Below are 348,143 nucleotides of genomic sequence, written 5' to 3' on the forward strand. Positions count from 1 at the left end.
AGCTGCGGCTCGGCATCACCACGGTCTTCGTCACGCACGACCAGGAGGAGGCGCTCAGCGTCTCCGACCGGATCGCGGTCATGAACGCCGGCCGGATCGATCAGATCGGAACCCCGGAGGAGCTCTACCTGCGCCCGGCGACGGCGCATGTCGCCGCGTTCGTCGGCCTGTCCAGCGTCGTGCGCGGGCTCGCCGACGGTGCGACGGTGCGGGTGTGGGGCGCCGAGATCCCGCTCCAGCTCCCGGCGACCGGCGAGGTCGATGTGCTGCTGCGCCCCGAGAACGTGCGGCTGGTCGAGCCCGTCGGCGCGGCCGTCACGGGGACGGTCGAGGAGAGCATGTTCCTCGGGAGCATGCGGCGCACGCTCGTGCGCACCGAGGACGGCCTGCTCGTGCGCGTGCAGCACGCGGCGCGGATCCACCCGCAGTACGGCGACCTCGTGGGACTCGAGGTCGACCCGGAGCCCGTGGCGGTGCGTCAGACGGCGTGAGGAGGGGCCTCAGCCCCCTCCGGGGGGCGCGAGACCCAGATGCGGGAACAGGGCGCCGAACGTCGCGAGCAGCCCCTCGGGGAGGGATCCGACGTGGTCCTCTCCCGGGATCGTGAACACCTGCGTCGCGAAGCCGGCCTGTTCCGTGATCTGCGCGGACAGCTGCACCTGCGCCGTGAAGAACGCGTCCTCGTCGCCCGCGGCGAACAGGGCCACGTGCCCGTCGAAGCGACCGGCGTTCTGCGCGGCCCTGGCGGCGGGCTTGGCCGCGTCATAGGCGCTCTGCTCCCCTTCGAACACCTGCTGCAGCACCTCGTCCGGGAACTCGGTGCCCTGATAGGACTCCCCCGCGATGCTCACGATGCCGCCCCACAGACCGGGATCCGCGACGCCCCAGTCCAGCGCGCATCCGCCGCCGTTCGAGAATCCCGCGATCGTCCACGCCTCCGGGCTCGGCTGCACCCGCAGGTGGCTGCGCGCCCAGGCGGGGATGTCCTTCGTGAAGTAGGTCTCCACACCGCCGTACGCGGCCGAGTCCACGCAGGCCGGGTTCCCGTCCTCGGAGCCGAGCTGGTCCGCCACGATCACGATCGGGGCGAGCCCGTGATGCGCGGCGGCCAGGTGGTCCATCGCGTCGGCGACGAACGAAGGATCCGGATCCCCCGGCTCCCCCATCATGAACACGACGAGCGGCAGCGCGGGCGGATCCGGCACGAGCGCCGCGGGGGGCCGGTAGAGCGAGGCGTCCCTCGGGACGAATCCGGCCGACGAGGGGATGCGCTCGTCCCCGGAGAGCCGGGTCACCGTGCCCTGCGACGGCTGGCCGGCGGGCGGCGTCCAGGTCTCGAAGAGCGGCATCGCGGAGCCTGCGGCCGTGGCGCGCGGCGCCCCGGGAGCCGGCGACCACGGCCGCCCGATCACCCCGAGCAGGACGGCCAGCGCCCCGGCCACGAGCAGGACGGCGAGCACCCCCGCGCGGCTCCTGACGCGCGTCGTCGAAGAAGACATCCCGCACTCGCCTCCTGACCCCGCGTGCCCCATCGTAACGACGACGGGGGCGGGGGTTCGTCGACGCACAGGAAACACATGACCGCGGTTCTCGACGCCCGATCGACCTCCCCGCTAGTTTGAGCCTGGGGGCGAGGGCCGCCCCCGCGGTTCCGGGAGGAGCACCATGGCAGGCAAGTTCGAACTCTACGAGGACAAGAGCGGCAAGTGGCGTTTCCGCCTCAAGGCCGGCAACGGCGAGATCATCGCCAGCGGCCAGAGCTATTCGTCGAAGTCCGGTGCGCTGAACGGGATCGACTCGATCCGCCGCAACGCCGCGGACGCCGAGGTCGTCGAGACCGAGGACTAGGTCGACACCGTCTGCCGGCTGAGCCGATCGCGGAGGCGTCGTCCCGAAGGGCGGCGCCTCCGTCGTGTCCCGCCGGGTCAGCCCGCCAGCGACCGGGCGAGGGCCATGTACTCCGCCGGCGAGGCGTTCGGCAGGTACGCGGGTCAGCCCGCCAGCGAGCGCGCCAGAGCCATGTACTCCGCCGGCGAGGCGTTCGGCAGGTACGCGCGTCCGATGGCGAGCCCGATCGCCGGAAGCTGGCCGTTGTCGGCGTAGAACAGGTGCATCGGGCGGTACTCGGGGTTGAACTTGCCCTTGTACCGCAGCAGCGAGGCGAAGCCGTACGCGGGCTCGAGCACCCGGCTCAGCCAGCCCAGCAGCCGGGTGATCCCGGGATCCGCATCGGCGTCGCCGTCCACGGTCTGCGCGAGCGGCGCCCCGGACAGGCTCATGACCTCGAGCCCCTGCTCCTTCATGTGCAGCGCCGCCGAGGCGATCGCGAACTCCATGACGCCCGGCATCGCGCCATCGGCACGACGCATGAAGTCCAGCGTGCGGCCGACCAGCTCCCCCTCGCGCCACACCGGCATCCAGCTCGTCACCGCCTGCAGCTCACCCTCGGGTCCGATCGCGAGCAGGATCTCGACGTCCGGATCCCGCAGCTCCTCCATACCGCCCAGGGTGAAGCGCATCTCCGGCAGCGCCTTCTCCGCGATCCACTGCTCGCTGAGGGCGTCCAGCTGGGCGACCAGGCCCGCGGGCAGCTGCTCCCACGTCGTCCACAGCGTCGTGAGCCCGTCCCGCTGCCCGCGGTTGTACGGCTGGCGCACCTTGGTCCACACCTTGCCGGTCAGCTCGAACCGCTCGAGCGGCACGACGGTCTCCTCGGCCACCGAGATGCTCTTCCATCCGAGGTCCCGGAACGCCGGCGCGAACTCCTCGTGCGTGCTGTAGAACACCGCGGTCCAGGCGTTCGCATCGCAGAAGTCCAGGAATCCGCGGATGGTCTTCGCCGTGTCGCCCGGCGTGCAGACCGGATCCCCCACCGCGATCGCGATGTCGTTCACGACCCGGTAGGCGACCGCACCGCGGCCGTCCGCCGTGAACCAGTGCTCGTTGCCCTCCCAGGTGCCCATGAATCCGAGCGTGCCGCCGTCGGTCGTGCGCAGCTGGGTGCGGAACCGCTCCGCATCGTCCGCGGCCTTGCGCGAGCGTCCCAGCAGCAGCGCCACCATGGCGATCGCGAAGATCAGCCAGAACAGTGCGCCCACATCCCGGTGCAGCGCGAGCGCGATTCCGGTGAGCGGCGTGTGGCCGCTCGGGCGGCCGATGATCGTGGGCAGGAACCGGCGAAGCGTGGTCAGCAGGGACGACCAGAACGACGGCGCATGCGAGACGGCCGACACCAGGATCATGTTGGTGGCGGTCAGCACGACGAACGCGATCCCGATCGTGAGCGAGAACCGCCGCACCGCACGGCGCGAGGCGCGCACCGCGAACCGGCGATGCGTGATCGCGAGCAGGATGCACATCCCGACCGGGACGAGGATCGCCAGCACCGAGAATCCGGGGAACTGCCGGTCGATCTCGATCACATCGGTCGGCTCCCGGAGCGAACGGGTCGCCACGCTGAGGCCGGTGAGCAGCGCCATCACGGCGTTCACGCCGATCGCGAGGAACCACGCGGCGCGGCGCCCCGAGCGCAGGCCCCACGCGGCGACCAGGCTGAGCAGCAGCGGGACGAGGCTCATCAGCACCACGCCGGTGCCTGCTGCCACCGCGGTGGTCACTCCGGCGACGCAGTGCGCGGACGCGTTGTTCTGCGAGCACGCATCCGTGATCCCGGAGATGTCGACGCCGCGCAGCCCCGCGACCACCGGGGCCAGCGGCCCGATGCCGACGCCGGTGAGGAGCACGATGAGCGGCCCGAGGCCGGTCACCGCGACCATGGCCGCGGTGAGCGTCCTGGTCTCGTGATAGGAGCTGCGGTACCAGGCGGGGCGCGGCCGGCCGCTGGTGAGGATCACACCGAGGACGAGACCGGCGAGCGCGGCCAGCAGCCGGTAGACGCTGTCCGCATCGCCGCCGTACAGCGTGTAGGTCACGAGCAGCGAGAGGCCGAGCAGGCGGATCCGGCGGCGGTACAGGGCGGGAGCGAACGCGCTGCCCGCCATGATCGCCCCCAGGATCCCGATCGAGGGGTCCAGCACGGCGCCACGGGCGTCGATGCGCGCCCACACCTGCCCCCACGACCAGGCCAGGGACTGTATTCCGAGGCCGAGCAGACCGCCGACCACGCCCGTCACGAGGAACGCGCTCACGACGCGCCAGGTCCCCATCAGGCGCTCCGCGTACGCGAGCAGCGTGACCGCCAGCACGGCCGAGAGGAGCAGACCGCCCCAGGAGTCCGGCACGAGCAGCGCCGTCAGCGGCGTCCACCACTCGCGCTCGCGTCCGAACGAGAGCGGGCTGAGCCCGATGCCGGCGGGGCGGTGCCCCCGGAGCGGGCCGAAGACCAGTCCCGTGGCCAGGAGCAGGAGGGCCAGCCCGATCGCGAACGGATGCCGGCGCGCATAGCGCCCCGCCCGGCGCGCCACCGCCAGGACCGCCGCCATCGCCCGCGACGAGGTCATCGGGACAGCCCCAGGCGCGGGTACAGCACCTCGAACGCCTTCTTCAGTCCGCCGAGCAGGCCCGGCCCGGTGTGGGTCGCGTTCGGCACGAGGTAGTACGTGGTGGTGAAGCCCGCCGCCTCCGCGAGGCTTGCCGACACGCGGTTCGCGGGGCCGTACTTCTTGTCGAGCGCTCCGGCCGCGAAGATCGCGTAGTGCCCGGCGTAGGCCCCCGGGTGCTCGGCGAGGATCGACTCCGGCTTGTTCGCGTCGAACGCCGCCTGGTCGCCCTTGAACACCTTCTCCACCGACTTGGGATCGCCGAAGCCCGACCAGGGCTCACCGGATGCGGTGGCGATGTTGCCCCAGATGCCGGGATGCCTGGCGCCGTAGATGAACGCGCACGCTCCGCCGTTCGAGTACCCGGCGATGGTCCAGTACTTCGGGTCCTGCAGCACCCGCAGATGCCCGCGGATCCAATCCGGGATGTCCTTGTTGAAGTACGTCTCGACCCCGCCGTAGGCGGCCGAGTCGACGCATCCGGGGTTCTGGTCCTGCGCACCGAGCTGGTCGGCGATGATCACGATGGGCGCGAGGCCGTCGTGCTTCGCGGCGAACTCGTTCATGACGTCCACCATCGGGTGCGGGTTCGGGTAGCCGGGCAGGCCCATCATGAAGACCACGACGGGGAGGGCCGGCGGGTCCTTCACGAGCGCGGCCGGGGGCAGGTAGACGGTCGCCTCGCGCGGCTTGAATCCGGCGGAGGACTTCAGGGCGTTCGCTCCCGAGAGCGCGCCGAACCGTCCGCGGGCGGGCATGTCGGCAGGCGGCGTCCAGGTGTCGACGAGGGGCTTCGAGGACGAGGGCTGATTCGTCAGCGGCGGCGCGAACTGGTCCAGCGCGCCGAGCGTGTTGATGCCGAGGATGTCGCCGAGGGTGCGATCCAGCGCGAAGGCCTGGTTGATCCCGATGCCCATCGAGAGCACCGAGGTGATCACGGTCAGGATCGCGACGACCTTGCGCCACCAGCGCGAATCCCACAGGCTCACGATCGCGAGCCCGATCAGTGCGAAGCCGCCGGAGGTCCACCACTTCACCGCATCCGGCATCGGCACGCCGAACAGGTCGGCGGCGTCGACGAACACCACGAGGAACCAGCCCACGAGCGCGCCGGCGACGACGGCGATCGCCGCGCGCACGATCCAGCGCCGCCGGAGCGGCCGGATCAGCAGCGCGACGAGGCCCGCCGCGGCGAGCCCCCAGACGATCCAGGGCACCGGTCCCTCGGCGAGGTCCAGCTCCAGCAACCATCGCGGCATGAAGGGCGTGCTCCGTTCCCGCCTCCGGACGGGGCGACGACCCATGGTAATCCGTGCCGCCTCGGTGGAACCGGTGGGCGCACCCCGATCAGGCTCGGAGAACGCTATGAGACGCGCCGGGGACTCGTAAGTCCCCGGCGCGTCTCATCGTTCCGGTGTCCGCGGCCTCAGGGGTATCCCTCAGGCGCGGGCGCCTCACAGCACGCGGGCGAGGAAGTCCTTCGTGCGCTGGTGCTGCGGGTTGGCGAGCACCTCGCGGGGGTCGCCCTCCTCGAGGATGTGCCCGCCGTCCATGAAGATCAGGCGGGAGCCGACCTCCCGGGCGAAGCCCATCTCGTGCGTGACCACCATCATCGTCATGCCCTCGTCGGCGAGCGTCCGCATCACCTGCAGCACCTCGCCCACGAGTTCGGGGTCGAGCGCCGAGGTGGGCTCGTCGAAGAGCATCATGTCGGGGTTCATGCAGAGCGACCGCGCGATGGCGACGCGCTGCTGCTGCCCGCCGGAGAGATGGCTGGGGTAGGCGTCTGCCTTGTGCGCCATGCCGACGCGCTCCAGCATCTCCTTGGCGACCTTCTCCGCCTCGACCTTGCCGCGCTTCTTGACCTGACGCTGAGCGATCGTCAGGTTGCCGAGCACGCTCATGTGCGGGAACAGGTTGAAGCTCTGGAACACCATGCCGATGCGCGCACGGACGCGGTCGATGTCGATGTCGGGATCCGTGATATCGATCCCCTCGACGACGATCTTCCCGCCCGTCGGCTCCTCAAGCATGTTGACCGAGCGCAGCAGCGTCGACTTGCCCGACCCCGAGGGGCCGATCACGCAGACGACCTCGCCGGCGTGCACCGTCAGGTCGATGCCCTTGAGCACCTCGTTGTCGCCGTAGTGCTTGACGAGGCCCTGGACGTCGATCGCCGGAGCGTTCAGATTGATCAGGTCGGTGCTCATCGTTCCCTCGCCATCCGGCGCTCGAGCCAGGCTGTCAGCCGCGTCAGCGGAATCGTCACGATCAGGTACAGCAGGGCCGCCATCACCATCGGCGTGGCGTTCGCGTAGGTGGACAGGCCGTTGCGGGCGTAGGTCGTCAGCTCGTAGGTGAGCGGGGTCGCCCCGATCACGAAGAACAGCGACGTGTCCTTCAGCAGCAGCACGAACTCGTTCGTGAGCGGCGGGATGATGATCCGGAAGCCCTGCGGCAGCACGATGAAGAACATGGTCCTCGTGGAGGACATGCCCAGCGACCGTGCGGCCTCCGTCTGCCCCTTCGGGACCGCCTGGATGCCGGCGCGGATCGTCTCCGCCATGTAGGCGGAGGACACCACGACGAGTCCCAGCGTCGCCGCCCCGACGGGGCCGCCGGGGACGCGCACGTTCATCGCGATCGGCAGCATGATCCCGAATCCGAAGATCGTGATCAGCGCGGGGATTCCGCGGAAGAACTCGATCCACGCGGTCGCCGCCCACCGGAACGGCGGGACGCTGCTGAGCTTCATGAGCGCGAGGATCACGGCGAGGATCAGACCGCCCGCGAACGACTCGATCGTGAACAGCAGCGTGTTCTTCAGTCCGACGGTGATGATGCCGGGGAGCAGCTTCATCGCGACCTCGGGGTTCGCGAACTGCTTCAGGACCGTCGGCCAGTCGGTGGCGATCGCGGCCCAGGCGATGAGCGCGATGATCACCGCGTAGACGGTGTAGTGATAGACCCGCGTGCGGGTCCGCTTCTTCAGAGCCATCTCAGTCGATCAGACCGACGTCACTTCGCGGTGAAGTACTTGTCGTAGATCGTCTTGTACTCCCCGTTGTCCTTGAGCGCCTTCAGCTGCGCGTTGATCGCCTCGCGCAGGGTCGCGTTCTTGCCCTTCGCGAACGCGAAACCGTACTCCTCGTTGGTCTTGTAGGTCTCGACGACCTTGTAGGACGGGTCGTCCTTCTCGTGCTGCAGGTTGACCGGAAGGTCCTGCAGGATCGCGTCGATCTGCCCGCCCTGAAGGGCCGGCCACAGCACGCCGTCATCGGAGAACTGCACCAGGTTCGCGCCCTTGGCGTGCTCCTTCGCGTAGTTCTCGCCCGTCGTGCCCTGCTGGACGCCGACGTTCTTGCCGCTCAGGCCGTTGATGTCCTTGATACCGGAAGAGGTCTTCACCAGCAGCGACTGCAGCGAGTCGTAGTAGCCGTCGGAGAAGTCGATGTTCTTCTTGCGGTCGTCGGTGATCGTCATGGCGGAGGCGCCCATGTCGCACTGGCCGGCGAGCAGCGCCGTGCCGGACTGCAGGGTATCGAAGTTCGTGACCTGGAACTGCGTCTTGAGGTCGAGCTTCTTCGCGATCGCGGTCAGCAGATCGACGTCGAAGCCGGTGTACTGGCCGGAGCCGGTCGACTCCTCGTACTCGAACGGCTTGTAGGGGATGTCGGAGCAGACCGTGAGGGTCCCGGCCGTGATGAGGCCGTAGTCCGTGCCTCCGCCGGCGCTCTCGGTGGGGGCGGAGCCCGCCCCGGTCGAGCAGCCGGCGAGGGCGAGGGCGGCGGTCGCCGCGAGGGCGAGTCCGAAGGCGATCTTCGAGCGACGTTGCATGTTCGACTCCTGTGTCGAGGACGCTGATGTCCTAGTGCGGGTTGCCCATTATCTTGACACGGTGCGGTTACCGCCGTGTAACGGCAGAAGGCTCACGGTTGTCTCGGTTCGGTATCGGCGCTCCCGCCGCCGCGGAATCCCGCGGTTCTGGCTCGCTCTCAGACCGGCAGAATGTCTGAGATCCGAGACGATGACTCCCGCACGTGCTCCGGAAAGGCCGATCCGCCGGTTCCGCCGGTGGCTCAGACCTCGAAATCGACGGCCGAGCGACCACCCGAGACCGAGCGCACGTAGCCCACGACCTCCTGATGCGCCGGGTGCACCTGATACGCGTCCAGGCCTGCGGCGTCGTCGAAGTCGGCGATCAGCGTCACGTCCCAGTTGCCCTCGATCGCGAGCGTGTTCACGCCCGTGGTGAGCGCACGGATCGACGGCACGACGCCGACGAGTCCCTCCAGCCGTGAGGCGACCCCGGCGGCGTGCTCGGTGCGCTCTGCCGGATCGGTCGCCGCCATCTTCCAGGTGACCACGTGTCGCACCGTCATCGCTCTTCTCCTCCTGTGGGATCTTCGCCTGCGGGATCTTCGTCTGCGGACGCGCCTGCCGCCGCGACGGCCGCTCCGACCTCGCCCGGACCCCCGGCCTTCTCCGCGAGGGCGTCGCGCAGCCGATCGGGTGAGATCCGCCAATGGCCGTGCAGTTCGCCGTCGATGAGGAGCACGGGGATCTTCTCCCAGTACTTCTCGTACAGCGCGGGGTCGTCGAGGATCGACAGCTCGGTGATCTCCATGTCCTCGGCGAGCGCATCCGGCAGCTCGGCGACGACGGCGTCGACCACGTCGGACGCCACCTCGCACAGGTGGCAGTCGGGCTTGCCGATCAGGGTCAGCGTGATCACGACGCGGGCGTCTCGATCGCGCGCCCCTCCGCGATCCACTCCGCAGTGCCGCCCTCGACGTTCGTGGCGTCGTAGCCGCGCGCCTCGAGCGCCTCGACGACGCGCGCCGAGCGCCCGCCGAGCTGGCAGATCACGTCGAACGCCCCGTCCGGGAGCTCGTGCAGCAGGTCCCCGATCTCGGACATCGGCAGGTTCACCGCTCCGGGCACGTGCCCCGAGGCGAACTCGCTCCTCTCGCGCACGTCGATGAGAGGCGTCTCGGTGCGCTCGGCCAGCTGGGCGACGGTGATCGTCTTCATGGATCCGATTCTTCCAGACGCCGGACTCCCGGGCGCGCCGCCCTGGAGCCTTCCGGGAAGCGCGAGGCCCCCGGAATGCACGAAGCGCCCCGGCGATCGAGAGATCGGGGGCGCTCAGTGACTTGCGCGCTCGGCGCAGCCGCTTACTTCTTGTTGCGGCGCTGGTGGCGAGTCTTGCGAAGCAGCTTGCGGTGCTTCTTCTTCGCCATGCGCTTGCGGCGCTTCTTGATGACAGAACCCACGGAAACCTCACTAAGTCAGGGGCTGGGCGTCGCACTCGGACGACGCCCGGGATCGGGGCATGGAAAAATGCCTCGGAACAGTCTAGCGCACGGCGCCGCCGGCGCTGACGCGCATACGGATCCGGCGCCCCGACACCGTCCCCGCGGCGCTCAGCCCGCGTCCGCGATCGGCTTCTGCAGCGCGGCGGTGACGGCGGATTCCGGGACGCGATAGCTGCGGCCGAAGCGGATCGCGGGCAGTTCGCCCGCGTGCACCAGCCGGTACACGGTCATCTTGGACACGCGCATGATCGCCGCCACTTCGGCGACGGTCAGGAACTTGACGTCCGGCAACTGCTCGGGCATCCCCATCTACCCCCTCACCCCTCGCGCGACCTGCACGACGGGATGCGATAACTGTAGGGGCTGCTGGCGACGCGTGTAAACCCATGTGAACGCTGTGACAGAGGATGCTCAGACCGTCGCGGACTTCGCCAAGCGCTCCGCGGCGTCCTTGCGCGCCTGGCGCTCGTTCTTCTGCGCCGCTCGCAGCGCCTTCTCCGCCTCGCGCACGCTCTTCGCCACCGCACGCACCCGCTTGTCGGCGGCGACCGCCGGATCCTCCGGCACGAACACCGGAGGGGTGCGGGGCTCCCGCGGCCCCGCGGCGGCGAGGCGGTCGATGTGGGCGGCGATGCCGTCCAGGACGCGCTCGATGCCGAAGACCATCGGATCCCGATCCCCGCCGAGAGCGCCCTCGTCGAGCGCGGCGCGCGCGTGCGGATACGCGTCCGGGTCGATCAGCGCCCGGAACAGCGCGGCCTCCTGGGCGCCGACCTGTTCGAGCGTCAGCCCGCTCGCCCTGGCGGCCTCCGCATAGCCGGCGGCCACCGTGCCGAACCACCGGGACTGCCCCATGATCGCGAGCATCGCGCCCATCCGGTCGTCCTGGTCGAGCGGGGTGTCGGCGAAGGCCGCGAGGTACGCATCCATCCACGCCGCGGTCCCCGGCGTGACCGGGGTGCCGCTGATCGGCAGGCTCAGCAGCCAGGGGTGCCGGAGGTACACGTCCAGATGCGCGCGGTACAGCCGCTCCGCCTCCTCCCGCCAGCCGCGTTCCGGCGCACCGGACTCGGGAAGCGGCGGGAGTCCTGAGGCCTCCTCCTGCATGAGCAGCAGGAGGTCGTCCTTCGCCGTGACATAGCGGTAGAGCGACATCGGCGTGAAGCCGAGCGTCTTCGCGACGGCCGCCATCGACACGGCACCGAGCCCTTCGCCGTCGGCGAGCGCGACCGCCGCTTCGACGATGCGCTCGACGCTCATCTCGCGCTTCGGCCCGCGCTGGGGGCTCGCCGCCATGCCCCATGCCAGCGCGATGCCGCGGGGCAGGTCGGGAAGGTCGGCGGGTTCGGACTCTTCGGTCATGACTCCAGGATAGGACTGTTTACTACGTAAACAGTGTGTTACTGTCATAAACAGTTTCACCTATACACAGAGCCGTCCGGACGGATTCGTCCGGACGGATTCATCCAGACGGATTCGTCCAGACGGATTCATCCAGACGGAGATCCATCCATACAGAAGGGAACGGCGATGACCACGGCCATCGAAGTCGCAGGACTCACCAAGCAGTACCGCGGCACCCCTGTCCTGCGCGGCGTCGACCTCACCGCCGAGCAGGGCGAGATCGTCGCCTTGCTCGGATCCAACGGCGCCGGCAAGACCACGACGATCTCGATCCTCACCACGCTGACCCGCACCGACGCCGGCACCGCGATCGTCGCGGGCTGCGATGTGCGCCGCGATCCCGAAGGCGTGCGGCAGCGGATCTCGCTCACCGGACAGTCGGCCGCGGTCGACGACGCGCTCACCGGCGTGGAGAACCTGGTGATGCTCGGCCGGCTCTCCGGCCTCTCCCCGCGCGCCGCCCGCCGCCGCGCGGACGAGCTGCTCGCGCAGTTCGCGCTCGCCGATGCGTCAGGACGCAAGGTCAAGACCTACTCCGGCGGCATGCGCCGCCGGCTCGACCTCGCCCTGAGCTTCGTCGTGACACCGCAGGTGCTCTTCCTCGACGAGCCCACCACGGGTGTGGATCCCCGCAGCCGCCTGGATCTCTGGGAGGTCATCCGGGGCCTCGCCGCCGCGGGCACCACGGTGTTCCTCACCACGCAGTACCTGGAGGAGGCCGACCAGCTCGCGGACCGCATCGCGGTGCTGCACCAGGGGCGCATCGTCCGCACCGGGACCGCGGCCGCGCTCAAGGCGCAATTCGGCAGCGACGTGCTCGTCGCCGAGGACGCGGACGGATCCTCGCTCGCGGAGATCGCGACGGACGGTTCGATCGACGGGATCCGCCGCGCGCTGGACGAGCTCGAGGCCGCCCATCCGTCGGCGCGCGTGCAGCTGCGCCGGCCCACGCTCGACGACGTCTTCCTCACCCTCACCGCGTCCGCCACCTCCACCTCCGCCTCCACCGCGACCGGCGACGCCGATCGCACGACCCTCCGGGAGTTCGCATGACCGCCCTGTCCCCCGCCCCCGCCCTCGCGCCGGTCGCGCCGGCCCCGTCGGGGATCCGCCCGCGCCTGCGCGGATTCGCCGCCGAGCGCGTGTTCGTCCGGCGCAGCCTCATCCTGTCGCTGCGCGACGGCGAGACCCTTTCGATGTCGATCATGCTGCCGGTCACGCTCATGCTGCTGTTCACCTTCGTGTTCGGCGGCGCGATCGAGAACGACGGCAGCTACGTCGACTACGTCGTGCCGGGGATCATCCTGCTCTGCGCCGGCTTCGGCGCCGCGTCGACCGCGACCTACGTCTCGCGCGACATGTCCACCGGGATCATCGACCGGATGCGCACGATGCCCCTGCGACCGGGATCCGTGCTCACCGGCCACGTCGTCGCGAGTCTCGCCCGCAACCTGGTCTCGACCGCGGTCGTGTTCGGCGTCGCGCTGCTGCTCGGCTTCCGCCCGAGCGCCGGCCCTCTGCAGTGGCTCGCCGCGTTCAGCGTGATCGCGGTCTACATCCTCGTGATCACGTACCTCTACGCCGCGATCGGACTCGCCGCAGGCAGCCCGGAGGCGGCCGCAGGGTACGGATTCATCCTCATGTTCGTGCCCTATCTGTCCAGCGCGTTCGTGCCGGTCCACACGATGCCGACCTGGCTGCAGTGGATCGCGGAGAACCAGCCGATCACGCCGATCATCGAGACCATCCGGGGCCTGCTCATGGGGACGCCCCTGCACGCCCAGCCTTTCTGGGCGCTGGGCTGGTGCGCGGTCATCCTCGCGATCTCGGTGCTGTGGGGCCGCTGGCTCTTCGGCCGGGCGCGGCGCTGAGACCCCGCAGGACCCCGGCACGCGGGTGCGGGCGGCGCTCAGCCCCGAGGCTCAGGCCCGGGCGATCAGGCCCCGAGGCTCAGGCCTGGAGGCTCAGGCCCCGAGGCGCTTGAGCGCCGTCTGCACCACGTGCTTCGCGCTCGCGGCGGCGCGGCCGACGACCTCGGCCGCATGCGCGGCGCCGTCAGGCAGCGGCGGAACCCCGATGACGCCGGAGATGTCCGGGGCGGAGTCCCCGTAGGCGTCGGCGAGGAACGGGACGAGCCAGTCGTCGACCTGTTCCAGAGGGGCCGCTTCGATGCTGTAGAAGCGGCGCTGACCGTCTTCGCGGACCGTGACCAGCTCGGCCTCGCGCAGCACCTTGAGGTGCTTGGAGACGGTGGGCTGGCTGATCCCCAGCTCGCTCACGATCTGCGTCACGCTCGTGCCGGCATCCCCCTCCTCGGACCGCTGGCGCAGGAGCTGAAGGATGTCCCGTCTCGTGCCGTCGGCGATCACGTCGAAGATGTCGGTCATGCCTTCACAGTAGCCGCGCCGGGGGCGGAGTACCATGACGAAGGCTTGGCGGACGGAGGATCGGAGGGGCTCGACCATGGCGCGCACCGCTGCCCCGCGATCCTTCTCGGAGGCCGTCCGCAGGACCGTCCGTCTCGGAAAGACGCTGACGACCTCCTCCCCCTCGCGTTTCGCGATCGTGGTGTTCTCGGCGCTCATCCTGATCACCACCGCCCTGCTGTCGCTGCCGATCGCGAGCGCGGATCGCACGGTGACGCCGCTCGCCGATGCGCTGTTCACCGCGGTGTCGACGATTTGCGTGACGGGCCTGTCGACGGTCGACATGGCGACGCACTGGTCGGGCTTCGGCCTCGGCGTGGTCTTCGTCGGCGTCAACATCGGCGGCCTCGGCGTGCTGACCCTCGCGAGCGTGATGGGCCTCGCGATCTCGAAGCGCCTGGGGCTGCGCGCCAAGCTCATCGCCGCGGGCGACACCAACCCCATGCGCGCGCACGGCGGACCCGTGAACGAGAGCCAGACCGTGCGCCTCGGCGAGGTCGGATCCCTGCTGCGCACGGTCGCGATCTCCGCGTTCGCGATCGAGGCCGGTCTCATCGTGCTGCTCTACCCGGCGCTGCTGACGGCGGGGGTGGATCCCGTCACCGCCCTCTGGGAGGCGCCGTTCTACGCGGCGATGGCGTTCACGAACACCGGCTTCACCCCGAACCCCGGAGGGCTCGCGCCGTTCGCGCAGAACTACTACGTGCTGAGCGTGCTCATGCTGGGCGTGTTCCTGGGCAGCCTCGGCTTCCCCGTCATCTACACGCTCGCCCGGCAGCGCTGGCACGTGCGCCGCTGGTCGCTGCACGCCAAGCTCACGGTGCTCACCACGATCGTGCTGTTCGTGGTCGGGGCGGCCGTGTTCCTCCTGCTCGAGTTCGACAATCCGAAGACCTTCGGATCCATGGACGCCGGCGACACGACGTTCCAGGCGTTCTTCCTCTCCGCCATGACCCGCTCGGGCGGCTTCAGCGTCGTGAACATGGGCGACCTCAACGGATCCTCGATGCTCGCCGCGTCCATGCTCATGTTCGTGGGCGGGGGCTCCGCCTCCACGGCCGGCGGCATCAAGGTCACCACGCTCGCGGTGCTCGCGCTGGCCGTGATCAGCGAGGCCAAGGGCCGCCCCGCCGTGCAGGCGTTCGGGCGCCGCATCCCCTCGGACGTGCAGCGCGTCGCGCTCAGCGTCGTCGCCTGGGGGGCGACGACCGTCGCGCTCTCCACGATCGCGATCAGCCAGCTCACGAAGTTCTCCGTCGACGAGGTGCTCTTCGACGTGGTCTCCGCCTTCGGCACCGTCGGGCTGTCGACCGGCGTCACCGAGAGACTCCCCGACTCGGCGACTTACATCCTCGCCGCGACGATCTTCATGGGGCGCGTCGGCACCGTCACGCTCGCCGCGGCCGTGGCCGCGACGAGCCGCACCCAGCTGTACTCGCTCCCGGTCGAGCGGCCGATCGTCGGCTGACCGAGCGCGGCGGCGGACAGAGGCACCTCGGCGGCGGGCAGTAAAGGCGGACAGTAAAGTGGGCGGCATGGTTGAAGTGCTGCGCAACGACGCCCCGGTGCTCGTGATCGGGCTGGGCCGCTTCGGCGCCGCCTGCGCCGGGGAGCTGGACCGCCTCGACCGCGAGGTGCTCGCGATCGACACCAACCTCGAGCTGGTGCAGAAGTGGTCGGAGCGGGTCACGCACGCCGCGCAGGCCGACACCCGCAACATCGACGCGCTCCGCCAGATCGGCGCCCAGGACTTCCAGGTCGCCGTCGTCGCCGTGGGCTCCTCGATCGAGGCGTCGGTGCTCATCACCGCGAACCTCGTCGACCTCAAGGTGCCGCAGATCTGGGCGAAGGCCGTGTCCCAGTCGCACGGCAAGATCCTCGCCCGCGTGGGCGCGAACCACGTGGTCTACCCCGAGCGCGAGGCCGGTGAGCGGGTCGCGCACCTCGTGAGCGGCCGAATGCTCGACTTCATCCGTTTCGACGACGACTTCGTGCTGGCCAAGATGTACCCGCCGAAGTTCATCCGCGGCGTGGGCCTGAACCAGTCCGGCGTGCGCAGCAAGTACAACGTGACCGTGGTGGGCGTGAAGAGCCCCGGCAAGCCGTTCCGCTACGCCGAGGCCGACACCGTCGTGACCAACCACGACCTCATCATCGTGTCCGGCACGAACAGCGACATCGAGCGCTTCTCCTCCCTCGACCGCTGACCCCGCCCCCTGCCCCGCCCCGCCCCCGCCCCCGCGGCGCCGATCTCTCCGCGAGACTCCATCTGGGCGACGAGACTGCGCGTCTGAACCGCAGTCTCGTCGCGGAGATGGAGTCTCGCGGTCAGGGATCGGGATGTCCGTCGCGCGGGGGATGCCGGGCGAGGGCGGGGCATGGTCGGATGGAGGCATGACCGACTCCACAGCGCCCTTCGCGGCCGCGCCGCCGGTGCTCTCGCTCCAGGGCCTTCGCAAGCAGTTCGGGCAGAAGGTCGCCGTCGACGACCTCTGGCTCGATGTCCCCGCCGGATCCATGCTCGGCCTGCTCGGCCCCAACGGCGCCGGCAAGACCACGACCCTCGCGATGACCACGGGCCTGCTGCGCCCCGACGCGGGGACCGCCCGGGTGCTCGGCGCGGACGTGTGGCAGGATCCGGCCGCGGCGAAGGGCCGCATGGGCGTGCTGCCGGACGGCGTGCGCATGCTCGACCGCCTGACCGGCGCCGAGCTGCTGCGGTACACCGGGCTGCTGCGCGGGATGACCGAGGCCGAGGTCGTCGGCCGCTCCGGCGAGCTGCTCGAGGCGCTGGGACTCGCCGACGCCGGCAGCACGCTGGTCGTGGACTACTCCGCCGGCATGCGCAAGAAGATCGGCCTCGCGTGCGCGCTCATCCACGCGCCGCGCCTGCTCATCCTGGACGAGCCGCTCGAGGCGGTCGACCCCGTCTCGGGCGAGACGATCCGGCAGATCCTGCGGGCGTTCGTCGCCGGCGGCGGCACGGTCGTGCTGTCCAGCCACGTCATGGAGCTCGTCGAGTCCCTATGCGACCGCGTCGCGATCGTCGCCGAGGGGCGCCTCCTCGCGAACGGCACCCTCGACGAGGTGCGCGCGGGCGAGAGCCTGCAGCAGCGCTTCCTGTCCCTGGTCGGCGCGCACGAGCTCGGATCGGAGACGCTCGCATGGTTGCGCTCCTCGTAAGCCTGCGCTGGCGCCAGCTCGGACACCAGCTCGGACGCAACCCGTGGATGATCGTGTCCCTGATCATCACGGGCATGATCGCCCTCGGCCTGCTGACGGCACTGGCCGCCGGCCTCGTGGCGCTGCGGATCGCTGCGCCCGATGCGGCCGTGCGCACGCTGGTCCTCGTCGGCGCCGGCATCGTGCTGGTGTGGTGGATCGGCTCGATCGTGGTGAGCGTCGACGACTCGCTCGCCCCGGAGCGCTTCGCCCTGCTGCCGGTCACCGCGCGATCGATGCTGCCGGGACTCGTCGTGGCGGGTGCCACCACGATCGGCGGCATCGGCACCACCGTGGCGCTGCTGCTCATGCTCGTCGGATGGTCGGTGAGCCCGCTCGCGCTCGTGGCCTCCGTGGTCCTGATCCCGCTCGCGCTCGCGACGTGCGTGCTCGGCGCCCGTGTGGTCAGCGGCGTGCTCGCCGGATGGCTGGCCGGACGACGGACGCGCGATCTCGTGATCACGCTCGGCGTCCTGCTCGTCGCCTGCTCCGGCCTGCTGATCAACGTGCTCGTGCGCGCCTTCTCGCGGCTGTCGGATCCCACGGCGGTCCTTCCCGCGATCGCCGACGCCGCGGGGTGGACGCCGCTCGGCGCCGTGTTCGGGGTCTCCGCCGCACTCGCCCAGGGCGATCTGCTCGCGGCGGGACTCCGGCTGCTCGTCGCGCTCGCCACCGCGGCAGCCCTGTGGTTCGCCGCACGCGGGCTGCTCGCCGCACGTCTGGTCGCCCCGATCCAGAGCCGCGGCGGCGGACGCGTGCGCTCCGGCGGCCTGCTCGATCGTGCCCTTCCCGCCACCGCGGTCGGCGCGATCGCGGCCCGTTCGCTGCGCTACGCCACACGCGACCCGCGCCAGGTGATCAACACCGTGATGATGCTCCTGCTGCCGGCCCTGCTGATCGGTGTCGCTCTGATGAACGGACGCGGCGAGAGCTCGCTCGCCCTCGGCCCCGGCACGATCCTCATCCCGGCGATCAACGCGCTGCTGATCGGCACGATCCTGCAGCTCGGGATCGCCTACGACAACGACGCGATCGCCCTGCACATCCACATCGGCGTGCCGGGGCGGGCGGACCGCGCCGGCCGTCTGCTCGGGTTCGGGATGATCGCGGTGCCGGTGACGATCGTGCTGTGCGTCGCGGCGAGCATCATCGCGGGCCGGATCGACCTCCTTCCGGCCAGCCTCGGCGCGGCCCTGGGCCTGGGGGCGGCGGCGGCCGGAATCGGCGCCTGGGTGGGCGCGTTCCTGCCCGGCCGCGCTCCCGCCCCCGAGGCGAACCCGTTCGGACGCGGATCTTCCGGCGGGGTGCAGTCGATGGTCGCGATGATGATCATCACGCCGCTCAGCCTCGTGATCGGAGGCCCTGCGTTCGGCCTCGCGATCGCCGCGATCTGGACACCGTGGCTCGGCTGGCTGAGCCTCGCACTGGGCGTGGTGTGCGGCGGGCTCGCCGTGTGGGGCGGCGCGGTGCTGGGCGGCCGGATCCTGGATCGGCGCTGGCCCGAGGTGCTCGCCGAGGTCGCCAGCGAGGCGTGAGGACGGCGGGCGCGGCGCTCCCCGGAGGGAGGGCGCCCGCCCGCGGCTCCTCGAGGGGTGCGCGCCCTCGGGTCAGACTCCGGCGGCGAGTTCGCGCGCGCGGGCGAGCGCGGCGTCGGTGGCGCGGGCGAACAGGCCGTCCAGGTCCGCGTCCTGCAGCACCGCGACGGCGCGCTCGGTCGTCCCCTTGGGGCTCGTCACGCGGCGGCGCAGTTCGGCCGGGTCCTCGCCCGACGCCTCCAGCAGCGCGGTCGCCCCGATGAAGGTCTGCTCGGCCATGAGGCGCGCCTCGGGCTCCGCGAAGCCCTTGCCGATCGCGGCCTTGGTGAACTCCTCGATGAGCAGGAAGACGTAGGCGGGACCGGATCCGGAGATCGTGGAGAGCGGGTCGATCTGCTCCTCCGCGACCTCGATCACGGATCCCACCGTCTCGAACAGCCGGCGGACGAGGGCGCGCTCCTCGTCGGTGACGTCCGCGGCCGCGGCGAGCCCGGTGACCGCACGGCCCACGGTCGCGGGGGTGTTCGGCATGGACCGGAGCACGCTCGTGCCCGCGGGCAGGTGCGCGGCGAACGTCGCCAGGGTGACGCCGGCCGCGATGCTCACGACGATCGCGTCCTCGCGCAGGTGCGGGGAGATCTCGTCGAGCAGATCCGGCACCATGGCGGGCTTGACGCCGATGACGACGATGCGCGCCCCGGCCGCCACGTCGTTGCCGTCGGGCTGCTGCTCGAGCGCGATCGAGCGCACCCCGGGCAGGCCCTCGAGCTCGGCGGCGCGCGCGGACGTGCGGTTGGTGGCCGTGATGCCGCCGTCGACCGGGATCGCGCTGGCGACGAGGCCGCGCAGGATCGCACCTCCCATCGAACCGGCACCGAGGAACGCGACAGAGGGGAGTGCATCGACCATGCGGCCATCCTACGAGCCCGGGCTCGCGGTGCGCCGGGATCCCGTGCGCGGGATCGGCGGCGATCGGCGCCTATCGGCGCCTCCGCGTGCGGATCGGCGCCGTCATCCGCGGCATCGCCCGACATAGACTCGTGGCATGAGTGCATCCGGTGGCGGCAAGGCGATCCTGGCGGCGTTCCTGGCGAACATGGGCATCGCGCTCGCGAAGCTCGTCGCCTGGCTGCTCTCCGGATCCGCGTCGATGCTCGCCGAGGCGATCCACTCGATCGCCGACTCCGGCAACCAGCTGCTGCTCATGCTCGGCGGCCGCAAGGCGCAGCGCCGAGCCGACCGGGAGCACCCCTTCGGCTACGGCCGCGAGCGCTTCGTGTACGCCTTCGTCGTCTCGATCATCCTGTTCTCGGTCGGCGGCCTGTTCGCGATCTACGAGGGCGTGCAGAAGCTCGTCGAACCGCACGAGATCGACAGGACGTGGTGGTGGCTGCCGCTCGCCGTGCTCGTGGTGTCGATCGTGCTCGAGTCCTTCTCGCTGCGGACCGCGATCAAGGAGAGCAACCACGTGCGCCCCCAGGGGCAGTCCTGGGTGTCGTTCATCCGCCGCGCGAAGGCGCCGGAACTCCCGGTCGTGCTGCTGGAGGACACCGGAGCTCTCACCGGGCTCCTGTTCGCACTGCTCGGCGTCGGCCTCACCCTGATCACCCACAACCCGGTCTTCGACGCCCTCGGCACGCTCATGATCGGCCTGCTGCTCGTGCTCATCGCGGTCGTGCTGGGCATCGAGACCAAGAGCCTGCTGGTCGGCGAGGGCGCGAACGAAGCCGACTACGACCGGATCGTCGACGCGATCCTGGCGGGCGACGAGGTCGAGAAGCTCATCCACATCAAGACCCTCTACCTCGGCCCCGACGAGCTGCTCGTCGCCGCGAAGATCGCGCTCACCTCGGACAAGACCGTCCGCGCGGCAGCGGACGACATCGACACGATCGAGATCCGGATCCGCGAGGCCGTGCCGGCAGCGCGGGTGATCTACCTCGAGCCCGACATCTACCGGCCGGCGCTGGATCCCACCCCGCCCACCGACACGTTCGTGCTCCGTTCGGCCGACTGACCGGCGCGGAACCGTGGTGGTCGACCCGCTCGCCGAGGCGCTCGCCGATCCCACGCTGTCCGCGGACGCGCGGCAGAAGCTGCAGAACGTCCAGGACGTGCTGCACGCCGACGCGCAGGCGCGCCTGATCTCGCTGTTCTTCGAGGGCGACGAACCCCGCGCGGCCGTGGCGTTCGGCGACTTCGACGCGGCCGAGCTGATCGTGGTCGTGCTGCACGGGATCGACACGGATCTCGGCGCCTTCCGGGGCTGGGCCGGCATCGCGCAGCGGCTGTGCGCCGACACGATCCGGGCCAGCGCGCTGCGCGGCGGATCCGTCCGCATCGCGACCGTGGCCTGGTTCGGCTACGACTCCGGAACCCACCTCTCCGCGCTCGCGAGCAAGCACGCGACCGTGGGGGCGGCACGGCTGGCGGGCGACCTGGTGCGCATGCGGCACAGGCACCCCGGAGCGCGCATCGCGGTGCTCGCCTATTCGTACTCGTCCACGCTCTTCGGCGAGCTCGTGCTCATGGACGGGGCGGGCCCGGTCTCGATGGCGTTCTCGATCGCCTCCGCCGGAATGACGCACATGGCCGCCGACGCCGTGGCGGAGGCGATCTCGAAGCACGCGTTCTCGTTCTACGCCACGGAGGCCTCGAGCGATGCGACCGCTCCCCTGGGGCGGCTCGGCGCGCATCCGGTCGACCCCCGCGACATCGCGGGCACGATCGTGTACGGCTCCGATGGAGGCCCCATCCCCGGCTCGGGCGGCGAGCACGGCGAGGCCACCGACGGGCACGCGTCGCAGACCGAGATCGACGAGCGCGGCGAGCGGCACCCTGGCTACTTCGATCCGCGCGCGCAGGCGTACCTGTTCGCGGTGCAGCGCCTGGCCCGGCTCGCGTCGCGGAGGCCGCAAGCCTGACGGGGCGGAGCCTGGGCCTGGGCCCGGTACGGGGTCGGGCGGGGGTCGGGCTGGTACGTGGGATGACTTCTCACAGGTTTGGGGCGTGATCCACCGTTTTGGGGCGCAGGAGAACACCCGAACGTGGCGGGACGCGCCCCAAAACCGGAGGATGCGCCCCGAACCGACCGTCCCCGACCAGGGCCGGAGCCGAGTGGGGGCCGACCCAGGGCCGGAGCCGAGTCGGGGCCGGAGCCGAGTCGGAGCCGAGTCGGGGCCGGGCGGATCCTGGGAGCCGGAGCTCGCGTCCCGGACCCCGGAGACGGATCAGCGGCGCTCGGCGAAGAACGCGCGCAGCTGCTCCACGGCGTCGTCCTCGCGGATGCCGCCGACCACCTCGGCACGGTAGGGCAGCCGACGGTCGCGCAGCACGTCGTAGCGGGACCCGGCCGCTCCTGCCTTGTCGTCCCAGGCGCCGAACACCACGCGCGCCACGCGGGACTGCAGGATCGCCCCCGCGCACATCACGCACGGCTCCATCGTGACGACGAGGGTGCAGCCGGTGAGGTTCCAGGATCCCTGCGCCGCGGCGGCCGCACGCAGAGCGACGATCTCGGCATGGCCGGTCGGATCCGCGGTCTCCTCGCGGTTGTTGCGCCCTTCCGCGAGGATCCGTCCGTCGGTACCGAGCACGACGGCGCCGACCGGGATCTCCTGCGCCGCGGCGGCCTCGGCGGCCAGGACGAGCGCGCGATCCATCGCCGTGTCGTCCGTGACGGGTCGTGCTGCGTCCACAGGTCCTCCCGACGGTCGAGCCTAGCCGGAGCGCCGCTCCCCGTCGTCCGGTCGCGGCTGGGCTGGTCCTCCTCGCCGGCACGACGCGGTGACGAGCACGACGCCGTGAAGGCCGGTCCCCTCACCTCGCGTCGCCCGCGCACGGCGGGCGCTCCCCTCCGCCGAGAATCCGCGCATCGCGCGCGGGCCCGGGCAAAGTACCCTGTACCTATGCGTGTGCACGTCGCCGACCACCCCCTCATCACCCACAAGCTGTCGGTGCTGCGCGATGCGCGCACTCCGTCGCCGGTGTTCCGCCAGCTCACCGAGGAGCTCGTGACGCTGCTCGCCTACGAGGCGACGCGCAACGTGCGGGTGAGCCCGATCGAGATCACCACCCCGGTCACCACGACCATGGGGGTCAAGATCTCCGAGCCGCGGCCGATCGTCGTCCCGATCCTGCGCGCCGGTCTCGGCATGCTCGAGGGTCTCGTCAAGCTGCTGCCGACGGCCGAGGTCGGCTTCCTCGGCATGGTCCGCGACGAGGAGACCTTCGAGCCGACGACCTATGCCGAGCGACTGCCGGACGATCTGAGCGGACGCCAGTGCTTCGCGATCGATCCGATGCTCGCGACCGGCGGATCCCTCGCCGCTGCGATCCAGTTCCTCTTCGACCGCGGTGCGGACGACGTGACCGCGATCTGCCTGCTCGGCACGCCCGAGGGCGTCGCGGCCATCGAGAGCCTCGTGGGCGACCGCAACGTCACCCTCGTGCTCGGTGCACTCGACGAGCGCCTGAACGAGAAGGGCTACATCGTGCCCGGCCTCGGCGACGCGGGAGACCGCCTGTACGGCACGGTCTGAAACAGGCACGGTCTGAGACACCCCGTTCTCGAGCAGACCCGGTCTAGACCTCGAGCACGTAGGAGCGGTCCTCGCCGTAGGCGGCGAAGCCGCAGCGCGCGAGGATCGGAGCCGAGGTCTCGACCCTGCCCTTGACGAGGGCGGTCGTCGCCCCGTGCTCATCCCCGATGCGCAGCCGCTCCGCGAGCACCGCGCGATACGCGCCCCTGCCCCGGAACTCCGGAAGCGTCGCCGCGCCCCATAACCGCAGGAAGCCGTCCACGAGGGTGCAGCCGCCCGTACTGACCGCCTGCCCGCCGACGCGGGCGAGCGCGCGGAACCCCGTCCCTGACGCGGCATCCGCGGTGACCTCGTCGAGCTGCTCCATCAACCCGTCCTCGTCGAGCGGCTGCTGCGCCCACACCGGCACGCTGATCGCATCCACATCGCGCACCTGCTCCAGCGTGCGCACGGTCTCGGCCGCGATGCCTTCCGGAACCGGGATCGGATCTCCGGGGATCGCCCGCGCGAAGACCGTCACGGTGTCGTCGTGCCCCGCGCCACGGCGGCGCAGCTCGTCCTCGACGTGCGGAGAGTCGGCCGCGCCGACCCAGAACACCAGCTTCCGCTCGCCCCACTCCCTGGTGCGAGCGATCGCGTGGTCCACGACTCCGGCCGCATCGAGCGAGGAGTCGATCACCGAGGCGCGCACGCCGCCTCCGAAGCGCGCGGGATAGCGCACCAGCTGCAGGTGCTCCCCCTCGGTCTCGCTGTCGCGCGGGAACCAGACCCACGACGCGGACGCCCGCAGGATCTCGGACTCAGAGTGCATCGGCACGCTCCCGTGCGTCGTTCACCCGTTCGGTGCTCGCGTCATCCTGATCCGCTGAAGACGGATCCGCCGCCTCGCGGTCGGCACCGACGAGGTGCGCGAAGGCGCTGAGCCGCGCAACGCCCTCCGGCGTCCACGGGAGGTCGTCGAGCAGGGCGGGCGAGTGCACGAGATAGGCGGCGACCTTGGCCCGCGAGATCGCCACGTTGAGTCGGTTCTGCAGCAGCAGGAACTCGGGTCCGCGCGGGGCGTCCCGCCCGCTCGAGGCGGCGAGCGACGTGATCGAGACCACCGCCTCCCTGCCCTGGAAGTTGTCGACCGTGCCGACCGCGACATCGCCGAGACCGGCCTCGGCGAGCGCGTCGAGGATCAGCTGCTTCTGCGCGTTGTACGGTGCGACGACGATGACGTCCGCCTGCTCGAGGGCTCGCGGCGGCGCCCCCTCCATGCCGTCGGTGTACTCCCGCCCGATCAGCGCGCGGACGATGCGGACGACCTCGGCGGCCTCCTCGGGCGACTGCGTGGCGTTGCCGCGATGCCGGATCGGCCGCACATGCAGCCCGGGCTCGACCCCGTCGATCACGCGCCGCTCCGTGCCGGGAGCCGAGGCGAGCGCGCCGGCGTAGGCGAGCTGCGAGACCGGGGCCGCGACCTCCGGGTGCATCCGCCAGGAGCGGGCGAGGAAGGCTCCGTGCGCGGGATCGATCACGGCCTTCTCGTGCATGACCCAGCCGAGCGCCGAGGTGTCGACCGGTTCGGGATGGGTGCCCTGGCTCACCTGCGGCAGCTGCTGCGGGTCGCCCAGGAGCAGCAGGCGCTGCGCCGAGACGGCGACCGCGATCGTGGAGGCGAGTGAGAACTGCCCCGCCTCGTCGATCACGAGCAGGTCGAGCTCGCCGCGCTGCACGCGCCGGGTGCTGGAGAAGTCCCAGGCGGTGCCGCCGACCACGCAGCCGCGGCCCGCGGAGGCCTGCTCCGCCAGGTACCCTGCCATCCCGTCCTTGCGGATCGCGGTGAACACGGGCTCCGGCCCCTGCGGATCCTTCGGCGCCTTCGCCACCTGTGCCGCCGGCACTCCGGCCGCGACCACCCGCTCGAGCAGGTTCTCCACGATCGCGTGCGACTGCGCCACCACGCCGATGCGGTATCCGTGCTCGTTCACCAGGCGGGCGATCACGTGCGAGGCGGTGTAGGTCTTGCCGGTTCCGGGAGGGCCCTGCACCGCGAGATAGCTGCGGTCGAGGTCGAGCACGCCTCGCACGATCGCATCTGCGGCGTCCGCGCTCCCCCCGGGGTGTCCGTCCGGCCCCGCCTCCAGGACCGGGAGCGGGCCGCCCGAGGCCGTGTGCGGCACGATCCGGCGCAGGACGTCGGTCGCCGGATCCCGCGGGAACGCCGGCGCCGCCGACAGGACGGATCCGGCCCACTCCTCGATCGCACCCTGCAGCGAGTTCACGCGGGGCGGTGCGGCCGGGGTGAGCGCGAGCGGCAGCTCGTCCCAGGTCTGGCCGCCCACCGAGCGCTCCCGGATCCGGTAACCGTCGTCAAGCACCTCGACGACCTCGACCTCGTGCGGCACATGGATCACGCGTGCCGGGAATTCACCGAAGAACGGTGCGGGGGCCTCGTACAGCGCGAACGGACTGCCGCCGACGTTCAGGGTGCTGCCGGGCGCGACCTCGCCGTGCAGGTCGACGAGCCGCGTGACCGCGCGGGCGCCCTCCTCCTGACCCCAGTCCTCGACGACGGCCGAGCGACCGGGGTCGATCCGCAGCACGTCGCGCGTGGACTCCCACAGGGTCACCGGCTCGCGCAGGCGCTGGAAGTGCGAGATCCAGAAGCTCTTCGCCTCGCGCGGGAAGTAGTCGATCGCGGCGGCGGCGACCCGGTAGGTCTGCCCGTCTCCGCCCTCGCCGTGCACGCGCTGTCCCTCGGCCTGGAGCGCGAGCGAGAGCGGCGCCGGCTCATAGGCGCGGGTCTCCGGCTCGTCCGGCGGCGCCGGCAGCACTCCCGCCTCGCGTGCGAGGCCCACGAGCCAGTTGCGCAGCCGCCGGGTGGAGACGCAGTCGTAACGGTTGTAGTCGGCGAGGTCGGCGAGGATCTCGTCCGCCTCGGCCGGGCGCCCCGCGGCGGCGAGCCCCCGCGCCTGCACGTACTGGACGATCGAGTCGTCGCCCTTCTGCACGTCGCTCGTGCGCACCTCCTCGCCCATGTAGAGCGGCTCGAGCTTCTTGATGGAGTACGACCGGGATCCGATCCGCACGGTCCGCAGCACGAGCGGGTACAGGTCGACGAAGACGCCCTCGCGGAGCAGGCGGTCGACCGCGGCCTCGCCCACGCCGTAGCGCTCCGCCATGTTCTGCAGGTGCGAGGTCTCGTAGGGGGCGTAGTGGTAGATGTGCAGGTCGGGGTGCGCCGCCCGCCGTGCGGCCACGAAGTCGAGGAAGTCGAGCAGCGCCTGCTTCTCGGCCGCGAAGTCGTGCGCCCACAGCGCGCTGTACTGCTCGGCGTCGTCGACCCAGCCGAACAGGTAGTCGAGCCCCCATCGCTTGTTCTCCTGGGGGTGCTCCTCGCCCGGCTCGGTGTAGAGCGGATCCCCCTCGAAGTCGAAGAACAGATCTCCGCGGCTGGGACGCGGCATCATGCCGATCGCGGCCGCGGAGACCACCTCGAACGGCGGCACCGGGTGCGCATCGGTCTCGCCCGCGGCGTCCGCGGCGGCTTCCGCGCCCATCGCCGCGAGCTGCAGCCGGGCCTGCGCGCGCAGCGCCTCGAACGTCTCCGCGCCCATGCCGTCCGGGGCATCCGCCGCGGCCGCGAGGTCGTCGATCGTGTGGATGCCCGCGGCGCGGAGCCGCGCACGCTGCACCGGGCGCATCCGCGCGACGAGCAGCAGGTCGCGGTGGGACACGACCTCGAGCTCGCACGTGGCGCACCGCCCGCAGGCGACGACCTGCAGGTCGCCGCGGTCGTCGCCCCAGGCGAGCGGAGTCCCGCCAGCGCCCTCGTCGATGCGGCGGTCGGCGATGAGTGCGCGCAGTCGCGCCCTGCGCACATGGAACAGCGGAAGCAGATCGCTCACCGCATGCGTCGACACGCTGCGGTCGCCGAGGATCAGATCCACCTCGTCGGAGCGCGGGATTTCGAGCCGATCGAGCTGGTCGACATATGCCGCCAGCTGCATGAGCGCCGTGACGCGCGCGGTGCGGGCGAGCTTGGAGTCCTGCACGCGCCAGCGGCCGTCGGGGTCGCGCAGGAGGAAGTCGGCGAATCCGACGAACTCGGGCGTGGAGAACGCGGCCTGATAGATCACGGTCGCATCGGACCGCAGCGCGCGCACCGTGTCGGCGACGACACCGGCGAGCGCCTCCGCGTCGGTCGACGACACCTTGGGCAGCTCGATCACGCCGGGCCCGCCGTCGACGGATCGCCCGTGCTTCGCCAGATAGTCGTCGAGCACCACGAGCTCATGCGCGTCGCCCATCGCCGCGGCGCGGGCGAGGGTGGCGTCCTCCGGGTCCTCGACCGGCTCGACCCGCCCGAGCTTGGCATCGACCGCGCGCGCCCAGGCGAACTCGCACTCGGCCGCGAGCTTCAGGTCTGTGGCGCTCCAGATCACGCGCTTCCGGTCGGATCCGGAGGGGGTGATCACGCGCACGACGGCTCCTGTCTTCGGGTGGCGGCCGATCAGGCCGTCGCTTCGACCCTAGACGGGACCGCCGACATCACGGATCGGGATCCGCCCGGCGCGACGCCGACGGATGTGCCGCCTGCACGATCCGGGCACGGATGCACGAGCGATCGCCCTGATGCGTCCTGCATCCGTGTCCGGACCCTGCATCCGTCACGCGCGCACGGGAGGCTCGACCGCGCTCAGCGCCACCAGGTGTCGTCGGGGGTGACCGGCTGGCGGCGCTTGTGCGCGGTGGCGAGATAGCGCGTCTCGATGCGTCGCGCCGCGTCCTCGTCCACAGGGCGGCCCTCGAGGAAGTCGTCGATCTGCTCGTAGGTGAGGCCGAGCTCGTCCTCGTCGGCGCGTCCCGGCGTGCCGTCGAGGAGGTCGGCCGTCGGCACCTTGTAGGCCAGGCGGTCCGGCGCCCCGAGCGCGAGCAGCAGCGCACGGCCCTGCCGCTTGGTGAGCCCGGCGAGCGGCGTGAGGTCCGCCGCGCCGTCGCCGAACTTCGTGAAGAACCCGGTCACCGCCTCGGCCGCGTGGTCCGTGCCGATCACGAGCATGCCGCGCTGACCGGCGATCGCGTACTGCGTGACCATGCGCAGACGCGCCTTGATGTTGCCGCGGTGGAAGTCGGCGACGTCCTCCAGGCCCGCCGCCTCCAGGTCGTTCTCGAGCCCGTCGACGCCGTGCTCGATGTTGACCTCGACGCCCTCGTCCGCGGCGATGAACGCCATCGCGGCGGTCGCGTCGTCGGCGTCGTGCTGCACCCGATAGGGCAGGCGCACGGCGATGAACGCCGCCTCGCCGCCCTCGGCGCGCACCTTCTCGACCGCGAGCTGCGCGAGGCGCCCGGCGAGCGTCGAGTCCTGTCCGCCCGAGATCCCCAGCACGTAGCCCTTGGCGCCCGTGTGCCGGAGGTAGTCGACGAGGAAGCCGATCCGGCGGTCGATCTCCGCGGCGGGGTCGATGTCGGGCCGCACCTCGAGGTCGGCGGCGATGTCCTGCTGCAGGGTCATGCTTCTCCTTCGGTCGTGGAACCAGTATGCGACGGCGACGTTTCGTGCGCGTGAACGCCGACGTCGCCCGGGCCGCGCCTGCGAGGATGGAGGCATGAGACTCCTCGTCGCCGCCCTCGCGTCCGAACTGCAGGCCTTCCCCGAGACGCTGGAGGGCTTCGACCGGCTCGTGACCGGCCCCGGCAAGCTCAAGGCCGCCTACGGCCTCACCCGGGCGCTGGATGCGGCCGCCTACGAGGAGGTCGTCGTCGTCGGCACCGCGGGCGGCGTGGATCCGGAGCTCCCGGGCGGCGTCTACGAGATCACGGCCGCGATCCAGCACGACGTGCAGGACCTGGACGGCGTGATCGGACAGCACGTCTCGCTGCCGCCCCGCGTCGCGACCGGCCGCGACGGCCTCGTGATCGCGACGGGCGACAGCTTCGTGGACGATGTCGCGGTGGTCGAGCGGATCCGCGGTCTCGGCGGGGTGCTCGTGGACATGGAGACCTACGCGTACGTCTGGGTCGCCGACCAGTTCGACGTGCCGATCCGGGTGCTGCGCGCGATCTCCGACACGGCGCAGGACGGCGCCACCACGATATGGGACGAGACCGTCGCCGCCTGCAGCGTGCAGCTCCGCGACCGCATCCACGACGAGTACGGGGTCTGATCGCGCACCGGGGAGAGTGACCCGTGGACATTTCAGTTAACGCTCGCTAATCTGAATCACGAGTCCCATCCTCACCCGATGGCCCTACCCGATGGAGGGTTCCGTGCCGCAGTCATCCGCGCCGAGCGCCGCAGCGCCGACCTACCGGGAGCTCGTCGACGAGCTGCGCGCACGCCGCGCGGAAGCCGCCCTGGGCGGGCCGGAGAAGTCCCGCCTGCGCCATACCGAGCGCGGCAAGCTCCTCGCCCGCGACCGGGTGGACCATCTGCTCGATGCCGGGAGCCCCTTCCTCGAGGTGGCGCCGCTCGCCGGCTACGGGCTGTACGGCGGTGACGCGCCCTCCGGCGGTGTCGTCGCGGGGATCGGGCTCGTGCACGGGCGGCACGTCATGGTGGTGGCGAACGACGCCACGGTCAAGGGCGGCACCTACTACCCGATCACGGTCAAGAAGCACCTGCGCGCACAGGAGATCGCCGCCGAGAACCGGCTGCCCTGCATCTACCTCGTCGACTCGGGCGGCGCGTTCCTGCCGATGCAGGACGAGGTGTTCCCCGATCGCGACCACTTCGGGCGGATCTTCTACAACCAGGCGAGGATGTCCCGCGACGGCATCCCGCAGATCGCCGCGGTCATGGGCTCGAGCACGGCCGGCGGCGCCTACGTCCCCGCGATGAGCGACGAGACCGTGATCGTGCGCAACCAGGGCACGATCTTCCTCGGCGGCCCTCCCCTCGTGAAGGCGGCGACCGGCGAGGTCGTCACCGCGGAGGATCTCGGCGGCGGCGAAGTGCACACCCGGGTCTCGGGCGTCGCCGACCACCTCGCCGAGAACGACGAGCATGCGCTGCAGATCGTGCGGGACATCGTCGCGACCCTGCCCCCGTCCCCGATGCTCGCTGATGCGGCCGCGGCGGTCGCGGATCCTCCCGTCGTGGATCTGCTCGACGTGGTCCCGGTCGAGCTGACCGTGCCCTATGACGCGCGCGAGATCATCCGCGGCATCGTCGACGGCGGCGCCTTCACCGAGTTCAAGCCGGAGTACGGCACGACCCTGGTGACCGCGTTCTCGCACATCCACGGCCACCGCGTCGGGATCATCGCGAACAACGGCGTGCTCTTCGGGGAGTCCGCGCTCAAGGGCGCGCACTTCATCCAGCTCTGCGAGCAGCGCGGCATCCCGCTGCTGTTCCTGCAGAACATCACCGGCTTCATGGTCGGCCGCGAGTACGAGGCGGGCGGCATCGCGAAGCACGGCGCGAAGATGGTGAACGCGGTCGCGACCGCGACCGTGCCCAAGCTCACGGTCGTCGTGGGCGGATCCTTCGGCGCCGGCACCTACTCGATGTGCGGGCGGGCGTACTCGCCGCGGTTCCTCTGGCTCTGGCCGGGCGCCCGTGTGTCGGTCATGGGCGGGCCGCAGGCGGCGTCGGTGCTGTCGACCGTGCGCCGCGATCAGATCGAGGCCGCGGGCGGATCCTGGTCGGCCGAGGAGGAGGCCGAGTTCCAGGCGCCGATCCGCGCCGCTTACGACGAGCAGGGCAGCCCCTACTACTCCACCGGCCGGCTGTGGGACGACGGGATCATCGAACCCGGTCAGACCCGCGACGTGCTGGGCCTCGCGCTCGACGTCGTGATGCGGGCCCCCTCGACCGACGCGCCCGCCACCCGCGGAGCGGCAGACCAGCGCCGATTCGGCGTCTTCCGGATGTGAGTGAGATGCGTCATACCGACCCCGTCGACCTGTTCGACACCGTCCTCATCGCCAACCGCGGCGAGATCGCCTGCCGCATCATCGCGACGCTGCGCCGGCTCGGGATCCGCTCGGTCGCCGTCTACAGCGACGCCGACGCCGGATCCCGCCACGTCGCCCTCGCGGACGTCGCCGTGCGGATCGGGCCCGCCCCCGCCGCGCAGAGCTACCTGAGCATCGACGCCGTGCTGGACGCCGCCCGCGCCACCGGCGCGCAGGCGATCCACCCCGGCTACGGCTTCCTCGCCGAGAACGCCGCGTTCGCACAGGCGTGCGCCGATGCCGGCATCGTGTTCATCGGGCCGACCGCGGACGCGATCCGCACGATGGGCGACAAGATCACGGCCAAGCTCGCGGTCGCCGAGCGCGACGTGCCCACGGTGCCCGGGATCGCACGCCCCGGTCTCAGCGATGCCGAGCTCATCGCCGCGGCGCCCGGCATCGGCTATCCGCTGCTCATCAAGCCCTCGGCGGGCGGCGGCGGCAAGGGCATGCACGTGGTCGAGGACGAGGCGCACCTCGCCGATGCGATCGCCGCGGCGCGGCGCGAGGCCGCCGCGAGCTTCGGCGACGACGCGCTGTTCCTGGAGCGCTACCTCACGACCCCCCGGCACATCGAGGTGCAGGTCCTCGCGGACGCGCACGGGCACGTCGTGCACCTCGGCGAGCGCGAGTGCTCGTTGCAGCGGCGGCACCAGAAGGTGATCGAGGAGGCGCCGTCCCCGCTGCTCGACGAGGCCACGCGCGCGGCGATCGGCGCCGCCGCCTGCGAGACCGCCCGGAGCGTCGACTACCGCGGCGCCGGCACGGTCGAGTTCATCGTCGAGGCCGCCCGGCCCGACGAGTTCTTCTTCATGGAGATGAACACGCGCCTGCAGGTCGAGCACCCCGTGACCGAGCAGGTCACCGGGCTCGACCTCGTGGAGCAGCAGTTGCTCATCGCCGCGGGCGCACCGCTCGGCTTCGCGCAGGACGACGTCGTGCTGCGCGGCCACAGCATCGAGGCCCGCGTGTACGCCGAGGATCCGGCCGCCGGCTTCCTGCCCACGGGCGGTCGGGTGCAGCGCGTGATCCACCCCGAGGGCGAGGGGATCAGGGTCGACACCGCGATCGCCGACGGCCTGGACGTCTCGATCGACTACGACCCGATGCTCGCGAAGATCATCGCGCACGGCGCGGATCGCGACGAGGCCCGCCGGCGCCTGCTGCGGGCGCTCGACGAGACAGCGGTGTTCGGCTTCCCGACGAACGTGGAGTTCGTGCGGGCGCTGCTCGAGCTGCCGGAGGTGGTCGCGGGCGACCTCGACACCGATCTCATCGCCCGCCGCTTCGACGACCTCGCGTTCGCGGAGGCCGATGACCGCGTGTTCGCGGAGGCGGCGCTGCTCCTCGAAGCCGCACACGAGTCCGAGGCTCCGACCCTCTCGAGCCCCTGGACCCGCCGCGACGGCTGGCGTCTCGGCGCTCCCGCCCCGCGCCGCCACGGGCTGGTCTGCGGCGGGCGCCGCGCCGAGGTGCTCATGACCGGATCCGGATCGGCCCTGACGGTCGCGGTCGACGGATCCGACCCCGTCGCCGCCGTGCTGCGCGCGGGCGGGCCCTCCGGACGCACTCTCACGATCGGCGGCACCACCCGCACGATCGCGGCGTGCGCGACCGGATCCGATCGGATCGCGCTCGCGCACGCCGGTGCGGTCTTCGAGATCGCCGTGGAGCGGGTCTCGCACGCCGCGGGAGGCGCCGCGGAGACCACGCCGCATCTGGACTCCCCCATGCCGGGGACGGTCGTGCTCGTGCACGCGTCCGAGGGCGCCAGGGTCGAGGAGGGCGACCCCGTCCTCGTCGTCGAGGCGATGAAGATGGAGCACGTGCTGCGCGCGGGCGTCGCCGGAACCGTCTCGCTGCACGCGGCGCAGGGCGACACCGTCGCGCGCGGGCAGACGCTGGCGACGATCGCCCCCGACGCGGGCGATGCGGCATCCGATGACGGGGCGTCCCCGGCGCCGCGCGAACCACAGGAGACGACGTGAGCGAGAAGCGCATCGAACAGCGGGGGCTCTACTTCGAGGAGTTCGAGGAGGGCGCGGTCTACCTGCACCGCCCAGGGCGCACGGTCACCGAGGCCGACAACGTGCTGTTCACCACTCTGACCATGAACACCCAGGCGCTGCACCTGGACGCGGCCTGGAGCGCGGGCACCGAGTTCGGCGAACGGCTCGTGAACAGCATGTTCACCCTGTCCACGCTCGTCGGGCTCTCGGTCGCCCAGCTCACGATGGGCACGATCGTGGCGAACCTCGGCTTCTCCGACGTCTCCTTCCCCGCCCCCGTGCGGATCGGGGACACCCTCTACGCCGAGACCCTGATCGTGTCGAAGCGGCTCTCGTCGTCGCGCCCGGGGCAGGGCATCGTGCAGTTCGCGCACACCGGGCGCAACCAGGACGGCGCGGTCGTCGCGCTCGCCACGCGATCGACGCTCATGCAGTGCCTCCCGGCCGGGGAGACCCGATGAGCGCCGGGATCCACGGCCCCGCGCTGCTGTTCTGCCCCGCGGATCGCGACGACCGGTACGCCAAGGCCCTCGCCGCCGCCGACACGGTGATCATCGACCTCGAGGACGCGGTCGCGCCGGACGACAAGCCCGCCGCCCGCGCCAAGGTCGCCGCCTCGGCCCTGGACCCGGAACGCACGATCGTGCGCGTGAACCCGGCGAGCACCCCGGACCACGCGCTCGACCTCGACGCCCTCACCGGCACCGCGTATCGCACCGCGATGCTCGCCAAGGCCGAGTCCGCCGCCGACCTCGACGCGCTGCACGCCGCAGGGCTGCAGGTGCTCGCGCTCTGCGAGACCGCACGCGGCGTCGTGCACGCCGAGGAGATCGCCGCGCATCCCGCGGCCATAGGACTCATGTGGGGGGCGGAGGATCTCGTCGCGAGCATGGCGGGGCGGTCGAGCCGGTTCACCGCGGGCGCTCATGCGGGCCGCTACCGCGACGTCGCGCGCCACGCGCGCTCCCGCGTGCTGCTCGCAGCCAAGGCCTTCGGGAAGGCGGCGATCGACTCCGTGCACCTCGACATCGCCGATGTCGATGGCCTGCGCGCCGAGGTGCTCGACGCCGCGGCCAGCGGCTTCGACGCGACCGCCTGCATCCACCCGAGCCAGGTCGCGGTGATCCGCGAGGGCTACGCCGCCACGCCCGAGGAGCGGGACTGGGCCGAGCGCGTGCTGGCCGAGGCCGAGCGGCAGGGCGGGGTGTTCCGGTTCGAGGGCCGCATGGTCGACGAGCCGGTGCTGCGCCAGGCGAGGGCGATCCTCGGGGGTTGACCGGGGCGCAGCCGGCCCGGCTGCCGACCGCGACGGATGCACGACCCGATCACGGCTGCACGACGGATCCTGCGTTCTCGTCGTGCATCTGTGACGGGGTCGTGCATCCGTCGCGAACGCCACGCCCGCGCTCAGTCCGCGGCGCCCTCCGCCGCCAGATGCCGCTCCGCCTCGGCCGCGAGCTCGCCGAGCACGAGCTCTCCGGTGTCGGCGTCGTAGTCGTACAGTTCCCCGTAGCGGCCCCAGTCGATCGCGATGTCGAGCTGCCGGCGGGCGTCCTCTGCGGTGTAGCCGCGCCGCAGCAGGTCGAGGAAGAAGTCGTCGCGCAGCGCGCCGTCGTCGCTGTTCTCGAGCGCCTTCACGATCGTCCGGATGAGCGGGACGCTCTGCACCGCCCGCGCCGCGAACAGCTCCTTGCTGGTCTGGATGTCCGCGGTCAGCCAGTCCCGCCCGCCGTCGCTGAGGAAGGCCTGGGCGCCCTCGACCTCGAGCAGCCCGAGCAACTGGGCGGCGTCCACGAGCGGCAGCAGATCGTCCACCTCGAAGGAGAGCTCGTCCGCGAGATCGGGCAGATCGGTCTGCCCGTTGTGGGCGTGCACGATCTCGATGAGGCCCGCGAGCCCGCCCACCGTGATGTCCGGCAGCGGGTGGCTGAGCGGGGTCGGCGCGGGCACCACCGACGACGTCGGCACGCGCTCGGTGTCGGTGAGCATCGCGTAGAGCGCATCGATCGTCGACTCGAAGGTGGGGCTGCGGCGATCGCGCGGCCTGGGCAGCAGGATCGGCACCTCGCCCTTCACATGCCCGGGGTTGGATCCCAGCACGAGCACCCGGTCGGCGAGCAGCACCGCCTCCTCGATGTTGTGCGTCACGATGCAGATGGCGGAGGTCGGGAACTCCGGCTGCGCCCAGAGCGACATGATCTCGCCCCGGAGGTTCTCCGCGGTCAGCACGTCGAGCGCGGAGAACGGCTCGTCCATCAGCAGGGCGTCCGGACGCAGCACCAGGGCGCGCGCGAAGCCCACGCGCTGCCGCATGCCGCCGGAGAGCTCGCGCGGGTATGCGGACTCGAATCCGTCCAGGCCGATCACGTCGATCGCGGCGAGCGCGCGCTCCCGGCGCTCCGCCGCGGGCACGCCGCGGGCCTCGAGCCCCAGCTCGACGTTGGCCTGCACCGTGAGCCACGGCATGAGCGCGAACGACTGGAACACCATCCCGACCCCGGGGTTCGCGCCCTCGAGCCGCTCGCCGCGGTAGCGCACCTCCCCCGTGGTCGGCGCGATGAGGCCGGCCATCGTGCGCAGCAGCGTCGACTTGCCGGATCCGGACTTGCCGAGCAGGGCGACGATCTCGCCCTTGCGCAGCGTGAGCGAGATCTCGGACAGGACGTTGAGCGTGGTGCCGTCGGCCGAGGGAAACGACTTCGTGACCCGGTCGATGTCGATGAGCGGCGCCCCGATCTCCAGCGGGGCGGACGTGCGGTCGGTCTTCTGTGCCATGGGGCACCTCCTCCGGGAGTCGGGGACAGCGTCAGGTCAGGGAGAATCGGGTCTCGGCGAGGCGGTAGAGCCGCCGCCAGAACAGGCGGTTGATGCCCACGACGAACAGCGTCATGACGATCACGCCGACGAACGTGCGGGCGAAGTCGCCCGCCGTGGTCGCGTTCGCGATGTAGGCGCCGAGGCCGGTCGCGGTGAGGGTGGTGTGCCCGTAGCTGACCACCTCGGAGACGATCGAGGCGTTCCAGGCGCCGCCGGCCGCGGTGATCCCGCCCGTCACCCAGGAGGCGAACACGGCGGGCAGGATCATCCTCCTCCATCGCAGCCAGCGGCTCACGCCGAGGTTCACCGACGCCTCCCGGAGATCCGCCGGGATCGCCGAGGCTCCCGCGATGACGTTGAACAGGATGTACCACTGCGCGCCGAGCGCCATCAGGAAGATGCCGCCGACGTCGAGGCTGACGCCGGTCTTGATGAGCAGGAGCGTGATGAACGGGAAGAGGAAGTTGGCGGGGAAGCTCGCGAGCACCTGCACGACGGGCTGCGCGAAGCGGGTGACGCGGGGGTTCATGCCGATCCAGACCCCGATCGGCACCCAGATGAGCGTGGCGACCACGATCAGCACGACGACGCGCGCGAACGTGACGAAGCCGAGCAGCAGCGCCTTGCCGAACTCGGCAAGGCCCACCGCGCCCTGGATGTAGAACAGCATCTCCACGACGCCCCACAGCACGAGGGCGCCGACGACGACGGCGAACACGACGTCGCCGGTGCGGCGCCGTCGCTCGTTCACGAGCAAGGGCCGATCGGCGAGCCCGAACGGGCGGGTGGCGGCGTCGAGCCCCCGCCCGACCGGGCGGAGCGCGACGCCCAGGTAGCGGGAGACGCCGGAGTGCCGCAGCACGTTGAGAGTGATGCTGCGCTGCACGACCGTGGCAGAGGTGTCCCCGATGCGGAACTTCTCGGCCCAGGCGGTCAGCGGCCGCCAGAACAGGGTGTTCACGCCGATCACCATGAGCACCATGACGCCGATCGCCAGGAGGATCGCCGGGATGTTCTGCTGAGCGGTCGCCGCCGCCACAAAGGATCCGATCCCCGGCAGCGCGTAGGTGTGGTTGTTGACCGAGATCACCTCGGACGCGACGAGGAAGAACCAGCCTCCGCCGAAGCTCATCATCCCGTTCCAGACCAGCGGGATCATGCCGCTCGGGACGTCCAGCTTCCAGAAGCGCTGCCATTTCGTGAGCCGCAGCAGGCGTGCGGCCTCGTCCAGCTCACGGGGCTGAGTGGTCAGCGAGCTGTAGAACGCGAACGTCATGTTCCAGGCCTGGCTCGTGAAGATCGCGAAGACCGAGGCGCACTCCAGCCCCAGCATCGACCCGGGGAAGAGCACGAGCCAGATCGACAGCGTCACCGAGAGGAAGGCGAGCACGGGCACCGACTGCAGGATGTCGAGCAGCGGGATGAGGATCTTCTCCGCGCGCCGGGAGCGCGCCGCCGCGGTCGCGTACACGAAGGTGAACAGCAGGGACGCCAGCAGCGCGACGAACATCCGCAGCAGCGACCGCGCCGCGTAGTACGGCAGGTTCGCCGGATCGGTCGACACGCTGGACGCCGCGTTCGACGGGTTGAACGGCGCGCCGACCCCCTCCGCGAGGCGGATGAGCAGGAACAGCAGCACCGCGAACCCGACGAGCACGATCGCGTCGGCCGCGAGGCGGGTGCGCGACCGTGCGCCGACGGACGTGTGTCCGGCGAAGGGACGGAGAGTCGTCATGGCGGGCTCCATGAGAAGAGCGCGACCGGCAGGTCAGCCGGGGAGCGCGTGCGGGAGGGGCGGGTGGGATCGATGGTCAGGATGACTCATCGTCATCACCTCCTCCGCTGTGCGCTCGTGCCCGATGCCGGACCATGTCGTACGATAGTCTCACTCAACTGCTTGCGCAAATGAATGGATGGTGAGTCGCTCGTGAACGAGCCGGACCGGATCATCGCCACCCCGGAGCGCCTCGGCGCGGCCGCCGGCACCTTCGATCTGCTCTCCGTCCCCGGACGCCTGCACATCGTCTGGCTGCTCGCCGCGGGCGAGAGCGACGTGACATCCCTCTCCGAGCGCACGGGCGCCACCATCCCCGCCACGAGCCAGCAGCTCGCCAAGCTGCGCGCCGCCGGCGTGGTCTCGGCCCGGCGCGAAGGCCGGCGACAGCTCTACCGCGTCGACGACCCGCACATCGTGACCCTCGTCGAGACCGTCTTCGAGCACATCGCCCCCGATGGCACGCTCGCACTGGAGTCCGACGAGCGCCGCCCGCCCCGCCGGCCCCGCTTCCAGCACGCCTGAGGATCGGCTGCTCTCTTCTCAATTTCCTCATTCATTTGCGCAACCAATTGAATGTTGATATCGTCGTCCTGACGCGATGACCCGTGCCTCTGCGGGGCGCGCCGAACAGCGCGACCGTCCGCACTCCCGCGGCAGGTCGCCCGCCGCATGAGCGTGCGAGACCAGGAACCGACCCGAAGGAGGTGACCGCCGTGCCTGACAGCGACAGTCGATTGACCCGCCCCGGCGGGACGGTCCTCCGCCGGCGCAGCCTGGTCGGAGACGTCGTGCCGGGATCCTCCGAAGTCCTCCCGTTCTTCGCGACGATCCGCCCTCCCCGCTGACCTGCGGGTGAGCCGGCGCCCTCCGTCGCGCCCTCACCGTTAGGCAGATCATGCGCGCATTCCGCGTCAACGACCAGGTGCTCACCCTTCCCGACCCCGCCCGCCCGCCGCGCCCCGCGACCAAGAAGCGCGGCGAAGCCACCGCGACCCTCAGCACAGCGCAGCAGCGCATCCTCGTGGACTCCGCGGCCCAGCCGGCCAAGATCACGCTGCGCGCCTTCTCCAGCGACATCGACGGCATCGACGAGCACGCGGTCGAGGAGCGCCGGGCACGCTACGGCAGCAACGAGGTGCGGCACGACAAGCCGGCCCCCGCGGTCGTCCAGCTGCTCAAGACGTTCCTGAACCCGTTCATCCTCATCCTGCTGTTCCTCTCCGCCGTCATGCTCTGCACGGACGTGATCTTCGCCGACCCCGCGGACGGCCCCGACTACACCGGCGTGAGCACGATCGGCGCGATGGTGCTGGTCAGCGTCCTACTGCGCTTCTGGCAGGAGTACCGCTCCTCGCGCGCCGCCGAGCAGCTCAAGGCGATGGTCCGCACGACCGCCGCCATCACCCGCCGCGTCGACGGCCGCCCCGTCACGGGCGAGCTGCCGATCGAGCAGATCGTGCGCGGCGATATCGTGCAGCTCGCGGCGGGCGACATGATCCCCGCCGACGTGCGGTTCCTGCGCACGAAGGACCTGCAGATCAACCAGTCGATGCTCACCGGCGAGGCGATGCCGGCGGAGAAGACCTTCGAGGCCGACAAGACCGCGACCGCGGCATCGATCGTCGATGCCGCCAACCTCGGCTTCATGGGCACGTCGGTCGTGTCCGGATCCGGCACGGCCGTCGTCATCGGCACCGGAAGGCTCAGCTACTTCGGCAGCATGTCCTCCGCGATCGTCGGCGCGCGCCCGGAGACCGCGTTCGATCAGGGCATCAAGAAGGTCACCTTCACCCTGATCAAGTTCATGCTCGTCATGGTGCCGGTCGTGTTCATCGTGAACGGCCTCACCAAGGACTGGACCAGCGCCTTCCTCTTCGGAGTGACGACCGCGGTCGGCCTGACCCCCGAGATGCTGCCGCTCGTCGTGACCGCGAACCTCGCCAAGGGCGCGAAGTTCATGGCGCGGCGCAAGGTCATCGTCAAGCGCCTCAACAGCATCCAGAACCTCGGCGCGATGGACGTGCTCGCGACCGACAAGACCGGGACGCTGACCGAGGACCGCATCGTGCTCGAGCAGCACCTGGACACCTCGGGCACCCGCTCCGAGAGCACGCTGCGGTATGCGGCCGCGAACGCGCACTTCCAGACCGGGCTGCGCAACCTGCTGGACGGCGCCGTGCTCACGGCGGCGGGGCCGGGGATGCTCGACGAGGTGCGCCGCGACTTCTCCCTCGTCGACGAGATGCCGTTCGACTTCGTGCGGCGCCGGATGTCCGTCGTGGTCAGCGACGGCTTCGCCCAGACGATCATCACGAAGGGCGCCGCCGAGGAACTGCTCGACCGCTGCACCAACGAGCTGCGGGACGGCGAGGAGACCGAGCTGACCGCGGCGCGCCGGATCGAGCTGGACGACCTCGTCGCCGCCCAGAACGAGCTCGGGATGCGGGTGCTCGCCGTCGCCGTGCGCTCGATCGCGCCGGATGAGAAGGGCCGGTTCCCCGACTACTCCGCCGAGGACGAGCACGACATGACGCTCGTGGGCTTCCTCAGCTTCCTGGATCCGCCCAAGGCGACCGCAGGGGCGGCGATCGCGAACCTGCGCCACCGCGGCGTCGAGGTGAAGGTCATCACCGGGGACAACCCGCTCGTCGCGGCGACCGTCTGCCGCGAGATCGGCATGGATCCGGGGCGGATCGTGCTCGGGCCGGAGATCGACGAGCTCTCGCTGCGCGAGCTCGGCGAGCTCGCCGACGAGACGACGGTGTTCGCGAAGACGAACCCGGCGCAGAAGGCGCGCATCGTCGAGGCGATGCGCGAGCACGGACACACCGTCGGGTTCATGGGCGACGGCATCAACGACGCCCCCGCCCTCCGCACCGCGGATGTCGGCATCTCGGTGGACACCGCCGTCGACATCGCGAAGGAGTCGGCCGACATCATCCTGCTGGAGAAGGACCTGAACGTGCTCGACGGCGGCGTCGTCGAGGGGCGGCGGACCTTCGTCAACACGATGAAGTACATCAAGATGACCGCGTCCTCGAACTTCGGCAACATGTTCTCGGTGCTCGTGGCCAGCGCGATGCTCCCGTTCCTGCCGATGATCCCGCTCGTCGTGCTGGTGCAGAACCTCGCCTACGACCTGTCCATGCTGACGCTGCCCTGGGACCGGGTCGACGAGCGCGACATCGAGCAGCCGCGCAAGTGGGAGACGAAGACGCTGTCCCGGTTCATGATCCTCATCGGACCGACCTCGTCGATCTTCGACATCACCACCTACCTGCTGATGTGGTTCGTCTTCCAGGCGAACAGCCCCGCGCACGCCGCGCTGTTCCAGTCCGGCTGGTTCATCGAGTCGATCATCTCGCAGACGCTGATCGTGCACCTGCTGCGCACCAAGCGCCTGCCGTTCGTCCAGTCCCGCGCGGGCCTTCCCGTGCTGCTCGCGACCGGCGCGGTCTGCGTGTTCGGCCTCGTGCTGCCGTTCACCGGATGGGGCCACGTGCTCGGCCTGGTCTCGCTGCCCTGGACCTACTTCCCGTGGCTGGTGCTGACGCTGGTCGCCTACTGCCTCGTCGTCCAGGTGGCCAAGAAGGCCTTCATCCGCCGCTTCGGCGCCTGGATCTGATCCCCGAGCGCGGTCGCGCTCGCTTCGTCCGGCCCTCCGGCGATCCGCTGCGGATCGTCCGGAGGGCCCCGCCCGTCAGGAGAATCCCATGATCGACACCCTCGACATCGCCCTCCGCCTGAGCGCAGGTCTCGCCTTCGGCGCGCTCATCGGGTTCGAGCGGCAGTGGCGCGCGCGCACCGCCGGCCTGCGCACGAACGCCCTCGTGAGCCTCGGCTCGGCCCTGTTCGTGATCATGGGCGCCTTCAGCTTCCATGGACCCGACGCCGACCCCACCCGTGTCGCCGCGCAGATCGTCTCCGGCATCGGCTTCCTCGGAGCCGGCGTGATCATGAAGCAGGGCGCGTCGATCTCGGGGCTCAACACCGCGGCCACCCTCTGGGCCTCGGCCGCGGTCGGTGCCCTCGCCGGAGGCGGCCTGGTCTGGATCGGCGCCGCGGGCACGGCGGCCGTGATCCTGGCGAACGTGCTGCTGCGCCCGGTCGGGCGAGTGCTCGACCGGCGCGGGGGCACGGCGGGCCGGGAGAAGAACACCGAGGTCGAGTACACCTTCGAGGTGCGCTGCGCGCGGGAGCACGAGGTCGATGTGCGCGCGGTCGTGTTCGACGCCGTGCACCGCCCGGAGCTCACGGTGCAGTCGGTCGCCGCCGCCGACCTGCCCGACGAGATCGTCGTGATCACGGCGATCGCGATCAGCCCCGAGCGCGACGACCACCAGATCGAGCTCGCGATCGCGGACGTCATCCGCACCCCCGAGGTGCTCGGGGTGCGGTGGACCGCCCAGGATCTCAGCCCGGTGGACTGAGCCGCCCCTCCTGGCGCGCCGCTCAGCCGATCAGCACGCGCCGTGCGGCGCCGGAGAGTATTCCGCGCTCATCCGCCGAGACGAGCTTCTCGGTGCTGTGCGCGGTCGAGTTCAGCAGGCCGAACACCGCGTGCATCGCCACCTGGAGATCGGCCGGCGGGATCTCGGGGCGCAGCCGCCCGACGACCTCGGCCCAGAGATCCAGATACTGCCGCTGGAGCTTGCGCACCTGGCGGTTGGGGGCCTTCGGGAGCGTGCCCAGCTCGCGATCCTGCACGCGGATGATGTCGCGGTGCGCGAGCGCGAAGGTGAGGTGGAAGTCGATGAGGTCGTCCAGCACGTCCAGATCCGAGGTGTGCGGCGCCGCGACGATCTCGGATCCGCCCCGCAGCAGGAACTCGCTCGTGCCGATGAGGATCTCCTCGAGCATCGCATCCTTGCTCGGGAAGTGCCGGTACAGGGCCGGCCCGCTGACCCCGACGGCGGTGCCGAGCTCGCCGATCGAGACGGCGTGGAACCCGCGATCCGCGAAGAGCCGGGCGGCGGCGTCGAGGAAGAGCTGCCTCGTCCGTGCCTTCCCCTGCGCCCTCGCGGTGGTCATCCCGTAAGGATAGCGATCCTGGACAGTCGAGTGAACGCGCGCTAACATCTATTTCAGTTACCGATCGTTCACTGAGGAGCTGATCTGCGTGTCCGAGACGATCCCGTCCGAACTCCCCGAGGAATACCGCGAGCTGTCCGCGACGGTGCGCGACTTCGCCGAGCAGGTGGTCGCCCCCGTGTCCGCGCAGCACGACCGCGAGCACAGCTTCCCCTACGAGGTCGTCGCGGGCATGGCGGAGCTGGGCCTGTTCGGCCTGCCCTTCCCCGAGGAGTACGGCGGGATGGGCGGCGACTACTTCGCGCTCTGCCTCGCGCTCGAGGAGCTCGCGAAGGTCGATCAGAGCGTCGCCATCACCCTCGAGGCCGGCGTCTCGCTCGGCGCCATGCCGATCTTCCGGTTCGGCACCGAGGAGCAGAAGCAGCGCTGGCTGCCCTCGCTCGCCGCCGGCACGAGGCTCGGCGGCTTCGGCCTCACCGAACCCGATGCGGGCAGCGACGCGGGCCGCACCCGCACGACCGCGCGCCTCGACGGAGGCGAGTGGGTGATCAACGGCTCGAAGCAGTTCATCACCAACTCCGGCACCGACATCACCGCCTTCGTGACCGTCACCGCGGTCACGGGCGAGACCGAGCGCGGCAAGGAGATCTCGACGATCATCGTGCCGTCGGGCACGCCGGGCTTCGCCGTCGCCCCGCCCTACGACAAGGTCGGCTGGAACGCCTCGGACACGCACGGGCTGTCCTTCGACGACGTGCGCGTGCCGGAGGGGAACCTCCTCGGCGAGCGCGGCCGCGGCTACGCGAACTTCCTGCGGATCCTGGACGAGGGGCGCATCGCGATCGCCGCCCTCGCGGTCGGGGCGGCGCAGGGCTGCGTCGACGACGCCGTGCGCTACGCGAAGGAGCGCCAGGCGTTCGGCACGCACATCGGCGGGCATCAGGCCATCGCTTTCAAGATCGCCCGGATGGAGGCCCGGGCGCAGGTCGCCCGTCGCGCCTACTACCACGCGGCCGCCCTCATGCTCGCGGGCAAGCCGTTCAAGCAGGAGGCGGCGATCGCGAAGCTCACCGCGAGCGATGCCGCGATGGACAACGCGCGCGACGCCACCCAGGTGTTCGGCGGCAACGGGTTCATGAACGAGTACCGCGTCGCCCGGCACTACCGCGACTCGAAGATCCTCGAGGTCGGCGAGGGCACGACCGAGGTGCAGCTCATGCTGATCGCCCGCAGCCTCGGGCTGTAGCCCCGGCTGCTCTTCTGCGCCCACGACTCTTTGCGACAAGATCTGCCCGAATTCGGGCAGATTCTTGTCGTTCACCGGATCGGATCCGCATACTCGTCTCATGACCGACGATGACCTGATCCAGCGGATCGTGGCATCGACCGGTCTGCCGGCGAGCGTCGCCGCGCGGGTCGTCGACGACGTCCTCGCCTGGTACGACGAGCCCGTCGAAGCCTTCGTGCGGCGCCGCCATGCCGAGCTCCAGCTCTACGGCACGCGCAACGCGCAGGCCTTCGCGCTCATCGCCGCGGAGCTGCACGGCCGTCGCGTCGCCGCCCCGGAGCTCTCCGAACGGCAGCTGCGCCGCATCGTCTACGGCTGAGCCCGCCCCTCCCCTGACTCCTGCCCCTTCCCCTACTCCTGAGGAGCCCCACCATGTGCGGAATCGTCGGATACATCGGCCACCAGGCCGCCGCCCCCGTCCTCGTCGAAGGCCTCACCCGCCTCGAATACCGCGGCTACGACTCGGCCGGCATCGCCGTGCTCGGGAGCAAGGGCACGACCTCGATCCGGAGGGTCGGCCGGGTGCGCGAGCTCGAGGCGGCGCTCCCGAAACGACTCACGGGCACGGTCGGGATCGGGCACACCCGCTGGGCGACGCACGGTCCCGCCCTCGAGCAGAACGCGCACCCCCAGCGCAGCCAGGACGGCCGGATCAGCGTCGTGCACAACGGCATCATCGACAATGCGGCGGCCCTGCGCGCCCAGCTCGCGCAGTCCGGCGTCGAGCTGCAGAGCGACACCGACACCGAGGTCATCGCGCACCTCATCGCCCAGTCCGATGCGGAGACCCTCGAGGAGGCCGTGCTCACGGCCCTCGCCCGGATCACCGGCACCTACGCCCTCGCCGTGCTGGACGAGCAGCACCCCGAGCGGATCGTCCTGGCCCGCAGCGGATCCCCGCTGATCATCGGCATCGGCGACAAGGAGATGCTGGTGGCCAGCGACGTGGCGGCCCTCGTGCGGCACACCGATCGGGTCGTGCATCTGAACGACGGCGAGCTGGCGACCGTGACCGCGACCGGCTTCCGCACCTTCGACCGCGGCAACAGCCCCACCAGCTCGGAGCCGGTCGAGATCAGCGTCGCAGCCGAGGACCTCGAGCTCAGCGGCTACCAGCACTACATGCTCAAGGAGATCCACGAGCAGCCCGAGGCTGCGGCGATGGTCCTGCGCGGCCGGCTCGACGAGCGGTTCGCCACGGCCCGCCTGGACGGGCTCGGACTGGACCCGCGGGAGCTGCGCAGCTTCCGCCGCATCAAGATCCTGGGCTGCGGATCCGCCTACTACGTCGGCCAGCTGGGCGCGCAGCTCATCGAGGATCTGGCCCGGATCCCGGCCGACGCCGAGGCCGCGTCCGAGTTCCGGTACCGCCAGCCCATCATCGAGTCGGACACGCTCTACGTCGCCGTGAGCCAGAGCGGCGAGACCGCCGACACGGCCTTCGCGGTCGAGGAGATCAAGCGCAAGGGCGGCCGCGTGATCGGTGTCGTCAACGTCGTCGGCTCGACCATCGCCCGCACGGTCGACGGCGGGATCTACCTGCACGCGGGTCCGGAGATCTCGGTCGCCTCGACCAAGGCGCTCACGAACATGGCGCTCTCCTTCGCCCTGCTCGCGCTGCACCTCGGGCGCCTGCACGACCTGTCCCACGCGGACGGCCAGCGGATCCTGCGCGGACTGCAGCGCATCCCCGGACAGATCCGGGAGATCCTCGAGGATGCGGACCCGATCGCGGCGGTCGCCGAGGACATCGCGAAGGCGCAGAGCGCGTTCTACATCGGGCGGGTGCGCGGGTTCCCGGTCGCACGCGAGGGCGCGCAGAAGCTCAAGGAGATCAGCTACATCCACGCCGAGGCCTACCAGACGAGCGAGCTCAAGCACGGCCCGCTCGCCCTGATCGACCCGCACATGCCGACGGTCGCGCTCGTCCCGGAGGACGAGCTGACCGACCGCAACCTCGCCGCAGCCGAGCAGATCCTGGCCCGCAAGGGCCCGCTGATCGCGATCACGCACGCCGGGGTCGATCTCGCGCATCTGGAGGCCCGGACGATCGTCGTGCCGAAGAACGAGCCGGAGCTGGATCCGATCCTGCTGACCATCCCGACCCAGCTGCTCGCCTACCAGGCGGCGGTCCGCCTCGGGCACGACGTGGACAAGCCCCGCAACCTCGCGAAGTCGGTGACGGTGGAGTGACCGGCTCTCGCGCCCGGCGGGCCTGACGGAGGGAGAATGGCAGCATGAGCAGCACTCCTCCCCTTGACGGCCCTTCCTCCGGCCGGGATGCGGTCATCGTCGCCGCCCGCCGCACCGCGGTCGGCATCGGCAAGCCGGAGCGCGGCGTCTTCAGCGGCGTGCACCCCGTCGACCTCTCCACGCACCCGATCCGGGCCGTGCTGGCCGACACGGGCGTGGATCCGGCTCTCGTCGACGACGTGCTGTGGGGTTGCGTGTCGCAGGTCGGCGAGCAGTCGTTCAACGTGGGACGCAACGCCGCCCTCGCCGCGGGTCTGCCCGAGCACGTGCCGGGGATGACGATCGACCGCCAGTGCGGCTCGTCGCAGCAGGCGATCCAGAGCGCCGCCGCCGCCATCATCGCCGGCTACGCCGACATCGTGGTCGCCGGCGGGGTCGAGGTCATGTCCCGCGTGCCGATGTTCTCGAGCATCGGTTCCGTCGACGGCATCGCACGGGATCCCTACGGCCCGCTCATGCACGAGCGCTTCCCGGATCTGGGCAACCAGGGCGTGGGCGCCGAGCTCATCGCGCGGAAGTGGGGTCTCACCCGCACCCAGCTGGACGAGTTCTCGGTGCGCTCGCACCAGAAGGCCGCCGCGGCGACCGCTGCCGGGCTGTTCGCGGACGAGATCGTCCCCGTGGAGACGGCCGCGGGCGTGGTCACGACCGATCAGGGCATCCGCGCGGACTCCACGGTCGAGCGCCTGGCGACCCTGCCGACGCCGTTCCTCGAGGGCGGCGTGGTGACGGCCGGCAGCGCGTCGCAGATCTCGGACGGCGCCGCCGCCGTGCTCATGATGACGAGCGCGCGCGCCACCGAGCTCGGGCTCACCCCGATCGCCCGCGTGCACAGCGTCGCGGTCGTCGGGTCGGATCCGATCCTCATGCTCACCGGGCCGATCCCCGCCACGGCGAAGGTGCTCGGCCGCGCCGGGCTCGGCATCGCCGACATCGGAGCCTTCGAGGTCAACGAGGCGTTCGCCCCGGTCGTGCTGGCGTGGCTCGCCGAGACCGGCGCGGATCCGGATCTCGTCAACCCGCGCGGCGGGGCGATCGCCCTCGGCCACCCCCTGGGCGGGTCCGGCGCGCGCCTGGCCACGACCCTGCTGCACCACATGCGGCAGAACGGGATCCGCTACGGCCTGCAGACGATGTGCGAGGGCGGCGGCATGGCCAACGCCGCGGTGTACGAACTGCTCTGACGACCGTTCCGGGCGTTCAGGCGTCGATCACGCTCGGGCCCTCCGGTGTCGCGCGCACGGTGATCTGGGCCGGGATCTGCTCCTGCATGGCCTCGACGTGGCTGATCACGCCGACCGTCCGCCCTCCGGCGCGCAGCTCGTCGAGCGTGCGCATCGCGACATCGAGCGTCTCGCCGTCGAGGGATCCGAATCCCTCGTCGATGAAGAGCGTGTCCAGCTGGATGCCGCCGGCGCGGGCCGTGACGACCTCGGCGAGCCCGAGCGCGAGCGCGAGCGAACCGAGGAACGTCTCGCCGCCGGAGAGCGATTGGGCGGGCCTGGTCTGCCCGGTGAACGCGTCGAACACGACGATGCCGAGGCCGGAGGCGGCTCCGCGCGCCGCCCGGGCGTCGCTGTGCTGCAGCTGGTAGCGACCCGAAGACATGTCCGCGAGACGCAGGTTCGCGGCGGCGACGATCTCCTCGAGCTCCGCCGCGAGCACGAAGGTCTCGAGGTTCATCCGGTAGGTGTTCGCGCCGCGCCCGGCGACCGTGTCGGCGAGGCGCTGCAGGGTCTCGTGCTCCTCGGCCGCGGCGGCGCCGCGCGCATGCTCCGCGATCGCGGACTCGAGGAGGGATCCGAGCTGCGCCGCGGTCACTCCCGCCCGGCTGGCCTCGTCCACGGCTCTCGTCCACGCCGCACGGGCAGCGGCTTCGGCGGCCTCGTGCGGGGCGAGGTCGATCGGCTCATCGGGCAGGGTGCGCAGCTCCAGGTCGAACAGGATCGCGCGTTCCTTCGTGCGCTCGGCGGCGTGCGCGGCGATCCGTTCCTCGAGCACGGCCTGGTCGGCGGGGCTGCGCAGGGCGGCTCCCGCGGCAGCCGCGTCGTCGAAGGGGGACGCGGCCAGGGCATCCTCCTGCTCGGCGAGCGCAGCGGACGCGGCGTCGGCGCGGGCATCACGCTCATCGAGAGCCTTGGCGAGGCTCTGCGCCGCGGCGATCCGCGCGGCCGCGTCGGCCACGCGCGCGGCCACCGTGGCGAACGCGCCGCGCGCCTCTGCGGCGGATTCCCGGGCGGAGGCGAGGGTCTGCCGGGCGAGCGCCAGACGCTCGCCCGCCTCGGCGTGACGCGCCGACAGCGCCGAGATCTCCTCCTCGAGCCCCTCGGCCGTCGCCCGCCGCTCGGCCAGACGCCGTTCGACATCGGCCGCGGCCGTCCGCGCCGCGATCGCGGATTCCTTCTCCGCGCCGGTGGCGGCGAGCTCCGCCGTCGCGGCCTCCATCGTGCGTCCGTCGGCACGCGCCGTCGCGGCGGCGAGGGCGGCGTCGACCGCGGCCAGGACGCTCGTGGCGAGGCGCACCTGCTCCGCGGAGCGCTCCCGTGCCGCGGTGGCCTCGGCGACGTCCTCCGCCGAGACCGGATCCGCGTGCGCGGCCGGCGCCGGATGCTCCGTGGATCCGCAGACGCTGCAGGCTTCGCCCGCGACCAGCGCCTCGGCGAGTTCACCGGCCATCCCGGCCTCGCGGCGGCGGCGCAGGTCCGCGGCGTGCGCGAACGCGGCCGCCGCCTCCTGCTCGCGGTCGGCCACGGTGCGCTCCGCCGCGGCTCTCTCCTCGGTCCGGGCGACGACCTCTTCCGCGCCCGCGAGCCGCGCGGCGGCCGCGGCCACGGCGGTCTCGAGATCGGCGGCACGATCGGCCCGACGGCGCAGGTCGTCGCGCTCCGTCGTCAGTGCCTCGATCGCCGCGGGCAGGGCGGCGCGCTCCTGTTCGCGCTCGGCGCGCTGCGCGGCCGCCGCCTCCGCCTCGGCCTGTGCGGAGGTGACCGCGCTCTCGTGGGCCGGGAGCTGCGCTTCGGCCGTCGCCGCCTGCTGCCAGGCGCCGCTGGACCGGGTGAGGTCGGAGGCCCGCGCTCGCAGCTGGTCCGCCGAGGTGGCCTCCCCGGTCCGGTCCTCGTCTGCGGCGACCTCCTGCCACCCCGCCTCGGCGCCGGCGACCGCCGCGGCGGCGGCCGTCGAGGCGGTCGCCGCGCGCTCGGCGGAGCTCAGCACATGGCGGAGGGCTTCGGCGGCCCTGGCATCGTCGAGCGCCCGGCGGTCGGCGGCGATCCGGTCGGCGGCGGCATCGAGGAGGGCGAGCGCGGCGCGGGCGCGATCCCGCTCGGCCTGAGCCTGGCGCTCCTCGCGCGCGGCCGCCAGAGCCGCGCTCGCGGCGCGGTGCCCCGCCTCCGCCTGGTCCCGTTCCTGAGCACGCTGCTCGTGGCGGTAGTCGGCGCGTGCCCCGGCCCGGCGCACGGCGTCCAGGCGTTCGTCGAGGGACCCCGCAGACTCCTCGGCCACCGACGAGTCGGCATCCGTCTTCCCCGGATCGGCGCCGTGCAGGGCGTTCTCGGTGACCAGCTTCTCCGCCTGCTCGACGCGGGCGACCACGGTCGCACGGTCCGCGCCCAGCGCCTGCTCCGAGGCCCGGCGGCGGTCGTCGAAGCGCGCCTGATAGTCCTCGAACCGGCCGGTGCCGAAGAGCCGGCGCAGCAGCGACTGCCGCTCCCTGCTGTCGGCGAGCAGGAACCGCGCGAAGCGCCCCTGAGCGAGCAGGATCACCTGCAGGAACTGCTGCAGGTTGAGCTGCAGGATCTCGTCCAGCGCCTGCGCGACGTCGACCTCGCGCGCGGCTCGGCCGATCCACTCGCCGCCGACGAGCTCCTCCAGCGCCACCGCCGAGGCCTGCTTCGTCAGGCCGCCCCCGCGCTTCGCGGGACGCTGGTACTCGGGCGATCGCGTCACCCGGTATCGCCCGGAGACGGTGCTGAACTCGACCACCACCTCGGTGGGATCCGCAGGCTCGCAATGGTCGCTGCGCAGGCGCTTCTCCCCGCCCTCATAGCGCGGCACGTTGCCGTAGAGCCCGAAGCAGACGGCGTCGAGGATGCTGGACTTGCCCGCGCCGGTGCGCCCGCCGATGAGGAAGACGCCGTCGTCCGCGAATGCGTCGAAGTCGATCCTCTGCCGCCTCAGGAACGGGCCGAAGCCCTCGATCTCGAGTCGATGCAGACGCACTAGACCAGCGCCTCCGCCAGGGTGCGCTCGTCGAGCACCTCGCGGATCAGCTCCTGCTCGCGCGGGGTCGCCCCCGCACCGTTGCGCACATGGGCGAGGAACGCGTCGATGCGCTCCTCATCCGTCGCCGCCATGCGAAGACGCTCGCTGTAGGAGCGCTCCTCCGCCGTCTCGATCCGCGCGGGCTCGTGCTGCACGAGTGCGCAGAACGGGTACTTCTCGCGCAGGCGGCGCATGGGCTCGGTCTGCGGGAGGTCGTCGGTGTAGACGGCGCACACCCAGTCGTCGACGTGTGCGGCCACGTTCTCGGCCGAGAGGATCTCATCGAAGGATCCGGTCAGCGTCACGAGCCGGCGCGGCACGGGGAGCTCCAGCCACTGCGCTTCGACCGTGCCGTCCGCGGCGAGGTCGACGAGCCAGGATCCCCGGGGCTTGTGCTGCTCGCCGAAGCTGTAGTGCAGAGGCGCGCCGGCGTACCGCACCCGCTCCGTGAGCGCCTGTCGTCCGTGGATGTGACCGAGCGCGACGTAGTCGGCGCCGTCGAACACGGACACCGGCACCATGTCGATGCCGCCCTGGCGGATCTCGCGCTCGAGGCCGGCCGTCGCGTCGACGCCGGCCGCGAAGCAGTGCGCGATCACGACCGAGCGGCCGGGGTGCTCGGCCATCCCCGCACGCACGAGTCCCATCGCGTGCGCGAGGGTCTGCGCCTGCGTGCGCAGCGGGCGTCCGTCGGCGTCGTCCCCCGCGTCGGCGTCCGTGGACGTCCGGAAGGCCGCGTGCTGCCGCACGATCGCGGGTTCGAGGTAGGGGATCCCGAAGAACCGCACGGGTCCGTCGGCGTCGTCGATCGTGATCGGCTCGCCGATCGTGCGCGGATCCGTCACGACGTGGATCCCGTCGCGCAGCAGTCGCGCCTGGAAGCCCAGCCGGGCCGCGGAGTCGTGGTTGCCGCTGGTCACGATCACCCTGGCGCCCGTCGCGTGCAGGGCGACGAGAGTGTCGGTGAGCAGCGTGTAGGCGGGAGCCGCAGGAGTCGCGGAGTCGAAGACGTCGCCCGCGACGACGACCACGTCGACGTGGTTCTCCCGCACCTGCGCGACCAGCGCGGCGAGCACCTCAGCGAGCGCCTCCAGGGTGGAGTGCCCGTGGAAGGTCCGGCCGATGTGCCAGTCCGAGGTGTGCAGGATCTTCATGCCCACCACGCTACGGACGGGGTCGGACATTCCTCCCGAGGCGTGCCGGAGATGCGGCCGGAGGGCGGATCCCCGGCCGAGGCCCTCCGCGCGTAACACGGCGTCATACGCGACGCCCGGAGCGATAGGACTCAGCGCACGCGGAGCAGATCGGCCCGTTCCGGGTGCGCGTCGAACCAGTCCGCCACATACCAGCAGACCGCGTCGATGCGCCGGTCCCCGCGCGCCGCGATGTCGTCGACCGCACCCGCCACGACGATCGCGGCATAGCCGGATCCGCGGAATGACGGGACCGTGAAGGCCCTGGTCAGCGCCATCGTGCGCCCGTCATCGTGGTAGTCGAGCACGCTCAGGAGCACGCCGTCGCGCGTCAGCGTGTAGCGCGACGCGTCGTCCTCGCGAGTCAGCACGAACCGGTCAGAGTCTGAGATGATCCCCACCGTTTCACGGTACGCCCGCATTGTTCGACCGGGTCCGTTTTGACACAGGAGGTCACCGTCGGTAATAATCGGCCCCATGACCACCAACGCACGCCCCTTGTCCGCCCAGGAGGCGAACGGGACGACCGGGATGATGATGCCCGGTTGCGTTGGCATGTGTTGCCGAATGTGTCGCTGAAGCCACAGAACTCTGTCTGACTCGCTCGTCGTGATCTTCGCGGGCTGAGTCTCCGGGCACCCATCCGCGTGCTCGTCCTCCGGCTCGCCGGTCACTTCGCAACACTCTCCGAGTCGCCGACCGACTCCTTCCTTCCAAGGACCCATCATCATGTCGAACACCGCCCTCCTCGAGCGTCCCGTCACCGTCTCCCCCGTCGCCGCGCCCCGTCTGCACGCGGTGCCGCGCACCCAGATCGACGCTCCGGCTCCGGCCGTCGACGCGCCGCCGGCCCGCTCGCCGCGCGGCTTCGCGCTGTACGTCGGCCTCGACGAGCTGAAGGCCGCCACCAACGGCGTGAGCCTGCCCCTGCTCGTCGACGCGCTGCGTCGCACGCTCGCCGAGCTCGCGCCCGACGCGGAGACCCACGCCACCGTCGCCCTCGCCCCGCAGGGCACCGGCGGCCGCGACCTCGACGTCGTGCGCCTCGCGCTGCACGAGCCCGGCGCGATCGCCCGTTCCAAGGCCGAGGCCGAGGAGCGCGAGCCCGAGGACGGCGGCGGAGTGGTCGTCGACATCTCCCGCAAGCGCGTGCTGATCGACGGCGACTCGGCCGCGTTCACGTACAAGGAGTTCGAGCTGCTGCAGTACCTCGTGCTGCGCGAGGGCTCCACGATCGAGCGCAGCGAGCTCGTCGGAGCGCTGTGGCAGACCTCCGACGAGGAGGCCCCCGGCGAGCGCACGATCGACGTGCACGTGCGCCGCCTGCGCGCCAAGCTCGGCCGTTACGAGGACATCGTCCGCACCGTCCGTGGTGTCGGCTACCGCTTCGACCGCCACGCCGACGTCGCGATCCGCTACGGCGTGGGCACGCCCTCCCCCGACCGCTTCTGAGGCCCGGCCGCTTCTGAGGTCCGGCGCGCACGGGTTACTGCCGACGACACGGGATCCTGCCGACCACACGGGATCCTGCCGACCACACGGGATCCTGCCGAGCGCACGGCCTGTTCACACGAAGATCCGGTGTACTCGACGACTTCCGGTGCACTCGACGACGGCGAACGGATCCGCAGAGCGCGCGGCCCCCGATCCTGACCCCGCCTGTCGGCGCGCGGATCTAGGGTGTTCCCATGACCCTCGCCGCGGATCCCGCCCCGCGCACCTGGCCGGTGCGCGAGAGCGCGTACCGCCCGCGCGGACCGCTCGATCTGCCGGCCACGCTCGGCGTCCTCGGCCGCGGCCCGCGCGACCCCACGTTCGTGCAGAACGGCCCCGTGCTCTGGCTGACCCTGCGCACCGCGGCGGGGATCGCGACGCTCGCGCTGCGCACCGGATCGGGTGAGGTCCGCGCGAGCACCTGGGGGCCCGGCGCCGACGCCGCCCTCGCTCTCGTCCCCGCGCTGTGCGGCGCTCTCGACGACCCCGACGGTTTCGACCCGTCCTCCCATCCCCTGCTCGCCGCGACCGCACAGCGGCGCCCCGGCATCCGCCTGACGCGCACCGGGGCGGTCTTCGACGCCCTCGCCGGCGTCGTCCTCGAGCAGAAGGTCACCGGCCTGCAGGCCTATGGCGCCTGGCGCTCCCTCGTCACGCGCTTCGGCGATCCCGCCCCCGGCCCCACCCCGCGCCCGATGGCCGTCGCCCCGGACGCCGCGGGCTGGCGACGCATCCCGTCCTGGGCCTGGCATCGGGCGGGCGTGGAGCCGCCGCAGTCCCGCGCGGTCGTGCACGCGGCCGGGCGCGCCGCGGGCATCGAGCGCGCCGTGCACGCCGCCCCGGACGGCCCGGCCCGCGACCGGGCGCTCACGAGTCTTCCCGGGATCGGATTGTGGACCTCCGCGGAGACCCGGATCCGCGCCCTCGGCGATCCCGACGCGGTGAGCGTCGGCGATTACCACCTGCCGCACGAGGTCGGCTTCGCCCTCACCGGTCACCGCACCGACGACGCCGGGATGCTCGAGCTGCTCGCCCCCTGGGCGGGGCATCGGCAGCGCGTGGTGCGCCTGATCCGGATGAGCGGCGCTCTCGAGCCCCGGCGCGGACCGCGTCTGGCCCCGGAGGACCACCGGAGGCGGTGAGCCCGCCTCACCCGGTCGGAGTCGCGCGGCGGAGCACCGAGGCCCTCATTCCTCCGAGCGAGCCCGCCGCCTGTCGAGCCCTCCCGCCTATCGAGCCCCGCGGTCTATCGACTCCTCCCGTCTATCGAGCCCTCCCGTCTATGCTGTTGAGCATGTGCTCCTCCTCCGGCGTCCTCTTCGGCGCCGATTACGCGATCCGCGACCGCCGCGCCTGACGGCGCGTCGACGATCACGCCCGCGCGCCGTCACTCCGGACCATCGCACCCGGAGGACAGCGGCCCTCCGCGACGCCTTGCGCTCGCATGCCCTCTTCCGGGTGCTCCCCCACATCCTCTGGAGCATCCATGCGCACCCGATCCGTCCACGGCGGCCGACACGAGCTCGGCCAGAACTTCCTCATCCACCGCCCCACGATTCGCGCGATCGTCGACCTGATCGCCGAGACCGAGGGACCGATCCTCGAGATCGGTCCCGGCGACGGCGCGCTGACTGTCCCGCTCTCGCGCCTCGGGCGCGCGGTGCGGGCCGTCGAGATCGACGAGCACCGGGCCGCCGCGCTGCGCTCCCGTCTGCCCGGTGTCGACGTCCGCGCCGCCGACGCCCTGCGGACGCCGTTCGATCGACCGGTGATCGTCGGGAACCTTCCCTTCCACCTGACCACGCCGCTCCTGCGCCGGCTGCTCTCATCCGGGACCTGGCGGCACGCGGTCCTGCTCACCCAGTGGGAGGTCGCGCGTAAGCGCGCTGCCGTGGGCGGGACCACGATGATGACGGCTCAGACTTCGCCGTGGTTCACGTTCGCGCTGCGCGGCAGGGTTCCGCGCAGCGCCTTCCGCCCTGCGCCCTCCGTCGACGGGGGCATCCTGGACATCCGCCGCCGGCCGGAGCCCCTGCTGCCGGCCTCGGAGCGCCGCCGTTACGAGGCGTTCGTGCACCATGCGTTCACGGATCCGGGAAGGGATCTGCGACGGGCGCTGAGGAACGGCCCCGCCGGCGATCGCGGACGCGTGGATCGTGCGCTCGCCGTCGCGGGCATCCCCCGCGACGCTCGCGCCAGGGATCTCGACGCCGCCCGGTGGGCATCGCTCTGGCGGGCGCTCGGGGCGAGCCGATGATCTGCTCAGTGCCAGACGGCGAGCGGGCCTTCGGGGCCGTCGATCACGGTGACGGGCGTCTCGAACACGTCGGTCAGCACATCGCCCCGCATGATGTCGGCCACCGGGCCGCACGCGACGACCTCGCCGTCCTTCATCGCGCAGATCCGGTCGGCGTACCGGGCAGCGAAGTTGATGTCGTGCAGCACCACGACGACGCTCTTGCCGAGTTCGTCCGAGATCCGCTGCAGGTGTCGCATCATGCGCACCGCGTGCTTCATGTCGAGGTTGTTGAGCGGCTCATCCAGCAGCACGGTGCCGGTGTCTTGTGCGAGCACCATCGCGACGTAGGCGCGCTGGCGCTGTCCGCCGGAGAGCTCGTCAAGGTAGCGCTTCTCCAGCTCGCCCAGCTCGAGGAAGTCGATCGCACGGCTCACGGCCTCCTCGTCCGCGCGCGTGAGCCGGCCGCGCGAGTGCGGGAAGCGGCCGAATCCGACGAGCTGGCGCACGGTCAGGCGCGTCACGAAGTGGTTCTCCTGGCGCAGGATCGACACGACCGTGGCGAGATCCTTCGACTTCGTGGTCCCGACGTCGAAGCCGGAGATCCGGATGGATCCCTGATCCATGTCGAGCAGCCGCCCGATCATGGTGAGCAGCGTCGACTTCCCGGCGCCGTTGGGGCCGATCAGGGCCGTCACGCCCCCGGCCGGGATCTCGAGGTCGACCGGCCCGATCGCCACCTCGGCGCTCTTCCCCGTCCGCTCCCCGTACCGCTTCCGCACCCCCGAGATCGAGATCCCCGCCCCGCCCGCATTCCCGCCCCCGGTCGCCCCCTCCCCTTGACCGCGAGACTTCATCTGGGCGACGAGACTGCGCTCCTCAACCGCAGTCTCGTCGCGGAGTTGGAGTCTCGCGGATCTGTCGATGGCGCTCATAGGCGTCCCTTCCTGAGCAGGACGAGCAGGAAGACGGATCCGCCGACCAGCTCGATGATGATGGAGACGGCGCCCTGCGCCGAGAAGAGGTGCTTCATCACGAAGTACGCCCCGCCGAGCACCGCGATCGCCGTGAGCACGGCGACGGGCAGCACGAGCCGATGGTCGTGCGTGTCGGCCAGCTGATAGGCGAGGGTCGCGACGAGGAAGCCGAGGAACGTCATCGGCCCGACCAGCGCGGTCGAGGTCGCCATGAGCACGGCCACGAGCAGCAGCACCCGCAGCTGCTCCCGCCGGTGGTCGACGCCGAGCGCGTTCGCCGCGTCGGGTCCGAGCGCCAGCACGTTCAGCCGGCGCGCGCGCAGGAGCAGGAGCGCCGATGCCACCAGGCACAGCGGGATCGCCAGCGGCAGGTAGGAGGCGTCGGCGTTCGCGACGCTGCCGAACAGGCGCGCGGCGAGCACATCGAACTCGCTCGGGGTGAGCAGCCGCTGCATGAAGGTGGACACCGCGCCGAGACCGCCGCCGATCACGATCCCGATCAGCAGCATCACGTGCATGCTGCCGCGTCGTCCGGACAGCAGCCAGCCGTAGAGCAGGACGGCGAATCCGGTCATCAGCACGATCTGCAGCGCGAACTGCGGCACGCCCTGCAGCGCGGTGACGCCGGCGGCCCCGAGCAGGAACACCGCCGTGGTCTGGATCGCCGTGTACAGCGACTCGAACCCCATGATCGACGGGGTCACGATGCGATTGTTCGCCGCGGTCTGGAAGGCGACGGTCGCGGCGGCCTGGGCGATCGCGACCACGAGGATCACCAGCACGCTCGTCACGCGCAGCTGCACGACCCGCCAGAAGCCGTCGGTGCCGAAAGGCACGGGATTGCCGTGCACCAGCAGCCCGATCAGCGCTGCAGCGGCGAGCACGGTCAGCACGACGACCACCAGGACGTACCGCCGCCGCGCCCGCGCCGTCGGGAACGCGCCGGACGTGCGCTCCGCCGCAGGCGCCGCCGGCGTCGAGGGCGCCGCGCTCGGGCTCAGCACCTCAGCCACGGGAACGCTGCCTCAGGATCAGCACGATGAACACCGCGGCTCCGACGAGGCCGAGAACGAGCGACACCGGCACCTCGAACGGCATGATGATCGTGCGCCCGATGAGGTCGCACGCCGTCACGAGGCCGACGCCGAGCAGGCACACCCACGGCAGGTTGCTGCGCAGGTCGTCGCCGCGGATCATCGACACCACGTTCGGCACGATGAGGCCCACGAACGGCAGGTTCCCGACGACCACGGTGACGACGCCCGTGGTCGCGGCGATGAGCACGGTTCCGAGCAGGACGACCCTGCCGTGGTTCAGGCCGGCGTTCGTGGCGATCTCCTCGCCGAGCCCCGCGATCGTGAACCGGTCCGCCACGATGAAGACGATCACCCCGACGATCGCGACGATCCAGAGCAGCTCGTACTGCCCGCGCAGCACCGAGGTGAAGCTCCCGGCGAACCACACGCCGAGCGTCTGCAGCGTGTTGGTCGCGAGGGCGAGGTAGGTCGAGACGGATCCGACCACCGCCCCCAGCATGATCCCCACGATCGGCACGATGAGCGAGGAGCGCAGCGACACCCGCCGCAGGAACGCGAAGAACACCAGCGTGCCGGCGAAGGCGCAGAGCACCGCCCCGAGCATCCGCAGCGGGATGCTCGGGTGCGGCACGAGCACCGAGACGGCCAGCAGTCCCAGCCCCGCCCACTCGGTCGTGCCGGTGGTGGTCGGCTCGACGAAACGGTTCTGCGTCAGCATCTGCATGACGAGACCGGCCATCGCCATCGAGGCGCCCGCGAGCACGAGCGCGGTCGTGCGCGGGATGCGCGTGATCGCGAACATCTCCGCGCCATCGGCGGATCCGGTCACGTCGTAGACGCCGACGAACAGCGACAGCACGAGGAGGCCGGCGACGATGAGGATGCCGACGAGCAGCGCGGGATCGAAGAGGCGCGCCCTGCCCCGGGCGGCGGCGGAGGCACTGCCCGGGGCGGGGCGGGTGAGCGGGGTGGTCATGACCTGAGGCGCCGGGGCGTCCGTCAGCTCTTCTTCGCGCTCTTCTCGAGGGCGTCGGCGAAGGAGTTCAGGAACGTCGTGTACGTCTGGATGCCCTCGTTGAGGTAGGTGTCGGTGGGCATGTAGACGACGTGCTTCTGCTGGATCGCGGAGACGGAGGCCAGCGCCTGGTTCTTCTCCAGGATGTCCGCGGCCTGCACGTAGGAGGGGTCGTCCTTCGCGAACACCGCGTCGCGGTCCATCACGAGGATCCAGGACGGGTTCGACGCGGCGATCGCCTCGACCGAGATGTCGTCGCCCTTGTGGTTGTCGTCGGCGCCCTCGACGGACAGCGCCGGCGTGAGGCCGAGGATGTCGAACACCGGGCCGAGCGTGCGGCCGACCTTCGGCGCGAGGTAGCCGATCTTGCCGCCGGACGTGGTGACGGCCATCACACCGGATCCGTCGTAGGCCTTCTTGGCGCGGTCCACCGCCTTGTCGAAGTCGTCGACGAGCTTCTTCGCCTCCTTCTCCTTGCCGAAGACCTTGCCGAGCACGGTGACCTGGCGCTTCAGCTCGGCGTCGAAGGGCTGCCCGTCGCGCGGGTCGAGCTCGAGGATCGTCGCATCGGGGACGAGGGCGGCGAGCTTGTCGTGGTGCTGGGTGAAGCGCTGCCCGTTGACGATGACGTCGGGCGCCACGGCGACGACCGCCTCGAGGTCGGGCTCCATGTGGGTGCCGAGGTCGACGATGCTCTTGTCCTTGACGTAGGAGACGGTCTCCGGCATGAGCGAGACGGCGGCGGCCTTGACCGGGATGCCCCAGTCGGCGAGCGTCTGGAAGGTGCGGTTGTCGGTCGCGACGACCGAGGCCGGAGGCGTGGAGATCGTGTGCTCGCCGTTGTTGTCCTCGACGGTCACGGTGCTGGCCTTCGCGCTCTCCGTGGGGGCTGCGGCGGGGCCGGAGGCGCAGCCGGCGAGGGCGACGACGGCGGCGAGGCCGAGCGCGGTGGCGGTGAGGATCCGAGGCACGGACATGGAGATGCTCCTGTTCTGCGGGATGTGCTGTGTGAATGACTCCGGTCAGAAAGGTTAGGTTTACCTAACTTCAATCTGGCGTCTCACACAGGTTAGCCTTACCTTATGAACAACGCGAAATCCGGCTTCACCCTGGCGCGACGCCCGCTCGAGCTGCGCTTCCGCACGCTGACCCTCGCCGCGCGCGAGTGGATCGCGCCCGATTTCGTGCGGGTGCGCCTCGCCGGATCCGACCTCGCCGGTTTCGATTCCCTGGGTGCGGACGACCACATGCGACTCTTCTTCGTCGACGGGCCGACCGACTCGGTCGAGGAGCTGCGCGCCGCGCCGAGCCGCGAGTACACCCCCCTCGCGTGGGGCGAGGACTGGCTCGACGTGGAATTCGCCGTGCACGGGGACGAGGGCGTCGCCGCCCGCTGGGCCGCGACCGCACCGCTCGGATCCGTCGTCGGCGTCGGGGGCCCGCGCGGCTCCCTCGTGCTGGAGGGTGAGCCGGACGGCTGGCTCCTCGCCGGCGACGAGACCGCGATCCCGGCGATCCGCCGCTTCGCCGCCCGCATCCCGGCCGGCGTCCCCGCCCGCATCGCGATCGAGGTGCGCGGGCCGGAGCACGAGCTGGCTCTCGATGCCCCCGTGCCGGTCGAGTGGATCCATCGCGGCGATGCTCCGGCCGGATCCGCTCTCGCCGAGTTCCTGGGTGCGCTCGGGGAAGCGGATCGACCGGGCGAGGCGCCTTTCGTCTTCGTCGCGGCCGAGTCGTCGATCGTGAAGCCGGGCCGCGCGGTGCTCGAGCGCTGGGGCGTCGACACGGCGCAGGCCGTCGTGAAGGGCTACTGGAAGCGCGGCGAGGCCGAGTACCACGCGCCGCACTGACCATGGGCGGCACGCCCCGGGGGTGAGTCCTGCTCCGGCTCAGCCCTCGTCCACGACGGCGGCGACGGCCTCGATCTCGACCAGCTGGTGGTCGTAACCGAGCACCGTGACGCCCATCAGCGTGCTCGGCACGTCGTGGTCTCCGAACGCGTCGCGCACCACGGCCCACGCGGCGCCCAGGTCCGGCTGACGGTCGGATGCGACGAGCACCCTGGTGCTGATCACGTCGGTCAACGCCGCTCCGGCCGCGGCGAGCGCCGTCTCGAGGTTCTCGATGCAGGCTGCGGCCTGGCCCGCGTAGTCGCCGACCGCGACCGTGGATCCGTCGGGGTTCAGCGGGCAGGCGCCGGCGAGGAAGATCAGCCGCGCATCCTTCGGCGCCGTGGCCGCGTAGGCGTACTGTGCGACGTCGGAGAGCTGCGCGGAGCGGATGAGGGTCACGGCAGTCATGCCCCCAGCCTGTCGCACTGCCGTCGGGTCGTCGGGCGGGGATTTCTCGGCGGATCGATCCGCACATCCACGCGTCGGGATCCGTTCTTCACAGATCACGTGATCGGCGGCCACCGCGCCCGGCGCCTCTGGCATGCTCGGACGAACGATGCGACGATGAGGACGTGGGATTCATGAACGACGCGCAGATCTGGACGATGATCGGGGCGTTCACCGCGCTCATGCTCGGGATGATGACCATCGTCTCCACGCTCTTCATCCGCGTCCTGCGCGCGGAGATCGGCGGGCTCCGATCCGAGGTGAACGGCCGGTTCGACGTCATGAACGCACGGATGGACGGCCTCGACCGGGATGTGCAGGCGCTCGTCAAGCGCACCTTCGGCCTCGACCGGGACTGAGCGACCGTCACTGATCAGCCGGGACTGATCGCGCCCCGCCGTCGGGCAGACTGGCTCCATGCCCCTTTTCGATCACCTCGGCCTCACGGTCGAAGACCTCGACCGTGCCTTCGCCCAGTGGAACCCGGTGCTCACGGCCCTGGGCTGCACGCCCGAGGACGGCGAGATGGAGGGCGGGATCGCGTGGTGGCGCGAGGATGACACCGAGCTGATCCTCTACCGCGCGCCGGAGCCGGGCGGCGAACCGCATCGGTACGGGCGGATCGGGTGGCAGCATCTCGCCTTCGCCGTGGACTCGCGCGCCGAGGTGGAGCGCCTGCACGCCATCGCGGTCGACGCCGGCTGGACGACGGTGCGGGATCCGAAGGTCTTCACACGCTTCTCCGATCGCTACTACGCCTCGTTCGTCGAGGACGACAACGGCATCCGGATCGAGTTCGTGCACAACCCTCCGCGCGACTCCATCGAGGGCTGACCCGGCCCGACGCCTGGCCTCGCGCTCGCCGAGCGCACGGCATCGCGACGAGCGCACCGGATCCGTGCGCGCACAGCCCGTGCGCTCGGCAACATCCCGTGCGCTCGGCAACATCCGGCGCACTCGGCGAGAACTCGCGACAGCACCTCGCGACCGCACCACGACCGCAGCTCGCGCTTTGTCCCCGGCATCCGCGATGCTGGGGACATGGCCACTCTCGATCACCTCGGCATCAGCGTCGACCACGTGCCCGGCGCCTCTGCGCAGTTCGATCCCGTGCTGAGCGCACTCGGCTACGTCCGCAGGCACGATGCTCCCGATCTCGCGTACTGGCGGCAGGACGGCCTGCCCGAGATCCTGCTCTACCCCGCGCGCGACAATGCGGACGGACCGCACGAGCACGGCCGGGTCGGCTGGCAGCATCTGGCCTTCGCCGTCGATTCGCGCGCCGAGGTCGACCGCGTGCACGACATCGCGCTCGATGCGGGCTGGACGGCCGTGCGCCCGCCGAAGGAGTACCCGCGCTTCAGCGATCGCTACTACGCCTCGTTCGTCGAGGACGACAATGGCATCAGGATCGAGATCGTGCACAACCCGCCGCGGGACTCGTCCCAGGGCTGAGCCTGCTCGACGATCCCGCCCTTGACGCACCCGCCCTGTGTCCCCTACGGTGGCAAAGTTGTGCCGATCGGCGCAGCAACAGCCGAGGAGACGAACGAATGACCGCGCTGCGGGCCTTCACCATCGCCACGGTCCCTGCCTTCCAGACGAAGCGCAGCGACCGCGACGAGTCGTACCCTCCGGCGCGCGCCGTGTGACAGCATCCGCTGTCCGCATGCCCCGCACCGTCAGGTCCGGGGCTTTTTCATGACCTTCCCGTGACCTGTGGCTGAGAACACACACGAAGGAAAGGACCCATGGAGAGGCTCTCCGCACGGCTGCTGTCGTGGGCGTCCCTGATCGACGAGAAGACGCTCGATCAGGCGCACACCACGGCCCGCATGCCATTCATCCATCCGCACCTGGCGCTCATGCCAGATGCCCACCTGGGCAAGGGGGCGACGGTCGGCTCGGTGATCCCGACGCTCGGTGCGATCATCCCCGCGGCCGTCGGCGTCGACATCGGCTGCGGCATGATCGCCGTCCGCACCCAGTACATGGTGGATGAGCTCGCGTCCCGCGACCTCGCCCCGCTGCGGCAGGCGATCGAACGCGCCGTTCCGCTGTCCGCAGGGCACCAGAACCGCAAGATCGTGGCCACGGCGGAGCCGCGGATCGCCGAGTTGGAGAATCTTGCCGAGAAGGCGGGCTTCGACCCCGCGGCGTACGCCGGCAACTGGCGGCTGCAGCTCGGCTCCCTGGGCTCGGGGAACCACTTCATCGAGGTGTCCGTCGACGAGCTCGACCGGGTGTGGCTGTTCCTGCACTCCGGATCCCGGGGGATCGGCAACCGGATCGCGATGCATCACATCGGCGTCGCCCAGAGGCTGGCGAAGCAGTGGTGGATCGAGCTCCCGGACCCGGATCTCGCCTACCTCGTCGAGGGCACGCCGGAGTTCGCCCGGTACATCCGGGAGCTGCGGTGGGCGCAGCACTTCGCCCTGCTCAACCGGGAGGAGATGATGGATCGGGTCGCGAGACAGGTCTCGGACTTCCTCGGCATCCCGGTGGACGAGCAGGAGCGGATCAACTGCCATCACAACTTCACCGAATCGGAGGAGCACTTCGGCAAGAGGGTGTGGGTCTCGCGGAAGGGGGCGATCCAGGCCGATCCCGGTCGGCCTGGACTCATCCCCGGCTCGATGGGCACCGCGTCCTACGTGGTCGAGGGGCTCGGCAACCGGCTGTCGCTGAACTCCTCGCCGCACGGCGCCGGACGGGAGTACTCCCGGACGAAGGCGCGGAGCATCTTCACCCACGAGCAGCTGCGGGCCGCGATGACGGGCATCGAGTTCCGCGACACCGACGCCTTCATCGATGAGATCCCGCAGGCGTACAAGCCGATCGACCGGGTCATGGCGGATGCCGCCGATCTGGTGCGGGTCAGGCACACGCTGCGGCAGCTCGTCAACGTGAAGGGCGCCTGATGCCGGCCGCGGCGACCTCGCACCTGCGGGGTCGCCGCGGCCTGTCCTGGTTGATCCGCGACACACCGTTGCCGATGTCGGAGGCCGAATACAGACTGATCCTGCGCACATCCCGCGCCTTCATCCTGAGCTCCGACGGAGGACGTCCATGACCACTCTCAACCCGTACATCTCCTTCCGCGACAACGCCCGCGAAGCCATGGAGTTCTACCAGCAGGCGCTCGGCGGCGACCTGCAGGTCATGACCTTCGGCGACATGCCGGGCATGGTCGAGGACGAGGCGGAGCAGCGCCTCGTCATGCACTCGATGCTCCGGACCCCCGACGGCCTCGTGCTGATGGGATCCGACACCCCGGCCCACATGGAGTACCAGGCGCCTCAGGGGGTCTCGGTCTCCCTGAGCGGCAGCGACGAGGACGCCCTCCGTGCGATCTGGGCCAAACTCGCCGACGGCGGGACGGTCACGATGCCGTTCGAGCAGGCACCTTGGGGCGACCTGTTCGGCATGTTCATCGACCGCTTCGGCGTCTCCTGGATGTTCTCCGGCGGCGACGAGCAGGGCTGATCCTCCGGCGCCCTCCTCACTCGGGCTCGACGGCAGCCCACTCGACCCCGTCGAGCCCGAGCTCTCCGGTCATGTCCCGCAGGAACCGGATGACGACCTCGCGCTCCTGCTCGCTCAGGCGCGCAGCGGAGTGGAACCGGCGTGCCTGCTGACGTCCCACGGTCTCCATCGCGGCCCGCTGCGTCTCCGGCGTGATCGTGATCGCGAGCGCCCGCCGGTCCGAAGGATGCGCGGCGCGCGTCACATGCCCCCCGCGCTCCAGCCGGTCGAGCAGCTTGGTGGTCGACGCGGTCGAGATGCCGAGGTGCTGCGAGATCCCGCCCGGCGTCGCGACGGCGCCGCGGTTCGCGCACACGATGAGGTAGTGCAGCGCGCGCATATCGGTCTCGTTGAGCCTCATGTACCGACGGGACGCCTCGGCGAGACGCTGCTCGGCGTCGCGCAATTCGCCGAGGGAGGCCATCAGCTCGCCGATCTGCCGGATCGCGCCCGCATCGACGCCGGCACGGTCGAGCAGCACGCCATCCGGGTCGCTCGCCTCGATGTCGTAGACGGCGCCCGCCTCGACGCCGTCCCGCGTCGGCGCCCCCGCTCGCGTCCCGAGCTCGTGCTCGTCCGCCTCGTCGCGCCGCTCCGCCATGCCGTCATGCTACACCTGGCATCTTTTCACGCCAGGATGATTACTTGCCAAGCTAGCTAATCCGATCTATCCTTCCGGAGACGGAAGGAACCCGATGACCGCCCCGCAGCATGTCGCACGCCCGCCCCGAGCCCGCCTCCTCCTGCGGATCCTCCTGCCGGCGCTGATCATCCTCGGCTGGCTGGTCGCGGCATCGCTCGGCGGGCCGCTGTTCGGCAAGGTGGACGAGGTCTCCTCGAACGACCGGACCGCGTACCTCCCCTCCTCCTCCGACTCCGCCCGCGTGCAGGAGCTGCAGACCCGCTTCGCCGGATCCGACGAGATCCCCGCGATCGTCGTCGCCGCCTCCGACGAGGCGCTCACGGACGCGCAGCGCACCGCGCTCTCCGACGCGGTCGCGGCCACGAAAGGCATCGAGGGCGTCGGCGAGGACGTCTCCCCCGCACTGCCCTCCGAAGACGGCAAGGCCGTGCAGGCGTTCGTGCCGATCCGCTCCGTCGCCGACCTCGGCGACGTCGTGTCCGAGATCAGGACTTCGCTCGAGAAGGCGGCACCCGAAGGCGTGCGCGTCTACATCACCGGCCCCGCCGGCTTCAGCGCCGACCTCGTGGCGGGCTTCGCGGGCATCGACGGGATCCTGCTCGGCGTCGCCCTGGCCGCCGTGTTCGTGATCCTCGTGCTCGTCTACCGCTCGCTGCTGCTGCCCGTCGTGGTGCTCCTGACGAGCCTGTTCGCGCTGTGCACCGCGCTCCTGCTGGTGTGGTGGCTCGCGAAATGGGGCGTTCTGCTGCTCAGCGGCCAGACCCAGGGGATCCTGTTCATCCTCGTGATCGGCGCCGCGACCGACTACGCGCTGCTGTTCGTCTCACGCTTCCGCGAGGCCCTGCGCATCGAGCAGGACCGCGCGAAGGCCGTGCTCGCCGCGTGGAAGGGGGCGTTCGAGCCGATCCTCGCCTCGGGCGGCACCGTGATCGCGGGACTCCTCTGCCTGCTGCTCAGCGACCTGAAGTCGAACAGCGCGCTGGGCCCGGTCGCCGCGATCGGGATCGTCTTCGCGATGCTGTCCGCGCTCACCCTGCTCCCCGCCCTCCTCATGGCGTTCGGGCGCGCGGCGTTCTGGCCGCGCCGCCCGGTCTACGCCCCCGAGGTCGTCGCGGCGGAGGGCGGGATGCCCGCGACCGGAGTATGGGCGCGCCTCGCCGCGCTGATCCGGCGTCGCTCCCGGGTGATCTGGATCGCGACGACCCTCGTCCTCGCCCTCGGAACGGTCGGGGTGCTGCAGCTCGACGCCTCCGGTGTGCCGCAGTCCGACCTCGTCCTCGGCTCCTCGCAGGCCCGTGACGGACAGAAGGTGCTGGGCGCGCACTTCCCGGGCGGATCCGGAAGCCCCGTCCAGGTCGTCGTCGCGCAGGACTCCCTGCAGAAGGCGGCCGATGTGCTACTCGCGGACAAGGGCGTCGACGGCGTCACCGTGACCGCGAAGGACTCGCCGAGCGGGGCGGCGCCCGTGACGGAGGACGGCGTACAGCCGGTCGGCCGGCCCGGCACTCCGGCTCCCGCTCCGACCGTGGTCGACGGGGACGTGATGCTCCAGGGGACCCTCACGGCCGCCGCCGACTCGACGACCGCGGAGGACACGGTGCGCCGCCTCCGCACATCGCTCGAGGGCACCGGCGCAGTGGTGGGCGGCGTCACCGCGACCGCGATCGACACCAATGACGCCTCCCTCCACGACCGTGCCCTGATCATCCCGGTGATCCTCGTCGTGATCATGCTGATCCTGATGATGCTGCTGCGCGCGATCGTCGCGCCCGTGCTGCTGATCCTGACGACCGTACTGTCCTTCGGCACCGCGATGGGCGTCTCCGCACTCGTCTTCAACGGGATCCTCCGCTTCCCCGGGGCGGATCCGGCCGTGCCGCTGTACGGCTTCGTCTTCCTCGTCGCGCTGGGGATCGACTACAACATCTTCCTCATGACGCGCGTGCGCGAGGAGAGCCGGCTCCACGGCACGCGCGAGGGCGTGCGACGGGGGCTCGCGATCACGGGCGGCGTCATCACCTCGGCGGGCCTCGTGCTCGCGACCACCTTCGCCGCACTCGCGGTGATCCCGATCCTCTTCCTCGCGCAGCTGGCCTTCATCGTCGCGTTCGGCGTGCTGCTGGACACGTTCGTGGTGCGCTCGCTGCTCGTGCCCGCCCTCGTGCACGATGTGGGTCGCGCCGTGTGGTGGCCGTCGAGACTGTCACGCGCGGAGCGCTGAGCGCCGCCGCAAATGTGAGAGCACCGCGTTTCGTCTCGGTCGGCTTCGCCGTCCTCGCTCAACGACCCCGGAACAGAGAGTCGGCTTCGCCGTCCTCGCTCAACGACCCCGGGGGGGGACGGGCGTCAGCCGATCGCGGGCTCCGTGGCGGCGGCGTGGCCGGCGCGATCCGTGAAGGCCTGCTTCGGCACGAAGAGCAGCAGCACCGCCGCGGCGAGCGCGGTCGCCCCGCACACGACCCACACCGTGACGTAGCCCGAGAAGGATCCGGCCGTGCCCTCGGCCGCGGTGGATCCGGCGACCGCGTGCATGAGCGCGATCCCGAACACGCAGGACGCGATCGCGCCGCCGACGGTCTTCACCGAGTTCGTGAGCCCGGTCGCGACACCGGTCTGGGTGTGCGGCGCCGCCGAGGCCGCCGCCGCCGGGAGCGCGGCGACGAGGGCGCCGGACCCGATCCCGACTATCACCATGTTCGTGATGACCTGCGCGTAGGCGGAGTGGAAGGGCAGGAACAGCAGGAATCCGATCCCCACGAGCACCGAGGCTCCGATGAGCGTGATCCGAGGAGTCGCGAACCGCGCGATCTGCGGATACCCGAGGGCTCCCGCGATCATCGCCACGAGGTAGACGCCGATGATCAGGGAGGTCGCGAACCCGGTGGTGCCGAGGCCGTAGCCGTAGACCGCCGGATCCGTGCGGGCGAAGGTCGACAGCGGGGCCTGCGCACCGAGCACGCTCACGCCGAACAGGCCGGCCGTCAGGAACACCGGGCCGAGCGCGGGGCTGCGGAACATCCGCACGTCGATGAGCGGATCCTGCTGTCGCAGCTCCCACAGCGCGAACGGCACGACGAGGAGCACGCCGAGGGCGATCACGATCCAGGACAGCGGGTTCGCGACGCCGCCGGGCAGGCGCAGCAGGCTCAGCCCGCCGGTGAGGCCGATGAGCGACAGCGAGATCAGCACGAGCCCGGTCGTGTCGAAGACGCCGCCGGTCTTCTCCGGCGACTCCTTCACCCCGAACAGGATCACGAAGAAGCAGGCGGCGATGAGCACCGCGGGGACGAGCAGCACCGCCGTGAGCGGCAGCACGTCCACGAGCGCGCCGCCGGCGAGAGCGCCGATGATCGCACCGCCCTCGAGGGCGGCGACCAGGATCCCGGCCGCCTTCGCGGTGATGGTCGAGCTGCCCTCGATGCGCCGGGCGCGCGACCAGATCAGGGCGATCTCGAGCGGCAGCCAGACCACGTAGAAGCCCATCATCGCCCAGGCCACGAGGAAGACGCCGAAGGTCGCGGTGAACGGCAGCACGAATGCGGCGACCGCGGTGATCGCGGTCGAGATCAGCAGCATGCGCTTGCGGCCGATCATGTCACCGAGCTTCGCGAAGGCCGGGACCACGAGCGCGGACAGCATGAGCTGCGCGCCCTCGAACCAGTTCACGTCGGCGTCGTGGATGCCGAGGTGCCGGGCGATGTCGCTCAGCATCGGCGTGTAGTAACCCTGCAGCACGCCGCTCGTGAACTCGACGAAGGCCAGGAATCCGACCACGGCGACCAGGGTGCCGAGGGTGGCGGTGCGCGTCATCGAGGCTCCTTCATGGGGTCCCGGGTGTCGGCGGGACGTGGTGCGACCGCGTCGGGATGCTCGACGATCGCAGCGGGTCAGCTCACTGTAGCCGCTCGATGAGCGTGCGGTGGAACCGCTCCCCGCGCTCGAGGGCCGCGATCTCGACGCTCTCGTCCACGCCGTGGATCGTGCCGCGCTGCGCGTTCGACATCTCGAGCGGGGCGAACCGGAATACCGCGGGCGCGAAGCGGTGGAAGTGCCGGGAATCGGTCGCCTGCATCGTCACGTACGGCACGGCCGGGGTCCCGGGGTGCGAGACGGCGAGCGCCTCCGCGAGGAGCGCGAACGGCGCCGTGTCCGTGGGCGACTCTGGCGAGGGATCGCTGCCCTCGAGCACCTCGACCGTCACGAGCGGATCCGCGATGCGCCGGCGCACGCGGGCGGTCGCGCTCCGCACCGTCTCGCCGAGCGCGATCCGCAGGTTCACGGTGGCCGAGGCCTGCGAGGGCAGCACGTTCGCGGCCGTGCCGCCGGACTGCATCGTGGGGGCGACGGTCGTGCGTACGAGCGCCGCCGCCTCGCCGCCGAGAGCCGCGAACACGCGCGCCGACACGGGCGGGAGCGCGCCGAGCGTGCGCAGCAGCAGGCGCGCGGGTCCGGAGGCGCCGCCGGACAGCTGGGTCAGCATGCGCGAGATCGCGCGCGGGGTGCGCGGGCGGAACGTGCCGGGGCCGAGCCGCTCGACGGCGCGCGCGATCCGGCGCACCGCGGTGAGCGGCGGCGGGGCCGAGGCGTGCCCGCCCTCGCCGCGTGCGGTGAGCTTCACCGTCATCACGCCCTTCTCGCCGACGCCGATCATGGCCGCGCGGCCCGGCACGAACGGCAGCGGCGCATCGACCACCGCGCCGCCCTCGTCCAGCACGAGCCAGGGCACGATCCCGCGCTCCTTCAGCACATCGGCGATCGCGATCGCGGCGGATCCGAACGTCTCCTCGTTGCCGCCGAAGGAGAGGTAGACGTCTCGGGCGGGCGTGAACTCCTCGGCGAGCAGCTTCTCGACCGCCTCCAGGATCACGATGAGCGGACCCTTGTCGTCCAGCGCGCCGCGACCGTAGACGGTTCCGTCCTCGATCACCCCCGCGAACGGCGGGTGCGTCCAGGCGTCGGACTCGTCGACCGGGACGACGTCATAGTGCGCCATGAGCACGAGCGGGCCGTCCGCCGCCTGCCGGCGCCCCGTCCACCGGAACAGGAGGCCGAAGTCGGTGTGGCGTTCGAGCGTCAGCTCGGCGTGCACGCGGGGGTAGAGCTCGGCGATGAGCGCGACGAACTCCTCGAAGGGCGCGGATCCGCGCTCGTCCAGCTCGGCGGACACGGTGGGCAGCTGGATCATCCGGGACAGGCGCTCGGCGATCCCGGGAACAGGAGCGTTCATCGTGGCCATGCTAACCGCGGCGGACGGCGACCGCGGTGAGCACGATCCCCCAGACCAGCTCGAACGCCATGACGGCGATCTGGTACCAGGCGGGCGCGGCACCAGGGGAGAGGAACTGCGTCCAGTCGCCGAGCCCGTGCAGGAACGCGAGCGCCCAGACGGATCCGATCAGCAGCCGGGCGCCGGCGAAGCACACGCCGAACGTCGCCGCGCTGAGCACCTGCCACCAGGTCTCGTCCCAGGTCTTGCCGAAGAACAGGCCGTTGCCGACGTGCCAGAGCCCGAACACCAGCGCCGTGGCGAAGACGCCGGCCCAGGGATGGCGGCGCATCACCGCGCCGAGCGCGAGTCCGCGCGCCGCGGTCTCCTCGGAGATCCCCACGGCGAGCATGCCCGCCGCTGTGCTGAGCATGATCCCCGCGGTGCCCGCGAGGCCCGGCACGCCGGTCTTCCCGATCCAGATGTAGGAGAGCTGGATCGCGAGCACCGGCACCAGCCAGCCGAACGCCTCGACGCGGCCCGCGCGCCAGCCGGCGAGGTCGCGGAGAGGCCGGCGTTCCCACCACCCCGCGCGCCGGAGCAGCAGGGCCACGGCCAGCGAGACCGCGAGGCTCAGCCCGTTGGTGAGCACGACGCCGAGATGCGGGAACCATCCCGGCTGCAGCGCGGGGATCGGGATCGACCCGAACCCGTACGTCGTGACCCACCACGCGAGCATCACGAGGGCGGCGCCGGTCCACGGCCGCCGACCGGTCGCGGGAGATGAGGTCACGGCCGCAACGCTACCGGGCCTGACGCCCGCCCCGCACCAGCTCTTAGGCTGGCTGCATGACCATTCCGCACCCGTCTTCCGCAGGATCCCGCCCGCAGGCCGTCATCAGCGGCGGAGGCACAGGCATCGGACTCGCCTCGGCCTCCCGCCTCGCGCGCGACGGCTTCGACCTCGTGCTCCTCGGACGCCGCGGAGCCGTCCTGCAGGAGGCGGCCGACCAGATCCGCACGCAGGCGCCGAACGCCCGGGTGCAGACGATCGTCGCGGATCTGCAGGATCCGGACGCGGTCGAGCGCGCGGCCCGCGAGATCGTCGGCACCGTCGACGTGCTGCTGAACAACGCGGGCGGGAACGTGCTGGACCGCGGCGAGGGCCTCGCCGGCATCGCCGCCAACTACGAGGCGAACATGCGCCTGAACGTGCTCACCGCGGTGCTGCTGACCGAGGCGCTGCTCCCCCGTATCGCACGACCGGGCGGCCGGATCATCTCGATCAGCTCGATCGCGGCGCTGCGCGGTGCGAACGGTTACGGCGCGGCGAAGGCCGCGATCCACGGCTGGATGATGGGTCTCGCGGCCGAGCTCGCCGCCGAGGGGGTGACGGTCAACGCCGTCGCGCCGGGGTATGTGCCCGACACCGGCTTCTGGGACGGACGGCGCACGCCCGACATCGTGGCTTCGCGGCTCGCGCAGGTGCCGATGAACCGCGCGGGAACGCCGGATGAGGTCGCCGGCGCCGTCTCCTACCTCGCCGGCTCCGAGGGCGGCTGGACCACGGGGCAGATCATCCAGGTCAACGGCGGCGCGCTCTTCGGCCGGGGCTGAGCCGGTCCGCGACCTCACCGCGCACTCGCGTCACGCCCGTCGCGTGTAGCGATGCTCCGGGCGACCGGTCGCGCCGTAGCGGAGCCGCACCTCGACCGACTCGCGTTCGGCGAGAGCCGCGAGGTGCCGCTGCGCGGTCGCCCGGGAGATCCCCACGCGCTCGCCGATCTCGGCGGCCGAGGCCTCGTCCTCGCCGAGCGCGGCGAGCACGGCCTGCTCGGTCGCGGACCGTGAGGGCGACGCCGCCTCACCGGAGCCGTGCAGGATCGCGAGCGCGCGATCGAGATCCCTCTGCGACAGCGCGCGATCACCCGAGAGCAGGTTGCGGAAGCGCGCGTACCGATCGAGGGCGCCGGCGAGCGCGCGCTGCTCGAACGGCTTGATCAGGAAGGAGTGCGCGCCCGCGCGCAGCGCACGGCGCACGGTGGCCGGGTCGTCCGCCGCGGAGACGACGATCGCGTCGACGTCCGCCTCGCGCACGAACCCGATCCCGTCGCCGTCGGGCAGGTAGACGTCAGCGAGGAGCAGGTCGGGCGAGAGATCGCGGATCGCCGCGCGAGCCTCCGCGATCGTGCGCACGGGCTCAAGTGCGACGAAGCCGGGGCGTCCGTCGACGACGCTCCGATGCAGCCGGCCGACCCGGAAGTCGTCGTCCAGCACGAGAGTGCGGATCGGATCCGTCATCTGCTCTCCTCTTCCTCGGGCCGCGTTCCCGCGGTCCCGTGCTCATCGTCGGAGCCCGCGCGACCGAGGGCGCCGGCGGGTCCGACCGCGCCGTCGATCCTGGCGGCGAAGACCGCGCCGTGCTCGTCGTCGCCGCGGTCGATGATCCACAGATCTCCGCCTCCGCGACGGGCGATCTCCCGCGACAGCGGCAGCCCCAGCCCGTGGCCGTGCACCGCGCCGGCGTCGTCGGGACCGCCGGTCGCCGTGCTCGCGCCGGCATCGAGGCTCGCCGCGGGCCCCGGTGCATCCGCCTCCTCGACGGGCGCCGCGTCGAGTCCCGCCCCCGAATCCGCGACCGTGACGACGAGGGCGTCGCCGTCGTCGAGCACCGCGACCTCGACCCAGCGCGGTGCGCCTCCGGCGACGGCCGCGGTCACGGCGTTGTCGACGAGGTTGCCGAGCACGGCCGCCACGTCCTCGGCGGCGATCACCGTGCCGAGCAGGTGCGTCTCCTCGGCGATCCGCAGCGTCACGCCGCGCTCGGACGCCTCGAGCGCCTTGGCCCCGAGGAACGACTGCAGGAACGGATCGTTCAGCCGCTCCCGGCCCGCCAGCGGGAAGTCGACGGATCCGCGCTGCATGAGCTCGGCGAGGAACTCCCTGGCGTCCCGCACGCGCTCGGCGTCGATGAGCCCTGCGGCGACGTGGATGCGGTTGGCGAACTCGTGGCGCTGCACGCGCAGCGCGACGGTCATGGTCCGCACGCTCTCCAGCCGCTCCGAGAGCGCGATGAGCTCGGTGCGATCGCGGATCACGGCCACGGTGCCGAGCGCGCGCCCTTCCCGCTCGACCGGTCGCGTGTCCAGGTAGAGGACCCGGTCGTCGAGCACGACCTCGGAGAGCTCCCGGTCTCCCGAGACGGCATCGCGCACCGCGTCGGGAAGACCGGCCCGTCCGAGCGGCCGCCCGACGAGGTCGCGCACCCCCAGCAGGCGCTCGGCGGCGGCGTTGCAGACCCGCACGACCCCGTCCTGATCGACCGCGAGCACACCGTCGTCCACCCCGTTCAGCACGGCGGTCTGGTTCTGCACGAGAGCGACCAGCTCCTCCGGCTGCACGCCGAGGGTGAGCCGCTCCCAGCGGCGGCGCAGCACGAGTGCGGCCACGCCCGCCAGCAGCAGCGACCCCGCCGCGGCGATGCCGATCACGACGAGCAGCGGGGGCAGGTCGTCGAAGACCCCCGCGCGGGCGAAGCCGACGCTGACCTCGCCGACCGGCGCACCGGACTCGCCTCGGACGGGCACCTTCGCCCGTGCCGAGTCCCCCAGCGTTCCGGTCTCCCATTCGACGACCTCGTGCCCGGCGAGCACGTCCTGATACGGCGTGCTCACCTCCTGTCCGAGACGACCCGGATCCGGATGGGCGAGCCGGATCCCGTGATCGTCGGTGATCACGACGAAGAGCGCTCCGGTGCGCGCGGCGATCGCGGTCGCCGTGCGCTGCAGCACGCCGGCCTGAAGGTCGTCCGCCGGCGGCGTGCCCGGCCCTGCGGAGGCGCGGGCGACCTCCGCGCGCACCTCCGGATCCTCCGCGAGCGTGCGGGCGATCCCCAGGGCGGAGGACTCGGCCTCGGCTCGGAGCTGCTGCACGGCCAGGACGAGGTAGACGCCGGTGCACAGCGCGACGACGAGGACGACCGTCGCGAGCTGAAGGAGGAGGGTCCGTGTCGCGAACCGCACCCGACCCGTCAGGGGCATCCATCCTCCTTGAGCAATATGCGCAGAAGTCACGCTACGCGCACAACGCGAGGAATGCGACTTACCCGGGCCCGGACGGTCGGCGCCCCTAATGTCGGCGAAGTCCGTCGATGACGACAGGCGGATGACGAAGGAGTCAGCTCATGCCCACGGTGCCCACCGGTCTGCTCGCCGCAGCCGAGGACAAGCCCTCGTACGACATCGCGTTCGCGCCGCCGGAGGGGGTCCTCGTGATCCTCGGCTTCGTGATGGTGCTCGTCTTCATGACGCTGATCATGACCAAGCGCCTCACCCCCATGGTCGCGCTGATCCTGGTCCCCACCGCGTTCGGCCTCTTCGCCGGCGCCGGACTGGGCCTCGGCGACATGATCCTCGACGCGATCGGGAAGATGGCGCCGACCGCGGCCCTGCTCATGTTCGCGATCATGTTCTTCGGCATCATGATCGACGTCGGCCTGTTTGACCCGCTGATCCGCCTGATCACCCGCGTGCTGGGCGACGATCCCGCCAAGGTCGTCGTCGGCACCGCCCTGCTCGCCGGCGCGGTGTCCCTGGACGGCGACGGATCCACGACGTTCATCATCACCACCTCGGCGATGCTGCCGATCTACCTGCGCCTGGGCATGAACCCCGTCGTGCTGACCTGCGTGGCCGGTCTCATGAACGGCACGCTCAACATCGTGCCATGGGGCGGCCCCACGGTGCGCGCCGCGACCGCGCTGAGCCTGCAGCCGACGGACGTGTTCGTGCCGATGCTGCCCTCGCTCGGGGTCGGTCTGCTCGTCGCGCTCGGCTTCGCGTGGATGCTCGGCCTGCAGGAGCGGCGCCGTCTGGGGGCGCTCGATGAGAGCCGGCTGACCGGCACCGCCGAGGGCGGCCTGCTGGCGGCGTTCCCCGCGGTCTTCCGCGGCGCCGACACCAAGCCCGGCGCTCGCGCCTCGCTGCGCACCGGCAACATCGTGACCGTCGCGCACGGTCACGGACCGGTCGCCGCCGCCGGGGTGGACCCTGCCGACACGGCGATGGCCGACACCATGCTCGACCCGAACCGTCCCACGCTGCGACCGCGGCTGATCTGGTTCAACCTCGCCCTCACGGTCGCCGTGATGGTGCTGCTCGTGATCGACATCATGCCGCTGCCGTACGTGTTCATGGTCGGCGCCGCGGTGGCCCTGCTCGTGAACTTCCGCAAGCTCAAGGACCAGGCCTCCGAGATCGTCGCGCACGCGCCGAGCATCGTCGGCGTCGTGTCCATGGTGATCGCCGCGGGCGTGCTCGTCGGCGTGCTGAGCGGCACCGGCATGGTCGACGCGATGGCGAACTGGATCACCACCGTGCTGCCGCCGCAGCTCGGCCCGTTCCTGGCGCCCATCACGGGCGTGCTGTCGATCCCGTTCACGTTCCTGATGTCGAACGACGCCTTCTACTTCGGCATCCTGCCGGTCCTGTCCGAGAGCGCCGCGCACTTCGGCATCGATCCGGTCGAGATGGCCCGTGCGTCCATCACCGGCCAGCCCGTCCATCTGCAGAGCCCCCTGGTCCCGGCGATCCTGCTCCTGGTCTCGCTCGCGAGCGTGAACCTCGGCGACCACCACCGCAAGGTGCTGTGGCGCGCACTCGTGGTCTCGCTCGTGATGCTCGCCGTCGGGATCCTGACCGGGGCGATCCCGTTCTTCGTCGCGCAATAGCGGGCGGGCCTGACGACCGATCGCGCCCTCAGGCCGCGGCGCGGGGTCCGACGGAGTCCGTCTCGACGAACATCACCCGGGGTGGCGGGGCGTCGGTGTGCTCGACGCCCGCGGGAGTGGTCCACACGATGACCCCGCCCGCCCGCTGCTCGGCGGTCCATCGCCAGCGCGGATCCACATCCGGGTGCTTGAGCGCGTGGTGGGTCTCGCAGAGGCACGCGAGGTTGCAGGGATCGGTCGGGCCGCCCCGGGCGTAGTCGTGGTTGTGGTCGATCTGGCATCGTCGGGCGGGCTGCCTACAGCCCGGGAACCGACAGGTGCGATCCCGGGCTCGAAGCCGTCGGCGCACCGCTTCCGAGACCCGGTACGGGCTGGTGCGGACGACCCTGCCCCGCGCGTCGAGCTCGAGACGCTCCCAGCTGAGCCCCGCGCCGGCGAGGCGGCGGGCGAGCTCCGGATCCATCGGGCCGCGCCCGTCGAGCTCCGCCATGCGGTCGTCCCGGCCGAGGAGCGTGGACTCCGCGACCGTGACCTGCACGGTGGCGCGGAGGGCCGCGACGATGTCGGCGTCGTCCGAGACGCGGCCGGTGAGCGCCTTCAGCAGGAAGCGGTCGAACCGCACCTGATCCAGCCGCCGCCCGTCTCCCGGCCGTCCTTCGCCGGTCCGCCCGTCGCCGGGCCGCCCTTCGTCGCCCCCGTCGCGGCTCGCCTGCTTGGCCGCGTCGAGGATCGTCCTCGCCTCCTGCGTGAGCAAGTCGTACGCCGCGTGGATGAGCGCCGCCGGCCCCGTCGCGCGCATCGTGGCCTGGCCCACGCCGTCGTCCGTCACCGTCACGACGCGATCGTCGTGGGCGCGGCGATGCGCCTCGGTCAGCGCGACCGGGGCGACCGCGGCGGCCACGGACTCGGCGAAGGACTTCGTCCGCGCCCTGGACTCGGCCGCGGCGAACGGCACCACCTGCGCTTCGTACTCCGCGAGCGCTGCGGAGTCGTCGTGGGGGATGTCGGCGGCGGCCTCGATGACGGCCTCGGCGTGGGCGAGGGACACGTCCCCCGCCTGCAGGGCGACGAGCGCGACCGGGAACCGCTCATGCAGGACATGACCCGTCGCGAGCATCTTCGCCGCGGCGTAGCGGGACAGGTGCAGGCCCGCCGCGAGCTCGCAGATCATCGAGCGCTCCGCCTGGTCGAATCCCGCCGATCCGGTCGGGACCTCGTCGAGCAGCAGCGCGACCCTCTCATGCGCGAGCGCGGCCTGTCGCGCCTGCAGCCGCGCGATCTCCCTCGCGAGATCCGCGCACTCCGCCACGATCTCCGCGCTGCGGCGGAGATGGTGATCGAGAGGCCTGTCCATACCCTCAAGTGTAGAACATATCTTCGAATGAGGGAAGGTTTATCCACAGGCCCGCATCTCCGCAGGACCGCTCAGAACAGTGCCGCCGGCAGCGCTCCCTCGTGCTCGAGCAGCCAGCGCTTCGTGAGGAGGCCCTCGCCGGGAGCCCCGCCGGAGTATCCGCCGAGTCCGTCGCTCGCGACCACGCGGTGGCAGGGCACGATGATCGGGATCGGGTTGGCCCCCATGATGGATCCGATCGCCCGCGCGGGCACGGCCGTGCCGCTGCGCTCCGCGAGCTCGCCGTAGGTCACGGTCTCGCCGTGGCCGACCGTGTCGTAGAGCGCGTGCAGCACCGCGCTCGTGACGTCGGACTGCGGACCGAGGTCGAAGGGCAGGTCGAAGCCCGACCGCTCCCCCGCGAAGTACGCGCCCAGCTGCGCAAGGGCCTCGGCGAGCAGCGGATCCCGCTCGGCGTCCTGCATCGTTCCCGGCACCGCGGTCCGCCCGCCGCGCGGCCAGGTCACCCGGGTGATCGCGACGCCGTCGCTGTGCACGGCGAGCACGCCCACCGGCGTGGCGATCGAGCCCGAAAAGGTCATGCCGCGATCGTACGCCGGGGGTCGGACACAAGGCCTCGCGTGCGCCGCAGGGTGGGACGATCCGCACGCCCCGCGACGATCGGCACACGGATCCGGTCAAGTCCTGTGCAGATCGACGCATCGTGTGCGGATCGTGGCACCGCCGTCACCCTTCGACGCGCCCCTGTCACACTTCGGCCTCCGGATCCGACATCCCTCATGAGAGCCGCATCTGCGCCCGCGAGACCGCGGGCCCGGCCACGGAAGGAACGACGATGACCAGGATCGACATGGCCCGCACCAACAAGCTCGGCTACGCCGCAGTGCTCGGAATGGAGGCGTACTCCCGCAAGAGCGTGGAGGCACGGCTCTATGAGCTCATCAAGCTGCGCGCCTCGATCCTGAACGGCTGCGGCTTCTGCGTCGACATGCACGCGACAGAGGGCGCCAAGCGCGGGATCCCGCAGCGCACACTGCACGCCGTCGGCGCATGGCAGCACGCGAAGGGCTTCTTCGACGAGCGGGAGCTCGCGGCGCTCGCGCTGACCGACGCCATCACGCAGCTCGGCCCCGAGACCGTGACCGACGAGATCTGGGACGCGGCGGCGCAGCACTTCGACGCGGGCGAGCTCGGTGCGATCGTGATGGCCATCTGCACGATCAACGTGTGGAACCGCATCGCGATCGCCACGGAGATGGCGCCGCCGATCGACGACAAGCACCCGATCGTCTGACCGGTGCCCGATCCCGGGCGGTACCGTGGGGCCATGACCCTCGTCTCGCCTGCCACTCGTGCGTGGCAGGCGGAGCGGGGGCGCCTCATCGGCATCGCCTACCGGATGCTCGGCGACTACGGCCACGCCGAGGACATCGTGTCGGAGGTCGCGATCGAGGCGCTGCAGCAGGAGCGCGCCGAACGTCCCGATCCCGACGGGTCGGGCGCGGACGGATACCCTGCCGCGAGTCAGGTGCGCTCCTGGCCCGCGTGGCTCACGACAGTTTGCGTGCGCCGCTCGATCGATCGCGTGCGCGCGCTCGCGGCGATGCGCGAGGACTACGTCGGCCCGTGGCTGCCGGAGCCCGTCGCCACCTCGCGCCTGCCCGAGGACGCGGTGGCCGACCGCGAGCTGCTCTCGCTCGCCCTGCTGCACATGGCCGAGCAGCTCGCGCCCGAGGCGCGGGCGGCCATCGTGCTGCACCGGGCGTTCGGGATGTCGGCCGTGGAGATCGCACCGATCCTGGAGAAGTCGCCCGCCGCCGTGCGGCAGCTCGTCTCCCGCGGCGAGCGCCGGCTGCGGCTCGCCGACGACCCCTCCGTCACGCGCGCGGCGGATCCGGCGGCGCTCGGCGCCCTGCTCGCCGCCGTCGAGCACGGCGACGTCTCCGGAGTGCTCGCCCTGCTCTCCGACGACGCGATCCTGTGGAACGACGGGGGCGGCAAGGTCAGCGCCGCGCGCAACCCGATCTTCGGCGCCGACCGTGTGCGGCGTTTCCTCGTGGGCGTGCTGCAGAAGGCGACCGCCGACCCCGCGCTGCCGTTCTCCGTACGGCGGCTCGACGTCAACGGAGAACCGGCGATCGCGTTCCTGCGCTCCGGCCGCACCGATGTGCTCGCCCTCGAGTTCGGCGCCGACGGGCTGATCCACGGGCTCCGTCAGGTGTGCAACCCGGACAAGCTCGCATACGTGCTCTGACCCGGGCACCCGGCGACGGCGACCGTCCACCGGTCGAGCCGACGCCACCATCCACAGCGCCTTCATCGGATCCGCCCATACCGTCTGGCTCGTGCCCGCAGACCGCGCCCGCCTCCGCCGCGCCGGCATCGTGCTGGAGATCATCACCCTGGCCTGGAACGTGGTCGGGGTCGTCCTGCTGGGACTCCTCGCCTACCGATCGTCATCCGTCGCACTGCTCGGGTTCGGCCTGGACAGCCTCATCGAGATCGGCGCCTCGACGGTGGTCATCTGGGAGCTGACCGGCGCGGATGAACAGCGTCAGCGCCTCGGCCTCCGCCTGATCGGCATCGCGTTCGGACTGCTCGCGGTCTACCTGCTCGCACAGGCGGTCGTCGCGCTCGCGTCCGGCCACCGCGCGATACCGCTGCAGGGCGGCATCTGGTGGACCGCGCTCACCGCCGTCGTCATGTTCATCCTGGCCTTCGGCAAGCATCGCGTCGGGCGCGCTCTGCGGGATCCGGTCCTGCTCACGGAGGGCAGGGTGACCCTGGTCGACGGGATCCTGGCCGCAGCGGTTCTGGCCGGCATCCTCCTGAACGCCCTGCTCGGCCTGTGGTGGGCGGATCCCGTCGCGGGCCTCGTGATCGTGGCCTACGCCGTCCGTGAGGCGGTGCACGCCCTGCGCGGATGAGCATCCGTTAGTATCTGCGTATGAGTGCAGATAAGCAGGCATGCGGATACTCGCCGGACAGCTCCTACGTCGAACTGGCCGTCGAAGTGTTCTCGATGCTCGCCGATGCGACCCGCGTGCGGATCGTGCTCGCGCTCGGCGAGGCCGGGGAGCTCTCCGTCAACCATCTCGCCGACATCGTCGACAAATCCCCCGCAGCCGTCTCCCAGCACCTCGCCAAACTGCGCCTCGCCCGCATCGTCTCGACCAGACAAGACGGTCAGCGCGTGTTCTACCGGCTCGAGAACGAGCACGCCTCCCGGCTCGTCGCCGACGCGATCTTCCAGGCCGAGCACTCGCTCGGCGGGACCCCCCGCCACCACCACGCCGACCAGGACGCGTGATGCACGACCACCCGCACGACCATCAAGGCCATCACCACGACCACGACCACGGCCATCACCACGGCCACGGCGACCAGGACCACACTCATCCCGCCGGCTTCCGAGGCGTGCTCCACGGCCTGTTCGTGCCGCACACGCATGATGCCGCGGATGCGATCGACGACGCCATGGAGGCCTCGAGCGCCGGCATCCGAGCGCTCAGGATCAGCCTGGTCATCCTGCTGGTCACCACCGTCCTGCAGGCGGTCGTGTTCTTCCTCAGCGGATCCGTCGCCCTGCTCGCCGACACTGTGCACAACTTCTCCGACGCGCTCACCGCGGTCCCGCTCTGGGTCGCCTTCCTGCTCGGACGCCGCGCCGCGACCCGCCGCTACACCTACGGGTTCGGGCGTGCCGAGGATCTCGCCGGACTGTTCATCGTGTTCGTCGTGCTGCTGTCCGCGATCGTCGCCGCCTGGCAGTCGATCGAGCGGATCCTGAACCCGCAGCCCCTCCACAACGTCGGCTGGGTGATCGTCGCGGGCGTGATCGGCTTCCTCGGCAACGAGGCCGTCGCGATCTACCGGATCCGCGTCGGCCGTCGCATCGGATCCGCGGCTCTCGTCGCCGACGGCGTGCACGCGCGCACCGACGGCTTCACCTCGCTCGCCGTCGTCCTGGGCGGGCTCGGGGTGCTGGCGGGATTCCCGCTGGCGGATCCGATCGTGGGTGCGCTCATCTCCGTCGCCATCTTCGTGCTCCTCATCGGCACCGTGCGCAGCATCGGCCGGCGGCTCCTCGACGGCGTCGAACCCGAGCTCGTGGAACGGGCCCGGCACGCGTTGGAGCACGTCGACGGAATCTCCGCGGTCGAGCGAGTGCGCTTGCGCTGGGTCGGTCACCGGCTGGAGGGCGATGCCGTCATCTCGACCAGCGGCGAGCCCGTCGCGATCGCCGCCGAGGCGGAGCGGAGCGTCCGCGCGCACGTGCGCAACCTCGACGGATTCCTCGTCGGGGTGCGCGCGGCGCCCTGACCGCCGGGCGGCCCCGCCCTCAGTCCAGGAGGTGCCGGGTGTACCGGCCCGGCTCGTCGAGGAACGACCGCCAGTGCCGTACGAGCTCCAGATCCTCCCAGACCGCCGGGCGGAGCCCCCACTCCCCGACCTCGAGGATCTTCGCCCCCGGAAGGGCGGCGAGAACCGGCGAGTGCGTCGCGCAGAGCACCTGCCCGCCGTCCTCCGCGATCCGGCGCAGCACGGCGATGAGACTCAGCGTCGACGAGAACGAGAGCGCCGCCTCCGGCTCGTCGAGGCAGTAGAAGCCAGGGTCCTGGAACCGGTCGCCGAGCAGCGCGAGGAAGGACTCGCCGTGACTCATCTCGTGGAAGGAGATGTCGGGCCGGCTGAGCGAGGGGTTCTCCTCGAGGTACGTGTAGAACGAGTGCATCGTCTCGGCGCGCAGGAAGAAGCCCCACCGGTTCGCGCCCACGCCGCGCTGGATGCGCAGCCATTCCGAGAGCGGCGACTCGGTCGGCCGCGTGCTGTGCCTGGCCTGGCGGGATCCGCCCTCCGGCGAGAGCCCGTAGGCGATCGCGACGCCCTCGACCAGCGTCGACTTGCCGCTGCCGTTCTCTCCGACGAGGAACGTCACGCCGGGATCCAGATCGAGTCCTTCCCGGAGCACCTGCGCGACCGCGGGGATGCTCAGCGGCCAGGTGCGTCCCGCAGCGGGGGCGTCGTCGGCGGGGTGCACCGCGACCACGGGCTGCTGCCGGCGTCGACGGCTGTTCGGGTCCCAGAACGGATCCATGACGCTCCCCTCGGCGATCGGCTTCCGACCATTGTGCCCGGCGGGACCGACAGAGCCCCGGCCCGACCGTCAGCGGTTCCCCAGACCGGGGCCGGAAGGATGGAGGCGTGAGCCAGGCGACGAGAGAACCGGTCCGCACGCGACGCGCGGCCCCCCGTCGCGGCGCCGTGATCGCGATCCTGCTGATCACCGCCGCGCTCACCGTGCTCGTCCTGCTCGGCGGGATCCCCGGCCTCATCGGGACGGGGATCGCCGTCGTCCTCCCCTGGCTCGGGTTCGTCCTGGTCTCGCTCGTGGTCGCCGCCCTGCTGATCCGGCCGCGCACGGCGTGGATCACCGCGGTGCCCCTCGTCGCCTGGACCATCGCGCTGTGGGGATTCCTCCCGGTGCCGTGGCAGGGCGACCCGTCCGCCGGGGATCACGGGCTGCTGATCGCGACGCAGAACGTCGAAGCGGGCTCCGGCACCGGAGCCGCGTCGGCGCGCACCCTCGCCGCCGACGGCGCGGGGATCCTCGCGTTCACGGAACTCGACGCCGACTCCGGATCGGCGATCGCGGACGAGCTCGCCGACTCCTACCCGCACACCTACCGCGTCGGCACCGTCGGGGTGTGGAGCCGCTACCCGATCCTCGATGAGGAGGCGCTCGATCTCGGGCTCGGCTGGAAGCGCGCGCTGCGCGTGGAGGTCGACGCCCCCGGCGGCGCCGTCAGCGTGTACGTCGTGCACGCGGCCTCGCTGCGCCCCGGCGCGCAGAGCGCCCGTGACGGCATGCTCTCGGCGCTGGGCGAGCGGATCCGCGGAGACCGCAGTCCTCGCGTGATCGCTCTCGGCGACTTCAACGCGGTGTCGACGGATCCCGCTCTCGCCCCGATCGCGGGAGCGCTGGGCGAAGTGCGCTTCGGCGGCGTCGGGCCCTCGTTCACCTGGCCCGCGTCCTTCCCCGCGGTGCGGATCGACCACGTGTTCCAGCGCGGCTACGCGACGTCCTCCGGACGGACGACCTCGGCCGGCGCGAGCGACCACCTCGCCGTCGTCGCCGCACTGGGCGGCTGACCCGCACGCCCCGGTCAGCCGACGACCATGAGGACCCGGGCGTCCTCGGCGACGATCCCGGGTCCTGAGGCGACCACGCTGTCGCCCGTCGTCGCGGGCGGCAGCACCAGCGCCTCCATCGCCGCTGCCGTGCTGCCGCCCGTGCTCACGCGCCCGGAGCGCACGACGACCGCGCGCACGCCCTCGGGCAGGACCGATGCCCCGTCCAGATCCGCGAAGACCAGCGCCGGGCGCGCCCGCGCGGTCACCGTGGACAGGACGAGGATCCGGCTCAGCTCCGCGGCGCGGAGCCGGGGCCGGCGCAGCTCCAGGAGCGGGTCGACATGACGCAGCACCCGCTCCTTGCGCAGCCCCACCGACGACCCGGGGCCGACATCGACCTGCGGACCCCCGATCCCGGCGAGCACATGAGTCGCCTCGTGCGCCAGGTGCAGGATGCCCACCGGGCCCCGCAGCTCGACCAGCTGCAGGGCCCAGTGCAGTTCGCCGTTCGCGCCGCGCCGTCCGCAGATCTCGCGCACGTGCCCGCCTCCCGCGGCGAGACCGCGCCTCGGCAGACTCCGCAGCTGCAGGAGCTCGGCCGGGGCGGTGCTCGCCGCGAGGGAGGCGGGGTTCATCGGCTCAGACCCGCGCGCCGATGAGGACATAGCCCTCTTCGCCGTGCACCACCGTGTCGAGCCCGGCGATCTCGTCCTCGTCCTTCACGCGGAACCCGATCACCTTCTCGACCAGGAAGCCGATCCCGAAGGCCAGCACGAACGAGTACACGAGCACCGAGAGCGCCGCGACCGCCTGCGCCGCGAGCTGCGCGAGGCTTCCGCTGTAGATCAGGCCCGTCGAGTTGGCGAAGATGCCCAGGTAGAGCGTGCCGACGATGCCTCCGATGAGGTGGATCCCGACGACGTCGAGCGAGTCGTCGAAGCCGAGCTTGTACTTCAGGTCGATCGCGAGCTGGCAGACCACACCCGCGACGATGCCCAGGACGACGGCCCAGATGGGCGTGAGCGCGGCGCACGCCGGGGTGATCGCGACGAGACCGGCCACGGCGCCGGAGGCGGCGCCGACCGAGGTGGGCTTGCCGTTGCGGATCTTCTCCATGACCAGCCAGCTGAGCAGCGCCGCCGCGGGGGCGGCGAGCGTGTTCACGAATGCGACCGAGGCGGTGCCGTCGGCGCCGAGCTCGGATCCGGCGTTGAAGCCGAACCAGCCGAACCAGAGCAGTCCGGCGCCGAGGAGCACGAACGGCGGGTTGTGCGGCACGTCGGCGCCCTTCTGGAAGCCGATGCGGCGGCCGAGCACCAGGGCGAGCGCGAGACCGGCCGCTCCCGCGTTGATGTGCACCGCGGTGCCGCCCGCGAAGTCGATCGCGCCGACGCCGAGCCAGTCCTGCAGGCCCTTGGTGATCCAGCCTCCGTAGGCGTAGCTGCCGTCCTTGTTCACTCCGAAGTTGAACACCCAGCTCGCGACCGGGAAGTAGACGACGGTCGCCCAGATCCCGGCGAAGATCATCCAGGATCCGAACTTCGCCCGGTCGGCGATCGCGCCGGAAACGAGGGCGACGGTGATGATCGCGAACGTCGCCTGGAACGCGACGAAGGCGAGCGGCGGGTACGCGGCCCCCTTGGGGACCTCGAGCAGGCTGTTCAACCCGATCGCCGACCAGTCGATCGTCCAGGGGGCGATGAGGCCCTTGCCTGTGGGGAACGCGATCGCGTAGCCGAAGACGACCCACAGCACGCCGATCAGGCCGATCGCGCCGAAGCTCATCATCATCATGCTGATCACGCTCTTGGCCTTGACGAGGCCGCCGTAGAAGAAGGCCAGGCCGGGTGTCATCAACAGCACGAGAGCCGCGCAGATCAAAACGAAGGCGGTGTTTCCCTGATCCATGAGGGTGCCGCTCCTCTCTGTCAGGACGCTCCTGCAGCGTCGGGTGAGGTCAGACTGTCACTCGTGCGTTTCGCCTCGACGCGCGCTGTGTTTCGTGTGCGTTTCGTCGCTCGCGCCCGGCGTGAACAAGCTGTGACGAAGACCCGTGGGCGCCTGGCAGGATGAGGCCATGCGCGCAGTGGTGTTCGATGCGGTCCGTGCTCAGCCCGAGGTCAGGGAGGTTCCGGAGCCCGCGCTCCCCGCCGACGGGGTGCTCGTCCAGGTCCGCGCCACGGGCCTGTGCCGGAGCGACTGGCACGCCTGGGCGGGGCACGACGACATCGCGTTCCCGCATGTGCCGGGGCACGAGCTCGCCGGGACCATCGCGGCCGTCGGGCCGCAGGTGACCCGCTGGCGGGTCGGCGATCGGGTGACCGTGCCGTTCGTCTGCGGCTGCGGACGCTGCGAGTGGTGCCTCTCCGGGAATGCGCAGGTCTGCCCCGACCAGCAGCAGCCGGGCTTCACGCACTGGGGATCCTTCGCCGAGGTCGTCGCCCTGCATGCGGCCGATGTGAACCTCGTCGCGCTCCCCGACGAGGTCGACTTCGCCACGGCGGCGAGTCTCGGCTGCCGCTTCGCGACGGCCTTCCGCGCGCTCGTCGGGCGCGCGCAGGTGCGCGAGGACGAGTGGGTCACGGTGGTCGGCGCCGGAGGCGTCGGTCTCAGCGCCGTCATGATCGCGAAGGCGCGGGGCGCCAGGGTGATCGCGGTGGACCGCAACCCGGAGGCGCTCGCGGTGGCGGAGGAGGTCGGCGCCGCGCACACGCTCCTCGCCGACGGGACCGACATCCCGGCCGCCGTCGCCGCGCTGACCGGCGGGGGCAGCCAGGTCTCCGTCGACGCGGTCGGCAGCGAGCAGACGCTCGCCGACGCGATCCTGGGACTGCGCCGCCGCGGTCGCCACGTGCAGATCGGCCTGCTCCCGCCCATCGACGGGCACCCCCGCGTGCCGATGGAACGGGTGATCGGCTGGGAGCTCGACCTGCTCGGAAGCCACGGGATGGCCGCCGCCGACTACCCCGCGATGATGGAGCTGATCGCCGAGGGGCGCCTGGAGCCGCAGCGCCTCATCGCGCGCACGATCGGGCTCGAGGAGGCGGCGGCGCTGCTGCCGGCTTTCGACCGCGCAACAGTGGCGGGCATGACCATGATCGATCCGCAGCGGGCCGGCTGAGGAAGGCCGGAGCCTCAGCCCCGCAGCCGGGCCGCGCGGGCGCGCAGGTAGTCGCGCTCCGGGATCGAGAGGGTCGCACGCGCCGCGTCGAGGTACGCCTCGATCGCCTCGGCCGTGCGCCCCGCGCGTTCCAGCAGATGCGCGCGCACGGACGCGATGCGGCGGCGGTCGCCGCGCACGCGCGGATCCGCGATCCCGTCGATCACGGCCAGCCCCGACTCCGGACCGTGCACCATCGCCTGTGCGACGGCGCGGTTGATGGTCGCGACGGGATTGCCGGTCTCGAGTTCGAGCAGGCGGTACAGGGCCAGGATCTGCGGCCAGTCCGTGGTCTCGGTGCTGGGCGCGTCGTCGTGCAGCGCCGCGATCGCGGCCTGGATCGCGTACGGGCCGTGCCGACCGGCGGCGAGCGCGGCGTCGAGGATCTCGGTCCCCTCGAGGATCCGATCACGATCCCACCGGGTGCGGTCCTGCTCGTCGAGCGGGATCAGCTCGCCACGGGCGCCGGTGCGCGCGACGCGGCGCGCGTCCGTGAGCAGCATGAGCGCGAGCAGCCCCGCGACCTCGACGTCGTCCGGGCGTTCGCGGTGGAGCATCCGGGCCAGGCGGATCGCCTCGTCGCTGAGCCGCACGTCGTTGACATCGGCGCCCTCGGTGGCGGTGTGCCCCTCCGTGAACATGACGTAGAGCACCGCGAGCACCGGATCCAGGCGGTCTTCAGGGCCCGAAGGCTCCGGGAAGACGGCCCCGGCGGCCCGGATCCGCGCTTTCGCCCGGCTGATCCGCTGCGCGATCGTCGCCTCGGGCAGCAGGTGCGCGCGGGCGATCTGCGCCGTCGACAGGCCGGCGACCGCGCGCAGCGTGAGCGCCACCTGCGCGGGCGTCGTGAGCGCGGGGTGACAGCACAGCCGGAGCACCTCGACGCTGTCGTCCGTGTGCGCGGCCCCGGCCTCGGCGAGGGGGCGCCAGGCATCCGCGTAGGCGTGCTCGCGCTCGCGGCGCTGATGCTCGCTGCGGATCCGGTCGATCATCCGGCGGCGGGCGACGGTCAGCAGCCAGCCCTTCGCATCTGCGGGGGCGCCCTCGGCCGGCCACTGCTGATGCGCGGCGAGGAGCGCCTCCTGCACCGCGTCCTCGCACAGGTCGAGCTGCGCGGCGCCGTAGCGGCGCAGCAGCGCGGCGAGGACCTGCGGCGCATTGCTGCGCCACAGGTCCTCGAAGCCGCGATCGGTCACACGTCGGTCCCGGCGGAGAACATCACCGGGCGGACCTCGAGCGCGAGACCGTCGATCGCCGCGTCCGGGATCTGCTGGGCGAGCTCGACCGCGCGCTCCTCGGACTCGACCTCGAGCAGGTAGTACCCGCCCATGAACTCCTTGGTCTCGGCGAACGGGCCGTCGACCACCTCGGGCGAACCGCTCGCGGCGCGCACGACCTTGGACTGGCTGGGGTCGGCGAGCGCGACCGTGCCGAGCATCTCTCCCGAGGCGGTGATCGTGTCGATGAAGGCCTGGTGCCCCTCGCCGATCGCCTGCATCTGCTCCGCGGTGAGCGCATCCAGCACGTCCTGCCGCACCTGCATGAGGATCATGTACTTCATGGCCGTTCTCCTTCGATTCGTCGGGGGACCCGATGTCCGCCTCGGCATGTGGTCGGAGCCGATGCTCAGTTCTCGACATCATTCTGCGCGCGATCCCCGCCGTCGGAGCGGACGGTCGCCCGACGCGTCGTGATCCGCCGCCGAGCACGCGCGCGGGACCGCCTTGTAGGCTCCAGGCCGAGCCCGATCTCTGCGGGAGGAAGGGGGGCGCGCACATGACGGATCCGCTCGATCTCGCCTACCCGTTCACGGGGTGGTGGCTGGTGCAGAACAGTCCGGCGAACCGTGTTCCGAGTCATGGCACTCCCGCGTTCGCCTCCTCGCAGGCGATCGACTTCGTTCCTGTTTCGGCGAGCGGTCGCACCGCCCGCATCGGGTTGCGGGCGCTCGTGGGGACCGAGCCGCCGGAGCGGTTTCCGGGCTTCGGCCGAGAACTCCTGGCCCCGGTCGACGGCGTCGTCCTCGCCGCGCACGGGAGCGAGATCGACCACGCCTCCTTCCGCGGCCTGCGCTCCCTCGGCTACGCGGCGACTCAGCGGCGGAGAGCTTCGGCCGGATGGAGGGCGCTCGCCGGCAATCATGTGCTGATCGAGACCCGCGGGACCGTCGTCGCCCTGTGCCATCTGCAGCAGGACAGCGTGCGGGTGCGGGCGGGACAGAGGGTTCGCGCCGGCGATCCGATCGCCCGATGCGGGAACTCCGGCAACAGCACCGAGCCGCACGTCCACATCCAGGCGAGCGAGGGCGCAGATTTCGGGAGCGCCGCTGCGGTGCCGATCACCTTCGGCGGCTCGCTGCCGGTCAACGGCCGGCTCGTCCACCTCTAGCGCCCTCGGGATTGCCGCGAAGGAGCCGCCCACACATCCGAATCAGGTCACCCTCAGCTGTATAGTCAGTACATGCTGACCATTGCCACCCGCGTGGACGTCATGAACCGGCTCGGCCGTGCGATGGCGGATCCGACCCGTTCCCGCATCCTGCTCGCACTGCTGGACGGGCCGGGGCACCCCGCGCAGTTGGCGCAGGACCTCGGGCTCACCCGCACCAACGTGTCCAACCACCTCGCCTGTCTGCGCGGGTGCGGGATCGTGACGGCCGAGCCCGAGGGCCGACGGACCCGGTACGAGATCGCCGACCCGCATCTCGCCGCCGCCCTGACCGCGCTGCTCGAGACCACGCTCGCGGTCGACGAGCAGGTGCCGTGCATCGATCCGGCCTGCCGCGTGCCGGGCTGCTGCGACCAGGGCTCGGCATCGTGACCGCCACCGCCACCGCCGATCGCACCCTGGTGCTGCGGCGTCGCATCCGGATCGTGGTGGCGATCACGATCACCTGGAACGTGATCGAGGCCGTCGTCGCGCTGCTCGCCGGCGGCGCCGCGTCCTCGGCGGCGCTGATCGGGTTCGGGCTCGACTCGGTGGTCGAGGTCCTCTCCGCCGCGGCGATCGCCTGGCAGTTCGCGGCTCCGGATCCGGAACGGCGCGAGCGGACCGCACTGCGCATCATCGCGATCTCGTTCTTCGGCCTGGCCGCCTATGTCGGCGTGGACGCCGTGCTCGCGCTGACCGGCCTCAGCGAGCCCGCGCACTCCCCCATCGGGATCGCGATCGCGGCGCTCAGCCTGCTCGTGATGCCGTTCCTGAGCTGGTTCGAGCGGCGCACGGGGCGCGAACTCGGATCTGCGTCCGCGATCGCCGACTCCCGGCAGACGCTGATCTGCACCTACCTCTCGGCCGCCGTCCTGGCCGGCCTGCTGCTGAACGGCCTGCTCGGCTGGGCGTGGGCCGACTCGGTCGCCGCGCTGGTGATCGCGGGCTTCGCCGTCCGCGAGGGCATCGAGGCCTGGCGCGGCGACGCCTGCACCGCGCCCGTGTCGGCGCTCACGGGAGAGCGGGAGCCGTCGCCCGAGGCGTGATCCGCTCAGCCGCGAGCGCCCTCCCAGCTCCACTCGGCCACCTCGGGGATGTCCTCGCCGTGCTCGCGCGTGTAGGCGCGGGCGCGCAGGCGGGCGTCCTGCAGGTCCTGCCGCAGGGACGCGCAGCGCTGGGCGAGCCCCGGCACGCGGTCGATCGCGTCGATCGCGAGCTGGTAGCGGTCGAGGTCGTTGAGCATGACCATGTCGAAGGGCGTGGTCGTCGTGCCGTTCTCCTTGTACCCGCGCACGTGCAGGTCGGCGTGCCCGTGCCGGCGGTAGGCGAGCCGGTGGATGAGCCAGGGATAACCGTGGTACGCGAAGATCACCGGCCGGTCCGCCGTGAAGATCGCGTCGTACTCCCGATCCGGAAGGCCGTGCGGATGCTCGCTCTCCGATTGCAGGCGCATCAGGTCCACCACGTTGACCACGCGCACGCGCAGCTCCGGCAGCGCGTTGCGCAGGATCTGCGCGGCGGCGAGGACCTCCAGCGTGGGGATGTCGCCCGCGGCGGCGAGCACGACATCGGGATCCTGCCCTGCGACCTCGGTGCCCGCCCACTCCAGGATCCCGAGCCCGCGCGTGCAGTGGTTCACGGCCTCGTCCATCGTGAGCCAGTTCGCGGCGGGCTGCTTCCCGGCGACGACGACGTTGACGTAGTCGGTCGAGCGCAGGCAGTGGTCGTAGGTGGACAGCAGCGTGTTGGCGTCGAACGGGAGGTACACCCGCACCACCTCGGCGCTCTTGTTCACGACGTGGTCGATGAATCCCGGATCCTGATGGCTGAACCCGTTGTGGTCCTGTCGCCAGACGTGACTCGTGAGCAGGTAGTTCAGGCTCGAGATCGGGCGCCGCCAGGGGATCCCCCTGGTGACCTTGAGCCACTTCGCGTGCTGGTTGAACATCGAGTCGACGATGTGGATGAACGCCTCGTAGCAGGTGAACAGACCGTGGCGTCCGGTGAGGAGATAGCCTTCGAGCCACCCCTGGCACTGATGCTCGCTGAGCATCTCCATGACCCGGCCGACCCGGGCCAGGTGATCGTCCGTGGGCAGGATCTGCGCGACCCACTGCTTGTCGGTGGCCTCGTAGACGGGAGGGGCGAGCCGGTTCGAGGCCGTCTCGTCGGGGCCGAAGATCCGGAACGTCGCGGGGTTGCGCCGGATCACCTCGGCGAGCCAGGTTCCGAGCACCCGCGTCGCCTCGGCGGTCGTCGATCCGGGCGCCGGCACGTCGACCGCGAAGTCGCGGAAGTCCGGCAGCGACAGCGGCGTGCGCAGCAGCCCGCCGTTCGCGACCGGGTTGGCGCTCATCCGCCGCTCCCCCTCCGGCACGATCCGGCCGATGAGCTCGACGGGCGCGCCCTGGGCGTCGAAGAGCTCCTCGGGGCGGTAGCGCCGCATCCAGTCCTCGAGGATCCGGAGGTGCTCCGGCGTGTCCCTCGCGTTCGCGAGCGGAACCTGGTGCGCGCGGTACGTGCCCTCCACGAGCACCCCGTCGACCTCGTGCGGGCCGGTCCACCCCTTGGGCGTGCGCAGGATGATCATGGGCCACTCCGGCGTCGCCGTCACGGGGTCGTCCGAGTGGTAGCGGCCGGCCCGCGCGTCGGCGCGGATCCGCGCGATCTCGTCGAACACCTCCTCGAGGAGCTCCGCGAACCGGCGGTGGATGCTCCGCGGATCCTCGTCGTCGAACCCTCCCGTGAACACGTAGGGCGCATAGCCGTACCCGCGGAAGAGCTCGACGAGGCGGCGCTCCGGGATGCGGGCGAGCACCGTCGGGTTCGCGATCTTGTAGCCGTTCAGATGCAGGATCGGCAGGACCGTGCCGTCCTGCACGGGATCCAGGAACTTGTTCGAGTGCCATCCCGTCGCCGCGGGTCCCGTCTCGGCCTCGCCGTCCCCGACCACGCACGTGACGACCAGGTCGGGGTTGTCGAATGCGGCGCCGAACGCATGGCTCAGCGAGTACCCCAGCTCCCCGCCCTCGTGGATGGAACCCGGCGTCTCCGGGGCGACATGGCTCGGGATCCCGCCGGGGAAGGAGAACTGGCGGAACAGCGCGCGCACCCCGCCCTCGTCCCGTGAGATCCGCGGGTAGACCTCGGAGTAGGTGCCGTCCAGGTAAGCGTTCGCGACCATGCCCGGTCCGCCATGGCCGGGGCCGGTGACGAAGATCGAGCTCAGCGCACGGTCGCGGAGCACCCGGTTCAGGTGGGCGTAGAGGAAGTTGAGCCCCGGCGTCGTGCCCCAGTGCCCGAGGAGGCGGGGCTTGACGTCCTCCGGCGCCAGGGGGCGACGCAGCAGCGGATCGTCGAGGAGGTAGATCTGTCCGGCGCTGAGGTAGTTCGCCGCGCGCCACCACGCGTCGATGCTCTCCAGGTCGGCATCGGGGACGCCGCCTCCCGTGGTCGGCGCGGGTGTCGTCGGGTGCATGTCGCTCGTGGTCACAACCGGGTCCTCTCACTGTCGTCGTGCCTGGTCCTGATTCCGTCCGCCGGGTCCTGCGCCGCGAACGAGCGCTCCGGCGTCAGCGGGCCGCGCAGCGCCCGCAGCGCATACAGGATGGTGGCGAGATCCACGAGCTCCTGCACGAGGGCGCCCACGACCGCGGGGATCACCCCGGTCATCGCGACGATCATGAGCGCGACGCTCAGCCCGATGCCGATCCAGATCGCGGTGAGGGCGACCCGCACGGTGTGCCGGCCGATCTCGACCGCGTGCGCGACTTTCGCGAGGGAGTCCACGAGGATGACGGCGTCGGCGGCTTCGCCGGCGGCCGTCGCGCCCTTCGCGCCCATCGCGATCCCCACATCCGCCGCGGCGAGCACCGGGGCGTCGTTCACGCCGTCGCCGACCATCATGAGCGGACGCGGGCTCAGGTCCCGGGCGAGCCGCACCTTGTCGTCGGGCAGGAGCTCGGCGTGCACCTCGGCGATGCCGACCTGCGCGGCGATCGGATCCGCGGTCGCCGCGGTGTCGCCGGTCAGCATCACGATCTGCCCCACGCCGTGGTCGCGGAGCCAGGCCACCACGCCCGGCGACTCCGGGCGCGGCGCGTCGGCCAGCACCAGGGCGCCGGCATGGCGTCCGTCGATCGCGACATAGGCCGCGGCCTGTCCTGCAGCGAGATCGGTGCGCGCGAACTCGGGCACGAGGGAGGCGACGTACGCGGGCTTTCCCACGACCACCGTACGGCCGCCGATGCGCGCCATCACGCCGTTGGTCGCGACCTCGCTCGCGTCCTCGGCCGTCTCTGCCACGAGCCCCCGGTCGCGTGCCGCCGCACGGATCCCCGCGGCGAGCGCGTGCGAGGAGTACTGCTCCGCCGACGCCGCGAGGCCCAGCACCTCCTCCGCGGTGAACCCGGCCGCGGGCCGGACGTCCACGAGCGCCGGCCGGCCGCGCGTGAGCGTGCCGGTCTTGTCGAACGCGGCGGAGCGCACGCGCGAGAGCGTCTCGATGACCGCTCCGCCCTTGAGCACGATCCCGTCCTTCGCCGACCGGGACAGGCCGCCGAGGAACGCGACGGGCGCGGCGATCAGCAGCGGGCAGGGCGTCGCCAGCACCAGCACCTCGGCGAACCGCACCGCCTCGCCGGAGAGCGCCCAGGCGAGACCGCCGAGCAGGAGCGACACCGCCGTGAACGGGATCGCGAACCGGTCGGCCAGCCGCACGACGGGCGCGCGCGAGTCCTGCGCCTGCCGCACGAGCGCGAGGATCTGCTGATACTGGCTGTCGGCGCTGCGCCGCAGGGCCCTCGCCCGCGCGATGTGGGTGCCGTTGACGGCCCCGGAGAGCACGGTCTCGCCCGCGGTGCGCGTCACGGGCAGGCTCTCACCGGTCAGCGAGGACTCGTCGAAGGAGACCTCCTCGGTCAGGAGCTCGCAGTCCACGGGAACGATCTCGGAAGGGCGGATCAGCAGCACGTCGCCGATCGCGACCTCGTCGACGGGCACGTCCCGGACGAGCTCGCCCTCCCCCTCCCCGTCGGTCGTCACGACGTGCGCGGTCTGCGGCGAGCGCTCGAGCAGCGCGGTCAGCTCCCGCTTCGCGCGGCGCGCCGCGAAGTCCTCGAGCGCCTCGCCCCCGGAGAGCATCAGCACGATGATGAGGGAGGCGACGTACTCTCCGACGGCGAGGGTCGCCACCATGGCGACGATCGCGAGCACGTCCAGCCCGAACCGGCCGCGCAGCATCTCCCGGATCATCTGGATGAGCGTGCCCAGCACGAAGCCGCCGACGACGATCGTCGCGATCCATCGGGCGATCAGGCCCTGGCCGGTCGCGCTCAGCACGAGGACCGCGACGAGCGTGAGGAGCGCCAGGGGGATCACGGGCTGTCGTCGCAACGCCTTCAGCACAGCCATGTCTCGATGTCTCCCTCTCCGACCGCGCGGGGATCTCACCCCTGGCTCCACCCTGCTCCGGCTCCGGGGAGGTTGCAAGCGACGTCGGCCGGAATTACTCGCCGGCGGGTGTGCGCAGCGCCCCCTCGAGCGCCCGCCGCGCGGCCTCCCCCACGGTCGGCGCGGTCACGAGGAAGATGCGCCGCTCGAACACGGCGTCCGCGATCTCCACCGTGGCCACGGCGTCGAGATGCGCGGGCAGCGCCAGCTCCGGCACCAGGGCGACGCCGAACTCGGCGGCGACGTAGGCCGCCACCACGGCGTAGTCGTCGCTGCGCATCGCGATCCGTGGGGTGAAACCCGCCTGCTCCGCGGCGCGGGCGAGGGCCGCATCGACCGGATCGGCCTCGGTCGCGCCCGCGATCCAGCCCTCGTCGCGGAGATCGGCGAGGGGCACGCCGGTGCGCCCGGCGAGGGGGTGCGCGGGCGGCACGATCACCGCGAGATGCTCCTGCCGGACCGGGATCATCCGGAAGCCCGGCGGCAGGATCGTCGGCCTGCCGGGGGCGTCGTAGACGATCGCGGCGTCGAGGCGGAGCCCCACGACCGCCGCCATCAGAGGATCGAGCTCGGCCTCGGAGACGAGCGGTTCGAAACCCGCCCCCTGCAGCGCGCGCACCACCTGCGGCAGCAGCCGCGCTCCGGCCGACGGGAACACCCCGATCGCGATCCGCCGCCGTCCGGAGTCGACCAGCTCACGGACCTCCTCGACGGCCCGCTCCGAACGGTCCAGGATCGCGACGGCGTGCGGGAGCATCGCCTCGCCGACCGCGGTGAGGCGGGTGCCCCCGGATCCGCTCGTGACCACGGCCGCCCCGAGCGCGCGCTCGAGGCCGCGGAGGTGGTGGGTGACCGTGGGCTGACTCCACTGCAGCGCGGTCGCCGCGCGCAGGACCGAGCCCTCGTCGGCCACCGTGCGCAGGGCCCTGAGCTGCCGCAGATCGAGCATCGTCGCTCCATAATGGGTATTGATCAATGAAGAATTGTCTTCATTCCTCATCGTATCCCCCCGCGCCAGAATCGATCCGTGACGACAACCACGCCCTACGCCGACGCCATCCGCCGATTCGCCGCACGCGACCTGCAGCGCCTCAACGTGCCGGGCCACAGCGCCGATCCTGCGGCGGCCCCGCTGCTCGCGGACTTCTTCGGCGACGACGTGCTGCGCTACGACGTGGAGCCGCTGCTGGACGGCATCGACAAGGGATCCGACAACCCGCTCGAGGAGGCGCGCGCAGCCGCCGCCCGCGCCTGGGGAGCGCGGCGCACCTGGTTCCTCACGAACGGCGCCTCCGAGGCGAACCGGATGACCGCGCTGGCCCTGGCCGCGTTCCGCACCCCGGACGAGATCGTGGTCGCGCAGCGGAGCGCCCACTCCAGCTTCTTCGACGGCATCATCCTGGGCGGGCTCGATCCCCGCTTCGTGCAGCCGACGATCGACGAGCACCACGGCATCAACCACGGCGTGACGCCCGCCGCGATGCGCGAGGCGCTCGAGAGCGCGGACGCGAAGGCGGCCTACATCATCAGCCCGAGCTACTTCGGCGCGGTCGCCGACGTCGAGGGCATCGCCGCGGTCTGCCACGAGGCGGGCGTGCCGCTGGTCGTGGACGCCGCCTGGGCCGCGCACTTCGGCTTCCACCCCGACCTGCCCGCCCACCCGATCGCGCTCGGCGCCGACCTCGTCGTGTCCTCGACGCACAAGATGGGCGGCAGCCTCACCCAGTCGGCCATGCTGCACCTGGCCGAGGGACCGTACGCGGAAGAGCTCGAGCCCCTCATCGACCGCGCCTTCATGTTCACCCAGTCCACGAGTGCGAGCTCCCTGCTGCTCGCCTCGCTCGATCTCGCCAGGGCGACGCTCGAGGACGGCCACGACCGCATCGCCGCCTCCCTCGTCGCGGCCGCCGCGCTGCGCGACGCCGTCCGCGCGACCGGGCGCTTCCCGATCGTGAGCGACGGCTTCGGCGCCTTCCCCGACATCGTGGACCATGACCCGCTGCGCGTCTCGATCGACGTCGGAGCCGCCGGGCTGCACGGGCACACCGTGCGCGAGGAGCTCCTGCGCACGGCCGGGATCATGACCGAGATCTCGACGGGATCCTGCATCGTCGCGTTCATCGGCCCCGGCACCACCCCCGATCCCGCCCGGTTCGTCGCGGCGCTCGAGGCGCTGCAGCCCGTCGGCGACCTCGCCGCGCGCGGCGACGCGGGCTCGATCGCGCTGCCGAAGACCGGCCCCGCCGTGATGCGCCCGCGCGACGCGGCGTTCGCGCACACCGAGATCGTCGCGGCCGGAGACGCGATCGGCCGCGTCTCCGCCGATTCGCTCGCCGCCTACCCGCCCGGGATCCCCAACGTGCTGCCCGGCGAGATCCTCACCGCCGAGACGATCGCGTTCCTGCGCGGGATCGCGGCGACGCCCGGCGGCTACGTCCGCGGTGCGGCGGACGCGCTCGTCGACGGCGTGCGCGTCGTCGTCGAGGCGCCGGAGCCGCGCACCCCGACTCGACCGAAGACCACGCGCATCGGATCCGCCGATGCACGCTCCCGAACCGGCCTGCGACGTGCACTGACGCCGTCGCCCGTGAAAGAACAGGCAACCGCATGACATCGATCGCCCAGCAGCTCCTCCGGCGCAAGCCCATCGCCCGGGAGGCAGGCGATTCCCCCTTGAGACGCACGATCGGTCTCTTCCCGCTCATGGCGATCGGCATCAGCTGCACGATCGGCACCGGGATCTTCTTCATCATGTCCCAGGCCGTGCCGCTCGCCGGCCCCGCCGTGGTGTGGTCCTTCGTGATCGCCGGCATCGTCGCCGGCCTCACCGCCCTCTGCTACGCGGAGCTCGCGGGAGCCGTCCCGGTCTCGGGATCCACCTACTCCTACGCGTACGCGACCCTCGGCGAGGGCATCGCGATGGTCGTCGGCGCCTGCCTGCTGCTGGAATACGCCGTCTCCGCCGGCGCGGTCGCGGTCGGCTGGTCGCAGTACGTGAACGAGCTCATCGGCAACCTGCTCGGCTGGCACCTGCCGGCCGCGCTGAGCAACGCCCCCGAAGAGGGCGGCATCGTCAACCTGCCCGCTGTGATCCTGGTCGCGCTCTGCGCCGTGCTGCTGGTGCGCGGCACCAAGGAGTCCGTCGTCACCAATGCCGTCATGGTGTGCATCAAGATCGGCGTGCTGCTCTTCTTCATCGCCGTCGGGATGACCGGATGGAACTCCGACCACTTCGCGAACTTCGCCCCGTACGGGATCGGCGGCATCGCGGCCGGTGCGGGAGTGATCTTCTTCTCCTTCGTGGGGCTCGACGCGGTCTCCACCGCGGGCGAGGAGGCGAAGAACCCCAAGCGCAACCTGCCGCTCGCCATCCTGCTGGCGCTCGTGGTCGTGATCGTGCTCTACGTCGGGGTCGCCCTGGTCTCGGTCGGCGCGCAGGCCCCGGGCAGGTTCGACGGTCAGGAGGCGGGGCTCTCCGAGATCCTCGCCCACGTCGTGGGCAGCCCGTGGCCGGGCACAGTGCTCGCGGCGGGTGCGGTGATCTCGATCTTCAGCGTCACGCTCGTCACCCTCTACGGTCAGACCAGGATCCTGTTCGCGATGTCGCGCGACGGCATGGTCCCGCCGGTCTTCGGGAAGGTCAGCGAGCGCACCCGCACGCCCATCCAGAACACGATCATCGTGTCGGCCGTCGTCGCCGTGCTCGCCGGCGTCATCCCGATCAACTTCCTCGCGGAGATGACCAGCATCGGCACGCTCGCCGCCTTCCTCGTCGTCTCGGTCGGCCTCATCATCCTGCGCCGCCGCGAGCCGGATCTGGAGCGCGGCTTCAAGGTCCCGCTGTACCCGATCACGCCGCTGCTCTCGATCGCGGGCTGCATCTGGATCATCACCCAGCTGCGGCCGGTCACGATCCTCGTGTTCGCGATCTGGGTCGCGGTGTTCCTCGGGTTCTACTTCTTCTACGGGCGCCGGCGCTCCGCACTGCAGCCCGGCAACGCCGCACCCGGCGCCGAGGTGCCGTTCACCTCGGTGGTGCGCCAGCCCGGTCCGCTGGAGCGGAGCGAGCGATGACGCTCCTCGTCGGACTCGACACCGCGCGTCGCTCCTCGTCGGTGCTGGCCCTCGCCGCCCAGCTCGCGAACTCGCTCGACACCGACCTCGTGGTCGCCGCGGTCGTCTCCTCCGCCTGGCCGCCCTCCCGCGCGAGCGTGGACCACGAGTGGCAGGCGCACAACCGCGAGGCCGCAGACCAGGTGCTCGATCACGCCGCGGGCGTGCTCGGCGGCGAGGTGACGGCGCGCTACCTCGTGCACGAGGCGGCCTCGGCCCGCCGGGGACTGCTCGAGCTCGCGGAGCAGGAGCGGCCCTACGCCCTCGTGCTCGGATCCGCGGTGCGCGGGGAGCCGGGGCGGATCGCGCTCGGCGCCGTGTCGGAGGCGCTGCTGCACGCCTCCCCCGCGCCCGTGGCGATCGCTCCGGTCGGCTACCGGGCGCGCGTGGACGCGCGGTTCGATCGCCTCACGGTCGCGTACGGCGGATCCGGGGAGGCGCAGGACCTCATCCCCGGCGCGGCGGCCGTCGCCGCGCTCGGCGGAGTGAGCCTGCGGATCGCCTCGTTCGCGGTCCGCCCCGACGCCGAGCTCGGAATCCTCGCCGGCGCGGGCGGCCGCGCCGAGGATCCGGTGCTCGTCGAGTGGGAGGGTCGGATCCGCGATCACGTGAGTACCGTGCTCGACGGGATCGCCGAACCGGCACCCGCCGTCGACGGGGTCACGGTGGGCGTCGGTCCTTCCTGGGCCGCGGCGATCGACGACGTCGGCTGGACCGACCGCGACCTGCTGATCGTCGGATCCAGCTCGCTCAACCCGCTCGCCCGGGTCTTCCTCGGCTCGCACGGCACGAAGATCGTGCGGAGCGCCGGCGTGCCGGTGCTCGTGGTGCCGCGCGCCGCCGCGTGGGGCTGAGTCCCCGACTGACCGCCCGTCGCCGCCCCCGCCGGCCCTCCGGCTCAGGCGTTCGGATCCGCTGCGCGGGCACGCGCCACGACGATGCCGCGCTGCGATGTCGCGAACCGCTTCAGCATCGCCCACAGCTCCGCGGCGTCGACGTCGGCGCCGAAGGCCTCCGCGCCGGGCTCGAGCATGATGCCGCTCGCGAGGTCGCCGGCGACCACGGGCTCGAACCCGAGGTCGTCGACCAGCCGGGCCACCCGCGCCACGTCGTCGGGGTCGTCCCCGGCGATCGCGATCGCCTTGCGGTCGGGTGCGCCGGCGGGCCGGGCCTCGTCCTCGAGATCCTGGTAGCCCATGTGGTTGAAGGCCTTCACGACCCGGGATCCGGCGAGGTGCCGCTGCACGGTCTCGCTCGTGGACGTGCGCGGATCGTCGAGGTCGCCACGGAGCCCGTCGCCCCACCAGTAGTTCATGGCGTCGATCACGAGCTTCCCCCGCAGCGACTCGGCCGGCAGGGACCCGTGCTTGCTGAGGGGCAGGGCCAGGAGCACGGCGTCGGACTCGCGGGCCAACGCCGCCACGTCGACCGCGGTCGCGCCGAGCGCCCGCACCGCACGCGCGATGCGGGCCGGATCCGAGGATCCGGCGACGAGCACGCGATAGCCGGCCGACACCGCGAGCCGGGCGAGCACGCTGCCGACCCGGCCGGCACCGATGATGCCGAGCGTCTCGATCCCGGAGGTCTCCGCCACGCCGCCATCGTATCCAGGGGGTTGCCGGCCCCTGAGCCCGTCGAAGAGCCCTGAGCTGTCGAAGGGCCCCGAGCCGGAGCCGCGTCAGCCGAGCCGCAGCTCCTCGGGCTCCAGCACGAGGTCGATCAGGGCGCCGCTGCGCAGCACCACCATCTCCATCCGGCGCCCGATCGCGCCCTCGACCATGACCCGCTGCAATCCGGTCGGATCGAAGACCGCGGTGCCGTCGATCGAGAGGACGATGTCGCCCGGTCGCGCCCCGGCGACCGCCGCAGGGCTTCCCGGGACGGTCGACATCACCTGCATCCCGGTCGGGGATCCGACCTTGGCGGCGGCGTCGGGCGTCAGCGCGACCTTCGCACCGGCCACCCCCAGCCAGGCCCGCCGCACGCGCCCGGCCGTTGCGAGCGTGTCGATGATCGACAGGGTCGTCGCGTTGATCGGCACCGCGAGACCGAGCCCGATGCCCGCCACGGCGGTGTTCACCCCGACCAGCCGGCCCGCGCTGTCGGCGAGCGCTCCCCCGCTGTTGCCGGGGTTCAGGGCGGCATCGGTCTGCACCACCTCGTCGATCACGCGCCCCGACGCGGTCGGCAGCGATCGACCGAGCGCCGAGACGATCCCCGCGGTCACGCTGCCGGCGAGACCCAGCGGATTCCCGAGCGCGACGACCAGCTGCCCGACCCTGAGCCGTGCGGCGTCGCCGAGCGGGACCGCATCGGGAACCGGTCCCTGCGCCCGCAGCACGGCCAGATCCGACAGCACATCGGATCCGACGACCTGCGCCTCGACGGAGGTCCCGTCGGTGAACGCGAGGCCGACCTCGCGCGCCCCCGCCACCACATGCGCGCTCGTCAGCAGCAGACCGGCCCGGAACACCGAGGCACTTCCGGCCCCGGCCCCGCCGTCGGTGCGGACGCTCACCGCGGCCACCGAGGGCAGCACCGTCTCCGCGACGCGCACGACCGTCGCCGAGTAGGCGTCGAGGGCTTCGCTGTCGTCCATGACCAGAGTCTCCGCCCAGCTCCACGGCCCGCGGGCGGAGTTCGCCCAGGGCTGACGGGTGCCGGCGGCTCAGCCCGCCGGCGCGGGATCGAGATCCAGGTGCCGACGCAGCGCGGCGGTGAGATCTTCGACCTCGTCGAGCTGGGCGGGCGTGAGGGCGTCGACGAAGAGCTCTCGCACGGCGCGCAGATGCGGGACGGATCCGGCGCGGAACGCGGAAGCCCCCGCATCCGTCGCGATCACGTCGATGCCGTGCACATCGTCGGTGCAGGCCTGCCGGCGGATCAGCCCGCGCTTCTCCATGCGCCCGAGATGATGCGAGAGCCGGCTGCGCTCCCACCCGATCAGTCCGGCGAGCTCCGAGGAGCGCACCGTGCGCCCTTCGGCCTCGGTCAGGGCGAGGAGCACCTGGTAGTCGCCGGACGACAGGTCCGATTCGCTCTGCAAGCGGCTCGCCAGGCGGGCGCGCAGCACCTCGGCGGTCTCGATGTAGTTCCGCCAGATGCGCAGCTGCTCCCGCGTCGGCGTGTGTCGGTGCCTGTCGTCGCTCATCTCGCTGCCCCTCGGTAGTCGGGAATTGACACGTCAAGCCTATTGTTGCAGAGTTGACACGTCAATCCGGAGGGACCGGTACGGCGGGAGAGGTCGTGATCGACATGGCAGGACTCGAGTTCGGACTGAACTCCTTCGGCGACGTCGCGACGGACGGCGGACGCGTGCTGTCGGACGCCGAGACGCTGCGCCTGATGGTCGAGGAGGCGCAGCTCGCCGAGTCGGTGGGCCTCGACGTCTTCAGCGTCGGTGAGCACTACCGCGAGGGCATGGTCGACTCGGCCACACCTGTGCTGCTCGCAGCGGCGGCGCAGGCGACGTCCACGATCCGGCTCGGCACCTCGGTGACGGTGCTGTCGACGCAGGATCCGGTGCGGCTGTACCAGCAGTTCGCGACGGTCGACGGGCTCTCCGGCGGACGCGCCCAGCTGGTGCTGGGCCGGGCGTCCGCGATCGAGTCGTTCCCGCTCTTCGGCTACGACATCGCCGACTACGAGGACATCTTCGAGGAGAAGCTCGATCTCTTCCTGCGCCTCATGCGGGAGGACCGCGTGACCTGGTCCGGCGCCTACCGCAGCCCGCTCGAGGCCGTCCGCCTCCATCCGCGCATGCCGGAGGGCGGCATCCCCGCCTGGATCGGGATCGGCGGGAGCCCGGACTCGGTGGTCCGCGCGGCCCGGCACGGGCTGCCGCTGATGATGGCGATCATCGGCGGACGACCGGAGCGCTTCGCCGGCCACGCGGAGCTGTACCTGCGGGCGCTGGCGCAGTTCGGACAGCCGGAGCTCCCGATCGCCCAGCACTCCCTCGGCTTCATCGCCGACACCGACGACGAGGCGAAGAACGTGCACTGGAAGCGCTGGCAGCCCGTCGTGAAGCAGGTGAGCGAAGAGCGCGGGTTCTACCCGCCGACCGCCGAACGCTACGCGGAGGAGGTCGGCACCGGCGCGCTCTACGTCGGATCCCCCGAGACCGTCGCCCGGAAGATCGCCGGGATCGTGCGGGCGAACCATCTGTCCCGATTCGACCTGAAGTACGACGTGCTGCACATGGATCGCGCGGCGCGCGCCCGCAGCATCCGCCTGTTCGGCGAGCAGGTGGCGCCGCGCGTCCGCGAACTGCTCGCGGACGACGCCGACGACTGGCGGCTCACGGGGCGCACCCCGGCGCAGATCGTCAAGGGCGGCAAGGCCGTCCACGCCTGAACCCGACCAACGGCATCCACATCGACATCGACATCCACATCGACATCCACGAGGAGAGAATCATGAGCGACTTCGAGGGCCTGGAGTTCGGCCTCGACACCTTCGGGGATCTGCCCCGCGACGACCGCGGCGAGATCACCACCTACGGCGCGGCGATCCGCGCGACCCTGGACGAGGCGATCCTCGCCGACGACATCGGCGTCGACGCCTTCGCGGTCGGCGAGCACCACCGGCCCGAGTTCGCGATCTCCACGCCGGAGACCGTGCTCGCGGGCATCGCCACGGCGACCGAGCGGATCCGGCTCGGATCCGGCGTGACCGTGCTTTCCTCGGACGACCCTGTGCGGGTGTTCCAGCGCTTCGCGACGGTCGATGCGCTCTCGCACGGCCGCGCCGAGGTGATCCTCGGGCGCGGATCGTTCACGGAGTCGTTCCCGCTGTTCGGCTACGACCTGAAGGACTACGACCTGCTCTTCGAGGAGAAGATCGACCTGTTCAGCCATCTTCTCGACGAGAAGCCGGTCACCTGGGAGGGCACCACGCGGGCCGCACTGCACGAGGCCGACGTGTTCCCGAAGACCGAGTCCGGTCGCCTGCGCACCTGGGTCGGCGTCGGCGGCACCCCGCAGTCGGTCCTGCGCACCGCCCAGTACGGATTCCGGCTCATGCTCGCGATCATCGGCGGAGCACCCGCCCGATTCGCGCCCTACGTGGACCTCTACCGCCGCGCGACCGCGCAGCTCGGCACCCCGGCGCTCCCGGTCGGGATGCACTCCCCCGGATTCATCGCCGACACCGACGAGGAGGCGAAGGAGCTCTTCTATCCCGGCTACAAGGTCATCCGCGACCGGATCGGGGCCCTCCGCGGATGGCCCCCGCTGCAGCGCCGCGAGTTCGAGGCGGACGTCGAGGGCGGATCGCTCTACGTCGGATCCGTCGAGACCGTCGCGCGCAAGATGGCCGCGGCGATCCGCACGCTCGACGTGGGACGCTTCGACCTCATCTACACCGCCGGCGGCGCGATGCGGGCGAGCGACCGGATGAAGACCGTCGAGCTCTACGGCACGAAGGTCGTCCCGATGGTCCGCGAACTGCTCGCCCAGGCGCCGGCGAGCGCGCCCAGGGCCGGCGCCGCGTTCGGGCTCTGAGAGGGAGGACATCATGGACGACAGCACCCGCACGATCGGAATACTCGGGGCCGGCAAGGTCGGCACCGTGCTGGCCCGGCTGGCTCTCGCGGCCGGCTACCGCGTGCTCATCTCCGGATCCGGGGACCCCGAGCGCATCGCCCTCACGATCGAGGTCCTCGCCCCCGGGGCCGAGGTGCGGCGGCCGGAGCACGTGGCCCGCGAGGCGGACCTCGTGATCCTGGCCCTGCCGCTCGGGAAGTATCGGCGCCTCCCCGTCGAGGGGCTGCGCGGCACCCTCGTGATCGACGCCATGAACTACTGGTGGGAGACGGACGGGATCCGCGACGACCTCGACGACCCCCGCTCCTCGACCAGTGAGATCGTGCAGGAGTTCCTCGCCGGATCCCGGGTCGTGAAGGCCCTGAACCACATGGGCTACCACGACCTCGAGGAGGAGGCGCGGCCCGCGGGATCCCCGGGACGCAAGGCGATCGCGATCGCCGGCGACCACGACGACGACCTCGCGCGCGTGGCGGAGTTCATCGACCGCCTCGGGTTCGACCCGGTCGTCACGGGAGCGCTCGCCACCGGCGCCGTGCTCCAGCCGGGCCATCCGACCTTCGGCGCCGATCTGCCCGCCGACGAGCTGCGCGCTCTCATCGACGCCGCGGCCGCGGAGCGCGCGCTGTCGACCCCCACTGCCTGAACCTCACCATCGCATTCGACAAGGAGCTAGTGACATGACCAAGATCGCCATCATCCTCGGGAGCACCCGCCCCGGCCGCAACGGCAAGCAGGTCGCCGACTGGGTGCTGCAGCAGGCCGCGCAGCGCGACGACGCCGAGTTCGAACTCGTCGACCTCGCCGACTACCCGCTCCCCCACCTCGACGAGCCGATGCCGCCCGCCATGGGCCGGTACCAGCACGACCACACCCGCGAATGGTCCGACAAGATCTCCGGGTTCGACGGCTACATCTTCGTCACACCCGAGTACAACCACTCCACCTCCGGCGTCCTCAAGAACGCGATCGACTACCTGCACACGGAGTGGAACAACAAGGCGGCCGCCTTCGTCGGATACGGCGGCGTGGGCGGAGCCCGCGCGATCGAGCACCTGCGCCTCGTGCTCGCAGAGCTGCAGGTCGCGACCGCGCGGCAGACGCTGACGCTCTCGCTCATGACGGAGTTCGAGAACTTCCAGACGTTCGCGCCCGGCGACTACCAGGCGGACTTCCTGAACACCCTGTTCGACCAGCTCATCACCTGGGCGAACGCCCTCGAGACCGTCCGCAACCCCGAGCTCGCCGAGCTCGCGGCCTGAGGCGAGTGGTCCTTCGCCCCAGCGGTCCCGGGGCCGGCCGAGACGGCCGGGGCGAAGGACCGGTGACATCGAGGAAGACACTCGCCGTTCGGAGTGTTGTGGTCGTCGACCGGCGCGTGCCGGTCCGACAGATGGCAGGAGCGATCATGGAGTTCCTTGTTGAGATGACGACCACGGTGCCTGAGGGCACCACCGAGGATCAGGTCGTGGAGATGCGACGCCGGGAGGCGGCGAACTCCGAGCGCCTCATCGCGGAGGGCACGCTGCTGCGTCTGTGGCGCCCGCCCCTTCGGGCCGGAGAATGGCGCACGTTCGGACTCTTCGCCGCGGCCGACGGCACCGCGCTGGATGCCGCCCTGGCGACCATGCCGCTGCGCATCTGGCGGGAGGACACCGTCACCGAGCTGTCGCCGCACCCCAACGATCCGAGCGGATCGGCCGCGACGGGAGCGGGTCCCGAGTACTTCGTCACCTTCACCGTCACGGCGCCGCCGGCGTCGGACGCCGAAGCGTTCGCCGCGGCGGAGGCGGGCGAGACGGTGAGCGCGCACGGCCATGCGCGCTCCGGAACCCTGCAGAGGCTGTGGCGGCTGCCCGCGGACGCCGAGACGGGGCGCGCGCTCGGCCTCTGGCGCGACGACGATCCCGCGCATCTTCAGAGGATCCTCGATGAGCTGCCGCTCACGCCCTGGATGAGCACCGAGGTGCTCCCCCTTTCGGCGCATCCGAGCGACCCGGCGGCGATTCTGATCTGAAGGCCGCTGCGGCGGCGCCGGGAGCCCCGCCACGCAGCGCCGGACGCCACGGCTACAGCTCCGCGGTGAGCCCTCCGTCGATCACGACGTCCGCACCCGTGGTGTTTCCGGCCACCAGATCGCTCGCGAGGAAGGCCACGAGAGCGGCGACCTCGTCCGGGCGCGTGAACCGACCGGTGACCATCGAGGCTTCTGCTCCGGCGACGATCTGCTCGCGGGCCGCGCCTGCCGCGGCGGAGACGGTGGCGGCCACGCCGCCGTCTCCGAGCCAGAGGTCGGTCGCGACCGGGCCGGGGCTGACCGTGTTCACCCGGATCCCGTCCCTGCCCACCTCTTTCGAGAGGGACTTGGAGAAGCTGACCAAGGCGGCCTTCGCGGCGCTGTAGTCGATGACGGCAGGATCGGGCAGCCGTGCGTTCACCGACGCCACGGTGACGACGGCGCCTCCTCCTGCCGTTCGCATCACGGGGAGCGCCGCCCGCGTCATCCGGATCGCCGTGAGCGCGTCGAGCTGGAACGTTCCGGTCCACTCCTCGTCGGTCACCGAGGCGAAGCCGCCCGTGCGGGGGTGCACGCCCCCGACGTTGTTCACGAGGACGCGCAGGCGGCCGAGCGCTTCCGCACGCGCGACGAGGTCCTCGGCGACCGACGGATCCGTGAGGTCGGCGGGGACCGCCACCACCGTGCCCGCCGCGGCGAGCGCGGCGAGTTCCGGCGTGACGGTGCGCGACGCGGCCAGCACTCTGGCGCCCTCCGCGACGAGCGTCCGGGTGACGGCGAGCCCGATCCCCCTCCCTGCGCCGGTGACGAGGGCGACGGTGCCGCCGAGACCGAGGTCCATGTCAGAGGCCCTGCGCCTCGAGCCAGGTCAGCACGGCGTCGGCGACGTCGCCCCAGCCGTGGTCGATCGTGAGCGAGTGCCCGCGCCCCTCGAACTGCTGGAGCTCCGTGATCGCCATCGAGTCGCGGTACTGCTTGAGCGTGGAGCGGGTGACGACATCGGGCACGGTGTGATCCGCGGTCCCGGAGATCAGCAGGAGCGGACCCCGCGGCTCGCGCCCGGTGTTCACCGCCGCCGGAGAGCGCATCACGAAGTTCGCGGCCGCGGCTTGGAACAGCGGGCGGGCCGGAGACGGGATGGTCCAGCGCTCGTACAGCGCATTCGACTCCTCGTCGTCCAGCGCGTTGCCGAACCCGTAGCGGAACTGCGCCGCGGTCAGGGACACGGCGCGGTGCAGGTTCGCCGGGTTGCCCAGCGCGGGGAACCCGGAACGCAGCTGGGCCAGCGGCAGGGGCAGCACGCCCTTGATCTGCGCCGGATCGATCGCGACCGCTCCGGCGCCGATGCCTTCGCCGAGCAGCTTCTCCGCGATGAGGCCGCCGAACGAGTGCCCGATCAGGATCGTGTCGTCGCCGAGCGCCGTCGCGACCTCGGCGAATCGTCCCGCCGCCTCGTCGATGCCGATGTCGGCGACGGCGTCCGGATCCGCACGGGCTTCGGCGACGGTTCCCGGCTCGTTCGGCCACCCCGGCGCGACGGGCTCGTAGCCTGCGGCGCGGAACTTCTCGATCCACGGTTCCCAGCTGCTCGCGTGCAGCCACAGGCCGTGGATGAAGACGACGGGACGGGCGTTCGCAGCCATGATCGCGCTCCTCGCACTCGGGTGATGAAGATCAGCACACACCCGTGCCCCGAGCGCCGTCCAAGACCTGTTCGCACCGGATCGATAACCGATCTTGCATCGCCGGCTCCGCTGCGCCACGCTTCGGGCAGGAGGTGCGATGGATCTCGACCTGCGGCTCGTCCGCTACTTCGTCGCGGTCGCCGACGAGCTGCATTTCGGCCGGGCCGCGGCCACCCTGCACATCAGCCAGCCCGCCCTCTCCAAGCAGCTGCGCAGGCTCGAGGATCAGCTCGGGTTCGCGCTCTTCCTGCGCGACAGCCGCCACGTGGCGCTCACGCCCGAAGGCGACCGGTTCCTGCGGGAGGCGCGCACCCTTCTCGCCCAGGTGACGCGCATGACGCACCCGCGGACGACCGGTGTGCGGATGGCGCACGTCTTCGGCCTCGACACGAGCCGCGCGATCTCGGACGCCTTCGCCGCCGAGTCCCCGGACGTGCCCGTGACCGAGCACTCGATCGACAGCGTGCGGCAGTTCTCCGCGCTCATGGCGGGGCTGCTCGATGTCGCGATCATCCGGCTCACCCCGGCGATGCGTGCCGAGCATCCGACCGGCTGGCGGCACCGTCTCATCCGCCTCGAGCCGTTCTGGCTCATCGGCCGCCGCGGCGATGAGGCCCCGCGGACGGCGTCCTTCCACGGACGTCCGGTGAAGGTCTTCGGGGATCCGCCTCGATCAGGGCTGTTCAATGCACACGGCGAGTACCTCGCGCTCCTGGAGGACCGCCTCGACACGGCCTTCCGCTGGCTGGGCAATCCCGGCACCTTCGAGCAGTGCGAGCCGCGGATGCTGCGCGCCACCGGATCCGAGTACCTGCTCGAGTTCGACTCCTACGCGCGCCGGTATCGCGACCTCGGCTACCCGGTGTCCGCTCCCCGCGAGATCCAGCCCGTCTACCCGTGGTCGCTGGTCTGGCGGGATGAGCCGCTGACCGCCGAGATCAGCGGCTTCCTCGACGCAGCGATCGCCACCTCGGAGCAGCGGACGTGGATGTCGCCCGCGCATGAGGCGCCGCTCTGGGCGCCGGAGCCGCACGGGGCGGGAGAGCTCCGCACGATCGGCGCGCAGGACTGACGCGGGCGACGGACGGCATCGGACGCGCGATCCACGGCGCCCGTATGCCGCGGGTTCAGCGGATCGGTCGCTCGATCCGCGCGCGTGCTTCGCGCTCGACGAGGACGGGCACGAAGTCGCGCACCCTCGCCCGCTCGAACGAGCGCTGCGCGTCTCGGACCGCGCCGTCGATCTCGATCTCCGCGGTCTGCGGGAACCTCGCCTGGAGGCGTTCGATGACGTCGGCGATCGCTTTGTCCTCGTCGGACGGTTCTCGGGTCATGGCGCCATCGTCGGCCCCCGTCCGCACCCCTGTCAAGAAGCCCCGGGCGGATCCACAGCGACTCCGCGGGGCCCATTGATCCGGGTCGTCCCCCTCAGCGGACGCTCTGGGCTCCGCTGAGGGGGACGACTCGGGTCTCAGGCGCCGCCGTAGAAGGGGTGCGTGAGGGTGTCGCGGGCGGCGACCTGGGCGGCGCGCACCTCCGCAGACAGGCCTGTCGCGGCCTCCGCCACGGCGGACGCCGCCGCCTCTCGGGAGGCGTGCTTGACCGCGGTCTCGTCGTCGCAGGCAGGGTCGATCCACAGGGACACGAAGACGAGCGTGTCCTGATCGCCGGAGATGGCCTCCGCGGCGACCGCATCGAGCACCCCCTGCGCGATTCCGACCTGCGCCGCCCCGAAGACCGCCGTCTCGACCATGCCGCCCTCCTCCGCGAACGACTTGGAGAGGATCACGGTCGGCGGGTTCACGGTGACGTACTGCTGCTGGCTCTCGCCGACGCACGCGAGGATCGGCGTGAAGCCCGGGCGCGGGGCGGTGAAGGCGGTGGTGATCGACGCCGCCGTCGGCGACCCCCGACGCGCCAGCAGCACGTTGACGTGGACGCCGTTCGGGGCGGATCCGCCCCAGCCCTGCGCGAAGCGCCCGTCGATGTCCTGGTTCATTCCTCGTTCCTCTCCTGATCGTCGATGTCCCCGATGTTCCCGACCGACCACCGGGACAGCTCCGCGACGCGCTCCCGGACGCCGCGGTGCCACGGACGCAGGCGGCGATAGGCGGCCTCGTCCTCGCCCGGCAGCGTGACACCGCCGGGGCGGACCATCGCCGCGATCGCGCTCGCCCAGTCCTGATGGATCCCGGCCCCGACGGCCGCGCAGATCGCGGCGCCGAGGCCGGCCGCATCGTCGACCCCGGCACGCCGCACGGGCAGCGCGAAGACGTCGGCGAGGATCTGCCGCATCGTGGCGGACTGCGCTCCGCCTCCCGTGACGATCAGCGCGCTCGGCGCCCGTCCCAGCTCGGCGGTCATGGCATCGACGTTGTCGGCCATGGCCAACGCGATCGCCTCCAGGATCGCCCGGTACACGTGCGCCCGTCCCTGCGGGCCGGAGAAGCCGAGGAGCGCCCCGCGTCGCCACGGCTCGTCGGACGGCGCGAGCCAGTCCAGCACCGCGGCGACGCCGTCGCTCCCCGCCGGGACAGCGGCCGCTTCGGCGTCCAGCAGCGCCTCCAGGTCGTACATGGACTCATCCGCGGATCCTTCGGGCTGCACGAGCCGGCGCAGCCAGCTGACCGTCCACATCCCTCGCCGCACGCCGTGGCTCTCGGCGAGATGCATCGCGGGCCGGGCGGCGAAGTTGGACCAGAAGGTCTCCCCGTGCTCCGACCCTGCGCCCGCTGTCATCGCGGCGATGTACGTGCCGAGCGACAGCAGCACGTCGCCCTCGTCGCCGGCGCCGGCGCCGAGCGCCTCCACCGCCTTGTCGTTCGAGGTCGCGAAGACCGGGACGCCCTCGGGCAGCCCGGTGAGCGCGGCCGCCGCGGCCGTCACGCGGCCGAGCTCCTCACCCGGATCCCTGAGGTCGAACAGCATCTCCCGGGGCATGCCCGTGGCCAGGTACGCCTCGGGGTCGTCCGACCAGCGCCAGCGGGCCGGATCGATCGGCCACACGCCCTGGAGGTTGCCGCTCGCGTCCGTGCGCTCGCCGGTCAGCCGGTGCGAGACGTAGCCGGACGACGACGTGATCCACCGCACATCGTTCGCGCCGGCGGCGTCCGCGTCGAAGGGGAGCCCGACGCGCTCGTCCATCCAGCTCAGCAGCGGCTCGGCGAGGGTCCCGTCCGCACGCAGGTAGGCGCGGCAGAACCGGATCGTGCAGAGCCCCACCCCGACGATGCGGGAACGGTCGCCGGAGAAGCGGCGCAGGGCGGTCGCGCACGCCGTCGCGATCGACTCCCACACGTCGTCGTCCGGATGCACGGCGCGCCCCGGCAGGCTCGTGTCGTAGGGGCGCAGCCCCACCCGGGCGGAGGCGTGCACCCGGCCGCCCTGATCGACCACGAGCACCTTGGTGCTCTGGGATCCGTTGTCGATGGCGACGAGGAACGAGTCCACGCGTCAGGCCTCCAGCGGGTAGATCGTCCCCGGGTTCATGATCCCGTTCGGATCGAGCACCGACTTCAGCCGCTCGAGCAGCACATAGGCGCTGCCGTGCTCCTGCCGGGTCCACGGCGTGCGGTACTTGCCGATGCCGTGGTGGTGCACCATCGATCCGCCCAGGCGCAGCGCCTCCTCGACGATGATGCCGTTGAGCGGCTCGTGGTACTCGGTGATCTCCTGCCGCGGCTCGCAGCGGATGTCGTAGTCGTACACGAAGTACAGGTTGGTGCCGGTCTGGTAGCTGTGCGAGGAGTGCGCGCCCAGCATCGTCAGATCGGCCGCCCGCGGGAACTCGGTGCGGATCCGGTCCATCACGGCCCGGTACAGCTCGTCCGTGCGCGACCAGTCCACCGAGACCTCGGTCGTGTAGCCGAGGTGCGGATTCTCCTGCATCTCCCGGCGCTCGCGGTCGATCGCGCTCTGATCCCAGTTGAGGTGGGCGAACCACTGCTCGATCAGGGCATCGTCCACTCGGACGTGGGGACGATCGGCGAAGACCTGCTCGATCGCCGTCGCCGTCGCGTCGGCGAGCGGCTTCGGCCCCTCGGCGACGAGCACGACGACGTTCTTCCCGTCGGAGAAGTGGCTGAAGTGCTGGCGGGCGTCCTCGGGCGAGTACACACGGCACACGGACGGGCGGTAGCCGCTCGTGATGAGCTCGCGCAGCGCATCCACGCCGGATCCGAAGTCGTCCAGGAGGAAGCCGAAGAACCTGTTGTTCTCCGGCTGGTACCGGAAGATCTTGATCGTCACCTCGGTGATCACTGCCAGCGCGCCCTCGTTGCCGACGACGATGTGCCGGATGTCCGGCCCCGCCGCGCGCCGCGGGACGTTCTTGATGCGGGTCACGGTGCCGTCCGCGAGCACCGCCTCGAGCCCGACGATCATGTCCTCGATCCCGCCGTACAGGGTGGAGAACTGGCCGATCGAGCGCGTCGCGGTGAGGCCGCCGTACTGCGCGAGCGGCTTGGACTGCGGGGAGTGGCCCGTGGTGAGGCCCTGGGCGCGCAGCTCGTCCTCGAGGCGCTGCAACGGCACGCCGCACTGCACGGTCGCCATCATGTCGACCGGGTTCACGTCGAGGATCGCGTCCATCCGGGAGCCGTCGAGCACGATCGAGTCCGCCACCACGGTCTCCAGTCCTCCCTCGGTCGCGGTGCGCCCGGTGCGCGGCACGACGGCGACGAGGTTGTCGTTCGCGAAGCGGAGGACGGAGGCCACCTCATCGGTGCTGCCGGGGTAGACGATCGCGGAGGGGAACGGTCCGTCGAAGATGCCGTGCGCGGCCGTGTACTTCTTGAACCGGTCGACGGAGGCGTCGCGGAGCGCCGCGGGGTCGGTGTCGATCCGGTCGGGGCCGAGGATGTCGGCGAGGCCTGCGACGATCTGGACGGTGCTCAGCGCGGAGCGGGATTCAGGCATTTCTCTCTCTCAGGGAAGGGGGTGAAGACGGAGGGGATCAGCGGACGAGGTAGCCGCCGTCGACCGTGAGCGTGTGCCCGTTGACGTAGTCGGAGGCGGGGCTGCAGAGGAACACGAGGGGTCCCATGAGCTCTGCAGGGTCGCCCCAGCGTCCGGCCGGGGTGTGGTCGATGATGCGCTGGTTGCTCGTGCCGTCGGCACGGGTGGACGCGGTGATCGCCGTCGCGAAATAGCCGGGTGCGAGCGCGTTCACCTGGATGCCGTGCTCGCCCAGCTCGTCGGCATAGGCCTTGGTGAGCCCGGCGATCCCGGCCTTGGTCGCGGCGTACGCGGGCGACTGACGTCCGCCGAGGAAGGAGAACAGCGACGCGATGTTCACGATCTTCCCCGATCCCTGCGGGATCATCACCCTGGCCGCCTCGTGCGCGAAGTCGAACGCGGCGGTCAGGTTGATCGCGACCATCGGATCCCACTTGCTGCGGTCGAAGGCGAGCACGTCGTCGAGCAGGCAGATGCCGGCGGAGTTGACGAGGATGTCGAGCCCGCCGAGCTGCTCGACGCACTCGTCCACGAGCCGCGCCGGCGCCCCTGGTGCCGTGATGTCGGCCTCCTCGAAGACGAAGCGCCGACCGTGAGCTGCGACGAGACGCTCCGTGGTGCCGTCGTCGGCGGTGAGCCCCGGGGCGAACACGTCCGCGCCGGCCGCGGCGAGCGCGACCGTGAACGCGCGCCCGAGCCCGGTGTTGCCGCCGGTCACGATGGCTCGCCGGCCTTCGAGCGAGAAGAAGGAGGGTGCGAAATCGGTGAGCTCCACCTCAGTCCTTTCCGATGGGATCGGCGATGCCGACGTAGCGGGTCTCCAGGTACTCGTCGATACCCTCGATGCCGCCCTCGCGGCCCAGACCGGACTGCTTGACGCCGCCGAACGGGGCCGCCGGGTTCGACACGACGCCGGCGTTGATGCCGAGCATGCCCGTCTCCAGCTCCTCGGCCAAGCGCAGGGCGCGGTTCAGGTCCTGCGTGTAGGCGAAGCACACGAGCCCGAACGGCGTCGCGTTGGCGAGCCGGATCGCGTGCTCCTCGTCGCGGAAGGTCGTGATCGGCGCCACCGGTCCGAAGATCTCCTCGTCCAGGATGCGCGCACCGGCCGGAACGTCGACGAGGACGGTCGGCTGGTAGAAGTAGCCGGGGCCGGGGATCGCGGATCCGCCGAGCGCGATGCGCGCGCCGTCCTGCACGGCGCCGTCGACGAGGGCGGCGATCTTGTCTCGGGTGCCGGCATCGACCATCGGGCCGATCGTGGAGGCCGGATCCGTCCCCCGCGCGGGATGGAACGCCGCCATGCGGGCGGTGAAGGCCGTGGCGAACTCCTCGGCGACGCTCTCGTGCACGAGGAAGCGGTTCGCCGCGACGCAGGCCTCTCCGCCGTTGCGCATCTTGGCCAGCACCGCGCCGTCGACCGCGGCGGGGATGTCGGCGTCCTCGAACACCAGGAACGGCGCGTTGCCGCCCAGCTCCATCGAGACGTTGAGCACCTGGTCGGCGGAGTCCGCGATGAGACGACGGCCCACCTCGGTGGAGCCGGTGAACGACAGCTTGCGCAACCGGTCGTCCTTGATGAGCGGACCGGTCACCGCCCCCGCGTGCGAGGTCGGGATCACGTTCAGCACTCCGGCAGGGAGCCCTGCCTCCTCGAACACCTGCGTCAGCAGGAGGGCGGTGAGCGGGGTGAGTGCCGCGGGCTTGAGCACCATCGTGCACCCTGCGGCGATCGCGGGCGCGATCTTGCGCGTGGCCATCGCGAGCGGGAAGTTCCAGGGCGTGATGAACAGGCACGGCCCCACCGGCCGCTTGACGACGAGGAGCCGGTTGATGCCGTCCGGCGCCGTGGCGTACCGGCCGGCGATGCGCGGCGCCTCCTCGGAGAACCAGCGCAGGAACTCGGCGCCGTAGGCGACCTCTCCGCGGGCCTCGGCGAGCGGTTTGCCCATCTCCAGGGTCATCGCGAGCGCGAACTCCTCGGCGCGGGCGGTGACCAGTTCGAACGCGCGGCGCAGGATCTCGGCGCGCTCACGGGGGGCGGTGCGCTGCCAGGCCCGCTGCGCGCGATCCGCGGCGGCGAGCGCGTCCTGCCCGTCCTGCGGTGTGGCGTCCGCGACCAGGGCGAGCACGTCCTCGGTCGCCGGATCCGTCACGGCGAAGGTCGCACCGTCCGACGCGTCCCGCCATCGTCCGTCGATGTACAGCCCGGTCGGCATCGCCGACAGCAGGTCGCTCTCGGCGATCATGCGGCCGCACCGCTCTCGATGTCGCCGACCGCGTCGAGCCGCAGCCGCGCGCCGAGCAGATCCTCGTACAGCTGGAAGGGCTGCATCTCGCCGGCGCGGTCCCCGTAGGTCGCCTTGGCGCGGCGGAAGATCTGGTCCACGAGGCCCGACAGCTCGACCGGCATGCCGACCGCTCGTGCGAGGTCGACCGAGAGCCCGAGGTCCTTGCACGCGAGCATCAGCGCGAAGCCCTCGTCGTAGTCGCCGTCCCGCAGGATCGACAGCACGTCGTTCTGCAGGAAGTTGCTGTTCGCGGGGCTCGCGATGAGCGCGTCGCGCAGCACGGCCAGATCCACCCCGGCCTTGACGCCCACGGAGAGCACCTCCGCGGTCGCGACCAGGTGGGAGAACCAGAGCTGGTTGATCATCAGCTTGACGGCGTATCCGGCGCCGTGCCCGCCCACGTGCAGGATCCGCTCCGGATCCCCCATCGCCTCGAAGACCGGCCGGAGGCGAGCGACGTCCTCGGCCTCGCCGCCGACGAAGATCTGCAGCATTCCGCGGGCGGCGCCCACCGACATCCCGCTCACCGGCGCATCGAGGATGCGCAGCCCCCGGGCGGAGGTCGCGGCGCGCACGGCGTCCGCGACCTCCGGCACCGAGGTGGACATGTCCACCCAGGTTCCGCCGTCCCTGATGCCCTCGAGGATGCCCCCGGGTCCCGAGACGACGTCGGAGACGTGTCGGGGGGTGGGCAGCATCGTGATGACGACATCGCTCGCGGCCGCGACCTCGGCGGCGCTGTCGGCCCACCGCGCTCCGCCTGCGATGAGTTCTTCCGCCGCCTCACGGCGGACGTCGTGGACGACGAGCGGGAATCCGGCTGCCTGCAGATTGCGGGTCATGCCGCCGCCCATGCTCCCGAGTCCGATGAATCCGACGGTCGGGCTTTCCTGAGTGGACATGGTTCCTTTCCTGAGTTCTTTGCTGCGGTGCGTTCCGTGCGGGATCAGGGCCTCAGATGAGGCCCTTGTCCTTCAGGAACTGCTTGGCCACGTCGGCGGGGTCCTCGCCGTCGACGTCGACCTTCGCGTTCAGCTCCTGCATCTGCTCGGTGGTCAGCAGCGGGGAGAGCTTGGCCATCACGTCGGCGATCTTCGGGTACTTCTGGAAGACGGCGTCCTGCATCGTGAAGGCGCCCTGGTACACCGGGAAGAACTGCTTGTCGTCCTTCATGACGGTGAGGTCGAGGGCCTTGATGCGCCCGTCGGTCTGGAACACCTCGCCGAAGTTGCAGTCGCTGCCCTTCTGGGTGGCGGTGTAGATCACGCCGGTGTCGAGGAGCTTGACGTTCGAGGCCGGCACGTCGATGCCGTACGCCTTCGCGAGCCCGGGCCAGCCGTCGTCGCGGGTGGAGAACTCGCTCTCGATGCAGAACGTCTGCTGGTCCTTGGGCAGCGCGGCCACGTCGCTCAGCGTCTTGACGCCCAGCTTCTTGGCCTCCGAGGAGCGCACCGCGAACGCGTAGGTGTTGTTCAGCGGAGCCGGATCCATCCACTTCACGCTGTTCTTCTTCAGATCGGCGTCGGCGACCGCGGAGAACTGCTCCTTCGGATCGGTGATGGGCTTGGTGTTGCCGAGGTACGTGATCCAGGCGGTTCCGGTGTACTCCCAATAGCCGAGGAACTGCTTGTCGATGAGTGCCTGACGCGTGTTCGCGGATCCGACCAGCTTGGTGTTCGTGGTCAGGTTCGCGCCGTGGGCGTTGAGCAGGTCGGTGGTGAGGTAGGCGAGGATGTACTGCTCCGAGAAGTCCTTCGACCCGATGACGCCGGTGAGGCCCTTGAGCTCGTCGCTCTTGCTGCCGCTGTCCGCGGCGCCGGCGCCGCCGGAACAGCCGGTGACGGCGAGCGCTCCGGTGATGAGCAGGGCGGCGGTCGCCGCGAGGTGGCGCTTCTTGAACATGGTTCTCCTTGAGGGTGCGGGATGCGTTTGCTGTGTGCGGGGGGCGGGCTGCGGGCTCGGGCGAGCTCACAGCCCCTTGGGACGGACGAGGTCTTCGACGACCCCGGCCAGCCAGTCGATGAGGACGGCGATGGCGGCGACCAGGACGGCGCCGGTGAGCAGCACCGGGTAGCGCTGCAGCTTCAGGCCGTTGACGATCATGTCGCCGAGGCCGCCGGCGTTGATGAAGGTTGCGACGGTCGCGGTGCCGACGGCGAACACGAGGGAGGTGCGCAGACCCGCGAGGATCGTCGGCGACGCGAGCGGCAGCTCGATCCGGCCGAGGATCTGGTTGCGCGTCATGCCCATTCCGCGCGCGGCCTCCTTGACGTCGTCGCCGACCTGCTCGAGGCCGACCATCGTGTTGCGGAGCACCGGAAGGAACGAGTAGGCGACGAGCGCCACCAGGGCCGTGGCGAAGCCGGTCTGCCAGACGATCGCGAGCAGGATCACGACGCCGACCGCGGGCGTCGCCTGGCCGATGTTGCCGAGGGTGAGGAAAAAGCCCCGCAGCCACCGCGAACGCACGCGGTAGACGAGTATCCCCGCGGGGATCGCCAGCACCGCGACGAGCAGCGAGGCCACGAAGGTGAGCAGCAGGTGCTCCTTGATGCGCGCCTCGATGTACGTGGGGTTGAGCGTGCGCTGCTCGATCGAGTCCAGCGGCAGGGTCGAGATCCACCAGAAGAGCAGCGATACCGCGACCACGACGATGACGGGTGCGGCCACGAGGCGCAGCACGGTCATCGTGCGTTCCCGCGTGCGGATGCTCTGCGCCGAGGGCAGGGCGATCGTCGCGGTCATGACGTCACCGGATTCGTCGACGCCACAGGGACGCTCGTGCCGAGCACCGCGGAGATCGCGGCATGGTCGAGGGCGCCCATCGTCGTGCCGTCCTGATCGGTCACCATGATGCGGGCGGCGCCCGAGAGCACGATGAGGTCGAGGGCGTCGCGCAGCGTGCCGGTCGCAGGGATCCGGGGGCCGTCCCCCGCTCCGACCACGGGGGCGAGCTTCGCATCGGTGACCGGCATCAGGGCCAGGCGCTTGATCGCCGCGCCCTGACCGATGAACGAGGACACGTAGTCGTTCGCGGGTGCCGCGAGGATGTTGGCCGGGGTGTCGAACTGCTCGATGCGGCTCCGGTCGCTGAGCACGGCGATCCGGTCGCCGAGCCGCACGGCCTCGTCGAAGTCGTGGGTGACGAAGATGATCGTCTTGCCGATCTCGGCCTGCAGCCGCAGGAACTCGGCCTGCAGCTTCTCCCGGGTGATCGGGTCGGTCGCGCCGAACGGCTCGTCCATGAGCATGACGGGCGGATCCGCGGCGAGCGCCCTGGCGACACCCGCACGCTGCTGCTGTCCGCCCGAGAGCTGGCGGGGGAAGCGGTTCGCGAAGGTCGCCGGATCCAGCTGCACGGTGCGCAGCAGTTCGTCGACGCGCTCGGCGATCCGGTCCTTCTTCCAGCCGAGCATCCGGGGCACGGTCGCGATGTTCTCCGCGATCGTGCGGTGCGGGAAGAGGCCGATCTGCTGGATCACGTAGCCGACGTGCCTGCGCAGCTCGTTGGGGTCCAGCGACAGGATGTCCTTGCCGTCGATGCGGATGCTGCCGGAGGTCGGCTCGATGAGGCGGTTGACCATCTTCATCGTGGTGGTCTTGCCGCAGCCGGACGGGCCGACGAACATGATGAGCTCGCCGGGCTCGATGCGCATCGAGAAGTCGTCGACGGCCGGCGAGGGCTGACCCGGGTAGTGCTTGGTGACGTGGTCGAGTTCGAGGGAGACGCCCGCGGACTGCGAGGAGATCGCACGGAAGAAGCCGGTGTTGGTGGGCGCGGCGGCGGAGTCAGACATCAGGCACGGAGTCCTTTCGAGGTGGTGGCGCGGGCCACGAAGATGAAGGCGGCGTCGATGAGGAGGGCGAGGATGATCGTCGCGACCGTCCCCGTCAGCGCGTAGTTGACCGCGTTGAAGGAGCCCATCGAGCTCAGCCCGGTGAAGATGTACTGTCCGAGGCCAGGACCTGCGACGTAGGCCGCGATCGCGGCGATGCCCACCGTCATCTGCGCGGACACCCGGACGCCGGTCATGATGACCGGCCAGGCGATCGGCAGCTGGGTCGTCACGAGGATGCGCGCACGTCCCATGCCCATCCCCCGCGCCGACTCCACGATCTGTGCGGGAACCTCGCGGAGGCCGACGACCGTGTTGCGGATGATCGGCAGCAGCGCGTAGAAGACGAGCGCCACGATGCTCGGACCCCAGCCGAGGCCCATGAGCGGCGAGAGCAGTGCGAGGACGGCGAGCGAGGGGATCGTGATCGCGATGCCGGCCGCGGTCAGCGCGGTGGCCCGGCCGATCGGACGATTCCACACGAGCGAGCCGATGAGGATGCCGATGACCAGCGCGATCGCCAGCGAGATGATCACGACGGCGAGGTGCTGCCCGGCAAGCTGCAGGATCTCGTCCCAGCGCTGCGCGAGGAATATGAGGAAGCGAGACCAGTTGAAGCTCGTGTCCATCGGCATCCTTTCTCTTCGTTGAGAGGTGTTGCCCGGGATCGGGTAGCCCCAAAGCTAGATCCAGCGATGACATGTTCACAAGCAGTGTTGTGCATATGTCAACTGACGATTAGAGTCGGCCCATGCCTCCGCAGTCCGCACCTCGCCGGAACTCCTCCGGCCTCGCCCGCGACATCGAGATCCTCGACCTGCTCGGCGGCGGCGAGGCCATGCGCGAGGGAGGCCTGGGCGTGCTGCGCGTCGCTCAGCTGACCGGGAGGGACAAGGCCGCCATCTCCCGTGCCCTGGCGACCCTGGCCGATGCCGCCCTCATCGAGCGGGACGACGCGACGCAGCTCTACCGGCTCGGCGGTCGCCTGTACGCGCTCGCGGCGCGCACGCTGGAGAGCCGCATGGTCGCGATCTGCCGCCCGTATCTGAAGCGGGTCGCGCAGTCGACCAGGGAGACCACGCACCTGTGCGTCCTGCGCGGGGGCAACGTCCTCACGATCATGAGCGAGCTCAGCCCGCACGAATTCCGCACGACGGGCTGGGAGGGCGTGACGACCGCCGCCTGGCGCACGCCGTCCGGCCGCGTCCTGCTGAGCGACTGGGATCGCTCGTCGCTCGAGCGCTGGTACGCCGAGCACGGTCACGACCTGCCGATCGTCGGGCCCGCGGATCCCCTCATGACCGAGGCCGGATTCTCCGTGCTGCCCACGCCTCCGGCGGACAAGGCGGTCATCACCGACTTCGACACCCTCCTCGAGGAGCTGTCGCGGATCCGCTCGCAGGGGTTCGCACTCCTCGACGAGGAGCTCGAGGGCGGCGTGGTCGGGGCCTCGGCCCCCGTCTTCGACCTCAACGGGCGCATCATCGCGGCGATCAACGTCAGCGCCCCGAAGATCCGGATGGGCGACCGCCTTCCGACCCTGGGACGGTACGTGGCCGAGGCGGCCGCCGCCCTCTCGGAGCAGCTGGGGGCTTCGCTGGGGGCCTCGCTGGACACGGCACCCGAGGTCTCTCGCCCGCGCTGATTCTGTCGCCGTCCACTTCCGGGTCGTCCCCGTGAGCGGACCCCAGGGCCTCCGCTCACGGGGACGACTCGGAAGTAGAGGGTTGCGGGGCGGCGCCAGCGGGAGGCGACGGGGCGGCGGGACCGGGGCGACCGGATCTGGTGCACGAGCGGGTCCGGGCATAGGTTCTTCTCGTGCCGTCCGCAGAAGCCCTCATCGCCTTCGCCCTCACGTCCCTGGTCCTGATCGCGGTCCCGGGGCCCAGCGTGCTGTTCGTCATCGGCCGCTCGCTCGCGTGGGGTCGCAGCGCGGGGCTCTGGAGCGTGCTGGGCAACGAGCTCGGCAGCCTCGTCCCGATCGGCGCGGTCGCGTTCGGCGTGGGAGCGATCGTCGCGCAGTCGGTGGCGCTCTTCACGGTCGTGAAGGTGCTCGGCGCGCTCTACCTCGCCTATCTCGGGATCCAGGCGATCCGCCACCGGCGCGACGGCATCGGAGACGACTCCGAGACGACCCCGCGACGGGTCTCCCCGTTCGTGGTGCTGCGGCAGGGGTTCATCGTCGGCGCGACCAACCCCAAGACCATCGTCTTCTTCGTCGCGGCGCTCCCTCAGTTCGTGGACTTCCACGCGGGTGCCGTGCCGGTGCAGATGATGGTCCTCGGCCTGGTCTTCACCGTCATCGCGTTCGCGTGCGACGCGACCTGGGCGCTCCTCGCCGGATCCGCCCGGGAGTGGTTCGCGAAGTCTCCGCGCCGGCTCGCCGCGGTCCGCGGCACCGGCGGCGGCATGATGATCGGCCTCGGCGGCGTGCTGCTGCTCGCCGACAACAAGGCCTGAGGCCCCTAGCCGCCCCGCACGTGGGACAGGATCCACGCCCCCATCGGGGCGGGGTCGTCCAGGATGCCCAGGTGCGTGACCCCTGGCACGATGGTGGCACTCACGTTGTCACCCCCGTGCGCCTCGGCGTAGGCGACGACGCGGTGCGCATCGAAGACCTCGTCATCGCCGCCGACCCAGACACCCACCGGCGTGCGGAGGCCTGCGAGCACCGCCGCACTGTCGTCGGCGTTCTGCGCGATCGCCATCGCGGCCGTGTACTGCGGGATCAGGCCGGCGCGGATCTGCGCCGGCGTGTACGCGAACGAGACCGCGGGCAGGTGGGCGCCGAGCAGCCCGTTCGTGAGGGTCGCCGCGATCAGCGGACGCTGGCAGATCGTCGCGAAGTTGGACGCGTCGTCCTGCCGCTCCGTCCCGGAATGGAGGCCGAAGTCCGGCGCGAGGAAGACATAGCCCGCGACCCGGCCGGGCAGCAGATGCGCGCTGTTGAGCACGACCCCCGCCCCCGCGGAGTGCCCGCCGAGGAATTCCGGGACCCCCGGTTGCCGGTCATGCACGAAGGCGACCGCCGAGGCCGTATCGCGCTCCAGCTGCGGGGTGCTGGGGGTGTCGCCGCGCGCCCCGCCCGAGGCCCCGTGTCCGCGGATGTCGAAGAGGTACACGGCGATGCCCTGCGTGCGCAGCTCCTCGCCGATCCCCAGATAGCCGGCGGCGCTGTTCGCTCCCGAGCCGTGATAGAAGAGCAGGCTCGCCCTCGGGTGCGCGGGGACGAACGCGTAATAGGCGAGCCGGGTCCCGTCCGACGCGGTGACGGTTCCCGTGGGCTCGGCACCGGGAAGGGCGGCGCTGCCGGTCGTATCCAGCCCGCTGCGGGCGGCGGGGCCGGGCAGAGCGCAGGGCGCGAGCGCCGCGGCGATCCCCGCCCCGCCGGCGAGCACGAGCACGCCCGCGACGAGACCGGCGGCGCCGATGCCGCCGATCGCGCGGCGCACGGCGCCCCGTCGGGAGGCTCCCGTCGTGCGGTCCGCCGCGGGCGGGACCCCGGTCTCCGACGGCGTGCGCGCCCATGCCCGTCCCGCGGGTCCGGCCACTCCCAGCAGGGCCGCCGCGGGGAGGAGGCACGCGAGGAGCACGAGCGGCGAGCCCACCGCGGCGGCCTGCAGGATCCGCGCGACGACCATCGCCGCGGACACCGCGCCCGCCGCGACGGGCAGCCACCGGCGGGGGCGCCGGAGCAGCACGACCAGGGCGAGGGCCGCGGCTCCCGGGACGATCAGCGGCCAGCCCGTGGCCTGCACCGCGGGACCGGCATCCGGGCCGAGCTCGATCACGCCGTTGACGACGCCGATCGCACCGCCGAGGAGATACAGCACCCGCGAGATCGTGATGCGGACGGGCCGGTGCGCGGCGCTCATCGTCCGCCGTCCAGCGCCGCGAGGACCCGCTCGCACCAGGCCAGCGCCGTCTGCGAGTATTCGACCCCGTAGTCGCGGACCAGCTCGGGCACGGCCCCTGCCGCGCTCCGCTCGTCCTCGCTCCAGGTCGAGGCCGGCGCGACGGACTCGACCTGCGCCAGGAAGGACGCGAAGTGCGCCATCCGCTCCTGCACCAGGGCGCGCGCGATGCCGGGATCCAGCCGGGCCGCGAACAGCAGCTTCACCAGGTTCTCGTCCCGGATCGCGATGGGCGGGGAGTCCTGTCGCAGCCACTCCTCGAGCGCCCGGCGCCCGGTCGGGGTGACCTGCCAGACGGTCCTGCCTCTCGGCCCCTCCTCGCCGTCCGCGGCGATCAGCCCGGCGTCGGCGAGGACCCGCAGCTGCGGATACAGCTGCCCGTCGCTGATCCCCCAGAACGGGTTCCGCGCCGCCGCCTGCCGGATCTCATAGCCGCTCCGGGCGTGCGAGGCGACGTAGCCGAGGATCGTGTGCGCGGTCGGCGTCAAGGTCTCCATGAAGCGATGATACCTCTTGCAGAGGTATCATCGTCCGCTGCGTGACATCCGGCTTCCGAGCTTCTCCCCCGTCACCGCACAACGCGTCGAGGAATGGGCTCCGAATCCTCCCTCAGCGCGCCGGGAGTCCGTTGACCGGCCGGTGAAGGCTCGACGAACGTTCCCGATCCCGGGACCGCTCGGCGGATCCGTTGGGCAGACTCCTCGCGGAGCCGCCGGAACCTCCGGCGCCCGAGGCGCCAGGGCGCCGGAACGGAGAACCATGAAGACCACGATGAAACGCGTCGCCGCCGCCGTGTTCAGCGCGGCGCTCGCCACGACGGGGGTCATCGCCGTCACGGCGCCCGCCGCCTCCGCCTCCGAAGGCCCGCAGCGGGCCAACGCGGGCAAGCACGTGCTCCTGCTCTCGGTGGACGGCCTGCACCAGGCCGACCTCGACCGCTACGTCAAGACCCACCCGCAGTCGGCGCTCGCGGCGCTCGTCGCGCACGGCACCAACTACACGAACGCGCAGACACCCGTCCCGTCCGACTCCTTCCCCGGCATGGTCGCCCAGGTCACGGGCGGCAATCCCGGTACGACCGGCGTCTACTACGACGACACCTGGAACCGCGCGCTGCTGCCGGCCGGCACCACGAACTGCCTGTCGGCGGCTCCCGGCGCCGAGGTATCCTACACCGAGGCCGCCGATCGCAACCAGAACGCGCTCGATGCCGGCCAGGGCCTGCCCGGACTGCCCGGCAGCATCCTGAGCCTCAGCGGCGACGCGAAGTCGCTCATGGACCCGGCCCGGCTCCCCGTGGATCCCGCGACCTGCACGCCCGTGTACCCGAACCAGTACCTCAAGGTGAACACGGTGTTCGAGGTCGCGAAGCAGGCGGGTCTCCGCACCGCCTGGTCCGACAAGCACCCCGCCTATCAGATGCTCTCCGGCCCCTCCGGATCCGGCGTCGACGACTACTTCACCCCGGAGATCAACTCGAGCGCATCGATCGCCGGCTTCGCAGGAGACTGGACGAAGGACAACGCCGCCACCCGCCAGTACGACGGGTACAAGGTCGAGGCGGTACTCAATGAGATCGCGGGCAAGGACCACTCCGGCACGCAGACGGTCGGCGAACCGGCGATCTTCGGCATGAACTTCCAGTCGGTGTCCACGGCGCAGAAGCTCCCCGCCTCGGACGGCCAGGCCGGCGGATACCTCCCCGGCGGCACCGTCCCCGGCACGCTGCTCTCCGGCGCGCTCGACTTCGTCGACGCCGAGGTGGGCAAGCTCACCGCTGCGATCGCGCAGAGCCCCGATGCCAAGAAGACCACGATCATCCTGTCGGCCAAGCACGGGCAGTCCCCGACGGATCCGGCCGCGCTCACGCGGGTGGACGACGCACCCGTCATCGACGGTCTCAACACCGCGTGGAAGGCCGCGGGTCACTCCGGCGACCTCGTGGCGTTCTCGACCGACGACGACGTCATGCAGCTCTGGTTCTCGGAGCACACGCAGGAGGCCGCCGACTTCGCGAAGAGCTATCTGCTCGCGCACTCCGCGGCCGGCAACGACGTCCAGGGCTCCAGCCTCACGGTCCCCGCGTCCGGCCTGGCCACGGTGTACGCGGGCTCGGAGGTCGCCGGCTTCTTCCGCACGTCAACGGCGGACGAGCGCATTCCAGACATCTTCGGCATCGTGCAGCACGGCGTCGTCTACACCGGCGGCAAGGGCAAGATCGCGGAGCACGGCGGCGGCGACCCGCAGGACAGGAACGTCCCGATCGTCGTCTCGCCCGGCGTGGGCGGCCACTCGGCGACGGTGTCCGACCAGGTCGAGACCACCCAGATCGCACCGACGATCCTGCGCGCCCTGGGCCTGAACGTGAACGACCTCCAGGCGGTGAAGAGCGAAGGCACGAAGGTGCTCCCGAAGAGCTGACGGACGCCCTGCTCTCGGATCCTTGTCCCGTCTTCGCCGACGCTCGCGCGCCGGCGAAGACGGGACGAGCCGCTCCCCTGGTTCGGCTCCGGACGTTCCGCGAACGGGTTCGCCCGGATATCGACCGTCTCAGCGCCGCAGGGCCGCGGGCCGAGGCAGGCCGAGATCCTCGATGAGGTCGCCGAGGGCGCGATCGAGCTCGGCACCCGCCTGCGCGATCTTGTTGACGCCGAAACCTCCGAGCCGGGCACTGGGCACCTCGAAGCTCAGCGTCGTGCCAGGGGTCTTCGACGTGTGCATCTCGATGCGCATGGGCGAGGCGAGCATCGTGCCCGGATCGTGGCGGAACAGCCGCGCGGCGATCCCGTGGTGCGCGATCAGCCACACCACGCTGCGGGCATCGCTGCCCGCGTGCTCCATGAGCGCGTCCGGTCGCGAGGTCCAGACCCGGACGAACCCGCTCGGCGACTCCCACTGCAGCCCGCGCACGAACCCGGCCCAGTCGCCGCCGCGCAGCTCCGCCAGCGCCTCCTCCTCGGAGAGCGCGGGAACCGCCTGTTCGAAGGTCGCAACCAGCGCATCGAACTGCGCGTTCGTCTCGAGCCGGATCCGTCGCCCCACGTGCTCGAAGACCGTCTCGTCCGCGTCGTAGCTCACCGGATCATCCTCTCGCAGCGACGGCGGCCCGGGGCCGATCGGCGTTTCACCCTTTGGGGTGAAGACGGTCACCCTGCGGGTGACTAGCGTGAGAGGCAGCAACAGGTCCCCGCGTTCTCCCGCTCCCGCGGGTGCGGGGTCACCGCGGAGAGAAGGGCAGGAACCGCCATGAGCGCGTCCGGCGACGCCCCGCACGAGAACGACGGCAGCCCCGGCACCGGGCTGCTGCGCGTCGCACTGGTGGACGACTACGAGGTCGTCGTGCGCGGCCTCGCCTCGATGCTGCGCTCCTACCAGGATGTGGTCCAGGTCGTCGAGCTGGACCTGAACAAGCCCGTGAGCGAGCCGGTCGACATCGCCCTGTGCGACACGTTCGGGTCCACCCAGGGAGACCGCGCCGACGTCCGGGAGCTGACCGCGAACCCTCAGGTCGATCGCGTGGTCGTCTACTCGTGGGCCCACGACCAGAGCTCGATCCGCGCCGCGATCGCGAACGGCGCCCACGGCTATGTCTACAAGGGGATCCCCGCGCGCCAACTGGTCACCGCGCTGCAGCAGATCCGCGGCGGTGGACCTCAGGTCTGGGTCGACACGCAGGGCCGGCCGCCGATCACGGCGGGCGACTGGCCGGGCCGCGAGGAAGGTCTCACGGTGCGCGAATCGGAGGTGCTCGCGCTCATCACGCAGGGCCTGTCGAATGCGGCGATCGCCGAGCGCACGCACCTCTCCCCCAACTCCGTCAAGACCTACATCCGCTCCGGATACCGCCGCATCGGCGTGAGGTCCCGCACGGAGGCCGTGCTGTGGGGCGTGGAGCACGGCTTCCGCCCCGACCGGCTCCGCGTGAGCGACCCGGAGATCCCCACGAGCTGAGCCAGAACCCACCCCTCCGCGACGACCGCGTCCTCGATCCCGTCGGGGCGCGTCCTCGCGCATCCGAACACTCGCGCTCATCGACAGGGATCCCCTGTGCCGACGCAGCGCACCGAACGAGAGAAGCAGTCATGGGCGCCCTTTTCTACGGCAGCTCCGAGCACCGGATAGAGATCGACGATGTGGCGCTCGCCCATCTCAAGGTCGTGATCGCGACGAAACTGCGTCGCAACGAGAGCTTCACCCTGTCCTGGCGTCACGACGAAGGGCAGCCGCGCGGCCGGTCGACGATCTGGCTGCACCCCTCCGTCCAACTGCGGTTCGAGTTCGACCGGCCCGAGCCGCCGTCACTGGATCCCGCCCGCATCCAGACCTACGCGAACTCCGCTAACACCTCCGGCGGGATCCTCATCCCGGACGAGCACATCCTCGGGTAGGGCGGTCGCCGAGGGGGTGGGTCTCAGCTCAGTACCGCGCGCATTCCGGACAGGGCCGCCGCGGTCTCGGCCGCGAGATCCAGCCGGTCCGGCATGGCGGCCCATTCGGCGCGCAGCCCCTTGAGGAGCGCGAGGATCCTCAGGGCGAGCTGCTCCGGGTCGACGTCGGCACGTCTCCCGTCGGGCAGAACGAGGCGCAGCTGCGCCGTGAGGCCGTCGAGTCCGATCCGCTGACTCTCCAGATACTCGTCGCGCAGAGGGTGGCCCTCGATCAGCATCTCGCCGGTCAGCATCGCCTGCAGCCGCACCAGCTTCGAGTCCTCCAGGGATGCCGCGACCCCCGCGGCCAACGCGTCGAACAGCTCCTCCAAGGAGGCGGGCTCCCCGAACGCCGCGACGAAGCGCTCCCCCCGGCCGAGCACGATCGCGCGATAGAGCGCCAGTTTGCTCGGGAAATGATGGAGCACGCCGGAGTCGGTGATGCCGGCCGCGCGGGCGATCGACGCGATCGAGGTGCCGGCGTAACCGAATCGGCCGAACTGGTCGATCGCGGCGGCCAGGACGACTTCGCGGCGCTCCTCACCCGCTCGGTTGCGCCGGGTGCGTGGCGCACGGCCCTCGCCGTTCCGCACCCCGGTTCCGCGGTCGGCCCGGCGAACGCGCACGCTGTCCCTGTCCTCGCTCATCGTCACCATTGTGCCTCGCACGAGCGACCGGACCGAGCGGATCCGTGCTCCTGGCACTATTTACTGAGTGTTCACCAGGTTTATCGGCGCGGTTCACGCCCGTGCTTTTGACTCTCCTCGGATGCGGTGCCCGTGCCGCCCGCCGAACGGCTCCGCCGACCCGAGAAGAGGAAGCCATGCCCGCCACGACCGCCCCGGCAGCCGGACGCGAACGAACGTCCATCCCGATGCGCTGGATCTATCTGATCGCGCTGATCGAGCTCCTCGTCGACGCGGTCGTGATCGCGCCGCTGGTCGTCTCGCTCTCCCTCAAGGTGCTCCAGCTGCAGCCTGCGCTGCCGACCGGAATGACCAAGGAGGGCGCGCTGGCCGCCGTCACCGCGGTCGGCGCGCTCGCCGCGCTGATCGTCACCCCGATGTTCGGGTACTGGTCCGACCGCACCAGGTCGAAGCACGGCCGTCGCCGCATCTGGGTCGTCGCCGGGGCGGCGCTGCTCGTGCCGACGAGTGCCGTGATGGCCTTCGCCGGCGATGTGTTCACGCTCATGGCGGGCTGGGCCCTCGTCACGATCGCCGCGAGCATGAGCCTCGCCGCGCTGTTCGGCTGGATCGCCGATCTCGTCCCCGATCATCAGCGCGCGAAGGCGTCCGGCATCTTCGGCGCCGGCAACATCGCCGGCCTCGTGCCGGCGCTCGTGATCGCGACCGCCTTCAAGAACGACCTGGTGCTCGCGTTCATGGTGATGCCGGTCGTCGCCGCCGTCGCGACCGTGATCATCGCGCGCTTCGTCCCGGACGCCTCGACGGCGGACTCCGCGGTGGCGCCGGCGAAGCTCAGCGGCGTCTTCACCTCCCTCGTGTTCAACCCGGCGAAGCATCGCCAGTTCGCGCTGGTGTGGCTGCAGCGCTTCCTCATCCAGTTCGGATACATGCTGTTCGGCACGTTCGGGCTGTACTACCTCATGGAGCGCCTGGGGATGGATGCCGGACGCGCGACGACGACCACGTCGATGGGCAGCCTGCTCACCGGGGTGCTCAGCATGATCGCCGCCTTCGCCTTCGGCTTCATCGCGGCGAAGCGCGCGAACTACACGCCGTTCGTCATCGTCGCGATCCTCGGCATCGCCATCGCCTGCTTCCTCAAGGCGTTCACCGGGGAGATCGGCTGGTTCTGGGTCGGGAGCGCGCTGAGCGGATTCGCGCTGGGTTGCTTCTACGCCGTGGACATGGCACTCGTGCTGCGCACCGTGCCCGCTGCCGAGAACGCGCGCTTCCTCGGCGTCTTCAACATCGCCAAGACCCTTCCGCAGTCGCTCGCTCCGGCGCTCGCCCCCACATTCCTGCTCATCGGCGGCAAGGATCCGGTCCACGGCGGCGAGAGCAACTACGCCGCACTGTTCACCGTGGCCGGAGTGTTCGTGCTGCTCTCGCTGCTGCCCCTGGCCTGGACGACCGCGCTGCGCCGCCCTGCCGCCGAAACCCTGACCACCGCCCCGGCCGACGCCGACGTGGCGCCTGAGACCCCTCTCCTGACGAACGGAACCGCACGATGACCTCTCCCCTCGCTTCTGACGCCGTCGAGCTCACTGCCCTCGCCGAGGCCGCGCGCCGGCCCGCACCGCTTCCCATCCCTGGCACCGCGAACTTCCGCGCCGCTGCGGCCGGCGCACCGGGCCTCCGCCCCGGGGTGCTCTACCGCGCCGACGCCCCTGCCCGGTTGGGCGACGAGGGTCGGGCATCGCTGGAGGCGCTCGGCATCGTGCGCCTGATCGATCTGCGCTCCGACGAGGAGGTCGCCGACGCTCCCGACGATGTCGCGGGAACCGAGATCACCGTGCACCGGATCCCGATCATGGCCGGATCCGTCCGCGACGCCGTCACGACGATCGCCGGCGGAGGCCTGCCCGATCTGCGCTCGCTCTACGTCATGATGCTGCGCGACGGCGGTCCGGCGTTCGGACGGGCGCTCGCGCTCCTCGCCGAGGACGGCGCCTCGGTCGTGCACTGCACGGCCGGCAAGGACCGAACCGGACTCACGATCGCACTCGCCCTGCTGGCCGTCGGCATCGACCTCGACACGGTGGTCGCGGACTACGCCCGCACGGAGGCCAACCTCGCCGGGGACTGGGTCGACACGATGGCCGCGAAGATCGCGCAGTACGGGCTCACGCTCGAGGGGAGTCTGCGCGAACTCGTCGCGGGGAGTCCCGCCGATGCGATCCGCGGCGCGCTCACCGAGGTGGTGCTGGCGGACGGATCCGCCGATGTCTATCTCGACGCCATCGGGGTGGATGCCGCCCTTCGCTCCCGCCTGCGCGACGCCCTGCGCGCGCGCTGATCCCGCACGACACGACGATTCGGAGACTTCCATGCAGATCGGTCAGCACCCCGCACCCGAGACCACCATCGTCCATCTCAGCGACACCCATCTGACGGCGGGCGCTGTCCCGCTGCACGGGTCCGTCGACGCCGACGCGAACCTCGCCGCCGCGCTGCGCCGCCTGCCGGCGGCCGGTATCGACGTCGATGCGATCGTCGTCACCGGCGACATCGCCGACACCGGCGATGAGGACGCCTACCGCCGCATCCGCGGCATGCTCGAGCCGGTCGCGGCCGAGCTCGGTGCGGAGCTCGTGTGGGTGATGGGCAACCACGACGAGCGCGCAGCCTTCCGTCGAGGGCTCCGCGATCAGGATGCCTCCGCGGATCCCGTGGACGAGGTTCTCGACCTCGCGGGCCTGCGCCTGATCGTCCTCGACTCCACCGTGCCGGGCCATCACCATGGCGAGATCACGGACGCGCAGCTGGACTGGCTGCGCGAGGTGCTGGCCACTCCCGCCCCGCGCGGCACGGTCATCGCGATGCACCACCCGCCGCTGCCGATGCCCCTCGGCTTCCTCGCGATGACTGAGCTGCGCGACCAGGATCCGCTCGCGCAGGTGCTCGCCGGCACCGATGTGCGCGCGATCCTCGCCGGGCATCTGCACTACGCCTCGCACAGCACGTTCGCCGGAATACCGGTCACGGCCGCGCCCGCCACCTGCTACACGGCCGACATCCTCGCCGAGGGCGGCGACATGCGCGGCGTCGACGGCGGGCAGGGCTTCGATCTCGTGCACGTGTACGCCGACCGGATCCTGCATTCCACGGTCCCGGTGGGCGGGCACCCCGCGATCTACGAGGTCAGCGCGGAGCAGCTGCGGTACTTCATGTCCCTGAGCCCGGAGCAGCAGCGGGAGCTCGCCGAGAGCCGCTGAGCCGCATGCGCCGAGCTCAGGCGGTCCGGGTCCTGCCGGATCTCAGCCGGCGAGCGACTGCGTCCCGAGCACGATCGCAAGCTGCAGGCGCTCGGCGTCGGCGGATCCGGGCTCGGCGGTGTAGACCATGATCCGAAGGTCGTCCTGGGCGACGACCAGCGTGTCGCAGTCCACGGTGATCGCTCCGACGGCGGGGTGGTCGATGATCTTGAGCCGGGACTGCTCCGCGCGCGGCGCCTCGGCCGCCGTACCCCAGAGCTCCTCGAAGCGCGGCGATGCGGCGCGCAGCTCCGCGACGAGACGGCGCAGTCCGTGATCGTCCGGATAGCGCCCCATCGTTCCCCGCAGGTCGGCGACGAGACGCCCGACGAGTTCATCGTGCTCCTGGGGAGTCTGCCGCGCCCGTGATGCCGGGCCTAAGAGGTTCCGCCAGACGGCGTTCCGCTCGTTCCCGCGCAGCGCGGAGGTCGGGCCCATGAGCGCGTCGTACGGCGCGTTCGCGATCACGAGGTTCCACGCCGCGTCGTACACGACGACGGGGATGCCCGAGAAGCGATCGAGCAGCCGCTGCACGCTCGGCGGGATCCGAGCCGATACGACGCCGCTGCCGGGGTGCCGCCCGCCCCGCGAGCCGGAACAGCTGCGTCCGCTCGCCGTCGTCGAGACGCAGCGCCCGAGCGAGCGCCTCCACCACCTGCTCCGAGGGCGCTGTGGCCCTCCCCTGTTCGAGCCGGGTCACATAGTCGACGGAGATCCCCGCGAGTGCCGCGAGCTCCTCCCTGCGCAATCCTGCGGCGCGACGCCGGCTGCCGTGCGGAACGCCGACCGCGTCGGGCGAGACGCGATCGCGCCATCGCCGCACCGCGCTGCCGAACTCCCAGGCCTCCATACCGTCCAGTCTGCCCGCGCAGGAGCTCGCCTGTCCTGGTACCCGCAGTCCTACGAAAAGCGGACGTCTCCCTCACCCGCCCGCGACGGAGGATCGTGGCGGTCATGACAACGACACTCATCACCGGGGCGAACAAGGGCCTCGGCAAGGAGACCGCACGCGCGCTCATCGCGGAGGGGCACACCGTCTGGCTGGGAGCCCGGGACGAGACGAGGGGCGCCGCCGCGGCGGAGGAACTGGGCGCCCGGTTCGTGCAGCTGGACGTGACCGACGACGCGTCCGTCGCCGCCGCGCTCGAGGCCATCCGCATCGCGGGCACGGGCCTGGACGTGCTCGTCAACAACGCCGGCATCGCCCATCGCGGCGAGGGCGCGGCCGAAGCACTCGACGGCCCGAGCGTGCTCCAGGTGCTGGACACGAACGTCGCCGGCGTGGTCCGGGTGACCGAGGCGGCGCTGCCACTGCTCGAGGAATCGTCGAACCCGGTGATCGTGAACGTGTCCAGCGCCCTCGGCTCGTTCTGGGCCACGCACGAGCCGACCAGACCCGCATCGCACTTCGTCTCCCTCGTCTACGGATCCAGCAAGGCGGCGGTGTCGATGCTGACGGTGCAGTACGCCAAGGCGCATCCGCGTGTGAGGGTCAACGCGGTCGAGCCGGGGATCACGGCGACGGAGCTCGGCGGCGGGGATCCGGGCAGTCATCCGGGACGCCCCGCCTCCGTGAGCGCGCAGATCGTGGCGAGGATGGCGACGATCGGTTCCGACGGACCCACCGGAACGTTCCAGGAGGACGACGGTGAACTCGGGTGGTAGCGCCACCAGAGAAGTACCTTATGAATCCGCCCAGACCGTGACCTGATCGTTGCATTCGTTACCCCGCCGTTATACAGTGATCGCACGGTGAAAGTTTTGCTGTTGCTCTCACCGCATGTGATTGCAGGACACTCTTGGTGCAAGGGACAAAGGCCGGTCGGGAGCCTCTCCGACCGGCCTTTACTGCGCGCAGCCCCATGTCCGCCCAGGCGGATATTCTGATGCGATGAGCGATCGGAAGCTGGCCCTGGCGGCCTGGGAGACCCTCTTCCGCGCCCAGCACGAGATCTTCACCGAGATGTCGACCGACTTCGACGGCGCCGATCTCTCGGCAGCGGAGTACGACGTGCTGCTCACGGTCACCCGCTGCGCGTCGCACACCGCGCGCCTGCGCGAGGTCACGGCCAACATGCTGATCAGCCAGCCCAGCGTCTCCCGTCTCGTCGACCGCATGGTCGCGCGCGGGCTGCTCGAGAAGTGCCCGGATCCGGAGGACGGACGCGGATCCCTCGTGCATGCGACCGAAGCCGGGACGCGCGCGTTCCGCCAGCTCGCCACCGCCCACGGCCGCTCGATCGCCGAGCGCATGTCGGCGCTGGATGACGAGGAGCTGCGTACGCTGACGGCTCTGACGGAGAAGCTGCGCGCGCGGTGACGCGCGGAGGACGCGGTCCCGTCTCCACAGGCATCGCGTCGAGAAAGTTCTCCACCGTTCTCGTAGATAGCTTCGAATGTCGCGGAAACCCGCGTAAAATCAAGGCATGACCGGACATCTCGACCCCCTGCACGAGGCGCTGACGCGTCTCGATGAGGTGTGGAGCGGGGCACACGAGGCGGGTGACCTCTCCCGCACGCAGCTCATGGCCGTGACGGAGGCGCTCGGCCTGCTGCACCGCCGGTCCGGGGCGATGCTCGCCGAGGTCGCCGCGTGCGTGGCGCACGAATCCCGCACCGAACTGGGCGCAGACTCGCTGGCGAAGGAGCAGGGGTTCCGCAACGCCGCGCAGCTCATCGCCACCACGACCGGTGCGACCACGGGCGATGCGACGCGGCTGGTCAAGGTCGGCGAGGCCACGGCGCCCCGCACCAACCTGCTCGGCGACCGCGTCCCGGCGAAGTACCCGGCCGCGCGGCAGGCACTCGCCTCGGGCGCGCTGAGCGCACCGGCCTTCGCCGTGATCCTCGCCCTGCTCGAGCGCGTACGCGTCAAGATCGGCGCCGCGCGGACCGCGGAGGCCGAGCGACTCCTCGTGGACAAGGCCGCCGGCCTGTCGCACGATGACGTGCGGCGGCTGGTCACGCGTGCCGAGGCCTGGCTGGATCCGGACGGGGTCGCCCCGCGCGAGCAGGAGCAGCGCGACCGCCAGTCCCTGTCGATCTTCGAGCGCGACGGGCGGATCCACCTCGACGGCGACTTCGATGCCGCTCATGGGGCGCCCATCGTCGCTGCGGTGAACGGGTACGTGTCGGCGTTGTTCGCCGCGCAGAAGAACCAGCTCGCGCCGGACTCCCCCGGCGCGGACCACCGCTCGGTCGCGGCGCTTCGCGCCGAGGCGCTCAGCGAGATCTGCGCGCATGCCCTCGGCTGCGAGAACGAGGCTCCCGCCCTGGCCGGCGCGACCGTGGTGGTGCGCGTCGACCTGAAGGACCTCACCGACGGCACCGGCTACGCGACGATCGACGGATCCGACCTCCCCCTCAGCATCGCCGCCACCCGGCAGCTCGCCGCGAGCGGCGGCGTCATCCCGTGCGTGCTCGGCACCGACCGAGAGATCCTCGACTACGGCCGGCGGCTGCGGTTCTTCACGACGGCACAGCGTCTCGCCCTCGCGGAACGCGACGGCGGCTGCGCGATGTGCGGACTCCCGCCGTCGATGACCCGGGCCCATCACATCCGCTGGTGGAAACGCGACGCAGGGCCGACGGACCTGGCGAACGGGATCCTGCTCTGCGAGAGCTGCCACCATCGCATCCACGACAACGACTGGGAGATCCGGATCGAGGGCGCGGGGAAGCACAGCAGGGTGTGGTTCATCCCACCCCCGCATGTCGACCCCGCGCGCACACCCCGTCTCGGCGGCAGAGCCCGATTCGACCTCGCCGCCTGAGGGCGGCCCGGTCCGTCCACAGGCCCACCCATACGCCTCACGGCGGGTTCATAGGTTCTGGCATAGTCGTTCGTGACGCCCTCACCGGGCGCGACCGGAGAACACAGGAGTGCATATGGACCCCGCCGCCCTCATCGGGTTGCTCATCATCATCGGGGCCGCGATCGTCGGCGTCGTCATCGTCCTGCTCGTCGTGCTGCTGCTCGCGCGCAGCTGGATCAAGGTCGCCCGCGCCGACGAGGCGCTCGTGATCTCGGGTCGCAAGCAGAAGGTGCAGCGCGCGACCCTGCTGCCCGACGGGTCCACGAGCTCCGAGATGTCCGAGTCCCCCGTGACCGTCATCGTGAACGGCAAGTCGCTCGTCAACCCGATCACGCAGCGTCACGAGATCATCTCCCTGCGCTCGCGCCAGGTGCTGCTGAACGCCGAGGCGCAGTCGCTCGACAGCGTCACGCTGAACGTCGACGGCGTCGCGATCGTGAAGATCGGATCCGACCCGCTCTTCGTGCGCCGCGCCGCCGAGCGCTTCGCCTCGCAGGACAAGGCCATCGAGCAGTTCACCACCGAGCAGCTCGAGGGCGCCCTGCGCGGCATCGTCGCGACGCTCTCGGTCGTCGAGCTCATGCGGGAGCGCAAGAAGTTCTCCGACCAGATCGCCGCCGACGTCTCGCAGGAGCTCGCCGAGCAGGGCCTGATCCTGGACTCGTTCCAGATCAAGGGCATCACCGACAAGGTCGGCTACATCCAGTCGCTCGGCGCCCCGGAGATCCAGGCGAAGCGCCAGGCCGCCGAGATCGCGCAGACCAACGCCGACCGCGCGATCAACCAGAAGTACATCGCCAACCAGGAGGCGAACCTCGTCGAGCAGACCGCTCTCGACACCAACACCGCGAACGCCGCCGCCGGCGTCGGACGAGCGCGCGCCGAGGCGGAGCAGGCCGAGCAGCTCGCCCGCGCGCAGGCCGAGCAGGCGGTCCTGCAGCAGCAGGCCGAGAACAAGCAGGCCCAGCTCGACGCCGACGTCAAGCGCGTCGCCGACGCCCAGCGGTACGAGGCCGAGACCCGCGCGCAGGCCGAGCTCTACACACGCGAGCGCTCCGCCGAGGCCGCCGCGATCGAGCAGGTCAAGCAGGCCGAGGCGTCCACGCGCATCGCCGAGCAGCAGGCGCAGTCCGACAAGGCCCGCGCCGACGGCGAGGCGGCCGCCGCGGTCGCCAAGGCCACGGGTGAGGCCACCTCGCTGCGCGCCCAGGCCGACGCGCAGGCCGAGGCCCGCCGCGTGCGCGCCACGGCCGAGGCCGACGCGATCCGCGCCGAGGGAGAGGCACGCGCCGCGGCCGTCGAGGCCGAGGCGAAGGCGATCGCGTCGAACCAGGAGGCGTTCCTGTCGCAGCGCGTGCTCGAGGTGCTGCCGTCGATCATGGCCGAGTTCGCCAAGGGCTATTCCACGATCGGGAACGTGTCGATCATCGGCGGATCCGGTGACGACGGCGCCTCGAGCGTCGTCGGCGGCGACAACGCCCGGGCACTGCGCAGCGTGTTCGACAGCGTGCACGCGGCCACCGGGCTCGACCTCGCCGGCATCATCCAGGGCCAGGCCATCGGCCGCGGCCTCGGTGCCGGCCTCGCCCAGTCCGAGAAGCACCAGCCGTCCGCACCGGCGGCCGAGACCGCCGCGCCCGCCGCGCGCGCCACGCGCGCCGCCGCGAAGGAAGCCGCCGACGCCATGGAGTAGTCCCACCCGACGGACGGCGCTCGGATCCTTCGGGATCCGGGCGCCGTCCGCGTTTCGCGGCAGACTGGACGGATGACCTCCGCGCCCTTCGACCTGCGTGCGATCGGCGCCTCGCTGTCCTTCGCCGCCGCGCTCGACGAGGTCGCCGCGGCGCTCGATGCGGGAACCGCGCTCGTCATCAGCGCGCCGCCCGGCACGGGCAAGACCACGCTGGTCCCTCCCCTGCTGGCCTCCCGCAGCCCGGGTCGCGTGATCGTCACCCAGCCGCGTCGCGTCGCGGCCCGCGCGGCCGCACGCCGGCTCGCGCAGCTCGACGGGTCCCCGCTCGGAACCAGGGCCGGCTTCACCGTCCGCGGCGAGCGCTCCGTCGGCCGCGACACCCGCGTCGAGTTCGTGACCGCGGGCGTGCTGCTGCGCCGTATGCTCGACGATCCCGGACTGGACGGCGTCGACGCCGTCGTGATCGACGAGGTGCACGAACGTGCCCTCGAGACCGACCTCCTGATCGGCCTCCTCGGCGAAGTGCGGGAGCTGCGCGACGATCTGACCCTCGTCGCGATGTCGGCCACGCTCGACGCCGCCCGGATCGCGTCCGTGATCGGCGGCCCTGACGCACCCGCGCCCGTCGTCGAGCACACGGTCCCCGCCCATCCGCTCACGGAACGCTGGGCGCCGAGCCCCGTCCCACGGCTGGATGAGCGCGGCGTCACCCGGGGCTTCCTCGACCACGTGGCGCGCACCACGGCCGACGCCGCCCTGGACCTGGTCCGCGGCGACCCCGCCGCCGACGTGCTCGTGTTCGCGCCGGGTGCGCGCGAGGTCGCGGAGATCGCACGCCGCCTCCGCGACCGCGCGCCGGGATTCGACGTCCGCGAACTGCACGGGCAGGTCCCGGCGGCGGAGCAGGACGCGGTGATCCGAGGCCGGCGCCCGTCCGAGACGCCGCGCCTCATCGTCACCACCTCGCTCGCCGAATCCTCGCTCACCGTGCCCGGCGTGCGGCTCGTGGTCGACAGCGGCCTGTCCCGGTTCCCGCAGCGCGACGCGGCGCGCGGCATGAGCGGGCTCGTGACGGCCGCCGCCGCGCGCTCCTCCGCCGTGCAGCGCGCCGGCCGCGCCACCCGGCAGGGACCCGGCACGGTCATCCGCTGCCTCGATGAGCGGACCTTCGCGGCGGCGCCCGCACGCCCCGCCCCCGAGATCGCGACGGCGGACCTCGCCGACGCCGCGCTGCTGCTGGCGTGCTGGGGCGCGCCCGGCGGTGCGGGACTGCGACTGATCGATCCGCTCCCCGCCGATGCCCTCGCCGAGGCGCAGTCCGTACTGCACGACCTCGGTGCGACGGACGCCGACGGACGCGTCACGGACGAGGGGCGCGCGCTCGCCCGGATCCCGGTCGATCCGCGCCTCGCCCGCGCCCTGATCGAGGGCAGCGCGTTCGTGGGCGCCGGGCTGGCCGCCGAGGTCGTCGCACTGCTCGGCGGCGACCTGCGCATGCCCGACGCCGACGTGGCGGCCGCGATCGTCGCGCTGCGCAACGGCCGCGGCCCCGACGCCCGCCGGTGGGCGCAGGAGGCGGAGCGGCTCCGGCGCTTCATCCCGCCGCAGCGCTCCGCTCCGGCCGCGGCCGCGGTCGAGGACGCAGGACTCGTGATCGCCCTCGCATTCCCCTCTCGCGTGGCCCGGCGGGTCGAGCGCACCGCAGACGGAGCGACGTTCCTGCTCGCGTCCGGCACCCGTGCCGGCGTGCGAGGGGCGCTCGCGGGCGCCGAATGGCTGGCCGTCGCCGACGTCGCACGCGCCTCGGGCCGGGTGGCGGAGGCCTCAGGGGCCGTCATCCGCGCCGCCGCGGCGATCACCGAGAAGCAGGCGGAGCGGGCCGCCGACCATCTCCTCACGGACCGCGTGGAGGCGGAGTTCGCCGGGTCCCGCGTCACCGCCCGACGCGAACGCAGGGTCGGCGCGATCGTGCGCTCCTCCGCGCCGGTCCGGCCGAACGCGGAAGAGGGCCGCGACGCCGTGCGTCGCGCTCTGCACGCGCAGGGGCTCGTAGTCTTCGCGTGGTCGGAGTCCGCGGATCAGCTGCGCCGCCGACTCGCGCTGCTGCATCGCGCGCTCGGATCCCCGTGGCCCGACATGTCCGACGCCGCCCTGACCGGGGCGCTCGACGACTGGCTCGGCCCCGAGATCGACGCGCTCGCGACCGGGACCCCGACGACGAGGATCGACCTCGGCCCTGCGCTGCGCCGGCTGCTGCCCTGGCCCGCAGCCGCGGAGTTCGAGTCCCTCGCGCCCGAACGCCTCGAGGTTCCGAGCGGCTCACGCGTCCGCATCGCCTATCCGGCGCACGACGATCCGGCCGCACGCCCGGTGGTGGCGGTGAAGCTCCAGGAGTGCTTCGGCTGGGCCGAGACACCGCACCTGGCCGGAGGGCGCGTGCCGGTGCTGTTCCATCTGCTCTCCCCCGCCGGGCGTCCGCTCGCCGTCACCGACGATCTGGCGTCGTTCTGGTCGGGCCCCTACGCCCAGGTGCGCGCCGAGATGCGCGGGCGCTATCCGAAGCACCCCTGGCCGGAGGATCCGTGGCGGGCCGCGCCGACCCGCCACACGAAGAACCGCGCCGCACGCGACGGCCGCGCTCTCGACTAGGACGTGCGCGCGGCGAAGCGCCGGCGCGCGGCGAGCCGTCCCCAGACGCTGACCACGGTGAACAGCGTGAGCAGTCCCGGCAACCACCATTTCGCCGTGTAGAGGATCCACGCGCCGGCGTCCCAGGGCGCGTGCTGGGAGAACGTGGGATCCACGGCCACTCCGACGGCATCCGGCTCGGTCCACATCGTGGTCGCGATCCACGTCCCGATGGTCAGACCGAGCAGCACGATCGTGAAGGGCGCCACCGCCGGGGAGAGCACGTCCCGAGCGGCACCTCGGCGATTCCACTTCCCATAAAGGGCGAGGAAGCCCATCGTCGCGAGGATGCCGACCGGCAGACCCAGGCCGCGGACCGCGACCGGGATCGTCGTGTCCCAGTTCCCGAACACGCTGTTGATGCTCATCACCCGGAACTGATCGAACACCGCCGCCGCCGCGAACCCCGCGAGCGCCGCCGCCGCGAGAGCGCAGAGCCCGAAGAGGACAGCGAGCGCCCTGGCCGATCCCCTGCCCCGATCGTCGCGGTCGTCGGTCGTTCTGGCCTGCAACGGATCGATCGGGCTCACCGTTCCAGCGTATCCGCGACCGGCCGAGCCTCCCTCCGCGTCAGGACGTGCGCCGGCGCAGTGTGAGCGGCGCGAGCACGAGGAACGCCACCGCGAAGCCCGCCACGATCAGCACCGGACGCCACAGGTCCCAATCGCCCGTGCCGGCGGTGACGGCCTGGATCGCATCGATCGCGTGGCTGAGCGGCAGCCAGTCCGAGATCGTGTAGAGCACGTCGGGCATCTTGTCCCGCGGCATGAACAGGCCGCCCAGGATGATCTGCGGGAACACCAGCACCGGCATGAACTGCACGGCCTGGAACTCGGTCTGCGCGAATGCGCTCGCGAGGAGTCCGAGCGAGGTGCCCAGCAGCGCGTCCACGACCGCGACGAGCCCGAGCTGCCAGAGCGGACCGTCGACGGTGAGCCCGCACACGTACACCGCGAACGCGACCGTGACGACGGCCTGCAGCACCGCCATGAGACCGAACGCGAGCGCGTAGCCCAGCACGAAGTCGGCCTTGCCGAGCGGGGTCGTCATGAGACGCTCGAGCGTGCCGGAGCGCCGCTCGCGCAGGGTCGTGATCGAGCTCACCAGGAACATCACGATGAAAGGGAAGAGTCCGAGGATCGCCCCGCCGAAGGTGTCAAACACGCCCTTCGTGTCGGTGAAGAGCCAGGCGAAGAGCCCGACCAGCAGGCTCGGCGCGACCACCATGAGCGCAATCGAGCGCGGGTCGTGCCGCAGCTGCGCGAGCACCCGGCCCGCGGTCGCGAACATCCGGCGCGGGTTCATGATGCCGCCGCCTCTCGCTGCTGCCGGCGGGTATGCGGGTGCGCGCCGCTCTCCGCGGCCTCGTCCCGCGCGATGAGCACGAGGAACGCCTGCTCGGGATCCGTCTTGCCCGTGTCCGCCAGCAGCTCGGCCGGCGTCGTGTCGGACACGATCCGCCCCTCCCGCATGAGCAGCAGCCGGTCGCAGCGAAGCGCCTCGTCCATCACGTGGCTGGAGACGACCATGGTCGTCCCGGCCTCCGCGATCCGCCGGAACAGATCCCACAGCTCGGAGCGCAGCACCGGGTCCAGCCCCACGGTCGGCTCGTCGAGCACCACGAGCTCGGGCGCCCCCAGCAGCGCGACCCCGAGCGACACCCGGTTCGCCTGCCCGCCGCTGAGTGCCGAGACCCGCTGCCCGGCGTAGGGCGCGAGCCCGACCTGCTCCATGACGCGGTCGGCGTCGGCATGGGCGACGCCGAGCACCGAGGCGAAGTAGCGCAGGTTCTGCCGCACGGTGAGGTCGGAGTACACGGCGGCGCCCTGTGTGCCGTACGCGACGCGGTGGCGCAGGGAGGCGGATCCGGCCTTCTCGCCCAGCACCGTGACCTCGCCGGAGCGGATCCGCTGCACGCCCACGATCGCGCGCATGAGCGTCGTCTTGCCGCAGCCGGACGGACCGAGCAGTCCCGTCACCTCACCACGCGGGATCGTCAGCGCGAGCCCGTCGAACACGTCGCGCCGACCGCGCCGCACGTGCAGCCCGTCGATCACCACCGCGTTATTCATCATGTGATGAATTATGGATCCGCGGGGTACGAGGGTCAAGGGCTCAAGGGTTCAAGGGTTCGAGGGCCGGAACCCCTACTCGAACAGGTAGCGCTGGATCGTCGGCCCGACGCGCGCGACGAGCTCGTCGATCGGCGCGTCGGCGATGGGCGGCAGCCGCGCCACGTACCGGGTCACGATGAGGCCGGCCACCTGAGAGGCGACGAGCGTGGCGCGCAGGGCCGCATCGGGGGTCTCGAGACGCGTCGTGATCCGTCCGATCAGCTCGCGGGACAGGAAGCCCACGAGCGGCGGCGCCATGACCTTGGATCCGAGAGCGACGCGGATCAGCGTCACGCCGCGCCGGCGCACATCGGGGCGCTCGAACGCCTCGAGCACGTACCGCATGACGCGTTCGCCGACCTCCTCGCGCGGTCCCTCCAGGATCGTGGGGACGTCGACGTCCGGCCGCAGCGGGATCCCGATGACCTCGGCGAAGAGGTCCGCCTTGGCGCCGAAGTAGTGGTGCACGAGCGCCGAATCGACGCCCGCGCGCGCGGCGATCGCCCGGATCGTGGCACCGTCGTAGCCGTTCTCGCCGAACTCGTGCTCCGCGGCGACGACGATCCGCTCCCGGGATCCGGACTCCCCCTTGGGGCGTCCGCGGCGACGCGTCGTGCTCATCTGCCCACCCTACGACCGGTGCCGGCAGCGCGGCGCCCCGAGCTCAGCACTCGATGACGTTGACCGCGAGGCCGCCCTCGCTCGTCTCCTTGTACTTGGTCGACATGTCGAGGCCGGTCTGCCGCATGGTCTCGACGACGGCGTCGAGAGAGACGTAGTGCTGGCCGTCGCCGCGCAGGGCGAGCCGTGCGGCGGTCACGGCCGTGGAGGCGGCGATCGCGTTGCGCTCGATGCACGGGATCTGCACGAGCCCGCCGATCGGGTCGCAGGTGAGCCCGAGGTGGTGCTCCATGGCGATCTCCGCGGCGTTCTCGATCTGCCGGTTCGTGCCGCCCATGACGGCGGTGAGCCCGCCCGCGGCCATCGCGCACGCGGACCCGACCTCGGCCTGGCAGCCGCCCTCGGCGCCGGAGATCGACGCGTTGGCCTTGAACAGGGATCCGAGCGCGGTCGCGGTGAGCAGGAACCGGCGGATGCCGCGGCGGCGGTTGGCCTCGGCGAGCGTGTCGGGGTCCTCGATCGCGCCGACGGCGACGAGCGACGCCTCGGCGCCGAACCCCATCAGCGCGCTGCCGACCAGCTCGCCGTAGGGGGTGACCGCGTTGCCGGCGCCGAGGCCGGAGTCGGCGAGGAACCGCCACCAGTACATCGCCACGGCGGGGAGGATCCCCGCGGCGCCGTTCGTGGGCGCGGTGACCACGCGTCCGCCCGCGGCGTTCTCCTCGTTCACGGCGAGCGCGAACGCGCCCAGCCACTCGCCGGGGACCGCGGGGTGCCCGTCGGACTCGACCTCGTCCAGCTGCGCGCGGATCGCACCGGCACGGCGCTTGACCTTGAGGATGCCGGGCAGCGTCCCCTCGGCGTGCAGGCCCGCGTCGACGCACGCGGCCATCGTGTTCCAGATCGCGTCGAGCCCCGCGGCGACCTCCTCCTCGCTGCGCAGCGCGGTCTCGTTGCGCCGGGCGAGCTCGGCGATCGTCAGCCCGTTCTCGTCGCACAGCTCGAGCAGCGAGGCGGCGTCCTTGTAGGCGAAGGGGAAGGCCGCCCTGTCCAGCGCCCGGCCGGACTCCTCGCCGTCACGGCGGATGAATCCGCCGCCGATCGAGTAGTACGTCTCCTGCGCGAGGTGGATCCCGTCGGCGTCGAGCGCCCGCAGCGTCATCGCGTTGGGGTGGCCGGGCAGGCGGGTGCGCGGCTCGAAGGTGATGTCGTCCTTCTCGAAGACGATGTCGTGGGTGCCGTTCAGCGCGAGCGGGGATCCATCGGTCCAGTCCGCCCAGGCGCGGCGCACGTCGGCGGGATCGCAGGTCTCGGGCGTGAGACCGCGCAGGCCCGCGACGACCGCATCGGGCGTGCCGTGGCCGAGCCCGGTCGCTCCGAGGGAGCCGTAGAGCGAGCACGTGACGCGCGCCACCTGCGCGAGCGTGCCGTCCGCGGCGAGCCGGGCGGCGAAGTCGACGCCGGCGCGCATCGGGCCCACGGTATGGGAGCTCGAAGGTCCTACACCGATGGAGAACAGATCGAAGGCCGAGACGTACGCAGTCACCCCTCCAGCGTAATCCGCCGGGCGGCGTCCGGATCCGTGCCGGGGCCCGCGACCGGCAGCGTCACCACGAAGGTCGCGCCGGGCCCTGGCGCCGTCGTGATCGTGCCGCCGTGGGCCTCGACCACGGCGCGGGCGATCGCCATGCCGAGGCCGGTGCCGCCGCCTTCGCGCGAGCGCGAGGTCTCGCCGCGGGCGAAGCGCTCGAACACGGTCTCGCGGACGGCTTCGGGGAGTCCGGGGCCGTCGTCCGAGACCGTGATCCGCACGGATCCTTCGACAGGCTCGGGGACCGCCGCGTCGCCGGTGCGCACCTCGTCCAGCCGCACGCGCACGGTCGTCCCCTCCGGCGTGTGCACGCGGGCGTTGCCGAGCAGGTTGTCGACCACGCGGCGCAGATCCCCGGCGTCGCCGCGGACGAGGGCCGCGTCCTCGCCGAGCTCCAGGATCCAGGTGTGATCGGGGCCCGCGAGCCGGGCCGCGAGCACGGCCTCGGCGAGCAACAGCCGCAGGTCGACCTCGTCCTGGGCGAGCGCGGGAAGGGCGTCGAGGCGCGCGAGCAGGAGCAGCTGATCGATGAGAGCGCCCATCCGCACCCCCTCGACGTCGATGAGCGCGGCGTTGCCGCGGATCTCGGTCTCCTCCGCCTCGGGGCGGTCCGAGAGCTGCGCATAGGCGCGGATCGTGGCGAGCGGGGTGCGCAGCTCGTGGCTGGCGTCGGCGACGAAGCGCCGCATGGTGGATTCGCTCGCCTCGCGCTGGGCGAGGGCGTTCTCGACGTGGTCGAGCATGTCGTTCAGGGCCGTGCCGACCTGGCCGACCTCGGCGGTCGAGGCGATGTCGCGGGCCTCGACCCGCTGGGCGAGCCGCACCTCCCCTCGGTCCAGGGGCACCGAGGTGACGGCCGCCGCGGTGTGCGCGACGCGGCGCAGCGGTCGCAGCGCGCGGCCCATCGCCAGCGCCGCGGCCGCGATCGCGAGCACGATGCAGGCGAGTCCGACCAGCGCGACCACGAGCGTCAGCCGCCCGGTCACGGCCGTGACGGAATCGAGCGGCAGCGCCGTGACCACGCCCACGCCGCTGGGCGTGGTGCGCCCGGCGACCCGGTAATCGCCGAGCGCGCCGCCGAGGTCTACGGTGACCGGTGCCGTGCGGTCCGCGGATCCGCGGGGAAGGCGGGCGGCGAGGAGCTTCTTCTGTGCGGCGGTGAGATCGTGCCGCACCCCGTCGGAGGCGATCCACCCTCCGAGCTCGAAGGTGCCGTCGCGGAAGATCGCGGTGATCGTGCCGGCCGACTGCCCGGGAGCGCCGACCACGTCGTTGCGGTTGGGGCGCACGGGCGGCGTCGGCGCCGGGGTGGATCCGGGACTCGTCGACGGCGTCGTCCCCGGCGTGGATCCGGGTCCGCGACCGCCGGCGATGTCGGCCCCGCGCGCCGCGGCGCCGTTCAGTCGCGCGTCGACCTGACTCAGCATGTAGTCGTGCAGCGAGAGCACCGCGACCACCCCGACGACGATGCTCACCGCCGCGACGAGGGCCGAGGCGATGAGCACGACCTGCAGGCGCAGGCTGCGCGATCGCCTCATGCGTCCGGCTCGGGATCCGCGACGCGCAGCACGTAGCCGACCAGCCGCACGGTCTCCAGGTTCAGCACGGACGAGCCGGCGAGCTTGCGGCGCAGGCTCGACACGTAGACCTCGACCAGGTTCGACTCGGTGCCGAAGTCGTAGCCCCAGACGGCCTCGAGGATCTGCGCCCGGCGCAGCACGCGCCCCGCGTTGTTCGCGAGCAGGAGCAGCAGCTCGAACTCGGTCGGGGTGAGCTCGAGCGGGGATCCGCCGAGCTCGGCCGTGGCCTCCGCCTTGTCCACCGCGAGGTCGCCGACCCGCAGCTGCGACTCGGCGGGCCGCGCGATCGCCGCGGCGGTGCGGGCCAGCACCCGCACCCTCGCCTGCAGCTCGGCGATCGCGAAGGGCTTCGTGAGATAGTCGTCGCCGCCCGCATGGAGACCCGCGATGCGGTCGTCGTGGCCGTCCAGCGCGGTGAGGAACAGCACCCGGATCTCCGGCCGGATCGCGCGGATCCGCTCGAGCGTGTCGAGACCGTCGATGTCGGGCATCATGATGTCGAGCACGACCACGTCGGGCTGGAACTCGCGCACCGCGATGAGGGCGCTGCGGCCCCGGTGCTCGACCCGCACCTCCCACCCGTCGGCGCGGAGGGATCCGCCCACGGCCGCGGCGAGCGCCTGCTCGTCGTCGACCACGAGCGCGCGGGCCGGCGAACCGTCTGCCCGCACGATCGGCGGCAGCCCGAGGGGCAGGGAGACCGCGCCGGAGGTCCCCGCCTCGTCGCCGTCCTGCGGCACCGCCTCTGCCATGTCCGTCCTCCCCCTGGCCCGCTCTGCGCGCCCGGATCCATGGTCGGGATCCCCCCGACGCAGCTCCTGTGAGGCAGCTATGCGACGGATGAGGATCCTCGATCGCCATGCACTCCGATCATGCCCCGTAGGCGACGGATCGGCGAGCGCGCCCGCGGAAGGTGTGGACGAGCACGACGGTGAGGGCGATGACAGCGGGGCCCCCACCCGCGAGCAGGAAGGTGATCTCGCCGCCGAGTGCATGCACCGCCCAGCCTGCGGCGAGCGCCCCCGCCGCCTGCATGCCGGTCATGCACACGACGTAGAGCGACACCACCCGCCCGCGGATCGCACCGTTGGCCGAGAGCTGGGTGAGCGAGTCGTTGCCGATCATGAACGCGGTCCGCATCAGCATCGACGCGACCAGTCCGACGACGAACAGTCCGGCGAAGGGCGCGAACCCGGAGCACGCCCAGACCAGCCCCGAGCCCGCGAGCAGCAGCGCGCTGTCACGGAGGCGCAACTGCCGCCGACGCGCCGCCAGCAGGCTGCCCAGCAGAGCACCGACCGCCGACGCCGTCTGGAACAGGGTGTAGCCGAGCGTGCCGAGGCCATAGCGCTCGTTCGCCGACCAGGCCATGAGGATCGACGCCGTGAGCGCGAAGAACGCGAGCGATGAGATCAGCAGCAGGGCGGTGCGGATCTCCGGCTTGCGCCGCACGTAGCGGATCGCCTCCCGTATCTGCCCCCGGCGCGCGGCGACCTTGATCGCCGGGTGCAGCCGGGAGCGCCGGATCCCCAGCAGCATCACGATGCCCGCGAGCGGCCCGATGGGCGCCGCCACGAGCGCCCATCCGGATCCGATGATCGCGACGAGACCGGCCGTGAGCAGGGCGCCGAGGATCCCGGCGAGCTGCTGCACGGCGGCGTTCAGGCTCATCGCGTTGGGCAGCGCGCGGGTGCCGACGACCTGCACGAGCAGCACTGCGCGGGCCGGCGCCTCGAACGCCGCGGCGACACCGAGCAGGAGCGAGGAGGCGACGATCAGCGGCACGCCGGCCGTGCCGAGGATCGCCGGCACGCCCAGGCAGAGTGCCGCCAGCACCACGACGAGCTGGGTCAGCACGACCGTCTGCCGCGGTGCGAAGCGGTCGCTGAGCACGCCTCCCCACGGTCCGAGAACGATGGACGGCAGCAGCTGCGAGGCGACGACCAGAGCGACGAGGCCGACGTCGCCGGTGAGCTCGATCATCAGCGAATCCGTGGCCAGCCGCGCCAGCCACCCCGCGGCGGAGGTCGCCGCGAGGCCGGCGAAGTAGAGCCGGAAGTTCGCCTCCCCCAGCGCCGCGAAGGTCGCGCGGAAGGTCGGTCGAGTCGCGAGCACCGGCAGCGGCTCGGTGATCGGATGATCCACGGCCGACACGGAAGACATGACCTCAACCGTACGGAGGATCGCCCGATCACTCACGATAATGATGGACATAACTGTTATCGGATGTGTGAATGAGCAGGATCCCCGGAGAGACCGGAGAGAGGAGCGATCGTGTACGAGCCGGATCTGCTGCGGTGCTTCGTCGCCGTGGCCGAGAATCGCAGCTTCTCCGAGGCAGGGAGACAGCTCGGGATCAGCCAGCCCACCGTCAGCCAGCGAGTACGCCGCCTCGAGGAGCAGACCGGCCGCGCACTCATCGCCCGGGACACCCACAGCGTCGCCCTCACCGACGGCGGCGAGGCGATGCTCGCGTTCGCACGCCGTGGCCTCGCCGTGCTCGATGAGGCGCAGGCGTACTTCTCCGGCCCGGCGGAACGCGCCACGGTGCGTTTCGGCACGGCTGACGACCTCGCCCTCACCCACCTGCCCGGAATCCTCCGCGATTTCCGTCGGAAGAACCCGCTCGTCGACGTCGAGATCACGGTCGGACAGTCCGCCGCACTGGTCCGACGCCTGCGGGCCGGCGCGCTCGATCTCGTCTACGTGCGGCAGGAGCCCGGGATCGCCGAGGGCCATGTGGTCCGGCGCGAGCAGCTGATCTGGAGCGCGCACCCGTCGCTGCGACTCGACCCGAACGACGTGGTCCCCCTGGTCACCTATCCCCGGCCGAGTCATTCTCGCGCCGCCGCGGTCGCCGCACTCGAATCCGCAGGAAGACGCTGGAAGGCGACCTGCACGGTCCGGGACATCACCGGGGTGCTCGCCGGTGTCCGCGCCGGCCTCGGCGTCGCCGTCTTCCCCGGCGGGATGATGCCACCCGATCTGGTCCGCGCGGACGCCACGCTCGGCCTCCCGCGGCTGGGCACTCTCGACTTCGCCCTCATCGACGACCCGGCGGCTCCGCGTGCGCCGATCGAGGCGCTGAGCACGGCGATCATCGACTCCCACACCAACGAGGCCCGCCAGCTCCCCGGCACGCGCCCGCGGGCCGATTGACGAACGGACCGGACGGGCTTCCCGCTATGCGGCCACGGTCTCGGCCTCGGCATCCGCCTGGACGTCCGCTTCGACCGCGAACGCGGCGTCCTCCCCGCGCCGGGCGGGGCTCGGGATGAACAGGGCCACGACCGCAGCCGTGATCGAGACGCCCGCGCCGATGATGAGGGCCGTGCGGAAGCCCGCTTCCGACGGCACGGCGACGTCGCCGAGGGGAATGGTCATCTGCGCGAGGATGACGCCGATGACCGCCGCTCCGATCGTCGTGCCGAGCGAGCGCATGAGGGTGTTGAAGCCGTTCGCCGCCGCCGTCTCGGAGCGGGGCACGGCGCCCATGATGATCGCGGGCATGGCGCCGTAGGCGAACGCGACGCCGCTGTTGATCACGAGGCTGGTGATGAGCAGCCCCCAGGTGCTGCTCATGCCGACGAGCCCCACGCCGTAGCCCGCGGCGAGGATCACCACGCCGACCACCAGGGTGAACTTGGGCCCTCGGGCGTCGATGAGGCGGCCCGCGACGGGCGACAACAGCAGCATCATGAGACCCGCGGGTGCCATCCAGAGTCCGGCGGCGAGGATCGACTGCCCGAGACCGTATCCGGTGGCCGCCGGAAGCTGCAGCACCTGCGGCATGACGAGCATGCTCGCGTACATCCCGAATCCCACGAAGATCGACGCGATGTTCGTCAGCAGCACCCGCGGGCGGACCGTCGTGCGCAGATCGACGAGCGGCTCCTTCGCGCGCGTCTCCCAGACGCCCCAGCCGACGAACGCCACCGCGGCGAGCGCGAGCAGCCCGATCGTCAGCGGCGATCCCCAGCCCCACTCCGCGCCCTTCGAGATCGCGAGGATGAACGAGACGAGGCCGAGTGCGAGGCCGAGCGCCCCCAGCCCGTCGAAGCGCTGCCCTGCCGCTCCGGCGGGCGTCGTCGGGACCACGATCCAGATCGCCGCCGCAGCGACCACGGTCACGGCGCTCCCGACCAGGAAGAGCACGCGCCAGTCGGCGAACTGGACGACGGCCGCCGACATCGGCAGCCCGATCGCTCCGCCGACGCCCAGGGTCGCGCTCACGGTCGCGATCGCGGAGGAGAGCCGCTCGCGGGGGACCACATCGCGCAGCAGCGCGATGCCGAGCGGCACCACGCCGGATCCGAGCCCCTGCAGTGCGCGCCCGACGATCATGATCTCGACCGTCGGGGCGACCGCGCAGACCACACCGCCGAGGATCAGCGGGACGGCGACGATCAGGATCATCCGCTTCTTGCCGAACAGGTCGCCCAGCCGGCCCGCGATCGGCACCGCGACGGCCGCCGCCAGCAGTGTCCCGGTGACGATCCACGCCGTGTCCGCCGCGGAGCTGTCGAAGATCGCCGGGAAGCGGGCGATCAGCGGGGTCACCATCGTCTGGGTGAGGGATGAGGCGATGCCGGCGAAGGCGAGGACGGCGACGATGCCCCTCGGTCGGGCGGGGGATGCGGACACGGACGACTCCCAACGATGTGTAACTTACATATGCATAATACACATCCCCGTTAAGATGTGGGTATGAGACGTCGCAGAATCGCCGACATCGAGTACGCGCAGATGCTCCTCAGCCGCTACACGATCGCTCAGCTGCGGCATGACGGAGGCCTCGACCGCAGCGCCTACGTCGTGCTGGCCCGCCTCGCCTCGGACGGCCCGCTCTCGATCGGAGAGCTCAGCGACCTGCTCCGCCTCGACACGTCGACCCTGCAGCGCCAGACGACGGCGGCCCTGCGCGTGGGACTCGTCGACCGCATCCCCGATCCCGACGGCGGCGCCGCCCGCAAGCTCACGCTCACCGACGAGGGCAGGGCTCGCCTCGACGCCACCCGCGAGCGCTCCCTCCACGCCCTCGAGAAGATCCTCGACGAGTGGACCGACGACGACATCGACCGGTTCGCCGACCTGCTCCACCGGTTCAACGACGCGATCGAGTCCTACGGTCCCGGTTCACCGAAGGACTGAGGCGACGGCCTTCGCGAGCCCGGCGATGTCCGCCGGGCCGTATCCGCAGCAGCCGCCGATGTAGCGCGCACCGGCATCCATCCATCCGTCGATCAGGGCGTGATCGACGGCGTGCACCCCGGACCAGGCCTTGGTGGCGCTGTCCCAGTGGCCGCCGCGGTTCGGGTACACGACGCCCGGAAGCCCCGTGACCTGCACCGAGGTCGAGATCGCGGCCCGCACGTCCGCCTGATCCGAGCAGTTGACCCCCGCTGCGATCAGCACGGACGAGTCGGCGAGGGCCGCGTAGGCGTCGGCGAGCGGCTGGCCGGCGCAGGTGGCCGTCCCGCGCACCGAGTAGCTGAACCAGGCCGGGATCCCGATCTCGTCGAGCAGGCCGACGAGGACGGCCGCCTCCTCGACGTCGGGGATCGTCTCGACGGCGAACAGGTCGGGTCCGGCTTCCGCGAGCAGCTCCAGCCGTGCCCGGTGGAAGTCCCGCAGCCGGGCCGCGGAGATCCCGTAGCCGCCGCGATACTCCGAGCCGTCGCCCAGCACCGCCCCGTAGGGGCCGACGGAGGCGGCGACCCGCAGCCCGGGACGGACGCTCTCGAGCTCGTCGCGCGCGTCGCGGGCGAGCCGCACACCGCGGCGGATCAGCGCACGCGCATGAGCCGCCTCGAATCCCGCCGCGAGGAACCCCTGCTCGCTGGCCTGGTACGTCGCGGTGGTCGCGACATCCGCTCCCGCCTCGAAGAAGTCCCGGTGCGCCTGCGCGATCCGCTCCGGCTCGTCCGCGAGCAGCCGCGCGGTCCACAGCGCGCCGTCCACCGCGATCCCCTGCTGCTCCAGCGCCGTCGACAGGCCGCCGTCCAGGATCGTGACGGAGGGCATCGGATCAGTGCCGTCCGCGTGCGTGTCCGTGATCGTCCCGGTCATCGCGCCCCTCCCGTCCGCCTCGATCCGGCGCCGGACGGACGGCGGCCGTCGAGTACGCTCGTGCCATGCCGACCGCCGACGATCTCGCCCCGGTCCGGAGCAGCATGGGCCGCGGCTTCGACGTCCTCTCCGCGCTCGCCGACCTCCTGCCCGGATCCCCCGCCGGCGCCACGGTCCAGGACGTCGCCCAGGCCCTCGGCCGCGAACGCTCGCAGGTCTCCCGCACGCTGTCCGCGCTCGCCGACCAGGGTCTCGTGGTGCGCGGCGACGACCAGCGCTACCGGCTCGGCTGGGGCTGGTATGCGGCGGCCCAGGACCTGACCGACCGCCGGATGCGCGCCACGGGCGTCGAGATCCTCGACGAGCTGGCGTCCTCGGTGGGCGAGGCGTGCTTCCTCGGCGTCCTCCAGGGCGACAGCACGCTCACGATCGTGGAGAGCATCCCGGCGGGATCCCGCATGATCGGATCCTGGCTCGGCCGCGCCTATCCCGCGTTCTGCAGCGACGCGGGTCAGGCCGTGCTGTGGGATGCGAGCGACGACGAGGTGCGCTCCGTGTTCGCCCGCACCTCCTTCACCAGCCCGGGTCCGAACGCCCCCGCGTCGGCGGACGACTTCCTCGATCGCCTGCGGAAGGCCAGGGAGCGCGGTTACGCGATCGTGGACCAGGAGGCCGAGCCCGGCCTCTACTCCGTGTCCGCGCCGGTCTGGGACTTCCGCGGCGAGGCCGCGGCCGCCGTCCAGATCGTCGGCGAGCGGCGGACGCTGCAGCCGCGCACCGCGGAGCTCGCGACGGCCTGCGTCGCGGCTGCGGACGCGCTTTCGGCCGCGCTCGGAGCGCCCGGCGACCGCCGGGGATCGCCCGGGACTCACTGATCGCTCGCGGATGCGCTGAGCCGGTCGCGGGCCTCGTGCAGGGCCGTCAGCGCCGCACGCGTGCGGCGGGAGCTCTGCGGGGCGCCGCTGACGGCGATCGATGCCACGATCCCGGAGCGCCCGAACACCGGCAGCGCGAACTCGGCCATGCCCTCTGCGTACTCGTCGGCGGCGGAGATCACTCCGACCGCCCTGTCGCGTTCGAGGAGCGCATGCACCCCTCCGGTCGTGCGCGCGGCCGCGGGTCCGCCCACACCGACGAACTGCACGTCCCGGAGCAGGTCGGCGAGCTGTTCCGAGGAGTGATCCCAGAGCAGCGCACGGCCGGCGCCGGTGCACCAGATCGGGGCGACGGTCCCGTATCGGGTGGACGCATCGGCGGCGCCGATGCCCGCCTCGGCGCGCAGCGCGAGCGCCGCCGCACCGTCGGCCGCGCAGACGCGCGCCGTCATCCGCAGCGTCGATGCCAGCGTTCGCAGCTCCTGTCGCGCGCCCTTCAGCCAGGGGGCGTCGAGGGCGGCCGCGATGCCGAAGTAGGCGTCGCCGGCGCGGAGCACGGCATCCTCGTCGCGGTGCAGGAAGCGCAGCGCGCGCAGCTCCTGGGTGAGGCGCGACACACGACTGCGCTCGATCCCGGTGGCGTCCGCGAGACGCGAGGCGTTGTATCCGGAGCGACCGGCCTGCTCCCGCGCGACGGCCGACCCGAGCAACGCGAGGCCCTGCGACAGCGAGGAGGGAGCCGACATCCTGCCTCCCCGGTTCCTGCGCCGATCTCCGGATACGACGGATCCGGGTCCGGCCAGCCTATCCGGCGCTTTCGCCATCATGATGCCCCCTGTCCCGCCCGTGCGCGCCGCGGGAGGAGTCGCCCCCAGGCGGTGTACAGATCGGCGGCGATCTGCCCCGACGCGGCTTCGAGGTCCTTCGCGAGGATCGCCTCACCGCCCTGTCCCCCGGCCAGGACGACCTCGTCTCCGATCCGGGCTTCGGGAACACGGCTGACGTCGAGCACGAGCGAGTTCATGGCGAGCTTGTCGACGGCGGGGACCCGGTGCCCCCGCACGAGCGCGTGCGCGCGCCCGCCGAGGACCCGGTGATAGCCGTCCGCGTACCCGAGCGGCACCACCGCGAGCCGTGCCGCGTGCGCGAGCCGATGGCCGCGGTCGTAGCCGACCGTGCTGCCGGCGGGGTAGGCGTTGATGGCGGCGATCCGGGAGAGCAGCCGCAGCGCGGGACGAAGCCCGGCCACCGGAGCCGCCGTGTCCCCGTACAGCGCCGCACCCACGCGCACGAGGTCGAATCTCGACGACGCGACCGTGAGCGCGGCGTACGAGGTCGCGCAGTGACGTTCGACGCCGGGCGGAGCGCCGAGCAGGCCGGCCGCCTCGGCGGACTGCTCGCGGAACGCCTCGGCTCCGGCGGCGACGTCCTCCTCGTCCTCGCACGGGAAGTGCGCGCAGACGCCGATCGGGCGCACCCCGGCGAGCCGGCCGATCCCGACGAGCTCCGCCGTGCCGTGCCCGGCACCGAGGTCGACGCCGTCACGGCTGAGTCCGGTCGAGTTCAGGGAGACGTGCACCGGGATCCTCCGACCCGCAGCACGCGCCGCCGCATCGATCTCCCGCGCGTGGGCGAGCCCGCCCGCCCACTCCTCGACCCCGGCGGAGGCGGCGTCCTCGACCTCGTCACGCAGCGCCGCGCGCAGCCGCAGGATGCGACCCCGGAATCCGAGCTCGCGGGCGCGGTGCGCCTCCTCGTTCGCGGTGACGCCGATCGTCGTGATGCCGGCGTTCATGAGGACTGGGAGGACGAGGTCGATGCCGTGTCCGTAGGCATCGGCCTTCACGACGCCGCACAACGGCGTCGCGGGACCGATCGCCTTCCGGACGACGACGACGTTGCGGGCGATCGCCTCGACGTCGACCTCGATCCATCCCGGTCCGGGGATCATCGCTTCTGGCCTGCGATCGGCTCCTCTGCGGCGGGATCCTCGGCGCTCTCGACCGGCGCCTCCTCCGAGACCTGGACCGCCGCCTTCGCTCCGCGTCGCCCGTAGCGCCACCAGAAGAACAGATAGCAGAGGCCGACGAACGGCAGCCCGAAGTAGAGCGCCGCGACCTGGTTGGGATCGAACGCGATCGCGATCACCGAGACGAGCAGCAGCACGAAGGCGACGATCGGCAGGATCGGGAAGAGGGGCGTCCGATAGGGCAGGGTCGACAGGTCGCCGCCCCGGCGCAGGAAGGCGCGGCGGTGGAAGAACTGCGACGCCACGATCGACATCCAGACCGCGACGACCGCGAAGCCCGCGATCGACACCAGCGCGAGGTACACAGTCTCCGCCGCGATGACGCTGGACAGCAGGGAGACGAGGCCGAGGGCCATGCTCACGCTGAGCGCGACGATCGGGATCCCGCGCCGGGTGAGCCGCGCGAAGGACCGCGGCGCGTGCCCCTCCTCCGCGAGCGAGAAGAGCATCCGCGCGCAGGAGAACAGCCCGCTGTTGCCGGCGGAGAGGAGCGCGGTGATGATGACGAAGTTCATGATGTCCGGCGCGAAGGGCACCCCGGCATACGCGAAGACGTCCACGAACGGGCTGCTGGTGACGGTCGCCTTGTCGTACGGCAGGATCGCCGCGATGACCGTGATCGACCCCACGAACAGCACCAGGAGTCGCAGCACGGTGGACCTCAGGGCGCGCGGGATGTTCCTGCCCGGATCCTTCGTCTCGCCGGCGGCCACCCCGATCAGCTCGGAGCCGCTGAACGCGTAGAAGACGGCGAGCGACGTCATCAGGACGCCGCCGACACCGCCGGGGAAGAGCCCGTGCGGGGTCTCGAAGTTGCTGAACAGCACGGCGCCAGGATGGGTGCTCGACAGCGGGGTGAACCCGAAAATCGCCGCCCCGCCGAGCACGATCAGAGCGACGATCGCGACGACCTTGATCAGGGAGAACCAGAACTCCGTCTCGCCGAAGACGCGCGCGGAGATCGCGTTGATGGTGAACAGCACCGCGGCGAAGACGAGGCACCAGACCCACACCGGAACCCCGGGGAACCAGCGCTGCATGAGGATGCCCGCGGCGGTGAACTCGGATCCGAGGGCCACCACCCAGCACAGCCAGTACAGCCAGGCGGTGGTGAAGCCGGTGGCCGGGCCGATGGAACGCGCGGCGTAGATGTGGAACGCGCCGGAGACCGGGTAGGCGGTCGCGAGTTCGCCGAGGCACGCCATCACCAGATAGACGACGAGCGCGCCGATGAGGTAGGCGATGATCGCGCCGAGCGGACCGGCCTGACTGATCGTGTATCCGGAGCTGAGGAACAGCCCCGATCCGATCACGCCGCCGAGGGCGATCATGATCAGATGCCGGGCGTCCATGGAGCGCTGCAGTCGGCGCAGCGGCACCTGGGTGGCGGTGGTGTGGGGCAGGGCGTTGGGCAGCGCCTTCTCCCCGGGAAGTGGGCTCATGATGTCTCGCATTCGAAGGGTATGAGGGGTGAGACGAACATCTGCGTGCTATATCACCACATCCATGTGCTGATGTTGCACGAAGTGTTTCCGGACATTACCGCGCCGGCGTCCGCGGGCACAACCGTTCGGGAAGCGCGCCGGCCGCTCGCGGCGGTTTCGGGCGAAACGTCATCGCGCCGGGCACAACGGCAGTCCCTCCGGGCGATCGGGCAGGCGCCCGCTGACATCACCCGCACCCAGGATGGATCGCGACCTGCCCACCCCTTCCGAGCATCGAAGGAGCACGACGTGAATCGTCATGACCTCGCCCTCATCGGCTTCGGCGGCGTGAACCGCGCCCTCGCCGAGATCATCCACGATCGCGCAGAGGAGCTCGCGGACGAGCTCGGCTTCGCATTGCGCGTCGTCGCGATCACCGATCTGCGCCTCGGCTCGCTCATGCAGTCCGAAGGCATCGACCTGGGCGCCGTGCTCCGCATGGCCGACGGCGCGACCTTCGCGGGGATGACGGGAGGTGTCGCGGTGCCGCAGAACGACTACGTGATCCGCAGCACGACGGCGGACATCGTCGTGGAGGCGACGTTCACCAATCCCGTGGACGGCGAGCCGGCGGTGTCGCACGTGCGCGCAGCCCTGGAGAGCGGCAAGAGCGTCACGACCACCAACAAGGGCCCGGTCGCACTCGCGGGGACCGCGCTCAACCGCGTCGCGGCGGATCGGGGCGTGCGATTCGAGTACGAGGGCTCCGTGATGAGCGGCACGCCCGTGCTCCGCTTCGCCTCCGATGCCCTGCCCGGCCTTCGGATCTCGGCCGTGCAGGGGATCCTGAACGGCACGAGCAACTACGTGCTCGGCCGGATGGAGACGGGCATGAGCCTCGCGGACGCCGTCGCCGAGGCGCAGGCGCTCGGCTACGCCGAGGCCGATCCGACGGCCGACATCGAGGGATCCGACGTGCAGCTCAAGGTCGTGATCCTCGCCAACGAGATCCTCGGCGCGGACCTCACGACGGCCGACGTCGAACGGCGCGGGATCTCCGGCATCACCTCCGCGGACATCGTCGCGGCGGCCGCCGACGGCAAGCGGTGGAAGCTGATCGGCACCGCCCGCCGGGACGAGTCGGGCGAGGTCGTCGCCACGGTCGAGCCCGTCGCGCTGCCCGCGACGCATCCGCTCGCCGGCATCGCGGGGCCGATGAACGCGGTGTGCTTCGACACGGACCTGCTCGGCACCGTGACCGTCTCCGGTCCCGGCGCGGGGCGGATGGAGACCGCGTACGCGCTCCTCTCCGACATCATCGCGATCGACGCGCACCAGCGCTCCCTCGCCGAGGCGAGCCGATGAGCGCGCCCGTCGTCGAGGATCCGCGCGACCTGGCGGAGCGGGCCGTGCTGACCGTGCACAGCCCGTTCGACGGCCGGGAGGTCGGATCCGTCCGGCAGAGCACTCCCGGCGACGTCGAACGCATCCTGGACCGGGCGCGCGCCGGCTTCGCGGTCTCGCGCGCGCTGACCCGCTTCACCCGGCACGAGGTCCTCGACCGGGCGGCCGTGCTGCTCCGCGAGCGTGCGGATGAGGCGGCGGCCCTCATCGTGGGCGAGGCGGGCAAGACGATCCGCCAGGCACGCAAGGAGGTGCGCCGCGCGGTGACCACGCTGTCCCTGTCCGCCGAGACGGCGCGGTCGCACGCGGGCGAGGTGATCCCCTTCGACGCCTTCGAGGGGTCCGCGGAGCGCCGCGGCTGGTTCACGCGGGAGCCGCTCGGCGTCATCGTCGCGATCACGCCCTACAACGACCCGCTCAACCTCGTCGCGCACAAGCTCGGCCCCGCGGTCGCCGCGGGGGACGCGATCATCCTGAAGCCCTCCCCGCTCGCCCCGCTCACCGCGGAGTTCCTCGTGGCCCTGCTCATCGAGGCCGGCCTGCCCGCCGAGGTCGTCACGACCGTCCACGGGGATCCGGCGCTCGCGCAGGCGCTCGTCGCCGCGCACGACGTCCGGCTGGTCTCGTTCACCGGCGGCTTCGCGACCGGCGAGGCCATCGCGCGCGGCGCAGGGCTCAAGCGGCTCGCGATGGAGCTCGGCGGCAACGCCCCCGTCCTCGTGTTCGCGGATGCGGACATCCCGGCGGCGGTCGAGGCCTGCGTCTCGGGCGCCTTCTGGGCCGCAGGCCAGAACTGCGTGGGAGCGCAGCGGATCCTGGTGCAGCGCGAGGTGCACGAGCGCTTCGTCGACGCGTTCGTCGCCCGCGCAGGAGGACTCGTCGCCGGCGATCCGGCCGACGAGCGCACCGACGTCGGCCCGATGATCACGGCGGAGGCCGCCGAGCGCGCGCAGCGACTCGTCGACGATGCGGTCGCCGCCGGAGCCCGGGTGCTCGCCGGGCACCGTCGCGAGGGCTCGGTGTACTGGCCGACCGTCCTCGACGCTGTGCCGCACTCCTGCGCGCTGTGGCAGGACGAGGCGTTCGCCCCGATCGTCGCGGTCGCCCCCTTCGACACCGAGGAGGAAGCCGTCGCCCTGGCCAACGAGACCGACTACGCGCTGCACGCCGGGCTCTTCACGGCGGATCTCGCCCGGGCGCTGCGCGTCTCCGCGCAGATCGAGGCGGGCGGCGTCATGATCAACGACTCTTCGGACTACCGCATCGACAGCATGCCGTTCGGGGGCGCGAAGCACGGCAGCATGGGCCGGGAGGGCGTGCGCTTCGCCTACGAGGAGCTGACCCAGCCCAAGGTGGTGTGCATCCGCACCTGACGGGGAGCGGCGCCGACGACCACCGGCGCCGCTCAGGGCCTGTCGATGACGCGCGTGAGCGAGAGCGAGGTCACCGTGTTCTCGACCCCGGGCAGGGCGGCGATCATCTCCCAGATCTCCCCGATCCGGTCCATGGTGTCCGCCCGCACGGTGACGAAGAGGTCGAACTCGCCGGAGAGGATGTCGCAGCGCACGACCTCTGGGATCCGCTCGAGCGCTGTCACGACATGCGCACCGCGCATGCGATCCGTCCGGTAGACCATCACGATCGCGGTCACCCGCCGGGCGGCCGCGGCCCCGCGGACCACCGTGTACCCCGCGATCACGCCGTCGCGCTCCATGCGCTCGATCCGCTGCTTCACCGCGTTGCGCGACAGATGCACCCGGGCCGCGAGTTCCACGAGCGCGACGCGGGCATCCGCCGTCAGCTCGGCCAGGATGCGGTGGTCCGTCCCATCCACGCTGCACCTACTTCATTGATGTGCAATATAGACAATTGCTGATGTTGATATCACACGTTAGCGTAGTGCCCACGCGATGACATCGCCATCACCCGACCTGAGGAGGACCGCCATGGCGGAACGCCCCGACCGCACGCGCCCCGGAACCCTGTCGGACGCGAGCCTCGCCGTCCATGCGGGCATCCACGTCGATTCGACCAAGGCGCTGCGCACCCCGCTCGTGATGGCCAACTCCTACCTCCTCCCGGAGGATCCGAGTGAGATCAGCTGGTCGGCGACGGCCTCCGGCCTCTACACGCGCAACACGGGCGTCAACCAGCAGGCGCTGCAGGACAAGCTCGCCGCACTCGAGGCCGGGGAGGACGCCGTCGCGCTCGCCTCCGGGGTCGCCGCACTGCACGCCGTGTTCTTCACGCACGTCCGCCTGGGCGACCACGTGGTCGTCAGCGACGTGACCTATGAGGCGACCTGGCGGCTCTGGACGGAGCTGCTGCCGCAGCGCTACGGCATCGAGGCGACCTTCGTCGACATCACCGACCACGACGCGGTGCGTGCGGCGATGCGCCCGAACACCCGCCTCGTCTGCGTGGAGGCGATCGCGAACCCGACGACCCAGGTGACCGACGTCGTCGCGATCGCGGAGATCGCCCACGACGCGGGCGCCATCCTCATGGTCGACTCCACCTACACGCCCCCGCCGTTCTACCGCCCCCTCCGCGACGGGGCTGACCTCGTCGTCCACTCCCTGACGAAGTACATCAACGGGCACGGGGACGCCATGGGCGGGGCCGTCATCGGGCGGCACGAGCTGATCGAGCCGATCAAGGCGGATGCGATGGTCGACGTCGGCGGGATCATCTCGCCGTTCAACGCGTGGCAGATCCAGCGCGGATCCGTCACCCTCCCGCTGCGGATGCGTCAGCACCTCGCGTCCGCGCAGGCGATCGCCGAGCTCCTCGCCGAAGACCCGCGCATCGCCTTCATCTTCTACCCCGGCCTGCCGTCGCATCCGCAGCACGAGCTCGCGGCCCGCCAGTTCGCCGGGGCCTTCGGCGGGATGATGGCCTTCGCCGTCGACGGCGGCCCCGACGTGCAGAACCGCTTCGTCGCGAACCTGCGCCTGATCACCTCGGGCTTCTCGCTCGGGCACGACGACTCCCTCATCGTGCACACGGGCACCGAGGGCGGGCGGGTGTCCACCTACCCCGAGCCGTTCCGAAGACTCGGCCACCTGCGTCTCTCGGTCGGCCTGGAGGACACCGACGACCTGCTCGCGGATCTGCGCGCGGCGCTGGACGCCACGTTCCGCTGAGGCGCCGCCGCCTCAGGGTGCGGTTCCGGCGCCTCGCCGTCCTCGGACGATTCGGCAATCCTACGGATGGCGACGGCACCCGCCGAGACCGCAGGCTGATGCGCATGACCGATCGCCCCCGCATCCTCTTCGTCCACGGCGCCTGGGTGGGCGCCTGGGAGTTCGCCGACGTCGTGGCTCAGCTGCGCGAGCGGGGCTGGGTGGTGGATGCGCTCGATCTGCCCTCGACGGGGTCGACCGCCGGGATCGAGGCCGACGCCGCCGCCGTCTCCGCCGCCCTCGACGCGAAGCCGGGCCCCGTGATCCTCGTCGGCCACTCCTACGGGGGCGTGCCGATCACGCAGGCGGGCGATCACCCGGCCGTGCGGCGCCTCGTCTTCGTGGCCGCGTTCGTCCTCGACGTCGGCGAGAGCGTGCAGAGCTCCCTCGGCGGTGCGCTGCCCGAGCTCTGGCACGTCGACGGCGGACAGGTCTTCCTGGGGTCGGATCGTGCGGAGCGCATCGCGATGGTGAGCGCCGATTTCCCGCCGGGAACCCCGCCCGAGGCCGCGGAGCAGCTGGCCGGCATGTTCCGCCCGCAGTCGCTCGCCTCGTTCCAGGGCGAGGTGAGCAGCGCTGCATGGCGGCGGAAGTCGACGACGTACGTGCTCACCGAGAACGACGTCCTCGTCCCGCCTCCCTTTCAGGAGCTCCTCGCGACCCGCGCCGAAGCCGAGATCGTGCGCGTGCCCACGGGCCACGCGCCCTTCCAGGAGGATCCAGCGGGCTTCGTCGCGGTGATCGAGGCGGTCGCGGCGACTCACGAATCTTGACAGGTGAACTTCCCGGCCGGGGTTCACATCCGCGTTTCCCCTCAGGCCCAGCTGCGCCGCTGGTAACGATGACGCGTCGTCCGCACATGGCCGCCAACCCACGCCTGACGGGCCGATCCGGTGGACGCACCCGACGGCGGATTTTACAGGGAACGCTGTGGTGCCGTCTGTAGGACGAAATGCGGACAGCGGGCCGCCGTCGCATACCAATACGTTTTGCCCATGAAACGTACTGTGCCACCAGGCTCTCGCAAGCGCTCGCTTCTCACCCTCCTTGCCATCGCACTCATTGCCACGGGCTCACTGCTCCCGGCGACTGCCGCATCGGCAACGACACCGCAACCAGGCGCTCAGCAGTTGGCGCAACAGATTCTCAGCTCTGGTCGTCTCTATGGCGAGGCGGAGCCGATGGCGCAGATCCAGGGATACGCGAACGGCACGGTCCTCTCCCACAACGGACTCGATTGCTCCATCGATAGCGCGATCCTCCTAGCACTTAAGAAGGTCGTCGTCGACCGAGGGTTCACACTCCGCGTATCGTCGCTGAATCGCTATTGCATTGGTGACACATCTGGAAGCAGCACGACCAGCTATCACTACAAAAACGGCGGCGGGCACGCGATCGATATCGACCAGGTCAACAACACTTGGTCTACCGGCAGCACCTCCCAAGACATCGCGCTTATCCAGGCGATGTTCGAAGTTCTGCCCGCACCTGCAGGGGTTGGTCAGGCTGGCTGCGGAAGCCGATCAGTGTCCCTTCCTGCGGGCTGGACCCAGTTCGCCGACACATGCAATCACAATCATTTCGAGTACCAGGGGTCTGGCACCGTTCCCCTTTCGACGATCTACTTCGACTTGAACGGCGACTCGAAGTCCGATCTCCTCGCCATCCGCAACGACGGCTATCTCGTCGAGTTCTTCGGCAACGGCGCGGGCGGAACCCAACTCACATACCCGACGGGACCGGGTTGGGACACGTCGGCGGCAATCGTCCACGGTGACTACAACTGCGACGGTGCCGGCGATCTCCTCCAGACCCGTGCTGGCGGGGGCCTGTACTTCTACGCCGGGAACTATGCAAGCGTCTTCACCCCGACGTATATCGGGGCTGGCTGGGACAGCTACAGCCTGCTGACTGGAGGCGTCGACTTCACCGGTGACGGTAATCCTGACCTCGTCGCGCGCGCGTCGAACGGGAACCTCTACGCGTATCCCGGCAACTGTGGGGGCAGCTTCGGCGCACCAATCCAGATCGGCACCGGGTGGAGCGCCATGACGGCCCTCGTCGCCGGCGACTTCAATGGCGACGGTCGCGGTGACCTCATCGCACGCAACGCCGCCGGTGAGCTCTGGGGCTACTACGGGACCCCCAACGGGCTCGGCCTCGTCCAGCAGATCGGGCAGAACTGGAACGGCTTCTCGACGATCACCGGCGGAGGCGACTACAACGGCGACGGCTATGCCGACATCATCGCTCGAAACGGTAGCAGCCAGACTCTGTGGCTGTACTCCGGTACAGGCTCCGGCGGCGTGAACGCCGGCATCCAAGTCGGCAACGGCTGGGGCGCGTACACGCTCATCAGCTGAGAGCCGCACACGGAGAATCGCCCTCGCCCTTCCGGAGAACCGCGCGGGCGATTCTCTCCGTGGGTTCAGCACGTCGTCGCGGCCGCTTCAACGCGGACGAACGAAGCCCCGACCAGCGGAAGATATTCTTCGCTGGCCGGGGCTTCTTACTGTCTCAACACAGTGTGCGCCTGGAGGGACTCGAACCCCCAACCTTCTGATCCGTAGTCAGATGCTCTATCCATTGAGCTACAGGCGCATCCGGTCTTTCACAAGACCGCCCGCTCTCGCGGGCCTCGTCAACAATACCCCAGAGGCGGCCCGGAACGCGAATCGAGAGCGCCGCAGGCGATACCGCCGGGCGTGGCGCGGGTCAGCGCAGCTGCCGCGCGGCGCGCTTCTCCTCGCGCTCCGCCGCCTTCGCGGCCGCCTTGCCGGCCTTCTCCGCGACCTTGTCGGCCTTCTCGCGGTTCTTGCGGCGCGCGCGCTGGTCGGAGGCGAGCGCCTGCAGGTCGACGAGTCGGAGCGCCTGCATGCGGGCCTCGCGCATGGTCGCGTAGTCGGGGTCCTCGTCCGGCCGCATCGCCTCGACCGTGAGGCGGCTCTGCAGGTTCCCGGCGACGTCACCCCAGGCGGCGGCGCGAGCGGCCTCGACGAGGAAGCGCAGCGTCTCGGCGTCCTCCGCCATCTCGCGCAGCCGGTCCGCGACCGCGGAGGACTGCTTCGCCCGGCGCTTGAGGTTGCGCACGTCGCGGTCGCGGTAGTCGTGCGTGCCGTGCGGGTCGGAGTAGCGCCCATGGGCGCGCTTGCGCAGCTTGGTGGCGAGCTCCGCCGCCTCCTCCGATTCCGCGGCGAGCGCGAGCAGCGCCTCCCGTGCGTCGTTCATGTACTTGGAGACGTCGAAGGATCCGCCCTGTGCGATCGTGCCCACGAGGATGTGGTTCTTGACGGTCAGACGGGCGGCGGACGTGGCGATCGCCACGCCCTCGGCGATGGCGTCCGCGCTCTTTCCCACTCCGACCTCCTCTGACATCGAGCGTACCGGTTCCCGTTCCGCAAGAGCAGGACCATGAGGCAGGATGGGACCAGCGTCTGCGCCCACCCGACGCATGCGATGAAGCGTGCGAGGGCGCAGCGGTAGGAGGAGCGTTGCCCGTTCTCGACGCATCAGGGCGAAGCAGTGCCATCACCGGCGCTGCCCACGGCATCGGCGCAGACACCGCGAGAGCGCTCGCGCGCCGCGGCGCGAACCTCGCGCTCATCGACCGCGACCGGGCAGGACTCGCCCTCGTCGCCGACGAGCTGCGCGCCACCGGTAGCACCGTGACGGTGCATCCGGTCGACCTCCGCGACGACGACGCCGTCGCCGCGGTCGGCGAGGAGGTCGAGGCCGCGCATCCCGAGCTGCAGACGCTGATCACGTGCGCGGGCTCCTCGATGCTCGGCTCCCTCGACCAGCTGACGATGGAGGAGATGCGCTGGCTGATGGACGTGAACCTCTGGGGCACGGTGTCCATCACCAAGGCACTGCTGCCCGCGCTGCGCCGCTCGCCCGCCGCCCACATCACGCACATCGCGAGCATCTACGCACTCGCCTCGCCCGGCGGTCGGATCCCCTACTCGATGACGAAGTTCGCGGTGCGCGCGTTCTCCGAGGCCCTCATGCACGAGGTCGAGGGATCCACGGTCACGGTCGGCGCGGTCTACCCCTCCGGTGTCCGCACGGGCATCATCCTGCACGGGCGCTACGCGTCCTCGATCGACCCCGGGGTCGCGGGGCGGGCCGCCGCCGCGCAGGCCGCGATGTACCACATGGAGCCGGCCGATGCCGCGGAGCGCATCGTGCGGGCCACCCTGCAGCGCCGGGCCCGCACCCTGGTCGGGCGGGAGACCCGCCTCGTCGACGCGCTCGTCCGGCTCGCCCCGGTGCGCTACTGGGGACCGATGCGGCGACCGCTGCGCGAGGCGATCGACACGACGACGCCGATGTCGCCGCGCTGACCCGTCACTCGCCGGCGACGGAGGCGTCCTCGCGGGCGCTCGTGTTGTCACGGGCGACGACGGCGCCCTCGCGCGCGACGGCCGCGCCCTCGCGCGCGGCCGCGGATCGCGCGCGGATCGCGGCCGTCTCGGCGTTGTACGCGGCGAGCTTGCGCAGGGCCGTCGCGGTGCCCGCACGCAGGTGCCGCTGCACGCGCAGGCGCAGGGTGGCCGTGTCGCGTGCGGCGAAGGACTCGAAGATACGGGCGTGGTCCTCCGCCATCGCGATCAGGTCGTCATGGTCCTTGAACAGCAGCAGCAGTCGGCCCCGCATCATGCCGAGGATCTCGTTGACGGTCGCGTTCTCGGCCAGCTCCGCCATGATCAGGTGGAACTCGGCACCCGCCGCGTGCGCCGCGGCCGCATCCCCGACGCCCGCCGCCGCGAACTCGCGCTCGAGCGTCGCCTCGACCTTCGCGATCCCGTCCGCCGTATGCCGGAGCGCCGCGATCTCGAAGACGAGCACCTCCAGCACGTCGCGCACCTGCGCGATGTCGCGCACATCGTCCTCGGTGAACTGACGCACCACGGCCCAGGACCGCGGACGTGCGGTGAGCATCCCCTCGGCGAGCAGCTGCCGGATCGCCTCGCGCACCGGAAGCCGGCTCACCGCGAGTTCGTCGGCGATGTCCCGCTCGATGAGGCGGTCACCGGATCGGCGTTCTCCGGACAGGATCGAGTCGCGCAGGAGCCGGACCACCCTGGCCGACTCGAGCTCCACGCTGCCCGCGTTCCCCATGGGGCCATTGTGGCACCGACGCGGCCGGCCGCAAGCGGTCGAACGGATCCGGGAACGGGACGGGGCCCGCCTTTCGCAGGCCCCGGGCCCCTTCACGACCGGATCGACACCCCGTGCTCCCCGAGCCAGTCGAGCACCTGCTGCGCCGCGTCCTGCACCGGCAGGGCCGCATCCACGACGAAGCCCGCCTCATCGGACCCGAGCGGCTCGAGCGTGTCGAGCTGGGACTCCAGGAGCGAGGCCGGCATGAAGTGCCCGAGCCTGCGGCCGAGGCGCTCGGCGAGGTCGTGCTGGGTGCCCTCGAGATGGACGAATTCCACGCCGGGGCGGGCCAGGATCTCACGGTAGCTGCGCCGCAGCGCCGAACAGGTCACGACGCCGGATTCGCCCGCATCCTGCTCCGCCACGATCCACTCCCGGATCAGCTCGAGCCACGGACAGCGGTCCTCGTCGGTGAGCGGGATCCCGGCCTCCATCTTCGCCACGTTCGCCGCGGGATGCAGGTCGTCCCCCTCCTGCAGCGCCCAGCCGAGGCGGCCCGCCAGGACTCCGGCCAGCGTGCTCTTGCCGGATCCGGAGACCCCCATCACCACGAGGATCGTCGGGGGAACCGTCTGCGTCGTCATCATCGTCTCCTCGCCCGATCAGCCCACGAACACGCCGATGATCATGACACCGGCGAGGCCCACGACGGAGATCAGGCACTCCATGATCGACCACGACTTGAGCGTCTGCGGGATGCTCAGGCCGAAGTACTCCTTGATGAGCCAGAACCCTGCGTCGTTCACGTGCGAGAGGAACACGGATCCGGCGCCGATCGCGAGGACCAGCAGGGCGGACCCGGCCGACGACAGGCCGAGGTCGTGCACGAGCGGCTGCAGGATGCCGGCGGCCGTGATGGTGGCGACCGTGGCGGATCCCGTGGCCACGCGGATCAGCACCGCGACGAGCCAGGCGAAGAACAGCACGATCGGCAGCGCCCCGCCGATGCCCGAAATGGCGTGCGCGATCACGGTGCCGATCGTGGAGTCCACGAGCACCTGCTTGAACCCGCCGCCGGCACCCACGATGAGCAGGATGCCCGCGATCGCGGGGAGCGACGACGACACCGAGGCGCCGACCTCCTTCGAGCTCATGCCGCCGCCGCGGCCGAGCACGACCATGCCCACGAGCACGGCAATGAGCAGCGCGATGACCGGCTTGCCGAGGAAGTCGATGATGCCCTTGACCGACGAGGTGTCGTTCGGGGCGACGATGTCGGCGATCGCCGAGAGCAGCATCAGGACGACCGGCAGCAGGATGCTGAACAGGGTGGTGCCGAAGCCCGGACGCCTGCGCGCCTGCACGGTCGCGGTCTCGCCGGGCTGCGCGGTGTCCTCGGCGGTCTGGAACAGCGCGGGCACGGGCACGTCGACCCAGCGGGCCGCGAGGCGGCCGAACAGGGGACCTGCGATGATCACGGTCGGGATCGCGACGAGGACGCCGAACGCGAGCGTGAGGCCGAGGTTCGCGCCGATCAGGCTGATCGCGGCGAGCGGACCCGGGTGCGGCGGCACCAGGCCGTGCATGGCGGAGAGTCCGGCGAGCGTCGGGATCGCGATCTTCATGAGGGAGACGCCGGAGCGGCGGGCGACCAGGATGATCACCGGCACGAGCAGCACGAGCCCGACCTCGAAGAACATCGGAAGGCCGATCAGCGCGCCCACGAGGCCCATGACCCAGGGCAGCGCCGCGGCGCTCGCCCGGGACACCAGGGTGTCCACGATCCGGTCTGCGCCGCCCGAGTCGGCGAGCAGCTTGCCGTAGATCGCGCCGAGGGCGATCAGCACGCCGACGCCGCCCGCGGTGGATCCGAAGCCGTTGGAGAAGCTCGTGACCGTCTGCGTGGCGGACATGCCCGCGACGAGGCCCGTGACGAGCGCCCCGATCAGGAGCGAGAGGAACGGATGCAGCTTGACCCAGGTGATCAGCACCACGATCGTCGCGATGCCGATGAGCGCCGCGAGGATCAGGGCCCATTCCGGGGCGGTCGTCGTGGGCGGGACGGGGTCGGCGGCCGAGAGGAGCGTTCCGGGAACGGCGGCGAGAAGGTTCGATGACATGGCCATGAGCTTCCTTGGTCTGGCGGAGAGATTTCGCCTCAGCGTAAGCGATAAGTAGGACTTAATCAAGCACAAACCTGCTATACGCAGATCTACAAGGACTACGACGCCGTTCTTGCCGGGCTATCGCCATAATGGGCTTCATGGCAGAAGGGACCCGCGAGGCGGCATCCGCGCAGCACCGCCGGCTGCTCGACACGATCGGCATGCGCATCGTGGAGGGCGAGCTCGCGCCGGGCGCCCGGCTGCTCACCGCCGACGTCGCCGCGGAGTACGGCGCCTCCCGCTCCGCGATGCGCGAGGTGGTGCGCGTGCTCGAGACCATGGGCATGGTCGAGGTGCGCCGCCGGGCCGGTGTCGAGGTGCTGCCCGCCGAGCGGTGGAGTCCGTACGCCCCCGAGGTGATCCGCTGGAGGTTGGACGGATCCGGCCGGCTCGGGGCGCTGCACGAGCTCAGCCAACTGCGCTCCGCGATCGAGCCACTCGCCGCCCGTCTCGCCGCAGCGCACGCCTCCCCCGAGCAGCGTGCCACGCTCGTCAAGGCCGTGCTCGGGATGGTCGAGCACGGCGACCGGGCCGACGAGTCCGTCTACCTGCAGCACGACATCGACTTCCACGCGGCGGTCCTGCGCGGCTCGGGCAACCCCTATCTGGCCGGTCTCACCGAGGTCGTCGCGGAGCTGCTGCACGGACGCACGGCCCACGCGCTCATGCCGCACCGCGCGGATGAGACCGCACTCCGACTGCATCAGGACGTCGCCGCCGCGATCACGGCGCGCGATCCCGAGACCGCGGCCGCCGCGATGGCCGCGATCGTGACCGAGGCCGACGACGCCTTGGAGGCGATGGCCGAGCCGGGCCCGGCCGCTGAGCCCGGGCCGGCCGCCGAACCGGGCCCGGTCACTGAGCCCGTCGAAGCGCCCGGCCGACCTTAACCGCGCTGATAGGCGCCGGACAGCCTCCCCCGAGCGCCCGGCACGCATAATCGAGCCATGGCCAACACGAGGATCGACGCGGGACGCGGGACGCACGCGCCCAGCGCGCTGCCTCGCCTGCTCGCCACCTCGGTGCGCGGGGTGCGCCGGGTGCGCCGCCCCGCGACGCCCACCGCGCCCTCCTTCGACCTCGCGTACGTGCGCAGCGGACCGCGCTCCACGCCGCCGATCGTCGTGATCCCCGGCGGCCCCGGGCTCGGATCCGTGCTCCCCTATCGGCGCTTCCGGCGCAGGGCCGCGGCCCTCGGGCTCGACGTCATCATGATGGAGCACCGCGGAGTCGGCCTCTCCCGGACCGACCTCGGGGGTCGCAGCCTGCCGCTCTCGGCGATGCGCATGGTCGACGTGATCGACGACCTCGCCGCCGTCCTGGAGCAGGAGGGCGTGTCCCGCGCGTACATCTCGGGATCCTCCTACGGCAGCTACGTCGCGGCGGCGTTCGGCGCCCGGCACCCCGAGCGGGTCGCGGGGATGCTGCTGGACTCCGCCCTGCAGTCCGTCGCGGACCGCGATGCCGAGCGCGCGATGATCCGCGGGCTTTTCCTCGACGGGGACACCAGGATCACGGCCTCGGTGCGGGAGCTGCTCGACGACGGATCGGATCCGCGCATCCTCCTCGGCGTCCTGCGGGCGGCCTATGAGCTGGGCGGAGAGGGACTGCTCGAGCCGCTGCTGCGCCAGCGCGTGCACGACGCGCGGCGCACGGATCGACACGGGCGCCCGCGTCACGACTCCCGCGCCCACGGGTCGGTGTGGTCGGCCCTGGAGGCGTACGTCGACAAGGCCGAGTCCGAGGCGCACGTACCGGGGTTCTACGAGTTCGATCTGGTCGGCGCGATCGCCTTCCGCGAACTCGGGTTCGGACCGGATCCCGACGGCTCCGCCCTCGATCCCTCGCTCACTTACGCGGCGGTCGCCGACCGGTTCCCCCGGTTCGCCGGCGAGCCGTTCGACCTGACGGCCGCGGCCGCCGGCTTCGACTGGCCCACCGTGCTGCTGACCGGCTCGCGCGACCTGCGCACGCCCGCCGCGGTGGCGCGCCGCGTGGCGGCGGCCGCGCCGGACACCGTGCTCGTCGAGATCGACAACGGGCACAGCGCTCTCGAGTCGCACCCGCTCGCGCTGCTGCATGCCCTGCAGCGGCTGAGCCGCGGGGAGCAGCGCCGGCTCTCCGCCGAGAGCGCGATGATGAACGCGCTCCCCCGTCGCGGGCTCGTGGCGGGTCTTCCCCGGCTGCTCACCACGGGCACGCGCTGGGAGGCGGCCCTACGGCCGTGAGCCGTACACGGCTGCGTCTCGGCCCGCCATCGCACGTCCCGCCCGGAATGGATCCCCGTTCCATTCGGTTGCATGGAACGTGACCTCCTCCCGTTCCGATCTCCTCGCCGCCGACACCGCGATGGGCGCCGTGACGCTGCTCGTCGCCGATCTCGACGCGATGACCGCGTACTACCGCGACGCGGTCGCACTGCGCGTGCTGTCCGCCGAGGGCGACCGCGTGGTGCTCGGCCGCGGCACGACGCCGGTGGTGATCCTGCGGCACAGCCCCGAGCTGAAGCACGCCGCGCCGCGCGCGGCCGGGCTGTTCCATACGGCGATCCTGTTCGAGACCCAGGCGGCCCTGGCCGCAGCGCTGCACTCCGTCGCGCGGCACGCTCCCGGGACCTTCACCGGCAGCGCGGATCACCTGGTCAGCCAGGCCTTCTACTTCACGGATCCCGAGGGCAACGGGGTCGAGCTGTACTGGGACCGCGATCGCACGCAGTGGAGCTGGACGCACGGCCGGATCGAGATGGACACCCTGTACCTGGATCCGAACGCGTTCCTCGGCGAGCACCTCACCGAGAGCGGCACGGAGGACCCCATGGTCGGCGGCGCGAGCGTCGGCCATGTGCACCTCTCGGTCGGCGATACGGCCTCGGCGCGCGAGTTCTACGTGCACCGGCTGGGATTCGAGACCACCGCGGAGCTCGGCGGATCCGCCCTGTTCGTGAGCGCCGGCGGCTATCACCACCACATGGCGATGAACACCTGGAACAGCGCGGGCGCGGGCCGGCGCTCCCCGGCGCTCGGCCTCGGTCGCGTCGACATCGTGCTGCCCGGGGCGGACGACCTCGGATCCGTCGCCGAGCGCATGGCGCATTTCGGCGTCGCCGTGCGCGACGACGGACGCTCACTCGCGTTCGAGGATCCCTGGGCCAACGCGATCCGCCTCACGACCGCCGCCTGAGCGCGGCGCGAGGCGTCGCACCGCGCTCCGTGTGGCGGATGGCTCAGCCGATCCGCACCGCGCTGATCGCACCATCGGGCCAGAACACCTCGACGAGCGCCTCGCCCGCGTCGGACACGACCGCGCGCGCCGAGGGCGCCGGGTCGGATCCGCGCCCCAGGCGGACCGCCGCGATCACGACATCGCCCTCCCCCACCGCGGCGAAATCGAGCCGCGGGATCGAGGCGACCTCGCCGATCGGCGCGACGCCGCTCTCGGTGCGCACCGAGACCGTCGCCGCCCCCGACAGCGTGCGGAGCTCGGAGCGCAGACCGTCCAGGTCGAGCACGATCGCCGCGTCCTCGCCCTCCGCGGTCGCCGCGGCGGCCCCGGTCAGCGGCCAGCCGCTCACGCGCACCGGCAGCGGCGTCGCGGCGACGCCGTCCCTCGGCAGCCGCCGGGTCGCGCGCACCTCCCACGATCCGCGGACGACGCTCGTGGTCGCGAGCAGCGGCCCGTCCGTCACGGCGCCCGTGCGTCCGGATCCGTGGTCGTAGGTCGGGGGGTCGATGCTCGAGTCCACCCAGTGCGCGTCGGCCGTCGAACTCGCGAACGCCGCGATGCCGTCGTCGCCGATCACGCCCCGGACGAAGCCCGTGCGGTGCGTGGACCGCCCCTCGGCGTCGAGCGCGCCCACCATGCTGTCCGCGGGATCGTCGATCGTCGCCCCGATGAGCGGCGGCAGCGTCGCGCTGGAGTAGCCGAACCGGGCGTACAGCGCCGAGTCGCCGATGCGGTCGCCCTCGAACGCGTGGTCCGCGCCGTGGTTGATCACGCGCACGATGCCGTCCGCCGCGGTGCCGCTGACGAGCCAGCCGGCCGGCCGGATCACCCGGCGCACATCGCCCTGCTCGATCGGCAGCGGCTCCTCCACCACGGTCCAGACCTCGTGGTCGGCCGGCAGCACGAGTCCGAGGAAGCCCTTCGACGCCCAGTACGGAGACCCGCCGCCCGAGTACGACTGCGCCATCGCGGGCCACTCGCCGAACAGACCCATCGTCAGCAGACCGCGTTCGTCGATCGCCCCGCGCTCGACGAACGCGCGGAGCTGACCCGAGGCCGCACGGCGCAGCAGGCCGAGCGGCTGCCTGGTGGCGCCGGTGACCGCGCCCATCCAGAGCGGCGCGGCCGTCGCGAACCGGTAGATGAGGCTGCGCCCCTGCAGCACGGGCATGCCGTCCGCGCCGGTGAGCGCCGCGTAGTCGTCGAGGAAGTCTGTCAGCCGAGCGCGGAACACCGGCGTGAGCGCTTCGGATCCGAACGCGGCGGATCCCTGCGATCCCGCCCAGAGCAGCGGGTACAGGTGCATCGCCCAGCCGCAGTAGTAGTCGTACGCACGCCAGGTGCCATCGGCCCACCAGCCGTCGGACTGGTAGTAGTCCTCGATGCGCGCGAGGTCGGCCGCGATCCGCGCGGGATCGTGCGGCCCGCCGACCGAGGCGAGGAAGGTCTCGACGGTGATCCGGAACCACAGCCAGTTGTTGTCGGGGTACCGGCCCGCCGGGTTCAGCGCCAGCCAGTCCACGATGCGCTGCTGCGCCGCGGCGTCGAGCGCGTCCCACAGCCACGGCCGGGTGAGCTGCAGCCCGAGGGCGATCGAGGCCGCCTCGACCTCGGCCTGCGCCTGTTCGGCGGGCAGGATCCACCGCTCCGGATTCGACGGGTCGGTGCCCGCGATGAGGCCGTCGCGGTACCAGTCCAGGAACCCGTGCGGATCCGCCCCGCGTTCACCGGTGAGGCGGAAGGCGAACAGCATGAACGAGCGCGCGAACCCCTCCAGCCCGTCGCTGTCCGCTCCGCTGCTGCTGGTCTGCCCTGGTAGGCGCACCTGGCTGCGGGTCGGAGTGAAGTACGGCCGCAGCGACAGCAGCAGGTGGTCGGCCACCGCGGCCCAGTGCGCCCGCGTCCATCCCGTGTGCGGCGAGAGCGTCCGGTCCTCCGGGGGCAGGATCAGGCGGGCGGGATCGGAAGCGGTCACGGGGTCTCCTTCACGAGAGGGGTCGACGGGGCGGGGCTCGGCTCGACGGGGTCCGCCGGGGCCGGGATGCTCGGGCGCAGCGAGGATTCGCGCACGTGCAGCTCGGGACTGAGCTTCACCCGGAATGCGGGGCGCCCGCTGCCGGCCTCGAGCCGGGCGATGAGCAGGTTCACGGCCTCGCGTCCGACGTGCTGCTTGGGCGGGCGGACGGCGGTGATCGCGGGGTCGCCGAACCGGGCGACGTCGTCGTCGTAGGCGACGATCGCGAGATCGTGCGGCACGCGGATCCCCCGGTCCAGCGCGTGCTGCTCGAGGGCGAGGGCCTGCGGATCCGGCAGCACGATGACCGCCGTGGTGGCCGTGTCGCGGATGACCCGCAGCGCATCGTCCATCGCCTGCTCGCGACCCGCGGTGTCGAAGCGGATCCCGTTGATGCTCGCGACGTCGGTCGGCAGCCCGAGGGTGCGCAGAGTGCTCTCCCAGCCGCGCCGGACGTAGCGGCCGGTGGGACGCTCGGTCTCGGTGATCAGGCCGATGCGCTCGTGCCCCTGCTCGTGCAGGTGCCGGACGGCGAGCGCGGCGCCCGCGGAGTGATCCGAGACGACCGAGTCCAGATGCGGCGCCGCGGCCGCGGCGCGCACCCGGCGCTCCGCGAGCACGACGGGCACAGGCAGGGCGTCGAGCCACTCCAGCATCTCGACCGCGTTCTCGCCGAAGGTGTCGGGGGCGACGATGAGCCCGTGCAGACCGGGGGTGTTCAGCAGCGCCTCGACCTGGCGGCGGTTGTCCCGCAGGTCGTACGTCGACGCGCGCAGCAGCAGCCGGGCGCGCAGCTGGGCGGCCTGTGCTCTCGCGCCGTGCACGATGGGCGGCCAGTAGTAGTCGAGCGAGGGCACGACCATCCCGATCGTGTAGCGCGTGACGGCCGGGTCGTGCCCGGCGAGCGCGGGGCTGAGGCCGGGTTCGAGGGCGCTGCGCAGCGTCGCGCCGCCGTGCACGCGAGTGACGAGCCCCTGCTGGGCGAGCGTGTTGATGTCGCGCCGGATCGTGAGCTCGCTCACACCGAGGCGGGTCGCGATCGCGGAGACGCTCACGGAGCCGTGCTCGCGGATCTCGTCCATGATCCGCTCCCGGCGCTGCACGGCGAACAGCGGATCCCGCCCGCTCATGACAGCTCCTCGATCACGGTCGCGAACCCGCCCGTGCGTCCCCCGACCTCGTAGACGAGGCGGGTCAGCCGCGGGCCCCACACCGCGACGAGCTCGGGATCGTCCAGCTCCCACACCTCGAGCGAGGGCGGCACCGGTGCGCTCCCGTCGTCCGCCGCGATGCGGATCCGCCGCCCGTCGGCCTCGACCTCGACCGCGTCGCCGGCGGGCGTGACCTCGCCCCCGGCGATGAGGTGGATCCGGTGCGCGCCGTCCTCCGTCAGCCGCCATCGGTCCATGACCTCGATGCGGTCCGCGCCTGCATCGGAGGCCCCGAACCGGAACGTGCGGCGCCAGGAGTCGCCCGCGGGGAGCGGGTAGGCGCCCGCCAGTTCCAGCTCGAACTCCGCGCTCCTCCCGGCCTCCGCATCGCGGTCCGACGGCCGGGCCGATCCCGGCTCTCCCTGCGGCGCGGCGATCACCCGTGCGGCGTACGCCGCCCCCTCGCCCTGCTCGAGACCGAACGGCGCCGGCGCGCTGTGCCAGCCGCTCTGCATCGCGCGGATCAGGTACCGCTCTGCGCCGAAGGTCTGCGCGGTGTAGGTGGGCTTGCCCACGTCGACGAGCAGCTGCCGGCCGCCCGCCGCGACGAGGAAGGATCCGAGGTCCTTGTGGTTGTGGTTCTCATCGTTCGTGCCGCCCTTCGCGGCGAGCGCGAGCCCTGTCGCGGATCCCGCCGCCGCGCGGCGCACCAGCACCTGGACCGACGGGAGCCAGACCGCCTCCGGAAGCGGTGCGGCCGCGGGGACGGCGTCGCGCCAGGCGACGTCGGCGAGCGCGCGCACCAGCCGCGGCAGCCCTCCCGCGGCCTCCGCGACGGGCGCGTCCGGCCTGCGCGCGGCCCGCGCCCACGCCGTCACTCTCGCATCTCGGGTGAAGCCGCCCCAGCGGAAGGGGAGCTGCCACGGCTCGTGGCCGCGCGAGCGCGCCCAGCCGTCGGCCACGTTCACGTACCAGGCGCCGCCGAGGTGCATGCGCATCGGGAACCGCAGGACCTCGGCGACGACGGGGATCCCGGTCGCATCGAGTCCGCCGCCGGTGACCGCGGCGACGGTGTCCAGCATCTCGAGCATGCGCCCGGCACCGTTCCACCAGTACGCGACGCCCTCGTCGATCGCGCCGTCCGCCGGCAGCTCCGCGACGTAGCGGTCGAGGCTGTCCAGGGCGCGCGCAAGGACGCGGGCGACCCGGTCGGCGTCATCGAGAAGCAGCACCGCCGCCAGGATCACGTTGCCGAGGATCCAGGGGTTCCAGTTGTTGACGTCCCGCCAGTAGCCGAGCCACCACAGGTCGTCCCTGGTTTCGAACGGGGTGAAGACGCGCATCTCGGCCTCGTGCCGGACGCGCTCGCGCAGACCAGGCCAGCTCTCGTCCCAGCGCGGTCCCAGGATGCGGTCCGCGACGGCCAGCTGCGCCACGATCTCACCCGCGACGAGGTCGAGATACGGGGAGGAGACGTCGGGCAGCACGAACCCGCGCCGGGCGTGCGCATCGTCGTGCGCGGGCAGCGACCAGGTGCTCTGCTCGCACAGCACCACGACACCGTCCGCCGCCTCGTCGATCCACGCCGGCTCCTCGGTCACGGCCGCGGCCACGACGGCCCTGGTCAGCCGCTCCTGCCGATCGGACAGCGCCCGCTCGTAGGTCGCGCGGTCGCCGTCGCGGACGTAGCGCGCGAACAGCGAGCCCAGCGCGTCCGGCCACGGGCGCCCGAGGTCGTCCGCAGCGGCCGCCAGGATCCGTTCGATCGTGATCGGATCCGCCTGCGTCCACGCGTCGCGGCGTTCGATCGAGGGGATCGCCACCCGGTCACGGAGAGTCTCGGGAGCAGCGCGGCCGACGGTCGCGCGCAGCGCATCCTCGCGCATCGCGGGGCCCCAGGCCGCGAACAGCGGCCCGCGGAATTCCGCGGCATCGACGGCCGCGCCGGGCGGAGGCACGGCGTGCGCGCTGACCCGGGAGAGGGCGTCCGCATCGGGGTTCCGCGTCATGGCTCAACCTTCGCTTGTGCTTGTATCTGTTCGACTCTGAATGTTTGGTTTCGTCTCGAACGAGTCCGAGTATCTACTGAGTTCAGCGACGACGCAATGCCCTGCTTCGTCGGGATCTGACGAAGGACGGGAACCCCCGGGAATGACCGCAACGACCACCCCCCACGCTCTCGTCGTGATGTCACGCGAAGTGTTCGAGCGCCAGTTCGACGACGCGCGCATCGCCCGGCTGCGCCGCATCGCGACCGTTGCGGAGCCGATCTTCACGGAGGATCTCGACGATCCCGCCCTGGCCGAGCGGCTGGCCTCGGTCGAGGTGCTCCTGACCGGCTGGGGCGCCCCTCGCCTCGACGCCGGGCGTCTGGACCGGATGCCGAACCTGCGCGCGATGCTGCACTGCGCGGGCTCCATCCGCCCGCAGGTGAGCGAGGAGTTCTGGCGCCGAGGGATCCGTGCCGCCTCGGTCGCCGAGGTGAACGCGCTGCCCGTCGCGGAGTTCACCCTCGCCGCGATCATCTTCGCGGGCAAGAAGGCGCCGTTCATCGCCGCCGACCCGGAGACGCGCCGGCAGAACGGTCTCAGGGCGGAGCGCTTCGGCGGGCTCGGGAATCTCGGCCTCACGATCGGCGTCGTCGGCTTCAGCCGGGTCGGCCGCCGCGTCGTCGACATCGTGCAGCAGCTCGAGGACGTCACGGTCCTCGTCGCGGATCCCTATGCGGATCCGTCCGAGATCGCCGCGGCCGGCGGCGTGCACACGACGCTCGAGGAGCTGCTGCCCCGGGTGGACGTGCTGTCGCTGCACGCGCCGGAGCTGCCGTCGACGCGGCACATGATCGGCACGGCGCAGCTCGCCGCGCTCCCGGATCACACGACCGTCATCAACACCGCCCGCGGCAGCGTGATCGACACGGCCGCGCTCGAGCGCGAATGCGCGAGCGGCCGCCTCAACGCGATCCTCGATGTCACGGATCCCGAGCCTCTGCCCGCGGATTCGCCGCTCTACCGCCTGCCGAACGTCATGATCACGCCGCACCTGGCGGGCTCCCTCGGCACCGAGCTGTACCGCATGACCGACGCCGCGCTCGATGAGCTCGAGCGCTTCGCCGCAGGCCTGCCCCTGCACGAGGAGGTCACCGTCGACGCCCTGCAGCTCAGCGCCTGAGCAGCTCCTCCCCTCCACCCGCACCACCCGATCCCCCCTCAGAAGGAGAACCTCGCATGAAGCGATCCCTCATCGCCGTCGGCACCGTCGCCGCGGCGGCGCTCGCCCTCGCCGGCTGCGCCGGCACGTCAGCCCCGGCCTCGTCCGCTTCGGGCGGCGGCAGCACGACGCTGCGCATCTCGGTGTGGAACTACGCGCAGACGCCCGAGTTCAAGGCCCTCTTCGATGCGTTCCACAAGGCCAACCCCGACATCACGATCGAACCGGTCGACATCCTCGCCGCGAACTACGAGGACAAGGTCACGACGATGCTCGCCGGCGGCGACACGACCGACATCATCACCGTCAAGAACCTCACCGACTTCGGCGGCTACGCGCAGAAGAAGCAGCTCGTCGGCGTGAACGACCTCGTCAAGGCGCTGCCCTCCGACAAGATCCCCGCGCTCGGCGAGTACAAGGCCGACGGCACCTACTACGCGGTCCCCTACCGCCAGGACTTCAGCGTGCTGTTCTACAACAAGCAGCTGCTCAAGGACGCCGGCATCGCCGAGCCTTCGGCGCTCACCTGGGACGAGTTCGCCGCGGACGCCAAGAAGCTCACGAAGGGCGACGGTGCGGACAAGGTCTACGGCGCGTACATCCACACCTGGAACTCGCTCGTGCAGGGCTACGCCTCCGCACAGCAGGACAAGGCCTTCGACAAGCCCGACTACTCCTGGATGAAGGACCAGTACGAGCTCACGGTCGGCATGCAGAAGGACGGGACGATCCTCGACTACGGCACCGCCAAGAGCCAGCAGGCCCAGTACAAGACGATCTTCGAGACCGGCAAGGCCGCGATGGTCCCGATGGGCACCTGGCTCATCTCGCCGCTGCTGGCCGACACGGCTGCGGGCACCACATCCGTGGACTGGGGCATCGCGCCGATCCCGCAGATCAAGAGCGGATCCAAGGTCACCACGATGGGCGGCCCGACGGGCTTCGGGATCAACAAGAACTCGAAGAACCAGGATGCGGCGAAGAAGTTCCTGTCCTTCGCCGCGGGCCCCGACGGCGCCAAGGCCGTCGCATCGATCGGCATCGTGCCGGCGTATCACAGCGACGAGATCACCACGCAGTACTTCGGCCTGAAGGGCATGCCGCAGGACGCGACCTCGAAGAAGGCGTTCACGCCCGACACGATCCGTCCCGACGGCGCGACCGGTCCTCTCGCCGCTCAGCTGCAGGGCGTCCTCGACCAGGAGCACCAGTTGATCATGACCGGCAGCAAGTCGGTCGACGACGGCATCTCCGAGATGGAGAGCCGCGTGACCTCCGAGGTCCTGAACCAGTAGCGCGACGGGGTCGTTGCGCGCCCTTCGTCTCGTCGCTGCGCTCCTCGCTCAGGGACCGCTGACCCACCGGTCCCTGAGCGAGCGCAGCGAGACGAAGGGCGCTCGACGCCACTGACCCCCCTCCCGGAATCGGAGCAGAGAGACACATGACCACCACCACGGACCGCCCGCCCGCAACGGTGCCGCGCACGGTCGCGAGCCGGCGGATGCGCCGGCGCAGCATCCTCGTCGGCTGGAGCTTCATCCTGCCGAACTTCCTCGGCTTCGCGCTGTTCACCCTCGTGCCGGTGCTCGCCGCATTCGTGCTGGCGTTCATGAACTGGGACGCCTACAACCCGCCCACGTTCGCCGGGATCAAGAACTTCGCCCGCCTGTTCGGGGACCAGAACTTCCACGTCGCGCTGGGCAACACGCTGCTCTACGCGATCGGTCACGTGCCGCTGACCCTCGTCTGCGCGCTGGGACTCGCGATCCTGCTCAACCAGAAGCTGCGCGGCATCGCGTTCTTCCGCGTCGCCATCTTCTTCCCCTACATCACCTCGCTCGTCGCGATCGCGATCGTGTGGAACATGCTCTTCGATCCGGTGAACGGGCCGATCAACCAGTTCCTGCACCTGCTGGGGATCGCGAACCCGCCGGGGTGGACCTCGAGCACCGGCTGGGCGCTGCCCGCGGTCATCATCACGAGCGTGTGGCGCGACATGGGCTACTACATGGTGCTGTTCCTCGCGGGCCTGCAGGCCATCCCGCAGGAGTACTACGAGGCCGCCGCGATGGACGGCGCCGGCCGGTGGCGCACGTTCTGGAACATCACCCTGCCGTCGCTGCGGCCCACCACGTTCCTCGTGCTCGTGCTGCTGAGCGTGTCGAGCTTCAAGGTGTTCGACCTCATCTTCGTGATGACCGGCGGCGGACCGGGACGCGCGACGCTCGTGCTCTCCCAGCTCATCTACCAGAACGGCATCCTGAACGGCCAGTTCGGCTATTCCTCGGCGATCTCGCTCGTGCTGTTCCTGATCGTCCTGCTCGTGACCGTCTTCCAGTTCCGGATCCAGCAGAGGAGGGAGCGCTGATGTCCGCTCTCGTATCCGACCTCGCCGAGGAGCTCGACGGCGGGCGCATGCCTCCCGCGCCTGTCCCTCGGCGCCGCACGAGGAGGAACCGCGCGCTGATCGGCCGCATCGGGATGTACGCGCTGCTCGTGGTCCTGCTGACCGTCGTGCTGCTGCCTTTCCTGTGGATGCTGTCCTCCTCGTTCAAGCACGACGACCAGGTGCTCACGGTGCCCGTGCAGTGGCTGCCGACCACCTTCGTGTGGAGCAACTACGCGCAGATCTGGACTCAGATCCCGATGGCCGGCTACCTCGCGAACTCCGCGTTCCTCGCGATCGTCATCACGATCCTGCAGGTGCTCACGGGCAGCTTCGCCGCCTACGGCTTCTCCAAGGTGCGCTTCCCCGGCCGTGACGCGCTGTTCCTCGCCTACATCGCGACGATCGCGGTGCCCTGGCAGGCCTACATGATCCCGCAGTACGTGATGATGCAGAAGGCGGGCCTGACGAACACGTTCACCGCGCTCATCCTGCTGCAGGCGTTCGGCGCGTTCGGGGTGTTCCTGATGCGGCAGTACTACCTGACCATCCCGGACGAGCTCAACGAGGCCGCCCGGATCGACGGCCTCAGCGACTACGGCATCTGGGCGCGGATCATCCTGCCGCTGTCGAAGCCCGCGCTCGCCTCGCTCGCCCTCCTCACGTTCGTGAACACCTGGAACGACTACATGGGACCGTTCATCTACCTCTCCAGCAACGAGCTGTGGACGGTGCAGATCGGGCTCAAGTCGTTCATCGGCCAGTACTCCGCGCAGTACGCGCTGATCATGACCGGATCCGTGATCTCGATCATCCCGATCCTCGTCATCTTCCTCGCGGGGCAGCGCTACTTCATCAGCGGCATCGCGACGAGCGGGATGAAGGGATGAGCGCCGTGTCCGACGAACGCGCCGCGGCGCCGCGGCGCGGCATCCTCCGCCTCCGCCAGGAGACCATGGAGTCGATGTTCGGGTACGCGTACGCGATCCTGATGACGGATCTGCTGCTCGTGCTCGCGAACCTGCCGCTCGCCGTGCTGCTTCTCGTCTCGCGCGACGCCCTGCAGGCGTGGCCGACCGTGCTGCTGTTCTCCCTCACGCTCGCGCCCTCGCTGGCGGGGGCCTTCGAGGTCTTCCGCCGCATGCGCGGCGAGGAGCCCCCGCGCCCGTTCGCCGCGTTCTGGCACGGGTATCGCAGCCGCGGCGCGACGGCCGCTCTGCTCGGCCTCGTCACGGCGCTCGTGATCGGCTTCGTCCTCTACGACGGCGCGATCCTGACCGGAACGGTCTGGGCGTCCCTGCTCGCGCCGACGTTCGCCGTGGTCGCCGCCTGGGCTCTGGTCGCGTGCACGTCCTCGCTCGCCGGCCTCGTGCTGTATCCGCAGGCGTCGGCGCGCGCGATCGTGAAGGCCGCGGTCTACCTGTCCGTCCGGCGCTGGTACTTCAGCGCGTTCGCGCTCGTACTGCTCGGGATCTCGGCGGCCGCGGTCATCGTGCAGCCCGTGCTCGGCGCGCTCGTGCCGGGACTCCTGCTGTACGTCGTGTTCGCGAACGCGGAGTTCTCGTTCCGCCGGGCGGTGGAGACAGAGGTCGCAGAGCGCTGATGTGCCAGTCTGGTGCGTGGATCCCGCATCGTCTCTGGAGAGTTCATGGCCCTTCCCGCCCCGCGTCCGATCGACCCCCACGCCGTTCCCGCACTGCGCTGGGGTGTGATCGGCACCGGCTGGATCGCGGGACGATTCACCGACGCCTTACACCGGCATACCGCGCAGCGCGTGACCGTCGTGGCCGCCCGCGATGCGGAGCGGACCGCGGCCTTCGCCGCCGCGCACGGCATCGAGACGGCGGTGACGGATCGCCGCGCCCTGCTCGACGCCGTCGATGCGGCCTACATCGCGGTGCCCCACAGCGCCCACGCCGCCCTCGCGCGGGAGGCGATCGCCGCCCGTCGGCACGTGCTGGTGGAGAAGCCGTTCGCGACCGGCGCCGCAGAGGCGCGCGAGGTGATCGACGCGGCACGTGCGGCGGGCGTGCTCGCGATGGAGGCGATGTGGACCCGCTACCTGCCGCAGAGCGAGGTGCTGCGCCGGCTCATCTCCGACGGCGATCTCGGCGAGATCCACCACGTCGCGGCCGACTTCGGATCGGTGGCGCCGTACGATCCGGCCGGCCGGATGTGGAATCCCTCGCTCGGGGGCGGCGCGCTGCTCGATCTCGGCGTGTATCCGATCTCCTTCGCCTCCTCGATCCTGGGAGCACCGGACCGGATCCAGGCTTCGGGGTCGATCACGCCGGACGGCATCGACCTGCGCGCCACCGCGCTGCTCGGCTACGCGCACGGAGCGGACGCCGTCGCATCGACATCGATGGTGTCCCGCACGGCCGAGCGCGCCGAGGTGATCGGCTCCGCGGCGCGCGTCGATGTGCTGCCGTCGTTCTTCGCTCCGACGGGACTGCGGGTGACGCGCCGGGTCGGCCGGCGCAACGAGGTGGAGGAGTGGATCGACGACACCTTCACCGAGCGCTACGACGGACTCGGCTATCAGGCGACGGCTCTCGCGCAGTACGTCGGCGACGGACGCACGGAGTCCCCGCTGCACCCGCTCGACGAGGTCGCCTCCGTGCTGGACGTGATCGACCGGATCCGCGCGCAGCTGACCGTCGTCGATCCGGCACGGTTCCGCGAGGTCTGACGCGAACCCGGCCTGGACGCGCGCGGCGAGGAGCGCATGCTGGGAGCATGACCGGATTCCAGACCACGCACGCGTTCAGCGGGTTCAGCGTCGACGACATCGACGCGGCCCGGACCTTCTACGAGACGCTCGGGTTGGAGGTCTCGACCAACCCGATGGGCTTCCTCGACATCCGCCTGCCGCAGGGCGGATCCATCCTCGTCTACGCGAAGCCGGATCACACGCCGGCGAGCTTCACGATCCTGAACTTCCCCGTCGACGACGTCGAGGCGGCGGTCGACGACCTCAACGCCCGCGGCGTCGTGACCAAGATCTACACGGATCCCGACTTCGGCACCGACGAGAAGGGCATCGCGCATGGCGCCCCCGGCCGTGGGCCCGACATCGCCTGGTTCACCGACCCGGCGGGCAACGTGTTGTCCGTGCTGGCCGCGGGCTGAGGAGGAGCGCGATGAAGCAGGCGACGCTCGGCGCGCTCTCCGTCGGCCGGATCGGCCTCGGCTGCATGGGGATGAGCGCGTTCTACTCCGGTGCGAACACCGATGACGCGGAGTCGATCCGCACGATCCATCGCGCGCTGGACCTCGGCGTCACGATGCTCGACACCGCCGAGATGTACGGCCCGCACACGAACGAGGTGCTCGTCGGGCGCGCGCTCGCGGGGCGGCGCGACGGCGTCGTGATCGCCACGAAGTTCGGCGTGCACGCCCGCGGCGAGGGCGGCCGGGTGCTCGACGGCACGGCCGAGAACGTGCGCCGGTCGGTCGAGGGCTCGCTGCAGCGGCTGGGCACCGACCGCATCGACCTCTACTACCAGCACCGGATGGATCCGGGAACGCCGATCGAGGAGACCGTCGGCGCCCTCGCGGAGCTCATCGACGAGGGGAAGATCCTGCACTACGGCCTGTCGGAGGCCGGGGAGGCCACGATCCGCCGCGCGCATGCGGTGCATCCGGTGACGGCGCTGGAGACCGAGTACTCGCTGTGGACCAGGGAGCCCGCGGAGCAGCTGCTGCCCGTGCTGCGCGAGCTCGGGATCGGTCTCGTGCCGTACTCGCCGCTCGGCCGCGGCTTCCTCACGGGCGCGATCCGGAAGGCCGAGGATCTGGACGCCGGCGACTTCCGGCTCAGCAACCCGCGCTTCGCCGGTGAGAACCTCGATGCGAACCTGCGGATCGTCGAGGCCGTGGAGAGGATCGCCGCCGATCTCGGGGCGACGCCGGCGCAGGTCGCGCTGGCCTGGGTGCTCGCGCAGGGCGAGGACATCGCGCCGATCCCCGGAACGAAGCGGGTGTCCCGCCTGGAGGAGAACGTCGGCGCGGATGCGCTCGCGCTCACCGCGGAGCAGCTCGAGGTCCTCGCGGCGCTCCCGCCGGCGGCGGGCGAGCGCTACGCGGACATGTCGAGCATCGGGCGCTGAGCCGTCGTCGGGCGGGCCGGCCTCCTGAGGGGGCCGGCCTGCGTCGCGACCGCGTGGCGCCGCGGCGGCTCAGCCGGCGAACCGGCGCTGCACCTCCGCGTACGGGAGGGCGCCGTCGAGGAAGCCGAGCGTGCCGGTGTCGAGCAGTTCGCGCCCTGCACGTTCGAGCGCGGTGAGCGCGGCGCGGGCGAGGCTGCCGCCGAGGCTCACCCGCTTCACGCCGAGGGCGAAGAGCTCGGGAGCCGGGATCACGTGCGAGGCGAGACCGGCGACGATGTTGAGCGGCGCCGGGATCTCCGCGGCCAGCCGCCGGATCGTGTCCTCGTCGTTCACGCCCGGCACGAAGACGCAATCCGCACCGGCCTCGACGAAGCGCTGCGCTCTGGCGACCGTCTCCGCGAAGGGATCCGCCACGCCGCCGAAGAAGTAGGCGTCCGTGCGGGCGTTCAGCACGAAGGTCCCGCGCGGCGCCGCGTCGCGTGCGGCGGCGATCCGCTCGGTCGCCTCGTCGATCCCGAAGAGGGCGCCCCCGTCCGTGTCCTCGAGGTTGCCGCCGACGGCGCCGATCCCGATCGCGCGCAGCACCGCGCGGGCGACGTCCTGCGGGTCGTCCCCGTACCCGGACTCGAGGTCGGCCGTGACCGGGACATCGACCGCCGCCACGATCGCCGCGACCTTCTCGAGCATCGTGTCGAGATCCAGCGCACCGCCGTCGGGCACGCCCAGCGACCAGGCGATCCCGGCGCTCGTCGTCGCGATCGCCGGGAAGCCGAGCTGCGCGAGTATTCGCGCGGATCCCGGATCCCACGCATTGGGGAGCACGAAGCCTGGGCCTTGGTGCAGGGCGAGGAAAGCGGATGCGCGGTCGTTCGACATGGGAGTTCAGCCCTCCGGATCCTCGCCGCGGTTCCATGCGATCTCGACGAGGCGGCGGAGCACGCCGAGGTCGATGTCGTCGAGTTTGCGCACATACACGCAGCCGCGTCCCTCGGTGTACTTCCCGAGGCTCGGCAGGAGAGCCCCGCCCTCGGGCAGATCCTTCAGGCCGTAGAGCGACAGCTGCGCCTTGCGGGGCGAGAACGCGACCCGGGGCCAGTCGCCCTCGCTGCTCGCACCGCGGTAGCGGTAGGTGCCGTAGCCGACCATCGTCGGCCCCCAGAGCACGGGCTCGGCGCCGGTCACCTCGCCGAAGAGCTCGGCGAGCGCGAGGCCGTCGAGCCGGCGGCGCTCGGGCGTCGCCGCGTCGAGGAAGGCGGGGACGTCCGCCGTCGTGGGCTGGGTCTTGATCTCGGCCATGCTGCCATCATCGCGCACAGCGCCGACACCGGACAGGGCCGGCGCCACGCGGGCAGTCGGGGAGGGTCAGGCGATCCAGGCCTCAGGCGATGCGGGCGAAGCGCGGGCCGCTGTACCCGTCGCGCTCGACGTGCTCCTCGAACATCGCGAGCGGCCGCGCCCAGTAGCTGTAGTCGTCGTAGAGCTTGCGGTAGAAGACCAGCTGCTCCTCGGTCTCGCTGTGGCGGCCCACGGCGCTGACCTCGTAGCGCGCGCCCTTGAAGTGCTGGTAGATACCAGGCTCGACTGCCATGACAGGGATGTCCTTCCCCCGAGGAGGCGCGGATCCGACAGCCTCAGAAAAGGCGTGTGGATCAGGGATTTCGTGGCGGAGACGGAGGGATTTGAACCCTCGGTCCCCTTGCGAGGACTCCACCTTAGCAGGGTGGTGCACTAGGCCTGACTATGCGACGTCTCCAGATGTCCGGCTCGCCGAACACCAGGGTCCATCCTAACGGGTCCGCAGGCACCGCGCGAACCAGGCGGATCCGCAGCCCGGAACGCGTGCCGGATCCATCGACGCCCCCTCGGAGCGCCGACGCCCCCTCGCAGGAGCGTCGCCACGAGGGGGCGTCGATACTGCGAGGGGGCGTCGAGACAGATGCGGGTTGCGTCAGCCGTTGTAGCCGTTGCCGTTGGAGCAGGTCTGCTGCGCCGCGGACTGGCCGGACACGTTCTTCGGCAGCTGGACCGGGCCCGAGGTCGCGCCGGGCGTCGGCGCCGCGGACGGATCCGTCGTCGCGGGGTCGGTCGTCGCGGGATCGGTCGGCGTCGGCGTCGCGGAGACGACGGCGTCGTCGCGCTGGCCGGCGACCTGGATCGCCTGGTTCGCGGCGAGCGCCGCCCAGAGCTGGTCCGCGCTGTCGGTGTCGGGGACGACCTTGTTCGGGTTGTCCGGATCCGTGAGCACCGGATAGTTCACGAAGTTGATCTGGTCCAGCGGCACGTCCTTCATCGCCAGGGCGATCTGCACGAGCAGGCTCGGACTGGTCAGGGTCGTACTGGGCGTGACGTTCGACATCACGGTGTTCGCGAGCTTGAGCAGCACTGCCGGGTTGCCGAGCACCTGACCCGAGACCATCTTGCGCGCGAGCGAGGACATGTACACCTGCTGGTTGCTGCCGCGGCCGAGGTCGCTGCCGTCGCCGACGCCGTGCCGGGTGCGCAGGAACTGGAGCGCCCAGTAGCCCTGCAGGGTGTGCGTGCCCGCAGGCAGCTCGAGGCCGGTGTCGGGGTCGCTCATGCCGTTCGCGATGCAGACGTCGACGCCGCCGATCGCGTCTGTGATCTTCATCACGCCGCCCCAGGTCACCTTGGCGGCGAACTGGATGTCGAGACCGGAGACCTTGCTGATCGTGCGGGCGACGCAGGCCAGACCGTTCTTCGGGCCGCCCGTCTCGAGCGTGACGTTGATCGGCTGCTTGGACATCTCACTGGTCGCGTTCCCGTCGGAGTCCGTGCAGGACGGGATCGGGACCATGAGGTCGCGCGGGAAGGTGATGACCGTCACGCGCCGGGGTGTGTCGGAGATGTGCAGCAGGAGGTTCGTGTCGTTGCGCTCGCCCGCGTTCTCGGGGTCGGAGCAGCGGTCGCCGAATTCGGCCGAGAACTCCGGCTCGCAGGCATCGCTGCCGACGAGCAGCATGTTCACGCCGCCCTTGATCGCACCGATGTCCGGCGGCACCGACTTCTCGCCGTCCAGGGCGACGGCGTTCGCGCTGAAGGTCGTGCCGAGGTCGTACGCGACATACGACGCCACGGCGACGCCGGAGACGAGCACCACGATCGCCGTGATGCCGAGCATCTTCATCAGCTGGCTCCAGGCGGTCGGCCTGCGCAGCTGGCCGTGCCCGGCGACGGGGCGTCGGGATCGGGTCATCGCGCTCACACGGTGCCTTTCAGGATTCAGCGGGTGAACCGCGCCACCCTGCGCTCACTCAGCGGAGAGTGTGGGATTCGAACCCACGGGACATTGCTGCCCACTGGTTTTCAAGACCAGGTCCTTCGGCCGCTCGGACAACTCTCCTCGGCGTGCATGCACACACCGAACAGGCGTCGAGTCTAACGGAGAACCGGGTAGCGCCCTGTGAGCGCTTCTCCATTGTGCCGCGGGCCCCCTGGACGGGCGCTGAGTGAAGGCCTGATGACGAGGCAGAAGGGGATCAGGGCACCACGGGAACGCTCAGCACGATCCGCTCGATCGCAGTGGCGAGCCCGCCGTCCTCGACGTCATCGGTGACCTCGCCGGCCGCTGCCCTGACCTCGTCCGGGGCCTGGCCCATCGCCACGGCGCGCCCGCCGAGCGCGCGCGCCCAGGCGAACATGCCGAGGTCGTTGCGGCCGTCGCCGGCGACCAGCACGCGGTCGTCGACCTGCCCCCGCGACTCCCGCACGCGCGCGAGCGCCGTGCCCTTGTCGACGCCGCGCGGCGCGATGTCCAGCCACGCGGTCCAGCCGATCGCGTAGGAGACCTCGTTGAGCCCGGCGTCCTGCACGAGACGGTGGAAGTCGTCCTCATCGTGCCCCGGCGACACCACGACGACGCGCGAGACCTCCTGGGCGCTCAGCTCGGCGAAGCCGACCTGGCGTCCGCCGTCGAGCGTCCAGTCGTCGAGCTCCGCGGTGTACAGGCGCTGGCCGGATCCGAGCTCCACCATGTACCGCGCGTCGGGCAGGCGGTCGTGCAGCAGCGAGAGCACGGCGGCGGGATCGAACGTCTCCACGTTCCAGCGCTCGTATGCGTCCACCGCGGGACCGTCGGCGGCGTGCTCCGCGGCGGATCCGCTCCGGCGCATCGTGACCGCGCCGTTCGAGCACACCACGAACTCGGGGCGGATCTCGAGCTGGTCGAGGAAGCGGTGCGTGCCCATCCAGCTGCGCCCGGTCGCGAGCATGACCTCGTGCCCGGCGTCGCGGGCACGGCCCACGGCGTCCACCACGCCAGGGCTCATCGTCTCGTCCTGCAGCAGGATGGTGCCGTCGATGTCGAGGGCGACGAGCCAGGCGTTCGTCATGCGCCCTCGGCCCCCGCCGCGTCCTCCGCGTTCAGTGGCCGGAGCACCTCGAGTCCGCCGAGATAGGGCCGCAGGACCTCCGGCACCCGCACGGATCCGTCCTCCTGCTGATGCGTCTCCAGGATCGCGACGATCCACCGCGTGGTGGCGAGCGTGCCGTTCAGCGTGGCGACGTGCTGCGTCTTCGTCCCGCCCTCGGCCGCGCCCGCCGCCGCTCCCGGACGGTGCCGGATGTCGAGGCGGCGCGCCTGGAACGTGGTGCAGTTCGAGGTGGAGGTGAGTTCGCGGAACGCGCCCTGCGTGGGCACCCAGGCCTCGATGTCGTACTTGCGCGCGGCGCTGGATCCGAGATCCCCGGCGGCCACGTCGATCACCCGGTAGGACAGGCCGAGTGCGGTGAGCATCTCCTCCTGCAGCGCGACAAGGCGCAGGTGCTCGGCCTCGGCGTCCTCGGGCGTCGTGTAGACGAACATCTCCAGCTTGTTGAACTGGTGCACGCGGATGATCCCGCGGGTGTCCTTGCCGTAGGAGCCGGCTTCGCGGCGGTAGCAGGTGGACCAGCCCGCGTAACGCAGAGCGCCGCGGGTCAGATCCACGATCTCGCCGGAGTGATAGCCCGCCAGCGCGACCTCGCTCGTGCCGACGAGGTACAGGTCGTCGTCCTTGTCGAGGTGGTAGACCTCGTCGGCGTGCTTGCCGAGGAAACCGGTGCCCTGCATGATCTCGGGCCGCACGAGGGTGGGCACGATCATCGGCGTGAAGCCGGCGCCGAGCGCCTTGTCCAGCGCGAGATTCATGAGCGCGATCTCGAGACGAGCACCGATCCCGGTCAGGAAGTAGAACCGGGCGCCGGAGACCTTCGCGCCGCGCTCCATGTCGATCGCGCCGAGCAGCTCGCCGATCGCGAGGTGATCGCGAGGCTCGAAGTCGAAGGTCGGGGTCTCCCCCACGCGACGCAGCTCGACGAAGTCGTCCTCGCCGCCCGCGGGCACGCCGTCGACGATCACGTTCTCGATCGCGGAGAGCGCGTCGGCGGCGGCCTCCGCGGCCTCGTTCGACGCGGCCTGCGCCTGCTTCACGCGCTCGGCGAGATCCTTCGCCTGCGCGACGAGAGCGGCCTTCTCGTCCTTCGGCGCCTTCGCGACCTGCTTGCCGAACGCGTTTTGCTCGGCGCGCAGCTCTTCGAACGCCGCGAGCGCGGCACGGCGCGATCGGTCGGCCTCGATCGCCGCATCGACGGTCTCCGGCGCGTTGCCGCGCGCGGCCTGGGACTGACGGACGAGCTCGGGCTCGTCGCGGAGAAGGGCGAGGTCGATCACCCGTCAAGTCTAGCCAGGCGACGCGCCGGGGTTCTCCGCCCCCGGACCGCCCGATCCACGGCGCGCCCCGTGCCGGCTCCTCGGCCCGATGCGGTCATTCACGCGCTTCGAAACCGGGGATGCGGTCCTCCGGAATAGGCTGTGCGCATGACTGACGCTGCCGGACGCCCCCGCGCCGCACTCGTCGTCAACCCGGTCAAGGCCGACGCCCCCAAGCTCGTCGAGCTGCTGCGCACGCTTTCGGCGCAGGCGGGCTGGGACACTCCGCTCATCATCGAGACCTCGGTCGAGGATCCGGGCCAGGAGGCCACCCGCATCGCGCTGGCCGACGACGCCGCGGCGGTGCTGGTCGCCGGCGGCGACGGCACGGTCCGCGCGGTGTCAGAGACGATGGCGGGCACCGGCGTCCCGCTCGCGATCGTGCCGAGCGGCACGGGCAACCTGCTCGCGCGCAACCTCGGCCTCGCCCTGGCCGCGCCCTCCGCCGCGATCGACGCGGTCTTCCACGGGGATCGGCACCCGGTCGACATCGGCTGGGCCGAGCTGACCCGCGCCGACGGGGAGGTGCAGAAGCACGGCTTCGTGGTGCTCGCGGGCATCGGACTGGACGCACACATGATCGCGAACACCCGTCCCGGCCTGAAGAAGTCGGTGGGCTGGGTCGCCTACGTCGACGGCGCGGCACGCTCGCTGCCCGGTGCGAAGCCGTTCCGCATCATGTACGCGGTCGACGACCTCAAGCTGCACTCGGTCAAGGTGCACAGCATGCTGTTCGCGAACTGCGGCGCGCTGCCCGCCGGCATCGCGCTGATCCCCGACGCCTCGATCACGGACGGTAACCTCGACGTCGCCGTGATCCAGGCCCGCGGCCCGTTCGGCTGGCTCGCCGTCTGGCGCACCGTCTGGTGGCAGAACTCGGTGCTGCGGCGCAGCAAGGCCGGACGGCGGATGATCGAGCTCACCGGATCCGGCGGCTCGATCCGCTACCTCCAGGGGGTCGACGCCGACGCCGCGACCACCGAGCCCGCCCCCGTCGAACTCGACGGCGACGAGTTCGGCGAGGCCGTGCGGATCCGGTGCCGCATCGATCCGGGTGCGCTTCTGGTGGCCGTGCCGGCCGGGCACGTGATCAGCCCGACCTGATCCGGCGTCAGCCGATGACCGTGACCTTCCCGTCCAGGTGGTCGCCCTTGAGCGTGAGGGCGTAGCCGGCCGGGTCGGCGGGCGCATTGACCCCGAGCACGGTGATCCGGGGCACGAAGTCCATCGTGCAGACCTGGGTGGCGTCGGTCTGGAACGTGACCGTCGCGCCCTTCCCGTCCTGGTCCTCGACGAGATCGCTCACGACGGGACGGCAGGTCGAGGAGCCCCAGGTGAGCAGCAGGATGCCGTTGTCGGAGAACCAGCCGGCACTGGGCTTGCCGTCGCTGCTGCCACCGGTGCGGAGTCCGCTGCCGCCCGCGAGCGGCAGCCGCCCCTGGAAGCCGCCGCCGTCGAAGAGCACCGTCACGTCCTTGGTGGGGTCCACGCTCTCCGGCACCGCGACGAACGTCGCGCGCGGCGCGAAGTCCATGGTGCACGCGGCATTCGGATCCGGATCGGCGAGCGTCACCGTGATCGTCTGCCCGTCGGCGGTCACGTCCTGTGCGGCCGGAGTGCAGGCGAGCGACGAGGAGCCGAAGGTGACGAGACCGATCCCGCGCCCGCCGTCGAGCCAGGCCGCCGACGGGTCGGTGGACGGCGCAGGAGACGAGGTCGCATCGGCCGTGGGGAGGGGAGGGCTGACCGGCTCGAGCGCGGCACAACCCGCCAGAGCGAACGTCGCGGAGGCGGCGAGCGCCGCGATGGCCAGAGCGGTGCGGATCCTCATGCGCTCATGCTATCCAGCACCGCTGCCCCTCACCATGCCCCGTCGGCCATGTTCCGGCGAAGCTCCGGCCATACCCGCTACTGCAGCGAGGAGGTGAGCCGGGCCAGGTTGTCGAGCACGGTCGAGCGCAGCGGCTGCTGCATCCACTCCTCGAGAGTGAGCTCGCGGCTGAGCGAGCGATACCGGTCCTCGACCTCGCGCAGCTCCCGCACGAACTCCTCGCCGCGCACAAGCATCGAGATCTCGAGGTTCAGACCGAAGGAGCGCATGTCCATGTTGCTGGATCCGATGACCGCGACGTCGTCGTCGATCGTCAGGCTCTTGGTGTGCAGGATGTACGGCTTGCGGTACATCCAGATCCGCACGCCGGCCCGCAGCAGCGCCTCGTAGTAGCTGCGCTGCGCGTGGTAGACGATCGCCTGGTCGCCCTCCTCGGACACGAACAGCTCGACCTGGAGTCCCCGGTCGCACGCCGTGGAGACGGCGAGCAGCAGCGCCTCGTCGGGCACGAAATAGGGGCTCACGATCATGATCTTGCGCTTGGCGGCGTAGAGCAGGCCGAGGAAGAGCCGGAGGTTGTTCTCGGCCTCGAAGCCGGGGCCCGATGGGACGATCTGGCAGTCCAGGTCGCCGCTGCCGCTCTCGGTCGGCGCGAACGCGACCGACTCCGGCACATCATCGGTCTCGCTGTACCAGTCGGAAAGGAACACCGCATTGACGCTCCCGACGACCGGTCCGTCGACGCGCACCATGAGGTCGACCCAGTGCAGGCCGCGCTTGATGTTCTTCGGCAGGTTGTAGGTCGAATCGGTGACGTTCTGGGAACCCAGGAAGGCCACCTCGTTGTCGATCACGAGCAGCTTGCGGTGGTTGCGGAGGTCAGGACGCTGCGTGCGCCCCTTGAGCGGCTGCACGGGCAGCATCAGATGCCAGTCGGCGCCCATCGCATCCAGCCGCGCGATCGTCTGCTTGTAACGCGGCTTCCAGCGATTCGCCCAGTGATCCAGCAGCACGCGCACCGGCACGCCGCGGGCGGCCACCTCCTCGAGCGCGCGGAAGAAGTTGTCCGTCGAGGCGTCCGACTGCAGGATGTAGAACTCCACGTGCACGAACTCGGTGGCCTCGCGGATCGCGTCGGCCATCGCGTCGAGGGACTCCTGGTACTCGGAGATCAGGTGCGCACCGTTATCGCCGAACAGGGGCAGGGCCCCGAGGCGCTGGTTCATGCGCACCAGGGACGCGAGGCTCTCCGGCATCTGCACGTCGGAGACGCCGAGGTGCAGGTCCTTCGTGACCTCGGCGATGGTCTCGTTGATGAGGTCCTGCTTCTTCCGCCGCGCCCTGGGCAGCCGCGGATTCCCGATGAGCAGGAACAGCAGCACCCCGATGTACGGGATGAAGTAGATCGCGAGGAGCCAGGCCGTGGCGGCCGTGGGACGGCGATTGCGCGGGACGACGATGATGGCGATCACGCGGATCGTGAGGTCGACGGCGACGGCGAAGGCGCCGACCCACCAGGGCCACGACTGAGACCACATGCCGCCTCTTCCGCACGGAATCCGCCGCCGGACGGCGACTTCGTCCACAGTAGCGGCTGATCAGGACATCGCCGGGTGCGGCTCGAAGCCGCGCGGAACCGGGCGACCGGGCGGCGCGCGCCCAGGTCAGGAGGAGCGGGGAGGCAGGCCGCGCGCGGCGCGCTCCTCGGCCTCGATGCGCGCGTGCGTCTGCCGCTCGGTGCGATCGAAGCGCAGGATCCCGCGCAGCACGAACCAGAAGACGACGCAGACGACGATCGTGGGGATCACCGACCACGCGGCGGCCACCCAGAATTCGTCCATGCTCCGATCCTACCCGTGGGTCCGGTGCGCCGGCTGAGAGGGACGACTCGCCCCCGCGCGACCGGTCCGCACATCCGGGATCCGCAGCGACCTTTCGCACCGTTCCGTTCCTGACGCGGAGCGCGTTCCGCCGCAGTCCGCAGGGTGGATCCATGACGACCATCGTTCACGCCGCGGGCGCTGCAGAGCTGCTCGCCGCCATCCCCGTGCTCACCGGATTCACCCCGCGCGACTCCGTGGTGCTGCTGCCGTTCCGCGGTGCGCGGACCGCCGGCGCGCTCCGCTTCGACCTGCCTTCGGGCGCGATCCCCGCGGCCGCGGAGTTCGCCGCGACCGCGATCGGGCTGACCTGTCGCGTGCCGGAGACCGACGCGCTCGCGATCGCGGTGTACGCGGACGCCGCCCCGTGCCAGGGCGGTGCGCTCCCCGCTGTCGCCCTCGTCGAGGAGCTGATCGGGCGCGCCGAGGCGTGCGGACTGCACGTGGTCGAGGCGCTGTTCGTCGGCGGCGACTCCTGGGCCGACTACCGGGATCAGGAGTCCGCGCCGCACCCGCTGAAGGACGTGCCTCCCCCTCCCCCGGTGCCCGGATTCGCAGGACCCGCTCCGGATCAGTTCAGCGGCACCGAGCTGCCCGCACCCGGACTGTTCGCGGCGGAATCGGTCGGCCGCGCCCTGCTCGCCGTCGAACGCGTGCTCGGTCCCGCCGCGCAGGGGCGCACGCGGCCTCCGACCCCGGCACGTGCGGATCCGAGAGCGCAGGAGACCGCGCTGCTGCTGGACGATCTGCCGTCGTTCCTGGAGGAGGTGCTCGACTCGCCCGAGGCGCTCTCCCCGTTCGCCACGGCCGCGCTGGTGTGGGTCCTGAACCGCCCGGCCCTGCGCGACGTCGCCCTCGTGCAGTGGGCGAGCGGCATCGACTGCGGTGATCGGGCGCTCGCTGCGCAACTGTGCCATCGCAGACGGGGCGCAGCCGTGCCGGCGGACATCGGCGGCATCCTGATCGGGGACGGACCGCGGCCGGACGGCGACCGCTTGGGTGTCGCACTGGCACTCGTGCGCCACACGATCCCGCTCGCGCCCCGAGACGCCCGCGGAGGACCGCTCGCTGCCGCCGCCTGGCTGTCCTGGGCCCGCGGACGGTCGACGCACGCCGCCCGCTATCTGGATCAGGCCCAGTCGGTCGACCCGGAGCTCACGTTCGCGCAGCTGCTGCGCACGGTCGTCGACGCCGGCATCCTGCCGCGCTGGTCCTTCCGCGCGGCAGCATGAGGGGTCGCCGGATGCGTCACTTCACGAGCGGGAACAGGATCGTCTCGCGGATCCCGAGACCGGTGACGGCCATGAGCAGGCGGTCAATGCCCATGCCCATTCCGCCGGTCGGCGGCATGCCGTGCTCGAGCGCCCGCAGGAACTCCTCGTCGAGGCGCATGGCCTCGAGGTCGCCGCCCGCGGCGAGCTTCGCCTGCTCGACGAAGCGCTCGCGCTGGATCACGGGATCGATGAGCTCGGAGTAGCCCGTCGCGAGTTCGAAGCCGCGCACGTAGAGGTCCCACTTCTCCACGACGCCCGGGATCGAGCGGTGCTCGCGCACGAGCGGGGAGGTGTCGACGGGGAAGTCCATCACGAAGGTCGGCCGCTCCAGACCGCCCTTCACGAAGTGCTCCCACAGCTCCTCGATGAGCTTGCCGTGCGTGGCGTGCGGCGGGACGTCGACGTCGTTCGCCTCGGCGAAGGCGATGAGGTCCGCGACCGGGTCCGACGGGGTGAAGGTGCGCCCGGCCGCCTCGGACAGCGAGTCGTACATCGAGATGCGCGCCCAGTCCCCGCCGAGGTCGTACTCGGTGCCGTCCGCCCAGGTGACCAGGGTGGATCCGGCGACCGCGATCGCGGCGTTCTGGATCAGTTCCTGGGTGAGGTCGGCGATGCCGTTGTAGTCGGAGTAGGCCTGATACGCCTCGAGCATCGCGAACTCGGGGCTGTGCGTGGAGTCGGCGCCCTCGTTGCGGAAGTTGCGGTTGATCTCGTACACCCGCTCGATGCCGCCGACCACGGCGCGCTTCAGGTACAGCTCGGGCGCGATGCGCAGGTAGAGCTCGGTGTCGAACGCGTTCGAGTGCGTGATGAACGGTCGGGCGGAGGCGCCGCCGTGCTGCACCTGCAGCATCGGGGTCTCCACCTCGAGGAAGTCATGGCTCGTGAAGGTCTGGCGCAGGCTCGCGTTGACCGCGGCGCGGGCGCGCACGGTGCTGCGGGCCTGGTCGCGCAGGATCAGGTCGAGGAAGCGGCTGCGCACGCGCCCCTCCTCGCTGAGCTCGCCATAGGCGTTGGGGAGAGGCAGGATCGCCTTGGACGCGATCGTCCAGGAGTCGGCCATGATCGACAGCTCGCCGCGACGGCTGGAGATCACCTCGCCGTGCACGAACACGTGATCGCCGAGGTCGACCAGCTCCTTCCACTGCGCAAGGGACTCCTCCCCCACGTTGGCGAGCGAGATCATGGCCTGGATCCGGGATCCGTCACCGGCCTGCAGCGAGGCGAAGCAGAGCTTGCCGGTGTTGCGGCTGAACACCACGCGGCCCGCCACGCCGACGAGCACCCCGGTCTCGGCGCCGGGCTGGAGCTCGCCGTACTCGGCGCGCAGCTGCGGGATGGTGTGCGTGACCGGGACGGCGACGGGGAAGGCGCCGCCGGCCGCGTCCGCGCGCTCGGCGATCAGCCGCTCGCGCTTGGCCATGCGCACCGCCCGCTGCTCGAAGGTGTCCTCGGCCGCGTCCGCCGAAGGGTCGATGCTGTCGGTGGTCGGCGCGGGCGCGTCAGTCATGGGTGGGGCTCCTCGGAAGTCGCCGACAAGTCTACCGGCGCGCGCCTTCGCGCCCGCTCGGTGCCTCACCCGGGTGCGCGCGAACGCGCATCGGGGGTCGCGCTCAGAGCCGCTCGTCCGACGACGCCTCGCGCAGGGCCCGGTCGAAGGTCGATGAGACGAGCGCCGAGAGGAACCCGCCGGGGTTCTCGACGCCGATCCCCCGCAGGATCCCGGTCGCCTGGCCGACGATCGAGCGCGCGAACTCCGACGCGGTCGAGATCGCCTCGGCATAGGCGGGCCGGTCCTCCTCCTCGATCACCACCGGCTCGCACCCGAGCTCCACGGCGAGGGCCTGCGCGATCGGCAGCACCATGGCCGGCGCCGTCACGGCCGCATACGAGGCCTGCAGCTGGCGCAGGTCGAGCGTGGTCCCGGTGAACGAGATCGCGGGGTGCACCGCGAGCGGGATCGCGCCGCTGCGCACGGCCGGCTCCAAGACGTCGGTGCCGTAGGCCGGATCCGTGTGCAGCACGAGCTGACCCGGCTGCCACGCCCCGACCTCCGCGAGGCCGGACACGAGCCCCGGCAGCTGATCATGCGGCACGGCGATCACGACGAGCTGCGCGGCGCGGACGAGGTCGGGGGCCTCCTTCACAGCGACGCCGGGCAGCACCGCCGCCGCGCGCTCCGGGTCGGATCCGGCGGTGATGCCGACGAGGGCGTGTCCGGCGCCGCCGAGCGCCGCGCCGATCACGGGACCGACGTGCCCGGCACCGATGATGCCGACGTCGAGACGTCCCGCGCGGGTCACGAGGTGCGCTCCGCGGATCCGCCGAGCCCCGAAGGCAGACCGTGCCCCGCGGGCAGGCTCGGTCCGGTGGGCAGGCTCGGTCCGGCCTGCAGGCTGGGTCCGGCCGGAAGGCTCGGCCCCGCAGGTGCAGTCTGCGCCGGGGCCGGCTCGTGCTCCTCGGCCCAGCGATGCGCGCGGTCCGCGGCGGCCGCACGGGCGGCGGAGACCGAGAGCGTGTTCAGCATGCCGAGCAGCACCTGGCTGTCCAGCCCAGAGACCTCGCCGCGCACGGGGCCGACGGCGGAGTGCGCCTGCGCCTTGGCCACGCCCTGCACCCGATCGATCGGGCCCTGGTGCAGCGAGAAGCCCTGGAGCCGGGCGAGCGGGAAGACGGCCAGCTGCCGCCAGATGCGGCCTCGGCGCAGCAGGAGCGCGAAGTCGGTGAGCGCGGCGCCGTGCCGGCGCCAGGACAGCGGGCGCCGCCACCAGGCGCGGGGCGGGATCGTCGTGTACGGATCGCCGGCGACCGGGCCGAGCACGCCCTGCTCCCAGATCAGGGGCAGCACCTCTGCCGGCACGTCCGGCAGGATCAGCCCCAGCACCCGCTCGACGTCCGCACGTGCGCCCACCGGCAGCACGATGTTGAACTGCTGCGCCTGACTGGACTGCTGCTGGGAGGCGGCCTTGCCGCTCATCCGGTTGATCCGCACCGACCACCAGCCGAACGGCCGCCACAGCAGCGGCTGCATGACCTCGACCGCGAAGATGCGCCCGGGCGGGATGGTCTCCGTCACGGTCGTGAAGAGACCGAAGGTGATGCGCACCCCGTCGGGGGTGGGCGCGATCGAGTAGCGCAGCGCCCGCGCGATCCGGCTCCAGGTCACCGCGATCGACGCGAGCAGCAGCGGGATGCCCATCGCGAGGGCGATGCCGATCGCGATCGCGCCTCCGGCGGGTCCCGCGTCGGCCAGCACCGCCGGGAGCGTGCCGATCATGCCGCCCACGAAGATCACCGCGAACAGTGCGAGCCAGGTGAGCCCGGACAGCACATGCGAGCCGACGAGCCGGCCGGTGGGGATCCGCAGCACGTGCTCCGGCGCGATGTCGTCCAGATCCACCCCGGCGATCAGCCCGGTGACGCCGGCGTCCATCGAGGCCGCGAGCTGCGCCCGCATCGTGCGGGCGGCCGCCGCGTCTCCGCTTCCGCGCGTCGCCTCACGGGCGTGCCGCGCGCCCGAGGCGAGGCGCAGGATGTCCGCGCGCACGGATTCGGCCTTCGCGGTGGAGAGGTACTCGAGCGGCACGTTGGCGTCGTTGCCCGCCCCGTCGACCTCGAGCTTCGCGAGCCCGATGAGTCGCGCGGGGAACGGCCGGGTGAGGTTCACGCCCTGCACGCGGTCGAGCGGTGCGCGGCGGTGCGAGCGGAAGACGACGCCCTTGCGCACCTCGACGTGCGCATCCGTGATGCGGAAGTCGTGGAAGCGCCACATCAGCCAGAACATCCCCACGAGCAGCACCGCGAGGGCGAGCACGCCCAGCAGCACCACGAGCACCAGGTTGTTGTTCACGACCCAGTCCACGGGGTCTCCGCCGAACTCCGGCACGCGCGTCGGGGTGAACAGCGAGATGAGCCAGTACACGATCTTCTCGCGCAGGTTCGCGATCAGGTAGCCGATCACGATCACCAGCACCAGTCCGCCCTTCATGAGCGGCGTGAGCGGGTGCATCCGGTGCCATTCGCCGTCGGCGAGCGAGGGCGCGCCCGGCGCCCGTCCCGGAACGGCCGTCGGGAACGGCGCGGCCCCCGGCGAAGGGGGCGAGCCGTAGGGCTGCTGCTCCGGCGTGCTCACAGGCCGGTCCGGCGCATCTCGGCGACGTCGATGAGGGTGTCCCGCAGCGATTCCGCGGCGTCCTCGGTCATGCCGGGGATCTCGACGCCGGTGGTCGCGGCGGCGGTCACGAGCTTGAGCTTCGCGATCCCGAAGGCCCGGTCGACCGGGCCGCGCGTGATGTCGACCAGCTGCATGCGCCCGTAGGGCACCGCGATCATGCGCTGCCACAGGATCCCGCGGCGGAAGACGATGTCGTCGGCGCGCAGCATGTAGCCGATCGCCCTGGCCTGACGCGGCAGGATCACGAGTTCGAACAGGATCACGACGGCGGTCACGCCCGCCACCGTCCAGGCCCACGGCCAGGGCTGTGCGAGCAGGGTCGTCGCGGCGTACGCGCCGACGCCGATCACCGCGAGCAGGAGGATGCGGAGCAGCACCTCCGCGATCACGTACTTGGGCGAGATCTGGTGCCACGTGCCGTCGAGGGCGAGCGCTCCCCGGGCCGTGGGCGTGCGGAGCACCGGATAGGTGCCCTCATCGAGCACCGGCGCGGCCGCAGGGGCCGTGTGCGCGGGCGGGGTCGCGGCCGCGGACTGCGCGCGCGCCTGGGCGCGGGTCGGCGGTGCGACGGGGTCAGTGCCCGGGATCTGCGGCGGTTCGGGGATGGTCGTCATCGTCGTCCTCCAGGCGCGGCCCATTCTGGCCGTCGGGGTCGTGGGGCCCGTTTCCGGGCAGCAGGCAGAAGCTCTCTGCGATCACCGCCGCGATCGTGAGCACGAGTGCGGCGACGGCGGTCGCGATGATCGAGCCTAGCGGCGGCGTGATCGGCCGGGAGAGCAGATAGGCGAGGAGCCCGATCCCGAAGCCGGTGATCACGGCGCCGACCAGGCTCGATGCCCTGGCGAGCATGGCGATCCGAAGGGCGCGGAACGGATTGACCGGCGGCCGCTCGGCCGACCGCGTGCTGCGCCGGATCGGCCAGGCGAGGGCCAGCACCGCGAGCGCCAGCAGCACGAGGAAGATCGGCAGCAGGATCGACGGCGCGAACGTGGCCCTGCCCGCGGTGGTCATCGCATGGTCGAGCAGGAAGCCCGCCGCCGCTCCGGCGAGGGCCAGCACGGACAGCAGAACGGGCGAGATCCGCTTCATGAGCCGCCCTCGAGTGCGGCCAGCAGGTCGGCGACCCTGCCGCGTCCCGGCAGCACGGCGTCGGGATCGACGTCGAGCCACGGCGCGAGCACGAAGGTGCGCTCGGCCGCGCGGGGATGCGGCAGCAGCAGGTGCTCGTCGTCGCTGCGCAGGTCGTCGTAGGCGATCAGGTCGAGGTCGAGGGTGCGGTCTCCCCAGCGCTCGGCACGGATGCGTCCGTGCTCCTCCTCGATCGCGTGCAGCATGCCGAGCAGGACCTGCGGGGCGAGGCGGGTGGTGACGATCGCGACCGCGTTCGCGAACTCCGGGGCGTCCGGATCCGGCCCGTCCAGCCGCACCGCGACCGTGCGGAAGATCGTCGAGACGCGCACCTCGTCGACGAGGGGCAGGCGGCGGATCGCCCGCACGGCGTCCTCGATCGTGGCAGAGGTGTCGCCGAGGTTGGATCCGAGCGCGACGACCGCCTCGACCGGCTCCTCCTCGGGACGCGGGTCGATCGCGGGCAGGCGCCGTCCGCGCGGGACGGGCGGGATCGGGTGCGTCGGCGTCATCCCTCGCTCCATTCGCGCTGCACGGGGCTCACGCGCTGCACGGTGACCGACACATCGGCGAACGTCAGCGGGATGGGCGCATGCGGCTTGTGCACCGTGACGTCGACGCCGTGGATCCGCTCGTCCTCGAGCACCAGGTCCGCGATGCGGGTGGCGAGCGTCTCGAGCAGGTTCACGGGCTCACCCGCGACGACGGCCGCGACCCTCTCGGCGAGCTCGCCGTAGTGCACGGTGTCGGCGACGTCGTCGCTGGCCGCGGCCTGACGCACGGAGAGGTGCAGGCGCAGGTCGACGATGAAGTCCTGGCCGTTCTCCCGCTCATGCTCGAACACGCCATGCCGTCCGAACACCGTCAAGCCGGTCAGCGTGATCGCGTCGAGGAAGTCCATGCTCACAGCCTACGGTGAGGGGGCTCAGCCGTCCCAGGCGCCGAGCACCGCGAGGGCGTCGCGCGTGGCGGCGACGTCGTGCACGCGCACGGCCCACGCCCCGGCGCGGGCGGCGAGCGCGCTCGTCACGGCGGTCGCCAGATCCTTGCGCCGCTCGTCGGCGTCGGCGCCCAGGGCGTCGGCGAGGAAGCGCTTGCGCGACGTCCCCACGAGCACGCGTGGCCCGAGCGCCACGATGTCGGCGAGCTCGCGCAGCAGATCCCAGTTCTGGCCCGCGGTCTTCGCGAACCCCACGCCGGGATCGACGATGATGCGCGAGGGGGCGATGCCGGCCGCCGCCGCGGCGGCCACGCGCTCGCGCAGCTCGCCGGCCACCTCGCGGCCGACCCGCCCGTACTCGGCGCGCGCGTACATGTCCGAGGACGGCCCGCGCCAGTGTCCGAGCGCGATGTCGGCGCCCGATTCGGCGACGGCCGCGAGCATCTCCGGATCCGCCAGGCCTCCCGAGACGTCGTTCACGATCCGCGCCCCCGCGCGGACGGCGGCGACCGCGGTGCCGGCGTTCAGGGTGTCCACGCTCACCGGGATCCCCTCGGCGGCGAGGCGCTCGATGACCGGCAGCACGCGACGCTGCTCCTCGGCGACGGGCACCCGCTCGGCGCCGGGGCGGGTGGATTCGCCGCCGATGTCGAGCACGTGTGCGCCCTGCGCGCGCAGCAGCAGGGCGTGCGCGACCGCGTGGTCGGCGTCGGCGTAGCGCCCGCCGTCGCTGAACGAATCGGGGGTGGCGTTGACGATCCCCCAGATCGCGGTCATGCGGTGGTTCCGGGCGCGTCGATCGACGACGGGACGAACGGGTCGGCCGCAGGCCGCGCGCCCGCCCCGATCAGCGCGATCAGCTCGGCGCGCGCGACGGGATCCGTGTAGACCCCCCTGGCCGCGATCGTGAGGGTCGAGGCCTCCGTCTGCCGGCCGCCCCGCATGGTGACGCAGCCGTGCACCGCGTCCATCACCACGAGCACGCCCTGCGCGTCGAGGTGGGAGGCGATCGCGTCGGCGACCTGCTCGCCGAGCCGCTCCTGCACCTGCGGACGCGAGGCGAGGATCTCGACCACCTTGACCAGCGCGCCGAGTCCGACGACGTGCTCCCCGGGCAGGTACGCGATGTGCGCGTGCCCGGCGAACGGCAGCAGGTGGTGCTCGCACACCGAGCGGAACCGGATGCCGCGCAGCAGCACCGCGCCCGAGGGCAGGGTGTCGGGCGCGGGCCCGTGCGAGACGCTGATCGTGTGCGCGAGCGGGGCGCCGGGATCCTCGCCCAAGCCGGCGAAGAACTCGGCGTACAGGTCGGCCATCCGCGCCGGGGTCTGCTTCAGCCCCGGACGCTCCGGGTCCTCGCCGATCGCGAGGAGCAGCTCACGGGTCAGGCTCGCGACGCGCTCCCGATCGACGGCCATCGCTCAGGCCGTCGCGGGGCGCGGCTTGCCGCCGCCCGCGGTGCCCGGCCGGCGCTCCGTCGACGGCTGGGCGGCCTCGGTCGCCGCGGTGCCCACCTCGACGCCGCGCTGCGGCATGTCGATCGGGGGCAGCAGCGACACCGGACGGTCCTCGCTCGAGAGCCACTGCGGGCGCTCGGGCAGCTTGCGGATCTCCGTGAAGATCTCCGCGATCTGGTTGTGGTCCAGGGTCTCCTTCTCGAGCAGCTCGCGCGCGAGCTTGTCGAGGATGTCGCGGTTGGCGCTCAGCACCTCGTACGCCTCGTTGTGCGCCTGCTCGATGAGGGCGCGCACCTGCGTGTCCACGCGCTCGGCGATCGTCTCGGAGTACTCGCGTCCGCGGCCCATGTCGCGGCCGGCGAAGGGCTCTCCACCCTCGGTGCCGAGCTTGACCGGTCCGAGCTCCGTCGTCATGCCGTACTCGAGCACCATCTTGCGGGCGATCGACGTCGCCTTCTCGATGTCGTTCGAGGCGCCCGTGGTCGGGTCGTGGAAGACGATCTCCTCGGCCACGCGGCCGCCCATCGCGTAGGTGAGCTGGTCCTGCAGCTCGTTGCGGGTGACCGAGTACTTGTCGTCCAGCGGGAGCACCATCGTGTAACCGAGGGCCTTGCCGCGCGGCAGGATCGTGATCTTGGTGACCGGGTCGGTGTAGTTCATCGCCGCCGCCGCGAGCGCGTGACCGCCCTCGTGGTACGCCGTGATGAGCTTCTCCTTGTCCTTCATCACGCGGGTGCGACGCTGCGGGCCGGCGATGACGCGGTCGATCGCCTCGTCGAGGGCGCGGTTGTCGATGAGCTGCGCGTTCGAGCGCGCCGTCAGCAGCGCGGCCTCGTTGAGCACGTTGGCCAGGTCGGCGCCGGTGAATCCGGGCGTCTTGCGGGCGACGACCTCGAGGTCGACGCCGTTCGCGAGCGGCTTGCCCTTCGCGTGCACCTCGAGGATGTGCTGACGGCCCTTGAGGTCGGGCGCGTCCACGCCGATCTGCCGGTCGAAGCGGCCGGGGCGCAGGAGCGCGGGGTCGAGGATGTCGGGGCGGTTGGTCGCCGCGATCACGATGACGTTCGCGTTCGGGTCGAAGCCGTCCATCTCCACGAGCATCTGGTTCAGCGTCTGCTCGCGCTCGTCGTTGCCGCCGCCGAGGCCCGCACCGCGGTGCCGGCCGACGGCGTCGATCTCGTCGATGAAGATGATCGCGGGGGCGTTCTCCTTGGCCTGCGTGAAGAGGTCGCGCACGCGGGAGGCTCCCACGCCGACGAACATCTCGACGAAGTCGGATCCGGAGATCGAGTAGAAGGGGGCGCCGGCCTCGCCGGCGACGGCGCGGGCGAGCAGGGTCTTTCCGGTCCCGGGAGGGCCGTAGAGCAGGACGCCCTTGGGGATCCGCGCGCCGATCGCCTGGAACTTGCCCGGATCCTGCAGGAACTCCTTGATCTCGTGGAGCTCCTCGATGGCCTCGTCGGCCCCCGCCACGTCGGCGAAGGTGACCGTCGGGTTCTCCTTGCTCACGAGCTTCGCGCGGGACTTGCCGAACTGCATGATCTTGCTGTTGCCGCCCTGGGCACTGGACAACAGCCACCAGAAGAGCAGGCCGAGCAGCACCATCGGGATGAGGATCGAGAGGAAGCCGTCGAACCAGCTCGCCTTCGGCACGGCGTCGTTGTAGCCGTCCTTGGGCGCGGCGTCGTCGATCGCCTTGACCACCTCGGCCGCGCGAGCCTGGACGTAATAGAACTGCACGCTGTCCGCGCCCTTGTACGGCTTCGACAGCGTCATGTCCACGCGCTGGTCGCCATCGGTGTTGACCACCTTGGTCACCGTGCCGCCCTTGAGCAGGTCCAGTCCGTCCTTGGTCGACACCTGCGAGGAGGATCCGAGGTTCGAGATCAGCAGGAACCCGCCGACCAGGAAGAGACCGATCAGCACCACATACGTGAGCCAGCTGCGCGTGATCTTCTTTACATCCATGATCCGATCAGCGTAGCGCGAGAGTCTTAGCGCCCCCCTGGGGATTCGCCCACGGCGTACCCCTCTTCTCGAGCCGCCCGCCCGGGGCGGCGCGAGACGTCTCCGCGGTCGCTCAGGCGTACACGTGCGGCGCCAGCACCGCGACGTCGCGCAGGTTGCGGTAGCGCTCGGAGTAGTCGAGGCCGTAGCCCACCACGAACTCGGGCGGGATGTCGAAGCCGACGTACTTGCAGTCGATCACGACCTTGGCCGCCTCGGGCTTGCGCAGCAGCGCGAGCACCTCGATCGACTCGGCGCCGCGCGAGGCGAAGTTCTCCAGCAACCAGCTCAGGGTCAGGCCGGAGTCGATGACGTCCTCCACGATCAGGACGTGCTTGCCGTGCAGGTCGGTGTCCAGGTCCTTGCGGATCTGCACCACGCCGCTGGACTTGGTGCTCGCGCCGTAGCTCGACACCGCCATCCAGTCCATCGGCACCGAGAACGGCAGCGCCCTGGCGAAGTCGGCCATGACCATGACGGCGCCCTTCAGCACGCCGACCAGGAGCAGATCCTTGCCCGCGTAGTCCTCGGCGACCCGCGCCGCGAGCTCGTCGAGCTTGGTGCGGATCTCCTCCTCGGTGACGAGGATCTCGGTCAGGTCGTCAGGGATGTCCGCAGCGCGCATGGATCGATTTTACGCGACCGGATCCGTTCTCCCGCAGGCGTCCTGCGCCCGCTACTGTGAGCGGAGAGGCGGGGTGGCGCTTGGGGGAACCGAGCCCCCGCCGCGGACGGAAGGAGTCCCATGGACATCGACGAGATCCTCAACCAGGTGCCGATCGGCGACATCGCCCAGAAGCTCGGCGTCAGCGAGGACGTCGCGCGGCAGGCGGTGCAGGAAGGCGGCGCCGCGCTCCTCGGAGGCCTCGCCAAGAACGCCGAGACGGCGGAGGGCTCCTCCGCGATCGAGGCGGCGCTCGCCAAGCACGACGGCTTCTCCGGTGCGGCCTCGATCAACGACATCGACGAGGCCGACGGCCAGAAGATCGTGTCGCACGTGTTCGGCGACAATGCGGACCAGGTCGCGCAGACCCTGACCAGCGAGCAGAAGACGGCCGGCATCGACTTCGGCAAGCTGCTCCCGATCCTCGCCCCGATCGTGATGGGCCTCATCGCGAACAGCCAGAAGGGCTCGACCGGCGGCGGTGGCGGTCTCGGCGACATCCTCGGCGGCCTCTTCGGCGGCGGCCAGCAGCAGGGCTCGACCGCGGGCGCCGCGTCGGGCGGCGGCCTCGGCGACATCCTCGGCGGGCTCGGCGGACTCTTCGGCGGCGGCCAGCAGGGCTCCTCGGCCGGCGGCGCGGGCGGCATCGACATCGGCGGCCTGCTGGACGGCCTCCTCGGCGGCAAGAAGTAGGACGACCCGAGACGCGGTCCCCTCCCGGGGGCCGCGTCTCGTCGCGTCCGGGGGGGGGGATCCGAGGATCCGGGAGTCCGGCCGAGCACACGGGATCCTGCCGAGCACACGGCTCGTTCACGCCAAGACCCGGTGCGTTCGACAACACCCCGTGCACTCGCAGACCCGGATCCAAGGATCCACGCCTCGGCTCTAGCGCGCGGCGAACACGATCCGGCCGCCGACGCGGGTGGCGGTGCAGCCGGGCAGATCGAGCGGCCCTTGGCCCGACCAGTCGGTGACCAGGCGCGCGACCTCGACGGTCTGCGCGCGGGTCAGGCCGACGCCGAACTCGCTCTGCACGACGAGGCGGATCACGCGATTGCGCAGCGCCGCGGGGTTGGCGGCGAGGGCCGCGGCGCTCACGGAGATCCCGGCCTCGGCGTGCTCCACGATGTCTTCGATGGTCTCGTGGATCATCTCGTCGAACGCCTCCGCGTCCTCGCGCAGCTGCTCGGCGGTGCGGGCGAGCGCCTCGGCGATGCCAGGGCCGAGCTCGGCCTCGAGCACCGGCAGCACGCGCTCGCGCACCCGCACGCGCAGGTAGCGGGGGTCGGCGTTGTGCGGATCGTCCCAGGGGTCGAGACCCTCGGCGGAGCAGGCTGCGCGCGTCGTGGCGCGCCGCACGGCGAGGAGCGGGCGGATCCACCTCGTCCCGTCCTCGTCGGTCCGCACCGGCGCCATGCCCTGCAGGCTGCCTGCGCCGGATCCGCGGGACAGACCCAGCAGCACCGTCTCCGCCTGGTCGTCGAGCGTGTGTCCGAGCAGCACGGGCGCGTCCTCGGTCTGCGCGACCCGGCGCAGTGCGGCGTAGCGGGCGGCGCGTGCGTCGGCTTCCGGGCCCTCCCCCGACTCCGCGACGACGACCCGTTCCACACGCGCCTCGATGCCGAGCGCCGACGCCTTCGCGGCGGCCTCGGCGGCGATCCGGTCGGATCCGTCCTGCAGCCCGTGGTCGACCGTCACACTCTGCACGCGGATCCCCGCGGCGCGCGCCCCGAAGGCCGTCGCGGCCGCCAGCGCCAGCGAATCGGCGCCGCCCGAGAGGGCGACGATCACGGCGTCGGGTTGCGAGGGCAGAGCAGCCAGGGCGGCGCGCACGGCGCGGCGCATCTCGGCGACGGCGGGAGAGAGGGACGGCACGCTCTCACGCTACCCGGGTCGGGCGGCGCCTCCGCGGTCCGCGGATGACGGCGGGCGCGTGGAGGCGCACGCAAGTAGGCTGGTGCGCGGCATCCAACCGTCTTTCCTGAGGAGTACACGCATGGGCGCACACGACGCCGTCATCGAGATCCCGCGCGGCAGCCGCGTGAAGTACGAGGTCGACCACGAGACCGGACGAGTGCACCTCGACCGCGTGCTCTACACGACCTTCGGGTACCCGGCCGACTACGGCTACTTCGACAACACCCTCGGCGAGGACGGCGACCCGCTGGACGTGCTGGTGCTGCTCGACCAGGCCATCTTCCCCGGCGTCGTGGTGAACGTGCGCCCGGTGGCCGTGCTGAAGATGAGCGACGAGGCCGGCGGAGACGACAAGCTCGTCGCCGTGCTGAGCAAGGACCCGCGCTGGTCGCACATCCAGGACCTGGGCGACCTGGCCGAGTACACGAAGAAGGAGATCGCGCACTTCTTCGAGCACTACAAGGACCTCGAGCCCAACAAGTGGGTCAAGGTCGACGCGTGGGGCGACGCCGCCGAGGCGCAGCGGATCCTCGACGAGGCCATCGAGCGCTTCAAGAACGACGGTCACTGACCTTCGGACGCAGACAGAAGACCCCCGGTGCGCTCAGCGGCCCGGGGGTCTTCTGTGTGAAGGATCCGAGGATCAGCCCATGTAGACGCCCTGGTTCTGCATGAACGTGATGGGGTTGATGGTGCTGCCCCACTGGTAGACCTCGAAGTGCAGGTGGCAGCCGAAGGATCCGCCGGTGTTGCCCGCATAGGCGATCACCTGCCCGGCGTTGACCCAGTCGCCTCCGCTGACGTTGTAGCCGCCGTTGAGGATGTGGCCGTAGCCCGTGGCGAGCCCGCTGCCGTCGCTGTTGTCGATCTTGATGTAGTTGCCGTAGCCGCCGTTCCAGCCGGCGTAGACGACCGTGCCGGAGTGCGCGGCGAAGATCGGGGAGCCGCAGCTGCCGTCGGCGAGGTCGACGCCGGCGTGGAAGCTGGAGGAGCAGCCCCAGACGTCGCAGTCGGGCACGCGGTAGCCGTAGCCGGAGGACTGATAACCGCCGAACGGGCGGACCCAGCCGCCGCTCCCGGCCGAGCCGCCTCCGCTGTCGCCGCCTCCGCCGCCACCACCGCCGCCTCCGCCGTTCTGGCGGGCGGCTTCTTCGGCGGCCTGACGCTCGGCGGCGAGCTGCGCCTGACGCGCGGCCTCTGCGGCGGCACGCGCCGCCTCACCGGCCTGGTACTGCGCGACGGTCTTCGCCGTGGTGTCCTGCAGGGCGGCGAGCTGCGCCTGCAGCTGGCCGAGGTGCGTCTGCTGATCCGCGAGAGCCGCAGCGGCAGCCTGGGCCGCGGCCTGCGCCTTCTGCATCTTGTCTTCGGCGATCTTCGCGAGGCGGTCGCGCTCGGCCTTGGCCGAGGTGGCCTGGTCCGTCAGCGACTGCGCGGTGTTCTTCGCCTCGAGGGCCTTGTCGTAGATCGCCTGGGTGCCCGAGAGGACGCGATCCATCTGCCCGAGACGCTGCAGGAGCTCGTCGGTGTTGGCCGTCGACTTCGAGAAGAACAGCTGCAGGGCCGTGGTGTCGCCGCCGTCGCGCGAGAGCTGCGCGGCGATCTGGCCGGCCTTGCTCGCGGTGTCATCCGCGACCTTCTTCTGGGTGTCGGCCTGTCCCTGCAGATCCGCGAGCCGTCGCGCCTGTGCGTCGAGCGCCTGCTGCGCGGCGAAGTACTCGTTGCCGGCGGCCTCGGCCGCGGCCTTGGTGTCGGCGACGTTCTGCGTCAGCGAAGCGATGAGCCCCTGGATGCGGCTGACCTCGTTCGCGGCGGACGCCTCGTTGGCCTTCGCCGCCTGCACGTCGTCCCAGCTGGGGTAGTCGTCGGCATATGCGGCAGGAGCGCCGAGGAAGAGGCCCAGGATCAGCGCACCCACGGTGGCGATGCTGAGCACGGCGCCGCTGCGGCGGCGTCCCAGGCGCGTCACGCGGGCACGCCGAGCGGGCGACGTCTGTCCGGGTCGACGGGCGTCTTCGCTGTTCGGATGGTTCACCAGGCTCCCTTTCGCCGGTTTCACTCATGTCACACTAACAACATCAGCATCTTTCGCAACCCTCGGATCCCGCTCGGGATCGGGAATTCTTCGGATCGTCATCTGCTGGTCGTGCGTTCAGGGACGGGACGGGACCACCCTTCATTCTGCTCCCGGACACGCCCGGGATCCAGGCCGACGCGCTCTCGATTGGTGTTTTGCCTCAGAAACCCCTTATGCTTGAGCGTCGGCAAGGGAACCCCTGAGGTTCGCCTCCGGCCCCATCGTTTAGTGGCCTAGGACGCCGCCCTTTCACGGCGGTAGCACGGGTTCGAATCCCGTTGGGGTCACTCTTTCCGATACAATTTCATAGTTCTGGCCCTGTAGCGCAGTTGGTTAGCGTGCCGCCCTGTCACGGCGGAGGTCGCGGGTTCAAGTCCCGTCAGGGTCGCTCCAAGCGACAGGCCTTTCTTCGGAAAGGCCTGTCGTCTAGGACGCAGGTCAGAAGCTTCCACCTTCGGACTTGTGCGGCTCTGTAGCTCAGTTGGTAGAGCGTTCGACTGAAAATCGAAAGGTCACCGGATCGATGCCGGTCGGAGCCACACGGGTGATCATTACAATCACCCCAGGAACCCTCGCGTAGCTTCTACATCGCGGGGGTTTCGTCTTTTCCTGATGAGTGGCGGTTTCTGAGCCGCTCCCCTGGGCTGTTCTGACCGGTCGTAGAGCGAGTGAAGCTCCCGGTCGCTGCGCGTGCGAAGCGCGACAAGACGCGTCTTCTGCGAGGCCTGTGCCGGTTTTGTGCCGGTAGCGTCCCGGATTCTGACCCCCAGTATCGTCCTAAGTCTGATCTGATTTACACTTACAAACGAAAGTCGGGATACTCACGTACTCGATCACGAGATCAACAGCCCCAGGATCACGAGGGAATCGATCATGACTACCGCAGGGCTCGCTCGCCCAACGGTGATGATCACGGAGCAGCTTCGAGATGAAGCCGCCCGGGTTGTCGAGTTCGTTGGTGATGAGCGGATTCAGGGCGTGACGATCACCACGGCGACAGGCAAGCGGATCGACGTGCCGGCGGGCCTGGCGGAAAGTCTCGACGCGATCGTGCACCGCATGGCGCAAGGCGGACCGATCACCCTGCAGACGATGCCCGAGCTGCTCACGACCTCACTCGCCGCGGACCTTCTTGGTGTCTCGAGGCCGACGCTCGTGAAGCTGATCAACGACGGGAAGCTCAACGCGATCATGCGTGGCTCGCACCGACGTGTGCGCTGGACCGAGCTATCCGCGTTCATGAATGCACGCGAGGCAGAGCGCGCGGCCGCGATCTCCGACCTCATCATGGCCGACTTCGGCGACGAGTAGCTCATCCCGCCCAGGACTATACGCATCGATCACGCCTCGTGGTGGCAGACAGCTATCCATTGGACCTAGCGGAGCGCGACGCGACGCGATGCAACGTTTGTCCGCACTTTTGGCCACAAATGTTGCGACCGGCACCTCGTGTCCGAGGTTGGCGCGATGCTGTGGCTGAGGCACAGTCAGGATCGGAGCAAACATGCACATCACCGCGGAGCCGAAGACGCGCGCATGGAACGACCTTGAGTGGCGAGATCGCTACCTGCACATCGTCGAAGACGATGAGCACGCGGCAGACATGCTCGCCGAAGTCTTCGCCGACATTGATCAGCGGCATCCGTACGCGCTCTGCGGCGTCAGCCTTGCGTGCCTTGAGCCGAATCCGCGACGGGTGGAACCGAAACGCGATTGCCCGGAGTGCGTGGCGCTTCTCAGCGGCGATGACACAGAGCGAGTGAAGGTGCCATGGCGGATCCGCTCCGCCCCCAGCTGAGGCCACCCGGGCTTAGAATCGTTGTGGCTCCTTGAGCATACGCACGAGCTTCGCCTGATTCGGAGTGACCTCAATACCGAGCTGCTCGGCAACAAGCTGCGGTACAGCGTCCGGCCGCGGCACATCGAAGTACGCGATAGCAAGCGGCCGCCCGAACTGTTTCTCAAGGATCGAGATCGACGGCCAGACCGACTCGGCCGCCTCCTTCGCGGTCTTACCGGATGCCGCAAACTGCAGCCTGGCCACTCCTCGGAGCGCCGAATTGCCGTCCTCAGCAATCCAGACGCCGACCGTTTCTGGGATCGCCGCGAGTGCTTTGCCGAGCTCGAGCGCGCTTGCCATGCTCAAATCCCGGTAGTCCGATCGCTGAAGTTCCAGCACCACCGCATCCATGCGTCCGTGCCTCTCTGTCACCTGCCTGATCACGCCCGGATCATGCCGGCGCTCTTCGCCGTCCAGCATCACACTGGCACGGTCGATCTCACCGAGAACCTGCTCGAAATACTGCCTCTCGTCGTCGGAGACCGCCGTGTCGATGTTGTCCAGTGTCCTCGAGCGAAAGCAATCCAACGCGGCGCTCAAGCGTCGCGCACAACGAATCGTCGATCGTCAGCCGAGGCATCGGAGAAGTTGGCCCGTTCTCGCCAGGTTCAGACGTCATCCCGCGCTCCCGATCAGCCGATCCAGCGCACCATTCGCCCGCACTGCAGCATCCGACCGCGCCCGGCTGTACCGCTCCGTCACCTGCATCGAGGAATGGCCGAGGATCGCTTGCACATCGTTCGCGGCCGCTCCGGCGTCAAAGAGTAGCGTCGCCAAAGTGTGCCGTAGGTCGTGGATGCGCAGATCGGATCGATCCAGCCGCGAGCGCAGGGCGCCCCAGTCTACGAACCGCCTGACATTCGACGGGCTGAGCCGCCCACCGCGCGGACCCGTGAACACGAGGTCAGTCCTCCGCTTCCCCTCAATGCCGCGCCGCACGTACGGCACCAGAGCTTCCGGAAGTGGCACTGAACGCTCCTTGTGGCTCTTCGGCGACTGCTCGATCAGCTCTCCACCGCGTCCCGGCGAGAAGCTCCTGCGCACATGAATCACCCGGCCAACCAGGTCGACGTCACCCACGCGGAGCGCACTTGCTTCTCCCGCCCGCATGCCCGTGAACACGAGCACAGCCAGGTAGGCGCGATAGGGACCGTCCTCCACGAACTCGAGCATGGTCACCACTTCGCTGGCAGTGAGCGCACGTGAACGGAAGCTGCGCGGGCTGTCCTCCTTCGGTCGCCGAGCGAGCCTCGCAACATTAGCCTCGAGGATTCCCGCACGGGCAGCACCCTCGAGCAGACGGCTCAGCAGCGAGAGCGCGTCATTGCGTGTGGAGGCAGATCCATCCCACGCCCCGATTGCCTGCTCGATCTCGCCGACCGTGATTGCTTCGAGTTTCCGATGCCCGAACCAGGGCTTCACACGCTTGCGCCAGGCGACGTCATAGCCTCGTGCCGTCGCGGGCCTCACGCCGGCCTCGATTGTCGCCCAGTAGCGAGCGTGCCAGGCGTTGAGTGACGTGGCACCGTCCGGCCGGACCTGCTTCTTTGCATCCGCCCGCAACCGCTTCGCCTCTGCCAGAGTCTCGACGAGGAAGCTGCGCTCGCGATCCTCGCCGTTGAGTCCGGTGGCCCACACTCGAACCTGATAACGGTTGCGATCGCTGCGGTACCGGATCCCTTCGGGGAGCGGCCTGCGGGTCTTCGGATCCAGGCGCCCGCTATCCGAGCCCACGAGTGCCTCCGGCTTCAAGGAATGCCTCGATCGTCGATGACCTCCACAGCATGTGCTTGCCCATGTGCGCGTCCGGGAACGGAACCCGCGCCTGGCGCCGGAGGGAATCGAACGTCGAAAGCGGCACGCGGCACCTCGCCGCCACCTCGCGACGGGTCAGGTACTCGTCTTCGAGCGGCTCGAGAACGTCCTCGTCCACCATCTCAATTTCACTACGCACTCTTATCTCCTCCTTCAGGTTCGAAACGCACCCGATGCGCGTCCCGCCATTCACGTGCCGCCCGCGCTGCCTCGATCGCGAGCGCCCGGTCCCCCTCGCTGCGCCAGCCCATCCCCGCGAAGCTCCAGGAGCCGATGACGAGCACCTCGTCGACGTCGTGGCCCTCGTGCTGAGCCCGCTCGAGGACCCGCGCCAACCGCCACTCCCTACGAGCGCCGCGCAGCGAACCGAGCGTCACCGAGTAGCGACGAGACTTCGACGAGAAGTGCCCCCGGAATCCGAGCATGTGCGCCCACTTACCGAGCAGCGCGTACAGACCCTCCGCACCCCCTTCCCGCGCAATGAACTCCGCGGTCGCCTTGATCCTGCGGATGTGGTGCCGAGATCCGGATGCACCATCGAGATCCTCGGTTGCTTTGGTCGCGTACTTTGCGATGTACGCGGCGACAGCGCGATCCGACAATGCGCCATCAAGGCCGTCTCGCCGGACGATCGGCTGAACATCGATCTGCGTACCCCAGCGGAGCATGCGGGCACTGTCTTCTCCTGGCACCAGGGGCGCTTCGAACGAGATCCGCCGAGCAGAGATCTTGATCGCCGCGATCAGTTCCTGTTCGCCAACGTTCACCGGAACCGGCGGGAACTCCTCGGTTTCACTCACGCCATCGAGACGCACGATCGCATGGAAGTGCACCGCGCCCCGACGCTGAAACTCCGCGACCTTCGCGAACTGCACCCGAACGACCGAAGCTGCTGCCTGCTGCGTCAGCCCCAGCTCGTGCGCAAGCTGGCGCCGAAGCTGGATCGTGAAGCGGCGCCAGAGTTCCGGGGCGAAGAACTGCCAGACCACGTGACCGACATAGTCGTAGCAGTCGGTGCAGACGGGATCGCCGAGTATCGGATCATCGGCATCGTGAGCACACGCGCACCCGCGCGGCTTGCCGTGCGCGCACTCCCCCGCCTTGCGCGAGCCGACTGATGAATGAACGGCACCGAACGAGGGCGCCGTCAGAGTGAGGAAAACCATGGGGTGGTCGGAGACACTCGACGGGACTCCCTTCATCCCTCCTGCGGCTCCCGCCATGATCATGTGCCAGGTGTCACCCTTGTACTCGTGGCTGCACGACTCGCACCGACGAGCACGCCGATTCCCGCACCGTGTGTACGTGACGCCATCAGCCTGAGATGAGGCAGAGAACTCTCCGAGGACCTCACCGCTTGCCGGGTCGAGCGTCAGCGAAGAACCTCCGAGCCTCACCGGATTCGCACAGAACCCCGTTCTCGCAGCTCCAGCCATCCATGAGTCGAACTCGGGACTCCGCAGCCGCCTCGCAACCGATTCAGCGAGGTTCACCTGTCACCACCACGGTCGGAATGGCACAGCCGATCGGATAGACATGCGCCGTCGCCGTGTCGTTGAAGAGCACGGGACGACAGACCTGCGCGTCCAGCCCCGCCGCGACACGTGCGTCCCGCCACTCGAGGATCTCCGCATCAGTGCAGCTGAGATCGGCGATCCGCCCATAAGAGGTCTCGCTTGAGCTGAACACCGGAGCGTCATAGATCGCGACATGTGTCTGCGACGCCGAATCCCACGTGACGCGCAGATTGCACGGCCGCGACGACGGAGCCGGTGACCCCTCTGCGACAACTCCACCGCGCGTCTGCCCGCCGATGCCAAACCCGATGAATCCGGACGCAGCGACCAGCACCAGTGCACCCAGCGTGAGGCCAGCCGTACCCATCGTTGCTGCCTTGTTCACGATTCCTCCTTGTTGTCTTGTGTCTTCCTGGGCCCGCGCGTCCGCGGCCGGCGCGGCGCGGTTGTGTCCTGTTCAGCCGTCGCCTCGGGGACAATCACCGGCTTCGGATTCGGTGCGAAGTACGTCAGCGCCGCCTCCCGAATCTGGTCATCGTCAGCGAACGCGGCTCGTACACGCTGCGGTGCCGTCCCCGAATCCGAGAGGACATACGCCACACCGGGAGTCGAAGGGGAGATCTCATGACACAGCGCGCCAGCCGCGACCGCCCCGTCCCCCAGCACCATCGCGGTCTCCATGCGATCGCGAAGACGGAGTCCGACGGTCTGGGTGAACAGCCCCCGTGCTGGGAGCGTCTCCTTCCGCGGATCCTGAAGGCAGGCGAAAAGGATGAAGCCGACAGCGCGCCCCTGCGACGCAAGCGTTGCGATTGCGGCGTTCGCCCGCCGGAGCATCTCACGATCGGTCTCATACGCCGTGAGCGCGGCGAGCTCATCGATCAGCACGATGATGGTGGGACTGTCGGGGGTTGCCACGTGCTGACGAGTGATCCCGGCAAGTGCTCGGGCCCGCTTCTGCATCTGAGCGACCGCCTCCTCGAGCAGCACAACCGAGTGCGCCGCGTCATCGGCGAACCGCGTCAGAAGGTCTCGACCCATCGCGAGTTCCATCCCGCCCTTGCGGTCAATCCCCCAGATCTCGACGAGCCCCTGATGGATGGGCTGCGCCAATCCGAGAAGAAGCCCCCACACGAGCGACGCCTTGCCGCTCCCGGAAGAACCCGCCACAAGGGTGTGTGGACCGACAGGCAGCCACCACTGATCGCCTCCTTCCGCAACGCCCATGACGACCGTGCGCCCGTCCCACGGCAAACCGAGCGGCAGAGTGAAAGGGCGCGCGAGCACATCGACGTACTCGATCCGAAGCGCCAGCCTGCCGAGGTGCTCCCCGACCACGCTCACTCGAGAGGCTGCGAACGCCTGAGCGAGATGCCCCGTCACGTTGACGAGGTTCTCGCGAACGAGGCCAGGAGGCAGCGCGACGGGCAACATGCAGGTCTGCTTCTGCCAGGTGGGCTTCCCGCAGCTCGCTACGATCGGAGTCCCCTGCGGTCCGCGCGCCTCAAGGCGAAGACTGCGCGCGAGCCCCAGCCAATTTCCGAGGATCCACTTCGTCATCTTCCGCTGCCACCGACGGTCAAGCACGCCGTCGAAGTCACGTGCCGCCAGGATCCGCCGAACGACGATCACGAGCGGCACGGCCGCGATCAAGGCATTCATCACGACGCCCACGACGTGAAACATCGAGAGGAATGAGAGAAGGAAGAGCAGGGCGATGAGCCAGATCCCACCGCGCAGGAGGCGCGGGATCTCGCCCGCCCAGTAGGCGCGCTCACGCTGCCAGGTCCACGACATCACTCACCGCCACGAGCCTTGGCAGCAGGCTTCATTTCCCGCGCGCGCAGCGAGAAGGCGACACGCGGACGCCCGCCGCCTTCCTTCACGTACGGCGTTACGGTCAGCCCGTCGAAGAAGACGGGCCGGAACGGCAGTCCGTTCGCCTCCGGCGGTGCCGCCGGCTCCGAAATGCTCGCGATCTTGACCGTGACTTCGTTCTGCCCCTTACGAGCCTCCGGGTCGGCGTCGATCACACGCACCTGCCAGAGCGGGTGGCCCGTGTTCTTGTCGAGGTCCTGTCCCTGACGCTGACCGTCGTCTGACCACTTCACGACCGCCTCGACTTCACCAACCATGTACGCCCCGCGCGGGAAGTAGCCCTCGAAGCTCACCGGGATCCCTGACTGAAGTGCCATGTCTTCCTCCTGTCATCTGTATCTAGATTTCTAGTCATCTAGATATCTAACTGACACTCACTATGACAGTCATCTATATGACTGTCAAGCGGTCCGCTCAGACCGTCTCGGTGACGGTGACCGTCCAGTTGTATGACCGCGAGCTCTGGGCAACGAGCACTGCGTCCCGCGCCGAATCGAACGCCGTCCGAGTGACGATCAGGTCTCCTGCACTTCGTTCGAGATCGCCGGGGCCTGACCCGCGGACAGACACGCGCCAGGCAACGGCGTTCTCGACTGCAGCGATCGCAACGTTCGCCGCCTCCTCAGGGGTCGACACTACGTACAGCCGGACGTTGTCATAGCGACCGGGTTGATCTGAAACGGTCACGTGAATCTTCACGACCTCTGACGGGAGAACGCCGAGCGCGGTAGACGCCCACCCCTCCTCCATCTCGCCAACGCGTCCAATGCGATCCGGCGATCCGATGGCTCGCACCACAGCTTCTCGCCAGGCAGGCTCGCTCGACGGAAGCGAACCTGCAAGCTGAACCGGCATCCGCATGCCAGACTCCCCCGCAACGAAGACCCCGACGCCATGCTCTGCGCGAAGAACCCCCTCTGTACGCAAGAGTCGGAGCCCCTCTCGAACGGTCATCCGCGAAACACCGAACCGCTCGACGAGTTCGGACTCGGTAGGCACCTGAGTGCCCGGCTCGACCGCCTGCTCATCCACGACCCGACGAATCTGCGACGCAATCTGCACGTACGCCGGTCTAAGCGCCGTCCTGGTCACAGGAGTCAACGCAGATGCGGGAAACTCGGGAGTCATCTAGACATCCTATCGTCGTTGCCAGCGCCTGCCGGGATCGAGATCTGTGAGAACTTTCTTTACTCGTTCAAGGCCGGCCTAACGGCCGGTTGCGCCGCCTGCGGTGCGTCCGGTCCTCGCTCCGCTGCGGTCCGGGCGCTCCTCAGCCGCGCCAGCGCACGCGCTAGCCGAGTGTCCGATGCCTCAGGCATGATGGGACCATGACCAACCAGCTGATCCTCGAGCGCACCCGCGCAGGGTCAGACACGCTCAAGATGGAGCCCGCTGACGATCGGTGTCCTCAAGAATTCGAAGATCCTAGCCAAAACCGCCGGGTGCCCCGCCTAGGTAGCTATGACCTAGTTCGCCTTGCACGATTTGCGAAGAATCACAATTACGAGATCGACGTTTTCCGTGGCCTCGGCCGCGACGGATCAGCTCTGAATGACGATGAAGCGGAAACCCTGACCCGAGCGCTGATGCCCTTGATCGATGACCTTCCGGCCATCGCAGCCGCGTTGTCTTCCACTTGGGTGGGTTACGTAATCACGTCTGTCCAATTGACCTCACCTACCCTTCACCAACTGCGTATTTGGCGGATGGGTAGGGTTGATACAGACGACCCCGGTGAAGCGAAAGAGACGCTCCAAGCCGCTGTCACATCGCTACGGCTCGCATGAAGCTGCGGGTGCTCTGGTCGACGGTTCAGATCGCCGTCGGGATCTTCGTGGCGCTAGGGCTAGACCCGTTCCTACAGAAGGTGACCAAGGCGCTTGGATGGGACGATTGGATCGCAGGCCTTTCCTCGGGTCTCGTCGCAGCGTTCTTGATCGCACTTCTATCGAACCTTCTCTTCGCCAGACCCCTCATCGAGATTTCTTGGTACTCCGTGGACGACAGCGAGCCGCTGCACGACCTCTGTGTCGAGCTGCCCTCGGGCACCAACACGTCGCCAATGTTTCGCGTCGATGTCAGCGTGCGTTGTCCCAGCCCCGTAGCCAAGTTGATCATCTGGCGCCTACGTACGAACGGAAGCCAACTGAGGTTGGCATTCCCCCGTGCTCAAGTTGCACCGATCGTGGAGACTCCCCCAGTTGACTCGTCGGGTAACCCGTTGGCGCAAGCGTCGCACGACCATCTCGACATGATCCTGCAGGCAGAACACCACCCCATCGAGAAGTGGACTTGGACATCTCTCACCTTCACCGTTTGGTCAAGGGCCGGCGAGCAACGTACCGACGTTGTGACGCAGCTACTCAACCGGGCAGGAAACGCCTCACGCTATGCCAGGATCGTCAGTATCGACGCACGCATTAAGTCAGTACGCTATCGGGAGCTTTGAATGCCGATGTTCACCTCCGGCAAAGTTGCCGCAACCCCGTTCTTCATTGAGAACGGACCACGGAGTCTCGACTTGATCCGTCAGGGGCTGATGCAGCTTCCCCCCGACGAGAAAGCGCTAACCCCGGGCTGGCTGGGCGCAAGTCACGATGATCGCATCCGGCAGTACGGAATTGCCCCTGGTCACGATATCCCAGTCCAGCGCATACCCGCCGACCCGCGGACACCTGAGCGGCTACTTGCCAGGTACTACTTCTGGACTCATGATCCGGCGCGTGCCGCGATCCTGAGCCACCGGCCCGCACACGAGCACTTTCGTCTTGATGCCGTCGATGTCGTAGTCACCCTGCTTGAAACGGGCCAGATCCTCGCGCTCGCATCGTCGCGGACACCGGAACATTTGGACGCCGTCGAGAGCGGCCTCGCGGCTTGCCTCTCGGGCGCGGTCGCCCGATTCGATCGTCCGACGATGCTCCACCTCGGTCGACCGGACTTCTTCCTCTGGGCGATCGAATGGATCGAGAACGGGCCATCAATCGGCGAGGTCAGCCTTCTTGAGGGGTCCAGTCTGGCGACCCTCGATGGTTCAAGCCGCGGCAGCACTATCCACCACACAGTCGATACGTCTCGACCCGTCGTTCTTAACGCGATCGCCAACGGGGAGACCCTCGGCCCGATGCGGCTCCACATTCGCATCGATTCGCTGCCCGCGAAGATCGTAGTCGAGCTTCATCTCGACGGGAGTTTTGTCGTCCTCACCAGCGAGACGCACTACTCAATTCATGCTGGCGTGTCCAACAAATCGATGAGAGCCGTCGAGGACGTCGCGTTCTTTCTCATCCCGCTCCTGCGCACCCGATACGAGTCAGACGACAACTGGAGCGACGCGCGCCGCGATGCCTACGTTACTGCAGCCAAGCGTCGGCTTGTGGATCTGTACTCGGTGCCTGATGGCACCCAAGACCTTGTGTGACTATCCAGCGCTGATGGCCACCGATACCAGCATGCAACAGCCGCAACCAACCGCCGCAATATCCGCACGCATGAATGAGAATCGCCCGTAGTCGGTGCTGGACATAGAGGAGTTTGATGACTGAGAAGCCAAAGCAGTCTCGCCCTAAGCGGGTACAGCAACACAAGCTAGAGTCTCGATCAGGCGCAGTCTTCGCGGTCACGTGCCGCGATAGTTGGGCCGTTCACACCATCGATGGTTCCCTAGACTATGGCCGAGACCGCTGGGTCGAGGTTTTCGACGACGGCGATGAGGCGACAGGAATCGAATTCGGGGTACAACTCAAGTCTGCAGCAGCCGCGGCGGACCCTCCGCGCGTGAAGATCAAGCGCACCACGCTGAACCTGTGGGAATCCCTGCCGACCCCGACTTTGATCTTCTTCTACGACAAGGCATCGGACAGTCGTTGGTACGAATGGGCCCACCTCTTGCCTTGGCAGCCGCCGAAAAACACCAAGTCTCGCACAGTTCAGGTGACTCGCCGTTGGGACTCAGACACGCCAGCACTTATCGAACGAGAGGCGATGGCGTTTCGAGCGGCGGCTCGAGTCATCGACTTTCTTCCACTCGATGTCGTAGTCACGGGAGAGACGTTCTTGGGCGCCGATAGCGGCCCTCTGATCGCAGCGCTAACCGACTATGTGTCGAGATTCCGCGAACTACGTCTTCGCTTCTCCGCTCGCACACCCCTGCACGCATATGTGAACCTCTCTGATGCTGGCATCGAGATCTCCCTGGCAGGAATGAGGCCTCGCCCTCTAACCTACGGGAGCATGCCGCCGAACATCTCTGGAGTCGCCGCCGATGTCATGTTCGCGCTTGCGTTCCACCTCCGCCGAGCTGGAGCCGAGAGTCTAGCTACTCGGATTCTCGGCGCCGCAGCCAGCGAGTCGTACATGATCATCTCCGCCGGACACCTCGGCGATGCGGTCGCTGTACTGATGCAGGCGCAAGATCTTGATGATCTCGAAGGTTTGCTCAAAAGATCCGCCGCGATCGAGAACCATCCGAACGGTTCAGAAGCCATCGCGAGCGTCCTAGCTACTAGCCGCAATGCCTCCACAGCAACCAGAATCAGGGTCGCAGACCTGTTTCAGAGTGTAGCTCCGACGTGGGCCAACCCAGCGGTTGCCCTATCCATTGCAGCACGGGTGCTCGGGCACATAGATCGGGAGCAATCTCGTGGCCTGTGGGAACTCGCTGCCGCATCGGACAGCTCCATCTCCGAGACGATTCCTTACCTCCTGTCACAGGCAGGGCTGGCTTTCGAGACGGAGCGGTTTGCTGATGCGGTGGATCTGTACCGGCGAGCAGTCGCACTCGGGGAAGAATCGGCCCGCCCGTTACTGGCGGACGCAATGCTGTGGGCAGGCACATATGCAGACTCATTGCTTGAGTTTTCGCGGGCAGGAATCGAGACTGCGCCCGAACACGCGGAATGGCGGCTTAAGTTGCTTGCCTTGAAGATGATCACGCATGGCCTGCAAACCACGACTCAAGTTCGAGATGGTTTTGCTGCCGAGATGAGGTGGAGGGAGACGCAACCCAACCCCTCGGATGAGCAGATCCATGAGATCATTCAAATTGATGCTCTATACGGGTGGGCCCACTGGCGGCTGTGCGCGGCGGACAAGAATCCGGATCATCTCGACCGATTTGGACATCTCGCGGTCGCAACAATCTCACTGCCAGGAATGGCCGCGATCTGGCAAGAGTTGGCCTGCTGTGCACTTTCAGATGAATCGACCGCACCCTGGGTGCTCGATATCATGCTTTGCGTCAAGCGGTATTGCGGTGCCGAATTCGTAAAACTTCTGCACACCGATACCCATGTTGACCTAGATACCCGCAGGTCACTGTTGTTCATCTACGAACACGCCGAGGAATATTCCAATCCCGGAGAGATTGGCACACCCGCCGCAAATACCCCTGAATGAGTGTGCCGGTACTGTGCCGGTAGCTCCGCTGAAACCACCGTCAACTAGCCGCGACCAACCAAGGCACTTCCCGCGGAACCACGCGGCAAACGGCGACCAACAGGCACCCGCTACCCCGCCGCATCCAACTGAAAATCGAAAGGTCACCGGATCGATGCCGGTCGGAGCCACACGGGTGATCGTTACAATCACCCCAGGAACCCTCGCGTAGCTTCTACATCGCGGAGGTTTCGTTTTTTCCTGGTGAGGGGCGGTTTCTGCGCCGCTCCCCTGAGCTGTTCCGACCGGTCGTAGCGCGATCGAACCTCCCGGTCGTTGAGCGAGCGAAGCGAGACGAAACGCCGTCCCTGCGGATCTCGTGCCGATGTTGCGTCGGGCGCACACAACCCTTCGGCTTGGCCAAGGACCAAGTCACCTCCGGCGTCCCTTCCGGGCGACCGGTCGAACCTGCTTACTCATACAGTTGGTAGTCCGAATCATGAGTAACTCGATCGGCCTCTCGAGCCGCTGGTACAGCAGAACACCGGCAAAGGGTCGGAGCTCACGACGCAACGGGAAGGAGATGGCCGGGTGAACGATGACTGGATCCGCGTCGCAAGCGGGGTCTTCCAGCGCCGCTACCGGCCGCTCGACATCTCGATCGGAGTGATCGTCGGCCGCACCGGCCTTGTGATCGTCGACACCCGCGGCAACCCCTCGGAGGCGGAGGAGATCCTCCGCGACGTCGCCGAGGACTTCGCGCTCCCCATCGTCGCCGCGATCAACACGCATGCGCACTACGACCACACGTTCGGGAACCAGGTATTCGTCGCTCAGGGCATCCCCATCTTCGGGCATCATCGGATTCCGCAGCACTTCGCCCAGCACGAGGAGAGGCGGCTGGAGAAGGTCCGGAAGCGGCCGGAATCCGAGCCGGACAAGCAGTGGGTCGACGTCGACCTCACAGCGCCGACGGTGCTCGTCGACGCACCGCTGCGCATCGAGCCCGGTGGACGAGTAATCGAACTGCTGCCGTTGGCGCCGGGACACACCGACACCGACCTCGCGATCCTCGTGCCGGATGCCAGGGTGTGGTTCCTCGGCGACGTCATCGAGCAGTCGGGCCCGCCGATGTACGGATCCGGATCCTATCCCCTCGCGTGGCCGGACGCACTCCGAGGCCTGCTGCGGGAGATCCGTTCCGACGACGTGATCGTGCCCGGGCACGGATCCGTCGTCGATCGCGCCTTCGTGCAGGCGCAGGCCTCGCAGCTGCAGGCCGTCGCCGAGGAAATCCGAGCCGCTCACGACGAGGGCATCGCTCCGGACGACGTCCAGCTGGGACGATCGCTGCACGAGTACTGGCCCGAAAGCTTCCTGCGATCAGCGGTCCGCGACGCCTACGCACGCCTCTCCAACGAGTAGGCCGGTCCTGCGGATCCCGCGGGAGGCTACGCTCGAGCCATGCCGCTGGAACTCGAATCCGTGATGTTTCGCAGCACCGAACCGGCCCGCGCGGCTGCGTTCTGGGTGACCATGCTCGGTCGCGCACCGCAGGAGGACGCGGACGGCATCCTGCTGCCGGGGACGCCGACGCAGATGGGCGTCCGATTCAGCCGGGGTGGCGCGCACTCTCCGCTCAAGAACCGCGTGCATCTGCATCTGAGCCGAGCCGATCGCACGCAGAGGGAGACGATCGCCGCGGCGGAGAAGGCCGGCGGACGACGACTCGGAAGCGGGAACATCCCGGTCGGCGGCTACGCGGTGATGTCCGATCCGACCGGAGACGAGTTCTGCGTGATCGAGGACCAGAACACGTATCTGGACGGGTGCGGACCGCTCGGCGAAGCCACCTGCGAGGGGACGCGGGCCTCCGGGCTCTTCTGGTCCGAGGCGCTGGGCTGGCCCCTGGTGTGGGACCAGGACGAGGAGACCGCCATCCAGTCACCCGCCGGCGGCACGAAGCTGGCCTGGAGCGGCGATGAGGTCGATCCCGCACGCGACCCGTCACGCCAGGCGTTCGTCCTCACGTCCGATCCGAGCGAGCTCGCGGAAGAGCTCGAGCGGTTGACGTCGCTCGGCGCGACACTGATCGGCACCACCCCCGCCGGAGCGACGATCCTCCGCGACCCGGACGGCGTGGATTTCCTGATCCGCTCCTAGCGGCGGCCTGCCGGAATGAGCTCCCGGCGCGAGCGCGAATCGTGATGGCACGCGGCGTATGAGGTCACGTCGTCACGAGCAGCCGACGGGAGAACCACATGATGAGGAGAGCCGCCGCCGTGAGAGCCGCGGCGATCCAGATCGGTGCCGAAAGCCCCGCGTCTGTCGTCAGACCGAGCGCGCCCAGCGCCGGCCCCGCGGCGGCCCCCGCGTTCAACGCCGCGGTCGCATACGAACCGCCCATGGTCGGCGCCCCCGACGCCGCATACAGCACGCACGCGATCACGGTGCTGCCGACGCCGAAGGACAGGAACCCCTGGATGAGAACCAGCACGAAGAGCGCGACGGGATGCGACGCGACCGATGCCAACAGGATCCAGCCCGTCAGCAGCAGTGGCCCGCCGACGGCGAGCACGACTCCAGGCCGCCGATCCGACAGCCGCCCTGCGACCGTCACGCCGAGGCACGACCCGATGCCGAACAGCACGAGCGCGACGGACACCCACCCTTCGGCGAGGCCCGCCGTCTCGGTCACGACGGGCGCGAAGAAGGTGAACGCCGCGAAGGTCCCGCCGTTGATCAGCGCGCCCAGCGCCATGGCCAGGGCGAGCCGCGGCGTCCGCAGCTGCAAGAGCTCATCGCGGAGCGGTGTTGTCGCCGCCCGCGCCGTGGCCCGACCGGCGTCGCCCGGGATGCCGCGGATGATCCCGAAGACCGCCGGGATGCACAGGATCGCGATCGTCCAGAACGTCGTCCGCCAGCCGAGCAGGGTGCCGAGCAGCGCTCCCGCGGGGACGCCGGCGACGGTCGCGACCGTCGTGCCGGACAGCAGGATCGCCAGGGCGCGCCCCTTCTGATCGGCCGGAACGAGCGTCGTGGCTGTGCCCAGCGCGACCGCGAGGAAGCCCGCGTTCCCGAGAGCGCTGAGCCCGCGGGTGAAGAGCAGGACAGAGAACACGGGTGTCAGCGCACCGATGACGTGGCTCCCCGCGAACACGAGAACGCAGATCGTCAGCGTGATCCGGGGCGGCCACCGGCGGGCGAATGCGGCCATGACCGGCGCGCCGACAACCATGCCGACAGCGAAGGTCGAGTTCAGCAGGCCCGCCGTGCCGACCGAGACGTCGAGTTCACTGGCGATCGCGGGAAGGAGTCCCGCGAGCATGAATTCCGAGGTTCCCATGACGAAGACCGCCAGGGCGAGCAGATAGAGGGCGAAAGGCATCGAGTGCTCCGAGGTGAGTGATCAAGAAAGGGAGGCTTCTTGTCACCACGGCCGGCGCCCCAGGGGCATGCCCGACATCGGCCCACTCGGATCGTGGGCGATGTGATCAGTGGCTCAGGGGGCTGGCGGTGGGACCGACAACCCCTGCCCTGTCTGACTCGGGACTCGACACGTCTCAAACCTACCCGCGCGCGGATGTCTGCAGGTGGATCCGCGACCTCGCGCGCCCCGGCCGTCGCACTCGCGGCCATCAAGCCGGAATGTACTCCTGCCGCACTCGTCCGCCGGTCGCGATCTCGATGTATCCGAAGTCCCGATCAGAATTCAGGATCACTGCATCGTTGACCACAGCGTAAGCAGCGATCAGGCAGTCGAACGCTGCGGCCGCGCGCATGAGACCGCTGACCCACAGCGCCTGCTGAATGTCGAGCGCGTCCTGCTCATCGGGGTGATCCCACGCAGGGAGGAGCTCGTCCATGTCTTCCCGGAACTCCGCGTATTCCTGGGGATCCCTCGCGGAATGGCAGTACTCGAGCACCTGCGGAGGGCAGGTGATGATGAGGTGGCTCGGAGAGAGCGATCGCAGCTTGTCGGCGATCGCTGCGCTCGAGCCCGCCTTCTGCCAGATGCTGTTGTCGACGAGGTACGTCGTCACGCGCGCGCCGTAGCCGGTGCGATCGTGGGGGCGTCGATTTGATCCGGCGTGAACGTGCGGCCGATGATGCGCTCGACGGCGGCCGGCTGGCGACGAACAGCGATGAGAGTGCGCAGCGCGAGATCGACCGTCTCGCGATTGGAAGACGTGCCGGCGAGTTCTTTGGCCTGCTTCAATTCGTCTTGGTCGATGTCGATGGATGTGACGGCCATGGTTCCTCCTTCGGCTCTATATAGAGCAGTATATAGAGCAATGGCGCCACCCGCGCGCCTACGGCGTGCCCGTCTCAATGGAACACCGAACCACCCGCGATCAGGACCCAGAGCACTGCCGCTCCCGCGACGATGACGACGGCGCCGCCGAGTGCCGCCCACCCTTGCCAGGTCACCGGCACATAGACGGAGCCGTTGAACCAGAACCAGTTGAACCAGAACCACTCGGACGGATGCTTCATCGCAGGCTGTCCTCGCGGACTCGCGCCGCAGGGCTCTGCCCGGCCCTGGACCCGGGAGCTGCACCCGGATGCGTCGTCTCGCGGAGGTAGGGGATCGAGATCACCGCGGCCACGACCAGTGCGCACGCGACGAGGAACACCGCCGGCTCCGCCGCGCCCAGGAATCCGCTGCCCGGAACGCGCGCGAACATCGCAACGAGGCGGCTCGCTCCGATGACAGCGAAACCTCCGACGGCGATCAGTGCGCAGGCCAGACGGATCCTTCTCAGAGCGACGATCATGCCGCGGGACTCGCGGCCGGCCACATCAGTTTCAGGAACACCGCGCCGACGCCGATGACGGCGCCCGCCATGAGGAACACCTGCGCCCAGAGAAGGGTCGCGGTGAAGAACGTGGAGCCGCGCTCCAGCCCGACGAGCGCATATGCGGTCATGACCGTCCCGGTGAGGACGAGCGCAGCCGTGAGACCGATCGCGGCGAATGTCGCCGTCTTCAGCTGGTGTCGAGGGTCGGTCATCTGTCATCTCCTCGTGGCGGCACGTCTCTGCGGAGCTCGTTCAGGGACCGGTCTCGTCAAGACGTGCAGACATGGCGCGAACGGGAACGCGCCCGCCTCCATCGTCGCGAGCGGGCGACCCCCTGCGTTAGGACCAAGGTGCAGACATCGCTAGACGAATGTCCAAACCGATGAGACGGATGGCCTGGGGCTCAGGTGAACGAGACGAGTCCGGAGCGGGCCGCGCGGATCAGGACCTGAACGCGATCGCGGACACCCCACTTGGCGATGATGTTGCCGAGGTGCGCTTTGACGGTCCCCTCGGAGACGTGCATCTCCAGGGCGATCTCCGCATTCGAGAGGCCCGCCGCGAGGAGCCGGACCACGTCGACCTCGCGGTCTGAGAGAGCCTCGAACTCCTCGAGCGGTGCGGCGGCCGGCGTCGAGGATTCGCGGATCGACGCGATGAGCCGGGTGGCGACTCTCGGGGACAGGACGCCATTGCCCGCGAGCACTCCATGCACGGCCGCGACGATGTCCTCGGGATCGGTGTCCTTGAGCAGGTATCCGGAGGCCCCCGCGCGGAGCATGGGCATGATCGACTCGATCGATCCGAAGGTCGTGATCGCCAGCACCTTCGTGTCCGGCGAATGCTCGATGATCCCCGCGGTGGCCGCGACGCCGTCGACGCCGGGCATCTGCACGTCGACCAGGGCGACGTCCGGGCGCAGACGACGAGCCGCCGCGATCGCGTGAGCGCCGTCGGGGGACTCCTCCACGACATCGATGCCGGCGGTGGTCAGGAACACGGCGAGAGCGCGCCGCACCAGCGGGTCGTCATCGGCGATCAGCGCGGTCGTCGAGGTCATCCTCCGAGAATACGCGCGCACCCGTCAGCCGAAGGTCAAAAAAGGACTGGCCAGAAGTCCTAGCAGTGCTGGCCATTGGTCCAATGTGCGCACTCCGGCACGGATCCAGCATGCAGACACCCGACCGAGCGACCCGACGCTCGGCTCATTCTGCGAAGGAAGTGCGCCCATGTTCATCGTCTCGACCTATTCCGGAATCTGGGACTGGCTCTGCAAGACGTTCGGCATCTGCAACTAGTGAACGCATCGCAGGCGAGGTCTGCTCGGGCCTCGCCTGCGATCTCCCCGGCGCGACAAGGGCGACCCGCGATAATGAGGGCCATGTCCTCCGAGCCGCCGCCACCGGTCCACCGGTTCAGGAGACTGCTGCGTACCTGGGCATCGTCGCCGTTCGGGACCGCCGAGCGCGTGACGCTGCTCGCGCTGACGTTCGCCGGGGTCGTGGTCAGCATCGTCCTCGTGATCGTCTCGCCCCCGGATGATCTCGTCTCCTCGATCTTCCAGCTGGCCCTCACCGCGGCGTTCGCCCTCTTCGTGTGGTCACCGCTCCTGGCCGTCATCATGCTGCTGTCGGCGATGTGCGTCTCCTTCGCCGTCGCGAACGAGGGCGCGGCGATCGTCGCGCTCGCCGTCGCCATGGGCTGCGTCGTGCGGACCGGCACCAGGCCGCTCCTGGTGACCTTCGTCGGCGGGTTCCTGCTCTCCGGTGCCGCCGCGGCGACATTCGCCGTGCCCGGGCTCACTCTGACGAACGTCGCCGCTGCGCTCGTCGTCGCAACGATCTCCGGCGCGGTCGGCTACCTCCTCACCGTGGGATCGGCTCGCGAACAACGACTGCAGGAGAGTCTGCGCGCGCAGGACCTCGCCGAACAGGAAGCCGCGTTCGCCGAGCGGCAGAGGATCGCAGATGAACTGCACGACGTGATCGCCCACGATCTCACCGTCATCGCGATGTACACCCGGGTCCTGGAACAGCCCATCGACGAGGATCTCCGCGAACAGTCCCAACAGACGATCCGCGACGCCGCGCACAAGGCTCTCGGCGACCTGCGCCGCGTGGTCGAGCAGGCGAAAGGCCCCGCGGTCCTCGCCGAGCCGCCGCGCGAGAGCCTGGCCGACGCGCTCGAAGGCGCTAGGGCGGAGCTGCACGGCGTAGGATCCACGCTCGTCGTCGACGGGGACGCCGCGGACCGCCGCGTCCCGCGGGTCATCGATGCGGCGCTCGCCCGTATCGCACGAGAGTCGATCACCAATGTGCTCAAGCACGGCGACCGCGGGGCCGTCGAGGTCACCGTGCGCGTCGCCTCCGGCACGGTGCGGATGTCGGTGCGCAATCCGCTGGCGACGAGGCCCTCGCGAGATGCTCTCCCCTCCGGGGGTTACGGCATCATGCGGATGACGGCGCGGGCGCAGCAGCTCGGCGGCGAACTCACGGTCCGCTCCGAGAACAAGGCGTGGGTCCTCGAGGTGCAGTTCCCCCTCATCTGAGCGGCCCCTCGTCTGAACGAGAGGTCGCGTCCTGGACGAAGGTCCAGCGACCTCTAGACCTTCGTCTATTCCGGCCGATGGAGCACCTTGACAAGATCGATTGCCGCTTCGGCTGTCCGAAGCGGCGCGGTGACCCAGGACCTTTACGCCAGGCCTCGGGACGACTCGGGGGCATCACAGCCGTCATGCCGAGGTCTTCGCGGTCATCGATCGACTGGAGAGCATGCAGGGAGGGGCTTCCGCCCCTCCCTGCATCCACGCCCCGCCTCGTCGGTCGCGTCACCTTTTCGCCTCATCCGGCTCCTCTCTCTGTAGGAGATGCAGGGCTCCATCCCCGGCTCTGCGGATCCTGTCGGCGCAGCCCTCCGCGACGGGAAGCGGAAGGGCGTGCACGTCCTTCAGGCTCTTGGGAAGCCTGGCCGGGGCTGCGCCGGCTCATCGTCCGCGTCGCGAACGGTGGAATGAGTGCGCCACGACGGCGACGGGTATCGTCGCACCATGACGACGACGCCCTCGACGCCGCGCGGTGGGCGCGCCATAGGGGTTGCGCGTCTCATCGGCGGCGCTGCGGTGATCGGGATCCTGTTCCTCACCTTCGTGCGGGGCGGAGCCGTCAACGGATTCAATCCGTTCTACTACTTCGGCTTCTTCACGAACCTGACGAGCCTGCTCACCGCGGTCGTCCTGATCCTCACGGGGACTCGCGGCGTGCTCGCCCGCGCCACGCCGGGCTGGCTGGTCGACGCACGGGCGGTGGCGACGGCGTGCATGCTGCTGGTCGCGGTGATCTACAACGGGCTCGTTCCGGGGACCGGATCCGCTCCGCCCTGGGTGAGCATCACGCTGCACGTCGTTCTTCCCGCGCTGCTGGCGCTGGACTGGCTGCTGATCGGTGACCGCGGGCCGATGCGATGGTCGCGGTTGTGGATTCTGGCCCCCTACCCCGTCCTCTGGCTCGTGGTGGTGCTCGTGCGCGGAGTCACCGACGGATGGGTTCCCTACGGGTTCCTCCTGCCCGACCGCGGCGCCGGCGCCATCGCTCTGACGGGTCTCGGCCTGCTGGCTGTTCTGGGCGTGGCGGGAGCGCTCGTCTGGTGGGCGAGCCGACTTCCCGGAGTGGTCCGGACCGCGACCGATCCGCTCTGACGCCTCCGTGCCCCGCTCGCGCAACCCGCGCCGACGTGCAAGAGTTGAGCAGTGGTATATCGGAGCGGACGAGTGTCGACCTTGATCGGGATCGCCGCGGCGGCCCTCCTCTTGAGCGCGTGCAGTCCCGGCGTGGACGACGGGCATCGGTCCGCGACGACGCCGCCCGAGGCCGCAGCGGAAGCCACCCAGACCGCGATCCCTGCGCCGGCGAGCAGCACGGCGCCGGTGCGCCAGGGCGCCGCCGACGCGTTCCGCGCGTGGCTCGACACGTCACGGATCCCCGACGCCGCCGCGTCGTGCGCCAGGCTCTCCCCCGAGCTCGCGGCGCGGATGATCGCCGAGCTCAACGAACGCGGCCCGATCCGCGTCTCGAGCTGCGATGAGATGATCGTCGTCACCGCGGAGCTCTATCGGGCCGTCGATCAGGATGCAGCCGTGGACATCTCGGTGCAGCAGGAGACGGCGACCGACGCGACGCTCTTCGTCACCTACCTCGCGACGGGCAACTGCGGCACGGTCGTGATGACGCGACCTGCTTCCGACTGGATCATCACCGAGCAGTCGCAGGAGTGCGCCGCCTGAGCCGCGGCGCCGCGAACGCCTGAGTCACCCGCGCGCTTCGAAGTGCGCGAGCCACCCGGCCAGCGTCGCCTCGAGCGCCGCCCGCTCCGACGCCGGCACCATCGCCAGCAGCCGCCGCTCGTTCGCCACATGGTCGGCGAAGGCGGCATCGATCAGCGTCTTGCCCTCCGCCGTCAGAGCGATGACGCGGCCCCGGGCATCGCCGGACCCGACCCGACGGGTGACGAGCCCCGCCCCTTCGAGCCGGTCGATGCGTTTGGACATCCCCCCACTCGTGATCATCGTCGAGGCGGCGAGATCCGTGGGGCTGGCCTCGTACGGCTCCCCCGAACGGCGCAGCGCCGCCATCACGTCGAAGTCGCCCTCGGACAGGCCGTGCGCGCGGTACACCGCGACGAGCTCCTCGGTCAGCGCCAGCGCCAGTCGGTGCAGGCGCCCGATCGTGCCGATCGGGGTCACGTCGAGGTCGGGGCGCTCCCGCCGCCACGCCTGCTGGATCCGCGTCACCTGATCATCGATGTCCGTCACCCCTTCACTATATCTTCCATGGAAGCTATAGTGTCTTCCATGGAAACTAATCGGAGATGGCTCGCCGTCGCGATGATCGCGCCGATCGCCTGGGGCAGCACCTACTTCGTCACGCGCGAGTGGCTTCCGGATGCGCCCATCTGGGGTGCGGCCATCCGCGCTCTGCCGGCCGGACTCGTGCTCCTCGCGCTCGTCCGACGCCTCCCCCGAGCCTCGTGGTGGTGGAAGTCCGCCGTTCTCGGAACCCTCAACGTCGGCGCCTTCTTCGTGCTCGTCTATGCCGCGGCGCAGCTCTTGCCGACGAGCATCGCATCCACGATCATGGCCACCTCCTCCGTCGCGATCGCCGTCGCAGCGTGGGCGATCCTGCGCGAGCGCCCGGGGATCCTGCGCCTGCTCGGCGCGTTCGTCGGCATCGGCGGTGTCGCGCTCATGCTGCTCGGCACCGCGACCTCCGTCGACCCGAGAGGCGTGATCGCCTCGGTCGCCGCGATGGCGATGTCGTCGGTCGGATTCATCCTCGCCAAGCGCTGGAACGGCGAGGTCGGGATCCTCCCCTCCACCGCCTGGCAGCTCGTCTTCGGCGGCCTCGCGCTCATCCCGTTCGCCATCGTCGTCGAGGGCCCGCCGCCGGTGGTCGACGGAGCGGGCCTGGCCGCCTACGGGTATCTGACCCTGGTCGCGACCGCCCTCGCCAATGTCGCCTGGTTCGCGGCGCTGAAGCACCTGCCATCCGGCACGGTGGGCCTCATCGGCCTGCTCAACCCGGTCACGGGCGTGCTCCTGGGCGTGCTCGTCGCCGGGGAGATCCTGGAAGGGCGGCAGGTCGCAGGCCTCGCACTCGTCCTGCTCGGCGTCGCCGCGCCCCTTGTGCTCGATGGCCTGATGGCGCGGCGCCGCAGAGCACGCGCCGTCGGCACTCGCGATCAGGCCGGAGCGACGGGAGCCGACGTCGCAGCCGAGGCGCCGGGGCCCGAGCCGTCGATCCCGAGCAGCCGACGCGGGGTGCTCCAGAGGACGTCGACCAGCCAGCCATCGCCCAGCCCCCAGCCGTCGAGCACCTCGAGCTGATGCGCATAGGGGTACGGGATCGAGGGGAAGTCGGTGCCGAGCACGACCTTCGGCCCGAGATCCGCGAGCACCTCGGCATAGCCGGGCGGCAGCGGCGCGATCCGCTCCATATAAGACGTGCCGACCATCGTCGTGTCGAGGTACACGTTCGGATGCCGCGCGGACAGCTCGGCGAACCCCAGGTAGTCGGGAAGCCCGGCGTGCGCGATGACCAGCACGAGCGAGGGATACCGCTCGACGAGCGCGCGGACGGGCTCGAGTCCGGTGTACCGGCCTCCGTGCGGCCCGTTCCCGCAGTGGATCACGACGGGGGTCCCGGCCGCGGCGACCCGCTCCCACGCCTCGGCGAGGAGCGGATCCAGGGGCGAGAAGTCGCCGACCTGCACATGGATCTTGAACACCTTCGCGCCGCGCGCCAGGGCGCGTTCCGCGATCGCCCCCGCGCCCGGCTCCGGGTAGAAGGTCGCGGAGGGGATCGCGTCGGGGTGCGCCGCCGCGAACTCCGCCGCATAGTCGTTGAGCCACTGCGCCATGCCAGGGCGGTGCGCGTAGCTCAGTGTCGTGAAGCGGTCCACGCCGATCGCGCGCAGCTGAGCCACGCGTTCCTCGTCCGTGCCGCGATAGCGGATCGGCCACGCCGGCTCACCGTGCTCCTCGACGCGGTCGAAGAAGCCCCAGACCTTCTGCTGCACCCGATCCGGCATGAAGTGCACGTGCAGATCCACGATCCCCGGCACTCCTCGCTCCCGCAGCCAGGCGGGCACGGCGGTGTCGGGGAGCGACTCGGCAGGGGCGGACATCAGTGTCAGCCTATGTCGAGCGGGGCGAGCACGGCAGCCTTCCTATCGCTTGCGCGTGGGCGAAGCCGACGGCGTGAACAGCTCGTCGATGCGCTTGCCGAACAGGTCGGCGATGCGGAACGCCAGGGGGAGCGACGGGTCGTACCTCCCCGTCTCGAGGGCCACCACGGTCTGACGCGACACGTCCAGCCGCTCGGCGAGAGCCGCCTGGGTCCAGCCGCGTTCTTCGCGTTCGGCACGGATGCTGTTCTGCATCAGGCGTGGGGTGCGCCGGTGAAGAGGTTGGTGATCTGCCAGGACAGGACACCGGCGATGCAGATCAGCCATCCTCCGTTCGGCACGGCGAACCCGGCGGAGCTGAGGACGCCGAACACGACCGACACGAGCATGGCGACGACGAAACCGACCGCGAGACCCGGGAAGAACAGCTTCACCTGGTACTCGTCCATCTGACGCACGCGCAGCACGGTCGCCGCGACCATCCACACGAACGGGATCAACGGCAGCACCACGAGAAGCCAGCGCCACGGCGTCGGCTGATGGCCCCATGCGGAGAGCGCGAAGAAGGTCAGGACGAAGAGCCCCGACCCGATCCACATGCGGACCTGGAACCCTCGGCGTCGCCGGAGCTCGGAGGGGGACTCGCCCTCCGAGTCAAGGTCGCTTGTCATGAAGAGAGGCTACGTCCGCCACCCCGGCATGTCAAGGAGACTTGTCATCACGACCCGCGGACGCGACGGGATCGGTTCGCGCGATGTGCATTCCTGCACACTCCGCCCGCCGCATATGGGCATTGTCGCATCGACGACCTCGGCTCAGGCTGGAGAACCGACAGACGTCTCCGAGCGTGCAAAGGAGCACACACATGGCGTACGAGACAGCATCCCCTTCCGGCCTGCGTCGGGTCGTGGCCGCCTCGATGGCGGGAACGGTCGTCGAGTGGTACGAGTTCTTCCTCTACGCATCGGCGTCGACCCTCGTGCTCGGCGTCGTGTTCTTCCCTCCGTCCGACGACCCCTTCAGCGGCATCATCGCCGCGTTCGTCACGTACGCGATCGGCTTCATCGCCCGGCCGCTCGGCGGGATCGTGTTCGGCCATCTCGGCGACCGATACGGACGCAAGAAGCTCCTGCAGGCCAGCATCCTGATCATCGGCGCGGCCACCTTCCTCATCGGCTGCCTGCCCGGCTTCGCGCAGGTCGGCTACCTGGCGCCGGTCCTGCTCGTGCTGCTGCGGTTCGCGCAGGGCTTCGCGATCGGCGGCGAGTGGGGCGGGGCGGTCCTCCTGGTCGCCGAGCACAGCCCCCGCGAGCAGCGCGGCTTCTGGGCCAGCTGGCCGCAGGCGGCAGTGCCGGTCGGCAACCTGCTCGCCACGCTCGTCCTCTTCGCCCTGTCCTCGACCCTGCCGCAGGACGCGTTCCTCGGCTGGGGCTGGCGGATCGCGTTCTGGCTGTCGGCCGTGATCGTGCTCATCGGCTGGTACATCCGCACCAAGGTCACCGAGGCGCCGATCTTCCTGGAGATGAAGCAGGCCCAGGAGCAGGAGGCGTCGAAGAGCTTCGGACCTCTCGAGGTCGTGCGCCGCTATCCGCGTGGCGTGCTCGTCGCGATGGGCCTGCGCGTGGCCGAGAACATCCTCTACTACGTGGTCGTCACCTTCTCGATCGTCTACCTCACCCAGACCGTCAAGGAGGCGACCTCGGCGACGCTGCTGATCCTGGCCGGCGCCCACGTCGTGCACTTCCTCGTGATCCCGCTGTTCGGGCGTCTGTCCGACCGCTGGGGCCGCAAGTCCGTGTACGCGGCCGGAGCCGTGCTCGGAGCTGCCTGGGGCTTCTTCGCCTTCCCGATGATGAACACCGGCAATCCCGTCGTCATCTGGGCGGCCATCGCGCTCGGCCTCGTCTTCCACGCCGCGATGTACGCGGGCCAGCCCGCCATCATGGCCGAGATGTTCCCGACGCGGATGCGGTACTCGGGCGTCAGCCTCGGCTACCAGGTCACGTCGATCTTCGCCGGATCCCTGGCGCCGATCATCGCGACGAGCCTGCTCGCGCAGTCCGGATCGAGCGTCCCCGTCGCGATCTACGTGGCGATCGCCTGCGCGATCACGCTCGTCGCCGTGGCGGCCGCGCGCGAGACGAAGGGGGCGGATCTGCGCACCCTCGACGCCGACGACCGCTCGCGGCTGGCGGGCGCCGCGGTCTCGCCGGAGGGCGCGATGCGGCAGCGCTGATGAGATGCCGGCCGGGGTCGCTGACGCCGCGCAAGGGGCGACCCCGGCCGACTCTCTCCGCCCTCCTGTGGGGCACGCCCGCCGTGGAGCCGTCTTCCCTCGTCAGACCGCTGCGCGCGCCCCGGCCGCCGCGCCCGTGACCGGCGCTTCCATGGTGATCTCGAGATCTCGCATCACCACGACATGGTCGAGTTCGGCGGCGCCATGGGGCAGCGAGTCGAAGAACGACGAGCGCACGCCCCTGATCCACGCACCCTCCACAGCCCATTCCTCCGCGGCGAGCGCCACGGCTTCGAGTGTGACGCCGTCGTGTCCGAGCGACCAGCCGATCCGGCCTGCGCGGTAGAACGCCGACGCCTCCTCCACCGAGGCGAAGAACGAGCTCGCCCAATCACCGCCCACCTCGACATCCGCCGCGAGATACTCGTCTTCGGCATCCATGGTCATGGCATAGCGATCGCCGCGTTCGTCCGTCGTGAACCGTGCCCGACGGTGCACGCCGGGGAACAGCCGCCCCCCGAACAGCACCGGGTGCCACGCTGAACTGTGCCGCTCCAGGATGTACACGCCGTTGCGGACCACGCCATCGTCGTCCCACTCCACGGCGATGCGATGCGCCGCATTCTCGGAGCGCAACCCCGCACCCGCCGGCGCCCAGCGCGGCCGGATCCCGTCGAGTCCCAGCACGCAGAACCCCGCGAGCGCCTGCCCGTTCACCAACTGCGGACGCAGCGGCGCAGGCACGAGTGCCCGCGCCGTCTCCGGCTCGAGGCGGTAACTCACCAGGAGACGCCGGCGCAGGTGCGCCCTGACACCTGGCACGACGCTCATGACATCACCGCCGACGAGCCGTCAGCACCCTCCGCGTCGAGCGCGGATCCGCGCCGTTTCCGCACCTCGCGCAAGACGATCTGCTCGGGACAGACCGTCGAGAGGAAGTCACCGATCGACAGCGCGAGCCGATCATCCACCAGCGAGTAGAGGATCCGGTTGGCGTCTCTGCGTTCCGCGATCAGACCAGCCCCGCGAAGGATCCGCAGGTGTCGCGAGATCGTCGGACCGCTCACGGCGAATCGCGCCGCGATCTCCCCCGCCGCGAGCTCTCCGCCCTTCAGATCCTGCAGGATCTGCCGTCGCGTCGGATGCGCGAGAGCCTCGAAGGCGCTGTTCTCCGCGTCGTTCATGACAGCAATCTAGCACCTGAGCTAAATAGCAATGCACGCACCGGCGCGTTTGCCGACAGGGCCGGCGCTCGGCGAGGAGCCCCGGCCCTTCACCCGGTGCGGTTCAGGACCACTGCGTGGACAGCGGGATCCTGACCTGCTTCATCCACTCCTTGCGCTGGAAGTCGCGCGCCTTGATCGTGACGGACTTGGTGCCGACCTCGACCTGGAGCCCCTGGTTGAAGCCGCCGGGGACGACCACCTCACCGCCCGTCCCGTTGTCGGTCCAGCCGGTCTGGATCGCGCCCGTGTTCACGACGTTGAAGCCGTCGAGGTTGCCCGATCCGGGAACGATCCGACGCGCGTACCAGTCGGAGAGCGCGAGATCCCAGTGCGTGTGGCCCGTGAAGAGGAACACGTCGGGGTGGCGTCCGAGCAGCCCCAGCAGGCGGTCGGTCTGCAGGTAGTCGGACATGTAGAGCTTGTTCCGAGAGCCCGACACCGTGTTCGGCAGCGGGTGGTGGCTGATGACCATGACCGGGCGCTTACGGCCCCGCCAGTACCAGAGCCGATCCTCGAGCCAGGCGAACTGCGCGTCGCTCATCCACACCTCGTCCCACAGCGTGGCGTCGTGATAGTGCATGTACTTCTCGGTGCCGATCATGAGCACGGGGACGTCGCCGAAGACCTGCTCGTTGTAGGTCGTGTTGCGGCCCGCGAAGTTGTAGAAGCTCTTGAACAGCGAGTCCTCCGTCGTGCCGTTGGGCCAGGTGGCCTGGGCGAGGGTGTTCGGGTCGGAGTACTTCGGGACGTAGAACTCGTGGTTGCCGATCGCCCAGGCGAGCGACTTCGGCGCGGGGTTCGCGGCGATGACCTTGCTGACCTGCGCGTACTCGAAGTCGTAGCCGCGCGGCGTGATGTCGCCGGCGATCGCGATGCCCTTGCTCCTCGGGTTGATCTGCGCGATGTCCTGCAGCGCGACGGCGAAGTCGGCGAGGTCGCCCTGGATGTCGCTGATGACGTTGAAGGCGGTGACGGATCCGCCGCCCTGATCGTTGTCGTCGCCCTGGTTGTTGCCGTTGCCCTGGTTGTTGCCGTTGCCGGCGGGCAGGATGCGCGCGGACGCCGAGGTTGCGGTCTCCACGGCGAAGAGCGCTCCGGCCGCGGCGCCGGTGGTGATGAGTGAGCGTCGAGAGATCACGGTGTTCCTTTGCTGTCGCAGATTCGACTGTCGATGTCGAGATCAGCAAAGGCGCCCGAACGGGGCGTGAACGGACGGCGACGCGACGGCAACGCAGGGCGCCTCCCGCAGAAACGCTCCGCCGAGTGTGCGCATTGGGCCCGTTCCGGCGACGGATCCGCCTGCTCACGGCGGATCTTCTCGAGCCTTGTGCAGCGTGCCTGCCTGTGGATAACTTTCGAAGCTATCTTCTAACGTTGGTAGAATCGTGGCATGAGCAGCACACTCGATCCCCTCCTGGAGGCGACCCGCGTCCTCCAGGACGCGTGGGGTGCCGCTCGGACGTCTGCGGATCTGAGTCGCCCTCAGATGCTGGCCGTCAACGATGCCCTGGGGCTCGTGAAGCGGATCGCCGAGGGCCTGCACTCGGACGTCGGCGGCAGGATCTCCTACGAGTCCCGGCGCGAGCTTGGCTCGCAGTCGCTCGCCAAGCAGCAGGGATTCCGCACCGCGGCGCAGCTCATCGCCACCACGACCGGTGCGTCCACGGGAGAGGCCGCACGACTGGTGAAGGTCGGAGAGGCGATCGCCCCGCAGACGAACCTCCTCGGGGAGGCGCGGCCGTCGCGGTTCCCGCTGGTGCAGGCCGCCGTGCACGACGGACGGCTGAGCGCGGCCTCGGCGAGCGCGATCATCACGTTCCTCGAGAAGATCCGCTTCACGATCGGTGCGGCGCGGGTGGCGGATACCGAGGGATTCCTCATCGAGCGGGCACCCGGGCTGTCGCTGGACGGCGTCCGCACCATGATCACGCGCCTGGAGGCGCAGCTCGATCCCGAGGGCGTCGCCCCTCGCGAGGACGAGCTGCGCGCCAGGGCCGCGCTGTCGATGTTCGAGCGCGACGGGATGCTCCACATCAACGCGACTCTCGACCCCGCGCGCGGCGCCCCGGTCAAGGCCGCGATCCAGGGCTTCGTCTCGGCCGAGTTCGCCGCGAAGCGGGACGGGCGCGACCCGTCCGCCCCCGAGGCGGACCGGCGCTCCGTGGCCGCCATCCAGGCCGACGCGCTCGTGCACCTCGCCGAGCACGCGCTGACCTGCGAGAGCACGTCCTCGCTCAACGGCGCGAGCGTCGTCGTGCGCATCGGGCTCGACGACCTCATGAACGGCACCGGTCACGGCCTCATCGACGGCATCGAGCAGCCCGTCAGCGCCACGACGGTGCGGAGGATGGCGGCCGGCGGCGGCGTCATCCCCTGGGTCTGCGGGGCGGAGGGCGAGATCCTCGACTGGGGCCGGAGACAGCGCTTCTTCAGTGCGTCCCAGCGACTCGCGCTGGCCGAACGCGACGGCGGGTGCGCGTTCTGCGGACTGCCGCCCAGCATGACGAAGGCCCACCACATCGAATGGTGGGCCCGGGATCGCGGTGGCACCGATCTGGACAACGGGGTGCTCCTCTGCGAGACCTGCCATCACCTCATCCATGACAACGGGTGGGACATCCGCATCGACGGTGTCGGCGTGCGGGCGAAAGTGTGGTTCCTGCCGCCCCCTTCGACGGATCCGCTCCGTACGCCTCGGCTCGGCGGAAGAGCCCGCACCGAAGTACTGGCCTGAGGGACGACGCTGGCCTGAGGGACGAAGCTCGTCTGAGGAACGAATCTCACCTGAGGGACGAAGCTCGCCTGAGGGACGACCGGCACGAGGATGGCGGACGCCCTGGGGAGCGCCCGCCATCCTCTGCCTGTCCTGCGGTGCCGGAGCCGGTTCAGGATCCGGATCCGCCTCGGTGCCGGATCCGGATCAGCCGTCGGAGCCGGCCGCGGTCGTCGTCACCTTCGTGCCGGCGTCCTTGTTGGCCTTCTGGGCGTAGTCGTTCGTGAACGTCTTCGAGAGGTCGATGTTCGACGTGTCCAGGCCCAGCTGCTTCTCCATGTCCAGCACCGTCTTGGGACCGCCGGCGGGCATGATGCCGTCAGGCAGGAACTGGCCCTTGTCGGTGGTCAGACCGGCGACGTACTGGTCCTTGGTGATCGTGGAGTTGTTCACGTAGTCGGCGGGCAGCTTGTTCGCGATGTCTGCGGCGGAGTGCTCGTCGATCCAGTGCATCGTCGCGACCAGGGCGTTCACGACGCGCTGCGTGGCGTCCTTGTGTGCGTTCACCCACTCGCTGCGACCGAGCAGGCCGGCCGCGGGCCAGGCTCCGCCGAGCGCCTTCTGAGCGCCCTCGGTCGTGGCGAGGTCGACGACCGTGTCGGCGACCTTCTGCGTGGTGAGCGCGGTCACGGTCGGCTGCGTGGTCATCGCGCAGTCCGCGGACCCCTGCTTGAGCGCGGCGATCGCGGTCGCACCGGCGTGCACGGCGACGGTCTGGTAGTCGCTCGTGGAGAGGCCGCCCTTGTGCGCGATGAACTGGGTGAGCTTGTCGGTGCCCGACCCCAGGTCGGTGACGCCCATGTTCTTGCCCTTGATGTCGGACGGGCTCTTCACACCGCTCTTGTCGGTGCACATCAGACGCTCACCGGGGGCGCCGGACAACTGGACGACGTCGATGACCTCCTTGCCCTTGGGCTGCAGCTCGATCGTGTGGTTGTACCAGGCGCCGGCGAAGTCGACCTGGCCGGAGATCATCGCGTCCTCGGCGCCGACACCGCCGTTCTGCTCCGTGGAGAGCTCGACGTTGACGCCGAACTTCTTGTAGAAGCCGAGCTGATCGGCGAGCTTGTACGGCAGGTAGATCTGCTTGTCGATGCCGCCGACCATGATCTTCACGGTCTCGGGAGAGGAACCGTTCGCTCCGGCGGTGCTGGATCCGGAGGATCCGGATGCTCCGCCACTGCAGGCTGCGAGGCCGAGCATCAGTGCTCCTGCCGTCGCGACGGCGACGATGCCGCGCTTGTTCATGTGGGTTTCCTTTCGTTGCGCCGATCGGGCCGGCGTTCCTGGTGAGGAGGGATTGCGAGGGGAGGGAGAGCTCAGATCGACGACGCCTCGGACCGCGTCGGCGGACGCCAGCGCAGCACCTGCTTCTCGAGCAGCGAGATGAGGTACTCCGCGACGAGGGTGAAGACGGCGATGATGACCATGCAGGCGAACACCGTGTTCGGGTCGAAGGATCCCTGCGCCTGGCTGATGATGAGGCCGATGCCGCGCTGCGCGCCGAGCACCTCGGCGACCAGCGCGCCGATGATGGCGAACCCGAACGCGGTGTGCAGGCTCGCGATGATCCAGGTCATCGCGGACGGGATCGTGACGTGACGGGCGACCTGCAGGGGGGATGCACCCAGCACCCGCACGTTCGAGATGAGGTTCGGATCCACCTCCCGCACGCCCTGGAAGGCGTTGAAGAAGACCGCGAAGAACACGAGCACCGCGGCGAGGAGCACCTTGGCGGGCATCCCGAGGCCGAAGGCGACGATGAAGATCGAGCCGAGCACGATGCGCGGGATCGCGTTGATGATCTTGATGTAGGGGCCGCACACCTCGGCCAGATACCGGTTGCTGCCGAGCAGGATGCCGGCGATCATGCCCGCGAGCGTGCCGACCGCGAAGCCGAGCAGAGCCTCCTGCACCGTGACCCAGAGGTTCTCCCAGATGGATCCGAAGGCCGTGCCCTGGGTGAACAGGTGCACGAGGCTGTCCCACACCGCGGTGGGCTGGCCGAAGAAGAACTTGTCGACCCAGCCCATGGCGGTGAACAGCTGCCACCCGCCGAAGACCACCACGGCCACGGCGATCCGGCCGACCCACACCCAGACGGTGTGACGGCGGCGGGCACGGCGGCCCGCGGCCTGCAGTTCGGCCTCGCTCTGCTCCGGTGCGCTCACCGTGCTCGCGGAGCGGCGTCCGGTGGCGTCCGCGGACGGCACCCGGACCGTCGCGGCGGTCATGCTGCCACCGCCGCGGTCTGCGCGTAGGCCCGGTCGACCTCTTCGCGCAGCGACTCCCAGATCTGACCCTGCAGCTCGAGGAAGCGACCCTCGTGCCGGATCTGCTGCACGTCGCCGCGCGGGCGGGGCAGGTCGATCTCGAACACGTCCTTCACGGTGCCGGGGCTCGAGGTCATGATGACCACCCGGTCGGCGAGGGCGACCGCCTCGTCGAGGTCGTGCGTGATGAAGAGCACGGAGGGACGCAGCTCCTCCCAGAGCTGCAGCAGCTCGGTCTGCATGATGGCCTTGGTCTGCACGTCGAGCGCACCGAAGGGCTCGTCCATGAGCAGGATCCTCGGCCGGTTGATGAGCGCGGCCGCCATCGCGACGCGCTTGCGCATGCCGCCCGAGAGCTGGTGCGGGTACCGGTCCTCGAACCCGGCGAGTCCGACGCGGCGCAGCCAGTCCAGGGCCAGCACCGTGGCCTCCTTCTTGGGCGTGCCCGTGAGGACGGGGCCGACCATGACGTTGTTCAGCACGGTCTTCCAGGGGAACAGCGAGTCCGCCTGGAACATGTAGCTGACGCCCTGCGTGATGCCGTCGACGATGCGTCCGCCGACGCTCACGGATCCGGCGCTCGGGCGCTCCAGCCCCGAGACCTGCGCGAGCGTCGTCGACTTGCCGCAGCCCGTCGGTCCGACGATCGCGCAGAACTGCCCGGGCTCGACGCTCAGCGTCACGTCGCGGATCGCGGTGAAGGTCTGTCCCTTCGGCGTCAGGAAGCGCTTCGTCAGCCCGACGATGTCGATGCGGGCGGCTTCGCCCGTCGTGTCGGCGACGGATCCTGCCGTCGCTCGTGTGTCACCCATGTCGAGACCTCTCTGTCCTGCGGTGGTGTGGATCGATGGTCGCGCCCGGCAGGACCGGCTGTCTCGCTTGCGCGCATTGCACGCCGTTGTGGGCGTTCCCGCATCTTTTGGGCGTTCTGCGCAGGGCCGCGGCACCGCCCGCAATGAGAGAATCCGGTGTGATGCGACGACGGATCCGAAGACTGTCGACCCTGATCCTGCTGGCTCAGGTCGCGATCCTCAGCGCCTCGCTGCTGATCGGCTTCGTGCTGTTCGCGGTCACCGCCCGCGCCAACCTCACCAGCGACTACCAGGACCGCGCGGCCGATATCGCGCAGACCTTCGCCGAGATGCCGGCCGTGCAGAACTGCCTCTCCTCCGGGGGCTCCGTCTGCGACGACGACGTGCAGCAGCTCGCGACGGCGACCGAGAAGCGCACGGGCGCCGCCTACGTCGTGGTCATCGACATGGACCGGGTGCGGCACTCGCACCCGAACCCGGCGCTCATCGGGAAGAAGGTCTCGGAGGACGTGGTCGCGCGGGACGGGAAGGTGCATCGCGCCACCGACGTGGGATCCACCGGCACGACCGCGAACGCCCGCGTTCCCGTCTTCGAGGGGGCGACGGACACGGTCATCGGCGAGGTGTCGGTCGGCATCAGGGAGTCGAGCGTCGCCGCCGAGCTGCTCGGCCAGCTGCCGATCTACGCGACCTGGATCGTGCTCGCCTTCGCGATCGGCACCGCGGTCTCGTTCGGACTCGCGGCGCTGCTCAAGCGCCGCACGTTCGGGCTCGAGCTCGACGAGATCGCACGGCTGCTGCAGGAGCGGGAGGCGACCCTGCACGGGATCCGCGAGGGGGTCATCGCGATCGACCCTGCGGGGCGGATCACGGTCGTGAACGACGAAGCCCAGCGCCTGCTGAACCTGCCGGAGGGCGCGCGCGGACGCCGCCTGGACGACGTGCTCGTCGCGAGCCCGATCCGCGACGCGCTCACCGGCACGACCGAGGTCAAGGACGCGATCGCCGTGACCGACGCGGGCGTGCTCGTGCTCAACCGCATGCCGGTCACGCTCGCCGGGCGACCGCACGGCGCGGTGCTCACCCTGCAGGACCGCACGGAGGTGACCGGGCTCACCCAGGAGCTCGACGGCGAGCGCAGCTTCGCCGAATCGATCCGCGCGCAGCAGCACGAGTTCTCCAACCGGATGCACGCGGTCGCGGGGCTGCTCGAACTGGGCCGCACCGATGAGGCGCTGCAGTACCTCGACGAGATCCGCGGCACCTCCGCCGACCTCGACCGCACCCTGCGCACGCACGTGGGGGCGCCCATGATCGTCGGCCTGCTTCTCGGCAAGGCCGCGGAGGCGAACGAGCGCGGGATCGACCTCGTGATCGCCCCGGAGACCGACCTCGGATCCGCGCCCGACCGACTGCAGGCGCTCGTCACGATCCTCGGCAACCTCATCGACAACGCCTTCGACGCGCTGGCCGACTCCCCCGCCCCGCGCCGGGTGACCGTGGCGATCGCGGAGACGCCGGAGGCGCTGACGGTGCGCGTCGCCGACAACGGCCCCGGTGTGCCGGACGACTCGGTGCCGCGCATCTTCGAGAGCGGCTACACGACCAAGCGCGGCTCGCGGTTCCTGAGCGCGGGCGCCGCGACGAAGGGCGCGCGGCACAGCGGGCTCGGGCTGTCGCTCGTGCACTCGACCGCGAGCCGCCTCGGCGGCACGGTCACGGTCGCGAGCGACGACGGCGCCGCGTTCACCGTGGTGATCCCGCGATCCGGGGGCCGGCCGGATCCGGGCTCGTCCCGCTCCGCGCGCTCGACGACCGAGTCCCCGACGCAGGGAGGCTCGCGATGACCGCTCCCGAATTCACGGTGCTCGTCGTCGACGACGACTTCCGCGTGGCGAGCGTTCACGTCGGCTTCGTCGAGGCGGTGCCCGGCTTCCGCGTCGTCGGCCAGGCCGGATCCGCCGCCGACGCGCTGCGGCAGGCCAGGGACCTGCGGCCGGATCTCGTGCTGATGGACGTCTACCTGCCGGACGGGGACGGCCTCGAGGTCGTGCGGCAGCTGCTCGCGGAGCCGGATCCTGCGACGGGCTCCGGATCCGCCCCCGCGGTGATCGTGATCTCGGCCGCGAACGACCTCGCCACGGTGCGCCGGGCAGTGCAGCTCGGCGCGCTGCACTATCTGGTGAAGCCGTTCGGGTTCGCGGAGCTCGCCGAGCGGCTGACGGCGTACCGGCACGCGCAGGAGCGGATCGCGGCGCTCGGCGATGCCGCGACACAGGACGACGTGAACCGCCTGTTCGAGCTGCTCCGTCCGACCGCCGCTCCCCCGCCCGAGGAGGGGCGCCGGCTCGCGCCGACCCTGCAGGCGGTGCTCGATGCGGTGGCCGCTCAGCGCGCGGACGTGTCGGCGCAGGAGATCGCCTCCGCCATCGGGATCAGTCGCACCACCGCGCAGCGCGCGCTCACCCAGCTGGAGCAGTCCGGGCTCGTCCGCCTCGAACTGCGCTACGGCAGCACCGGTCGCCCCGAGCACCGCTACGCCGCACGGCGGCCGCGCTGAGCCGGCGCGTTCCGGTCGTTGAGTTTCCGGTCGTTGAGCGAGGACGGCGCAGCCGACCGAGACGAAACGCGATGCTCTGCGAGAGCACCGCGTTTCGTCTCAGTCGCGCTGCGCGCGTCTTCGCTCAACGACCCCGATCAGTCGCTCGACGACCCCGAGTCGGGCTTACTGCACCCAGGCGGCCCTGGCGCTGCCCCAGCCGGTCTCGGTGTCCCAGCCCGGCCCGACCGACTGCGTCGTGGTCGCGCCGTTGAACGTGCGCACCGAGTAGGCGTACCCGCCCGAGGCGTCGAGGCCGTTCGCGAAGTCGACGCGGATCGCGCCCTTGTCGATGCCCGCCCCCGTCACGTCCTGGAAGCCCTGGCCGTGGGTGCCGTAGATCGTCGGGTTCAGCAGGCCGAGGCCGCCGCCGTTCGCCTGGATCTTGAGCGCCGTGATGCCGGCGAACAACGGGGACGCGAGGCTCGTGCCGCCGATGCGGTACGTGTCGTATGCGGCCTGGCCGGTGAAGGTCTGCGTTTGGCCGACGAGCATTCCGGTGGTCGGATCCCCGTCCATCGAGACGTCCGGGACAGCACGCCCGCCCATGGGGCTCACGATGCCGGCGTCCTTCTGGTACTGCGGCTCGGCGATGTTGGACGAGTAGCCGCCGCCCCCGCCGTAGAGGAACGCGTCGCTCTGAGTCCACGCGCCGTTCTTCAGCACGTACTTCGACGTCTGCCACCCGGTCTCGCCGGTGATGCCGGCGCCGGTGATCGCGGTGGACGTGCCGCCGACGGCCGTGACGTACGGGTCGGAGGCGGGGTAGTCGGTCTGCGGCGAGCCGAGCTTGGTCGCCTGGTCGCCGTCGTCGCCGCTCGAGAACGCATAGCTGATGCCCTGGGCCGCCCCCTGTAGGAACGCCGTCTCGTAGGCGAGGAACAGGGACGGCTTCACGACGTCACCGGATCCGCCCCAGGAGTTGGTCACGATGTTCGCGACGTTCTCGTCGTTGATGCGGGTGAACGTGTCGAGCAGATCCGGGTCCATGCAGCTCTTGCCCGCGTAGTAGCGGATGTTCGCGCCGGGTGCCATCGCGTGCACGGCCTCCACGTCGAGGGTCTCCTCGCCGTACCAGCCGGCCATGCCGCACTGGTGGTTCGACTTGTTGCTGTTGACGTTCGTGTACGCGTTCGGCACGTTCTGCGAGAACTGTCCCGCGACGAACGGCTTGTCGCCCGTGTCGGTCGCGTACCGGTTCGCGTCGGCCTCGATCGTCGGCGACGCGTAGGCGTCGGTGATCGCCACCGTGACGCCCGTGCCGTCGAGTCCGCCCGTGAGCCCGGCCTCATAGGCGTTCCGCAGCTGCGGGCCGGTGTATCCGCACGGCGAGTACGGCAGCGTCGCGCCGTCGAACGCGGGGAGCACGGTGCCGTCGGGCGTCGCGAGGTTCGCCGGCGTCGCGGATCCGTAGGTCTTGCCGCAGATCGGCGAGTTGCGGAATCCGCCGTCCGGCGGGGCCGGCTTCTGGGTCTTCGGATCCACGAAGGACGGCGTCGTGTCGAGTCCGTCCACCGCGATGACGGCGCCCGCGAGCTCTCCCGGGGCGGTCGCGGCGCCGTCCGGCGCCTGCACCGTGAGTCCGTCGTGCGTGTAGTTCGAGATCGTGACGCCGAACGCCTTGTTCGCGTTGCCCACGCCGCCGCTCACATCCACATAGCGGTGGCGGGGATCCACCGTGGTCTTCAGTCCCGCGCCCTGCAGCCAGGACGTGACCGCGTCGACCGTCGGCTGCGAGGCGTCGAAGGTCGCGTGGTACTGATCCGCGGTGAGGAAGTGCCGGTACTGCGCGGATCCGGGCGTCGAGACCGCGGTCGCGAGCGCTGCCAGAGCATCCATGCCTCCGGCCGGCGCGAGATACACGCGGGCGCTCACCGCGCCGTTCGCCGGACCGCCCTTGGTCGCGTTCTTGAGCCAGCCCGGTGTCGAGTTCGGGATCGGGGTCTTGGGCGGCGGGGCCGCGCTCGCGGCGCCTGCTCCGGCGACGGTGGCGGCGACGGTGGCGACGACCGCGAGGGTGACGCCGAGGACTTTTCTACGCATCCGGGATCTCCAGACATCAGGTTCGGTCCTCGGCGGTCGCCGGTGACCGAGGGTGATGCTATTCCCGTGCGCGGCGGCCGCGCGAGAGGGTCCGGAGCGTCGATCCCCGGCTCACAGCGCACGCATCGGGATCTCCCAGCCGGCGCATTCCCGCCGTTCGAAGGTCGGCTCAGGATCCGGTGACGTCGATCGCGACCTCACCCGTGATGTCGCCGACCGCGACCCTGATCGTGACCCGTCCCGGCCCCTCCGCGCGCAGCCCGAGCGAGCTCGCCACCCCGTCGGAATCCGTGGCGGAGGTCTCGAATCCGCCCGGGTACGTCGCGGGGCCCGAGACGACCTCGAATGTCGCGTCCTGCGCCGCGACAGGGGCGCCGTCGTCGGTCGCGCGGACGACGATCCGCACCTCGTCGCCGAGGGGCACCGCGCCCTCCGGGGAGACGACGCGGATCGCCGGTCCGTGCTGCGCGGCGTCGGCGGACGGCGAGGCCGAGGGCTTCGCCGTCCCGGCTCGGTCCGCGGTGCAGCCGGTGAGCAGGGCCGGCAGGAGCACCGCCAGCAGGGCGACCGCTCCCGCCGCCCGCCTCACGCCTGCACCAGGGTGATCACGAACGTCCGCGTCACCGGCCCCACGTGCACCAGCACCGGGAACGTGCCCGCGGCGAGCGCGACGATCGGCAGGATCAGGGTGCCGTCGGTGTCGATCGCGGCGGAGGCCAGCGCGCCCTGCAGCAGGACCGACTCGTCCCACGACGCGATCCCGCCCGCGTTCACGAGCTCCGCGGTGCCGTCGGCGGGGATCGGGCCGGATCCGGCGACCTGGAAGATCAGCGGCGCGGTGTCGCCCGCGGCCGAGAACGGGTAGGTCTGCGCGTCATCCACGGCGCCGAGGAGGTCGACCGTGATCGCGACCGAGGCCGAGGCCTGCGGCAGCGCGACCGCCGCCGCGATCACCGGCACCGACCAGGCGCCGGCGACGAGGGTGCGGCGCCGGGTCCATCCGCGGTCGCTCCGCAGAGCGCCGTCCTCATCCGGCACCGTGCTGTGGGTTGTCATGGTCCTGCCTCCTGCGTGGGTGTCTCCGCGGCGTCGGGTCCGCCGCGGACGGGATCCGGCGTCGGCGCTCATCGCGCCGCCGGGTAGGGGGTGGGGATCGTGGCGGCGCCGGATCCGTTCGTCAGCGTGACGGTCGCGGTCCCCGCGGGGATCGCGGCCAGCATGGTGCTGAATCCGTAGGACACGGTCGCCCCCGGCGCGACCGCCGGGTAGGTCCTGGTGCCGTACTTGGTGGCGATCTTCACGTCGGCCGCGGCGGATCCGGTGTTCGTCACCGCGACCGTGAGCACGACCTTGCCCGAGACCACGGCCGGGGTGACCTTCACGTCGGCCGTCAGCGCCGGGGCGGGGTCGACCACCGTGATCTGCGGCAGGCTCGCCGTGCGATCGCGGAACGCCGCGGTGATCGTCACCGCTCCCGCCGTCGGGGCCGTCGCGCTCGGTGCGACGGCGATGCCGGCGGCGTTGGTCGAGACGGTCGCCGTGGTCGCGCCCCCGGCGAATGCGCCGCCCGAGATCGTGAACGCCACGTCGGCTCCGGAGACGCCGTTGCCCGACGCATCGACCACCTTCGCGCCGAGCCCTGTGATGGCCTCGCCGCGCAGGACGGTCTTCGCGGTGCCGAGGGGCTGCACGTCCTGCCCCGCGTCGGCGCCGGTCGCGGCGAGCGTGAGGCCCGAGATCGGCCCGGTCACGCCCTGATCCGTCGCCCGGTACTCGACGAGCGCCGCTGCCGTGCCCGGCACCGCGAACGGTGCGGAGTACGCCTGCCAGGCGCCGCCGTCGACGCGGTACTCGATGCCCGTCGATCCCGCGGGGACCGTGTGCAGCGTGACCGTGCGCCCCGCGGCGCTCGCGACCACGGCGGGCAGCGAGGACGGATCCGGGGCGCCCTTGCCGAGCGCGAACGAGGCGACGACGGCGCGGTGGTTGCTCGCCCAGGCGTTGCGGAGCACCGCGGTCGGCGACGGCCAGCCCGCGACGACCGTGTTCGCGCCGAGCACGCGCAGCGCCGAGCCGGCGAAGTGCACGGTGTCGATGCGGTCCTGCGGCTCATCCGCGCCGGTGGCCGTCTTCACGACGAGCGGCGACCAGGTGTCGCCGGCGTCGGCGGCCGGATCGGGGTTCGCAGTGCGATACGCGTCCGCGAGGCCGGCCTGCTGCAGGCGGGCGGGCACGGGCCAGTCCACCGCACCGACGCCGCAGTGCGCGTCGGCCGTGGCGGCGGTCCAGTCGGACCCCGACGGCGACTCCAGATCCGAGAGGACGACGACGGGGGTCGCCGCGGACGTCTCGGTCGCAATGGCCGCCGCGAACGCGTCGACCTGGGCGTAGCGGGTGCTGCCGCGCTCCGCCGCGACGAGCGCGGCGGGATCGGTCACCCCGTCCAGGCACGCGGCCTCGGGGCCGTAGCCCGTGCGGTCCAGGCCCATGGTCCACACCCGCACGGTGCGCCCGAGCAGGTCCACGGTCGCGCCCAGGCCCGGCTGCTCGCCGACGACCGTGCGCGCGCTGAGCGGGTGCGGCGAGATCAGGCCGACGCCGCCCGGCCCCTCGAGCGCGTTCCAGCCGAGGGCCTTCGCGAGGGCTGTCGCGGCGGTGCCGCCGTCCTGCTGCACGCCGATCACGTCGAAGCCGTTCTCGGCGATCACCGCGAGGTTCTTCAGGGCGGCGTCGTTGACGTGCCCGCCCGCGTCCCAGAGGTTCCAGGTCACCGCGTCGAAGGGCACGGCGGCATCGGCGGCGAGCACCGGGACTTCGACCTCGATCCGGGCGGTGGTCGTGCCGTCCGTCGCCTCGACCGTGAGGAAGGCCGGGTCGGCCGGCGCGGACGTCGGCGCCGTGCCGGTCACGACGCCCTGCGCGTCGACGTTCAGCCAGTCATCGCCCTCGACCTTCGTGTAGGAGGTGACGGATCCGCCGTTCCAGAGCCCGGCGACGGTCTGCGAGACCGCACCGCCGGCGCGCACCGAGGGCGCGCGCAGCACGCCGGACACGAAGCCGCGGGCGAGCGTCGATCCGTCGGTGACGACGTCGCCGGAGTGCGTCGCCATGTAGTCGTTCTGGATCTGCGCCGCCGAGATCGCCCGGTCGTAGAAGTCGAAGGTGTCGATCGCGGCGTTCACGAAGCCGTCGCCGTCGTCGAGCAGAGAGCCCTCCGCACCGACCCGGAACGGGTAGCCGCTGACCAGGGAGAAGCCGGAGCCGAGGCTCGTGCTCTGCGCGGTCTGCTCCCCGTCGACGAACGTCGTCATGGTGCTCGCGGCGCGGTCGACGACCACGGCGACGTGGTGCCAGGATCCGATCACCGACGTGCGGCTCGCGTCCGCGAGGTAGTTCTGCGTCGTCGACGTGCCGTTCTGACCGAAGCAGCCGCGGAGGATGCCGGGGCTGCCCGCCGTGTTGTAGAGCGTCGCGCCGCGGTTGTAGCAGTGCCGGAAGTCCTGGTTCGAGACGATCGGCGAGTCGGAGCTCGACGAGGCCTCCTTGAGCCAGAACGTGTACGAGAAGCTGCCGGATCCGTCGGTGTGGCCGGGGACGAGCGGGAGCGAGAAGAAGTTCACGCCGCGCGTGCTGCCGTCCGGCGCGTTGACGTAGGCCGCCTTGCCGGTGGTACCGGCGACGTAGGACGGCGTGCCCGACCAGGTCGCGTCGTTGCCGCGGCCGGAGGAGTCGGGGATCGCGGCGCCGTCCGCGGTCTCGAAGTCGTAGGAGGCGAACGGGGCGACCGCATCGCCCGATGCACGCAGCCTGCTCCAGATCGCGGAGAGCGTCACCGTGGTGTTCGCGCGGACCGTGAGGTCTGCGACCGACTGGCCGTCGGCGTAGACGACCTGGCCCTTCGGGCTCAGCGCCCACCCCTGGAACTGGTAGCCCGGGCGCACGAACGCGTTCGCCGGCAGGGTCGCGGACTTCCCGATCGTGAGCGTCTGCGCCGCGATGTCTCCCGAGGTCGCGCCGTTGCCGTCGAACGCGACCGTGTAGGCGCCGGAGTCGGGCTTGAGCGCGGAGTAGTCGTCGGCGATCTGCGCGGAAGGCAGCACCGCGTCGTAGAACCGCAGATCGTCGATCGCGGCGTTCACGTAGCCGTCGCTGACGTCCTTCTCGCTGCCGCTGAACCCGCCGATGTTGAAGGCGAATCCGCTCTTCAGGTTCGTCGCCGTCGTCACCTCGCCCGCCGCGGAGCGCTTGGTCTCGACCCCGTCGGTGTAGACGATGATGACGTTCGCAGCGCGGTCGACCGTGACGGCGACGTGGTGCCAGGATCCGGCGATGTTCGGGGTCGCCCCGTTGATGTAGCGCTTCGTGCCGCCCGCAGTGGTCCCCCAGCACGCCTGCAGCACGCCCTGCGTGGTCTGGTTGTAGAGCGTGAGACCCGCGTTGTTGCAGGACGCGAAGTCCTGGTTGCTCATGAGCGTGCCGTAGGAGGTGCGGCTCTGCTCCGACATCCAGAACTCGTAGGAGAAGCTCCCTGCGCCGTCGGTCTTCCCCGCCACCAGGGGCAGCTTCACGTAGTTCGTGCCGAGGCCGATCGTCGCCGCGGACCCCGAGACGCCCGGGCGGTAGCCCGGGGATCCGACCCAGCGCGCGTCGTTCCCGTTGCCCGAGACGTCCTTCACAATCGAGCCGCTGTCGGCGTCGAACGTGTAGGCCGCGACGGGCGCGATCGCCCCCGGGATCGCGGCCCGTGGAGCGGGCGCGGGCGGTGCCGGCGTCGCGGGTGCGGGCGACGGCGCCGTGGTCGGCTCCGGCGCGGGGTCCGCGGTCGGCGGCGACGACGACTCCGGGGCGGGAGCAGGCGTCGGGGCGGCCGAGGACGACGGTGCGGGGGTCGGATCCGCGACCGCCGCGGGCGTCGCCGCGAACGTCGAGACGACGACGGCGGCGCCCGCGAGGGCGGCGAGGGCGAGGCGGCGCAGACGCCGGCGCGGGTGGGGCATTCGGGACTCCATCGGATCGGGTGCGGGCGGGATCGGGTGCTCGGCAGGGTGGATGGGGGTCAGGCGGGCAGCTGGGCGACGCGACCGGCGTAGCGGTGCTTCCAGCCGCTGTTCGTGTCGGCGGTGACGACGACGTCGTAGTAGCCCTCGGACGTCGGCCAGGTCACGGTCTCGGTCGCGCCGGGCTTGACCCAGATGCGCTGCGCGGTGCCGGCGTGGTCGTTCGGCGTGAGCGCGTAGTGCACGCTCTGGCGGCCGTCGTTGTGCAGCGCGATCGTGACGGTCGGCGTCTCGCCGGCCACGAGGTCGACCTCGATGCGGGGCACGGCGCCGCCGTTCTGGCCTGCGGGCAGGACCGTGCCGGCGTGCGCGCGGACGAAGCCGTCCGGTCCGTACACGGAGAACGCGTAGCGGCCGTCCTGCGCCGTCGCATCCCAGACATGCGTCGCGGACTTGGTCCCGGTGACCGTGTAGGGGGTGTTCACGAAGGGCAGGTACTTGTCGGGGAACGCCTGCAGGCTCAGCGCCTTGCCCTGCGGCCCTCCGACCACGCTGAGCTGCACGCTGACCTTGCCCGTCTTGCGGTCCTCCACGAACACGCCGTGCGGGTGGTACGAGAGTGGCCGGTGCTTGAGCGGGGTGCTCGACCACTTGTCGGCCGGCGGCACCTGGGTGCCGATCGTGCCGCCCGCGCGGGCGATCTGCACGAGGGCGTCGGTGTCGGGCAGCGAGGGGACGTCGATCACCGGGTGCGCGAAGTCCATCGCGCTCGTGAGGTCGCCGCTGATCCCGCGGCGCCAGGCGCTGATCGTGGTCGACATCGCGGGGGTGCCGATCGCGGTGGTCCAGGTCTCGAGGAAGCGGATGAGCGAGGTGTGGTCGAAGGTCTCGGTGCCGACCCAGCCGCCGCGCGTCCACGGCGAGACGAGGATCGTCGGGATGCGGGCGCCGTAGCCGATCGGGGTGGATCCGTTGTACTCGCCCGGGGTGCCCGGCTCGGCGAACGGCGGCAGCACGTGGTCGAAGTAGCCGTCGTTCTCGTCGAACGTCATGATCAGCAGCGTGCTCTTCCAGATCTCAGGGTTGCTCTGCAGCGTCTGGATCACGCGGTTCGAGAAGTGCGCGCCGTGCTCGGGGTTCGCCGAGGGGTGCTCCGACCAGCTGTACGGCGCGACGATCCAGGAGACCTGGGGCAGCGGATACGGGGCGCCCGGCTTGCACGCCGCGATGAAGTCCTTCAGCACGCCGTTCAGGTTGGCGTCGCTGTCGTTGTTGACGACGCCGGTCGAGGCGTAGGGCGCGGAGCCTGCCCGCCACACCAGGCCCGTGCCGGCGGCGTTCTTCGTCGCGTCGGCGCGGTTCGCGAGGTCCTGTGCGGACGAACCCGACGTCGTGAAGGCGTTGAAGCCGCGGATCGGGTTGTCGGTGTAGTCGCCGACCCAGCTGGATCCGTTGTTCGTGTTGTCGACGTAGATCCGCCATGAGACGCCCGCGGCCTGCAGCGCCTCGGGATAGGTCTGCCAGGTGCGGTTGCCGTTGGACTCGCCGCCGTTGTCGACGACGCCGCCCGAGGTGCCGGTCCACGCGTAGAGCCGGTTCGGCGTGGTCGGCCCCATGACCGAGCAGTGCCAGTTGTCGCAGATCGTGTAGGCGCTCGCGAGCGAGTACTGCCAGGGGATCTCCTCACCGGAGACGTAGTGCATGGTGTTGGCGCCCTTGGCGCCGATCCAGTTGTTGTAGCGTCCCCCGGCCCATGCCGAGGTGCTGCCCGAGTACGAGTGGTCCAGGCCCGTGGTGGTGCCGGCGACCGTGGTCACACGGCTGGGCTTGACGAACGAGGATCCCTGCGGCTGGGAGAAGACGTCGGTGCCGTTCTGGAACCGGAGCGCCTGCTTGTCGTCGAAGCCGCGCACACCCGGGAGGGCGCCGTAGTAGTGGTCGAAGGACCGGTTCTCCTGCATGAGGACCACGACGTGCTTGATGTCGGTGATGTCTCCCGAGAAGCCCTCCGGCAGCGCGTAGGCCCGGGGCGTGCCGGCGGCGGTCGCCGCCGTGCTCGCTCCCCCGGCGGCCGAGGCCGAGGAGGCCGTCGCTCCCGCGCCGAGGCCGGCGCCGACGGCGGCGGCGCCGCCCAGGAGGCCGAGTGCGCGCAGCATGCCGCGACGGGTCATGCCGCTGTGCAGCACCTCGTCGGGGACCGTGCGGGGACGCTCGTAGGGATCCGGGCGGAACGGGACGGGCTCGCTGGACATGGACGCTCCTCGGGACGACGGGGCACCCGGGGCGGGCGCCGAGATCGAGGACAGCAAGCCGAGGGGAACAGTCGGTGAACGCAGGAGGACGGGCCGGTGGCATCGGCCCGGTGCACCGCGGATCCGGCCGCCGAGCGTGCACACTGGGCTGTTTCCGGCCGCCCACCGGTCGTTGAGCGAGCCGCAACGCGCGCGTGCTCCGGTCGTTGAGCGAGCCGCAGGCGAGACGAAACGCGGCGCCTACACCGGTCGTTGAGCGAGCCGCAGGCGAGACGAAACGCGGCGCCTCGCGGAGCAGCGCTTCGCCCCCGGCTCAGAGCGCGGTGCGGACCGTCTGCCCCGCCGCGATCTCGAACGCGATCGCCCCCGCGCGATAGCGGTCCACGCCGAGCTCCACGAGCCGTCCCTCGCGGGTGGTCGTGGTGCGTCCGACCTGCAGCAGCGGGCTCGAGCGGCGCACGCCGAGCAGCGCCGCGTCCTCCGTGGTCGCGGCGGCCGCCTCGATCCGGTGGTTCGTCGAGGCGACGCGGATCCCGGCCTCGGCGAGCGCGACCGTGGTCGAGCGCACGTCGTCGGGAACCTGCGTGATGACCTCCGCGACCCAGGGCGCCCAGACCGAGCGCTCGATCATGACGGGCAGTCCGTCCAGCGTGCGCAGCCGCACGAAGCGGAGCAGCGGCTCGCCGAGCCGGATCCGGAACTGCTGCGCCTCGCGCGCATCCGCCGGTCCCACGGTGCGCGAGGTGATCGCGCCTCCTGGGACGCGCCCTCCCTCACTCGCCCACTCCGTGAACGACTGCATCCGCGCGAAGCCCTGGGTCTGGTGCGCGGCCTGGACGATCCATCCGCCCCTCGGCCGGGAGACGACGAGCGAGAGGCGCGCGAGCCGGGCGAGTGCTCCGCGGATCACGCTGCGCGTCGTGCCGTACTCGGCGCTCAGCATCGCCTCGCTCGGCAGGCGGGTGCCGGCGGCGAAGTCGCCCTCGGAGATCCGCCGGCGCAGCTCCGCGGAGATCTGCGCCGTGCGCGAGCTCTCGCGGGATCCCTCGGTCACTTCCCGCCCCCGTGCGCAGGGGTGGGAATCGGCGGCCGGAGCATGCCCCCATTCTCGCGCACGCGCGCCGACGGCCCGCCATGCACGGGCATGACGGGCCGACCGGTCGGTGGATCAGGCCGCCTCGTGGGCGGTTCAGGCCTCCGGGCGGTTCGCGCGGAGCACCTCGAGGCGGGCGCGGTACTCGGTCTCGTCCACGTCGCCCTTGGCGAAGCGGTCGGCGAGGATCTGCTCCGCGGTGCGGCTCTGCGCCGCGCCGCCCTGCGCCGCCGCCCAGGGCGCCTGGGCTCCGGGAGCGCCGGGAGCGCCGTGCCAGGCCCACGGGCCGGGACCGCCCCAGCGACGACGCCGCACGAGGAGGGCGATCAGCAGGCCGACGATGACGAGGAACATCAGCGGCCCGATGATGAAGAAGGGCCAGAACGGGGCCATGCCCATGCCCCAGTGCCCGGGATGCGCGGCGATGGCCGCGACGGTTGCGATCATGAGTGACCATCCTTGGATCGATTCGGTCGCTTCTCGACCGATGGATCCAGCCTCGTCATCCGCGCCCTCCCCCGAATCCGGCCCCGGGAGTGATTCCCCCTGCTCCCCCGGGAGTACGCCCCGCCTCGCGTCCCCCCCCCCACTTCCGAGTCGTCCCCGTCAGCGGAGCCCATGGCGTGCGCTGGCGGGGACGACCCGAAGAGGTGGCGCGCCCCACTTCGAGTCGTCTCCGTCAGCGGAGCCCATGGCGTGCGCTCAGGGGGACGACTCGTTACTGCCAGCCGGGGGCGACCAGGCCGGTCTCGTAGGCGATGACCACGAGGTGCACGCGATCGCGGGCGTGCAGCTTGGCCATGATCCGCGACACGTGGGTCTTCGCGGTGAGCGGGCTGAGGAACAGCCGCTCCGCGATCTCGTCGTTGGTCAGCCCCAGGCCGACGAGGCGCAGCACCTCGCGCTCGCGCTCGGTGATGCCGTCCAGCACCGCCGGCTCCGGCGCATCGCGGAGCCCCACCGTCAGCCGCTCCAGCAGGCGCTTGGTGACGCCGGGCGAGAGCAGCGCGTCACCGGCCGCGACGACCCGCACCGCGCGCACCAGGTCCGCCGGCTCCGTGTCCTTCACGAGGAACCCCGCCGCTCCGGCCCGCACCGCGCGCACCACGTACTCGTCGAGCTCGAACGTCGTCACGATCACGACATGCACGTCCGCGAGGGCCGCGTCCCCCGCGATCTGCTCCGTGGCCCAGAGTCCATCGCCGTCGGGCATGCGGATGTCCATGAGCACGACGTCCACGGGCGTCGTCCGGATCCGCTCGAGCAGCTCGCGTCCTCCCGCCGCCTCCGCGACGACCTCGATGCCGTCCTCCGCGTCGAGCAGCGCGCGGAAACCGGCCCGCACGAGCAGCTGGTCGTCCGCGAGCGCGACCCGGATCACGATGCCCTCCCCCACGGCAGCCTGGCCACGACGCGCGCGCCGCCCGCCTCGCCGTCGCCGATCTCGATCGTGCCGCCGAGCAGCGCCGCCCGCTCCCGCATGCCGAGCACGCCGCCGTGTCCCGAGACCTCCGGATCCGCTCCGCCGAAGCCGCGGCCGTCGTCGGTCACCGTCACCACGAGAACCGGATCCGGCTCGTCCCGGCGCTCCAGCACCACGCGCACGTGATGGGCTTGCGCATGCCGCACCGCGTTGGTGAGCGCCTCCTGCACGATCCGGTACGCGGCGAACTGCGCCGCGCGGCTGGGCGCGCGGCCGGCGAGCTCGTCGTCGAGCTCGATGTCCAGCCCCGGCGCGGTGAGGCCGGCGATGAGCCGAGGGAGCTCCGCGAGCTCGGCCTGCGGGACGAGCGGCACCTCCCCGTCGCGGAGCACGCCGAGCACGCCGCGCACCTCTTCCAGCGCCAGCTTCGAGGTGTCCTTCACGTTCTGCAGCGCGGTGCGCGCCTGCTCGGGGTCGCGGTCGAACAGGTGCAGCCCGACGCTCGCCTGCACGTTCATCTGCGACAGCGCGTGCCCCAGCACGTCGTGCAGCTCGCGGGCGATGCGCACGCGCTCGCGCTCCTCGGCGCTGCGGCGGTGACGCTGCGCATCGGCGCGCATCGCGGCCATCCTGGCCCCGCGCGTGCGCACGAAGGCGCCGACCGCGAAGCTCGCGGCGAGCGCCAGCGTCGCCGCCACGATGAGCCCGGGATGCCAGATCCGGCCGATCGTGACGCCGACGAGGATCGCGGCGACCCACGCGGTCGCGACGGAGGCGGCGGCCCAGACCGCGGCCCCGCGGACCACCGCGATCGCGATCGCGAACGCCAGGGCGAGGTACGGCGGCCCGTAGACGGGTGTGGTGAGCACGTCGAGAAGTGCGAGCGCGGACACGACGGCGACCGTCGGTCCGGGGAAACGCCGCGCCGCGAGCAGCGCCAGCGGGCCCGCGACCGCGAGCGAGAGGTGCAGCGCCATCCGCCAGTGCAGGCCGTGGCCGGCGTGCGCCGCGACCCAGACCGTCGCGGGCAGCTGCACGAGCAGGCACAGCACGACCGGCGCGATCAGGCGGAAGCGCGGGGGCGGCCCGGCCGGGATCCGCCCGGTGTCGGGCCCGAACGCCGCCGCCCTGCCCCACACGGCGTGTTCGAGCGGCTGATCCGGCATCCTCCGATGCTAATCGCGCCGCGCAGGAGGCGGATCCTCCGGAGGTGTGCCCTCGGCGTACTCCCCGCGGAGTACGCCGCGCCACCGCCCGCCCGGGCCGACGCCTGCTAGACAGGGAGCATGACCTCTCCCGGGATCACCTGGCCGCGTCCTGCCGGCCCTCTGGAGCTGCGCCTGCCGACGACGGAGGCGCTCGACCGCGTGCTCGCCTGGCGGAACCGGCCGGAGGTGACGAACTGGCTGATCCGCACCGAGGTGGATCCAGAGGCGTTCCGGCGCACGTGGCTCGACGGCCTCGCGGATCCGGACGACCACTCCGCGATCGCCTTCCTCGGGGACGAGGTGGTCGGCACGGTGTCGCTGTGGCGCACGGATGCGATGGGGCAGAGCCACGTGCCGGACGGCCCGTGGCGGAACGCTCAGGCCGGGATCGGATACACGATCGACCCCGCGCAGGCGGGGCGCGGATACGCGACCGCCGTCGCCGGGGCGCTGCTCGCCCTCGCGTTCGACGACCTCGGCGTGCATCGCGTCACCGCGGGGTGCTTCGCCGACAACATCGCCTCATGGCGCGTGATGGAGAAGCTCGGGATGCGCCGGGAGCAGCACGGTGTGCGCGATTCCTGGCACGCCGAGCGCGGCTGGATCGACGGCTTCACCTATGCGATGCTCGCCGACGAGTGGCGCGCACAGCAGCGCTGACGAACCGCGAGGCCGCCGCCCTGACGAGACCGCGACGCGGTGGGACTCAGTTCTCCCAGGAGCGCGAGCGCTTGGTGGCGCCGCCGGGCTCGCGCATCATGTACGCGAGGGCGAGGCTGATCGCAAGGATGCCCGCGACGAAGACGGGACCCTGCCATGCGGGCAGGCCGGGGGCGATGCCCAGCAGCACGAATCCGCCGAGGAACAGAATTCCGAACACGATGTAGTGAAGGATCACCGGGCAACCTCCTGTTGAGCCTCTCGAGTCTATCGCGCCGCACCGCACGGCCTCGACCCGACCGCCCCGCGGGCATGCCCGACCGCCTCGCGAGGATGCCCGACCGCCCCGCGAGGATGTCGGGGCCCGTGGCTACGCTCTCGGGCATGAGCATCTCCTACCCGCACGTCCCGGGGCTCGTGCACAGCCCCGCGTTCAGCCATGTCGCCGTGATCCCGCCCGGATCCACGATGATCCACGTGGGCGGCCAGAACGGCGTCGACGAGACCGGCACAGTGGTCTCCGACGACGTCGCCGTCCAGGCCGCGCGCGCCCTCGACAACGCCGCAGCGGCTCTGGCCGCCGCCGGCGCGACCCTCGCCGACGTCGTCGGCTGGACCGTGCTGCTCCATCAGGACGCGGATCTGCGCGCGGCCTACGGCGCGGTCGGTCCGAAGCTCGCACGCGAGGGCGCGCCGCCGCTCGTCACCGCGGCGCTCGTGGCGGGCCTCGGGGTGCCCGGCGCTCTCGTCGAGATCGGCGCCGTCGCCGCGCTCGCACCCTGAGCCTGCTCTCTCACGCGCCGACGCCCCTCCCCCTCCGCCATCCGGTCCCGGGCCTGTGACGGATGTCATGGCGGATCCATGACATGGTTCATCGTGCACCTCGCGCCGCACGGAGCAGACTGGATGACATGAACGAGGCGACATCATGAGCGAAACCCAGACGGCGCAGACCGTCACCGCGGCGCCTGCCGCGCCGCATCCCGCGATCACCGCGACCGGGCTCACCAAGCACTTCCGCGGCTTCACGGCCGTCGACGGCGTGGACATCTCCGTCAAGCAGGGCGAGGTCGTCGCCTTCCTCGGGCCGAACGGCGCGGGCAAGACCACCACGATCGACATGCTGCTCGGCCTCTCCCAGCCCGACGCAGGCCAGGTGTCCCTCTTCGGACTGACGCCGCGTCAGGCCATCGGCCGAGGCCTGGTCTCGGCGGTCATGCAGACCGGGGGCCTGCTCAGCGACGTCACCGTGCGCGACACCATGAAGCTCACCGCGTCGCTGTTCACGCACACCACGAGCATCGACGCCGCGCTCGAGCGGGCCGGCATCGCCGACATCGCCGATCGCAAGGTGCAGAAGTGCTCCGGCGGTCAGCAGCAGCGGCTCCGGTTCGCGATGGCGCTCGTGTCGGATCCGGGCCTCATCGTGCTCGATGAGCCGACCACCGGCATGGACGTGGAGGGCCGGCATTCGTTCTGGCAGGCGATCCACGCCGACGCCCAGCGCGGACGCACCGTGCTCTTCGCGACGCACTACCTCGAAGAGGCCGACCAGTACGCCGACCGGATCGTTCTGATCCGCAAGGGGCGCATCGTCGCGGACGGTACAACGGCCGAGATCAAGGCGATGGCCTCCGGGCGCACGGTCGAGGCGGAGTGGGAGGACGCGAACGGATCCGGCCAGGCCGAGATCGCCGCCCTGAACGGCGTCGACTCGGTCGAGGTTCGCGGCCCGCGCATCATCATCCGCGCGAACGACTCCGATGCGGTCGCCCGCCACCTGCTCACGCGCACCTCCGCGCACGACATCACGATCACCAGCCAGAACCTGGAGCAGGCGTTCCTGCAGCTCACGGGCGACGACACGGAAGGGGAATGACATGACCACCGCCACCGAGCGCCTGGACCGGATCGATCCGTCGTCCCGCCGCGTACCGCCGATGGGCGGCTTCAGCCTCACCTTCCTCGGCGTCGAGCTCAAGCGCCTGTTCCGCAACTCCAGCGTGGTCGTGTTCACGCTGATCTTCCCGATCGCGATGCTGGTCATGATCGGGCTGCCGAACAAGAACACCTCCATCTCGGGCGTCCCGGTCAGCCAGGGCGGGATGTCGGCCGCCGTGCCGATCATGATCTCGATGGCCGTGTACGGCGCGATGGTCGCGAGCACCATGACCGGCGTCTCGGTCGCCGCCGAACGCGCCCAGGGCTGGAGCCGGCAGCTGCGCCTCACGCCGCTGAACCCGGTGGTCTACATCCTGGTCAAGGTCATCTGCGGACTGGTCCTCGGCGGCATCGCCGTGCTCGTCACGCTGATCGTCGGCGCCGCGCTCGGCATCTCCGCCCCGCTCGGCAACCTGATCCCGGCGGGCGTGCTCGCCTGGCTGAGCTCGCTCATGCTGACCAGCCTCGGTCTCGCCGTCGGCTATGCGTTCCCCGCGCAGAACGCGATGCGCTACCTCGGCCCGATCCTGCCGATCCTGAGCTTCATGGGCGGCCTGTTCGTCCCGCTCGCGATCATGCCCGAGGCGGTGCAGGTCGGTGCCAGGTTCACGCCGCTGTGGGGCATCGCCGAGCTCTCCCAGTCGGCTGTCATCGGTGTCGTCCCGAACGGCTGGGCCGTGCCGAACCTCATCGCGTGGTTCCTCATCTTCACGGCGCTGGCCGTGCTGATGTTCCGCCGCGACACCAAGCGCGTCTGACGTGACGGACGACGCCTGCGACGAGCAGGGCGTGCCGGCTCCGGCCGCACGCCCTGCTCGTCGTGCGGGCCGGTTCGGTTTCGTGCGGCGCTTCGGCATCCGCGAGGGCGGCTTCCTCGACGCCCCCTCGCTGGACGGCGTCACGGGGTGGGCCCGGCTGCGGCTCACGATCGGCGCCCCCGGCGCCAAGCGCTGGTATCCGGGCGCCCTGATCAGCCAGGTCTTCATCATCGGGTTCATCCTGGTGCCGATCCTGACCCAGCTCCCCGCACCGGGCTCCTGGTTCTGGGGGCTCGCGGTGGTCGTCTACGGCGCGCTCTTCACGTTCTCGTTCCCCGTGGCGATGGCGTTCCCCGACCGCTGGCGATGGCTGCCGCCGGCGGGGCTCCTGCTGCTGTCGCTGCCCTTCCTCATCGTGCTCGGGCCCGACCTGTCCGGACTGTGGACGTACGTCGCCGTCTCCGCGGCGCTCTGCTTCGGCGGCGACTTCCGCGCCATGATCGCCGTGTTCGGGCTGTCGGCCGTGTCGTTCGTGATGAATCTCATCGACGGCGCCTTCCAGCCGACGAGCACCCCGCCCTGGACGATGCCGCTCATCATCCTGTCGATCGGCACTCTGATGGCGGCCTTCACCCGCAACCTGCAGACCCTGGCGCAGCTGCGCCGCACCCAGAAGGAGCTCGCCGTCGTCGCCGTCGAGGAGGAGCGCAACCGCGTCGCCCGTGACATGCACGACATCCTCGGGCACTCGCTGTCAGCGATCTCGCTCAAGGCGGATCTGGCGGCGAAGCTCGCCGATCGGGATCCCGCCGCCGCCGTGACGGAGATCCACGAGGTGCAGACCCTCGCCAGGGCCACCCTCGGCGACATGCGCGCGGTGGTGTCCGGCTACCGTCAGGTGCGGATCGCGAGCGAGCTCGCCTCGCTGCGCACGCTGCTGCCCGCCGCGGGCATCACGGCGCACCTGCCCACGACGACGGACGAGGTGCCGGAGCGCAACCGCGAACTGTTCGGATGGGCGCTGCGCGAGGCCGTCACGAACGTGATCCGGCACGCCGGGGCGACCAACTGCTGGGTGATGCTGACCCCGGGGCGCATCACGATCGAGGACGACGGCGTGGGGCCGGCGCCCCGCCCCGCCGACGAGCCGACCGGCACCGGCCTGCACGGACTCGCCGAGCGCGCGGCCGATGCGGGCGGCGCGCTGCGGATCGGCCGCTCCCGCCACGGCGGATTCCTGCTGGAGGTCACGGCATGACGGCGAAAGCGCCGATCCGGATCCTGCTCGCCGACGACCAGGCGCTCGTGCGCGGCGCGCTCGCGACGCTGCTCGGCCTCGAGGACGATCTCGTGGTGATCGCGCAGGTCGGCCGCGGCGACGAGGTGCTCCCCGCCGCGCAGGAGCACCGCCCCGACATCGCCCTGCTGGACGTCGAGATGCCCGGCATCGACGGGCTCACCGCCGCGGCGGAGCTGCGTCAGGCCCTGCCCGGGGTGCGGATCGTGATCGTGACCACGTTCGGCCGCGCCGGATACCTGTCCCGCGCCCTGTCCGCGGGCGTCGCCGGCTATGTGGTCAAGGACACCCCGGCGTCCGAGCTGGCCGACGTCGTGCGGCGCGTGATGCGGGGCGAGACCGTGATCGACGCGGCCCTCGCCACCGACGCGCTCACGGCGGGTCCGTCGCCGCTGACGCCTCGCGAGACCGAGGTGCTGGCCGCCGCCCGCGACGGCGGCACGATCTCGGATGTGGCCCGCGCCCTGCATCTCTCCGAGGGGACCACGCGGAACCACCTCTCCTCGGCGATGCAGAAGCTCGAGGCGCGGACGAGGGCGGATGCCGCACGGATCGCCCAGGAGCGCGGCTGGCTGCTCTGAGCGCGGCGCTCATGATCGCGTCAGGATCCGGCCTCGCCGATCCCCTACACTCAGCACCATGACCGGAGGATCACCTGTTTCGTCGCGCCGTTCGCGCCCCTCACGGGCGGTGATCCGCCGTCGCCGCCTCATCGTGGCACTGATCTCCGTCCTCGCCGTCGCACTCCTCGCCGTGGTGTCCACGATCGCCGTGCACGCCCTGCTCGGCGGCGGTCAGGACAAGGCGACCGCGGCCGGCACGACCAGCACGCCGACTCCGAAGCCGACGCCGCTCACGCCGGTGCAGGCCCTGCTCAAGACGGCGGCCGATCCCGCCACGGCATGCGCCGTGTCGTTCGCGGGCGACGGCATCGAGCACGCCCCGATCCTGCAGACCTCGGGCGTGCTGTTCACCGGCCTGCCGATCCCCGAGAAGGCCGGATCCGTGTTCGCCGGGTGGTATCCGACGCCGGAGACCGCGGCGACGCAGGTGCAGACGGACCGCGTGAACGGGTCGCAGCTGACCACGTGCACGGACCACCAGCGCACGCTCTACGCCGCCTGGACCACGCCGGAGCAGAACACCGCGACCGCGTCGAAGATCCCGATCCTGATGTACCACCAGTTCACGACCAAGCCCGGGGGCGAGGACAGCTGGCTGCGCAACAACTACGTGTACATCGAGGACTTCAAGGCGCAGATGGACTACGTCGCCTCGCAGAAGTTCTACATGCCCACCTGGGACGAGCTGAACGCGTTCATCGACGGCAAGCTGTTCCTGCCGCAGCACTCGCTCATCATCACCGACGACGACGCGGATCCGACCTGGCTCCAGCTCGCGGTGCCGGTGGTGACGGAGCGGAAGCTGCTGACCACGTCGTTCGTGATCACGGGCGAGCGCAAGGAGGGATCCCCCTCGCCCTACGTGCTGCAGCGCTCGCACACCAACGACATGCACCGTGCCGGCGACAACGGCAAGGGCCGCATGGTGAACCTGTCCGCCGACGAGGTCGCCGCCGACCTCGAGGAGTCGGCGAAGGTCCTCGGGGCGAAAGAGGTCATCGCGTACCCCTACGGTCACTACAACGCGACCGCCGAGGAGGGCGTGACCAAGGCCGGATTCATGCTCGCGCGCACGATCGACTTCGGCTACGTGAAGATCGGCACGAACAAGCTGCAGCTGCCGGTGGTCCGGATCAACTACGGCGACACGGTCAACGGCCTGAAGAACAACATCGGCTGACGTTCCGGGACCCGGGATCCGGTCCGGATATCCGGTCCGGGACCCGGCTACGGGGATCCCCGTAGCTCCGTTTGGGGCGCATCCACTCGTTCTGGGGCGCGTCCCGACACGGATTCCGGGCACAGCGCGCCCCAAAACGTGAGCGTGCGCCCCAAACCAGGGGCCGGCCGAACCGGGGGTGCGGATCCGGCCGAAACCGGGACCGCGGTCACTCCGCGGCGGCGGTCTCCGCTTCGAGCCGCACGCGGCGCTCCTCGGCCTTGCGCACCTGGCGCACGGACCGGCGCGGTGCGTAGACGACGAGGGAGTGGAACAGGAAGCGCACGAAGAACGCCGCGACCAGCGAGATCGCCGCGGCCAGGATGCTCGAGATGTGCCAGGTCTCCACCATGAGCGCGAGGATCGGGATCCGCAGCGCCGCCTCGACGTTGTTGAACGTGAACGACTGCGCGAAGCGCACGGCCAGCGCCTGCGCATCGCCGCGCATGTCGTTGAAGACGTAGCGCTCCTGCAGGATGAAGTTGCCGACGATCGTCACCTCGGCGGCGATGATGGCCGCCCAGACGTACTCCATGCCGAGGTGCGTGAGCGCCCACATGATGACGAGGTTCGCGAGGGCTCCGACGGCGCCGATGATCGCGAACAGCGACATCTTGCCGAAGCGCAGCCGCGCGAGGTGCTTGAGGAACTGCATGCCCTGCACGAAGGACGCCTTGGACTGCCCGTGCAGACGCTCGCCGAACTCCATCGGGACCTCGGCGATGCGCACATCGGAGCGGACCAGGATCTCCAGCAGGATCTTGAAGCCGTTGGGCCGCAGCGCGTCCGGATCCACGCGGGTCCGGTCGACGAGGAAGTAGCCGGTCATCGGATCCGAGGCTCCGGAGAGCCGGATCGGGAACATCGCCTTGGTGAGGAGGGTCGCGCCCCGCGAGACGCCCACCCGCATGGCGCCGGCCAGGCCGCCGTTGTCGCCGCCGCCGATGTAGCGCGACGCGACGACGACGTCGGCGTCGCCGTCCTCGTAACGGTCGATCATGTCGGGAAGCAGCTCCGGCGGGTGCTGCAGGTCGCCGTCCATCACGATGCAGACGTCGTAGGACGCGGAGCGGATCCCCTCGACCACGGCGCCGCCGAGTCCGCCCTCGGGTTTGTCGCGGTGCAGGAGGCGCACGGGCATCGGCGCGGAGGCGGCGAGCGTGCGGATCACCTCGGGGGTGTCGTCCGAGCTGTCGTCGACGAAGAGGATCTCGCCGTCGCGATCGCTCAGCGCAGCGGAGACGCGCGAGATGAGCGCGGCGATGTTATCGCGTTCGTTGAAGGTCGGAATGATGACCGTGGCGCCGGGGATCCTCTCCCCTGCCGACATGCCTTCCATGCCCCCTCCTCCGTTCGCGTGACTCGACATGGTCCCACGCGAAACCATGCAGAACCTGCGCGTTTCCCGTCAGACACCCTGTCCCATCCAGGCTAACGGGCGGTGAACGCGGGGCAAGTCCCCTGCGTTCGCGCCGATCCCACCCCCTGAGATCGGCCGTACGCTGGATATATGACGACCCCTGCATCTGACTCGATCACCATGTTCGGCGCCGACTGGTGCCGGGACTGCATCCGCACCAAGAAGCAGCTCGACGAGCTCGGCATCGCCTACACCTACGTCGATCTGGTCGAGGATCCCGCCGCCGCCGACGTCGCCAAGGAGATCTCCGGCCGCACGAACATCCCCGTGGTGGTCTACCCCGATTCCTCGCACCACGTCGAGCCCTCCAACGCCGACGTCGAGGCCAAGCTGCGCGAGCTGTCCCTGATCTGACCCCGGGGCGGCCCCTTCTCGAGTGCCGCCCAGCGCCGGGTTTGGGGCGCCTCCGCCGGTTTCGGGGCGTGTCCTGACACGATTCCCGGGCGTGGCGCGCCCCGAAACGGGTGGGGACGCCCCAAAACCACCGTCCCGCGCGGGACGAGGACGGATCCGGCGCGCCGATACACTGGCGCGCATGAGCACCGCCGCTCGCGCTGAACGAGCCCCCACGCGCCTTCCCGCCCGCACGGTCGCCCGTTACGCGACGGGATCCCTCGGCACCGGGGGCTTCGCCACCCTGCCCGGCCTGGTGCTCGCGTACTTCCTCACCGACAACCTCGGCGTCGCCGCGATCCTCGCCGGGACCATCGTCACCCTCGCCAAGGTGTGGGACGTCGTGATCGACCCCGTGATCGGCGCCTGGTCGGATCGCAGTCTCATCCGCACGGGCAGCCGCAAGCGCTTCATGCTCATCGGGGCATTCACGCTCCCGGTGTTCTTCGCCCTCACCTTCGCGGTGCCCCCGGCGTTCGGCCCGGTCGCGGGCGTGATCTGCGTGCTGCTGGCGTTCCTCGCCACAGCCACCTCGTTCAGCCTGTTCCAGGTCCCTTACATCGCGCTGCCCGCCGAGCTGACCTCGAGCTATGACGAGCGCACCCGGCTGCTCAGCTGGCGGGTGATCGCGCTCACCGTCACGATCCTGCTGTTCGGCGGCGGAGGGCCGGAGCTGCGCCGGATCACGGGCGACCCGGTCCTCGGCTATCTCGTGATGGGCGTGGTCGCCGGCGTCGTGATCGGTGTCGGCATGCTCATCGCAGCGCGCACGGCCGACGACGCCGTGGCAGCCCCTGCCGCGGTCGAGCACGTCGGGATCCGCGCGCAGTACGCTGCGGGCTTCGCCGCCGTGCGCCGGTCGCAGCCGTTCCGCGCGCTGCTCGGCACCTACCTGCTGCAGGCGCTCGCCACCGGCACGATGCTCGCGGGGGCGCAGTACGTCGCGACCTGGGTCATGCGCTCGGAGAGCGCGGTCACGCTGCTCTTCGTCGCCCTGGTCGCCCCGGCCGTGATCGCGACCCCCTTCTGGGAGCGGCTGTCGCGCCGGATCGGCAAGGAGCGCGCCTTCCGGATCGCGTCGACGATCTTCCTGGTCGCGTCCGCCTCGATCGTGCTGGCGCTGTGGATGCCGGGCTCCTGGATCTACGGCTCCGTCGCGATCGCCGGCGTCGCCTATGCGGGCATGCAGGCGCTGCCGATGGCGATGTTGCCGGATGTGATCTCGCACGACGAGCGCGACAGCGGACCGGGCAACGCCGGCACGTTCACCGGCATGTGGACGGCGTCGGAGACCGTGGGCTTCGCCCTGGGCACCACGATCGTCGCGGTGGTGCTGGCGGCCACGGGCTACCTCTCGCGCACCGCGGACGATGCGAGCGCCGTCGTCCAGCCGGGCAGCGCCGTGACCGGGATCGTGCTGATCTTCAGCGCCGTGCCGGCCGTGCTCATGCTGCTGAGCATCGCGACGCTGGCCCGCTACCGGCTGCGCCGCAGCGACATTGACGACACCGATCGCTGAGACTCGGTTCCACCCCGAGCGCGTAGTCTGGGCGCAGACCGCGCCGAAGGAGATCCCGATGCCAGACACCCTCGCCGACGACGTCCGCGCGCCGATCGAGAGCGCGATCGCAGAGCTGCGGAAGGGATCCGCGGCCTGGTCGGCGCTCACCGTCGGCCAGCGCGTCACGCTGCTGCGCGGCGTGCGGCGCACGGTCGCCGCGAACGCGCGGGCATGGGCGCGCGCCGCGGTGCGCTCGAAGCAGCTGAGCGATGACCATCCGCTGCGCGGCGAGGAGTGGCTGAGCGGCCCCTACGCGACGCTCGGCGCGCTGGATGCCTACATCGAGACGCTCGACCGGATCGCGCACGGCCGCAACCCGCTCGACGGCCTCACGGTCGACCGCACCGCGAGCGGGCAGACGCGCGTGCACGCGTTCCCGCTCGAGGGCATCGACAAGCTGCTGCTCTCCGGCTTCACGGGCGAGGTGTGGCTCACCCCCGGCGTCACGCCCGGCGATGCCAGGGCCCGCGCGGGCCTGGCGCAGCGCTCCCCGGCCGCCACGGACGGCGGCGTGGGCCTCGTGCTCGGCGCCGGCAACATCACCTCGATCCCCGTGCTCGACGTGCTCTACGAACTGCTCGCGCACGACAGGGTGGTGCTGCTCAAGGTCAACCCGACCCAGGACGCGCTCGTCCCGGTGTTCGAGAAGGCCCTCGCCCCGCTCATCGCCCCCGGGTTCCTGCGGATCGTGCGCGGCGCGGGCGATGTCGGCGCGTTCCTCACCGCGCACGACGCCTTCGCGCACGTGCACATCACCGGATCCGCGCCGACCTTCGACGCGATCGTGTGGGGTCCTTCGACCGGTCAGGGGTCCGCTCAGACCAAGCGCCGCAAGCGCGAGAGCCGGCCCCTGCTGAAGAAGCCGATCACGGCCGAGCTCGGCGGCGTCTCGCCGATCATCGTCGTGCCCGGTGAGTGGAGCGACGAGGATCTGCGGTTCCAGGCGGAGCACGTCGCCACGATGCGCCTGCAGAACGGCGGGCACAACTGCATCGCGGGTCAGGTCGTGCTCCTCTCCCGCGATTGGGCGCAGAAGGACCAGTTCCTGATCGAGCTGCGCCGCGCCTACGCACTCGCCCCGGAGCGGCCCATCTGGTACCCGCGTTCGGACGAGCGGATGACGCAGGCCGCCGAGGCGTATCCGGATGCGCTGGTGCTGACGGACCGGCTGCTCGTCGAGATCGGCGAGGGCGACGACCCGACCGCTCTGGAGCAGACCGAGTACTTCGCGCCCGTGCTGGGCGTCGAGCAGCTGCACGGCACCGGCCAGGCGTTCCTGGACGCGGCCGTCGCGCACGCGAACGAGAAGCTGCAGGGCACGCTCGGCGCGAACGTGCTGATCGACCCGGCCACCGAGGCATCGCTCGGCGCGGGCTTCGAACGGGCGATCACCGCACTGCACTACGGATCCATCGCGATCAACACCTGGACCGCGTTCGGCTTCATCACCCCCACCGTGACCTGGGGCGCGTTCCCCGGCAACACGCTCTCCGACGTCGGCAGCGGGCTCGGCGTCGTGCACAACGCGCTGCTGCTGGCCGACGTCGAGCGCTCGGTCGTGCGCGGACCGTTCCGGCCGTTCCCGCGGTCTGCGTCGATCGTGCGCGACGGCGGACGGTTCACGATCCTGCCGAAGCCGCCGTGGTTCGCGTCGTCGCGCACGGCCGCCGAGGTCAGCGAGGGCCTGACCCGGTTCCGCGCCCAGGGCGGCGTGCTCGCGCTCGTGCGCACGCTCGTCCAGGCGATGCGGGCCTGACCTCGCGGAGGGACGCCGCTACGGCGTCGCCACCGCGAACGTGTCGCACTTGCCCAGGCCGTACTTGTAGCCGCTCGCGAACCACTTCTCGCGCTGCGCGCTGGATCCGTGGGTCCAGCTCTCCGGGTTCGTGTAGCCCGCGGACTGCTGCTGGATGTGATCGTCGCCGACGGCGGCCGCGGCGTTCAGCGCGTCGGTGATCTGCGCCTCGGTCGGCTTCTTGAAGTAGGCGACGCCGTTCTTGTCCTTCTGATCGGTCAGATCCGCGATGAACGCGCCCGCGTAGCAGTCGGCCTGCAGCTCGGTGCGGACGCCGTTGCTGGTGGGACCCGTGCCGTTGTTCGGGTACTTCGACATCGTGCCGGTGATGTTCTGGATATGGTGCCCGTACTCGTGCGCCACGACGTAGACCTGCGCCAGATCGCCCGCCTCCGCGCCGAATTGCTGCTTGAGCACCTGGAAGAAGGTCGGATCGATGTAGACGGTCTGATCCGAAGGGCAGTAGAACGGGCCGACGTCGTTCGATGCGGTTCCGCACGGCGTCGCGGTCGCGACGTCGACGCTGACCTGGCCCGGCTCGACATAGCCCTTCACGTGCTTGGTCCAGTACTGGTTCAGGGCGAGCTTGGTCGAGGCGACGCGGCAGTCCACGTCCTTGTTCGCGTCGGCACCGGTCTTGCAGTTCTTCACGTAGCCCTCCGAAGACGTCGTCGCCTGCGGCTGCGCCTGCGTGCCGGTCCCCCCGCCGAGGAGGCCGGAGAGGTCCACCCCGGTGAAGGCGCTGATCAGCAGCACCACGACCGCGCCGAGGCCCACCACGCCGCCGCCGGCGATCGCGGCGGTGCGGCCGCCGCCGCGCCGCTGAACCTTGTTGTCCGAGACATCGGCATCGGGGTTGAACGTCATGAGCACAGTTTTCCACGGTCTGCGCCCCGACGGGGAGGCATAGGCTCGCACTGTGCGTCGCGCCAGCGACCGAAGGGAGCCGAAGTGACCACCACGGTGACACTGACGGGTGCGGGCGGGCAGATCGGCTACGCGCTGCTGTTCCGGATCGCGGCAGGAGACATGCTCGGCCCCGACGAGAAGGTGCGGCTGCGGCTGCTCGAGATCCCGGCCGGGATCGCGGCCGCGGAGGGCGCTGCTCTCGAACTGCAGGACGGCGCCTTCGGGCTGCTCGAGCACGTGGAGGTGACCGACGACCCGGCCGTGGGCTTCGACGGCGCCGACCACGCGCTGCTCGTCGGTGCGCGCCCGCGCGGCCCCGGCATGGAGCGCGGCGACCTGCTCGCCGCGAACGGCTCGATCTTCGGCCCCCAGGGATCCGCGATCGCCGCGCACGCCGCCGCCGGCGTGCGCGTGACGGTGGTCGGCAATCCCGCGAACACGAACGCGCTCATCGCCGCGGCCTCCGCCGACGGCGTCCCCGCCGAGCGGTTCAGCGCGCTGACCCGGCTCGACGAGAACCGCGCCCGCGGTCAGCTCTCGGCGGCGCTCGACGCTCCGGTGGCCGACATCGCCGGCGTGACGATCTGGGGCAACCACTCCGCGACGCAGTTCCCCGATGTCGCCTTCGCGACGGTCGCCGGCCGTCCCGTGCCGGAAGCACTCGCCGCGCAGACCGGCGATGTGCGCGCGTGGCTCGAGAGCACGTTCATACCGCGGGTCGCCAAGCGCGGCGCCGAGATCATCCAGGTCCGCGGCTCCTCCTCCGTGGCGTCCGCGGCGAGCGCGACGATCGACCACGTGCGCGACTGGGCGCTCGGCACCGGCGAGCGCCGCACCAGCGCCGCCGTCGTCTCGCACGGCGAGTACGGCGTGCCGGAGGGGCTGATCAGCTCGTTCCCGGTGCGCGCGGTCGACGGCGAGTGGCGGATCGTCGAGGGGCTGGATCCCGACGCCTGGGCGCGCGAGCACATCGACCGCTCGGTCGCCGAACTCGTCGAGGAGCGCGACGCCGTCCGGGCGCTCGGCCTGATCTGACGGGGCGACTGTCAGATCGTGGCGGCGTCGATCACGAAGCGGAACTTCACGTCGCTCGCGAGCACGCGCGCGTAGGCGGCGTTGATGCCCACGGCGTCGATGAGCTCGATCTCGGCGGCGATGCCGTGCTCGGCGCAGAAGTCGAGCATCTCCTGGGTCTCCCTGATCCCGCCGATCGACGACCCGGCGAGCGAGCGGCGCCCGCCCAGCAGCAGTCCCGCGCGGAACGACATGGGCTCCGGCGGCGCGCCGACGCTGACCATGGTGCCGTTCGTGTCGAGCAGGTTCAGGTACGCGTCCAGGGGCAGCGGGGCGCTGACGGTGTTCAGGATCACGTCGAAGGAGCGCTTGTTCGCGGAGAACGTCTCCGGATCCGAGGTGGCGAGGTAGTGGTCGGCGCCGAGCCGGATCCCCTCGTCCTTCTTGCGCAGCGACTGCGAGAGCACGGTGACCTCGGCCCCCAAGGCGTGCGCGATCTGCACGGCCATGTGCCCGAGCCCGCCGAGCCCGACGACCGCGACGCGCGTGCCGGGGCCGACGTTCCAGTGCCGCAGCGGCGAGTAGGTCGTGATGCCGGCGCAGAGCAGCGGCGCTGCGCGATCGAGCGGGATCGCGTCGGGGATCCGCAGCACGAACGCCTCGGTGACGACGACCTGGCGCGAGTAGCCGCCCTGGGTGATCGTGCCGTCGCGGTCGGTCGCGCCGTAGGTGCCGATCGCCCCGCCCCTGCAGTACTGCTCCTCGCCGCGCAGGCAGGCGTCGCATTCGCCGCAGGAGTTCACCAGGCAGCCGACGCCCACCCGGTCGCCGACGGCGAAGCGCGTGACGTCGGATCCGACGGCCGAGACCGTCCCGGCGATCTCGTGACCCGGGGCGAGCGGGTAGCGCTGCGGACCCCAGTCGCCCTGCACCGTGTGGATGTCGGAATGGCAGATGCCCGCGTAGGCGATGTCGATCACGACGTCGAGCGGTCCGGGCTCGCGGCGCTCGATCGTGGTCGGGACGAGGGGCGCACCCTCACTCGGTGCGGCGTAGGCGGCGACGACAGGCATGGCGCTCCTCAGGGCTCCGGGGGTGGGACAGTGCGAGCGTACTCCGCCCGGTGATGGCGCGGCTCCATCCGCCCCTCCCGGGACGCCGATGTCCGTGGGAGAAGGCACAATAGAGGCGGAGGCGGATGACATGGAAGCGACCACGCACGCGCACGGCGACGCGGACGGCACCACGGGTGCGCCGCTCGACGCCGCCCTCACCAGCCCGCTGCATCTTCCGCACGCGGCCGCGGAGTGCCCCAAGTGCTTCACCGAGCTGCAGCAGAACCGGAACTGGTGGTCGGCCAAGCCCGACGGATCCCGCCTCGTCGGGCTCGTCGTCGCCCGCGACGGCATGCCCTCGGTCGTGCAGCAGCGCGACGACCTCACTCGGTTCGGCGTGCCGATCGAAGGCTTCCGCCACCCCGCGCCCGACATCCTGGAGAGCTGGACCGATCGCATCGGTCGTCTCATCGACACGCTCCACCCCGGGGACGTGCTGGTGGTCGCGAACATCCATGCCCTCGGCCGCGACATCGACGAAGAGACGCGGACGGTCGCCGCGCTGCGTCGTCACGGCGTGATGGTGAAGGTGCTCAGCCACGACGCGCGCCACCTGGCGGACGCCGGCCGCTGACTTTCTGCACGGGAGCCGGTCCGACGCCGGCGGCGAACTACTCCCGCCGGTCAGCCTGGCGTCCCGCGATTCCAGCCTGGTTTCTGGATGAGGCGCTCATCCTGCTCGCGCCGACGACACTGCTCGGCAAAGCGTGCTGCCTCTTTCGGATCGGCGAGCATGCCCTCGTACTCGACACGGGACAAAGCGTAGAACTCCTCATAGTCGACCAGACCGTTGCTTACCGGGATCGACATGAAGCGCTGGCCAGTGTCTTCGACCCGCCCCAGCGAGTACCGGTCCTCGTGCGAGAAGAAGTCATCGTGAACCTTCACTGCACGCCCCCCTCTCGTTCGCATCGTGTCTTCCGTGCCTTCTGAGGTCAGCGCAGAGGTGTCTTAGCCGGGCGAGGCATCTGCTCACCGGGATCGACATGCCCGATCCCCACGGAGGACTCGGGGCGGCCGCGGTCGGTCCGAACCAATTCGCGGTCGTCATCGGATGCGCCGCCAGGTACGCAGCGACCTCATCAACCGTCAGATTCTCACGATCCATCAACGGGCCTCGCCGTCAGATCCGTCGAACCCGTGGTCGATCGCGAGGACTTCCGCGCGTCAGTCATCGATGAACCATCGCGGTTCTTCTATGGAAACTGCCTCAGGCGCGAACCCTCCGAAAGGCATGCCGCTTCACAGTGCGGCACACCGTCGATCTCGGCTAGCAGCGGCACAAAGCCACCCGCCGGATCCTCGCTCGTCGGAGCGGCCAGGGTGCTCACGAGTAGCTCCCGAACCAGGCTTTCCCGCGTCGCCTCACCGCGCTCGACCGCGACGGCGATCATGTCGATCACATCCTGCTCCATGAGTCGCTTCCCCCTCACCACATCGCCCTAGATCACGGTCATGTACCGTCCCGCTCCCAGCGTCGAAGCCACTCTTCCCACTGGACTCGCTTCTGCTCACCATTCGCAAGCGTCCGCGCTCTCTCTGCGGCACTCTGCGCGTCGGGCAGCGCACGGGCAGCTTGGATCTCGCGCCAGGCCCAATCACAGGCGGCGCTCTCGTCCGGGAAGCGCACCGGGGTCCCATCCTCATCCAGCCAGGGCTCGATCTTGTCGCGAAGGTCTCCGCGCGTCGCCGTCACGGTCCCGTCGTCATGCGAGATCAAGCTCAGAAATACACTCGACGGTTGTGAATCCTCCACCCAGGCGAACATGTAGGGTGCGAACTCGACCGACACCAGATCGCGGACACGCGACTGCAACTCGTGATGGTCCATCTACTGCACCCCACAGTCTCTAGACGACTTTGATATATCCATTTTCAATCCACTTTTCATGCCGCCGGGGAAATGTATCTGCACACCCTGGCCTGGCTGCTGAAAATCACCCGCAATAGACCCGACCCTGACCTCGTCCGGCAGGGGTTTCACGATCTCAATGGTGTAGTGCCCGAAGCCCGGGCTCAGACGATCCGGGGGCACGAACGCCTCGGTGACGACGACCTGGCGCGAGTAGCCACCCTGGGTGATCGTGCCGTCGCGGTCGGTCGCGCCGTAAGTGGCTTCCGAGCTCTTCCAACGCGGCCGCAGAGAGTTCCGGGTGCTTCCGATGCATCACGCTCTCGATCTCGTCCCCGATCCCGATCAGCGTCTTCGTTCCCCACTCCACTCGCGTACGAGAAGTCTCCTCCAAGATCCGAAGAACCGCTTCCTGCACATCCGGCCCGAAGCGTGCGCGGAACTCCACTTCGTTCGAACCGGGATAATTCTTGAGAAAAGTGACGATGGCGTCACTGAGGTTGGTTGTCGGGTCCTTCACCGTATGCCCTTTCAAAGTCGGGTCCACATTCCCGTGTCGGGATCGAGCTGACTGATGCTGGTGACGCCCGGGTTCTGCTGCAAGCGGGGGATCTCCACAGCCTGCCAAATGTTGCCAGGGCGGAGGTCGCTTCCGACGACCGCGCGAACGCTGCCGCTCGCATTCTCCGCGAATGCGGCCGATGCTTCCTCCCAGGAACGCACAGACTCCGGATCCTTGGGGTTCCCCTTCGGGAGCGGATCGATGTGGCCGCGTCGCGAGGCCGCTCTCTTCTCGCCTACGCCCCGGGAAACCCCCGCAGGCGCTCGCGCTCTACAAGATCAGGAAGATCCCGAAGCGCCTCTGCACGCGTGATCTAATGCGGGTTGCTCCCCCCCTCAGACCAATACGCGCCACACCAACGGCAACGCCAGATCGTCGCACCGGGAGGATCGGAATCACCCAGGCGACACGGCTCGCCGAGATCCAAACCACCCCAGTTCGAGCGACACACGCCACATCCCTGCTCTGCCCAGGGGACGACGCGCGACGCGTCACTCATCGGCCCACACCGGATCAGGCGCCCCGTCACTGTTCTCAGCGAACACCCGAGATCCGGTTCCACAGCTCGACCCGATGCACGAAGTCGGCGAGTGCCTCGGCTTCACCTGCGAACTCTCGCACCGACGTCCCCATCACCTGTGCGCGCTCATCCTGCAGGAACGTCGCCCAGACGTCACGGCCTTGGGCGAGCACGACCACGTTCGTGCGGTTGCGCGGATCTGCAAGGAGCACGTACCCCGTGAGGCCTCGCGCCTCGAGATCGAGCTTCACGGTCTCGCGGTTCATGCCTCGCCCCCCAGATCCAGCTCGCGTACCAAGCCAAGACGCCGGTACATCGAAATCGGAAGCGGGAGGGTCAGCAGCATTGCCCCACCCGGATCGCCGAACGCCGGAGCGGCCAGGCCTGCAACGATCGGCGCATCCCACACGTAATATCCGATGTCCACCAGGTCCTCGAGGTCGCGGCGGACGGATGGATCCATCGATCGTTCGTACGCCTCGCGAACGCGTGTGAAATCTCCCACGACCAGGAACTGGTGGTAAGACGCGGGGTTCTCCGCCCAAGGCAACGACCGCGTCTCATAGGCCGCAGGTGTGCCGTTCTGCACGACGTACACGTACCGAGTTGTGATGGCGCCGTACAGGTCCCAGACTTCAGCCCCCGCGGGAATCGGCTCTCGGCTCACCGTCTGTCCGGCGTCATCCGCCCAGAATCGCATCATCTTCATCCTCTGTTGCCTCAGTTCGTCTTCAGCAGTTGCAGCAACCCGGCGAGTGCCACGCTCTCGCTTCCGTACGTCTCCGGTGTTCCGCTGCTACCGGGCCTGGTCGCCGCCCACACCGACCACTCGTCACCCCGCCGCGCGATGCCGGCCCGATCCGTCCTCGGCGCGACGGAGCGTGACGGGAACCAGTCCAGGTCCGTGCCGTCCGTGACGTCGCGCATCGCCGCGACCCGGTCGCTCACGGATCCGTCACCGCCGACGTACGCCGGGCCCGTTGCGAAGAGACTGCCCTGTGCGGACAGTTGCGCTCGCAGTGCCATGACGAGTGGGGAACCCAACTCTCTTCGGTCGTGGCGGGTGTGCACGACGATCGACGAAACGGTCGGAATCAGCAGCAGCGCACCAAGCGGCAGGACCGTGCGCGGAGCGGACGCGAGCCCCGCTGCTTCAAGACCCTGCCACCCCGTCGCCACCACTGCGACGCTGTCGCTCACCACCGGCTCGAAGAGTGCCCCCTCGAGGCTCGGCACGAGCACCGGCGCCTCCAGCACCTCGCGGATGCCCGTGGTCGGAAGCGCCCGCGCCGAAGACGCATCGAGGAACTGCTCCGTCTGCCGGATTGTCGCTCCATGCGGAGCCGCCATCCGGCGTCGCGCGATCGCGCTGGCGAGAGCCAAGGACTCCTCGGCGAACACCACGGACGATCCGCGCAATTCCACCCCGCGCTCATCGCTGTCGACGACCTCGATGTGACGATCCCGCATCCGGAGGATCGTCCGCCCTGCGACGAACATCTCCCCGGGCGGCGGGAACCACATCAGCCCCGTCAATCGCTCGGCCGCATAAGCGCGGAAAGCATCGTCGACGGTCACGGCTTCAGTCCTGCAGCGGTCGTGCGAAGGCTCCGGGCCCTGAAAGGTCATGGTCTCATCATCGCCGAGCCAGGACGCCGAGATCCACCAGCACGTCGACGGGCAAGGGCAGCTCGATCTGCGTTCCTCCACCGTGCGAACCGAACCCCTCCGCGATTGGTCCGCGCCCGGCCTGCTGGCCGAACTGGTAATAGCCCTTGTCGATGAGCTCGTCGACCTTGGCCTGCACCTCGGGCGGCGCCTGGTCGTAGCGAGATCGGACCGAGTCGAGGTCATCTGCGAACTCGTACTGGTGATAATGGTTCGGATTCTCGACATACGGCAGCGAACGCTGATCGTATGAGTAGGGTCCGTTCTCCGGAACCGGCGACGTGTAGCGCCCGTTGTCCGGTCCGTACCGATCCACCACATCGCCGACGCTCGGGGAATGCGCATCCTTTATCGGGTCACCATACCGATACGGGACCGTGGCGGGCGTGAGCTCATATCCGCCCTTGGGTACCTGGCTCCAATCGATCGATCCATCGGGATTCAGAACCGAGGAATCCTTCGGGATCTGGACGTCGTCCGGAAGACGGCCGTCCTTCGCGTACGCGTCAGCGACGTCGTCACCGTATTGCTTGCGCAGATACTTCTCGAGCTCGGCATCCGAGAGCGTGCTCTTCGCGCGGATCTCGTCGATCGTGGGCTTCTTCGGCGGTGCGCCGTCCGGCCCGTGCTTGGGGCCGTCGGGCCCGTGCTTGCCGCCCTTGAGGAGGCTGTCCGCCGTGTCGCCGAATCGAGTGAACAACGCTTTCAGCTTCTCGACCAGATCACCCAGCTTGCGGATCGCCGCGACCATGTCCGGGATCTTCTTCGAGAACTTCGTCGCCAACGCCGCCACCCGCGTCGACGCCTGCTCGATCACCAGCGGCGTCGCCAACCCCAACGACAACACCAGCTCCGCCGCATACGAGATCAACGATCCCACCAGCTGCGCCAGCGCATCCCGCACCATGTCGTGCACGACCTGCACGATCGTCGACGCCATCTGCATGCCCGTCGCAAGGCCGTCTGCCCACGACGCCGCGCCCTTCAGATGCGCCACCACATCCCGCTGGAACGCCAGATACGCCTGCACCGCCGCACCATCAGCCGCGTCCAGATCGCCCAGCACCGTCGCCAGATCCCCCGCCGACTGCCGCAACTGGGTGCCCACGTTCGTCCAGGTCTGCGCGAACCCCGCGACAGCCCCCGAATCGCCCGTCAGATCGTTCAGCCAGCCTTTCAACGGCTGCAGATGCTCCATCAGCCAGCCCAGACCCGCCGCGATCAACGACCCCAGCGGATCCGACACCGCCGCGACCGTGTCCATCACCGCACCGAACGCCGCGAACCCGCCCGCGACCCAATCCCCCGACTTGATCGCGGAGACCAGAGCCTCACCGTCCTCCAGCAGGAACGTGCCCTGCAACGGACTCGTCGTGTTCACCGGACCCGCCACCAGCGGATTCGGCGGCGTCACCGCGACACCCCGTCCACCTGACCGTGCAGCTGCTTGTACCGGGTGGAGAAGTCGTGCTCCATCGCCTCGAAATCACTCACCATCCCGAGGAATTCCGTCTCCGCACGCCCCAGCAGCGCCGACACCGAACTGATCGTGCCCACCGCGACCTGCGACACCGCGACCGCCGGAGGCACCAGGAACGAGCACATCACCCCGAACGCCCCGCCCGTGAGGTTCAACGACCCCGCCGCGTCCTGCGCCAGCCGCACGTCCGACGCCACCCGGGCCACCCGGGTGGCGTGCTGCCGGGCCGTGTCGAAGTCCAGCGCGATCTGATCGCCCATCAGCGGTACTCGATCCCGTCCGGCTTCGGAGCCCGCGCGTCGATCTCGCCGCGCAGGTGCGCGACCGCCGGGTCGTCCTCGCCGAACGCATCCGCCGCGATCCGCCCCGCGCGCGCCCCCGCTGCCTGCTGCGCCCGCCCGGCGGTCTCCACGAGCAGCCGGCCGAGCGCGGCCGGGCTCAGCCGCAGCGCATCGTCGGTCATGGCCACGTCGAGCAGCCGCCCCGATGCGTCCACCACGACCGACAGCTCACGCCGCGGCGAGGACACCCGCTCTCGCACCGCCTCGATCTCCGCCCGCACCGCCGACGCGGCCGCCGCGCGCTGCTGCGCCTGCTCGACTTCACGAGCCAGGCGCTCGCTCACCTCGTCCGCGCTCAGACCATCGAAGAAACCGCTCACTCGCGCCACCCCTCCCCATGCACCACGCGATGCGACGGACAGAACCGTCGCCTCCGAAACAGTACGCCGCCCTCCCCTGCGCTCGCGATGGGGAGAACTCCCCATCGCGAACCGTCAATCGGCGTCAGGGCCATCCGCATCCACCGTGTCGAGGAGCACCAGATCCGCCCGGTCGACCAACCGCGACGCGATCACGTGCTCCACGAGGCGGGCGCGCCGGTTCACCGCGGATCCGCGCGCGCCGCCGCGCATGCCGGGAACACCGATGCGGTCGAACTTCTCGCACACGTTGTCGAGCTTGCGGTTGAAACGCGTGACCGCCCAGCCCAGGCGCGCCGCCGCCTCCGTGCTCGAGGGGATCGCGCTCATCCCGGTGCCGTCGCGTCGCAGCAGCGGCTCGGCGAGCGCGAGCAGCAGCTGCTTCTGACTGAGCGTCAGCGGCACGTCGCCGATGGTCGACTCGCCCGTCACCTCATCGTCCCGGTGGGTTCCGCGGAACGTCGGCTGCGTGGAGTGGACCGTGAACTCGTAGGTCGTGGGGCCGGCCGAGAAGATCACCGAGGTGACCGCGAAGACCAGCGGCAGCCGCGCGCCGGGCGCCAGCCACGCCTGCACGCCTCCCGAGGCGTCGGTCACCGTCGCCTGCAGCCTGCTGCCGATGTTGGCCAGCCACCACAGTCCGCCGATCTCGGCGATCTCGAGGAAGTGCCGGTGCAGGAACAGGTTGTCGTCGATCGCCAGGTCGCCCTCGCGCCCGACCAGGAAACGCCCGCCCGGCTCGATCGGGAAGTACTCCCCCGCGAACTCCACGGTCACCCGGGTCGGCGTCGGCGCCGTGTCGCCGGCGGCCATCGCGGGGTCCGCTCCATCCCCGTCCGGTTCGCCTCCCGTCGTCCCGACCGCCGGCGCTTCCGACGCTTCCTCGGCGTCCAGCGCTTCCGACGTTTCCTCGGCGTCCAGCGCTTCCGGCGTCACCTCGGCGTCCGGCTCGAGCGGATCCCCTGCCATCGCCAGCGCGATCGCCGATGCCTCGACGGCGTCCGTGACCGGCGCATCGGCGGGCACGGACGCGGAGACGGACGGACCTTCCTCGACCACAGGATCCGATGCCGGCTCGGCGCTCATCATGGCCGCGAGCCCGGTCCTCACGCCGTCCACGGGCTCCGGCTTCCCCTGCCGCTCGCGAGCGCTCATGACGTGCATCCTTTCGCGCCGGCCGATGCCGACCCGTTCGCCCGGCGCAGGACGACCTGGATGCAGGTCTTCCCGCCCGGCTGCGCCGGGACCGTGATCTCGGGAGCGTCGACGTTCGTCGGAGTGTCTTCGCCGGCCGCGGTGAAGACGGTCACGAGATACGCGTCGCCCTCCTTGACGCTCGGATTCGTCCAGGTGAAGTGCACGGCTCCCGCGCCATCCGGCGTGCCGGTCACGTCCTTCGGCACGGGGGCGAGATCGGCGAGAGGATCCTGCGGATCCGCGGTCGCCGAGGACTGCGGCTTCGGCTTCGGCCCCTGTGCATTGAGGAGGTTCACGGCGAGCACCGACCCCCCGGCGAGAAGGAGCACCGCCGCGACCGAAAGCACCGCCCACAGCGCTCCGCGACGACGGCCCGCCGCGGCGGGCACGGGCTCGGATGCGACGGCGGCAGGGGGCGGCCGGTCGGCCGGAGAAGGGTCCGGTGTCGCCGCGGCCGCGCTGCCGGGCGGGAGATCCGCGGAGCGCGTCACCGGCGCGAGGGGCGCCGCAGCAACCGCCGCGGCGGCCGGCTCGGGATCCACGACCTGCGGCGGACGCACACGCGTGGCGTCATCGTCCGCGGGCCGGGCGCGGGGGACCTCGATCATCGCATCCGCGCGGGGCGTGACGACGGTGGCGTCGACGTCGGATCCGGTCGAGCTCGGAGCCGGCGGATCGAACCGTGGGCCGGGAAGCGCGGGATCGGTCGGCGACTGCACCGGGCGCGTGGCCGCGGAGGGCCGCGTCGCCGAGGGGTTCGGGTCGATGCTGACGACCTCGCGCACCCGGGTGAGGCCGTCGTCGTCCTCATCCGGGTCCGGGTCGGCCTGGTGCTCGTCCACGATGTCGATCGCGGTCACGGAGTGCGAAAGCTCGATCTGGATCTTCTGCAGGGCGCGCGCGAACGCCACCGCGGAGGGGAATCGATCGGCCGGGTTCTTCGCCATGCCGCGTTCGAGCGCGCGGATCAGGCTCTCCGGCACGTCGGCGCGCCCGAGCGGCGGCACGGGTTCGGTCTCGATCCGCGAGATCAGATCCGCGCCGCTGTTGCGCTGGCCCGCCTTCTCGAAGGGGCTCCGCCCGGTGAGCAGCGAGTAGAGGGTCGCAGCGAGCGCGTACACATCGCTGCGGGCGCTGCTCTGCGGCGGATCGCCGAAGGACTCCGGCGGCGACCACGGGATGGACATGCCCGCCGCCTCGCTGACCGCGCCGGTCGTCGAGGCGATGCCGAAGTCGGTCAGCGCCGGACGGTTGTACGCCGTGACGAGGATGTTCGCGGGCTTGATGTCCCGGTGCAGGACTCCGGCGCGATGCGCGGTCTCGACCGCACCGGCCACCTGCACGCCGACGCGCAGCGCCTCGGCCACGCTGAACGCCTCCTTGCGCGCGCGCTGCTGCAGGTTGGGCCGCGGGCAGTACTCCATCACCAGATACGGGCGCCCGTCGTCGGCCACCCCGGTCTGATAGATCGTGACGATCGCAGGATGCGTGGACAGCATCGCCATCACGTTCGCCTCATCGGCGAACTCCTGCGCCGCGCCCGATGCGAGGCGGTCGGCGAGCAGCACCTTCACCGCGACGCGACGACGCGGCTGCTGCTGCTCGTAGAGGAAGACGTCGGCGAATCCGCCCGTTCCCAGCGGCTCGACGAAGTCGAAGCCCGCGAGCTGCGGCGGCGGAGACGGCGGCCTGCTCATGGCAGGTCCTCGAAGGCGATGGTCACCCCGTCGCCCAGATCGATCACATCACCGGTGACGACGATCGTGGGCTCGCCCGGGTGCAGCCGCACCGGGTCGCTGGCGTTGCGCAGCAGCGTGGATCCGTTGGTGGTGTGCAGATCCATCACGACCACGGCATCCGACTCGGGACGGATCTCGAGATGACTGCGCGAGATGTCCTGCTGCGGGCTGTCGACGGCCACGAGGTGAGGAAGGCTCGTGCCGCTGGATCGGGTCGAACGCGGTCGGCGGCCGATCACGACCGTGCGATCGAGGTCGACGACCTGTCCCGTCGACAGCCGGATCCGCGGAGTCGGCACGGACGGCTCGGACGCGGGAGCCGCCGGGATCGATGCGAAGACCGGGTCGTCGGCGGAGGCGTCCCCGCGCAGCGCACGGGCCTGCGCGAGCGAGATCGTCGCGCCGTCGTGGTCCCCATCGTCCTCGGCGACACCGTCCGAGAGCGGGGCGGCGGGGCGCAGGTCGAGCGTATGCCCGCCCTCGAGTGGAGGGATGACGGTGGCGTCGACGGCGGGCACGACCGTCGCGGACACCGGCGGCGCCGAGATCACGGTGTCGTCGACGTCGTCGGCAGGCTCGGAGGCCCGGACGGGTTCCTGGATCGCGACGGGCTCCGGCTCCGGCTCCGGCGCGAGCTCAGGCTCAGGCTCGGGCTCGGACTCGGGCTCGGGCTCGGGCTCGGGCTCGGGCTCGGAGGGAGCATCCACTGCGGCCTCCGCCACCGGTACCGCGGCGGCCTGACGCCAGTACTCCGGCTCCGCCTCGAACTCGCTCTCCTGCTCCGGCCCGGACTCTGGCTCGGGCTCGACTTCCGGCTCGGGCTCGAGCTCGGGCTCAGGCTCCGGCTCCGGCTCGGCTTCGGGCTCCGGCTCGGGCTCTGGCTCGGGTTCCGGCTCGACGGCCGTCGGCTCGGGGCGCTCCCCGAAGCGGGACGCCGCCGCGCGGACCACGCCCGCGACGATCGGGAGCGACGCGTCGGCGTCGTCGACCTCCTGCAGCACCAGCTCGCCGCCGGTCGCGCCCGGCACGAATCGTTCGGACCAGGTCGTGACCTCGGCGCCGCTGATCTCATGCACCTCCGCGGCGAAGACCCGCGCCGTCACCCGGCCGCGCACGGCGACGCGGGCGTCTTCTCCCTCGTGCACGATGGCCGCGAACGGCGGGATCGCGGCGAACGATCCGCCGCCCGCCGCGGTGAGCACATCCACGATGCCGGAGAAGTCGTCGTCGCCGGATCCCACCCGCTCCCAGAGCGTCGAGATCAGCGCACCGGACGCGTCCGGCGGCAGCGCGACAACGGCGCGCGGTCCGACCAGCAGATACCAGTCCCCCGATGCGTACACGGCATCCATCACTGCATCCCCCCCATTGCCTCGGCACGCGGGCGCGTATCCGAGTCGATGTCGTCGAAGCCCCCGGTGTTCGCACCGCTCGAGCGGGCGCTCACGTGGATCGCGTCGACGACGACGGCCGTCACGTTGTCGCGCCCGCCGAGCTCGAGCGCCCGGGCGACCAGCCGCTCGGCCGCGGCCTGCGGATCCTCGAAGATCGCGAGCATCTCGCTCAGCTCCCGATCGTCGACCTCGGAGCTCAGCCCGTCGGAGCAGATCAGGATCCGGTCCCCGGCCGCGGCGGGGATCATCCAGAAATCGGCTTCCCCGGTGCTTCCCGCGCCGATCGCGCGCGTGATGATGTTGCGACGGCGATCGTGGCGCGCCTCGCTTGCGCGCAGCTCGCCGGCGTCGATGAGCTCCTGCACGACCGAGTGGTCGACCGAGATCTGCTCGAGTGCGCGATGCGCGTAGCGGTACGTCCGCGAATCCCCGATGTTCATCGCGAGCCAGTATCCGGCCCCATCGACCTCCGCGATCGCGACGCCGCTGAGGGTGGTGCCGGCCCCGGCAGAACCGTCGTGCGCGATGGCCTCGACGGCCGTCCTCGCGTGCGCCAGCGCGAAGCCGACGTCGTCGATGGTGAGCACCGTGCGGCCGAGCAGCGATTGGAACTCCCGCACCACCATGCTGCTCGCACGGTCTCCCGCCTGGTGCCCGCCCATGCCGTCGGCGACCAGGAAGAGCGGGGCCTGCGCCAGATGCGAGTCCTCGTTGTGGGCGCGTTTGAGGCCCGTGTCCGTGGCGGCGCCGACGCGCGCGACGATGGGCGCGATCATGCGTAGCCTCCGACCGTCACGATCCGCTCGCCGATCTCGATCGCGTCGCCGAGACGGATCCGCACGCGCTCCCCGGGCGGGCAGGCGATGCGCACGCCGTCGCGCACGACGGTCGTGCCGTTCGTGGAATGCCGATCGCGCACCCAGCCTCCCGAGGTCTCCGCCGCCGCCTCGAAGTGGGTCTTCGACAGCGACAGGGTCTCGTCGCGCACCACGACCACGGCCGCACCGGGCTCGGCGGCGGGATTCCGCCCGAAAAGGGTCCGTCCCGACACGATCGCCCGGACACCGTCGTCCCAGACGAACAGCAGCCGGTGACCGGGGATGCTGATGCGCGTGTCCTCCGCGTCGTCGTCCTCGGCGTCCCACGCGGCGGGGCTCGGCGCGGCACCAGCGGCACCAGCGGCACCGGCCGGCGCCGTTGCGACCGTCGCGGTGGGCGCCGTCGCGGGCTCCTCGACAGGATCCGGCACCGGGGCCGCCGCAGACGCGACCGGCGTGACGGGGGCGGACGATGCCTCAGGACCGGTGACGGGAGTCGGCGCCGGGGCGGCGACCGGCGCCGACGGGCTGATGCCGGGCACCGTGGTGATCATCGCCTCCTCGGCGGAATCCGCGACCTGCGGCTGAGCCGCCTGCGGCTGCACCACCTGCGCCGGCGCTACCTGCGGCGGGGAGACAGCGGGTGCTGCGGCGGGCACGGCGGCAGCGCCGACCGGGTCGCCCGGGCGCGGTGGCAGCGACGTCACGGTGGCACCGTCGGGGTCGTCCCACGACGCGACAGGGGCGACACCTGCGACAGGGGCGACGTCCGCGACAGGGGCGACCGGCGCGGCGGGAACGGCAGCCGACGCCGAGTGCGGCGCGGCGGGTGCAGGCGCGGCGGCGCCCCGGACGTCGAGCACGATCGCGCCCGCCGCCTTGTCGTGCCAGCCCTGGAACAGACCGGATCCGTCGAACAACGGGGTGAAGTACCCGACCACGATCGCGGCACTCAACCCGAAGACGATGGCGCGCAGCAGCGCGCGCCCGAAGCCGAGCGGGGCGCCGGTGTCGGCGCGCACCAGCCGCAGCTTCATGACGCGCATGCCGACGGATCCGCCCCCGCCCTGCATGACGCAGAGGACGAGGAACCAGGCCAGCGCCACGACGAGCGTCGCCCCGATGCCGAGCACGAGACCGCCGGCGCGCGCCGCGGCGTTCTCCTGTGTCAGCCCGGGCAGCGTGGTGGCGAGTGTCACGCCGTAGCCGACGATCACGATGAACGCGGCGATCGCGCCGTCGATGAGGCAGCCGATCGCACGGCGCGCGAGCGGTGCGATCGACCCGGCCTGGCTCGTGGTCATGGGGTCTCGCTCTCGGATGCGGGGCCGGCAGGGCGTGGTCCGCGCCGGCGCGGGCTGCTCTTGATCGTGCCAGGTGTCGTCGTCCCGGCGCCAGAGGATCCGGTTCCGGGCCGGCGGATCCGCTCCGATGCCGCATCCCGGAGCCCCTGCACGCCCGCCGACAGGCGCGACCCGCCCAGGAGCGAGCGCAGGCTGAGCCGGGCGAGCAGACGGCGATGCCACTTCGCGTCCTTGCCCAGGCCGGCCACGATGCCGTCCACCTCCTGCCAGAACGCGTCCACGTCCTCCTCGGTGGGCTCGGACGGGCCGAACACCTGTGCGTCCGCATGATCCGCGAGCACGGTCACCGCGGGCACCGTGAGGGCGGTCGCGACCGTCCTCGCCTCCTCGGCCCGCGTGGCACCGGCGGGGATCCGCGCGCCGTAGTCCACGGCGCGGTCGGTGAGCTCGTCCCAGCCGCCGCTGATGCGGTCGGCCGTCTGCTCGGCGGCCCGGCGCTTGCGACGGCGCGTGGCTTTCCATGCGCCGATCACGATGAAGGGGGCGGCGAGGATCGCGAGCACCAGCAGCACGCTTCCGCCGATCGCGAGCACCGCGCCGATGATGCCCAGCAGGTTGTTGGGGCCGTCCTGCGCGCCGCGCTGATCCGGCACGGTCGGCGGCAGGTCGACCGGCTCCTGCGGCGGAGGCGGCGGCTGCAGCACCTGCGGCTTGGGTACAACCTTCGGCTTGGTGATCTGATCCTGCGGGACCTTGTCCTTCGGCGGGGTCGGGTCGAACGCCACCCAGCCCGCCTTCGCGAAATTCACCTCGACCCAGGCGTGCAGGTTGTCGCCGTTGGCGGAGAACGTGCCCGTCTTGCCCTTGTCCGGGTAGAAGCCCATCACCACGCGCGCCGGGATCCCCAGCGATCGCGCCGCGAGCGTCATCGCGACCGCGTACTGCTCGTCGTCGCCGATCATCTGCTCGCCGCCGATGAGCGTCGAGATGCGCTCCTCCGTGTGCCCGGCCCGACTGAGCGCCTCGCCCTCCAGGCCGTGGCTGAAGAACCCCTCCTCGGAGAACTTCTTCACGAGGGCCCGCACCTGCGCGATGGGGGTCTTCGCGTCGGCCACGACGTCGCTCGCGAGGGCGGAGAGCTTCTCCGGTCCCTCGACCTGCTTCGGCATCGACACCGTGCCGAAGTCGAGCCCCTCGAGCTCCTTGTCGGACCAGGTCTTCGGGATCGTGGTGTCGACGGTGTACGTGTCGCCCTTGCGCAGCTTCGAGATCGCGACCGCGGTGCCGGTGGACTCGTTGTAGTAGGCCCCGCGGCGCAGCGCGTCGGCGTCGGATCCGCCGAAGGTGAACTTCTGCACCTGGCCGGCATCGGGCACCCAGACCGCCGAGTACTGGTCCATGGTGAACTGCAGATGCGCGACGGAGCCGGTCGCATCCGCCGACATCGCGTCGCGGATCGGACCGAAGGCGCCCGAGGAGCCGACGCCCTTGTCCGAGACGTCGTAGACCACGCCGTTGTAGTCGTCCATCGTGCCGATGCGGATCCGTGCGCCCTCGGGCAGGCCCTTCACCGTGAACAGGCTGTCCTTGCGATGATCCTTCACGTAGCCGCGGTACGCCTGCAACGGGCTCGCGTACTGGTGCACGTCGAAGGGCGGCAGCACCACATCGCGGAAGACGTGGCGGGGTTCGGCGAGCGTGGTGGCGGCCGCGGCCCCGGTTCCGGCGAGCGCCGCGACCACGAGCACCGCCGCTCCCGCGAGCAGGCGCCGTCGGCGCAGCGCGTGGGAACGGGATCCGTCGGCGTCCACCGACACGGCGGCTTCGGCGGATCCGCCGAGCCCGCGCAGCGCCAGCCACGCGACCGCGACGATCGCGAACACGACGCCCTGCACGAGGGGGACCGCGGGCTGCGGCACGCCCATCGCGATGACGAGCACGAGATGCACGCCCGCGGGGATGAGCGCCCAGGTCGGCCGGCGCAGGCGCAGCGCGAGCGAGGCGGCGACGGTCGTGAGCACGAGCGCCGACAGGAACGGCACGAGCCCGTACCCGTCGCCCACGGCCACCGGAGCGACCGTGGTGAGCATCGCCTTCCAGCTCGTGACGGCTCCCGCGGCGAGCCCTCCGAGCGTCTCACCCGTCGGGATCACTCCGAGGATCGTGGTGCTCGGCAGCGCGAGCGCGCCGCCGAACACGAAATAGGCGAGGAGCGTGAAGCCCGCGACGACGAGGATCCCCCAGCCGCGCCACGCGCACAGGAGGGCGATGCCCAGTCCCAGCAGGAGGCCGCCGAGCGCGGCGGGGAGGTAGGACCCGCCGGCGAACGACGGCCACCAGCCGACGACGCCGACGCCGAGGAGCAGCGCGACCGCGGCGAGGTCGACGAGCGTGCGGCGCAGCGGGAGCGGCCGGGTCATGCGAGCACCTTCCCGAGAGCCAACGGCAACTGCTCGAGGGTGCCCACCGTGATGACATCCGCCTCGCCGATGCGCCGCAGCGTGGGCGTCGCTCCGCGCTGGGCGACGATCGCGAGCACCCGGGATCCGAACGGGAGCCGTGCGCAGGCGGTGCGCATCTCCTCCGCGCTCGTGCGCGCACCGCACACCAGCACGACGACGCTCGACAGCGGCATGTGCGCGGCGACCACGCCGGCGAGGGCGGAGAGGCCGCCCTCCTTCGCCCGGCTCTCCTCGACCCCGGCCAGCGAGTCGAGCAGCTGCTTGCCGGTGCCGGACGGCAGGGCGCGGCCCTGCACGCGGAGGTCGACGTGCTGCGAGTCGCGGATCGCGCGCAGGCCCACGGATCCGGCGAGCGAGATCGCCAGCTCGAACTCCTCGGGATCGGCGTAGTCCCCCGCGGACCGGCTGAGTCCGATCACGAAGTGGGAGCGGCGGGTCTCCTCGTACTGCCGCACCATGAGCACGCCCGTGCGCGCCGAGGAGCGCCAGTGCACGCGCCGCAGGTCGTCACCGGGCTGATACTCGTTCAGGGCGTGGAAGGACACGTCGTCGCGGGACAGGTCCGATGCCGGGAGCCCCTCGAGGTCGCGCAGGAATCCGAGCGACTGCCCGTCGAACACGATCGTGCGCGGATGCACGAAGAGGTCGATGGGGTCGTCGCGGCGGTGCGCGCGTTCGAACAGCCCGAGCGGGTCGCCGCGGACGACGCTGACCGGTCCGACCGAGACCACGCCGCGGCGGTGCGTGGGAATCGCGAACAGCTCCTCGGCCTCCTCGCCCGGCGCAAGGCGCTTGATGCCGAACTCGCCGCGACCGCCGCCGACCGGCAGCACCACGCGGGAGGGCAGGATCGCCCTGCTCCCGCGGTTCGCGAGGGTCAGCGCGCCGACGGCGCGCTCGCCGACCACGACCCTGGTGCGGGCGAGATCGAGGTTCACCTCGTAGGCCGTGCGTCCGATGAGGAACAGGGCGCACAGCGCGAGCACGACCGCGAGCACGAGCGCGATCACCGCGAACTCGATCCAGCCCAGGGGCAGAGCGACGACCAGGCAGCCGAGCGCGATCGCGGCGAGAACCCAGGCCAGCGGGCGCACCGCGCCGGCCATCAGCCGCAGCCGGCCGCCGATGCGCGCGAGCAGCAGCGCGGCGATGTCGCGCCAGCCGGCCTCGCGATCGGCCCCGGCCGGACGGTCGGTTCCGCGCGTCTCAGCGGTCGTGGTCATCGTCGTGCTCTCCGTCTTCCTGCGGCCCGGGTGCGGCTCAGGCCGCGGCGCGCGCCTGCGGGGCGGCGACCTTCTCGACGACACGGGCGATGACGGTCTCGGGGGTCGTGCCGGCGAACTCGGCCTCGGGGTCGAGCAGCAGGCGGTGCAGCCACACGGGCCGCGCGAGCGCCTTCACATCGTCGGGCAGCACGTAGTGGCGTCCCTGCGCGGCGGCCCACACCTTCGCGATGCGCACCATCGCGAGCGCCCCGCGCACCGAGACGCCGAGACGGATCGCGGTGTCGGCACGGGTCGCCTCGACGAGCTCGGCGATGTAGCGCAGCACGGCCGGCTCGACGTGCACGGCCGCGGCGAGATCGGCCATGTCGGCGACCGCGCTCGTGGTGATGACGGGAGTGAGCTTGGCGGAGGGGTTGCGGTCGGCGGCGCCCGCGAGGATCGACGCGGTGACGTCGAGGTCGGGGTAGCCGATCGAGGTCTTGATCAGGAAGCGGTCGAGCTGCGCCTCGGGCAGCTTGTACGTGCCCGCCTGCTCGATCGGGTTCTGGGTGGCGATCACGAGGAAAGGCCGGCCCGCCTCGTGCGCGACGCCGTCCACCGTGACCCGCGACTCCTCCATGACCTCGAGCAGCGCCGACTGCGTCTTCGGCGAGGCGCGGTTGATCTCGTCGGCGAGCACGATCGAGGCGAACACCGGACCGCGATGGAACTCGAAGGTGTGCGTGTTCTGGTCGTAGATCGTCACACCGGTCACGTCGGACGGGAGCAGGTCCGGCGTGAACTGGATGCGCGAGCTGGTGCCCTGGACGGTTGCGGCGAGCGCCTTCGCGAGGCTCGTCTTGCCGGTGCCCGGCGCGTCCTCGAGGAGCACGTGCCCCTCGGCCAGCATCGAGGCGAGCACGAGGCTCACCACGTCGCGCTTGCCCTGCAGCGCGCGGTCGACGTTGTCGGCGAGGCGGCTGAAGGTGCCCTGGAACCAGGCTGCCTGTTCGGGGGTCATCGTCATGTGTGGATCCTCTGGATTTCGTTCAGATCTGATGCTGTCGTCAGGCCGCGGCGTCCGCCGCGGCTACGCATGCGGCCAGTAGTTCTTCTCGGTGTCGACGGATCCGCCCCAGCCGGCGATGTCCACCCATACGTCGACGCCGTCCCTGCCCTTCCAGCAGCCGAGCTGCTGCGAGCCTGCGCCGTTGAAGTTGATGCGGTAGCTCGCCGACCCGATCTGACCGTCGGCGCTGGAATGGCAGGTCACGGTGTAGCTGCCGATGTTGAGGTTCTGCCAGTTCACGACGAAGTAGCGGCACCCGTTCACGCAGCCGCTGCCGGCCGGATCGCCCTGGGTCACCCAGACGCGCGGCGGCGGCGGGTCGTTGGTGCGAGCGGAGGCGACGGCTTCACTGGACCAGTGGCCCTCCGAGTCCTGCGCGCGCACCTTGATCGTGTGCGTCGTGGAGTACGCCGAGCCGCTGGTCTGCGTGCCGCTGCGGCCGACATTCTGCCAGCCTCCGCCGTCGATGCTGATCTGCATCACGTCGATGGGACGGCCGTTGTCGGCCGGCGCCGACCAGCCCATCGTCACGGTCGTGCCGTTGTTCGTGGCGCTCGCGCCCGGTGTGTTGACCGGGCCGTAGGGCCGCACTCCCGATTTGGACCCTGCAGCACCCGGCTGCGACTCCTGTCCGCCGACGACCGAGTAGGCACGCACCTCCACGGTGTAGGTGCCGTTGTTGGCCGCGGGGATGTCCGATCCGTTCCAGCTGCGCACCCAGCCGTTGCCGATCGAGTACTCGTAGTGGATCTCGCCGGGGCTCGCGCCGTTCGTGTCCGCCAGGTTGTACGCCACCTGGATGTTGTTGTTCTGCTCGACCACGCTCGTGAGCGTCGTGGCGCCGGGCTGCCCGAACGCGCGCCGGGCGTTCGAGATCCCCGACCAGGCGCCGGGGCCGGCCTTGTTGTTGCCGCGCACCTGGAACGTGTAGTCCGAGGACGAGTTGTCCACGGTCACGGTCTGCGTGTTCAGCGTGCCCGGTACCTTCACCGTGTTCACGAGCTGTCCGCCGCGGAGCACCTGCAGGTCGTAGCTCGAGATCGCGTCACCGTTCTGCCCGGCGGCCGTCCAGGTCACCGTCATCTGCGACTGCGGGCCGACCGAGGGCGCGCTCTGCGCGTTCGGGGTGCCCGGCGCCGTCGGCGGTCCGGCCGGGACCTCCGCGGCCGACCACCCCGACCAGGTCGACGGTTCCGGTGCGTCGTTCACGGCCTGCACGCGCACCTGGTAGTTGGCGCCGTTCTCCAGCCCGTCCCACTTCAGGCTGTTGCCGGAAACGCCGGTCTTCGTCGCGACGCCGCTCGGCGGCGCCGGCGAGATCTCCAGGTTGAACGATTTCACCGGCGAACCGGGGGTCGTCGGGGTCTGCCAGTTCACCTGCAGCGACTTGTCGCCGAACTTCAGCGTCGGCGGGTTCGGGGTGTCGGGGCGCGCATCCGGACGGGCCTCCTGCGAGACCGGGGACGGCTTGCTCTCGCCCACGCGGTTCGTCGCCGTCACCGCGAACGTGTACTTGACGTTGTTGGTCAGGCCTTCCAGCGTGCAGGTCGTCGACAGGCACTGCTTGGTGTAGCCGCCCCCGCTCGTCGCCTTGACCGTGTAGCCCGAGATCTCGGCGCCGTTGTTCGACGGCGCCGACCAGTTGAGCACCACGGTGCGGTCCTGCACGCTCGTCACCTGCGGCGCACCAGGGGCGTCCGGGATGCCCTGCACCGTCACGACGATGCGGCCGTCGACCTCGCGGTCCGGATCCTTCGTCGCGTCCTGCACCCGGTAGGTCGCCACGACCTGCCCGACGAAGTCCTTCGAGGGGGTGATCACGACGTTGTCGCCCTGCACCGCGGAGGCCGCGGAGCCGGTCTGCACGCCGACGGAGAGGACCTTCAGCGGCTTGTCCGGGAAGGGGTTGACGTCGTTCTGCAGCACGGGGATCGTGATGGGCTTGCCCTGGTCGGCCTGAGCGACCGTGTCTTCGTTCGCGACCGGAAGAGAGCGCGTCGACGCGGAGACGGTCACGTTGACGGTGCCGGTGACAGGTTCGGTCTTGCCGTCCGTGACGGTCAACCGCACGGTCGTGGCCGTGCCCTTGGGCGCGTTCGAGTCCGCCTGCACCTTGAGCGTGGATCCGTCCAGGCTCGCCGTGACGCCGTGATCCGGCTGTCCCGTGATCGCGAACTTCAGCTTCTTCGCGTCCTCCGGATCCGGATCCTTCGCGAGTGCGGCGAGATCGACCTTCTGCTCCGGCTCACCAGGGGCGACGGAGACCTGCGCGTTCGTGAACGTCGGCGGCTGGTTGTCGGGTGGCAGCACGGTGATCGGCAGGCTCAGCATCGCCTTGCGACCCTTCGGGTCGTCGGGGCCGGTGCCGTCGGTCACCTCGAAGGTGACCGCGTCGTCGCCGAAGTAGCCCTGCTTCGAGGTGTAGACGAGCGTGTGCTCGTCCTTGATGAGCGGGGCCCCGTTGCCGTTCACCGCGCTGACCTTGTCGGCCTGCGTGATGCGCACCTCGCCGCCGCCGGCGACGGTGACGTACTGGGAGAGCGGGAGCTCCTTGGTCTCGCCGCTCTTGACCTCGACCGGCTTGGTGCTCACGAGCGTCGGCGCGAGCTCGGAGAGCGCGGGGACGAAGATGAACGCCGAAGCGGTCAGATTGTCGCGATCGGTCACGGTGTACTGCACGAGCTGGCGCTGCTCGCCGACCGTCACCTGGATCTTGCGGTTCGGCAGCACCTTGGCGTTCGGGTCGTCGGTGGTGAGCTTGAGCTCGTCGACGACGCCGTCCGGATCCTCGTCGTTGTCGAGCACCGGCACCTCGACCTGCAGGCTCTTGCCCTTGAGGTCGCTCGCCTGCACCCGGTCGTCGCGGGCGATCGGCGGCACGAGAGGCACGTCGTCGGCGACCGTGATCTGCACCGGCGCGGTGGCGGTCGCGCCCTTGTCATCGGCGATCGTGTACTCGACGGACGTCTGCAGCGGCCTGTCCGGCGCCGTGATCAGCACCCGATCGCCGGAGACCTCGGCCTTGAGCCCGTCGACGCCCTGCGGGAGGGTGATGCCCTTCTTGAGCAGGCCGATCGGATCGCCGTCCGGATCCGAGTCGTTCGCCAGCACCGCGACGCCGACCGTGCGGCCGGGGCGCGTGACGATCGAGTCCTTCACCGCGTACGGGGCCTGGTTGGTGCCCGCGCTCGGGGCGATGCCGACGCGGATGGTCGCCGTCGCCTCCTTGCCGAGCCGGTCGCGCACCCGGTAGGTGAAGGCGTCGATGCCGTTGCCCTTGTCGAACGCCTGATACGTGAGGAAGTTCGTGCCGACCTCCGTCACCTTGCCCTGCTTGGGCGCGGAGTCGAGTCCGACGAGCTCGACCGAGTCGCCCTCTGCGTCCAGCCCGTCCAGCGGCACCGCGATGCGCACGCTCGTGCCGCTGAGCGCGCGCACCGTGAGATCGTGCGGCCTGGGGGCGGTGTTCGTCTTCTCGTCGACGGGGAGGATCTGGATCGTGATGTATCCGGCGGCCTTCTGCCCGTTCGAGTCGATCGCCTCGTACGTGGCGTAGACGGTACGAGGGGTGTCACCGGCACGGAAGCGCACCGTGTCCTGCGAGACGAACGCCTCGCCGAACTTCGGGTCCACGAGCGGCTCGATCAGCTTCGGCGCGACGTGCAGCGTCGTCCCGGGCGCGTGCTTGTCGTTCGCGAGCACCGGGATGGTGACCACGTCGCCCGCGCGCACGACGGCGGTGTCCTCGACGGCGGTCGGCGGGTCGAGCTTGCTCGGCGCCGGGATCGGGATGACGATCACGTCGCCGTCGGCCGTCTTGGATCCGTTCGAGATGCGGTACTTGATCCGCACCTCCTTGTCGAGGTTGCCCTGATCGGTGACCCGCAGCGTCTCGTGGTTGAGCACCGACACGGCGACGCCGCTGTGCGGCTCCACCGTGACCGACTGCACCACGAGGATGCCTCCGGCGGGGTCGATGTCGTTGTTCAGCACGCCGACGAGCACATCGCCGCCCGTGGGCAGCAGCGCGACGTCGCGCACGGCGATCGGCGCCCCGGCCTCGGCCGTCTTGTCGAGCACGTCCACGCGGACGAGGCCCGGCACCGCGTTCGGGCCGGCACTGGCGAGGTACTGCATGTAGTAGGTGCCCGGTGCGTCGGCCTGGAATGTGAAGGTGCCCTCCGCGAAGTTCGGGGTGATCACCGCGCCCGGCGTCTCGTCCACGCGGGTGAGGCGCAGCGGCTCGCGTCCGGAGCTGGAGTCGTTCAGCAGCGGCGAGACCGTAACCTGCTCGCCCGCCCGCGTGACGACGTGGTCGGCGTTCGTCTTCGGCTCGGTGGTGCCGGCCGGACGGATGTCGAGGCGGATCGTGCCGGTGGTGAACTCGCCCATCGCGTCGGCGACGGTGATCCGGATCTCCTTGCGGCCGGGCAGGCTCGCCAGAGCACGGTAGGTGAGCTGCCCGTCGGGGGTGAAGTCGACCTGGTCGCCGGGGGCGGCCTCGACGTCCTTCAGGTAGACGTCGTCGCCGTCGGGGTCGATCCAGTCCGGCAGCGCGTTGTACGTCGCGGTGCCGCCGGCTTCGATGAGCACCCCTGGCACGCGCTTCTGCTTGGGCGGCGCGTTCACGCTCCAGTCGTGCACCGTGAGCGCGGCCGTCGCGGTCGCCGTGCCACCGCGGCCGTCATCGGCCTGGTACTGGAACGAGGCGGATCCGGTGGCGTTCTCCGGCACCGCGATCTGCAGCGCGCCGCCGTTGTTGATCGGCTGCACGTCGCCGAGCGACGGCTGCTCCTGGGCGAGCGAGGCGACCAGCACGTCGCCGTCCGCGTCGGTGTCGTTGTCGAGCACCGGCAGCATCGTGGTGCGGCCGGGGCGCACTCCGAACTCGTCGTTGTTCGCGACCGGAGGCGTGTTCTCGGGCGTGCGCTTGGGCAGGGTGGTCTCGACCTGGTCGTCGGTGGTCTGATCCTGCTGCTGGGAATCGCCCTCCGGAGGCACGATGTCCTGCCAGTTGTCCACGCGCTGCAGGTTGTCGGTCGCCATCCACGCCGCGCCGCCCGCGGTGTCGTTGAGGACCACGACGTCGCGGTTCACGCGGAACACCAGCGAGGTGCTGCTCTCCGCGCCGTCGATCGTGGTCTTGAGGTCGTTGGCGTCACCGATGCAGTCGCGGAGGAACTTCGCGGATCCGCCCCACGCCGCGTAGGTGCAGCCGTTCAGGGAGACGGGCGCCGCGGGGGCGCCGGTCCCGCCGACGTCCTGCACCTTCGGCGCGGATCCGTCCAGCGGCACGTCGATGAGCGCGTCGGCGGTGGCGAGCACGGCGGACGCGTTCTCGGCCGAGGGCTGCTGCAGGATCGCGGCGTCGAGGTCCTTCACCTCGGATCCGGTCAGCTCCGTGCGGTGACCGCCCGCGAACACGGTCTTCGCCTTGGCGTCGAGCACGACGGGGGTGCTGCCGACGACGGTGATCGTGGGCTTGGCGCCCTCCGCGAGTTCGATGCCCTCGGTGGACGGCGGCTGTGGATCGCCCTGAGCGTCGACGTGCACCGTGACGACGTTGCGGTTCTTGGCGGAGACGGCGTAGACGGTGCCGTCCTTGCCGACGGTGACGTCGGCGTTCGGGCCGAGCGTCGCCTGCGGATCCTTGCCCGCGGCCTTGAAGCCGTTCAGTCCCGAGGACGGGACGACCCAGAGCTTGCCGTCCTTCGGATCCAGGATCGCGACGGTCGAGCCGCCGAGCACCGACTTCGCCCCGCCGGGGACGAGCACGGCGTCGCTGAGCACGACGCGGGCCGGGTCGACACTGGTGACGGTCGAGGCGGTGCGGTCGGTGACGAGCACGATGCCGCCGGACTGCTCGACGTCGTAGTTCTCGCCGGCGGTGCGCAGGCCTCCGTCGAGCAGGCGCGACTCGTTGTTGAAGTGGCCGACCATGAGGCTCGAGGTCTTGGTGAGCCAGACGCCGCCGTCGTGCAGATCGACCTCGGCGGTCGGGTTGCCCTCATACGCGAACGCCATGCCGGTGACCGCGATCGCGGCGGCGCTCACGGCGGCGACGGACGCGAGTGTCTTGGGTCGCATCCGCAACCACGCGAACGACTTCACCACGTATTCCCCCCGGATGGACAGCACAGCGCCCCCATGCAGAACTGTCAGGGGACTCCAAGAGTGTAAACCGCGATCCTGGAAGCGCTCGATGGGGAGAACTCCCCATCGAGCTGCCCCGCCACCCCTCCGCGAGACTCCATCTGGGCGACGAGACTGCGGTTCTGGCGTGCAGTCTCGTCGCCCAGATGGAGTCTCGCGGTCAGGTGGGGGGCGTCACTCGTAGCGGGGCGGGACCCAGAGCAGCTGGGCGGCGACGACGCCGCGGTCGCGGCTGACGATCTGCGCGCGCCCCGGGATGGACGGGACGGCCTTGACCTTGCCGATCAGCTGCCCCTCCTCCGGGTTCCCGCTGAGCAGGATGCCCGTGGCGCCCAGATCCGTCATGCGCTGGATGATCGGGTCGTAGGCGGCGCGGCTCGCCCCGCCGGCGCGGCGGGTGAGGATCACGTGCAGACCCAGATCCGCCGCCTGCGCGAGCAGCGGCGCGAGCGGCGCCATCGGGTTGCCCTGCGAGGTCGCGACGAGGTCGTAGTCGTCGACGAGCACGAAGCCCTCCGCGCCGCTCCACCAGGAACGGGTGCGCAGCTGCTCCGGGGTGACATCGGGACCCGGGATCCGGCTGCGGAAGAACGCCGCCAGTTCACTGATCCCGCCCTCGGCCAGCTCGTGCGAGGTGAGGTAGGCGCCGAGGTACTCCTGCGGGATCTCGCCCAGCAGCGCCCGGCGGTAGTCGACCACGAAGATCTTCGCCCGGTTCGCCGGGTAGAGCCGCATGATCTCGTGCACGGCGCCGCGCAGCATCGACGACTTGCCCGAGTCGGCGTCGCCGTAGAGGTACAGAAGCGGCTCGGCCGCGGGATCGACCGCGAACGGCGCGAGGTTCTCCTCGTCGATGCCGAGCAGCATCTGGTGCGGCTCGGATCCGCCGTTCGCCCGCGTCGCGAGCGCCCGCAGCTCGTCGTGCGAGATGCGCGAAGGCAGCAGGCGCAGCTTGGGCCCGACGGGTCCCCGCCAGGCCGCGCCGACGCGGCGCACGAGGTCGTCGACGCCGTCGGCCAGGGATCCCGCGTCCTCGACCCCGTCGATCCGCGGCAGCGCAGTGAGCATCTGCAGCGCCCGCGGATCCAGGCCCCGGCCGGGGAGCGAGGTGACGTTGCCCGCGGCCTTGCGGTCCACCTCGGAGTCGGTCGCGTCGCCGAGGCGCAGCTCGATCCGGGTGCCGATGAGGTCCTTGACGTTCGCGCGGATCTCCATCCACCGCGCGGCGGTGAGGATCACGTGCACGCCGTACGTGAGGCCGCGGGCGGCGATCGCCTGGATCGGCGCCTCGAGGTTCTCGAACTCGGTGCGCAGCGTCCCCCAGCCGTCGACGATGAGGAAGATGTCCCCGTAGCCGTCGTCGACGGTCCCCTCCGCCCGGCGGCGCCGGTAGGTGTCGATCGAGTCGATGCCCTGGGAGCGGAAGTACACCTCGCGCGCGTTCAGGAGCGAGGTGATCTCGCTGACGGTGCGCCGCACCACGTCGGGCTCGGAGCGGGTCGCGAGACCGCTGAGGTGCGCGAAGCCCTGCATGCCGGCGAAGCTGCCGCCGCCGAAGTCGATCACGAAGAACTGCACCTCGCGCGGAGTGTGCGTGAGGGCGAGCGCGGCGACGGTCGTGCGCGCGAGCGTGCTCTTGCCGCTCAGCGGCGCACCCACGATCGCCATGTGACCGGCGGCGCCGCCGAGCGAGACCACCAGGTTCTCGCGCCGCTGCTCGAGCGGAACATCCACGATGCCGAGCGGCACGGTGAGCCCTCCGACCGCCCGCCAGCGCGGCGAGATCAGTCCGAGCTGCGGATCCTCGACGAGGTCGCCGAAGAGGTCGCCGATCGTGGCGGGCACCTCGAGCGGCGGCAGCCACACCTGATGCGCCGCGGGCCCGCGGCCGCTCATCCGCTCGACCGCGAGCTCGAAGGTGCTGCCGCTCTCCTCGGGCGCCGCCGACTGCTCGAGCTCGACGGGCGCCTCGGCCTGCGGCGGGGCGCTGCGCACCGGCGCGGCCGAGAACACCTCGACCGCGGCGTCCTGCGGGCTGCGCCGCGAACCGGAGGCCGCGCGACGACGGCGGGGCGGCGGCCCGGAGACGTAGGCCGCGCGGAACTGGGTCATCGTCTCGGTGTCGCTCTTGAGGAACCCGATGCCGGGCTCGGGCGGCAGGTGGTACGCGTCAGGGACGCCGAGGACGGCGCGCGACTCGGACGCGGAGAACGTGCGCAGACCGATCCGGTACGAGAGGTAGGTGTCGAGGCCGCGGAGCTTGCCCTCCTCGAGGCGCTGCGAGGCCAGCAGCAGGTGCACCTGCAGCGAGCGGCCGACGCGGCCGATGTTGACGAAGCTCTCCACGAACTCCGGTTTGGCGGCGAGCAGCTCGCTGAACTCGTCGGCCACGATGAGCAGCGCGGGCAGCGGCTCCAGGTCGGTGCGGCCCCCGCGACGGGCCTTCTCGTAGTCGGCGACGTTGGCGAAGTTCCCGGCCGCGCGCAGCAGCTCCTGGCGGCGCACGACCTCGCCCTGCAGCGCATCCTGGAAGCGGTCCACGAGCGAGAGCTCGCTGCCGAGGTTGGTGATGATCGCCGAGACGTGCGGCATGCCGGCCATGCCCGCGAACGTGGCGCCGCCCTTGAAGTCGACGAGCACGAAGTTGAGCTGCTCCGGCGAGTGCGTGAGCGTGAGCGCGAGCACCAGGGTGCGCAGCACCTCGGACTTCCCGGATCCGGTCGCGCCGATGATGAGACCGTGCGGACCCATGCCCTGCTGGGCGGATTCCTTGATGTCGAGGATGAGCGGGGAGCCGTCCTCGGCCTGCCCGATCGGCACGCGGAGGCGGTCGCGCTCCAGGCGCGGCGCCCACACGGTGTCGAAGTCGATGTCGCGCACGTCCGGCAGGCCCAGCAGGTCGACGAGCTCGGCCTGCCCGCGGGCGACGGTCTTGTCGGCCACCGGCGAGAGCGCGGTGGGGGTGACGGCGATGAGCCGGCGCGCGGTGGCCTCCGCCTCGACGATCGTGATGCCGTCGGGCTGGAACGGCTGCGCCAGCATGGAGCGGCTGACCAGCTCCGCGGTACCGGGCTGGGAGGGCGACAGCGCGATGCGCAGGGTGCGGTCGTCATCCAGGTCGCCCCAGCGCGACGGCAGGTCGATGATCGTCACGCCCGCGACGCCGTCGACCAGGCTCGACGCCGGCACCCCGTCGGTGAGCACGACCAGGTGCGGCAGCTCGGCGGATCCGGCTCCGCGCGAGAAGCGGGCCCGCTCACGGACCCCCGCGGGCAGCAGCTCCTCGAGGTCGCTCATCCGGGGTCCGATCATGCGCGCAGGTCCCAGCGCGTCGCTCCCGGTGCGCGAGTGCGTGTGCGGGAGCCACTTCGCCCACTCCCACTGCGGCAGCGCCGCCTGGTCCGCGGCGATCACGATCTGCACGTTCTCGGGGTCGTGCATGGTCGCGATGTGCAGCAGCATCGCCCGGGCGATGCCGCGCGCCTCGGTCTCGTCGCCGGTGATCTCGACGCGGGCGTGGTCGCGCAGCGAGACGCCCAGCGGCAGCTGCGTTTGGGTGGAGTGCGCGAGCATGAACCGGTGCGCGGCGGAGGCCGACACCGGGTCGAGCTGGGCGAGCGGCGGCAGCTCCGGCGCCTCGAGCGTGATGCACAGCGGCTGATCGCTGAGGCCGATCCGCACCGACAGGAAGTCCTCGTCCGCGGGTCCGCGCTCCGCGACGCGCGTGCGCTCCTCCGCGACATAGGGCAGGGCCGAGGGCGCGGGCAGCTGCCAGTTCGCGGCGCGACGCTGCTGGTGCGCGGCGACGCGGATGGAGGCGCGCAGATCGGTGAGGTAGGCGAGATACTCCCGCCGGGCCGCGAGAGTGGCGGCCTGCTTCTGCGAGCGCTGCCGCCAGCCGTTGACGACCACGAAGCCGAGGGAGGACACCAGCACCATGCCGCCGATGAGGAAGCCGCCGGGCCCGGAGTTGTTCATGCTGACCATCACGACCGCGCCGATGCTGCCGAGCATCGGCAGGAGCGAGGTGAGCATGTTCGAGCCGCCGTCGGTCGGTGTCAGCTCGGGCGGAGCCTGCACCGTGAGCTTGCCCGAGGGAACCCGCGGAGGTGCCAGTCGCGGACCCGTCATGCGCTCGCGCCTCTCTCGCCGCCGTCCGGCAGCAGTTCGTTCACGGTGAAGGTGCGGTCGCCGATGCGCACGCGATCGCCGTCGTCGAGGAGCGTGCGCGCTCCGGGCGCGAGCTCGCTGCGGCGTCCGTCGTCGGCGAAGACGCCGGATCCGTTCGTGGATCCGAGATCGGTCGCCCAGGTGCGCCCGCGGGAGTGCTCCAGGCGCAGGTGGGTCTTGGACACGGTGCTGTCCGGATCCTCGACGGCGACGACGAGGTCGCCCGGCTCGGACGGCGCGGGACGACGGCCCAGGTTGACGGCGGCCGGCAACTCGATGCGGACCCGCTGGCCGGTGTCGAAGATCAGCAGCAGCGCGGACGGATCCGCCCGCACGGATTCGCCGGCCGGGGCGGGCGCCGCTACCGGCGCCACTGGGAGTGCAGGTGCCACGGGGACCACGGGCGCCACCGGCTGTGCGCGCGGGACCGGCGCCACGGCGGCCGGTGCGACGGGGACGACGGCAGCCGGAGCCTGCGGGAGCACGGCGGCGGACCCGATCGGCGCCGCGTCATCGTCCACGGCGGGACGCACGGAGGTGTTGAACACGAGCGGAGGCGCGACAGTCGTCGCGGCGGCAGGGGCGACGACGGCTCCGCCCCGGGGCACGGCGACCACGACGGTGCCGGCGGCGCGGTCGGCCCATGAGCGCCGCCGGCCGCCGGCGTCCCAGGCGCTGGAGGCGACGACGACCCAGGATCCGATCCCGACCACGAAGCCGAACCCGGTCACGAGGGCGCGCACGAACGCACGCCCCGTGCCGGGGGAGAACGGCGCGTCATCGCGGGAGGCGCGCAGGCGCAGCATGAGGTGGCCGGGGGTCGCGCCCGTGCGGGCGAGTGCTACGCAGAACCCGATCGCGAGCTGGAGCGCCACGACCGCGGCGAGCACGAGGCTCCGGGTTCCGAGGAGCACGGCGACGGTGACGATGCCGATGAGGATCGCGTCGAGCGTGAAGGCGACGAGGCGAGCGCCGGTCGAGGCCGGTGTGCCCGCGAAGGCGGGGCCGAGCGGGTTCTGCCCCGGTGCGGACGTGCGCACCGGCGACGGCGCGCGCACCGGGCCCGGCTGGGGCGCCGCGGCGATCACCGAGGCGGCGAACGCGGGCATGTCGCCCGCCACGGTCGGTCCGGACTGCGTGGCGACCTGCTCGTCACGGCGACGGCGACGGGAGAGCGGGGGTGCGCCGGGATCGATCACCGATCGCGGCTCGGGGGCACCAGGAGCTGCCGGACCCCCCGGGCCGCCCGGATAGGCGCCGTTTCCGCTCACGTTGCCATCATTCCACGCAGCAGGGTGAGCACATCCGCGTGCAGCAGCGCCGCGGGCAGCGCCAGGGCCACGGCGATCGCCTCCATGACGTCACCGGTGCGCGAGGCGACGAGCGAGCTCGCGCCCAGCGACACCGGGCGTGTCATGGACGCCGCGACGATCGCGGCGATGAGGAGCCCCGTGGCGAGCAACGCCATCCCGGCGGCGCCGAGATCCCCGGCCCACGGCACCACCGCGGATCCCTCCGTCGCGCCGATGGAGAATCCGGCCACGGCGACGATCAGTACGAGGGCGGCAGCGACGCGCGGCGTCCAGCGCAGCAGGCGGGATCCGGTGTGCCGGGGGACGAGCAGCAGGGCGAGCACGGCGGAGACGAGCAGCACGCAGCCGCCCGCGACGACGAACGGGTCCTCTCCCCAGCGCTGCAGCACGACGAAAGGCGCGAACAGCACCGCGGCGCCTGAGAGCAGCACGGTTCCCGCCGCGAGGCGCGCGGACGAGTCGTCCACGACGCCCCGCACGCTCGGCATGCGCACCTCGGTCACCGCCTCGGGGATCGAGCCGCGCACCGTCCATCGGCTGCTCATGAAGTGCTCGTAGTCGATGAACGCGCCCTCGGGCAGGTTCACCAGCGCGCTGGGCAGCGCCCGCAGCAGCAACGGGACCAGGCCGAGACTCACCGCGGCCGACGGCGCGATGCCCACGTGCGCGAGCAGGGCGATGCCCCACACCGCGCCGAACACCACGAGCAGGATGGCGACGGTCCCCGCCGCGGACCTGACTCGGCGGATCCGCGTCAGCAGGGCGATCAGCATCGTGACGACGGCGGCCGCGAGCATTCCTGCCGCCACCGAGAGCTGCACGGCGGCGTCGAGTCCGGCCGGGATCAGCAGCGCGCCGGCCGCGAACGCCAGCGCGCCGGGGGCGAGCACGCCGCGCAGCAGCCGCGCCGGGGTCGCGTCATCGCGCGTCCAGACGACGGCGGTGACGGCGGCGCCGACGGCCGCCACGAGAGCCATCGCGAGCCGCGCCCACGCCGGAACCAGCCCTCCGGCCGCGACCGTGGCGAGCAGCAGGAGCAGTGCGGCGACGGTCAGCAGCACCCAGCGCGAGCCGTGGTCGGCGCGGTCCGCGATCTCGTGCCGACGCCGGCCCGGCGCGGCGCGAGCCACCGAGGCGCTGAGGTCGACGACCGTGTAGAGCCCGCCCTCGACGAGGTCTTCCGCGACGGTCGCCGGCGCGACTTCATAGCCGAGCGGATCCAGCACGACCAGACGAGCCGTGGCGGCGATCGGTCCGCTCAGTCGGTCGACGAGCCCCTGGGCCGAGAGCACGTCGGACAGCGCCTCGTCCAAGGGCAGCGCGAGATCGACGCGCGCCTGCTCCCCCGCGAGCGCGATCCGTCGTCGCTCGATCACTCCTCCGGCCACCACAGCACCCTATCCGGCCGCCGCGCGTCCGCAAGAAGTGCGAAGCGACGGAGACCAGCCGGCCTTGCCGCGCCTCACGTCAGGCGAGTCGATTGTCGCCGGCGTCGCCGCGGGAACCCGCGCGGCCGCTCTTCGGAAGCGGGATCGGCTCCTCATCGTCCTCGAGATGCGGTGCGATCGGGCCCATCGAGCCGCCTCGACGCTGCTTCTCCTCGTCGGATCCGCCTTGGCCCTGCCCGCCGATCATGCCGCCACCCGAGCGTGCGCCCATCCCGGTCGCGCCCTGCGCGGCGGAACCGGAAGCACCAGGACCGCCGGCTCCGAGCAGACCGCCGGTGCCGCCGGTCGTGCCCCCGAGGAGCCCGCCGGGCTTCAGGCCGGACAGGCCCGCACCCGCGCCGCTCAGGCCGCCAAGGCTCCCGCGGGCACCGAAGGCGAGGGCTGCTGCCCCACCGCCGCCGATCGCGCCGGGGATGAGGCCGCCGCCGGGCAACGAACCGCCGCCACCGGGCAGATGGCCGGATCCGCCGGTGCCGGAACCGCCGGTGCCGGGGATATGCCCGATCACGTTCGGGTCGTCGGCCGTCGGGCCGCCGGGACGCCCCGGACCACCGGGGTAGCCAGGGTCGCCGGGGTATCCCGGGTGACCGGGGTCGCCCGGGTAGACCGGGCCGGGGTTCTCCGTGATCAGGATCCCACCGCCACCACCAGGCCCGCCGGGATAGCCGCCACCCGCGTAGCTGCCGCTGGGACCGCTGTAGCCCCCCGGGCCGCCTTGACCACCGGATACGCCCCCCGGAGTCGACCCGCCGTCGCCACCGGGACCACCCGGATCGACCTGCACAGTTTTGACCCCGTTCAGCTTCGCCCGGGCCGTGGCGATGTCGCTCGTGGGTTGAGCGAGAGCCGTGCTCACCGCGTTGACCGTCTCCCGCGCCTTCGCTTCGCGCTGACCCGACATCCAGTCGCCGATCACCTCGAGCGCCTTGTCGGCGGCCAGCGGCCCGAGAGCGGGGTGGACGACCGTGGCACCGGCCTTCACCGCATTCGCCCAGAACGGGTCGACCTGCGCACTGGGGAGTTCGCCGCCCGATGCCGTACGACGCGCGGTGTTCGCTGCGTCGACGGCGGCGACGATCTCGCCCACCGCCTCGTCGATCACCGTGAAGCGCGCGGCCATCTCGCCCATGCGCCGACGTGCCGCGTCGGCGGACTCGCCGCGCCACGCGTCTTCGTGCGCAACGAGATTCGCGAGCGCCTTGCCCAGTGCCTGCAGCGAGAAGCGCAGCGGCGCCGTGTTGCTGATGTGCCAGTCCTCGACCTTGTGGATGGCGTTCAGCTCATCCTCCGCATTCGCGTAGCAGACGTAGTTCTCCGTCATCCTCTTCCCCCCTGATCAGCGCCCGAACCCGCTCCGGTCGGTGCATGCATGTGGTGTTCCCCGTCGCTCGCGGGTTTGTCGACCGCCTGCGCAGGCTCTGCGCCCCTGCGGCGTCGGGTGCCCATGACGACGGCGAAAACGCCCCCCACGACGATCAGCAGCAGCACGCCCCCGCCGATCGCGAACGGTACCCACGCCGGCGTCCCCGCGCTTGCGCCGTCCGCCGCGGGCTTCCCGGCCTGCGGCGTCGTCGTCTGCGTGCCGGCCGTGGGCTTCAGAGCCTCCGCACCCTTCGCCGCCCCCACGTCGTCGACTGTCGGTCCCTGTGATTGCGACGCCTTCGGATCGAAGAACGGGTTCACGTCCTCATACGCAAGCGGATTGTCCTCCCGCATCTGGGTCAGCGAGATCGTGCCGTAGCCGAGGTCGTTGCCCCATCGGGGGTCGTGCAGCGTGCCGCCCGTGTTGCGGATCATCGTCTGCAACAGCTGATTGCCCGTCGCCGACGGGAACTTGCTCTTCATATCCGCGAGGAACCCCGCCACGATCGGCGTTGCGAGCGACGTGCCACTGCCGAGCTCCTGGGCATCCCACGATTCCGATGTCCCCTGGGTGATGATGCCCACTCCTGGGGCCGCGACTTTCACCGAAAGGCTCCGGTTCGAGAATCCGTCGGCCTTCTGGACCGCACCCGTGGCATCGATCGCCTGCACCCCGACGGAGCCGTTCCCCACTCCCGGATAGCCGCCCGTGGTGGACAGCGCGTCATTCGTCAGACCGGCCACGACCGGGATGCCCAGAGCCAGGGCTCGAGCAAGAGCCCGGTTCAAGGCGCCCGAGTAGGGCACCCCCTGCGAGACCGAGATGATATCTGCATGGGCGTCCATGGCATCGTTCATAGCCTCGGCGAGGCTCTCTACGGGGCGATTCTCTCCCTTGGCGTCCAAGCACGTGAGAGACGAGTCAGGGGCGGCCGCGATGCCGGAGTTGTAGAACAGCACTTCGGCCTGCGGAGCAACCCCGCGGATGGGCACCTGCCCCGGCTCCGCCTCGCCGGTGCCGACGATGAGCGAGGCCACATGCGTTCCGTGCATGGCGGCTGCGTAGTCGGTCGACGTGGGAGGGATCGGCTTTCCCTGTGCGTCATAGCAATAGGTCTTGTCCACCGGGGTGAGGTTCGCGCCCTGCAGCGTCGGGATCGCCGGGTTGATCTGCGTGTCGATCACGGCGATCTTCACGCCCTTGCCCGTGAACCCTGCATCCAGGGCCTCCTGCACGTGAAGCGCTTGGTAGTACCAAGAGCCGCTCGACAGATCGTCCGCGTTCGCAGGTGGCGCCGCGACCACCGTCACGACGGCGGCGACGGCCGCAGCCCCGAGGACACCAAGCGTACGGATACGACTCACTTGATCCCACCATCGGAGCTGTTGGGAGCCTGCGCCTCGACATTGTCGAGCATCGAGAGGATCAGCTTGCCGTCATCGGCCGCGTTTTGGTCTGTCGCCATGAGCGCAAGCACCGCAGCCCGGACGCTGTCGTGCATCTGGTTGACCTCGACGACGATGTTGTTCGTTGCGTTGGTGATGTCGCTCGCCGCCCCGACGAGCTGCTCATGCAAGGAGGCGGTCGTCTCCGTGTTGCCACCCGAGGCGTCCTTGGCCTTCCACGCGTCCGGCGATTGCTCGAGCTCCTGAACGAGCTTCTTCGTCATTTCCAGGATCGAGTCGAAAAAGCCGATCTGAACAGCCATGGTCCCCCTGCTTCCCTCCGTGTGCCTCTGATGCTGTGGTGCCGCATCACCGGCTCCCACCGACGCGGATCGCGCCGATCGGAACCGGAAACGCCGCGGACGTGGATCCGAACCCTTCGACAGGCTCAGAGCCCGGGATCACGCCCGCGGTCGCACCACCTTATGCGAAGCGGTTCGCGGAGGACTTGTCCCGCGAGACATACTCCTGCGACATCTGATCCGTCTTCGACGCGATCTGCTCCAGCAACTGCTGAAGCTCCGTCAAAGACTTGTTCCACTTCGCCTGCGCCTGGTCATACGCAGACTGCGCCTCACCATTCCACGCCGCACGAAGCTTCCCCACCTCCGACTCCAGACGATCCAACTCCGAACGAATGCCATTCGCACCCGTACGGATCTCATTCGACAAAGCAGTGACCTGCTCCGGACGCACCGACATCGACTGCATCATGCTCTCCTTAAAAGTCTTCCGAACCCGAAACGTCAACCAGCCATCATCGAGCCAAGGCCCGAGATGGTCGAACGATGCTGCTCCTCCGTCGCAGCCTGATCACGCTCCGTACCCGACAGGGCACCCTCCAACGTCACCAGCACCTCGTTCAACTGACGCGTGTTCTCATCCCACCGATTCATCAGACCCGTGAACGCATCCGCCGCGCCACCCGTCCAGAACCCACGCACCTGCTCGATCTCACCACGAACCTTCTTGACCTGCTGATCAATACCAGCCTTCGCCGTGTTCACCGCCTGCGCCCCCTTACGAAGCGCACCCTCCTCCGCAGAAATGACCTCAGCCATAACCCACCCTCCTCAAAACACTCGTGGACGGAGGACCGAATACCAGGATGCTCCCGGCCAGTGACCACACCGTGCGGTCATCCGTCCCCCTGCCCAGCAGACTAAGCGAAGGGCCAGGGCACGGCCAATGGGGAGAACTACCCATGCGCCGAAGCGGTGCGATCAGGCCCTCTGCCTCCGAATGTCGCGGAGAACCCCTGCCGCGACGAGATCCACGACGAACGCCGCCAGGAGTCCCAGCAGCGCCGTGCCGAGCGCCGGCACGATGGTCAGGCCGCTCGTGAGCGCGGCGATCCCGCCTCCGACGGCGACCGCATAGAGCACCAGGCGGATCAGGATCAGCACGCCTGTGAGCGGAAGGGCGTCCGGCCGCCGACGACTCGCGCTGAGGGAAAGACCGCCGACCAGAAGCGCGCACAGACCGAGCGCCGCGAACGTCACCCCCAGCGGAGCGAGACCCGGTGCCGTCCGCAGCTGCGTGAGCAGCACCGTGCCGCCGAAGGCGATCAGCACCGCGGCGATGAGGAAACCGCCTGTCGCCCGAGCTCGCAGGCGACGGAGCCGATCATCCCGGTCGTCACCACGCGCGTCAGGGGTCACGAGGCGAACGCCGGCCAGTGCTGCACGCCCGACGAGGCCGAGGCGAGCGTGGAACGGGCGCTGTCCGCCTGGCTGTTCAGGATCCAGATCCCGGTGCCGAGCGCCGCAAGTGCGATGACGATGCTCGCCACGACGGTCGCGGGCACAGCGAGGAGCCCGATGATCGTGACGCCCTCCGCGGTCGCCGCGGAGATCCCGTTGATGAGCGCGATCACGGCGACGATGACGCCGGCCCAGAAGGCGACGATCGCGATCTGCATCGTGCTCATCGCGGAGGAGATACTGTCGGCGAAGTCCTTCGCGATGGACGTCATCGCCTCGCGCTGGCCCGGCAGATGCTGCTGGTACTGCTGCGCCTCGCGATCGAACTCGTCGCGCATGTCGTAGAAGTAGTCGACATCGTCAGCCATGGATCCCCCCGGGAAAGCGTCTGGTTCCTCACCTTATGCGAAGCGGTTCGCGGAGGACTTGTCCCGCGAGACATACTCCTGCGACATCTGATCCGTCTTCGACGCGATCTGCTCCAGCAACTGCTGAAGCTCCGTCAAAGACTTGTTCCACTTCGCCTGCGCCTGGTCATACGCAGACTGCGCCTCACCATTCCACGCCGCACGAAGCTTCCCCACCTCCGACTCCAGACGATCCAACTCCGAACGAATGCCATTCGCACCCGTACGGATCTCATTCGACAAAGCAGTGACCTGCTCCGGACGCACCGACATCGACTGCATCATGCTCTCCTTAAAAGTCTTCCGAACCCGAAACGTCAACCAGCCATCATCGAGCCAAGGCCCGAGATGGTCGAACGATGCTGCTCCTCCGTCGCAGCCTGATCACGCTCCGTACCCGACAGGGCACCCTCCAACGTCACCAGCACCTCGTTCGCCGCACGATGGGGAGAACTACCCATGTCACGGAACCGCGCGCGTCCCTTCGAACACGTACGATTGCGGCGAACGCGCCGATCTCTGACAGCGCGAGACGACCGGATCCGGGGGGATCTTGCTATGACGATCGAAGTGCACAGCGACGCCTATGAGAAGGTCTGCGCCTCGCTGACCGAGGCAGCGGGGACGCTGAGCAAGAATCGCAGCGCGCTGGCGGACGCTGTTCCTGGTACGGCGTTCGGCCTGCTCGGCGCCTTCGTGCCGCCGGTGTTCAACGCGCTCGGCGGTGCTGTCGGCGCCGCCGGTTCCGCGCTCGACGGCGTATCCCGTCGAGCTTCGTCCGGGATCACCGCCGGGCTCGCCGGCTTTCACGCCGTCGATGAGGCGGCGAAATCCGATCTGGCAAGCCTCGCGGCGGAGGCCGCCTCATGACGATGGTGCTCGCACCCGAGGCTGAAGCGGCCTCAACCGCGCTCTCGGGGGCTTCATGGACGTCTGGTCTGCCCGCGGCCGGTGCCGGCGGTCAGGGGTGCGGCCAGAGCCTCTCGGGCGTCGCCGGCGCCCTCATGCAGTTCGTCCAGCCCCTCGAACAGTTGATGGCGCAGGTGCAGGGAGACCCGGCTGGTCTCTACCACGCCTCCATCGCTTGGGAGACCTTCGCAGGCGACGCCGAGGGCGCGTACATCGTCTTCGACGCCGCGCGCAGGGCCATGGATGAGGCCCTGAACGGCCAGTTCGCGCAGACCACAGGGCAGGTGATCGACCTGCTCGTGCTAGGGGCACGGGAGCTCTCGGACTGGAGCAAGGTGACCAGCCAGGTGCTTCAGCTCGGGGTGCGGGTCGTCGAGATCATGCGCTCGATCGTCTGCGAGGCGTTCGAGCTCGTCAGCTCGCTAACCGGCGTGGTCGGCGACGTGGCCTTCGACAGCTGGCCGTGGGAGGCCGATAAGAAGGTCGCCGCAATCAGCCGCTTCGCCGATAACTGCAATCGGATCCTGCAGGATGTGGTGAGGAGCTTGGACCGGGTGCTCCAGGCGCTGCGCGAGCTGGTGCGCCTTCTTACCGATCTCTACCGCGCGATCATTCCGTTCCACCAGCAGCTCGACGCGCTGCTCGGCAGCCTCCTGAATACGCTGCGGCCCGGCGCGCTGCTGGGTCCGCTCGGCAACCTTCCCGGGCTTCCCTCCTCCAGCACGGGCGAAGTAGCGGACCCCGGTCCGACGCCATTCCCGGGCTCCGATCAAACGTTCATGAATCCGCACCCGCTCGGCTATCAGCACAAGTACGACCTTGGACCAAGCAACATGACGACGGAGCAACTGAATGAGATGCTCCGCAAGAACTTCGGCCACGTCTTCCTTCCCTCACGCACCGGTGACAACTCCCAGATCAACATGACTCTGTCGCCCGATGGCATGGACCCGCGCACCGGCGACCGTCAGCACATCGAAACCTCGCTCTTCGGCATGGCCGTACCCGGAGTCACGTCGGGAGGAATCCACGTCCAGCAGGTCACCAATGATGGCTTCGTCATCGCGGCCGACCAGGGCCACCCCGAATACCCTGGCGAAGTCGCGTTCCGGGTCCGCAACGTCGACGGTCATGCCACATTCGAGGTCAGCGGCGCCTATGACTCGACGATCCTGAACAAGCTGGGCTTCTCCGGGGCGACGAACTCCGCCTATTCCGGAATCAGCGATGTCTCCATCTGGGCGGACATGCAGTACCGGCTGAAGGATGCGATCAACTATGGCTTTTAGCGGCAGAACGAAAGACGCAAGACCGCACGGAAGGCAGCACGATTTGACACGATCGATGAGGGTGCCCGTGCGTCGAATGCTGGCAGCAGCAGCGGGCGTCGGCGTTCTGATGACGACGCTTTCGCTCGCGGCGTGCACGCCCGCGCCGGGGTCGGAGATCCCGCACGACGCGAAGTCGGGAGGGCAGACCCTCTCCGAGATGCAGAAAGCAGTGAGGTCGATCCCGGGACTCGACATCGACGCCGACGGAGGCGGCCGCCCCAACATCAAGGGGAACACCGGATACGCCTTCGACATCAAACTCGATCCCGCATACGAGATCGTGGACGGACAAGCGCTCGTCGAGTTCCTCGCGCGCTCCGCGTGGTCTGTGCGTGACGGCTACCTCCCCAACGCGACCATCGACATCACGGTGCTCTCGGACAAGGCACGCCCGTTCGATGTCCGCGCGGCCGCGGAGCAGTCCGGGTGGGCGACGCACTGGGCGGTCACGCCGGACAACGGGTTCAGCACTGTCAGCATTTATACCTACGCGGATGCGGAGCAGGGTAGCGAGACACAAGTCACTCAAGGGAAGAAGAACCGCGCCCGCCTCGGCCCGTGGCCGGGCGCGGTTCCGTCGATCCCTGACGGCATCACCGCGAAGATCCCGTGACCAGGAGGAAGAGATGACCGATTCCGACTTCGACGCCGAGGACGGCATCGCCGCCGCGCAGCGCCAACTCCAGGAGGCGGCGCAACAGGCGCAGCAGAACCGCGATCGTGCGCAGCAACTCTCGGCCGACGTCGAGCGGCTCACCGGCACGGCGCGCAGCCGGCGGGGTGAGGTGACCGTACGCGCACGCGTCGGCGGCCGCATCGACGACATCACCTTCGCGGAGTCCGCAGATGATCTGACCCTCCAGGCTCTTGCCCGGCTCACCGTGCAGACGATCGCGAACGCCCAGCACGACGCCATGTCGTCACTGGCCGAGCGCGGCGCGGAACTGTTCGGTGCCGAGTCCGACATCGCGGCGAGCCTGCGTTCCGATGCCGACCGCGGTTTCCCCGCCGGCGGCCCGCAGGCGGGAGGACTCTCGTGGACCTGAAGGTCGATGTCGACAAGCTTGCGGCGCTCGCGGAGACGGTGCGCGCCACAGCGAAGAGCATCACGAGCGAGCTCGACGATCTGCAGCGATCGTCCGTGACGCTCACCACGAATTGGCAGGGCGACGCCCAGGCCGCCTATCGGCGCAGTTCCTCCCGTGCGGATGCCCAGGGACGCACGCGCGCGGGAGAGCTGCACCGCGCGGCGGAGCGGCTGGCCCGGCTCGCAGACGAATACCGGAAGGCCGATGAGGACGGCGCCAGGGCAGTCCTGGGGCTCTGACCTGCAGCGGCTGCGGGCGGCCCCGGCGGTTGGAGCCCGGCATAGGTAGAGTGAATGTCGCTCGTGCCCGCCCGTGATCGCGGGGCGGGAGCAGAGGGGGGATAGCGTCCGATGGATCAAGGCAGCGCCACGACAGGCGCCGTGCTCAGGCTGTCGATCGTCAGCGACGACCGACGGCTCGACGCCGGCGTGCCCGCACAGGTGCCGCTCGTCGAGATCATCCCCGGCTTCGCCCGGAGCCTGGGAGTGCTGGATCCCGCTCTCGCCCACGGCGGCTACGCACTGCACCGCGCCGACGGCACCGCCCTCGATCCGTCCCGGGGCGCGCTCGCCCAGGGCGTGCATGACGGCGAGCTCCTCACGCTCGTGCGCGGCGGGCTGGTCCCGTCCCCGCGCGTGTACGACGACGTCGTCGAAGCCGTGATCGATGCGACCAGCGAGCAGCACGGCGTGTGGACGCCCAAGGACAGCGCCCGCACCGCCCTGTTCATCAGCCTCATCTTCCTCGCCCTGTGCGCGCTGCTGCTCGTCGCCAGTGGAGGCGGAGTGCTGTCCGCCGTCATCGCCGGCGGCGGCGCCGTGGTGCTCACCGCCGCGGCGGCCGTGCTGCTGCGGCTCGAGCAGACCGAGGCCGGCCATGCCCTGGGCCTCGCCGCGGCCTTCTTCGGCGGGCTCTGCGGCTTCCTCGCCGTGCCGGGGGACTCGCTCTGGGGCTGGCCGCTCGCCGTCGGCGGCCTCGGAATGCTCATCGTGGGCGGCATCAACCTCGCCATCGCGAACGACAAGCCCGAGGTCCACCTCGTCCCGATCGCGCTCGGGGCCGCCATCGGGATCCCCGCCGCCCTCACGGCGCTGTTCGACGCACCCGTCGCACCCTACGCGCTCATGCTCGCGATCACGGCGACGCTCGCGAACGGCCTGCCGTGGCTGGTGCTCACCTCCACGCGCATCAGGGTGATCTCGCCGCAGAGCGATGCCGACATCTTCAGCGACCCGACCCCGATCGACGGCGACGAGGTCAAGCGCCGGGCGGCGGCCGGCACCCGAGCATTGATCGCTCTGCGCGCCGCGCTCGGCATCGCCGCCCTCGTGGCCACCCCGCTCGTCGCCGCTCAGGGGCTGCCTGGCGCGATCCTCTGCCTGCTCGCCTTCATCGGCATGATGTTCCAGTCGCGCCAGGTGCACGCCCGGCGCGGCGTGCTGGTGCTCATGATCATCGGTGCGCTGGGGCTGGCGGCGACCGGCCTCACGGTCGCGCTCGCCCAGCCCGATCTGCGCCAGAGCCTCCTGGTGGTGCTGCTCGCCGCGACGATCGTCCTCATCGGGCTCACGCTGATGCGCCCCAGGGCACGGCTGAGGCTCGCTCGTGTCGCCGACGCCGTCGAGGTCATCGCGATGGCGCTCGTCCTGCCGCTCGGCGTGATCACGGCGGGGCTGCTGTAGACGATGGCGACCAAGAAGGACCTCATCGAGGCGCAGGGGTTCAGCCGGCGCCGGCTGCTCTCCGCCTTCACTTCGGGCGCGCCCGGCGGCAAGGAGCTCGAACCGGCCAAGCCGCTGCGCGCGGTGACCGCGGGGATCGCGCTGACGATCATGGTGCTGCTGGGCGGACTTTTCTACGGCCTGCTGCGCCCCGGGCTGCCGCAGGGCTGGGAGAACAACCGCCTGATCGTCGCGACCGACACCGGCGCCCGCTATGTCACGTCGAAGGGCGAGCTGCACCCGGTGATCAACACCGCGAGCGCGCGTCTGCTGATCCCCTCGAACGAGTTCTCCGTGATCCGCACCGACCGCGACACGCTCAAGAAGATCCCCGTCGGCGCCACCGTGGGCATCGTCGGCGCCCCGGACGATCTGCCGGCCGCATCCTCTCTGCGCAACACCGGCTGGACCGCATGCGTGGACGGATCCGACGGCGTCGCCGTCTCGATCGGCGGCTCATCCGTGCAGGCCGCCGCTGCCGGTGCAGGTGCCGTGGTGCACCGGGGTGACGATGTGTTCGTGATCGCGGACGGGCTCCGTCATGCCGTCCCTGCCGCGTCCGCCGACGCCGTGCTGCGGGCCGTCGGCCTCGGCACGGCCCGCCCGCAGGCCGTGGACGGCCGGTGGCTGAACCTGTTCGCACCGGGCAGCAAATTCGCGCCGCTCGATCTCGGCGAGCTCGGAGTGGCGATCCCCGGCAGCGATCTGTCCAGCGGCGATGTCGTGCATGTGCAGGGCGCGGCAGAGGGTGATCGCTACCTGATCACCGCCGACGGCAAGGCTGCGCCGCTGTCTCCTCTCGCCTATCAGCTGTATCTGCTCGGCTCCGGCGCGAACGCGGGCGCCGTGCGGGACGTCCCGCCCGCGCAGCTCGCCGCACTTCCGACCGGCCCCGCGGCCGGCGGATCCGACTGGCCGACCGCCTCCCTCGCCCCGCTCGCGAGCGGGGCGTCCTCCTGCGCGCTGCTCGGCAAGGACGGCCGCACCGTCCTCGCCTCCACGACCTCGGCGCTGCCGGATGACCGCAAGACTCCGTCCGTGCGTGTCGGCACCGGAGCGCTCGTGCAGGTGGGATCCGGATCCGCCGCGATGCACATGCTGATCGACGGATCCGGCACGGCGTATGCGATCTCCGGTGGCACGGACGCCGTGCAGCGCCTCGGCTATGCGACCAGGGATGTGGGCCGCGCCACCGACGCCTGGATCCAGTTCTTCCCGGCCGGGCCGGCACTCTCCAGCGCAGCGGCCGGACGAACCCCCACCACGGCGAGCGGCGGATGAGACGCGGAGCCGGGATCCTCGGCGTCGCGGTACTGATCGCCGCGGGCGCCGTGTTCGCGCCGACCGCCACACCCGCGTCTGCGGCCGGGCAGTCCTGCGAGCCCGGCCAGATCGTGTTCACGACGAACAAGCCGGCGGCATTGACTTCGCTCGACGCCGCGGCGGCGAACCAGCGCGCCACCGGCCGCGGGGTGACCGTCGCGGTCGTGGACTCGGGCATCGATGCCGGCAACCCGCATCTGGCGGGTGCGGTCGTCGGCGGCGTCAACCTCGTCGGCGATGGCGAGCGCTCCGACGGGCTGAGCGATCCGCTCGGTCACGGCACCGTGATCGCGGGGGAGATCGCCGCGCGGCCGGTCGCTGGATCCGGGGTCGTCGGGCTGGCGCCCGACGCCGCGCTGCTGTCGGTGCGCGTCTTCCGCAGCGACACGGACGACGACGCCAAGAAGGGGTTCGGGCCCACCGCCGCCCGGATCGCGGAGGGCATCCGCTGGGGCGTCGACCACGGCGCACGCGTGATCAACGTCTCGATGAGCATGCGGCAGGACGACCCGGCGCTGCGCGCCGCCGTGGAGTATGCCGCCGCACAGCACAGCCTGGTCGTCGCGAGCGGCGGCAACCGTGCGTCGGACCCGGAGGCGCCGGACGAGGCGCGCTTCCCCGCCGGCTATCCCGAGGCGCTCGGCGTCTCGGCGGCCGCCGACGACGGCCGCGTCACCGACGACTCGATCCACGGTCCGCAGGTGTCGGTCACGGCGCCGGGGGCGAACGTGCTCAGCACCGCCACCGGCGCCGGTGACTGCCAGTTCGAGGCGGTGCCCTCCGCGAGCTGGGCGACGGCCTACGTGAGCGGTGCGGCGGCGCTCGTCGCCCAGGCGCATCCGGACGAACCCGCCGCAGGCTGGGCGTATCGGCTCAGGGCCACCGCGCTGCGCGCCGATGCGGACCACCGCGACGACCGCGACGGGTGGGGCTTCATCCAGCCGGCTGCCGCGATCGACCTGCTCCCCGACGCCAGCATCCGCGGCCCGCAGAGCCCGTTCGTCGACAACGCGGGCAGCGCTGTGCGCCCTGTCGGAGCGCAGGTCGGATCCGACCCCTCCCCCTCCGCGTTCCTCGAGACCAGACAGGCCGCGATCCTCGCCGGCGTGATCGCCGCGGCGCTGCTGGGCCTGCTCACGACGCTCCTGCTGCTGCGCAGGCGCCGCACGGAGCTCGCCGAGGCGTCCGCGAGCACGCCCCCGCGCACGGGCGGCCTCCTCGACCAGGAGACGCCCGACCCGTTCTGATCCCGGTGCGGGGTATCCGTGAGGATCCGATCAGCCCGACCATCGTGCGTGCTGCAGGGTCATCCCACGCCGTCCAGCACGATCAGCATCCCCACGTCGCCGAGGAGGATCCGCCCCTGCACCGGTGTCGGGACGCCGGGGGCGAGCGCCGCGACGCTTCCGTCCCGGGCGAACGTCTGCACGCCGTTGGTGGAGTTCACGTCGGTGAGGGTCCAGCCGGATCCGTCGCGCTCGAGGCGGGCGTGCGTCTTCGACAGCGTGCGCGTCACGTCGGGGATCCGCAGCGCCTGAGCGCCGGCGGAGGCGACCGGGTTCCGCCCGAGCACGATGCTCGCCGCCGTGAGCGGCAGCCGGCTGCCGTCGTCGAGCACGAGTGCCCACCGTTCGCCGGAGGGGCCGGCCGTCGGGATCGGGGCGGGCGGCGGCGTAGGGGCGGCCGCGGGCGTCCCCTGCGATGGCGGTGTGCGAGCACCGGGCTCGGCTCCGCGCGGCTCCGCCACCGGCGCCGTGGCGGACCCTCCCGGGACAGCGTCGATCAACGCGGCCTCGGCGGGAGCAGCCGCCGGGATCGCGTACCCCGACGCATCGCGAGCGAGGGCGGCCCGCGGCGAGGTGACGCGCGTGCGGATCCCTGCCGCCGATGAGCCGGACCCGGCGCTCCGATCCGCGATCGGGTTCCGGCCGCCGGCGAGCAGCGTGGCCCACAGCGGCGGAAGGACGATCGCGAGCAGCGTGAAGCCGCCGCCATGGCGGAAGCGCTGGTTGATCCGGTGCGCGGCTACGGCCTTCAGGTACAGGCCGTAGAGCTGCACGACGGGGATGAAGAAGAACACGACGCCCCAGGCGGGCTTGCCGCCCTGGGACAGGATCTCGGCCTCGTTGAGGACCGGCGCCCAGCCTTTCCAGCCCTCGACGCCGAGGCGCGGGAAGAGCCTCGACAGCGCCGCCGCGTACCAGATCCACAGGCCGATGCCGAGCGCGGAGGCGGCGAGACCGGCTGCGAGCAGCGGCAGCAGTGCCGCGGCGGCGTTCGACGCCATGAGCGATCCCCCTCCGTCTCGTCCGCCCTCAGCCTATCTGCGGAGAACCCCTCCGTCCTTCGATCGATTTCCCCGCCGAAGGCCCCGGATCCGGCTCTTCGCACAGGCCGGGACCGTACGCTCGAAGCATGTTCCTCGACCCTGTGCTGCGCCGCGTGGAGCCGCTGCTGCTCCGCCTCGACCGCATCGCCGGCGGCCGCAACGCGCACGAGAAGATCGTCGAAAGCGATCGCGACCACCACCGCACCGTCCGCGCCTTCCGCTGGGTGTTCTGGCTGCTCGCCGTCGAGCTCCTCATCGGCCTCGCCGCGGTCGTGATCGCGGTCGTGATCGCGGTACAGGCCGGATCGATCGCCGCCGTGCCGTTCGCCGTCTGGATGCGCGCGCTCATCGTGCTCGCGATGACCGCCACGCTCTTCTACTTCGCCTGGCGCGCGGCGCTCGGCTGGCGCTGGGCCTATCAGCGGCTGCGACTGTTCGCGCAGATCTTCCCCGTCATCACGCTCGTGATGGCCGCGATCCCCGGTCTATACCCGGCCTGGATGGTCACCGAGCAGATCGTCTTCAGCCTCATCATGATCGGCATCGCCGACTTCCTCACGAGCGACCACATGCGTCGCGTGTACCGGAAGCCGGACGCGGATCCTGCTTCGGCGACGTGATCCGCAGAGCTCGGCGATCACTCAGCGCGATGGGGAGTTCTCCCCATCGCGGCACGCGCGCGCTCCGATTAGCATGACGAGGGCAATCACTCAGGGCCCTGTCCCGGAGTGACGCGGAAGGCGAGATGATGACCGGAGAAGTCGAAGTCGGCGGTGCACGGATCGAGCTGCTCGTGGGGGAGATGGTCAAGGCCCACAGTGGAATGACGCGCACCCTGGCCGACCTGGAGACAGCGCTCGACCTGTTGTCGAGCCAGTGGAGCGGCGAAGCGCAGCGCGCGTACGCACGAGCGCAGGCCGACTGGAACAAGCGCATGGGCGAGCTGCACACCGAACTCGATCGCGCGCAGAGGAACACCACGCTCGCCAACGAGGGATTCACCGACGCCGCACGCGCGGTGCGTCGGATGTGGAGCGAGTCATGACGGCGCCGGAGACGATCGAGGAGCGGATCGCCACCACGCTGAGCGACGTTCCGGATCTGTGGCTCATCTCCGACGAGACCGACACGGTGCACGTGTCCGTCGACGCGGAAGGCGAACTCGCGACGCTGCGGATCGCGCCATCGTGGTGGAGACGGGTGGCGCCCGAGGATCTCGGCCCGCTCGTGCTCCGGCTGAATCGAGCGAGCGCGGTGTCACGGCTGCAGACGATTTCCGACCTCGAGGACGAGGGGCTGCAGCACGCCCCGCAGGATCCCCGGTCGGTGACGGACATGCCGTCGCCCAGCGCGGACTCGCTGGACATGAGCAGCATGGGCGTCCAGCTCGAGGACCTTCTGTCGGCGTTCTCCGAGTTCGCACGCTACCGCGATGCGGTGCAGTCGGCGGCCCGGGAATCGACGACGCTGCGGAGCCCCAGCGGCAACGTGACACTCGAGATCCTCGGCGGGTCGCCGCAGAGCCTCGTCGTCGACAAGATGAACGTCCAGTTCGTGTCCGAACGCGAGATCGCCGCCGAGATCCTCGAGCTTCTCGGCCGTGCACGCAACTGGCTCGGCGAGCGTCGCGCCGCCGTGATGGATGATCTGCCCGCCTTGGCCGGGGTCACGCGATCGGTGCGCGGGGTCTGATGATGATCCCCGCATCGTCGCCCCACCAGTCGCAGCAGGAAAGCGGAGAAGACGAATGAGCTACGAGGACTACAAGGCAGCGCTGGACGATCTCGCGAAGGACTCCCTCGCCTGGAGCGACCTCTCCGCGACGTTCAAGACGGTCGTGACGACCATCGAGAGCTGCGCGCTTGTTCGCTATCAGATGGACGGCGTCGGGCACATGATCGGGGCCGAGGACAACTACAACTCGGCGCACAGCACGATCCACGGGTTGGCCGCGGCGGCCCCGGACGTGTTTCAGCAGATCTCGACCAAGCTCGCGGAGACCAAGAAGCGATATGAAGAGGCCGACGGGTACGCGCAATGGCAGCTGGACCGCGGCTGAGCCCCGCACCGACGACCGAAACCTGAGAGGACATCGTGGTAGGACCATTCGTCACCCCGACCGATGAGGGCTCGTTCAACTCCCTCATCTCGAACATCAACGGTGGAATCAGCGAGAACGCGACGCAGCTCAACTCATGCGTCTCCACCTACAACACCAAGAAGGACGACATCTCGCTCTGGGACAAGTTCCTGGACTGGTTCTCGGACGCGATGAGCGAGGTGTCGAAGAAGCTCGACGAGGCCATCAAGAAGTGGAACGAGTTCTGGGCGTCTGTCGCCGACTACCTCAGCCCGGGCAATCCCTTCGCGATGTACTCCAAGCGCGACGACTGGCTCACCGCCAAGCAGAAGATCTCGTCGTCCAAGACGACCGTCACTGCGGAGTACCTGAAAGCCGACACCACGTGGAAGGGATCGACCGGAGACGGCTACAGCGATCTCGCCGGGCGCCAGCGCATGGCCCTCGACACGCTGCAGGGGTACACCGACTCGATGATGAATTTCCTGGCGGACTACGCCAAGAAGATCCTGGATGCCTGGATCTCGTTCGGCGCCCGCCTGATCACCTATTTCATCGATCAGGTCGATGCCGCGTCCGAGTTCATCTCGGCCGATCCGCTGAAGTGGCTGGACATCGTCCCGAAGATCATCACGCTCTGCACCAACCTGGCACGTCTCGGCGTGGACCTCGCCGAGCAGCTCGGCAAGAACTTCACCGATTCGAAGAAGGTCGCCGATCAGCTCAAGCAGGACATGGGGAATCTCACCGGGTTCCCCAGCGGTGCGTGGCCGACGGCGACGATCTGAGCGGCTGTGGCTCTCCTTCGTCGTCGTACCCTGATCCCCGCCGCCGCGGTCGTCCTCGGGCTCGCCCTGAGCGGGTGCACAGCGGCCACGGAACCCGTGCCCACGCGCACGCCGTCGGAGTCGCTGTTCAGCGCGGCCGACGGCGTGCGTGCGTCGGGCAACCTCTTCTTCTCCCTGCTCGCCGCCGGTGACGTGGACCCGAAGGCGGTGCTGACCGATCCCGCGACGGACCTGAGTCCCGGCAAGCCCTTGTCCCTGCTGCTGACGCCGGATGTCTACGCGCAGGTCGAGGATCGTCCGAAGATCCTGTCGCTCGACGACGTCACGGTGTCGAAGGACGAAAAGAAGGCCACCGCGTCTGTGACCTACGAGCTCGCCGGCGCCAAGCGCACCGACACCTTCGAGCTCCGCCTGACCGCCGAGCCCGAGAAGCAGCCTGCGGACTACGCGATCGTCGTGCCGAAGGAGCAGTTCGGACTCGATGCGACCGGTGTCCAGCTGCTCCCCGCGAACACCGAGTACCGGATCCACGGCGTCGACGTCAGCGCCGCGTTCCGGGAGGCCCGGGGCTGGGCGGCCGGCGGCACCGTGCCTCGCATCCCCGCGTTCGGCGGGACCTATCCCCTCGAGATCACCGTCCCCGGCGACAACGGCTTCACCGACACCCTGGAGCTGCGGACGTCGACCTTCTACGGCGGAGACGGCACGGACGGAAAGCTCACGGAGTTCGCTCACGCGCACGGGTTCTGACGCCAGCGTCAGAACCCGGGGCGGCGTGGATGGCGCCCCCCGGGCGGCGCTATGCCGCGCGCCAGCACCCCTCGAGGTGATCGTCGACCATGCCGGCCGACTGCATGAGCGCATACATCGTGGTGGGGCCGACGAAGCGGAACCCGCGCTTGCGCAGCGCCTTGCTCATCGCCTCGGACTCCGCCGTCACCGCCGGAACATCGGACATGGACCGAGGGCGCGCGCCGACGGCGGCCGGGGCGAACGACCACATGAGCGCGTCGAGCTCGCCGTCCGCCATCTCCCGCACGAGGGCGGCGTTGCCGATCGTCGCCTCGATCTTCGCGCGGTTGCGGACGATGCCGGCGTCGGCCAGGAGCCGGGCGATGTCGTCCTCGCCGAACTCCGCGACGACCACGGGATCGAATCCCCGGAAGACCTCGCGGAACCGCGGACGCTTGCGCAGGATCGTGATCCAGCTGAGCCCCGCCTGGAATCCCTCGAGAGACATCTTCTCGAAGAGCGCGCGGTCGCCGTGCAGCGGCCGGCCCCACTCCTCGTCGTGGTAGCGGCGGTACTCGGGATCGTCACCCGCCCAGGCGCAGCGCGGAAGGTCATCGGCGAGGGACATCGTCATGACTACAGGCTAGGGGCGGGCGCCGACACCCGGCTCATTCCGCAGGCAGGTACTCCTCGAGCCCGGCGAGCAGCGGCTGCGACCGCGGATCGGCGACCGCCGCGGCGCCCACCGCGCAGGCCGCCGACAGCGCCCGCTGTGCGGTGATGCCCGAGGCGAGCCCGATCGTGAGGGCGGCGCAGAACGCGTCTCCCGCGCCGACGCTGTTCACGACGGTCGTCTTCACGGCGGGGGCGGATGCGACGAGCTCCCCGTGCTCGAAGAGCTTCGCGCCCTCGCCCCCATAGGTCACGGCGACCCGGCGCGCGGTGCGCAGGGCCGGCAGCAGCGCGTACTCGGTCTCGTTCACGATGATGAGGTCGGCGCGCTCGACGACGGCCGCGGGCAGCTCGATCGCGGGGGCGGCGTTGACGGCGAAGTACCCGCGCGCAGCCACGGCGAGCGCGGCGATCACCTCCATCGAGATCTCCAGCTGTGCGAGCACGGCCTCCTCGGATCCGAAGGCGATCCCGTCCAGGGCCACCTCGCCATTGGCGCCCTCGCACACGGCGATCTGGTTCTCGCCCTCCGCGTCCACGACGATGAGCGCGACGCCGGTGGGCTCCGCTCCGCGGCGCACCGCGTGCGTGTCGACGCCGGCCGCGGCGAGCTCCTCGATCATCCAGGCGCCATCGGCATCGGAGCCGACCGCGCCGACCATCCGCACCGCGGCGCCCAGGCGGGCGGCCGCGGCGGCCTGGTTGGCGCCCTTGCCGCCGGCCTCGCGGGACAGGCGTCCGCCGCCGATGGTCTCCCCGGGCTCCGGCAGCCGGGCGGTGCGGGCGGTGAGGTCGACGTTGATGCTGCCGACGACGGCGAGCGCGAGCGGTGCGGTCATGAGGGCTCCAGTTCCTGAAGGGCCGGGGGCGGGACGGTCACTGCGCGGTCTGCACGACCGAGAGGACGCCCGCCTTCCCGGAGACGATGCACTTGGCGAGGTAGACGGGGACGCCGCCCGAGGAGACGGTCTGGGTGAGGATGAGCACGGGATCCCCCGGTGTGAGGCCGAGCAGCACGCCGCGGGTGCGGCCGACCACATTGACCGTGATCTCGCACACCCCCGCGCCGAAGACGGCGCCGCGGGCCGCGAGAGCCGTCATGAGACTCGTCGGGTCGCCCGTCGCCTCCTCCAGCACGGCCGCGATCTGCGGGCTCGCGTCGCTCAGGTATCGCCCCGCGGGAAGGTGCTCCTGCAGGATCGCGATGGGCTCCCCGGCCCGCTCGATCACGCTCTCCCGGAACCAGGTGTTCGCCGCGTCGTCGAGGCCCAGGTGGCCCGACACGTAGTCCGTGGTGGGCTGCACGACGAACTCGAGCTGTCGGACGCCGACGTCCTCGCCGCCCTCGGCGAGCGCCGCCTCGAGGGGGCGCAGCTCTTCGAGGCCGACGGTGGGGAGGTCCTCCGCGACGAAGCGACCGATCCCGCGCCGGGTGAGGATGAGGCCGTCCTCCTCGAGCAGCATGAGGGCCTCCCGCACGACCGTGCGCGAAACACCCAGTGAGACGCCGAGCTCGGTCTCGCGCGGCAGGGCGGATCCGAGGGAGAAGACGCCGGAGCGGATCCCCTCCGCGAGGCGGGAGTACACGGCCACGCGCAGCGGCTGGCCCACCGGGGCGGTCAGCGGCCGGGCCAGGAACTGCTCGACGTCCGTCATCGGATCTCCTCCACCGCCTGCCAGGCCTCGGGATCGGGCTGCGCTCGCCGTTCATTCAAGCACGGAAGCACCTACTTGCAGATGTTCTACCTCAGAGGTATAACATCATATAACCCGAGGGAGCGATGCTCCCTTCCTTGACGAAGGAGTCACTGTGCAGCTCTCCCCCGCACCCGCGGCGCTCGACCGCCCCGCGCCGATCCGCGGTGGCCGCTCGGTCCTGCTCGTGGCGACCCTGATCCTCACGGTCGTCGCCTTCCAGCTGAACTCGAGCATGATCAGCCCCGCCCTTCCCGACATCGCGAAGCAGCTCGGCGCCCCGATGGACGCCGTCTCCCAGGTCTCCTCGCTGTTCTTCCTCGCCGGTGCGGTCGGCGGCATCGTGCTCGCGCGGTGGAGCGACTTCATCGGCCGCAAGCGCGCCCTGATGATCGTGCTCGGGCTCATCGTGCTCGGCACGGTGCTCTGCCTCTTCTCCCCGAACCTCCCCGTGCTGCTGCTGGGCCGGGTCCTGCAGGGCGCGTCGAGCGCCGCCTTCCAGATCTCCTACGTGATCCTCTCCGAGACCCTGGCCGCCGCGGTCTTCCCCACCGTGCTCGGGATCCTCACGGCGATCAACGGCGGCGTGGGCGGCGTCGACGGCTGGATCGGAGGCCTGCTCGCCGATGCGTTCGGCTTCCGCTCCCTCTTCGTCGTGATCCTCGCGGTCGCCGTGATCGCGATCGTGAGCGTGGCGCTCGCCGTCCCGCGCGACGGCACCCCCTCCTCGACCGGACGTATGGACTGGTGGGGCGCCGCCGCGCTCTCGCTCGGACTGATCTGCCTCACCTACTTCGTCTCGACCGGATCCGGCCAGGGCTGGTTCGCCCCGCTCACGCTGCTCTTCCTCGCCGGCACGGTCGTCACACTGGTCGCGTTCGTCGCGATCGAGAAGCGCCGGCGCACGCCGCTCGTCGCGGTGCAGCACCTGCGCTCTCGCCAGGTGTGGCCGGTCATCGCCGTCACCGTGCTGACCCTGTCGAGCGTGTTCGCCGTGATCAACTTCACGATCGTGATCCTCAGCCAGAACCAGTCCGTCGGCTACGGCGTGAACGCGTCGACCTCGGCCCTGCTCTACCTCACCCCGCCCGCGCTGATCGGCCTCGCCGCCGCCCCGCTGTCCGGCTGGCTCGCGGGCCGCTTCGGCTGGATCCGGATGCTGCGCCTCGGCCTCGTGCTCTCGATCGCGGCGCTCGTCGTGGTCGCGCTGTTCCCGTTCAGCCCGTGGACCGTGTTCGCGATGTTCGCGGTGCTCGGCGTCGCCTACAACGGCGTCGTGCTCACGACGACGAACGGCCTCGGGGTGCTGCAGTCCCCGAGCGATGCTCCCGCGATCCTGCCGAGCATGAACGGCACGGCTTTCGGCTTCGGCGCGAGCCTCGGCATCGCGATCGTCGCGCCGTTCGTCATGTCGGGCGACTTCGTCCTGGCACTCTGGATCTCTGTGGGCATCAGCGTGCTCGCCCTCATCGCGAGCCTGTTCCTGATGCCCAAGACCGACTGACCCCCGCCCGCCGACCGCCCGGTCCGCCGGCGTCCCACCCGCACCCCGTCCGCATCCCGAGGAGGATCCGATGACCGACACCCCCGCCCCGCTGTACTTCGACTGCGACACCGGCATCGACGACTCGCTCGCCCTGGCGTATCTGCTGGCGTCGCCCGAGATCGCACTCCGCGGGATCGGGACGGTCAGCGGCAACACCACGGCGGCCCAGGCCGCCCGCAACACGCTGGGTCTGCTCTCCCTCGCCGAGCGCGACGATGTGCCGGTGGCGGTGGGACGGCACGACTTCCTCACCCACGGGTACGACGGCGGTGCGCCGCACGTGCACGGCGACGACGGCGTGGGCGGGGTGGCTCTGCCCGAGCCCGCCCGCGCGGTCGAGGACGGCTCCGCGGCCGACCTGCTCATCCGGCTCTCGCACGAGCACGCCGGATCCCTCGAAGTGCTCGCGGTCGGCCCGCTCACGAACCTCGCGGCCGCGCTCGCGCAGGATCCGACCCTCCCCTCCCGCGTCGCACGGGTGACGCTCATGGGCGGCGCGGCGCTGGTCCCCGGCAACATCACGGCGCTGGCAGAGGCGAACATCGGCAACGACCCCGAGGCCGCGGATGCGGTCTTCGCCGCGGGCTGGCCCGTCGTCGTCGTGCCGCTCGACGTGACCATGGAGAACGTGTTCGAGGAGTCGCACCGCGACCTGCTGGCCGCCTCGGGATCTCCCGTGGCGCGTGCCGTCGCGGCGATGCTCGACTTCTACATGGAGTTCTATCGTGCGACCTACGGCCGCCGCTGCAGCGCCCTGCACGACCCGCTCGCCGCGGCGATCGCGGTGGGCCGGGTGCGCCCGACGGTCGCCCCCGCCGTGCCGGCCGTGGTCGACACGACCGACGGTCCCGGCCGCGGGCAGACCGTGTTCGACCTGCGCGGCCAGCGCCAGGGCGCCCGCGACCACGCGGACGCGACCGTACGCGTGGTGCTCGCGACCGACGCCCCGCTCGCCGACCATCTCGCGGAGCGCGTCGCCGGAATGTGAAACGCCCGTCGGGGTCGTTGAGCGAGGACGCCGACGGCGACCGAGACGAAACGCGGTGCTCTCACGAGGGCACCGCGTTTCGTCTCGCTCCTCGCTGCGCTCGGTGCTCGCTCGACGACCCCGGGAGTGAAGATCCGGATCCTCGGCGAAGAACAGGCCGCAGCGGAACCCGGCTTACAGCTGGCGGGCCTTTTTCAGAGCCTTCTCGTCGACCGGGGCGTCACCCGAGGCCTTGAGGTCGGCGTAGTAGGCGCGGGCCTCATCCTGGCGGACCTGCTCCGCACCGGACGCGAGGGGCGCGCGCACGTGCTCCGGTTCGTAGCCGAAGGCGTTCACGAGGTCGAGGGCGTGCGGGCGCAGACGCGCGCAGAGCCGGTCGATGTAGCGCGAGACCGAGGCCGCGCGCTGGGCCGAGAGCCGCCCGTTGATGAGGTACCACGCGAGGTGCTTCTCCACGAGCTGCAGGCCGAAGAGGTCGCGCAGCCAGGTGAGCACGGCCTTGCTGTCCTCGTCCTGCACCCGGCCCAGGGCGTCGGTGAACGCCTCCCACTGCAGCAGCTCGCCGTGCGCGCGGGCCGCCTCGATGAGCTCGGCCTGGTTCTCGTTGAACAGCTTCTCGCCGAGCACCTTGTCCTTGCCGGCCGCACGCAGCCGGCCCGCGATGTCGGCCACCATCTGCTGCACGCGGTCGGTGAGCAGCTCGTGCTGCTGCTCGGCCCGCAGGCCGTTCTCGACGGAGCGGGCCGTGGATCCGAGGTCGGCGACGGCCTGCCCGAACTGGCGCAGTCCCGCCCCGTGGAACACCCGGCCCGCGGTCTGCCCGACGGCGTACTTCGCGAGCGCGGCGGCGTCCTTGCCCTTGAACTGCTTCGCATAGTCGGTGAGCAGGCGCTTGCCGACGAGCTGCAGCAGGATGTTGTTGTCGCCCTCGAACGTCACGTAGATGTCGAGGTCGGCGCGCAGCCCCACGAAGCGGTTCTCGAACATGAAGCCCGCGCCGCCGCACGCCTCGCGGCACTCCTGCAGGGTGTCGAGGGCATGCCAGGTGGACAGCGGCTTGAGCGCGGCGGCCAGGGTCTCCAGGTCCTCGCGGTCCTGCGGGGTGTCGGTGCGGCCGGAGAAGACGCCGTCGAACTTCTGCAGGAACTCGTCGTGCGCGAACAGCTGCGCGTACGTCGTCGCGAGGCGGGGCAGGAGACGGCGCTGGTGCTTGCCGTAGTCGAGCAGCGTGGTCTCCGAGCCGTCGGCCCCGTTGAACTGCCGGCGCTGCGTGGCGTAGGTGATCGCGATGTAGAGGCCCAGTGCGGAGGCCCAGGACGAGGCGCCGTCGAGCGAGACGCGGCCCTGCACGAGCGTGCCGAGCATGGTGAAGAACCGGCGGCCGGGGCTGTCGATCGCGCTCGAGTAGGTGCCGTCCGGCGCGACGTCGCCGTAGCGGTTCAGCAGGTTCGTCCGCGGGATGCGCACGTGGTCGAAGCTGAGCCGGCCGTTGTCGATGCCGTTCAGCCCGCCCTTGAGGCCGTCGTCCTCGCGGCCGATGCCGGGCAGATCCACGCCGTCCTCGCCGCGCAGCGGCACGTAGAAGCAGTGCACGCCGTGGTTCACGCCGTTCGTGATGAGCTGCGCGAACACGGTCGCGGCGATCCCGTGCAGCGCCGCGTTGCCGAGGAACTCCTTGGTCGCCGCGCGGAACGGCGTGTTGATCACGAATTCCTCGGTCTCGGGATCGTAGGTCGCCGTGGTGCCGATCGAGGCGACGTCGGAGCCGTGCCCGATCTCCGTCATCGCGAAGGCGCCGGGGATCTCCAGGCTCATGATGCCGGGGAGCCAGCGGTCGTGGTGCTCGGCGGTGCCGAGCTGCAGGACGGCGGATCCGAACAGTCCCCACTGCACGCCCGACTTGATCTGCAGGCTCGGGTCCGCGACGACGAGCTCCTCGAACCCGGCGATGTTGCCGCCGTTGTTCTCCTCGCCGCCGAGGCGCTTCGGGAACGCGCGGTGCACGGCGCGGTTCTGCACGAGCAGGTGCAGCTGGCTGAGCACGCGCTCGCGGTGCTCGTCCTTGCCGAGCGAGTCGTCGCGCCAGAACGCCGGATCCTTGATCATCTCGCGGGCCTCGCGGCGGGTGTCCGCCCAGGTGCCGAGCAGCAGGTCGCCGACCGCGTCGACGTCGATGCGCGTCGCGGTGTTGTCCGGGGTGCTGTTCGCGGTGTTCGTCCGAAGGGCGGCGTCGACCATGAGGATCCTCTCGTGAGGTTTCGGGGATGCCTTCATGGTAGGTCTGACACAACGCAGGGCGAAGGCGGCTGTGGGGATCCCCCAATGGTTCGGGCCGACGAGGATCCGCGCGCTTGTCGGCTCTCCACAGGATGGGCCGTTCGCGTGATCCCGTCCCGGCGGCTCAGCCCTCGGCCGCGATGACCTCGAGCACGGCCTCGCCGTAGGCCTCGCGCTTCTTCTCGCCGATGCCGCTGATGCCGACCAGGTCGGAGGCCCGCGCGGGACGGTGCTCGGCGAGGGCGCGCAGCGTCGCGTCGCCGAAGACGACGTAGGCGGGCACGCCCTGCTCGCGCGCGGTCTGCGCGCGCCACGCCCGCAGCGCCTCGAACAGGCCGCGATCGCCCTCGGCGAGCGCCTCCGCGGCGTTCCTCTTGGCGGAGCGCCCGCCTCCGGGCGCACCGGCCCGGGTGACGACATCGTGGCGCAGCTTGACCGCGGTCGTGCCGGCGAGCACGCCGCCGCTCGTCTCGCTCACCGCGAGTGTGCCGTACTCCCCCTGGGCCTGCATGAGCCCCTGCGCGAGCAGCTGCCGCACGACCGAGCGCCACTGCGCGTCGGTGAGGTCGGATCCGATCCCGTAGGTGGCGAGCTCGTCGTGCCGGAACTTGCGGATCTTCTCCGTCGACGCCCCGCGGAGGATGTCGATGAGATGCCCGGCGCCGAAGGACTGGCGGCGCTCGCGCTGCAGCCGCACGATCGTGGAGAGCAGCTTCTGTGCGGGGATCAGCCCGTCCCAGCTGTCCGGCGGGGTGAGGCAGGTGTCGCAGTTGCCGCACGGCTCGGAGGACTGGCCGAAGTAGCCGAGCAGGTTCTGCCGGCGGCAGTCGACGGTCTCGCACAGCGCGAGCATCGCGTCGAGGTGCTGGTTCTGCCGCTGCTTGATCGCACGATCGCCCTCACCCTGCTGGATGAAGCGACGCTGCTGCACGACGTCGCCGAGGCCGTAGGCCATCCACACGACCGAGGGCTCGCCGTCTCGGCCCGCGCGACCGGTCTCCTGGTAGTACCCCTCGACGGACTTCGGCAGGTCGACGTGGGCGACGAAGCGCACGTCCGGCTTGTCGATCCCCATCCCGAAGGCGATCGTGGCGACCACGATCACGCCGTCCTCGCGGAGGAATCGGGACTGGTGCGCCGCACGAGTCCCCGCGTCGAGGCCTGCGTGATACGGGATCGCGTCGAGGCCCTGCGCGCTGAGGTATTCGGCGGTCTGCTCGACCGAGGAGCGGCTGAGCGCGTAGACGATGCCCGCGGACCCCTCGGGCTGACTCCGGATGAAGGAGACCAGCTGCTTGCGCACCTCGACCTTGGGATCGATCCGGTACTGGATGTTGGGCCGGTCGAAGCTCGCGACGAAGTGCTTCGCCTGCGGCAGGTGCAGCCGCTCGGTGATCTCGCGGTGCGTCTCGCGGGTGGCGGTGGCGGTGAGCGCGATCCGCGGGACACCGGGGAAGCGCTCCGCGAGACCGCCCAGGGCGAGGTAGTCGGGCCGGAAGTCGTGACCCCACTGCGACACGCAGTGCGCCTCGTCGATCGCGATCACGCTGAGGGATCCGCGCTGCAGGAGCCCCACGGTCTGCGCGTTCGAGAGCCGCTCGGGCGCGACGTAGATGAGGTCGAGGTCGCCGGCGAGGTACGCGCGCTCGACCTCGGCGCGGTCGGCCGCGGACTGGGTCGAGTTCAGGTAGGCGGCGCGCACGCCGTTGGCACGCAGGGCGTCGACCTGGTCGTGCATGAGCGCGATGAGCGGGCTGACCACGAGACCCGTGCCCTCGCGCACGAGCGCGGGGATCTGATAGCAGAGGCTCTTGCCGCCGCCCGTGGGCATGAGCACGACCGCGTCGCCGCCGCCCACGATCTGGTCGATGATCGCGGCCTGGTCCCCGCGGAACGCGTCGTAGCCGTAGACCGCGGTGAGCGCGTCGAGCGGCGTGGAATACCTGCTCGGAGCCGGAGTCGCCGCGGCGGCCGGCACGGGGAAGCTGCCCTGCGGAACCGCGCCGGGGGATCCGGCCCACTCGCCCTCCTCGGGCGGGGGCGCGGCGTCCCAGGGCTCCTCCGCGAACGGCAGGTCGGCGTAGGGGTCGTCCAGGGGCGCATCGGACCACGGCAGATCCGCAAAGGGGTCGCGCGGATCGTTCTGAGGCATGCCTCCAGCGTAACGAGCGGCGCCGACACCGGAGGCAGCTGTCCACAGGTCCGACGCCTCTGAGCCGGTCGGCCCCGTCGGCCCCGCCGCGGCCATCCGGGCATAGGTTGGATCCGAGCCGGTACGACACCGCAGGAGGAGCGCCATGCCCGAGATCGCCGTGACCCTGAACGAGGCCGAGTCCCGCTACGAGATCACCAGCGACGGGGCGCTCGCCGGGTTCGCCGAGTTCCAGCGCCGTCCCGGGACGATCCTGTTCGTCCACACCGAGGTGGATCCGGCGTTCCAGGGACAGGGGCTCGCGTCGAAGCTCGCCGCGGAGGCGCTCGCCGACGCCGTCGCGACCGGCGACACGATCGTGCCGTACTGCCCGTACATCAACAAGTACCTGCGCACGCACGAGGTGCCGGGGGCGAAGGTGCGCTTCCCCGCGGCGCCCGGGGAGCAGGCATGAGCCTGCACGGGCCGCGCGCGGTCGCGCTCGCGGCGCGCGAGGTGCCGCTCGGCGGGGTGCGCGCGATGAACGTGCTGCGGGTGCTGCCCAGCAAGGACGTGCCGACGATCGGGGCCTGGTGCTTCCTCGACCGGTTCGGGCCCGCCGAGGTGCGCATGCGCGTCGAGCCGCATCCGCACATCGGCCTGCAGACGGTGACCTGGCCGCTCGTCGGCGAGATCCGCCACCGCGACACGATCGACAGCGATGTGGTGCTGCGCCGCGGGCAGCTCAACCTCATGACCGCGGGGAACGGGATCGCGCACTCCGAGTACTCGGTGGGCGAGGAGGCGGGGCCGCTCGACGCCCTGCAGCTCTGGGTGGTGCTGCCCGACGGCGCCGCGACCGGGACCCCCGGCTTCGAGCAGCACCTGTCCCTGCCCGGACTCGCGCTCCCCGCCGAGACCGGATCCGACGCCGACGTCACGGTCGTGATGGGCTCGTATGCGGGCGTCGACTCCCCCGCGACCGCCCACACCCCGATCGTGGGCGCGGAGATCCGCCTGGAACCGGGCACGACCGTCGTGCTGCCGTTCGACCCGGCCTGGGAGCACGGGCTGCTGCTCGTCATGGGCGACGCCCGTGTCGCGGGATCCGACCTCGCGGAGACCGCGCTCGAGGTCGACGACGTGCTGTTCCTCGGCGACTCGCGCGAGGCCGTCACGGTGGCGAGCGAGGGCGGGGCGCTGCTCTTCCTGCTCGGCGGAGAGCCCTTCGAGCAGGACCTCGTGATGTGGTGGAACTTCGCCGCCCGCAGCCACGAGGAGATCGCGCAGGCGCGCGAGGACTGGGAGGCGGGATCCGCCCGCTTCGGCCATGTGGTCGGTCACGGCGACGAGCGGATCCCCGCTCCGCCGATCCCGCCGGTTCATCTCAAGCCGCGACGCCGGAGGATCTGACCCGATTACTCACGGCCGTGGCGTCCGATCCCGCCGGTACGCTGGACGGGTGCCCGCCGTCCGCTCCCCGCTGCCCACGCGCATCCTGCTCGTCTGCGCCGCCATCGGAGTCGCCACGGGACTGCTCGGCGCCGCCGCCGGCTGGGTGACGATCCCCGTGATCGCAGGTGCTCCGTTCGCCTACGGGCTGGTGCTGGGCTCGCATGTGCTGCCGGGCATCATCGCGCAGGAAGTGCTGCGCCGGCCGCTGGTCGCCCTGCTCACGCATGTGCTCGCCGCCCTGGTCGCCAGCGCCTTCAACCCGATCTGGTTCCCCCGGTTCCTCGGCACAGCGCTGCTGTTCGGCCTCATCCAGGAGGGGGTCGCCGCCCTCACCCGGTACCGCGCCTGGGGCGCGTGGCGGTTCTTCGTCTCCGCGGCGATCATCGGCGTGATCATCGCGGTGGTCGTCTTCTTCGCCGTCGATCTGGAGAAGCTGCCGCTGTGGGCGCGGATCATCTACCTCCCGCTCGCGGTTCTCGGACCGATCGCGTGGACGGCGATCGGCCTGCGGATCGGCATGTCGCTGCGCCGCGCGGGCGTCGCCGCGCGCTGAGCAGAGACGCGGATCCGGCTGCGCGGATCCGGCTGCGCTCGGTCGACGCCACGGCCTAGGTTAGGCTTGCCTAAGCAGACCTCCCGAACGGACCCCGATGCCCGCCGCCCCGCTCCTCCGCGTGCGCGATCTCACGATCACGCACCGCGGCGCGAGCGATCCCGCCGTCCGCGACGTGTCCTTCGACGTGCACGCGGGCGAGGTCGTGCTGCTGCTCGGGCCGAGCGGATCCGGCAAGTCCACGCTCGCGCTCGCGCTGAGCGGTCTCATCCCGCACTCGCTCGACACGGACGTGTCCGGCAGCGTCGAGGTGTGCGGGCACGACGCCGCCACGACCCCGATCGCCACGCTGAGCAGCGCCGTGTCGACCGTGTTCCAGGATCCGGATGCGCAGATCGTCACCGGATCCGTGCTCGACGACGCGGCGTTCGCCCTGGAGAACCTGCGCTTCCCCGTCACGGAGGTGCTCGCCCGGGCCGAGACCGCCCTGCGGCGGATGGGCCTGTGGGAGCGCCGCGCCGAGAATCCGGACCGGCTGTCCGGCGGCGGCAAGCAGCGCCTCGCGATCGCCTCCGCCCTGGCCACGGGATCCCCCCTCCTGATCCTGGACGAACCGACCGCGAACCTCGATCCGCAGGGCACCGCGGACGTCCACGCCGCCCTCGCCGATATCGCCGGATCCGAAGGGCGCGCGCTGATCCTGGTCGAGCACGACCTCGACGCGGCTCTGGAGATCGCGACCAGGGCGATCGTGCTGGACGGCTCGGGACGCGTCGCTTTCGACGGCCCCGCACAGCGGATCCTGCGCGAGCACGCGGAGGAGATCCTCGCTCTCGGCGCATGGCTGCCTTCGGCTGCGCTCGCGGCGCGCCGGCTGCGCGCCGCCGGGATCCCGATCGGCGCCCCCGACGCCCCGCTCCCCCTCACGGCCGACGAGCTCCGGTCGGCGTTGTCCCGTTTCGAAACGCGCAGAACGCTCGATCCGAGCCCCGGATCCAGCCCGGTGCGCGCTTCGAACGCCGAGGAGGACCCGATCATCACCGTGCGCGGCCTCGACGTCGTCCGACGCCGCACCGTGGTGCTGCGCGGCGTCGACCTCGACGTCGAGCCGGCCTCGATCACCGCCGTCATCGGCGCGAACGGTGCCGGCAAGACGACGCTCGTGCAGGCGCTCGCCGGTGTCGTCACGCCGCCGCGCGGCCGGATCTCGGTCGACGGGATCGATCCTGCCTCCGCGTCGCCGCGCACGCTCGCGGCGCACATCGGCTTCGTGTTCCAGAACCCGGAGCACCAGTTCATCGCGCACACCGTGTTCGAGGAGCTCGCGCACGGCCTGCGGCTGCGGCGCGTCCCGCCGACCGAGATCGAGGAACGCGTCGGCGCGATGCTCGAGCGCTTCGGGCTGTCGGGCAAGGCCGACGTGCACCCGTTCCTGCTGTCCGGCGGCGAGAAGAGGCGGCTGTCGGTCGGCACCGCGCTGATCGCCCGCCCGCGGATCCTCGTCCTCGACGAGCCGACGTTCGGGCAGGACAGGGCGCGCACCGAGGAGCTGCTCGCCCTGTTCCGCGAGCTGAGGGCCGAGGGGACGACGACCCTGCTCGTGACGCACGACATGGACCTCGTGATCCAGCACGCGTCCCGCATCGTGCTCGTCGAGGACGGGCGGATCGCCGCCGCGGGCACCACGTCCGCCGTCGTGCGGGATGCCCTGATCCCGCTGCCCGCGGCGTACCTCGCGGTCCCGCCGGAGCTGCGGATGCTCCTCAGCGACGACGCCGGATCCGGTCCCGGGGCGACCGCCCGATCCGCACCGACAGGGCCGGCATCATGAGCGACCCGTACGCCGCGCAGACCGCGGCGCCCGCGCGCGCCTGGCTGCACCACCTGAACCCGCTCGCCAAGCTCGGCGCGGTGCTGCCCGCCATGGTGGTGCTGCTGTTCGTGCGGGACCTCGCGACGCCGACCGCGTTCCTCCTGCTCGCCTACGCCGTACTCCTCACGGGCACCCGGCTGACCGCGCGGATCTGGGCCGTGCTGCTGCTCGCGATCCCCGCGGGGGTCGTCCTGCTGGGGCTGTCGATGACGCTGTGGACGGATCCGGCGCAGGTCGCCTCGACGCCGATCGCGCTCCGGATCGGTTCATGGGAGCTGCACGCCGGCGCGCTCGAGAGCGGGTTCGCGACGGGACTCCGGCTGGCCGCGATCCTCGCGCTCTCGCTCATCTCCGGTCTCACCACGACCGGACCGGACGTCGTGCGCGCGGGCGTGCAGCAGCTGCGGATCCCGTACCGCTTCGGCTACACCGCTCTCGCGGCGTACCGGTTCGTGCCGCGCTTCGGCTACGAGCTGAGCGTGATCCGTGCGGCGCACCGGGTGCGCGGCACGCATGGCGGACGCGGGCCGTTCGCCCGGATCGCGCGCGGTTGGGGCTACATCGTGCCGCTGCTGGCGAGCGCGATCCGGCACGCCGAGCGCGTGGCCCTGGCCATGGATTCGCGTGCGTTCGGCGCCCACCCCACGCGCACCGAGCGGCACGAGGTCCCGTTCCGCACCCGGGACGTCGTCTTCCTGGTTCTGATGCTCGCCGCCTCCGCGGGCATCCTCACCCTGTTCTTCCCCTGGCGATCCTGAACCCCGCCCGAGATCAGACTTCGAAAGGCCCCTCATGGCGTACAGCAAGATGGTCAAGCCGGCCTCGGCCGGGCTCGTTCCTCTCACGGTGCTGCGCACCGAGCGCCTCGCCCCGCACTGGGTGCGGATCACGTTCGGCGGCGGCGAGATCGAGCGGTTCGCGCCCATGGGGTACGACCAGTGGTTCCGGCTGTTCCTGCCCGTGGGCGGCGAGGCCGGGCTCAGCAGGGTGCCCGCCAAGGCCAACCAGACGCTCGGGTATCTCCGGTTCCTCCGGATCCCCGACGGCGAGCGCCCGGTGATGCGCAACTACAGCGTGCGCGCGTTCCGTCCTGCCACGGCCGAGGCCGCGGCAGAGCTCGACGTGGATTTCGTGCTGCACGGCTCCGCCGCCGCGGGCACCGCGGGGCCGGCGTCGCGCTGGGCCGAGACCTGCCGCCCCGGCGAGCGCGTGCTCGTGATCGACGAGGGGCTCACGTTCAATCCCGAGCGCGGCACGGAGCGGGTCGTGCTCGTCGGCGACGAGACGGCCCTGCCCGCGATCGCCTCGATCTGCGCCTCGCTGCCCGCGCACGCGATCGGATCCGTCCTGATCGAAGCGCCCTCCGCCGAGGACGCGCTGACCTTCCCGCACCCGGACGGCATCGACGTGCAGTGGTTCGTGCGCGCGGAGCATGACCGGCCCGGTGCACTGGCGCTGGCGGCGCTGCGCGAGCTCGCCCTGCCCGAGGCGCCGTTCCACGCCTATGCCGCGGGCGAGCAGTCGCTGGCCTCGGGGGCGCGCAAGCTGCTCGTCGGCGAGCGCGGCGTCGACAAGGGCCAGGTCAGCTTCTGCGGCTACTGGCGGATCGGCTCCTCCTCGCCCGCCTCCCGCGCGGCGCGCGAGACGGCGGCGGAGCCCCTGGGCTGAACCCTGCCGAGCTCACCCGTCCGAACCGCCTCGAACCGCCTCCGGGCGCACGGGGCGCCGAAGGCGGTTCGATCCGGTTCGAATCAACCGGTTGCTGAGCCTGTCGAAGCACAGGGACCAGCCGGTTGCTGAGAAGCACGGACGCCGAGCCTGCTCAGCTGATCTTCTTCTTGTAGATGGCGATCGCGATACCGTAGGCGACCACGAGGATCCCGACCATCCAGGCGAGGGCGATCCAGATGCTGGAGCCCACCGGCTGGCCGTTGAACAGCGCGCGGATCGTGTTCACGATCGACGTCACCGGCTGGTACTCCGCGAACCAGGCCACCGGGCCCGGCATCGAGGAGGTGGGCACGAACGCCGAGCTGATGAACGGCAGGAAGATGAGCGGGTAGCTGAACGCGCTCGCGCCGTCCACGGTCTTGGCGCTCAGGCCCGCGATCACGGCGAGCCAGGTGAGCGACAGGGTGAACAGGATCAGGATCCCGGCTACGGCCAGCCACGCGCCGACCGATGCTCCGGTGCGGAAGCCCATCGCGAACGCGACGCCGACGACGATCGCGACCGAGACGATGTTCGCGACGAGCGAGGTGAGCACATGCGCCCAGAGCACGCTCGACCGGGCGATCGGCATGGACTGGAACCGCTCGAAGATCCCGCCCTGCAGGTCCAGGAACAGCCGGTACGAGGTGTACGCGATGCCGGACGCGATCGTGATGAGCAGGATGCCCGGCAGCATGTAGTCGATGTAGGACTGGTCGGATCCGGTGTGGATCGCCCCGCCGAGGACGTAGACGAACAGCAGCATGAGCGCGATCGGGGTCACCGCGGTGGTGATGATCGTGTCGGGGCTGCGCAGGATGTGCTTGAGCGAACGGCCGGTGAGAGTGCCGGTGTCGCTGAGGACGTGGCTGGTCATTTCACTGCCTCCTTCGTGGTGTCGGGCTTCGTGGTGTCGGGCTTCGTGGTGTCGGGCCCTGCGACGGGCTCAGAGGCCGGGGCCGCGGACGGTCCGACCAGGGCGAGGAAGACCTCCTCGAGGCTGGGCTGCTTCTCGACGTACTCGACCTTCGCCTGCGGCAGGAGCCGCTTGAGCTCGGCGAGCGTGCCGTTCTGGATGATGGTGCCCTCGTGCAGGATCGCGATCCGGTCGGCCAGCTGCTCGGCCTCGTCGAGGTACTGCGTGGTGAGCAGCACGGTGGTGCCGCCGTTCGCGAGCTCCTTGACGGTGTCCCAGACCTCGATCCGCGCCTGCGGGTCGAGGCCCGTGGTGGGCTCGTCGAGGAAGATCACCGGAGGGTTCCCGATCAGGCTCATCGCGATGTCGAGCCGGCGCCGCATGCCGCCGGAGTAGGTGCCCGCGCGGCGCCCTCCGGCGTCGGTGAGCGAGAACCGGGCGAGCAGATCGTCGGCGACGGCGCCCGGATCCTTGAGGTGGCGGAGCTTCGCGACGAGCACGAGGTTCTCGCGTCCGGTGAGGATCTCGTCGACCGCGGCGAACTGGCCGGTGAGGCTGATCGCATTGCGGACGTCGTTGGGCGCCGAGGCGACGTCGAAACCCTGGACCGTGGCGGCTCCGCCGTCGGCCTTCAGCAGCGTCGACAGGATGCGCACGAGCGTGGTCTTGCCGGCTCCGTTCGAGCCGAGCAGGGCGAAGATACTGCCCCGCTCGACCTCGAAGTCGACCCCGCGCAGGACCTGCAGATCCTTGAAGGCCTTGGTGACGCCCTGCACGCGGATCGCGGGGGCGGTGAGGGTGGTCATGATCAGTTGTCCTTTCGTGCGGCGTCGTCGATCGCCGTGGTGAAGCGCTTGCGCTCCTTGTCGATCCACTCGCGCCCGGCGTAGGCCTTCGCGAACGTCTCGGCGAAGTCGACCGGGTCGTCCCCGACGATGTCGCGCACCGGGGTGCGGTCGACGGCGGCGCGCTCCCAGAGGTCGGCCATGTCGGTGTACATCCGGATCATGGTGTCGCCGTCGGTGATGCCGCCGGCGTACATGAGGTAGCGGTGCATCGCCATGGCGGCTTCCGCGTAGGGGGCGGGAAGGCCCTCCATGCGGGCCTTGTCCTGCTTGTACTGCTTCTTCTGCTCGAGGGACCCGGTGAGGGCTTCGATCCACTTGGCGGCCATGTCAGGCTCCTTCATTCGTGTCGGTCGTGCTGATGCTGTCGGTGTGGCGGAGCTGTTCGATGTGCGCGGCGAGGAAGCTCCAGGTCCTCCAGAAGTCGGCGAGCTGATCCCGCCCCTGCGCGTTGAGCGAGTACACCTTGCGCGGCGGTCCCTTCTCGGACGGGACCTTCTCCACGTCCACGAGGCCTCTCTGCTCGATCCGCACCAGCAGCGCGTAGACGGTGCCCTCCGCGATGTCGGAGAACCCTCCGTCCCGCAGCCGCGTGGTGATCTCGTATCCATAGGCCGATCGCTCGGCCAGGATCGCCAGGACGATCCCCTCGAGAGTGCCCTTGAGCATCTCGGTCATCTGACTCGCCATCGCGATCGCCTCCTTCTTCTACTCAGTGATGTTGACTACCGGTAGACAGTAACACTGAGTACCGGTACATAGCAACACTGAATAGCAAACTTTTTCTGACGCCCGAGATCCTCTCCCTCGGGGAGTCACCACCACGATCGGTGCACAGCGCGACGCCCCGGGATCCAGGGATCCCGGGGCGTTCGCGAAGGGCGACAGCAGGACGCGCGGTGCCGTCAGAGTGCGAGATGGAGGCGGAGCGCCTCGTCGAGAGCTCCCATGAGCTCTGCGGGCACCCAGCCGACCGGGCGGGCGATGCGCGTCACGGCAATGGTGCGCACCTGCTCCGCCTGCGCCTTGACGTCGCGCTCGAGTCCCGTCTCCCTCGCCGGCAGCAGCACCTGGAACGGCAGGATCCGCACCGTGCTCGACGTCAGGGGGACGACCGTCACGGTCGCCCGATCACTCCGCGCCGCGACCGCGTTGGCCGTGTTGTTGCTCACGATCACCGCAGGACGGGTCTTCTTCGCCTCGGATCCGACGGCGGGATCGAAGGAGACGAGCACGACCTGCCCGCGACGCAGAAGGGGAACGGTCGACACGCTCACGCGGACGCGAGCCCATCGCCCACCACGGCATCCCAGTCCTCGCCGTCATCCGCGGCGAACGCCTCGGCATAGGCGTCGGCGAGCAGGCTCTCGCGCAGCAGGCGCACAGCATCCTGCGTCGCTGCCGAACGCGAGGGGTAGCGACCGCTCTGCGTCTCGGCGTCGAGGAAGGCGATGTCCTCCTCGCTGAGGCTCAGACTGACCTTGGCATGCACCATGAGCATGATGCTACTCCAGTAGCAATAATCTTGCTACCGCTCCGGCGCGCATCACAGCACGTCGTCGGCGTGCAGCTGACGCACGCCATGGGCGTGCAGCAGGAATTGGGCGCGCAACGGAATACCGAGCAGTGCGGCCTCCCGCTTCATCGCGCGCGCCCAGGCGAGGACGTCGCCGTCGACGCCCTCGCCACCCACCCGCTCCCACACCAGCACCACCGCCGCGTTGCCGGTGAGCTCGCGGAGCCCGCGGATCCGCTGGGACAGCAGGTGTGCGTGCGTCACCTCGCCGAGATCATCCGTCATCACCGCCTCGAGCGGATCCTCGGGGTAGTCGGCCATGGGGATGAGCGGCTCGCCGATCCGCCCTCGGCCGTCGAGGAAGAGCAGCCAGAGCTGCCGCTGGCCCGCCTGCTGGAGCAGCAGCTCCAGGACGTCGCGGAGGTCGTCGTCGCTTTCGAGCACATGATCGCGCAGTGTTCCGGGGTTCATGACGCCAGCCTGGCGGCGCGGGAATCGGCCGAACGACCCGCTCACGCAATCGGTGCGGAACTTCGTGAAAGCGCGGATCGTGCAGGACGATCCGGGCGTGCGGAGCCCTGCCCCCGCACGCACGAGCGCCCCCGGATCCAGGATCCGGGGGCGCCCTTCGACGAGCTCAGGGACCGAGAGGTCAGCGCTTGCCGGCGATCTGGCGGCCGACGAGGTCGCGCATGATCTCGTTCGTGCCGCCGTAGATGCGATGCACTCTGGCGTCGGTGAAGGCCTTCGCGATCGGGTACTCCATGATGTAGCCGTAGCCGCCGTGCAGCTGCACGCCGGTGTCGAGCACCTCCCACTCGCGCTCCGTCGTCCAGAACTTCACCTTCGCGGCGTCCTCCGCGGTGAGCTTGCTGTCCTTGTACGCCAGCAGCGCGCGGTCGACGTACGCCCACATCACCTCGGTCGTGGTGACCATGTCCGCCAGCCGGAAGCGGGTGTTCTGGAAGTCGGCGATGCGCTCGCCGAAGGCCTCGCGGTCCTTGGTGTAGGCGATGGTCCAGGCCGTGGCGGCCTGTGCGGCGGCCGCGGCGGCGACCCCGATCGACAGGCGCTCGAGCGGCAGGTTCATCATCAGCTGGATGAAGCCCTGACCCTCCTTGCCGCTGATGAGGTTCTCGTCGGGGATGAAGACGTCCGTGAAGCTCAGCTCGGCCGTGTCCCAGCCGTGGAAGCCCATCTTGCTGAGCTTCTTGCCCTGATCGAAGCCCTCCATGCCCTTCTCGACGATCACCAGGCTGAAGGCGTCGGGCCGGTTGCCCTCACCGGTCTTGACGAAGGTCACGACGATGTCGGCGGTGGTCCCCGAGGAGATGAACGTCTTGGCGCCGTTGAGGATGTATCCGCCGTCGACCTTCTTCGCGTTGGTCTTGATGCCACGGAGGTCCGACCCCGCCCCCGGATCGGTCATCGCGAGCGCGCCGAGCACTTCGCCGGTCGCCATGCGGGGCAGCCACTTGGCCTTCTGCTCCGGCGTGCCCATGTGCACGAGGTACGGCACGGCCAGGTCGTCCTGGATCCCGAAGGCCCCGGCGAGCGATCCGGCGCCCGCCGCGATGACCTCCTCCATCACGATGGTGCGGAAGCGGTAGTCCTGCAGCATCCCGGCGCCGCCGAACTCCTCGGGCACGGAGAGACCGATCAGGCCGGCCTCGCCCGCTGCGAGCATGGTCGCGCGATCGATCTCGCCGTCCGCCTCCCAGCGCTCCATGGCCTCGTTCGTGACGTAGCGGCCGATGAAGTCCTTGACCAGGCCGCGGAAGGCCTCGTGATCCTCGTCGTAGATGTCGCGTTCCATCGCGCTCCTCCAGATCGTGTGTGCGTCTTCGCTCTCGCGATCCTACGCGGAAAACCGCGGGTATCGGCTCAGATTGTGGGAATGCATCCCACCAGAAGTGAGACTCGGTGTCACGCTTTGTGCAATCGCTCCAGGAGTGCGGGGATCAGCCTGCGGGGACCCCGCACGCGCCGTCGCCGCACGGTCCCACGCGGCCGCGCCGCGGGTCAGCCGAGGTAGGCGGGGGCCGCGGCGAGACCGAAGAACTGCTCGAGCGTGACGAATCCGCCGTCGTGATAGGCGGTCGCGAGCGGGACGCCGACGTAGCGCAGATGCCACGGCTCCGGGTCGTAGCCGGTGACCGGCGTCTGTCCCGCGACGTAGCGGACGATGAAGCCGTACTGCCAGCCGTTCTCCGCGACCCAGGCGCCGGCGGCGGTGCCGCCGAAGGAGTCGATGCTGCCGCAGCCGCCCGCGCAGGAGACCACGTCGGCGGCGAGCCCGGTCTGATGCTCGCTGTGACCGGGGCGCGCGGAGAGGGCGTCCCCCTGGGCCTGCCCGTAGGTCGCGATCTGGCCCGAGTAGGTCTGCACCTGGGTGTCGTACGAGCGGTAGCCGCTGGCCAGCGCGATCGTGCCCACCCCCGCCGCGTCCGCGGCCGCCGAGAGCTGATCCAGGGCATGCGCCGCATCGGAGCGCAGCGACCCGGCGCCGTCGACCGAGAGGGCCGGATCCCCGAAAGACGTCGGCGCGAAGGCCAGAGGATTGAGCGGCCTGGCCTTGTTCACCACGACCCAGTCGCGATTCGGGTCGGACAGATCGATGCAGGGCGCGCTGCCCGCCGCGACCGCGGCGCGGAACGCCGCTCCCCCGCCGAACGCCGCCACCACGGCGTCGTCTCCGCCGGACGCGAGCGCCTGCTGCACGGACGCCTGCGCGCACGGGTTCGAGGCCGCCGTCGCGTGCAGCTGCACCGAGGGAAGGCTGGTCGCCGCCTGGGGCATCGCGACCGCGACGGCCTTCGGTTCCGCCGTGCCCCGAACCACGGGGCCGGCGCCGGCAGAGCCGTCCGCAAGAGCCCAGAGCGCGCCGATCAGCGCGACCGCCAGTCCGATCGTGACGTACAGCCGGAACGTCACGCGAGGATCCAGGCGGCGGGCGCGAGTCGGGTGCCGCGGGTCTGCCACGGATCCATTCTCACTGCCAGACCTGGACATCGGCGACATTCGAACCTTTCCACGATTTCCCGCTTGACTCATCGTCGTTGTTATGTTCGAATATCGCCATGAGGTGGCAGGGGCAGAGGATCGACGAGACCGACGCGCAGGCGCTGCCCGGCATGGAGAACCGCACCGGATTCCTGCGGACGGTGACGACGCCGGAGTTCGCGGGGATGACCTTCCACGAGGTGCTGGCCAAGTCGGCCCTGAACCACGTTCCCGGCCCCTCGAAGATGCCGTTCAGCTGGACCGTCAACCCGTACCGCGGATGCAGCCATGCCTGCGTCTACTGCTTCGCCCGGGGGACGCACACCTATCTGGATCTGGACGCGGGCCGGGACTTCGACTCGCAGATCGTGGTCAAGGTGAACGTGGTCGAGACCCTCGAGAAGGAGCTGCGCCGCGGATCCTGGAAGCACGAGACCGTCGCGCTCGGCACGAACACCGACCCTTATCAGCGCGCGGAGGGGAGATATCGGCTGATGCCCGGCATCATCGGCGCACTGGCCGACTCCGGGACGCCGTTCTCTGTGCTCACCAAGGGCACGCTGATCCGCCGCGACATCCCGGTCCTGGTCGACGCCGCCGCCAGGGTGCCCGTCGACGTGCAGCTGTCGATCGCGATGTTCGACGAGACCCTGCGCGAGGCGATCGAGCACGGCGCTCCGTCCACGCAGGCCCGGCTCGACACCGTGCGCGCGCTCAGCGACGCCGGATTCAGGGTGGGCGTGTTCCTGATGCCGATCCTGCCGCACCTCACCGATTCGGTGAACGCGATCGACGGCGCCCTGCGCCGGATCAAGGAGGCGGGTGCGGATCACGTCATCTACGGCGCCCTGCATCTGCGGGCGGGAGTGAAGCCGTGGTTCCTGCAGTGGCTGTCGCAGCACCGGCCGGATCTGCTGTCGTCCTACCGGGTGCTGTATCCCGGATCCGCGGCGGAGGCGCCGAAGGACTACCGGAGGTGGCTCGCGCGACGGGTCAAGCCCCTGATCCGCATGCACGGGCTGGAGGCGCGGTATTCCGACGACCGCCCGCTGCGACGCAGCATGAGCGCGCCGGCCGAACCGGTCACGAACGCGATGCCGCTGTGGCTGTTCGAACAGCCTGCGTCCGAGCCCGCGGCGCCGTCGCGCTTCGGGGCGCCGCGCGCGCCGGAGCCGACGCCGACGCTGTTCTGAGCCGTGGTGCGGGGACGCCGAACGGGGCGGGCGCTCGATGCGCACCGCCCCGTTCGAGGTTGCATGGAGGAAGCTCCGTGCAGGAGGCTCCGTGCGGGAAACTCCGTGCGGGAAACTCCGCGGAGGGACTCAATACCAGTTCGTAGCCTGCGAGTGACCCCAGGCCGCGCAGGGGGTGCCGTAGACGCTGGAGATGTAGCCGAGGCCCCAGGTGATCTGCGTGGTGGCGTTGGTCTGCCAGTCGTCCGCGACGGTCGCCATCTTGTCGCCGGGCAGCGCCTGCGGGATCCCGGTCGCGCCGGACGGGTTGTAGGCCTGGTAGTTCCAGCCGGACTCCTTGTTCCACAGCGAGTTCAGGCACTGGAACTGGTCGTCGCCCCAGCCGTACTGGCTCGCCATGATCTGCTGGGCTGTGGCGCGCGCGCCGTCGGGAGTGTTCGCGGCGGCCTGCGCCTCGGCGGCGGCCTGCGCGGCGGCGGCAGCGGCGGCGGCCGCGGCATCCGCGGCCTGCTTCTGCGCGACGGCGTTGTTCAGGTTGGCGCGCACCTCGGCGACCTGCGACTCCACCTTCTCGGAGTAGTCGGTGACCGCGACGGCGAGCGCGGTGTGCACGGCGCCCTTCTCGGCGGTCGACTTCGACAGCACTTCGTGCGCCGAGGTGAGGCCGGTCACGTCCACGAGCTTGCGGGCCTGGCCGAGATCGAGGCCGGAGGCCTTCACATCGGCGTTCACGGTGGCCGCATCCGCCATCGCGGTCTTGGCCGTGTCGAGCGCGGCGCGCACCTGCACCCGCTGGTTGTAGGCGGTCACATCGTCGACCGCCGCGGCGGCCGGAGCGGCGGCGGCGACCGTCGGGGCGACGAGCACAGCACCCCCCACGACGAGCGCGCCGACGACGGCGGTCGCGCCGAGGATGGCGATGGTCTTGCTGCGGGCAGAGCGGAAGAACGGGTTTCTCGACATGACGAAGTAACGATCCTTGAAGTCCTCGGTGCCGCTCGGGAAGCGGCGTCACGCCCTCGGGTCGGGCGTACAAGGTAACGATCCTGCATCACTGTTCCTGGGAACCCACCGAGGATCCCCGTTTGCGGCAAAATACTTTGCTCGAATTCCCAGGTTCGGATTTCGAGCGTTTCGGATCCCCTCTTCGCCCCCGGCGACCGCGCCGCGCCTCCGTGTCGGTGGCCCCCGGTAGCGTCGCCCCCATGGTCACTCTCCGCCGCTGGCAGCCTGAAGATCGCCCACTGCTCGATCGCTTCAACACCCCGGAGATGACGGCGCACCAGGTTCGTGCAGAGTCCGACGAGGAGCTGGAGAAGCGCCACACGCGCTACCTCCGCACGGATGCTCCAGGGCAGGTGCTCGTGGTGTGCGACGGGGATGCCGTCGTCGGATCCGTCGCCTTCTGGGAGCACACGGACGGCGACGACGTGGTCTGGGAGGCCGGCTGGAGCATCCTGCCCGAGTTCCAGGGCCGTGGCTACGCCGGGCGGGCGCTGGAGGCGCTCATCGGGGTCATCCGATCCGAGGGGACGCACTCGGCGGTGCACGCCTATCCGTCCGTCGACAACGCACCGTCGAACGCGCTCTGCCGTCGCGCCGGCTTCGTCCTTCGTGGCACCACGCCGTTCCCCTTCCGCGGCGGAGTGCTCCTCAGCAACGACTGGGTGCTCGAGCTCTGAGACGACGAAAGACCGGTGGGCGAGGAATCCGGATTCTGGATCCCTCGCCCACCGGCCCTTGATGTCGCAGCGCCCGGAGCGGGCCGCGATCAGGCGGTGAGGTCGGATGCCGACGGCATGCGGCCGGCGATCTCCTCGATGAGGTCGTCGCCGAGGCGCGCCTCCTCGAACGGCGCGTCGATCTCGGCGCGGTTCAGCAGCTCCGTCATGCGGCGACCGCGCGGACGCGTGATCAGCGTCACGACCCGTCCGGCGTTGCCCGCACGACCGGTGCGGCCGGCGCGGTGCAGGTAGGTCTTGTACTCGTCGGGGGCATCGGCCTGGACGACCAGGTCGATGTCGTCGACGTGGATGCCGCGCGCGGCGACATCGGTCGCGACGAGCACGTTCACCCGGCCCGAGGTGAGCTTCTGCAGGTTGCGGGTGCGCTTGGCCTGGTTCAGGTCGCCGTGCAGCGAGACCGCGGGGATCCCGGCGTCCTCGAAGGTCTCGGCGAGCTGCTCGGCGTAGGCGCGGGTGCGCGAGAAGACCAGCGTGCGTCCGTCGCGATCGACGAGCGAGGTGAGGATCTCGGCCTTGTCGCGGTGGTCGATCACGAGCACGCGGTGCTCGATCGTGCCCGAGTCCTGCGTCTCGCCGGCGACCTCGAAGACGGCGGGATCCACGAGGAACTCGTCCACCAGCGCGGCGACCTCACGGTCCAGGGTGGCGGAGAACAGCAGCTTCTGGCTGCCCTCGCCGGTGTGCCGGAGGATCCGCTGCACCGGCTCGACGAAGCCGAGCTCGCACATGTGGTCCGCCTCATCCAGCACGGCGATCCGCACGTCGGAGAGGTCGAGTTTGCCCTGGTTGATCAGGTCCTCGATGCGACCGGGCGTGCCGATCACGATGTCGACGCCCTTCTTCAGTGCACCCACCTGGCGGGCCTGCGGCACGCCGCCGTAGATCTGGGTCGTGAACAGGCCCACGCTGCGGGCGATCGGCTGCACCGTGCGGTCGATCTGCAGCGCGAGCTCGCGCGTCGGCGCGAGGATGATCGCCCGCGGGGTGCGGCCGAACTCGCGCTTCTTGCCCTTCTGCGACTGCAGGATGCTCTCCACGAGCGGTGCGCCGAAGGCGATGGTCTTGCCGGATCCGGTGCGGCCACGGGCGAGCACGTCGCGCCCCTCGAGCACGGCGGGGACCGACGCGGCCTGGATCGGGAACGGCGTCTCGGCGCCCATGTTCGCGAGGATCTCGACGATGTTGGATCCGAGTCCGAGGTCGGCGAAGGTCACGTCCGCGACCTCCTCGGCCTGCACGGTCTGCGCCGCGAGGCGCTCGTGCACGACGTCCTCGATCTGCTCGTGCTTCGGTGCGCGGTCGGCGACACGGTTCCAGTCGCTGCGGCTCGGGCCGTCGTTGCGACGGGGACGGTCGTCACGACGCGGACGGTCGTCACGGTCGTCGCGACGCGGACGCTCGTCACGGTCGAAACGGGGACGCTCGCTGCGATCGAAACGCGGACGCTCGGTCCGGTCATCCCGACGCGGACGGTCACCATGGTCGAAACGCGGACGCTCGGTCCGGTCGTCGCGACGCGGACGGTCATCACGGTCGAAACGCGGACGCTCGGTCCGGTCATCCCGACGCGGACGCTCGTCACGGTCGAAACGGGGACGCTCGGTCCGGTCGTCACGACGCGGACGGTCATCACGGTCGAAACGCGGACGCTCGGTCCGATCGAAACGCGGACGGTCGCTGCGGTCATCCCGACGCGGACGGTCATCGCGGTCGAATCGCGGACGGTCGTCCCGGCGCGAGCGGTCGTCGCGGTCGTAGCGGGGACGGTCGAAGCGGTCATCCCGACGGGGACGGTCGTCGCGGTCGAAACGCGGACGGTCGTCGCGACGGTGGGGGGCGTCGACGCGGCCCGACTCGGCGCGGTTGCGGATCGAGCGGGACTCGTCGCGGCCGGCCTTCTCCTGCGCCGACCAGCGGCGCTTCGGCTCGCGCTCGCCGGCGGCGGGCTCGGGACGGTAGCCGCGGTGGCCGGGCGAGCGACTGCCGGGGCGGGAGTCCGCGCGACGGTCGTCGCGGGCCGGACGTGCGTCGCGGTCGAAGCGGGCGCCGCGGTCGTCCCGGGCCGGACGCGCGTCGGCGCGGCCGTACCGGTCCGCGCCGCGGCTGGAGTCGCCGTCGCGGGCCGGGCGGCCCTGGTTGTGACGGTCGTGGAAGGAGGTCTTCTTCGCGTAACGCGGCTCGAAGTTCGCCGAGGGGCGTCCGCCCTTGGGCTTGTGGTTCTTGGGCACGGGTATGTCCTTGTCTGGTTCTCGCACGAGAACAGCGCCCCGCCGCCCTCGTGGGGCGCGGGGATACCCGGGCAGTCGTCGGCCGGGGGCCATTCATGTGATGGATGAAGCGCTCGGCGATGTCCGCCGAACTCACCATCGGCCCCTGGGCTCACACATGAATCGCAGCACCGCAGCCGCCGGGGATCCCGGAGGTCACGGTCGCCCGAAGCCGACCGCGCTAGTCTACCCGAGCCACCTGGGAGCCCACCGCGTCTCCCCGCCGCTCTACGATGGCGGCATGACCACTCCGACCGGCGTCCAGGTCCACCTCGAGGCGGATGGCGTCCGCGCGCAGATCTCGCAGGTCGGCGCATCGCTCCGGCACCTCGTCGTCGGCGGCACCACGGTCGTCCCGCCCTACCCCGACGATCGCCCCGCACCCGCCTGCTCCGGCGTCGTGCTGGTGCCGTGGCCGAACCGGATCCGCGACGGCATCTGGGCAGACGGCGAGGAGACCAGGGCGCTCGCGATCACCGAGCCCAAGCTGAACAATGCGATCCACGGGCTGCTGCGCTACACCGCGTACGAGATCGCCGAGCGGGATGATGCGTCCGTGCTGCTGCGCGCGGACGTGGTGCCGCAGATCGGCTATCCCTATCTTCTGGAGACGAGCGTGCGCTACACGCTCGGCGCCGATGGCGTCATGGCAGAGCACACCATCGTGAACCGCTCTCAGGAGGCGGCGCCCGTCGCGCTCGGCACCCATCCCTTCCTCACGATCTCGGGGGCCGACCCGAGGCGACTCCTGCTGCGCATCCCTGCGGAGACCTTCTTCGAGACCGATGACCGGCTGCTGCCGATCGGGGAGTCGCCGGTGTCCGGTGGCACGGATCTGCGCACGCCCCGACGCCTCGGCGACGTGCAGCTCGACACCGGCTTCGCCACCCTCCGGCGCGAGGACGACGGGCGCGTGCACAGCACCCTCTCCGCCCCCGACGGCCGCACGGTCACGCTGTGGCAGGGGCCGGGGCTGGACTACCTGCAGGCCTACACGAACACCACTTACCCCGGGCAGGAGCTCGTGGTCGCCCTCGAGCCGATGTCGGCGCCTGCCGAGGCCTTCAACTCGGGCCGCGGGCTGCGCCGGCTGGCACCGGGCGAAGCCTGGAACGTGCAGTGGGGTGTGACGCTCCGCGCCTGAGAGGCGGCGGCCGAGAGCGGTCGGCTGAGGGCCGGTTCACCTGAGAGCGGCCGCCTGAAAGCGGGCATCTGAGAGCGGGCGCCTGAGCCGGCGCCCGAGAGCCGGCGCCCGAGAGCCGGTCCGTCCGACGGCGGGATCTCCGCGCCTCAGAATGCGGGGGTTTCGGGGTCGGGTTCCGGGGGTGGGTCGGGGTCTTCGACGGTGAAGGTGACGGGTGCGGGTGGTTTGTCGGTGTAGGTGGCGCCGGTGGGGCTGGTCCATTCGAGGATGCCGGCGCCGCGTTGTGTCACTGTCCAGGGGGTTTGGTGTTTGA

335 protein-coding genes, 6 tRNA genes and 3 pseudogenes (1 of these 344 running past the window's edge) are annotated in these 348,143 nt (G+C 70.7%); 147 read left to right on the forward strand and 197 right to left on the reverse strand.

Annotated features, from left to right (window positions below; all coding sequences use genetic code 11):
* Positions 1-491, forward strand: the end of a protein-coding gene (locus ACIPY5_RS10115; RefSeq protein WP_309339511.1) for an ABC transporter ATP-binding protein. 598 nt of this gene lie to the left of the window's left edge; only the last 491 of its 1,089 coding nucleotides appear in the window; the start codon falls outside the window, past its left edge; the stop codon is at positions 489-491.
* A 9-nt stretch (positions 492-500) separates the two neighbouring features.
* Here the strand turns inward: ACIPY5_RS10115 and ACIPY5_RS10120 are convergent, their stop codons facing one another.
* On the reverse strand, positions 501-1,499 hold the full coding sequence (locus tag ACIPY5_RS10120; protein WP_400970041.1) for an alpha/beta hydrolase: 999 nt from the start codon (positions 1,497-1,499) through the stop codon (positions 501-503).
* Positions 1,500-1,665: 166 nt separating this feature from the next.
* Here ACIPY5_RS10120 and ACIPY5_RS10125 point away from each other — a divergent pair, with 166 nt between their 5' ends.
* Positions 1,666-1,848 carry a YegP family protein gene (locus ACIPY5_RS10125; RefSeq protein WP_309339514.1) on the forward strand — a complete coding sequence of 61 codons (183 nt, stop codon included), beginning with the start codon at positions 1,666-1,668 and terminating at the stop codon, positions 1,846-1,848.
* A 143-nt stretch (positions 1,849-1,991) separates the two neighbouring features.
* On the opposite strand, the gene ACIPY5_RS10130 is transcribed toward ACIPY5_RS10125, so the two are convergent.
* The 11 genes and pseudogenes from ACIPY5_RS10130 to ACIPY5_RS10180 all read right to left on the reverse strand — a co-directional run bounded on the left by ACIPY5_RS10130 (position 1,992) and on the right by ACIPY5_RS10180 (position 11,179).
* A complete protein-coding gene (locus ACIPY5_RS10130) occupies positions 1,992-4,460 on the reverse strand; it encodes a bifunctional lysylphosphatidylglycerol flippase/synthetase MprF (protein WP_400970045.1) in 2,469 nt (822 codons plus the stop codon).
* On the reverse strand, positions 4,457-5,758 hold the full coding sequence (locus ACIPY5_RS10135; RefSeq protein WP_400970047.1) for an alpha/beta hydrolase: 1,302 nt from the start codon (positions 5,756-5,758) through the stop codon (positions 4,457-4,459). The genes ACIPY5_RS10130 and ACIPY5_RS10135 overlap by 4 nt, the downstream gene beginning before the upstream one ends.
* Positions 5,759-5,953: 195 nt before the next feature.
* The gene (locus ACIPY5_RS10140) at positions 5,954-6,709 is read right to left on the reverse strand and encodes an amino acid ABC transporter ATP-binding protein (RefSeq protein WP_309339519.1); all 756 of its coding nucleotides are present in this window, start codon (positions 6,707-6,709) and stop codon (positions 5,954-5,956) included.
* Entirely contained in the window at positions 6,706-7,497 is a 792-nt protein-coding gene (locus ACIPY5_RS10145) for an amino acid ABC transporter permease (RefSeq protein ID WP_309339521.1), read from the reverse strand. The genes ACIPY5_RS10140 and ACIPY5_RS10145 overlap by 4 nt, the downstream gene beginning before the upstream one ends.
* 20 nt (positions 7,498-7,517) lie before the next feature.
* The gene (locus ACIPY5_RS10150; protein WP_309339522.1) at positions 7,518-8,336 is read right to left on the reverse strand and encodes a basic amino acid ABC transporter substrate-binding protein; all 819 of its coding nucleotides are present in this window, start codon (positions 8,334-8,336) and stop codon (positions 7,518-7,520) included.
* Positions 8,337-8,578: 242 nt separating this feature from the next.
* The gene (locus ACIPY5_RS10155; protein ID WP_400970052.1) at positions 8,579-8,881 is read right to left on the reverse strand and encodes a Dabb family protein; all 303 of its coding nucleotides are present in this window, start codon (positions 8,879-8,881) and stop codon (positions 8,579-8,581) included.
* Positions 8,882-8,985: 104 nt separating this feature from the next.
* Positions 8,986-9,234: pseudogene (locus ACIPY5_RS10160) on the reverse strand (glutaredoxin family protein); the annotation flags it as partial.
* On the reverse strand, positions 9,231-9,533 hold the full coding sequence (locus ACIPY5_RS10165; RefSeq protein ID WP_400970055.1) for a rhodanese-like domain-containing protein: 303 nt from the start codon (positions 9,531-9,533) through the stop codon (positions 9,231-9,233). The gene ACIPY5_RS10165 and the pseudogene ACIPY5_RS10160, both read right to left, overlap by 4 nt.
* A gap of 143 nt (positions 9,534-9,676) precedes the next feature.
* On the reverse strand, positions 9,677-9,775 hold the full coding sequence (locus tag ACIPY5_RS10170; RefSeq protein WP_003792170.1) for a 30S ribosomal protein bS22: 99 nt from the start codon (positions 9,773-9,775) through the stop codon (positions 9,677-9,679).
* A gap of 150 nt (positions 9,776-9,925) precedes the next feature.
* A complete protein-coding gene (locus tag ACIPY5_RS10175) occupies positions 9,926-10,120 on the reverse strand; it encodes a helix-turn-helix domain-containing protein (protein WP_309339526.1) in 195 nt (64 codons plus the stop codon).
* Positions 10,121-10,228: 108 nt separating this feature from the next.
* On the reverse strand, positions 10,229-11,179 hold the full coding sequence (locus tag ACIPY5_RS10180; protein ID WP_400970058.1) for a TetR/AcrR family transcriptional regulator: 951 nt from the start codon (positions 11,177-11,179) through the stop codon (positions 10,229-10,231).
* 168 nt (positions 11,180-11,347) lie between these two features.
* Between ACIPY5_RS10180 and ACIPY5_RS10185 the strand changes: the two genes are divergently transcribed.
* Both ACIPY5_RS10185 and ACIPY5_RS10190 read left to right on the forward strand, forming a co-directional pair.
* Positions 11,348-12,274 carry an ATP-binding cassette domain-containing protein gene (locus ACIPY5_RS10185; RefSeq protein WP_400970061.1) on the forward strand — a complete coding sequence of 309 codons (927 nt, stop codon included), beginning with the start codon at positions 11,348-11,350 and terminating at the stop codon, positions 12,272-12,274.
* Positions 12,271-13,092 (forward strand): ABC transporter permease, encoded by an 822-nt coding sequence (locus ACIPY5_RS10190; RefSeq protein WP_400970064.1) that lies wholly within the window; start codon positions 12,271-12,273, stop codon positions 13,090-13,092. Before ACIPY5_RS10185 ends, ACIPY5_RS10190 begins: the two co-directional genes overlap by 4 nt.
* A gap of 93 nt (positions 13,093-13,185) precedes the next feature.
* Here the strand turns inward: ACIPY5_RS10190 and ACIPY5_RS10195 are convergent, their stop codons facing one another.
* Positions 13,186-13,608 carry a helix-turn-helix transcriptional regulator gene (locus ACIPY5_RS10195; protein ID WP_233310184.1) on the reverse strand — a complete coding sequence of 141 codons (423 nt, stop codon included), beginning with the start codon at positions 13,606-13,608 and terminating at the stop codon, positions 13,186-13,188.
* A 76-nt stretch (positions 13,609-13,684) separates the two neighbouring features.
* Between ACIPY5_RS10195 and ACIPY5_RS10200 the strand changes: the two genes are divergently transcribed.
* The 4 genes from ACIPY5_RS10200 to ACIPY5_RS10215 all read left to right on the forward strand — a co-directional run bounded on the left by ACIPY5_RS10200 (position 13,685) and on the right by ACIPY5_RS10215 (position 18,404).
* Positions 13,685-15,115 (forward strand): TrkH family potassium uptake protein, encoded by a 1,431-nt coding sequence (locus tag ACIPY5_RS10200; protein ID WP_400970068.1) that lies wholly within the window; start codon positions 13,685-13,687, stop codon positions 15,113-15,115.
* Positions 15,116-15,182: 67 nt separating this feature from the next.
* Positions 15,183-15,854: a TrkA family potassium uptake protein gene (locus tag ACIPY5_RS10205; protein WP_045272962.1), complete on the forward strand. Its 672-nt coding sequence runs from the start codon at positions 15,183-15,185 to the stop codon at positions 15,852-15,854.
* Between the two features lie 187 nt (positions 15,855-16,041).
* Complete coding sequence (locus tag ACIPY5_RS10210) at positions 16,042-16,830, forward strand: ABC transporter ATP-binding protein (RefSeq protein ID WP_309340945.1); 789 nt, start codon at positions 16,042-16,044, stop codon at positions 16,828-16,830.
* Positions 16,812-18,404, forward strand: coding sequence for a hypothetical protein (locus tag ACIPY5_RS10215; RefSeq protein WP_400970072.1), 1,593 nt, complete (start codon positions 16,812-16,814; stop codon positions 18,402-18,404). The genes ACIPY5_RS10210 and ACIPY5_RS10215 overlap by 19 nt, the downstream gene beginning before the upstream one ends.
* A 72-nt stretch (positions 18,405-18,476) precedes the next feature.
* On the opposite strand, the gene proC is transcribed toward ACIPY5_RS10215, so the two are convergent.
* Positions 18,477-19,313 carry a pyrroline-5-carboxylate reductase gene (gene proC / locus ACIPY5_RS10220; RefSeq protein WP_400970075.1) on the reverse strand — a complete coding sequence of 279 codons (837 nt, stop codon included), beginning with the start codon at positions 19,311-19,313 and terminating at the stop codon, positions 18,477-18,479.
* Positions 19,314-19,449: 136 nt separating this feature from the next.
* On the opposite strand from proC, the gene ACIPY5_RS10225 reads away from it, so the two are divergent.
* Entirely contained in the window at positions 19,450-20,421 is a 972-nt protein-coding gene (locus tag ACIPY5_RS10225) for a cation diffusion facilitator family transporter (protein WP_400970078.1), read from the forward strand.
* A 16-nt stretch (positions 20,422-20,437) separates the two neighbouring features.
* Positions 20,438-21,328: an alpha/beta hydrolase gene (locus ACIPY5_RS10230; protein WP_400970081.1), complete on the forward strand. Its 891-nt coding sequence runs from the start codon at positions 20,438-20,440 to the stop codon at positions 21,326-21,328.
* A 306-nt stretch (positions 21,329-21,634) separates the two neighbouring features.
* Here the strand turns inward: ACIPY5_RS10230 and ACIPY5_RS10235 are convergent, their stop codons facing one another.
* Positions 21,635-22,102, reverse strand: a complete 468-nt coding sequence (locus tag ACIPY5_RS10235; protein ID WP_400970084.1) for a nucleoside deaminase — start codon at positions 22,100-22,102, stop codon at positions 21,635-21,637.
* Between the two features lie 210 nt (positions 22,103-22,312).
* Here ACIPY5_RS10235 and upp point away from each other — a divergent pair, with 210 nt between their 5' ends.
* Entirely contained in the window at positions 22,313-22,945 is a 633-nt protein-coding gene (upp, locus tag ACIPY5_RS10240) for a uracil phosphoribosyltransferase (protein ID WP_233310171.1), read from the forward strand.
* Positions 22,946-22,988: 43 nt separating this feature from the next.
* Here the strand turns inward: upp and ACIPY5_RS10245 are convergent, their stop codons facing one another.
* From ACIPY5_RS10245 to nadE, 3 genes are all read right to left on the reverse strand, one after another.
* Complete coding sequence (locus tag ACIPY5_RS10245; RefSeq protein WP_400970088.1) at positions 22,989-23,756, reverse strand: GNAT family N-acetyltransferase; 768 nt, start codon at positions 23,754-23,756, stop codon at positions 22,989-22,991.
* Positions 23,746-27,414: a TM0106 family RecB-like putative nuclease gene (locus ACIPY5_RS10250; RefSeq protein WP_400970091.1), complete on the reverse strand. Its 3,669-nt coding sequence runs from the start codon at positions 27,412-27,414 to the stop codon at positions 23,746-23,748. The genes ACIPY5_RS10245 and ACIPY5_RS10250 overlap by 11 nt, the downstream gene beginning before the upstream one ends.
* Before the next feature lie 215 nt (positions 27,415-27,629).
* The gene (nadE, locus tag ACIPY5_RS10255) at positions 27,630-28,448 is read right to left on the reverse strand and encodes an ammonia-dependent NAD(+) synthetase (RefSeq protein WP_400970094.1); all 819 of its coding nucleotides are present in this window, start codon (positions 28,446-28,448) and stop codon (positions 27,630-27,632) included.
* A gap of 94 nt (positions 28,449-28,542) precedes the next feature.
* On the opposite strand from nadE, the gene ACIPY5_RS10260 reads away from it, so the two are divergent.
* The 5 genes from ACIPY5_RS10260 (at position 28,543) to ACIPY5_RS10280 (ending at position 34,177) form a co-directional block, all read left to right on the forward strand.
* Positions 28,543-29,100, forward strand: a complete 558-nt coding sequence (locus ACIPY5_RS10260; RefSeq protein ID WP_400970097.1) for a nucleoside phosphorylase — start codon at positions 28,543-28,545, stop codon at positions 29,098-29,100.
* A gap of 103 nt (positions 29,101-29,203) precedes the next feature.
* Positions 29,204-30,811 carry a carboxyl transferase domain-containing protein gene (locus ACIPY5_RS10265; RefSeq protein WP_400970100.1) on the forward strand — a complete coding sequence of 536 codons (1,608 nt, stop codon included), beginning with the start codon at positions 29,204-29,206 and terminating at the stop codon, positions 30,809-30,811.
* A 5-nt stretch (positions 30,812-30,816) separates the two neighbouring features.
* On the forward strand, positions 30,817-32,880 hold the full coding sequence (locus ACIPY5_RS10270; RefSeq protein ID WP_400970103.1) for an acetyl/propionyl/methylcrotonyl-CoA carboxylase subunit alpha: 2,064 nt from the start codon (positions 30,817-30,819) through the stop codon (positions 32,878-32,880).
* The gene (locus ACIPY5_RS10275) at positions 32,877-33,362 is read left to right on the forward strand and encodes a MaoC family dehydratase (RefSeq protein ID WP_309340919.1); all 486 of its coding nucleotides are present in this window, start codon (positions 32,877-32,879) and stop codon (positions 33,360-33,362) included. The genes ACIPY5_RS10270 and ACIPY5_RS10275 overlap by 4 nt, the downstream gene beginning before the upstream one ends.
* Positions 33,359-34,177 carry an HpcH/HpaI aldolase/citrate lyase family protein gene (locus ACIPY5_RS10280; RefSeq protein ID WP_400970106.1) on the forward strand — a complete coding sequence of 273 codons (819 nt, stop codon included), beginning with the start codon at positions 33,359-33,361 and terminating at the stop codon, positions 34,175-34,177. The genes ACIPY5_RS10275 and ACIPY5_RS10280 overlap by 4 nt, the downstream gene beginning before the upstream one ends.
* A 131-nt stretch (positions 34,178-34,308) precedes the next feature.
* Here ACIPY5_RS10280 and ACIPY5_RS10285 read toward each other — a convergent pair whose 3' ends face one another.
* On the reverse strand, positions 34,309-35,676 hold the full coding sequence (locus ACIPY5_RS10285) for a nitrate/sulfonate/bicarbonate ABC transporter ATP-binding protein (protein ID WP_400970109.1): 1,368 nt from the start codon (positions 35,674-35,676) through the stop codon (positions 34,309-34,311).
* 31 nt (positions 35,677-35,707) lie between these two features.
* Positions 35,708-37,453 carry an ABC transporter permease gene (locus ACIPY5_RS10290; protein ID WP_400970112.1) on the reverse strand — a complete coding sequence of 582 codons (1,746 nt, stop codon included), beginning with the start codon at positions 37,451-37,453 and terminating at the stop codon, positions 35,708-35,710.
* A gap of 174 nt (positions 37,454-37,627) precedes the next feature.
* Here ACIPY5_RS10290 and ACIPY5_RS10295 point away from each other — a divergent pair, with 174 nt between their 5' ends.
* The 3 genes from ACIPY5_RS10295 to ACIPY5_RS10305 all read left to right on the forward strand — a co-directional run bounded on the left by ACIPY5_RS10295 (position 37,628) and on the right by ACIPY5_RS10305 (position 41,925).
* Positions 37,628-38,017, forward strand: coding sequence for an ArsR/SmtB family transcription factor (locus tag ACIPY5_RS10295; protein ID WP_400970115.1), 390 nt, complete (start codon positions 37,628-37,630; stop codon positions 38,015-38,017).
* A 373-nt stretch (positions 38,018-38,390) separates the two neighbouring features.
* Positions 38,391-41,120, forward strand: coding sequence for a magnesium-translocating P-type ATPase (mgtA, locus tag ACIPY5_RS10300; RefSeq protein ID WP_400970118.1), 2,730 nt, complete (start codon positions 38,391-38,393; stop codon positions 41,118-41,120).
* Positions 41,121-41,208: 88 nt separating this feature from the next.
* Positions 41,209-41,925, forward strand: a complete 717-nt coding sequence (locus tag ACIPY5_RS10305; protein ID WP_233310152.1) for an MgtC/SapB family protein — start codon at positions 41,209-41,211, stop codon at positions 41,923-41,925.
* Positions 41,926-41,947: 22 nt separating this feature from the next.
* Here the strand turns inward: ACIPY5_RS10305 and ACIPY5_RS10310 are convergent, their stop codons facing one another.
* A complete protein-coding gene (locus ACIPY5_RS10310; protein ID WP_400970122.1) occupies positions 41,948-42,526 on the reverse strand; it encodes a TetR/AcrR family transcriptional regulator in 579 nt (192 codons plus the stop codon).
* An 88-nt stretch (positions 42,527-42,614) separates the two neighbouring features.
* On the opposite strand from ACIPY5_RS10310, the gene ACIPY5_RS10315 reads away from it, so the two are divergent.
* From ACIPY5_RS10315 to ACIPY5_RS10330, 4 genes are all read left to right on the forward strand, one after another.
* On the forward strand, positions 42,615-43,772 hold the full coding sequence (locus tag ACIPY5_RS10315; protein WP_396652893.1) for an acyl-CoA dehydrogenase family protein: 1,158 nt from the start codon (positions 42,615-42,617) through the stop codon (positions 43,770-43,772).
* A gap of 100 nt (positions 43,773-43,872) precedes the next feature.
* The gene (locus tag ACIPY5_RS10320) at positions 43,873-44,133 is read left to right on the forward strand and encodes a hypothetical protein (RefSeq protein WP_400970126.1); all 261 of its coding nucleotides are present in this window, start codon (positions 43,873-43,875) and stop codon (positions 44,131-44,133) included.
* Between the two features lie 53 nt (positions 44,134-44,186).
* Positions 44,187-46,007, forward strand: a complete 1,821-nt coding sequence (glmS, locus tag ACIPY5_RS10325; RefSeq protein ID WP_400970129.1) for a glutamine--fructose-6-phosphate transaminase (isomerizing) — start codon at positions 44,187-44,189, stop codon at positions 46,005-46,007.
* Positions 46,008-46,051: 44 nt separating this feature from the next.
* Positions 46,052-47,251: a thiolase family protein gene (locus tag ACIPY5_RS10330; RefSeq protein ID WP_400970132.1), complete on the forward strand. Its 1,200-nt coding sequence runs from the start codon at positions 46,052-46,054 to the stop codon at positions 47,249-47,251.
* A gap of 16 nt (positions 47,252-47,267) precedes the next feature.
* Here the strand turns inward: ACIPY5_RS10330 and ACIPY5_RS10335 are convergent, their stop codons facing one another.
* From ACIPY5_RS10335 to ACIPY5_RS10345, 3 genes are all read right to left on the reverse strand, one after another.
* On the reverse strand, positions 47,268-50,285 hold the full coding sequence (locus ACIPY5_RS10335; protein WP_400970134.1) for an AAA family ATPase: 3,018 nt from the start codon (positions 50,283-50,285) through the stop codon (positions 47,268-47,270).
* A complete protein-coding gene (locus ACIPY5_RS10340) occupies positions 50,285-51,481 on the reverse strand; it encodes an exonuclease SbcCD subunit D (RefSeq protein WP_400970137.1) in 1,197 nt (398 codons plus the stop codon). Before ACIPY5_RS10340 ends, ACIPY5_RS10335 begins: the two co-directional genes overlap by 1 nt.
* A gap of 131 nt (positions 51,482-51,612) precedes the next feature.
* Positions 51,613-51,921 carry a GNAT family N-acetyltransferase gene (locus tag ACIPY5_RS10345; protein ID WP_400970140.1) on the reverse strand — a complete coding sequence of 103 codons (309 nt, stop codon included), beginning with the start codon at positions 51,919-51,921 and terminating at the stop codon, positions 51,613-51,615.
* A 328-nt stretch (positions 51,922-52,249) separates the two neighbouring features.
* Between ACIPY5_RS10345 and ACIPY5_RS10350 the strand changes: the two genes are divergently transcribed.
* The 3 genes from ACIPY5_RS10350 (at position 52,250) to erm (ending at position 55,271) form a co-directional block, all read left to right on the forward strand.
* On the forward strand, positions 52,250-52,972 hold the full coding sequence (locus tag ACIPY5_RS10350; protein ID WP_292714876.1) for a winged helix-turn-helix domain-containing protein: 723 nt from the start codon (positions 52,250-52,252) through the stop codon (positions 52,970-52,972).
* 236 nt (positions 52,973-53,208) lie between these two features.
* Positions 53,209-54,156, forward strand: a complete 948-nt coding sequence (locus ACIPY5_RS10355) for a DNA-3-methyladenine glycosylase family protein (RefSeq protein WP_400970144.1) — start codon at positions 53,209-53,211, stop codon at positions 54,154-54,156.
* A 344-nt stretch (positions 54,157-54,500) separates the two neighbouring features.
* Positions 54,501-55,271 carry a 23S ribosomal RNA methyltransferase Erm gene (gene erm / locus ACIPY5_RS10360; RefSeq protein WP_400970146.1) on the forward strand — a complete coding sequence of 257 codons (771 nt, stop codon included), beginning with the start codon at positions 54,501-54,503 and terminating at the stop codon, positions 55,269-55,271.
* 5 nt (positions 55,272-55,276) lie between these two features.
* Here erm and ACIPY5_RS10365 read toward each other — a convergent pair whose 3' ends face one another.
* From ACIPY5_RS10365 to ACIPY5_RS10380, 4 genes are all read right to left on the reverse strand, one after another.
* Positions 55,277-56,107, reverse strand: a complete 831-nt coding sequence (locus tag ACIPY5_RS10365; protein ID WP_400970148.1) for an ABC transporter ATP-binding protein — start codon at positions 56,105-56,107, stop codon at positions 55,277-55,279.
* Positions 56,108-56,181: 74 nt separating this feature from the next.
* A complete protein-coding gene (locus ACIPY5_RS10370) occupies positions 56,182-57,240 on the reverse strand; it encodes an iron chelate uptake ABC transporter family permease subunit (RefSeq protein WP_400970151.1) in 1,059 nt (352 codons plus the stop codon).
* The gene (locus tag ACIPY5_RS10375; protein ID WP_400970153.1) at positions 57,233-58,240 is read right to left on the reverse strand and encodes an ABC transporter permease; all 1,008 of its coding nucleotides are present in this window, start codon (positions 58,238-58,240) and stop codon (positions 57,233-57,235) included. Before ACIPY5_RS10375 ends, ACIPY5_RS10370 begins: the two co-directional genes overlap by 8 nt.
* Before the next feature lie 23 nt (positions 58,241-58,263).
* Positions 58,264-59,256 carry a siderophore ABC transporter substrate-binding protein gene (locus ACIPY5_RS10380; RefSeq protein ID WP_400970156.1) on the reverse strand — a complete coding sequence of 331 codons (993 nt, stop codon included), beginning with the start codon at positions 59,254-59,256 and terminating at the stop codon, positions 58,264-58,266.
* A 105-nt stretch (positions 59,257-59,361) separates the two neighbouring features.
* Here ACIPY5_RS10380 and ACIPY5_RS10385 point away from each other — a divergent pair, with 105 nt between their 5' ends.
* On the forward strand, positions 59,362-60,129 hold the full coding sequence (locus ACIPY5_RS10385) for a siderophore-interacting protein (RefSeq protein WP_400970159.1): 768 nt from the start codon (positions 59,362-59,364) through the stop codon (positions 60,127-60,129).
* Between the two features lie 39 nt (positions 60,130-60,168).
* Here ACIPY5_RS10385 and ACIPY5_RS10390 read toward each other — a convergent pair whose 3' ends face one another.
* Positions 60,169-60,579, reverse strand: a complete 411-nt coding sequence (locus ACIPY5_RS10390) for a RidA family protein (RefSeq protein WP_400970161.1) — start codon at positions 60,577-60,579, stop codon at positions 60,169-60,171.
* Positions 60,580-60,752: 173 nt separating this feature from the next.
* On the opposite strand from ACIPY5_RS10390, the gene ACIPY5_RS10395 reads away from it, so the two are divergent.
* From ACIPY5_RS10395 to ACIPY5_RS10415, 5 genes are all read left to right on the forward strand, one after another.
* On the forward strand, positions 60,753-60,977 hold the full coding sequence (locus ACIPY5_RS10395) for a hypothetical protein (RefSeq protein ID WP_235281782.1): 225 nt from the start codon (positions 60,753-60,755) through the stop codon (positions 60,975-60,977).
* Between the two features lie 58 nt (positions 60,978-61,035).
* Entirely contained in the window at positions 61,036-61,452 is a 417-nt protein-coding gene (locus tag ACIPY5_RS10400; protein WP_400970164.1) for a VOC family protein, read from the forward strand.
* Between the two features lie 207 nt (positions 61,453-61,659).
* Positions 61,660-62,073, forward strand: a complete 414-nt coding sequence (locus ACIPY5_RS10405; protein ID WP_400970167.1) for a VOC family protein — start codon at positions 61,660-61,662, stop codon at positions 62,071-62,073.
* A 296-nt stretch (positions 62,074-62,369) separates the two neighbouring features.
* Positions 62,370-63,539 (forward strand): RtcB family protein, encoded by a 1,170-nt coding sequence (locus ACIPY5_RS10410; RefSeq protein WP_400970170.1) that lies wholly within the window; start codon positions 62,370-62,372, stop codon positions 63,537-63,539.
* 148 nt (positions 63,540-63,687) lie between these two features.
* Positions 63,688-64,104 carry a VOC family protein gene (locus ACIPY5_RS10415; protein ID WP_309340791.1) on the forward strand — a complete coding sequence of 139 codons (417 nt, stop codon included), beginning with the start codon at positions 63,688-63,690 and terminating at the stop codon, positions 64,102-64,104.
* A gap of 16 nt (positions 64,105-64,120) precedes the next feature.
* Here ACIPY5_RS10415 and ACIPY5_RS10420 read toward each other — a convergent pair whose 3' ends face one another.
* Entirely contained in the window at positions 64,121-64,744 is a 624-nt protein-coding gene (locus ACIPY5_RS10420) for a MarR family winged helix-turn-helix transcriptional regulator (RefSeq protein WP_400970173.1), read from the reverse strand.
* A 94-nt stretch (positions 64,745-64,838) separates the two neighbouring features.
* Between ACIPY5_RS10420 and ACIPY5_RS10425 the strand changes: the two genes are divergently transcribed.
* A complete protein-coding gene (locus ACIPY5_RS10425) occupies positions 64,839-67,007 on the forward strand; it encodes an MMPL family transporter (protein ID WP_400970176.1) in 2,169 nt (722 codons plus the stop codon).
* Positions 67,008-67,132: 125 nt separating this feature from the next.
* Here ACIPY5_RS10425 and ACIPY5_RS10430 read toward each other — a convergent pair whose 3' ends face one another.
* The 3 genes from ACIPY5_RS10430 to ACIPY5_RS10440 form a co-directional block, all read right to left on the reverse strand.
* Complete coding sequence (locus ACIPY5_RS10430) at positions 67,133-68,596, reverse strand: MFS transporter (protein ID WP_400970179.1); 1,464 nt, start codon at positions 68,594-68,596, stop codon at positions 67,133-67,135.
* Between the two features lie 82 nt (positions 68,597-68,678).
* Positions 68,679-70,013, reverse strand: a complete 1,335-nt coding sequence (locus tag ACIPY5_RS10435; RefSeq protein ID WP_400970182.1) for a M20/M25/M40 family metallo-hydrolase — start codon at positions 70,011-70,013, stop codon at positions 68,679-68,681.
* 10 nt (positions 70,014-70,023) lie between these two features.
* Entirely contained in the window at positions 70,024-70,785 is a 762-nt protein-coding gene (locus tag ACIPY5_RS10440; RefSeq protein WP_400970185.1) for a lysostaphin resistance A-like protein, read from the reverse strand.
* A gap of 56 nt (positions 70,786-70,841) precedes the next feature.
* Between ACIPY5_RS10440 and ACIPY5_RS10445 the strand changes: the two genes are divergently transcribed.
* A complete protein-coding gene (locus tag ACIPY5_RS10445) occupies positions 70,842-71,609 on the forward strand; it encodes an SDR family NAD(P)-dependent oxidoreductase (RefSeq protein ID WP_400970188.1) in 768 nt (255 codons plus the stop codon).
* 30 nt (positions 71,610-71,639) lie between these two features.
* On the opposite strand, the gene ACIPY5_RS10450 is transcribed toward ACIPY5_RS10445, so the two are convergent.
* Together ACIPY5_RS10450 and ACIPY5_RS10455 are read right to left on the reverse strand one after the other, a co-directional pair.
* A complete protein-coding gene (locus ACIPY5_RS10450; RefSeq protein WP_400970191.1) occupies positions 71,640-72,293 on the reverse strand; it encodes a response regulator in 654 nt (217 codons plus the stop codon).
* Positions 72,290-74,032 (reverse strand): ATP-binding protein, encoded by a 1,743-nt coding sequence (locus ACIPY5_RS10455; protein ID WP_400970194.1) that lies wholly within the window; start codon positions 74,030-74,032, stop codon positions 72,290-72,292. The genes ACIPY5_RS10450 and ACIPY5_RS10455 overlap by 4 nt, the downstream gene beginning before the upstream one ends.
* A gap of 143 nt (positions 74,033-74,175) precedes the next feature.
* Between ACIPY5_RS10455 and ACIPY5_RS10460 the strand changes: the two genes are divergently transcribed.
* Positions 74,176-75,720, forward strand: a complete 1,545-nt coding sequence (locus ACIPY5_RS10460; RefSeq protein WP_400970196.1) for a CitMHS family transporter — start codon at positions 74,176-74,178, stop codon at positions 75,718-75,720.
* 28 nt (positions 75,721-75,748) lie between these two features.
* On the opposite strand, the gene ACIPY5_RS10465 is transcribed toward ACIPY5_RS10460, so the two are convergent.
* Entirely contained in the window at positions 75,749-77,074 is a 1,326-nt protein-coding gene (locus tag ACIPY5_RS10465; RefSeq protein WP_400970199.1) for a DUF222 domain-containing protein, read from the reverse strand.
* Positions 77,075-77,145: 71 nt separating this feature from the next.
* Positions 77,146-77,655 carry a methylated-DNA--[protein]-cysteine S-methyltransferase gene (locus ACIPY5_RS10470; protein WP_400970202.1) on the reverse strand — a complete coding sequence of 170 codons (510 nt, stop codon included), beginning with the start codon at positions 77,653-77,655 and terminating at the stop codon, positions 77,146-77,148.
* A gap of 254 nt (positions 77,656-77,909) precedes the next feature.
* Between ACIPY5_RS10470 and ACIPY5_RS10475 the strand changes: the two genes are divergently transcribed.
* The 5 genes from ACIPY5_RS10475 (at position 77,910) to ACIPY5_RS10495 (ending at position 81,397) form a co-directional block, all read left to right on the forward strand.
* Entirely contained in the window at positions 77,910-78,368 is a 459-nt protein-coding gene (locus ACIPY5_RS10475) for a carboxymuconolactone decarboxylase family protein (protein WP_309338405.1), read from the forward strand.
* A gap of 33 nt (positions 78,369-78,401) precedes the next feature.
* On the forward strand, positions 78,402-79,328 hold the full coding sequence (locus tag ACIPY5_RS10480; RefSeq protein ID WP_400970206.1) for a sigma-70 family RNA polymerase sigma factor: 927 nt from the start codon (positions 78,402-78,404) through the stop codon (positions 79,326-79,328).
* Between the two features lie 91 nt (positions 79,329-79,419).
* Positions 79,420-80,001 (forward strand): cation transporter, encoded by a 582-nt coding sequence (locus ACIPY5_RS10485; RefSeq protein ID WP_400970209.1) that lies wholly within the window; start codon positions 79,420-79,422, stop codon positions 79,999-80,001.
* Positions 80,002-80,021: 20 nt separating this feature from the next.
* Entirely contained in the window at positions 80,022-80,384 is a 363-nt protein-coding gene (locus ACIPY5_RS10490) for a metalloregulator ArsR/SmtB family transcription factor (protein ID WP_309338396.1), read from the forward strand.
* Positions 80,384-81,397 (forward strand): cation diffusion facilitator family transporter, encoded by a 1,014-nt coding sequence (locus tag ACIPY5_RS10495; protein WP_400970212.1) that lies wholly within the window; start codon positions 80,384-80,386, stop codon positions 81,395-81,397. Before ACIPY5_RS10490 ends, ACIPY5_RS10495 begins: the two co-directional genes overlap by 1 nt.
* Positions 81,398-81,416: 19 nt before the next feature.
* Here the strand turns inward: ACIPY5_RS10495 and ACIPY5_RS10500 are convergent, their stop codons facing one another.
* The gene (locus ACIPY5_RS10500) at positions 81,417-82,172 is read right to left on the reverse strand and encodes an AAA family ATPase (RefSeq protein WP_309338390.1); all 756 of its coding nucleotides are present in this window, start codon (positions 82,170-82,172) and stop codon (positions 81,417-81,419) included.
* A 107-nt stretch (positions 82,173-82,279) separates the two neighbouring features.
* On the opposite strand from ACIPY5_RS10500, the gene ACIPY5_RS10505 reads away from it, so the two are divergent.
* Positions 82,280-83,227, forward strand: a complete 948-nt coding sequence (locus ACIPY5_RS10505; RefSeq protein ID WP_400970215.1) for an endonuclease/exonuclease/phosphatase family protein — start codon at positions 82,280-82,282, stop codon at positions 83,225-83,227.
* A 14-nt stretch (positions 83,228-83,241) separates the two neighbouring features.
* Here ACIPY5_RS10505 and ACIPY5_RS10510 read toward each other — a convergent pair whose 3' ends face one another.
* Both ACIPY5_RS10510 and ACIPY5_RS10515 read right to left on the reverse strand, forming a co-directional pair.
* Positions 83,242-83,844 (reverse strand): hypothetical protein, encoded by a 603-nt coding sequence (locus tag ACIPY5_RS10510; RefSeq protein WP_309338385.1) that lies wholly within the window; start codon positions 83,842-83,844, stop codon positions 83,242-83,244.
* A gap of 4 nt (positions 83,845-83,848) precedes the next feature.
* Complete coding sequence (locus tag ACIPY5_RS10515; RefSeq protein WP_400970219.1) at positions 83,849-85,117, reverse strand: ammonium transporter; 1,269 nt, start codon at positions 85,115-85,117, stop codon at positions 83,849-83,851.
* 169 nt (positions 85,118-85,286) lie between these two features.
* On the opposite strand from ACIPY5_RS10515, the gene ACIPY5_RS10520 reads away from it, so the two are divergent.
* The gene (locus tag ACIPY5_RS10520) at positions 85,287-86,330 is read left to right on the forward strand and encodes a zinc-dependent alcohol dehydrogenase family protein (protein WP_400970222.1); all 1,044 of its coding nucleotides are present in this window, start codon (positions 85,287-85,289) and stop codon (positions 86,328-86,330) included.
* A gap of 14 nt (positions 86,331-86,344) precedes the next feature.
* Here ACIPY5_RS10520 and ACIPY5_RS10525 read toward each other — a convergent pair whose 3' ends face one another.
* A complete protein-coding gene (locus tag ACIPY5_RS10525; protein ID WP_400970225.1) occupies positions 86,345-87,565 on the reverse strand; it encodes an RNA polymerase sigma factor in 1,221 nt (406 codons plus the stop codon).
* Positions 87,562-87,930, reverse strand: a complete 369-nt coding sequence (locus ACIPY5_RS10530; protein WP_309356855.1) for a YciI family protein — start codon at positions 87,928-87,930, stop codon at positions 87,562-87,564. The genes ACIPY5_RS10525 and ACIPY5_RS10530 overlap by 4 nt, the downstream gene beginning before the upstream one ends.
* Positions 87,931-88,145: 215 nt before the next feature.
* Here ACIPY5_RS10530 and ACIPY5_RS10535 point away from each other — a divergent pair, with 215 nt between their 5' ends.
* The 3 genes from ACIPY5_RS10535 to ACIPY5_RS10545 all read left to right on the forward strand — a co-directional run bounded on the left by ACIPY5_RS10535 (position 88,146) and on the right by ACIPY5_RS10545 (position 89,845).
* On the forward strand, positions 88,146-88,757 hold the full coding sequence (locus tag ACIPY5_RS10535; RefSeq protein ID WP_400970229.1) for a M23 family metallopeptidase: 612 nt from the start codon (positions 88,146-88,148) through the stop codon (positions 88,755-88,757).
* 72 nt (positions 88,758-88,829) lie between these two features.
* Entirely contained in the window at positions 88,830-89,189 is a 360-nt protein-coding gene (locus ACIPY5_RS10540) for an ArsR/SmtB family transcription factor (protein WP_400970232.1), read from the forward strand.
* Positions 89,186-89,845, forward strand: a complete 660-nt coding sequence (locus tag ACIPY5_RS10545; RefSeq protein ID WP_400970234.1) for a cation transporter — start codon at positions 89,186-89,188, stop codon at positions 89,843-89,845. The genes ACIPY5_RS10540 and ACIPY5_RS10545 overlap by 4 nt, the downstream gene beginning before the upstream one ends.
* 5 nt (positions 89,846-89,850) lie before the next feature.
* Here ACIPY5_RS10545 and ACIPY5_RS10550 read toward each other — a convergent pair whose 3' ends face one another.
* From ACIPY5_RS10550 to ACIPY5_RS10560, 3 genes are all read right to left on the reverse strand, one after another.
* A complete protein-coding gene (locus ACIPY5_RS10550; RefSeq protein ID WP_400970847.1) occupies positions 89,851-92,277 on the reverse strand; it encodes a phosphoketolase in 2,427 nt (808 codons plus the stop codon).
* Between the two features lie 11 nt (positions 92,278-92,288).
* Complete coding sequence (locus ACIPY5_RS10555; protein WP_400970237.1) at positions 92,289-94,211, reverse strand: heavy metal translocating P-type ATPase; 1,923 nt, start codon at positions 94,209-94,211, stop codon at positions 92,289-92,291.
* A 94-nt stretch (positions 94,212-94,305) separates the two neighbouring features.
* Positions 94,306-95,199, reverse strand: coding sequence for a LysR family transcriptional regulator (locus ACIPY5_RS10560; protein WP_400970240.1), 894 nt, complete (start codon positions 95,197-95,199; stop codon positions 94,306-94,308).
* 78 nt (positions 95,200-95,277) lie between these two features.
* On the opposite strand from ACIPY5_RS10560, the gene ACIPY5_RS10565 reads away from it, so the two are divergent.
* Genes ACIPY5_RS10565 through ACIPY5_RS10575 form a run of 3 tightly spaced genes read left to right on the forward strand, consistent with a single transcriptional unit; the run spans position 95,278 to position 99,217 of the window.
* Positions 95,278-96,861, forward strand: a complete 1,584-nt coding sequence (locus ACIPY5_RS10565) for an aminotransferase class I/II-fold pyridoxal phosphate-dependent enzyme (protein WP_400970242.1) — start codon at positions 95,278-95,280, stop codon at positions 96,859-96,861.
* Positions 96,858-98,324 carry an amino acid permease gene (locus tag ACIPY5_RS10570; protein ID WP_309342716.1) on the forward strand — a complete coding sequence of 489 codons (1,467 nt, stop codon included), beginning with the start codon at positions 96,858-96,860 and terminating at the stop codon, positions 98,322-98,324. Before ACIPY5_RS10565 ends, ACIPY5_RS10570 begins: the two co-directional genes overlap by 4 nt.
* A complete protein-coding gene (locus ACIPY5_RS10575) occupies positions 98,321-99,217 on the forward strand; it encodes a universal stress protein (protein WP_400970246.1) in 897 nt (298 codons plus the stop codon). The genes ACIPY5_RS10570 and ACIPY5_RS10575 overlap by 4 nt, the downstream gene beginning before the upstream one ends.
* A gap of 44 nt (positions 99,218-99,261) precedes the next feature.
* On the opposite strand, the gene ACIPY5_RS10580 is transcribed toward ACIPY5_RS10575, so the two are convergent.
* The 3 genes from ACIPY5_RS10580 to ACIPY5_RS10590 all read right to left on the reverse strand — a co-directional run bounded on the left by ACIPY5_RS10580 (position 99,262) and on the right by ACIPY5_RS10590 (position 101,514).
* Positions 99,262-99,957 (reverse strand): NADPH-dependent F420 reductase, encoded by a 696-nt coding sequence (locus ACIPY5_RS10580; RefSeq protein WP_400970249.1) that lies wholly within the window; start codon positions 99,955-99,957, stop codon positions 99,262-99,264.
* Between the two features lie 84 nt (positions 99,958-100,041).
* Positions 100,042-100,962, reverse strand: coding sequence for a S1C family serine protease (locus ACIPY5_RS10585; protein WP_400970252.1), 921 nt, complete (start codon positions 100,960-100,962; stop codon positions 100,042-100,044).
* 69 nt (positions 100,963-101,031) lie between these two features.
* Positions 101,032-101,514, reverse strand: coding sequence for a MarR family transcriptional regulator (locus ACIPY5_RS10590; RefSeq protein WP_309342706.1), 483 nt, complete (start codon positions 101,512-101,514; stop codon positions 101,032-101,034).
* A 53-nt stretch (positions 101,515-101,567) separates the two neighbouring features.
* On the opposite strand from ACIPY5_RS10590, the gene ACIPY5_RS10595 reads away from it, so the two are divergent.
* From ACIPY5_RS10595 to ACIPY5_RS10615, 5 genes are all read left to right on the forward strand, one after another.
* A complete protein-coding gene (locus tag ACIPY5_RS10595) occupies positions 101,568-102,719 on the forward strand; it encodes an LLM class flavin-dependent oxidoreductase (protein WP_400970256.1) in 1,152 nt (383 codons plus the stop codon).
* A 62-nt stretch (positions 102,720-102,781) separates the two neighbouring features.
* The gene (locus tag ACIPY5_RS10600) at positions 102,782-103,867 is read left to right on the forward strand and encodes an LLM class flavin-dependent oxidoreductase (RefSeq protein WP_400970259.1); all 1,086 of its coding nucleotides are present in this window, start codon (positions 102,782-102,784) and stop codon (positions 103,865-103,867) included.
* A 13-nt stretch (positions 103,868-103,880) separates the two neighbouring features.
* A complete protein-coding gene (locus ACIPY5_RS10605; RefSeq protein WP_400970261.1) occupies positions 103,881-104,555 on the forward strand; it encodes an NADPH-dependent F420 reductase in 675 nt (224 codons plus the stop codon).
* Positions 104,556-104,589: 34 nt separating this feature from the next.
* Positions 104,590-105,171, forward strand: coding sequence for an NADPH-dependent FMN reductase (locus ACIPY5_RS10610; RefSeq protein ID WP_400970264.1), 582 nt, complete (start codon positions 104,590-104,592; stop codon positions 105,169-105,171).
* Between the two features lie 146 nt (positions 105,172-105,317).
* Positions 105,318-105,926, forward strand: coding sequence for a muconolactone Delta-isomerase family protein (locus ACIPY5_RS10615; protein ID WP_400970266.1), 609 nt, complete (start codon positions 105,318-105,320; stop codon positions 105,924-105,926).
* Between the two features lie 52 nt (positions 105,927-105,978).
* Here ACIPY5_RS10615 and ACIPY5_RS10620 read toward each other — a convergent pair whose 3' ends face one another.
* Positions 105,979-106,767: an SDR family NAD(P)-dependent oxidoreductase gene (locus ACIPY5_RS10620; protein ID WP_400970269.1), complete on the reverse strand. Its 789-nt coding sequence runs from the start codon at positions 106,765-106,767 to the stop codon at positions 105,979-105,981.
* A gap of 1 nt (position 106,768) precedes the next feature.
* A complete protein-coding gene (locus ACIPY5_RS10625) occupies positions 106,769-107,569 on the reverse strand; it encodes an alpha/beta hydrolase (protein WP_400970271.1) in 801 nt (266 codons plus the stop codon).
* Between the two features lie 139 nt (positions 107,570-107,708).
* Between ACIPY5_RS10625 and ACIPY5_RS10630 the strand changes: the two genes are divergently transcribed.
* Entirely contained in the window at positions 107,709-108,683 is a 975-nt protein-coding gene (locus tag ACIPY5_RS10630; RefSeq protein ID WP_400970274.1) for a LysR family transcriptional regulator, read from the forward strand.
* 55 nt (positions 108,684-108,738) lie between these two features.
* Here ACIPY5_RS10630 and ACIPY5_RS10635 read toward each other — a convergent pair whose 3' ends face one another.
* The 11 genes from ACIPY5_RS10635 to ACIPY5_RS10685 all read right to left on the reverse strand — a co-directional run bounded on the left by ACIPY5_RS10635 (position 108,739) and on the right by ACIPY5_RS10685 (position 119,323).
* Complete coding sequence (locus ACIPY5_RS10635; RefSeq protein ID WP_309342690.1) at positions 108,739-108,945, reverse strand: three-helix bundle dimerization domain-containing protein; 207 nt, start codon at positions 108,943-108,945, stop codon at positions 108,739-108,741.
* 137 nt (positions 108,946-109,082) lie between these two features.
* Positions 109,083-109,610, reverse strand: coding sequence for a formaldehyde-activating enzyme (locus tag ACIPY5_RS10640; protein ID WP_400970277.1), 528 nt, complete (start codon positions 109,608-109,610; stop codon positions 109,083-109,085).
* Positions 109,607-111,061 carry an FGGY-family carbohydrate kinase gene (locus ACIPY5_RS10645; protein ID WP_400970280.1) on the reverse strand — a complete coding sequence of 485 codons (1,455 nt, stop codon included), beginning with the start codon at positions 111,059-111,061 and terminating at the stop codon, positions 109,607-109,609. Before ACIPY5_RS10645 ends, ACIPY5_RS10640 begins: the two co-directional genes overlap by 4 nt.
* Before the next feature lie 3 nt (positions 111,062-111,064).
* On the reverse strand, positions 111,065-112,528 hold the full coding sequence (locus ACIPY5_RS10650; RefSeq protein ID WP_400970283.1) for an FAD-binding oxidoreductase: 1,464 nt from the start codon (positions 112,526-112,528) through the stop codon (positions 111,065-111,067).
* Between the two features lie 37 nt (positions 112,529-112,565).
* Complete coding sequence (locus ACIPY5_RS10655; RefSeq protein WP_400970286.1) at positions 112,566-113,342, reverse strand: SDR family oxidoreductase; 777 nt, start codon at positions 113,340-113,342, stop codon at positions 112,566-112,568.
* 1 nt (position 113,343) lies between these two features.
* Positions 113,344-114,816, reverse strand: coding sequence for an NAD-dependent succinate-semialdehyde dehydrogenase (locus ACIPY5_RS10660; RefSeq protein ID WP_400970289.1), 1,473 nt, complete (start codon positions 114,814-114,816; stop codon positions 113,344-113,346).
* Positions 114,813-115,760, reverse strand: a complete 948-nt coding sequence (locus ACIPY5_RS10665) for an NAD(P)-dependent oxidoreductase (protein ID WP_400970292.1) — start codon at positions 115,758-115,760, stop codon at positions 114,813-114,815. Before ACIPY5_RS10665 ends, ACIPY5_RS10660 begins: the two co-directional genes overlap by 4 nt.
* Before the next feature lie 52 nt (positions 115,761-115,812).
* Positions 115,813-116,760 (reverse strand): glycine betaine ABC transporter substrate-binding protein, encoded by a 948-nt coding sequence (locus tag ACIPY5_RS10670; RefSeq protein WP_309342677.1) that lies wholly within the window; start codon positions 116,758-116,760, stop codon positions 115,813-115,815.
* 66 nt (positions 116,761-116,826) lie between these two features.
* Positions 116,827-117,603 (reverse strand): ABC transporter permease, encoded by a 777-nt coding sequence (locus ACIPY5_RS10675; RefSeq protein ID WP_309342675.1) that lies wholly within the window; start codon positions 117,601-117,603, stop codon positions 116,827-116,829.
* Positions 117,600-118,655, reverse strand: coding sequence for an ABC transporter ATP-binding protein (locus tag ACIPY5_RS10680; protein ID WP_400970296.1), 1,056 nt, complete (start codon positions 118,653-118,655; stop codon positions 117,600-117,602). The genes ACIPY5_RS10675 and ACIPY5_RS10680 overlap by 4 nt, the downstream gene beginning before the upstream one ends.
* Positions 118,655-119,323, reverse strand: coding sequence for an ABC transporter permease (locus ACIPY5_RS10685; protein WP_400970299.1), 669 nt, complete (start codon positions 119,321-119,323; stop codon positions 118,655-118,657). Before ACIPY5_RS10685 ends, ACIPY5_RS10680 begins: the two co-directional genes overlap by 1 nt.
* 122 nt (positions 119,324-119,445) lie before the next feature.
* Between ACIPY5_RS10685 and ACIPY5_RS10690 the strand changes: the two genes are divergently transcribed.
* The gene (locus ACIPY5_RS10690) at positions 119,446-120,339 is read left to right on the forward strand and encodes an IclR family transcriptional regulator (RefSeq protein WP_400970302.1); all 894 of its coding nucleotides are present in this window, start codon (positions 119,446-119,448) and stop codon (positions 120,337-120,339) included.
* 173 nt (positions 120,340-120,512) lie between these two features.
* On the forward strand, positions 120,513-121,154 hold the full coding sequence (locus ACIPY5_RS10695; RefSeq protein ID WP_400970305.1) for a LysE family translocator: 642 nt from the start codon (positions 120,513-120,515) through the stop codon (positions 121,152-121,154).
* A gap of 5 nt (positions 121,155-121,159) precedes the next feature.
* On the opposite strand, the gene ACIPY5_RS10700 is transcribed toward ACIPY5_RS10695, so the two are convergent.
* A complete protein-coding gene (locus ACIPY5_RS10700) occupies positions 121,160-122,569 on the reverse strand; it encodes an alpha/beta hydrolase (RefSeq protein WP_400970308.1) in 1,410 nt (469 codons plus the stop codon).
* Entirely contained in the window at positions 122,566-123,105 is a 540-nt protein-coding gene (locus ACIPY5_RS10705) for a PadR family transcriptional regulator (protein WP_400970310.1), read from the reverse strand. The genes ACIPY5_RS10700 and ACIPY5_RS10705 overlap by 4 nt, the downstream gene beginning before the upstream one ends.
* Before the next feature lie 262 nt (positions 123,106-123,367).
* Between ACIPY5_RS10705 and ACIPY5_RS10710 the strand changes: the two genes are divergently transcribed.
* On the forward strand, positions 123,368-125,029 hold the full coding sequence (locus tag ACIPY5_RS10710) for an alkaline phosphatase family protein (protein ID WP_400970313.1): 1,662 nt from the start codon (positions 123,368-123,370) through the stop codon (positions 125,027-125,029).
* A 129-nt stretch (positions 125,030-125,158) separates the two neighbouring features.
* Here the strand turns inward: ACIPY5_RS10710 and ACIPY5_RS10715 are convergent, their stop codons facing one another.
* Positions 125,159-125,686, reverse strand: a complete 528-nt coding sequence (locus ACIPY5_RS10715; protein ID WP_400970316.1) for a hypothetical protein — start codon at positions 125,684-125,686, stop codon at positions 125,159-125,161.
* A gap of 168 nt (positions 125,687-125,854) precedes the next feature.
* Here ACIPY5_RS10715 and ACIPY5_RS10720 point away from each other — a divergent pair, with 168 nt between their 5' ends.
* Both ACIPY5_RS10720 and ACIPY5_RS10725 read left to right on the forward strand, forming a co-directional pair.
* On the forward strand, positions 125,855-126,559 hold the full coding sequence (locus tag ACIPY5_RS10720) for a response regulator transcription factor (protein WP_400970318.1): 705 nt from the start codon (positions 125,855-125,857) through the stop codon (positions 126,557-126,559).
* Positions 126,560-126,690: 131 nt separating this feature from the next.
* On the forward strand, positions 126,691-126,996 hold the full coding sequence (locus ACIPY5_RS10725; RefSeq protein WP_309342619.1) for a hypothetical protein: 306 nt from the start codon (positions 126,691-126,693) through the stop codon (positions 126,994-126,996).
* Between the two features lie 23 nt (positions 126,997-127,019).
* On the opposite strand, the gene ACIPY5_RS10730 is transcribed toward ACIPY5_RS10725, so the two are convergent.
* Positions 127,020-127,682, reverse strand: a complete 663-nt coding sequence (locus ACIPY5_RS10730) for a TetR/AcrR family transcriptional regulator (protein WP_400970322.1) — start codon at positions 127,680-127,682, stop codon at positions 127,020-127,022.
* Positions 127,683-127,858: 176 nt separating this feature from the next.
* Here ACIPY5_RS10730 and ACIPY5_RS10735 point away from each other — a divergent pair, with 176 nt between their 5' ends.
* The 3 genes from ACIPY5_RS10735 to ACIPY5_RS10745 are packed head-to-tail and all read left to right on the forward strand — an operon-like array spanning position 127,859 to position 130,939.
* Entirely contained in the window at positions 127,859-129,235 is a 1,377-nt protein-coding gene (locus ACIPY5_RS10735; protein ID WP_400970326.1) for an MFS transporter, read from the forward strand.
* Complete coding sequence (locus ACIPY5_RS10740; protein WP_400970329.1) at positions 129,232-130,020, forward strand: tyrosine-protein phosphatase; 789 nt, start codon at positions 129,232-129,234, stop codon at positions 130,018-130,020. The genes ACIPY5_RS10735 and ACIPY5_RS10740 overlap by 4 nt, the downstream gene beginning before the upstream one ends.
* A gap of 31 nt (positions 130,021-130,051) precedes the next feature.
* Complete coding sequence (locus ACIPY5_RS10745; protein WP_400970332.1) at positions 130,052-130,939, forward strand: metallophosphoesterase; 888 nt, start codon at positions 130,052-130,054, stop codon at positions 130,937-130,939.
* A gap of 42 nt (positions 130,940-130,981) precedes the next feature.
* On the opposite strand, the gene ACIPY5_RS10750 is transcribed toward ACIPY5_RS10745, so the two are convergent.
* Together ACIPY5_RS10750 and ACIPY5_RS10755 are read right to left on the reverse strand one after the other, a co-directional pair.
* Positions 130,982-131,512 carry a hypothetical protein gene (locus ACIPY5_RS10750; protein WP_400970334.1) on the reverse strand — a complete coding sequence of 177 codons (531 nt, stop codon included), beginning with the start codon at positions 131,510-131,512 and terminating at the stop codon, positions 130,982-130,984.
* A 127-nt stretch (positions 131,513-131,639) separates the two neighbouring features.
* A pseudogene (locus tag ACIPY5_RS10755) lies at positions 131,640-131,828 on the reverse strand (helix-turn-helix domain-containing protein); the annotation flags it as partial.
* 104 nt (positions 131,829-131,932) lie between these two features.
* On the opposite strand from ACIPY5_RS10755, the gene ACIPY5_RS10760 reads away from it, so the two are divergent.
* The 5 genes from ACIPY5_RS10760 to hrpB all read left to right on the forward strand — a co-directional run bounded on the left by ACIPY5_RS10760 (position 131,933) and on the right by hrpB (position 139,135).
* Complete coding sequence (locus ACIPY5_RS10760) at positions 131,933-132,643, forward strand: SDR family NAD(P)-dependent oxidoreductase (protein ID WP_400970337.1); 711 nt, start codon at positions 131,933-131,935, stop codon at positions 132,641-132,643.
* A 226-nt stretch (positions 132,644-132,869) separates the two neighbouring features.
* Positions 132,870-133,298 (forward strand): MarR family winged helix-turn-helix transcriptional regulator, encoded by a 429-nt coding sequence (locus ACIPY5_RS10765; RefSeq protein ID WP_292719696.1) that lies wholly within the window; start codon positions 132,870-132,872, stop codon positions 133,296-133,298.
* A gap of 106 nt (positions 133,299-133,404) precedes the next feature.
* A complete protein-coding gene (locus ACIPY5_RS10770) occupies positions 133,405-134,751 on the forward strand; it encodes a DUF222 domain-containing protein (protein ID WP_400970341.1) in 1,347 nt (448 codons plus the stop codon).
* Positions 134,752-134,866: 115 nt separating this feature from the next.
* Entirely contained in the window at positions 134,867-136,486 is a 1,620-nt protein-coding gene (locus ACIPY5_RS10775; RefSeq protein ID WP_400970344.1) for an SPFH domain-containing protein, read from the forward strand.
* A 72-nt stretch (positions 136,487-136,558) separates the two neighbouring features.
* Complete coding sequence (gene hrpB, locus ACIPY5_RS10780) at positions 136,559-139,135, forward strand: ATP-dependent helicase HrpB (protein ID WP_400970347.1); 2,577 nt, start codon at positions 136,559-136,561, stop codon at positions 139,133-139,135.
* On the opposite strand, the gene ACIPY5_RS10785 is transcribed toward hrpB, so the two are convergent.
* From ACIPY5_RS10785 to ACIPY5_RS10820, 8 genes are all read right to left on the reverse strand, one after another.
* Positions 139,132-139,704 (reverse strand): hypothetical protein, encoded by a 573-nt coding sequence (locus tag ACIPY5_RS10785; protein ID WP_400970350.1) that lies wholly within the window; start codon positions 139,702-139,704, stop codon positions 139,132-139,134. The two genes, hrpB and ACIPY5_RS10785, sit on opposite strands and share 4 nt — an antisense overlap.
* A 40-nt stretch (positions 139,705-139,744) precedes the next feature.
* Positions 139,745-140,479 carry an ABC transporter permease gene (locus ACIPY5_RS10790; protein ID WP_309337044.1) on the reverse strand — a complete coding sequence of 245 codons (735 nt, stop codon included), beginning with the start codon at positions 140,477-140,479 and terminating at the stop codon, positions 139,745-139,747.
* Positions 140,476-141,249 carry an ABC transporter ATP-binding protein gene (locus ACIPY5_RS10795; protein WP_309337047.1) on the reverse strand — a complete coding sequence of 258 codons (774 nt, stop codon included), beginning with the start codon at positions 141,247-141,249 and terminating at the stop codon, positions 140,476-140,478. The genes ACIPY5_RS10790 and ACIPY5_RS10795 overlap by 4 nt, the downstream gene beginning before the upstream one ends.
* Before the next feature lie 72 nt (positions 141,250-141,321).
* The gene (locus ACIPY5_RS10800) at positions 141,322-141,909 is read right to left on the reverse strand and encodes a TetR family transcriptional regulator (protein ID WP_400970355.1); all 588 of its coding nucleotides are present in this window, start codon (positions 141,907-141,909) and stop codon (positions 141,322-141,324) included.
* A 43-nt stretch (positions 141,910-141,952) separates the two neighbouring features.
* Positions 141,953-143,455: an L-serine ammonia-lyase, iron-sulfur-dependent, subunit alpha gene (locus tag ACIPY5_RS10805; RefSeq protein WP_400970358.1), complete on the reverse strand. Its 1,503-nt coding sequence runs from the start codon at positions 143,453-143,455 to the stop codon at positions 141,953-141,955.
* Positions 143,452-145,038 (reverse strand): sensor histidine kinase, encoded by a 1,587-nt coding sequence (locus ACIPY5_RS10810; RefSeq protein WP_400970360.1) that lies wholly within the window; start codon positions 145,036-145,038, stop codon positions 143,452-143,454. The genes ACIPY5_RS10805 and ACIPY5_RS10810 overlap by 4 nt, the downstream gene beginning before the upstream one ends.
* Entirely contained in the window at positions 145,035-145,832 is a 798-nt protein-coding gene (locus tag ACIPY5_RS10815; protein WP_400970363.1) for a response regulator transcription factor, read from the reverse strand. Before ACIPY5_RS10815 ends, ACIPY5_RS10810 begins: the two co-directional genes overlap by 4 nt.
* 118 nt (positions 145,833-145,950) lie before the next feature.
* Entirely contained in the window at positions 145,951-147,243 is a 1,293-nt protein-coding gene (locus ACIPY5_RS10820; protein WP_400970365.1) for an MFS transporter, read from the reverse strand.
* Positions 147,244-147,354: 111 nt separating this feature from the next.
* On the opposite strand from ACIPY5_RS10820, the gene ACIPY5_RS10825 reads away from it, so the two are divergent.
* Positions 147,355-148,239 (forward strand): LysR substrate-binding domain-containing protein, encoded by an 885-nt coding sequence (locus ACIPY5_RS10825; RefSeq protein ID WP_309337061.1) that lies wholly within the window; start codon positions 147,355-147,357, stop codon positions 148,237-148,239.
* 24 nt (positions 148,240-148,263) lie between these two features.
* On the opposite strand, the gene ACIPY5_RS10830 is transcribed toward ACIPY5_RS10825, so the two are convergent.
* The gene (locus tag ACIPY5_RS10830; protein WP_400970368.1) at positions 148,264-149,724 is read right to left on the reverse strand and encodes an MFS transporter; all 1,461 of its coding nucleotides are present in this window, start codon (positions 149,722-149,724) and stop codon (positions 148,264-148,266) included.
* 63 nt (positions 149,725-149,787) lie between these two features.
* Here ACIPY5_RS10830 and ACIPY5_RS10835 point away from each other — a divergent pair, with 63 nt between their 5' ends.
* Positions 149,788-150,231, forward strand: a complete 444-nt coding sequence (locus ACIPY5_RS10835) for a MarR family winged helix-turn-helix transcriptional regulator (protein ID WP_400970371.1) — start codon at positions 149,788-149,790, stop codon at positions 150,229-150,231.
* Here the strand turns inward: ACIPY5_RS10835 and mmuM are convergent.
* Entirely contained in the window at positions 150,217-151,149 is a 933-nt protein-coding gene (mmuM, locus tag ACIPY5_RS10840; protein WP_400970374.1) for a homocysteine S-methyltransferase, read from the reverse strand. The genes ACIPY5_RS10835 and mmuM overlap by 15 nt on opposite strands.
* A 65-nt stretch (positions 151,150-151,214) precedes the next feature.
* Between mmuM and ACIPY5_RS10845 the strand changes: the two genes are divergently transcribed.
* Complete coding sequence (locus tag ACIPY5_RS10845; RefSeq protein WP_400970380.1) at positions 151,215-152,024, forward strand: IclR family transcriptional regulator; 810 nt, start codon at positions 151,215-151,217, stop codon at positions 152,022-152,024.
* Here the strand turns inward: ACIPY5_RS10845 and ACIPY5_RS10850 are convergent.
* The 3 genes from ACIPY5_RS10850 to ACIPY5_RS10860 form a co-directional block, all read right to left on the reverse strand.
* Complete coding sequence (locus tag ACIPY5_RS10850) at positions 152,018-152,770, reverse strand: IclR family transcriptional regulator C-terminal domain-containing protein (RefSeq protein WP_400970383.1); 753 nt, start codon at positions 152,768-152,770, stop codon at positions 152,018-152,020. The two genes, ACIPY5_RS10845 and ACIPY5_RS10850, sit on opposite strands and share 7 nt — an antisense overlap.
* Positions 152,771-152,847: 77 nt before the next feature.
* Positions 152,848-153,975: an alanine racemase gene (alr, locus tag ACIPY5_RS10855; protein WP_400970386.1), complete on the reverse strand. Its 1,128-nt coding sequence runs from the start codon at positions 153,973-153,975 to the stop codon at positions 152,848-152,850.
* Positions 153,972-155,495: an amino acid permease gene (locus ACIPY5_RS10860; RefSeq protein ID WP_400970389.1), complete on the reverse strand. Its 1,524-nt coding sequence runs from the start codon at positions 155,493-155,495 to the stop codon at positions 153,972-153,974. Before ACIPY5_RS10860 ends, alr begins: the two co-directional genes overlap by 4 nt.
* 291 nt (positions 155,496-155,786) lie before the next feature.
* Here ACIPY5_RS10860 and ACIPY5_RS10865 point away from each other — a divergent pair, with 291 nt between their 5' ends.
* Together ACIPY5_RS10865 and ACIPY5_RS10870 are read left to right on the forward strand one after the other, a co-directional pair.
* The gene (locus ACIPY5_RS10865; RefSeq protein WP_400970392.1) at positions 155,787-156,842 is read left to right on the forward strand and encodes a homoserine dehydrogenase; all 1,056 of its coding nucleotides are present in this window, start codon (positions 155,787-155,789) and stop codon (positions 156,840-156,842) included.
* Positions 156,839-158,254 carry an aldehyde dehydrogenase family protein gene (locus ACIPY5_RS10870; protein ID WP_400970395.1) on the forward strand — a complete coding sequence of 472 codons (1,416 nt, stop codon included), beginning with the start codon at positions 156,839-156,841 and terminating at the stop codon, positions 158,252-158,254. The genes ACIPY5_RS10865 and ACIPY5_RS10870 overlap by 4 nt, the downstream gene beginning before the upstream one ends.
* A 32-nt stretch (positions 158,255-158,286) precedes the next feature.
* Here ACIPY5_RS10870 and ACIPY5_RS10875 read toward each other — a convergent pair whose 3' ends face one another.
* Positions 158,287-158,715, reverse strand: coding sequence for an Lrp/AsnC family transcriptional regulator (locus ACIPY5_RS10875; RefSeq protein ID WP_045272755.1), 429 nt, complete (start codon positions 158,713-158,715; stop codon positions 158,287-158,289).
* A 112-nt stretch (positions 158,716-158,827) separates the two neighbouring features.
* On the opposite strand from ACIPY5_RS10875, the gene ACIPY5_RS10880 reads away from it, so the two are divergent.
* The 3 genes from ACIPY5_RS10880 to ACIPY5_RS10890 all read left to right on the forward strand — a co-directional run bounded on the left by ACIPY5_RS10880 (position 158,828) and on the right by ACIPY5_RS10890 (position 162,429).
* Positions 158,828-160,027, forward strand: coding sequence for a trans-sulfuration enzyme family protein (locus tag ACIPY5_RS10880; RefSeq protein ID WP_400970398.1), 1,200 nt, complete (start codon positions 158,828-158,830; stop codon positions 160,025-160,027).
* 104 nt (positions 160,028-160,131) lie between these two features.
* On the forward strand, positions 160,132-160,839 hold the full coding sequence (locus ACIPY5_RS10885) for an alpha/beta hydrolase (RefSeq protein ID WP_400970401.1): 708 nt from the start codon (positions 160,132-160,134) through the stop codon (positions 160,837-160,839).
* A 222-nt stretch (positions 160,840-161,061) separates the two neighbouring features.
* Positions 161,062-162,429: an FG-GAP repeat domain-containing protein gene (locus ACIPY5_RS10890; protein WP_400970404.1), complete on the forward strand. Its 1,368-nt coding sequence runs from the start codon at positions 161,062-161,064 to the stop codon at positions 162,427-162,429.
* Positions 162,430-162,594: 165 nt separating this feature from the next.
* Here the strand turns inward: ACIPY5_RS10890 and ACIPY5_RS10895 are convergent.
* Both ACIPY5_RS10895 and ACIPY5_RS10900 read right to left on the reverse strand, forming a co-directional pair.
* Positions 162,595-162,667 (reverse strand) — tRNA-Arg (locus tag ACIPY5_RS10895).
* A gap of 114 nt (positions 162,668-162,781) precedes the next feature.
* On the reverse strand, positions 162,782-163,423 hold the full coding sequence (locus tag ACIPY5_RS10900) for an asparagine synthase (RefSeq protein ID WP_309337096.1): 642 nt from the start codon (positions 163,421-163,423) through the stop codon (positions 162,782-162,784).
* Positions 163,424-163,557: 134 nt separating this feature from the next.
* On the opposite strand from ACIPY5_RS10900, the gene ACIPY5_RS10905 reads away from it, so the two are divergent.
* A complete protein-coding gene (locus ACIPY5_RS10905; protein WP_400970407.1) occupies positions 163,558-164,409 on the forward strand; it encodes an SDR family NAD(P)-dependent oxidoreductase in 852 nt (283 codons plus the stop codon).
* 4 nt (positions 164,410-164,413) lie between these two features.
* On the opposite strand, the gene ACIPY5_RS10910 is transcribed toward ACIPY5_RS10905, so the two are convergent.
* The 3 genes from ACIPY5_RS10910 to ACIPY5_RS10920 all read right to left on the reverse strand — a co-directional run bounded on the left by ACIPY5_RS10910 (position 164,414) and on the right by ACIPY5_RS10920 (position 167,289).
* The gene (locus ACIPY5_RS10910) at positions 164,414-165,187 is read right to left on the reverse strand and encodes a GntR family transcriptional regulator (RefSeq protein WP_400970410.1); all 774 of its coding nucleotides are present in this window, start codon (positions 165,185-165,187) and stop codon (positions 164,414-164,416) included.
* A 92-nt stretch (positions 165,188-165,279) separates the two neighbouring features.
* Entirely contained in the window at positions 165,280-165,813 is a 534-nt protein-coding gene (locus ACIPY5_RS10915) for a gluconokinase (protein ID WP_400970413.1), read from the reverse strand.
* 18 nt (positions 165,814-165,831) lie between these two features.
* Positions 165,832-167,289 (reverse strand): GntP family permease, encoded by a 1,458-nt coding sequence (locus ACIPY5_RS10920; protein WP_400970416.1) that lies wholly within the window; start codon positions 167,287-167,289, stop codon positions 165,832-165,834.
* Positions 167,290-167,432: 143 nt separating this feature from the next.
* Here ACIPY5_RS10920 and ACIPY5_RS10925 point away from each other — a divergent pair, with 143 nt between their 5' ends.
* The 3 genes from ACIPY5_RS10925 to ACIPY5_RS10935 all read left to right on the forward strand — a co-directional run bounded on the left by ACIPY5_RS10925 (position 167,433) and on the right by ACIPY5_RS10935 (position 170,514).
* Entirely contained in the window at positions 167,433-168,224 is a 792-nt protein-coding gene (locus tag ACIPY5_RS10925; RefSeq protein WP_400970419.1) for a FadR/GntR family transcriptional regulator, read from the forward strand.
* A 57-nt stretch (positions 168,225-168,281) separates the two neighbouring features.
* Positions 168,282-169,562 carry an alpha/beta fold hydrolase gene (locus ACIPY5_RS10930; protein WP_400970421.1) on the forward strand — a complete coding sequence of 427 codons (1,281 nt, stop codon included), beginning with the start codon at positions 168,282-168,284 and terminating at the stop codon, positions 169,560-169,562.
* Positions 169,563-169,683: 121 nt separating this feature from the next.
* Complete coding sequence (locus ACIPY5_RS10935; protein ID WP_400970850.1) at positions 169,684-170,514, forward strand: VOC family protein; 831 nt, start codon at positions 169,684-169,686, stop codon at positions 170,512-170,514.
* A 43-nt stretch (positions 170,515-170,557) separates the two neighbouring features.
* Here ACIPY5_RS10935 and ACIPY5_RS10940 read toward each other — a convergent pair whose 3' ends face one another.
* From ACIPY5_RS10940 to ACIPY5_RS10950, 3 genes are read right to left on the reverse strand one after another with little or no spacing between them, the layout of a single operon-like run.
* The gene (locus ACIPY5_RS10940; protein ID WP_400970424.1) at positions 170,558-172,531 is read right to left on the reverse strand and encodes a DUF2264 domain-containing protein; all 1,974 of its coding nucleotides are present in this window, start codon (positions 172,529-172,531) and stop codon (positions 170,558-170,560) included.
* Positions 172,528-173,700 (reverse strand): substrate-binding domain-containing protein, encoded by a 1,173-nt coding sequence (locus ACIPY5_RS10945; RefSeq protein WP_400970427.1) that lies wholly within the window; start codon positions 173,698-173,700, stop codon positions 172,528-172,530. The genes ACIPY5_RS10940 and ACIPY5_RS10945 overlap by 4 nt, the downstream gene beginning before the upstream one ends.
* Positions 173,697-175,730 carry a hypothetical protein gene (locus tag ACIPY5_RS10950; RefSeq protein ID WP_400970430.1) on the reverse strand — a complete coding sequence of 678 codons (2,034 nt, stop codon included), beginning with the start codon at positions 175,728-175,730 and terminating at the stop codon, positions 173,697-173,699. The genes ACIPY5_RS10945 and ACIPY5_RS10950 overlap by 4 nt, the downstream gene beginning before the upstream one ends.
* A 178-nt stretch (positions 175,731-175,908) precedes the next feature.
* Here ACIPY5_RS10950 and ACIPY5_RS10955 point away from each other — a divergent pair, with 178 nt between their 5' ends.
* From ACIPY5_RS10955 to ACIPY5_RS10990, 8 genes are all read left to right on the forward strand, one after another.
* Complete coding sequence (locus tag ACIPY5_RS10955) at positions 175,909-176,892, forward strand: hydroxyacid dehydrogenase (RefSeq protein WP_309337149.1); 984 nt, start codon at positions 175,909-175,911, stop codon at positions 176,890-176,892.
* Between the two features lie 56 nt (positions 176,893-176,948).
* Entirely contained in the window at positions 176,949-178,226 is a 1,278-nt protein-coding gene (locus tag ACIPY5_RS10960; RefSeq protein WP_400970433.1) for an ABC transporter substrate-binding protein, read from the forward strand.
* A 146-nt stretch (positions 178,227-178,372) separates the two neighbouring features.
* Positions 178,373-179,299: a carbohydrate ABC transporter permease gene (locus ACIPY5_RS10965; RefSeq protein ID WP_400970436.1), complete on the forward strand. Its 927-nt coding sequence runs from the start codon at positions 178,373-178,375 to the stop codon at positions 179,297-179,299.
* Positions 179,299-180,207, forward strand: coding sequence for a carbohydrate ABC transporter permease (locus ACIPY5_RS10970; RefSeq protein ID WP_396652850.1), 909 nt, complete (start codon positions 179,299-179,301; stop codon positions 180,205-180,207). Before ACIPY5_RS10965 ends, ACIPY5_RS10970 begins: the two co-directional genes overlap by 1 nt.
* Complete coding sequence (locus tag ACIPY5_RS10975; protein ID WP_400970439.1) at positions 180,204-180,920, forward strand: YesL family protein; 717 nt, start codon at positions 180,204-180,206, stop codon at positions 180,918-180,920. Before ACIPY5_RS10970 ends, ACIPY5_RS10975 begins: the two co-directional genes overlap by 4 nt.
* A 45-nt stretch (positions 180,921-180,965) precedes the next feature.
* Positions 180,966-182,009 carry a Gfo/Idh/MocA family protein gene (locus tag ACIPY5_RS10980; protein ID WP_400970442.1) on the forward strand — a complete coding sequence of 348 codons (1,044 nt, stop codon included), beginning with the start codon at positions 180,966-180,968 and terminating at the stop codon, positions 182,007-182,009.
* 47 nt (positions 182,010-182,056) lie between these two features.
* Positions 182,057-182,449, forward strand: coding sequence for a VOC family protein (locus ACIPY5_RS10985; RefSeq protein ID WP_309337129.1), 393 nt, complete (start codon positions 182,057-182,059; stop codon positions 182,447-182,449).
* 11 nt (positions 182,450-182,460) lie between these two features.
* Positions 182,461-183,429, forward strand: coding sequence for an aldo/keto reductase (locus ACIPY5_RS10990; RefSeq protein WP_400970446.1), 969 nt, complete (start codon positions 182,461-182,463; stop codon positions 183,427-183,429).
* A gap of 69 nt (positions 183,430-183,498) precedes the next feature.
* Here the strand turns inward: ACIPY5_RS10990 and ACIPY5_RS10995 are convergent, their stop codons facing one another.
* The 8 genes from ACIPY5_RS10995 to serS form a co-directional block, all read right to left on the reverse strand.
* Positions 183,499-184,305 carry an isocitrate lyase/phosphoenolpyruvate mutase family protein gene (locus tag ACIPY5_RS10995; protein WP_400970448.1) on the reverse strand — a complete coding sequence of 269 codons (807 nt, stop codon included), beginning with the start codon at positions 184,303-184,305 and terminating at the stop codon, positions 183,499-183,501.
* 6 nt (positions 184,306-184,311) lie between these two features.
* Complete coding sequence (locus ACIPY5_RS11000) at positions 184,312-184,725, reverse strand: DUF1801 domain-containing protein (protein WP_400970450.1); 414 nt, start codon at positions 184,723-184,725, stop codon at positions 184,312-184,314.
* Positions 184,726-184,807: 82 nt separating this feature from the next.
* Complete coding sequence (locus tag ACIPY5_RS11005; protein ID WP_400970452.1) at positions 184,808-185,017, reverse strand: DUF1653 domain-containing protein; 210 nt, start codon at positions 185,015-185,017, stop codon at positions 184,808-184,810.
* 73 nt (positions 185,018-185,090) lie between these two features.
* Positions 185,091-185,182: transfer RNA gene (locus ACIPY5_RS11010), tRNA-Ser, on the reverse strand.
* A 195-nt stretch (positions 185,183-185,377) separates the two neighbouring features.
* Positions 185,378-186,643, reverse strand: coding sequence for an LCP family protein (locus tag ACIPY5_RS11015; protein WP_400970454.1), 1,266 nt, complete (start codon positions 186,641-186,643; stop codon positions 185,378-185,380).
* Positions 186,644-186,705: 62 nt separating this feature from the next.
* Positions 186,706-186,790, reverse strand: a tRNA-Ser gene (locus ACIPY5_RS11020).
* A gap of 136 nt (positions 186,791-186,926) precedes the next feature.
* Complete coding sequence (locus tag ACIPY5_RS11025) at positions 186,927-187,778, reverse strand: HAD family hydrolase (RefSeq protein ID WP_400970457.1); 852 nt, start codon at positions 187,776-187,778, stop codon at positions 186,927-186,929.
* Positions 187,775-189,097 carry a serine--tRNA ligase gene (gene serS, locus ACIPY5_RS11030; protein WP_400970460.1) on the reverse strand — a complete coding sequence of 441 codons (1,323 nt, stop codon included), beginning with the start codon at positions 189,095-189,097 and terminating at the stop codon, positions 187,775-187,777. Before serS ends, ACIPY5_RS11025 begins: the two co-directional genes overlap by 4 nt.
* 147 nt (positions 189,098-189,244) lie before the next feature.
* On the opposite strand from serS, the gene ACIPY5_RS11035 reads away from it, so the two are divergent.
* A complete protein-coding gene (locus tag ACIPY5_RS11035; RefSeq protein ID WP_309336978.1) occupies positions 189,245-190,240 on the forward strand; it encodes a diacylglycerol kinase family protein in 996 nt (331 codons plus the stop codon).
* Positions 190,241-190,247: 7 nt separating this feature from the next.
* Here the strand turns inward: ACIPY5_RS11035 and ACIPY5_RS11040 are convergent, their stop codons facing one another.
* From ACIPY5_RS11040 to ACIPY5_RS11050, 3 genes are all read right to left on the reverse strand, one after another.
* Positions 190,248-190,967 carry a hypothetical protein gene (locus ACIPY5_RS11040; RefSeq protein ID WP_400970465.1) on the reverse strand — a complete coding sequence of 240 codons (720 nt, stop codon included), beginning with the start codon at positions 190,965-190,967 and terminating at the stop codon, positions 190,248-190,250.
* Between the two features lie 77 nt (positions 190,968-191,044).
* Positions 191,045-192,505 (reverse strand): cardiolipin synthase, encoded by a 1,461-nt coding sequence (gene cls, locus ACIPY5_RS11045; protein ID WP_309336984.1) that lies wholly within the window; start codon positions 192,503-192,505, stop codon positions 191,045-191,047.
* Positions 192,506-192,631: 126 nt separating this feature from the next.
* Complete coding sequence (locus tag ACIPY5_RS11050) at positions 192,632-192,808, reverse strand: hypothetical protein (protein WP_309336988.1); 177 nt, start codon at positions 192,806-192,808, stop codon at positions 192,632-192,634.
* Between the two features lie 152 nt (positions 192,809-192,960).
* On the opposite strand from ACIPY5_RS11050, the gene ACIPY5_RS11055 reads away from it, so the two are divergent.
* Positions 192,961-194,079 carry a DUF4192 family protein gene (locus tag ACIPY5_RS11055; RefSeq protein WP_400970469.1) on the forward strand — a complete coding sequence of 373 codons (1,119 nt, stop codon included), beginning with the start codon at positions 192,961-192,963 and terminating at the stop codon, positions 194,077-194,079.
* Positions 194,080-194,095: 16 nt separating this feature from the next.
* On the opposite strand, the gene lysS is transcribed toward ACIPY5_RS11055, so the two are convergent.
* The 11 genes from lysS to hpt all read right to left on the reverse strand — a co-directional run bounded on the left by lysS (position 194,096) and on the right by hpt (position 204,452).
* Positions 194,096-195,631 (reverse strand): lysine--tRNA ligase, encoded by a 1,536-nt coding sequence (lysS, locus tag ACIPY5_RS11060; RefSeq protein WP_400970472.1) that lies wholly within the window; start codon positions 195,629-195,631, stop codon positions 194,096-194,098.
* 103 nt (positions 195,632-195,734) lie between these two features.
* Positions 195,735-196,424 carry a DUF2520 domain-containing protein gene (locus ACIPY5_RS11065; protein WP_400970475.1) on the reverse strand — a complete coding sequence of 230 codons (690 nt, stop codon included), beginning with the start codon at positions 196,422-196,424 and terminating at the stop codon, positions 195,735-195,737.
* Positions 196,421-198,253: a PH domain-containing protein gene (locus tag ACIPY5_RS11070; RefSeq protein WP_400970477.1), complete on the reverse strand. Its 1,833-nt coding sequence runs from the start codon at positions 198,251-198,253 to the stop codon at positions 196,421-196,423. Before ACIPY5_RS11070 ends, ACIPY5_RS11065 begins: the two co-directional genes overlap by 4 nt.
* Positions 198,250-198,780, reverse strand: a complete 531-nt coding sequence (locus ACIPY5_RS11075; RefSeq protein ID WP_400970853.1) for a PH domain-containing protein — start codon at positions 198,778-198,780, stop codon at positions 198,250-198,252. The genes ACIPY5_RS11070 and ACIPY5_RS11075 overlap by 4 nt, the downstream gene beginning before the upstream one ends.
* 88 nt (positions 198,781-198,868) lie before the next feature.
* The gene (locus ACIPY5_RS11080) at positions 198,869-199,384 is read right to left on the reverse strand and encodes a DUF3180 domain-containing protein (RefSeq protein WP_309337005.1); all 516 of its coding nucleotides are present in this window, start codon (positions 199,382-199,384) and stop codon (positions 198,869-198,871) included.
* Positions 199,381-199,935, reverse strand: a complete 555-nt coding sequence (folK, locus tag ACIPY5_RS11085; RefSeq protein ID WP_400970481.1) for a 2-amino-4-hydroxy-6-hydroxymethyldihydropteridine diphosphokinase — start codon at positions 199,933-199,935, stop codon at positions 199,381-199,383. The genes ACIPY5_RS11080 and folK overlap by 4 nt, the downstream gene beginning before the upstream one ends.
* A complete protein-coding gene (folB, locus tag ACIPY5_RS11090) occupies positions 199,932-200,324 on the reverse strand; it encodes a dihydroneopterin aldolase (protein WP_400970484.1) in 393 nt (130 codons plus the stop codon). Before folB ends, folK begins: the two co-directional genes overlap by 4 nt.
* Positions 200,325-200,348: 24 nt before the next feature.
* The gene (gene folP, locus ACIPY5_RS11095) at positions 200,349-201,140 is read right to left on the reverse strand and encodes a dihydropteroate synthase (RefSeq protein ID WP_400970487.1); all 792 of its coding nucleotides are present in this window, start codon (positions 201,138-201,140) and stop codon (positions 200,349-200,351) included.
* Entirely contained in the window at positions 201,137-201,781 is a 645-nt protein-coding gene (gene folE, locus ACIPY5_RS11100; protein WP_400970489.1) for a GTP cyclohydrolase I, read from the reverse strand. Before folE ends, folP begins: the two co-directional genes overlap by 4 nt.
* 3 nt (positions 201,782-201,784) lie before the next feature.
* Positions 201,785-203,788, reverse strand: a complete 2,004-nt coding sequence (ftsH, locus tag ACIPY5_RS11105) for an ATP-dependent zinc metalloprotease FtsH (protein WP_400970492.1) — start codon at positions 203,786-203,788, stop codon at positions 201,785-201,787.
* 112 nt (positions 203,789-203,900) lie between these two features.
* Positions 203,901-204,452 (reverse strand): hypoxanthine phosphoribosyltransferase, encoded by a 552-nt coding sequence (hpt, locus tag ACIPY5_RS11110; protein ID WP_309337228.1) that lies wholly within the window; start codon positions 204,450-204,452, stop codon positions 203,901-203,903.
* Positions 204,453-204,572: 120 nt separating this feature from the next.
* On the opposite strand from hpt, the gene ACIPY5_RS11115 reads away from it, so the two are divergent.
* A complete protein-coding gene (locus ACIPY5_RS11115; protein ID WP_400970496.1) occupies positions 204,573-205,184 on the forward strand; it encodes a DUF937 domain-containing protein in 612 nt (203 codons plus the stop codon).
* Between the two features lie 192 nt (positions 205,185-205,376).
* Here the strand turns inward: ACIPY5_RS11115 and tilS are convergent, their stop codons facing one another.
* On the reverse strand, positions 205,377-206,336 hold the full coding sequence (gene tilS, locus ACIPY5_RS11120) for a tRNA lysidine(34) synthetase TilS (RefSeq protein WP_400970856.1): 960 nt from the start codon (positions 206,334-206,336) through the stop codon (positions 205,377-205,379).
* Between the two features lie 151 nt (positions 206,337-206,487).
* Between tilS and ppa the strand changes: the two genes are divergently transcribed.
* Complete coding sequence (gene ppa / locus ACIPY5_RS11125) at positions 206,488-206,979, forward strand: inorganic diphosphatase (RefSeq protein ID WP_105688269.1); 492 nt, start codon at positions 206,488-206,490, stop codon at positions 206,977-206,979.
* A gap of 72 nt (positions 206,980-207,051) precedes the next feature.
* Here the strand turns inward: ppa and ACIPY5_RS11130 are convergent, their stop codons facing one another.
* Entirely contained in the window at positions 207,052-208,374 is a 1,323-nt protein-coding gene (locus ACIPY5_RS11130; RefSeq protein ID WP_400970500.1) for a M23 family metallopeptidase, read from the reverse strand.
* Positions 208,375-208,696: 322 nt separating this feature from the next.
* Here ACIPY5_RS11130 and ACIPY5_RS11135 point away from each other — a divergent pair.
* The 5 genes from ACIPY5_RS11135 (at position 208,697) to ACIPY5_RS11155 (ending at position 210,280) form a co-directional block, all read left to right on the forward strand.
* Positions 208,697-208,769 (forward strand) — tRNA-Glu (locus ACIPY5_RS11135).
* Positions 208,770-208,796: 27 nt separating this feature from the next.
* A tRNA-Asp gene (locus ACIPY5_RS11140) sits at positions 208,797-208,870 on the forward strand.
* A 78-nt stretch (positions 208,871-208,948) separates the two neighbouring features.
* A tRNA-Phe gene (locus ACIPY5_RS11145) sits at positions 208,949-209,021 on the forward strand.
* A gap of 334 nt (positions 209,022-209,355) precedes the next feature.
* Positions 209,356-209,793 carry an excisionase family DNA-binding protein gene (locus tag ACIPY5_RS11150; RefSeq protein WP_400970502.1) on the forward strand — a complete coding sequence of 146 codons (438 nt, stop codon included), beginning with the start codon at positions 209,356-209,358 and terminating at the stop codon, positions 209,791-209,793.
* Positions 209,794-209,986: 193 nt separating this feature from the next.
* On the forward strand, positions 209,987-210,280 hold the full coding sequence (locus ACIPY5_RS11155; RefSeq protein ID WP_400970504.1) for a hypothetical protein: 294 nt from the start codon (positions 209,987-209,989) through the stop codon (positions 210,278-210,280).
* 12 nt (positions 210,281-210,292) lie between these two features.
* Here the strand turns inward: ACIPY5_RS11155 and ACIPY5_RS11160 are convergent, their stop codons facing one another.
* The 8 genes from ACIPY5_RS11160 to ACIPY5_RS11195 form a co-directional block, all read right to left on the reverse strand.
* Positions 210,293-210,862, reverse strand: coding sequence for a hypothetical protein (locus tag ACIPY5_RS11160; RefSeq protein WP_400970506.1), 570 nt, complete (start codon positions 210,860-210,862; stop codon positions 210,293-210,295).
* Positions 210,863-210,937: 75 nt separating this feature from the next.
* Positions 210,938-212,056, reverse strand: a complete 1,119-nt coding sequence (locus ACIPY5_RS11165; RefSeq protein ID WP_400970508.1) for a tyrosine-type recombinase/integrase — start codon at positions 212,054-212,056, stop codon at positions 210,938-210,940.
* A complete protein-coding gene (locus ACIPY5_RS11170) occupies positions 212,043-212,258 on the reverse strand; it encodes a helix-turn-helix transcriptional regulator (protein WP_400970511.1) in 216 nt (71 codons plus the stop codon). Before ACIPY5_RS11170 ends, ACIPY5_RS11165 begins: the two co-directional genes overlap by 14 nt.
* Before the next feature lie 10 nt (positions 212,259-212,268).
* Positions 212,269-213,573, reverse strand: coding sequence for a replication initiator (locus ACIPY5_RS11175; protein ID WP_400970513.1), 1,305 nt, complete (start codon positions 213,571-213,573; stop codon positions 212,269-212,271).
* Positions 213,574-213,616: 43 nt separating this feature from the next.
* Complete coding sequence (locus ACIPY5_RS11180; RefSeq protein WP_400970516.1) at positions 213,617-214,039, reverse strand: hypothetical protein; 423 nt, start codon at positions 214,037-214,039, stop codon at positions 213,617-213,619.
* Positions 214,036-215,451: an FtsK/SpoIIIE domain-containing protein gene (locus ACIPY5_RS11185; protein ID WP_400970859.1), complete on the reverse strand. Its 1,416-nt coding sequence runs from the start codon at positions 215,449-215,451 to the stop codon at positions 214,036-214,038. Before ACIPY5_RS11185 ends, ACIPY5_RS11180 begins: the two co-directional genes overlap by 4 nt.
* Positions 215,451-215,849 carry a plasmid replication, integration and excision activator gene (locus ACIPY5_RS11190; RefSeq protein ID WP_400970519.1) on the reverse strand — a complete coding sequence of 133 codons (399 nt, stop codon included), beginning with the start codon at positions 215,847-215,849 and terminating at the stop codon, positions 215,451-215,453. The genes ACIPY5_RS11185 and ACIPY5_RS11190 overlap by 1 nt, the downstream gene beginning before the upstream one ends.
* 97 nt (positions 215,850-215,946) lie before the next feature.
* A complete protein-coding gene (locus tag ACIPY5_RS11195) occupies positions 215,947-216,660 on the reverse strand; it encodes a GntR family transcriptional regulator (protein ID WP_400970521.1) in 714 nt (237 codons plus the stop codon).
* 200 nt (positions 216,661-216,860) lie between these two features.
* On the opposite strand from ACIPY5_RS11195, the gene ACIPY5_RS11200 reads away from it, so the two are divergent.
* From ACIPY5_RS11200 to ACIPY5_RS11225, 6 genes are all read left to right on the forward strand, one after another.
* The gene (locus ACIPY5_RS11200; RefSeq protein WP_400970524.1) at positions 216,861-217,319 is read left to right on the forward strand and encodes a hypothetical protein; all 459 of its coding nucleotides are present in this window, start codon (positions 216,861-216,863) and stop codon (positions 217,317-217,319) included.
* Positions 217,316-217,981: a hypothetical protein gene (locus ACIPY5_RS11205; RefSeq protein ID WP_400970527.1), complete on the forward strand. Its 666-nt coding sequence runs from the start codon at positions 217,316-217,318 to the stop codon at positions 217,979-217,981. Before ACIPY5_RS11200 ends, ACIPY5_RS11205 begins: the two co-directional genes overlap by 4 nt.
* A complete protein-coding gene (locus ACIPY5_RS11210) occupies positions 217,982-218,953 on the forward strand; it encodes a hypothetical protein (protein WP_400970530.1) in 972 nt (323 codons plus the stop codon).
* A 116-nt stretch (positions 218,954-219,069) separates the two neighbouring features.
* A complete protein-coding gene (locus ACIPY5_RS11215; RefSeq protein ID WP_400970533.1) occupies positions 219,070-220,929 on the forward strand; it encodes a DUF4365 domain-containing protein in 1,860 nt (619 codons plus the stop codon).
* Positions 220,930-221,499: 570 nt separating this feature from the next.
* Complete coding sequence (locus tag ACIPY5_RS11220) at positions 221,500-222,333, forward strand: MBL fold metallo-hydrolase (RefSeq protein WP_400970536.1); 834 nt, start codon at positions 221,500-221,502, stop codon at positions 222,331-222,333.
* Between the two features lie 39 nt (positions 222,334-222,372).
* A complete protein-coding gene (locus ACIPY5_RS11225) occupies positions 222,373-223,071 on the forward strand; it encodes a VOC family protein (RefSeq protein ID WP_400970538.1) in 699 nt (232 codons plus the stop codon).
* A gap of 64 nt (positions 223,072-223,135) precedes the next feature.
* Here ACIPY5_RS11225 and ACIPY5_RS11230 read toward each other — a convergent pair whose 3' ends face one another.
* The 7 genes from ACIPY5_RS11230 to ACIPY5_RS11260 all read right to left on the reverse strand — a co-directional run bounded on the left by ACIPY5_RS11230 (position 223,136) and on the right by ACIPY5_RS11260 (position 226,770).
* A complete protein-coding gene (locus ACIPY5_RS11230; RefSeq protein WP_400970541.1) occupies positions 223,136-224,296 on the reverse strand; it encodes a Cmx/CmrA family chloramphenicol efflux MFS transporter in 1,161 nt (386 codons plus the stop codon).
* A gap of 250 nt (positions 224,297-224,546) precedes the next feature.
* Positions 224,547-224,951, reverse strand: a complete 405-nt coding sequence (locus ACIPY5_RS11235; RefSeq protein WP_400970544.1) for a VapC toxin family PIN domain ribonuclease — start codon at positions 224,949-224,951, stop codon at positions 224,547-224,549.
* The gene (locus ACIPY5_RS11240; RefSeq protein WP_400970547.1) at positions 224,948-225,163 is read right to left on the reverse strand and encodes a type II toxin-antitoxin system VapB family antitoxin; all 216 of its coding nucleotides are present in this window, start codon (positions 225,161-225,163) and stop codon (positions 224,948-224,950) included. Before ACIPY5_RS11240 ends, ACIPY5_RS11235 begins: the two co-directional genes overlap by 4 nt.
* A gap of 74 nt (positions 225,164-225,237) precedes the next feature.
* Positions 225,238-225,405: a hypothetical protein gene (locus tag ACIPY5_RS11245; protein WP_400970550.1), complete on the reverse strand. Its 168-nt coding sequence runs from the start codon at positions 225,403-225,405 to the stop codon at positions 225,238-225,240.
* Positions 225,402-225,686 carry a hypothetical protein gene (locus ACIPY5_RS11250; RefSeq protein ID WP_400970552.1) on the reverse strand — a complete coding sequence of 95 codons (285 nt, stop codon included), beginning with the start codon at positions 225,684-225,686 and terminating at the stop codon, positions 225,402-225,404. The genes ACIPY5_RS11245 and ACIPY5_RS11250 overlap by 4 nt, the downstream gene beginning before the upstream one ends.
* A complete protein-coding gene (locus ACIPY5_RS11255; protein ID WP_309341464.1) occupies positions 225,683-225,922 on the reverse strand; it encodes a hypothetical protein in 240 nt (79 codons plus the stop codon). Before ACIPY5_RS11255 ends, ACIPY5_RS11250 begins: the two co-directional genes overlap by 4 nt.
* A 191-nt stretch (positions 225,923-226,113) precedes the next feature.
* The gene (locus ACIPY5_RS11260; RefSeq protein ID WP_309341465.1) at positions 226,114-226,770 is read right to left on the reverse strand and encodes a response regulator transcription factor; all 657 of its coding nucleotides are present in this window, start codon (positions 226,768-226,770) and stop codon (positions 226,114-226,116) included.
* Between the two features lie 321 nt (positions 226,771-227,091).
* Here ACIPY5_RS11260 and ACIPY5_RS11265 point away from each other — a divergent pair, with 321 nt between their 5' ends.
* The 3 genes from ACIPY5_RS11265 (at position 227,092) to ACIPY5_RS11275 (ending at position 229,989) form a co-directional block, all read left to right on the forward strand.
* On the forward strand, positions 227,092-228,258 hold the full coding sequence (locus ACIPY5_RS11265; RefSeq protein ID WP_400970555.1) for a sensor histidine kinase: 1,167 nt from the start codon (positions 227,092-227,094) through the stop codon (positions 228,256-228,258).
* 498 nt (positions 228,259-228,756) lie between these two features.
* Positions 228,757-229,404: a Pr6Pr family membrane protein gene (locus tag ACIPY5_RS11270; protein WP_400970558.1), complete on the forward strand. Its 648-nt coding sequence runs from the start codon at positions 228,757-228,759 to the stop codon at positions 229,402-229,404.
* 72 nt (positions 229,405-229,476) lie between these two features.
* Positions 229,477-229,989, forward strand: coding sequence for a hypothetical protein (locus ACIPY5_RS11275; protein ID WP_400970561.1), 513 nt, complete (start codon positions 229,477-229,479; stop codon positions 229,987-229,989).
* 24 nt (positions 229,990-230,013) lie between these two features.
* Here the strand turns inward: ACIPY5_RS11275 and ACIPY5_RS11280 are convergent, their stop codons facing one another.
* A complete protein-coding gene (locus ACIPY5_RS11280; protein WP_400970564.1) occupies positions 230,014-230,517 on the reverse strand; it encodes a MarR family winged helix-turn-helix transcriptional regulator in 504 nt (167 codons plus the stop codon).
* Positions 230,518-230,589: 72 nt separating this feature from the next.
* Between ACIPY5_RS11280 and ACIPY5_RS11285 the strand changes: the two are divergent.
* A pseudogene (locus ACIPY5_RS11285) lies at positions 230,590-231,366 on the forward strand (EamA family transporter); the annotation flags it as partial.
* A gap of 77 nt (positions 231,367-231,443) precedes the next feature.
* Here the strand turns inward: ACIPY5_RS11285 and ACIPY5_RS11290 are convergent.
* The 3 genes from ACIPY5_RS11290 to ACIPY5_RS11300 are packed head-to-tail and all read right to left on the reverse strand — an operon-like array spanning position 231,444 to position 233,059.
* Positions 231,444-232,388: an amidohydrolase family protein gene (locus ACIPY5_RS11290; RefSeq protein ID WP_400970567.1), complete on the reverse strand. Its 945-nt coding sequence runs from the start codon at positions 232,386-232,388 to the stop codon at positions 231,444-231,446.
* A gap of 42 nt (positions 232,389-232,430) precedes the next feature.
* Positions 232,431-232,643, reverse strand: a complete 213-nt coding sequence (locus tag ACIPY5_RS11295; RefSeq protein ID WP_400970570.1) for a helix-turn-helix transcriptional regulator — start codon at positions 232,641-232,643, stop codon at positions 232,431-232,433.
* Positions 232,643-233,059 carry a hypothetical protein gene (locus ACIPY5_RS11300; RefSeq protein WP_400970573.1) on the reverse strand — a complete coding sequence of 139 codons (417 nt, stop codon included), beginning with the start codon at positions 233,057-233,059 and terminating at the stop codon, positions 232,643-232,645. Before ACIPY5_RS11300 ends, ACIPY5_RS11295 begins: the two co-directional genes overlap by 1 nt.
* 194 nt (positions 233,060-233,253) lie before the next feature.
* On the opposite strand from ACIPY5_RS11300, the gene ACIPY5_RS11305 reads away from it, so the two are divergent.
* Positions 233,254-234,624 carry an MFS transporter gene (locus ACIPY5_RS11305; RefSeq protein WP_400970576.1) on the forward strand — a complete coding sequence of 457 codons (1,371 nt, stop codon included), beginning with the start codon at positions 233,254-233,256 and terminating at the stop codon, positions 234,622-234,624.
* A 102-nt stretch (positions 234,625-234,726) separates the two neighbouring features.
* On the opposite strand, the gene ACIPY5_RS11310 is transcribed toward ACIPY5_RS11305, so the two are convergent.
* From ACIPY5_RS11310 to ACIPY5_RS11320, 3 genes are all read right to left on the reverse strand, one after another.
* A complete protein-coding gene (locus ACIPY5_RS11310; protein ID WP_400970579.1) occupies positions 234,727-235,455 on the reverse strand; it encodes a DUF2071 domain-containing protein in 729 nt (242 codons plus the stop codon).
* The gene (locus tag ACIPY5_RS11315) at positions 235,452-235,808 is read right to left on the reverse strand and encodes a metalloregulator ArsR/SmtB family transcription factor (protein ID WP_400970581.1); all 357 of its coding nucleotides are present in this window, start codon (positions 235,806-235,808) and stop codon (positions 235,452-235,454) included. Before ACIPY5_RS11315 ends, ACIPY5_RS11310 begins: the two co-directional genes overlap by 4 nt.
* Before the next feature lie 103 nt (positions 235,809-235,911).
* A complete protein-coding gene (locus tag ACIPY5_RS11320) occupies positions 235,912-236,988 on the reverse strand; it encodes a metallophosphoesterase family protein (protein WP_400970584.1) in 1,077 nt (358 codons plus the stop codon).
* Between the two features lie 252 nt (positions 236,989-237,240).
* Here ACIPY5_RS11320 and ACIPY5_RS11325 point away from each other — a divergent pair, with 252 nt between their 5' ends.
* Entirely contained in the window at positions 237,241-238,584 is a 1,344-nt protein-coding gene (locus tag ACIPY5_RS11325) for a DUF222 domain-containing protein (protein ID WP_400970586.1), read from the forward strand.
* A gap of 186 nt (positions 238,585-238,770) precedes the next feature.
* On the opposite strand, the gene ACIPY5_RS11330 is transcribed toward ACIPY5_RS11325, so the two are convergent.
* The 3 genes from ACIPY5_RS11330 to ACIPY5_RS11340 form a co-directional block, all read right to left on the reverse strand.
* The gene (locus ACIPY5_RS11330; protein ID WP_400970589.1) at positions 238,771-239,871 is read right to left on the reverse strand and encodes an ABC transporter substrate-binding protein; all 1,101 of its coding nucleotides are present in this window, start codon (positions 239,869-239,871) and stop codon (positions 238,771-238,773) included.
* A gap of 71 nt (positions 239,872-239,942) precedes the next feature.
* Positions 239,943-240,857 carry an ABC transporter permease gene (locus ACIPY5_RS11335; protein ID WP_400970592.1) on the reverse strand — a complete coding sequence of 305 codons (915 nt, stop codon included), beginning with the start codon at positions 240,855-240,857 and terminating at the stop codon, positions 239,943-239,945.
* Positions 240,854-241,708, reverse strand: a complete 855-nt coding sequence (locus tag ACIPY5_RS11340) for an ABC transporter ATP-binding protein (RefSeq protein ID WP_309338947.1) — start codon at positions 241,706-241,708, stop codon at positions 240,854-240,856. Before ACIPY5_RS11340 ends, ACIPY5_RS11335 begins: the two co-directional genes overlap by 4 nt.
* Before the next feature lie 161 nt (positions 241,709-241,869).
* On the opposite strand from ACIPY5_RS11340, the gene ACIPY5_RS11345 reads away from it, so the two are divergent.
* On the forward strand, positions 241,870-243,555 hold the full coding sequence (locus ACIPY5_RS11345) for an ATP-binding protein (protein WP_400970596.1): 1,686 nt from the start codon (positions 241,870-241,872) through the stop codon (positions 243,553-243,555).
* Positions 243,552-244,268: a response regulator gene (locus ACIPY5_RS11350; RefSeq protein WP_400970599.1), complete on the forward strand. Its 717-nt coding sequence runs from the start codon at positions 243,552-243,554 to the stop codon at positions 244,266-244,268. The genes ACIPY5_RS11345 and ACIPY5_RS11350 overlap by 4 nt, the downstream gene beginning before the upstream one ends.
* Positions 244,269-244,433: 165 nt before the next feature.
* On the opposite strand, the gene ACIPY5_RS11355 is transcribed toward ACIPY5_RS11350, so the two are convergent.
* The 9 genes from ACIPY5_RS11355 to ACIPY5_RS11395 form a co-directional block, all read right to left on the reverse strand.
* On the reverse strand, positions 244,434-246,350 hold the full coding sequence (locus tag ACIPY5_RS11355) for a protease pro-enzyme activation domain-containing protein (protein WP_400970602.1): 1,917 nt from the start codon (positions 246,348-246,350) through the stop codon (positions 244,434-244,436).
* A 169-nt stretch (positions 246,351-246,519) separates the two neighbouring features.
* Complete coding sequence (locus ACIPY5_RS11360) at positions 246,520-246,939, reverse strand: hypothetical protein (RefSeq protein WP_400970605.1); 420 nt, start codon at positions 246,937-246,939, stop codon at positions 246,520-246,522.
* Positions 246,936-247,406: a hypothetical protein gene (locus ACIPY5_RS11365; RefSeq protein WP_400970608.1), complete on the reverse strand. Its 471-nt coding sequence runs from the start codon at positions 247,404-247,406 to the stop codon at positions 246,936-246,938. Before ACIPY5_RS11365 ends, ACIPY5_RS11360 begins: the two co-directional genes overlap by 4 nt.
* 68 nt (positions 247,407-247,474) lie before the next feature.
* The gene (locus ACIPY5_RS11370; RefSeq protein ID WP_400970611.1) at positions 247,475-251,347 is read right to left on the reverse strand and encodes a LamG-like jellyroll fold domain-containing protein; all 3,873 of its coding nucleotides are present in this window, start codon (positions 251,345-251,347) and stop codon (positions 247,475-247,477) included.
* A gap of 59 nt (positions 251,348-251,406) precedes the next feature.
* Complete coding sequence (locus ACIPY5_RS11375; RefSeq protein ID WP_400970614.1) at positions 251,407-253,599, reverse strand: alkaline phosphatase family protein; 2,193 nt, start codon at positions 253,597-253,599, stop codon at positions 251,407-251,409.
* A gap of 313 nt (positions 253,600-253,912) precedes the next feature.
* Entirely contained in the window at positions 253,913-254,653 is a 741-nt protein-coding gene (locus tag ACIPY5_RS11380; protein ID WP_400970617.1) for a GntR family transcriptional regulator, read from the reverse strand.
* A 135-nt stretch (positions 254,654-254,788) separates the two neighbouring features.
* The gene (locus tag ACIPY5_RS11385; protein WP_309338924.1) at positions 254,789-255,139 is read right to left on the reverse strand and encodes a hypothetical protein; all 351 of its coding nucleotides are present in this window, start codon (positions 255,137-255,139) and stop codon (positions 254,789-254,791) included.
* A gap of 271 nt (positions 255,140-255,410) precedes the next feature.
* Positions 255,411-256,073 carry a response regulator gene (locus tag ACIPY5_RS11390; RefSeq protein WP_400970620.1) on the reverse strand — a complete coding sequence of 221 codons (663 nt, stop codon included), beginning with the start codon at positions 256,071-256,073 and terminating at the stop codon, positions 255,411-255,413.
* Positions 256,070-257,281 (reverse strand): sensor histidine kinase, encoded by a 1,212-nt coding sequence (locus ACIPY5_RS11395; protein WP_400970623.1) that lies wholly within the window; start codon positions 257,279-257,281, stop codon positions 256,070-256,072. Before ACIPY5_RS11395 ends, ACIPY5_RS11390 begins: the two co-directional genes overlap by 4 nt.
* 120 nt (positions 257,282-257,401) lie before the next feature.
* Here ACIPY5_RS11395 and ACIPY5_RS11400 point away from each other — a divergent pair, with 120 nt between their 5' ends.
* Positions 257,402-257,983 carry a GNAT family N-acetyltransferase gene (locus ACIPY5_RS11400; RefSeq protein WP_400970626.1) on the forward strand — a complete coding sequence of 194 codons (582 nt, stop codon included), beginning with the start codon at positions 257,402-257,404 and terminating at the stop codon, positions 257,981-257,983.
* 46 nt (positions 257,984-258,029) lie between these two features.
* Here the strand turns inward: ACIPY5_RS11400 and ACIPY5_RS11405 are convergent, their stop codons facing one another.
* Positions 258,030-258,221, reverse strand: coding sequence for a hypothetical protein (locus ACIPY5_RS11405; RefSeq protein ID WP_045249567.1), 192 nt, complete (start codon positions 258,219-258,221; stop codon positions 258,030-258,032).
* Positions 258,222-258,367: 146 nt separating this feature from the next.
* Here ACIPY5_RS11405 and ACIPY5_RS11410 point away from each other — a divergent pair, with 146 nt between their 5' ends.
* The 6 genes from ACIPY5_RS11410 to ACIPY5_RS11435 all read left to right on the forward strand — a co-directional run bounded on the left by ACIPY5_RS11410 (position 258,368) and on the right by ACIPY5_RS11435 (position 263,782).
* Complete coding sequence (locus ACIPY5_RS11410) at positions 258,368-258,766, forward strand: RidA family protein (protein WP_309338907.1); 399 nt, start codon at positions 258,368-258,370, stop codon at positions 258,764-258,766.
* 145 nt (positions 258,767-258,911) lie between these two features.
* The gene (locus ACIPY5_RS11415; RefSeq protein ID WP_309338904.1) at positions 258,912-259,862 is read left to right on the forward strand and encodes an ABC transporter ATP-binding protein; all 951 of its coding nucleotides are present in this window, start codon (positions 258,912-258,914) and stop codon (positions 259,860-259,862) included.
* Position 259,863: 1 nt separating this feature from the next.
* Positions 259,864-260,682, forward strand: a complete 819-nt coding sequence (locus ACIPY5_RS11420) for an ABC transporter permease (RefSeq protein ID WP_309338902.1) — start codon at positions 259,864-259,866, stop codon at positions 260,680-260,682.
* Position 260,683: 1 nt separating this feature from the next.
* Positions 260,684-261,940, forward strand: a complete 1,257-nt coding sequence (locus tag ACIPY5_RS11425) for a sensor histidine kinase (RefSeq protein ID WP_400970633.1) — start codon at positions 260,684-260,686, stop codon at positions 261,938-261,940.
* Positions 261,937-262,560, forward strand: a complete 624-nt coding sequence (locus ACIPY5_RS11430; protein ID WP_400970637.1) for a response regulator transcription factor — start codon at positions 261,937-261,939, stop codon at positions 262,558-262,560. Before ACIPY5_RS11425 ends, ACIPY5_RS11430 begins: the two co-directional genes overlap by 4 nt.
* Before the next feature lie 58 nt (positions 262,561-262,618).
* Positions 262,619-263,782, forward strand: coding sequence for a polysaccharide deacetylase family protein (locus tag ACIPY5_RS11435; RefSeq protein WP_400970640.1), 1,164 nt, complete (start codon positions 262,619-262,621; stop codon positions 263,780-263,782).
* A gap of 208 nt (positions 263,783-263,990) precedes the next feature.
* Here ACIPY5_RS11435 and ACIPY5_RS11440 read toward each other — a convergent pair whose 3' ends face one another.
* Positions 263,991-265,160: a glycosyltransferase family 2 protein gene (locus ACIPY5_RS11440; protein WP_309338891.1), complete on the reverse strand. Its 1,170-nt coding sequence runs from the start codon at positions 265,158-265,160 to the stop codon at positions 263,991-263,993.
* A gap of 171 nt (positions 265,161-265,331) precedes the next feature.
* On the opposite strand from ACIPY5_RS11440, the gene ACIPY5_RS11445 reads away from it, so the two are divergent.
* The 3 genes from ACIPY5_RS11445 to ACIPY5_RS11455 all read left to right on the forward strand — a co-directional run bounded on the left by ACIPY5_RS11445 (position 265,332) and on the right by ACIPY5_RS11455 (position 268,951).
* Positions 265,332-265,595 carry a glutaredoxin family protein gene (locus ACIPY5_RS11445; RefSeq protein WP_400970643.1) on the forward strand — a complete coding sequence of 88 codons (264 nt, stop codon included), beginning with the start codon at positions 265,332-265,334 and terminating at the stop codon, positions 265,593-265,595.
* Positions 265,596-265,776: 181 nt separating this feature from the next.
* Positions 265,777-267,153: an MFS transporter gene (locus ACIPY5_RS11450; protein WP_400970646.1), complete on the forward strand. Its 1,377-nt coding sequence runs from the start codon at positions 265,777-265,779 to the stop codon at positions 267,151-267,153.
* Between the two features lie 58 nt (positions 267,154-267,211).
* A complete protein-coding gene (locus ACIPY5_RS11455) occupies positions 267,212-268,951 on the forward strand; it encodes an aldehyde dehydrogenase family protein (protein WP_400970649.1) in 1,740 nt (579 codons plus the stop codon).
* A gap of 18 nt (positions 268,952-268,969) precedes the next feature.
* On the opposite strand, the gene ACIPY5_RS11460 is transcribed toward ACIPY5_RS11455, so the two are convergent.
* Positions 268,970-269,857, reverse strand: a complete 888-nt coding sequence (locus tag ACIPY5_RS11460; protein WP_309338880.1) for a neutral zinc metallopeptidase — start codon at positions 269,855-269,857, stop codon at positions 268,970-268,972.
* A gap of 84 nt (positions 269,858-269,941) precedes the next feature.
* On the opposite strand from ACIPY5_RS11460, the gene ACIPY5_RS11465 reads away from it, so the two are divergent.
* The gene (locus ACIPY5_RS11465) at positions 269,942-270,934 is read left to right on the forward strand and encodes a malate dehydrogenase (RefSeq protein ID WP_400970652.1); all 993 of its coding nucleotides are present in this window, start codon (positions 269,942-269,944) and stop codon (positions 270,932-270,934) included.
* Between the two features lie 11 nt (positions 270,935-270,945).
* Here the strand turns inward: ACIPY5_RS11465 and ACIPY5_RS11470 are convergent, their stop codons facing one another.
* Entirely contained in the window at positions 270,946-271,986 is a 1,041-nt protein-coding gene (locus ACIPY5_RS11470; RefSeq protein ID WP_400970655.1) for an NAD(P)-dependent alcohol dehydrogenase, read from the reverse strand.
* Positions 271,987-272,116: 130 nt separating this feature from the next.
* On the opposite strand from ACIPY5_RS11470, the gene ACIPY5_RS11475 reads away from it, so the two are divergent.
* Positions 272,117-272,602, forward strand: coding sequence for a recombinase family protein (locus ACIPY5_RS11475; protein WP_309338873.1), 486 nt, complete (start codon positions 272,117-272,119; stop codon positions 272,600-272,602).
* 50 nt (positions 272,603-272,652) lie between these two features.
* Here the strand turns inward: ACIPY5_RS11475 and ACIPY5_RS11480 are convergent, their stop codons facing one another.
* The 29 genes from ACIPY5_RS11480 to ACIPY5_RS11620 all read right to left on the reverse strand — a co-directional run bounded on the left by ACIPY5_RS11480 (position 272,653) and on the right by ACIPY5_RS11620 (position 308,285).
* Positions 272,653-272,916, reverse strand: coding sequence for a hypothetical protein (locus tag ACIPY5_RS11480; protein WP_400970659.1), 264 nt, complete (start codon positions 272,914-272,916; stop codon positions 272,653-272,655).
* 308 nt (positions 272,917-273,224) lie between these two features.
* A complete protein-coding gene (locus ACIPY5_RS11485) occupies positions 273,225-273,443 on the reverse strand; it encodes a hypothetical protein (RefSeq protein ID WP_400970662.1) in 219 nt (72 codons plus the stop codon).
* Between the two features lie 38 nt (positions 273,444-273,481).
* Positions 273,482-273,859 (reverse strand): hypothetical protein, encoded by a 378-nt coding sequence (locus ACIPY5_RS11490; RefSeq protein ID WP_400970665.1) that lies wholly within the window; start codon positions 273,857-273,859, stop codon positions 273,482-273,484.
* Positions 273,860-274,976: 1,117 nt separating this feature from the next.
* Positions 274,977-275,228, reverse strand: coding sequence for a hypothetical protein (locus ACIPY5_RS11495; protein WP_400970668.1), 252 nt, complete (start codon positions 275,226-275,228; stop codon positions 274,977-274,979).
* Positions 275,225-275,665 carry a hypothetical protein gene (locus ACIPY5_RS11500; protein ID WP_400970671.1) on the reverse strand — a complete coding sequence of 147 codons (441 nt, stop codon included), beginning with the start codon at positions 275,663-275,665 and terminating at the stop codon, positions 275,225-275,227. Before ACIPY5_RS11500 ends, ACIPY5_RS11495 begins: the two co-directional genes overlap by 4 nt.
* Before the next feature lie 17 nt (positions 275,666-275,682).
* Complete coding sequence (locus tag ACIPY5_RS11505) at positions 275,683-276,540, reverse strand: hypothetical protein (protein ID WP_400970674.1); 858 nt, start codon at positions 276,538-276,540, stop codon at positions 275,683-275,685.
* 58 nt (positions 276,541-276,598) lie between these two features.
* Positions 276,599-278,044 (reverse strand): glycohydrolase toxin TNT-related protein, encoded by a 1,446-nt coding sequence (locus ACIPY5_RS11510; protein WP_400970677.1) that lies wholly within the window; start codon positions 278,042-278,044, stop codon positions 276,599-276,601.
* Entirely contained in the window at positions 278,041-278,370 is a 330-nt protein-coding gene (locus ACIPY5_RS11515) for a hypothetical protein (RefSeq protein ID WP_309339037.1), read from the reverse strand. The genes ACIPY5_RS11510 and ACIPY5_RS11515 overlap by 4 nt, the downstream gene beginning before the upstream one ends.
* On the reverse strand, positions 278,370-278,771 hold the full coding sequence (locus ACIPY5_RS11520) for a YbaB/EbfC family nucleoid-associated protein (RefSeq protein WP_400970681.1): 402 nt from the start codon (positions 278,769-278,771) through the stop codon (positions 278,370-278,372). Before ACIPY5_RS11520 ends, ACIPY5_RS11515 begins: the two co-directional genes overlap by 1 nt.
* A gap of 114 nt (positions 278,772-278,885) precedes the next feature.
* The gene (locus tag ACIPY5_RS11525) at positions 278,886-279,623 is read right to left on the reverse strand and encodes a hypothetical protein (protein ID WP_400970862.1); all 738 of its coding nucleotides are present in this window, start codon (positions 279,621-279,623) and stop codon (positions 278,886-278,888) included.
* Between the two features lie 338 nt (positions 279,624-279,961).
* Positions 279,962-281,704: a protein kinase gene (locus ACIPY5_RS11530; RefSeq protein ID WP_400970684.1), complete on the reverse strand. Its 1,743-nt coding sequence runs from the start codon at positions 281,702-281,704 to the stop codon at positions 279,962-279,964.
* A complete protein-coding gene (locus ACIPY5_RS11535) occupies positions 281,701-283,098 on the reverse strand; it encodes an FHA domain-containing protein (protein WP_400970687.1) in 1,398 nt (465 codons plus the stop codon). Before ACIPY5_RS11535 ends, ACIPY5_RS11530 begins: the two co-directional genes overlap by 4 nt.
* Complete coding sequence (locus ACIPY5_RS11540) at positions 283,098-283,916, reverse strand: PP2C family protein-serine/threonine phosphatase (RefSeq protein WP_400970690.1); 819 nt, start codon at positions 283,914-283,916, stop codon at positions 283,098-283,100. The genes ACIPY5_RS11535 and ACIPY5_RS11540 overlap by 1 nt, the downstream gene beginning before the upstream one ends.
* Positions 283,913-285,262 (reverse strand): RDD family protein, encoded by a 1,350-nt coding sequence (locus ACIPY5_RS11545; RefSeq protein ID WP_400970693.1) that lies wholly within the window; start codon positions 285,260-285,262, stop codon positions 283,913-283,915. The genes ACIPY5_RS11540 and ACIPY5_RS11545 overlap by 4 nt, the downstream gene beginning before the upstream one ends.
* Complete coding sequence (locus tag ACIPY5_RS11550; RefSeq protein WP_400970696.1) at positions 285,259-287,682, reverse strand: transglutaminase family protein; 2,424 nt, start codon at positions 287,680-287,682, stop codon at positions 285,259-285,261. The genes ACIPY5_RS11545 and ACIPY5_RS11550 overlap by 4 nt, the downstream gene beginning before the upstream one ends.
* Positions 287,679-288,947, reverse strand: a complete 1,269-nt coding sequence (locus ACIPY5_RS11555) for a DUF58 domain-containing protein (protein WP_400970699.1) — start codon at positions 288,945-288,947, stop codon at positions 287,679-287,681. Before ACIPY5_RS11555 ends, ACIPY5_RS11550 begins: the two co-directional genes overlap by 4 nt.
* Before the next feature lie 37 nt (positions 288,948-288,984).
* Complete coding sequence (locus ACIPY5_RS11560; RefSeq protein ID WP_309356830.1) at positions 288,985-289,956, reverse strand: MoxR family ATPase; 972 nt, start codon at positions 289,954-289,956, stop codon at positions 288,985-288,987.
* Positions 289,957-290,019: 63 nt separating this feature from the next.
* Positions 290,020-296,085: an Ig-like domain-containing protein gene (locus ACIPY5_RS11565; RefSeq protein WP_400970702.1), complete on the reverse strand. Its 6,066-nt coding sequence runs from the start codon at positions 296,083-296,085 to the stop codon at positions 290,020-290,022.
* A 240-nt stretch (positions 296,086-296,325) separates the two neighbouring features.
* The gene (eccCa, locus tag ACIPY5_RS11570; protein WP_400970705.1) at positions 296,326-300,282 is read right to left on the reverse strand and encodes a type VII secretion protein EccCa; all 3,957 of its coding nucleotides are present in this window, start codon (positions 300,280-300,282) and stop codon (positions 296,326-296,328) included.
* On the reverse strand, positions 300,279-301,592 hold the full coding sequence (locus ACIPY5_RS11575; RefSeq protein WP_400970708.1) for an RDD family protein: 1,314 nt from the start codon (positions 301,590-301,592) through the stop codon (positions 300,279-300,281). Before ACIPY5_RS11575 ends, eccCa begins: the two co-directional genes overlap by 4 nt.
* Entirely contained in the window at positions 301,589-303,022 is a 1,434-nt protein-coding gene (locus tag ACIPY5_RS11580) for a hypothetical protein (protein ID WP_400970711.1), read from the reverse strand. The genes ACIPY5_RS11575 and ACIPY5_RS11580 overlap by 4 nt, the downstream gene beginning before the upstream one ends.
* A gap of 79 nt (positions 303,023-303,101) precedes the next feature.
* Complete coding sequence (locus tag ACIPY5_RS11585; protein WP_400970714.1) at positions 303,102-304,403, reverse strand: hypothetical protein; 1,302 nt, start codon at positions 304,401-304,403, stop codon at positions 303,102-303,104.
* Positions 304,400-305,809, reverse strand: coding sequence for a S8 family peptidase (locus ACIPY5_RS11590; RefSeq protein WP_400970717.1), 1,410 nt, complete (start codon positions 305,807-305,809; stop codon positions 304,400-304,402). The genes ACIPY5_RS11585 and ACIPY5_RS11590 overlap by 4 nt, the downstream gene beginning before the upstream one ends.
* Positions 305,806-306,153, reverse strand: a complete 348-nt coding sequence (locus tag ACIPY5_RS11595; RefSeq protein ID WP_309337857.1) for a hypothetical protein — start codon at positions 306,151-306,153, stop codon at positions 305,806-305,808. The genes ACIPY5_RS11590 and ACIPY5_RS11595 overlap by 4 nt, the downstream gene beginning before the upstream one ends.
* Before the next feature lie 160 nt (positions 306,154-306,313).
* Positions 306,314-306,604: a WXG100 family type VII secretion target gene (locus ACIPY5_RS11600; RefSeq protein ID WP_400970721.1), complete on the reverse strand. Its 291-nt coding sequence runs from the start codon at positions 306,602-306,604 to the stop codon at positions 306,314-306,316.
* A gap of 32 nt (positions 306,605-306,636) precedes the next feature.
* Complete coding sequence (locus tag ACIPY5_RS11605; protein WP_400970723.1) at positions 306,637-306,951, reverse strand: WXG100 family type VII secretion target; 315 nt, start codon at positions 306,949-306,951, stop codon at positions 306,637-306,639.
* 162 nt (positions 306,952-307,113) lie between these two features.
* On the reverse strand, positions 307,114-307,464 hold the full coding sequence (locus ACIPY5_RS11610; RefSeq protein WP_400970726.1) for a hypothetical protein: 351 nt from the start codon (positions 307,462-307,464) through the stop codon (positions 307,114-307,116).
* An 83-nt stretch (positions 307,465-307,547) separates the two neighbouring features.
* Positions 307,548-307,961, reverse strand: coding sequence for a hypothetical protein (locus tag ACIPY5_RS11615; RefSeq protein WP_400970729.1), 414 nt, complete (start codon positions 307,959-307,961; stop codon positions 307,548-307,550).
* A gap of 33 nt (positions 307,962-307,994) precedes the next feature.
* Positions 307,995-308,285, reverse strand: a complete 291-nt coding sequence (locus ACIPY5_RS11620) for a WXG100 family type VII secretion target (RefSeq protein WP_400970721.1) — start codon at positions 308,283-308,285, stop codon at positions 307,995-307,997.
* 273 nt (positions 308,286-308,558) lie between these two features.
* Here ACIPY5_RS11620 and ACIPY5_RS11625 point away from each other — a divergent pair, with 273 nt between their 5' ends.
* The 8 genes from ACIPY5_RS11625 to ACIPY5_RS11660 all read left to right on the forward strand — a co-directional run bounded on the left by ACIPY5_RS11625 (position 308,559) and on the right by ACIPY5_RS11660 (position 315,619).
* A complete protein-coding gene (locus tag ACIPY5_RS11625) occupies positions 308,559-308,870 on the forward strand; it encodes a hypothetical protein (protein ID WP_309339382.1) in 312 nt (103 codons plus the stop codon).
* Positions 308,867-310,198 carry a hypothetical protein gene (locus tag ACIPY5_RS11630; RefSeq protein WP_400970733.1) on the forward strand — a complete coding sequence of 444 codons (1,332 nt, stop codon included), beginning with the start codon at positions 308,867-308,869 and terminating at the stop codon, positions 310,196-310,198. Before ACIPY5_RS11625 ends, ACIPY5_RS11630 begins: the two co-directional genes overlap by 4 nt.
* A 109-nt stretch (positions 310,199-310,307) precedes the next feature.
* A complete protein-coding gene (locus tag ACIPY5_RS11635; RefSeq protein ID WP_309339390.1) occupies positions 310,308-310,853 on the forward strand; it encodes a hypothetical protein in 546 nt (181 codons plus the stop codon).
* A gap of 13 nt (positions 310,854-310,866) precedes the next feature.
* The gene (locus tag ACIPY5_RS11640; protein WP_400970738.1) at positions 310,867-311,286 is read left to right on the forward strand and encodes a YbaB/EbfC family nucleoid-associated protein; all 420 of its coding nucleotides are present in this window, start codon (positions 310,867-310,869) and stop codon (positions 311,284-311,286) included.
* On the forward strand, positions 311,277-311,567 hold the full coding sequence (locus ACIPY5_RS11645) for a WXG100 family type VII secretion target (RefSeq protein WP_400970741.1): 291 nt from the start codon (positions 311,277-311,279) through the stop codon (positions 311,565-311,567). Before ACIPY5_RS11640 ends, ACIPY5_RS11645 begins: the two co-directional genes overlap by 10 nt.
* 111 nt (positions 311,568-311,678) lie before the next feature.
* A complete protein-coding gene (eccD, locus tag ACIPY5_RS11650) occupies positions 311,679-313,010 on the forward strand; it encodes a type VII secretion integral membrane protein EccD (RefSeq protein WP_400970744.1) in 1,332 nt (443 codons plus the stop codon).
* A 3-nt stretch (positions 313,011-313,013) separates the two neighbouring features.
* Positions 313,014-314,330: a type VII secretion protein EccB gene (gene eccB, locus ACIPY5_RS11655; RefSeq protein WP_400970747.1), complete on the forward strand. Its 1,317-nt coding sequence runs from the start codon at positions 313,014-313,016 to the stop codon at positions 314,328-314,330.
* Entirely contained in the window at positions 314,327-315,619 is a 1,293-nt protein-coding gene (locus tag ACIPY5_RS11660; protein ID WP_400970750.1) for a S8 family serine peptidase, read from the forward strand. The genes eccB and ACIPY5_RS11660 overlap by 4 nt, the downstream gene beginning before the upstream one ends.
* A 59-nt stretch (positions 315,620-315,678) precedes the next feature.
* Here the strand turns inward: ACIPY5_RS11660 and ACIPY5_RS11665 are convergent, their stop codons facing one another.
* On the reverse strand, positions 315,679-316,659 hold the full coding sequence (locus ACIPY5_RS11665; RefSeq protein ID WP_400970753.1) for a DUF5684 domain-containing protein: 981 nt from the start codon (positions 316,657-316,659) through the stop codon (positions 315,679-315,681).
* A gap of 128 nt (positions 316,660-316,787) precedes the next feature.
* Here ACIPY5_RS11665 and ACIPY5_RS11670 point away from each other — a divergent pair, with 128 nt between their 5' ends.
* The 6 genes from ACIPY5_RS11670 to ACIPY5_RS11695 all read left to right on the forward strand — a co-directional run bounded on the left by ACIPY5_RS11670 (position 316,788) and on the right by ACIPY5_RS11695 (position 320,319).
* Positions 316,788-317,321: a hypothetical protein gene (locus tag ACIPY5_RS11670; RefSeq protein ID WP_400970756.1), complete on the forward strand. Its 534-nt coding sequence runs from the start codon at positions 316,788-316,790 to the stop codon at positions 317,319-317,321.
* Positions 317,322-317,449: 128 nt separating this feature from the next.
* Positions 317,450-317,746, forward strand: a complete 297-nt coding sequence (locus tag ACIPY5_RS11675; RefSeq protein ID WP_400970759.1) for a WXG100 family type VII secretion target — start codon at positions 317,450-317,452, stop codon at positions 317,744-317,746.
* A complete protein-coding gene (locus tag ACIPY5_RS11680; protein ID WP_400970762.1) occupies positions 317,743-318,393 on the forward strand; it encodes a hypothetical protein in 651 nt (216 codons plus the stop codon). The genes ACIPY5_RS11675 and ACIPY5_RS11680 overlap by 4 nt, the downstream gene beginning before the upstream one ends.
* 55 nt (positions 318,394-318,448) lie before the next feature.
* Positions 318,449-318,760, forward strand: coding sequence for a hypothetical protein (locus ACIPY5_RS11685; RefSeq protein WP_400970765.1), 312 nt, complete (start codon positions 318,449-318,451; stop codon positions 318,758-318,760).
* 35 nt (positions 318,761-318,795) lie between these two features.
* Positions 318,796-319,569, forward strand: coding sequence for a hypothetical protein (locus tag ACIPY5_RS11690; RefSeq protein ID WP_400970768.1), 774 nt, complete (start codon positions 318,796-318,798; stop codon positions 319,567-319,569).
* Between the two features lie 6 nt (positions 319,570-319,575).
* On the forward strand, positions 319,576-320,319 hold the full coding sequence (locus tag ACIPY5_RS11695; RefSeq protein WP_400970771.1) for a hypothetical protein: 744 nt from the start codon (positions 319,576-319,578) through the stop codon (positions 320,317-320,319).
* Positions 320,320-320,368: 49 nt separating this feature from the next.
* Here ACIPY5_RS11695 and ACIPY5_RS11700 read toward each other — a convergent pair whose 3' ends face one another.
* The 3 genes from ACIPY5_RS11700 to ACIPY5_RS11710 are packed head-to-tail and all read right to left on the reverse strand — an operon-like array spanning position 320,369 to position 322,629.
* The gene (locus ACIPY5_RS11700) at positions 320,369-320,935 is read right to left on the reverse strand and encodes a DNA-3-methyladenine glycosylase I (protein ID WP_400970774.1); all 567 of its coding nucleotides are present in this window, start codon (positions 320,933-320,935) and stop codon (positions 320,369-320,371) included.
* Positions 320,936-320,969: 34 nt separating this feature from the next.
* Positions 320,970-321,812, reverse strand: a complete 843-nt coding sequence (locus ACIPY5_RS11705; RefSeq protein WP_400970777.1) for a PfkB family carbohydrate kinase — start codon at positions 321,810-321,812, stop codon at positions 320,970-320,972.
* 37 nt (positions 321,813-321,849) lie between these two features.
* Positions 321,850-322,629 (reverse strand): GntR family transcriptional regulator, encoded by a 780-nt coding sequence (locus tag ACIPY5_RS11710; protein WP_309339923.1) that lies wholly within the window; start codon positions 322,627-322,629, stop codon positions 321,850-321,852.
* A gap of 154 nt (positions 322,630-322,783) precedes the next feature.
* On the opposite strand from ACIPY5_RS11710, the gene ACIPY5_RS11715 reads away from it, so the two are divergent.
* On the forward strand, positions 322,784-324,172 hold the full coding sequence (locus ACIPY5_RS11715; protein ID WP_400970780.1) for an MFS transporter: 1,389 nt from the start codon (positions 322,784-322,786) through the stop codon (positions 324,170-324,172).
* Positions 324,173-324,242: 70 nt separating this feature from the next.
* Positions 324,243-325,202 (forward strand): nucleoside hydrolase, encoded by a 960-nt coding sequence (locus tag ACIPY5_RS11720; RefSeq protein ID WP_309339920.1) that lies wholly within the window; start codon positions 324,243-324,245, stop codon positions 325,200-325,202.
* 174 nt (positions 325,203-325,376) lie between these two features.
* Here ACIPY5_RS11720 and ACIPY5_RS11725 read toward each other — a convergent pair whose 3' ends face one another.
* Positions 325,377-327,440 carry an acyl-CoA dehydrogenase gene (locus ACIPY5_RS11725; protein ID WP_400970784.1) on the reverse strand — a complete coding sequence of 688 codons (2,064 nt, stop codon included), beginning with the start codon at positions 327,438-327,440 and terminating at the stop codon, positions 325,377-325,379.
* 163 nt (positions 327,441-327,603) lie between these two features.
* Positions 327,604-329,631 (reverse strand): DNA helicase RecQ, encoded by a 2,028-nt coding sequence (gene recQ, locus ACIPY5_RS11730; RefSeq protein ID WP_400970786.1) that lies wholly within the window; start codon positions 329,629-329,631, stop codon positions 327,604-327,606.
* Between the two features lie 145 nt (positions 329,632-329,776).
* Between recQ and ACIPY5_RS11735 the strand changes: the two genes are divergently transcribed.
* The 6 genes from ACIPY5_RS11735 (at position 329,777) to ACIPY5_RS11760 (ending at position 335,159) form a co-directional block, all read left to right on the forward strand.
* A complete protein-coding gene (locus tag ACIPY5_RS11735) occupies positions 329,777-330,085 on the forward strand; it encodes a GNAT family N-acetyltransferase (RefSeq protein ID WP_400970789.1) in 309 nt (102 codons plus the stop codon).
* Positions 330,082-331,023, forward strand: a complete 942-nt coding sequence (locus tag ACIPY5_RS11740) for a pirin family protein (RefSeq protein WP_400970792.1) — start codon at positions 330,082-330,084, stop codon at positions 331,021-331,023. Before ACIPY5_RS11735 ends, ACIPY5_RS11740 begins: the two co-directional genes overlap by 4 nt.
* Before the next feature lie 49 nt (positions 331,024-331,072).
* Complete coding sequence (locus ACIPY5_RS11745; protein ID WP_309339912.1) at positions 331,073-331,618, forward strand: ECF transporter S component; 546 nt, start codon at positions 331,073-331,075, stop codon at positions 331,616-331,618.
* A gap of 97 nt (positions 331,619-331,715) precedes the next feature.
* Positions 331,716-333,449 carry an ABC transporter ATP-binding protein gene (locus tag ACIPY5_RS11750; protein ID WP_400970796.1) on the forward strand — a complete coding sequence of 578 codons (1,734 nt, stop codon included), beginning with the start codon at positions 331,716-331,718 and terminating at the stop codon, positions 333,447-333,449.
* Positions 333,446-334,249, forward strand: coding sequence for an energy-coupling factor transporter transmembrane component T family protein (locus tag ACIPY5_RS11755; protein ID WP_400970799.1), 804 nt, complete (start codon positions 333,446-333,448; stop codon positions 334,247-334,249). The genes ACIPY5_RS11750 and ACIPY5_RS11755 overlap by 4 nt, the downstream gene beginning before the upstream one ends.
* Before the next feature lie 34 nt (positions 334,250-334,283).
* Positions 334,284-335,159: a siderophore-interacting protein gene (locus tag ACIPY5_RS11760; protein WP_400970802.1), complete on the forward strand. Its 876-nt coding sequence runs from the start codon at positions 334,284-334,286 to the stop codon at positions 335,157-335,159.
* Between the two features lie 154 nt (positions 335,160-335,313).
* Here the strand turns inward: ACIPY5_RS11760 and ACIPY5_RS11765 are convergent, their stop codons facing one another.
* The 9 genes from ACIPY5_RS11765 to ACIPY5_RS11805 all read right to left on the reverse strand — a co-directional run bounded on the left by ACIPY5_RS11765 (position 335,314) and on the right by ACIPY5_RS11805 (position 341,460).
* Complete coding sequence (locus ACIPY5_RS11765; protein ID WP_400970805.1) at positions 335,314-336,078, reverse strand: ABC transporter permease; 765 nt, start codon at positions 336,076-336,078, stop codon at positions 335,314-335,316.
* Complete coding sequence (locus tag ACIPY5_RS11770; RefSeq protein ID WP_400970808.1) at positions 336,075-336,923, reverse strand: ABC transporter ATP-binding protein; 849 nt, start codon at positions 336,921-336,923, stop codon at positions 336,075-336,077. The genes ACIPY5_RS11765 and ACIPY5_RS11770 overlap by 4 nt, the downstream gene beginning before the upstream one ends.
* Before the next feature lie 2 nt (positions 336,924-336,925).
* The gene (locus ACIPY5_RS11775; protein WP_400970811.1) at positions 336,926-337,291 is read right to left on the reverse strand and encodes a DUF1048 domain-containing protein; all 366 of its coding nucleotides are present in this window, start codon (positions 337,289-337,291) and stop codon (positions 336,926-336,928) included.
* Between the two features lies 1 nt (position 337,292).
* A complete protein-coding gene (locus tag ACIPY5_RS11780; protein ID WP_309339901.1) occupies positions 337,293-337,652 on the reverse strand; it encodes a PadR family transcriptional regulator in 360 nt (119 codons plus the stop codon).
* Positions 337,653-337,867: 215 nt separating this feature from the next.
* Positions 337,868-338,239, reverse strand: coding sequence for a type II toxin-antitoxin system PemK/MazF family toxin (locus ACIPY5_RS11785; RefSeq protein WP_400970815.1), 372 nt, complete (start codon positions 338,237-338,239; stop codon positions 337,868-337,870).
* Positions 338,236-338,457, reverse strand: a complete 222-nt coding sequence (locus tag ACIPY5_RS11790; protein ID WP_400970818.1) for a ribbon-helix-helix domain-containing protein — start codon at positions 338,455-338,457, stop codon at positions 338,236-338,238. Before ACIPY5_RS11790 ends, ACIPY5_RS11785 begins: the two co-directional genes overlap by 4 nt.
* Positions 338,458-338,508: 51 nt before the next feature.
* On the reverse strand, positions 338,509-338,949 hold the full coding sequence (locus ACIPY5_RS11795) for a hypothetical protein (protein ID WP_400970821.1): 441 nt from the start codon (positions 338,947-338,949) through the stop codon (positions 338,509-338,511).
* 181 nt (positions 338,950-339,130) lie between these two features.
* On the reverse strand, positions 339,131-340,294 hold the full coding sequence (locus tag ACIPY5_RS11800; protein ID WP_400970824.1) for an acyl-CoA dehydrogenase family protein: 1,164 nt from the start codon (positions 340,292-340,294) through the stop codon (positions 339,131-339,133).
* Positions 340,295-340,500: 206 nt separating this feature from the next.
* Positions 340,501-341,460 carry a D-alanyl-D-alanine carboxypeptidase family protein gene (locus ACIPY5_RS11805; protein ID WP_400970827.1) on the reverse strand — a complete coding sequence of 320 codons (960 nt, stop codon included), beginning with the start codon at positions 341,458-341,460 and terminating at the stop codon, positions 340,501-340,503.
* Between the two features lie 98 nt (positions 341,461-341,558).
* Here ACIPY5_RS11805 and ACIPY5_RS11810 point away from each other — a divergent pair, with 98 nt between their 5' ends.
* The gene (locus tag ACIPY5_RS11810; RefSeq protein WP_400970830.1) at positions 341,559-342,674 is read left to right on the forward strand and encodes an Rv2578c family radical SAM protein; all 1,116 of its coding nucleotides are present in this window, start codon (positions 341,559-341,561) and stop codon (positions 342,672-342,674) included.
* A 129-nt stretch (positions 342,675-342,803) separates the two neighbouring features.
* Here the strand turns inward: ACIPY5_RS11810 and ACIPY5_RS11815 are convergent, their stop codons facing one another.
* A complete protein-coding gene (locus ACIPY5_RS11815; protein ID WP_400970834.1) occupies positions 342,804-343,637 on the reverse strand; it encodes a phospholipase in 834 nt (277 codons plus the stop codon).
* A gap of 242 nt (positions 343,638-343,879) precedes the next feature.
* Here ACIPY5_RS11815 and ACIPY5_RS11820 point away from each other — a divergent pair, with 242 nt between their 5' ends.
* Positions 343,880-344,356, forward strand: coding sequence for a GNAT family N-acetyltransferase (locus tag ACIPY5_RS11820; protein ID WP_309357244.1), 477 nt, complete (start codon positions 343,880-343,882; stop codon positions 344,354-344,356).
* Positions 344,357-344,445: 89 nt separating this feature from the next.
* On the opposite strand, the gene ACIPY5_RS11825 is transcribed toward ACIPY5_RS11820, so the two are convergent.
* The gene (locus tag ACIPY5_RS11825) at positions 344,446-346,647 is read right to left on the reverse strand and encodes a DEAD/DEAH box helicase (protein ID WP_400970839.1); all 2,202 of its coding nucleotides are present in this window, start codon (positions 346,645-346,647) and stop codon (positions 344,446-344,448) included.
* A 280-nt stretch (positions 346,648-346,927) separates the two neighbouring features.
* On the opposite strand from ACIPY5_RS11825, the gene ACIPY5_RS11830 reads away from it, so the two are divergent.
* Positions 346,928-347,830 (forward strand): aldose 1-epimerase family protein, encoded by a 903-nt coding sequence (locus ACIPY5_RS11830; protein WP_400970842.1) that lies wholly within the window; start codon positions 346,928-346,930, stop codon positions 347,828-347,830.
* Positions 347,831-348,143 lie beyond the last annotated feature (313 nt).

It is taken from the genome of Microbacterium sp. NPDC089698 (assembly GCF_044749045.1).
Taxonomy (GTDB): domain Bacteria; phylum Actinomycetota; class Actinomycetes; order Actinomycetales; family Microbacteriaceae; genus Microbacterium.

Excerpts from the sequence above, each read along its gene's own strand:
- ACIPY5_RS10420 (WP_400970173.1), bottom strand. The coding sequence starts at position 64,744 with ATGGCGGAGCGGCGCGACGAGGCGGACGAGCACGAGCTCGGGACGCGA.
- ACIPY5_RS11665 (WP_400970753.1), bottom strand. The coding sequence starts at position 316,659 with ATGGCGTCGAACGCCGCCGCGGCACTGCTGCCGCTGCTCGCAGCCGGT.
- ACIPY5_RS10770 (WP_400970341.1), top strand. The coding sequence starts at position 133,405 with ATGACCGGACATCTCGACCCCCTGCACGAGGCGCTGACGCGTCTCGAT.
- ACIPY5_RS11585 (WP_400970714.1), bottom strand. The coding sequence starts at position 304,403 with ATGACGGAGAACTACGTCTGCTACGCGAATGCGGAGGATGAGCTGAAC.
- ACIPY5_RS10390 (WP_400970161.1), bottom strand. The coding sequence starts at position 60,579 with ATGACTGCCGTGACCCTCATCCGCTCCGCGCAGCTCTCCGACGTCGCA.
- ACIPY5_RS11230 (WP_400970541.1), bottom strand. The coding sequence starts at position 224,296 with ATGCCTTTCGCCCTCTATCTGCTCGCCCTGGCGGTCTTCGTCATGGGA.
- ACIPY5_RS10540 (WP_400970232.1), top strand. The coding sequence starts at position 88,830 with ATGCTGACCATTGCCACCCGCGTGGACGTCATGAACCGGCTCGGCCGT.
- ACIPY5_RS11770 (WP_400970808.1), bottom strand. The coding sequence starts at position 336,923 with ATGACCACCCTCACCGCCCCCGCGATCCGCGTGCAGGGCGTCACCAAG.
- ACIPY5_RS11460 (WP_309338880.1), bottom strand. The coding sequence starts at position 269,857 with ATGACGTTCAACCCCGATGCCGATGTCTCGGACAACAAGGTTCAGCGG.
- ACIPY5_RS11330 (WP_400970589.1), bottom strand. The coding sequence starts at position 239,871 with ATGAACAAGCGCGGCATCGTCGCCGTCGCGACGGCAGGAGCACTGATG.
- ACIPY5_RS10815 (WP_400970363.1), bottom strand. The coding sequence starts at position 145,832 with ATGGCAGAGGCGGTGCCGCAGGACGGCGACGAGGCGGGGACCTCCGGC.
- ACIPY5_RS11340 (WP_309338947.1), bottom strand. The coding sequence starts at position 241,708 with ATGGGTGACACACGAGCGACGGCAGGATCCGTCGCCGACACGACGGGC.
- ACIPY5_RS10630 (WP_400970274.1), top strand. The coding sequence starts at position 107,709 with ATGGATCTCGACCTGCGGCTCGTCCGCTACTTCGTCGCGGTCGCCGAC.
- ACIPY5_RS10640 (WP_400970277.1), bottom strand. The coding sequence starts at position 109,610 with ATGAACCAGGACATCGACGGGCGCTTCGCGCAGGGCTGGGGCGGATCC.
- ACIPY5_RS11750 (WP_400970796.1), top strand. The coding sequence starts at position 331,716 with ATGCCCGCCGCCCCGCTCCTCCGCGTGCGCGATCTCACGATCACGCAC.
- ACIPY5_RS11395 (WP_400970623.1), bottom strand. The coding sequence starts at position 257,281 with ATGCCGGATCAGCCGCTCGAACACGCCGTGTGGGGCAGGGCGGCGGCG.
- ACIPY5_RS10890 (WP_400970404.1), top strand. The coding sequence starts at position 161,062 with ATGAAACGTACTGTGCCACCAGGCTCTCGCAAGCGCTCGCTTCTCACC.
- ACIPY5_RS10980 (WP_400970442.1), top strand. The coding sequence starts at position 180,966 with ATGGCCCTTCCCGCCCCGCGTCCGATCGACCCCCACGCCGTTCCCGCA.
- ACIPY5_RS10130 (WP_400970045.1), bottom strand. The coding sequence starts at position 4,460 with ATGACCTCGTCGCGGGCGATGGCGGCGGTCCTGGCGGTGGCGCGCCGG.
- ACIPY5_RS11450 (WP_400970646.1), top strand. The coding sequence starts at position 265,777 with ATGAGCACCGCCGCTCGCGCTGAACGAGCCCCCACGCGCCTTCCCGCC.
- ACIPY5_RS10515 (WP_400970219.1), bottom strand. The coding sequence starts at position 85,117 with ATGGATCAGGGAAACACCGCCTTCGTTTTGATCTGCGCGGCTCTCGTG.
- ACIPY5_RS10600 (WP_400970259.1), top strand. The coding sequence starts at position 102,782 with ATGAGCGACTTCGAGGGCCTGGAGTTCGGCCTCGACACCTTCGGGGAT.
- ACIPY5_RS10800 (WP_400970355.1), bottom strand. The coding sequence starts at position 141,909 with ATGAGCACGACGCGTCGCCGCGGACGCCCCAAGGGGGAGTCCGGATCC.
- ACIPY5_RS10760 (WP_400970337.1), top strand. The coding sequence starts at position 131,933 with ATGACAACGACACTCATCACCGGGGCGAACAAGGGCCTCGGCAAGGAG.
- ACIPY5_RS11455 (WP_400970649.1), top strand. The coding sequence starts at position 267,212 with ATGCCAGACACCCTCGCCGACGACGTCCGCGCGCCGATCGAGAGCGCG.
- ACIPY5_RS11700 (WP_400970774.1), bottom strand. The coding sequence starts at position 320,935 with ATGACGATGTCCCTCGCCGATGACCTTCCGCGCTGCGCCTGGGCGGGT.
- ACIPY5_RS11195 (WP_400970521.1), bottom strand. The coding sequence starts at position 216,660 with ATGACTCCCGAGTTTCCCGCATCTGCGTTGACTCCTGTGACCAGGACG.
- ACIPY5_RS11205 (WP_400970527.1), top strand. The coding sequence starts at position 217,316 with ATGAAGCTGCGGGTGCTCTGGTCGACGGTTCAGATCGCCGTCGGGATC.
- ACIPY5_RS10625 (WP_400970271.1), bottom strand. The coding sequence starts at position 107,569 with ATGGCTGCGAACGCCCGTCCCGTCGTCTTCATCCACGGCCTGTGGCTG.
- ACIPY5_RS11710 (WP_309339923.1), bottom strand. The coding sequence starts at position 322,629 with ATGACGGACGTCGAGCAGTTCCTGGCCCGGCCGCTGACCGCCCCGGTG.
- ACIPY5_RS10955 (WP_309337149.1), top strand. The coding sequence starts at position 175,909 with ATGTCACGCGAAGTGTTCGAGCGCCAGTTCGACGACGCGCGCATCGCC.
- ACIPY5_RS10935 (WP_400970850.1), top strand. The coding sequence starts at position 169,684 with ATGGGCGCCGTGACGCTGCTCGTCGCCGATCTCGACGCGATGACCGCG.
- ACIPY5_RS11185 (WP_400970859.1), bottom strand. The coding sequence starts at position 215,451 with ATGTCGTGGACCTGGCAGCGTGAGCGCGCCTACTGGGCGGGCGAGATC.
- folE (WP_400970489.1), bottom strand. The coding sequence starts at position 201,781 with ATGGCCGTCGATCGGGAGCGCGTCGCGAGCCTGACCCGTGAGCTGCTC.
- ACIPY5_RS11670 (WP_400970756.1), top strand. The coding sequence starts at position 316,788 with ATGTTCCTCGACCCTGTGCTGCGCCGCGTGGAGCCGCTGCTGCTCCGC.
- ACIPY5_RS10465 (WP_400970199.1), bottom strand. The coding sequence starts at position 77,074 with ATGGACAGGCCTCTCGATCACCATCTCCGCCGCAGCGCGGAGATCGTG.
- ACIPY5_RS11335 (WP_400970592.1), bottom strand. The coding sequence starts at position 240,857 with ATGACCGCCGCGACGGTCCGGGTGCCGTCCGCGGACGCCACCGGACGC.
- ACIPY5_RS11155 (WP_400970504.1), top strand. The coding sequence starts at position 209,987 with ATGCACATCACCGCGGAGCCGAAGACGCGCGCATGGAACGACCTTGAG.
- folP (WP_400970487.1), bottom strand. The coding sequence starts at position 201,140 with ATGACCGCGATCTGGGGGATCGTCAACGCCACCCCCGATTCGTTCAGC.
- ACIPY5_RS10535 (WP_400970229.1), top strand. The coding sequence starts at position 88,146 with ATGACGGATCCGCTCGATCTCGCCTACCCGTTCACGGGGTGGTGGCTG.
- ACIPY5_RS11495 (WP_400970668.1), bottom strand. The coding sequence starts at position 275,228 with ATGAACCGCGAGACCGTGAAGCTCGATCTCGAGGCGCGAGGCCTCACG.
- ACIPY5_RS11175 (WP_400970513.1), bottom strand. The coding sequence starts at position 213,573 with ATGGCTGGAGCTGCGAGAACGGGGTTCTGTGCGAATCCGGTGAGGCTC.
- ACIPY5_RS10990 (WP_400970446.1), top strand. The coding sequence starts at position 182,461 with ATGAAGCAGGCGACGCTCGGCGCGCTCTCCGTCGGCCGGATCGGCCTC.
- ACIPY5_RS10675 (WP_309342675.1), bottom strand. The coding sequence starts at position 117,603 with ATGACCGCGACGATCGCCCTGCCCTCGGCGCAGAGCATCCGCACGCGG.
- ACIPY5_RS10165 (WP_400970055.1), bottom strand. The coding sequence starts at position 9,533 with ATGAAGACGATCACCGTCGCCCAGCTGGCCGAGCGCACCGAGACGCCT.
- ACIPY5_RS10730 (WP_400970322.1), bottom strand. The coding sequence starts at position 127,682 with ATGAGCGAGGACAGGGACAGCGTGCGCGTTCGCCGGGCCGACCGCGGA.
- ACIPY5_RS10790 (WP_309337044.1), bottom strand. The coding sequence starts at position 140,479 with ATGAACCCGCGCCGGATGTTCGCGACCGCGGGCCGGGTGCTCGCGCAG.
- ACIPY5_RS11810 (WP_400970830.1), top strand. The coding sequence starts at position 341,559 with ATGAGGTGGCAGGGGCAGAGGATCGACGAGACCGACGCGCAGGCGCTG.
- ACIPY5_RS10470 (WP_400970202.1), bottom strand. The coding sequence starts at position 77,655 with ATGACCTTTTCGGGCTCGATCGCCACGCCGGTGGGCGTGCTCGCCGTG.
- ACIPY5_RS11440 (WP_309338891.1), bottom strand. The coding sequence starts at position 265,160 with ATGGAAGGCATGTCGGCAGGGGAGAGGATCCCCGGCGCCACGGTCATC.
- ACIPY5_RS11625 (WP_309339382.1), top strand. The coding sequence starts at position 308,559 with ATGACGATCGAAGTGCACAGCGACGCCTATGAGAAGGTCTGCGCCTCG.
- ACIPY5_RS10950 (WP_400970430.1), bottom strand. The coding sequence starts at position 175,730 with ATGACGCGGAACCCCGATGCGGACGCCCTCTCCCGGGTCAGCGCGCAC.
- nadE (WP_400970094.1), bottom strand. The coding sequence starts at position 28,448 with ATGACCCTGCAGCAGGACATCGCCGCCGACCTCGAGGTGCGGCCCGAC.
- ACIPY5_RS11820 (WP_309357244.1), top strand. The coding sequence starts at position 343,880 with ATGGTCACTCTCCGCCGCTGGCAGCCTGAAGATCGCCCACTGCTCGAT.
- folK (WP_400970481.1), bottom strand. The coding sequence starts at position 199,935 with ATGACGCCGACGCACCCGATCCCGCCCGTCCCGCGCGGACGGCGCCTG.
- ACIPY5_RS11345 (WP_400970596.1), top strand. The coding sequence starts at position 241,870 with ATGCGACGACGGATCCGAAGACTGTCGACCCTGATCCTGCTGGCTCAG.
- ACIPY5_RS10705 (WP_400970310.1), bottom strand. The coding sequence starts at position 123,105 with ATGGAGACCTTGACGCCGACCGCGCACACGATCCTCGGCTACGTCGCC.
- ACIPY5_RS10175 (WP_309339526.1), bottom strand. The coding sequence starts at position 10,120 with ATGCCCGAGCAGTTGCCGGACGTCAAGTTCCTGACCGTCGCCGAAGTG.
- ACIPY5_RS10450 (WP_400970191.1), bottom strand. The coding sequence starts at position 72,293 with ATGACGGATCCGATCCGCACTCTCGTGCTGGACGACGACTTCCGGGTC.
- ACIPY5_RS10185 (WP_400970061.1), top strand. The coding sequence starts at position 11,348 with ATGACCACGGCCATCGAAGTCGCAGGACTCACCAAGCAGTACCGCGGC.
- ACIPY5_RS11350 (WP_400970599.1), top strand. The coding sequence starts at position 243,552 with ATGACCGCTCCCGAATTCACGGTGCTCGTCGTCGACGACGACTTCCGC.
- ACIPY5_RS11435 (WP_400970640.1), top strand. The coding sequence starts at position 262,619 with ATGACCGGAGGATCACCTGTTTCGTCGCGCCGTTCGCGCCCCTCACGG.
- folB (WP_400970484.1), bottom strand. The coding sequence starts at position 200,324 with ATGGACTTCCTCGACGCGATCACGCTGACCGGCTTGACGGTGTTCGGA.
- ACIPY5_RS10575 (WP_400970246.1), top strand. The coding sequence starts at position 98,321 with ATGACGCTCCTCGTCGGACTCGACACCGCGCGTCGCTCCTCGTCGGTG.
- ACIPY5_RS10120 (WP_400970041.1), bottom strand. The coding sequence starts at position 1,499 with ATGTCTTCTTCGACGACGCGCGTCAGGAGCCGCGCGGGGGTGCTCGCC.
- ACIPY5_RS11490 (WP_400970665.1), bottom strand. The coding sequence starts at position 273,859 with ATGGACCATCACGAGTTGCAGTCGCGTGTCCGCGATCTGGTGTCGGTC.
- ACIPY5_RS10945 (WP_400970427.1), bottom strand. The coding sequence starts at position 173,700 with ATGAGCGGGCGGGATCCGCTGTTCGCCGTGCAGCGCCGGGAGCGGATC.
- ACIPY5_RS10820 (WP_400970365.1), bottom strand. The coding sequence starts at position 147,243 with ATGTCTTCCGTGTCGGCCGTGGATCATCCGATCACCGAGCCGCTGCCG.
- ACIPY5_RS11365 (WP_400970608.1), bottom strand. The coding sequence starts at position 247,406 with ATGACAACCCACAGCACGGTGCCGGATGAGGACGGCGCTCTGCGGAGC.
- ACIPY5_RS10650 (WP_400970283.1), bottom strand. The coding sequence starts at position 112,528 with ATGCCTGAATCCCGCTCCGCGCTGAGCACCGTCCAGATCGTCGCAGGC.
- ACIPY5_RS10190 (WP_400970064.1), top strand. The coding sequence starts at position 12,271 with ATGACCGCCCTGTCCCCCGCCCCCGCCCTCGCGCCGGTCGCGCCGGCC.
- ACIPY5_RS11620 (WP_400970721.1), bottom strand. The coding sequence starts at position 308,285 with ATGATGCAGTCGATGTCGGTGCGTCCGGAGCAGGTCACTGCTTTGTCG.
- ACIPY5_RS10455 (WP_400970194.1), bottom strand. The coding sequence starts at position 74,032 with ATGCCCCTGACGGGTCGGGTGCGGTTCGCGACACGGACCCTCCTCCTT.
- ACIPY5_RS11080 (WP_309337005.1), bottom strand. The coding sequence starts at position 199,384 with ATGAAGCGGATCTCGCCCGTTCTGCTGTCCGTGCTGGCCCTCGCCGGA.
- ACIPY5_RS11035 (WP_309336978.1), top strand. The coding sequence starts at position 189,245 with ATGACTGACGCTGCCGGACGCCCCCGCGCCGCACTCGTCGTCAACCCG.
- ACIPY5_RS11245 (WP_400970550.1), bottom strand. The coding sequence starts at position 225,405 with ATGAAGCATCCGTCCGAGTGGTTCTGGTTCAACTGGTTCTGGTTCAAC.
- ACIPY5_RS10975 (WP_400970439.1), top strand. The coding sequence starts at position 180,204 with ATGAGCGCCGTGTCCGACGAACGCGCCGCGGCGCCGCGGCGCGGCATC.
- ACIPY5_RS10125 (WP_309339514.1), top strand. The coding sequence starts at position 1,666 with ATGGCAGGCAAGTTCGAACTCTACGAGGACAAGAGCGGCAAGTGGCGT.
- ACIPY5_RS10700 (WP_400970308.1), bottom strand. The coding sequence starts at position 122,569 with ATGAGCGCCGCGCACCGGCCCGTCCGCATCACGATCTCGCGGGTGCTG.
- ACIPY5_RS11830 (WP_400970842.1), top strand. The coding sequence starts at position 346,928 with ATGACCACTCCGACCGGCGTCCAGGTCCACCTCGAGGCGGATGGCGTC.
- hpt (WP_309337228.1), bottom strand. The coding sequence starts at position 204,452 with ATGCGCGCTGCGGACATCCCTGACGACCTGACCGAGATCCTCGTCACC.
- ACIPY5_RS10845 (WP_400970380.1), top strand. The coding sequence starts at position 151,215 with ATGCCGACCGCCGACGATCTCGCCCCGGTCCGGAGCAGCATGGGCCGC.
- ACIPY5_RS10375 (WP_400970153.1), bottom strand. The coding sequence starts at position 58,240 with ATGACCACCCCGCTCACCCGCCCCGCCCCGGGCAGTGCCTCCGCCGCC.
- ACIPY5_RS10180 (WP_400970058.1), bottom strand. The coding sequence starts at position 11,179 with ATGACCGAAGAGTCCGAACCCGCCGACCTTCCCGACCTGCCCCGCGGC.
- ACIPY5_RS11050 (WP_309336988.1), bottom strand. The coding sequence starts at position 192,808 with ATGGACGAATTCTGGGTGGCCGCCGCGTGGTCGGTGATCCCCACGATC.
- ACIPY5_RS11685 (WP_400970765.1), top strand. The coding sequence starts at position 318,449 with ATGAGCTACGAGGACTACAAGGCAGCGCTGGACGATCTCGCGAAGGAC.
- ACIPY5_RS10660 (WP_400970289.1), bottom strand. The coding sequence starts at position 114,816 with ATGATCGCCGAGAGCGACCTGCTGTCGGCGATGCCGACCGGGCTGTAC.
- ACIPY5_RS11250 (WP_400970552.1), bottom strand. The coding sequence starts at position 225,686 with ATGATCGTCGCTCTGAGAAGGATCCGTCTGGCCTGCGCACTGATCGCC.
- ACIPY5_RS10435 (WP_400970182.1), bottom strand. The coding sequence starts at position 70,013 with ATGAACGCTCCTGTTCCCGGGATCGCCGAGCGCCTGTCCCGGATGATC.
- ACIPY5_RS10810 (WP_400970360.1), bottom strand. The coding sequence starts at position 145,038 with ATGAGGCGATCGCGCAGCCTGCGCCTGCAGGTCGTGCTCATCGCCTCG.
- ACIPY5_RS10560 (WP_400970240.1), bottom strand. The coding sequence starts at position 95,199 with ATGCTCGATCTGCGGCAGCTCAGGGCCCTGCGCACGGTGGCCGACGAG.
- ACIPY5_RS10585 (WP_400970252.1), bottom strand. The coding sequence starts at position 100,962 with ATGGACGACAGCGAAGCCCTCGACGCCTACTCGGCGACGGTCGTGCGC.
- ACIPY5_RS11385 (WP_309338924.1), bottom strand. The coding sequence starts at position 255,139 with ATGATCGCAACCGTCGCGGCCATCGCCGCGCATCCCGGGCACTGGGGC.
- proC (WP_400970075.1), bottom strand. The coding sequence starts at position 19,313 with ATGGTCGATGCACTCCCCTCTGTCGCGTTCCTCGGTGCCGGTTCGATG.
- ACIPY5_RS11240 (WP_400970547.1), bottom strand. The coding sequence starts at position 225,163 with ATGGCCGTCACATCCATCGACATCGACCAAGACGAATTGAAGCAGGCC.
- ACIPY5_RS10765 (WP_292719696.1), top strand. The coding sequence starts at position 132,870 with ATGAGCGATCGGAAGCTGGCCCTGGCGGCCTGGGAGACCCTCTTCCGC.
- ACIPY5_RS10635 (WP_309342690.1), bottom strand. The coding sequence starts at position 108,945 with ATGACCCGAGAACCGTCCGACGAGGACAAAGCGATCGCCGACGTCATC.
- ACIPY5_RS10355 (WP_400970144.1), top strand. The coding sequence starts at position 53,209 with ATGACCCTCGCCGCGGATCCCGCCCCGCGCACCTGGCCGGTGCGCGAG.
- ACIPY5_RS11025 (WP_400970457.1), bottom strand. The coding sequence starts at position 187,778 with ATGACGAACGCCTGGCTCGTCGCCCTCGACATCGACGGCACCATCCTG.
- ACIPY5_RS10475 (WP_309338405.1), top strand. The coding sequence starts at position 77,910 with ATGACCAGGATCGACATGGCCCGCACCAACAAGCTCGGCTACGCCGCA.
- ACIPY5_RS10520 (WP_400970222.1), top strand. The coding sequence starts at position 85,287 with ATGCGCGCAGTGGTGTTCGATGCGGTCCGTGCTCAGCCCGAGGTCAGG.
- ACIPY5_RS11540 (WP_400970690.1), bottom strand. The coding sequence starts at position 283,916 with ATGATCGCGCCCATCGTCGCGCGCGTCGGCGCCGCCACGGACACGGGC.
- ACIPY5_RS11225 (WP_400970538.1), top strand. The coding sequence starts at position 222,373 with ATGCCGCTGGAACTCGAATCCGTGATGTTTCGCAGCACCGAACCGGCC.
- ACIPY5_RS10960 (WP_400970433.1), top strand. The coding sequence starts at position 176,949 with ATGAAGCGATCCCTCATCGCCGTCGGCACCGTCGCCGCGGCGGCGCTC.
- ACIPY5_RS11775 (WP_400970811.1), bottom strand. The coding sequence starts at position 337,291 with ATGGCCGCCAAGTGGATCGAAGCCCTCACCGGGTCCCTCGAGCAGAAG.
- ACIPY5_RS11535 (WP_400970687.1), bottom strand. The coding sequence starts at position 283,098 with ATGGATGCCGTGTACGCATCGGGGGACTGGTATCTGCTGGTCGGACCG.
- ACIPY5_RS10480 (WP_400970206.1), top strand. The coding sequence starts at position 78,402 with ATGACCCTCGTCTCGCCTGCCACTCGTGCGTGGCAGGCGGAGCGGGGG.
- ACIPY5_RS10135 (WP_400970047.1), bottom strand. The coding sequence starts at position 5,758 with ATGCCGCGATGGTTGCTGGAGCTGGACCTCGCCGAGGGACCGGTGCCC.
- ACIPY5_RS10740 (WP_400970329.1), top strand. The coding sequence starts at position 129,232 with ATGACCTCTCCCCTCGCTTCTGACGCCGTCGAGCTCACTGCCCTCGCC.
- ACIPY5_RS10350 (WP_292714876.1), top strand. The coding sequence starts at position 52,250 with ATGTCGAACACCGCCCTCCTCGAGCGTCCCGTCACCGTCTCCCCCGTC.
- ACIPY5_RS10205 (WP_045272962.1), top strand. The coding sequence starts at position 15,183 with ATGGTTGAAGTGCTGCGCAACGACGCCCCGGTGCTCGTGATCGGGCTG.
- ACIPY5_RS11815 (WP_400970834.1), bottom strand. The coding sequence starts at position 343,637 with ATGTCGAGAAACCCGTTCTTCCGCTCTGCCCGCAGCAAGACCATCGCC.
- ACIPY5_RS11640 (WP_400970738.1), top strand. The coding sequence starts at position 310,867 with ATGACCGATTCCGACTTCGACGCCGAGGACGGCATCGCCGCCGCGCAG.
- ACIPY5_RS11190 (WP_400970519.1), bottom strand. The coding sequence starts at position 215,849 with ATGGCACTTCAGTCAGGGATCCCGGTGAGCTTCGAGGGCTACTTCCCG.
- tilS (WP_400970856.1), bottom strand. The coding sequence starts at position 206,336 with ATGCGCCGCGCCGTGCGCGCCGCCCTGGCTGCTCTGCCCTCGCAACCC.
- ACIPY5_RS11170 (WP_400970511.1), bottom strand. The coding sequence starts at position 212,258 with ATGGTGGACGAGGACGTTCTCGAGCCGCTCGAAGACGAGTACCTGACC.
- ACIPY5_RS11560 (WP_309356830.1), bottom strand. The coding sequence starts at position 289,956 with ATGACGATGACCCCCGAACAGGCAGCCTGGTTCCAGGGCACCTTCAGC.
- ACIPY5_RS11355 (WP_400970602.1), bottom strand. The coding sequence starts at position 246,350 with ATGCGTAGAAAAGTCCTCGGCGTCACCCTCGCGGTCGTCGCCACCGTC.
- ACIPY5_RS10400 (WP_400970164.1), top strand. The coding sequence starts at position 61,036 with ATGCCCCTTTTCGATCACCTCGGCCTCACGGTCGAAGACCTCGACCGT.
- cls (WP_309336984.1), bottom strand. The coding sequence starts at position 192,505 with ATGTGGTCTCAGTCGTGGCCCTGGTGGGTCGGCGCCTTCGCCGTCGCC.
- ACIPY5_RS10690 (WP_400970302.1), top strand. The coding sequence starts at position 119,446 with ATGCCTCCGCAGTCCGCACCTCGCCGGAACTCCTCCGGCCTCGCCCGC.
- ftsH (WP_400970492.1), bottom strand. The coding sequence starts at position 203,788 with ATGGATGTAAAGAAGATCACGCGCAGCTGGCTCACGTATGTGGTGCTG.
- ACIPY5_RS11790 (WP_400970818.1), bottom strand. The coding sequence starts at position 338,457 with ATGGTGCATGCCAAGGTCAGTCTGAGCCTCAGCGAGGAGGACATCGCC.
- ACIPY5_RS11735 (WP_400970789.1), top strand. The coding sequence starts at position 329,777 with ATGCCCGAGATCGCCGTGACCCTGAACGAGGCCGAGTCCCGCTACGAG.
- ACIPY5_RS10425 (WP_400970176.1), top strand. The coding sequence starts at position 64,839 with ATGACCGCCCCGCAGCATGTCGCACGCCCGCCCCGAGCCCGCCTCCTC.
- ACIPY5_RS10310 (WP_400970122.1), bottom strand. The coding sequence starts at position 42,526 with ATGACCACCGCGAGGGCGCAGGGGAAGGCACGGACGAGGCAGCTCTTC.
- ACIPY5_RS11445 (WP_400970643.1), top strand. The coding sequence starts at position 265,332 with ATGACGACCCCTGCATCTGACTCGATCACCATGTTCGGCGCCGACTGG.
- ACIPY5_RS11305 (WP_400970576.1), top strand. The coding sequence starts at position 233,254 with ATGGCGTACGAGACAGCATCCCCTTCCGGCCTGCGTCGGGTCGTGGCC.
- ACIPY5_RS10460 (WP_400970196.1), top strand. The coding sequence starts at position 74,176 with ATGCCCACGGTGCCCACCGGTCTGCTCGCCGCAGCCGAGGACAAGCCC.
- ACIPY5_RS10985 (WP_309337129.1), top strand. The coding sequence starts at position 182,057 with ATGACCGGATTCCAGACCACGCACGCGTTCAGCGGGTTCAGCGTCGAC.
- ACIPY5_RS10245 (WP_400970088.1), bottom strand. The coding sequence starts at position 23,756 with ATGCACTCTGAGTCCGAGATCCTGCGGGCGTCCGCGTCGTGGGTCTGG.
- ACIPY5_RS10710 (WP_400970313.1), top strand. The coding sequence starts at position 123,368 with ATGAAGACCACGATGAAACGCGTCGCCGCCGCCGTGTTCAGCGCGGCG.
- ACIPY5_RS10555 (WP_400970237.1), bottom strand. The coding sequence starts at position 94,211 with ATGGCTGTGCTGAAGGCGTTGCGACGACAGCCCGTGATCCCCCTGGCG.
- ACIPY5_RS11040 (WP_400970465.1), bottom strand. The coding sequence starts at position 190,967 with ATGAGGATCCGCACCGCTCTGGCCATCGCGGCGCTCGCCGCCTCCGCG.
- ACIPY5_RS10745 (WP_400970332.1), top strand. The coding sequence starts at position 130,052 with ATGCAGATCGGTCAGCACCCCGCACCCGAGACCACCATCGTCCATCTC.
- eccCa (WP_400970705.1), bottom strand. The coding sequence starts at position 300,282 with ATGACGGGTCCGCGACTGGCACCTCCGCGGGTTCCCTCGGGCAAGCTC.
- ACIPY5_RS11255 (WP_309341464.1), bottom strand. The coding sequence starts at position 225,922 with ATGACCGACCCTCGACACCAGCTGAAGACGGCGACATTCGCCGCGATC.
- ACIPY5_RS11005 (WP_400970452.1), bottom strand. The coding sequence starts at position 185,017 with ATGGCAGTCGAGCCTGGTATCTACCAGCACTTCAAGGGCGCGCGCTAC.
- mgtA (WP_400970118.1), top strand. The coding sequence starts at position 38,391 with ATGCGCGCATTCCGCGTCAACGACCAGGTGCTCACCCTTCCCGACCCC.
- ACIPY5_RS10795 (WP_309337047.1), bottom strand. The coding sequence starts at position 141,249 with ATGATGAATAACGCGGTGGTGATCGACGGGCTGCACGTGCGGCGCGGT.
- ACIPY5_RS11310 (WP_400970579.1), bottom strand. The coding sequence starts at position 235,455 with ATGAGCGTCGTGCCAGGTGTCAGGGCGCACCTGCGCCGGCGTCTCCTG.
- ACIPY5_RS10530 (WP_309356855.1), bottom strand. The coding sequence starts at position 87,930 with ATGAAGTACATGATCCTCATGCAGGTGCGGCAGGACGTGCTGGATGCG.
- erm (WP_400970146.1), top strand. The coding sequence starts at position 54,501 with ATGCGCACCCGATCCGTCCACGGCGGCCGACACGAGCTCGGCCAGAAC.
- ACIPY5_RS11760 (WP_400970802.1), top strand. The coding sequence starts at position 334,284 with ATGGCGTACAGCAAGATGGTCAAGCCGGCCTCGGCCGGGCTCGTTCCT.
- ACIPY5_RS10215 (WP_400970072.1), top strand. The coding sequence starts at position 16,812 with ATGGTTGCGCTCCTCGTAAGCCTGCGCTGGCGCCAGCTCGGACACCAG.
- ACIPY5_RS11270 (WP_400970558.1), top strand. The coding sequence starts at position 228,757 with ATGACGACGACGCCCTCGACGCCGCGCGGTGGGCGCGCCATAGGGGTT.
- lysS (WP_400970472.1), bottom strand. The coding sequence starts at position 195,631 with ATGACTGACGCGCCCGCGCCGACCACCGACAGCATCGACCCTTCGGCG.
- eccB (WP_400970747.1), top strand. The coding sequence starts at position 313,014 with ATGGCGACCAAGAAGGACCTCATCGAGGCGCAGGGGTTCAGCCGGCGC.
- recQ (WP_400970786.1), bottom strand. The coding sequence starts at position 329,631 with ATGCCTCAGAACGATCCGCGCGACCCCTTTGCGGATCTGCCGTGGTCC.
- ACIPY5_RS10365 (WP_400970148.1), bottom strand. The coding sequence starts at position 56,107 with ATGAAGTCTCGCGGTCAAGGGGAGGGGGCGACCGGGGGCGGGAATGCG.
- ACIPY5_RS11300 (WP_400970573.1), bottom strand. The coding sequence starts at position 233,059 with ATGACAAGCGACCTTGACTCGGAGGGCGAGTCCCCCTCCGAGCTCCGG.
- ACIPY5_RS11420 (WP_309338902.1), top strand. The coding sequence starts at position 259,864 with ATGACCACCGCCACCGAGCGCCTGGACCGGATCGATCCGTCGTCCCGC.
- ACIPY5_RS10410 (WP_400970170.1), top strand. The coding sequence starts at position 62,370 with ATGGAGAGGCTCTCCGCACGGCTGCTGTCGTGGGCGTCCCTGATCGAC.
- ACIPY5_RS10510 (WP_309338385.1), bottom strand. The coding sequence starts at position 83,844 with ATGAACCCCGCCTCCCTCGCGGCGAGCACCGCCCCGGCCGAGCTCCTG.
- ACIPY5_RS11295 (WP_400970570.1), bottom strand. The coding sequence starts at position 232,643 with ATGCAGAACAGCATCCGTGCCGAACGCGAAGAACGCGGCTGGACCCAG.
- ACIPY5_RS11680 (WP_400970762.1), top strand. The coding sequence starts at position 317,743 with ATGACGGCGCCGGAGACGATCGAGGAGCGGATCGCCACCACGCTGAGC.
- ACIPY5_RS10720 (WP_400970318.1), top strand. The coding sequence starts at position 125,855 with ATGAGCGCGTCCGGCGACGCCCCGCACGAGAACGACGGCAGCCCCGGC.
- mmuM (WP_400970374.1), bottom strand. The coding sequence starts at position 151,149 with ATGACCGGGACGATCACGGACACGCACGCGGACGGCACTGATCCGATG.
- ACIPY5_RS10605 (WP_400970261.1), top strand. The coding sequence starts at position 103,881 with ATGGACGACAGCACCCGCACGATCGGAATACTCGGGGCCGGCAAGGTC.
- ACIPY5_RS11485 (WP_400970662.1), bottom strand. The coding sequence starts at position 273,443 with ATGGAGCAGGATGTGATCGACATGATCGCCGTCGCGGTCGAGCGCGGT.
- ACIPY5_RS11470 (WP_400970655.1), bottom strand. The coding sequence starts at position 271,986 with ATGCCTGTCGTCGCCGCCTACGCCGCACCGAGTGAGGGTGCGCCCCTC.
- ACIPY5_RS11525 (WP_400970862.1), bottom strand. The coding sequence starts at position 279,623 with ATGGCCGCCGGCGACACGGCGCCGACGCCGACCCGGGTGACCGTGGAG.
- ACIPY5_RS10835 (WP_400970371.1), top strand. The coding sequence starts at position 149,788 with ATGAGACGTCGCAGAATCGCCGACATCGAGTACGCGCAGATGCTCCTC.
- ACIPY5_RS11200 (WP_400970524.1), top strand. The coding sequence starts at position 216,861 with ATGACCAACCAGCTGATCCTCGAGCGCACCCGCGCAGGGTCAGACACG.
- ACIPY5_RS10850 (WP_400970383.1), bottom strand. The coding sequence starts at position 152,770 with ATGTCGGCTCCCTCCTCGCTGTCGCAGGGCCTCGCGTTGCTCGGGTCG.
- ACIPY5_RS10290 (WP_400970112.1), bottom strand. The coding sequence starts at position 37,453 with ATGACGACTCTCCGTCCCTTCGCCGGACACACGTCCGTCGGCGCACGG.
- ACIPY5_RS11705 (WP_400970777.1), bottom strand. The coding sequence starts at position 321,812 with ATGACCGCACCGCTCGCGCTCGCCGTCGTCGGCAGCATCAACGTCGAC.
- ACIPY5_RS11055 (WP_400970469.1), top strand. The coding sequence starts at position 192,961 with ATGACGACCATCGTTCACGCCGCGGGCGCTGCAGAGCTGCTCGCCGCC.
- ACIPY5_RS10225 (WP_400970078.1), top strand. The coding sequence starts at position 19,450 with ATGAGTGCATCCGGTGGCGGCAAGGCGATCCTGGCGGCGTTCCTGGCG.
- ACIPY5_RS10285 (WP_400970109.1), bottom strand. The coding sequence starts at position 35,676 with ATGGCACAGAAGACCGACCGCACGTCCGCCCCGCTGGAGATCGGGGCG.
- ACIPY5_RS10775 (WP_400970344.1), top strand. The coding sequence starts at position 134,867 with ATGGACCCCGCCGCCCTCATCGGGTTGCTCATCATCATCGGGGCCGCG.
- ACIPY5_RS10445 (WP_400970188.1), top strand. The coding sequence starts at position 70,842 with ATGACCATTCCGCACCCGTCTTCCGCAGGATCCCGCCCGCAGGCCGTC.
- ACIPY5_RS10885 (WP_400970401.1), top strand. The coding sequence starts at position 160,132 with ATGACCGATCGCCCCCGCATCCTCTTCGTCCACGGCGCCTGGGTGGGC.
- ACIPY5_RS10970 (WP_396652850.1), top strand. The coding sequence starts at position 179,299 with ATGTCCGCTCTCGTATCCGACCTCGCCGAGGAGCTCGACGGCGGGCGC.
- ACIPY5_RS10210 (WP_309340945.1), top strand. The coding sequence starts at position 16,042 with ATGACCGACTCCACAGCGCCCTTCGCGGCCGCGCCGCCGGTGCTCTCG.
- ACIPY5_RS11800 (WP_400970824.1), bottom strand. The coding sequence starts at position 340,294 with ATGGAACGCGACATCTACGACGAGGATCACGAGGCCTTCCGCGGCCTG.
- ACIPY5_RS11530 (WP_400970684.1), bottom strand. The coding sequence starts at position 281,704 with ATGAGCAGGCCGCCGTCTCCGCCGCCGCAGCTCGCGGGCTTCGACTTC.
- ACIPY5_RS10685 (WP_400970299.1), bottom strand. The coding sequence starts at position 119,323 with ATGGACACGAGCTTCAACTGGTCTCGCTTCCTCATATTCCTCGCGCAG.
- ACIPY5_RS11565 (WP_400970702.1), bottom strand. The coding sequence starts at position 296,085 with ATGCGACCCAAGACACTCGCGTCCGTCGCCGCCGTGAGCGCCGCCGCG.
- eccD (WP_400970744.1), top strand. The coding sequence starts at position 311,679 with ATGGATCAAGGCAGCGCCACGACAGGCGCCGTGCTCAGGCTGTCGATC.
- ACIPY5_RS10340 (WP_400970137.1), bottom strand. The coding sequence starts at position 51,481 with ATGAAGATCCTGCACACCTCGGACTGGCACATCGGCCGGACCTTCCAC.
- ACIPY5_RS10870 (WP_400970395.1), top strand. The coding sequence starts at position 156,839 with ATGAGCGCGCCCGTCGTCGAGGATCCGCGCGACCTGGCGGAGCGGGCC.
- ACIPY5_RS10150 (WP_309339522.1), bottom strand. The coding sequence starts at position 8,336 with ATGCAACGTCGCTCGAAGATCGCCTTCGGACTCGCCCTCGCGGCGACC.
- ACIPY5_RS10195 (WP_233310184.1), bottom strand. The coding sequence starts at position 13,608 with ATGACCGACATCTTCGACGTGATCGCCGACGGCACGAGACGGGACATC.
- ACIPY5_RS11315 (WP_400970581.1), bottom strand. The coding sequence starts at position 235,808 with ATGAACGACGCGGAGAACAGCGCCTTCGAGGCTCTCGCGCATCCGACG.
- ACIPY5_RS11000 (WP_400970450.1), bottom strand. The coding sequence starts at position 184,725 with ATGGCCGAGATCAAGACCCAGCCCACGACGGCGGACGTCCCCGCCTTC.
- ACIPY5_RS10385 (WP_400970159.1), top strand. The coding sequence starts at position 59,362 with ATGAACAACGCGAAATCCGGCTTCACCCTGGCGCGACGCCCGCTCGAG.
- ACIPY5_RS11515 (WP_309339037.1), bottom strand. The coding sequence starts at position 278,370 with ATGGGCGATCAGATCGCGCTGGACTTCGACACGGCCCGGCAGCACGCC.
- ACIPY5_RS11115 (WP_400970496.1), top strand. The coding sequence starts at position 204,573 with ATGGACATCGACGAGATCCTCAACCAGGTGCCGATCGGCGACATCGCC.
- ACIPY5_RS10610 (WP_400970264.1), top strand. The coding sequence starts at position 104,590 with ATGACCAAGATCGCCATCATCCTCGGGAGCACCCGCCCCGGCCGCAAC.
- ACIPY5_RS10320 (WP_400970126.1), top strand. The coding sequence starts at position 43,873 with ATGACCGACGATGACCTGATCCAGCGGATCGTGGCATCGACCGGTCTG.
- ACIPY5_RS11400 (WP_400970626.1), top strand. The coding sequence starts at position 257,402 with ATGACCTCTCCCGGGATCACCTGGCCGCGTCCTGCCGGCCCTCTGGAG.
- ACIPY5_RS10920 (WP_400970416.1), bottom strand. The coding sequence starts at position 167,289 with ATGTCATCGAACCTTCTCGCCGCCGTTCCCGGAACGCTCCTCTCGGCC.
- ACIPY5_RS10680 (WP_400970296.1), bottom strand. The coding sequence starts at position 118,655 with ATGTCTGACTCCGCCGCCGCGCCCACCAACACCGGCTTCTTCCGTGCG.
- hrpB (WP_400970347.1), top strand. The coding sequence starts at position 136,559 with ATGACCTCCGCGCCCTTCGACCTGCGTGCGATCGGCGCCTCGCTGTCC.
- ACIPY5_RS11635 (WP_309339390.1), top strand. The coding sequence starts at position 310,308 with ATGACGACGCTTTCGCTCGCGGCGTGCACGCCCGCGCCGGGGTCGGAG.
- ACIPY5_RS10405 (WP_400970167.1), top strand. The coding sequence starts at position 61,660 with ATGGCCACTCTCGATCACCTCGGCATCAGCGTCGACCACGTGCCCGGC.
- ACIPY5_RS10965 (WP_400970436.1), top strand. The coding sequence starts at position 178,373 with ATGACCACCACCACGGACCGCCCGCCCGCAACGGTGCCGCGCACGGTC.
- ppa (WP_105688269.1), top strand. The coding sequence starts at position 206,488 with ATGGGCGCACACGACGCCGTCATCGAGATCCCGCGCGGCAGCCGCGTG.
- ACIPY5_RS10270 (WP_400970103.1), top strand. The coding sequence starts at position 30,817 with ATGCGTCATACCGACCCCGTCGACCTGTTCGACACCGTCCTCATCGCC.
- ACIPY5_RS11375 (WP_400970614.1), bottom strand. The coding sequence starts at position 253,599 with ATGTCCAGCGAGCCCGTCCCGTTCCGCCCGGATCCCTACGAGCGTCCC.
- ACIPY5_RS10395 (WP_235281782.1), top strand. The coding sequence starts at position 60,753 with ATGAACGACGCGCAGATCTGGACGATGATCGGGGCGTTCACCGCGCTC.
- ACIPY5_RS10490 (WP_309338396.1), top strand. The coding sequence starts at position 80,022 with ATGAGTGCAGATAAGCAGGCATGCGGATACTCGCCGGACAGCTCCTAC.
- ACIPY5_RS10500 (WP_309338390.1), bottom strand. The coding sequence starts at position 82,172 with ATGGATCCGTTCTGGGACCCGAACAGCCGTCGACGCCGGCAGCAGCCC.
- ACIPY5_RS10550 (WP_400970847.1), bottom strand. The coding sequence starts at position 92,277 with ATGCACCCGACGACACCCGCGCCGACCACGGGAGGCGGCGTCCCCGAT.
- glmS (WP_400970129.1), top strand. The coding sequence starts at position 44,187 with ATGTGCGGAATCGTCGGATACATCGGCCACCAGGCCGCCGCCCCCGTC.
- ACIPY5_RS11630 (WP_400970733.1), top strand. The coding sequence starts at position 308,867 with ATGACGATGGTGCTCGCACCCGAGGCTGAAGCGGCCTCAACCGCGCTC.
- ACIPY5_RS11260 (WP_309341465.1), bottom strand. The coding sequence starts at position 226,770 with ATGACCTCGACGACCGCGCTGATCGCCGATGACGACCCGCTGGTGCGG.
- ACIPY5_RS11795 (WP_400970821.1), bottom strand. The coding sequence starts at position 338,949 with ATGAACCCCGGAACACTGCGCGATCATGTGCTCGAAAGCGACGACGAC.
- ACIPY5_RS11015 (WP_400970454.1), bottom strand. The coding sequence starts at position 186,643 with ATGACCCGATCCCGACGCCCCGTCGCCGGGCACGGCCAGCTGCGCAGG.
- ACIPY5_RS11215 (WP_400970533.1), top strand. The coding sequence starts at position 219,070 with ATGACTGAGAAGCCAAAGCAGTCTCGCCCTAAGCGGGTACAGCAACAC.
- ACIPY5_RS10415 (WP_309340791.1), top strand. The coding sequence starts at position 63,688 with ATGACCACTCTCAACCCGTACATCTCCTTCCGCGACAACGCCCGCGAA.
- ACIPY5_RS10915 (WP_400970413.1), bottom strand. The coding sequence starts at position 165,813 with ATGACGACGCAGACGGTTCCCCCGACGATCCTCGTGGTGATGGGGGTC.
- ACIPY5_RS11615 (WP_400970729.1), bottom strand. The coding sequence starts at position 307,961 with ATGGCTGACGATGTCGACTACTTCTACGACATGCGCGACGAGTTCGAT.
- upp (WP_233310171.1), top strand. The coding sequence starts at position 22,313 with ATGCGTGTGCACGTCGCCGACCACCCCCTCATCACCCACAAGCTGTCG.
- ACIPY5_RS10305 (WP_233310152.1), top strand. The coding sequence starts at position 41,209 with ATGATCGACACCCTCGACATCGCCCTCCGCCTGAGCGCAGGTCTCGCC.
- ACIPY5_RS11370 (WP_400970611.1), bottom strand. The coding sequence starts at position 251,347 with ATGCCCCACCCGCGCCGGCGTCTGCGCCGCCTCGCCCTCGCCGCCCTC.
- ACIPY5_RS11290 (WP_400970567.1), bottom strand. The coding sequence starts at position 232,388 with ATGTCCGCCCCTGCCGAGTCGCTCCCCGACACCGCCGTGCCCGCCTGG.
- ACIPY5_RS11210 (WP_400970530.1), top strand. The coding sequence starts at position 217,982 with ATGCCGATGTTCACCTCCGGCAAAGTTGCCGCAACCCCGTTCTTCATT.
- ACIPY5_RS11755 (WP_400970799.1), top strand. The coding sequence starts at position 333,446 with ATGAGCGACCCGTACGCCGCGCAGACCGCGGCGCCCGCGCGCGCCTGG.
- ACIPY5_RS10615 (WP_400970266.1), top strand. The coding sequence starts at position 105,318 with ATGGAGTTCCTTGTTGAGATGACGACCACGGTGCCTGAGGGCACCACC.
- ACIPY5_RS11415 (WP_309338904.1), top strand. The coding sequence starts at position 258,912 with ATGAGCGAAACCCAGACGGCGCAGACCGTCACCGCGGCGCCTGCCGCG.
- ACIPY5_RS10330 (WP_400970132.1), top strand. The coding sequence starts at position 46,052 with ATGAGCAGCACTCCTCCCCTTGACGGCCCTTCCTCCGGCCGGGATGCG.
- alr (WP_400970386.1), bottom strand. The coding sequence starts at position 153,975 with ATGATCCCCGGACCGGGATGGATCGAGGTCGACGTCGAGGCGATCGCC.
- ACIPY5_RS10930 (WP_400970421.1), top strand. The coding sequence starts at position 168,282 with ATGGCCAACACGAGGATCGACGCGGGACGCGGGACGCACGCGCCCAGC.
- ACIPY5_RS11605 (WP_400970723.1), bottom strand. The coding sequence starts at position 306,951 with ATGGCTGAGGTCATTTCTGCGGAGGAGGGTGCGCTTCGTAAGGGGGCG.
- ACIPY5_RS10570 (WP_309342716.1), top strand. The coding sequence starts at position 96,858 with ATGACATCGATCGCCCAGCAGCTCCTCCGGCGCAAGCCCATCGCCCGG.
- ACIPY5_RS11600 (WP_400970721.1), bottom strand. The coding sequence starts at position 306,604 with ATGATGCAGTCGATGTCGGTGCGTCCGGAGCAGGTCACTGCTTTGTCG.
- ACIPY5_RS10620 (WP_400970269.1), bottom strand. The coding sequence starts at position 106,767 with ATGGACCTCGGTCTCGGCGGCACCGTCGCCCTCGTCACCGGCGCAGGG.
- ACIPY5_RS11410 (WP_309338907.1), top strand. The coding sequence starts at position 258,368 with ATGAGCATCTCCTACCCGCACGTCCCGGGGCTCGTGCACAGCCCCGCG.
- ACIPY5_RS11550 (WP_400970696.1), bottom strand. The coding sequence starts at position 287,682 with ATGACCCGGCCGCTCCCGCTGCGCCGCACGCTCGTCGACCTCGCCGCG.
- ACIPY5_RS10860 (WP_400970389.1), bottom strand. The coding sequence starts at position 155,495 with ATGAGCCCACTTCCCGGGGAGAAGGCGCTGCCCAACGCCCTGCCCCAC.
- ACIPY5_RS10200 (WP_400970068.1), top strand. The coding sequence starts at position 13,685 with ATGGCGCGCACCGCTGCCCCGCGATCCTTCTCGGAGGCCGTCCGCAGG.
- ACIPY5_RS10380 (WP_400970156.1), bottom strand. The coding sequence starts at position 59,256 with ATGTCCGTGCCTCGGATCCTCACCGCCACCGCGCTCGGCCTCGCCGCC.
- ACIPY5_RS10155 (WP_400970052.1), bottom strand. The coding sequence starts at position 8,881 with ATGACGGTGCGACACGTGGTCACCTGGAAGATGGCGGCGACCGATCCG.
- ACIPY5_RS10735 (WP_400970326.1), top strand. The coding sequence starts at position 127,859 with ATGCCCGCCACGACCGCCCCGGCAGCCGGACGCGAACGAACGTCCATC.
- ACIPY5_RS10880 (WP_400970398.1), top strand. The coding sequence starts at position 158,828 with ATGGCGGAACGCCCCGACCGCACGCGCCCCGGAACCCTGTCGGACGCG.
- ACIPY5_RS10140 (WP_309339519.1), bottom strand. The coding sequence starts at position 6,709 with ATGAGCACCGACCTGATCAATCTGAACGCTCCGGCGATCGACGTCCAG.
- ACIPY5_RS11725 (WP_400970784.1), bottom strand. The coding sequence starts at position 327,440 with ATGGTCGACGCCGCCCTTCGGACGAACACCGCGAACAGCACCCCGGAC.
- ACIPY5_RS11430 (WP_400970637.1), top strand. The coding sequence starts at position 261,937 with ATGACGGCGAAAGCGCCGATCCGGATCCTGCTCGCCGACGACCAGGCG.
- ACIPY5_RS10495 (WP_400970212.1), top strand. The coding sequence starts at position 80,384 with ATGCACGACCACCCGCACGACCATCAAGGCCATCACCACGACCACGAC.
- ACIPY5_RS11150 (WP_400970502.1), top strand. The coding sequence starts at position 209,356 with ATGACTACCGCAGGGCTCGCTCGCCCAACGGTGATGATCACGGAGCAG.
- ACIPY5_RS10670 (WP_309342677.1), bottom strand. The coding sequence starts at position 116,760 with ATGTTCAAGAAGCGCCACCTCGCGGCGACCGCCGCCCTGCTCATCACC.
- ACIPY5_RS10295 (WP_400970115.1), top strand. The coding sequence starts at position 37,628 with ATGGATGGTGAGTCGCTCGTGAACGAGCCGGACCGGATCATCGCCACC.
- ACIPY5_RS11720 (WP_309339920.1), top strand. The coding sequence starts at position 324,243 with ATGACCGACACCCCCGCCCCGCTGTACTTCGACTGCGACACCGGCATC.
- ACIPY5_RS11475 (WP_309338873.1), top strand. The coding sequence starts at position 272,117 with ATGGAAGCGACCACGCACGCGCACGGCGACGCGGACGGCACCACGGGT.
- ACIPY5_RS11765 (WP_400970805.1), bottom strand. The coding sequence starts at position 336,078 with ATGACCAGCCACGTCCTCAGCGACACCGGCACTCTCACCGGCCGTTCG.
- ACIPY5_RS11595 (WP_309337857.1), bottom strand. The coding sequence starts at position 306,153 with ATGGCTGTTCAGATCGGCTTTTTCGACTCGATCCTGGAAATGACGAAG.
- ACIPY5_RS11740 (WP_400970792.1), top strand. The coding sequence starts at position 330,082 with ATGAGCCTGCACGGGCCGCGCGCGGTCGCGCTCGCGGCGCGCGAGGTG.
- ACIPY5_RS10590 (WP_309342706.1), bottom strand. The coding sequence starts at position 101,514 with ATGAGCGACGACAGGCACCGACACACGCCGACGCGGGAGCAGCTGCGC.
- ACIPY5_RS11780 (WP_309339901.1), bottom strand. The coding sequence starts at position 337,652 with ATGGCGAGTCAGATGACCGAGATGCTCAAGGGCACTCTCGAGGGGATC.
- ACIPY5_RS11555 (WP_400970699.1), bottom strand. The coding sequence starts at position 288,947 with ATGACCACGACCGCTGAGACGCGCGGAACCGACCGTCCGGCCGGGGCC.
- ACIPY5_RS11545 (WP_400970693.1), bottom strand. The coding sequence starts at position 285,262 with ATGACCACGAGCCAGGCCGGGTCGATCGCACCGCTCGCGCGCCGTGCG.
- ACIPY5_RS10665 (WP_400970292.1), bottom strand. The coding sequence starts at position 115,760 with ATGTCCACTCAGGAAAGCCCGACCGTCGGATTCATCGGACTCGGGAGC.
- ACIPY5_RS11660 (WP_400970750.1), top strand. The coding sequence starts at position 314,327 with ATGAGACGCGGAGCCGGGATCCTCGGCGTCGCGGTACTGATCGCCGCG.
- ACIPY5_RS10260 (WP_400970097.1), top strand. The coding sequence starts at position 28,543 with ATGAGACTCCTCGTCGCCGCCCTCGCGTCCGAACTGCAGGCCTTCCCC.
- ACIPY5_RS11325 (WP_400970586.1), top strand. The coding sequence starts at position 237,241 with ATGAGCAGCACACTCGATCCCCTCCTGGAGGCGACCCGCGTCCTCCAG.
- ACIPY5_RS10280 (WP_400970106.1), top strand. The coding sequence starts at position 33,359 with ATGAGCGCCGGGATCCACGGCCCCGCGCTGCTGTTCTGCCCCGCGGAT.
- ACIPY5_RS10430 (WP_400970179.1), bottom strand. The coding sequence starts at position 68,596 with ATGACGCGCACCGCCACCCTCGGCACCCTGGTCGCCGTGGTCGGATTC.
- ACIPY5_RS10725 (WP_309342619.1), top strand. The coding sequence starts at position 126,691 with ATGGGCGCCCTTTTCTACGGCAGCTCCGAGCACCGGATAGAGATCGAC.
- ACIPY5_RS10145 (WP_309339521.1), bottom strand. The coding sequence starts at position 7,497 with ATGGCTCTGAAGAAGCGGACCCGCACGCGGGTCTATCACTACACCGTC.
- ACIPY5_RS10995 (WP_400970448.1), bottom strand. The coding sequence starts at position 184,305 with ATGTCGAACGACCGCGCATCCGCTTTCCTCGCCCTGCACCAAGGCCCA.
- ACIPY5_RS10910 (WP_400970410.1), bottom strand. The coding sequence starts at position 165,187 with ATGGGGAACGCGGGCAGCGTGGAGCTCGAGTCGGCCAGGGTGGTCCGG.
- ACIPY5_RS10925 (WP_400970419.1), top strand. The coding sequence starts at position 167,433 with ATGGCAGAAGGGACCCGCGAGGCGGCATCCGCGCAGCACCGCCGGCTG.
- ACIPY5_RS11500 (WP_400970671.1), bottom strand. The coding sequence starts at position 275,665 with ATGATGCGATTCTGGGCGGATGACGCCGGACAGACGGTGAGCCGAGAG.
- ACIPY5_RS11265 (WP_400970555.1), top strand. The coding sequence starts at position 227,092 with ATGTCCTCCGAGCCGCCGCCACCGGTCCACCGGTTCAGGAGACTGCTG.
- ACIPY5_RS11675 (WP_400970759.1), top strand. The coding sequence starts at position 317,450 with ATGACCGGAGAAGTCGAAGTCGGCGGTGCACGGATCGAGCTGCTCGTG.